Origin of the sequence: Pseudalkalibacillus hwajinpoensis (genome assembly GCF_039851965.1) — a bacterium.
Classification (GTDB): Bacteria; Bacillota; Bacilli; order Bacillales; family Guptibacillaceae; genus Guptibacillus; species Guptibacillus hwajinpoensis_E.
This window is the reverse complement of sequence record NZ_CP156674.1, coordinates 1036402-1497774: the sequence shown is the minus strand read 5'-3', so window position 1 is coordinate 1497774 and position 461373 is coordinate 1036402. Positions and strand designations below refer to the sequence as shown.

General features: G+C 40.6%; 451 protein-coding genes, 25 pseudogenes, 2 riboswitches and 2 other annotated features (2 of these 480 cut by a window edge). Of the genes and pseudogenes, 353 read left to right on the top strand and 123 right to left on the bottom strand.

Going from position 1 to position 461373, the window contains the following annotated elements; translation table 11 throughout:
• The 4 genes from ABFG93_RS07625 to queC form a co-directional block, all read left to right on the top strand.
• Positions 1–710 carry the 3' portion of an aminotransferase gene (locus ABFG93_RS07625; RefSeq protein WP_347552016.1) on the top strand. 472 nt of this gene lie to the left of the window's left edge, so 710 of the gene's 1182 nt are visible here — the last part of the coding sequence; its start codon lies beyond the left edge, outside the window; it ends in the stop codon at positions 708–710.
• Between the two features lie 541 nt (positions 711–1251).
• Entirely contained in the window at positions 1252–1728 is a 477-nt protein-coding gene (gene queD / locus ABFG93_RS07620) for a 6-carboxytetrahydropterin synthase QueD (protein WP_347552014.1), read from the top strand.
• Positions 1721–2449 carry a 7-carboxy-7-deazaguanine synthase QueE gene (locus tag ABFG93_RS07615; protein ID WP_347552012.1) on the top strand — a complete coding sequence of 243 codons (729 nt, stop codon included), beginning with the start codon at positions 1721–1723 and terminating at the stop codon, positions 2447–2449. The genes queD and ABFG93_RS07615 overlap by 8 nt, the downstream gene beginning before the upstream one ends.
• A 1-nt stretch (position 2450) precedes the next feature.
• A complete protein-coding gene (queC, locus tag ABFG93_RS07610; RefSeq protein ID WP_347552010.1) occupies positions 2451–3125 on the top strand; it encodes a 7-cyano-7-deazaguanine synthase QueC in 675 nt (224 codons plus the stop codon).
• 138 nt (positions 3126–3263) lie between these two features.
• On the opposite strand, the gene ABFG93_RS07605 is transcribed toward queC, so the two are convergent.
• Positions 3264–4355, bottom strand: coding sequence for a citrate synthase/methylcitrate synthase (locus ABFG93_RS07605; RefSeq protein WP_347552008.1), 1092 nt, complete (start codon positions 4353–4355; stop codon positions 3264–3266).
• Positions 4356–4474: 119 nt separating this feature from the next.
• Between ABFG93_RS07605 and ABFG93_RS07600 the strand changes: the two genes are divergently transcribed.
• Positions 4475–5353, top strand: coding sequence for a LysR family transcriptional regulator (locus ABFG93_RS07600; RefSeq protein WP_347552006.1), 879 nt, complete (start codon positions 4475–4477; stop codon positions 5351–5353).
• A gap of 134 nt (positions 5354–5487) precedes the next feature.
• Here the strand turns inward: ABFG93_RS07600 and ABFG93_RS07595 are convergent, their stop codons facing one another.
• Positions 5488–5898: a hypothetical protein gene (locus ABFG93_RS07595; protein WP_347552005.1), complete on the bottom strand. Its 411-nt coding sequence runs from the start codon at positions 5896–5898 to the stop codon at positions 5488–5490.
• A 144-nt stretch (positions 5899–6042) separates the two neighbouring features.
• Here ABFG93_RS07595 and ABFG93_RS07590 point away from each other — a divergent pair, with 144 nt between their 5' ends.
• The 3 genes from ABFG93_RS07590 (at position 6043) to ABFG93_RS07580 (ending at position 8189) form a co-directional block, all read left to right on the top strand.
• Positions 6043–6867: an SPL family radical SAM protein gene (locus ABFG93_RS07590; RefSeq protein WP_347552003.1), complete on the top strand. Its 825-nt coding sequence runs from the start codon at positions 6043–6045 to the stop codon at positions 6865–6867.
• Positions 6868–6930: 63 nt separating this feature from the next.
• Complete coding sequence (locus ABFG93_RS07585) at positions 6931–7410, top strand: DUF2243 domain-containing protein (protein ID WP_347552001.1); 480 nt, start codon at positions 6931–6933, stop codon at positions 7408–7410.
• Between the two features lie 26 nt (positions 7411–7436).
• Positions 7437–8189, top strand: coding sequence for a cytochrome c oxidase assembly protein (locus tag ABFG93_RS07580; RefSeq protein ID WP_347552000.1), 753 nt, complete (start codon positions 7437–7439; stop codon positions 8187–8189).
• 58 nt (positions 8190–8247) lie between these two features.
• Here the strand turns inward: ABFG93_RS07580 and ABFG93_RS07575 are convergent, their stop codons facing one another.
• The 3 genes and pseudogenes from ABFG93_RS07575 to ABFG93_RS23060 all read right to left on the bottom strand — a co-directional run.
• On the bottom strand, positions 8248–9408 hold the full coding sequence (locus tag ABFG93_RS07575) for a S1C family serine protease (RefSeq protein ID WP_347551998.1): 1161 nt from the start codon (positions 9406–9408) through the stop codon (positions 8248–8250).
• Between the two features lie 18 nt (positions 9409–9426).
• On the bottom strand, positions 9427–10455 hold the full coding sequence (locus ABFG93_RS07570) for an FxLYD domain-containing protein (RefSeq protein WP_347551996.1): 1029 nt from the start codon (positions 10453–10455) through the stop codon (positions 9427–9429).
• A 63-nt stretch (positions 10456–10518) separates the two neighbouring features.
• A pseudogene (locus tag ABFG93_RS23060) lies at positions 10519–10584 on the bottom strand (zinc-ribbon domain-containing protein); the annotation flags it as partial.
• Between the two features lie 774 nt (positions 10585–11358).
• Between ABFG93_RS23060 and ABFG93_RS07565 the strand changes: the two are divergent.
• From ABFG93_RS07565 to ABFG93_RS07520, 10 genes are all read left to right on the top strand, one after another.
• Positions 11359–11937 carry a TetR/AcrR family transcriptional regulator gene (locus tag ABFG93_RS07565; protein ID WP_347551994.1) on the top strand — a complete coding sequence of 193 codons (579 nt, stop codon included), beginning with the start codon at positions 11359–11361 and terminating at the stop codon, positions 11935–11937.
• A 1-nt stretch (position 11938) separates the two neighbouring features.
• A complete protein-coding gene (locus tag ABFG93_RS07560) occupies positions 11939–12262 on the top strand; it encodes a DMT family transporter (RefSeq protein ID WP_347551992.1) in 324 nt (107 codons plus the stop codon).
• A gap of 13 nt (positions 12263–12275) precedes the next feature.
• On the top strand, positions 12276–12593 hold the full coding sequence (locus ABFG93_RS07555) for a DMT family transporter (RefSeq protein ID WP_347551990.1): 318 nt from the start codon (positions 12276–12278) through the stop codon (positions 12591–12593).
• Between the two features lie 56 nt (positions 12594–12649).
• Entirely contained in the window at positions 12650–12766 is a 117-nt protein-coding gene (locus ABFG93_RS07550; RefSeq protein ID WP_347551988.1) for an RAxF-45 family protein, read from the top strand.
• Positions 12767–13085: 319 nt separating this feature from the next.
• Positions 13086–14954 (top strand): ribosomal protection-like ABC-F family protein, encoded by a 1869-nt coding sequence (gene abc-f / locus ABFG93_RS07545; protein WP_347551986.1) that lies wholly within the window; start codon positions 13086–13088, stop codon positions 14952–14954.
• A complete protein-coding gene (locus ABFG93_RS07540) occupies positions 14951–15751 on the top strand; it encodes an aminoglycoside N(3)-acetyltransferase (RefSeq protein ID WP_347551984.1) in 801 nt (266 codons plus the stop codon). The genes abc-f (ABFG93_RS07545) and ABFG93_RS07540 overlap by 4 nt, the downstream gene beginning before the upstream one ends.
• A 181-nt stretch (positions 15752–15932) precedes the next feature.
• Positions 15933–17735, top strand: a complete 1803-nt coding sequence (locus ABFG93_RS07535) for a PAS domain S-box protein (RefSeq protein ID WP_347551982.1) — start codon at positions 15933–15935, stop codon at positions 17733–17735.
• 204 nt (positions 17736–17939) lie between these two features.
• Positions 17940–18071 carry a hypothetical protein gene (locus ABFG93_RS07530; RefSeq protein ID WP_347551980.1) on the top strand — a complete coding sequence of 44 codons (132 nt, stop codon included), beginning with the start codon at positions 17940–17942 and terminating at the stop codon, positions 18069–18071.
• A 117-nt stretch (positions 18072–18188) separates the two neighbouring features.
• Positions 18189–18512 (top strand): hypothetical protein, encoded by a 324-nt coding sequence (locus ABFG93_RS07525; protein WP_347551978.1) that lies wholly within the window; start codon positions 18189–18191, stop codon positions 18510–18512.
• A complete protein-coding gene (locus tag ABFG93_RS07520) occupies positions 18509–18685 on the top strand; it encodes a hypothetical protein (RefSeq protein WP_347551976.1) in 177 nt (58 codons plus the stop codon). Before ABFG93_RS07525 ends, ABFG93_RS07520 begins: the two co-directional genes overlap by 4 nt.
• A 75-nt stretch (positions 18686–18760) precedes the next feature.
• On the opposite strand, the gene ABFG93_RS07515 is transcribed toward ABFG93_RS07520, so the two are convergent.
• A complete protein-coding gene (locus ABFG93_RS07515) occupies positions 18761–20431 on the bottom strand; it encodes an N-acetylmuramoyl-L-alanine amidase (protein WP_347551975.1) in 1671 nt (556 codons plus the stop codon).
• Positions 20432–21019: 588 nt separating this feature from the next.
• Here ABFG93_RS07515 and abc-f (ABFG93_RS07510) point away from each other — a divergent pair.
• Positions 21020–22690, top strand: coding sequence for a ribosomal protection-like ABC-F family protein (gene abc-f / locus ABFG93_RS07510; RefSeq protein ID WP_347551973.1), 1671 nt, complete (start codon positions 21020–21022; stop codon positions 22688–22690).
• On the opposite strand, the gene ABFG93_RS07505 is transcribed toward abc-f (ABFG93_RS07510), so the two are convergent.
• Complete coding sequence (locus ABFG93_RS07505) at positions 22687–22869, bottom strand: hypothetical protein (RefSeq protein ID WP_347551971.1); 183 nt, start codon at positions 22867–22869, stop codon at positions 22687–22689. The genes abc-f (ABFG93_RS07510) and ABFG93_RS07505 overlap by 4 nt on opposite strands.
• 143 nt (positions 22870–23012) lie before the next feature.
• Here ABFG93_RS07505 and ABFG93_RS07500 point away from each other — a divergent pair, with 143 nt between their 5' ends.
• Entirely contained in the window at positions 23013–23774 is a 762-nt protein-coding gene (locus tag ABFG93_RS07500) for an MOSC domain-containing protein (protein WP_347551969.1), read from the top strand.
• Positions 23775–24028: 254 nt separating this feature from the next.
• Positions 24029–25726, top strand: a complete 1698-nt coding sequence (locus tag ABFG93_RS07495; protein ID WP_347551967.1) for a M3 family oligoendopeptidase — start codon at positions 24029–24031, stop codon at positions 25724–25726.
• A 45-nt stretch (positions 25727–25771) separates the two neighbouring features.
• Here the strand turns inward: ABFG93_RS07495 and ABFG93_RS07490 are convergent, their stop codons facing one another.
• Positions 25772–26050: a hypothetical protein gene (locus ABFG93_RS07490; RefSeq protein ID WP_347551966.1), complete on the bottom strand. Its 279-nt coding sequence runs from the start codon at positions 26048–26050 to the stop codon at positions 25772–25774.
• A gap of 237 nt (positions 26051–26287) precedes the next feature.
• On the opposite strand from ABFG93_RS07490, the gene ABFG93_RS07485 reads away from it, so the two are divergent.
• The 3 genes from ABFG93_RS07485 to ABFG93_RS07475 are packed head-to-tail and all read left to right on the top strand — an operon-like array spanning position 26288 to position 27737.
• Positions 26288–26776: an 8-oxo-dGTP diphosphatase gene (locus tag ABFG93_RS07485; RefSeq protein WP_347551964.1), complete on the top strand. Its 489-nt coding sequence runs from the start codon at positions 26288–26290 to the stop codon at positions 26774–26776.
• Positions 26777–26788: 12 nt separating this feature from the next.
• On the top strand, positions 26789–27196 hold the full coding sequence (locus ABFG93_RS07480; RefSeq protein ID WP_347551962.1) for a GNAT family N-acetyltransferase: 408 nt from the start codon (positions 26789–26791) through the stop codon (positions 27194–27196).
• Between the two features lie 16 nt (positions 27197–27212).
• On the top strand, positions 27213–27737 hold the full coding sequence (locus ABFG93_RS07475) for a GNAT family N-acetyltransferase (protein WP_347551960.1): 525 nt from the start codon (positions 27213–27215) through the stop codon (positions 27735–27737).
• Here ABFG93_RS07475 and ABFG93_RS07470 read toward each other — a convergent pair.
• A complete protein-coding gene (locus ABFG93_RS07470; protein ID WP_347551958.1) occupies positions 27734–28330 on the bottom strand; it encodes a DedA family protein in 597 nt (198 codons plus the stop codon). The genes ABFG93_RS07475 and ABFG93_RS07470 overlap by 4 nt on opposite strands.
• 216 nt (positions 28331–28546) lie before the next feature.
• Between ABFG93_RS07470 and ABFG93_RS07465 the strand changes: the two genes are divergently transcribed.
• The 8 genes from ABFG93_RS07465 to ABFG93_RS07430 all read left to right on the top strand — a co-directional run bounded on the left by ABFG93_RS07465 (position 28547) and on the right by ABFG93_RS07430 (position 33409).
• Positions 28547–29320 carry a hypothetical protein gene (locus ABFG93_RS07465; RefSeq protein WP_347551956.1) on the top strand — a complete coding sequence of 258 codons (774 nt, stop codon included), beginning with the start codon at positions 28547–28549 and terminating at the stop codon, positions 29318–29320.
• Positions 29321–29448: 128 nt separating this feature from the next.
• Positions 29449–29958: a GNAT family N-acetyltransferase gene (locus tag ABFG93_RS07460; RefSeq protein ID WP_347551954.1), complete on the top strand. Its 510-nt coding sequence runs from the start codon at positions 29449–29451 to the stop codon at positions 29956–29958.
• 202 nt (positions 29959–30160) lie between these two features.
• The gene (locus ABFG93_RS07455) at positions 30161–30316 is read left to right on the top strand and encodes a hypothetical protein (RefSeq protein WP_347551952.1); all 156 of its coding nucleotides are present in this window, start codon (positions 30161–30163) and stop codon (positions 30314–30316) included.
• A 225-nt stretch (positions 30317–30541) separates the two neighbouring features.
• Positions 30542–31111, top strand: coding sequence for a DNA-3-methyladenine glycosylase I (locus ABFG93_RS07450; protein WP_347551951.1), 570 nt, complete (start codon positions 30542–30544; stop codon positions 31109–31111).
• A 30-nt stretch (positions 31112–31141) separates the two neighbouring features.
• A complete protein-coding gene (locus tag ABFG93_RS07445) occupies positions 31142–31498 on the top strand; it encodes a DUF4937 domain-containing protein (RefSeq protein ID WP_347551949.1) in 357 nt (118 codons plus the stop codon).
• A complete protein-coding gene (locus tag ABFG93_RS07440) occupies positions 31404–32108 on the top strand; it encodes an SGNH/GDSL hydrolase family protein (protein WP_347551946.1) in 705 nt (234 codons plus the stop codon). Before ABFG93_RS07445 ends, ABFG93_RS07440 begins: the two co-directional genes overlap by 95 nt.
• Before the next feature lie 66 nt (positions 32109–32174).
• Complete coding sequence (locus tag ABFG93_RS07435) at positions 32175–32606, top strand: MFS transporter (RefSeq protein ID WP_347551944.1); 432 nt, start codon at positions 32175–32177, stop codon at positions 32604–32606.
• Between the two features lie 56 nt (positions 32607–32662).
• Positions 32663–33409, top strand: coding sequence for an MFS transporter (locus tag ABFG93_RS07430; RefSeq protein ID WP_347551943.1), 747 nt, complete (start codon positions 32663–32665; stop codon positions 33407–33409).
• Here ABFG93_RS07430 and ABFG93_RS07425 read toward each other — a convergent pair.
• Positions 33353–33871 carry an AraC family transcriptional regulator gene (locus tag ABFG93_RS07425; RefSeq protein WP_347551942.1) on the bottom strand — a complete coding sequence of 173 codons (519 nt, stop codon included), beginning with the start codon at positions 33869–33871 and terminating at the stop codon, positions 33353–33355. The two genes, ABFG93_RS07430 and ABFG93_RS07425, sit on opposite strands and share 57 nt — an antisense overlap.
• A 411-nt stretch (positions 33872–34282) precedes the next feature.
• The gene (locus ABFG93_RS07420; protein WP_347551940.1) at positions 34283–34660 is read right to left on the bottom strand and encodes a thiol-disulfide oxidoreductase DCC family protein; all 378 of its coding nucleotides are present in this window, start codon (positions 34658–34660) and stop codon (positions 34283–34285) included.
• Between the two features lie 151 nt (positions 34661–34811).
• On the opposite strand from ABFG93_RS07420, the gene ABFG93_RS07415 reads away from it, so the two are divergent.
• The 3 genes from ABFG93_RS07415 to ABFG93_RS07405 all read left to right on the top strand — a co-directional run bounded on the left by ABFG93_RS07415 (position 34812) and on the right by ABFG93_RS07405 (position 37854).
• Positions 34812–35573 (top strand): SDR family NAD(P)-dependent oxidoreductase, encoded by a 762-nt coding sequence (locus ABFG93_RS07415; RefSeq protein ID WP_347551938.1) that lies wholly within the window; start codon positions 34812–34814, stop codon positions 35571–35573.
• Between the two features lie 105 nt (positions 35574–35678).
• On the top strand, positions 35679–37400 hold the full coding sequence (locus ABFG93_RS07410) for a pyruvate oxidase (RefSeq protein ID WP_347552782.1): 1722 nt from the start codon (positions 35679–35681) through the stop codon (positions 37398–37400).
• A gap of 70 nt (positions 37401–37470) precedes the next feature.
• Positions 37471–37854 carry a gamma-glutamylcyclotransferase family protein gene (locus tag ABFG93_RS07405; protein WP_347551936.1) on the top strand — a complete coding sequence of 128 codons (384 nt, stop codon included), beginning with the start codon at positions 37471–37473 and terminating at the stop codon, positions 37852–37854.
• Positions 37855–37885: 31 nt separating this feature from the next.
• On the opposite strand, the gene ABFG93_RS07400 is transcribed toward ABFG93_RS07405, so the two are convergent.
• Complete coding sequence (locus ABFG93_RS07400; protein WP_347551934.1) at positions 37886–38770, bottom strand: DMT family transporter; 885 nt, start codon at positions 38768–38770, stop codon at positions 37886–37888.
• A 146-nt stretch (positions 38771–38916) separates the two neighbouring features.
• Here ABFG93_RS07400 and ABFG93_RS07395 point away from each other — a divergent pair, with 146 nt between their 5' ends.
• Both ABFG93_RS07395 and ABFG93_RS07390 read left to right on the top strand, forming a co-directional pair.
• Positions 38917–39378 (top strand): GNAT family N-acetyltransferase, encoded by a 462-nt coding sequence (locus tag ABFG93_RS07395; protein ID WP_347551932.1) that lies wholly within the window; start codon positions 38917–38919, stop codon positions 39376–39378.
• Positions 39379–39427: 49 nt separating this feature from the next.
• Positions 39428–40261, top strand: coding sequence for a DUF368 domain-containing protein (locus tag ABFG93_RS07390; RefSeq protein WP_347551930.1), 834 nt, complete (start codon positions 39428–39430; stop codon positions 40259–40261).
• 71 nt (positions 40262–40332) lie between these two features.
• Here ABFG93_RS07390 and ABFG93_RS07385 read toward each other — a convergent pair whose 3' ends face one another.
• From ABFG93_RS07385 to ABFG93_RS07375, 3 genes are read right to left on the bottom strand one after another with little or no spacing between them, the layout of a single operon-like run.
• Positions 40333–40791, bottom strand: a complete 459-nt coding sequence (locus ABFG93_RS07385) for a GtrA family protein (protein WP_347551928.1) — start codon at positions 40789–40791, stop codon at positions 40333–40335.
• A 16-nt stretch (positions 40792–40807) separates the two neighbouring features.
• A complete protein-coding gene (locus ABFG93_RS07380) occupies positions 40808–41950 on the bottom strand; it encodes a glycosyltransferase family 4 protein (protein ID WP_347551926.1) in 1143 nt (380 codons plus the stop codon).
• 25 nt (positions 41951–41975) lie between these two features.
• On the bottom strand, positions 41976–43124 hold the full coding sequence (locus ABFG93_RS07375; RefSeq protein ID WP_347551924.1) for an NAD-dependent epimerase/dehydratase family protein: 1149 nt from the start codon (positions 43122–43124) through the stop codon (positions 41976–41978).
• Between the two features lie 468 nt (positions 43125–43592).
• Between ABFG93_RS07375 and ABFG93_RS07370 the strand changes: the two genes are divergently transcribed.
• On the top strand, positions 43593–44627 hold the full coding sequence (locus ABFG93_RS07370) for an MFS transporter (RefSeq protein WP_347551922.1): 1035 nt from the start codon (positions 43593–43595) through the stop codon (positions 44625–44627).
• Between the two features lie 190 nt (positions 44628–44817).
• On the opposite strand, the gene ABFG93_RS07365 is transcribed toward ABFG93_RS07370, so the two are convergent.
• Positions 44818–45021, bottom strand: a complete 204-nt coding sequence (locus tag ABFG93_RS07365; RefSeq protein ID WP_347551921.1) for a hypothetical protein — start codon at positions 45019–45021, stop codon at positions 44818–44820.
• A 168-nt stretch (positions 45022–45189) separates the two neighbouring features.
• Between ABFG93_RS07365 and ABFG93_RS07360 the strand changes: the two are divergent.
• The 4 genes and pseudogenes from ABFG93_RS07360 (at position 45190) to hemH (ending at position 47680) form a co-directional block, all read left to right on the top strand.
• Positions 45190–45379, top strand: a pseudogene (locus tag ABFG93_RS07360) (helix-turn-helix transcriptional regulator).
• A 15-nt stretch (positions 45380–45394) separates the two neighbouring features.
• Entirely contained in the window at positions 45395–45664 is a 270-nt protein-coding gene (locus ABFG93_RS07355; protein WP_347551919.1) for a hypothetical protein, read from the top strand.
• A gap of 183 nt (positions 45665–45847) precedes the next feature.
• Positions 45848–46198 (top strand): hypothetical protein, encoded by a 351-nt coding sequence (locus tag ABFG93_RS07350; protein WP_347551917.1) that lies wholly within the window; start codon positions 45848–45850, stop codon positions 46196–46198.
• A 516-nt stretch (positions 46199–46714) separates the two neighbouring features.
• Positions 46715–47680, top strand: coding sequence for a ferrochelatase (gene hemH, locus ABFG93_RS07345; protein ID WP_347551916.1), 966 nt, complete (start codon positions 46715–46717; stop codon positions 47678–47680).
• Between the two features lie 106 nt (positions 47681–47786).
• Here hemH and ABFG93_RS07340 read toward each other — a convergent pair.
• The 3 pseudogenes from ABFG93_RS07340 to ABFG93_RS07330 all read right to left on the bottom strand — a co-directional run.
• Positions 47787–48210: pseudogene (locus ABFG93_RS07340) on the bottom strand (nucleoside monophosphate kinase).
• An 80-nt stretch (positions 48211–48290) separates the two neighbouring features.
• Positions 48291–49186: pseudogene (locus ABFG93_RS07335) on the bottom strand (AMP-binding protein); the annotation flags it as partial.
• Between the two features lies 1 nt (position 49187).
• Positions 49188–49921, bottom strand: a pseudogene (locus tag ABFG93_RS07330) (citrate/2-methylcitrate synthase); the annotation flags it as partial.
• Between ABFG93_RS07330 and ABFG93_RS23055 the strand changes: the two are divergent.
• Positions 49912–50193 (top strand): LytR/AlgR family response regulator transcription factor, encoded by a 282-nt coding sequence (locus tag ABFG93_RS23055; protein WP_431522061.1) that lies wholly within the window; start codon positions 49912–49914, stop codon positions 50191–50193. The pseudogene ABFG93_RS07330 and the gene ABFG93_RS23055 sit on opposite strands and share 10 nt — an antisense overlap.
• A 315-nt stretch (positions 50194–50508) precedes the next feature.
• On the top strand, positions 50509–51786 hold the full coding sequence (locus ABFG93_RS07325) for an L-lactate MFS transporter (protein WP_347551914.1): 1278 nt from the start codon (positions 50509–50511) through the stop codon (positions 51784–51786).
• A 67-nt stretch (positions 51787–51853) separates the two neighbouring features.
• Here ABFG93_RS07325 and ABFG93_RS07320 read toward each other — a convergent pair whose 3' ends face one another.
• Positions 51854–52618, bottom strand: coding sequence for a FixH family protein (locus ABFG93_RS07320; RefSeq protein WP_347551912.1), 765 nt, complete (start codon positions 52616–52618; stop codon positions 51854–51856).
• Between the two features lie 352 nt (positions 52619–52970).
• On the bottom strand, positions 52971–53777 hold the full coding sequence (locus ABFG93_RS07315) for a GNAT family N-acetyltransferase (protein ID WP_347551910.1): 807 nt from the start codon (positions 53775–53777) through the stop codon (positions 52971–52973).
• 320 nt (positions 53778–54097) lie between these two features.
• On the opposite strand from ABFG93_RS07315, the gene ABFG93_RS07310 reads away from it, so the two are divergent.
• The gene (locus tag ABFG93_RS07310) at positions 54098–54775 is read left to right on the top strand and encodes an HAD family hydrolase (RefSeq protein ID WP_347551908.1); all 678 of its coding nucleotides are present in this window, start codon (positions 54098–54100) and stop codon (positions 54773–54775) included.
• 2 nt (positions 54776–54777) lie between these two features.
• Here ABFG93_RS07310 and ABFG93_RS07305 read toward each other — a convergent pair whose 3' ends face one another.
• Positions 54778–55299 (bottom strand): cysteine hydrolase family protein, encoded by a 522-nt coding sequence (locus tag ABFG93_RS07305; RefSeq protein WP_347551906.1) that lies wholly within the window; start codon positions 55297–55299, stop codon positions 54778–54780.
• A 215-nt stretch (positions 55300–55514) separates the two neighbouring features.
• Here ABFG93_RS07305 and ABFG93_RS07300 point away from each other — a divergent pair, with 215 nt between their 5' ends.
• The 5 genes from ABFG93_RS07300 (at position 55515) to ABFG93_RS07280 (ending at position 59132) form a co-directional block, all read left to right on the top strand.
• Positions 55515–55934 (top strand): organic hydroperoxide resistance protein, encoded by a 420-nt coding sequence (locus ABFG93_RS07300; protein WP_347551904.1) that lies wholly within the window; start codon positions 55515–55517, stop codon positions 55932–55934.
• Between the two features lie 252 nt (positions 55935–56186).
• A complete protein-coding gene (locus tag ABFG93_RS07295; protein ID WP_347551902.1) occupies positions 56187–56417 on the top strand; it encodes a hypothetical protein in 231 nt (76 codons plus the stop codon).
• 221 nt (positions 56418–56638) lie between these two features.
• A complete protein-coding gene (locus tag ABFG93_RS07290) occupies positions 56639–58210 on the top strand; it encodes a BCCT family transporter (RefSeq protein ID WP_347551900.1) in 1572 nt (523 codons plus the stop codon).
• A 137-nt stretch (positions 58211–58347) separates the two neighbouring features.
• A complete protein-coding gene (locus ABFG93_RS07285) occupies positions 58348–58710 on the top strand; it encodes a hypothetical protein (RefSeq protein ID WP_347551899.1) in 363 nt (120 codons plus the stop codon).
• A 26-nt stretch (positions 58711–58736) separates the two neighbouring features.
• Positions 58737–59132, top strand: a complete 396-nt coding sequence (locus tag ABFG93_RS07280; RefSeq protein WP_347551897.1) for a VOC family protein — start codon at positions 58737–58739, stop codon at positions 59130–59132.
• 46 nt (positions 59133–59178) lie between these two features.
• Here the strand turns inward: ABFG93_RS07280 and ABFG93_RS07275 are convergent, their stop codons facing one another.
• Both ABFG93_RS07275 and ABFG93_RS07270 read right to left on the bottom strand, forming a co-directional pair.
• Positions 59179–59988, bottom strand: a complete 810-nt coding sequence (locus ABFG93_RS07275; RefSeq protein ID WP_347551895.1) for a ZIP family metal transporter — start codon at positions 59986–59988, stop codon at positions 59179–59181.
• Positions 59989–60189: 201 nt separating this feature from the next.
• Entirely contained in the window at positions 60190–60762 is a 573-nt protein-coding gene (locus tag ABFG93_RS07270) for a thioredoxin family protein (protein WP_347551893.1), read from the bottom strand.
• 152 nt (positions 60763–60914) lie between these two features.
• Here ABFG93_RS07270 and ABFG93_RS07265 point away from each other — a divergent pair, with 152 nt between their 5' ends.
• The 16 genes from ABFG93_RS07265 (at position 60915) to ABFG93_RS07190 (ending at position 74302) form a co-directional block, all read left to right on the top strand.
• Positions 60915–61472, top strand: coding sequence for a tyrosine-type recombinase/integrase (locus tag ABFG93_RS07265; RefSeq protein WP_347551891.1), 558 nt, complete (start codon positions 60915–60917; stop codon positions 61470–61472).
• A gap of 14 nt (positions 61473–61486) precedes the next feature.
• The gene (locus ABFG93_RS07260; protein WP_347551889.1) at positions 61487–62959 is read left to right on the top strand and encodes a potassium/proton antiporter; all 1473 of its coding nucleotides are present in this window, start codon (positions 61487–61489) and stop codon (positions 62957–62959) included.
• 121 nt (positions 62960–63080) lie between these two features.
• Entirely contained in the window at positions 63081–63908 is an 828-nt protein-coding gene (gene nei, locus ABFG93_RS07255; RefSeq protein WP_347551887.1) for an endonuclease VIII, read from the top strand.
• Between the two features lie 81 nt (positions 63909–63989).
• On the top strand, positions 63990–64976 hold the full coding sequence (locus ABFG93_RS07250) for a LacI family DNA-binding transcriptional regulator (protein ID WP_347551885.1): 987 nt from the start codon (positions 63990–63992) through the stop codon (positions 64974–64976).
• A complete protein-coding gene (gene rbsK / locus ABFG93_RS07245) occupies positions 64973–65857 on the top strand; it encodes a ribokinase (RefSeq protein WP_347551883.1) in 885 nt (294 codons plus the stop codon). The genes ABFG93_RS07250 and rbsK overlap by 4 nt, the downstream gene beginning before the upstream one ends.
• A 2-nt stretch (positions 65858–65859) precedes the next feature.
• Positions 65860–66252 (top strand): D-ribose pyranase, encoded by a 393-nt coding sequence (gene rbsD / locus ABFG93_RS07240; protein ID WP_347551881.1) that lies wholly within the window; start codon positions 65860–65862, stop codon positions 66250–66252.
• A 14-nt stretch (positions 66253–66266) separates the two neighbouring features.
• A complete protein-coding gene (locus ABFG93_RS07235; RefSeq protein ID WP_347551879.1) occupies positions 66267–67757 on the top strand; it encodes a sugar ABC transporter ATP-binding protein in 1491 nt (496 codons plus the stop codon).
• The gene (gene rbsC, locus ABFG93_RS07230; RefSeq protein WP_347551877.1) at positions 67750–68703 is read left to right on the top strand and encodes a ribose ABC transporter permease RbsC; all 954 of its coding nucleotides are present in this window, start codon (positions 67750–67752) and stop codon (positions 68701–68703) included. Before ABFG93_RS07235 ends, rbsC begins: the two co-directional genes overlap by 8 nt.
• 10 nt (positions 68704–68713) lie before the next feature.
• The gene (rbsB, locus tag ABFG93_RS07225; RefSeq protein WP_347551875.1) at positions 68714–69637 is read left to right on the top strand and encodes a ribose ABC transporter substrate-binding protein RbsB; all 924 of its coding nucleotides are present in this window, start codon (positions 68714–68716) and stop codon (positions 69635–69637) included.
• A gap of 103 nt (positions 69638–69740) precedes the next feature.
• Positions 69741–70760 (top strand): phosphotransferase enzyme family protein, encoded by a 1020-nt coding sequence (locus ABFG93_RS07220; protein WP_347551873.1) that lies wholly within the window; start codon positions 69741–69743, stop codon positions 70758–70760.
• Positions 70761–70907: 147 nt separating this feature from the next.
• Positions 70908–71837 (top strand): aldo/keto reductase, encoded by a 930-nt coding sequence (locus ABFG93_RS07215; protein ID WP_347551871.1) that lies wholly within the window; start codon positions 70908–70910, stop codon positions 71835–71837.
• A 321-nt stretch (positions 71838–72158) separates the two neighbouring features.
• Entirely contained in the window at positions 72159–72293 is a 135-nt protein-coding gene (locus tag ABFG93_RS07210) for a hypothetical protein (RefSeq protein WP_347551869.1), read from the top strand.
• 129 nt (positions 72294–72422) lie between these two features.
• Complete coding sequence (locus ABFG93_RS07205) at positions 72423–72599, top strand: hypothetical protein (protein ID WP_347551867.1); 177 nt, start codon at positions 72423–72425, stop codon at positions 72597–72599.
• Between the two features lie 152 nt (positions 72600–72751).
• A complete protein-coding gene (locus ABFG93_RS07200) occupies positions 72752–73441 on the top strand; it encodes a Na-translocating system protein MpsC family protein (protein WP_347551865.1) in 690 nt (229 codons plus the stop codon).
• A 272-nt stretch (positions 73442–73713) separates the two neighbouring features.
• Complete coding sequence (locus ABFG93_RS07195; RefSeq protein ID WP_347551864.1) at positions 73714–73923, top strand: hypothetical protein; 210 nt, start codon at positions 73714–73716, stop codon at positions 73921–73923.
• A gap of 112 nt (positions 73924–74035) precedes the next feature.
• Entirely contained in the window at positions 74036–74302 is a 267-nt protein-coding gene (locus tag ABFG93_RS07190) for an NUDIX domain-containing protein (RefSeq protein ID WP_347551862.1), read from the top strand.
• Positions 74303–74580: 278 nt separating this feature from the next.
• Here ABFG93_RS07190 and chrA read toward each other — a convergent pair whose 3' ends face one another.
• Together chrA and ABFG93_RS07180 are read right to left on the bottom strand one after the other, a co-directional pair.
• A complete protein-coding gene (chrA, locus tag ABFG93_RS07185) occupies positions 74581–75768 on the bottom strand; it encodes a chromate efflux transporter (protein ID WP_347551860.1) in 1188 nt (395 codons plus the stop codon).
• Between the two features lie 12 nt (positions 75769–75780).
• A complete protein-coding gene (locus ABFG93_RS07180) occupies positions 75781–76089 on the bottom strand; it encodes a PadR family transcriptional regulator (protein ID WP_347552781.1) in 309 nt (102 codons plus the stop codon).
• 285 nt (positions 76090–76374) lie between these two features.
• Between ABFG93_RS07180 and ABFG93_RS07175 the strand changes: the two genes are divergently transcribed.
• The 5 genes from ABFG93_RS07175 (at position 76375) to ABFG93_RS07155 (ending at position 82420) form a co-directional block, all read left to right on the top strand.
• Complete coding sequence (locus ABFG93_RS07175) at positions 76375–77835, top strand: MDR family MFS transporter (RefSeq protein WP_431522082.1); 1461 nt, start codon at positions 76375–76377, stop codon at positions 77833–77835.
• Between the two features lie 419 nt (positions 77836–78254).
• Positions 78255–80213, top strand: coding sequence for an LTA synthase family protein (locus ABFG93_RS07170; protein WP_347551856.1), 1959 nt, complete (start codon positions 78255–78257; stop codon positions 80211–80213).
• 281 nt (positions 80214–80494) lie between these two features.
• Positions 80495–81316, top strand: coding sequence for a hypothetical protein (locus ABFG93_RS07165; RefSeq protein ID WP_347551854.1), 822 nt, complete (start codon positions 80495–80497; stop codon positions 81314–81316).
• Between the two features lie 291 nt (positions 81317–81607).
• Positions 81608–81997 carry a cupin domain-containing protein gene (locus ABFG93_RS07160; RefSeq protein WP_347551852.1) on the top strand — a complete coding sequence of 130 codons (390 nt, stop codon included), beginning with the start codon at positions 81608–81610 and terminating at the stop codon, positions 81995–81997.
• 18 nt (positions 81998–82015) lie between these two features.
• Positions 82016–82420: an RDD family protein gene (locus ABFG93_RS07155; protein ID WP_347551850.1), complete on the top strand. Its 405-nt coding sequence runs from the start codon at positions 82016–82018 to the stop codon at positions 82418–82420.
• Positions 82421–82470: 50 nt separating this feature from the next.
• Here ABFG93_RS07155 and ABFG93_RS07150 read toward each other — a convergent pair whose 3' ends face one another.
• Positions 82471–82671 (bottom strand): cold-shock protein, encoded by a 201-nt coding sequence (locus tag ABFG93_RS07150; protein ID WP_048310643.1) that lies wholly within the window; start codon positions 82669–82671, stop codon positions 82471–82473.
• 348 nt (positions 82672–83019) lie between these two features.
• Here ABFG93_RS07150 and ABFG93_RS07145 point away from each other — a divergent pair, with 348 nt between their 5' ends.
• From ABFG93_RS07145 to dhaM, 5 genes are all read left to right on the top strand, one after another.
• Entirely contained in the window at positions 83020–83838 is an 819-nt protein-coding gene (locus ABFG93_RS07145) for an STAS domain-containing protein (RefSeq protein WP_347551848.1), read from the top strand.
• 293 nt (positions 83839–84131) lie between these two features.
• Positions 84132–84767 carry a YczE/YyaS/YitT family protein gene (locus ABFG93_RS07140; protein WP_347551846.1) on the top strand — a complete coding sequence of 212 codons (636 nt, stop codon included), beginning with the start codon at positions 84132–84134 and terminating at the stop codon, positions 84765–84767.
• A gap of 294 nt (positions 84768–85061) precedes the next feature.
• Positions 85062–86057, top strand: coding sequence for a dihydroxyacetone kinase subunit DhaK (gene dhaK, locus ABFG93_RS07135; RefSeq protein ID WP_347551844.1), 996 nt, complete (start codon positions 85062–85064; stop codon positions 86055–86057).
• A 40-nt stretch (positions 86058–86097) separates the two neighbouring features.
• Complete coding sequence (dhaL, locus tag ABFG93_RS07130; RefSeq protein ID WP_347551842.1) at positions 86098–86718, top strand: dihydroxyacetone kinase subunit DhaL; 621 nt, start codon at positions 86098–86100, stop codon at positions 86716–86718.
• On the top strand, positions 86718–87104 hold the full coding sequence (dhaM, locus tag ABFG93_RS07125) for a dihydroxyacetone kinase phosphoryl donor subunit DhaM (RefSeq protein WP_347551840.1): 387 nt from the start codon (positions 86718–86720) through the stop codon (positions 87102–87104). Before dhaL ends, dhaM begins: the two co-directional genes overlap by 1 nt.
• Before the next feature lie 48 nt (positions 87105–87152).
• On the opposite strand, the gene ABFG93_RS07120 is transcribed toward dhaM, so the two are convergent.
• From ABFG93_RS07120 to ABFG93_RS07095, 6 genes and pseudogenes are all read right to left on the bottom strand, one after another.
• Positions 87153–90320 carry a bifunctional cytochrome P450/NADPH--P450 reductase gene (locus ABFG93_RS07120; protein ID WP_347551838.1) on the bottom strand — a complete coding sequence of 1056 codons (3168 nt, stop codon included), beginning with the start codon at positions 90318–90320 and terminating at the stop codon, positions 87153–87155.
• Between the two features lie 74 nt (positions 90321–90394).
• Positions 90395–91009, bottom strand: a complete 615-nt coding sequence (locus ABFG93_RS07115; RefSeq protein WP_347551836.1) for a TetR/AcrR family transcriptional regulator — start codon at positions 91007–91009, stop codon at positions 90395–90397.
• Positions 91010–91199: 190 nt separating this feature from the next.
• Positions 91200–92332, bottom strand: a pseudogene (locus tag ABFG93_RS07110) (alcohol dehydrogenase catalytic domain-containing protein).
• A gap of 193 nt (positions 92333–92525) precedes the next feature.
• A complete protein-coding gene (locus tag ABFG93_RS07105; RefSeq protein WP_347551834.1) occupies positions 92526–93005 on the bottom strand; it encodes a site-2 protease family protein in 480 nt (159 codons plus the stop codon).
• Between the two features lie 176 nt (positions 93006–93181).
• Positions 93182–94282 carry a M24 family metallopeptidase gene (locus tag ABFG93_RS07100; protein WP_347551832.1) on the bottom strand — a complete coding sequence of 367 codons (1101 nt, stop codon included), beginning with the start codon at positions 94280–94282 and terminating at the stop codon, positions 93182–93184.
• A gap of 37 nt (positions 94283–94319) precedes the next feature.
• On the bottom strand, positions 94320–95714 hold the full coding sequence (locus tag ABFG93_RS07095; protein ID WP_347551830.1) for a sodium:solute symporter family protein: 1395 nt from the start codon (positions 95712–95714) through the stop codon (positions 94320–94322).
• Positions 95715–96239: 525 nt separating this feature from the next.
• Between ABFG93_RS07095 and ABFG93_RS07090 the strand changes: the two genes are divergently transcribed.
• Positions 96240–97649 (top strand): rhodanese-like domain-containing protein, encoded by a 1410-nt coding sequence (locus ABFG93_RS07090; protein ID WP_347551828.1) that lies wholly within the window; start codon positions 96240–96242, stop codon positions 97647–97649.
• A gap of 142 nt (positions 97650–97791) precedes the next feature.
• Here the strand turns inward: ABFG93_RS07090 and ABFG93_RS07085 are convergent, their stop codons facing one another.
• Genes ABFG93_RS07085 through ABFG93_RS07070 form a run of 4 tightly spaced genes read right to left on the bottom strand, consistent with a single transcriptional unit; the run spans position 97792 to position 100650 of the window.
• Entirely contained in the window at positions 97792–98514 is a 723-nt protein-coding gene (locus ABFG93_RS07085; protein ID WP_347551826.1) for a hypothetical protein, read from the bottom strand.
• A 1-nt stretch (position 98515) separates the two neighbouring features.
• A complete protein-coding gene (locus ABFG93_RS07080) occupies positions 98516–99208 on the bottom strand; it encodes a hypothetical protein (RefSeq protein WP_347551824.1) in 693 nt (230 codons plus the stop codon).
• Entirely contained in the window at positions 99205–100062 is an 858-nt protein-coding gene (locus ABFG93_RS07075) for an ABC transporter ATP-binding protein (RefSeq protein WP_347551822.1), read from the bottom strand. The genes ABFG93_RS07080 and ABFG93_RS07075 overlap by 4 nt, the downstream gene beginning before the upstream one ends.
• Before the next feature lie 3 nt (positions 100063–100065).
• Positions 100066–100650: a TetR/AcrR family transcriptional regulator gene (locus ABFG93_RS07070; protein WP_347551820.1), complete on the bottom strand. Its 585-nt coding sequence runs from the start codon at positions 100648–100650 to the stop codon at positions 100066–100068.
• Between the two features lie 221 nt (positions 100651–100871).
• Between ABFG93_RS07070 and ABFG93_RS07065 the strand changes: the two genes are divergently transcribed.
• The 7 genes from ABFG93_RS07065 (at position 100872) to ABFG93_RS07035 (ending at position 109424) form a co-directional block, all read left to right on the top strand.
• Positions 100872–102668, top strand: a complete 1797-nt coding sequence (locus ABFG93_RS07065) for a sigma-54-dependent Fis family transcriptional regulator (RefSeq protein ID WP_347551818.1) — start codon at positions 100872–100874, stop codon at positions 102666–102668.
• A gap of 215 nt (positions 102669–102883) precedes the next feature.
• On the top strand, positions 102884–103840 hold the full coding sequence (locus tag ABFG93_RS07060) for a thiamine pyrophosphate-dependent dehydrogenase E1 component subunit alpha (protein WP_347552780.1): 957 nt from the start codon (positions 102884–102886) through the stop codon (positions 103838–103840).
• Positions 103840–104871, top strand: coding sequence for an alpha-ketoacid dehydrogenase subunit beta (locus ABFG93_RS07055; protein WP_347551816.1), 1032 nt, complete (start codon positions 103840–103842; stop codon positions 104869–104871). The genes ABFG93_RS07060 and ABFG93_RS07055 overlap by 1 nt, the downstream gene beginning before the upstream one ends.
• A gap of 36 nt (positions 104872–104907) precedes the next feature.
• Entirely contained in the window at positions 104908–106113 is a 1206-nt protein-coding gene (locus ABFG93_RS07050) for a dihydrolipoamide acetyltransferase family protein (protein ID WP_347551814.1), read from the top strand.
• Between the two features lie 286 nt (positions 106114–106399).
• The gene (glaH, locus tag ABFG93_RS07045; RefSeq protein ID WP_347552779.1) at positions 106400–107332 is read left to right on the top strand and encodes a glutarate dioxygenase GlaH; all 933 of its coding nucleotides are present in this window, start codon (positions 106400–106402) and stop codon (positions 107330–107332) included.
• Between the two features lie 23 nt (positions 107333–107355).
• On the top strand, positions 107356–108564 hold the full coding sequence (gene lhgO / locus ABFG93_RS07040; protein ID WP_347551812.1) for an L-2-hydroxyglutarate oxidase: 1209 nt from the start codon (positions 107356–107358) through the stop codon (positions 108562–108564).
• Positions 108565–108659: 95 nt separating this feature from the next.
• Complete coding sequence (locus ABFG93_RS07035; protein WP_347551810.1) at positions 108660–109424, top strand: alpha/beta hydrolase; 765 nt, start codon at positions 108660–108662, stop codon at positions 109422–109424.
• Between the two features lie 54 nt (positions 109425–109478).
• Here the strand turns inward: ABFG93_RS07035 and ABFG93_RS07030 are convergent, their stop codons facing one another.
• Both ABFG93_RS07030 and ABFG93_RS07025 read right to left on the bottom strand, forming a co-directional pair.
• Positions 109479–109799: a DUF3870 domain-containing protein gene (locus tag ABFG93_RS07030; protein ID WP_347551808.1), complete on the bottom strand. Its 321-nt coding sequence runs from the start codon at positions 109797–109799 to the stop codon at positions 109479–109481.
• 16 nt (positions 109800–109815) lie between these two features.
• Positions 109816–110877: a DctP family TRAP transporter solute-binding subunit gene (locus tag ABFG93_RS07025; protein WP_347551807.1), complete on the bottom strand. Its 1062-nt coding sequence runs from the start codon at positions 110875–110877 to the stop codon at positions 109816–109818.
• Between the two features lie 149 nt (positions 110878–111026).
• Between ABFG93_RS07025 and ABFG93_RS07020 the strand changes: the two genes are divergently transcribed.
• From ABFG93_RS07020 to ABFG93_RS06975, 10 genes are all read left to right on the top strand, one after another.
• Positions 111027–112649 (top strand): sensor histidine kinase, encoded by a 1623-nt coding sequence (locus ABFG93_RS07020; protein ID WP_347551805.1) that lies wholly within the window; start codon positions 111027–111029, stop codon positions 112647–112649.
• Positions 112624–113325: a response regulator gene (locus tag ABFG93_RS07015; RefSeq protein ID WP_347551803.1), complete on the top strand. Its 702-nt coding sequence runs from the start codon at positions 112624–112626 to the stop codon at positions 113323–113325. The genes ABFG93_RS07020 and ABFG93_RS07015 overlap by 26 nt, the downstream gene beginning before the upstream one ends.
• A gap of 119 nt (positions 113326–113444) precedes the next feature.
• Positions 113445–114443, top strand: coding sequence for a TAXI family TRAP transporter solute-binding subunit (locus ABFG93_RS07010; protein WP_347551801.1), 999 nt, complete (start codon positions 113445–113447; stop codon positions 114441–114443).
• The gene (locus tag ABFG93_RS07005; RefSeq protein ID WP_347551799.1) at positions 114436–114942 is read left to right on the top strand and encodes a DUF1850 domain-containing protein; all 507 of its coding nucleotides are present in this window, start codon (positions 114436–114438) and stop codon (positions 114940–114942) included. Before ABFG93_RS07010 ends, ABFG93_RS07005 begins: the two co-directional genes overlap by 8 nt.
• Before the next feature lie 10 nt (positions 114943–114952).
• Positions 114953–117109: a TRAP transporter permease gene (locus ABFG93_RS07000; protein ID WP_347551797.1), complete on the top strand. Its 2157-nt coding sequence runs from the start codon at positions 114953–114955 to the stop codon at positions 117107–117109.
• A 34-nt stretch (positions 117110–117143) separates the two neighbouring features.
• Positions 117144–117935 (top strand): SDR family oxidoreductase, encoded by a 792-nt coding sequence (locus tag ABFG93_RS06995; RefSeq protein ID WP_347551796.1) that lies wholly within the window; start codon positions 117144–117146, stop codon positions 117933–117935.
• A 176-nt stretch (positions 117936–118111) separates the two neighbouring features.
• Complete coding sequence (locus ABFG93_RS06990; RefSeq protein ID WP_347551794.1) at positions 118112–119401, top strand: PucR family transcriptional regulator; 1290 nt, start codon at positions 118112–118114, stop codon at positions 119399–119401.
• Between the two features lie 370 nt (positions 119402–119771).
• A complete protein-coding gene (locus ABFG93_RS06985; protein WP_347551792.1) occupies positions 119772–120689 on the top strand; it encodes a proline dehydrogenase in 918 nt (305 codons plus the stop codon).
• 33 nt (positions 120690–120722) lie between these two features.
• The gene (pruA, locus tag ABFG93_RS06980) at positions 120723–122270 is read left to right on the top strand and encodes an L-glutamate gamma-semialdehyde dehydrogenase (RefSeq protein WP_347551790.1); all 1548 of its coding nucleotides are present in this window, start codon (positions 120723–120725) and stop codon (positions 122268–122270) included.
• A gap of 122 nt (positions 122271–122392) precedes the next feature.
• Complete coding sequence (locus ABFG93_RS06975; protein WP_347551788.1) at positions 122393–122584, top strand: hypothetical protein; 192 nt, start codon at positions 122393–122395, stop codon at positions 122582–122584.
• Between the two features lie 9 nt (positions 122585–122593).
• On the opposite strand, the gene ABFG93_RS06970 is transcribed toward ABFG93_RS06975, so the two are convergent.
• Entirely contained in the window at positions 122594–124186 is a 1593-nt protein-coding gene (locus ABFG93_RS06970; RefSeq protein WP_347551786.1) for an ATP-binding protein, read from the bottom strand.
• 336 nt (positions 124187–124522) lie between these two features.
• On the opposite strand from ABFG93_RS06970, the gene ABFG93_RS06965 reads away from it, so the two are divergent.
• A complete protein-coding gene (locus ABFG93_RS06965) occupies positions 124523–124843 on the top strand; it encodes a YnfA family protein (protein WP_347551784.1) in 321 nt (106 codons plus the stop codon).
• A gap of 96 nt (positions 124844–124939) precedes the next feature.
• On the opposite strand, the gene ABFG93_RS06960 is transcribed toward ABFG93_RS06965, so the two are convergent.
• Positions 124940–126061, bottom strand: a complete 1122-nt coding sequence (locus tag ABFG93_RS06960; RefSeq protein WP_347551782.1) for a CapA family protein — start codon at positions 126059–126061, stop codon at positions 124940–124942.
• Between the two features lie 340 nt (positions 126062–126401).
• Between ABFG93_RS06960 and ABFG93_RS06955 the strand changes: the two are divergent.
• From ABFG93_RS06955 to ABFG93_RS06940, 4 genes and pseudogenes are all read left to right on the top strand, one after another.
• Positions 126402–126530: pseudogene (locus tag ABFG93_RS06955) on the top strand (SAM-dependent methyltransferase); the annotation flags it as partial.
• A 130-nt stretch (positions 126531–126660) separates the two neighbouring features.
• Positions 126661–126819 carry a hypothetical protein gene (locus ABFG93_RS06950; RefSeq protein ID WP_347551781.1) on the top strand — a complete coding sequence of 53 codons (159 nt, stop codon included), beginning with the start codon at positions 126661–126663 and terminating at the stop codon, positions 126817–126819.
• A gap of 60 nt (positions 126820–126879) precedes the next feature.
• Positions 126880–127605, top strand: a complete 726-nt coding sequence (locus ABFG93_RS06945) for a class I SAM-dependent DNA methyltransferase (protein ID WP_347551779.1) — start codon at positions 126880–126882, stop codon at positions 127603–127605.
• 7 nt (positions 127606–127612) lie between these two features.
• Positions 127613–127794: pseudogene (locus ABFG93_RS06940) on the top strand (TerC family protein); the annotation flags it as partial.
• Positions 127795–128015: 221 nt separating this feature from the next.
• Here the strand turns inward: ABFG93_RS06940 and ABFG93_RS06935 are convergent.
• Positions 128016–129290, bottom strand: coding sequence for a histidine--tRNA ligase (locus ABFG93_RS06935; RefSeq protein ID WP_347551777.1), 1275 nt, complete (start codon positions 129288–129290; stop codon positions 128016–128018).
• Between the two features lie 297 nt (positions 129291–129587).
• On the opposite strand from ABFG93_RS06935, the gene ABFG93_RS06930 reads away from it, so the two are divergent.
• The gene (locus ABFG93_RS06930) at positions 129588–129839 is read left to right on the top strand and encodes a hypothetical protein (RefSeq protein ID WP_347551775.1); all 252 of its coding nucleotides are present in this window, start codon (positions 129588–129590) and stop codon (positions 129837–129839) included.
• Positions 129840–129984: 145 nt separating this feature from the next.
• On the top strand, positions 129985–130095 hold the full coding sequence (locus ABFG93_RS23050; protein ID WP_431522060.1) for a phosphotransferase: 111 nt from the start codon (positions 129985–129987) through the stop codon (positions 130093–130095).
• Positions 130096–130388: 293 nt separating this feature from the next.
• Here ABFG93_RS23050 and ABFG93_RS06925 read toward each other — a convergent pair whose 3' ends face one another.
• On the bottom strand, positions 130389–131051 hold the full coding sequence (locus ABFG93_RS06925; RefSeq protein WP_347551773.1) for a DUF4396 domain-containing protein: 663 nt from the start codon (positions 131049–131051) through the stop codon (positions 130389–130391).
• Between the two features lie 326 nt (positions 131052–131377).
• Here ABFG93_RS06925 and ABFG93_RS06920 point away from each other — a divergent pair, with 326 nt between their 5' ends.
• Positions 131378–131770 (top strand): NUDIX hydrolase, encoded by a 393-nt coding sequence (locus ABFG93_RS06920; protein ID WP_347551771.1) that lies wholly within the window; start codon positions 131378–131380, stop codon positions 131768–131770.
• A gap of 35 nt (positions 131771–131805) precedes the next feature.
• Here the strand turns inward: ABFG93_RS06920 and ABFG93_RS06915 are convergent, their stop codons facing one another.
• Positions 131806–132222: a universal stress protein gene (locus ABFG93_RS06915; RefSeq protein WP_347551770.1), complete on the bottom strand. Its 417-nt coding sequence runs from the start codon at positions 132220–132222 to the stop codon at positions 131806–131808.
• A 162-nt stretch (positions 132223–132384) separates the two neighbouring features.
• On the opposite strand from ABFG93_RS06915, the gene lspA reads away from it, so the two are divergent.
• Positions 132385–132879, top strand: a complete 495-nt coding sequence (gene lspA, locus ABFG93_RS06910) for a signal peptidase II (protein WP_347551768.1) — start codon at positions 132385–132387, stop codon at positions 132877–132879.
• A 19-nt stretch (positions 132880–132898) separates the two neighbouring features.
• Here lspA and spxA read toward each other — a convergent pair whose 3' ends face one another.
• Positions 132899–133294 carry a transcriptional regulator SpxA gene (spxA, locus tag ABFG93_RS06905; RefSeq protein ID WP_347551767.1) on the bottom strand — a complete coding sequence of 132 codons (396 nt, stop codon included), beginning with the start codon at positions 133292–133294 and terminating at the stop codon, positions 132899–132901.
• A 267-nt stretch (positions 133295–133561) separates the two neighbouring features.
• Here spxA and ABFG93_RS06900 point away from each other — a divergent pair, with 267 nt between their 5' ends.
• From ABFG93_RS06900 to ABFG93_RS06890, 3 genes are all read left to right on the top strand, one after another.
• Positions 133562–134764, top strand: a complete 1203-nt coding sequence (locus tag ABFG93_RS06900) for an MFS transporter (RefSeq protein ID WP_347551766.1) — start codon at positions 133562–133564, stop codon at positions 134762–134764.
• Between the two features lie 86 nt (positions 134765–134850).
• Positions 134851–135018: a hypothetical protein gene (locus tag ABFG93_RS06895; RefSeq protein WP_347551765.1), complete on the top strand. Its 168-nt coding sequence runs from the start codon at positions 134851–134853 to the stop codon at positions 135016–135018.
• A 97-nt stretch (positions 135019–135115) separates the two neighbouring features.
• Positions 135116–136273: a M14 family metallopeptidase gene (locus ABFG93_RS06890; RefSeq protein WP_347551764.1), complete on the top strand. Its 1158-nt coding sequence runs from the start codon at positions 135116–135118 to the stop codon at positions 136271–136273.
• 31 nt (positions 136274–136304) lie between these two features.
• On the opposite strand, the gene ABFG93_RS06885 is transcribed toward ABFG93_RS06890, so the two are convergent.
• Positions 136305–136604, bottom strand: coding sequence for an MTH1187 family thiamine-binding protein (locus ABFG93_RS06885; RefSeq protein ID WP_347551762.1), 300 nt, complete (start codon positions 136602–136604; stop codon positions 136305–136307).
• Positions 136605–136740: 136 nt separating this feature from the next.
• Between ABFG93_RS06885 and ABFG93_RS06880 the strand changes: the two genes are divergently transcribed.
• The 7 genes from ABFG93_RS06880 (at position 136741) to ABFG93_RS06850 (ending at position 144628) form a co-directional block, all read left to right on the top strand.
• A complete protein-coding gene (locus ABFG93_RS06880) occupies positions 136741–137451 on the top strand; it encodes a class I SAM-dependent methyltransferase (RefSeq protein ID WP_347552778.1) in 711 nt (236 codons plus the stop codon).
• Between the two features lie 133 nt (positions 137452–137584).
• Positions 137585–137821 carry a hypothetical protein gene (locus tag ABFG93_RS06875; protein ID WP_347551760.1) on the top strand — a complete coding sequence of 79 codons (237 nt, stop codon included), beginning with the start codon at positions 137585–137587 and terminating at the stop codon, positions 137819–137821.
• 94 nt (positions 137822–137915) lie between these two features.
• Positions 137916–138182 carry a putative quinol monooxygenase gene (locus tag ABFG93_RS06870; RefSeq protein ID WP_347551758.1) on the top strand — a complete coding sequence of 89 codons (267 nt, stop codon included), beginning with the start codon at positions 137916–137918 and terminating at the stop codon, positions 138180–138182.
• Positions 138183–138798: 616 nt separating this feature from the next.
• A complete protein-coding gene (gene ppsA / locus ABFG93_RS06865) occupies positions 138799–141402 on the top strand; it encodes a phosphoenolpyruvate synthase (protein WP_347551756.1) in 2604 nt (867 codons plus the stop codon).
• A 630-nt stretch (positions 141403–142032) separates the two neighbouring features.
• Complete coding sequence (locus ABFG93_RS06860; protein WP_347551754.1) at positions 142033–142329, top strand: antibiotic biosynthesis monooxygenase family protein; 297 nt, start codon at positions 142033–142035, stop codon at positions 142327–142329.
• A 261-nt stretch (positions 142330–142590) separates the two neighbouring features.
• Positions 142591–144021 (top strand): IS4 family transposase, encoded by a 1431-nt coding sequence (locus tag ABFG93_RS06855; RefSeq protein ID WP_347551752.1) that lies wholly within the window; start codon positions 142591–142593, stop codon positions 144019–144021.
• Positions 144022–144532: 511 nt separating this feature from the next.
• Positions 144533–144628, top strand: a complete 96-nt coding sequence (locus ABFG93_RS06850) for a YjcZ family sporulation protein (RefSeq protein WP_142329528.1) — start codon at positions 144533–144535, stop codon at positions 144626–144628.
• A 102-nt stretch (positions 144629–144730) separates the two neighbouring features.
• Here the strand turns inward: ABFG93_RS06850 and ABFG93_RS06845 are convergent, their stop codons facing one another.
• Positions 144731–145786, bottom strand: a complete 1056-nt coding sequence (locus ABFG93_RS06845) for a fatty acid desaturase family protein (RefSeq protein WP_347551750.1) — start codon at positions 145784–145786, stop codon at positions 144731–144733.
• A 327-nt stretch (positions 145787–146113) separates the two neighbouring features.
• On the opposite strand from ABFG93_RS06845, the gene bioB reads away from it, so the two are divergent.
• Positions 146114–147109: a biotin synthase BioB gene (bioB, locus tag ABFG93_RS06840; RefSeq protein ID WP_347551749.1), complete on the top strand. Its 996-nt coding sequence runs from the start codon at positions 146114–146116 to the stop codon at positions 147107–147109.
• Between the two features lie 34 nt (positions 147110–147143).
• Here the strand turns inward: bioB and ABFG93_RS06835 are convergent, their stop codons facing one another.
• Positions 147144–147710 (bottom strand): STAS domain-containing protein, encoded by a 567-nt coding sequence (locus ABFG93_RS06835; RefSeq protein WP_347551747.1) that lies wholly within the window; start codon positions 147708–147710, stop codon positions 147144–147146.
• A 72-nt stretch (positions 147711–147782) separates the two neighbouring features.
• Complete coding sequence (locus ABFG93_RS06830; protein ID WP_347551745.1) at positions 147783–147986, bottom strand: hypothetical protein; 204 nt, start codon at positions 147984–147986, stop codon at positions 147783–147785.
• A gap of 279 nt (positions 147987–148265) precedes the next feature.
• Between ABFG93_RS06830 and ABFG93_RS06825 the strand changes: the two genes are divergently transcribed.
• A complete protein-coding gene (locus ABFG93_RS06825) occupies positions 148266–149783 on the top strand; it encodes a BCCT family transporter (protein ID WP_347551743.1) in 1518 nt (505 codons plus the stop codon).
• 221 nt (positions 149784–150004) lie between these two features.
• On the opposite strand, the gene ABFG93_RS06820 is transcribed toward ABFG93_RS06825, so the two are convergent.
• Positions 150005–150832: an STAS domain-containing protein gene (locus ABFG93_RS06820; protein WP_347551741.1), complete on the bottom strand. Its 828-nt coding sequence runs from the start codon at positions 150830–150832 to the stop codon at positions 150005–150007.
• Positions 150833–150956: 124 nt separating this feature from the next.
• Between ABFG93_RS06820 and ABFG93_RS06815 the strand changes: the two genes are divergently transcribed.
• Entirely contained in the window at positions 150957–151286 is a 330-nt protein-coding gene (locus ABFG93_RS06815; protein WP_347551739.1) for a winged helix-turn-helix transcriptional regulator, read from the top strand.
• Positions 151287–151320: 34 nt separating this feature from the next.
• On the opposite strand, the gene ABFG93_RS06810 is transcribed toward ABFG93_RS06815, so the two are convergent.
• Positions 151321–152895 carry a peptide chain release factor 3 gene (locus ABFG93_RS06810; RefSeq protein WP_347551737.1) on the bottom strand — a complete coding sequence of 525 codons (1575 nt, stop codon included), beginning with the start codon at positions 152893–152895 and terminating at the stop codon, positions 151321–151323.
• A gap of 143 nt (positions 152896–153038) precedes the next feature.
• Here ABFG93_RS06810 and ABFG93_RS06805 point away from each other — a divergent pair, with 143 nt between their 5' ends.
• The 6 genes and pseudogenes from ABFG93_RS06805 (at position 153039) to ABFG93_RS06780 (ending at position 159855) form a co-directional block, all read left to right on the top strand.
• Positions 153039–153464, top strand: a complete 426-nt coding sequence (locus ABFG93_RS06805) for a flavoprotein (RefSeq protein WP_347551735.1) — start codon at positions 153039–153041, stop codon at positions 153462–153464.
• Between the two features lie 388 nt (positions 153465–153852).
• Positions 153853–155064 (top strand): MFS transporter, encoded by a 1212-nt coding sequence (locus ABFG93_RS06800; RefSeq protein WP_347551734.1) that lies wholly within the window; start codon positions 153853–153855, stop codon positions 155062–155064.
• A gap of 81 nt (positions 155065–155145) precedes the next feature.
• Positions 155146–155976 carry an aldo/keto reductase gene (locus ABFG93_RS06795; RefSeq protein WP_347551732.1) on the top strand — a complete coding sequence of 277 codons (831 nt, stop codon included), beginning with the start codon at positions 155146–155148 and terminating at the stop codon, positions 155974–155976.
• A 449-nt stretch (positions 155977–156425) separates the two neighbouring features.
• Positions 156426–157050, top strand: a pseudogene (locus ABFG93_RS06790) (class I SAM-dependent methyltransferase).
• Positions 157051–157094: 44 nt separating this feature from the next.
• Positions 157095–158561: a protein adenylyltransferase SelO gene (locus tag ABFG93_RS06785; RefSeq protein ID WP_347551730.1), complete on the top strand. Its 1467-nt coding sequence runs from the start codon at positions 157095–157097 to the stop codon at positions 158559–158561.
• A 190-nt stretch (positions 158562–158751) separates the two neighbouring features.
• Positions 158752–159855 (top strand): NADH:flavin oxidoreductase, encoded by a 1104-nt coding sequence (locus tag ABFG93_RS06780; protein WP_347551729.1) that lies wholly within the window; start codon positions 158752–158754, stop codon positions 159853–159855.
• A 185-nt stretch (positions 159856–160040) separates the two neighbouring features.
• On the opposite strand, the gene ABFG93_RS06775 is transcribed toward ABFG93_RS06780, so the two are convergent.
• A complete protein-coding gene (locus tag ABFG93_RS06775) occupies positions 160041–160511 on the bottom strand; it encodes a nucleoside deaminase (protein ID WP_347551727.1) in 471 nt (156 codons plus the stop codon).
• 78 nt (positions 160512–160589) lie between these two features.
• On the opposite strand from ABFG93_RS06775, the gene rpsN reads away from it, so the two are divergent.
• The 4 genes and pseudogenes from rpsN to ltrA (ABFG93_RS06755) all read left to right on the top strand — a co-directional run bounded on the left by rpsN (position 160590) and on the right by ltrA (ABFG93_RS06755) (position 162986).
• Complete coding sequence (gene rpsN / locus ABFG93_RS06770) at positions 160590–160808, top strand: 30S ribosomal protein S14 (protein ID WP_347552777.1); 219 nt, start codon at positions 160590–160592, stop codon at positions 160806–160808.
• A 19-nt stretch (positions 160809–160827) separates the two neighbouring features.
• The gene (locus tag ABFG93_RS06765) at positions 160828–161166 is read left to right on the top strand and encodes a hypothetical protein (RefSeq protein WP_347551725.1); all 339 of its coding nucleotides are present in this window, start codon (positions 160828–160830) and stop codon (positions 161164–161166) included.
• 427 nt (positions 161167–161593) lie between these two features.
• On the top strand, positions 161594–161785 hold the full coding sequence (locus tag ABFG93_RS06760; RefSeq protein ID WP_347548066.1) for a hypothetical protein: 192 nt from the start codon (positions 161594–161596) through the stop codon (positions 161783–161785).
• Positions 161752–162986 (top strand): annotated as a pseudogene (ltrA, locus tag ABFG93_RS06755) (group II intron reverse transcriptase/maturase). Before ABFG93_RS06760 ends, ltrA (ABFG93_RS06755) begins: the two are co-directional and overlap by 34 nt.
• An 80-nt stretch (positions 162987–163066) precedes the next feature.
• On the opposite strand, the gene ABFG93_RS06750 reads toward ltrA (ABFG93_RS06755), so the two are convergent.
• The gene (locus ABFG93_RS06750) at positions 163067–164416 is read right to left on the bottom strand and encodes a dipeptidase (RefSeq protein WP_347551723.1); all 1350 of its coding nucleotides are present in this window, start codon (positions 164414–164416) and stop codon (positions 163067–163069) included.
• Between the two features lie 401 nt (positions 164417–164817).
• Here ABFG93_RS06750 and ABFG93_RS06745 point away from each other — a divergent pair, with 401 nt between their 5' ends.
• From ABFG93_RS06745 to ABFG93_RS06625, 25 genes and pseudogenes are all read left to right on the top strand, one after another.
• Entirely contained in the window at positions 164818–166128 is a 1311-nt protein-coding gene (locus tag ABFG93_RS06745) for a glycoside hydrolase family 68 protein (protein ID WP_347551721.1), read from the top strand.
• Positions 166129–166162: 34 nt separating this feature from the next.
• The gene (locus ABFG93_RS06740; protein ID WP_347551719.1) at positions 166163–167488 is read left to right on the top strand and encodes a glycoside hydrolase family 68 protein; all 1326 of its coding nucleotides are present in this window, start codon (positions 166163–166165) and stop codon (positions 167486–167488) included.
• Between the two features lie 297 nt (positions 167489–167785).
• Positions 167786–169771, top strand: coding sequence for a hypothetical protein (locus tag ABFG93_RS06735; RefSeq protein ID WP_347551718.1), 1986 nt, complete (start codon positions 167786–167788; stop codon positions 169769–169771).
• 161 nt (positions 169772–169932) lie between these two features.
• Complete coding sequence (locus ABFG93_RS06730; RefSeq protein WP_347551716.1) at positions 169933–170283, top strand: CBS domain-containing protein; 351 nt, start codon at positions 169933–169935, stop codon at positions 170281–170283.
• Positions 170284–170363: 80 nt separating this feature from the next.
• Positions 170364–170486, top strand: a complete 123-nt coding sequence (locus tag ABFG93_RS06725; RefSeq protein WP_347551714.1) for a hypothetical protein — start codon at positions 170364–170366, stop codon at positions 170484–170486.
• A gap of 59 nt (positions 170487–170545) precedes the next feature.
• Complete coding sequence (locus tag ABFG93_RS06720; RefSeq protein WP_347551712.1) at positions 170546–170776, top strand: hypothetical protein; 231 nt, start codon at positions 170546–170548, stop codon at positions 170774–170776.
• On the top strand, positions 170769–171959 hold the full coding sequence (locus tag ABFG93_RS06715; protein ID WP_347551710.1) for a sigma-54 interaction domain-containing protein: 1191 nt from the start codon (positions 170769–170771) through the stop codon (positions 171957–171959). Before ABFG93_RS06720 ends, ABFG93_RS06715 begins: the two co-directional genes overlap by 8 nt.
• A 166-nt stretch (positions 171960–172125) precedes the next feature.
• Positions 172126–172545 carry a MaoC/PaaZ C-terminal domain-containing protein gene (locus ABFG93_RS06710; RefSeq protein ID WP_347551708.1) on the top strand — a complete coding sequence of 140 codons (420 nt, stop codon included), beginning with the start codon at positions 172126–172128 and terminating at the stop codon, positions 172543–172545.
• Positions 172546–172579: 34 nt separating this feature from the next.
• The gene (locus ABFG93_RS06705; RefSeq protein WP_347551706.1) at positions 172580–173101 is read left to right on the top strand and encodes an AMP-binding protein; all 522 of its coding nucleotides are present in this window, start codon (positions 172580–172582) and stop codon (positions 173099–173101) included.
• On the top strand, positions 173022–173636 hold the full coding sequence (locus tag ABFG93_RS06700) for an AMP-binding protein (RefSeq protein ID WP_347551704.1): 615 nt from the start codon (positions 173022–173024) through the stop codon (positions 173634–173636). The genes ABFG93_RS06705 and ABFG93_RS06700 overlap by 80 nt, the downstream gene beginning before the upstream one ends.
• On the top strand, positions 173636–173899 hold the full coding sequence (locus ABFG93_RS06695) for an AMP-binding enzyme (RefSeq protein WP_347551703.1): 264 nt from the start codon (positions 173636–173638) through the stop codon (positions 173897–173899). The genes ABFG93_RS06700 and ABFG93_RS06695 overlap by 1 nt, the downstream gene beginning before the upstream one ends.
• A gap of 13 nt (positions 173900–173912) precedes the next feature.
• Positions 173913–175325 carry an OB-fold domain-containing protein gene (locus ABFG93_RS06690; RefSeq protein ID WP_347551701.1) on the top strand — a complete coding sequence of 471 codons (1413 nt, stop codon included), beginning with the start codon at positions 173913–173915 and terminating at the stop codon, positions 175323–175325.
• A complete protein-coding gene (locus tag ABFG93_RS06685) occupies positions 175315–176499 on the top strand; it encodes an acetyl-CoA acetyltransferase (RefSeq protein ID WP_347551699.1) in 1185 nt (394 codons plus the stop codon). The genes ABFG93_RS06690 and ABFG93_RS06685 overlap by 11 nt, the downstream gene beginning before the upstream one ends.
• A gap of 18 nt (positions 176500–176517) precedes the next feature.
• Complete coding sequence (locus ABFG93_RS06680) at positions 176518–177663, top strand: acyl-CoA dehydrogenase family protein (RefSeq protein ID WP_347551698.1); 1146 nt, start codon at positions 176518–176520, stop codon at positions 177661–177663.
• A 15-nt stretch (positions 177664–177678) separates the two neighbouring features.
• Complete coding sequence (locus tag ABFG93_RS06675; RefSeq protein WP_347551696.1) at positions 177679–178116, top strand: MaoC family dehydratase N-terminal domain-containing protein; 438 nt, start codon at positions 177679–177681, stop codon at positions 178114–178116.
• A gap of 11 nt (positions 178117–178127) precedes the next feature.
• A complete protein-coding gene (locus ABFG93_RS06670; RefSeq protein ID WP_347551693.1) occupies positions 178128–178514 on the top strand; it encodes a MaoC/PaaZ C-terminal domain-containing protein in 387 nt (128 codons plus the stop codon).
• A complete protein-coding gene (locus tag ABFG93_RS06665; RefSeq protein WP_347551691.1) occupies positions 178507–179223 on the top strand; it encodes an SDR family NAD(P)-dependent oxidoreductase in 717 nt (238 codons plus the stop codon). The genes ABFG93_RS06670 and ABFG93_RS06665 overlap by 8 nt, the downstream gene beginning before the upstream one ends.
• Positions 179220–179642 (top strand): CoA transferase, encoded by a 423-nt coding sequence (locus ABFG93_RS06660; protein WP_347552776.1) that lies wholly within the window; start codon positions 179220–179222, stop codon positions 179640–179642. Before ABFG93_RS06665 ends, ABFG93_RS06660 begins: the two co-directional genes overlap by 4 nt.
• Positions 179639–181239: pseudogene (locus tag ABFG93_RS06655) on the top strand (long-chain fatty acid--CoA ligase). Before ABFG93_RS06660 ends, ABFG93_RS06655 begins: the two are co-directional and overlap by 4 nt.
• A gap of 198 nt (positions 181240–181437) precedes the next feature.
• A complete protein-coding gene (locus tag ABFG93_RS06650) occupies positions 181438–182310 on the top strand; it encodes an SMP-30/gluconolactonase/LRE family protein (protein ID WP_347551689.1) in 873 nt (290 codons plus the stop codon).
• 85 nt (positions 182311–182395) lie between these two features.
• Positions 182396–184384, top strand: coding sequence for a penicillin-binding transpeptidase domain-containing protein (locus ABFG93_RS06645; RefSeq protein ID WP_347551687.1), 1989 nt, complete (start codon positions 182396–182398; stop codon positions 184382–184384).
• A gap of 192 nt (positions 184385–184576) precedes the next feature.
• On the top strand, positions 184577–185410 hold the full coding sequence (locus ABFG93_RS06640; RefSeq protein ID WP_347551685.1) for an MBL fold metallo-hydrolase: 834 nt from the start codon (positions 184577–184579) through the stop codon (positions 185408–185410).
• Positions 185411–185478: 68 nt separating this feature from the next.
• Positions 185479–186273 carry a DUF2935 domain-containing protein gene (locus ABFG93_RS06635; protein WP_347551683.1) on the top strand — a complete coding sequence of 265 codons (795 nt, stop codon included), beginning with the start codon at positions 185479–185481 and terminating at the stop codon, positions 186271–186273.
• 215 nt (positions 186274–186488) lie between these two features.
• Complete coding sequence (locus ABFG93_RS06630) at positions 186489–187016, top strand: DinB family protein (protein WP_347551682.1); 528 nt, start codon at positions 186489–186491, stop codon at positions 187014–187016.
• A gap of 24 nt (positions 187017–187040) precedes the next feature.
• On the top strand, positions 187041–187739 hold the full coding sequence (locus tag ABFG93_RS06625) for a GNAT family N-acetyltransferase (RefSeq protein WP_347551680.1): 699 nt from the start codon (positions 187041–187043) through the stop codon (positions 187737–187739).
• A 98-nt stretch (positions 187740–187837) separates the two neighbouring features.
• Here ABFG93_RS06625 and ABFG93_RS06620 read toward each other — a convergent pair whose 3' ends face one another.
• A complete protein-coding gene (locus tag ABFG93_RS06620; protein ID WP_347551678.1) occupies positions 187838–187996 on the bottom strand; it encodes a Fur-regulated basic protein FbpA in 159 nt (52 codons plus the stop codon).
• Positions 187997–188135: 139 nt separating this feature from the next.
• Here ABFG93_RS06620 and ABFG93_RS06615 point away from each other — a divergent pair, with 139 nt between their 5' ends.
• Positions 188136–188900, top strand: coding sequence for an alpha/beta hydrolase (locus ABFG93_RS06615; protein ID WP_431522059.1), 765 nt, complete (start codon positions 188136–188138; stop codon positions 188898–188900).
• Positions 188901–189398 carry a GNAT family N-acetyltransferase gene (locus ABFG93_RS06610; protein ID WP_347551674.1) on the top strand — a complete coding sequence of 166 codons (498 nt, stop codon included), beginning with the start codon at positions 188901–188903 and terminating at the stop codon, positions 189396–189398.
• A 194-nt stretch (positions 189399–189592) separates the two neighbouring features.
• Here the strand turns inward: ABFG93_RS06610 and ABFG93_RS06605 are convergent, their stop codons facing one another.
• Entirely contained in the window at positions 189593–189739 is a 147-nt protein-coding gene (locus ABFG93_RS06605; protein WP_347551672.1) for a hypothetical protein, read from the bottom strand.
• A gap of 357 nt (positions 189740–190096) precedes the next feature.
• Between ABFG93_RS06605 and ABFG93_RS06600 the strand changes: the two genes are divergently transcribed.
• The 18 genes from ABFG93_RS06600 to ABFG93_RS06515 all read left to right on the top strand — a co-directional run bounded on the left by ABFG93_RS06600 (position 190097) and on the right by ABFG93_RS06515 (position 208538).
• Positions 190097–190765: a sodium:solute symporter family transporter gene (locus tag ABFG93_RS06600; RefSeq protein ID WP_347551670.1), complete on the top strand. Its 669-nt coding sequence runs from the start codon at positions 190097–190099 to the stop codon at positions 190763–190765.
• 116 nt (positions 190766–190881) lie between these two features.
• The gene (locus ABFG93_RS06595; protein WP_347551668.1) at positions 190882–191976 is read left to right on the top strand and encodes a sensor histidine kinase; all 1095 of its coding nucleotides are present in this window, start codon (positions 190882–190884) and stop codon (positions 191974–191976) included.
• Positions 191976–193352: a sigma-54-dependent transcriptional regulator gene (locus ABFG93_RS06590; RefSeq protein WP_347551667.1), complete on the top strand. Its 1377-nt coding sequence runs from the start codon at positions 191976–191978 to the stop codon at positions 193350–193352. Before ABFG93_RS06595 ends, ABFG93_RS06590 begins: the two co-directional genes overlap by 1 nt.
• Before the next feature lie 141 nt (positions 193353–193493).
• Entirely contained in the window at positions 193494–194723 is a 1230-nt protein-coding gene (locus tag ABFG93_RS06585; RefSeq protein ID WP_431522058.1) for an NRAMP family divalent metal transporter, read from the top strand.
• A gap of 18 nt (positions 194724–194741) precedes the next feature.
• Positions 194742–195488 carry a 5-oxoprolinase subunit PxpB gene (gene pxpB, locus ABFG93_RS06580; RefSeq protein ID WP_347551665.1) on the top strand — a complete coding sequence of 249 codons (747 nt, stop codon included), beginning with the start codon at positions 194742–194744 and terminating at the stop codon, positions 195486–195488.
• Positions 195475–196248, top strand: a complete 774-nt coding sequence (locus tag ABFG93_RS06575; RefSeq protein WP_347551663.1) for a LamB/YcsF family protein — start codon at positions 195475–195477, stop codon at positions 196246–196248. The genes pxpB and ABFG93_RS06575 overlap by 14 nt, the downstream gene beginning before the upstream one ends.
• Positions 196241–197197 (top strand): biotin-dependent carboxyltransferase family protein, encoded by a 957-nt coding sequence (locus tag ABFG93_RS06570; RefSeq protein ID WP_347551661.1) that lies wholly within the window; start codon positions 196241–196243, stop codon positions 197195–197197. The genes ABFG93_RS06575 and ABFG93_RS06570 overlap by 8 nt, the downstream gene beginning before the upstream one ends.
• Positions 197198–197210: 13 nt before the next feature.
• Positions 197211–197696, top strand: a complete 486-nt coding sequence (gene accB, locus ABFG93_RS06565; protein ID WP_347551659.1) for an acetyl-CoA carboxylase biotin carboxyl carrier protein — start codon at positions 197211–197213, stop codon at positions 197694–197696.
• 11 nt (positions 197697–197707) lie between these two features.
• Positions 197708–199054, top strand: a complete 1347-nt coding sequence (gene accC / locus ABFG93_RS06560; protein WP_347551657.1) for an acetyl-CoA carboxylase biotin carboxylase subunit — start codon at positions 197708–197710, stop codon at positions 199052–199054.
• A gap of 13 nt (positions 199055–199067) precedes the next feature.
• Positions 199068–199823: a putative hydro-lyase gene (locus tag ABFG93_RS06555; protein WP_431522081.1), complete on the top strand. Its 756-nt coding sequence runs from the start codon at positions 199068–199070 to the stop codon at positions 199821–199823.
• A 543-nt stretch (positions 199824–200366) separates the two neighbouring features.
• Positions 200367–202427 (top strand): BglG family transcription antiterminator, encoded by a 2061-nt coding sequence (locus ABFG93_RS06550; RefSeq protein WP_347551653.1) that lies wholly within the window; start codon positions 200367–200369, stop codon positions 202425–202427.
• Positions 202428–202463: 36 nt separating this feature from the next.
• Entirely contained in the window at positions 202464–202955 is a 492-nt protein-coding gene (locus tag ABFG93_RS06545; RefSeq protein ID WP_347551651.1) for a PTS sugar transporter subunit IIA, read from the top strand.
• On the top strand, positions 202952–203236 hold the full coding sequence (locus tag ABFG93_RS06540) for a PTS sugar transporter subunit IIB (protein WP_347551650.1): 285 nt from the start codon (positions 202952–202954) through the stop codon (positions 203234–203236). Before ABFG93_RS06545 ends, ABFG93_RS06540 begins: the two co-directional genes overlap by 4 nt.
• Positions 203237–203313: 77 nt before the next feature.
• Positions 203314–204573, top strand: coding sequence for a galactitol-specific PTS transporter subunit IIC (locus tag ABFG93_RS06535; protein ID WP_347551648.1), 1260 nt, complete (start codon positions 203314–203316; stop codon positions 204571–204573).
• 47 nt (positions 204574–204620) lie between these two features.
• Positions 204621–205652, top strand: coding sequence for a zinc-binding dehydrogenase (locus ABFG93_RS06530; RefSeq protein ID WP_347551646.1), 1032 nt, complete (start codon positions 204621–204623; stop codon positions 205650–205652).
• A 66-nt stretch (positions 205653–205718) separates the two neighbouring features.
• Positions 205719–205868: a hypothetical protein gene (locus ABFG93_RS06525; protein ID WP_347551644.1), complete on the top strand. Its 150-nt coding sequence runs from the start codon at positions 205719–205721 to the stop codon at positions 205866–205868.
• A gap of 42 nt (positions 205869–205910) precedes the next feature.
• Positions 205911–206972, top strand: coding sequence for a galactitol-1-phosphate 5-dehydrogenase (locus ABFG93_RS06520; RefSeq protein WP_347551642.1), 1062 nt, complete (start codon positions 205911–205913; stop codon positions 206970–206972).
• 318 nt (positions 206973–207290) lie between these two features.
• Entirely contained in the window at positions 207291–208538 is a 1248-nt protein-coding gene (locus ABFG93_RS06515) for a cytochrome P450 (protein WP_347551640.1), read from the top strand.
• 62 nt (positions 208539–208600) lie between these two features.
• On the opposite strand, the gene dacB is transcribed toward ABFG93_RS06515, so the two are convergent.
• Together dacB and guaC are read right to left on the bottom strand one after the other, a co-directional pair.
• Positions 208601–210076 carry a D-alanyl-D-alanine carboxypeptidase/D-alanyl-D-alanine endopeptidase gene (gene dacB, locus ABFG93_RS06510; RefSeq protein ID WP_347551638.1) on the bottom strand — a complete coding sequence of 492 codons (1476 nt, stop codon included), beginning with the start codon at positions 210074–210076 and terminating at the stop codon, positions 208601–208603.
• A 990-nt stretch (positions 210077–211066) separates the two neighbouring features.
• Positions 211067–212050: a GMP reductase gene (guaC, locus tag ABFG93_RS06505; RefSeq protein WP_347551636.1), complete on the bottom strand. Its 984-nt coding sequence runs from the start codon at positions 212048–212050 to the stop codon at positions 211067–211069.
• A gap of 182 nt (positions 212051–212232) precedes the next feature.
• Between guaC and ABFG93_RS06500 the strand changes: the two genes are divergently transcribed.
• From ABFG93_RS06500 to ABFG93_RS06475, 6 genes are all read left to right on the top strand, one after another.
• Positions 212233–212682: a VOC family protein gene (locus tag ABFG93_RS06500; protein WP_347551634.1), complete on the top strand. Its 450-nt coding sequence runs from the start codon at positions 212233–212235 to the stop codon at positions 212680–212682.
• Positions 212675–213265, top strand: coding sequence for a GyrI-like domain-containing protein (locus ABFG93_RS06495; RefSeq protein ID WP_347551632.1), 591 nt, complete (start codon positions 212675–212677; stop codon positions 213263–213265). Before ABFG93_RS06500 ends, ABFG93_RS06495 begins: the two co-directional genes overlap by 8 nt.
• A complete protein-coding gene (locus tag ABFG93_RS06490; protein ID WP_347551631.1) occupies positions 213184–213615 on the top strand; it encodes a VOC family protein in 432 nt (143 codons plus the stop codon). The genes ABFG93_RS06495 and ABFG93_RS06490 overlap by 82 nt, the downstream gene beginning before the upstream one ends.
• 34 nt (positions 213616–213649) lie before the next feature.
• Positions 213650–213802, top strand: a complete 153-nt coding sequence (locus tag ABFG93_RS06485; RefSeq protein ID WP_347551629.1) for a hypothetical protein — start codon at positions 213650–213652, stop codon at positions 213800–213802.
• Positions 213803–213977: 175 nt separating this feature from the next.
• Entirely contained in the window at positions 213978–214502 is a 525-nt protein-coding gene (locus ABFG93_RS06480; protein ID WP_347551627.1) for a DUF4825 domain-containing protein, read from the top strand.
• 87 nt (positions 214503–214589) lie between these two features.
• Positions 214590–214842 (top strand) — a binding site (T-box leader).
• A 68-nt stretch (positions 214843–214910) separates the two neighbouring features.
• Positions 214911–216146: an MFS transporter gene (locus ABFG93_RS06475; protein WP_347551625.1), complete on the top strand. Its 1236-nt coding sequence runs from the start codon at positions 214911–214913 to the stop codon at positions 216144–216146.
• Positions 216147–216163: 17 nt separating this feature from the next.
• On the opposite strand, the gene ABFG93_RS06470 is transcribed toward ABFG93_RS06475, so the two are convergent.
• From ABFG93_RS06470 to ABFG93_RS06440, 7 genes are all read right to left on the bottom strand, one after another.
• Complete coding sequence (locus ABFG93_RS06470) at positions 216164–216676, bottom strand: DUF3189 family protein (RefSeq protein ID WP_347551623.1); 513 nt, start codon at positions 216674–216676, stop codon at positions 216164–216166.
• Positions 216677–216759: 83 nt separating this feature from the next.
• Complete coding sequence (locus ABFG93_RS06465; protein ID WP_347551621.1) at positions 216760–217677, bottom strand: AEC family transporter; 918 nt, start codon at positions 217675–217677, stop codon at positions 216760–216762.
• Between the two features lie 107 nt (positions 217678–217784).
• Positions 217785–219113 carry a 2-hydroxycarboxylate transporter family protein gene (locus tag ABFG93_RS06460; protein WP_347551619.1) on the bottom strand — a complete coding sequence of 443 codons (1329 nt, stop codon included), beginning with the start codon at positions 219111–219113 and terminating at the stop codon, positions 217785–217787.
• Positions 219114–219263: 150 nt separating this feature from the next.
• Complete coding sequence (locus ABFG93_RS06455) at positions 219264–219992, bottom strand: response regulator (RefSeq protein ID WP_347551617.1); 729 nt, start codon at positions 219990–219992, stop codon at positions 219264–219266.
• On the bottom strand, positions 219989–221599 hold the full coding sequence (gene dcuS, locus ABFG93_RS06450; protein WP_347551615.1) for a DcuS/MalK family sensor histidine kinase: 1611 nt from the start codon (positions 221597–221599) through the stop codon (positions 219989–219991). The genes ABFG93_RS06455 and dcuS overlap by 4 nt, the downstream gene beginning before the upstream one ends.
• A 206-nt stretch (positions 221600–221805) precedes the next feature.
• Positions 221806–223263: an MDR family MFS transporter gene (locus tag ABFG93_RS06445; protein WP_347551613.1), complete on the bottom strand. Its 1458-nt coding sequence runs from the start codon at positions 223261–223263 to the stop codon at positions 221806–221808.
• Between the two features lie 225 nt (positions 223264–223488).
• The gene (locus ABFG93_RS06440) at positions 223489–224001 is read right to left on the bottom strand and encodes a DUF3231 family protein (protein ID WP_347551611.1); all 513 of its coding nucleotides are present in this window, start codon (positions 223999–224001) and stop codon (positions 223489–223491) included.
• 249 nt (positions 224002–224250) lie between these two features.
• A riboswitch (purine riboswitch) is annotated at positions 224251–224353 on the top strand.
• A gap of 175 nt (positions 224354–224528) precedes the next feature.
• On the opposite strand from ABFG93_RS06440, the gene ABFG93_RS06435 reads away from it, so the two are divergent.
• The 3 genes and pseudogenes from ABFG93_RS06435 to ABFG93_RS06425 all read left to right on the top strand — a co-directional run bounded on the left by ABFG93_RS06435 (position 224529) and on the right by ABFG93_RS06425 (position 226944).
• Positions 224529–225407, top strand: coding sequence for a 5'-methylthioadenosine/S-adenosylhomocysteine nucleosidase (locus ABFG93_RS06435; protein ID WP_347551610.1), 879 nt, complete (start codon positions 224529–224531; stop codon positions 225405–225407).
• A gap of 415 nt (positions 225408–225822) precedes the next feature.
• Positions 225823–226231, top strand: a pseudogene (locus ABFG93_RS06430) (DUF4385 domain-containing protein).
• A gap of 98 nt (positions 226232–226329) precedes the next feature.
• On the top strand, positions 226330–226944 hold the full coding sequence (locus ABFG93_RS06425; protein WP_347551608.1) for a RibD family protein: 615 nt from the start codon (positions 226330–226332) through the stop codon (positions 226942–226944).
• 440 nt (positions 226945–227384) lie between these two features.
• On the opposite strand, the gene ABFG93_RS06415 is transcribed toward ABFG93_RS06425, so the two are convergent.
• The 3 genes from ABFG93_RS06415 to ABFG93_RS06405 form a co-directional block, all read right to left on the bottom strand.
• A complete protein-coding gene (locus ABFG93_RS06415; RefSeq protein WP_347551606.1) occupies positions 227385–228302 on the bottom strand; it encodes a DMT family transporter in 918 nt (305 codons plus the stop codon).
• 198 nt (positions 228303–228500) lie between these two features.
• On the bottom strand, positions 228501–229226 hold the full coding sequence (locus ABFG93_RS06410; protein WP_347552774.1) for a Bax inhibitor-1/YccA family protein: 726 nt from the start codon (positions 229224–229226) through the stop codon (positions 228501–228503).
• Positions 229227–229314: 88 nt separating this feature from the next.
• Positions 229315–229755, bottom strand: a complete 441-nt coding sequence (locus ABFG93_RS06405) for a GNAT family N-acetyltransferase (protein ID WP_347551604.1) — start codon at positions 229753–229755, stop codon at positions 229315–229317.
• A gap of 157 nt (positions 229756–229912) precedes the next feature.
• On the opposite strand from ABFG93_RS06405, the gene ABFG93_RS06400 reads away from it, so the two are divergent.
• On the top strand, positions 229913–230329 hold the full coding sequence (locus ABFG93_RS06400) for an RrF2 family transcriptional regulator (protein WP_347551602.1): 417 nt from the start codon (positions 229913–229915) through the stop codon (positions 230327–230329).
• Between the two features lie 56 nt (positions 230330–230385).
• Here the strand turns inward: ABFG93_RS06400 and ABFG93_RS06395 are convergent.
• Positions 230386–231716 (bottom strand): IS3 family transposase gene (locus tag ABFG93_RS06395; protein ID WP_431522057.1). Its coding sequence is split into 2 segments (ribosomal slippage): positions 230386–231335 and positions 231335–231716, totalling 1332 coding nucleotides; the frame shifts between segments, so codons are not numbered across the junction.
• Between the two features lie 189 nt (positions 231717–231905).
• Here ABFG93_RS06395 and ABFG93_RS06390 point away from each other — a divergent pair.
• The 18 genes and pseudogenes from ABFG93_RS06390 (at position 231906) to ABFG93_RS06315 (ending at position 244482) form a co-directional block, all read left to right on the top strand.
• Positions 231906–232355, top strand: a complete 450-nt coding sequence (locus ABFG93_RS06390; protein WP_347551599.1) for a CBO0543 family protein — start codon at positions 231906–231908, stop codon at positions 232353–232355.
• Between the two features lie 258 nt (positions 232356–232613).
• Positions 232614–233771, top strand: a complete 1158-nt coding sequence (locus tag ABFG93_RS06385; RefSeq protein WP_347551597.1) for an ABC transporter substrate-binding protein — start codon at positions 232614–232616, stop codon at positions 233769–233771.
• A gap of 110 nt (positions 233772–233881) precedes the next feature.
• The gene (locus ABFG93_RS06380; protein ID WP_347551595.1) at positions 233882–234766 is read left to right on the top strand and encodes a branched-chain amino acid ABC transporter permease; all 885 of its coding nucleotides are present in this window, start codon (positions 233882–233884) and stop codon (positions 234764–234766) included.
• Positions 234767–234773: 7 nt separating this feature from the next.
• The gene (locus tag ABFG93_RS06375; protein ID WP_347551593.1) at positions 234774–235766 is read left to right on the top strand and encodes a branched-chain amino acid ABC transporter permease; all 993 of its coding nucleotides are present in this window, start codon (positions 234774–234776) and stop codon (positions 235764–235766) included.
• Positions 235750–236523 (top strand): ABC transporter ATP-binding protein, encoded by a 774-nt coding sequence (locus tag ABFG93_RS06370; protein WP_347551591.1) that lies wholly within the window; start codon positions 235750–235752, stop codon positions 236521–236523. Before ABFG93_RS06375 ends, ABFG93_RS06370 begins: the two co-directional genes overlap by 17 nt.
• Complete coding sequence (locus ABFG93_RS06365; RefSeq protein WP_347551589.1) at positions 236516–237214, top strand: ABC transporter ATP-binding protein; 699 nt, start codon at positions 236516–236518, stop codon at positions 237212–237214. Before ABFG93_RS06370 ends, ABFG93_RS06365 begins: the two co-directional genes overlap by 8 nt.
• Positions 237215–237288: 74 nt before the next feature.
• Positions 237289–238005: a (Fe-S)-binding protein gene (locus tag ABFG93_RS06360; RefSeq protein ID WP_347551587.1), complete on the top strand. Its 717-nt coding sequence runs from the start codon at positions 237289–237291 to the stop codon at positions 238003–238005.
• 17 nt (positions 238006–238022) lie between these two features.
• A pseudogene (locus tag ABFG93_RS06355) lies at positions 238023–239470 on the top strand (LutB/LldF family L-lactate oxidation iron-sulfur protein).
• Positions 239471–239533: 63 nt separating this feature from the next.
• Positions 239534–239788: a hypothetical protein gene (locus ABFG93_RS23045; protein ID WP_431522056.1), complete on the top strand. Its 255-nt coding sequence runs from the start codon at positions 239534–239536 to the stop codon at positions 239786–239788.
• 16 nt (positions 239789–239804) lie between these two features.
• On the top strand, positions 239805–240140 hold the full coding sequence (locus ABFG93_RS23040; RefSeq protein ID WP_431522080.1) for a LutC/YkgG family protein: 336 nt from the start codon (positions 239805–239807) through the stop codon (positions 240138–240140).
• A 171-nt stretch (positions 240141–240311) separates the two neighbouring features.
• On the top strand, positions 240312–240518 hold the full coding sequence (locus ABFG93_RS06345) for a hypothetical protein (protein ID WP_347551585.1): 207 nt from the start codon (positions 240312–240314) through the stop codon (positions 240516–240518).
• Positions 240519–240697: 179 nt separating this feature from the next.
• On the top strand, positions 240698–241207 hold the full coding sequence (locus ABFG93_RS06340; protein WP_431522079.1) for a GNAT family N-acetyltransferase: 510 nt from the start codon (positions 240698–240700) through the stop codon (positions 241205–241207).
• Positions 241208–241358: 151 nt separating this feature from the next.
• Positions 241359–241505, top strand: a complete 147-nt coding sequence (locus ABFG93_RS23035) for a hypothetical protein (RefSeq protein WP_431522055.1) — start codon at positions 241359–241361, stop codon at positions 241503–241505.
• Positions 241506–241626: 121 nt separating this feature from the next.
• A complete protein-coding gene (locus ABFG93_RS06335; protein ID WP_431522054.1) occupies positions 241627–241830 on the top strand; it encodes a PspC domain-containing protein in 204 nt (67 codons plus the stop codon).
• A gap of 120 nt (positions 241831–241950) precedes the next feature.
• On the top strand, positions 241951–242148 hold the full coding sequence (locus ABFG93_RS06330; RefSeq protein WP_347551581.1) for a PspC domain-containing protein: 198 nt from the start codon (positions 241951–241953) through the stop codon (positions 242146–242148).
• A 330-nt stretch (positions 242149–242478) separates the two neighbouring features.
• Entirely contained in the window at positions 242479–243048 is a 570-nt protein-coding gene (locus ABFG93_RS06325) for a nucleotidyltransferase family protein (protein ID WP_347551579.1), read from the top strand.
• A 156-nt stretch (positions 243049–243204) separates the two neighbouring features.
• Positions 243205–243918, top strand: a complete 714-nt coding sequence (locus ABFG93_RS06320; protein ID WP_347551577.1) for an MBL fold metallo-hydrolase — start codon at positions 243205–243207, stop codon at positions 243916–243918.
• Positions 243919–244482, top strand: coding sequence for a TetR/AcrR family transcriptional regulator (locus ABFG93_RS06315; RefSeq protein WP_347551575.1), 564 nt, complete (start codon positions 243919–243921; stop codon positions 244480–244482).
• Positions 244483–244621: 139 nt separating this feature from the next.
• Here ABFG93_RS06315 and ABFG93_RS06310 read toward each other — a convergent pair whose 3' ends face one another.
• Together ABFG93_RS06310 and ABFG93_RS06305 are read right to left on the bottom strand one after the other, a co-directional pair.
• Positions 244622–245275: an STAS domain-containing protein gene (locus tag ABFG93_RS06310; protein ID WP_347551573.1), complete on the bottom strand. Its 654-nt coding sequence runs from the start codon at positions 245273–245275 to the stop codon at positions 244622–244624.
• A gap of 440 nt (positions 245276–245715) precedes the next feature.
• Positions 245716–245985 (bottom strand): hypothetical protein, encoded by a 270-nt coding sequence (locus ABFG93_RS06305; protein WP_347551572.1) that lies wholly within the window; start codon positions 245983–245985, stop codon positions 245716–245718.
• Between the two features lie 424 nt (positions 245986–246409).
• Between ABFG93_RS06305 and ABFG93_RS06300 the strand changes: the two genes are divergently transcribed.
• Positions 246410–247186, top strand: a complete 777-nt coding sequence (locus ABFG93_RS06300) for an SDR family oxidoreductase (protein WP_347551570.1) — start codon at positions 246410–246412, stop codon at positions 247184–247186.
• 162 nt (positions 247187–247348) lie between these two features.
• Here the strand turns inward: ABFG93_RS06300 and ABFG93_RS06295 are convergent, their stop codons facing one another.
• On the bottom strand, positions 247349–248308 hold the full coding sequence (locus tag ABFG93_RS06295; RefSeq protein WP_347551568.1) for a sodium:calcium antiporter: 960 nt from the start codon (positions 248306–248308) through the stop codon (positions 247349–247351).
• 280 nt (positions 248309–248588) lie between these two features.
• Between ABFG93_RS06295 and ABFG93_RS06290 the strand changes: the two genes are divergently transcribed.
• Both ABFG93_RS06290 and ABFG93_RS06285 read left to right on the top strand, forming a co-directional pair.
• A complete protein-coding gene (locus tag ABFG93_RS06290; protein WP_347551566.1) occupies positions 248589–248918 on the top strand; it encodes a DUF3784 domain-containing protein in 330 nt (109 codons plus the stop codon).
• 376 nt (positions 248919–249294) lie between these two features.
• Positions 249295–249465 (top strand): aspartyl-phosphate phosphatase Spo0E family protein, encoded by a 171-nt coding sequence (locus tag ABFG93_RS06285; RefSeq protein ID WP_347551564.1) that lies wholly within the window; start codon positions 249295–249297, stop codon positions 249463–249465.
• A gap of 53 nt (positions 249466–249518) precedes the next feature.
• Here ABFG93_RS06285 and glnA read toward each other — a convergent pair whose 3' ends face one another.
• Positions 249519–250841 (bottom strand): type I glutamate--ammonia ligase, encoded by a 1323-nt coding sequence (gene glnA, locus ABFG93_RS06280; RefSeq protein WP_347551562.1) that lies wholly within the window; start codon positions 250839–250841, stop codon positions 249519–249521.
• A gap of 339 nt (positions 250842–251180) precedes the next feature.
• Between glnA and ABFG93_RS06275 the strand changes: the two genes are divergently transcribed.
• The 9 genes from ABFG93_RS06275 to ABFG93_RS06235 all read left to right on the top strand — a co-directional run bounded on the left by ABFG93_RS06275 (position 251181) and on the right by ABFG93_RS06235 (position 258500).
• Positions 251181–252146: an iron-hydroxamate ABC transporter substrate-binding protein gene (locus ABFG93_RS06275; RefSeq protein ID WP_347551560.1), complete on the top strand. Its 966-nt coding sequence runs from the start codon at positions 251181–251183 to the stop codon at positions 252144–252146.
• 66 nt (positions 252147–252212) lie between these two features.
• Positions 252213–253265: a FecCD family ABC transporter permease gene (locus ABFG93_RS06270; protein WP_347551558.1), complete on the top strand. Its 1053-nt coding sequence runs from the start codon at positions 252213–252215 to the stop codon at positions 253263–253265.
• Entirely contained in the window at positions 253265–254299 is a 1035-nt protein-coding gene (locus ABFG93_RS06265; protein ID WP_347551556.1) for a FecCD family ABC transporter permease, read from the top strand. The genes ABFG93_RS06270 and ABFG93_RS06265 overlap by 1 nt, the downstream gene beginning before the upstream one ends.
• Positions 254300–254311: 12 nt before the next feature.
• Complete coding sequence (locus ABFG93_RS06260) at positions 254312–255319, top strand: NAD(P)/FAD-dependent oxidoreductase (RefSeq protein WP_347551554.1); 1008 nt, start codon at positions 254312–254314, stop codon at positions 255317–255319.
• A 14-nt stretch (positions 255320–255333) separates the two neighbouring features.
• Positions 255334–256152, top strand: coding sequence for an ABC transporter ATP-binding protein (locus tag ABFG93_RS06255; protein ID WP_347551552.1), 819 nt, complete (start codon positions 255334–255336; stop codon positions 256150–256152).
• Between the two features lie 281 nt (positions 256153–256433).
• On the top strand, positions 256434–257036 hold the full coding sequence (locus ABFG93_RS06250; protein WP_347551550.1) for an N-acetyltransferase: 603 nt from the start codon (positions 256434–256436) through the stop codon (positions 257034–257036).
• A gap of 113 nt (positions 257037–257149) precedes the next feature.
• Positions 257150–257326 carry a hypothetical protein gene (locus tag ABFG93_RS06245; protein WP_347551548.1) on the top strand — a complete coding sequence of 59 codons (177 nt, stop codon included), beginning with the start codon at positions 257150–257152 and terminating at the stop codon, positions 257324–257326.
• The gene (locus tag ABFG93_RS06240; protein WP_347551546.1) at positions 257323–257748 is read left to right on the top strand and encodes a GNAT family N-acetyltransferase; all 426 of its coding nucleotides are present in this window, start codon (positions 257323–257325) and stop codon (positions 257746–257748) included. The genes ABFG93_RS06245 and ABFG93_RS06240 overlap by 4 nt, the downstream gene beginning before the upstream one ends.
• A 146-nt stretch (positions 257749–257894) precedes the next feature.
• Positions 257895–258500 (top strand): aldo/keto reductase, encoded by a 606-nt coding sequence (locus ABFG93_RS06235; RefSeq protein WP_347551544.1) that lies wholly within the window; start codon positions 257895–257897, stop codon positions 258498–258500.
• Between the two features lie 46 nt (positions 258501–258546).
• On the opposite strand, the gene ABFG93_RS06230 is transcribed toward ABFG93_RS06235, so the two are convergent.
• Complete coding sequence (locus ABFG93_RS06230) at positions 258547–259395, bottom strand: STAS domain-containing protein (RefSeq protein WP_347551542.1); 849 nt, start codon at positions 259393–259395, stop codon at positions 258547–258549.
• Positions 259396–259737: 342 nt separating this feature from the next.
• On the opposite strand from ABFG93_RS06230, the gene ABFG93_RS06225 reads away from it, so the two are divergent.
• The gene (locus ABFG93_RS06225) at positions 259738–260238 is read left to right on the top strand and encodes a DUF1648 domain-containing protein (RefSeq protein ID WP_347551540.1); all 501 of its coding nucleotides are present in this window, start codon (positions 259738–259740) and stop codon (positions 260236–260238) included.
• A 247-nt stretch (positions 260239–260485) separates the two neighbouring features.
• Positions 260486–261433, top strand: coding sequence for a ribose-phosphate diphosphokinase (locus tag ABFG93_RS06220; RefSeq protein ID WP_347551538.1), 948 nt, complete (start codon positions 260486–260488; stop codon positions 261431–261433).
• 88 nt (positions 261434–261521) lie between these two features.
• Here ABFG93_RS06220 and ABFG93_RS06215 read toward each other — a convergent pair whose 3' ends face one another.
• Together ABFG93_RS06215 and ABFG93_RS06210 are read right to left on the bottom strand one after the other, a co-directional pair.
• Entirely contained in the window at positions 261522–262154 is a 633-nt protein-coding gene (locus tag ABFG93_RS06215) for a class D sortase (protein ID WP_347551536.1), read from the bottom strand.
• Positions 262155–262222: 68 nt separating this feature from the next.
• Positions 262223–262669 (bottom strand): hypothetical protein, encoded by a 447-nt coding sequence (locus tag ABFG93_RS06210; RefSeq protein WP_347551535.1) that lies wholly within the window; start codon positions 262667–262669, stop codon positions 262223–262225.
• A 333-nt stretch (positions 262670–263002) separates the two neighbouring features.
• Here ABFG93_RS06210 and ABFG93_RS06205 point away from each other — a divergent pair, with 333 nt between their 5' ends.
• Positions 263003–263485 carry a FixH family protein gene (locus tag ABFG93_RS06205; protein ID WP_347551533.1) on the top strand — a complete coding sequence of 161 codons (483 nt, stop codon included), beginning with the start codon at positions 263003–263005 and terminating at the stop codon, positions 263483–263485.
• Positions 263486–263626: 141 nt separating this feature from the next.
• Here ABFG93_RS06205 and ABFG93_RS06200 read toward each other — a convergent pair whose 3' ends face one another.
• Positions 263627–264367, bottom strand: coding sequence for a Cof-type HAD-IIB family hydrolase (locus ABFG93_RS06200; protein WP_347551531.1), 741 nt, complete (start codon positions 264365–264367; stop codon positions 263627–263629).
• A gap of 242 nt (positions 264368–264609) precedes the next feature.
• On the opposite strand from ABFG93_RS06200, the gene ABFG93_RS06195 reads away from it, so the two are divergent.
• Both ABFG93_RS06195 and ABFG93_RS06190 read left to right on the top strand, forming a co-directional pair.
• Positions 264610–265626 carry a threonine/serine dehydratase gene (locus ABFG93_RS06195; protein WP_347551529.1) on the top strand — a complete coding sequence of 339 codons (1017 nt, stop codon included), beginning with the start codon at positions 264610–264612 and terminating at the stop codon, positions 265624–265626.
• Complete coding sequence (locus ABFG93_RS06190; protein WP_347551527.1) at positions 265616–267289, top strand: PucR family transcriptional regulator; 1674 nt, start codon at positions 265616–265618, stop codon at positions 267287–267289. The genes ABFG93_RS06195 and ABFG93_RS06190 overlap by 11 nt, the downstream gene beginning before the upstream one ends.
• 97 nt (positions 267290–267386) lie before the next feature.
• On the opposite strand, the pseudogene ABFG93_RS06185 reads toward ABFG93_RS06190, so the two are convergent.
• The 3 genes and pseudogenes from ABFG93_RS06185 to ABFG93_RS06175 all read right to left on the bottom strand — a co-directional run bounded on the left by ABFG93_RS06185 (position 267387) and on the right by ABFG93_RS06175 (position 268696).
• Positions 267387–267859: pseudogene (locus ABFG93_RS06185) on the bottom strand (DMT family transporter).
• 12 nt (positions 267860–267871) lie between these two features.
• On the bottom strand, positions 267872–268300 hold the full coding sequence (locus tag ABFG93_RS06180) for a DMT family transporter (protein ID WP_347551526.1): 429 nt from the start codon (positions 268298–268300) through the stop codon (positions 267872–267874).
• Positions 268301–268381: 81 nt separating this feature from the next.
• A complete protein-coding gene (locus tag ABFG93_RS06175) occupies positions 268382–268696 on the bottom strand; it encodes an ArsR/SmtB family transcription factor (protein WP_347551524.1) in 315 nt (104 codons plus the stop codon).
• A 345-nt stretch (positions 268697–269041) separates the two neighbouring features.
• On the opposite strand from ABFG93_RS06175, the gene ABFG93_RS06170 reads away from it, so the two are divergent.
• The 12 genes and pseudogenes from ABFG93_RS06170 to ABFG93_RS06115 all read left to right on the top strand — a co-directional run bounded on the left by ABFG93_RS06170 (position 269042) and on the right by ABFG93_RS06115 (position 281082).
• Positions 269042–269569, top strand: coding sequence for a DUF6886 family protein (locus ABFG93_RS06170; RefSeq protein WP_347551522.1), 528 nt, complete (start codon positions 269042–269044; stop codon positions 269567–269569).
• A gap of 194 nt (positions 269570–269763) precedes the next feature.
• A pseudogene (locus tag ABFG93_RS06165) lies at positions 269764–270353 on the top strand (cupin domain-containing protein); the annotation flags it as partial.
• 489 nt (positions 270354–270842) lie between these two features.
• Positions 270843–271403 carry an isochorismatase family protein gene (locus tag ABFG93_RS06160; RefSeq protein WP_347551520.1) on the top strand — a complete coding sequence of 187 codons (561 nt, stop codon included), beginning with the start codon at positions 270843–270845 and terminating at the stop codon, positions 271401–271403.
• A gap of 341 nt (positions 271404–271744) precedes the next feature.
• The gene (locus ABFG93_RS06155; RefSeq protein ID WP_431522053.1) at positions 271745–272947 is read left to right on the top strand and encodes a M24 family metallopeptidase; all 1203 of its coding nucleotides are present in this window, start codon (positions 271745–271747) and stop codon (positions 272945–272947) included.
• A 22-nt stretch (positions 272948–272969) separates the two neighbouring features.
• Entirely contained in the window at positions 272970–273938 is a 969-nt protein-coding gene (locus ABFG93_RS06150) for a cyclodeaminase (RefSeq protein ID WP_347551518.1), read from the top strand.
• 22 nt (positions 273939–273960) lie between these two features.
• The gene (locus ABFG93_RS06145; protein WP_347551516.1) at positions 273961–275154 is read left to right on the top strand and encodes a cystathionine gamma-synthase family protein; all 1194 of its coding nucleotides are present in this window, start codon (positions 273961–273963) and stop codon (positions 275152–275154) included.
• Between the two features lie 22 nt (positions 275155–275176).
• Positions 275177–276376: a M20 metallopeptidase family protein gene (locus tag ABFG93_RS06140; protein ID WP_347551515.1), complete on the top strand. Its 1200-nt coding sequence runs from the start codon at positions 275177–275179 to the stop codon at positions 276374–276376.
• A 15-nt stretch (positions 276377–276391) separates the two neighbouring features.
• Positions 276392–277381, top strand: coding sequence for a homoserine dehydrogenase (locus ABFG93_RS06135; RefSeq protein ID WP_347551513.1), 990 nt, complete (start codon positions 276392–276394; stop codon positions 277379–277381).
• 20 nt (positions 277382–277401) lie between these two features.
• Complete coding sequence (locus ABFG93_RS06130) at positions 277402–278853, top strand: aldehyde dehydrogenase family protein (protein ID WP_347551511.1); 1452 nt, start codon at positions 277402–277404, stop codon at positions 278851–278853.
• 66 nt (positions 278854–278919) lie between these two features.
• Positions 278920–280488, top strand: a complete 1569-nt coding sequence (locus ABFG93_RS06125; protein ID WP_347551509.1) for a BCCT family transporter — start codon at positions 278920–278922, stop codon at positions 280486–280488.
• Between the two features lie 166 nt (positions 280489–280654).
• The gene (locus ABFG93_RS06120; protein ID WP_347551507.1) at positions 280655–280855 is read left to right on the top strand and encodes an IDEAL domain-containing protein; all 201 of its coding nucleotides are present in this window, start codon (positions 280655–280657) and stop codon (positions 280853–280855) included.
• 71 nt (positions 280856–280926) lie between these two features.
• A complete protein-coding gene (locus tag ABFG93_RS06115) occupies positions 280927–281082 on the top strand; it encodes a hypothetical protein (protein ID WP_347551505.1) in 156 nt (51 codons plus the stop codon).
• A 99-nt stretch (positions 281083–281181) separates the two neighbouring features.
• On the opposite strand, the gene ABFG93_RS06110 is transcribed toward ABFG93_RS06115, so the two are convergent.
• Both ABFG93_RS06110 and ABFG93_RS06105 read right to left on the bottom strand, forming a co-directional pair.
• Positions 281182–281859: a DUF4352 domain-containing protein gene (locus tag ABFG93_RS06110; RefSeq protein WP_347551503.1), complete on the bottom strand. Its 678-nt coding sequence runs from the start codon at positions 281857–281859 to the stop codon at positions 281182–281184.
• A 69-nt stretch (positions 281860–281928) separates the two neighbouring features.
• Entirely contained in the window at positions 281929–283356 is a 1428-nt protein-coding gene (locus tag ABFG93_RS06105; protein ID WP_347551502.1) for an alkaline phosphatase, read from the bottom strand.
• 417 nt (positions 283357–283773) lie between these two features.
• On the opposite strand from ABFG93_RS06105, the gene ABFG93_RS06100 reads away from it, so the two are divergent.
• The 3 genes from ABFG93_RS06100 (at position 283774) to ABFG93_RS06090 (ending at position 287550) form a co-directional block, all read left to right on the top strand.
• Positions 283774–284670 (top strand): acetamidase/formamidase family protein, encoded by an 897-nt coding sequence (locus tag ABFG93_RS06100; protein WP_347551500.1) that lies wholly within the window; start codon positions 283774–283776, stop codon positions 284668–284670.
• Positions 284671–285098: 428 nt separating this feature from the next.
• Positions 285099–286082, top strand: a complete 984-nt coding sequence (locus ABFG93_RS06095; RefSeq protein WP_347551499.1) for a Gfo/Idh/MocA family protein — start codon at positions 285099–285101, stop codon at positions 286080–286082.
• An 88-nt stretch (positions 286083–286170) separates the two neighbouring features.
• A complete protein-coding gene (locus tag ABFG93_RS06090; protein WP_347551497.1) occupies positions 286171–287550 on the top strand; it encodes a Glu/Leu/Phe/Val family dehydrogenase in 1380 nt (459 codons plus the stop codon).
• Positions 287551–287608: 58 nt separating this feature from the next.
• Here the strand turns inward: ABFG93_RS06090 and ABFG93_RS06085 are convergent, their stop codons facing one another.
• The 3 genes from ABFG93_RS06085 to ABFG93_RS06075 form a co-directional block, all read right to left on the bottom strand.
• Entirely contained in the window at positions 287609–288109 is a 501-nt protein-coding gene (locus ABFG93_RS06085; RefSeq protein WP_347551495.1) for a hypothetical protein, read from the bottom strand.
• Between the two features lie 211 nt (positions 288110–288320).
• Entirely contained in the window at positions 288321–288833 is a 513-nt protein-coding gene (locus ABFG93_RS06080; protein ID WP_347551493.1) for a hypothetical protein, read from the bottom strand.
• 131 nt (positions 288834–288964) lie between these two features.
• Entirely contained in the window at positions 288965–289795 is an 831-nt protein-coding gene (locus tag ABFG93_RS06075) for a glycerophosphodiester phosphodiesterase (RefSeq protein ID WP_347551491.1), read from the bottom strand.
• Positions 289796–290067: 272 nt separating this feature from the next.
• Between ABFG93_RS06075 and ABFG93_RS06070 the strand changes: the two genes are divergently transcribed.
• Both ABFG93_RS06070 and ABFG93_RS06065 read left to right on the top strand, forming a co-directional pair.
• On the top strand, positions 290068–290385 hold the full coding sequence (locus tag ABFG93_RS06070; protein ID WP_347551489.1) for a DUF4306 domain-containing protein: 318 nt from the start codon (positions 290068–290070) through the stop codon (positions 290383–290385).
• Between the two features lie 446 nt (positions 290386–290831).
• Positions 290832–292466 (top strand): glycoside hydrolase family 13 protein, encoded by a 1635-nt coding sequence (locus tag ABFG93_RS06065; RefSeq protein ID WP_347551488.1) that lies wholly within the window; start codon positions 290832–290834, stop codon positions 292464–292466.
• A 191-nt stretch (positions 292467–292657) separates the two neighbouring features.
• On the opposite strand, the gene ABFG93_RS06060 is transcribed toward ABFG93_RS06065, so the two are convergent.
• Positions 292658–292894, bottom strand: a complete 237-nt coding sequence (locus ABFG93_RS06060) for an SDR family NAD(P)-dependent oxidoreductase (protein ID WP_347551487.1) — start codon at positions 292892–292894, stop codon at positions 292658–292660.
• 310 nt (positions 292895–293204) lie between these two features.
• On the opposite strand from ABFG93_RS06060, the gene ABFG93_RS06055 reads away from it, so the two are divergent.
• The 5 genes from ABFG93_RS06055 (at position 293205) to ABFG93_RS06035 (ending at position 298955) form a co-directional block, all read left to right on the top strand.
• Entirely contained in the window at positions 293205–294248 is a 1044-nt protein-coding gene (locus ABFG93_RS06055; RefSeq protein ID WP_347551486.1) for a LacI family DNA-binding transcriptional regulator, read from the top strand.
• A gap of 264 nt (positions 294249–294512) precedes the next feature.
• Positions 294513–295769, top strand: coding sequence for an ABC transporter substrate-binding protein (locus tag ABFG93_RS06050; RefSeq protein ID WP_347551485.1), 1257 nt, complete (start codon positions 294513–294515; stop codon positions 295767–295769).
• A gap of 63 nt (positions 295770–295832) precedes the next feature.
• Complete coding sequence (locus ABFG93_RS06045; protein WP_347551483.1) at positions 295833–296759, top strand: carbohydrate ABC transporter permease; 927 nt, start codon at positions 295833–295835, stop codon at positions 296757–296759.
• Entirely contained in the window at positions 296759–297592 is an 834-nt protein-coding gene (locus ABFG93_RS06040; protein ID WP_347551482.1) for a carbohydrate ABC transporter permease, read from the top strand. Before ABFG93_RS06045 ends, ABFG93_RS06040 begins: the two co-directional genes overlap by 1 nt.
• A 43-nt stretch (positions 297593–297635) precedes the next feature.
• Positions 297636–298955, top strand: a complete 1320-nt coding sequence (locus ABFG93_RS06035; protein ID WP_347551480.1) for an alpha-glucosidase/alpha-galactosidase — start codon at positions 297636–297638, stop codon at positions 298953–298955.
• Positions 298956–299109: 154 nt separating this feature from the next.
• Here the strand turns inward: ABFG93_RS06035 and ABFG93_RS06030 are convergent.
• A pseudogene (locus tag ABFG93_RS06030) lies at positions 299110–299817 on the bottom strand (BCCT family transporter); the annotation flags it as partial.
• Positions 299814–300014, bottom strand: a complete 201-nt coding sequence (locus ABFG93_RS23030; protein WP_431522078.1) for a BCCT family transporter — start codon at positions 300012–300014, stop codon at positions 299814–299816. The pseudogene ABFG93_RS06030 and the gene ABFG93_RS23030, both read right to left, overlap by 4 nt.
• A gap of 392 nt (positions 300015–300406) precedes the next feature.
• On the opposite strand from ABFG93_RS23030, the gene ABFG93_RS06025 reads away from it, so the two are divergent.
• The 4 genes from ABFG93_RS06025 (at position 300407) to ABFG93_RS06010 (ending at position 303758) form a co-directional block, all read left to right on the top strand.
• Complete coding sequence (locus tag ABFG93_RS06025) at positions 300407–301963, top strand: sodium:solute symporter family protein (RefSeq protein ID WP_347551478.1); 1557 nt, start codon at positions 300407–300409, stop codon at positions 301961–301963.
• Positions 301941–302168, top strand: coding sequence for a hypothetical protein (locus ABFG93_RS06020; RefSeq protein ID WP_347551477.1), 228 nt, complete (start codon positions 301941–301943; stop codon positions 302166–302168). The genes ABFG93_RS06025 and ABFG93_RS06020 overlap by 23 nt, the downstream gene beginning before the upstream one ends.
• 108 nt (positions 302169–302276) lie before the next feature.
• The gene (locus tag ABFG93_RS06015; RefSeq protein ID WP_347551475.1) at positions 302277–302864 is read left to right on the top strand and encodes an SDR family NAD(P)-dependent oxidoreductase; all 588 of its coding nucleotides are present in this window, start codon (positions 302277–302279) and stop codon (positions 302862–302864) included.
• 414 nt (positions 302865–303278) lie between these two features.
• Positions 303279–303758, top strand: a complete 480-nt coding sequence (locus tag ABFG93_RS06010; protein ID WP_347551473.1) for a site-2 protease family protein — start codon at positions 303279–303281, stop codon at positions 303756–303758.
• A 109-nt stretch (positions 303759–303867) separates the two neighbouring features.
• Here the strand turns inward: ABFG93_RS06010 and ABFG93_RS06005 are convergent, their stop codons facing one another.
• Complete coding sequence (locus ABFG93_RS06005) at positions 303868–305340, bottom strand: flavin monoamine oxidase family protein (protein WP_347551471.1); 1473 nt, start codon at positions 305338–305340, stop codon at positions 303868–303870.
• Positions 305341–305612: 272 nt separating this feature from the next.
• Here ABFG93_RS06005 and ABFG93_RS06000 point away from each other — a divergent pair, with 272 nt between their 5' ends.
• Positions 305613–307238, top strand: a complete 1626-nt coding sequence (locus ABFG93_RS06000; protein ID WP_347551469.1) for a sulfatase-like hydrolase/transferase — start codon at positions 305613–305615, stop codon at positions 307236–307238.
• A gap of 94 nt (positions 307239–307332) precedes the next feature.
• Here the strand turns inward: ABFG93_RS06000 and ABFG93_RS05995 are convergent, their stop codons facing one another.
• Positions 307333–308901 carry a sodium:solute symporter family protein gene (locus tag ABFG93_RS05995; RefSeq protein ID WP_347552771.1) on the bottom strand — a complete coding sequence of 523 codons (1569 nt, stop codon included), beginning with the start codon at positions 308899–308901 and terminating at the stop codon, positions 307333–307335.
• A gap of 662 nt (positions 308902–309563) precedes the next feature.
• On the opposite strand from ABFG93_RS05995, the pseudogene ABFG93_RS05990 reads away from it, so the two are divergent.
• From ABFG93_RS05990 to ABFG93_RS05960, 7 genes and pseudogenes are all read left to right on the top strand, one after another.
• Positions 309564–310400, top strand: a pseudogene (locus ABFG93_RS05990) (aldehyde dehydrogenase family protein); the annotation flags it as partial.
• Positions 310401–310450: 50 nt separating this feature from the next.
• Positions 310451–310869, top strand: a pseudogene (locus ABFG93_RS05985) (NAD-dependent alcohol dehydrogenase); the annotation flags it as partial.
• A 168-nt stretch (positions 310870–311037) separates the two neighbouring features.
• Positions 311038–311631: a TetR/AcrR family transcriptional regulator gene (locus ABFG93_RS05980; protein ID WP_347551467.1), complete on the top strand. Its 594-nt coding sequence runs from the start codon at positions 311038–311040 to the stop codon at positions 311629–311631.
• A 200-nt stretch (positions 311632–311831) separates the two neighbouring features.
• On the top strand, positions 311832–312050 hold the full coding sequence (locus ABFG93_RS05975; protein ID WP_347551465.1) for a DUF1659 domain-containing protein: 219 nt from the start codon (positions 311832–311834) through the stop codon (positions 312048–312050).
• Between the two features lie 37 nt (positions 312051–312087).
• Complete coding sequence (locus ABFG93_RS05970; RefSeq protein WP_347551463.1) at positions 312088–312306, top strand: DUF2922 domain-containing protein; 219 nt, start codon at positions 312088–312090, stop codon at positions 312304–312306.
• Between the two features lie 72 nt (positions 312307–312378).
• Positions 312379–312528, top strand: a complete 150-nt coding sequence (locus tag ABFG93_RS05965; RefSeq protein ID WP_347552770.1) for a YvrJ family protein — start codon at positions 312379–312381, stop codon at positions 312526–312528.
• Positions 312529–313343: 815 nt separating this feature from the next.
• Positions 313344–313559, top strand: a complete 216-nt coding sequence (locus tag ABFG93_RS05960; RefSeq protein WP_347551461.1) for a hypothetical protein — start codon at positions 313344–313346, stop codon at positions 313557–313559.
• A gap of 166 nt (positions 313560–313725) precedes the next feature.
• On the opposite strand, the gene ABFG93_RS05955 is transcribed toward ABFG93_RS05960, so the two are convergent.
• A complete protein-coding gene (locus ABFG93_RS05955) occupies positions 313726–314106 on the bottom strand; it encodes a PepSY domain-containing protein (RefSeq protein ID WP_347551460.1) in 381 nt (126 codons plus the stop codon).
• A 186-nt stretch (positions 314107–314292) separates the two neighbouring features.
• Between ABFG93_RS05955 and ABFG93_RS05950 the strand changes: the two genes are divergently transcribed.
• From ABFG93_RS05950 to ABFG93_RS05905, 10 genes and pseudogenes are all read left to right on the top strand, one after another.
• Entirely contained in the window at positions 314293–314979 is a 687-nt protein-coding gene (locus ABFG93_RS05950) for a response regulator transcription factor (RefSeq protein ID WP_347551458.1), read from the top strand.
• Between the two features lie 22 nt (positions 314980–315001).
• Complete coding sequence (locus ABFG93_RS05945) at positions 315002–316348, top strand: ATP-binding protein (protein ID WP_347551456.1); 1347 nt, start codon at positions 315002–315004, stop codon at positions 316346–316348.
• Positions 316349–316480: 132 nt separating this feature from the next.
• Positions 316481–317047 carry a cysteine hydrolase family protein gene (locus ABFG93_RS05940; RefSeq protein ID WP_347551454.1) on the top strand — a complete coding sequence of 189 codons (567 nt, stop codon included), beginning with the start codon at positions 316481–316483 and terminating at the stop codon, positions 317045–317047.
• A 27-nt stretch (positions 317048–317074) separates the two neighbouring features.
• The gene (locus tag ABFG93_RS05935; RefSeq protein WP_347551452.1) at positions 317075–317563 is read left to right on the top strand and encodes a hypothetical protein; all 489 of its coding nucleotides are present in this window, start codon (positions 317075–317077) and stop codon (positions 317561–317563) included.
• 120 nt (positions 317564–317683) lie between these two features.
• Positions 317684–318199 carry a DinB family protein gene (locus ABFG93_RS05930; protein WP_347551451.1) on the top strand — a complete coding sequence of 172 codons (516 nt, stop codon included), beginning with the start codon at positions 317684–317686 and terminating at the stop codon, positions 318197–318199.
• A gap of 429 nt (positions 318200–318628) precedes the next feature.
• Positions 318629–320313: pseudogene (locus ABFG93_RS05925) on the top strand (ABC transporter ATP-binding protein).
• A 146-nt stretch (positions 320314–320459) separates the two neighbouring features.
• Entirely contained in the window at positions 320460–321668 is a 1209-nt protein-coding gene (locus tag ABFG93_RS05920; protein ID WP_347551449.1) for a Bcr/CflA family efflux MFS transporter, read from the top strand.
• On the top strand, positions 321665–321904 hold the full coding sequence (locus ABFG93_RS05915; protein WP_347551447.1) for a GlsB/YeaQ/YmgE family stress response membrane protein: 240 nt from the start codon (positions 321665–321667) through the stop codon (positions 321902–321904). The genes ABFG93_RS05920 and ABFG93_RS05915 overlap by 4 nt, the downstream gene beginning before the upstream one ends.
• A 140-nt stretch (positions 321905–322044) precedes the next feature.
• A riboswitch (TPP riboswitch) is annotated at positions 322045–322159 on the top strand.
• Positions 322160–322298: 139 nt separating this feature from the next.
• Positions 322299–324083 (top strand): phosphomethylpyrimidine synthase ThiC, encoded by a 1785-nt coding sequence (gene thiC, locus ABFG93_RS05910; RefSeq protein WP_347551445.1) that lies wholly within the window; start codon positions 322299–322301, stop codon positions 324081–324083.
• Between the two features lie 21 nt (positions 324084–324104).
• On the top strand, positions 324105–324272 hold the full coding sequence (locus ABFG93_RS05905; protein ID WP_347551443.1) for a serine protease: 168 nt from the start codon (positions 324105–324107) through the stop codon (positions 324270–324272).
• Between the two features lie 94 nt (positions 324273–324366).
• Here ABFG93_RS05905 and ABFG93_RS05900 read toward each other — a convergent pair whose 3' ends face one another.
• From ABFG93_RS05900 to ABFG93_RS05890, 3 genes are all read right to left on the bottom strand, one after another.
• Positions 324367–325329 (bottom strand): DMT family transporter, encoded by a 963-nt coding sequence (locus ABFG93_RS05900; RefSeq protein WP_347551441.1) that lies wholly within the window; start codon positions 325327–325329, stop codon positions 324367–324369.
• Positions 325330–325620: 291 nt separating this feature from the next.
• Complete coding sequence (locus ABFG93_RS05895) at positions 325621–327216, bottom strand: amidohydrolase (protein ID WP_347551440.1); 1596 nt, start codon at positions 327214–327216, stop codon at positions 325621–325623.
• Positions 327217–327743: 527 nt separating this feature from the next.
• A complete protein-coding gene (locus ABFG93_RS05890; protein WP_347551438.1) occupies positions 327744–328445 on the bottom strand; it encodes a DUF421 domain-containing protein in 702 nt (233 codons plus the stop codon).
• A 521-nt stretch (positions 328446–328966) separates the two neighbouring features.
• Here ABFG93_RS05890 and ABFG93_RS05885 point away from each other — a divergent pair.
• Positions 328967–329320: a hypothetical protein gene (locus ABFG93_RS05885; protein WP_347551436.1), complete on the top strand. Its 354-nt coding sequence runs from the start codon at positions 328967–328969 to the stop codon at positions 329318–329320.
• A gap of 277 nt (positions 329321–329597) precedes the next feature.
• On the opposite strand, the gene ABFG93_RS05880 is transcribed toward ABFG93_RS05885, so the two are convergent.
• A complete protein-coding gene (locus tag ABFG93_RS05880) occupies positions 329598–329999 on the bottom strand; it encodes a CBO0543 family protein (protein ID WP_347551434.1) in 402 nt (133 codons plus the stop codon).
• Positions 330000–330725: 726 nt separating this feature from the next.
• On the opposite strand from ABFG93_RS05880, the gene ABFG93_RS05875 reads away from it, so the two are divergent.
• The 5 genes from ABFG93_RS05875 (at position 330726) to ABFG93_RS05855 (ending at position 335126) form a co-directional block, all read left to right on the top strand.
• A complete protein-coding gene (locus ABFG93_RS05875) occupies positions 330726–331730 on the top strand; it encodes a LacI family DNA-binding transcriptional regulator (RefSeq protein ID WP_347551432.1) in 1005 nt (334 codons plus the stop codon).
• 62 nt (positions 331731–331792) lie between these two features.
• Positions 331793–332266: a ribose 5-phosphate isomerase B gene (rpiB, locus tag ABFG93_RS05870; RefSeq protein ID WP_347551430.1), complete on the top strand. Its 474-nt coding sequence runs from the start codon at positions 331793–331795 to the stop codon at positions 332264–332266.
• 14 nt (positions 332267–332280) lie between these two features.
• A complete protein-coding gene (locus tag ABFG93_RS05865) occupies positions 332281–333321 on the top strand; it encodes a TRAP transporter substrate-binding protein (RefSeq protein ID WP_347551429.1) in 1041 nt (346 codons plus the stop codon).
• 30 nt (positions 333322–333351) lie between these two features.
• A complete protein-coding gene (locus tag ABFG93_RS05860; protein WP_347551427.1) occupies positions 333352–333849 on the top strand; it encodes a TRAP transporter small permease in 498 nt (165 codons plus the stop codon).
• Between the two features lie 53 nt (positions 333850–333902).
• Complete coding sequence (locus ABFG93_RS05855) at positions 333903–335126, top strand: TRAP transporter large permease (protein WP_347551425.1); 1224 nt, start codon at positions 333903–333905, stop codon at positions 335124–335126.
• A 100-nt stretch (positions 335127–335226) separates the two neighbouring features.
• On the opposite strand, the gene ABFG93_RS05850 is transcribed toward ABFG93_RS05855, so the two are convergent.
• On the bottom strand, positions 335227–335757 hold the full coding sequence (locus tag ABFG93_RS05850) for a YceI family protein (RefSeq protein WP_347551423.1): 531 nt from the start codon (positions 335755–335757) through the stop codon (positions 335227–335229).
• A 466-nt stretch (positions 335758–336223) separates the two neighbouring features.
• Here ABFG93_RS05850 and ABFG93_RS05845 point away from each other — a divergent pair, with 466 nt between their 5' ends.
• The 4 genes from ABFG93_RS05845 to ABFG93_RS05830 all read left to right on the top strand — a co-directional run bounded on the left by ABFG93_RS05845 (position 336224) and on the right by ABFG93_RS05830 (position 341515).
• A complete protein-coding gene (locus ABFG93_RS05845) occupies positions 336224–336823 on the top strand; it encodes a superoxide dismutase family protein (RefSeq protein ID WP_347551421.1) in 600 nt (199 codons plus the stop codon).
• Between the two features lie 262 nt (positions 336824–337085).
• Positions 337086–339176 (top strand): beta-galactosidase, encoded by a 2091-nt coding sequence (locus ABFG93_RS05840; protein WP_347551419.1) that lies wholly within the window; start codon positions 337086–337088, stop codon positions 339174–339176.
• Between the two features lie 132 nt (positions 339177–339308).
• A complete protein-coding gene (locus ABFG93_RS05835) occupies positions 339309–340136 on the top strand; it encodes an AraC family transcriptional regulator (RefSeq protein WP_347551418.1) in 828 nt (275 codons plus the stop codon).
• Positions 340137–340897: 761 nt separating this feature from the next.
• Positions 340898–341515, top strand: a complete 618-nt coding sequence (locus ABFG93_RS05830) for an HAD family hydrolase (protein ID WP_347551417.1) — start codon at positions 340898–340900, stop codon at positions 341513–341515.
• A 58-nt stretch (positions 341516–341573) separates the two neighbouring features.
• Here the strand turns inward: ABFG93_RS05830 and ABFG93_RS05825 are convergent, their stop codons facing one another.
• A complete protein-coding gene (locus ABFG93_RS05825; RefSeq protein ID WP_347551415.1) occupies positions 341574–344606 on the bottom strand; it encodes an efflux RND transporter permease subunit in 3033 nt (1010 codons plus the stop codon).
• Between the two features lie 764 nt (positions 344607–345370).
• On the opposite strand from ABFG93_RS05825, the pseudogene ABFG93_RS05820 reads away from it, so the two are divergent.
• Positions 345371–345926: pseudogene (locus ABFG93_RS05820) on the top strand (NAD(P)H-dependent oxidoreductase).
• Positions 345927–346006: 80 nt separating this feature from the next.
• On the opposite strand, the gene ABFG93_RS05815 reads toward ABFG93_RS05820, so the two are convergent.
• Positions 346007–346582 (bottom strand): DNA-3-methyladenine glycosylase, encoded by a 576-nt coding sequence (locus tag ABFG93_RS05815; RefSeq protein ID WP_347551413.1) that lies wholly within the window; start codon positions 346580–346582, stop codon positions 346007–346009.
• Positions 346583–346831: 249 nt separating this feature from the next.
• Here ABFG93_RS05815 and ABFG93_RS05810 point away from each other — a divergent pair, with 249 nt between their 5' ends.
• The 3 genes from ABFG93_RS05810 (at position 346832) to ABFG93_RS05800 (ending at position 350316) form a co-directional block, all read left to right on the top strand.
• The gene (locus ABFG93_RS05810; protein WP_347551411.1) at positions 346832–348028 is read left to right on the top strand and encodes an iron-containing alcohol dehydrogenase; all 1197 of its coding nucleotides are present in this window, start codon (positions 346832–346834) and stop codon (positions 348026–348028) included.
• 35 nt (positions 348029–348063) lie between these two features.
• Positions 348064–349521, top strand: a complete 1458-nt coding sequence (locus ABFG93_RS05805) for a CoA-acylating methylmalonate-semialdehyde dehydrogenase (RefSeq protein WP_347551409.1) — start codon at positions 348064–348066, stop codon at positions 349519–349521.
• A gap of 207 nt (positions 349522–349728) precedes the next feature.
• On the top strand, positions 349729–350316 hold the full coding sequence (locus ABFG93_RS05800) for a YdeI/OmpD-associated family protein (protein WP_347551407.1): 588 nt from the start codon (positions 349729–349731) through the stop codon (positions 350314–350316).
• A gap of 289 nt (positions 350317–350605) precedes the next feature.
• Here ABFG93_RS05800 and ABFG93_RS05795 read toward each other — a convergent pair whose 3' ends face one another.
• Positions 350606–351916: an ammonium transporter gene (locus tag ABFG93_RS05795; RefSeq protein WP_347551405.1), complete on the bottom strand. Its 1311-nt coding sequence runs from the start codon at positions 351914–351916 to the stop codon at positions 350606–350608.
• A 1-nt stretch (position 351917) separates the two neighbouring features.
• Positions 351918–352280 carry a P-II family nitrogen regulator gene (locus ABFG93_RS05790; RefSeq protein WP_347551404.1) on the bottom strand — a complete coding sequence of 121 codons (363 nt, stop codon included), beginning with the start codon at positions 352278–352280 and terminating at the stop codon, positions 351918–351920.
• A 592-nt stretch (positions 352281–352872) separates the two neighbouring features.
• Between ABFG93_RS05790 and ABFG93_RS05785 the strand changes: the two genes are divergently transcribed.
• Positions 352873–355956, top strand: coding sequence for a CBM35 domain-containing protein (locus tag ABFG93_RS05785; protein ID WP_347551403.1), 3084 nt, complete (start codon positions 352873–352875; stop codon positions 355954–355956).
• A gap of 123 nt (positions 355957–356079) precedes the next feature.
• On the opposite strand, the gene ABFG93_RS05780 is transcribed toward ABFG93_RS05785, so the two are convergent.
• Together ABFG93_RS05780 and ABFG93_RS05775 are read right to left on the bottom strand one after the other, a co-directional pair.
• Positions 356080–356313 (bottom strand): hypothetical protein, encoded by a 234-nt coding sequence (locus tag ABFG93_RS05780; protein WP_347551402.1) that lies wholly within the window; start codon positions 356311–356313, stop codon positions 356080–356082.
• A gap of 202 nt (positions 356314–356515) precedes the next feature.
• Positions 356516–357715, bottom strand: a complete 1200-nt coding sequence (locus ABFG93_RS05775) for a PLP-dependent aminotransferase family protein (RefSeq protein ID WP_347551400.1) — start codon at positions 357713–357715, stop codon at positions 356516–356518.
• Between the two features lie 277 nt (positions 357716–357992).
• Between ABFG93_RS05775 and ABFG93_RS05770 the strand changes: the two genes are divergently transcribed.
• From ABFG93_RS05770 to ABFG93_RS05700, 15 genes are all read left to right on the top strand, one after another.
• Entirely contained in the window at positions 357993–359948 is a 1956-nt protein-coding gene (locus ABFG93_RS05770; protein WP_347551399.1) for an aconitate hydratase, read from the top strand.
• A gap of 32 nt (positions 359949–359980) precedes the next feature.
• Positions 359981–360154, top strand: a complete 174-nt coding sequence (locus ABFG93_RS05765; protein ID WP_347551397.1) for a hypothetical protein — start codon at positions 359981–359983, stop codon at positions 360152–360154.
• 508 nt (positions 360155–360662) lie between these two features.
• Positions 360663–360891 (top strand) — a binding site (T-box leader).
• A gap of 41 nt (positions 360892–360932) precedes the next feature.
• Positions 360933–361628, top strand: a complete 696-nt coding sequence (gene tyrS / locus ABFG93_RS05760) for a tyrosine--tRNA ligase (RefSeq protein ID WP_347551395.1) — start codon at positions 360933–360935, stop codon at positions 361626–361628.
• The gene (gene tyrS, locus ABFG93_RS05755) at positions 361553–362179 is read left to right on the top strand and encodes a tyrosine--tRNA ligase (RefSeq protein WP_347552769.1); all 627 of its coding nucleotides are present in this window, start codon (positions 361553–361555) and stop codon (positions 362177–362179) included. The genes tyrS (ABFG93_RS05760) and tyrS (ABFG93_RS05755) overlap by 76 nt, the downstream gene beginning before the upstream one ends.
• 476 nt (positions 362180–362655) lie before the next feature.
• The gene (locus tag ABFG93_RS05750) at positions 362656–363447 is read left to right on the top strand and encodes a carbonic anhydrase (RefSeq protein ID WP_347551393.1); all 792 of its coding nucleotides are present in this window, start codon (positions 362656–362658) and stop codon (positions 363445–363447) included.
• A 92-nt stretch (positions 363448–363539) separates the two neighbouring features.
• Positions 363540–364091, top strand: a complete 552-nt coding sequence (locus ABFG93_RS05745; protein ID WP_431522077.1) for a 2'-5' RNA ligase family protein — start codon at positions 363540–363542, stop codon at positions 364089–364091.
• Positions 364092–364544: 453 nt separating this feature from the next.
• Positions 364545–365051 carry an AAA family ATPase gene (locus ABFG93_RS05740; RefSeq protein ID WP_347551392.1) on the top strand — a complete coding sequence of 169 codons (507 nt, stop codon included), beginning with the start codon at positions 364545–364547 and terminating at the stop codon, positions 365049–365051.
• Between the two features lie 211 nt (positions 365052–365262).
• A complete protein-coding gene (locus ABFG93_RS05735) occupies positions 365263–366765 on the top strand; it encodes a malate:quinone oxidoreductase (RefSeq protein WP_347551390.1) in 1503 nt (500 codons plus the stop codon).
• Positions 366766–367866: 1101 nt separating this feature from the next.
• The gene (locus ABFG93_RS05730; RefSeq protein WP_347551388.1) at positions 367867–369408 is read left to right on the top strand and encodes a response regulator transcription factor; all 1542 of its coding nucleotides are present in this window, start codon (positions 367867–367869) and stop codon (positions 369406–369408) included.
• Positions 369409–369417: 9 nt separating this feature from the next.
• Positions 369418–371238 (top strand): sensor histidine kinase, encoded by a 1821-nt coding sequence (locus tag ABFG93_RS05725; RefSeq protein WP_347551386.1) that lies wholly within the window; start codon positions 369418–369420, stop codon positions 371236–371238.
• A gap of 108 nt (positions 371239–371346) precedes the next feature.
• Positions 371347–372645: an ABC transporter substrate-binding protein gene (locus ABFG93_RS05720; RefSeq protein ID WP_347552767.1), complete on the top strand. Its 1299-nt coding sequence runs from the start codon at positions 371347–371349 to the stop codon at positions 372643–372645.
• 230 nt (positions 372646–372875) lie between these two features.
• Entirely contained in the window at positions 372876–373790 is a 915-nt protein-coding gene (locus ABFG93_RS05715; RefSeq protein WP_347552766.1) for a carbohydrate ABC transporter permease, read from the top strand.
• On the top strand, positions 373787–374614 hold the full coding sequence (locus ABFG93_RS05710) for a carbohydrate ABC transporter permease (protein ID WP_347551384.1): 828 nt from the start codon (positions 373787–373789) through the stop codon (positions 374612–374614). The genes ABFG93_RS05715 and ABFG93_RS05710 overlap by 4 nt, the downstream gene beginning before the upstream one ends.
• A 34-nt stretch (positions 374615–374648) precedes the next feature.
• On the top strand, positions 374649–377774 hold the full coding sequence (locus ABFG93_RS05705; protein WP_347551383.1) for a glycoside hydrolase family 2 TIM barrel-domain containing protein: 3126 nt from the start codon (positions 374649–374651) through the stop codon (positions 377772–377774).
• Positions 377775–377970: 196 nt separating this feature from the next.
• Positions 377971–379698 carry a glycoside hydrolase family 35 protein gene (locus ABFG93_RS05700; protein WP_347551381.1) on the top strand — a complete coding sequence of 576 codons (1728 nt, stop codon included), beginning with the start codon at positions 377971–377973 and terminating at the stop codon, positions 379696–379698.
• 72 nt (positions 379699–379770) lie between these two features.
• Here the strand turns inward: ABFG93_RS05700 and ABFG93_RS05695 are convergent, their stop codons facing one another.
• From ABFG93_RS05695 to ABFG93_RS05670, 6 genes are all read right to left on the bottom strand, one after another.
• Positions 379771–379971, bottom strand: a complete 201-nt coding sequence (locus ABFG93_RS05695; RefSeq protein WP_347551380.1) for a hypothetical protein — start codon at positions 379969–379971, stop codon at positions 379771–379773.
• Between the two features lie 169 nt (positions 379972–380140).
• Positions 380141–381487 (bottom strand): GntP family permease, encoded by a 1347-nt coding sequence (locus tag ABFG93_RS05690; RefSeq protein ID WP_347551378.1) that lies wholly within the window; start codon positions 381485–381487, stop codon positions 380141–380143.
• A gap of 52 nt (positions 381488–381539) precedes the next feature.
• On the bottom strand, positions 381540–382688 hold the full coding sequence (gene dgoD / locus ABFG93_RS05685; protein ID WP_347551376.1) for a galactonate dehydratase: 1149 nt from the start codon (positions 382686–382688) through the stop codon (positions 381540–381542).
• Between the two features lie 2 nt (positions 382689–382690).
• Positions 382691–383326: a bifunctional 4-hydroxy-2-oxoglutarate aldolase/2-dehydro-3-deoxy-phosphogluconate aldolase gene (locus ABFG93_RS05680; RefSeq protein WP_347551374.1), complete on the bottom strand. Its 636-nt coding sequence runs from the start codon at positions 383324–383326 to the stop codon at positions 382691–382693.
• Between the two features lie 15 nt (positions 383327–383341).
• Positions 383342–384295 carry a sugar kinase gene (locus ABFG93_RS05675; RefSeq protein ID WP_347551372.1) on the bottom strand — a complete coding sequence of 318 codons (954 nt, stop codon included), beginning with the start codon at positions 384293–384295 and terminating at the stop codon, positions 383342–383344.
• Positions 384296–384307: 12 nt separating this feature from the next.
• A complete protein-coding gene (locus tag ABFG93_RS05670; protein ID WP_347551370.1) occupies positions 384308–385051 on the bottom strand; it encodes an IclR family transcriptional regulator in 744 nt (247 codons plus the stop codon).
• 317 nt (positions 385052–385368) lie between these two features.
• Between ABFG93_RS05670 and ABFG93_RS05665 the strand changes: the two genes are divergently transcribed.
• Complete coding sequence (locus ABFG93_RS05665; protein ID WP_347551368.1) at positions 385369–385728, top strand: hypothetical protein; 360 nt, start codon at positions 385369–385371, stop codon at positions 385726–385728.
• A gap of 283 nt (positions 385729–386011) precedes the next feature.
• Positions 386012–386803 (top strand): DUF2935 domain-containing protein, encoded by a 792-nt coding sequence (locus ABFG93_RS05660; RefSeq protein WP_347551366.1) that lies wholly within the window; start codon positions 386012–386014, stop codon positions 386801–386803.
• Between the two features lie 313 nt (positions 386804–387116).
• On the opposite strand, the gene ABFG93_RS05655 is transcribed toward ABFG93_RS05660, so the two are convergent.
• Positions 387117–387332, bottom strand: coding sequence for a hypothetical protein (locus ABFG93_RS05655; RefSeq protein WP_347551364.1), 216 nt, complete (start codon positions 387330–387332; stop codon positions 387117–387119).
• Positions 387333–387575: 243 nt separating this feature from the next.
• A pseudogene (locus ABFG93_RS05650) lies at positions 387576–387647 on the bottom strand (YitT family protein); the annotation flags it as partial.
• Positions 387648–387764: 117 nt separating this feature from the next.
• Between ABFG93_RS05650 and ABFG93_RS05645 the strand changes: the two are divergent.
• Genes ABFG93_RS05645 through ABFG93_RS05635 form a run of 3 tightly spaced genes read left to right on the top strand, consistent with a single transcriptional unit; the run spans position 387765 to position 389392 of the window.
• The gene (locus ABFG93_RS05645) at positions 387765–388217 is read left to right on the top strand and encodes a MarR family winged helix-turn-helix transcriptional regulator (protein ID WP_347551362.1); all 453 of its coding nucleotides are present in this window, start codon (positions 387765–387767) and stop codon (positions 388215–388217) included.
• Positions 388218–388242: 25 nt separating this feature from the next.
• The gene (locus ABFG93_RS05640) at positions 388243–388761 is read left to right on the top strand and encodes a GNAT family N-acetyltransferase (RefSeq protein ID WP_347551361.1); all 519 of its coding nucleotides are present in this window, start codon (positions 388243–388245) and stop codon (positions 388759–388761) included.
• A gap of 22 nt (positions 388762–388783) precedes the next feature.
• Complete coding sequence (locus ABFG93_RS05635) at positions 388784–389392, top strand: FMN-binding negative transcriptional regulator (protein ID WP_347551359.1); 609 nt, start codon at positions 388784–388786, stop codon at positions 389390–389392.
• 480 nt (positions 389393–389872) lie between these two features.
• Here the strand turns inward: ABFG93_RS05635 and ABFG93_RS05630 are convergent, their stop codons facing one another.
• On the bottom strand, positions 389873–390310 hold the full coding sequence (locus tag ABFG93_RS05630; protein ID WP_347551358.1) for a CHRD domain-containing protein: 438 nt from the start codon (positions 390308–390310) through the stop codon (positions 389873–389875).
• Between the two features lie 424 nt (positions 390311–390734).
• Between ABFG93_RS05630 and ABFG93_RS05625 the strand changes: the two genes are divergently transcribed.
• Positions 390735–391280 carry a GNAT family N-acetyltransferase gene (locus tag ABFG93_RS05625; protein WP_347551356.1) on the top strand — a complete coding sequence of 182 codons (546 nt, stop codon included), beginning with the start codon at positions 390735–390737 and terminating at the stop codon, positions 391278–391280.
• A gap of 178 nt (positions 391281–391458) precedes the next feature.
• Here ABFG93_RS05625 and ABFG93_RS05620 read toward each other — a convergent pair whose 3' ends face one another.
• Positions 391459–391584, bottom strand: coding sequence for a hypothetical protein (locus ABFG93_RS05620; protein WP_347551354.1), 126 nt, complete (start codon positions 391582–391584; stop codon positions 391459–391461).
• Positions 391585–391817: 233 nt separating this feature from the next.
• On the opposite strand from ABFG93_RS05620, the pseudogene ABFG93_RS05615 reads away from it, so the two are divergent.
• From ABFG93_RS05615 to ABFG93_RS05570, 10 genes and pseudogenes are all read left to right on the top strand, one after another.
• A pseudogene (locus ABFG93_RS05615) lies at positions 391818–393266 on the top strand (SulP family inorganic anion transporter).
• 15 nt (positions 393267–393281) lie between these two features.
• Entirely contained in the window at positions 393282–393701 is a 420-nt protein-coding gene (locus tag ABFG93_RS05610) for a universal stress protein (protein WP_347551353.1), read from the top strand.
• Positions 393702–393826: 125 nt separating this feature from the next.
• Entirely contained in the window at positions 393827–394021 is a 195-nt protein-coding gene (locus ABFG93_RS05605; protein ID WP_347551351.1) for a hypothetical protein, read from the top strand.
• A 331-nt stretch (positions 394022–394352) separates the two neighbouring features.
• On the top strand, positions 394353–394829 hold the full coding sequence (locus tag ABFG93_RS05600; RefSeq protein ID WP_347551349.1) for an AAA family ATPase: 477 nt from the start codon (positions 394353–394355) through the stop codon (positions 394827–394829).
• 89 nt (positions 394830–394918) lie between these two features.
• Complete coding sequence (locus tag ABFG93_RS05595; protein WP_347552765.1) at positions 394919–395326, top strand: nuclear transport factor 2 family protein; 408 nt, start codon at positions 394919–394921, stop codon at positions 395324–395326.
• Between the two features lie 535 nt (positions 395327–395861).
• Complete coding sequence (locus ABFG93_RS05590; RefSeq protein ID WP_347551347.1) at positions 395862–396569, top strand: SAM-dependent methyltransferase; 708 nt, start codon at positions 395862–395864, stop codon at positions 396567–396569.
• A gap of 276 nt (positions 396570–396845) precedes the next feature.
• Positions 396846–397628, top strand: coding sequence for a Type 1 glutamine amidotransferase-like domain-containing protein (locus tag ABFG93_RS05585; protein WP_347551345.1), 783 nt, complete (start codon positions 396846–396848; stop codon positions 397626–397628).
• A 58-nt stretch (positions 397629–397686) separates the two neighbouring features.
• Complete coding sequence (locus ABFG93_RS05580; RefSeq protein ID WP_347551343.1) at positions 397687–397866, top strand: hypothetical protein; 180 nt, start codon at positions 397687–397689, stop codon at positions 397864–397866.
• A 375-nt stretch (positions 397867–398241) separates the two neighbouring features.
• Positions 398242–398845 (top strand): annotated as a pseudogene (locus ABFG93_RS05575) (DNA alkylation repair protein); the annotation flags it as partial.
• 369 nt (positions 398846–399214) lie between these two features.
• The gene (locus ABFG93_RS05570; protein ID WP_347551342.1) at positions 399215–401398 is read left to right on the top strand and encodes a PAS domain S-box protein; all 2184 of its coding nucleotides are present in this window, start codon (positions 399215–399217) and stop codon (positions 401396–401398) included.
• Here ABFG93_RS05570 and ABFG93_RS05565 read toward each other — a convergent pair.
• Positions 401395–401700 (bottom strand): hypothetical protein, encoded by a 306-nt coding sequence (locus tag ABFG93_RS05565; RefSeq protein WP_347551340.1) that lies wholly within the window; start codon positions 401698–401700, stop codon positions 401395–401397. The genes ABFG93_RS05570 and ABFG93_RS05565 overlap by 4 nt on opposite strands.
• Positions 401691–401897 carry a hypothetical protein gene (locus ABFG93_RS05560; RefSeq protein WP_347551338.1) on the bottom strand — a complete coding sequence of 69 codons (207 nt, stop codon included), beginning with the start codon at positions 401895–401897 and terminating at the stop codon, positions 401691–401693. The genes ABFG93_RS05565 and ABFG93_RS05560 overlap by 10 nt, the downstream gene beginning before the upstream one ends.
• 48 nt (positions 401898–401945) lie before the next feature.
• Here ABFG93_RS05560 and ABFG93_RS05555 point away from each other — a divergent pair, with 48 nt between their 5' ends.
• Together ABFG93_RS05555 and ABFG93_RS05550 are read left to right on the top strand one after the other, a co-directional pair.
• The gene (locus tag ABFG93_RS05555; protein ID WP_347551337.1) at positions 401946–402350 is read left to right on the top strand and encodes a nucleoside triphosphate pyrophosphohydrolase; all 405 of its coding nucleotides are present in this window, start codon (positions 401946–401948) and stop codon (positions 402348–402350) included.
• A gap of 299 nt (positions 402351–402649) precedes the next feature.
• Positions 402650–403255 (top strand): flavin reductase family protein, encoded by a 606-nt coding sequence (locus ABFG93_RS05550; RefSeq protein ID WP_347552764.1) that lies wholly within the window; start codon positions 402650–402652, stop codon positions 403253–403255.
• Positions 403256–403390: 135 nt separating this feature from the next.
• On the opposite strand, the gene ABFG93_RS05545 is transcribed toward ABFG93_RS05550, so the two are convergent.
• Entirely contained in the window at positions 403391–404827 is a 1437-nt protein-coding gene (locus ABFG93_RS05545; protein ID WP_347551335.1) for a glycoside hydrolase family 1 protein, read from the bottom strand.
• 274 nt (positions 404828–405101) lie between these two features.
• On the opposite strand from ABFG93_RS05545, the gene ABFG93_RS05540 reads away from it, so the two are divergent.
• Positions 405102–405824: a MurR/RpiR family transcriptional regulator gene (locus tag ABFG93_RS05540; protein ID WP_347551333.1), complete on the top strand. Its 723-nt coding sequence runs from the start codon at positions 405102–405104 to the stop codon at positions 405822–405824.
• Between the two features lie 61 nt (positions 405825–405885).
• On the opposite strand, the gene ABFG93_RS05535 is transcribed toward ABFG93_RS05540, so the two are convergent.
• The 4 genes from ABFG93_RS05535 to ABFG93_RS05520 all read right to left on the bottom strand — a co-directional run bounded on the left by ABFG93_RS05535 (position 405886) and on the right by ABFG93_RS05520 (position 412408).
• Entirely contained in the window at positions 405886–406503 is a 618-nt protein-coding gene (locus ABFG93_RS05535) for a sterol desaturase family protein (protein WP_347551331.1), read from the bottom strand.
• Positions 406504–406934: 431 nt separating this feature from the next.
• On the bottom strand, positions 406935–408497 hold the full coding sequence (locus ABFG93_RS05530) for a SagB family peptide dehydrogenase (protein WP_347551328.1): 1563 nt from the start codon (positions 408495–408497) through the stop codon (positions 406935–406937).
• Between the two features lie 19 nt (positions 408498–408516).
• Positions 408517–410463: a TOMM precursor leader peptide-binding protein gene (locus tag ABFG93_RS05525; RefSeq protein ID WP_347551326.1), complete on the bottom strand. Its 1947-nt coding sequence runs from the start codon at positions 410461–410463 to the stop codon at positions 408517–408519.
• Position 410464: 1 nt separating this feature from the next.
• Positions 410465–412408 (bottom strand): putative thiazole-containing bacteriocin maturation protein, encoded by a 1944-nt coding sequence (locus ABFG93_RS05520; RefSeq protein WP_347551324.1) that lies wholly within the window; start codon positions 412406–412408, stop codon positions 410465–410467.
• A gap of 1239 nt (positions 412409–413647) precedes the next feature.
• Between ABFG93_RS05520 and ABFG93_RS05515 the strand changes: the two genes are divergently transcribed.
• The 19 genes and pseudogenes from ABFG93_RS05515 to ABFG93_RS05425 all read left to right on the top strand — a co-directional run bounded on the left by ABFG93_RS05515 (position 413648) and on the right by ABFG93_RS05425 (position 430483).
• Positions 413648–413851, top strand: a complete 204-nt coding sequence (locus ABFG93_RS05515) for an ATP-binding cassette domain-containing protein (protein WP_347551322.1) — start codon at positions 413648–413650, stop codon at positions 413849–413851.
• On the top strand, positions 413797–414360 hold the full coding sequence (locus ABFG93_RS05510) for an ABC transporter ATP-binding protein (RefSeq protein WP_347551321.1): 564 nt from the start codon (positions 413797–413799) through the stop codon (positions 414358–414360). The genes ABFG93_RS05515 and ABFG93_RS05510 overlap by 55 nt, the downstream gene beginning before the upstream one ends.
• On the top strand, positions 414357–415073 hold the full coding sequence (locus ABFG93_RS05505) for a hypothetical protein (RefSeq protein ID WP_347551319.1): 717 nt from the start codon (positions 414357–414359) through the stop codon (positions 415071–415073). The genes ABFG93_RS05510 and ABFG93_RS05505 overlap by 4 nt, the downstream gene beginning before the upstream one ends.
• A 21-nt stretch (positions 415074–415094) precedes the next feature.
• On the top strand, positions 415095–415622 hold the full coding sequence (locus ABFG93_RS05500) for a DUF6773 family protein (RefSeq protein ID WP_347551317.1): 528 nt from the start codon (positions 415095–415097) through the stop codon (positions 415620–415622).
• A 6-nt stretch (positions 415623–415628) separates the two neighbouring features.
• Positions 415629–415829, top strand: a complete 201-nt coding sequence (locus ABFG93_RS05495) for a helix-turn-helix transcriptional regulator (RefSeq protein ID WP_347551316.1) — start codon at positions 415629–415631, stop codon at positions 415827–415829.
• A gap of 748 nt (positions 415830–416577) precedes the next feature.
• Positions 416578–417033, top strand: a complete 456-nt coding sequence (locus ABFG93_RS05490) for a M48 family metalloprotease (RefSeq protein WP_347551314.1) — start codon at positions 416578–416580, stop codon at positions 417031–417033.
• Between the two features lie 163 nt (positions 417034–417196).
• On the top strand, positions 417197–417463 hold the full coding sequence (locus tag ABFG93_RS05485; protein ID WP_347551312.1) for a hypothetical protein: 267 nt from the start codon (positions 417197–417199) through the stop codon (positions 417461–417463).
• 399 nt (positions 417464–417862) lie between these two features.
• Positions 417863–418684 carry an ATP-dependent sacrificial sulfur transferase LarE gene (gene larE / locus ABFG93_RS05480; RefSeq protein ID WP_347551310.1) on the top strand — a complete coding sequence of 274 codons (822 nt, stop codon included), beginning with the start codon at positions 417863–417865 and terminating at the stop codon, positions 418682–418684.
• A gap of 19 nt (positions 418685–418703) precedes the next feature.
• Positions 418704–419471, top strand: coding sequence for a nickel pincer cofactor biosynthesis protein LarB (gene larB / locus ABFG93_RS05475; protein ID WP_347551308.1), 768 nt, complete (start codon positions 418704–418706; stop codon positions 419469–419471).
• Between the two features lie 12 nt (positions 419472–419483).
• Positions 419484–420227 carry a nickel pincer cofactor biosynthesis protein LarC gene (gene larC, locus ABFG93_RS05470; RefSeq protein ID WP_347551306.1) on the top strand — a complete coding sequence of 248 codons (744 nt, stop codon included), beginning with the start codon at positions 419484–419486 and terminating at the stop codon, positions 420225–420227.
• 14 nt (positions 420228–420241) lie between these two features.
• Complete coding sequence (gene larC, locus ABFG93_RS05465; RefSeq protein ID WP_347551304.1) at positions 420242–420718, top strand: nickel insertion protein; 477 nt, start codon at positions 420242–420244, stop codon at positions 420716–420718.
• 38 nt (positions 420719–420756) lie between these two features.
• Positions 420757–422529 (top strand): sigma-54-dependent Fis family transcriptional regulator, encoded by a 1773-nt coding sequence (locus ABFG93_RS05460; protein ID WP_347551302.1) that lies wholly within the window; start codon positions 420757–420759, stop codon positions 422527–422529.
• 361 nt (positions 422530–422890) lie between these two features.
• Entirely contained in the window at positions 422891–424210 is a 1320-nt protein-coding gene (locus tag ABFG93_RS05455; protein ID WP_347551300.1) for a four-carbon acid sugar kinase family protein, read from the top strand.
• Positions 424211–424230: 20 nt separating this feature from the next.
• On the top strand, positions 424231–425262 hold the full coding sequence (locus tag ABFG93_RS05450) for a TRAP transporter substrate-binding protein (protein WP_347551298.1): 1032 nt from the start codon (positions 424231–424233) through the stop codon (positions 425260–425262).
• A 70-nt stretch (positions 425263–425332) separates the two neighbouring features.
• Positions 425333–425824 (top strand): TRAP transporter small permease, encoded by a 492-nt coding sequence (locus ABFG93_RS05445; protein ID WP_347551296.1) that lies wholly within the window; start codon positions 425333–425335, stop codon positions 425822–425824.
• Positions 425821–427098, top strand: a complete 1278-nt coding sequence (locus ABFG93_RS05440) for a TRAP transporter large permease (RefSeq protein ID WP_347551294.1) — start codon at positions 425821–425823, stop codon at positions 427096–427098. Before ABFG93_RS05445 ends, ABFG93_RS05440 begins: the two co-directional genes overlap by 4 nt.
• A 24-nt stretch (positions 427099–427122) precedes the next feature.
• The gene (gene pdxA, locus ABFG93_RS05435; RefSeq protein ID WP_347551293.1) at positions 427123–428121 is read left to right on the top strand and encodes a 4-hydroxythreonine-4-phosphate dehydrogenase PdxA; all 999 of its coding nucleotides are present in this window, start codon (positions 427123–427125) and stop codon (positions 428119–428121) included.
• 362 nt (positions 428122–428483) lie between these two features.
• On the top strand, positions 428484–429734 hold the full coding sequence (locus ABFG93_RS05430) for a lactate racemase domain-containing protein (protein WP_347551292.1): 1251 nt from the start codon (positions 428484–428486) through the stop codon (positions 429732–429734).
• Positions 429735–429854: 120 nt separating this feature from the next.
• Positions 429855–430483: pseudogene (locus tag ABFG93_RS05425) on the top strand (sulfite exporter TauE/SafE family protein).
• A gap of 57 nt (positions 430484–430540) precedes the next feature.
• Here ABFG93_RS05425 and ABFG93_RS05420 read toward each other — a convergent pair.
• A complete protein-coding gene (locus ABFG93_RS05420; protein ID WP_347551290.1) occupies positions 430541–431425 on the bottom strand; it encodes a hydroxymethylglutaryl-CoA lyase in 885 nt (294 codons plus the stop codon).
• On the bottom strand, positions 431422–432093 hold the full coding sequence (locus ABFG93_RS05415) for a GntR family transcriptional regulator (RefSeq protein WP_347551288.1): 672 nt from the start codon (positions 432091–432093) through the stop codon (positions 431422–431424). The genes ABFG93_RS05420 and ABFG93_RS05415 overlap by 4 nt, the downstream gene beginning before the upstream one ends.
• Before the next feature lie 224 nt (positions 432094–432317).
• On the opposite strand from ABFG93_RS05415, the gene ABFG93_RS05410 reads away from it, so the two are divergent.
• The 16 genes and pseudogenes from ABFG93_RS05410 to ltrA (ABFG93_RS05335) all read left to right on the top strand — a co-directional run bounded on the left by ABFG93_RS05410 (position 432318) and on the right by ltrA (ABFG93_RS05335) (position 450301).
• A complete protein-coding gene (locus ABFG93_RS05410) occupies positions 432318–433526 on the top strand; it encodes a CaiB/BaiF CoA transferase family protein (protein ID WP_347551286.1) in 1209 nt (402 codons plus the stop codon).
• Positions 433527–433668: 142 nt separating this feature from the next.
• The gene (locus ABFG93_RS05405; protein WP_347551284.1) at positions 433669–433923 is read left to right on the top strand and encodes a hypothetical protein; all 255 of its coding nucleotides are present in this window, start codon (positions 433669–433671) and stop codon (positions 433921–433923) included.
• A complete protein-coding gene (locus ABFG93_RS05400; protein WP_347551282.1) occupies positions 433920–435425 on the top strand; it encodes a sodium:solute symporter family protein in 1506 nt (501 codons plus the stop codon). The genes ABFG93_RS05405 and ABFG93_RS05400 overlap by 4 nt, the downstream gene beginning before the upstream one ends.
• A 102-nt stretch (positions 435426–435527) precedes the next feature.
• On the top strand, positions 435528–436793 hold the full coding sequence (locus tag ABFG93_RS05395) for an MFS transporter (RefSeq protein WP_347551280.1): 1266 nt from the start codon (positions 435528–435530) through the stop codon (positions 436791–436793).
• Between the two features lie 19 nt (positions 436794–436812).
• A complete protein-coding gene (locus ABFG93_RS05390; protein WP_347551278.1) occupies positions 436813–437409 on the top strand; it encodes a flavin reductase family protein in 597 nt (198 codons plus the stop codon).
• Between the two features lie 717 nt (positions 437410–438126).
• The gene (gene fbp / locus ABFG93_RS05385) at positions 438127–440058 is read left to right on the top strand and encodes a fructose-1,6-bisphosphatase (RefSeq protein ID WP_347551277.1); all 1932 of its coding nucleotides are present in this window, start codon (positions 438127–438129) and stop codon (positions 440056–440058) included.
• A 189-nt stretch (positions 440059–440247) separates the two neighbouring features.
• The gene (locus ABFG93_RS05380; RefSeq protein ID WP_347551275.1) at positions 440248–440691 is read left to right on the top strand and encodes a cell wall hydrolase; all 444 of its coding nucleotides are present in this window, start codon (positions 440248–440250) and stop codon (positions 440689–440691) included.
• Positions 440692–441267: 576 nt separating this feature from the next.
• Positions 441268–441792 carry an SRPBCC family protein gene (locus ABFG93_RS05375; RefSeq protein WP_347551273.1) on the top strand — a complete coding sequence of 175 codons (525 nt, stop codon included), beginning with the start codon at positions 441268–441270 and terminating at the stop codon, positions 441790–441792.
• 508 nt (positions 441793–442300) lie between these two features.
• Entirely contained in the window at positions 442301–442855 is a 555-nt protein-coding gene (locus ABFG93_RS05370) for a dihydrofolate reductase family protein (RefSeq protein ID WP_347551271.1), read from the top strand.
• Positions 442856–443169: 314 nt separating this feature from the next.
• Entirely contained in the window at positions 443170–443652 is a 483-nt protein-coding gene (locus ABFG93_RS05365) for a DUF2975 domain-containing protein (protein ID WP_347551270.1), read from the top strand.
• Positions 443653–443662: 10 nt separating this feature from the next.
• On the top strand, positions 443663–443875 hold the full coding sequence (locus ABFG93_RS05360; RefSeq protein WP_347551268.1) for a helix-turn-helix domain-containing protein: 213 nt from the start codon (positions 443663–443665) through the stop codon (positions 443873–443875).
• A gap of 33 nt (positions 443876–443908) precedes the next feature.
• Positions 443909–444700 (top strand): DUF817 domain-containing protein, encoded by a 792-nt coding sequence (locus ABFG93_RS05355; RefSeq protein ID WP_347551266.1) that lies wholly within the window; start codon positions 443909–443911, stop codon positions 444698–444700.
• Between the two features lie 186 nt (positions 444701–444886).
• Complete coding sequence (locus ABFG93_RS05350; protein ID WP_347551264.1) at positions 444887–445258, top strand: iron chaperone; 372 nt, start codon at positions 444887–444889, stop codon at positions 445256–445258.
• Between the two features lie 273 nt (positions 445259–445531).
• On the top strand, positions 445532–446554 hold the full coding sequence (locus ABFG93_RS05345) for an alpha/beta hydrolase (protein ID WP_347551263.1): 1023 nt from the start codon (positions 445532–445534) through the stop codon (positions 446552–446554).
• 907 nt (positions 446555–447461) lie between these two features.
• A complete protein-coding gene (locus ABFG93_RS05340; RefSeq protein ID WP_347551261.1) occupies positions 447462–448235 on the top strand; it encodes a C40 family peptidase in 774 nt (257 codons plus the stop codon).
• A gap of 295 nt (positions 448236–448530) precedes the next feature.
• Positions 448531–450301, top strand: a pseudogene (gene ltrA / locus ABFG93_RS05335) (group II intron reverse transcriptase/maturase).
• 559 nt (positions 450302–450860) lie between these two features.
• Here ltrA (ABFG93_RS05335) and ABFG93_RS05330 read toward each other — a convergent pair.
• Positions 450861–451220 carry a winged helix-turn-helix transcriptional regulator gene (locus tag ABFG93_RS05330; protein WP_347551259.1) on the bottom strand — a complete coding sequence of 120 codons (360 nt, stop codon included), beginning with the start codon at positions 451218–451220 and terminating at the stop codon, positions 450861–450863.
• A gap of 244 nt (positions 451221–451464) precedes the next feature.
• On the opposite strand from ABFG93_RS05330, the gene ABFG93_RS05325 reads away from it, so the two are divergent.
• From ABFG93_RS05325 to ltrA (ABFG93_RS05300), 6 genes are all read left to right on the top strand, one after another.
• Positions 451465–452442, top strand: a complete 978-nt coding sequence (locus tag ABFG93_RS05325) for a Gfo/Idh/MocA family protein (protein ID WP_347551257.1) — start codon at positions 451465–451467, stop codon at positions 452440–452442.
• A gap of 206 nt (positions 452443–452648) precedes the next feature.
• Entirely contained in the window at positions 452649–452873 is a 225-nt protein-coding gene (locus ABFG93_RS05320; protein WP_347552922.1) for a hypothetical protein, read from the top strand.
• On the top strand, positions 452857–453135 hold the full coding sequence (locus ABFG93_RS05315; protein ID WP_347551255.1) for an LLM class flavin-dependent oxidoreductase: 279 nt from the start codon (positions 452857–452859) through the stop codon (positions 453133–453135). The genes ABFG93_RS05320 and ABFG93_RS05315 overlap by 17 nt, the downstream gene beginning before the upstream one ends.
• 872 nt (positions 453136–454007) lie before the next feature.
• Positions 454008–454247: a competence protein ComK gene (locus tag ABFG93_RS05310; protein WP_347551253.1), complete on the top strand. Its 240-nt coding sequence runs from the start codon at positions 454008–454010 to the stop codon at positions 454245–454247.
• Between the two features lie 430 nt (positions 454248–454677).
• Complete coding sequence (locus tag ABFG93_RS05305) at positions 454678–454869, top strand: hypothetical protein (RefSeq protein WP_347548066.1); 192 nt, start codon at positions 454678–454680, stop codon at positions 454867–454869.
• Positions 454836–456071 (top strand): group II intron reverse transcriptase/maturase, encoded by a 1236-nt coding sequence (gene ltrA / locus ABFG93_RS05300; RefSeq protein WP_347548065.1) that lies wholly within the window; start codon positions 454836–454838, stop codon positions 456069–456071. The genes ABFG93_RS05305 and ltrA (ABFG93_RS05300) overlap by 34 nt, the downstream gene beginning before the upstream one ends.
• Before the next feature lie 83 nt (positions 456072–456154).
• Here ltrA (ABFG93_RS05300) and ABFG93_RS05295 read toward each other — a convergent pair whose 3' ends face one another.
• A complete protein-coding gene (locus ABFG93_RS05295) occupies positions 456155–457336 on the bottom strand; it encodes an NAD(P)/FAD-dependent oxidoreductase (RefSeq protein ID WP_347551251.1) in 1182 nt (393 codons plus the stop codon).
• A gap of 24 nt (positions 457337–457360) precedes the next feature.
• Complete coding sequence (locus ABFG93_RS05290) at positions 457361–457774, bottom strand: DUF1641 domain-containing protein (protein ID WP_347551249.1); 414 nt, start codon at positions 457772–457774, stop codon at positions 457361–457363.
• Between the two features lie 215 nt (positions 457775–457989).
• Between ABFG93_RS05290 and ABFG93_RS05285 the strand changes: the two genes are divergently transcribed.
• The 3 genes from ABFG93_RS05285 to nirB all read left to right on the top strand — a co-directional run.
• Positions 457990–458907: an aldo/keto reductase gene (locus ABFG93_RS05285; protein ID WP_347551248.1), complete on the top strand. Its 918-nt coding sequence runs from the start codon at positions 457990–457992 to the stop codon at positions 458905–458907.
• A gap of 452 nt (positions 458908–459359) precedes the next feature.
• Positions 459360–459698: an MFS transporter gene (locus ABFG93_RS05280; protein WP_347551246.1), complete on the top strand. Its 339-nt coding sequence runs from the start codon at positions 459360–459362 to the stop codon at positions 459696–459698.
• A 203-nt stretch (positions 459699–459901) separates the two neighbouring features.
• Positions 459902–461373: the 5' portion of a nitrite reductase large subunit NirB gene (gene nirB, locus ABFG93_RS05275; RefSeq protein ID WP_347551244.1), read on the top strand. It continues 826 nt past the right edge of the window; the window shows 1472 of its 2298 coding nt (coding positions 1–1472); it begins with the start codon at positions 459902–459904; the stop codon falls past the right edge of the window.

The window sequence follows — 461373 nt, the reverse complement described above, 5'->3', positions numbered from 1 at the left end:
GATTAAAAAAAGTGATCACAAAGCGTACAAAAGCGATTCTGTTCTGTTTTCCGAGTAACCCTACTGGTGCAACTATGTCAGAGGAAGAGCTGAAGGATATTACGGATCTGATTGAGAAGCATGATCTTCTTGTGCTATCCGACGAAATCTATGCAGAATTGACATATGATCAAACTCACTATAGCATTTCTCGAATTGAGGGTATGAGAGAGAGAACGATTCTGATCTCTGGCTTTTCAAAGGCGTTTGCAATGACCGGTTGGCGTCTCGGCTATGTCACAGGCCCTGAAGAAATCATTGGGGCGATATTAAAAATTCATCAATATACAATGATGTGTGCTCCTACAATTGCGCAGCACGGTGCACTTGAAGCGCTCAGAAGCGGGCGAGCTGATCTTGATCGGATGAAGAGAAGCTATCGGCAGCGACGCAATTATTTAGTGAAAGCTTTTAATCAAATGGGTCTTTCCTGTCATATGCCCGGAGGCGCCTTTTACGCGTTTCCTTCTATTCAATCAACAGGTATGACTTCTGATGAGTTCGCAGAAAAGCTGCTTCAGGAAGAGCGCGTAGCTGTTGTACCAGGTCACGTATTTGGTGCAGGTGGAGAAGGATATATCCGATGCTCATACGCAACGTCAATCGAATCACTTCAGGAAGCAGTGAAACGAATTGAACAGTTTGTAGAACGTCACGCAGAGAAAGCATAAAGAGAAACGCCGTCCGGGATGCCGGACGGCGTTTTTGTAGAATAATTGAATTAATAAGACGTTGGGTCATCTTTACGTGTAACACGAGAAGAAGATGGCTTTGTAATTAACTGACGTAACAATTCGTTCTTTTCCTGATCAGACGCATTTTTACGCTTCATAAAGCCAAATCGCCTTAAATATGAAGACAAGTGTTAGGATAACGATAAATAAAATGATGGCTAAGTATATAAAGCCGAATACCCCGAACAGAACACCATGTTTGCGCCTTCTGACATACAACATTCACCTCTTTCATTTTTGATTAGTAAATTATTACCACTTATAAGTTTGCTTGAAATATTTAAATCCTGTCATGCTTAATTGTGACGTTACTATACTTTAAGGAAGGATAGAATTACCGAATTCTTTTCTGTTTAACCATGTTATGATATTATTATCAGGTTGGAGAGTTCGTAATTCCCTCCTCTCGTAAATCAAAACTAGGGACCATGGTTTTTCATGTGTCTCCCTTTACTGAATAAAGAAGGGGGCTTTTTTTATGTCTTATATGATTCCAAAGAAAGTTGAAGTACTTGGAGAAGATATTCAGAAAAGCGAATTAAAGTATCATCATAAACGAGTAGCCGTCACAAAGGAATTTACTTTCGATGCCGCGCATCATTTGCATTGCTACGAAGGAAAATGCAAGAGCATGCACGGGCATACGTATAAAGTGGTTATCACAATTAGTGGCTTCGTGAATGAGATCGGCATTTCCGTTGATTTCGGTGAAATTAAAACATTGTTTAAAGAAGTGATTGATTCGAAATTGGATCACCATTATTTAAATGAAGTCCTTCCTAACATGAACACAACGGCTGAGAATATGATTGTTTGGATGTGGGAGCAGTTAGACCAGGCACTAGTTGAACGCAACATGAAAGACAACGGCCAGCGTCTGGAAGAACTCGTACTCTATGAAACACCAACAAGCTACGCAACGCTAAAGCGGGAATGGATGGAAAAAAATGAATAAATGGATTTTACCTGAACGTACAGAATATATGAACTGGGAAATGCCAATGGTAGAAGTGTTTGAAACAGTGGAAGGAGAGGGAACGCGTGCGGGCTTTCCAACCGTTTTTGTGCGCGTCTTTCACTGCAATTTACGCTGTAGCTGGTGTGATACACCATATAGCTATGCACCAGATAAGGCGGAGTACACAGCGTCTATAGAGACGATTGTGAACCAGATTAAGCAATACAAAAGCCGCCATATTTGTTTCACTGGCGGGGAGCCATTAATACATCGTGAGAAATCAATGGCGCTTATCCAGGCGATGGTAGATCTTCCGCACATTGAAGATATTCATATCGAAACAAATGGGGCAATTGATCTTACCCCATATGAAGCGGTTCGAAATGAATCGCAGAAATGGGAGAAGAAGGTTCGCTTTGTGATGGACTATAAACTTCCGGATTCAGGTGAACAACACCGCATGCTGCATGATAATTTTGATCTACTTGATCAGCAGGATGAAATTAAGTTCGTGATTGGATCAGACGAAGATTTTCAGGTTGCTTCTGATATCGTTGCTGAGCATCACAATAAAGGGCAGGTGCTTTATAGTCCTGTGTGGGAAACAATGCCACCGCATAAGCTAGTTGAAAAAATACTTGAGGCAGGCTTAAGCAATGTGAAGCTTAGCATGCAGCTTCACAAAATCATCTGGGATCCTAATAAACGAGGTGTGTAACATGAGTAAAAAAGCAGTTATTGTTCTAAGCGGAGGATTGGATAGTACAACATGCATGGGAATTGCGAAGGAAAAGGGATATGAACTCTATCCGATTACTTTTCATTATGGACAGAAACATAACCGTGAAGTGGAACAGGCTAAAAAAGTAGCTGACCATTACAACGCGCCGGATCACCGCATTGTGAATATCAGTTTCTTGAATCAAATTGGTGGAAGTGCACTAACGGACGATTCCATCGATGTGCCAACAGATCTGGCGGAAGATGAAATTCCGGTGACGTACGTACCGGCTCGTAATATGATCTTTCTCTCGTTAGCCTCAGCTTATGCTGAAGTAATCGGGGCAGAAGCCATTTATATCGGTGTTTCTGCAGTGGATTACAGTGGATATCCAGACTGTAGACCTGAGTTTATCGAGAGCATGAATGAAACAGTGAACCTTGCAACGAAAGCAGGGGCTACAGGTAGTAAAATGGTCATCGAAACACCACTTATTAACCTGACAAAAGGAAAAACCGTTGAAGAAGGACTCAGACTTAATGTCCCTTATGAACTAACGACGTCTTGCTATAATGGTGAGGAAGAGGCATGTGGCGAGTGCGATAGCTGCCGCCTTCGTCTTAAAGGCTTTGAGGATGCGGGCGCTGTTGATCCGATTCCATATAAAGCATAATGAAAGAATGAAAAGCTGCCGGATATCCGACAGCTTTTTGATTTGGCCAATAAAGCGTATGCGTAGCACCACTTTCGACGTAGCTCGACATAAAGCGGGTAGTGACAGGCACCAGCGCACTAGCCGCATGCCGCTCAATCATCTATACTCTGGCATCTCTCCACTATAAACAGAAGAGGGTCTAATGATCCGGTTGTTTTCATTTTGTTCGAATACGTGTGCGATCCAGCCGGCGCATCGTGCGGCGGTGAAGGTTGGGGTGAATAGTTCTGTAGGTAATTCGATCGCTCGAAGGATTGCAGCAGCATAGTACTCCACATTCGCATAAAGCTTTCTGTCAGGCTTATATTCCTTTAGTAGTCTGACAGCTGTATCTTCTACCTCGTGAGCCAATGAAAACTCTTCATCGTCGTAAAAATTGGAGGTAATCTCGCTAAGCGCTGCAGCGCGTGGGTCTCTTGTTTTATAAATGCGATGGCCAAATCCCATTAGCTTCTCTCGGTTCTCAAGTTTTTTTCGTAAAACTCTCTCAGAATTGCCGTCGTGTTTGATTTCTTCCAGCAAATCAATTACGCCGGTTGGTGCACCCCCATGAAGTGGGCCTTTCATAGCTCCGATTGCACCGGTTATAGCTGAAACAAGGTCACTTTCTGTTGAAGCAATAACCCGTGCTGTAAAAGTGGAGGCGTTTAGTCCGTGTTCCATTGTAAGAATAAAATAAGCAGTCAATGCTTTTACATGCTGTTCGACAGGCGTTTCTCCTTTTAGCATATACAAGAAGTTACCAACGTGAGATAGCTTGTCATCTGGATCAATGATAGGTAGCCCTTTTTGGCTTCGGTAACGGTAGGCAATAATCGTTGGAATGATACCAAGAAGACGCATGCCTTGTGTATGTGTTGCCGGGAACTGGAAGTCTTCTTCTCCCATTGACGATAAAATCGTTCGAATGACAGCCATTATTTCCATGCTTTCCGGCAATAGATCAATGATTTTCTTTTGAGCGGCTGTTAGGTGTCTCGCCTGTCCAAACTCGGATGTGATATTATCAAACTGCGTTTTTTTAGGGGCCGAGCCATGCCAGAGAAAGTAAGTCGCTTCTTCAAATGAGTAATGTTTGGCAATGGATTCAGCCCATTCCCCTCTATAAACGAGAAGTCCGTTTTCTCCGTCGACAAGACTGATTTTGGAATCTGCCGCGACAATTCCTTCAAGTCCAGCGTGAATCATATTCTCATCTCCAATCTATTGTTCTTGTTATCAGTCTATCGTTTCGATATGATTATGACTAATAAATAATAATTGGTTTATTAATAAAGAATCACTATTGATTGGAGTGGCAAGCATAGATGAACATCAATTGGCTTCGTACCTTTGTTGCCGCAGCAACGTATGAAAACTTCAGAGAAGCGTCAGAAAAACTATTTTTAGCGCAGCCCACCGTGACGGTTCATATTCAACAGTTGGAAAAGAGTATCGAAAGTAAGCTTTTCATAAAAAGTGGGAGAAGAGTTGTTCTTTCGGAAGCAGGTAGACAGTATCTTCCACATGCGAAGAGGATGCTTGAACAGCATGAGCAAAGCCTGCAGCATATGACAGGCTGGAAGCAGGGGTATCATCGGAAGTTAACCATAGCCGTGTCACCGCTTATTGCGGCAACGGTTCTTCCTTATGTCCTTCAACAATTTATGAAGCATCATCCCTCCATTGAGGTTGTTGTTAAAGTAAGCGAGTCAAATGATATAGGAGAAATGATTGCAAAAAATGAGGCTGATTTTGGTTTATCACGAATGAAAGCCGTCCATCCCCATCTCATTAATGAAAAAATTGGAGGTGATCCAATCGTTCTTGTCGTGCCACATGATGGTGGCGATTCGGAAACAAGTCTGCCCCTTTCGCTTAATGATTTCTGCCATAGCTCGACGCTGTTAACGCATAACCATCCAGGATACTGGGATGATCTTTTAATTGAGTTGCGTTCAAGACAGGAGGGGATACGAACGATGGTCGTCTCACAGGTTCATATTACGAAGCGGTTTATTGAAGAAGGACTGGGGTTTTCATTCTTACCGCGTTCTTCCGTTCAGAGAGAGCTTTTTGAAGGAAGAATGCTTGAAGTCGAGACAGGAGACATGCGTTTGCCTGAGGTTTATACGTATATGGTTTTTCATCACTTAACGGAAGAAGCGACTATTTTTAAGGAGTTCATAGAAAAATATATGCATTAAAGAACCCGGTCAGCGTCCTAACCGGGCGTGTCTCCTATGTGAAACAGGAGAAGAAGTGGATGCGTACATGAGTACCTTTTGGCTAGCTTGTACGCTCAATTAGTTTGTGATGGTGAAGATCATATCTTCAAACATTAATAACTTGTTAGCCCCCAGATTGTCCATTTTTTCTTATCTTTAGTTGCAAACAGATGCATGCGATAGGGAAGATGACCGGTTTGCATCGTAACGAGGACATCGATGAGATAAGAGTTGTCGGCGATCCGTTGTTTGCATGTTTTAACAGCGGGGGAATAATAGTTGGAGTTCTTCTTTAACGGAGCAATCGTTAAAACTTGCCAGGTTTTTACGTCCTGCTTATTTGCCATAAGGCCACTGAGAAAGATCGTGGCCTGTGAAGATAACTTTTTATCGAAACTGGTATTGGAAATACGATCACCTTCGGGACATTTTCCCTGAACGAGTTGAACAGGACCAGCCGCAAATGTTTTAAGTGGAGACACGAGAAGGAATAGAACAATTATGGTAAATGGAAATCGTTTCATTGTAACTACCACCTTTCCATTTTTACCTTGCCCAATTAATTCATTTTTATTAGACACAGTTGGTTAGGGAGGTCACAATAGATGTTCATTAGTGGGAATGTACGTTCTAATTGTGCTAAACTTACAGCAAAGGAGGGGGATTTGGTGAAACCTTCAGTTAATACTCGAACATCCCGGTCGATCCTAACGAAAGGGAGCGGATTCCTTCACGGTTACAGCCATACACTAAATCCCTATGCAGGCTGTGCATTCGGGTGCTCATATTGCTATGTTCGAAGAATGCCAATTGCCCTATTTCGTGAGGAGGATTGGGGAGAGTGGGTTGATATTAAAGAGAATGCAGTAGCTCTAGTGAAAAAGGAAATACCAAAGGCACGGAAAAAGGGGAAGGTATCGATCTTTATGTCATCATCGACAGATCCTTACCAGCCCATTGACTATAAGACCAGTTTAACGAGAGACATACTTGAAGCTATGGTAGATCAGCAGCCCGATTTCTTGTTTCTTCAAACTCGTTCACCGCTTGTCACGAGGGACATCGACCTCCTTAGGAAATTGAATAATAAAGTGCTGGTCAGTATCACGGTGGAAACAGATCTTGATTCAGTACGTAAAATTTTCGCTCCTTCAGCACCTCCGATCGCAGGCCGCTTAAAAGCGCTTCAGGAATTGAGGGAAGCAGGTATACCTGCTCAGGCAGCGGTGGCACCGCTTCTTCCATGTTCGGAAAAGTTTCCTGAGAAGCTTTCAGAAGCTACAAGTCGCGTTACGCTAGACGATTTCTTTATGGGAGATGGCAGCGGTGGAAAGCGAACAGAGCAACTAGGAATTCGTAAGCTTTTTGAAGAGAATGGATTTGCTGACTGGTATGACCGTAGAGCCTACTTGAAAATAAAAAAAAGATTGGAAAAAGTTTATCCTGCTGAGGCAATTCATATTTCTCAGGAAGGTTTTTTCCCCAATAGGTGATGAGGACAGGTAAGCCTCTATATAACTTTTCATGCACTTTTTTTAGGGAGAAGGGGTGATCTTATGTCATCAGAAAAGTTAAATCGCTTCAAGTATTCCAAACGGAATTTGTGGTCAGGAATTTTATTAGGTATAGGTATTGCAGCTTTCTTAGATGAAACTATTTTCCATCAATTATTACACTGGCATCATTTCTATGATAAATCTACGACGAATATGGGACTTGTATCTGATGGATTGTTTCACGCTTTTAGCTGGTTTGCTACGATTGGATCGTTGTTTCTCGTTGCCGATCTTAGAAGTAGAAGTGCATTCTGGCTAACAAGATGGATAGGCGGCATGTTACTTGGGATGGGTGGATTCCAATTATACGACGGAACCATTCAGCATAAGCTACTGCGAATTCATCAGATCCGTTATGTAGAGGATGTTGTTCTCTATGACCTTGTCTGGAACCTTTCAGCTATTGGGATGCTTATCGTAGGTTTATTCTTCTTCATAAAAACGCAGCGAAAATTAAACAGCGGAATTTATCATAAATGACTAGCATCCAGATTCATGGGAGTAGTATGTTATACGAATTAATTCTGATTTCACCATTTATGTGTATTCTCGTTTTATATTTTGTAGCTGCAATTGTTTCAAGCCGGAAAGAGCGTCTAAAGAAGTGGCCATTATATCGCTACGGACTCTGGTTTTTAGGGGTTTTTAGTGCAGTTGCAGCACTAGTCGGCCCTGTGGCGAAACAAGCTCATGTGGATTTTACTGCACATATGTTGGGGCATTTATTGCTGGGTATGCTTGCGCCACTCCTTTTAGCTCTCGCTGCCCCCATGACACTTGTTTTGCGAACACTTAGCGTTTCTTCAGCAAGAAGAGTTTCATCCATTTTAAAAAGTAAATTCGTTAGATTAATTAGTCATCCAATCTTTGCATTGTTCCTGAATATTGGAGGGTTATGGTTTCTTTATGCAACTGATTTATACGCGGCGATGCAACAAAGTCTTATCTTACATTGGATCGTGCATCTCCATGTGTTTTTAGCAGGTTACCTATTTACTGTATCAATCATCTATATTGATCCTACCCCGCATCAATATCCGTTTATTTATCGGGGAATTGTGTTTTTACTTGCTTTTGCAGGGCATGGAATACTGTCAAAATACATTTACGCTCATCCTCCTGTTGGTGTTACAGTAGCAGATGCAGAAGCTGGTGGGATGTTAATGTATTATGGCGGTGATATTATTGATGCGACACTTATTTGTATTCTCTTTTATCAATGGTTCAGAGCTACCCGCTCTCATAGATTCGCAAATTAATAAAACTTAAAAAGCTTGAAAGGAAAATCCCCTCAAGCTTTTTAAGTATTCAATGTCTCTACTTCAATTTCTCAGCCTTTCCGCTAAGAATTTTCAATTGATCATTCTCATAGCCAATCTGGTAGGTCACATTATAAAGAGATGTTGTAGTCTTTTTATCTTCAGTTCGCTCATCCGCTTTAATCGTTGCCGTTACCTTTACCTCATCGTTTGTTTTGTTTAAGCTCCCAGTCATATTCGAGACCTCAACATCCAGGGTGTGAATATAACCATTTCTGAAACTCTCATACGTCATATTACTTTGCCACCGACTCCCAAGCAGGGAATAAGCGGTTACGTAGTCTTGTGTTGATAGGCTTTCATAAAAGTAGCCAAGTAGATACGTAGCATTCTCTTTAAAGTCCTCACCAGTAAGCCCCTGGGGAGTCGAGATGGCTTCTTTGCTTTCTTCATTTACTGTTATCTCTCCAGGCTCTTCTGTCCACTTTTTGATTTGCTCAATTACATTTGGGAGGGGAATACTAAAGCCAATCGCACCAGTATCTGTTCCTGCTGAGTTAATGGCTATGGCTTCTCCCGTTTTTCCATCAATTAACGGACCGCCGCTGTTTCCATTTGTAATAGGGGCAGATATTTGATAGATATGCTCATACCGGTAGGGTTCGAGAATAAACTTCCGATCAAGGCCACTGATAATTCCTGTAGTTACCGTGTTCTGGAGACCAAGTGGGCTTCCAAGCGCAATGATATCATCACCGACTTCTGCCATTCTTGATTCAGTCACCGGAAGTGGGGAATAATCCTTTAATCCGGGTACACGAATAACAGCAATATCAGTTGTCTCACCCATACCAATAATCTGAGCTTCGAACTGTTTGGCATCCGAGGTTTTAACAATGATCTTTTCAGCCCCTTCTATAACATGGGCGTTTGTAATTACATCGCCATCAGAGTTGTAGAGGAAGCCTGATCCTGACGAAGTGCCGTCCTTTAAGTTGACTTCAATTTGAACAACGCTTTTTTGGGTTTCATGAATCACTGACTTTAAATCTAGCGATTCGACTTCCTGTTCAATAGGCTTTACTTTTTCACCAAGAGAAGAAGTGGCTTCTACAGTTGAACTTTTATAATAATCGTGCAAAAAATAAAAACCCGAGCCACCCCCAATTACGATGAACAGGGAGAAAGCCAGGGATAGATAAGCAGATTTCTTAGACATCCGCCTCAATCCTTTCTATTAATCGAGATACCATGTGAAGTGATCAATTTTAATTGTAAACTCATCGAGATTCTCAACATTCTCACCAACATCATAAATCATGAAATCAAACTTACCACTATCTTCCGGATAGAGTGTGTCTGGATTGATATAGACTTCACCAGTATCAAACTCTTTACCGTTGCTATCGAATACTGTGTAGGAAGCTCCAATCGAGTTGACGGGAACAGTTGCATTGCTCGTTACAGTTCCAGTTACTTCTAGTTCGTTATATTCCGTTACGTTTGTTTTAACCTCGGTAAGCTCAATCGCATTCGTTCGATTCATTTCATCTTCTTTTGCTGCTGCGACCATAGCCTGTTCAATACGCTGCTGTTGTTCTGCCTCGAAAGCTTCTTTTCTGTTGTTAATTATATTCTGTAGGTTAAGTAATTTTTCATTGTTCTTATTCATTTGTAAGCCCTCTTCTACTGATCGCAGGGCTTTGGTAAAATGGTTTTCCTTGAGAAATTGATTTGCTTCGTTTATAGAGAAGTCGACGATTTGACTTCTTATTTGTTCCGCGATTTCCTGTGCTTCGTCAACTTCAAGCGTTTCAGCTCTTGTCAGAACAGGTTTTAAATCTGTAATTGATTCTTTTCCTTTCATATCATACTTCAGTTCAGAAACCATCACTGTTGTTCTTTTCGAAGCGATATTTTTATGAATATGAGTAAAGAGAGGTCCATTGTAAGAAGCAGCTTTTTCTTCTGCTAGATTGACGAGATCAAGTGCTTCCTGGTAGTTATCTTTTTGACGTTCCTGTTCGGATTTTCGGAGATTTTTTTCAACCGTTATAGCTGTTTCCATCATATCTTCATTCGTCTCCGCTGCTGGAAAACGAGAACGTGTTTGCTGAGATTCTATAAATTTCTTCTGTGCTGCCTCATAGTCACCTTTTTCGGCTAGATTCTCTCCTTGTTCAAAAGAACGAATGGCTGCATTCGTTACGGATTCTTCATAGAAATAATATCCTGCAATTCCACAGCCCAGTAGGAAGAAAATCATTATAGGCATCCAGCGAAAGATGAAAGAGGGACCTTTATTAAATCTAGTTTGAGGTATTAACTCTTTGCCACACGAGAAACAAAATTGATCGTTTTTATTTCTTTTTTTTCCACAATGTGGACAATACATTCTTTCTCCACCTGCTTTCAATCTCACTTACTCTCTATATATTGACACAAATACGTTAAGAGGGAAATATCTTTTCAAGGGTTTTTATGAATTGACATATAAAGCAATTTTCCGGCAAATTCATTTGTAAATTCCTATAAAATAGTGTAAGTACAAGCTTCACTTCTTTCTTAAGTGAAAGTAAAGCTGGTAGAAGTTCCTTTATATGATTCAAAAGACTTATTTATTGATGGAGGAGGATAAAAAGAGTTAATAGACCTGGGTAAAAAGGCTTTCATGTGGGTCAGATGGGACTGTTATGCCGTTTGGCCCGTGCTTGATGTCCCTGTTCACTACCTGGGGCCTTTGATAAGATGTATCCAAGACCCCCTTTCAAATATTCCGTTACCAGGAAGACCGGCAAATTGCCGGTCCTTTTTTTATTGGCTCTCTTAATGAACGGTGTTGATATTTGGCTCGTATGGGACATGAGAGGAAGAAGGAACCAAATATAGTGGCTTCAACTAACAGAGCCTTTTTATTTGGACTATCGGAAAAAAATATTCTTGTTTTTGAAACTTTCAAGCTGGTATGCTCGTCTTACTATTTGAAAACCCTTATTCCCTTAGATGCAGCTGCTCTGGTATCCTCCAGAGGGCTGCTTTTTTTTTGCATTTAATAAGGCCACTTTATTGCATGAGATTGCGTCAGATGATATAATAACTAACGAACGGTAGGCAGAAGCCTGCTTTTATTTTTTTGTATTACCTAACGATTGGTAGGGGAGTGGTGCATTTGGATACCCAGGAAAGAATTAAAGAAACAGCCCTTACATTATTTGCTCGTAATGGATTTGAAGGGACCTCCCTTTCAGATATTGCTTCAGGTGTTGGAATAAAAAAACCTTCTTTGTATGCTCATTTTAAAAATAAAGAAGATCTATTCTTAAGCGTTATCCATAAAGTTACAGTGGATTACAATGCTTTTTTTGAACAAACAGCAGTTAAGGTGGCTGATATGCAACCTGAGGAGCAGCTTTATAGACTTCTTCTCAAAAATACGGAGTATTTACGCAATGATGAGATGGGTCTTATTTTTAAGCGAATGATGCTTTTTCCGCCCGAAACATTAAGAAGCGATCTCCATAGCATGTTTGAAAAAACAGAGGACGTGATGAGAAGTGTCATTAAATCGATTCTCGTTCAAATGGTAGGAAATACAGAGTGGGAGCGCATTTTTGATGCGTATTTATGTTTACTCGATGGTGTATTTGAGCAAGTATTCTATTATTCTCCTGATGAACATCAGAAGCGATTAGAAAACTCCTGGACGTTATTTATAGGAGGCGTACACAGTAGAATGGAGGGGAAATAGGATGGCATGGTTTTATCTAGTAATCGGTGGATTGATGGAAGTACTATGGGCGATTGGCTTGAAATATTCTGAAGGTTTTACACAGCCATTAATCAGTACATTGACGATTATGGGGATCGCCACAAGTTTTTACTTTTTTGCAAAGGCATTAAAGTACTTGCCAGTAGGGACGGCATACGCTATTTTTACTGGTCTTGGGGCTGCGGGAACGGCTGTTATCGGGATGATGTTCTTGAATGAATCAGTCAGTCTCATTAAAATGTTTTTTATTTTCTTATTGATTGCTTCCATTGTTGGATTGAAATTAAATTCGAGAGAAGCATAAGGAGGGGTTGTTAATGGCATGGATTGCATTATTGATTGCTGGTCTTAGTGAAGTCGGTGGAGTGATTAGTTTAAAGCTATCGGAAGGTTTCACTAAGCTTAAGCCTTCCATTTTCACAATCATATTTGGGGGCATGAGTTTCTATATGCTTTCGATTTCACTAAAAGCACTACCAGTTGGAACCGCTTATGCGATCTGGACTGGAATTGGCTCTGCCGGAAGTGTTCTTATTGGAATGTACTTTTTCAAGGAGCCGAAAAACCGCCTCCAGCTCGTCCTCATATCATGTGTTGTCATTTCTGTGATTGGTCTTCGTGTGGCAGAGGGTTGATTTTATCAGACCATTCAGATAAAATAATATTACTAAATCAAGGAGGTGAGGAAGAGATGTCAAACGCTTTTGTTCGTACGGAGTTTATGGATTATGTTTCGATTTGCCGTGCGATTTTTCATGATGAAGCCGCTATAGGGACAGGTGTGCCCAATTTTAGCAACTTCATATGAAAGAAAGCGTAAGGCTCTCTTACCCTGCTTCAGGCGGATTAAATATGGTATTTAGGAGAGTGGCATTTGTGTCGCTCTCCTTTTTTATAAAAGCATTGCCAGATGTAGCCACAGGTGAGGTGTACCCTTATCTGTGGCTTTTTTTATGCAATTTTTTCTCATCCATAAGGCAGTAAAAAATGTAAGGTAATCAATACATTTAGTATACATTTAGTTTGGGGGCAACTGCCTCTAAAGGTCCGATTGGTTCAACTAACCATAAGAGGGGAGCAGCAACCCTCTTATGGAAGTTTCAATCTATTGAGAGGATGGATTTATAATGATGATTTGTTCGGCACAATCAATTTGTAAAATGCTTGGTGGAAATAGTATTTTTGAAAATATTTCATTTGAAGTACCAGAAAAAGATCGGGTAGGCATTGTTGGAAGAAATGGAAGTGGGAAGACGACGCTTTTTAAGCTGCTATCGGGTATTGAAAGCACGGATGAAGGCGACATTCATTTTAAAAAAGGAACGAAAATTGGCTACCTGGCTCAGATTCCATATTTTCCAGGATGTTCTGTAAAGACAGTGTTGAGGGAAGCTTTCAAAGAGCTTGAAGATATGGGGGAAAGAATGCATGAATTAGAAAGTAAAATGGCTAATGGAGATGAAAGTAACCAAATGATGAAAGAATACGGGCAGTTACTTGATGAATTCACGAGAAGAGGAGGGTACGAAAGAGAGGCGGCAATACAACAGGTTGCTAATGGCCTTGGAATTCAACACCTTCTTGAATCGCCTTTTGAGCAATTAAGTGGTGGCGAGAAGACAAAGGTTAGCCTTGGACTTTTGCTGTTACAAGAGCCCGAGTTGCTTTTGCTGGATGAACCAACCAATCATCTGGATATTGAAGCTGTAGAATGGTTAGAAGGATTTATAAATCACTATCGTGGGACAGTGCTCATCATCTCACACGACCGCTATTTTCTTGATGAAGTGGTAACAAAAATCATGGATCTGGAAGACGGTGAGCTCACCATTTATCACGGCTCTTACAGTGAGTTTGTTACACAGAAAGAAGAAATGCTTCTAACTGAATTTGCTGCTTATCAAGAACAGCAAAAGAAAATAAGGAAAATGAAAGAAGCGATCAAACGCCTAAGGGAGTGGGCAAATCAGGCGAGCCCTCCAAATGCAGCGCTGCATAAGCGTGCACGCAATATGGAGCGGGCATTAGAACGTATGAACAAAATCAAAAAACCTACTCTGGATCGAAAAAAGATGGGTCTTGAATTTGATATGGCTGATCGAAGTGGAAAAGATGTAGTAACGTTCGAAAATGTAGGTGTCGGATATGGTGAGAAACAGCTCCTCACTCAGGTGAACTGGCACGTTCGCTACAAGGAAAGAGTGGCGGTGGTAGGAAAGAATGGAAGTGGAAAAACCACTTTGCTGAAAGTTCTCCTTGGACAGCTTCAGCCTGTTCAAGGAAAAGTAACCACTGGTGGAAGCGTGAAAATCGGGTACCTCTCACAACATGTGCTGGAGGATCGCGGTGAGGAGCGTGTACTTGATTTGTATCGTGAAACTGCGAAAGTAACGGAAGGGGATGCAAGACATGAGCTTGCGCGATTTTTATTCTATGGATATCAGGTTTTTTCTAAAATCTCTTCCTTAAGCGGTGGCGAAAAGATGCGTCTCAGACTTGCGCAACTTATGAGTAAAGATATTAATTTATTAGTTCTTGATGAGCCAACCAATCATCTGGATATTGATTCGAGAGAGGTGTTGGAAGACGCACTGGAAAGGTTCCCGGGTACCATTATCTGTGTTTCTCACGATCGCTATTTATTGAATAAATGTTTTCCTGTCACGTACTGGCTTGAAGAAGGACGCCTTCATCATTACATTCTTTCATATAGCGATGCTAGAGAGAAACATAGGGAAGCTGTGAAGATGATTGAAGCGAGTGAAGAAGTACATCAAAATGTACATTCGAAGAGTGTAAGTAGGATAGAAACAACGGTTGAATCGATTGAGGATAAAGTAGATAAGCTTGAACAAGACTTATTTCAGATCGAAAGAAAATTGGAGCAATTAAGTGACAGTGACCATGAGAAATTAGTAGAACTTTACGAGAAAAAGCAAATTCTTGAACAAAGACGCGAAGAACTATACAACAAATTAATGGGGGAAGAAAGATGACAGAGAAGAAAGTAATTGACACTGTATGTATGCCACACACGGTTGATAGTCTTGTAACAGATTTTCGAGAACTGGGTGTGAAGAATGGGATGACCTTGCTTGTTCATTCCTCATTAAGCTCGCTCGGCTGGGTGTGCGGAGGAGCAGAAGCTGTGATTAAGGCGCTGATGAAGGTTGTTGGAGAAGATGGAACTATCGTGATGCCTGCACAATCGGCTAGTAATTCAGATCCTGCAGGTTGGATGAACCCACCTGTTCCAGAGTCCTGGTGGCCAATCATTCGTGACCAAATGCCTGCGTACTGTAAAGCAACAACGCCCACACGGGGAATGGGGGCAATTGTTGAACAGTTTAGACATTTTCCCGGTGTTAAAAGGAGTGATCACCCGGTTTACTCTTTTGCCGCATGGGGGAAAGATAAAGAGGTTATTTTAGAAAATCAGCCTCTTGAAAGCGGGTTTGGAGAACAATCCCCCCTTGCTAAAATATATGAATTAGATGGGGAAATTCTTATGATTGGTGTTGGTCATGATAGTAATACATCTCTTCATTATGCTGAGAATGCGAGATGTAAGAATCAACCGGTAACCAAATCAGCTGCAATTTCGGAAAACGGTCAGCGAGTCTGGAAAACGTTTCAGGAAATTGATTATGATTCTGATTGTTTTGAGACGATCGGCTATCATTTTGAGCAATCTGAAAGCTTTCGTATGATGAAAATTGGCAACGCAACCTGCAAGTTAATCGGTCAAAGAGCAATGGTTAACTTTGGGAGGGACTGGTTTGAAAAGCGATAGGGGAATAGATTTCGGGGATGTTTTCTCTCATAACATTTAGGCTAACTTTCTTTTTGAAAATATTTTTGTTCACTTGTTCATCTTAAGCAGGAATAGAGAAAGAGATAAAGAAGATATTCAAAATGATAAAATCCTTCAAAAGACCCGGAAAACTTAGAATCAAAGCTTTTAAGGAGGTACTATGACTTATAAAAATATTAATTCAATACTTACAAGTGCAGACCCACCTCCTGAGAAAGATTCTAGGGCTATGAGGGGTATGCTTTCTGATTTAGTGAGGTATTATGAAGATTCCACAACTTCCATTTTCGTACAAAAGGATGGCAAGTGGATTTATTTAAATGCTTCTGCTCTTAAACTACTTGGTTACGAAAATCTCGCCGACATAAAGGGTACGTCTATTTGGGAGGTTATTGATCCAGCTGATCATGACACAGTGAAAAAACGTATTCAGTCTTCTATAAATGGCGTTAACCCTGGTGTGTTGGAACAGAAATGGTTGAGGCAGGATGGGGAAATCATTACTGTTGAGGTCACAGCTATTCCAGTTGCAAATCAAATGGGACAAACGACCGGTATTGTCAAGAAGGTAGAGGATTCCTCCCGTCAAATCAAGGAAACAATTGAACATTATAAACTGATTACTGATAATATGAATGAAATCGTAAGCTTGCTTGATCATAGAGGCAACTTAATCTATATTTCTCCTTCGTATCGGGACTTTTCTAAAGATGGTATTCATAATGAGATTGGTAAAAGCTCGATTAAGTATGTGCACAAAGATGATAAAGCGTTTGTGAAAAGGGAATTCTTGAAGCTTCTTAAATATAAAAAGCCAATTACAATCCAATATCGATTGAGGAAAATTGATGGTACGTATCGATTTTTTGAATCTCAAGGGACTTGCATTCCCAATGGAGAGGATTGCCAATTCGTGGTGGTATCCCGAGATGTAACGGAAAGAAATATCGCTGAAACGAGACTGCGAGTAAGCGAACAGAAACATAGGGCGATTCTAGAACACAGTAGTGATTTGATTTGTATGATGAATCAGGATGGAATAGTCGTTTATGCTTCTTCCTCCTACAAGTCTCTTTTAGGATATGAACAGGAGGAGGTAGTTGGAAAGGATATTCTTACATTCATTCACCCTGAGGATAATGAGAAATGTCAAAAAACGATCATGAAACTAACTGAAACGAAACAACCGGTGACAACCGTCTATCGAAAAATTCATCATTCTGGTCAGGTTAATCAGTTTGTCTTCATTTCAAGGGATATCACTGAAAAAATAAAGCTTGAACAGTACAGAGAGAACATTGAGAAGCTCTCACTCATTGGCGATGTAGCAGCAGGATTTGCTCATGAAATTCGCAACCCGCTGACTTCCATTAAAGGCTTTATCAACTTATTAGCAAAGGAATCCTCTTGTAATGAGGAGCACTATCATAGAATCATTGATCAGGAATTAGAGAAAATTGAAGAAGTCATTAATGGCTTTATTTCTCTTGCAAAGCCAGAAGCAGTTGAAATTGCTGACGTCAGTTTACTTAAACTTATAAAGAATGCTATATCTGTCCTAACGCCACAGGCCTCTTCAAAAAATATTCGAATTAATATTAACAGCCAGCTTAAAACCATTGTCATTCAATGTAAAAAGAATCAAATGAAACAGGTGTTTATTAATATTTTAAAAAATGCGGTTGAAGCCATTGAAAAAGATGGACAAATTAATATTACTCTTGAAGAAATAGACGATGAGATTTGTGTCATCATTCATGATAATGGAGTGGGTATAGAAGAAGAGCGACTAGAGCGGATTGGGGTCCCATTTTATACAAATAAAGAAAAAGGGATCGGACTTGGTATGACGGTTAGTAATAAAATAATCACAGAGCATAAAGGACGACTGGAATTGAACAGTAAACCAGGAAAAGGAACGAGAGTTGTCATTCATTTACCTAAAGCGCCTTTTCTAATATAAGCCGTTTTAACCCCTTTTTGCTATTCAGCGGTAAGGGGTTAAATCGGTGTGCTGATGATAAGATAAACCTATGTCTGATGAATGAAATGAGGAATTGAGAGGCAGATACAATTGGAGTGGATGCGGGTGGCACTTTAATTAAAGCTGCTGCGAAATGAAGAGAGTTTTGCCTGTCTAATCGGTATGATATCAGAAGTGGTAGTTATGATAGCTATTCTTTTCGCGAGAAACAAAAAACATGTGTTTATTGACTCAATCATTCAATCAAATGTCTTAATTAAAAGGCAAATAAAGCATTTTGAAACACTGTTTGGCGTTACCGTTTATTTCCTTTAAGACGGGCAATATAGTGGAGCTATTGGGGCATTAGTATCAGAACAATAATGAAGGAGTGATTTTTCCATTCAAGGAATTCTCCTTTTTAAGGGAATGATAAAGAATGGATGATGGAAGATGTCATGGATTAAACCAGCCAAACAATCGGATTTAAAGAATATGCGGATCTATAATGATCTTGAACAGCCTGTACCTGTATTTAATCGTCTTATCGCAAGAAGCCCAGAAATTTTCACTGCATTTATGCCATTAGCTTCTGCTGTTAAAGCGGGGGTATTAAATGAGTTTGAAACAGAAGCAGTGGTCGTATTTGTTTCGAAACTGAACGGATGCAACTTCTGTTATAACATGGTGCGCTGCTTAAAGAGATCAGTGGAAATAATACGGTTCTTGAAGAACTTGAACGGTATAAGGGCTCGGATATTTTTGAGCAACATATGAAAGATATTTTGAGTTACGCTGAGAAACTTGTGAAGAGTCCTGCAGAGCTTAGTAAAGAAGATGTCCAGAAGTTGAGGGACAATGGATACACTGAAAAAGAGATCGTTGACATTAACCAATTAATCGCCTACACCTCTTATACGAATCAGATTTCGATTGGACTTGGATTATAGGAGTGATGAGGCAGAGCTTGAGAATACGTAAAAAAGGAGCCCTAAGCATCAAAAAAGGCTCCTTTTTTACATAATTTAATTAAACTTATTTTTTCTTGTAGTAATCGAGTACCCCCTGGTAGATCCTTCAGCGAGTTCTTCTCGATAAGGTTGCGTTAGTAATAGCTTATATTCTTCATTGTTCGTTAAGAAGCCTACTTCAACAAGAACACTTGCCATTTTGGACTCTCGAATCACTGAGAAGCTTTGATTCTTAACCCCGCGATTGCTTGCTTCGGTTACTTCAATCAAACGTTTCTGGATGCTTTCTGCTAGAGCTTTACTCTCTGCAGAGCTGTATTTGTCATACCAGTATGTTTCAATTCCGTGTGCTGCTTCGCTTGCTGCATTTGTATGCACACTAATAAATGCGTCTGCGTTCAAGCTATTTGCAATGTTTGATCTCTCTCTAAGTTCAAGGAATGTATCATCCCTACGTGTCATGACAACATTAGCCCCAGCTGATTTTAACTTCTTCTTAAGATAAAGAGCTACATCAAGGTTAATATCTTTTTCAAGAAGACTACCATTACTTGCACCTGGATCATGGTCGCCATGGCCAGCGTCTACTACGATGGTAATATCATTTAATAGATTATTGTTTTTCATGATTAAGTATGCGCTGTGTACGTAAGCTGTTTGACCATTGTACTTGATTTTAGCCCAATCACCTACGTATCCATAAATAGCTACTTCCGTGTTGCGTAGAAGAGCACCGATCTTTCTACCGCCTATTTCAGGTGAAGTACGTACATTCAGGCTGGATGCTGTTACGATACCAGTCTCAAGAATCACTTCTTCTACAGGCTTTTTTATATCATAGGAATTAACGATTTTCGAAGGTAGTGCACTTTCTCCCCCTAAGACCATTAATGATGAAGCATGTTGTGACAGATAAGATTCGACATTTGCAATCACACTTGTATGATGAGACAGGACTACCGGTGCATTAAATTTTTCAGAAAGGGCAGAGGCAGCGACTGCGTCTGGATAGTCTTCGATGTCGACCTGTGTAGAAGTTCCTCTAGCAATAACAAAAGAAGAACTTGATGTGAAGAATGCTTCATTAACTGCAATGTTTGTCTCAAAACGGTTGTCACCAGAAAGGCGAACAATTTTCTTGCCCTGCTGTTCGAGTTTTACTTTTAAATCGTTTGAAAGGACACTTTCTCCGCCAATTAAATAAACCGTTTTAATACTTGCAGGAAGAGAAGGTGCTTTCGTAGCAGTTGATAAATAAATTGGGTAATTTTTAATTGCTGCAACGCTTGAAGCAGAAAGTGAATCTGCTACCTTGTTTCCATTTACAACGATGGCAGTAGAAGATTGATCAAGCCCTGCGGCTTTATTAATTGCTTCTGCAGTCGTATAGCGATTTGAGCCAGCTACTCTTGCAACGGTAAAATTTTTCTTGAGTTCATTTTCAATTCCCTGGCTAATTGCAGTTGTACCACCAAGAATATACACCTTTTTAGCACCCAGACGCTTAAGCTCGTTTAATACTCTTCCATCGAGGGTATAAGGGTCTGTAAGCAGCACTGGTGCCTGTTTGATGCCTACAAGTCCTGAACTTGCTAACGCATCAAATGGCATATCAGCACGAGTTAATACAACTGCCTTTTCAGCTGTTGTTAGTGCTCCGGGTGATACTTTTTTAGAAATTTCTAGCGCTGTTCCAATGCGATCGTCACCACTTAGTCGCTCCACCTGACTACTTGCTTCGGGTTCTCCTGAAAAACCAATTGCTGTAATGAATATAATAATGCCAAAATAAAACTAATAGATTTCTTTTGCACGCTATTTCCCCCAGATTTCAATTTCTATTTCCGTATGTAAGAGTGACAGTCGATGATTCCGCTAGAATATGAAACTGAACTTCTTTCTAACGTAGTAGCGAAAAATATTACTTAACTATTTCTAATATCGGTATCGAATTTTGTGCTTTAAAGGGTCCTTTTGTACTAAAAAGTAGAAAAAGGGGAAAACTTTAGGCCTGTTTTTAATATCCACTATATTGACAGCGCTTTCTTCATTCTCTAGAATGGAATTAATTGATACTGAAGGGAATGGTTAAGGAGCGATGAAAAACTAATCTTATTTTTCTAGGTCAACTTTCAAATAGCGAAATTGATTTTTGGAGAATAGGATTAGTCTGTCCTTCACCATTCGAGTTAGCTTTAAGCATTTATATTTGCTGTCTTAAGCTAGCTTCGTATGAGATTCGGAATGACGTGCCTCTCCATTGAATTGGGGAGGCTTTTTTTATTCTTCTCTAAACAGATGAGGAGGAAGTATATGAACGTAATTTCAATTAGAAACGTTATACATGGTTTTGAAGAACGAGTACTGTTTAATGGCATTACAGTTGATATTCATCACGCAGAGAAAATCGGAATTGTTGGAGCGAATGGTGCAGGGAAAACAACGCTCGCAAAAATGCTGGTCGGTGAGGTGAAGCCTAATAGAGGACAGATTGAAGTAGAAGGTGAAGTCGGCTATTTACGGCAATCGATTGAACAAGGAATGAATCAATCGTTTCTAGGAGATCAATCACTTTTAATGAAGGGGCAGAAAGAGCTTGGAGTTGCATATGTCCGTAACGAAATAGACTCCGAACGTTTAAGTGGAGGTGAGAGGTTAAAACTTTCGCTTGCTCAGGTTTTTGCATCTCATCCAGAAATCCTTATTCTTGATGAGCCAACAAATCACTTGGATTTAAAAGGAGTTCAGTGGCTAATTCGTGAGCTTGAACATTTTAAGGGTACTGTTCTAATTATTTCGCATGATCGTTATTTTCTGGATCAGACCATTAACCGCATTCTGGAAATTGAGAATGGTAAGGTAAATAAGTACGCTGGAAATTATACAGACTATCGTTATGAGAAGAAACAAAGGTATGAAGCACAATTGCATCAGTATCACATCCAACAAAAAGAGAAACAGCGAATTGAGGACCAGCTTACTGGACTGGCGAATTGGTCTGAAAAAGCACATCAACAATCGACAAATCAAGAAGGCTACAAAGAATTTTATCGCAAGAAGGCAAAGAAAATGGATAGCCAGGTAAAGTCAAAGCGGAAGCGGCTTGAGAAAGAGCTTGAGAAGAAACGGATCGACCAACCTGAGGCAGAGAAGAAAGTCCATTTTCAATTTCAAGCAGATGGGTCACATGGAAAGAGAGCCATTGAAGCAAATGATGCAGGAAAGCGATATGGAGAAAGATGGTTGTTTAAAGAAAGCTCTTTCTATATTAAATATGGAGATCGAATTGGGATAATTGGTGAGAACGGTTGTGGTAAGACGACATTACTCAGGGTTCTTTTAGGTGAAGAGATGATGACGGAGGGCAGGCTCTGGAAGAGTTCTTCGCTAAAGGTAGGTTACCTGTCCCAGGATGTTGGTGATCTTCCAATAGAACAATCAGCGCTCGAGGCCCTTGAACTACAAACACGTGATGAGGTCTATCAGGCGAGATCGATCCTTAGTTCAATGGGCGTTGAGCGTTCGCGCATGAATGTTCCAATTCTATCTCTGAGTCTAGGAGAACGTACAAAGGTTAAGATGACAAGGATTTTATTAAAGCAATATGATGTGCTTGTGCTTGATGAACCGACGAATCATCTTGATTTGCCTTCTCGGGAACAGCTTGAGGAAACGCTCAAGGGATTTATCGGGACATTACTAGTTGTTTCGCATGACTATTACTTTGTGGATAAAATTTGTGATCACCTTCTCGTATTTGAGAATGGTAGATTAAAGCGAATTGAGATGGGGCTTTCCGAATATCAAGCACGAGAAAAAAGCCCTTCTGGTTCTTCTCAAAATACAAGAGAACAGAAGATGCTGCTTGAAAATGAAATTTCAGCTCTAATAAGTGAAATTAGCTTATTGCCTCCAGGGAATTTACTAATCAGGCAACTTGATGAACAGTTGAAGGAATTATATAAAAAGAAAAATCGAATCTAAACATCTTCCGCTGCAAAAAATCGTTCAACAGAATACAAATCAGCTTTAGGATGATTTCGGAGGAGGTAGAAGCCTTCTCGCTGAGCTTCTTCAAAATTATCGAATTCATCCTCAGAACGGAAGATCGCTCTACGTTTCTCATTATAAAGCGTAATTGAATAGTATTCTTTTATTTCCATCGTTTCTCGCTCCTCTTATCATTGTTTTTACTAGTTTTATTCAAATCTCTCATTGTTTATACTAGTAAAATAGTAAAAAAGGATATTTTTATATTCAGGGTTATACTATAGAGAGCTAAATGGTAAGGGATAGGAGGTTAGTGATGGGACTGGTTGGAGTAACCAAAGAAATCACGCGTCACCCTGTTAAATCAATGACAGGAGAGAAAGTGAATCAAACGCAGGTGATGAAATATGGATTATACGGTGATCGAAGTCATGCCCTTTTAGAAGAATCAGGCTCTTTCCTTACAATTACTCAGTTTGCTCAGCTCGTTCAATATCGAGCGTCTTTCAGTGGTGTGGAGTCATTGGAAGCTTATCCTGAACCAGTTATTGTCACACCCGCTGGTCAAACCTACAGGTGGTTAGATTATGATTGGTTAAATGAAATCGAAAAGAAGTTGCTGAAACAGCTAACGAGGAAGTCCTATCGCCCTGAACATGTCCCAATAGGTCCTATTGAAGATGAACATCTGTTAATTGTAACGGATGCATCGCTTCAATCCTTATCAACTTCCTGGGGAAAGCATGCGAGTGCTCGCCGCTTTCGACCTAATTTGGAAATAAGCCTACTGGATAAAACCCCATTTATCGAGTCGGAATGGAAGGGGAAATACTTGCGGATTGGGGAGGAAGTGATTATAGAAGTTGTAAAGCCCTGTGAACGCTGCATGATAGTGACGGTAGATCCAGAGAATGGAACGCGACAACCAGATTTGTTGAAAAAGCTAGTAAAAGAGTATCGTAATGAATTTGGGATGTATGCGCGAGTGATCCGGACAGGGAAAATCAATACTGGAGATGGTGTTTATTTAATCGAAAATGGATATCCCTCTACAGGAAGCAGAATGTACTCTCGGTGAAAAGAATTTAAAAGAATTTCGAAATAGACGTTAGAAAGTTCCTATTAGAGGGAACGAGGATGAGTGGAGCCCCGTCCTTGGATGGGGTGCTCTGTTTTCCACACAGGAGGGATCCCATCCAGGGGGTGGGGTCCCATTTTTGTGCAAAAAAAACCCTACCTTACTCAAATCATATCAAAAGAAATGACATGTGATGTCAGAAAATTCTGTGGTAAACTATTGAAGGTACATAATGGATCATAAGGGGGAAGCTGATGAGTACATTTTATGTAGAAAAATTTGATTTTAAAAATCCAGCTGAATTAGAAGAAGAGTTTAAAACGCTTTTACATCAGTCAATCAATTCTGCTGATGAACTTGAGAAGTGGCTGCTTAGTCTCTCTGACTTGATGGATGGGATCGCAGAAGGTCTTCATGGACATTATATTGATTTCCAATGTCATAGTAATAGCGAAGAAGCGAAGAAAACAATTGAGCATGATCAGGAGTATATTGAGCCACTGCTTAAACGATACGAAGGACTTTTTGATAAGAAATTTCAAGAATCACCGTATCGGCCACATCTTAATCCGGAGTATTACAAGCAGTTTCTGCTAAGTAAAGAGAACGCTATCGAACTGTTTAATGAACAGAATATCGATTTAGAAGTAGAAGAAGATCGTTTAGTAAATCGTTATTTTGAGCATACAGGATCACTTTCTTTTAAGTGGGACGGCGAAGAGAAAACACTTAGTGAAATGTTCTTGTTGATGCAGAATGGGAACCGCGGCATTCGTAAAGGCGCAATGGAAGAAATATTCCGCACGCTTTTAACGAAGAAAAATGATCTGCAATCCATTATGGATCAGCTGTTACAAATTCGAAAGCGGAAAGCGGAGAATGTTGGTCTTGATAATTACAGAGATTACATGTTTAAGAAATATGAGCGTTTTGATTATACACCGGATGACTGTAAAGCCCTTGCTGAGGCTGTTCGGAAACACGTTGTTCCGTTAAAAGAAAAGCTTCAAAGGAAGCATCAAGGCGAGCTTGGTCTTTCAGAATATAAGCCGTGGGATACAAGAGCAGTACCTAAAGATAGGCAACCGCTTCGACCATTTAATAAAATCGATGAACTGATCAAAGGAACGTCAGATATCTTCGATCAATTGTCTCCTCGATTCTCCTACCTTTTAAATGACATGAACGAGAGAGGTGCACTTGATCTTGAGAGTCGAAAAGGGAAAGCGCAGGGTGGCTTTTGTGAGTACCTTCCTGTATCAGAGCTTTCTTTTATCTTTATGAACAGTACGAAATCACAGGATGATTTTATTACACTTCTTCACGAGATGGGGCATTGCATTCATAATGATTTTAAGCGAAATCAAATGCTTTTTGCTTACCAGGACACCCCAATGGAATCAGCAGAACTCGCGAGTATGACGATGGAACTGCTTACAATGGATTATTGGAACCTGATGTATAGGGATGAAAAGGATTTACTACGAGCGAAGAAAGATCAGCTCGAGGGAATAATCCTCTTTTTGCCAAACGGAATTGTCGTCGATCAGTTCCAGCATTGGATGTACGAAAATCCGAATCATACTAGTGAAGAGCGTAGCAAGAAATATATGGAGCTTTCACAAATGTACGATTCCTCTTTCGTTGATTGGACTGGACAGGAAGAGTGGATTCAAAATAACTGGCAGTTGATTCTTCATATTTTTGAAGTGCCATTTTATTATATTGAATATGTGATCGCTCAGCTTGGAGCAATACAGATGTATCGCAAGTACCGCGAAAATCCAGAAATGGCACTTGCCAATTATAACCGCGCACTTTCGTTAGGAAGTTCTGTTTCCCTTACTAAAGTATATGAGGCAGCAGGTATTCATTTCGATTTCTCTGAAACAATGATCAAAGGCCTAATGGATTTCATTGAAGTAGAACTTGATGCATTACCAGCAGAATAAACAAACAAAAGCGTCCCTCTCAGCATGCTGAGAGGGCACTCCTTATTAATTGTTATCAATTGTCCATACATTGCAGCTTGGGCATTGTATGATTTCAAAACGATCTTTCTTTAACTCATTCATCCAATCCTCCCAGGAATTATGCTCAGGAGTAACTTCAAGAGTTTTAACGGTTTGAAGCTCGTCGCCATCACTGTTAGTACACGTGCATTCCACTATTGCGAGTTTCGATTCCTTGAAATCGCTCTCTGTCCGATCGACGGACCAGTTAATTAGCCGCTCATCTGTTGGTTTTCGTTCCCGATAATAACTATGGTTTAGCATGAAATCGCCCCCTATGAATTGTTAATTTAATTCCTGGTCTTAAGATGGAATTGAACATTTTTACTATTTGCATCTTTGAATTTGCATGAAGGCTCATGATAACTCCGATTTTTTCTCAGCAATATACCTGCATTCATACACATACCCGCTTTTCTGAAAATAATTCCTTGTAGCAAGATTATGTTCCATAATGGTATATACTTACAATAAGAAACTAGTAAACTAAAGGAGGGGACTATGAAGAAGATAAGTGCGACACTGCTATCGATGGTGCTTTTACATAATGAACAGACTGATGAAATTCTATTGTTAAATCGTCCTGTTAAAGCGGGATTCCCGGGGTATATCGGCCCCGGTGGCAAAATAGAGCTGACTGAAAGCTTTGCAGAAGGGGCAGCAAGGGAGCTTTATGAAGAAACGGGTCTATCTGTGAACCCAGCTGATCTCACTTATAAGGGAGTAGATGAGTTTATCATTCGTGATGAGGAGTACAGGTATATTGTCTTTAATTATTTGGCTACCAACTACTCCGGTGACCTTCACGTCAATCCTCCTGAAGGAGAGTTAGCCTGGGTCAAGAGGGATTTGGCTACTGAGCTCCCCATGCAAGATTGGTTTAAGCGCAGACTTCCAAAGTTTTTTGAAGAAGGCACCTTTGAAGTGTCGGTAGAGTACGAGAGAGGTAATGATATGCCAGTAAAAGAGACGACAAGAAAATTAGGGTAAGGGGGAGGAGAAATGATGGAGAGGCAGGATGTGGCAAGAAACGATATTAGACAAAAAGTTATTCAGTATAATAGTGAACAGCTGCCTGCTGACGTGAAAACTTCTCATGAAACTGCAGCATTTGTTATTAAAGTGGAAGATGAGCTCGTTGGGGGCGTTTCTGGGACGTTATTCTGGCAGCATCTTCACATCGATTTTCTTTGGGTAACAGAGAAGAAAAGGCGCTGTGGACATGGTCGTGCATTGTTAAAACAAATCGAGGCACTTGCAGAAGTAAAAAAATGCAGACTAATCCTTCTTGATTCGTTTAGTTTTCAGGCACCGGGTTTTTATTTAAGAGAAGGTTATGAGATATGCGGGAAAGTAGACGACCATCCACAGGGGCATACACAATACTTTTTACAGAAAAAGCTGATTTAGACGGAGGCCGGGAAGAATGAAACAGATACAGCTGAGAGAGTTTAAAAAAGAAGATTGGCGAGCGGTTCATGCTTATGCTTCTCTTGAGAGAGTGTGTAAGTATCAGCCGTGGGGACCTAATACAGTAGAAGATTCTAAAGCGTATGTGAATGGTATTATAAAGGATGCAAACATGATACCGCGCTCGAGGTTTGCTTATGCGATTCTAAAGGATGATGCTGTCATCGGAGCGTGTGAAGTAAATATTAGAGATCAGTTCAATCAGAATGGTGAAATTGCCTATATTCTTCACCCTGACTGGTGGGGACTCGGGATTGCTTCAGAAACAGCAAGGATGCTCCTTTCTTTTTCCTTCGGTGAACTTCATTTACATAGAGTAAGTGGAACGTGCGACATAGGAAATATCCCTTCAAGAAGAGTGATGGAAAAGGCGGGTATGAATGGAGAAGGACTTCTCCGTGAGAATCTGAAAATGCCTGATGGTTGGAGGGATTCACTTCTATTCAGCATACTGGATCGAGATTGGCAGCAGCAAAATTAACGTGCTCGAAGATTCTTGATCACAAGCAAAAGGCAATAGGAAAAAAGAAAGAAAGCTGCTCCCGTGGTTAGTGGTACTGTGTAGACTTTGGCTGCCGTGTGGATCTGTTGCCAGTTAGCCCCTAGTTTGAAACCGATATATAGGAAGAGGATCGACCATGGAATCATTGCAAGCATGGTGTAGATGGTAAATCGGATAAGTGACATTTTGGCAACGCCAGCAGGTATCGAGATGGCGTGGCGAACAACAGGTATAAAGCGAGCGGTAAAAATAATGCTAACCCCATTACGCTCAAACCACCTTTCAGAAACGTGAAGCTGTTTCTCTGAAATGAGTATGTATTTACCATAGCGCTCCAGAAAGGATCGTCCCCCGTAGCGGCCAAGCCAGTACAGAAAGAGTTGTGCAATTGTACCGCCAATCGTACCAGCTACAACAGCACCAAAGAACTGAATGGTACCGGTTGAAACCATATAACCGCCATACGCCAGAACAAGCTCGCTTGGAATAATTTCTACCATAAGAGCTAGTGCAATACCGGGATATCCAAGGTGAAGAAGCCAGTTCAACCATTGAAGGATAAAGGTTTCCAATCGATTGCCTCCTTTTTGGACAAAGACGTTCTCTGTCCCATGTCTATTACCCAGTGATATGATTTATTACTAATTATATATAGACTACTAACCTCATAAAATCGGAATGCTAAACGAAAATTTTAGTACCCGGATTTTAAGCTATCCGGGTACTGCTCGTTCTCCTAAGAGAATGACATTAGATGAGAGAGGGGAAGGTTAAGGATGTTGACATCCATGAAGAAATTTCTTGCAACGCTGGATCAGCCCCTGCAAGCAAAATCAATGAAGGAAAAAGTAATGACGGTTCTTTCTATAATTGGATTCATTTTATTTTTATATCTTGTAGCTTTTTCACCCTTTTTGTTCAGACTGTTTATGACCTGTCTGAGCGTCGGTGTATCGCTTTATGTGATCAAAAAAATTCATGATTTCGATTCGAATCGAAAAGGTGAGAAAGTGGAATCTGTTACTAAAGAAGCGGATCGAGACCAGCTAGCATTTTCACTTGAGCAAGCTTCAGAGTCTGAAAAGGCGTCTGAGGAAGCGGAGAAGGAACGAGAGCTCGAACGTATTAATAGTGATAAAACCATGCTCTTTGAAGAACTCCTTTCAAAAGCTGATCTTGATGAAATTGAGAAAGAAGCCTACCGAAATCGCATCCAGCAAAAGGAAACGGAAAGTAATCGAATTAAACAGGACATTCTTCTGTTCAAGGATAAGATTCAGAAAGCTGTTATTGATAAGAAAAGTTTATTTATCAAAGACACACCTGATATGAAGCTTGTTGCTGAGTTGATTGGAATTGATTCTGTAGAAGAAAGCTCATTCGTCGAATTAAACGAGCAGCTTCGTATGATCCATGATGATATCCCTGAATCGAAGCGAGAAACACTAATTGAATACCAGATTGTGAATGAAGAGTTTGAGTTAACGCGCCTTGGCTATAAAGAACTTATGAAAGAGGTCAGAAAGCTAGAGAAGAAGTCCAGACAGACAGTTGAACAGTAGAGAAATGAATACAAGAAGCGTGTGTGACATTTAGATGTTATGCACGCTTTTGTAATGAGAAGGCTTCGCATATTTTGAGTATGTTAAACTAGTGAAAAAAACAACAAGATTGGAATGAAGAAGAGATAATGAGAATAAGACAAATTGGTCCAGATGATGCTGAAGCTTTTGTCCACCTAATGAGAGAAGTTGAAAATAATGCAGAATATATGCTATTTGAACCGGAAGAAAGAGACACTACCATAGAAGCTCAGCGCGAAAGGATCGAAAAGATGGAGAAGGATCGGCATTCGAGGATTTTCGTTGCTGAAAAATCCGATACATTAATCGGCTATTTGATCGTGATTGGTGGCCAGGCGAAGCGAAATCGCCATAGTGCCTATTTAGTCGTAGGCATTTTGAAAGAATACAGGGGAAATGGCGTTGGATCAAAGTTATTTATAGAGCTAGAAAAGTGGGCAAAGGATCAGGATATCCAACGATTAGAGCTCACCGCAGTGACACGTAATGAAGCTGGTTTGGCACTATATAGAAAAGCTGGATTTGAGGTTGAGGGTGTGAAGCGACGCTCGCTGCTTATTAATGATGAGTTTGTGGACGAGTATTACATGTCCAGACTATTATTAGATAATGAGTGAAAGCAGAAATAAAAGCTAATGATTGATATCTTATCATCACGTAGTGGTTTGACCTGATGATAAGGTTACTTAATTGATTTATGGTTATCCTAGTGAATGAAATTGCGTTGTTAGAACGTTTGATGTCAGGTTAAGAGTCTCCTGAGTGCTTTCTTTATATTTGCACGACCATTCGAACATACTACGAATGGAAGGAGGCGAGATGATGTTTGACCACTCAAAACACATTCCGCTTGAAGGGATCCCGGGAGAACTCAGACACAATGACGTACCGGAAGCAGAGGAAAGAGCTGAAATGAGCTTTCCTTTCGACTACCACATAATGATTCCTCTGGATGATGTTCATAGGGAAGCATAAGAAAAAGCGCATGATGCGCTTTTTTTGTTTAGAAATTTGTTGCCAGGTTCTGTTGCTCTGTTTTTAATTTCCTCTGCTTTCTCAGGCATTTGCGCCATTTCTTCTGCAATGACTGAATCAATTGATGGAATACCTAGAAATCTCATAAAACTATACGATGTAAATAGATGATTTTAGCCTTTTACGCTAAAATATAAGCATGCTTAAGTCATGAGGAGGCAAAAAGTGAAGCGATGTGATTGGGTAACGGATGAGGAAATCTATAAACAATATCATGACCAGGAGTGGGGAGTTCCTGTTTATGATGATCACCATTTGTTTGAAATGTTAATACTAGAAGGTGCACAGGCCGGGCTTAGCTGGATTACAATTTTGAAAAGGAGAGAAAATTACCGGAAAGCGTTTGACGGGTTCGATGTGAATCGAGTTGCTCAGTACGATGAAGATAAAATCCAGGAGTTATTAACCAATAAAGGCATCATTCGAAATAAATTAAAGGTTCGTGGCACTGTGAAAAATGCGAATGCGTTTCTCGCAATACAAAAAGAGTATGGGAGCTTTTCTTCTTACATATGGGGCTTTAGTAACGGAGATCCGATTATCAACAAATGGACCTCTATTAAGGAAGTTCCGGTAGAAACAGAGCTCAGCAAGAAGATAAGCAAAGATTTAAAGAAACGAGGCTTCACGTTTGTTGGGCCTGTTATTATCTATAGTTTTTTACAAGCGGTAGGTATCATTAATGATCACACAACAGATTGTTTCAGACATCCGGATTACAGTGAAAGACAATAAGAAATGGTTATAAAAAAGGTTATATGCGAAGTGAACGAGCATGTAAAAGACGCGTTTTCTATTGGACAGGAGCGTTGGATAGTGATTAAGAACTCTCCAGGGTTTGTAGCGCAATATTGCGGATGGTCAACGGGAAATGGTTGTATAGCACACATCATTGGTTTCTGGAATGATCGGAAAGCATATAACCAGTTTATGCATGCAAACCACGATGCCATCTATGAGAAAACAGGGCAAAGCGGTACGATCGAATCAATCCATGTAGAGGTGGTAGAGGTGGAGGTGGTTCATAGTGAAGAATTCGCAAAAGCATGGCTTCTTTCAAAGCATAGCGTCTTTCTTGAAAAGTGGACGATCAAAACAGAGAGAAGCGGGGATCGAGAATAAGAATAAGAATAAGTGGCTTTACATTGGAGACAGTATTACAGATTCTGGACGAAAACGAGATCCTGAAGGCCTTGGCTTTGGATATGTGAGAATGGTAAGAGATGAAGTTATGAAAGGACGAGAAATTCAGTTCGTAAATAAAGGGGTTAGTGGTAACCGGATTAGTGATCTTGAAGATAGATGGCAGGAGGATGTTATGGCGATTGATCCTGATGTCTTATCTATATCGATAGGAATTAATGACGTGTGGCGCCAGTTGAGTCATCCTGAAATGACGCAGGTTTACCCGGAGGATTTCCACTCTATTTATGAGCGGCTATTGGATGCGACGAAAAGCATAAACGCAAAAGTCGTATTAATGGAGCCCACAATTATTGAGGAGGATCTCAATTCGAAAGGTAATCAGATGCTCATTCCTTACGTTGAAATTGTCCGTAGCCTGGCAAAAAAATACGATGCTGTACTTGTACCGACACACGCCGTCTTTTTAAATGCTGTAGGGGATGGTGGGGCAACACTTACAACAGATGGCGTGCACATGACAGAGGCAGGAAATAGGTTAATGGCAGATACATGGCTTAATGCATGCAAAGGTAAATTATTGCGCTAATAATTAACAAGATGTTATAAGACGAATCACTTCTTTCTTTTTACTATAAAGAGAGAGGTGATTTTTATGTATTGGAAGGTGTTACGAAATAAGACGATTCTATATTACCTGCTTGGGGGTGGGATTTCAAAGCTTGGAGATGTGCTGTCTGGGATGGCGTTTCTCTTTCTTGCATATGATCTTACAGGATCCACTATGTTGACGACAGGAATGGCGATCGCTGAAACGGTACCATATCTCCTGTTCGGATTAATCGGAGGTGTTATAGCTGATTGGAGTCCAAAAAAGAAACTGTTGATTTGGCTTGATTTCATCAGGATTCCACTGGTTGGATCAATCGTTGTCTTTTATTATGTTGATTCGCTAGGGTATGTGCATTTGCTTATTGTGAGTTTTTTGATTCAAACAATTGGCTGCTTTTTTAATCCTGCTCACCGTGCTGTGCTACCACTGATCACAAAGGAACAAGAACGAAATGTAGTAAACAAAACAGCTTGAACGATACCTTACATAGAGGAGTCACTGTCCTCAGTCCCCTGATTTCTGTCTGGCTTTTGACAACGTATGGAGCGGTTCATTTTTTTACGATAGATGCGGTGACCTATGCAAGCAGCGCGCTTTGCTTGCTCGGTGTTAAGATAGCGGAGAAAAAGAAATCAGTTGAGCGTTCGATCGAACACGTTTTCCATTCCATCTCCTCATTTATAACATGGTCGTTTCATCATGCTTCCATAAGAACCCTTTTTCTTTTTACATTTCTTATTGTATTTCTCAATACCTGGGTGTGGGAAGTGGGGCTCCTACTTGCTCTTTCAGAGGTGACTTTTAAAAGCGAAGAAATGTATAGCCTGATTCAAGGGGTTTTTGGAGCGGTTGTTATTGGAGCGAATCTTATTATTCCGCTAATAATCAAACGGTTAACCCTGGCTATTTATATGGTTGGATCGTGCATCTGGGGGGCGGGGTTACTTTATTATGGCATATGGTATGAACTCGAACACTTTTTTATAGGAGCTGTGCTTGTAGGGATAGGAATTCCGATCGCAGGCCTTGCGAGAGTATATCTTCTGCAGACGATTGTTCCAGAAGATCGGCTTGGGAGGGGATTTAGCACGAATGCGGTTCTCCTGTATTTAGCAAATACTCTCTCACTTGCCCTATATGGAGCACTAGCTTCATTTATTGAGGTCCAGGTTTTGATGATCGTGAGCGGTTTCGCTATGGTTTTGGCAAGCAGTTGTTATCTAATTGTGACTAGCTCGAAATTGAGAGGGCGTTTTACCGTACAATCGTTTAAATAAAATATTGTAGGATGAGAGATTTTTAAATCCAGCCGAAAGAGCAATAGAAAGAATGGTTTCATTCGAGTTTAGAAGCATTTCCTGACTTCTCATGATCCGATAGAGTTGTAGAAAGGAGTAGGGTGAAACGCTGAAGGTTTCTTTAAAAGAGTGAGCGAACTGGAATTTTGATAATCCGGTTAGGTCAGCAAGCTGATCCAATGTCCAATCGTCATAATAGCTTTCCTTAATGGCATTGACTGTAAAGCTTAAGGGAGCGGTGGTAAAAGGAATGGACAGTTGTGTTTGATGTGAGCCAGGTCCGTGCTTCATCAGGAGAAGAATGAGCTGTGTTACACTGTGTTCCAAAAAGTATGAAGCTTCTTTTGAATGGAATTCATTAAAGCGAATAAAGTCTCTTACAAAAGAGACCCACTGTTGTAGCTGTTGATGATAGTGACTTACAGCTGCAAATTCAGGCAATGTTCTTGTTACGCCCAGTTCAATAGAGGCATCGTTAAAAAGACTTTTATCAAGTTCAACTAGAAATTTTTCTTCCGTTACTTCTAGCTGACGATGTTTTCAATGGAAATATCACCCGGTGGCGTTCCGTAACATCCTTTACCTGTATGGGAAAAGATAAATTTATAGCAATCGTCGCTTCTCAAGCTTCGTTCATGAAGCTTATCATTTCGTGAGAAGTAGTCCCTTTGAATATTGAGTAATCATTGATTTACCTCCTTATTAATTAGTGGAGGCCAAAATCGATTAGACCTGCCAGGATTCATTCTTCCTGACAAGTCACTCTTCATTTTACCGTCAGCAACTTTCCATTCACTTCTACTTAAATTACTATTCTAGTAAAAGGAAGGAAAGCCTGCTGACAATTAGAAATTACTCGAAACGGGGCTCAGGATAGCGTCCAAACCAGTCATAACGGTTTTTGGAAAACCAGATATAGGCAGGGGAACCGAGCTTGTCGAAGAATGGAAAATAAAGCAATAATGCAATCGGTGCCGTAAGAGGTAAAGCCATCAGAAGTCTTCTGACCGTATAAAAGCCAGCGTGAAGTTTTCCTGAAGTTGTTAACATATGAATTTCATCATACATACGCTTATGGCGAAATTGCATGTAAGGGTATTTATCAGGATGGCTTTCGATGTCTTGCACGGAAATCCATTCGATTTTATTAAACCAATCAAGCTTTCGGAGCGTTTTCTTTACATAAAAACAAAAGGGACATTCAGCATCATAAAATACGAGATGTTTCATAAAAGGATCCTCCATTCATTGAAATTCATTCTACTGTTCATTTCACCTTTTTAGGCTTGCTTAAACTAGAGGTTAATAGTTGACAGAAAATTGCAATCTATTTATAGTCAAATTATATTGAAAAAGAAAACGGTTACAGGAGTGGTGATGAGTGAAAAGGCTTGAGAACAAAACGGCTTACATAACGGGTGGTAGTAGAGGGATTGGTGCAAGTATTGGGAAGCGTTTTGCGAGTGAGGGAGCTAGCATTTATTTAGCTGACGTGAACGAAGAGGCGCTTAATCAAACGAAACAGCACCTGGAGGAAAAAGGTTTCCGCGTTATGACAGGTGTAGTCGATGTCACAAACCGTGAACAGGTAGAGAGTAGTATGAATGAAGCGGCTGATTCGTTTGGGTCTATTGATATTCTTGTTAATAATGCAGGGGTCATTCGAGATAATCTGCTCTATAAGATGACGGACGAAGATTGGATGACGGTGATGCAGGTTCATTTAACGGGTAGCTTTTATGCTTCTCGAGCAGCGCAGGCGTACATGGTGAAACAGGGATATGGCCGGATAATCAGTCTTTCTTCCACATCTGCACTGGGTAATAGGGGGCAGATGAATTATGCAGCAGCTAAAGCAGGGATACAGGGATTAACCAAAACGCTCTCGCTTGAGTTGGGGAAATATGGTATCACAGCGAATGCAATCGCACCGGGGTTTATTGAATCAGATATGACAAAGGCAACCGCTGAGCGACTTGAGGTTCCTTTCGACCAGTTTATCGAATACAACAAAAAACAAATACCAGTGGCACGAACAGGAAAGCCTGAAGACATTGCGAACGCAGCGCTTTTCTTTGCAGAAGAGCAGTCTTCATTTGTTAGCGGGCAGGTTCTCTATGTATCCGGTGGTCCTAGAACGTAATAATAGTAGCCCGCGGGCTGCTATTATTTTTCTCTCGGGAAGTTTCGCTGACTGGAAAGAGGGGTACCCTTTCATTATGCAATTGGATGTGAAGGAGGAGTCATGATGTTTGAGAAAAATGCTGGTGAAATACTACTTAATACATTATCTGAGTGGGGCGTTGATCATATTTATGGACTGCCTGGGGACTCAATTAATCACTTTATCGATAACTTGAGGAACGCCCAGGATCGCATGAAATTTATTCAGATTCGTCATGAGGAGGTTGGAGCGCTTGCTGCAGCTTCTTACGCAAAAATAACTGGAAAGATTGGTGTCTGCTTATCCATTGCTGGGCCCGGGGCGATCCATTTATTAAACGGGCTTTACGATGCCAAAGCGGATGGAGCACCTGTTCTTGTGATTGCAGGTCAAATTGCGAGTGATCAACTTGGCACGGATCAATTCCAGGAAGTCAACCTTGAGCGCATGTTCGATGATGTGTCTGTATTTAACCGAAGAGTAGAAACGGCAGCTTCCCTGCCTGATCTTACCCACCAAGCGATTCGAACAGCTGTTGAAAAGAAAGGCGTAGCGATTCTTACTATTCCAGATGACCTTGCTGCAGAAAAAGTGAAACAGAGAGTTGAAAACACGTCGTTGATTCGATCAAAAGCAGTCGTTCACCCGCACCACTCAAACCTTGACGAAGCTGTAGCGCTTCTAAACGAAGCGAAACGCCCGGTTATTCTTGCCGGAAAGGGCTCCAAGCATTCACGTGAAGAATTGCTTGCATTTGCTGAGAAAACTGGAGCTCCTGTTATATTGAGCCTGCCAGGTAAAGGAGCGATCCCGGATGTTCATCCTTATAATTTAGGTCAGCTTGGCCAAATTGGTACAAAGCCCGCTTATGAAGCAATGGAGGAAACGGATCTACTCGTTATGGTTGGTACCTCATTCCCGTATCGTGATTATTTGCCTGATAAGGCGAAAGCAATCCAGATTGACATTGAGCCAACGCAAATAGGTAAGCGATACCCGGTTACTGTCGGCTTGATTGGTGACGCGAAATGGACACTCTCTTATTTAACGGAGCACACTCGCTATCAGGAAGATCGGGACTTTATTGAGAAATGTCAGGAAAATATGAAGAACTGGTGGGCCCATCTTGAAAAGATTGAGTCTGAGCACTCAACACCTATAAAGCCCCAGCAAATCATGCCGCAACTTCAAAAAGTAGTCGATGACAATGCTGTGCTTTCTGTGGATGTCGGAAACGTAACTGTTTGGACAGCAAGACATTTTCGAGTGACGAATCAGAAATTCATTATTTCATCCTGGATGGCGACAATGGGCTGCGGTCTGCCAGGCGCAATTGCTGGTAAAATTGCTCACCCTGACCGCCAGGCTGTAGCCATTTGTGGTGATGGTGGCTTTACTATGGTGATGCAAGACTTCTTAACAGCTGTGAAATATCAGCTTCCGATGATTGTCGTTATTCTTAATAATGAGCGCCTCGGTATGATCAAATACGAACAACAGGAAATTGGAAATATCGATTTCGAAACAGAACTAAAGGACTTTAACTTTGCTGCATTTGCTGAAACAGCTGGTGGAGAAGGGTATCGTGTTGAGAAATTCGAAGAACTCTTGCCAGCATTCGAACGTGCTGCTAAATCGACAAAGCCTGCCATCGTGGATATCGTTATTGAAGGGCAGCCTCCATTACCAGGCAAAATAACATATGAACAAGCTAAGAGCTATTCAAAGTACATGTTGAAGAAAGCATTTGAAGACCAGGAAATCGATATGCCACCATTGAAAAAAGCCCTTAAGAGAATTTTCTAGTGGAAATACGGTTTAAGCCCGCAAAATGCGGGCTTTTCCTATGTAGAACGAAAGGAGTGGAGAAATCAGGATGCATATTATTTTCTGTTATGGCACGTTACGAGAAGGAGAAAGCAACCACAGCGTAATCGAAGGAGCCATTCTGAAGGAACGAACTAGTTGGGGGAGCGGCGAGCTTTTCGATACAGGCGACGGGTATCCAGCTTACATACAATCAGATTATGGAAAAGTATATGGAGAAATCTATAAAGTGGGTGACAAGCTACTTGAGAGAATTGATATACTCGAAGGATTTCAGGAGGGACGCGAAGGGAATCTCTATGAACGGATTATTCAACCAATCGAAACTAAAAGGGGCAATTACGAAGCCATTACTTATGTGATGCAAGAGGCTAAACCAGCTTTCAAAAGGATACCTGGAGGGGACTGGGTGTCGTATCGATTGAATAAATGAGGGCAGTATTCCTGTAGAATACTGCCCATTTCTAGTTAGACGGTTGAAGATCTCGTTTCTCGAGTTTTGCTTCCCGGTTGTTTCGCAGGAACATATAGAATGATGCAGAGAAAATGACAATATAACCGAGTATGCTCCACGCATCAGGAATTTGACCAAATAGGACGATACTGATAAGGGCTGAGTAAACGACGGTGGAATAGAAAAAGATTGAAATTTCACGAGCAGGTGCAAATTTATACGCAATCGTAAGTCCAAACTGTCCGAGCGTTGCAAACAGACCCGCTAATAGAAGATAAATGAGTTGTCTCATCTCCATTGGCTCATAGAATATGATCACAAACGGTAAGAGCACGACAGTTGAGAAGAAAGAAAAATAGAACACAACGGTATAGAATTTCTCGCGTGAACCGAGTACTCTTAGAACGGTATAAGCACCAGCTGCAAAAATGGCGGAAAGAAGGCCAGAAATATACGGAACGGTTTCTACCGAAAACTGCGGTTTAATAATCAAAAGCGTTCCGACAAACGCAATGGCTATAGCTGTAAGTTGGAAGCTTCTTGCTCGTTCTTTCAAGAAGATGGCTGAGAAGATAATTAATAAGAACGGGCTAAGTTTATTTAGCATATCAGCATCGGAAAGCACGAGGTTGTCGATCGCATAGAAATAGAAAATTATTCCTAGTGTTCCCAGTGCTGAACGTAGAAGCAAGAACTTTTGGTTTTCCTTCTTACCAAAAAGTCTTTCCTTGTAATGCATCACAAACCCAAATGAAATGACCGCGGAAACGGCATTTCGAAACATTGTTTTTTGTATCGTAGGTACATCGCCAGAAAGCTTAACAAAGGCTGCCATCATCGCAAAGCCAAACGATGATATGAGCAGTAGGATAATGCCTTTATTTCGATCACTCATCAAATTCCTCCAATATTTTTTCACCCTTATCACTTTACTGTAAAGGTATGCCCAATTTCAACTAACGAGTGCTGTCACAGAATGGATTCATCTTCAAAACTAAATGTATGGCATAGTAGAAGGAAACAACGAAATGAGGGCACCGAATGATTAAACTACTTGATCATAAGAATAAGAGCATTGCAGATTCAATTTTAGGGATTCAGATCCCTGCTTACAGAAAAGAAGCAGATATCATTCACTATCATGATATCCCAGAGCTCCATGAAACAGTCTCGTCGATAGTATCAAGTAAGGAAACTTTTATCGGTTGTTACAGGGAGGACCACCTGGCCGGAGTCCTTTCATATGAACTCGATATAGATGTTATCCGCATATGCAGGCTCGTTGTTCATCCAGACTATTTTCGGAAAGGGATTGGACGAGAATTGCTGGAGGATTTAGTGCTTCAGAATAAAAGGAAACAGATCGAGGTCAGCACAGGAGCGGAAAATCATCCTGCAGTCGAAATGTATAAACGATTTGATTTCCAGGCTGTGAGCCGCTCAGAACCTGTTAAAGGAGTGTTTCTAATTCATCTTAAGAGAGGTCCGGCGGTTAGGAACTGACCTGGAAAGGGTATGGTATGTATTAGAATTAACGAAAAGGAGAAACCAGATGTTTGTTTGGCGCAATATATACAGAGGATTATTAATGGGTGTTAGTGATTTAATCCCAGGTGTTAGTGGCGGGACGATTGCAATGGTTCTCGGCATTTATCGCAGATTAATAAGCGGAATTAACGGTTTAATGAGTAAAAAGTGGAAGAAGGAGATAGGCTTTTTTCTACCGCTATTAATTGGGGTTGGACTGGCCCTGCTACTTGTCAGTCAGTTAATGGAAAAGCTTCTTCAGAATTACCCTCAGCCAACGTTTTTTTTCTTTATCGGTTTAATTATTGGAGTAGTGCCATTTCTACTTAGAAAGGTTGAGTATAAAGAGACATTTCAGCCTGTTCATTACATTTTGCTGATCGTAGCGGCGATTCTTATTGCCTCTACTTTATTTCTAAAAGGTGATGGATCTGGAGAAATAATGAAATCATTGGGCGCTATGGATTATGTGGTTCTGTTCTTTTCTGGATGGCTTGCGAGCACAGCGATGATCCTGCCAGGTGTAAGCGGTTCGTTTGTATTGCTACTACTTGGATCGTATCAAACAGTTATCCACGGTCTTTCATCTTTCCAGATCCCTTTGCTTTTAACGGTTGGAGCTGGAATTATCATCGGACTAAGCTTAACAGGTAAGCTTATATCGTTATTGCTTAACCGCTTTACGGTTTCGACATATGCAGTTATGATTGGCCTTGTTATAGGGTCTGTAGTTGTTCTATATCCTGGCTTTAAGACTGACATAGGTCTTGCAATTGCAAGCATTGTGACGCTTCTGCTCGGTCTCTCTGCAGCCTTTATTCTTGGTAAGATTGAACATAAAGAAGAGAGTGCTAAGTAGCCTCAGTTTAAGTCGAAAATAGAATAAATTATAAGAAAACCGCAGGAACATTTCCTGCGGTTTTCGTTATATTATTTAGATTCCTGATCTGGTTTTGAACGGGGAAACACCAGATGCTTCATCATGAAAAAGCTTGATGCTGAGGAGAGAAACATGGCAAGTCCTTTAGAAATATTGCGTTCGATATACCGTGGCAGAAAGGACATCCAGTCGAAAGCAATAAGCGCTCCATAAAAAACCAGGTTGCTTACCCCGAGTGCGATAACAGCTTGAACGAGAAACAGAAGTACCTGCCGTCGGTCATGAATCGATTTGGATGGAAAGGTTAATTTCGCATTCCAAAAATAGCTGTTCACAATTGCAAGTGTATATGAAATTGTATTGTATGCTATAAGCTGGATTCGGTCATCTGTTGGAAATAACAGCATGAGCAGGTTGAGTACCCCGATATCGACAAGTGCATTCATCACACCAATCGCACTGAAGCTCATTACCTGTTTAGAACCTCTGCCAATTCGCCATTGTTTCATATACTCAACCTTCTATCTATTGGATCGCTCGCTGTTCTTCCTCTTGTTTCATCTCAATTGCTGATTCATAGAAATCGAGTAGCTGCTGTGCGGGGCCTCTCCATCCGTAGTCACGCGAATGGGTATAAGCTTGCTTTGACATTCTCTCGAGTAAGTTATCATCCTCAAGTCGCTTGATCACATCAGAAAGATTGCCTTCTGGCCCAGAACGATAGAGAAGACCGGTTGAACCGTCATCAACCTGTTCATTTGTTGGCCCGGATTCAGCAGCGATCACTGGTAGACCACTTGCCATCGCTTCTAGAATGACAAGTCCGAGGGTCTCAGTCGTCGATGGAAACATAAAAGCGTCTGAAGAAGCGTATGCTTTTGCGAGTTCCTCCCCATGCATAAACCCGGTGAACGTAATGTTGTCGAGGTGCGCGAAGTTCTTTTCAAGTTCAGTGCGATACGGGCCATCCCCGACAATTGCGAGATGCGCATCCGGATTTTGCTCGAGCATTGGAATGAGTGAATCGATTTCTTTTTCAAAGGCAAGTCGTCCTACAAAGAGCAGTAGTCTCTTCTCAGGATGATCATTTGTTAGTTTTCGTCTCATATTCTCATCGTGCAATTCAGGATTGAAACGTTCTGTGTCAACACCGCGTTTCCAGAGATGCATGTTATAGAAGTTTTGTTCGTTCAATTCTTCTAAAATAGCCTGTGATGTACAAAGGTTAATATCAGCTTTGTTGTGCATTCTTCTGAAATGCCACCAGAGTAGAGGTTCTGACCATGACTGATTGTAATAATTGGCATACTTGGGAACATGTGTGTGGTAGGAGGCAATTAGCGGTACGCCAAGCCTCTTTCCATATTTAATACCTGAGTAGCCCATGAATGCCGGATTCACAACATGAATAAGATCAGGTCCAAACTCTTCGAAATACTTCTTAATTAGTCTTGTAGGCATGCCGAATTTTCGGTGCTTATATAAAAAGAAAGTACGAGGCTGAACTCCATCAAATCGAATATTCCGGTAGCTGCGAACTCCTAAATCAGGTGCAATGACCTGAATTTCATGACCCTGATCAATTAAATAATCAATTGTTGCACGAAGTCGAGTAACCACCCCGTCAGTTGAAGGTAGGAATGTTTCTGTTACGATGGATATTTTCATATAAACACCTCAGTTTAGGGTCATTTTACTTCCAGGTTACGGTAGGAAGGACGTTTTCCTTCAGCACCCTGTCTTTATACTTCAGTGCAGTATCAAGCGTTCTGGAAATATGCTCATCTGTTAAGAGGGAAGGCTCAAGTCCAAGATCCAGTAAGTTCGTATTGATTGCACTGTAATAGTGCTCTTCTTTTTCCACACGTGGATTTTCAATATGATCAATGCTCACATTAAGACCTTTTGCCTGTGCGACACGCTGAACTTTTTCAGCAAGCTCAAGAACTGAAAATTCTTCAGTAAATTGATTGAAGACACGGAATTCACCTTTGTCAGCTGGATTTTCAGCTGCGATTTCAACACAGCGAATCGTATCTTTGATATTTAGGAAAGCACGAGTTTGTTTACCTGAACCGTAAACGGTTATGTTATGTCCAATCGCAGCCTGGATTATGAAACGATTGAGCGCTGTTCCGAAGACACCATCGTAATCAAGGCGATTAATTAACCCTTCATCAAGCTCGTCCTCCTCAGTATGAAGACCATAAACAATTCCCTGATTTAAATCAGTTGCGCGAATGCCCCAGATTTTACAGGCAAATTGGATGTTATGGCTATCATGTACCTTTGAAAGGTGGTAGAACGATCCTGGCTGTTTCGGGAACGGAAGAACGTCTTCACGTCCTTTATGCTCGATTTTTATGTATCCTTCTTCAATTTCAATATTTGGCTGTCCATATTCACCCATTGTGCCCAGTTTAATCAGGTGGCAGTCAGGTGTAACCTCTTTAATAGCATAAAGAACATTCAAGTTCCCTACTACGTTGTTCGTCTGTGTAAATACAGCGTGTTCGCGATCCATCATTGAATATGGTGCTGAACGTTGTTCTGCGAAATGCACGAAAGCTTCAGGTTTAACTTGTTTGAAGATTTCTTTTAAAAAATCGTAGTGCATTAGATCACAGTCATATACAGCGATGCGGTTACCCGTTTTTTCTTCCCATAACTTCACGCGTTCTTCGAGTGGAAGAATAGGTGTTAGTGAATTAGAACGAAGCTCATCATCCCATTTGCGGCGTACCATATTATCGACAATGGTTACTTCATGGCCCTGTTTTGATAAGTGAAGCGCGGTTGGCCATCCGCAAAAACCGTCTCCGCCAGCTACAATAATTCTCATAGATCTTACCTCCATCACAATGGTCGATTTAGTCCTTGAATTGCCTGCTTGATCAATTATTTACGATAGCATTCATCAAGTTTGGATTCAACTGAGGATATTTAATTTACTAAAACTTTAAATGAGCCTGACAATTGTCATCGAATTAGTACTTATTTCCCTAAACGCTTCAGTCTACTCTTTAAGTTTGCACTATGCGAAGAAGAAAAACAAATCTGATTTTTGTGAAATATTAATGAACTCGCAATTTTGTATGATAAAATAGGATGGGAAAAAGCCATTTTGATAAAATATAGCCATTTCTTACTTAATAACTAAATTATGATTCCCTCATAATAGCTACCCTCTAACCCGAATGCTGATTGTAAAATAGTCTGTGTCAATCAATGAAGGAATAGTAGTGATAGCCCCTAATGTAAACATCTACCCTTTTGTACTTTGAAAGAACAATAAAAAGGGGTAGGTATTATGAGGTATCGTTCTTATCGTTTCCTATTGCTTGGGCAAGCTTTTGCGAACATAGGAGACGTTCTGTATATAGTCGCGCTGATTGCTGTGCTTTATCAGGCAACTGGATCTGCAATTTATTTGTCATTATTACCTTTAACCATTACGATCGCACGCTTTATAAGTGGTATGTGTGCGCCGGTTGTACTGAATTATTTTTCATTGAAAGGCATTTTAGTTCGATCTCAGGGTGGTAAAACCCTGTTGCTTGGAGTTCTCGGGAGCTTTTTATCGCAATTCAGTGTTCCGATCTCAGTAACGTTAAGCGTTGTCTTTATGATTGCTTTTCTAGATGGATGGGCAGCTCCCGCAAGAAATGCGATGCTACCAGTGCTTGTAGAGGAATCAGAGCTAGCGAAAGCGAATAGTTTTGTTTCAGTATTGGACCAGACGATCCATTTCGGTGGTTGGGCAGCAGGAGGTATTCTCGTTTCTGCTAGTTCAGGATCATCGGTGATCTGGATAACATTTGTGGTGTACGCGATCTCCTCGGTGATGATGGCGATGATAAAAAACGAAATGAATTCGAAAAAGCAAAGTAGAATTCCAATGTTTGAAGGATGGCGAACAATCTGGAATCAACCAGTTCTAAGAACAGTTCATGCCATGATTTTTCTTGAAGCGATTGCTAATGTGGTTTGGATAGCGGCCATTCTCTATCTGTTTGTGAATGAAATCCTTCAGAAGTCTGAAGCATGGTGGGGTTATCTGAATGCTAGCCTGTTTATTGGTTTAATTATAGGAGGCGTCGTTGTCTCTCGTAACACAGAGCTATTTGAAAAGAATATGAAGGTTATTCTTTTTTTCTCGACGCTCGCTGTCAGCGTCATCACTTTCATATTTGGTCTTAACAGTGTACCAGTTATAGCCATTCTTCTGCTAACGGTGCTGTCAGGTATTGTGGAGCAGACAAAATCCCTTGTCATGATAACGTTTATTCAAAAAAATGTTCAAAAGCATCGCTTCCGGAAGTGTTTAGCGCTCAGAGTGCTTTGATCTCAATTACGTTTGGTGTGGGTTCGCTTTTATATGGCTATCTTGCAGAGACAGTGAGCCTTGAGTTTGTATTCATGTTATCGGGAATATTCCTTCTTGTTTCAGCTTTGTATATGATGAAGCATTATCGCGCATTTGAATAGGATTGAAATACGGCTTTCGCGTTAATTGCGAATGCCGTGTTTGTTGTTTAGCGGTCCTCATCTTTGTTGCCGGTAACATCAATTGCAGCTGTGTCATTTCCAAGGTAGCCTGTAGGTGTAGAGTCATTCTTTTGTTGATCTGAGTAAAATGCTTCGTTTATTTTTTCGTCAACGTTTACGTTTCCATTGTAAGATGCATTGGTCAATTTCAGGCTTGGATCATTTTTACGGTTTAACTTGTAGTGATTCATGTTCTGGCCTCCTTATCCTCTTACGCACAGTTAGTCTGTGCGTGAAGGCTGATTTTATCCCCCATAAGGGGCAGTTAAACCCACACCTCAAAATGGAGGTTTATTAAAGTTGTAGATGGGGTCAACCCTTACAATAAAGTGGAATAGAAAGCGGTAGGGTGTTATTGGATTGCAAAATGCACTGCGAGAGAAGAGAAAAGACGTGGTTATTCTCAAGATAGGCTTGCGGAAGTACTGGGCGTATCGAGGCAGACTATGATTTCGATAGAAAAGGGAAAATACAACCCCTCGCTACCATTCGCTTGAAATCGCTAAGTTATTTGAAACGATAGTGGAAGAGATATTTTATTTGGATTGACCTGGGGGAGTAATTGTGGGAGTCAACAAAACGTATATTGGATTTGGGATTTTCTTTTTGTTAATGAGCATCTTACACGTTATACCGGCATTTTTTCTAAGAGAAGCTCCTATACCAGCGGGCTATATGATGTTTGCTATGGCTGTCATGTCGTTTTGTTTAAGCTATCTTTTTCCGCAATTTAAAATGAAGGATGAACGGAGCAGAATGATTCGAGAGAAAGGAATGTTCTATTCTTACTTTTTCATGCTTGGGTATATTATCGTATTTATTCCGCTGCTTTAATTCGAGGTGATCGATATCAGTGCTATCACGATGCTGAATATAATCGCAGCACTCATGATCAGTACAGTTTTTGTTTCGATGGTTGTGACTGCAAAACGGTACTAATTTTCTTTTTGATGGTTAGAGCGTGAGCGAATCGGGAAAACCTCTTATGTGAGATCATTGAAAAGGAGTTGGATAACAGTGAGTAAAACATTACAAGCTTATTTTACAACAGAGAATGATGCAGAAAGCGCAAAAACTGATTTGCAAACTTACTCTGTAAATTATTTATCAGTTGAACATATCCCGGAGGATCAAAAGCTTAATCTTGATATTCCTTATCCAGGTCAAGGGACAGCAACACCAGCCGGTGCAAATAATGATTTGTTCTTCGCGAATCAGACCCCAACAGGCAAGCAAGAGGAGAATGCTGATCCTTCCGAACAGGGTGACAGAGAGTTTCGCTATCTTCTAGCTTTCAAAACAGATGAAAACGATGATACAGATCTTCGTGAAATTGTTTCGAAACATAATGGAGCAATGGAGAAGTAAAAGTGAATAAGAGAAAAGTTGCGCAAACTTGGTTAGCGCAACTTTTTTTGTGGGGATGGGGGACAAGCACGTGCCTGTCCCCTGTAACGCAGTATGAAAGTAGCCTTAGTGGGAGAGGCTTGAAAAGAAGTAGAAACTAGAAAGACAGAAAGCGAAATGTTCGCTATACTGTGTAAGGAAGCGCATTGAGAGTAGCGTGATACATAAAGGTTTGTTCAATATAAATGACACAAAATGTTACGATTTCAATAGAGTAAATCCTTTGTTTCAAGGGGAAAAAAGGGTATACTGACAATTAGATAATAATGATTATAAAGTGAAACTTCCATCAGAGAGGGAGGCTTTCTTCCCCCTCTCTGATGGTTAGTTGAACTAACCGGACCTAAAGGGGGGAGCTGCCCCTACCAAAACGTCTCGATAACCTACGTTCCTAAGGTGGGGGTTTTACTTTCCCTTAAGGACGGGGTGAAAAGACAATCGATGTAATTAAACACCGTATGAGAGGGGAACACATTCATGGGTAAGAAAAAAATGGGACTATTAGTGATGGCATATGGCACGCCTTATAAAGAAGAGGATATTGAGCGCTATTATACACATATCCGACGAGGACGTAAGCCTTCTGAAGAGCAGCTGACAGATCTTCAAGAACGTTATAAAGCAATCGGCGGCATCTCACCACTTGCAAAAATTACAGAGGATCAAGCAAAGGGACTTGAAGCTCGTTTGAACGAGGTTCAGGATGAGATTGAGTTCAAACTATATATTGGGTTGAAGCATATTGAACCTTTCGTAGAAGATGCGGTTCAAAAAATGCACAATGATGGCATTGAAGAAGCGGTTAGCATCGTACTTGCCCCTCACTTCTCTACGTTCAGCATCAAGTCCTATAATAAGCGTGCAAAACAGGAAGCTGAGAAAATCGGCGGCCCAGTGATTCACTCGGTAGAAAGCTGGTATGATGAGCCAAAATTTATTTCGTACTGGTCGAAGCGTATTAAAGCCATTTTTGAAGGTATGAATGCTGACGAGCATGAAAAGGCAGTGCTAATTGTATCTGCACACAGCTTGCCTGAAAAAATCATCGCTAATGGTGACCCATATCCTGACCAATTAAAAGAAACTGCAGATCTTATTGTAGAAGAAGCTGAAGTTAAGAATGTTGCAATCGGCTGGCAGAGTGAAGGAAATACACCTGACCCATGGATTGGTCCAGATGTGCAGGACTTAACAAGAGATCTTTACGAAAAACAGGGCTTTACCTCATTTGTTTATGCTCCTGTTGGTTTCGTAGCCGATCACCTCGAAGTGCTATTCGATAACGATTACGAATGTAAAGTTGTGACAGATGAGATCGGAGCAAATTATTATCGTCCGGAAATGCCTAATGCGCAGGATGAATTTATTGACGTGCTCTCAACAGTCGTCCTAAAAGGATTGAATGTAAAGCAAAATATAGAAGAAAGCAGTAATATAGTATAGAATGAAAAAAGTCAGGTGAACTAGCTGAGAGTTCACCTGACTTTAACTATCTGCGTGAGATTAATATTGATTGAAAACCTTCATTAATATATTTAATATAGGTACTTCAGGAAATATGCTGAGGTTCTCTTGACTGTAAAATCCCCTTTATTGTCTCAAATACGCTTTCGATCGTCTCTGAACCGTCCACTTTACTCAATATTCTTTTTTGTTCATAATAATCCACCAGTGGGCTTTGCTCTTCTTGGTTTACTTCAATTCGATTTCGAACTGTTTTCTCTTTATCATCCTTTCGTTGTATGACTTCGCCGTTACAGTGGCTACATAATCATGCTAATGATAACATCGTCAGAAACTAATTCACCGCCATCAATCTTTTCCTTCGCTTTTTTTCCGAGAGGAGTTCCTGCTTTTAATTCTTGCCGTAGCATATCCCCCGTTGAAATATGCGTCACACCAAACTGTTCAATCATTTTTTCTGCCTGCGTCCCTTTTCCTGTCCCAGGCAACCCCATTAGAATAATGTTCAAATCATCGCTCCCTTTCTTCCCTTTTTTTATTTGCCTCTCTTGAAGTCCGTTTATAGATGAGGTAGTTACTAGCATGGTGTTTATTCTTCCATAGTTGATAGGTCCCCTGTTGGAGGTCTAGCTCCCATGCCTTTAACACTCGTCTCATTATTTTACCGCTTCTTGTTTTTGGGAGTTTCTCTCTAAACTCAATCTCTCTTGGTGCTGCGTGAGCTGCCAGTCCTTTTTTTACAAACGTGCGGATTTCTTCCTGAAGATCATTACTTACTACGTATCCTTGTCTTAACGAGATGAACGCCTTTATAATCTCCCCCCGTACTGGATCTGGCTTTCCGATCACTCCTGCTTCTGCAACTGCAGGATGTTCAACAAGCTTACTTTCCACTTCAAATGGCCCAACGCGTTCACCTGACGTCATGATTACATCATCGACACGGCCCTGGAACCAGAAATAACCGTCTTTATCCTTGTAAGCTGAATCACCCGATACATACCATTCATCACTTTCTGTCATCCACCAGTTATCGTGAATTCTTAAGTTAAGGGAATTCATGCCCCAGCGGATAACTTCAGGATTTAAAGGTTCACCAACGCTCAATACATGTCTTAATGAAGAATGATCATAATTATTAATGATCTCATCTCCTGCTGCCATTAGCATTCTGAAAGCGGTAGGGGCACTATACCATACTGAAACTCTGTAATCTTCTATCGTCTTGTACCAGTCGTCAGGGCTAAAGCGTCCTCCTCGAATAACGTTTGACACTCCGACAAGCCAGGGGGCAAAAATGCCATAGGAAGTTCCCGTTACCCGGCCGGGGTCCGCTGTACACCAGTAAATATCGTCTTCCTTTAAGTCAAGGACCCATTTGGCAGTTTGATAGTGCTGAATCATCGCGTTATGCACATGTAGAACACCTTTTGGCTTCCCAGTTGAGCCAGAAGTATAATGAAGGATCATACCATCTTCACGATCAAAGAATATGGGCATTCCAGCCTGCGACACGGCTAATTGAAAAAATCGGTGTGAATAGCTGCTTTGGAATACCGAGGTAGTGATATTCAGAAGCTGAGTAGAAATCAACATTTGGTAATAAACCTTTTTCTTCTGTCCTCGATCAGTACAGACATTTCGTAACACTTTTTCTCTCCTGATCTTTCGGCTAACTGTTTTGACATTTCGCGCAAATGCTTCGCCCTCGGTTCTCCTTCTTTGTATACCCGATGGCCAAAGCCCATGATTTTCTCTTTATTCGCAAATGCCTGCTGTAAATATGGACTCACTTGCTTAACCTCGTCTATTTCCTGGAGCATTTTCATAACCTGTTCATTTGCCCCTCCGTGAAGTGGTCCTTTTAATGCTCCAATAGCAGCGGAGATACCTGAATAAATGTCCGATAAAGTTGCAACACACACACGGGCTGTGAAAGTAGAAGCATTTAGTTCATGGTCGGCGTGCAGAACAAGCGCTTTGTTAAAAGCTTCTTCTTCTATTCGCCCTGGAATTTCGCCTAGATCTTGACTGCTTTTTGTAAATTGCTTTTTTTGTCCTGGCGATCTAATTCTATGTCATATAAATCGAGGGTTGAAACACAGGTTCTTAAAACTGCCATTGGATGACTCAAATGAAGGGGAAGGATTTAAGTAACGAAATGATTTCCTGAGAAATTGAAGCGTTTTCATTTAATTCCATTTTAAAAGATGCTAATTGGTCCACTGATTGAAAGCAGTCAAAAGAAAACACTATTTTATACCGAGGAAGGAGACTTCAGTACCATCTATACACTAAAAGCGCTTGAAAGGCGTCTGCCTGACAGCTTTATCAGAATTCACCGTTCCTTTATTGTTAATATTTCTCATATTAAGGATATTTCGCGGGACATGGCATCCAATTTAATAATTTCGTTGAAAAGTTCTGATGATTCATCTCTTACAGTCAGCCACTCTTACATTCAGTCTGTTCGCAGGATTCTTGGATTTTAATAAAATTTGTATCTAATAGAAAGAGAAAGCAAATTCTTTCTTTCCATTTTTAAGGAAAAGCCCTTGCAAAAATAGTAGATACTTATGATTTGCCAAAACTTTAATATGGCGAAACCAGGTAAATGATCAGAATTAAATCCCAGTTCGACATACCGATTCAAGGTTTCATATCTACTACTAGTTGAATTCTCCTACAAAATTTTATGAACTTTCATTTTTTGAAATAGTTTGACATTTTATTTCCTCAATGCAAATAATAGAGTCATGTTTTAAAAAGTCAGTTTTATATTCTAGATTTTTAAAAGGAGGAGTTACATGAAAACAACTAAAAACAGGTGGTTAATTGCTTTATCTGCCATTTCTATTCATCTATCTATTGGTGCTGCATACGCTTACAGTGTTTATAAAAAACCTTTAGTTGAATCCATGGGCTGGTCACTGACAGATGTAACTTTAGCATTTACGATTATGATGGCGCTTGCAGGATCTTCAGCAGCTATTTTCGGGAAATTCGTTGAAAGAAATGGTCCCAAAAAGTCGGCAATCGTTGCAGCAGTTTTATTTGGTTTAGGACAAGCTGGTTCTGGATTGGCTGTTGCGATCGATTCACTACCGCTATTCCTGGCTACATATGGATTGCTAAGTGGGCTTGGTTTAGGGATCGGATATATTTCACCAGTATCTACACTTATAAAGTGGTTCCCTGACCGTAGAGGTTTAGCGACAGGTATGGCAGTGCTCGGTTTCGGTACAGGTGCCCTTATTACTGCTCCAGTTGCAGCCAGTTTTATCGAATCGATCGGTATCACAATGACATTTTACATATTAGGTGCAAGCTATTTTCTTCTGATGGTGCTTGGAGCTTCTTATATTGCCCCTCCAGAAGAGGGATGGATGCCAGAGGGCATGAAAAAAGATTTATCATCTGGAAAAAGAGAATTAAAAAAAGATTTAGCTCAATTAACTGCTAGAGAAGCAGTTAAAACAAAGCGGTTCTGGATGCTGTGGACGATGATGCTAATCAACACTAGTGCGGGAATAATGATTATTTCTGTAGCTTCTCCTATGGCACAGGAAGTGGTTGGGTTGTCGGCAGCTACTGCAGCTACTATGGTAGGAATAATGGGGATATTCAATGGTGGGGGAAGGCTTGGATGGGCAGCAGCATCTGATTATATTGGTCGACCAGCTGTCTTCTTGATCTTCTTTATCATCCAAATTGTAGCTTTTGTTTCTCTTCCTCTTACGACAAATGCTTTATTGTTCCAGATGTTTATTTTACTCGTTGTTAGTTGTTATGGTGGAGGGTTCTCAAATCTTCCTGCGTTTATAGGAGATTTATTTGGAACGAAACAACTTGGTGCAATTCACGGTTATCTTTTGACCACCTGGTCTTTAGGTGGTGTGTTTGGACCAATATTAGTAGCTCAGATTAAAGAAAGAACCGATAGTTACATTCCGGTATTTTACGTTTTCACGATATTGATTAGTATCGCTCTAGTTATTTCTATCTTACTGCGTAGGGATATTAACAATGGTAAAAAACAAAGAGAAACAAATGTTTATAATCGATTAGGGAAACTTTCACACTGAAAACAAATTTAAAAAACTAAGACTTTCATAAGCAATGCCCGATCTCAGTCGAGATCGGGCATTTGACTTATTCTGTAACGATTACTTTTTTTTCTGTATGCTCGTGAAGGCCTTCGTCATTCTCTACATGGATGGTCACGGAATAATCTCCATCTTCACCAAACGAAGTGGTGCCTTCATATTCGCCATCCTTCATTTCTTTGGTATCAACCCACTCAGCTTTTTCTTCACCTTCTTTTGAGATCTCAAAGCGAACAGCCGCGCCTGTAAGTGCTGCGTCACCTTTTTGAAGATGTACCATTAAATTGATGTCCTCATTTGTTTTAATTTCATCTGGTTTCATGAGATGAATGGAGACGTCACTTTCATGTGCGTGAGCGTGTTCCTGTCCACTATCTTCTTCTCCAGTTGCTTTATCTTCTGCAGTAATAGCTATTTCGTTTTTAGGCATTGTGTGTAGGTTGCGAGCAGTAACGTGAGATTGAACGAAGTACGTTCCACCTGATTCAAATGTTTTCTTGATCGAGTAAACACCTTCTCCGTCATTTGAAGCTTCAATCATTTCGCTATCGTCTTTAGCGCCTTCTTCCCAAACTTCAAACATGACTTCTTCAGCATCGTTTACCTTTTCATCACCCTGTGTGACTGTTGCCGTAAAAGTAAGAGCTTCACCCGCATCAGCCGTTTCAGGAGTATCCAGTGTAACATCAAGCGTTTCAACTGTTTCTTCACCAGTAGTATCATTCTCCGAATTATTTACATTTTCCTGTCCACATGCGGCAAGAACCACTGCTACACTAACTATTGAAATCCATGAACCTATTTTCTTCATAATTAATACTTCCTTTCAAAGCTTATCTCTGAAATTCAAGTATAGCCGGATCACTGAACCGACAAACATGAATTCTTCATCTTTTATACTAAGAAAGTAGAAGGTGTTTCTCAATAGATAAAGCAAGGCACATGTGACTACTTGTTGACAAGTTAGTAGAATGATTCTTGGACCTACTCATTCTTGTGAGAATGAGCAGAGAAGGGTGGGTGATTCTAGTGGGGTATAAATAAAGAAACTCTGGAATTAGTAATCTAGATTCACATTACTTTAGTAAACTAATCTATCGATCTTGGACATTAGGACAGAAATTCTACTAATAGAAAAGCAGTCCTTTATAAGGACTGCTTTCTCAGACGTTTACAGATAGTGTTTCAAAAGAAAACATCATCCATTTCTCGATGTCCCGAAATCCGATTCGTTTATAAATATTTCCGGCATCAGGATTATCGTAGAAAAGACAAAGCTCTTTGCCTTCAGAAAGCACATCATAACAGAGCTTGCTTGTACATTGAGATGCATATCCATGCCGTTTATACCCCGGTAATGTACATACTCCCACAACCATGGCTGATTTAGAATTCTCAGCTGCTGTGGAAGCGGCTGAGACCGGCTTACCGTCCTGCTCAATAAAATACGTTCTCGCAACACCTTTTTCTAAATTGCGTCGCTTCTCTTCCACTGTTTCACCTGATTCAAACTCATCAATACTTTGATGCAAGGTGTGAATAGAATCAAGGTCCAGAGAAGCAGCCACTTTAACCTCATGCAGATTATCGAGAGCAAGGTGTTCTACGCTATCACATTTAGCATAAAATAATTCCCGACTTGAACGGCAGGGGTGTGAAATGTATGGTTGTATTTGACGAGTTACCCGCTCGAGACCAGACATCATTGAGAACTCCGTGTCTTCCGAAATGATATGAGCAAACCCCTCTGCATCAAATTCTCCAGAAGCGTAAGGGATGTAGTTCTTTTCGTATTTTAAAAGAACGGCACGTAAAACATTATTTGATGAGAAATCACCCCATAGCTTCTGAAAAGGCTGATCATACCCAAAGGCTTCTATGTCACCCAGGATAAACAGATTTTCTGCTGCGTAAGGCGTTAATAAGGAAAGACACTGTTTGTGATCGGAATCTGTTAGGCGTCTAATCAAGCTAGTTCCCCCTTTTCATTACTCTACCAATCTATTTTACAGTAGTTGTAAAAAAAGCGGAAGGATTCTGATGATCTGTCCTCCCTTAAGGGACAGTAACTCCCACCTCAGGAATGTAGGTCATCAGGAAGTTAGGAAGGGGTCATGGGAAAGAGAACTGAATCTGACTATTTCTAAGGAAATACTCAATCTCCTGGTATATATCGCTCAATTCAGGAGCAGATACACTTTAAATGATCTGGGTTCAGATAGTCTTTTTGAAATAACAGGGAATAGCTGAGGAGAACTAGAATAGATCATGAAAAGGAGGACTGAAAGCCATGATAAAAGCCATCCTATATGACCTTGATGGAACACTGTTAAATAGGGAAGCATCTGTTGAAAGTTTCATTCATGATCAATTTAAAAGAAAATTTTCTGAGAGGAGGGACCTAGAAGAAGCGCATTACTGTGAGCGTTTCATCGATCTTGATAACAATGGATACACATGGAAGGATAAGGTGTATGAGCAACTTGTGGAGGAGTTTGCGCTGGACATCTCCTCAAAAGACTTACTTGATGATTACATAAAAAACTTTCAATCGCATTGCATTTCTTTTAAAGGCATGAGAGAAATGTTAGAAGGGTTTCAAGAGAAAGGATATGCTCTTGGATTAATTTCAAATGGACGGACTGAATTTCAATTAAATAACATTCGTTCTCTTGGAATTGAGAAGTTATTCGATGTCTTACTTATTTCAGAGCAGGAGGGCATTAAAAAACCAGACCCTGTTATCTTTGACCGGGCATTAGAGCGTCTGAACATTTCAGCTCATGAAGCCGTCTATGTGGGAGATCATCCAGAAAACGATATATCTGGTGCAAAGGGTGCAGGCTTAAGAACAATATGGAAGAAGAATGAGTATGGCGAAGCGGTTGGTGCTGGCGCTACGGTAAATGAATTGCTAGAGATCGTACAAGTCATAAATGAATGGACACCGCAGACTACGAAAAATTGACTTTAGCGAAGTCTTTCCACAAAGAAGTCAGTTAATATTGTGTTTGTAAACCATTGCAGCGTGTGATTGTGATGCGCAATGATGTCTGGAGTAGAAAATGACGGAGAGTTCCAAGTACTATGGGCATCTTGAATCAAGTGAGTTTGAAACCCTTTACTATAAGCGCAGCGGCATGTAGTATCCACACATACTTCAGTTTGAATACCAGAGAGATAGAGATGCTGGATGTCTTTTGCACGTAATTTATCTTCAAGGTTTGTATTATAGAAAGCATCGGGTGTTGTTTTATGAATGATTTCGTCATCATTCTCGACCTGTAAAAAAGGATGAAGCTGCCAGGCTGGGCTGTTCGGCTCAAGGTGTTTTGCTTCGTGTTGAATGTAAAAAACAGGCATTTGCTCTGACTTTGCAGAAGCTATAATCTTTTTGAAATTATAAAGCAGCCTAGCATCGTTATACACGGCTCGCCCTCTTTGAAACATTCCATTCTGCACATCTATCATGAGTAAAGCTGAATTAGCCATGTAGATCCCCCTCCGAATATGGAACATGCGTTCTCTTTTGGTTAGATTATATGCTTATAGAAAAAGAATCAACCACTTTATCTCAGATTTTCCATGGAGCTGATCCCTACACCGGAGTAAGCTCTAGGATAATAAATATGAGTATGTCATGTTTAATACTGGTGTTAAACAGGGTACATTGCAGTTGTATGCAAATAATAAGGAGCTGATATTTAATGAGTAACGTTTTATTTACTTCACAAGCAACTGCAGAAGGTGGACGTAAGGGTACGGTAAAATCTTCAGATGGTTTAATCGATTTTAATCTTGTGATGCCAACTGACGACTCTGATGAAACAGGTTCGAATCCGGAACAGCTATTTGCTGCTGCATACTCTGCTTGCTATGATGGTGCATTAAACCTTGTAGCATCCAAGAAGAAAAAAGAAATAAATTCTAAAACAACTGCGGATGTTAGCTTTTTGAAAGATGAAGCTGATAATGGCTTCAAAATTGGTGTAACTCTTACAGTTGAAATCAATGGTGTTAGTCAAGAAGACGCAGATATGCTAGCTGAGGAAGCTCATAAAGTATGTCCTTACTCAAAAGCAACAAGAGGTAATATTGACGTAGAAATTACTGCAAAAGCTGTATAATAGAATGAAATCGTACCGGACGCCGGTACGATTTTTTTGGTGCAGTTTATTTCGAACGCTGATTAACCAAACCATTTGTACTATCTTTAATGGATTGACAACATTGTATCGCTGTTGTACCAATGAATTTAGAAATAGCGAAGTTTTCCAAACCTAATATCCAGTTTAGTTTATAGAAGGTCGGGTATTCAAACCATAATCCTGCTTCCTCCAGAAGTTAAGGCAATTTTTAATGGAAAGGGGAACGAAGTTTTGAGGCATTCTGTAGGAACTTTAACACACCGCTACTCAGTAGTGAATTATCAGACACAGGCGGCCGTTCAGAATTCCAAGAGCATGTCAAAGAAGAAGATAGACATTCGACAGCTATCACAGATGACTGGCTTCTCAGAAGAGCAAATTCTTGAATCTATGGAATTCGGTGATCCGACACTAAAGGGATCTCGACCTGCTCCTAAACAAAACATTCACTTGCAGGTATGAGCGAGCAAGGAGAGAAGGGGCAGCGCTTTTTAGTAAAGAAAGGTATACAATAATTTCTGAAATCGGCTATAAAAAGTCGATTTTTTATTGGCTTTATAAACTAAAGGGAAATATAGGTTAATTATTGGTGAAGGAGGGTACTAGACATACGAACAATTCTAGTAAATGACGATCGGTAAATGAGGGGAAAGACATTATTTCCGGTCGGAAAGGAGAGATTCATGAAAGAAAATAAAGCTAAGGGTAAGAATCCGGTTTTTTGGGTTTCAGCTGTTATTATTTTGTTACTTGTTATCTGGGGAGCGGTCGTCCCAAAATCGTTTGCTGCTGTCGCAAATTCGGTTTATTCATTTACGACTAATGCGTTTGGTTGGTTTTATCTACTGGCCGTTATCTTTTTCGTTCTCTTTTGTTTTTATCTTGCTATTAGTAAATACGGTAAAATCCGTCTTGGGAAAGATGGAGAGAAGCCGGAATACCCATTTTTTACATGGATTGGGATGCTCTTTAGCGCAGGCTTTGGAGTAGGTCTTGTCTTCTGGGGTGTCGCAGAGCCGATGACACATTTCGCTAATCCTCCAGCAGGGTTTGGCGTTGAAGGAGAAACAGAGCAGGCAGCAAAGCTTGCAATGCGGTATTCATTTTTCCACTGGGGTGTTCATCAGTGGTCGGTATTTACCGTTGTCGGTCTTGTGATGGCTTATTTCCAATATCGGAAAGATCGCAGAAGCTTGATTAGCGAAACAATTTCTACGAAAACGAGTCATAATAAGAAAGTACCATGGAAAACGATTATTAATATTCTTGCTGTTATTGCGACCGTAATGGGCGTTGCAACATCTCTCGGTTTTGGTATCTTGCAAATCAATGGCGGCCTTAATTATATGTATGGTCTGCCTCAGAATGCTTGGATTCAAATTGCGATCACAGCGGTCTTATTTATTCTGTACATGGTATCGTCAACGACAGGATTAAATAAAGGGATCAAATACTTAAGTAATCTGAATCTTGCTCTAGCTCTTGCCCTAATGCTGTTTGTTCTTTTCCTTGGACCAACAGTGTTTATCCTTGAGAGTTTTACACTTGCTGTCGGTGGCTATATTCAGAAATTTATAGAAATGAGTTTCTATATGACACCATATCAGGGAGGAACATGGGTCAAAGAATGGACGGTTTTCTATTGGGCATGGGTTATTGCCTGGTCTCCATTTATTGGCGCATTTGTAGCAAGAGTTTCTAGAGGACGTTCTATTCGTGAAATGATCTTCGGTGTTCTTATTATTCCACCATTTATTGCGATGGTATGGATTGCCGTATTTGGAGGAGCTGCATTCCATCTAGATTTATTTCAGGGTACGTCGATTGCTGACGCCGTTAACAATGATGTAACAAGCGCACTATTTGTGACGCTTGAGCAATTCCCATTAACAGCGATTCTATCGACGTTATCTATTTTCCTTATTTGCATATTCCTGGTTACTTCAGCAGACTCCGCTACATTTGTACTCGGAATGATGACGTCAAATGGAAGTTTAAATCCATCTCTTTTCTCAAAGCTTGTATGGGGTACCCTGATTGCAGCCATCTCTGCTGTGTTAATTATTAGTAGTGGTCTACAGGGCTTGCAAACGGCTTCACTTGTCGCAGCTTTGCCTTTTACAGTTATATTAATTGTTATGTGTATTAATTTGTTTAAATCAGTTCGTCAGGAATTTAAAGAGTATGAAGTAAAAAAGGAACGGAAACTGGTTAGTAAACTGACAGAGAAAGCTGCTAAGAAGAAAACTAATTAAACATTCGTGTTCTTAATGTGCAAATGGACGTCCTAAGCTGGTGTCCGTTTGTTTGGATAATGTGTATATATTGTTCTTTCATGTCTCATATCTTGTAAACTAGTACATAACAGACAGATAAGAAAGAGGTATGTGAAATGTCGGATGTCTTGTGGATTGCTTACCTCGGTTTGCTGGGAGCGCCAGCCATTGGCTTTCTATTAAAAGGGAAATATAAGACTGTCTCAATGAAGATAGATTTTATCGTCACCGCAACAACCTGGACAGGATTGTTCGGATACGTAACAGGTCTCTCAATTGGTGTGGCGATCCTGTGGAAGATCATCTTTTTTGTCGGCATATTGTGGGATCTATTATTTGTGATATATTTCGATCAAAGTGATGAGAAAATTGAAGAGCTAAGTGAAGTGGCTGTGAAGGCAACAACGATTGTGTTTTCCGTTGTCATGCTTATTCCACTATATTATGGAATCTATCGCTATGCGTTTTATATTCTTTAATCGTAATTTTACGAGGAGGTATTACTATGCATATTAGTAAAATAGCAACGATTGAAATTCCGGTTACCAATTTACAGAGATCTGTTTATTGGTACACGGAAACTCTTCAGTTGAGCCTCATTCACCATGATGAATCTTCTGGGACTGCTATGCTGTCACTTTCTTCTAAAGGGGAGCCGACGCTTTATCTGGTTGAGGTGGAAGAGCATACACCCCTCTCTTTTTATAACGAAAAAACAAAGGTGACGCATAGTGTGATCGATTTCTATACAAGAAATCTCCATGATTATCACGCGTATTTGAGTGAGCAGGGGGTAGAAGTTGGTTCTTTACCTATAGAAGCAGGCAAGCAGGGGGGCTTCGGTTTTCAGGATCCCGATGGAAACTGGTTAAGTGTTTGTAACATTAACCCTGTTCCATAATAAGAGAAGGCGAGTAAACCGCTAGTGGTTTACTTGCCTTCCGTATTTATCCTAATGCAACATCAAGAACCATCATCACGGAAAATCCGATCATTAAGGACATAGTCGCGGTTTGGACATTTCCCTTTTCTTGAGATCCTGGAATAACTTCCTTAGCAACTACAAAGATCATCGCACCCGCCGCAAAACTTAGCGCATATGGAAGAAGTGGTTGAATGAATATAACCGCTAAAGCACCAACTACTGCAGACAGAGGTTCTACCATCCCGGATAGCTGGCCGTAGTAAAAGCTCTTACGTCGTGACATCCCATCTCTTCGAAGTGGGACTGACACTGCTGTTCCTTCAGGAATGTTCTGAATCCCAATTCCGATTGCGAGCGCAATGGCACCTGCAAGTGAAGCAGATGAAAATTCAGCTGCAAGGGCACCGAACGCAACTCCGATTGCCAGGCCTTCAGGGATGTTGTGCATGGTGATAGAGAACACCAGCATAGCCGTTCTGTGCTTTGCTTTCTTATCTTTAATGTCTTTGAAATACAAATCCTCATTGATATGAGGAAGAATACGATCGACAAGCATAAGAAAAACGCCGCCAAGTAGAAAACCAACAACGGCTGGAATGTACCCGGGCACACCCTGTTGTTCAGCCATTTCAATACCAGGACTTAGCAGTGACCAGAAGCTGGCCGCAATCATAACCCCTCCGGCAAAAGCGAGCATGCCATCAAATAGCTTCTGATTAACGCTTTTCGTAAAGAATACGAAGGAAGCGCCAAGCGCAGTTGCCCCCCAAGTAAACAATGTAAATATTAGTGCCTGTATTACAGGGCTTAATTCAATAAACCAATCCGTCATCAGAAACCTCTCCTTCTTTATCACACTCTATATTTCCTATCATCACGTTTTTTGCCTTAAGGAAAAATTCTATACAAACAAGTGTAAATCGACTGTGTTCGACTGTCAATAGACAGGCTTGTGACTTTATCAAAAAAGGGCATAATAAGAGCCCGGCATAAGCCGGGCGTTTTTAAGGTATATCCCATCAATAGATCCATCTTACTTTGCTACAGAAATGGAACGTTTAATCATCTCTAACATGTCAGCCTTAATATGAGTCCACATGTCGGTATCTGTCGTAAATCGTTCTGTTGTTTCGTGTATAAATGATAGAAACGCACTCTTGAAATCAGGCTCTCCTTTAGGTGGAAGGTTTTGCTTCGCACTGTCAACGTACGCTTGAACTTCGGGTGCCCGTGGTCCCCATTTACCAATTTCATTTCCATTTTGATCAATTATAATGATGATCGGGATGGATCTTGCCGAACCATTTGTAAGATACTGATCCATCAGTTCGAGGTTGTTATCTCTAATAAAAAACTTCGTTTCGATGATGGCTTCATCAGTCATTCTCATAAATATAGGGAGGTTCACCATAGCATCACCACACCAATCAGCAGTTAACACTAAAGCACGAAGACGTTCTAATTGGAGTGAATGTAAAAAGTCAATATCGGATGGTTCGAGTTTGAAGTGGTTGTAAATCGTAAGTAAGTCGTCACGGTGCTCGTCCATAGTATGAATATACCCATGTTTAGAAATTCCCTGTTCGAACCAATCTGTTAGATTCATGGAACCCCTCCTTAATCGTTTCGTTATCTATTATTATACTACGAAAAGGTCGATATTCCTTTTTAATAAAGCTGCATTTACTAAGTTAAAGCATGAAGTTAGTGACATATCCTTATCAATGATATAATTGAGTCACGTGAAGGGGGAGAGAGATGAATTATGTTGGACCAATACATAGTTTGAGTAACATTAATAAATTGAAGGACACACTGCTTAGCAGGTCAAAGCGGGATTATTTGCTTTTGATGTTCAGTGTGAATACCGGCATGAGGTTATCCCCTCTCTTGAACCTAACGTTTGCTGATGTATTGGAAGATGGGAAGCTTAAAGAGTATCTTGATCCTGCTATCACGGAAACGACTTATATTTACCTTAATTCAGGTGTGAAGTTAGCCCTGAATTTATATATGGCAAATTATTCCTACAGCCCTGACTTTTTTTTATTTCATACGAAAAAAAGTCCATTGCGTCCAATTACCCGTCAACAGGTTCATCGTATTGTGGCAAACGCTGCAGAAGAAGCGCAATTGGACCAACCCGTTAGCTTTCATAGTTTAAGAAAAACGTTTGGTTATCACGCGTTTCAACAGGGAGTTGCGGTTTCGCTGATTCAAAAAATTTATGGACATGCTACTCGTAGTGAAACACTTAAATACATTGGCATTAAACCTGATCAAATTCCGAAATTAAGAATCGATGTGAATTTATAGAAGGGGCAAGATAGATGGAAACAAATACAGTTATTTTATTTAGTGCGTTATTTTTAATTGGTGGCGTGGTGATGGCGAAGTTTTCTTCACGCCTTGGTGTTCCAGCACTTGTTCTCTTTATTATTGTTGGAATGTTGTTTGGAAGTGATGGGTTTGGATTTATTTACTTTGACAATGCTTCTTTGACTCAGTCACTTGGAATACTTGCACTTGTACTTATTTTATTCGATGGTGGTTTGCAAACCGAATGGAAGAAAATGAAAACCGTTCTTCCTGTCTCTCTCTCTCTCGCAACCTTTGGTGTTCTCATTACCACAGGATTATTTGGCGTCGTAGCCAAGATGCTTCTTGATGTGAATTGGAATGAAGCCCTTCTTCTTGGAGCGATCGTAGGGTCTACAGATGCGGCTGCCGTGTTCGCTGTCCTAAAAGGTAAAAACATTAAAAGAAAACTTGAATCCACGCTTGAAGCTGAATCGGGTTCTAATGATCCAATGGCGATGTTTCTGACTCTATCATTACTACAGCTTGCGATTGGCGCGGAAACGTTTGGTGCTTCAATGTTTCTGACATTCTTCTGGCAAATGGGAGCAGGACTTTTACTCGGTATTATCTTTGGTTATGCGGCTTCTTGGGCTATGAAAAGCATTGAGCTCGGATCGAGCGGATTGTATCCCGTATTCTCAATTGCTATTGCTCTGATTACTTTTAGTATCAGTGATCTTGTAAATGCGAGTGGTTTGCTTGCTGTATATGCAGCAGCACTAGTTCTTGGGAATACCAAAAGCCTTCCATATGGCCAAACCATTTTTCGTTTCCATGATGGAATTGCGTGGATGATGCAGATCCTGATGTTTATTATGCTTGGTTTACTTGTTTTTCCTTCAGAGCTATTTTCTACATGGATTGTTCTAAAAGGGCTTGCGCTATCACTTTTTCTTATTTTAATAGCCAGACCATTTGCGGTATTGATTTCAACCATTCCGTTTAAATTTACGATAAAAGAAAAGGTATTTCTTTCTTGGGCAGGTCTTCGTGGCGCAGTTCCTATTGTTCTTGCAACTTTTCCCCTTCTAGAAGGACTCGAAAATAGCCAGCTGTTTTTTAATCTAATCTTTTTCATCGTCCTGACATCGGCATTATTCCAGGGTGCTACAATTCCATATCTAGCCAAGCGTCTTAGCTTAACAGGGCCAGAAGTTCATATTCCATCACATTCACTAGAACTCGTATCTTCAACAACGGTTAACGCAGAAATGATTCCTTACGCGATCACGTCTTCATCAAAGCTACTGGGAAAAGAATTGTCAGATATATCGTTTCCTGACAAAGTACTCGTAAGTGCCATTATTCGTAAGGATCAGCTAATCGCACCATCAGGTGATACAAAAATCAAAGTGAATGATGTATTGTACATTCTTGTTGAAAATCAGAAAAAATCAGAATTAGAAAAAGTACTTGGTATACGCAAAACCATTGGTGGTTAAACCCTAAGAAAATAAAAAGATTTTTTGAGAAGGTGACCTGTGCTGCCTTCTCATTCGTTTAAGAAGGCAGAGTTAAGGGAATTTTGACAGCATCTATTGATTAGAAAGAAGGTAATGTGTCATGCCAGAGGGTCCTGAAATAAGAAAAGCAGCAGATCAAGTAGAGAAGGCGTTAACTCAAGGGAGCGTTATGGACGTGTTCTTCGCTTTTAATGAGCTAAAAGGATATGAGTCAATTCTTAGGGGAGCTAATGTAGTTAGAGTGGATACAAAAGGAAAAGCCATGCTCATTCGGTTTGATAATGGCTATACTATTTATTCTCATAACCAGCTTTACGGGAAATGGATGATCAGGAATGCCTACAAATATCCGAAAACAAACCGGCAGCTGCGATTAGCATTACACAATGAGAAGAAGTCAGCGCTTTTATATAGTGCATCAGATATTGAAGTATTGAGAGATGAGGAAGTCCCGCTTCATCCGTTTATTGCAAAAGTAGGTCCAGACCTTCTAACAGAAGAAGTGGCAGCAGAAGAGTTAGTGGAAAGATTTGAATCAAAAGCGTTTCGCCGGAAAAAGTGGACTTCGCTTTTACTTGATCAATCGTTCATTGGTGGAATTGGAAACTATTTGCGAAGCGAGATCCTGTTCTTAGCAGGCATTCATCCAGATTTAAGACCGATTGATTGCTCACAAGACCAGTTAAACAAAGCAGCAGAAGTAGCCCTGATGCTTGTAAAGCGATCGTATGAGCACAATGGTATTACGAACGATATTGAGTTAGCAAAGCAGCTTAAGGAAAAAGGCCAAACGAGAAAAGGATATCGACACTGGGTTTTCAATCGGGAAGGTGAGCCATGTCGGATCGATGGTACGGAAATCCAAAAGGTAAAAGCTGGTTCACGCAGGCTCTATTACTGCCCAACTTGTCAGGAAAAAATTGAATAACAAAACATTGCAAACGCATTCAAGTGTGTGGTAAATTATATGTAACCGGTTACATGATAAAAAAGCGAGGGAGGGAAGGAAATGGCTACTATAAGAGATGTAGCAAAAGAAGCAGGTGTTTCAGTTGCTACCGTATCACGTGTATTAAATGATAACGGCTATGTTGGGGCTGATACGAGAAAGCGAGTTATGGAAACGATTAAACATCTGAATTACAGTCCGAATGAAGTGGCTCGATCACTATATAAGCGAGAGTCGCGCCTTATTGGTCTGTTACTTCCAGATATTACGAATCCATTCTTCCCTCAGCTTGCTCGGGGTGTAGAGGATGAAGTAAACCGATCAGGTTTTCGCCTTTTACTTGGAAATAGTGATGAAGATGCGACGAAAGAATTGGATTATATCCAAACCTTTGTACAGAATCAAGTTGTTGGGATAATATCAGCTACTAACAATACAGATAGTGACAACTATAAGGAATTAGATTTACCAGTTGTTTTTCTTGATCGGACACCAAAGAACTACCCTTCAGTTTTTGCTGACGGAAGAGATGGCGGTAGAATTGCTGCTAAAGCGCTGGTTGAGAGAGGGGCAACTAAAATCACGCTCATAAAGGGCCCTGCACATGTTCAGCCCGCGCAGGATCGTTTTCAGGGAGCACTCTCAGAGCTCAGTCAAGCAGCTGTAGATTTTTCTGTTTTGTCAACAACGTCTTATGCTTTTGAAGATGCGAAGAAATGGGCAGAGGAATTATTTGCGAAATATCCAGATACAGACGGCGTCATTTCAAGTAACGACATTGTCGCCATTGCTATTCTACATGAAGCGCTTCGTCTTGGTAGAAACATTCCAGAAGATGTACAAATTATTGGCTTTGATGATATACCACAAAGCAGCTTATCGTACCCATCCCTTTCAACAATCAGGCAACCTGCTTATGAAATGGGCCAGGAGGCAGCGAAGCTTTTAATCCGAATGATCAAAAAAGAACAAGAAATAGAACAAACGATTCAACTTCCAGTCACACTGGTTGAACGAAATACAACTAGAAAGGTTGATGAAAAATGAGAAAAGCAAAAATTGCCGTGATCGGGAGCTCCTCAATGGACCTGGTTGTTACTTCAGAGAAACGACCGGGGGCAGGAGAAACTGTACTTGGAAAAGCATTTAAAACCGTTCCAGGTGGAAAGGGAGCCAATCAGGCTGTTTCTGCGTCACGTCTTGGAGCAGATGTTTATATGATTGGCTGTGTTGGTGACGATCATTACGGAAAAGCCATTCTTGCCAATTTTGCACAAAATGGGGTTCATACAGACTATGTGGAACCGGTTACAGATATGGAAAGCGGAACGGCACATATCATCCTTGCTGAAGGAGACAACAGTATTGTCGTCGTAAAAGGTGCAAACGATCATGTAACACCTTCCTACGTGGATCGGGCAAAGCAACTGATTAGCGAGTGTGACCTTGTTATGATTCAACAGGAAATACCTGAAGAAACAGTCGAACATACTGCTTTGCTTTGTAATGAGCTTCAGGTGCCGCTTTTATTAAATCCTGCTCCTGCTCGTCCTATATCACAGCAAATCATTAACCATGCTGCTTATATTACCCCAAATGAGCATGAAGCAGCTGTTTTGTTTGGAGGTAAATCCAAGGAAGGTGCACTTCAAGAGTTTCCAGGAAAGGTATTTATTACAGAAGGCGCTTCTGGCGTACGCTATTTTGATGGAAGTAAGGAAGTTCTTGTTCCGTCTTTTAAGGTTGTGGCCATTGATACAACTGGTGCTGGTGATACATTTAATGCTGCATTCGGGACAGCGATTGCTGAAGGTAAAGAGCTTGTACAGAGCTTAACGTTTGCAAATCGTGCTGCGTCGCTTTCTGTGACTGGTTTTGGAGCGCAGGGTGGCATGCCGACACGTGATGAAGTAGAAAGGACATCTTAAGAATGAAGCGTAACGGAATTTTAAATAGTCATATTGCAAAAGTTCTTGATGATCTTGGTCATACTGATCAGGTTGTTATCGCTGATGTGGGTTTGCCAGTCCCAGATGGCGTTTTGAAAATTGATCTAGCCTTAAAGCCCGGCACCCCAAGTTTCATTGATGTTGTGAGGGAACTGTTTAAAGAAATGGTTGTAGAACGGGTGACCATGGCTGATGAAATCGACTCAAACAAGAAAGTAAAAGAAGATCTGGAGCTACTTTTAGCTGATGTAGAAGAAGCATATGTACCACATGAAGTGTTTAAAGAGCGAACAAAACTAGCAAAAGTAATTATACGAACTGGAGAAACAACGCCGTACGCAAATTGTATTCTTCACGCAGGTGTAATCTTTTAAAAGAGGTGAAAAACATGCAAATCAGCATGCATAATATCCATAAAGCATTTGGCGCAAACAAAGTGCTTGAAGGGGTCGCGATCGACATACAAGACGGTGAGGTTCATGCCCTGATGGGGGAAAATGGTGCCGGTAAATCAACACTGATGAATATACTAACTGGCTTGCACAAGAAGGATAGCGGAACCATCACGATTGATGGAAAAGAAACGGTTTTCGACAATCCAAAGCAGGCAGAAGAAAATGGTGTGGCTTTTATTCATCAAGAGCTTAATATCTGGCCGGAACTGACAGTCCTTGAAAATTTATTTATCAATAAGGAACCGGTTACATCTTTTGGTCTTATTAATACGAAAAAAATGAAAGCGATCGCAAAAGAGCAGTTTGAGAAACTTGGAATCTCCATCCCTTTGCAGCAGGAAGCTGGTAAATGTTCGGTTGGGCAGCAGCAAATGATTGAAATCGCGAAAGCGCTTATGACAAATGCAAAAGTAATCATTATGGATGAGCCAACTGCAGCTCTGACAGAACGAGAAATTCAAATGCTTTTTAATGTCATTCGATCACTACGAGAAAGCGGTGTCTCGATTGTTTATATCTCTCATCGCATGGAGGAGATTTTTACAATTTGTGACAGCATCACTGTTATGCGTGATGGGAAAACGGTAGACACGAAGTCGATACCGAACACGAGCTTTGATGAAGTCGTTCGTAAAATGGTTGGTCGTGATTTAACTGATCGATTTCCAGAACGTTTACAAGTGCCGGGTGAGATAATGTTAGAAGTGAAAGGATTAGCACGAAAAGGAGTGTTTGAGAAAGTCAGCTTTTCTGTGCGATCTGGTGAAATTGTAGGGGTATCAGGCTTGATGGGCGCCGGTCGAACTGAAATTATGAGAACGATTTTTGGACTCGATGGGAAATACGATGGGGAAATTCTCATTAAAGGGAAGCGGGTTACGATTAAAAATCCTAATCAGGCAGTAAAGCTCGGGCTAGGATTTATTACGGAAGATCGGAAAGAAGAAGGGCTCGTGCTTGATTTTTCTTTACGAGACAATATCGCATTGCCGAGTCTTTACAGCTTTGCACCAAATGGGCTCATCAATGAAAAAAGTGAACAGGATTTCGTCGATTTATTAATTAAGAGACTGACGATTAAAACAGAGTCATCAAAAACAAGTGCGAGGAATTTATCCGGAGGAAACCAACAAAAAGTTGTGATTGCTAAGTGGATTGGTATCGGACCAAAGGTATTGATCCTAGATGAGCCGACTCGTGGAGTTGATGTTGGAGCGAAGCGAGAAATTTATCATTTGATGAATGAACTGACGGATCGAGGAGTTGCGATTATTATGGTCTCATCCGAGCTTCCTGAAGTTCTCGGAATGAGCGATCGTATTCTAGTATTCCATGAAGGAAAAATGACAGGTGAAGTCTCTAAAAATGAGGCTACACAAGAAAAAATAATGACACTGGCAACCGGAGGTCACGAAAATGAATAAGACGATAAAAACGAACCACGTTGGAAATGTGATGCAGAAGCTCGGGCCATTGCTTGGATTACTTGCTCTTATTGTAACTGTGTCCATATTAAACCCAAGTTTCTTAGAACCTTTGAATCTATTAAACCTGCTTAGACAGGTGGCGATCAACGCCCTTATTGCCTACGGAATGACGTTTGTTATTTTGACAGGCGGGATTGATTTATCGGTTGGATCCATTCTTGCGCTCTCAAGTGCGTTAATGGCTGGCATGATGGTATCAGGTATTGACCCTATTCTTGCTATTTTAATCGGCTGTCTGCTTGGTGCGTTGATGGGGATGGTCAATGGATTGTTAATTACCAAAGGAAATATGGCACCATTTATTGCAACACTTGCAACGATGACTCTGTTCCGTGGACTAACGCTCGTTTACACGGAGGGTAATCCGATTACCGGACTTGGGGACAGCTATGCGTTTCAACTGTTTGGTCGAGGATATTTTCTCGGAATTCCTGTGCCAGCGGTAACAATGCTATTATCTTTCGGTGTGCTCTGGGTAATTCTACACAAAACACCGTTCGGTCGAAAATCGTATGCGATTGGAGGTAATGAGAAAGCGGCATTAATTTCGGGAATTAAAGTCTCCCGTATCAAGGTGATGATTTACTCATTAGCAGGTCTTTTATCTGCACTAGCTGGAGCGATTCTAACATCCCGTTTGAACTCGGCTCAACCAACAGCAGGTACTTCTTATGAACTGGATGCAATTGCAGCAGTAGTTCTCGGTGGGACAAGTCTTTCAGGTGGAAGAGGGTTAATCGTTGGGACATTAATTGGTGCTTTGATTATTGGAACACTTAATAATGGCCTAAATCTGCTTGGTGTATCTTCTTTCTTCCAGATGGTCGTTAAAGGGATTGTCATTATTATCGCTGTACTTATGGACCGCAAAAAAGCAGCTTAGGAGGGGTACGATGAAAAAAATATTGCCATTTCTGCTTAGTTTGTCACTTCTTGTACTGGGAGCATGTTCCTTGCAGCCTCCCGAGTGGGCAAAACCAAGTAAAGATACGGATATAGAGGATATTAAAATTGGGTTGTCTGTTTCCACCTTAAACAATCCATTCTTCGTTTCTATGAAGGACGGCGTTGAAGCGCAGGCAGCGGAGAATGGAATGGAAGTCGTCGTCGTTGATGCGCAGAATGACGCTGCGAAGCAAATCAGTGATGTAGAAGATTTAATTCAGCAGGGTGTTGACGTTCTATTAGTCAATCCAACAGATTCAGCGGCGATTTCAACTGCCGTTAAATCCGCCAATAGTCTCGGTATTCCGGTTGTAACACTTGATCGATCAGCCGAAAAGGGGGAGGTGGCAACACTAGTGTCTTCTGATAATGAAAAAGGAGGTGAAATGGCCGGTAGATTCCTTGTCGAACAGCTTGGTGAGGGTGCAAAGGTTGCTGAGCTTGAAGGTGTTCCAGGTGCTTCCGCAACGCGTGAACGAGGAAAAGGTTTCCACAATATAGCTGATGAACAGCTTGATGTGGTAGCAAAGCAGACAGCAAATTTTGATCGAACCGAAGGATTGAATACGATGGAGAATTTGCTTCAGGGTAACCCTGACATTGAAGCCGTTTTTGCTCACAATGATGAGATGGCTTTAGGAGCTATTCAGGCTATTCAGAGCTCCGGAAAGGATATTATCGTAGTCGGCTTTGACGGAAATGAAGATGCAATAAACAGTATTCAGAATGGCAAGCTTTCTGCTACGGTAGCTCAGCAGCCTGAGGAAATAGGATCACTTGCAGTGAAGGCAGGCGTAGATGTATTGAAAGGAAACAAAGTAGATGAAACGATACCAGTGCCATTGAAACTTGTAACGCAAAAAACCGAATAACTTGAAACGCTCCCTTAAGGGGGCGTTTTGTCTTTATGAAGGAGTTCATCAAAAAAAGTCGAAACAATTCAAGTAAAGAATTTGAAAAAAAGAGGGTGCTGGGATGGAATCCTGGATTGAAGCTTTATTTTCAGAAGATATTCTAAAAGAAGCCATTACCCGGTTTGGACTTCAAGCTGCAGACATGAAGTTGCTAGGTGATTTTGAAAACTATGTCTATGAAGTACGAGAAAAAACACAAGTGTACGTACTCAGGCTTACTCACAGCTCCCATCGTTCTTTTCAGGAAGTGGAGGCAGAAATCGACTGGATTAACGATTTGCATCAGAACGGCGCAAATGTTTCATATGTTTATCCTTCTACTAAACAGCAGTTCGTAGAAGAGCTCCCAATTCAACAAGGTTCTTTTTATGCCTGTCTTTTTGAAAAAGCGCCCGGATATTCAATTAAACCTGAGTCTACCTTTCATACTGATTTGTTCGAAGCGTGGGGAAAAGAAGTCGGGAAAGTGCATCGCTTATCAATGAATTACCGCCCAGGTAAAAACAGGCGAAAGAGATGGGACCAGGGGGACCTGATCCACTTTGATCGTTATCTGGTTAATAAAGATGATGCTGAAATCGTTCGGGAAGGAAAAAAGCTCGTTGAAACCATAAAGTTATTCCATGAAACTGGAAAATCGTTTGGGCTAATTCATTCAGACGTTCACCATGGGAATTTCTTCTTTGATGGGAAAGAAGTTCATCTTTTTGACTTTGATGATAGCACCTATCATTATTATGTGAGTGATTTGGCCATTCCGGTATATTATGCGATTTGGCGAACGTGTCATAACGAAAGTCTTGAGGTAAGATCGGCCTTTGCCAGCGAATTTATGTACGCTTTTTTGAAAGGATATCAAAAGGAATCACTCCTTGATAAAGAATGGTTAAAAACGCTCCCTTTCTTTTTACGGCTCAGAGATTATGAGCTGTATACCGTATTCCATAAGAAGTTTGATGTTCCGAATATGAAAAATGAAAATCGTCTTCTCCTTGCAAACATTCGCCATCGTCTCATCCAGAATGAAGTAATCGCAGATATCAATTACGATAACGTTATGGAAAAGTTGCAAAGCATCTAACTATGTTTTTAAAATGGATATAAGTGGTAAAGGACTCTGCAAAGCTTTTTCCGAATCTTAGGGGCAGCAGATTACTTCAACTAACCTGCAGAGGGAGAAAACACCTCAGAGAGAAGTTTTACTATACACGGAAAGGATGAACGAAAAATGGCGAATGTACGAATAGGAAAGTCAGATTTGCATGTAAACCCAATTGGTCTTGGTACAAATGCAGTAGGTGGACATAATATTTATCCTAATTTAAATGAAGAAACGGGTAAAGAACTTGTTCGCAGTGCTCTTGATCACGGCATTAACTTTCTGGATACCGCTTTTATTTATGGGCCGGAACGATCCGAGGAGCTTGTTGGTGAAGTACTTAAGGAGCGAGGAAATCGCGGTGATGTTGTACTTGCTACAAAGGGAGCTCATGAATTTAAAGGAGAAGACATTGTGTTCAATAACTCCCCATCTTTTTTGAAAAAAGCTGTTGAGGGGAGCTTAAAACGACTTCAAACTGACTATATTGATTTGTTTTACATTCATTTTCCTGATGAAGATACGCCAAAAGCTGAAGCTGTTGGTGCATTAAAAGAATTAAAAGATGAAGGGAAAATCAAATCTATTGGCGTATCCAACTTCAGTCTTGAACAGATGAAAGATGCGAATAAAGATGGTTATGTGGATGTGCTTCAGAGTCACTATAATCTGTTCCAGCGGGAAGCTGAGAAGGATCTTCTTCCATACACTGCAGAGCAGGATATTTCCTTTATTCCATATTTCCCCCTTGCTTCAGGGTTGCTCGTAGGCAAATACGATGAGAACGCAACGTTTGATGACTTTCGTGCAAAGAATCCGCTCTTCCAGGGTGAGACGTTTAAAGCAAACCTAAAGAAATTGGATCAAGTTCGACAGATCGCAAACTCGAAGGGCGTTGAAGTAGCGCACGTTGTCCTCGCATGGTATCTAACTCGTGATAGCATCGATGTTCTAATCCCAGGTGCGAAGCATAAAGAACAGGTGATTGATAATCTGAAAACCCTCAATGTGAAGCTAACTGGCGAAGAAGTTCAACGGGTTGATAGTATCTTTAGTTAATATAGCTTTTGAGAAAACCAGAGGATGTCGATCCTCTGGTTTTTCACACCATTTTTTGGAGAAATCGATGGCGTGTATGCAGGTTGTCCGTTGAATTCTGCGATAAACGCGTACGTTTAAAAAGTGGAGGCGAATGAGGAAGAAAAACATTCTATTTGTCATCGGTCTTTCTGCCGTGGTCATTGCCATTTTGCTTATCTTTCTTCTTGAAAAAGAACGTTCAGCACACCGGGTATGATCATGTCACTTGGAGCTGTTTGTTATGCAGCGGATCGCCTGGATGTTCATGAAGAGGGATAAGAAGAAAAAAGGGGGAATAGGATGCAACCTAAAGTCAAAGCGCTAGGGCTATTGGTTAGAGGAAATCACATTCTTGTTGAAGCCTATCGCGGATTACATTCAAAGGGATCTTCCGACTACTATCGACCGCTGGGTGGTACTATTGAATGGGGGTAGCGTTCATCCGATACGCTTATAAGAGAATTTAAGGAAGAGTTAGGCGTATCTGTTTGTGTTCTAAAGTACATAAAGTGTATTGAGAATATCTACACAATTCAACAAGAAATAAGCCATGAGCTGATTCAATTGCATGAGGTCGAGTTTGAAGATTCGAAGCTATATGAGAAGGAGAAATTTCTATTTGTTGATGGACATAAGGCAAGTGCGATATGGCTTTCAATAGATGAGATCCTATCAGGAAAGAAGACGTTGTATCCTGATAGTCTTGTGTCCGTGTTAAAAAATGATAAAAGGGAAGAGTAGGATTAATGAGATAATAATATGGGTTTATTACATCTTGACATCTAAATGAAATATTCAATTCAGGCTATATCCTTTAAATGAAACCATATTACTACTATAATAATAACTGGACGGGGAATAATATGTTCCTGTCTTACTAAAGGGTGAAAACAGTGGAACGAAATTCAACAGAAGCTGAGATTTCAAGTTATGTAGGTAAACTTTTACGAGATTATTTTGGAAAAGGTCCTTCATCGGTCTATGTATCGATTCAGGAACCTTATATAACGATTTACTTTCGTGATTTCCTTGCTCCAATGGAGCGAGTGCTAGTGGATCAAAAAGAGTCTATGCGAGTAGAGGAGACGAGAGATTTGCTGATGCAGGGGCTGCTTCCTGAAATTAAAGCATCTCTTCGTGTAATGGCTAATCTTGAGATTGAGTCATTTTACCATGATTGGTCGCTTCAGAATCGATCAGGTATTATTATAGGTGTTACTTCTAATGTGCAAGAAAGTGAAATAGATGGACTGCCAGATTATGCTGAGAAGGAAAAGGTCCATGATGAAATCGTACGGGTTAGTAAGCTTGCAGAAAAGGCACCTGAGGGAGTTGACTCCTGCTTCTTAAATGATCGGACGCTTGTTGTATTGCGCGATGGCATTCTAGTACGAATTGAGAAGGAACTTATTCGAAGCGGATTTGAAGAAGAGCTTAAGCTAACGAAAAGACGTCTTGAGAAGAGTCTTCTTCATAACAATCAATTCGAAGCGATTTTATCTGCCAAAGTACAGGATATTTTTGTGGATTGGGATTTCAATTTAGATAAAAGTTACATTACGATTATAATAAAACCCAACTAAACATAGGTGGAAATGAGCTGGGCAATAGAACCAGACATAAGCCGAAAAGACCGAATCACGGTCCTTTTCGGCTTTTTTATTTTCATCTTCCCATAATGGAGCAATAAAACCTCCACCTTTATATGAGGTTAATTAAGACTTTTAGATGTCCAATGGTTTCAACTAATCATTAGAGGGGACGAAGGCATCCTCTGATGGAAGGTGTTACTTTAACTCCTTTAATCGTACCAAGATAACGTCAAAGAGAAATTAAGTACCATTCAAGGAGGAAAATGATGAAATATTTAATCGATCATTCAAAAAAAATCATACACCGGACACCGTTTGCTGGTGATCGCTGTGAATTCCATACAACACCGATAAAGGAAAGAGAAGGGTCACGGGATAGTCTATACCTAGAAAAACTAATCGAAACAAAAGCATATGAGGTTTGTAACCATTGTAGTGGAAGCTTGAAAGAGGAGAGAGATCATCTCTTATAGAATAGTAGTAACTAACATGATAGATATTTTGTGCGGATGAGGTGGGGAATGGGATAGAGACCGGGCAGGTGTTGTTATAATCGAGAATAATCACCTGGCTTTAGTAGAAAGAGTGCGTAAAGGTAACACATACTATGTATTCCCCGGTGGGGGTATTGAACATGGAGAAACCTGTGAAGAAGCTGCGAAACGCGAGACCTTCGAGGAACTAGGCGTCCATGTTCAGTTAATTTCCCTCCTCGCTGTAGTTGAAGATATTGGCAAGCAGTATTACTTTCATGCAGTTATCATCTCTGGAGACTTTGGAAGCGGTCAGGGAGATGAGTTTCAACATGCAAGAGGAGATCAGGTACCTATAAAGCAGTCTGGATATCTGTAAATAGACTGGCTCAGCTCGATGTGCGTCCGAAATCGCTCGTTCAGCTTATCAATCATTTTTAAGAAGAACCTTATTAGAGAGAAACTGACTGAAAAACGAATAGTCAATCGGTTGGTAGTAAATAAAGAATCGGTAGTTGTGTTCTTTATTACGTCAATTGTTAGCGGAAGGCGTTAAATGTCAATCATTTTGTTAGTATTGATGGATAAAAGACATGATGCCCAGTGACATTTAGATAAGAAAAAGACACCGCTCAGAGCGGCGTCTTTTTACTTTTTTTAACTAATCAATTGAAGAATATAGCCACCCAAAACGCCAATAATGACGATCATCCAGGCGGGGAGCTTCCAGATCGAGAGTAGGGCGAACAGAATGGCAGCTAATGCGAAATCAGCTCCGGTCACGATTGCACTCTTAAGGACTGGATCATAAAAGGCTGCAAGTAATATTCCGACGACACTTGCGTTAACTCCAATGAGGATCTTCTGGAATGATGAATGGCTTCTCAACTCATTTAAAAATGGAAGAGCGGCAATAATAAATAGAAAGGATGGGAGGAAGATCGCAATGGTTACAACGAAAGCACCTGTAACTCCTTCTAACATTGTGCCTAGATAGCTTGCAAAGGTGAAAAGAGGGCCAGGAACAGCCTGTGCCATTCCATACCCGGCCAAAAACTGGTCGAGAGTAAGCATTTCCTGTGGCACTATTTCTCTCTCGATCATCGGAAGAACGACGTGTCCTCCACCAAATACAAGTGCACCTACACGGAAAAAGATGTCGAATAGGTTAAGCAAAGAATGATCGGTCATTCGATTAATGATTGGTAAGGCGATAAGAAGTGTTCCAAGCAAAAGCAGTGCTGAAACACCAGTTTTCTTTGATATTGAAACGGAAAATGGTTTAATAGTTGTTTCAGTCATATTTGTAAAAAGACGAAGTCCAAGGATACCAGCTCCTGCGATGATCACAAGCTGCATCCAGGCTGATGGATAAAGGAGCATGATCAATGCAGCAATAAGGGCAATGGAGAGCCTTGTTTTATCAGGCGTGAGCTTTTTTCCGAGGCCGATGATAGCATGGAGTACAACAGCTGCTGCAACAATTTTCAAACTGTGAATAAACGTATCCTCACCGAGTGAGAAGGTTTGATAGAGCATCGCAAAGACGACAAGGATGATGATCGAAGGCATCGTAAAGCCGAACCAGGAGAGAAATCCACCTACTATACCACCACGCATCATTCCGATGGCGATGCCAACCTGGCTGCTTGCTGGACCAGGTAGAAATTGACAGAGCGCAATAATGTCAGCGTACATTTTTTCATCGAGCCATTTTCTTCGATCGATGTATTCTTCTTTAAAGTAAGCTAGGTGGGCAACTGGGCCTCCAAAAGAAGTAAGACCCAGGCGGGTTGATACAAGTAAGATTTCGAGAAATGTTTTGATATTGGTTTTGTCAGGCATTGGTTACCCCCGTTAATCTTTTATTTCTTTAAATAGTTCGTATGCTTTCGCTTTAACTTCTGTTAGAATGTGCTCACCTTTACCATTCGTGCGATAGTATTTTCGGATTTTTCCATTCACATTTTTTTCTTCTTTCGTTAGCAATTCATCCTTTTCCATCGTGTGGAGAATCGGGTAAAGAGTGCCAGCGCTTATCTCATATCCATGATCCATGAGTTCTTTAAGCATCCATGATCCGTAAATGGCTTCCTCCTTCGCATGATGGAGAATGTAAATTTGAATAAAGCCAAGGAAAAGTTTACGTAGTACTTTGTTATCCAGAAGATCACCTTCCTAATATCATTCTGCGATATCGAATATCGATATTATAATAATCCATTTATCTATTGGCTAGAAGAAGTAGAGCGAATGTTTAACAAACCCTTTACAAATGGCTAGGGAATAAGCGCAAATTCTTTCAATAACATCATAGATATAGTAAGATATGGACTGATGTTTAGAACATTTTTGAACGGTCATTATAGTAAGAAACGATTGTTTTAACCGACAAAATGTTCCGGAAAAAGGAGGTATCGATAATTGGAAAATAAACAAACGTACGAATTTCTGGCAGACGATCCTGACTTTAATGTAAAACCAGTAATCATTTCCCTCATTATAGGAGCATTCTTTGCTATTCTTAATGAAACGCTTTTAAATATTGCCCTTACTACTTTAATGGAGCGCTTTAGCATAACTCCTGCAACCGTACAGTGGATGGCGACTGGATTTATGTTAGTGATGGGAATATTAACGCCAATATCGGCACTTTTACTTCAATCTTATACAACAAGACAAATGTTTCTAGGTACCATGACAATCTTTACGATTGGAACCGTCATTTGTGCGATAGCACCAACGTTTACGGTTCTTTTAGGAGGCAGGCTGCTTCAAGCAGCTGGAACGGGATTGCTTATCCCTATTATCTTCAATACATTTCTACTTGTGTTTCCTCCTGAACGGCGAGGAACAGTTATGGGTACAGTTGGCCTCGTCATTATGTTTGCTCCTGCAATTGGGCCGACACTTTCAGGTATTATTGTAGAGTATCTAGGTTGGAGATACCTTTTCATTACAGTGATCCCTTTTGCATTGTTCTCCATCGGATTTGGTTATAAATTCTTAAAGAACGTTGGAGAGGTCACAAAACCGAAAGTGGATATTTTCTCGATCATTCTGTCTACACTCGGTTTCGGCGGTGTTGTTCTTGGTTTCAGCTTTGCAGGAGAAGGAGAGGCGGGCTTTTTGGCTCCAAAAGTTCTTTTTCCACTTGTAATCGGAGTCATCGCACTGATATTTTTCGTGTTCAGACAGCTGAAATTAGAAGAACCAATGCTTGATGTTCGCGTGTTTAAGTACCCCATGTTCACAGTAGCCGTGCTTCTTTTCATCATTATTATAATGGCTATGTTTTCATCAGAAATTATACTCCCAATGTACATGCAGGGTCCACTTGCATTAACAGCGGCAACTGCTGGGTTGATTCTTTTGCCAGGCAGTCTGTTAAATGGTCTAATGTCACCAGTCATGGGTAAGTTATTTGATAAATTTGGTCCAAGGAAATTGATCATCCCCGCATCTCTCGTCCTTACTGTGGTGATGTTTACATTCAGTACGTTAAAGGTTGATACATCGATCTGGCTAATCGTCGTAAGCTATATTCTATTAATGCTATCAATCTCAGCCATTATGATGCCTGCACAAACAAATGGGTTGAACGGTTTACCGAAACACCTGTATCCACATGGTACAGCCATCATGAACACACTGCAGCCAGTCTCTGGCGCAATTGGTGTGTCGGTTTTCATCAGTATCATGACAACAAGGCAACAAGCCTACTTAGATCAAGCGGCTAATCCTGCTAACCCTGAAACACTCAGTCAGTCACTTGTTTCAGGTGTAGAGCTCGTTTATCTTGTTGCATTTGGCTTTGCGATTGTTGGCTTGATCGTTTCTCTCTTTATTCGTAAAGCACTTCCGGAAGAACCGGCAAAGCATCATGATCCGCAAACAGCTGTTAATGAATAATAGGGAAAAGCGTCTCGATTGAGACGCTTTTTAGTTTGTCACAAATTGTAAATGTAAACTGGTTCCTGAAGTGGAACATAAACGTAATAGGTATGTTAAATTACAGGATATTATTAACAGATAATAAAAGATATGGATCATAAAGAGATAATGTTTACAGCTTCTCTCCTTTAAATGGAAAGGATTTATTCCCTTATTTAACAGCATGGTTACATACATTATAGCTATCTTAGCGGAAGGTTAAGAGAGCGTTTCCAACATGAAATCTGTCAAGTGAGGAACTCGAGGTGAATTTGACATTAAAAAAAAATGGGCGTATTATACTCAAGTATTAGCATTTAAATAAAATTAACAAATTCACAATTTATTTATAATAAATAGAACGAAATACGAGCAAACTCGTAAGGAGGTTTTTGGTCATGCGTGAACAATTAAAAGGTCATTTGAATAACCCATGGACATTGTTCTTTGGCGTCATTCTACTATTCTGGTTAAAGACGTATGCCGTCTATCAAACTGAATTTCAATTAGGTATTAAAAATGTCATGCAGTCTTTTCTACTCATATTAAATCCAATTAGCTCGTTGCTTCTATTCTTTGGGCTTGCGTTATTTTTTAAAGGACGTAAGCGAGCATGGGCCATTCTGATTATCGATTTCTTGCTTTCATTTGTACTATATGCCAATGTCGTTTACTATCGTTTCTTTAACGATTTTATTACACTTCCAACTGTTCTGCACTCAAATGACGCGGGAGAGCTTAAAGATAGTGCATTTGCGTTAATGCAGGTTTCTGATGTTTTCTATTTTGTTGATACGCTGCTGATTCTAGGATTAATCCTATTTAAGGTTGTTAAACCACAGGCACCGATACAGAAGAAGAAAATCGGTCTTGTTTTTGCAGCTGCTGCCATCTTCTTCACAGTTAACCTTGGACTTGCAGAAACAGATCGTCCGCAACTGCTGACACGTTCATTTGATCGTACGTATCTTGTAAAGTATCTGGGTCAATTTAACTACCAGATCTTTGATGCTGTGACGACAATTAAATCAAGCTCACAGAGTGCTTTTGCAAGCAGTGATGATTTAACAGATGTTAGGAACTTTGTTGAAGCAAACCGAACTGAACCTAACCCAGAATACTTTGGGAAAGCTGAAGGAATGAATGTTGTCTATATTTCACTTGAATCGCTTCAGAGCTTCGTGATCGGGAAAGAAATTGATGGTCAAGAAGTAACACCTTTCTTAAACAGTCTTGTAGAAGATCAGAACACATTCTATTTTGATAATATTTTCCATCAGGTTGGACAGGGGAAAACGTCTGACGCTGAATTCATGATGGCAAACTCTCTTTATCCGTTACCAAGTGGATCAGTTGCGATGGAAAAAGCGCGTAATACGTATCAAGCGCAGCCAGCTATTCTTGAACAAAAAGGATATTCGACCGCATCATTACACGGGAACGGGAAAACATTCTGGAACCGTGATGAACTGTATAAATCGTTTGGTATTCAAAAATTCTTTGATGCAAGCTACTATGATATGAATGAAGAAGATGTTCATAACTATGGTCTTAAAGACAAACCGTTCTTTGAGCAATCCATGCCATATCTTGAAAGTCTTGAACAGCCATTCCATGCGAAGATGCTGACACTATCGAATCACCATCCGTTTACAATGGATGAAGGTGACGTGGATTTCCCTACACCTGAAACAGACGATTCAGTAGTAAATGGTTATTTCCAGACAGCGAAATATATGGATGAGTCCATTGAGCAATTCTTCAATGATCTTAAAGAATCTGGTCTATATGACAATACGGTTATCGTGATGTATGGAGACCATTACGGTATTTCAAACAATCATAACAGTGCGATGGAAGAAGTAATGGGGAAAGAAATGAATCCATACGAAAACGCACAATTGCAGCGTGTTCCACTCTTCATCACTGCTCCTGGTGTAGAAGGAAAGCAAGTGCACAAATACGGTGGACATATGGACATCAGAGATACCGTTCTCCACCTTCTAGGTGTTGAAACAGATGAGTTTATCACATTTGGTTCAGATCTTCTTTCAGAAGACCATCGTGAGATTGTACCTTTCCGGAACGGTGATTTCGTAACGCCTGAAGTTACATCTGTTAATGAGCAGTGTTATGCAAATCCAACTGGAGAAAAAGTTGATGCAGAAGCTTGTGAACAGGCAGGCAAGTTTGCTAAAGAATCACTTGAGCTATCCGATAAAGTGGTTTATGGTGATCTACTCAGGTTCTATGAGCCTGAAGGATTTAAACCTGTAAACCGTGATGATTACAACTATACTGTTGATCAAACAAAACCATTTCAGGAAAATCCTGAACATGAAAAAGAACAAAAGTAATTCAGAAGCATCCTACCGTAAGGTGGGATGCTTTTTTTGGTGTGCCGGCATGTGCGTACACATAAGGTTCAAGTCCTGAACGGTGAAGGTTTGTGGTAAACGTTAGCCAGAGGCAAGGGTGTCCGGGGGGCAGTCACCGCCTCCTTACTCGATTATCTCCATCTAAAGTCGTAATAAAAATAAGAAAATGGCTTGAGGACATGATGGTAGATTAAGGTTATAATTTCCATATAAAGTGATGTTCAGGTAGGATTACGGAATAAGAAGGAGTGAGAGAGGGAATGAAACGATTTATTTGTATTACTTGTGGAACACAGTATCCTTTGTCAGAGGACAAACCAGAAGTATGTCCAATTTGTCTAGAAGAGCGACAGTACGTCAATCCTGACGGACAGGAATGGATAACGCTAGAGGCTATGCAGCAAGAGCAATTTCAAAATGAAATCATTAAAGAGGAACAGGGTTTATATAGTGTTACGACGTCGCCATCATTTGCGATTGGACAGACCGCATATGTTGTTCAGGAAAAGGATTTTAGTCTGCTTTGGGACTGTATCAGTTACCTTGATCCTAAAACAATCCAACGTTTGAATGAGCTTGGAGGCATTAATGCTATTGCCTTATCTCATCCACACTATTATTCAACGCAAGTAGAGTGGGCTGAAGCTTTTAATGTTCCAATCTACATTCATGAAGACGATCAAGAGTGGGTCATGAGGAAAAGTGAGCACATTCAGTTCTGGAGTGGGGAGAAGCTCGAACTAGCGAACGGATTAACAATTTACCGTCTTGGCGGTCACTTTAAAGGTGGCGCAGTATTGCACGTGAGAAATGGAAATGAAGGTAAAGGAACCCTGTTAACCGGTGATATCATTCAAGTTGTAGCTGATCAAAATTGGGTTAGTTTTATGTACAGCTACCCAAACTTAATTCCTCTTCCAGTTAATAAAGTAAACGAAATGGCTGAAAAGGTAAAGCCACTCACATATAACCAGATTTACAATGCTTTTCATAAAAAGGTTGCAAACGATGCGGATCAAGCCGTTCAACATTCGGCGGAGAGGTACATCCGTGCACTGTCGGGTGAACTTTTTCATACATAAGCTGCGCAGCCTCCAAAGAGAGGCTGCGTTTATTTGAATTAATGGCTTTGCATGTCGAAAAGAAGGGAAAAGATGTAAGAAGTGAGAATAAAGTAAGAGGGGGTAAAAAAGAATTTAAAGGATATTATGACGATAACAGAATTGGAAACAGAGTCATTCTATAAGTACCATTGTCGTCAGCGAGAAGCAAAAATGATTGTAGAAGGAACTAATCCTGTTAGAAGCTTGGTTTCATCTGTTTTTTTACATATAACACGATTGATTGTTTCGATCAGACGGGAGGCTTTGAATATGAAAATTTACAATTTCAATAAAGAATCTGGCAAAGAGATCACTAAATTTGGGTCTCGTTTTGTCATGTCTCGTATTTCTCAGACTGCTTCGAGTGTTCATATAGGTGTGATGTATTTAGAATCAGACGGCATCATTGGTTATCATCAAGCTGTAACAGATCAATTGCTGCTCATCGTGACTGGTGAAGGTTGGGTGAGAGGCGAAGGGGAAGAATTGTTTAAAGTGAGCACAGGAGACGCTGTCTTCTGGAGCAAGGATGAGTGGCATGAAACGACTACAGAAAAAGGATTGACCGCCATTGCAATTGAAGGGGATTTGGACCCAAACTTGTTTTTAAAAGAAAAAGGAGAAAAGCACCCTAATGATGAATTGGATAGGACCATATGAGGGAAAGGAATAGGTGTGATGAATGGAACTGAAACAGTAGGCTTTTGGCCACGATTTGCCGCTTTACTATTAGATGGATTTATTATAGGAGTACCGATTTCATTACTGAATAGCTATGTGATAGAGGGGCAACACGGTGATGAAGTGAGTAGCGCATTGCAGTTTCTTTATTACTTTTTCGTTCCGATTGTATGGTATGGGTATACCGTAGGAAAGCGGATACTCGGTATCCGAATTGTTAAATTGAATGGTGATCCTCCAGGCTTTGTTACGATGTTACTAAGGATTGTTGTATCCGCTTTGCTTTACGCTCTCACGGTTGGAATTTGCTTTATAGTAAGTATGATCATGGTAGTTGTGCGAGAGGATAGAAGAGCGATTCACGATTTTATTGCAGGGACGCATGTAATAAAGGAAGAATAACAAAATAAAAGGCTTTCCTCCGGAGAGAAAAGCCTTTTAATATATGCTAGTTACGCTTTAGTTACGTTAGTAGCTTGTGGTCCGCGGTTACCTTGCTCTGTGTCAAAAGTAACTGTTTGACCTTCTTCAAGAGTTTTGAAACCTTCGCCTTGAATAGCTGAGAAGTGTACGAATACGTCGTCTCCGCCTTCAACTTCGATGAAGCCAAAACCTTTTTCTGCGTTAAACCATTTAACTGTACCTTTATTCATGTGTGTATCCTCCAAGTGCATTTTGCACAAATATTACTATTACTGCTCTACATAATCATTTGAGATGTAAGTACTTTCTGAAGTAGCCTATTCTTTAATAATCAGTACCGAACAACAATAATTAACCTTAGTATAACACGTCCTCCAAAAAAAGCAAACATGATCTCAAAAAAAGGTTTTTCAAAAGGTAAGGAAAAGTCGTAAAGTAGTGGTTAGAAAATAAGTGAATGGCTCTATAAAGCGGTGGATAATAATAAAAATAAGTTACCCTTTGAAGTTTTTAATGTAAAATAAATTTCGTTCTTCTATAATAGAGGAGAGATTCGATTTATATCGGAGGTTAAAGCTATGCCAATTCAAGAACCTGCAATTGAAAAAGAAGTGATTATGATTGGAAAAACGATTGAAGAAAGAAAATTTAAGATAGCAAAAAGCTTAGTGCAGGATCCTGATCCATCCAACTACGAGCAGGTAGTTAATTTAAATGCAGAGTTAATGCAATTTTTCGCAGATGCGATTCTCAAAGGAATTGAAGTTTCGACCGAACTTGTAACGAAGTGGGGCCGAGAAACTGGTGAACTAGCCGTCCGTTATGGAGCAGAGCTGGATGAATCACTTAAAAACACGGCTACACTCAGACAGGCTATCTTAAAAGTTTTAGAGGAAATTGCGAAAGAAGTATCATGTTCTGTCCAAACCATTTTTAGAGTGACAGGTATCCTTGATAGTGTACTGGATCAAGCTGTTTATGCTTATAGTACGGCCTACGTTTCATCATATAAAAGTACACTCAATCATGCACAGGAAGTATTTCTCGAGCTTTCTGTTCCAGTCGTTCCTATTCTAGAAGGGGTCGCGGTTTTACCGATTATTGGTGATATCGACACGCACCGAGCCAGTCTGTTGATGGAAACTGCTTTGAGAGAATCGACCGAGAAAAGGTTAACGCATCTTTTTATTGATCTGTCTGGTGTCACCATTGTTGATACCATGGTAGCAAACAACATTTTTAATATTATTTATTCACTTGAACTGCTTGGGGTAAAAGGGATCCTTGCGGGAATACGTCCTGAAGTCGCCCAGACAATGGTTCATCTTGGGATTGATTTTTCTTCTATTCAAACTCACAGTACTTTGAAGCAAGCTTTGGCGACACATATATTGTAAGGAAATGCCGTCTCTTTAGGGGATGCATTTTTTTGTCATGTTATTTTGAACGGTTATTAGTACAGTTTGTTCTCTTCTGTGTATCGTGTGAAAAGAGTCAATAATTTCCACTACCCAATAATGAAATTTATAAGTTAAACCCATTGACGTGTAACTTAATCGCTAATAAAATGAACTCGAAAATTTGTAGAAGGATCCTCTTTATCCCACAGCTTGTGGCAGTATCAAACTCTACTGAAGGAAGTTTCACTTTTGGCAAGTTTTCCTAATTTAGAGGAAGGGAGGAGGTCGTAATGTTCTATCGAATTACGATTTACCTTCTGGGTATGTTCATCAACTTCTTTGGGGTAGCACTAGTTATCCATGCTACTCTTGGGGCAGGATTCTGGACATCCTTTTTTATTGGTATATCGGATCTTTTTGGATTGACTGTAGGCTTCTGGTACGGTTTTTTCCAAATCCTAATTATTTTTTTGAACGCCTGGCTTATGAAGAAAAAGCCAGAATATGCAGCACTTCTACCTATTGTACTTGAAAGTATTATTCTTGATTTCTGGGTAGAGGTGGTCTTTGTGGCTGTCAATTTATCAGCAGCGCCTTTAATAGTGAAGAGTGTGGTTCTTGTTGCAGGGATGATAGCGATTGGGCTAGGCGTTGCCATTTATATTCTTCCACAGTTCCCGAGGGCACCGTTCGATCAGCTATTTCTAGTTGTAAGCTTCCGCTTTAACCTGAGCTTACAAATGGCCCAGACCCTTGTAGCGGTCATCATGGCATCACTTGCATTACTTATTGGTGGTCCAGTTGGAATCGGTACAGCGGCACTTGTCGTGTTCCTTGGTCCTATTATTCAATTCTGGTACGTAAGAGCATATCCAATATATTATGTTCTTTATCCTTACCACGCGCCACATGAAGCTTATTTATAACTATTCAGGTTCCTGTGATAACACAGGGACCTTTTTATCCCACCTTAAGGGGCAGTAAAACCCCCACCTCAGGATCGTAGTTTGCTCAAGACGTTTAGGTGTGGGTTAACTGCCCCTAAAGGTCCGATTGGTTCAACTAACCAACGGAGGGGTGGCAACCCCCCCCCCCCCATCTGTTGGAAGATTCAAATTATATAGAAACTTGGTGATTGGGGTGGTTGTAATGAAATCGTCACAATTTTTCGCTTTTGCAATTGAGAGATCAAGGGTAAAGTCACTTTGGGAGGGATCATAGTGAAAAAATTAATCAATCACTCAGATGATGTTGTGACACAAATGCTGGATGGCATGGTGAAGGCCCATCCTGAGACCTTAGAGCGACTCGAAGGTACTACTGTATTATTGAGAAAAGAACGGTCGGCTAAAGTTGGGATCGTTAGCGGTGGTGGAAGCGGTCATGAACCTGCTCATGCAGGCTACGTTGGAGAAGGAATGCTCGATGCAGCAGTAAGTGGAGAGGTGTTCACTTCACCGACTCCTGATCAGGTGTTAGAAGCGATTAAAGCAGTTGACCAAGGGGACGGAGTTCTTCTTGTTACTAAAAATTATACAGGTGACGTTATGAATTTTGAAATGGCGGCGGAAATGGCAGAGGATGAAGGGATTACGGTTGAACAAGTAATTGTGAATGATGACGTGGCTGTAGAAGATAGCACTCACACAACTGGACGACGTGGGGTCGCCGGTACGATATTTGTTCATAAAATTGCAGGTGCTGCGGCAAGGGAAGGAAAGTCGCTCAAGGAAGTTAAATCCGTTGCAGAAGAGGTGATTCGCCAGGTTCGTTCAATGGGCATCGCACTTTCACCTGCACAGGTTCCTGGCTTAGGTAACCCAGGCTTCGATATTGGAGAGAGTGAAATGGAGCTCGGAATTGGGATTCACGGGGAACCAGGAATGGAGACGATTGAAATAGCATCTGCTGACGAAGTAGCCGAACGCCTTATGAATCAAGTCCTTCCGGAGCTTGAATTTAAAGAGGGCGATGAAGCTGCTGTTATGGTGAATGGAATGGGTGCTACACCACAAATGGAGCTGTATACATTAAATAACCGTATCCAGGATCTATTAAGCAAAAAAGGAATTAAAGCTGAAGTGACCCTAGTTGGAAACTATATGACTGCGCTTGAAATGGCGGGCGCTTCTTTAACCGTTCTTAAATTAACGAACGAATTGAAAGCGCTGCTAAAAAGCCCGTGTCAAACAACTGCATGGACAATCAGCGAGTGAGAGTTAATACTCAAAAATGAAATAAAAGGAGGTAATAGGTATGTTTACAGCTGAGATGGCTAGGCAGTGGGTGAAGGAATCTGCTAGAAAGATGGAAGCAAATAAGGAGGAATTAACCAATCTTGATCAAGTGCTGGGTGATGGTGATCATGGCTTGAATATGAATAGAGGTTTTAAGGCTGCTGTTGAGCAACTAGACGAAGAGACGGTTGATGCGGGAGCAGTATTAAAGAAAACCGGTACGAATTTGCTCTCTAAAATAGGTGGTGCATCGGGTCCTCTTTATGGCACGCTATTTATGAAGTCTGGTAATCACTTAGAGGGAGCTGAGATAGAGCTTAGCGAACTTGCAATCGGACTTCGAAATGGATTGGACGGCATGAAAAAGCGCGGGAAAACAGAGCGAGAAGAGAAAACGATGATTGACTTACTTGAGCCTGTCGTTGAGTTAATGGAGGAGAAGGGAAATGATCTTACTCCAGGTCAATTAACCGATATGGCGAAACAAGCGCTAGAACATGTAAAAGGGTATGAAGCGAAAAAAGGGCGTGCAGCTTATTATAAAGAAAAATCAAAAGGGAAGCAGGACGCTGGAGCCCAATCTTCCTACTATATCATTGAAGCACTCGCGTCAGTGCTGGAAAAGGGTGGTGCTTATTAATGATCGGTCTTGTAATCGTTTCACATAGCCCTGATATTTCTAAAGGACTAAAGGAAATGCTTAATGAAGCGCAACCTGACGTTAAAGTTGTAGATGCAGGAGGCACAGACGATGGGGAAATGGGGACAAGCGCTATGAAAATCCAGTCTGCGATCGGAGAAGCAGATGATGGAGAGGGTGCTGTAATTTTAGTAGACTTTGGTAGCTCTGTGATGAATGCTGAAATGGCGATTGACATGCTTGAAGGTGAAAAGGAAGTAATGATTGCTGATGCCCCCTTAGTTGAAGGGGCATATAGTGCCGTGATGGAATCTGGTTTTGGTAAATCACTTAAGGAAGTTGTTGAAGCAGCGAAGCGGTCGACAGAGACGAGTAAAATTCAATAGGTATGATAAAAAAGCAGCAAATCCAATTGGATTTGCTGCTTCCTTCAATTATGCACCGGCCCATACGTCTTTAGCGTATCGACCTTCTTTTTCAAGGGTGTGGAGCCAATTTACGGCATCTTCTTCTGTCGTTTCCTCCATCTTCATAAAACTTGTGATGAGCGTTTGTTCTACATCTGGAGCCATTTTATTGCCATCCCCACAAACATATAGGCGACCGTCTTCTTTCAATAAAGGCAGAACCTCTACTGCATTTTTGGATAGGCGATGCTGAACATATGTTTTCTCTTGTCCGGGGCAGCCTGAGAACGCGGTATGAAGTGTAACTAAGCCATCCCTTTCCGCCTGCTCTAATTCATCTTGGTACAGGTAGTCATGATCAGGGTTACGACAGCCAAAGTATAGGTGGGCAGCACCGAGACTAACTCCCATTTCTTTTAAAACACGACGCGCCTGAACGAACCCTCTGAACGGCGCTACACCTGTTCCAGGTCCGATTAGGATGATCGGAGTTTCGGGATCTTCAGGCAGCTGGAAGTTTGACTGCGATGTGCTAATAAAGCAAGCAACTTTATCGCCCTGCTTTTGTTTAGCTAAATAGTTTGAAGCGACCCCTTTGTATTCGCCTTTTCCGTTCCACGCATTATCACGAACAATGCTAACTGTGATACTTGCTTCGCTTTCCTTGAAAAGAGGGGAGCTTGAAATTGAATAATACCTTGGTTTCAGTGGTGGAAGCAAAGCAATAAACCTTTCGAATGGCATTTCACATGCCACGTAATGCTCAACAATCTCTAGCATGGTAACACGCTTTTCCAGGACTTCAATTTTATACGTCCGGTTTTCGAGCATTTGTTCGAGTTCAGTTACGTGTGGTGGACATACGGTATGTGCTGCAAGAGCACGGATCTGTGAACGTGTTGCTGGTTGTTGAAGCTCTACGTAGGAAGAAAGTAAATCTTGAAGTTTAACAGGTTTATCAGTCGGTAGGTGTGCCGCTTTTCCTGAATCACCTGATAACACTACATGATCATGTCCATTCAAATGAAAGCGTTCTAGGACTCGCTCTACCAGTTCATCATTATTCTGTGGAAGCACACCAACATGATCACCTTCCTGATAGGACACGCCATCCGGAAGAATCAATTCGATGTGTCGCGTACTACGGCCACTATCTGAGTGCTGAAGTTCCTTGTTATCATTCACGATCGCTGTAAAAGTGTGGTGAGATTGTGCAAGAGGCGTATCGCTTACACCGCTAACGAAACTCATCGAAATCGTATTGTTTTCAGATCCAACGATGTTAAAATCAATGTCCATTGCTTCCGCTAGATAAGGCCAGAGAGTTTCTTCCCACTTCTCATAATCACCTTCAAAATCGTCACTTGCATCACCAAAACCGATTTCTGAAATACGGTCAGCTCCTTGTTGTGCCATTCGATCATCAATGAATGTAGGAATGCGCTGATAGGTGGTAGCCCAGTTACGATCCCCGCAGCCAAATACAGCGTACTGTAAGCCTTCTAAGGATCCTTCTTTAGCTTGATCAAGCCAGTTAACAAACTTGGCGGCATTTTCGGGAGGATTCCCGTTATAGGATGCAGATACGATTAGGACGGCACCTTCCTTTGGAAGCTTATCCACATAGTCATTTAGTGGTGCAACCTGAATACTGTAGCCCTGTTGATGACCAGTCTCAGCAAGATCTCGTGCAACTCCTTCTGCAGTTCCAAGGTTTGATCCATAAAGAACAAGTAAGGGTGTACCATGCGCATTTTCAACCGCTATTGGTGTGGATTTCTTATCTTTTACAACAGGTTCTGAAGATGGAACTGCGAACGAAATCGATTCTTTTCTAGGCTTGACTTTCATCTTCAGTCCATCGGGTTTCAGGGTTAATGTTTCTTTCACATCGAGCTGGTAGTTCGCATGATCAATGAGATCGAAATGTTGGATGATCATACCGAGTACAAGCGTTGCTTCATGAAGCGAGAACTGCTGACCGATACAAGCTCGCTGACCGTTGCCAAATGGCTTGTAGGTATGGTGGGGAATCGCAGAAGGATCTTCAAATCGTTCTGGAATGAAGGCTTCTACATCCTCTCCCCATACCGATTTATCGCGATGAAGCTCAGGGATAAGGAGCGTGAATACATCATCTTTCTCAACAGCATATTCGCCATTCAACGTTGTATTTTCTTTTGCATAGAGTGAAAAGGCAGGGGCCGTTGGCCATAGACGGAGTGATTCATTTAAAATCATCCGTACATATTTAAGCTGCTTCACCTGTTTGTAATCAGGAATAGCATCTCCCACAACGCGGTCAACTTCTTCTTGTGCTTTGGCAAGTTTGTCAGGGTTATTCATTAAATAATAAAGCGTGAATGAAAGCAAGCCGCTTGTTGTTTCATGTCCTGCGATTAGGAAGGTGATGATTTGGAAACGGATGTTTTCATCATCGAGTGGTTCTCCAGTTTCAGGGTCTTTTCCTTTAAGCATATGAGAAAGCAGATCATCTTCACCTTGATCTCCGTTTTTCTTGCGCTCTGCAATGAGGTCATCGACGAGTGAAAACATGTATTCAATATCTTCTCGAAACTGTTTTTTAGATCTTACCATTAATTTATCCTGTACGCCCAGACGCTGCGATTGATTCATTGCCTCATCCAAAGAACGGACCATGGCATCAACAAACTCATGGTTGTTCTCTCTATAGAAGCTATTAAATCTGAAGTCAAATCCGCATAGTCCGATCGTGTCTAGAGTTAAACGAGTCATATCTTCAGGCACATCGACTTCCTCATTTGGATTCAAACGAGCCCATTTTTGGATGAGCTGTGTGGCAAGGTCAACCATTTTATTATGATAACTTTTCATCGCTTGCTGGCTAAAGCTAGGCAACAGAATATTGTGAGCTTTCTTCCAGTTTGGTTCTTTTGTTTCGCTAGTGAATAACCCATCACCCCCAAAGGCACGCACTTTCTGTAGAACCGGTCCTACTTTTTTGTCGAACCGAGATTCGTCGCAGATCTCTGCTGCAAGAGTAGCGCTGGATACAAAAGTACTCATACGTCCTGGAAACTGAAACTGAAAAATTGGACCGAATTCTTTTGAAAGCTTCATAAATGATTGGATTGGCTTCTCTTTATCAATAAGGGGGAGACTTCCGAGCGGTCCGTATGTTCTGGGTTGTGGAAACGATTTCTTAGTTATCATGCTTTCATCACCTCATCTATAGAATGGATCGGAATGAATATTCATTCCGGTGGTACATGAAGAGTATGGTCTCTTCAATTATGGTATCGAACAGAGTCCCATAAGCTGTCTTCAATACGGGAAAGTAATTCCAGTGAAGGTTCAAGATCACCGGAGCGAACAAGGTGTTGAAGTTCGAGAAAAGCACCATATACGATCGCAATTAGCGCTTCTGATGGTAAATCACGAATGTCATATTGTTTTTTCCCTGTATCAAAAAATGTCTGAAGAATTTTTAACAATTGCTGAAAATCAGAATGACTTTTCTCATTTAAAAAATGAGCTGCACTATGAGTCTTAATGAAATAAAGAGCATGTTCATTTTGATTAGTAAATAAGAGCATAGCTTTATAAATATGATGGAATTGTTTACGAGTAGACTCTTTGTAAGGAAACTGATCTTCAAGAGTGCTAGTAAACGTGTTTACGTAATCTTGAAATAACGTATTAACAAGAACCTCTTTGTTTTCAAAATACCGGTAAATCGTTCCGGCACCAACATTTGCAGAGGCAGCGATCATTGGGACAGTGGTGGCATCAAATCCACGCTCTGCAAATAAGCCAAGAGCACTCGTGAGAATGCTTTCCCTTTTGTTTAGGGTCGTCATCACGATCAACCTTTCATAATAAAGTGGAGAATGAATTTTCATTCCTCTTTTAACTCTAAACCTATTTGAAATGCTTAACAATAAAGCAGATGGCCTAAAAAGAGTGAAGATCTTGTTAACAAAAGGGTAGTAAAACCTAGGGAATTTCCAATGATCAGGATTAGTTTGATAGAATATCATCTAATTTCATAAAAAACGGCAGCCCTTAGGAAAAAAGGGCCGCCATTTTTTATTATGGTTTTAAAATCACCTTGATGTTGCCATCTTCTTTTTTATCAAAAATGTCATAACCTTTAGCTGCATCTTCAATTGATAAGCTATGAGTGATGATGTCTTTTGGATCAAATTCTTGATTTTCAATCACATCGAACAGTTTTGGCATCAAGTGAATCACAGGAGCCTGTCCCATTTTCAGAGAAACGTTTCTTGTAAAGAAGTCACCAAGTGGGAATCGATTTGCTTCTGTACCATATACGCCTGTTAAGTGTACTGTACCAAACTTACGTACAGATTTAGAAGCTGTTAAAATCGGGCTAATAGTGCCGAACTGGTTATCGAACTCTGAACCCAATGACTCATTAGGGGAAACTGTACCGTCCATGCCTACACAATCAATGACAACGTCAGCTCCACCTTTTGTTTCTTCATATAAAAGAGAACCAATATCATCATGACTTTTAAAATTATACGTATCAACATGATTTGTTCGTTTTCCATGCTCAAGACGGTGATCTACCTGGTCGACCGCAATGACGCGTTTTGCACCTTTTAGCTTAGCAAATTTCTGTGCCATCAATCCGATTGGGCCACTTCCAAGGATGATGACAGTGTCACCTGCTTTGACACCACTATGTTCCACACTCCAATAAGCTGTAGGAACAACATCTGAAAGGAAAAGAACACTTTCATCGTCTAGTGTGCTTGATTCTGGAACTTTAAATGAAGTGAAATCTGCATATGGTACACGCAAGTATTCTGCCTGTACACCTGGATAATTTCCGTTAATTTCAGTAAAACCAAATAAGCCCCCAACTTCACCATGTGGGTTTGATTCATCACACTGGCTTTCCATTTGGTTTTTACAGTAATGGCATTCACCGCACCCAATATTGAATGGAATGACGACGTGATCGCCTTTTTTAAGGTTTTGACATCTGGGCCAACTTCTTCAACATTCCCCATCGGCTCGTGACCAATGATGTAATCCTGTTCAGGTTCTATGCCACCATGATAAAGATGAAGATCTGAACCACAAATACCGCTGGCAGTAATTTTTACGATCATATCACTTCGTTCTTGAATCGATGGAGCTTCAACTTCCTTAACGACTATTTGTTCTTTACCTTGATATGTAATAGCTTTCATTCTCCCATATCCTTGTTGTTAGTTTAATCCACCTATTTCCGAATTAATTGTTTCTCAAACATCAAAATCTGTAAAATCTTAGCGAGGAAGTGGTTTCTATATGAACTTTGTTAGAGAAACAAATTATCTTAACGATAGAAAGGTGGCTATTTTTAAGATAGTAGCCACCTCTCTTATTATTGATATTCGAATATCAATCGATCGGATCTTCTGCTTTCCCGTACCGAATCACTTCGTAAATTGCCATGCCATCGCTCGGTTTTCCACCGTCATTTCGATAAGGCATTAACGAGAAGAAAATAAAGTAGATGGAGAAATAGGTGAACTGATAGAAAAATAGGTCGACTGGAAGGACCTTCGCATAAATTAATGCGTTCAAAGTAAAGACAACAATAATATTGAACAGACTACCCGCCGCGTAAATCGCGACGTGCGCCCACGTTTTGTTATACGTTAAATCCTCGTACTGACACCAGCCTTCCATGAAGTATTTCTTCTTTATTTCAAGTGGACCTATGTGGAGCAAAGTCTTACCGGTACCGATACAGAATTTGATTCTCCCGCCGAATAGGCGTGCCATGAGTACGTGTCCTGCTTCATGCAGCAGTGTAACAATCGGTAATATGATAAAGAAGTTCACAAAGAACATCGGGATATCGCTTAAAGTAAACATAGTAAACCTCCAAGATGATATTAAAGTTGATTGAGAAAAATGACCTGCATTCAAGCGTTCCCTTATATGTTGGTTTTGTAACCTGATTATAAGAAAAAAACCAAATGGAGTGGACCCTTAGTGTTACGAAAATAAAATAGAAAAAAGGAACGACTGTATGGAGCGTTCCTTCACGTTTATTCAACAATCTGAAGTTCTTTCGGATACTTTGTTAATGTTTCATATCCTGTTTTCGTAACAAGCACATCATCTTCAATTCTAACTCCACCAACCTCAGGTAAATAAACACCTGGCTCGATCGTATAAGTCATTCCTTCGACTAAAAAGGAATTGTTGTTCTCACTCATCGATGGATACTCATGTACATCGATTCCAATACCATGACCGATTCGATGAGGGAACTGGTTTTCATATCCTGCTTCTTTAATGATCTGTCTAGCAGTTTTATCTAAATCCCCAACTCTGGTTCCAGGTTTGGAGATTTCAAGCGTTTGAAGCTGAGCGTTCAGTACAACATCATATATTTCTTTTTGTTTTTCGTTAACTTCTTTATAAGCAACTGTTCGCGTAATATCTGAACAATATCCACCAAACACCACACCGAGATCGAATAAGACGAGGTCTCCACGTTTTAATTTGCGATCCCCAGGGTTACCGTGTGGCTGTCCTGCTTTTTTACCAAATAAAACCATTGTTGAAAAAGACATTTCTCTAATTCCTTTTTTCTTTAGTTCGTATTCGATCGTTGCTAGGACTTCCATTTCAGTGCATCCTTCTTGTAGTGCTTTCACTCCAGTTTCCACCCCGAAGTCAGCCAGTGCAGCAGCTTTTTTGAGAATTTCTAATTCTTTTTTATCTTTGATCAAACGTAGCTCATGAAGTTTCTCTTCAGCACTTGAGAAAGAAACGGAGGGATAACGTTTCATGATTTGTTCAGCTCGTCCATAGGAAAGGGTTTCTTTTTCAATGGCCACCCGGTTTGCTTCTGTGACTCCGCGTTTCTTCAACGCATGATGGATGAGTTCCCATGGATCATCAGCATCACCATGTCCGATGATGTCGTTTTTCCATCCTGCCTCTCTAGCTTGAGAGACTTCCATACCCGGACAAACAAGAAATGGATCTGTATCAGGAAAAATAAATAAGCCTAAGAGCCGTTCATGTGGTTCGCACTCGAAGTTGGATAGATAGAAGACATTCGATGAAGAGTGAACAAACGCAAATGTTTGTTCAGTCTCTCCTAGCCATTTCGAGAAATTTTCTAAACGATGATTCATTTTTCTCACAACCTGTTCTCTAAAATTCGTATCAGTTCTATTCGGTCTTTGTTTTGTGTGATGTTAATAACGTAACGGCAATCAATACGATAACGGCTACTGGAACAGCGAAAAGAACACTGTTTAGCTCAAATGGTTTAGCGAGAGGGATTTCCCATACAAGCGTAGTAACAACACCTGCAATCATCGATGAAACACCGCCATAAATGTTGACACGTTTCCAGAAGAAAACGGCTAAGACGGCAGGGGTGATGCCTGCTCCGTAAACCGTGTAAGCATACATTTGAACAGATAATACAGTAGGGAAAAAGCTAATAATCACATAGGCAAGTACCCCAAGTATCACGATGAACCATTTTGTCATCACGAGTAACTGCTTATCACTAGCATCCTTTTTAAAATATTTCCCATATAGATCATAGGTTACGTTCGTGGCGGCAGATAGGAGGTAAGAGTTACCTGTTGTAATAATAAACGCTGTAGCAGCGGTTAATAATATACCGCCTACGAACGTTGGCATAACTACGGTTGTTGCCATTAGCGCCATTCCAGGATCGATATCAGGAAAGATAGAACGTGCTGCGAAAGCAATTATACTAATCGTTGGAGAAATTAGTAGCATGGCAACGAGCCAACCAATTTGGGCTTTTTTCGAAGAACTGTCACCGCTAGATGATGCCAACCGTTGATACATGTTCTGGTCAGCAAGTAGTAGAAATAAGGACGGTAATAAATACCCAAGTAATTGAATGTTCGATAATTGACCACTGAATGTTAAGTGATCTTGTGGAACATTCGCCAGGATGCTGTCCCAACCACCTGCAATGACAATGATAGTTGGTAAAGTGATTCCTAAACCGACAACCATAAGAATGGCACTAACTGCATCAGTAGGAGCTACTGAACGTAATCCACCAATCGTTGCCAGGAAGATGATAAGAGCAGCACCGATAATGGTTCCAATTTCAACTGAAATTCCTGTTGTGAGATTCAGAATGAAGCCAAACCCTTTCATCTGATAGGAGACAATTCCTACATAGGCAAGAATAATGATAATGCCTGCCAGCGTCCTCGCGAATGAACCGTATTTTTCTTCAAGAATAGAAGAGACCGTATATTTCCCAAATGCTCGTATTCTTGGAGCGATGATATAAAGAATAAGAATCCCTAATAGCGTTGGAATAGCCATAAGAAACGCAGGAATAATACCATAGCTATAGGCCATCGAGGTTTCCCCGCCTGAAATACTTCCGCTTCCTGTCCATGTTGCTAAAAGCGTTCCTGTCAGTACAAGAGCTCCGAGTCCTTTACCAGCAAGTATGAAATCCTCACTATTTGATACTTTCTTTGAAAAATAAATTCCTAGTCCGACCATGAGGATGCCATAAGCTATAACAAACCATAGAAGATTAGGATTGTATGTAATCTCCATTACGTAAATGTCACTTCCTTATCTGTGTGTCTTTTCTGAGGTTCGCACCGTTCATCATGCTATCATAATCATTTGCGTTATTAAAAAGCGGGAAATAAAAGTGTTGGAATACTTTAGTAATGAAACTTATTATAATCCCGAAAAATCATCTTATTCACACCTTTTATTGGTTATGTTTTCTACTTAATAGAAAATAATATGAAAATCATAAGATTAAAGGACTAAATCCAAAAAGTTTAGTGCGTAAATAAAAGCGTTTTTATTTCGATTTTTAATATAATTTAAACAGTTTATTGTGGGGGTATTAATAAGAATCAAGCCTTTTGAAAAGGAATCTTCTCATTGCTTCAGTCGGTGAATGGAATAGCAAAAACGGCTTTTTCAGTGGAAGGGAAAGTTCATGATTTGAAGAACTATCTTATGAGGGTACAAAGCAAGAGGGTTGATGAAAACTTTTAAAGAGTTTATGATGATATTATATACCCCATAGGGTAATTGATAATTCTTTTACGGGAGGATTAAACCATGTATATACGTGCGTTTTTTGATGAGAAACTTGCACAGTATTCGTATATGATCGGATGTCAGCGAACTGGTGAAGCACTCATGATCGACCCGGCTCGTGATGTAGCACCATATTTAGAAACAGCCAAAACAGAAGGATTCCATCTGGCTGCAGCTGCGGAAACGCACATCCATGCTGATTTTGTTTCAGGCGCCAGACAATTAGCTGAAAAGCATGATGTGAAATTATATTTATCAGATGAAGGAGATCAAGATTGGAAATACGGTTACCTTGAAGGATTGAACGTAGACCTCGTTACAGATGGTTCCATTATTAACGTTGGAAATGTGGAACTACGCGTTATGCGCACTCCTGGGCACACTCCAGAGAGTATTTCTTTCGAGCTGACGGATCGTGGTGGAGGCTCTGAAGTACCGATGGGCATATTTACTGGAGATTTTGTTTTTGTAGGTGATATTGGTCGTCCAGATTTGCTTGAAAAAGCAGCTGGCGCTGTAGGAACAGCTGAAACTGGAGCTAAGGACATCTTCAAGTCACTTCAAAAGTTTAAAGAACTACCAGAATTCTTAACGGTTTGGCCAGGTCACGGTGCAGGGAGTGCCTGCGGGAAGTCATTAGGAGCTGTTCCACAATCGACAGTGGGCTATGAACTGCGGAATAACTGGGCATTGAAAGAAGAAAACGAAGGAACGTTTGTAAAAGAGCTATTGAACGAGCAGCCAGAAGCGCCAACCTATTTTGCAGTCATGAAAAAAGTGAATAAAGAAGGACCGAATGTATTAACAGGTAAAGAACTTGCGAAGATCTCAAATGTTGATGAATTTCGTATGGTTGCATCGAACGCTAACACAACGATCGTTGATACACGTCCAGCGCAGGATTTCGCAGACGGTCACATTGAAGGAGCGATCAATCTTCCATTTAATAAAGCTTTCACAAACTGGTCAGGCTGGGTGCTTAACTATGATCACGATTTGCTGCTCATTGCGGAAGATGATCAAAAAGAAAACATCGTGAGGGCTTTACATTCCATTGGCATCGACCATATTAGAGCGTACGCTAGCTCAGAACTACTTTCGCAGTGGGATGATCTTGAAGGCTATTCCTTTATTTCCACAGAAGAATTAAAGGATGTTTACAAAAAAGAAGATGTTTATGTTGTGGATATCCGAAAAGAAAATGAGTGGAGCGAAGGACATATTCCTGATGCCAATCATCATATGCTTGGCTATTTGGAAGATCAGGCGAAGGACATTCCAGAAGATAAAACGGTTGTTGTTCACTGCCAATCTGGTACACGTTCAGCGATCGGAACGAGCTTGCTACAATCACTTGGATTTAAGGATATCTTGAATTATAGCGGTGGTTTTGCAGCATGGGAGAAACAAGGAGATAAAATTGAGAAGTAATTAAAAAGCAGCGTAAAGCACTCCTCCAGAAGTGATGGCTGAGCAAATGATCCAGCTGAACCAGAAAGGGGCCGACGGGGATATTGAAGATGCATGTGAGGAAGCAAAATGAACGATAGAAAGCCTATTTGGAACAGACTTTCTATCGTCGCTCGTATCGTTTCATTAAATAATAAAACAATAGTAGATGATAAAGAATCCCAATGATAAGAAAAAGGAACCCGGATAGATGCCAGCCGTTCATTGTAAGCAGATATCCTTTGATCGGCCAGTATGGAGGCAAAATTCCAGCAAGCATCAGTGCAGGATGATCAATGAAGTAAATCGCGATTGGAATGGCAAGAATGATACTGATTACCTTTGCGATAGCTAAACCTTCTACCTTATTTTCTGCTGTGCTCGCCATAAGGAGAGCGATGATTGGTGTTTCTACGATAATTAACAGCAAAAAGGGAAGTAGTCGTAATGTCATAATTTCGGTGAACCCTCCGATGGTGAGTACCGGAAAAGCTAACAACAGACTAATGATCATGGGGAGATACAGGCGATAGAACAAATAGCCTTTTAATTGAAAGGGAGTAACCGCAATCGACATGGCGATTCCTTCGTCTTTTTCGTCAAGAAGGATAAATCCGCTCATCATGCCAAGCATCACCGGTGTCGTGAGCAGCAGAAGCAAACCGATAACCAGATTTTGATCCGAAGGAGGAAAGGTTGTTCCTTTAAAGAATGCTTCATCTAAAATAGGAGTTGCAAAACGAAAGAACAGTGCCATCAAGATAGGGGCAAAAATGGAAATCATCGTCATCAGGTCTTTCCAAATTGCTTTCAAATCATAGAACAATAGAGAAAGTATGCGCGCCATCTTATTCACCACCATTCTTAAAAAAAATACGTTCATATTGACGCTTGGTTATAAAGAAGAAAAGAATGACCCAGCTAATTAAAATAAAAATCGGAAGTGATAGATGAGGAATAGGATGAAAACCATCTGTGATCATTTGAAGAGTGTTATATCCCGGCGTCCACTTGAGCAACGTTGGAGCTGGGAGGGAAAAGTAGTTTGCCATTGGTAAAAAAAAGATGGGTACGAATAAAGGTGTAACGAGCAAGTACTGATTGAGCGATTTGACTCTGATCGCCACCATCATGCCTAGAAACGTAGCAAATAAGGAGCAAATGAACACTGCGACTAGAATAGGTGTGTAGTGAAGCGAAAGACCAAAACTAGCAAGCAATATGACTGAACTTGCCACAGTAGCTAGACAGGAAAGAGACAGAGCCTTGCCTAAAATATATTCAGAAATTCTTAGTGGACTGATGAGTAGCTGTTGAATCATACCTTGATCCCTTTCCAAGAGGATGATGCCCCCAACGAAAAAGGATCCGAGAAAAGAACAATCAGAGAAAATAAGCAGAACAGCTGCCGTTTCTTTCCATGATGGAGGAATAAAAGCAAGGAAGGTAATGTAAAAAACGGATACAACGAGATAGGCAAGATAGAAACCATGTTTGATTTGAAATGAAATATCTGTCCTTATCTGGGTCATCATCCTCATGCCAGTTTCCTCCCAGTTACTTCAATGAAAATATCCTCTAGAGTTGCTTCTTCTGTATACATTGAAATCAATCGATTGCTCTGTAGAATTTCCATAAAGGTTGGATTGTTAGCTAGATTTGTAGTTGGCAGTGTGAGTGTTGAGGCCCCACCTGACTCCTTATGGAAGGTGAGGTGCAGTGTTTGTTTGCTTCTTTTTCGCATAAGCTTTTGGGGCGCATCGATAAGTTCGACTTTCCCATCAACAATAAACGCGACACGGTCACAGATTTCCTCAGCAACGTGCATGTTATGAGTTGTGATGATCACTGTTTTTCCTTCGTGCTTCATATTCAAAATGTAGTCGATGATCATCCGTGCATTTGTGGGATCAAGACCTGATGTTGGTTCATCGAGAAAAAGAATATCTGGATTATGAAGAAGCGCACGTACGAAATTAAGTCGCATCTTCATGCCTTTCGATAAAGCAGAGGCTTTCATTTGGGCAGCTTCCTCAAGTCCCACTTGCTTCAACAGATCGAGCGGTTCATTCCCTTTGCTTTTATAAAACTTCGAGAAGAGCTTCAAGTTCTCCATTGCTGTAAATTTTGAATAGAAATTTGGAAATTCAAATGCCACTCCGATCTGTTCATAGAAGTCAGAAGTCGTTTCACGAATTTCATGTCCATTCACGATCGCTGAACCCTGATAGTCTTTAATCAAACCGATCAGGATTTTTTGAATCGTGCTCTTTCCAGCTCCGGATGGACCAAGAAATCCAAAGATCTCCCCTTCAGCAACCGCGAAATCAATGTCAGTCAACGTTTGATGATGAGATTTGGGATAGCGATAGCTTACCTGGCTAATCTTCAGCATCCTTTATCCCTCCCTAAGAATTTCATGTGCCAGTGCGTTGGCATAAAAGTGAAGCGTGTTTTGAAACTCGTCTTGACCGATTTCTCGCTGATGCATTGTTAGAAGAAAGAACGCACGAATGACGCTACCAATCGTCTTCTTTTGAGGATGATCTTGAAGGGGGAGCAGCTTCTCAAGTGATAATTGGTCATGATTCATATGACGTTCTAACCGCTCTTTCGGTACTTTGCGCGAGATCGCACTCATTTGGGTTGGAGACATCATGAGTTCGATAAAGGGATTGCCGGTCGCAAGCTCGACCCCTCTTATCAAAAAGCATGCAATCTCGTTTGGAGATGTGAATGCCATATGATTGAATTCATTAAACAATATTTCTTTAATGGAGGCTTCTTCTTCTTCAAGTATGGTGAAGATGAGCTCTTCTTTCGACGTATAGAACTTATAGAATGAACCAGGGGCAATCCCGATAGCATCGGTTAAATCTTTGATCCCTGTCTTAAATCCTCTAGTGCGATACTGATTTCTTGCTTCATCAATCAGCTGTTGTCGAATCTCTGTTAATTCCTGTTTAGAAAAACCTCGTGCCATTTTCAAAATCCCCTTTTGTGAATATGTGAATATGTGAATATTTTATATTTATATTCACAATAACATTTTTAAAATTAAAAGCAAGAAAAATAAGAGGGGGTTAAAATAGTGTACAGAATGTTCCTCGTTCTTAAGAAAGGATTAAGTCAAATGCCATCGAATAGGTAAGATGGAAGGTCAGCTCCGTCATGTCTCCAATAACCAATATAGAGGTGAAGGGAATGAACACGACTGAACCGTTAAGACTTGAAGTATGGAATCGATTTGTAAGAGAAGGTGTGCTGGATTCTTCAAGGATTCGAGAGCGAATATCGGAGTCATGGCACTTATGTCAGCGGAAAGGCGTCAATCCTTATGGTGGTAAGGGAGAGCATGTCCTAACAGAAGAGAATCTGGAAACACGACTAACAAACAATAAGTTGTTAATGGATCTCTCGTCACATTATTTAGAGAAGCTTTACACCTTTTTTGGGAATGCAAGGTCAATGGTGTTGCTAACTGATGCAGAAGGATATGTGTTAAAGGCGTTTGGACAGAAAGATACATTGCAAAGAGCACTGACGATTAATTTTAAGAAAGGTGTAAGGTGGACGGAGGAGCTTGTTGGAACAAATGCGATCGGGACAGCGATTCGTATCAATGAACCCATTACAGTTAAAGGATCCGAGCATTTCTCTGTCGCATCTCATCAATGGATTTGTTCAGCTTCTCCCATTCATTATGAAGGTAAGCTTGTAGGGGTTCTTGATGTTACGAGTCCTGTTGAACATTCGGCACATGAGCACGCCCTTGCAGCCGTTGTGTCGACAGCATTTGCGATTGAGAAAGAATGGCAACTGCGAATCAAAGAAGAAGAGTTAGAACTACTTCGGTACGTCAACGATGCAGAAAAGGAACCTTTTCTATTAGTAAATCAAAAAAACAAAGTTATCTGGTCAAGCTCAAAAGATTGTATTCAAAAAGGAGTTTTCCTAGAAGAACTGAGCCAAACGCGCATTAAACAAAAAATACAGATTCGATCGATTTATAACGAACGAATTATTGGAACAAAAATTATTTTAGAATCTGCATACAAAAAAAACCAAACAAATCTTCCTCCGCCAGTATTTGTTTTTAATGGAGTTAAGGGAATAAGTTCATCTTTTAATACTGTTATCAATCAGGCAAAGAAAGTAGCAAAAACGAATGCGTCCGTACATATTCATGGCGAAACAGGTACCGGGAAGGAATTATTGGCGCATGCCATCCATCTTAATAGTAATCGAGCTCATGGTCCCTTTGTTGCTGTCAATTGTGGAGCTATTCCATCTTCATTAATTGAAAGTGAATTATTTGGGTATACTTCAGGTTCATTTACAGGAGCCAATAGAAAAGGATTTCGTGGAAAGCTTGCACAGGCCGATGGAGGCACCTTATTTCTAGATGAAATAGGAGATATTTCTCATTCGATGCAAGTTGCGCTTCTTCGTGTACTGCAAGAGAAAGAAATTACCCCCATAGGTGGAGATAAACCAATCTCCATCGATATAAGAGTGATAACAGCAACTCACTGTAGGTTGGAGGAAATGGTAGAGAGGGGAGCATTTCGCGAAGACTTGTATTATAGAATAGTTGTTTTTCCACTCTATCTTCCTTCTCTTCGTGAAAGGGGAGAGGATATCCCTTATCTAGTTGAAGAGTATTGCTCTCGTATGAATTGGAAAATTCGTTTTCCTCCTAATATTATGAAAGAACTCAAAGAACAGGAATGGAAAGGGAACATTCGAGAATTGCATAATGTGCTTCAACGCTTGCAAATACTCTACCCAGATCAGCTTCCTTCGACCTCCATTCAATCTTGTATGACCACTGGAACCGAGCGCATTCAGAAAGAAGAATCCTATATGAAACAGCTTGAGAAGCACAAAATTGTCGGAGCTCTCGAGGAAAACAGTGGGAATGTTTCTTCAACCGCAAAAGCTCTTAACATGCCAAGAAGTACGTTGTATCGAAAGTTAAAGAAATATAAGCTGTTATAAGAAATAATGAGACAAAATGAGACATCGCCCAGTTATTCTGTCTCACCAATAAACGTAAATGAGAGAAAACGCTTAATTTGTAAGCGTTTTCTTTTTGGTATGAATCTTGCAATAAAGAGTTGTGTAAACAAATTCTGTGTAATAAAGGGAGGAATGGCAACGTGTCTATAATAAAAACGTCTAAGCCGACATTCTCAAAGGAAAAAGCTGCCTGGATGTTTGAGAAAATGAGTGAAATACGTCATTTTGAAGACAAAGTGCATGAAGTGTTTAGCACTGGTGTACTGCCAGGGTTTGTTCATCTTTACGCAGGAGAAGAAGCGGTAGCAGTAGGGGTGTGTGCTCACCTTGATGATCAGGATAGTATTACAAGTACGCATCGAGGACATGGTCATTGTATTGCGAAAGGCTGCGATCTCAATGGCATGATGGCTGAAATATACGGAAAGGCAACAGGGCTTTGTAACGGTAAAGGAGGATCTATGCACATTGCAGACGTGGAGAAGGGAATGCTCGGTGCGAACGGAATTGTAGGTGGTGGATTTCCACTTGCTGCAGGAGCAGCTCTAACCGCAAAAGTAAAGAAAAATAATGCAGTAGCTGTTTGTTTCTTTGGAGATGGAGCAAATAATCACGGTACATTCCATGAAGGGATTAACCTTGCTGCCATCTGGAAACTACCAGTGATTTTTATTGCAGAGAACAATGGATATGCAGAGGCAACGCCATTTGAATATGCTTCTAGCTGTACGACAATTGCAGATCGTGCTGCAGGTTATAACATACCAGGTGAAATTGTAGATGGAAAAGATATTCTCGCTGTTTATAAAGCGGCTGAACGAGCGGTGGAGCGAGCAAGGAATGGGGAAGGACCAACGCTTATTGAATGTAGAACCTACCGAAATTACGGTCACTTCGAAGGTGATGCACAGACGTATAAAGGAGCTGAAAAAACACAACACCTCGAAGCACTTGATGCGATTCAATTGTTCAGGGATTATCTCGTTAAGGAGAAGATGATGGCTGATGACGAACTTTCTGATATCGATAGCAGAGTCATTCAGGCAGTAAACAAAGCCGTTGAATTTGCTGAAAAGAGTCCTGATCCTGCACCTGAAGAACTATTGACAGATGTTTACGTGTCTTACAATTCCGATGGAGGTGAAGCGTAATGGCAAGAATCATAACATTTGCGGATGCAGTGAACGAGGCAATTCGCCTTGCGATGAGAGAGGATGAGAATGTAATCCTTATGGGTGAAGATGTTGCTGGGGGAGCGGAAGTGGATCACTTGCATGATGAGGAAGCATGGGGCGGTGTCATGGGCGTAACGAAAGGGCTTGTGCAGGAGTTTGGGAGAGAACGAATTCTAGATACGCCGATTGCAGAGGCAGGCTACATAGGGGCATCTGTTACGGCGGCCGCAACAGGATTACGTCCGATCGCAGAGCTAATGTTTAATGATTTTATTGGCAGCTGTCTTGATGAGGTGATGAACCAGGGTGCAAAGCTTCGTTACATGTTTGGTGGAAAAGCGAGAGTGCCGCTCACCATTCGTACAATGCATGGAGCAGGATTCAGAGCAGCTGCACAGCATTCCCAGAGCCTTTATGGTCTTTTTACATCCATCCCTGGCGTGAAGGTGGTTGTGCCTTCCACACCGGCTGACTGCAAAGGACTATTATTACAATCCATTTTACACGATGATGACCCTGTCATCTTCTTTGAAGATAAAACGCTATATACAATGAAAGGTGATGTTCCAGAAGGTCTTTATACCATCCCATTCGGGAAGGCAGATATTAAGCGGAAAGGATCTGATCTAACAATCATTGCGATTGGAAAGCAGGTTCATACGGCATTAAAAGCGGCTGATCAATTGGCGAAAAAGGGGATTGAGACAGAAGTTATAGATCCACGCACCCTTTCACCGCTTGATGAGGATAGTATTCTGCGTTCTGTTGAAAAAACAGGAAGACTTATTATTGTAGATGAAGCCAATCCACGATGCAGTGCAGCGACAGATTTGTCAGCACTTGTTGCTGATAAAGGTTTTGACTATCTAGATGCGCCAATCAAAATGGTAACAGCTCCTCATACACCTGTTCCATTTTCACCTGCATTAGAAGATCTTTATCTTCCAACACCCGAAAAAGTGATTCAAAAAGCTATGGAGCTTCTTGGCGAAGAAATCATTGTTTAAATTGTGGATAAGATAACTTAGGAGGGAGCTGTGTGGATGTCGCTCGAACTCATTATGCCGAAGCTTGGGATGAGTATGGAAGAAGGAACGCTTGTAGAGTGGGTAAAAGAGAAAGGAGCTCCAGTGAAAAAAGGGGAGACTGTAGCTGTCATTAGTTCTGATAAAATTGAAAAAGACATTGAATCACCTGGAGATGGGTATTTAATTGAAATGACAGCTGAGTTAAATGATGTGGTTCCTGTAGGAAAGCCAATTGGTTATATTGGTGAAGAGAGTGAGCAGGTTATTCAGCAAAGTAGTGAGTCCTCCGAAGTCAGGGAGGAAACGGCAACCTCTGTGGAGGTGCTCGATAGACCTGAACCTATCGTCTCAAAGAAAAGAAACAAGATACGAATATCTCCAGCAGCCAAAAAGCTTGCTAATAAAGTGGGGCTAAATGTAGAAGAACTGAATGGGACAGGCCCTAATGGAAGAGTGACAAGAGCAGATGTAGAAAAAGCGATTCAAAAGAAAGATCCGGTCACACCTAAGCAAACAGAAGATATTCCTGAAGAAAAGAAATCAAGAGCGGTTAAAGTTACAGGGATGAGAAAAGTAATTGCGGATCGTATGTACGATAGTCTCCAAAACTCAGCACAGCTAACCATAACAATGAAAGCAGATGTAACGAATTTAATGGAAATTCGAAAGCAGGCAAAGAGCCAGCTTGATGAAGGGCACAGACTGTCTGTGACGGATTTTATTGCAAAAGCAGCCGTGCAGGCTCTCTGTGATCATCCACAAATGAATAGTTGTTTTGTGAATGACGAAATTCAACTATATGAAAAAATTCATCTTGGAGTGGCTGTTGCGCTTAAAAAAGGGTTAATGGTACCTGTCATTCGAAATGCAAATACGATGGCACTTGGGGAACTTTCTAAAGAAATAAAAAGTGTAGGTAAGCTTGCAAAAGAAGGACAGCTCGATAATGATCAATTAATTGGATCAACATTTACGATTACGAGTCTTGGAAACTATGGCGTTGAATTTTTCACACCGGTTTTGAACCCGCCAGAGTCTGGGATTCTAGGTGTCGGTAAAGCAGAAGAAGTGCCTGAATTTGAAGGGGAGAACGTTGTGAAACGAACAAAAATCCCTTTAAGTCTAACATTTGATCACAGGGTCATAGACGGTGCACCAGCGGCTCAGTTTCTGAGTGATGTAAGGAGATTACTTGAAGCCCCATTCCGTCTGTTAATTTAGGGTTTATATTGACAGAAAAATTCAATTCATTGTAATCTTAACTTATCAGCTAATGCGTCCCTTTAGAAAGGAATCCCCTTTCAAAATCCGGACGGCAGAGCCGAATAAATAACGACTACCATAACAATAACTGTTAAAGCTGTTGAAACTCATACAGGAGTTATCACGCAGTTTGAAGCCAGTATATCTTTTCCGCAAAACAGGAGAAGTGTGCTGGCTTTTTATGTTGCATTTCATCAACCAGGTAGTGAAAACAACTATTAAAGGAGAGAAGTGTATGTGTGCAATGAATCTTTCAAGCGTAAAACAGAATGAGAGAATCGCAAAAAAGGGGCAAGGATATCAGATTAAACCGAGTTCTGTCCATGAGCGATTGTATGTCGTTGAACTAGAGCAGCAGGTGATCAACTGTTTTTTTGAAGAGGTCCGCGGCATTAATAGCCAGCAGTTAGAATATATCCCTTACATGCGATTTATTTTGACCGATAAGCTTTCGAGTCTTCTGGATGAAGACTTTCAGAAATCCGTCCGAGCAATTCTCCATGATCGACATACTGGCGGGTTTACCGTTGGTGTGAACCAGCAGACAACTGATCCTGAGGATTACGTAAAGTTTTCAACAGCCTTTTCACACCTCATTGGGATACCGAATTTCGATGCAATGTCAGGAAACTACTATGCTCGTTTCTCCGTTAAGCATACGGATAATAGTGATTCTTACCTGCGCCAGGCGTATCGGCTGTTCACCCTTCATACGGATGGGACGTATGTAGATGAGGCAACAGATTGGTTATTGATGATGAAGTTTGATGAGCAAAATGCAGTGGGAGGACGTTCACGACTTCTTCACCTTGATGATTGGGAAGAGCTTGATCGATTCTATAAGCATCCGATGGCATTGCAGCGTCTTATCTATAAAGCACCCCCAAGCAAAAATGTGGTGAAAGAAGTGTTCCGAACCACGTTCTACGAACAAAACAATGAACCTTGCATCTGCTTTATTGATCAGTTCGTTCATCCAGAAAACCTTGAGCAGGCAAACTACTTGAATGAGCTCTCAAGCTCAATGGAGAATTCATCTGCAACGAAAGGACTTGAGCTTCCATCAGGAGAATTGATAATGTTGAACAATCGTTTCTGGCTCCACGGTCGGGAAGCATTCGAAGAAAATACAAGACTGCACAGGGAACTGTTACGACAGCGTGGTAGATTTGCTTGATTCGAGTTGGAGGGAGCATATAGATGTATGATTATGTAGTCATTGGAGGCGGGATCGTTGGCTTATCAACAGCTTTTTCGATTCATAAGCGTTATCCACATGCAAAACTGGCAGTTGTCGAAAAGGAGAAGGGATGGGCGAGTCATCAAACTGGAAGAAACAGTGGTGTGATTCACTCAGGGATTTACTATAAGCCAGGCAGTATGAAAGCAACATTAGCGAAAAAGGGCAGTGACTCAATGGTTCGCTTCTGTCAGGAAAACGACATCGCTCATGATGTGTGCGGTAAAGTGATTGTGGCAGTGGATGAAACAGAACGGGAAAATATGAATCACCTGTATAAGCGCGGTCTACAGAATGGACTGCAGGTGCAAAAGCTATCCAAAAAAGGGCTTCTTGAGATTGAACCCCATGTTAATGGAGTGGAAGGGATTAAGGTGTCTTCCACTGGTATTGTTGATTACAAGAAGGTGACAGAGAAGCTAGCAGACATCCTGTCGAAACGAGGGATTGATCTGCTTCCTGGAACCACGGTAACAAATATTGAGGAACATACTGATGAAGCAGTTTTGGATACATCAAATGGAACTATTAATACTCAGTTCCTTATAAACTGCGCAGGTCTTCATAGTGACCGGGTCGCAAGGCTAGCTGACATTTATACAGATCTTAAAATTGTTCCATTCAGAGGTGAGTACTTTGAACTTAAGAAAGAGAAAAGCCATCTTGTTCGGAACTTAATTTATCCGGTTCCAAATCCAGATTTTCCGTTTCTGGGTGTCCACCTGACACGAATGATGGATGGTACCATTCATGCCGGGCCAAATGCGGTACTAAGCCTGAAGCGGGAGGGATACGGTAAGCTCTCATTCAATTCAAAAGATGCCTTTGATGTGCTGACGTTTGAAGGATTCTGGAAAATGGCAGGAAGTAATATGAAGGAAGGCTTAAAAGAACTGGTGCGTTCATTTCATCGAAAATCGTTTGTGAAAAGTCTTCAGCGCCTTGTTCCTGAGATTCAAGAAGGAGATGTAGTTCCAACTCATTCCGGTGTAAGGGCTCAGGCGCTTTTAAAAAATGGTCAGCTTGTGGACGACTTCTTTATTATTCCTGGAAAACGTTCCATTCACGTCTGCAATGCACCTTCTCCTGCTGCTACGGCATCATTAGAGATTGGGGAAGTTATTGCAGGGAAGGTACCATCACTAACTAGAAAGATGATTCGATTATAGAAGTAAATCGCCGGGTATACTCGGCGGTTTACTTTTTTTGAGAAGGAGCAGGTTGATTTTGCTATAACTTTACCTATTGAGTGGAGGAGATGAAGGTGCTTTTTAAAACAAGTTATTTTATACCAGCGTTTAATGAGGAGCGAATGATCAGAATTTACTTACCTGATACGTACGATCAAACGAGTGCTATTTATCCAGTTCTCTATATGCACGACGGACAAAATGTGTTTGATGATGAAGGAGCGGTTGGAGGAAGATCTTTGCGTCTTAAAGACTATCTTGATCGCAATAAAGTGCAGCTTATTGTCGTTGCCATTGATTCTGGCGCTAATCGAATGGTGGAATATCGTCTCTGGCCACCGGGTGAACTGAGCGAGAAGCTAACAGGGAGAAGCGAATCTCTAGATGCGAAAGGGCGGGAATATATTGACTTTATTGCTAAGGATTTAAAGGAGTATATTGATGACACATACCGCACTCGTAAAGAATCGAATTATATGGCAGGAATCTCGCTAGGAGGACTAATTACGACGTATGCTTTATGTCGATACCCGAGTGTTTTCAGTAGAGGAGCAGGCATATCATCAGGATTTTTCCGTAATCAAGAAGAATTAGAGAAGTTCATCGGGTTATCAAATTTATCAACTATTGATCGTCTATATCTTGATTGTGGTACATCTGAATCGAGTGATGGTCGAATTAATCAAGCGTTCTATGATTCAAATGAACGAATCTATCGCTTATTAAAAGAGAAGCTGGATTGCATTGAATTTAATGTGGTTGAGAATGGAGAACACAAGTATGAATCATTCAGCGACAGAGTTGAAAAAGTGATGACATTCTTGATGGATGAAAACTGATAAAGTAGATTAGAAGAGGCAGAGGGCAAATCCTCTGATTTGCCCTCTGCCTATTTAGTTGCGTAGAGGCTCTGGATGCATGTCATATTGTTTATGAGCATCTTTAAGAGCGGCAGCTAAAGCATTCCCAGCTTTACCGAGGTAGCCTTCCTTAAGTTGATGAAGTGGTTCGTTCACACCATCTTTAAGACTGAAGCCTTTCAACAGCTGTTTAACGAATTGTTTACTATGCTCAGTTGCGAGTGTACATGAAGCATCGACAATCACGCCGTACTTTTTGTCAATCTCAAGGGTAAGGGTTAGCGTATCAGATATGTTGTTTGCGGCCATTCCAGTTGGTAGTTTTGAATGGCCAGCGACGAAAATAGTGTTCATTAGTACGACCTCCTAATTATGGTGAAGAATAGTGCTCTTGAATTCGCTTGATTTCTTTTAAGAGAGATGGAGAAATTGACTTTTCCGCATGAATATAAACGGGCATAAATCTTTTTTTCCATTTCTTTTTCTGTTCGTTTGTTAGTACATCGATTTTTATATCAGAAGTTCGTTTCAGTTCTCTAATATGGCTATCGTTAATCTCAATCGAATGTCTTCGAATCCAATCAGTTGTTTCTTCCATTGATGTTGTTATTGTTTTTTGGTGTGACTCAGAAAGCTTGTTCCAGAATTGTTCATTAATGATGACTGCATAGCCTAAATAGGCATGATTGCTAATGGTCATAAACTGTTGTTCTTCATAAAATTTTTTTGAGTAAATATTTGAGGCGGTGTTTTCCTGTCCATCAACAAAGTCCACCTCAAGGTTTTGATATGTTTTATTGAATGAAAGTTCACTTGTGCTTGCATTTACAGCCTCAAACTGAGCTTCGATAATGGGACCAGGCATAGTTCGGAAATGTAACTGATCCATATCTTCAGGTTCTATGATTGGACGTTTATCATTAGTGAACTGTTTGAAACCGTTATACCAGAAACCAAGACCCTCTCCTTTTGATTGAGAAAGATCGTTTAATAACTTCTCTCCAATCTTCCCTTCATAAGCTTCCTGGACAGCTTTATTATTTGGAAAAGCATAAGGGAGGTCTAACACTTGCCAGTTAGGAAAAAGCGTGGATAATTTTGCAGTAGCAGGTGCAATCATTTCAACTTTTCCATCTGTTAGAGCTTCCCATTCATTTTGATCCTGAAAGAGCTCTGCATTTGAGTAGATTTCCACTTGGATTTCATTATTTGTTTTTGCTTGAACTGATTTTGCAAAATAACGAGCTGCCATGCCCTTCGGGGTGTTTTCAGCCGCTACATGACTAAACCGAATGATTACCTGTTCACTTATCCCTTCCTGGTCATCGTCATATTCAATTGGTGAAGTACCACTTGCAAGGTTAAAACCAAAGAAGAGAGCCGTTAAAACTCCGGCAAGAATGAATGAAGAAATAATTACTATTGTTTTCATAGGCTCCCCTATTCCGTAAGCGTTTCCAATAGTTTATCATAGTTTATAACGTCAAAAGGCAATCATTTTACATTTACTGTACGATAATAAGTGTATTTGAATACAAGATCTAGTGATTGATTAACGAATGATGGAAGGATGTAACTTCAATGGCACGCAGAGTACCAATTAAAGCAAAGATTATGATTCTATCGTTCGGTGTTGTACTCTTTTCAATCATCATTGCTGGAATCATTGCGACAGGGAAAATTTACGAAGAGAATGAAAATAAATTGGGTGAAAAGGGATTAAGTACGGGGAGAATTGTTGCGAATCTCCCTGAAGTCCAACAGTCCCTAGTTGAAAGTGAAGGATGGTATCAAATTAATCCGATTGTTAATCAAATTCGGACAGTTAATGGAGCGGATTACATTGTTGTTTTAGATGCTAATCGGATCCGTTACTCACACCCTGTCGAAGAGAAACTAGGAACTGTTTCAGCTGGGAAAGACGAAGGAGCGGCTTTTGCAGAACATAGTTATGTTTCAAAAGCGAAAGGAGAAATGGGTGTAGCCATACGCTCGTTTGTCCCCATTATGAATAAAAAGCATGAACAAATTGGTGTAGTTGTTGTTGGGAATATGCTCCCGGGTATAGCAAGCGTCATTCTAAGTATTAAATCAGAACTTATCCTTATTGCTTTCCTAGCTTTAGGGTTTGGGATGATCGGCTCCTGGCTTCTTGCAAGACAAATTAAGAAAGAAACATTCCAACTAGAACCTTATGAAATTTCCAGACTCCTAATGGAGCGAACAGCCACTTTCCAAGCAATGAATGAAGGTGTAATAGCTGTTGATTTGCAGGGGAAGATTATGATTTTTAATGATAAGGCAAAACACATTCTAGATATTATAGATGATGTGATAGACATGTCTATTGATGAAGTATTAAGCAATTCTAAGCTTAAAGAGGTTCTGACAGGAGAGCAAGCTCTTGATAGAGAAGAAGTTACATCCGGAAGAAAGGTGCTAATGATCAGCCGAGTACCAATATCTGTTGGAGAGGAAATAGTAGGGACAGTTTCGGTTTTTCAGGATCGCACAGAAGTTGCGCAGATGGCGGAAGAATTAACTGGAGTCAAAAATTTTGTTGAAGCTTTAAGGGTTCAAAATCATGAATCTATGAATCGCCTACATACTATTGCTGGCCTAATTCAACTTGATCAAAAAGAAAAGGCGTTAAATTATGTTTTTGATGTTTCTCAAAAAGATGAAGAGCTTTCAGGATTTTTAAGCAAGAACGTTAAAGATTACCGCATTTCGGGATTGCTCATCAGTAAAATGAAAAGAGCAAAAGAATTAGGAATTGAGCTTTCAATAAATCAAAACAGTAGAATGGAAAGGGCTCCACAATTAATAGATAGCCATGATATTGTACTTGTAATTGGGAATTTAATTGAAAATGCGTTTCATTCATTTAAAGGCCTGGAACGTAAAGAGAGAATAATTGAAATTAGTTTAATCGAATATGAGGGTGAGTTTGTCATTACTGCTGAAGATAATGGTTGCGGAATTCCAATGGCAATTCAGGATAGAGTGTTAACTAGAGGTTTTACTACGAAAGGAAGTCAAGGTAGTGGACTTGGGCTATATCTTATAAAGCGAACGATTGAAAAAGGAAAAGGAGAAATTTATTTAACTTCTCATGAAGGAGAAGGAACGAGTATAGAGCTAGTTTTACCGATGAAGGATGGGGAGGATGAGAGGCTTGAAGATCAACGTTTTATTAATTGAAGACGACCCAATGGTTCAGGAAGTGAATCGTCAATTTATCGAACGAGTTGATGGTTTTCAAGTTATAGGAGTTGGGAATACAGGAGAAGAGGGAATTGTACTTGCAAAGAAGCTTAAACCCGACCTAATTATTCTAGATGTTTACATGCCTGAAAAAAACGGTATTCAAACATTAAAGTTAATTAGAAGAGAAGGTTTAAATGTGGAAGTGATTGCGATAACAGCTGCAAATGATCGCGAAACTATCCAAACGATGCTACACCATGGCGCGCGAGATTATATTATTAAACCATTTAAATTCGAAAGACTCCATCAAGCATTACGAGAATTTCTACTATATAAATCCAGATTAAGTGCGAGTGGAAAACTGTCCCAAGAAGAGCTCGATCAGTTGAATGGTTCTTCAGTTCAAAGTGAAATAGATATGTCAGTAAGTGCTCAGTTGCCAAAAGGATTAAATCATCAGACAATGAAACAAATCATTCATTATATGGAAAAGCAGGCGCAGCCACTTTCTGCTGAAGAAGCAGCGGATGGGCTAGGAATTGCAAGAGTGACAGCGAGAAGATACCTCGATAACCTTCAAAAAACAGGGAAAGTCCACCTGAATATTCAATACGGAGGGGTGGGGAGACCGCTCAACCGCTATTCATTGTGGAAGAGTTCTTCTAAATAAAAGAAGGGCTCTTTTTATTGACCAAAAAGACCAAAAAGTCCAATATGTTCTAAATATTTAAAATAATAATTGTAAGCGTTAACATCAAACTAGCAAACAATGAAGCGGAGGAGATTAATTTGAAATCAAAAGTACTTGTTACCCTAATGCTTGCACTTGCTATGATTCTTTCAGCCTGCGGGGGAGGAAATTCAGCAGGTGGAAATAGTAGTGAGGATTCTTCAGGTTCTTCACAATCACTCGTATTTGGCACAGGCGGAACATCAGGGTCTTACTATCCAATTGGAGGAGCGCTTAAACCTATTTTCGAACAGAGTGAGTCTGTTGGGAATATTACAGTAGAATCAACAGGAGCTTCGGTAGCAAATATTCAAAACATCCAAGATGGCTTGAATCAAATGGCTATTGTAATGAGTGATGTCGCTTATGATGCCGTAGAAGGTAAAGGGCAATTTGAAGGAAAGAAAGTAGATATTAAGGCGCTAGCTGGCATGTATCCTAATGTTGTTCAAATCGTTGCAACTAAAGATAGCGGGATTGAGACGGTAGAAGATTTGAAAGGGAAAAAAGTAGGTGTTGGAAAAGTAGGTTCCGGGGTTGAACAAAGTGCACAAAAAGTACTTGAAGCCGTAGACTTAACTTATGACGACCTTTCTAAAGTAACTCACACTGGCTATGCAGATAGTGTTCAAGAAATGAAAAATGGTAATCTGGATGCAGCATTCTTCACCTCAGGTGTACCTAACAGCAATATTACTGACCTAATGCAACAAAATGAAATCACTTTTGTGGAAATTAAAGGAGATACGGCTGAAGCTCTTAAGGAAAAGTACCCTTTCTACAAAGATTATACAATTCCGGCTGGCGATGAAGCTAAATATAATCTTGAAAATGAAGTTGTAACAGTTGGTATTCAAAACATGATTATTGTATCTGCTGATCTAGAAGAAGAATTGGTACAGGATCTAACAAAACGATATTATGATTATCTTGGTTCAGATGAAGTAGCGGTAGGAGTTTTGAAACAGCTTGATCGTGATGAGATCGCTAAAGGTCTTATAGCTCCGCTTCATCCAGGTGCAGAGGCATTTTATGAGGAACAAGGCATACTTGAATAGAAAAAAACGGGGGCATCGAATCGGTGCTCCCGTTTTTAGAAAGATAGTTTTTGTGATTACGGTCCTTTGTATCACTTTGTTATTAATCCCCATTCAAGTTCTTATAATTGAAGGAAAGGAAAACAATGAAGCCATTTATATAGGGGCATCAGACTTTACGCTTCAATGGGAACATTCTGTAGAAAAGGAAGAGTGGGAGGAGTTTTTTGTACTTAACGATTCCGGTATTCTTCTCACTCATACACGGTTTAAAACCTTTGGAGCAGGTGTGCCAAGTGATGCTGGTACCAATTCTTTTATCAAAAATGGTTGGGTGTACATGACAGGTATTAATCGTGTAATTGGAAACAGTCTTTATTTCCGTACTGGCAACACAACGAAACACCGAATAACGGTAGATGGACAAAGCGACAAGCTTAAGGCAAACAGTTCTTATCATGTGACTGTTAAACAACTTAACCTGATTAAAGCTTTGCTATATAAAATACAAGTTAGATGAGGTGAGGATTTTGGAAGAGAAAAATAAGAAAGAAGCAGCTGATTATGATCGTGAAAGTAGTATAAGGTCAATTCCGCATTCTAAGATGAAATACGTTGTAACTATATTAGCAGCAGGATTAGGCCTATTTCATCTCTATACGTCTTATGCAGGTTCACTGGTGGATATTCAACAGCGGAGTATTCATCTCTATACCCTTATGGCGTTGGGATTTTTAGTATATCCATTTATGAAAAAGAATGCTGGTAAACGTATACCAATTTACGATTATCTTCTTTTCATTCTTTCCATGTCCGTAGGTATTTATATGCTTTTTACAGCTGAACGAATTATTCAGTCTGGCGGTCAAATTAATTCAATGGATTTTACTGTTGGCATTGTTATTATCTTACTTTTACTTGACATAACAAGAAGAATAACAGGTTGGGGGCTTACTTTACTTGGAACCGCATTTCTCATTTACGGCTTTTATGTGAAGCTTTCGATTTACCCCCAGCTAACTGAGCAAGTTATCCTGAGTGTTTCTAAACAAATTATTTCACAACTTGTTTACATAACAGAAGGGATTCTCGGGACAGCAATTGGAGTATCTGCAAGCTATATTATCCTTTTTATTCTATTTGGAGCGTTCTTAAGTAGATCGGGAATGGGACAGCTTTTTAATGATCTTGCTTTAGCGGTTGCAGGGCATACAAAAGGTGGTCCAGCAAAAGTAGCTGTAATAGCAAGCGGATTCCTTGGATCGATTAATGGATCTGCTATAGCTAATGTCGTAACGACAGGTGCATTTACTATTCCTCTTATGAAGAAGATTGGCTACCACCGTAACTTTGCCGGTGCTGTCGAATCGGCGGCAAGTGTAGGTGGTCAAATTCTACCGCCGATAATGGGAGCTGCTGCCTTTATTATGGCGGAGAACTTGAATGTTCCATATACAAAAATAATTCTTGCGGGGATTATTCCTGCAGTTCTATTTTATATCGGTATTTTATTACAGGTGCATTTTAGGGCAGCCAAAAGAGGTTTGAAAGGTTTACCTAAGAGCGAGCTTCCTACTGTAAAAGATGTATTGATTGAACGGGGACACCTTATTATTCCTATGCTTTTTCTACTTTACCTATTATTTTCAGGAAAAACGCCTTTCTTTGCAGCTTTCTGGTCGATTATTGCAACGGTCATTATTTCTGCCTCTAGAAAAATGCTTCCGCTCATCATGCTGTTAGGAATATTTTTAATCTTCCAGCCTCAAGTCACATCTTTATTATTAGGAAATTCTTTACCTAATGTAAGGGGCGACTGGTGGGAGCTAATGATAATTGTCGTCTTGCCTTTTATCATTAATGTATGGAGAAGAATCCTTAAGCTTGAAGCTGAAGAAATAGGTATTATGGATAGTGTTCAAGCGCTTGAGGAAGGCGCGAAAACAACAATTCCCGTTGCGATTGCATGTGGTGCAGTTGGTATTGTAGTTGGGATCGCTTCACTTACAGGAGTGGCACTTGAAATTGCAAACAGTATTGTAAGCATCGGTTCGATGGTAAATAGTCCGTTAATCCAATTGATTATTACACTTATCCTTGCGATGATTACTTCCATCATCCTAGGTATGGGTCTTCCTAGTATCCCGACCTATATTATTACAAGTACAATGGCTGCGCCTATCTTGCTCCAATTACCATTGTTTAGAGAACTTGCAGGTTCTCCGGAAACGGCCATTTTTGTTGCTCATATGTTTGTATTCTATTTCGGTATATTTGCTAACATTACTCCTCCTGTTGCGCTTGCTGCTTTCGCTGGGGCGGGAATTAGTGGAGGAGATCCGAATAAAACCGGCTTTCAGGCAATGAAGCTAGCAATAGCTGGTTTTATCGTCCCGTTCATGTTCGTCTTTTCCCACGAAATGCTCATGGTGGATGCGACGTTTATGAATGTCCTGGTCATTGCAGTTACATCGCTAATAGGTGTTTTTCTCCTTTCAGTAACTGCAGAAGGTTACTTCCTTACAACATTACCATTCTGGTTCAGGGTATTAACAGGTATTGGTGCAATGCTGTTAATCTATCCTGGTATTATCACTGATGTTATTGGTGGTATAATCTTCATTATCATTATGGCTAAGAACTTCTTGTCAAGAAAGCAAGCCACTGAAAGTTCGATATCGACTTAATAATTTCGAATAACCACTTGAAAGGATGGTCAATATGGATCTCAACTTAAAAGGAAAATCAGTCGTCGTCACAGCGGCAAGCAAGGGACTTGGAAAAGCTACTGCAAGGGCATTTGCCGAAGAGGGAGCGCATGTTATCCTTTCTAGTCGAAATGAAGACGAGTTACAGAAGGCATGCGAAGAAATCAATGAAGAGACAGGAAATGATCAGGTCAAGTGGAAGATTTGCGATGTCACGAAGGGAGAAGATATAAACGAATTAATGGCATATGCAGTCAAAACGAACGGTACCGTGGATGTTTTGATCAACAATGCAGGGGGTCCTCCAGCAGGTGGTTTTGAGAAATTCAGTGATAAAGATTGGCAGAATGCCTTTGAATTAAATCTATTAAGCTTTGTTCGAACGTCCAGAGCGGTCATTCCTTACATGAAGGAACAGGGAAGCGGCCGCATTCTGAATATCGCATCTTCTTCTATTAAACAGTCACTGGATAACCTGATTCTATCGAATACATTTCGCGCAGGCATTGTTGGATTTGCGAAGAGTTTGTCTCAGGAATACGCAGAACATAATATTTTAGTAAATACGGTAGGTCCTGGACGTATTGCAACAGACCGGGTAGAGCAGCTCGATCAAATCAGGGCAGATCAGTTAAGGATGACTGTTGCCGATTTAAAAGGTCAGGTGGAGAAATCAATCCCGATTAAACGGTATGGTGAACCAGATGAATTTGCGAAGATGGTTGTTTTTCTCGCTTCGGGTGCTAATACTTATGTGACTGGGCAGTCGCTAGTTGTAGATGGCGGTCTCGTGAAGGCACTATAAAAGTCAGAGGGACGTAACTGTTGTTGCGTCCTTTTTCCTTTATAATTACCTCCAAAACGTTTTTCTTTTAGGGAGAAATCGATATAATAAGAATAAGAGTGAACAAACAAGCACTTATTCTGGAATTGCTAAAACCCTTTGGTTTCGATGCAATTGGCGGTACAGGGGAGGGTTACATGATGGTAGAAGCAAAAGAACGCATTCTAGAAGCTACAGATATTCATAAAGCAACTGAAATGATCAGCATTGCAACAAATAAGCCGGTCATTATTGAAAATAAAAACTTCGAGCTTATTTCATATAGCACGGCATCGGAAAGCTTTGATCAAACGCAACAGAAAACCATTTTATATAAGAAATGTCCGGTTTTCATCATCGATCGTCTGAAAAAGGAAGGCATTGTTCAACAGCTTGAGAGTAATGAAGCGCCGATCCGGATTGCTCCCATTGAGGAGATCGGCTTTTATCAACGAGTTGTCGTGAAAGCGGTTTATGAAGAACGGACAATGGGATATTTATGGGTTCAGGAAACGAACAGCCCGCTGACTGAGGAAGAGGTTACGTTTCTTACTGAGATCACACCGCACATTGGAAAACTGATTCATGATTCCTACCAAAAAGGAAAAGAGCATGAAGGGAAACAAGAGAAGCTGCTGTGGAACGTGCTTCTTCATGAATATGAAAGTGAAAATCAAATGCGCCGTAAAGCCCAGGTTGCAAGCTTGCCATTACCTGAACGCTTTTCAGTACTGGTCATGTCCATTGCAGAACCCGCCCAGGAACCACTTTTAAATGAAGTTCTTGAGCTTCTTTCACGGTTTAAACGTCATAAGATTCAAGTCCTTAAAACAGAGCTTCAGATTGTAGCGGTGATCTCAGGAGATAAGGACCGGAAATCTTCTGCAATTGAAAATAGTCGTGAGCTGGTGGAATACGTGAAGAGTGCGCTCACTCATGAGGAATTTTATTCGTTTCTCATCGGCATCGGGAAAGAGTATGTGGATTTGATTGAGATGAGAAAGAGCTTTCTTGAAGCGCTTGAAGTGATCGAGACGGCTGATTTTATCGGACCAAGGCCAGATGTGATGCCGCGCGAGTTCTCGAAACTGGGAGTTTACCGATATCTTGCGGCCCTTTATGAAAAAAACAATACCGAGCATTATTTTAATCAGAACTTGTTAAATCTAATGGAGAAGGATTCGGTGAGCCACTCGAGCCTGCTAAAGACGCTTGAGGTGTACTTGTCGAACAATGGAAAAGGGAAAAGCACAGCAGCTGAGTTGTTCATCCATCCGAATACGCTGAATTACCGAATGAAGCAAATTCAATATTTAACAGACATTGATTTTGACGATTTTAATATGAAAAGTCACATTTATATTGAATTGTTGTTGCTTAACAATATCCCATCTTACTACAACCGGTATCTTGCGGCTGTAGAGGAGCAAAAAAGCACTTCGAAATAATGGTGGCTGGGGGATGCTGGACGAATCATATATATTTTAGCCAAACCGAGAAGCTGCCCCATTGTAGCTTCTTTTACTTTGAAATAGAATCGCGCATAGCCTCATCTAAAGCAGGTCTCTTCGCTTGGTTATTCAAACACAAAGAGCGTGTTCAAATTGAATGCCTCCAGTGCCTGTCGAGTCTAAACGGAGGCTTCCGCTTTTCTCATTGTGATTAAACCACAAAAAGACGTGGAAACTATTGTGTTTCCAACACGTTGTCAGATGGGGCTTGAAATCGATATAATCTTCACAAGAAAACAAAAACTTTTCAAGAGTTAGTTTGCTAGATGAATGATTGAAGATAAAGGTTTAAAGGAGCGTGGTAGAGTTGGAAGCTATCAATAAGAGCTTTTTCCTTTTTCTCGCCAACAGGCCTTTACTCGATCGGCTCGCAAAGCGATGGGGTAGTAAATTTGGGGCTGATAAGATTGTTGGCGGTGAAACCTTTGAGCATGCTGTGCCACTTATTCAGAACTTAAACAGTCAGGGATTGCGAGTGACGGTTGATCATCTTGGTGAATTCGTTGCTTCAGATGCAGAAGCAAGAGAACGAACCCTCGAATGTATTCAGACGATTCGCATGATCAGTGCTCACGATTTAAATTCTCAGATGTCATTAAAAGTCACATCTCTCGGTCTTGATATTAGTCATGATCTTGCATGGGGTAACATGATTCAAATCATGGAAGAAGCCGTGAAGCATGATGTGTTTGTGACGATTGACATGGAAGATTCATCACGAACTCAGGCAACGCTTGATCTCTACAAAGCATTAAAACAGAAATACAACAACATCGGTACCGTTATCCAGTCCTACTTATACCGATCAGATCAGGATCTGGATTATCTAAACGAAGTGAAACCAATTTTACGCCTTGTAAAAGGGGCTTACAAAGAATCAGCAAAAGTTGCTTTTCCTGATAAATCAGATGTGGATCATAACCTGAAGCAGCTGATTAAGAAGCAATTATTGAATGGACATTATACAGCGATTGCAAGTCATGACGATGCCATTATCAATTTCACGAAGGAACTGGTGAAAGAGTATGGCATCACGAAAGATCAATTCGAGTTTCAGATGCTTTATGGCATGCGAAGTCAGAGTCAGCTCGATCTTCTAGCTGAAGGATACACGGTAAGAGTATACCTCCCATATGGGAATGATTGGTATGGGTATTTTATGCGGCGGTTAGCGGAACGTCCTGCGAACATCGCCTTTGCTTTCAATGGATTGTTCAAAAAATAATATTATTTTTAAATTTGAAAGGGGAATTTACTCATGGTAGTACCATACAAACACGAACCGTTCACTGATTTTACTGTTAAGGAAAACAAGAAAGCTTTCGAAGAGGCGCTTAAAGTAGTGAAAGAAGAGCTTGGTAAAGATCATGACTTGCTGATCAATGGCGAGCGTGTAAGCACAGAAGACAAAATTGTCTCCATTAACCCTGCAAACAAAGAGCAGGTAGTTGGGCGCGTATCAAAAGCGACAAAAGAACATGCGGAGAGAGCGATTCAAGCAGCTGATGACGCATTTGAAGGATGGAGAAAATGGACGCCGCGCGCTCGTGCTGAACTTCTGTTCCGTGCAGCAGCCATCGTGCGTAGACGTAAGCATGAATTTTCTGCTTATCTCGTATATGAAGCAGGAAAGCCATGGAAAGAAGCGGATGCGGATACAGCTGAAGCGATTGATTTCATGGAATACTATGCGCGTCAAATGATCGAACTTGGTGAAGGGAAAGCAATTGAAAGCCGCCCTGGCGAGCAGAACCGATATGTATACACACCAAGCGGTGTAGCTCTTGTTATCCCTCCTTGGAACTTTGCGTTTGCGATTATGGCTGGAACAGCAGTAGCACCACTTGTTACAGGTAACACGGTCCTTCTTAAGCCTGCAAGTGCAACGCCAGTTATTGCAGCGAAATTCGTAGAAGTGCTTGAAGAAGCCGGGCTTCCAAAAGGCGTACTGAACTTTGTACCGGGTAGCGGTGCTGAAGTGGGCGACTATCTTGTTGATCACCCGAAAACTTCGATCATCACATTCACTGGTTCAAGAGAAGTCGGCACACGCATTTATGAGCGCGCAGCGAAAGTACAGCCAGGTCAACAGCACTTAAAGCGTGTTATTGTTGAGATGGGCGGAAAAGATACAATCATCGTTGATAAAGATGCTGATCTTGAGCTTGCTGCACAAGCGATTGTCGTATCAGCATTCGGTTTCTCTGGACAGAAATGTTCAGCAGGTTCACGTTCAGTTATTCTTAAAGAGGTATACGATCAAGTTCGTGACCGTGTAGTTGAACTAACGAATGAGCTTACAATGGGCGAAACAACAGGTCCAGAAGTGTACATGGGACCAGTCATTGATCAGGCTTCATTTGATAAAATTATGAGCTATATCGAAATTGGAAAAGAAGAAGGTCGTCTTGTAGCAGGCGGAGAAGGCGATGACTCAAAAGGATATTTCATTAAACCAACCGTGTTTGCTGACCTTGCACCTAAGTCACGCATACAGCAGGAAGAAATTTTCGGACCGGTTGTTTGCTTAACGAAAGCGGATAATTTTGATGAAGCAATTGAAATCGCGAACAATACGGAATACGGCCTAACAGGTGCTGTAATTACGAATAACCGTGCACATATCGAACAAGCGAAAATGGACTTCCACGTTGGGAACCTGTACTTTAACCGTAATTGTACGGGTGCCATTGTTGGATACCACCCATTTGGTGGATTCAAAATGTCAGGTACAGATTCAAAAGCAGGTGGACCGGATTACCTTGGACTTCACATGCAGGCAAAAACTGTTTCAGAAATGTTTTAAGCTCGTATAGAACTAGTCATCACAATAAGGAGGCTGTCACCTAAAAGAATTTAAATAGGTGACAGCCTCTGTTTGATTTCAGGTATTTTGGCTTATATGATAGAAAAAAGGTGAGAAACAATGTGGAAGTAGTTGCTGTTATTCTGGTAATGATTGGCATCATCCAGGTTCGTGTACTCGGGTCTTTCTATCCTTACTGGAGAGACATGCAGGGGAGAGAGTTTACAGAATGGCAGAAATATGGGATGGATGGCACTCGCTATTGGTATTTTGCTGCTAACGTGTCTCCTTGCAAGGCTAATTGTATGAATTAAGAAGAGGCGTTAATTCTCTTCTCGTTCATATGGAAGGTCAAGCTTAATCTCTGTCCCATTGCCTTTTTCTGATTTAATCGAAACCTTTCCCTGGTGAGATTTGATAATATCATAACAAATTGAAAGCCCAATCCCGAGCCCGCTTCCTTTTGTACTGAAGAAGGGGGTCCCTAATTGGTTTACTTCATCTTTAGTCATTCCCTCTCCCTCATCTTCAACCGAAATAGTAATATTTGTGCGGTTTTCTTTAAGACCAATCCAAATTTGCCCGCCTTCTGGCATGGCTTCAATTGCATTTTTGATGAAATTGATCAGTACTTGTTTAATTTGGGAAGCGTCCATATATATCGTTAAATCTCTAACGAGAGGACGAAAGTGAATTTCAACATTATATAAATGGGCGTTACTGTTCATTAATTGAACTGTTTCTGCGATAAGAGCTGTTAAGTTTCCAGTTTTTCGCTGACTGATTGTGGGTTTTCCCATCATGACAAATTGATTGACGAGGTTATTCATTCGTTCTAATTCAGTCTTAATGATGTCAATGTACTTTGTCTGAGTATCATCCACCTCCAACATCCCAGTGAATCCGATAATGGATGTTAGTGGATTTCGAATTTCGTGGGCAAAGCCAGCACCTAATTTTCCGATAGCAGATAGTTTTTCGGAATGAATGACCTGATCCTGTAATTGATAATAGGAGGTCATATCTCGGAACTGCGCAAAGGCACCTATAAGCTGCTCATTGTTGGTATAGAGGGGTAAAATATCTAGTAAGCATCGTTTTTCTTCCGGCGTTGAGAATGCTAGTTCGATATTTTCTATACTTGTTTGTTTCCTTAGTACATGCTCAAAAAAAGGTTCAAGCTCAGTAAGAAGAGTAATATTCTTTCCAATCATTTCGTGTTTATTGTGAGCAGTTATGTTCTCAGCACTGTGATTATACTCAAGTATTTGTCCTTCTTGATTTGTAATAATGATTCCTATTGGTGTCGCACTCATTAGCATCTGATTATACAAATGAAGTTGATCGTTTTGCCAGTTAACCTGGACTTCACGCTCGATTGTATCGATGGCCGAACTAAGAAGTCCAAGGTGAAGTTTCGATGCATATTCCTTTGTTGTCATAAGGGAAATTGTTCCGATCAACTCCCCGTTATCGATGAAGAATGGAGCTGAGTAACAGGCGACTTCTTCAAAACAGTGGTGATAATGGTCTTGACCAACTAATTCAAACGGCTCTTTATGTTTAAGCGCAAGGGAGATGGAATTTGTGCCAGCGATTGATTCATCGAAGCGAACTCCAATCTGAACTCCGAGTGAATCAACCATACTCTTAAAACTAGCATCTCCATACGCATCAAGAACATGTCCATCGTTATCGGTGGTGACAACAATAGTGGGTGAACCGGAGAGAAAGCTTAGGAGCTTCTTCATGAACTTTCTTATGATAGATAGAGCGCAATTATATTTCTGTATTCGGAGCGCTAACTCTTCCTCAGTTAATAATACTTGTAAAGAAGGGGGTGAGTTCGGATCCATTCCATAAACATGCTCGCAGCTGTGTTTCGATTCTAGAATAAACTTCTCACGTCGCGTCATAGGTATCCTCTTATCCTGGAAATCATAATCGTTTCCATACATGGTAGTGAATTTTATGTAAACGTAACTCTTCATTTTTAATTAGAGTATCATATTTTACTTGTGATTAGGGATAATTCCCTCAAATTCAAGAATACGGTAGTTCGATGAAATGGAAATGAGGAAAAGATAGCTATTAGATCATGAATGTAAGCCAGAATGGTAGATGGAAGAAGATATCATTTAAGATAGTGGTGATACCTTTTTATGTTGAGGGAAAATCAAAAGGAGATCATGCTGACGTAATGGTGCTTGCCATCATTTCAATAGCAAGCATTTAGGAAGAGGTGAATGTGAATGAAAGCAGTAGTGTTATTCCTCTTAGCTGGACTGGCAGAGATTGGTGGTGGATACTTGATCTGGCTCTGGCTGCGAGAAGGTTATTCAAGTTTGCTTGGTCTTGCTGGAGCAGTAGCGTTAGTATCGTACGGCATTATCGCTACGTTGCAGGTTTTTCCTGACTTCGGGCGGGTCTATGCAGCGTATGGGGGTGTATTCATTATCCTGTCCGTTCTGTGGGGATGGTGGATTGATAAGAAAGTACCTGATCTAAATGATCTGTTGGGTGCTGCTGTTTGTTTAGTAGGCGTTATTATCATGTTGCTACCAAGAAATTAATGAAATGAAAATATAAAATCCCGGGCAGTGCATGGTCAGCAGCCCGGGGTTATCTTGTTTAAAAAATGAAATACGCGGAGACCTTAACAACATCCCCTACATATCTTCATCTGCAGCTTTTGAAATCGATAAAGAGTAGTGTCCTTCCCTATCATCAAACGTAAAGGAAGCAGACGGAGAAATCATCATCGAGCGTTGAATGACTTTCTCAGAAATTCTAAGCGCATTAAATTCATCCGCGATGGTTACCTTGCTTTCCTTGATGATGCAGGGGATTAATTTTAATGAATAACTGTCTTTAAATACCTCGATTTGTGCAATAACAGAATCAGCGCTATCTCCTTCTACATAATCAGGAAAGAGAAAATTGCCTAATGAATAAACAACAGGCTTGTTGTTATAATATTCAACACCCTGAAGCACATGGGGATGTGAACCAATAACAACATCTGCACCTGCGTCAATCATTCGATGCGCATAGTTCTGAATGGCCTTATTTGGCATTGGGCTTCTTTCCACTCCCCAGTGTATGTAAACTATTGTCGTATCAGATTGGCGAGAGGATTGTACAATTTGGTTAAAAACCCGTTCCTCCTGATAGCCGCTAGCGATCCCACCTGTTTCATCTGCATACCATGAAATAGATGGTAGTACATGTGAGAATGCTAGTATATCAACCGATTGATTCTGAAGCGTCAAACTATGCGGAAGATAGGCTTCTTGTTGATTAAGCCCTGCTCCAACGTAGTCTATCCCTGCATTATTTAAGTGGTTGATTGTCTCATATAAACCCTCTCTCCCATAATCCATCGCATGATTGTTTGCGAGAGATACGAGATCGAATCCAGCATCTTTCATAGCTGTAGTAGAAGAAGGCGCGGACTGGAAGGTATATTGTTTTGCTTCTCGATAGCCATTTTCCCCAACAGCTGTTTCAAGATTTAGAATGGCGTAATCCGATTTTTCTATAACAGGCGTGATATCCTCGAGAGGATATGCACTTCCTGATGATTTCATTTCATCTTTAATAGACCAATCGAACATAGTGTCACCAACAACTGAGATTTCATAGCTTCCGGATTTATCCTGAAACGCTCTAACAATCTCACTATGATCATTTATGAAAAAATTAGTTTCTGTATGAACTGTTTGTACTGTGAGAAAACTTAATCCTCCCACTATGAACAAAACCATTAAAAGTATTCCGTATCGATTCAAGTATCTTCACCCTTTTATATAGCTTCATTCAGGTGAATACCTGAACTCATTAATAAAATTATACCATGTATAAATAGGCAATATTTCTAATAATTGAAAAATGAACCAAATGACATGACTAATAAAGGATTCCATAAGAAGTAAATAGAAAGAGAGCTAAGTAGTCTTGTTTATCTCACCATTAAGGGGCGTAACCCAGCCACCTCAGGAAGTAGATCAATCAGAAAATTTAGGTGGGGGCAACTGTTCCTAAAGGACCGATTGGTTCAACTAACCATCAGTGGGGAAATGAAAACCCTCTCTGATGGAAGTTTCACTTTATGCTGGAATTATTGGTAGGAAGGGACAGATCGATGTTGGATTTGTTATCGCTGGTTTATATGAAGATGATTCTGGAGGGAATCGAATGCGTGATCATTACATAAAGACATTCATTGCTACAAAAGCGATTAAAATGAAAGGTTTATAACATCACTACGAGAAAGAGGAGGGAACGTATGAGTGGCGAGACGTTACCTCCCATTCTCTGGATTTTCTATTACGGAATACTAATAATTACAATCGTAATTTCTCTAAATTGTACGTAAAAGAAATTGCTCATGCACTCTGTTGAATTTAGTAGTGGTCATTCTGCTACCTTCTTAATGGTTATTTCGCGAACAACTGGAAACGAAATGGAGTACTTGATGACATTACTTCAGCAGGGATCGATCGCAGTTATTCTTTTACTATGCGGCTATGTGTTTGTTGGGATCTGATGGATTGCAGTTTTGAAACATTATCTATTAGCGAAATGAGAGTATAGAGGGGGATCAGTTATGGAATACAAAGGATCAACGGTATATGATAACAATGAATTTTGTGATCAATATATCGCGAGAAGACACAGGGATGAGAGTCCGAATAAACTAATAGAAAATCCTGCCCTTTTCAATCTTCTTGGTGATGTAAAAGGATTGAACGTATTGGATCTCGGGTGCGGAGATGCCTCAATTGGACATGAATTATTGAAACTTGAATGTTCCACGTATTTAGGAATAGATGGATCGAGAAATATGTGTGAGAGAGCTGCTAAGAAGCTGAAAGGGACGAACGGGAGTGTTATGCAATCCACACTTGAGGACTACGAATATCCTGTCGATGTCTTTGATGTAGTAGTATCCCAATTAGTTCTTCATTACATAGAAAACGTGGATGAACTCGCTGAGAAAGTATATAGATCATTGAAACCCGGTGGAAAATTTGTTTTTAGCGTTCTACACCCCGTTATGACCGCATCGTTTAAAAGTATGACAGGCAAACGATCAGATTGGATCGTTGACGATTATTTTCAGACTGGACGAAGGGTGGAGCCGTGGATTGGGGAAAAGGTCGTGAAATATCACCGTACAATCGAAGACTACTTTTTGTTACTACAGCATTCAGGGTTTACGATTCAGGGCCTACGAGAAGGAACACCACTCAAAGAAAACTTTCAGGATTCAGCTGAGTATGAAAGAAGAAAGCGAATTCCGTTATTTTTACTTTTTTCCTGTGAAAAATAAATTTATTATGTTCTTAGGGTGGGTTGGTGTTAAGCTATCGGTTTATACGCTCTCACACCCTGAGCTTAGTGTTCTTCCAGAGTCATTTGCTAAACCTCCAGAATGGAAAATAACATTCTATTGATCCTCATTGCACTTGGCGGTTGGTTTCTGTCGAAGCATAAGGAGGATGTTTCCTATGAAGGGTAATGAAATACTGGAAACAGGTTAATCAGTTTCTCGACTTATTTACTTGTTTGTTTAACCCTCCTCTCCTGAAGGGGAGGTGATACCCTCCAGGAACGTAAGGCAATTCTAACGGGGAGGTGGGGAAACTGTTCCTAAAGTTCCGATTGGTTCAACTAATCATCAGAGGGGAAATGAAAACCCCTCCTCTGAAGGAAGTTTCACTTTATAGAACAGTTAATACGTTAAAATGTAAATGGAATACGCTCTTCTGTTCCTTGATCTAACTTCTTTAACACGATGTAATTTTCGCTCACTTCTTCTTCACCTACAAGAAGTACATTTCTAACCCCTCTTTTGTTCGCACGATCCAAGGATTTACTAAGGCGCTTTACACTCATATCGATGTCAACCCGATCGCCATTTTTACGATAATAGGATGCGACGATTAGTGCTTCGCGCTTAGCCCCTAGTGGAATGACGAGATAGTCTGGTGCATTATTTTGGATCAGTGTTCTATCCTTTATAGCCGTTAGAATAACATCGAGTCCGAATGATATGCCAACTGTTGAGAAAGGATCGTTCGATCCAAGCAAACCGCCTATTGCACTATCATAGCGCCCGCCGCTCCCAATACTGGATGAGATAGACTGATCGGATAGAAATAGTTCATAGATTGTCCCAGTGTAGATATCGAGACCTCTTGCCAGAAATGGATTGAACCGACATTGATCCTGAATCTCGAGAGCTTCAATGTAGGAAAGAAGCTCTTCAAGCTCTTTAAGACCCTGATCGACTTTCTCATTTAGCGAGGAAAGCTGTTTGAAATAGCTTATTTCTTTGTTCATCCATTCGCTGACTTTTATGTCGACGAGTGCGATTGCCTCATCTGGAATTCCCTTTGCTGAGAGCTCTTTCTTTACGCCGTTTATGCCGATTTTCTCAATTTTATCGAGTGTTAAAATAACGTCATTCATAAGGGCGGAAGGAATGGAGAGGGATTCGAGCAAACCTGCGAGCAGTTTTCGATTATTAAATTGAATCATAACGTCAAGACCGAGCTCGTTAAATATAGCTGTTGCCATTTCCATTAACTCAGCTTCTGCCATTTGCGATCCAACTCCGGTAATATCTACATCGCATTGTGTGAATTCTCTGAAGCGTCCTTGCTTCACTGGACCATCACGAAATACTTTTCCAATTTCATAGCGCTTAAAAGGCATTGGCAAATCAGGATTCATCGCGACTACTTTTGCAAAGGGAATAGTTAAATCATAGCGAAGAGCGAGCTCTCGTTTTCCACGATCACTCAGGGTGTACATTTCTTCCACAATTTCTGACCCACCAGCATACTTTGAGGTCAATAGACTCTTTTCATTAAGAATCGGTGTTTCAAGTGGTAAACAATTGTAACGAATAAAGGTGTCCTCAAGCGTTCGTCTTATTTTTCGGCGGATTGATTCTTCCCCTGGTAAGTAATCCATCGTTCCTTTAACATTTTGATAGTTCATTTTTTTCATAAGATTCATCCTCTCTTTTATTGAATACAAAAAACCGCACGAATAAAGGGTTTCTCCTTAATTCATGCGGTTACAATTAATAGCCTTCCTATGCGCGATTTTTTAGTAATCGGATAGCAAGGCTAGCTGTGATGATGAAGTTGGACGATTCGTTGGTTAATCAAATCAATCACCTCTTATTTCCAACTATAGTAGCACAATAGATAAATTTCATCAATCTCTCTGTTTTTTCTGACTTTTTGATAGGATAATGTTTCCAATGGAAAGGTAGGGGGAGTCCGTTGAGGGAGCTTTCACATGAGAAGATCATTTCGGTTATATGAGTTAAGCTTACGGGAGCTTGTTCAGGAGAAGATTGCTAAAATGCAGGCTATTTCTAAAAGGGGCGTACGGTGTCAGAAAGTATATGCAAACGGAGAGGTGCCTGAAGAAGATTTCTGTTATGCGATTTTTTCTTTTATTGAAGGAATCGATGGTGAAGAAGTGCTGTCGCATTTAACAGCGGATGAACAGTATCACGCAGGATATGAAGCAGGTATAGATCTTTGAACATGCACCAATTGCCGATTGATCTTTCGATGGCGGATCACTTGACCTTTGCAAAAGTAAGGTCGAAAAGGCGGTAGAGCGATACAGTAAGCTTGAGACACGAATTCCAGACGACAAGGAAATTATTGAATATTTCAGGGGAAATATGATTCTTCTTGGAGAGAGTAAGCTTGTCTTTGCACATCACGATTTTCATGCAGGGAATATCATTATCAATAACAAAAGATACGCAGGAGTTATTGACTTCAATCGTTGAGGAATCAATACGGCATATTCAGAGTTCGATAAATTAGAATTATTTTCAACGCGTATTAGCATTCCTTTTTCAAAGGGAATGCTTAACGGGTATTTTAAAGGTGAGATTCCTCATCTGTTCTGGAAAATACGATCTATTCATATGGCACAGTTAGTGATTTTTCACATGAACTGGGTAACGGATTACTTTGCCGCATGTAAAAGGTGTTATTCAATACGTGCTTGATATGTATGATGGCTTCACGAGAGTCATTCCACGTTGGTATGAAGAAAGCCGGGATAATCCCGGCTTCTTTACATAGCTTCTTTTATTCCTTTCTTCACAAGCCACCAGTTTGCGGGAAAGCTCGTTGCAAAACCAAGAATCATTGCAATTTGCATCATAAACCAGTAGACAGCTGAGTCAGGCTTTGGAGGTTCTGTAAAAAGGACAAAATGAACGATTGCCATCCACCCGAACATCCCAATCTCAAATGCGATTAAAGAGAGTGTATCGGCTTTAGCCGCTTCTTTAATCGCATTCCATGCCCCATTTTCCTTGTTCATCGGATAAATCGCGTAGAACTGAAATAGAATTCCGAAACCATATGCAAGAATGAATTCTACAAGGTAATGGGTGTAAAGGATTGATCCTAAAAGCGCAAATCCTGTTAGTGCGACAATAGGGACACCAACTGCATCACCTAGTGTACATCCAGCCGAGCAATGACTCGTGGACATGAAAACCTTAGCTGATTTTCCACGATGGTCATCATAGTCAAGATTTTTGGCTTTTAAGCGTCCCCATTTAAAGTAGGACCAGACAGCAAATGGTCCAAGAAACCAGCCGTTAATTGGCCAAACAATATTCATGATTTTCATCATTTGAGGATGACGAATAATATCAATCACAATGATGATTGATGAAAGCAGCCCGATTGAAAGGGCCAAAATCGAAATGAGTTGGAGTGTTGGCACTGAATATCACCTCTGACTTAAAAGTATTTATAAAGAACATTACCCGTCTGGGGTATTATTAAAACGGTGTACTTAGAGAACAAACGAAATGTCCCCCATATGTGAACTGCGTTTTAAATGAAGATCATTCCGCTCCATTAGTTATGTTATAAGGAAACGATCCTTTAAAGAAGTTGGCACTTTTAAATAACTGTCTGAAACGAAATGAAAGACTCATTCGTATAGATAGTAGAATGAAGTAACCAGATGGAATATAGAGAGTGAGCCAGACATGATACAGATCAAATCAGAAATAATATTCCATTTTAATGCTAGGAGTGTGAAGAATGAAAGAGTGGATTGGTGCAGCCGCCATTTGTGTTAATGACCAGGGTGATTTGTTAATGGTACGGAACGAAGATGGAAGATGGGCAGTTCCTTCAGGTGAAGTAGAAGAAGGGGAATCAGCCGAAATGTGCTGTGCCAGAGAAGTGAAGGAAGAAACCGGCTACGATGTTATTATTGAAAAATGTTTATTTGTAAAAGACCAGGATATCGAGGGCATTCACGCAAAGACCTATTATTTTGAGGTGAACGTTGTTGGGGGAATGCTAGAGGTTACGGATGATGAGGTTTCCGATGTGGAGTGGAAAACAGTTGAGGAAATAGAGAAGATCCTGCACGCCAATCCCGAGGACGCTTCCTACTTAACCAATTTTTTATATGGAAAGACTCCTTAATGAAGGAGTCTTTGTTTAGTTAGGCTGCATGCTATTTATTTTACGACGAGTACTGGGCAATTCGCTTTTTGAATCACCTGGTGGCTGACACTGCCAAGAACCATTTCCTGTAATACGTTTAATCCTCTAGTTCCCATTACGATGAGGTCAACATCTTGTTCAGCGGCATATTCGACAATAGTGGAAGATGGATTGCCGCGGAGAATATTAACTTCGTATGATACATCAGCTTCCACTGCTTTTTCTTCAACTGTGAATAGTTTATCTTTGCGGTCCTCGTCCATCTCGAAAGAATCTACGTTGTGTAAGACGTCGTGTTTTGACGCTTCTCCATCTACAACGTATACAATGTCCAGTTGAGCATTGGTTAGGGTGGCTAATTTACAGGCTTGCTCTGCAGCTTTAATTGAATCATCAGAGCCATCCGATGCAAGTAAAATGGTTTGATACATAAAGTGAATACCTCCAGTTTGAGCAAATTGATTTGTATGACCTACTGTAGTCAATACCCTAAGCAGAACAACACTAATCAAGGTGGTAAGGTAGCTTACTGGAAAATTACTGAACGCCATAGCATAATGATAGGAAATGGAAGTGAAGGGAAGGCATTTGTGATGAAACGAATGATTATGCTCATAGCAGGATTCCTGGTCATCGATTTTATGACTAAGCGTTTGATGGATGCTGATCTTCAGTTACATGAACGGAATGAAATTGTGGAAGGGTACCTTTCCTGGCAATTGTATTATAATCCAGGTGCTACCCTGGGATTGTTAGAAGGGTATACAGAATTGTTAATTGGATTACAAATATTAATTGTTCTTCTGCTTTCATATGGGTACTGGCAAGCGAACCCCAAAACGCTTCTCGTAAAGACGGGATTTGCACTAATAATAAGCGGTGGACTCAGCAATCTGATTGATCGTATTCAGTATGGATACGTGATTGACTTCATTTCAATAAAAGGCAGCCCAGGCATTTTCAATGTGGCTGATATGGAGATTCGATTTGGATTTATTATGATTGTTGCACTCTATCTAATGCGTAGATTCACAATTCCATTTCTTGACAAGTTAGAAAATCCAATACAAAAAAGCGAAAGAAGCTAGTTAGCCTCTTTCGCTTTTATTATTGGGCATCCTGTAAAATTTGCTCAAGTTGAAATGCTCTTACTTTACGTGGGAGAAAGCTTCGAATTTCGTCTTCATGGAAACCAACCTGAAGACGCTTTGTATCAAGTAAAATTGGGCGCTTAAGAATGCCAGGGTTTTCTTTAATTAAGCTGTAGAGTTCCTGTAACGTAAGCTCATCCAGTTCTTTTTCAAGTGCACCAAAGGCTTTGGAACGCCTTGAAATAATTTCCTCTGTTCCTTTTTCCGTCATGCGGATAATGGATTTAATTTCATCTTCAGTTAACGGCTTTGCAAACATGTTCCGCTGTTCATAAGGAAGATTATGCTCCTCAAGCCATGCTTTAGCTTTTCTGCACGAGGTGCAGCTTGGTGATGTGTAAAGTGTGATCATGTGTTTAACCTCCAAATGGATTGATACATAGATCTCCATATAGTGTACGAAATAAATTGACCTTATAACTGTAAGCTATGTTACACCTTTTTGACGATTAACTATTTTGGTTCTACCTTTATTTATACTTTATTCCGAAACCATCTTTTACTAAGGTATACCCGTGAAGATGAGCAGGCAAACTACATGAGAAGTAGCGATTCACGAACATTGTCATCTAGGCTCATTCAAATGAAGTCCCCAAGTACAATCCTTTGGAGGAAGTTTATGGACGATAAAAAGAAGTGGGATCTTATTTCGCTTGCCTCGATTCCGCTTGTAATGACCCTTGGTAATTCAATGCTTATTCCGGTGTTGCCTATTATTGAAAAGAAGCTCGGCATCACATCCTTTGAAGTGTCAATGATTATCACGCTCTACTCCGTTGCAGCAATTCTGTTTATTCCAATTGCAGGTTATTTATCTGATCGATATGGACGCAAGAAAATCATTATTCCGAGCTTGTTTATAGCTGGGTGTGGCGGTCTTATTACGGCGTGGGCAGCCTGGTCACTTGAAGAACCTTATGCTGTTATTTTAATTGGCAGAGTTCTTCAGGGGATTGGATCATCCGGTGCCGCTCCAGTCGTTCTTCCATTTGTTGGAGATCTGTTTAAAAGCGATAAAGAAGTTAGTGCTGGTCTTGGGCTGATTGAAACATCAAATACAATTGGAAAAGTGCTCAGTCCCATTCTCGGAGCTTTGCTAGCTTCATTTCTCTGGTACTTACCCTTTTTATCCATTCCAGTCTTCTCACTTATTTCGATCATCCTTGTCATTTTCCTTGTAGAATCACCAGATAAAAAAGAAAAACCGCAAACGATTTCAGCATTCCTTAGTTGTGTAAAAGAGATTTTCCAACATGAAGGGAAATGGTTAACGGCTACGTTTACAATAGGTGGGATTATCATGTTTGTCCTTTTTGGCGTGCTCTTCTATTTAGCTGGTTTTCTTGAGGAAGAGTTTAACATTGTAGGGGTTAAAAAAGGAGCTATTATTGCCATCCCTCTTGTAGCCCTTTCCGTTGCCTCATATGTAACTGGGAAGCGAATCGGAGAGAATAAAATCGTTATGAAGTGGTGTGTGGTAATTGGTTTATTTCTTCTAGCGGGATCGACCTTCCTTGTTTCGTTTACCGACAGATTATGGCTAATATTAATGATTTTATTTCTTTCTGGTATTGGGATCGGCATGGCGTTACCCAGTCTTGACGCGTTAATTACAGAAGGAATAAAGAAAGAAGAAAGGGGAACCATTACCTCACTTTATAGCTCAACACGTTTTCTGGGAGTCGCCGCAGGACCGCCACTCTATGCGGTTTTAATGGATCAATCTAATAGCATGGTCTTTTACATTTCGGCAGGGGTCAGTATGCTTGCAATGCTGCTCGGCATTTATGTAATAAAACCTGATACAAAAGAAAATGTTTAAAGTGTTGCAAAACAGGGGAATTACCTCTTACCCCAATGAGTACCTGGAAAAGGAACTCTATAAAAGATAAAGTGAGGTAATGTGTGATGTCATTTGAAATGATTTTACAATTTCTAATGTTAAGCATAGGGTTCATTGCAGTTGCAGCCCTATTTTTGAACGTAGACAAGAAGCGAACGCAAAAAAGACTTGAGTTAGAACTGGCCGAGTATAATGAAGCTCATAAGATCCAAAGAGATTATGAGCACAAATAAGATGAAGACTCTGAACTGAGTTTTCATCTTTTTTTGTTGTCCTTTTTCTTCTTATCCATGGAAGGTGAAGTTTGATATTTCAGGAATGTGGAAAGGAATGGGTAAAATGGATAGAAGGGAATTATCACTTATGAAACAGACTGACGAGTACTTTGCAAAGAACTACGTACAATCCCGTGAGACATTTAGAAACCATTTCAATTTTATAAAGAAAAAATGGCCTTCTGCACAATTGACTAGCGAATCAATTGGCAAGGAAGAAGATAATACAATTGACATGATTTATGCCGAGGCACTTACTTCGAATGACCGTGTTTTGTTTTTTACATCAGGTGAGCATGGGATCGAGGGGTACACAGGTGCAGGAGTAATCCACATGTTTGTGGAGGAATACCTTGATGGGATCGATCCTGAGACAACAGGCATTTGTTTGATTCATGCCCTAAACCCCTGGGGAATGCGCCATTTTCGCCGGGTAACTGAAAATAATGTTGACTTAAACCGCAATTATTTCTATGATGAGAATTCTATTCGAAAAAACGTTAATAGGAACTATGCAAAAGAGAGCGACCTTTTCTTGCCTAATTCGAAAATAATTGATTTAGATAAAGAGAAACATAGGCTGTATGCCCAGTTAGTTAAGGGTCTTGTGAAAGAAGGATACAGTGGAATTAAGAAGGCCAAAGGAATGGGACAATTCCAATTTGAGCGCGGTGTTTATTATGGTGGGTCAACCGCTGAGGAATCAGCTGTATTTCTAAAAAGTGTCCAGAAGAAATTATTATCCACCTATCCTGCTGTTATACACATGGATTGGCACACAGCTCTTGGACCAACTAACGAAATAACAATGGTGATATCGGAGCAAGACGGTCGTGAGGTAGATGAGTTAACAAGTACGTACGGGGTAAAAAACATTGAGCAGTTCACTCCTAAAAAAGTAAAAGGTGACTCGACCAATCACTTCTATAAATTAAAAGAGGAAGATTTTCCGGAAACATATCTTTTCTCTGCACTGTTTGAATTCGGAACGTTTGGAACTGGAAAGCAGGCTGAGCTAAGAGAATTTATGACAATCATTCTTGAAAACCACCTATACTGGGAAGGTGCTGAGTCAGTGGGTGATATTCAATGGATTCTTGGGGAGTTCGAAGCGATGTTTTATCCAGACAATCCAGAATGGCGTGAATCTGTCGTGAAGGAAGCTCGTCTAGGAATTGAAGGTGTTTTGAGAAAAGAAGAAATAATCAAGTAAAAGGAGAGCCATTCGGCTCTCCTTCTTTAAATTATCCAAGTCCGCTTTTCACTTCATTAATTTGCCCGTCAATATTTAGCGGTTTGTCTTCACGATCCTCGATCCGAATATTCGTGATGACGCGGTCAGAGCCATTTTTCAACGCACTTGTATGAATATCTCGTGCTAATTCAAAAAGCTCGTCTACATTTCCTTCAAATATGGTCGATGTTGGGCTGATATGATAGTGAAACCCTTCTTTTTCTGCTAATCTAATAGCATCCGTAACAAATTTACTCATGCTTGTCTGTCCTGTGCCAACTGGTGTGACGCTAATTTCTAATAGAGCCATTTTAAATTCCTCCTTTAGTTGAGGTACTAGTTGATGTATTGACAGATAGAGTGAATTTAAAACATATCACGTAAAGTTCGATTCAAAAGTACTAAACTCGATTTTGATTTTGATTAAAGAAGTTGAGGAGGAAATGATGAGAAAATCGACCGAAGACACGTATAATGCTCTGACCAGTACGTATGAAAAGAGCATTGACCACGCTTCCCCTTACAATGCTTTTTATGAACGACCGGCAATGATGGATGAGGTTGATCAGGATCTTAGTGGGAAGAAAGCTCTAGATGCTGGGTGTTCAGCAGGCTGGTATTCAGAACAACTGGTGGGGAGAGGGGCTGATGTAACAGGAGTCGATTTGAGTTCTGAAATGATTCACGCAGCTAAGCGCCGCCTTGGAGAAAGAGCGAGTTTTATGCAACATGATTTAACACAGTCGCTCCCCTTTGATGAGAATTCCTTTGACTTGATTATTAGTTCATTAACGCTTCATTACCTTGAAGATTGGAATCCCGTTTTAGAGGAATTCGACAGGGTGCTAAAGTCTGGTGGTAAGCTGTTATTCTCCGTTCATCATCCATTTATGGACTTTACTCGTTTTGAAACGAAGGATTATTTCAAAACAACGCTGCTAACAGAAACGTGGCACAAACAGGAAATCACAATTGATGTATGCTTCTACAGAAGGGCGCTACAGGATGTAATCAATTCTGTGACCAATCATTTTTGTATGGAAGAATTAATTGAGCCGCAGCCAGTTAAGGAGATGAAAGTAAATAATCAGTTTGCCTATAACTACTTAATGACCAATCCCCATTTCCTTCTGGTTAAATCGAGATCTCAAAAATAAATTCCTTATATTCCTTTTTTTCTCAATTAATGAAACGTTCATATTGCCTAAATCGTAAATAGAATAGTGGCGATTGGAGGGAATTAAATGTGGGTTTTAATAGGAAGCGTAGCTAGTTACTAACAGGGTTTAATTGGTTAATGGGGGTTATCGGAAAGACCACATTACAATTGATTTTAATGAGCGGTATATGGATTTCAATGAGTATATCAAAGCCATTAGAAGCGAGCTTGTATCGCAGGGGAAAGAGGTCGATTATCTCGGTCATCGCCACTTCATGATCGATGGGAAACCCTTTGTGTTCATTGAGCGGAATGTGAGCATGGGTGGCGTTCCACTTCAAAGGACGATTTTAAAACCGGTTTCTTAAAGTTGTTAGGTAAAGAAAGAATAGGCACTATTTTTGCGTTGATAATAAGAACCTTTTATGCTTGTCCTAATTGCATATGTGGAGGTCATACATTATGGAACTAATCGCGATTACAGCTATTCTCAAGCCAAAGGAAGGCTATGAGGACGATGTTAGGCGTGTCCTTGAAGAAGTGTTAGGAGGGTCAAGAAATGAAGATTTATGTGTGCAGTATGATGTCCATCAGTCAATTGAAGATACAACATTCGTAATCAATGAAGTCTGGGCGAATCAGGAGGCTGTTGAATCACATATTAGCTCTCTGCATTATCAAAAGTATCACAACAACATTGCCAATCTGATTAGTAGCGGAGAAGTATAAAAGCTCAAGAAGCTAGTCTAGTGATCGTGGATAAAATGGAATTTTCGCGGATATAATCGCAGAATCGCAGATATCGCATCTGTTTTATACAAAAAAGGCATCCCAACGATTGTTAAGTAGTTTAGAAAACGTGGAGAAACAATAGAATTAGCATTGGAAACTGAGTATGAAATCGCAAAGGTTTTATACTCGGTTTTTTATTGATATGTAAGGGTTATTCCTGTTTTAATTGCCGAATTAACAAGTGAAATAGCATACCAATTAACTGATTGACAACAGCTGTTGGCGTTTCGATATTTCGGATGCGATTATGGTTGTTATTTAAGGTGTTAAAAAATAAACAAGGAATTGTTTTGAATGCTTAAAGTAGTAGCGAGAGACTTAGTTACATAGAAAACAATATTATGATGGGGGACTTGGATTTTTAATTAGCTAGGCAGGTTAGCGGAGGGGAGGTTCTTTTATATTGCACATAAACAGACACGATGATATAATCAGATCACAACTGCTAAATGTTATTTTAACACAATTATTCCATATTACATTTTAATTGTACCATGCCGGTAAAACTCTTGTCAAATGTTTTACTCAATTTAATGGTTAGGAGAGATGTTGAATGAGTCATTTGGTTCTCGGTTTTCAGGAAATGGAAAAAACGCAGCTTTTGGTCGTTGGCGGAAAAGGGTTGAATTTAGGGGAATTATCAAAAATTGAAGGAATACAAGTACCAGAAGGATTTTGTGTTACAACAGCGGGATATCAAAAAGCAATAGAACAAAACGAAACGTATCATGCTTTGTTGGATCACCTAAAAATAGCGGAGCGAGATCAAATTGGTGAAATCAGCAGGAAGATTCGTGAAATCATTATGGAAGTAGAAATTCCTTCCGATGTTGTGAAAGCAGTTGCTCACTATCTCTCCCATTTTGGCAATGAACATGCTTATGCAGTGCGTTCTAGTGCGACTGCTGAAGATTTACCACATGCCTCTTTTGCTGGTCAACAAGACTCCTATTTAAATATCGTCGGAAAAGAAGCAATCTTGCGCCATATCAGAAAGTGTTGGGCTTCCCTATTTACGGATCGTGCGGTAATCTACCGGATGAACAGCGGATTTGACCACAGCCAAGTTTATTTATCCGTTATTGTTCAGAGGATGGTTTTCCCACAGGCTTCAGGGATTTTATTTACCGCCGATCCGATTACTTCTAACCGGAAACTACTGTCAATCGATGCCAGTTTTGGACTTGGAGAAGCACTGGTCTCTGGCCTAGTATCTGCAGATTGTTATAAAGTACAGGAAGAGGAAATCGTCGATAAGAGGTTAGCAACCAAAAAAATGGCTATCTATGGACTAAAAGAAGGCGGAACAGAGACACAGCAGATCAAGCCTGATCAGCAAAAGACTCAAACACTTACTGATCAACAAATTTTACATCTAGCACGCATCGGAAGACAGATCGAAGCTTATTTCGGTTGCCCGCAAGACATTGAATGGTGTTTGGTTGATGATACATTTTACATTGTCCAGAGTCGTTCAATAACGACTCTATACCCCATCCCTGAAACGAATGATCAAGAAAATCACGTCTATGTATCTGTTGGTCATCAACAAATGATGACCGACCCTATGAAACCATTGGGATTGTCTTTATTCCTGTTAACAACTAATGCACCTATGTATAAAGCTGGCGGAAGGTTGTTTGTTGACTGCACACATTCGCTGGCTTCACCTGCCCTCAGAGAAATTTTATTAAATGCAATGGGACAATCTGATCCGCTCATAAAAGACGCACTCATGACTATAGTAGAGCGAGAAGACTTTATAAAATCGTTACCGAATGGTGAAAAAGCACCGAGTCACAGTGAAAGCAATAGAGATACGTCTGAGAGTTTTCTAGAACAAATCGACAACGATCCGACAATCGTTCATGATTTGATTAGAAGGAGTCAAACATCGATAGAAGAGTTAAAACAAAACATTCAAACGAAATCAGGAGCGGAATTATTTAGGTTTATTCTAGAAGATATCCAGCAATTAAAGAAGATTTTATTTGACCCGCAAAGTTTGGATGTGATTAGGGCTGCTATGGACGCTTCATCATGGATTAATGAAAAAATGAAGAAGTGGTTAGGTGAAAAAAACGTAGCAGACGCGCTGTCTCAATCTGCACCGAACAATATTACTTCGGAAATGGGGCTTTCGCTATTGGATGTTGCAGATGTGATTCGTCCTTATCCAGAAGTAATTGATTATTTACAACATGTAAAAGATGATAACTTTTTGGATGAACTGGTTAAGTTTGATGGTGGACAGGAAACCCGAGACGCTATCTATGCTTTTCTCAACAAATACGGAATGCGATGCAGTGGAGAAATCGATATTACTAAAGTTCGTTGGAGCGAAAAGCCAACTGCACTTGTCCCAATGATTCTCAGTAACATCAAAAATTTCGAGCCTAATGCTAGCAATAGGAAATTTGAGCAAGGGCGACAGGAAGCTTTGAAAAAAGAACAAGAGTTATTAGATCGATTGAAGCAATTACCGGGGGGTAAACGAAAAACCAAAAAGACAAAACGATTGATCAGCTTAATACGGAATTATATCGGTTATCGTGAATATCCAAAATACGCCATGATTAATCGCTACTTCGTTTATAAGCAGGCTTTACTGAAAGAAGCCGAACAACTCGTACAAGCCAAAGTTATTCATGTAAAAGAAGATATATACTATCTCACTTTTGAAGAACTACGGGAAGTCGTACGCACAAATAAACTGGATTACCAGATCATCAACAAACGAAAAGACGAGTACAAGTTATATGAAAAACTAACTCCCCCACGTGTTTTCACGTCTGAAGGTGAAATCATTGCAGGTGAGTACAAACGAGAAAATCTCCCAGCCGAAGCTATTGTAGGTCTACCTGTTTCTTCTGGAGTTATAGAGGGACGAGCACGTGTCATCTTAAACATGAAAGATGCTGATCTAGAAGATGGAGATATAATAGTCACCTCCTTTACTGACCCTAGTTGGACACCATTATTTTTATCAATAAAAGGTTTAGTAACTGAAGTTGGTGGACTGATGACCCATGGAGCAGTTATCGCACGTGAATATGGCTTACCAGCAGTGGTCGGTGTGGAAAATGCTACCAAACTAATAAAAGATGGGCAACGAATTCGTGTGCATGGAACAGAAGGGTATATCGAAATATTGTAATTGTTGAATATGTCCAGATTTAATTAGTAGCACCGCTTCAGTGGTTACCAGAGCGATGGCTAACATCCTGTCAAATAGAAATTATACTAGGGGTGTACCAAGGTTTTTGGCAAAACATTAAGGTTTATTGTTCAACTATCGGGTACGATAGTGCAAAAAATAGCGGCAGTCATGGACTTTATTTCGTCCATGACCGCCGCTTTCAGATTAGAGTAAGAAAACGCTATGCCGGGTACTATACAGGGCTTAGCGTATATTTTTGCTGATTATCCTAACTAGTCATAATGGATGACTTTACAGTATTCAACGTAAGGTTATCTGTTTTTTTTTATTTCTTTGTATACTGGTGAACTATATTCTTTTTTTTAGTACTTATAGTATATTGAGAAGGTGCTTTCTAAAGGGGTGTTACCTAAATCGACAGGAGTGCTCCTTTCTTCTTGATAAAATAGTAGATTTTAAAAAGGAGTGATTTTATGAAGGCTACTACCCTTCTTACGGAATAAGGAAAAACTCGGTACATGCTACTCGATTATAAAAATGAGCCAATTCAGCCAGTTTTACTTATTGTGCTATCTTGTACAGTTAGTTTAAGAGAAAGTAAGACATATGAAAAAAGGAGGAGAATTTATGATATTGGAGGCTGTTATGCTTCAGGTTAAGCAAGGTATGGAAAAGGAATATGAAGAAGCATTTAATAAGGCATCAGAAATTATTTTATCAATGAAAGGTTACATATCACACGAATTACAACGTTGTATGGAAGTTGAGGGGAAATATCTACTGTTGGTGAAGTGGGAAACATTAGAAGACCATACTGTTGGATTTAGGCAATCAAAAGAGTACCAAGAATGGAAAAAGCAATTACATCATTTCTATGATCCATTTCCAACAGTTGAACATTTTGAGAAAGTTCATCTTTCATAAGGTAATTGTGTTAACAGGTGCGTTATATTAACAAGACATTATAAATGATCAAACTTTATTTAAACCAATATTTACATTGAATACAATACATGTAAATGATGTGAGAACCATTGATATTCCAATAGTTCTCACATCGAAGTTAAGATAACCGCGTAATGTTGGCGGTACCCCATGCCCATCAAGCTAAGGCATATCATTATCCCCAAAATGAAAAAAGCGCTATCCTTTCTTTAATAAGATGAAAAGGATGGTGTTTTTTTTATGGGCTGCGAGGTTTCAGCTGAACTGACCCTCTTTTCACAGGAATTACAACAATCGTTGTCGCCAAAAAGGCTTCAAAAGCTAGGGAAAAAGGTCGGTTTTGTGCAAAGAAAGAGCAAGTACCAGGCGAAAGATTTAATCGCGTTGTGTGTTTGGTTAAGTCAAAAAGTCGCAAGCACTTCCTTAACACAGTTATGTAGTGGTTTAGAATCTTCAACTGGTGTCTTAATGAGTCCTGAAGGACTCAATCAACGATTTAATCCTACGGCTGTCGAGCTCTTACGACATGTTTTTGCTTCCTTGCTTACTCAAAAATTGTCTACTTCTCAGGCTCTTTCTCATCGTTACGTTTCACAGTTTCGGAGTATACGAATCTTGGATTCTACGACCTTTCAATTGCCGGATGTTTTTGCCGACACCTATCAAGGATCTGGAGGCAGTAGCCATACAGCTGGAGTGAAAATCCAACTGGAATATGATCTTCTCAGTGGCCAATTCCTGCATGTTCATTCGGGTGCAGGTAAACAAAATGATCGAACCTACGGTTCCACGTGCTTACAAACGGTACAAACTGATGACTTATGCATACGTGATTTAGGATATTTTGACCTGAATGATCTCCATCAAATGGATGAGAAAGGAGCTTATTATATCTCTCGCTTAAAATTAAACACTCGGATTTATCTGAGGAACCCTAATCCTGAATACTTCAAAAATGGAACACCGAAAAAGCAAACCGAATATATTCAATTAGATATGGAAGAGATCATGCATCAATTAAAACCAGGACAAACCCATGAGATCTCTGATGTTTACATTGGAAAGAATCAAAAACTGCCGACTAGAGTTATTATCCACCGACTTACGGAAGAGCAAACCCGAACACGATTGGAAAACCATGCGGTAAAGGAGAAAAAGAAAGGCATTATCATGAAAGAACGGAGCAAACGTTTGAGTGCTATAAATGTATACATAACGAATGCATCAATGATAGATGTCCCTACGGGACACGTGCACGATTTTTATTCGTTACGTTGGCAAATTGAATTACTCTTTAAAACATGGAAGTCTTTCTTTGAAATAGATAACTGTAAAGAGATCAAAAAGGAACGTTTAGAATGCCATCTCTATGGTCAACTGATTGGTATACTTCTTTGTTCTTCTACCATGTTTCAAATGAGGCAGCTACTCCTGACCAAGAAAAAACGAGAACTCAGTGAGTATAAAGCGATTTATATCATTAAAGATTATTTTTTACTGTTATTTCAAGCGATACAAAAAAACACCCAAGAAGTATCAAAGATCCTGCTTCGCCTGTTTACCCTCCTACAGAAAAACGGACGAAAATCCCACCGATATGAGAAAAAAACAGTCTTCGATATATTGGGTATTGTCTATCAGTATACCATGTGTCACGAGAAAGTTGCCTAGCGTTAAGCATTAAAAAATCCTCGGTTTCACGTTTATTTGGCATGCCTTCCTTTAGTAGAATGGAACTGATTTTATAAGAAAAAGTCGATCTTTACTTTTCACTGTAGTTAGCTTGATGGACATGTGGCGGTACCCCTATATAAAAAATTGTCTTGAAATCAAGTCTTCAAGTAAAGGGAGCTTTAATGGAATAAACTTCCCTGAAAAAGACAAGCTCAGAGCAATAAACTCTGAGCTTTTTTGTGTGCTTTTTAGATTAACCTGTGAATTCAAATGTTATTCAGCTTGTTATTTTAAGTTTTCACCACAATAACTGAACTACTTAAACGATTGTTGGGATGCTTTTTTTAGAATTATTAGCTAGAAATTAATCAGTCTTCGGCTTAAAGAATGGCAGGATCAAAGAGAGGGATGAAATTAAAAGGAAATTAAAAACTGAGCGAACGCCCATCCATCATTTAAATTCCTGCATAGTATAAAGTAATCCATGATGGAAAGGAGGTCATACTCCATGGGATACGGTTACGGCAGTGGGTTTGCTCTAATTGTAGTGCTGTTTATTCTCCTTATCATCGTAGGTGCAGCTTTTGTTGGAGGAGGCTACTAATACTCTAAATCATAAGCTGTATTCGGCAGAAGAATCTGTCGTATGAGTATAAACAATAAAAGCGCAAGAAGGCAGATCTCAAAGTCAGCCTTTTCTTGTGCTTTATTTTCTTGTTAGCTTTCGAGGGAGAATGGCTTTAGGATTCAACTGGTTGCCGAGTGACCCAAACGCGTTGTGATTACCAGGATCGATTAACTCTTTATGCTCGAAATAGACGCGAGGCGTTTTCCATAAAGCTATCAAAGCCTGAAGCATTGGCATTTCATGGTATCGTTCAGGCCACATAAGTTTAATTTGCTTTTTGACAAGGGGATAATATTTTGGATTCATCCCCGGGAAAAGATGATGCTCGGTATGGTAAGAAAAGTTGAAATGCAGGATATCTACCCATTTTGGTACGGTAACTGTAAGGCTATTCGCCAGTGGATCATTTACTGGTGTTAAAGGGTTTAACCGGTGGTTTGTAGAAATATAAGCCATCACAATAAAATTGGCAATAAGAAGTGGAATGAAAAAAGCAAATAGCCATTTTTCTAACCCCATGATAAACAACACGCCAATCCAGCTGATCCAGGGTAAAAAGGTTTGTAGCCATACTTCAGGTTGCTTTCCCGGTTTAAATTCGTTTACATAAACAAAAAACATTTTAAAGGAATGGGCAGTAAATTGCACTGCAAGGGATGCGAAGGCGAATGTAGCCCTAACAGAAAGAGGTAATCGATAGATCCAACTAAATAATGGTGAGCTGGCTATCCGTTCTAGCGTGGGCCAGGCATCAGGATCCTTTTCGTCATGCTGTGTATGTACGTGATGATTTAAATTGTGCCACTTTCTCCAGAGTCTAGGTCCTGTACTTAAAGGCCAGAACGCAATGGCACCGAGCATATCTCTTACCCATGGCTTTCGAACAACTGTCCCGTGTAGTATCTCGTGACCAAGAAAGCCGAGTCCAGCAAAGCATGCTCCTATAATTATTGAAAAAATGAGATTCACTAGCGGATGGAAGGTAAAGAGCCCAATCATAAGGAAGCATCCGATCGTAATGATTAGATATGTAAGTCCCCCAAATAACCTCGCAGGCACCGGTTTGAAGGCCTCTCCAGGTAAATGTTTTTTAACGCGAGCAGCATACCAGCTGAAAGAGTGCAGTTCGTTCAATTGTTTTCTCTCCTCTCCCCATTAAGATCACAGCGATGTAAAACGTTGTATAGTTTAATAATGTACTGCAGAGGAGTAGATTATTCAGTCATTGTCATTTTGTAAAAAAGGGATTGACCATCTTCTTTTCTGATCAAATTGAAGCAACGTATTTAACGACTAGTCAGTCACCTGCATAAGAAAAGCAGACTTCTGTCTTAAGAGGTCTGCTTTTTTCTATAACCGCAAACAGGATTATTACCTTAGATTGACAGATTGTTAACCCGGTGATACTTTAATGTTAACCGATTATTTTGTTTGGTTAACATAGTTATTGGGAGGCTTATAATGGAGAACGTTAAGGAAAAGGTGCACAATCAATGGGAAACATATGCGGATGTTGCTTTGCAGGGGGAATTGCTGACGAAAGAGCAGGCAATAGCGATCCTTTCGTCACCTGATGAACAATTACTTCCTTTACTCCACGCTGCTTTCAGGGTGAGGAGTCACTATTATGGAAAAAAGGTAAAGTTAAATATGATTATTAATGCGAAAAGTGGACTTTGCCCTGAGGATTGTGGTTATTGTGCACAGTCGGCATTCGCAGATACGAATGTAAGTAAGTATTCTCTCCTAGATAAAGACACGCTTGTTAGCGGTGCAAGAGAAGCGATGGAACGAAAAGCGGGAACGTATTGTATTGTGATGAGTGGACGGGGGGCGACAAATCGAGAGCTTGATAAAGTGATTGATGCGGTGAAAGAGATCAAATCCGAGATGCCCCTGAAAATTTGTGCGTGTCTCGGAATTCTTTCAGGAGAACAAACGAATCGTCTGAAGGAAGCGGGCGTTGACCGATATAATCACAACCTAAATACGAGCAAAGGGCACCATGACAAAGTTACTTCTACCCATACATATGATCATCGTGTCAAAACAGTAGAGAACGTAAAACATTCCGGTATTTCACCGTGTTCTGGTTGCATAGTAGGGATGGGTGAAACGTATGAGGATGTCTACGATATGGCTGCAGAACTTAGAAGAATAGATGCAGATTCCATTCCTGTTAATTTTCTCTATTCAGTACCAGGTACAAAACTCGAGAAGATGGATGAGCTCACCCCGCGATATTGTTTAAAAGTATTAGCGTTATTCCGCTTTATGAATCCTACGAAAGAAATTCGCATTTCTGGTGGACGTGAAGTAAATCTTCGTTCGCTTCAAGTGATGGGGTTATACGCCGCAAATTCTATTTTTGTAGGAGATTACTTAACAACAGATGGGCAGGAAGCCACTTCTGATCATCAGATGATTCGTGATCTGGGTTTTGAGATTGAAGAGTAAGCACTAAAAAGGACTGCCTGCGGGCAGTCCTTTTTTAGTGCCTTATTAATTTATATCCGATCCAGTTTAATGCCTGTTTTAAGTTCGATTTAACAACGAGTTGGTCAAATTCATTAGAAGAGTGGATAGCTTTTATTGCGAGGTCAGGACGTATGCCGGTTACAATCATTTGTACCCCAATTAACTGAAGAGACTTTCCGATTTTCAACAAATTCAAAGCGCTATCCGAATGAATATTGTGTAATCCAGATAAATCAAAGATCAGATAGTCGAGGTTATTATTCGCGCTTTCAGCTAAAGCCGCTTCCATAATTCGCTCTGTACGAAGTTCATTCACTTCACCGAAGATTGGCAAAATCGCAACTTCATCAGAAATGGGTACGATTGGGACAGATAACGATTTGATCTCAGTATTTGCTCTTTCTAATTCCAGGACATTTCCGAGTAGATTCGCCATCGCCTTAAATAGATCAATATGGTCTTCAGTATAGTGGAAAGGATGAAGGTCAAGTCCGCAAAGTGTACCGTAATTATCGCCATTACGGTAATAAATTGGAACGCCGATCAGGGATCCACCATCAAGTTCATTTGTCACGTTCATGTTTTTCGTAGCTTCATTTGAAGCTAAATCATCAATAATAAGGGGTTCACGACCTCCTTTTATGATGAATTGTCAGTAAGAATCGCGATATACCGTTTCAAATCCAGCCTCGAGAATTACATCGTCTCGATTAAAGGAAGAGATAATGTCGACATTCTTTCTATCGTTCTTCGCTACAAAAAATGTATTAATCCCTACGAATTTACTGATCACTTCTAGAACATCCGCTGATGCTTCTTCGATCGTTGTATATGTTGGAGTATTGGAAAGGTTCATATAATCACCTCTCTTCTGAATTCTTTTAAGCTTTTTCCTCTAACCTAATGGTAACGTATTATAGCCTGAATAGGAATTTTAATTAAAATGATTGACCTTAAAAATAAATCTTTTCGCAAATATCATAATTTATGGCTTAACTTTCGTGTGAGAGGGTATCAATAGTGATGGGAAATTCGGAGATATTATTAGTATGTGACCAGGAGTTGAAAATATCTTATTTACACCTATGAGCAAGTCCTATTCTCAGGTTGAAACCAATACAGTAGAGGTGAGTTAATGAAAAATGCAACGTTAGTTTTTTGGTATAGTCTTGTCATTTGTGGACTTGTAGTTGTATGGGGAGCAGTTGCACCCGAGCATTTACAGGCGGTTACTTCTAAAATGACGACTTTTATTTCTAGCAGCTTTGGATGGTATTATTTACTGATTATTATGCTAATACTGGTCTTTTGCATATATTTGATTTTTTCCAGATTCAAAAACATCAAACTTGGTAAAGAAGATGATAAGCCTGAATTTACTCTTCCCACCTGGTTTGCTATGCTGTTCAGTGCTGGAATGGGGATGGGAATGGTATTCTGGACGACGGCAGAACCAATTTCACATGCTTATAAAAGTAGTCCAAGTGGGGAGTTAGGTACAACCCGAGCGATTGAAGAAGCGCTTCAATATTCTTTCTTTCATTGGGGAGTACATGCGTGGGCGGTTTATGCCCTTGTCGGTCTTGTTCTTGCTTATTTTAAATTTCATAAGGGGTATCCAGGGTTAATTAGTGCTACGCTTGTTCCATTATTAGGAGAAGAGCGAATGCGGGGCTTTCTTGGATATGTTATTGATACGCTAGCAGTCGTTGCAACCGTTGTAGGCGTTGCAGCAACGCTCGGGTTTGGTACTGCGCAAATCAATGAAGGATTTTCATTTCTATTTAATATGCCAACAACCTATTCCATGCAGTTGCTTATTCTTGCTGTTTCCACCGTATTATTCATTGCTTCAGCATGGTCTGGATTGAACAAAGGGATTAAATATTTGAGTAACATTAACTTGGTCCTCGGCTTTGCGTTGATGATCCTTCTTCTTATCGTAGGACCTACTTTGTATATCATGAATATGTTCACTGGTACATTAGGAGGATATATTGCTAATTTCTTTAATATGAGTTTTCATATTGAACCGAACAACGCAGATCAGCGATCGTGGGTGAATAGTTGGACGATTTTCTATTGGGCATGGTGGATTTCCTGGTCACCTTTCGTTGGAATCTTCATTGCTAGAATTTCAAAGGGACGCACGATAAAAGAATTCATGATGGGCGTTTTATTCGTTCCTTCAATTGTTTGTTTCATTTTCTTTGCTGTTTTCGGTGTTTCAGCTCTAGATCTTCAACAGAATGGCATCGCAATGATTTCGGACTATTCGATTGAGACGGCAACATTTGCCGTCTTACAGGAGTACCCGCTCGGTACGCTGATGTCATTTATAACAATTGCTGTTATTGCTATTTTCTTTATTACGTCTGCTGATTCAGCAACGTTTGTATTAGGAATGCTGAGCACTTCTGGGTCTTTAAATCCACCTGCAATGGTTAAGATTGTTTGGGGCTTAGCATTGTCTGCGATGGCTGCGATCATTGTATACTTTGGGGGCACACAGGGCCTACAGAATATGCTGATCATTGCCGCTTTCCCGTTTTCGATTGTAGTACTTATGATGGGTTACTCGTTTTATCGAGCTGCAAGTAAAGAAATATTATCGAAACGGAAGATAGCGATGGAGCGTAAGAAAGCAGTTTGATTCAAAAGAGGCTGTCTCCCTGAAGGGGGGACAGCTTTTTTTAAGGTCTGTGAGGTTGTTTACAATCGCTCATAATCAGGTGAAATGGTATGAGTTCATTCTCATTTCAATCATGGGAAGACCAATCTAGCAATAAGGAGATTTAACTATGTAGAAGGGGATGCAAGTAGAGGCAATAATAAAAAGGACCGAGATTCGGTCCTTCTCATGTAAGGGTGTATTTAAGAATCAATCATGCCGAGCGACTTCAAAGCTCCTTCAAGATCCTGTTTAATTGTTAGTGCTTGTAAATCCAGACCAAGTGAAACAACTCCGATAGCGATTTCTGAGCTAACTCCTGTAACAATGACGTCTACACCCATCATTTCAAGTGAATCGACAATTTTAAATAGGTGCTGAGTCATCATTGTGTCCAGTGTTGCTACTCCTGATAAATCAAGAATAAGGGAGCGGATTTTCTTAGCGCTAGATTCGATAAGGGTTCGTTCGAGAATAAGATTAGCACGCCTCTCATCAATCTCACCGATTATCGGGCAAATGGCAACGTTGGTAGAAATTTTAATAATTGGGACAGAAAGCTCGTCCTCCTGGTAATATTCTGCTTGAAGTCGAATTGTTTCTTGTTGCATGTATTGCTCTGTATAGTGTTGCTGGTAATAATTCATCAGAGGATCAATTAATTTTGAGACTGCAATCACGTCACTTACGGTTAAGCTTAAGTACTGACTATTCTCATCGATGTAGGAGAACAGTGTTTGTTTGACAGACGAAATGCTCATCATGAGGGATTCTAACAGCCCAGTTGCGGTTTGTTTTCCCTCAATCCCCGGCAGGTCTTCATGGGGATAGGATAACTCACCTGCTTCAATTGAGCCTCCAAGAGAAGTGAATAGGTGATCATAGAATGAAACAGGGACAACGTCTGGTAAACTCTGTTCCTTATTAGAGGAAATGTTATTTAAATGGCGGGCATTTGCTGTAAGTTTGTCAAGATTTTGTATGATTGATTGTCCTAGAAATTGGACAGAGTGTGAAAAATGGTTGGACATAGAAACTCCCTTCTATCTTTACGGTCTACTTATGATAAAATAAGCTTAATATATGCTTATCTTACTACATTGCACTGTTTTGTGAAGAAGTATATTACTATATACCTGGAGGTGCAGGGAGAATTTGAACAGGTCTGTAGAGGATATGAAAACAACCCTCGATGTTGTCTGTGGGAAGTGGAAAGCTGTTTTGCTACTTGAATTGGTGGAGGGACCACTCCGTTTTAGCGAGATTAAAAAGGTGATCCCGCGCATTCCACATCAAACGTTAATTAAGCATCTGAAAGAGCTTGAAGAAGACGGATTAGTGAATCGAAAAGCGTCTGAAGATATTCCTCCTAAAGTTGAGTATTCACTTACAACCTATGGATATGCACTTGAACCGTTGCTTCAGGAAATGGAGAAATGGGGCAACTGTCACCGGAGCCGTACGAAAGAAACAATTGCAAACTAAAAGGAACGTGCGCAGCACGTTCCTTTTTGCTTCTCTATTTAGATTCTCTAAGCGGGATGTCCGGGTTTTTATCCTGGAACCAGCGAAGTGCAAAGTCGTTCTGGAAAAGAAGGACAGGGCGCTTTAGCTGATCGTAAACAAGCATGTTGCGAATGCTATCTACTTTGTCTTCAGGGTTATCGGTCTCAATCCAGCGTGCATGCTGATGAGGCATTGTATCAAACTGGATATCCACGTTGTATTCGCCCTTCATACGATATTCAAAAATCTCAAACTGAAGGCGACCAACGACGCCAATCACAATTTCATCCCAGTGTGCGGTACGGTAAACCTGAATGGCACCTTCTTCAGAAAGTTGCTGAACGCCTTTGTAGAAGTGCTTCTGCTTCATCGCTTTTTGCGCACGTACCTTGGCGAAGTGTTCAGGTGGGAAGGTTGGTAGTGCTCCAAACGAGTACACATTCTTCGAACCCACTAGCGTGTCACCGATCTGGTACGTTCCAGAATCGTAAAGTCCAACGATATCTCCGGGATAAGCTCTATCCACATTGCCTCGAGAGGAAGCAAAGAAAAGCTGACCTTGAGATAGTTTCATGCTTTTGCCTGTTCGTTCTAGCCAGGCATCCATCCCTTTTTCAAATGTACCGGATACAATGCGAAGGAAAGCAACGCGGTCACGGTGAGCGGGGTTCATGTTCGCCTGGATTTTGAATATAAAGCCTGAGAACGTTTCTTCGTCTGGTTTCACTTCACCTTGTGAACTTTCACGTGGTGTAGGAGGAGGAGCGAGTTCAAGAAAATGGTTCAAGAACGTAGGAACGCCAAAGCTAGAAATCGCACTTCCGAAGAAGACTGGCGTCTGTTTACCAGATTGAAGAGCTTCTTCACTATAGTGAGAGCCGGCCTCATCAAGCAGCATCACATCTTCCTGAAGCTGATTGACAAGGTCATCGCCTGCTTTTTCTTTTAGAACAGGATCATCAAGATCTGAGATCTGAAGCGCTTGCTTGTTATCACCTTCTGTATCATAGAACTCGACAGCTTTCTGATGCCTGTCATAAACACCCTGGAACGATTGTCCGATACCGATCGGCCAGTTCATAGGATACGATTCAATTCCTAGTACCTCTTCAATTTCTTCAAGAAGTTCAAGCGGCTCGCGACCCTGGCGATCCATCTTGTTAATGAAGGTGAAAATCGGGATGCCGTGTTCACTGACAACTTTAAAAAGTTTCTTTGTTTGTGACTCGACACCTTTCGCAGCATCAATAATCATTACAACACTATCAACGGCAAGAAGGGTACGATACGTATCTTCACTGAAATCTTCGTGTCCTGGAGTATCAAGAATGTTAATGGTATGACCTTTGTAGTTAAAGTTCATCACACTTGACGTAACCGAGATGCCACGCTGTTTCTCAATTTCCATCCAGTCAGATGTGGCATACTTGGATGATTTTCTTGATTTTACCGTTCCTGTTGATCGAATCTGACCGCCAAGGAATAGAAGCTTCTCTGTTAATGTCGTTTTACCGGCATCGGGGTGAGAGATAATGGCAAAGGTTCGTCTTTTCTTTATTTCTTCTTGTAATTCTTTATGGTTACTCATTATGTCATTTAGTCCTTTCAATATCACTTCCTATGTAATATAACATATTCTTACGGTTGTTCCTATTGCATGAAGGGTAGGAAAAGGGGGAAAGGAATATTTGGCTCTTCATCGAAAATACTACATAAAGGAGATGAGCACACATGAGTGGATTTCAAGAATTTCTGGATTCATTTTTAACAAGCTGGGAAAATTCGTCGCTTGAAGAAGTCACATATGTGATTAGTGAAAGCTACCAGGCGAGAGAAGTCTCAAGTCAATCTGAAGTGGTTGACTTTGGATATAAGGAATCAATTGAAGGATGGAAACAGGCGTTTAAGTCATTTAAAAAAGATAAAACTACCTGGGAATTGACAGAACTTGCTGTTAATCCTCTTCGTCGAAATGAAATGCTCGCGATTATTTGGGCATCAATTTCGGTAGACGGCAATCAAAGTGAGACCGGTAGTGTGTTTTTTGATACTTTCCGTAAAGGCACACAAGGGAATTGGAAGCTTGTGCGAAGCTATATTGAAGCTGGTATTCCCCGTGAAAACGTAACTGAATTCCAAATGAAAGACCTTCAATAAACAACTGAAAGAAAACATATTGAACTTCTGCTGGACATATTCGTTTAGCGGGAGTTTTTTTGTGTCTTCATTTAAATCACCATTATCTTTATTTTTATCCATTGAACGTTGATCTAATTCATTAGGCACTTCAAGGTTCCTATATTACAGCAAAGTACGTACTTTCATGGAAGATAAATGGGGGCATAATCAGAGTCAGCTTGGTGCTGTTCGAAGGAAACAAGCCAGGTACTTTCAAGTGCCTATCGTACTTTTTGGGTACTGCGGTACAAAAAAGTGCGTACTTCCAATGTTGTCTAGATGGTTGCATAATCAGTTGTACAGTCGAAAGGGGAAGGCGCCGTTCCCTATATCGACAACAGAAAAATTACAAGGAGGAATTCGCTTTATGAGTTCTCATACACATACAATGTCACAACCAAAAGTAAAATCAAGCGGCAATCTTGCCTTGCTTGCCCTTGCCATTAGTGCCTTTGGAATCGGAACAACGGAATTTGTGCCAGTTGGACTACTTTCTTCTATAGCTGATGATTTATCCATCTCCATTACCCTTGCTGGATTATTGATTTCCGGCTACGCGATTGGCGTAGCCGTGGGGGCACCCGTTCTAACTGCGTTAACCGGGAAAATGAATCGGAAAACACTTCTCATGTCACTAATGGTTGTCTTCATAGTGGGTAACCTTGTCGCAGGGATTTCCACATCGTTTGGATTGTTACTTGTTGCTCGTTTTATTACTGCCTTTTCCCATGGAATCTTTTTCTCAATTGGCTCAACCATTGCTGCTGATCTTGTTCCGGAGCATAAGCGAGCAAGTGCGATTGCGTTTATGTTTACAGGATTAACTGTGGCGACTGTAACCGGAGTACCACTTGGCACGTTTATTGGACAGGCCTTTGGCTGGAGAGCAACATTCCTCGGTGTTGCTTTACTCGGGCTAATCGGTATTATTGCAAGTGCCATTCTCGTACCGAAGGATTTGAAAGAAGCACCACCATCGAAATTTAGTAAACAGCTTAAAATTCTCACCAATGGCAGGTTACTCCTTGCCTTTGCAATTACAGCGCTTGGGTACGGCGGGACCTTCGTTGCGTTTACGTATTTAGCACCACTTCTTGAAGATGTAACAGGACTGAGCCCGAAATTCGTCGGGGTCATTTTGCTCGTTTACGGGGTAGCTGTTGCAATTGGAAACATGGTGGGAGGGAAAGCGTCAGATCAGAATCCACTTAAAGCGCTATTCTGGATGTTCGTCTTTCAAGCAATCATTCTATTTATTATGGCATTTGCCATTCCATTTAAAGTCGCTGGCATCATTACGATTTTCTTTATGGGTCTATTTGCTTTCATGAATGTTCCCGGTCTGCAGGTGCTTGTCGTGAATCTAGCAGAAAAGTATGTTCCATCAGCGGTTAACGTTGCTTCAGCACTTAACATTGCGGCATTTAACGTTGGGATTGCGATTGGGTCATTTGTTGGGGGACTCATTGTCGATTCCATCGGATTAATTCATACGCCATGGATCGGCGGAATTATGGTTGTGGGTGCTGTTGCGCTAACAGGATGCCTTCGTTCGATGGAGAGAAAGGCAATCGAATAACAGCCAAATTTCCAGCCACAGGCTTATAAAACCTTGATTGATGAAAAAATTTGTATTGAAAAACGAAAGAGGAGTGAAAGCATGAGCATGACACTTAAAGACACAGTGAAATTAAATAATGGACTTTCAATGCCGCGCGTTGGACTCGGCGTATTTAAAGTTGAGGAAGAAGAACAGCTTATGTCTGCTGTAAAAGCAGCGATTAAGCATGGTTATCGAAGTATCGACACTGCAGCGATTTACGGAAATGAACAGTGGGTGGGTCAGGCGATCAAGGAATCTGGAGTAGTGAGAGAAGAGCTATTCATTACGTCAAAAGTTTGGAATGCAGACCAGGGGTACAATGAGACTATTCAAGCTTTTGAAACCTCGCTCGAAAAGCTTGGGCTTGAGTATCTTGATCTTTATCTCATTCACTGGCCTGTCGAAGGGGAATACGTTGATACGTGGAAAGCGATTGAATACCTTTATAATGAAGGGAAAATTAAAGCGATCGGCGTTAGTAACTTCCAAATTCACCATCTAGAAACGCTCTTTAAAGAAGGAACCGTGAAGCCAGTTGTCAATCAGGTTGAACTTCACCCGAAATTAAATCAAAAAGCGCTTCGTGATTTTGCAGCTACTTATGACATCAAAATTGAAGCATGGGCACCACTAATGCAGGGTGAACTATTTAAAAACTCGGCCCTAAATGAGCTTGCAACAAAACATAATAAATCAGTTGCTCAAATTGTACTAAGATGGCACCTGCAAAATGATGTCATCATTATCCCCAAATCTACGAAAGAGAATCGTATTCAGGAAAACGTGGATCTCTTTGACTTTGAATTATCTCTAGAAGATATGAAGCGAATAAATAATTTAAATGAAGATCATCGAGTTGGACCAAATCCAGATAGCTTCGATTTTTAAATATAATAAAGCCGTTAGGAATGATTTCCTAGCGGCTTTTTACATAGGAAGATAGTTCAGCTAAATACCGTTCACCGTAAAGTGTGATATGTGTGCCTGCACGTCCTCGTCCCTTAATCACATCCCCGTCTGCCTCGAGATCATTATGACAAATTGCGTATTTGCTATGGTGTTAACGGTCTGATCCAAAAAGGTGAAATCGCAGTGGAAAAGAATGCCGATCTTGTTATTGTTGATTCGAACTCGAGATTGATACGGTGATAGCAAGAGGTAAGGTTATGGTTGAGAGTAAAGAAGTTATTGTGAAAGGTATATTTGAATAAAAAGAAGGATAAAGGTATCTGCTTCTTTTACCTGGCGCAAGTGTTAACTAAATAGAATAGAAAGACCATTCTATTGGAAGGTAATGTGGTGTATATTTAAGCAAAAGGTGATTCGGGGGTGGTGGAATGAATAATGCTTGGAATAAAAAGATATATAAAGTTTGGTCTCCAATATATGATATTTTTTTTAATACAGGTCATTTTCTTAATGCCCGAAAGAAGAAATTTCAAGAAATAACTTTTAATAACGCCGAGAAGATACTATTTGTTGGTGTAGGAACAGGGGCTGATTTAGAACTAACTGAACATAAAGAATTAAACATTACCGCTATCGACTTTTCAACTGAAATGCTTCATAAAGCAAAAGAGAAATTTACTGATTCTTCGATAACGTTCATAGAAATGGACGCTCAGAATATGAGCTTTGACAATAATCAGTTTGATTTAATAGTTGGAAGTCTAATTCTATCGGTTGTACCTAACGCTAATAAATGCCTTGAAGAAATGATAAGAGTTTTAAAGTTAGATGGAGAAAAATTATTCTTTTTGACAAGTTTTCCTCTAAAGGAAAAGAACTCTCCTTGCTTAAAAAAGCGATCAGACCAGTTATTAAACTTTTGGGCACAGACATTGGATTAAATTTTGAGGAATTATATGAAAGACATGAGCAAAAAAAAATGTGAAAGAAGATACCCCATTAATGTTTAATGGTATGTACAGAAAGATTGTTGTCACGAAATATTCTACATAGGTACGCGTGGATAGAAATACGACAAACCAAACTAAGGAGATATAATGACACAAAATAAAGAAACAGGATGGAACTTTGATAACAGTTATGCTCGTCTTCCGGAATCATTTTTTAAAAGCGTTGAACCAACTCCAGTCCATTCGAAAGAGTTGGTGGTTCTCAATAAGTCTTTGGCAACATTTTTGGGGTTGGACGTTAATGAACTACGAAGCGAAGACGGTATAGAAGTCTTTGCTGGTAACCGTATTCCCGAAGGTGCTCATCCAATTGCACAAGCTTATGCGGGGCATCAATTCGGACATTTTACGATGTTAGGGGACGGTCGAGCTGTGCTGCTTGGGGAGCACATCACTCCTTCAGGTGAACGGTTGGATATACAGCTCAAAGGATCAGGGCGGACTCCATTCTCCCGAGGAGGCGATGGTCGATCGACACTTGGGCCGATGTTGCGTGAATATATCATCAGTGAAGCAATGCATGGGCTTTCTATTCCGACCAACCGGAGTCTCTCTGTTGTGGCAACCGGAGAGTCCGTTCTTCGTGAAACCAAGCTGCCTGGTGCCATTCTGACTCGTGTGTCTTCCAGTCATCTGCGCATCGGTACCTTTCAATACGTGGCAAATTGGGGCAATGTGGAGGAACTACGTATTCTAGCTGATTATGCAATAAAGCGACATTTTCCAGAGATTAAAGATAATGAGGATCGATATCTTGCATTGTTTCAAGAAGTGATCAAGGGTCAGGCCGCACTGATTGCCAAGTGGCAACTGGTCGGATTTATCCATGGGGTGATGAACACCGACAACATGACTATCAGCGGAGAAACCATCGATTATGGCCCATGTGCCTTTATGGATAAATATGACCCGGCAACGGTATTTAGTTCTATTGATGTTCAAGGGCGGTATGCCTATCAGAATCAGCCGGCGATTGGCCAGTGGAATCTTGCGCGCTTTGCTGAAACCCTTTTGCCACTGCTTCATGAAAAGGAAGATCATGCGGTCGAACTGGCCCAGGAGGCTCATTCCGAGTTTGAGGAATTATATCATAGTCATTGGCTTGCGGGAATGAGGAGAAAATTAGGAATCCTGAACGAAGAGGAGCAGGACAAATCTTTGATCGAAGACCTTCTCCAAATTATGAAGAAGCATCAAGCCGACTTTACCAATACGTTTCGCGCCTTAACGCTAGATAAGCCGGAGGATACGGTCATGGCCGGGGCGAGAGAATTTACTCACTGGTATGACCAGTGGCATGAGAGACTGGCCAGACAAGCGGAATCGAAAACTTCTGCTTATCAATTGATGAAGAACTCGAATCCTGCAGTTATCCCTCGCAATCATCGAGTGGAAGAGGCGCTTGAAGCTGCAGTGGAAAAAGGCGATTACAACGTGATGGCGGAACTTATGGATGTTCTTTCAAATCCCTACGCGTATTCTCCTGAACAGGAGGAGTATACCAAATTGCCTGAACCATCAAACCTCCCTTACCGAACCTTTTGTGGGACCTGATTAGAGATGTTAACCATTAATAGTTGGTGAAGGAGTCCCACAAGTTGAGTAAAGAAATAAGGTTAAATTGGAATCAGTGATTTAATTAACTATTTGGCTTGTTACTAGACAATTTAGAAACAGATTTCTTTTCTTTCTGAATGGTTTTTGAAATAATAACTATTCTATCGAGGAAAGAGGAGGAGATATATTGAGTAATACAAATAGATCTACTGAGCCATTATTTCAAACATTCACGAATAAGAAAATAAAATTGTCCAATCGTACGGTGATGGCTCCTATGACACGAGGGTTTTCACCAGATGGCATACCGGGAGAAGATGTGGCAGCCTATTACCGACGCAGATCTGAAAATGAAGTAGGCTTAATTGTAACGGAAGGAACAGGGATTAATCACCCGGCTTCTGTTTCAGGTGCTAGTATACCTTTATTTTATGGTGAAGAATCATTGAACGGCTGGGCTAATGTAGTGAAGGAAGTTCATAACGTTGGAGGGAAAATTGTACCCCAGCTCTGGCATGTGGGGATGACCCGTGATAAAGGAGACCTTCCAAATAAAGAAGCGTTACCTGTTGGACCATCGGGCCTCAGTTTGTCAGGTGATAAAGTAACGGAGCCAATGAGCGAAATAGAGGTTGTCCAAATGGTAGAAGCTTATGCTCAAGCAGCAGCTGATGCAAAACGCATTGGATTCGACGGCATCGAAATTCATGGGGCACATGGTTATTTAATCGATCAATTCTTCTGGGATAACACAAACCAGCGTACGGATCGTTATGGCGGAGATATTGTTGGGAGAACTCAATTTGCAGTTGAAGTTATAGAAGCATGCCGCCGTGAAGTTGGACCGGATTTTCCAATTATCTTTCGATTTTCTCAATGGAAAATGAATGATTTCAAAGCTAAACTTGCTGAAACGCCGGATGAATTAGAGCGTTTCCTACAGCCTCTGGTAGAAGCAGGAGTAGACATTTTCCACTGTTCCACACGTCGTTTTTGGGAGCAGGAATTCGAAGGTTCTGGTTTGAATTTGGCAGGATGGACGAAGAAACTAACAGGAAAACCAGTAATTTCTGTAGGGTCAGTTGGACTCGATGGAGAATTCACAAGCTTTTCTGGAGCTAACACAACCAGTCTGGATGGTCTTATCGAAAAGCTGGATAAGGAAGAGTTTGATTTGGTGGCGATTGGACGTTCTCTATTAATGGATCCTGAGTGGGTAAGGAAAGTGCACGATGGTAGAACAAATGATTTATTACCTTTTGATAAAGAAGCACTTCAAAAGTTATACTAGTTTTTCTGTATCCAAGTGTTCTAGGAAGTCTTCAAGAGATTTAAATAAAGGGGAGCTATCACGCTTCAGTACCATCAAAAAAGGAACTTCCGAATCTAGGAAGTTCCTTTTTACGTACAGACTTAACCATAGAGATCCATATGCCTTTGAATCCGTATAGATAGAATTACCCCTTTATCTTCTTTTTAGTAGTTTACTCTTTCCTCATGTTCCAGCCAGCTATCGAACGGTACATTCTTTTCTTTCATTTCTAGATGGTGAAAAGGAATCGTTCTTTCTTCAGGTTTCTTCTCGATTTCGTTATAAATCACAGCATCATCAAACCCGGCATTCGCAGCTTCATGTCTCGATGCAGCGTAATAAACCTTATCAGGACGTGACCAGTAAATGGCACCAAGACACATTGGACACGGTTCACAACTCGTATAAATCACGCAGCCGTCAAGCTGATGTGTTCCAAGTGTTCGGCAAGCATTTCTGATCGCAACGACTTCAGCATGAGCGGTAGGATCATGGTTTGTTGTTACTTGATTGATCCCCTCACCGACTATGGAGCCATCTTTTACAACAATGGCGCCAAATGGTCCACCGTCATGGTTTGAAACGCTGTTTGTAGCTAGCTCGATCGCCTTCTTCAACCAATTTTTCTCTGTCATCAGTTTCATCCTCCTCCTGTCATACTATAATTAGACATATCATTCGAGAATCCCTATCCTGTGAATCAAAAACTCGTTATGAAATATGCGAATTTCCGAAACGAGTTGAAGGAAAAAGGTGATTTTGAAGTGTTGCGTAAGCTTTCGCGTGATTCTTCACCAACTCACCTGAACAATCGCTGTGAAGTAACCGGGTGGCCGAATGGATATCTTAGCAAATTTAGAATGTCTAGAATTGCATTTCGGGAATATGCTCATAAAGGACAGATTCCAGGGGTGAAGAAGTCAAGCTGGTAAAAGGGTAGGAGAATGCGGGATGGAATGCAATGAACATTTAATGAGGATGCTCGTTCGTGATATTGTGTCACATCTTCCGGATAAGGAACGGAAGCTCTATCAATTTATTGATGAATTAGAAATAAGACTAATTGAATCAGCTGCAACGCCTGATCAATATCTTAACTTATTACGTAGGTATTCTCCATTTCATGAAGCAGCGAATCAATTTGATATCTCACCGTATAAAGCGAGAACACTAATGCATCGGATTGAATGGCATATTGCCCTGAAGCTTGAAGCAAAACTCCAGCAGGTGAAGTGGGTGGAACAGCCTGCAAAAGGAAACAGAGTAAAAGAAGGCTTTTTATATTTTTAAACAGAAAGAGGAGGCTAAGTAGAGCCTCCTCTTTCTGTTGTGTGCCCGGCATGTGCATACGCTATAGGGTTCAAGTCCCGAACGGCAAAGGTCATTGTAGCCGTTAGCCAAAGGCAAGGGTGTCCCAGGCGACTCGGAATCTGAAGGAAGCCAGAGGCAAATCTCCGACCCGAGGAACACGAATCTCATACAAGGCTGTCATTTTTGGATGAGATGGCAACACACATCGAAGTCCAAATGACCAAAGGAAATGGCAGTAAATGAGGCGGGTAAATGGAGAGGAAGTTTGTGCACTTACCCGGGGAGGTCTGACGGTCACGCCATACACCTATGGTAACTGTCTTCAAGAGAAGTCACTGAACCATCAGAAGTCAGCCGAGGTCATAGTACCGTTCCAAACTCGAGATGGTACGGGAAGGACCGAATCATGAATAGAGAACAGGTTCTACCGAAGTACGCATCGTTCGATGACACAGAACATTTCAGCTCAACATATGAGGTAGGAGTGAAGTCTCTGAGGGCATATGGAGCGTGGAGAATTGGTGCCACACAAGGAAAGAAACCGGTCACGTGGAGGAAGAAAGCATGTTGGAAAAGATACTTCATCGGAACAATTTAAACGAAGCCTATCGACGAGTGGTCCGAAACAAAGGGAGTCACGGCGTTGATCACATTCCCACGTCTGAACTGAAATCCCAGATCTCGGAGTCCTGGAATGAGATTGAAGCACAACTTCTGGATGGAACCTATCAACCGTCACCCGTCCGTCGTGTCGAAATCCCGAAACCGAACGGAGGCAAACGAAAGCTAGGCATTCCAACCGCCATGGATCGCTTCATCCAACAAGCTATCAACCTTTATCTTCAACGGATCTACGATCCGTCGTTTTCCAACTCAAGCTACGGGTTCCGACCAGGAAAACGAGCACACGATGCGTCCGAAAAGCCCAAGAATATGTCAATGACGGATACCGGTGGGTGGTGGATATCGATCTGGAGAAATTCTTTGATCGCGTTCACCACGACCGACTAATGCGCACATTGAGTTGTCGGGTTAAGGACGGTCGCATCCTTCGAATCATTCGGAGATACCTACAAGCTGGGGTTATGGAGAACGGCCTAACACAGACGAACCAAGCAGGGACACCGCAAGGAAGTCCTATAAGTCCACTTCTATCAAATATCGTGTTAAATGAACTGGATAAGGAATTGGAGTCAAGAGGTATTCGTTTCGTTCGATACGCCGACGATTGTCAGATTTACGTAGGCTCAAGAAGAGCAGCCGAACGAATCCTTCGAAATATCAGCCAGTTTATCAAGAAGAAATTAAAACTAAAAGTTAATAAGGAAAAGAGTGCGATTGACCGCCCGTGGAAACGAACGTTCCTTGGGTTTAGTTTCACGCTCCACCGAGACTCGAAAATCAGGGTCGCGAAACAATCAATCCAACGAGCAAAACAGGAACTTCGACGCTTAACATCACGAAAGTGGAGTTTAGCGATGTCCGATCGAATCAAGAAATTAAACAAATTCATTGTAGGGTGGCGAAACTATTTCCAGCTCGCTGAAACGACATCAACTTTTAGAGAATTAATGGCATGGTTGAGAAGGAGATTACGAATGATCCGGTGGAAGGAATGGAAAACACCTAAAACAAGAAGGAAACAACTCCTTTCATTAGGTGTTACAAAAGCGAAAGCTTTTGAATGGAGCAACACAAGAAAAGGCTACTGGCGAATTGCCGGTAGCCCGATCCTCCACCGTACCTTCAATGACAAGTATTGGCGTCAGTTAGGATTAAAATCGTTAGAAGCACGTTAGATTTTCATGAAACCGCCGTATACGGATCCGTACGTACGGTGGTGTGAGAGGTCGGGGGTTAGTCACCCCCTCCTACTCGATTAAAGAGATGTAAAGTATTCACACACAGTCTCGATCCCTTTTGTGAAATTCTCGAGATGGAAATGTTCATTTGGTGCATGTAAATTCTCAGATGGGAGGCCGAAGCCCATCAGCACTACAGGTGCTTCTAGTACACGCGCGAAAACTTCAACAATTGGGATGGAACCGCCTTCCTTCGGAAATAGCGCTCGAACGCCATAAACCATTTCATACGCGTCTGCTGCTTTCTGAATCATTGGATTCTGTGAGTCTAGAGAGACAGGTTTTGCCTGAATGAATTGGTTAACGGTAAGCGTTGTTCCCATTGGCAGATGGTCTTGGAAATGTTTTTCGATTCGTTCATAGATGTTCTGAGGATCCTGCTCACCAACAAGGCGGCAGCTAATTTTTCCACTAGCTTCAGATGGGATAACAGTTTTAATGCCATCTCCTTGATAGCCACCTGAAATTCCGTTGATTTCAAGTGTCGGACGGATGCCAGTCTGTTCCTTGAAAGTAAATCCTTCTTCTCCAAATAAAGCTGTTAAACCAAGCTCTTTCTTCATCGCCACTTCATCTGAAGGAATCTGCGCAATTTCTTCTCTTAATTGATCTGTTACTTCAGGTACTCCATCATAAAAACCCTCAACGGCAATAGATCCGTCTTTATTGTGCAAACTATCAAGGAGACTGAGCAGAGAATGGACGGCATTTGGCACTCCGCCACCGTAGACCCCTGAGTGCAAATCGGTATTCGCTGTCTTCACGGTTACTTCCATGGCCAGTGCACCTCGGAGAGAGGTGCAAATGGCTGGCAACCCTTCTTTTATAAAAGACGTATCTGAGATAACGACTGCATCTGCTGCCAGTTTTTCGGTATGATTTTCGATAAAAGGTCCAAGGTGAGGACTCGCAATTTCTTCTTCGCCTTCAATGCAGAACTTCACATTTACTGGGAGCTTACCGTTTTCTTTCATTAATAGTTCCATTGCTTTAATATGAATAAACAATTGTCCTTTATCATCCGTTGCGCCACGTGCAAATAGTTTGTTATCGCGAATAACCGGGTCGAATGGAGGTGTTTCCCAGAGATTTATGGGGTCAGCAGGCTGGACATCATAGTGTCCATAAATAAGGACAGTCGGCTTTCCATCTGCATGAAGCCAGTCCGCATAAACAATTGGGTGTCCGTCAGTTTCAATAATCTCGACATGTTCCATTCCGGTTTTTTCCAATGAGTTCGCTACCCATTTAGCCCCTTTTTGAACATCCTCTTTATGGTCTGCAATAGCTGAAATGCTAGGAATCTTTAAGAATTCCTGAAGCTCTTCTAGAAATGAATCCTTATGTAGTTGAATGGTATCTTTCATTGTTATTCCCTCCTTTTGTAATGTTCTCTTTATTATAATCGAGTATGATTGCTTTGCACATTAAGTGGCAAAGGTATTAGAGGAGCAATCTCAGACCTTCACTTACAACAATACTATTTTTCCCATTGCAACTTTAACAATTTGATTAAATACCTGTAATAAAGGGTGGGTCTTAGATCCTATATGTGGAATCGATTACTGATTCTTTAGGGCTAATTATTCTGACAATGTTAACCCTTTCATTTTAGTTTGAAAATTGATTTCCTTATTGATCAGGCAGCGCCTATCTATCAAAAGGCCTGCAAGAAAAGTGCCTTTTTGGATGTGTTGACGATTTCACATAATTTCCATACAGTGATGGTGAATCAAACATTTCAACCAAATTATGAGGAGTGTGACGAATGGGGAACATGAAAAAGTCTTCTGTTTTTAAGGGGATTGCATTATCCACAATTATGCTTGTAGGTGGATTTTCTGGAATGCCACTATCAGCACAAGCAGCTGAAAGCGAAGCTGAAACAGCAATCTGGTCTCGTCAAGATGCTCAGAATTTTGACCTAACAAAGGACAACACGGCACCTAATATCGACAATGTAGATGAAGTTGCACCGGACTATTGGGTTTGGGATACATGGCCACTACGTAACCGTGATGGATCAATCGCGACTGTAAACGGTTATAAAGTTGTTTTTGCACTTACAGCATCAAAAGAATATACGTGGAGCGGTCGTCACGACGAAGCTCAAATTCGCTACTTCTATTCCAAGAACGGTAAGGACTGGACAATGGGTGGCGTTGCTTATGATCCAGAGGAAGCACTTGGTTCTCGCCAGTGGGCAGGTTCTGCAATGATGGAAGAAGACGGTAAGGTTCATCTTTTCTATACAGCATCAGGTCGTAAAGGTGAAGAACAGACAACGTTTGAACAACGTCTAGCGAAAACAACATTTGATATCGAAGCAGATAAAAAATCAAAATCAGTTGAACTCAGTAATTTTGGTGAGCATGAAATCTTAGCTGAAGCAGATGGCGAGTATTATGAAACTCAAGAACAGAAAACAGGCGATATCATTTATTCATTCCGTGACCCATGGTTTTTTCAAGACCCTAAAACAGGAAAAGAATACTTAATCTTTGAAGGAAACACTGCTGGAGATGAGAAAACACTTAATCCAGAAAACATCGGTGACGCTGAATTCCGTGCAAGTCACGAAGTTCCAGCTGGCGCTGAAGACTATAACGGTAACGTTGGTATTGCAGAAGCTGAAAATGGAGATTTAACAGAGTTTGAATTGTTACCTCCACTTTTAGAAGCAAATGGTGTTAACCAGCAGCTAGAACGTCCACATATTCTTGTAAAAGGTGGCGACTATTACCTGTTTACAATTACGCATAAGTTTACATTCGCACCTGGATTAACTGGTCCTGATGGTCTTTATGGCTTTACGAATGATTCCCTTCGTGGTGACTACGAGCCATTAAACGGTAATGGTCTTGTTGTAGCAAACCCTGAAGATGATCCTTTCATGACATATTCACATGCAGTTATGCCAAACGGTACAGTTATCAGTTTCGTGAATGAATATCGCGACGAGAATGGTGAGCTACAGTATGGCGGTACATTTGCACCAACGATTAAGTTATCCATTCATGGTGACGAAACGAAAGTGAACGGGGCACTTAAGCCAGGCCAAATTATTCCATCACATTAAAACTGGGAAACCAGAATAAAGGAGACTTACACACATGAATAAGTTTTCAAAAACAGTAGCGACTTCCGTTCTCGGATTCGCTATCCTGTTCTCAAGCTTTGCTCCTGCTACTGGATTTGCAGCAGACGTTGAACCATCTAATTGGACAAGAGAAGACGTATCAAAAATTGTTCAGAACAAAGACAACACAGCACCTGAAATAAACACAGAGGATCTTGAGCAAATAGCCCCGGATTACCACATCTGGGATACATGGCCTCTTCGAAACAAAGATGGTTCAATCGCAACACTAAACGGATACAAAGTGATTTTCTCACTTACTGCACCTAGTGATGTATTGCCAGGGAAGCGTCACGATATTGCTGAAATTCGTTATTTCGTTTCGAAGAACGGTAAAGACTGGAAACTTGGCGGAACTGTTTTCAATGAAGAGCAGCTAGGTTCACGTCAGTGGGCAGGTTCTGCCATGATTGAAGACGGCGAAATCAATTTCTTCTATACAGCAACTGGTCGTAAAGGTGAGGAACAGCTTACTTATGAGCAGCGTCTTGTAAAGGCCTCAGCTGATGTTGATGCATCAAGTAAGGGCATTGAGTTCAATAACTGGTCTGATCACGAAGTCATTCTTGAACCAGATGGCGAGTACTACCAGACTATGGAACAAAGTAAGCAGGGAGACATTGCTTATGCATTCCGTGACCCATGGTTCTTTGAAGATCCTAAATCGGGTGAAGAATATATCCTATTCGAAGGAAACTCTGGCGGCACGCCTGCAGAGCGTTCTGTTGAACAGGAGCATATCGGATCAGAAGATTTCGCTACAGTAGATGATGTACCGGAAGAGTCGAAACTATTTAATGGTAACATCGGTATTGCGAAAGCAGAGAACGATGAGTACACTGAGTTTGAAATCATGCCTCCACTTATGGAAGCAAATAGCTTGAACCAGGAACTTGAGCGGCCACATATCGTAACGAAAGGGAATAAATACTACCTTTTCACTGATACGCACAAAAACAAATTTGCTCCAGGAACTGATGGCCCAGATGGTCTTTACGGTTTCGTATCGGACTCGTTAACTTCTAACTATGAACCACTTAATGATAGCGGTCTTGTTGTTGCGAACCCTGAGAACGAGCCATATCAAACTTACTCATGGATGGTTATGCCTAACGGTACAGTCATCAGCTTTGCAAACTTCTATGACTTGAATGGCGTAACAATTGATGAACTTGGCCAGCAGTCAGAGCAGTTCCAGTTCAATCACTTCGGTGGCACGCTAGCTCCTTCTCTTAAACTATCGATTCATAAAGATGAAACGAAGATTTTAAAAGAAATGGATGCAGGTGTATTTAAATAATCTTGTGTTGTAACTGTCGAAGGAGGATCTTCGGCAGTTACTTTTATATACGTGACGGAAGAAGAAAATAACATGTTGATCATGGAATAGGCTGGTGACAGCCTTAAATTACGCGGATTTGTAATGATATCCGCTAAAAAATATTTTTATCCGGGAAAATTACGTTATATCAGCAATATTCACCGTTTATCCGCGATTTCCTCCATTGTTGGATTTTATTAGGTAATTGGAAGCGGTTTTCTTTCTCTGAATTGGGGTACAAATAGCTATCTTGAAAATATTGGGGGATGCATGGAAATGGAAACATCATTTTCAAATTCAGAACAGCAAAAGTTTGCGAGTACTCTTCAGTCATTTAAGGAAAATCGTCAGAATCCCATTGTGTTAGAAGAACTGTTATCAGACGCTGCCGTTCTCATTGATCAAAATAAACTCGAGCTATTATTTGACCTTGCCGGTGAGTATGATCAGTCCGGGATTTTTGAAGGTGGACCTTGGGAAAACCCGCGTAAACTTCAACCGCCACTTGTAGGTGGTTCATTTAAAATAGACGGAAACTACTCCATTTTAGAAGTGTTGAGTGAGCTTCGTGTACTTGCGATTGCGAAGGGAACATACAACCATCCGAATCTTTCCGCTGACGAAGCGAGAGACTTTTTAAATAAAATAATGGCGCTTAATCTTCATTTGATTTTTCCTCCTGAAACCGAGGAAGCACGAATTAATCAGGGGCAAGTTCAAAAGAGAGGCCTTCTACTTTTTCAATTCCTTTCAAACCAATTATCATTAGGGGCCCTATCATCCACTTTTATAAATGAAATTGATCGCCTGACTGCTCAACGTCCAATAATGGTCGGTCGGATTAAAGAAATGATTGGATATGCAGAAAACCTCCTTTCTTCAGAAGATCTTGGAGCTGAAGGACGTGTCAGCATCCAGCGCTACCATGATAGCGTGAATGCACCGACAAAGCTGAGTAAATCTTATCCTGACTTTATAACGTATAAGAGTCAATTTAATGCTTTATCAGATATGGAGAAAGAACTAGAAGCAGAGAAGTTTGCAGATGTAATGCGCGAAACAGGTCTCGTTGCGCCAATTCAAGCAAAGCTAGTGCGTCTTTTAGCTGAAGAAGACGCAACAAATTTACTAGTCCTGACGCTTGGTTTAACCGAGAAAGGTGAAGCGAACTTAAATGAGCACTTTACGCTTGTCAAGCAGTTGATCTCACTTGCGATTCACCCATCAACTGCGCAGTCACTCTATGGTCTTGCAAGAATGCTAGAGCGCGGTGTCTTATCATCACCACCGGTTATTCCAGGATTAGAGCGTATGATTGAAATTGATATGCTACCTGAAGTGGAAAAGGATTTACTGGCATCACGGAATGATCCGGACGATATAACGCCAGTTGGTATCCTGCTTTCAGGTATCTTAAGCGTACTCGGACAGCCGCTTGGGATCGGGCAGGGCATGAATCCAACTTGCCAATCTGCGCGTGGCATTAGTCTCTGGTCACAGCACGATCCTGGTTTTCTACTTGAGCTCGTGGCTCGAGCGTGTCGTGATGGCGAGGTGGACATTTCATTTGAAGGGGCAGAAATTAACTCTTCACTCATTGCTGGAGGACTTGCTCCTGATCTTCATAAAGAGCTTGATGCCGTATCACTTATTCTCGTGCCGCATCTTGATCGCGTTTACGATGAAATGATGAAGCGAAGTTCGTTGCGCGGTGAGGATGGTCATAAGTTTGTAAATCCAGAGTTCTATGGTCAGTGGATTTCAAAGGAATTCTCATCTGTCTTAAATCCTGTAACAGGTGCTGTAGCTGATTACGATCATTTTGCACGATTGTTTTATGCGACGCACCACCCGGATTTTAATGAAGGGCATCAGCTGATCTATCCAAACCCTGTCGGTATTTTTGTGACAACAGCCAATGCTGACCTGCTAGGACTTCATGCAATCTCAATTCAAAGGATAACGTCTGATCCTTCTGGTGAAACAAGAGTTTACTTCTACAATCCGAATAATGATAGCGGCCAGGACTGGGGACAGGGAATTAAATCAACCGTCCGGAATCATGGCGAGGAGGAAGGCGAGGCATCCCTTCCGTTTGATCAATTTCTTGCACGTGTTTATGCATATCACTATAACCCAAATGAAATGGGCGACCTATCAATTATCCCAAATGAGCTCATTGATCGAGTATCAACATTAGCGAAGGAAAGCTGGGGGCAGAAGTACCAGTGGACTGACTTAGCAAACCCGTTTTTAATTTAATGGTAAAAAGTACACTTCGTTTGTGAAGTGTACTTTTTTTTAGGAAGAGAATATTGTTGAACTGCAGGGGAATGTCTCGGTTTCTCGAATTTAATTCATAGAGGTTCATAAAAATCCTAATGAACGATTTTAGAAGGTTTAGAAAATGAAAGGGGATACATATGATTCTCCGAGATATAATGACCCCTATTTCTGAAACACTAAGAATAGGGGATACACTAGAAAGAGCTGTCATACTTATGAAACAGTTCAAATTTAATGTCGTCCCTGTCGTCACCAATCAAGGTGAACTTTATGGTGTTTTTACAAGAACATCTCTATCAGACATGATTATTTCTGGAGGAAGATCAATCGATTCGATTGAGCCATACGTTGTCAGGGATGCTGTTACACTTGATGCACATATTCCTTATCAAGAAGTGGAGAGCCTTGTTAAACAAAGCTCTGTCGGTACAGGAATTGTGGTTGATAAAGATTTAACTCGATTGGTGTGTTTACAAAAACAGATATGATTAGTGCGCTGTTTCAGCAAACGAAATCGTTATCACATATGCTTGAACAGATTCTTGACTCCTCTCATCTAGGGGCAATAATGACTGATGACAACTTTACGGTCGTTTATAGTAATGAAAAAGCACAGCAATTTTTAAATAGAACAGCTCTAAATGGCCAGAGTAGTCTAGATTTCTTTCCAGAAATGGAAGACCGAATGTAAAGGAAATTCGGATTGAAGAGAACTATTTTATTGTCCGGGCTTCAAGGTATCATAGGGAGTTGAATCAAACTGGTTATATCATTTTAATGCAGGATGTTTCCGAAGTAGAAGAAATGGCCTCTGAGTTGAAAATAGTCCAGGGATTAAAGGGGTTATTAGATACAGCGATGGAGTATGCATATGATGGTATAGTCATGGTGAATAAAGAAGGTTGTATTCAAATGGTCAGCCCACCGTTATGTGAGCTTTTTTCAATTGACAAAAATGGTAATGAGAAAGCATGTGAATGAGATTTTCCCTCAGTTAAACATCCTATCCGTATTTCAGTCGCTAAACGCAGAGGTTAGTGACTTTTTAGAAGTAAAGGGCATTAAATATATTGTAAATCGTATACCAATCGTTAAGGACAATGAAATGATAGGGGCAATTGGTAAGGTTACATACAGACAGCTTGAAGATGTCAAGAAAGTTTTTAAGAAATTAGAGTTGATGGAGAATCAAGTCGAATATTACAAAGACCAATTAAAGCAGAAAGACATGAGTCGATTCCAATGGGAGCAGATTATCACACAGGATGAAGAAATGGAAAAACTAGTTCGGACTGCAACTAAAGCAGCGAAGGGATTATCAACAATCTTAATCCGCGGAGAGAGCGGAACCGGAAAAGAACTTTTTGCACATTCGATTCATTCTTCAAGCGGGCGTCAATTGAAACCCTTCGTCACGGTGAACTGTGCTGCGATCCCGGAACAGCTACTTGAATCGGAGTTCTTTGGTTATGAAGATGGGGCATTTACAGGTGCAGCTCATAAAGGCAAGATTGGGAAGTTTGATTTAGCTAATGGTGGGACACTTTTTCTTGATGAAATTGGAGATATGTCGCTTTCCCTTCAAGCGAAAATGCTTCGCGTCCTTCAGGAAAAAGAGTTCTATCGTGTTGGTGGAACTAGTCGTGTTAACGTTGATGTTCGAATTGTGGCCGCAACGAACCAGCCACTTGAAGAACTTGTGAATGAAGGGAAGTTTAGAGAAGATTTGTATTATCGATTAAATGTCATCTCCCTTCATATTCCTCCTCTAAGGGAGCGAGAAGCTGATATTGAACGATTAATCGAGCACTTTATGGAATCGTTTAACTCGATTATTGGGACCAGTATTACCGGTGTGAAGCAAGATGCATTGGCATATATGAAATCCTATCACTGGCCAGGTAATGTTAGGGAATTAAGCAATGTGATGGAGCGAGCGATGACGTTTGCTGAGAATGGAAATATACAAAAGGAAGATCTTCCTGACTATATGCTTCGAACAATGGAGAAAGTTCGCCATGCTTCAAAACAAACTAGAATGGATTTTGAATGGGATGCGATTGAAAATGCATTAAAGAAGTGTAATGGTAACAAATCAAAGGCAGCAGAGCTACTCGGAATCAGTCGTTCTTCTCTCTATGAAAAATTGAAAAAGTATTCATGATTGCCTATAAAGTGTCCAGAATCTGGACGCTTTTTTCTATTTGTCCGGAATCTGGACACTGCTTAATTTAATGGACATAAGTAGGTAACTGCTGTGTAAGGGGTTTGTGGGGCATGAAAATTGGCACAGTTCTTGCATTTTACAGAAGCGAGTAGAAAGGGGGAAGATGATGTATTTCTCTACATTTCATGAAGGGCAGTCATTTACGACTGATTCAATAACGGTTAGCAAAGAAGACATTTACGACTTTGCTACGGGCTATGATCCACAATATTTTCATGTGAATGAACAGGAAGCGATTAAAGGACCATATCAGGGAATCATCGCGTCAGGATTTCATACTATTTCAGTTGTGTGGGCGAAGTTTATCGGAATGGATGTGCTTGGAACAGATTGTTTAGGCGGCGTTGGAGCAGAGAGCATTATTTGGAAAGAACCAGTCAGGCCTGAAGATGTTTTGACCGGTCACTTTACTGTAGAGAGCAAACAGGCTCTTTCAAACGGTAGGGGGCTGTTAACCATTATGATCTCTATACTGAATGGCGCAGAACACGAAGTTTGTAATGCTACGGTTAAAGTTATGTGAAAAATCATAAAGGAGAATAGGGGGGAGTTAGTACATGAATATTGGAAGCACAATGGCGATGAATGCGAGGAGACATCCGGATAAAGAAGCGATTGTTTATGGTAATAAGAGATACACGTACCGTGAGTTCAATGAAAAAGTAAATCGTCTGGCTAACGGATTAAAGAACCTGAATGTTCAAAAAGGCGATAAAGTTGCCTTGGTGATGAAGAACTCCGATGATTATGCTGTTTGTTTTTATGCTTCAGCAAAGATCGGAGCTGTGCTCGTTCCAATTAATTTCAGACTGGTCAGCAAGGAAGTGAGGTACATTCTTGAGCAGTCGGACACAAAGTTTGTTTTCTGTGACGATGAATTAGCTGAAAACGTGGAGAAAAGTCGTAGTGGCAATACTCTAATTCAAGAAGTCATTTGCACATCAAGTTCGTTCTTTACATATTGCACCTCTTTTTCACTCTACTCAGTTGAATCTATTTATGATTACAGGATTCTTCCTTGGTGCGACTCATATCATCCACCGGGATTTTCATCCAATATCCACATTGGAAACGATTGATAAGGAAAAAATCACCTTTTTCTTTGGTGTTCCTGCTATGTACACGCATCTACTTCAAGTACCGAACAAGGAGAATTTTAATCTTTCTTCGATTACGAGATGTGCCTATGGAGCAGCCCCGATGGCTCCAGAGATCGTGAAGCAAAGTATAGAATTGTTTAGTACGGACCAATTTTACAATTTATGTGGATTAACAGAAGGAGGACCTGGCGGCATCATTTTAATGCCAGAAGACCATGGAACGAAGCTTGGGAGTGGTGGAAAAGCCTTCTTCTTCACAGAAGCACGTGTCGTTGATGAGAGTATGGAAGATGTTCAAGTAGGACGAGTAGGTGAACTGGTCCTTCGCGGCGAAACCATAATGAAAGAGTACTATAAGAAACCAGAAGAAACAAAAAAAGTGTTTGAAGGAGGATGGCTTCATACCGGCGATTTAGCACAGGTTGATGAAGAAGGCTTTATCACGATTGTTGATCGAAAGAAAGATATGATGATCTCTGGTGGTGAAAATGTCTATTCTATGTCGAAGAAGTGATGTATGAACATCCACAGTTGCTTGAAGCTGCCACGATCGGGATTCCAGATAAAGTCTGGGGAGGGATGGTAGCAGGTGTTATCGTGCCAAAACCTGGCGAAACGATTAATGAAGAAGAGTTCCAACGCTTCTGCCGCAAATCTCTCGCAGGATACAAGATTCCTAGAAAACTCTTTTTCGTCGATCAGTTGCCACGAAACGCGTCTGGGAAAATTCTCAAATATCAGTTGCGTGAAACGTTTAAAGAGCAACCGCAAAAATAGAAGGAGGATTATAATGAAAGGAATTCTCGCGTACGAAGTCTATCTCCCTCACCATCGTATGTCCAGAAAGGAAGTAGCAAACTTCCATGGCAGTTATGCTGGTAAAGGAACAAAGACTGTTGCACATTTTGATGAAGATAGCCTGACGATGGCTGTAAATGCATCCTTCCCGTTTAGGAAATACGATCCGAAAGCCGTGTACTTTGCTTCCACAACCTCCCCTTATCAGGAAAAGTTAAGCAGCGTAACGATTGCGAAAGCCCTGCAATTACCAGCTTCCACGAGAACGATCGATTATGGAAGCGGGCTGCGGGCAGCAACGAATGCATTTCTCTCTGGTCTTGATGCAGTTAAGGCAGGCCCTGTTCTTCTTACCATGTCTGACAGGCGTCTTACAAAGCCAAAGAGCCCACTCGAAGCAGAAATGGGTGCGGGGGCTGTGTCTTTCATGCTCGGAACAGGTGACGGAGTGATTGCGGAATTGGTAGCCAGTGCTAACAATGCAAGTGAAGAAGTAAGCCAGTGGCGAACGTCTACTGATGCCTTCCTGCGTCAATGGGAGGATCGATTTGTTGCTTATGCTGCCACTGAATCTGTTAGAGCCTGTGCTGAAGAAGTGCTATCAACAGCGAAAACATCTCTTGAGGAAATCGATCATGTCGTTGTTTCGGGACCGAGTCAGAAGCTGTCTCTAAATCTAGCAAAATCGCTAGGAGTGGATCAGAAGCAGGTTAGCGTTATGAACGATAGCCTTATCGGACATCTCGGCACAGCTAATGGTCCTATGATGCTAGTAAAGGCATTATCTGTTAGTAAACCCAACCAGAAGATCCTCTGGCTTCAGATAGGAGATGGCTGTGAGGGATTATTGTTAGAAACAACAGACAGCATTACATCATACCAGGCTGAAAAGCCGTTGTCTTATTACGATAACACGATGAATGATAGCGTATCGTATAGTGATTATGTCAGGTGGTATGAATTGTTTGAGGTGGACGAAGGTAGACGTCCAGGTGCTCCTACACCTTCTGCGCCGGCACTCAAGAGAAATCAGGAGCAAAATATGGGACTCATTGGCTCAAAGTGTGAAAGCTGTGGCCAAACATATTATCCTAAGCAGCGAGTGTGTGTGAAGTGTCACCAAAAAGATAACATGTCCCCTTTCTCTCTGCAGGGAAAAAAGGCAAAGGTAGCAACGTATACAGTCGACTATTTAGCTAGTTCAGTCTCACCTCCTAGCATATTCGCTGTTGTCGATATTGAAGGCGGAAGCCGCATGCTTGCTCAGGTAACGGACTGTAAGCCTGAAGACATTTCCATTGGTATTGAAGTTGAATTTAGCTTCCGAAAGCTTTATGAAGCTGGAGGCATTCATAATTATTTTTGGAAGGTGGTTCCAAAGAGAGGAGTTCATCATGAGTCGTAAAGGAATACACGATCAAGTATCTGTCGTCGGCATGGGCTGCACTAAATTCACTGAACATTGGGACAAAAGTGCGGATGATCTTATGATTGAGGCAGCATATGAAGCGTTACAGGATGCTGGAATCGAATTGAAGGATGTAGAAGCCGCATGGATTGGCACAATGGATTCCGGTTATGCGGGGACTACGCTTTCCAGTGCACTAAAAAGTGATTATATACCGATCACACGAGTGGAGAATATGTGCGCAACTGGCTCTGAAGCGTTTCGAAATGCGAGCTATGCGGTTGCGTCAGGAGCCTATGATGTAGCACTTGTGGTTGGAGTTGAGAAGCTAAAAGACTCAGGATACAGCGGTCTCGTGATGAATGCTACTCCTGGGGATGGCACGGCACCAAATATCACAGCACCTGCTTCCTTTTCTCTTCTGGCACCAGCCTATTTTCATCGTTATGGGTTAGAAGCGAAACAGGGGAAAGAAGTGCTTTCGAGAATTGCGTGGAAAAACCATGCTAACGGTGCGCTAAATCCGAAAGCGCAGTATCAGAAAGAAATTTCGATGGAAACGATCTTGAAGTCACCGCTGGTCGCGGCACCGCTTGGTGTACTCGACTGCTCCGGAGTTGCAGATGGTGCAGCAGCCGCGGTGATCGTTCGAACGGAAGATAGTAAGAAGTATCGGCAGGATCCGATGTATGTAAAAGCGTTAAGTATCGCGGCCGGTCCGGGCGAAGGGATGTTAACACAGGATTTTGATTTTACGAGTATACGAGAAAACATTAGAGCGGCAGAGGAGGCGTATAAACAGGCGGGTATTAAAAATCCGAGAAAAGAGATTGATATGGCAGAGGTGCATGATTGTTTTACTCCAACAGAACTTGTTATCTATGAAGACCTGGGCTTTAGCGAACGAGGTGAAGGGTGGAAGGATGTTCAGAATGGTCGCTTTGATTTAACTGGTGATTTGCCGGTGAATCCTGATGGCGGGTTAAAGTCTTTTGGTCATCCGATTGGTGCTAGCGGTTTGCGGATGCTTTATGAGATGTACTTGCAGTTCCAGGGGAAAGCGGAGAAGAGGCAACTTAACGAACCTAAGATTGGCTTAACACATAATTTAGGCGGATATCCATGGCAGTGTGTATCGTTCATTTCAATTGTTGGTAAGGAACTATCTTAAAGAAGGAGCTACTCTGTTATGAAACATTTGTATTTAACGAAAGATCATGAAGCGTTTCGTAAATCGCTTCGGAAATTCCTGGCAAAAGAAGCCGAGCCTTTTTTTGAACAGTGGGAAGAAGATCGTATGATCCCAAGGGGTTTCTGGGATAAATTAGCTGCACAGGGGTATCTGTGTCCAACGCTTTCAGAAGCTTATGGCGGTCTGAATGTGGATTGGGGATTTGCGGTTATTATTAATGAAGAGTTGGAGCGTGTTGGATCAGGACTTGTAGGTGTTGGTCTTCATAACGATATTGTTGTTCCTTATCTGGAGTCGTTTGGGACGGAAGACCAAAAGCAGCGCTGGCTTCCGAAATGTGTTTCCGGAGAAATCATTACGGCGATTGCGATGACGGAACCAGGTACTGGGTCTGACCTCGCCAATATTAAGACGACAGCTATTTTAAAGGATGATCACTACGTACTAAACGGTTCGAAAACATTTATAACGAACGGAATTCACTCAGATCTTGTTCTCGTTGCTTGTAAAACCGATCCGAAAGCAACACCTGCATATAAGGGCGTTAGTCTGCTTGTGGTTGAACGTGATACGCCTGGTTTTTCGAGAGGACGAAAGCTGAACAAAGTAGGCCTTCATAGTCAGGATACGGCCGAGTTATTCTTTGAAGATTGTCGTGTACCAAAGGGAAATCTGCTTGGAGAAGAAGGCAAAGGGTTTCTTTACTTGATGGATAAGCTTCAGCAGGAGCGTCTCCTGGTAGCGATCGCAGCGCAGGTGGCGGCTGAAGATATGGTTGAAATGACGATGAATTACATTCAGGAACGGAAAGCATTTGGGCAGAGTATCTCAAAATTTCAGCATATCCAGTTCGAGATGGTCGAGATGAAGACCCAGGTTGAAATCGGCCGCACGTTCCTTGATTCACTGGTAGCAGATCACATTGCGGGTGAAGATATTGTGACGAAAGTATCAATGGCAAAATACTGGCTAACGGATATGGCGAAGGATGTCTCACAGCGCTGCCTTCAATTACATGGTGGATACGGCTATATGGAAGAATACAAGATTGCGAGGCGGTTTCGTGATATTCCAGTGTCTGCGATCTACGCAGGTACGAATGAAATTATGAAAACCATCATCGCAAAAAATATGGGGTTATAGAAAGGAGGACAAACCATGAGTACTGTTCAGAACAAAGTAGGCATTGAAACAAAGCCGTTTACTTTCTCAGTTGAAGGAGGGAAGATTCGCGAATTTGTGAAAGCAATAGGTGATTCAAACCCTCTCTATACTGACATAGAGGTTGCGAGAGAGAAGGGGTATCGGGATCTTCCTGTCCCACCAACGTTTCCAACCGTGATTGATATGTGGGGTGGGGCAGACTTTGAGACCTTGATCGCATTACTTGAAGTGAACCCGTTAAAAGTTCTTCATGGTGAACAAAGCTATGATTACAGGAAAACAATTTGTGCAGGTGACGTTATTACAGCGGTAATGAAAGTTGTCGATCAGAAAGAGAAAAGCGGGATGAAGCTGTTTACACTCGAGACGACGTATCAAGATGAACGTAACGAAACAGTACTTCTGGCTACGTCAGTTGTAATCGAAAGATAGGAGGAATAGAGATGGCTCAATTACAACCACTTACTAAAGCACCCATCACTCACAGTCAAATTGTACGCTACGCCGGCGCATCAGGAGATTTTAACCCGATCCATTCAGTGGTACCTGTCGCGAAAGAAGCAGGCTTACCGGATGTGATTGCACACGGCATGCTTGTCATGGGGATAGCTGGTCAGGCATTAACGACGTGGTTCAGGCATGATCAAATAAAGAAATTCGGCGTTCGCTTTAAGAAAATGACCTTCCCTGGCGAAACGCTGACAGTGAAGGGATTCATTAAAGAAGAGCGGGATGATCTCTTGATTTGCGAGGTAGTGGTAATGAACGAGAAAGAGGAAAGAAAATTAGCAGGTACGTTTCATGTATCTAAGGAGGAGACACATGCTTAACAATCAGGTGGCCATTATTACAGGATCTGGAAGAGGTGTTGGGCGTGCGGTAGCGCTAAAAATGGCAGAGGCAGGAGCGCGAGTAGTTGTATCTGACAAAGATGAAGCACCAGTTGCAGAAGTTGTAAAAGAGATTCACGAGTTAGGAGGACAGGCGATTGCTTTTCCTGGTGATGTAACGGATGGTGATTTTTCAACGTCAATCATGGAGAAAGCAGCAACTGAATTTGGCGGAGTAGACATTCTCGTTAATAACGCAGGCTACACGTGGGATAGCTTGATTCATAAAATGACGGACGAGCAGTTTCAGGCGATGGTTGATATTCACCTCATCGCCCCCTTTAAACTTACTCGTGCCGCAGCGCCATATATGAGAGAAGCAGCAAAAAAGGAGCTTGCAAACGGAGGAGCTTCCTATCGAAAAATCGTAAATGTGTCTTCTGTCGCAGGTGTAATGGGGAATGTCGGTCAGGCGAACTATTCATCCGCTAAAGCAGGAATGATTGGATTGACGAAAACAGTTGCTAAAGAATGGGGACAGTTTAATATAAATTGTAATGCTGTGGCATTTGGGCTGATTGATACGCGCCTTACGCAATCAAAGGAAAAAGGTGAGACTGTTAATGGCGTGGCTGTTGGAATCCCTGAGAAGGTGAAGAAGATGTTTGAACAGTCGATTCCACAGCAGCGAGCGGGAACCGCAGAATAAGCGGCTGCAGGGAAGGAAGCGTTGTTTGCTATCACCTGTATCGCACGAAAGATGATCGCTTTATGTCACTTGCTGCGCTTGAACCGCAGTTCTGGAAGAACTTCTGTAGAGGGGTTGGAAAAGAGAGCTGGGGAGCGCTTGCTTTTGAAACAACGACAAGCGATTTTTACAGAGAAATGAAAGCGCTGTTTTTCGAGAGGACAATGAGCGAGTGGGAGGCATTCGGTAGGAGATATGATTGCTGTCTGTTTCCTGTTCTCAATATCGGTGAAGTTCTGGATCACGCATATGGTGAAACGCGAGGGCTTGTATCGAATAAAGAAGGAAGAATAATCGTTTCCACATATAGTGGAGCAGTTTATCAATCAATCGTGCACGAACAGTTCGAACAAATCATGAAGGAGTGTGATGAAGCATGATGAATACCCCATTAACATTGACAGGTTTACTAAATAGAGCAGAACGTTATTTCCCAAAATAGGAGATTGTGTCGAGAACGCTGAGCGGTGTACAGCGCTTTACATATCGCGAGTATGGAAAACGAACGAGACGATTAGCGAGTGCATTATCAAAGCTTTCGATGGGGAGGGGCGATAAAGTAGCTACGTTCGCTTGGAACCATCACCGTCATTTGGAGGCATATTTTGCCGTGCCATGTACAGGTGCAGTTCTTCATATGGTAAATATCCGTTTATCTCCTGAGCATGTAGCATATGTGATCAATCATGCAGAAGATAAAATTCTCTTAGTGGATGAAGATCTCGTACCTTTGATTGAAAAGGTTCAGTCAGAACTCAAAACAGTTGAGAAGTACGTCATCATGACTGATAAAGAAACGATACCAGAGACGACATTATCACCCGTATATTCGTATGAGGAACTATTAAAGGATGCGGATGAGGATTTTGCTTTTCCGGATGATCTTGATGAAAACACCCCGGCAGGAATGTGTTATACCTCAGCTACAACAGGAAATCCGAAGGGGGTGGTGTATACGCATCGTGGTATTGTATTGCACAGTATGGCGGCAGGGTTAGCTGATTCACTGGCACTATCTGAACGGGATGTATGTTTGCCGATCGTTCCGATGTTTCACGCAAATGCATGGGGGTTACCATTTGCCTCAGTCTGGTTTGGAACAAAGCTGGTCTTGCCAGGACCAAATATGACGCCACAGGTTATTGCCTCTCTTATCGAAGAAGAAAAAGTGACGCTTACTGCTGGTGTGCCGACAATCTGGTTGGCATTCGTGAACCTTCTTGAAAAAGAAACATACGACATTAGCAGTTTACGAGCGGTTGTGTGCGGTGGCTCCGCTGCACCAAAGAATATTATTCGAGCATTTGAGGAGAAGCATAATGTGCCATTTATTCAGGGTTACGGCATGACAGAAACAAGTCCTCTCGTCTCCCTTTCCACCTTAACAAGTGAAATGAACAACCTTTCAGTTGAAGAGAAAGTTAATACCTGTGCTTCTCAGGGGCTTGTTATTCCTGGTCTTGATGTGCGGGTTATCAATGAAAATGGTGATGTACCATGGAATGGTAAGACGATGGGCGAGCTGATTGTACGAGGACCCTGGGTCGCACATGAATACTACAAAGATGAGCGAACGAAAGAAACGTTTAGAGATGGCTGGCTCTACACAGGGGATATTGCGAAACTGAATGAAAACGGTTATATCCAGATCACAGACCGTACCAAAGACTTAATTAAAAGTGGCGGGGAGTGGATTTCCTCAGTCGATCTCGAAAATGCGCTCATGACGCATGAAGCGGTTTATGAAGCAGCGGTGATCGCGATTCCCCACCAAAAATGGCAGGAACGTCCAGTGGCCTGTGTGGTCTTGAGAAGATTATGATGCAATTGTAAAAGAGGAACTTTTAACCTATTTATCTACCCAATTTGCGAAATGGTGGCTCCCGGATGATATTATTTTTATGGACGAAATCCCGAAAACTATTTCTGAAACGTGCTCTTCGAGACAAATTAAGTCAGGAATTGGCCGTGGAATAAATCTGAAAATCGGAAACGAAATGACCTTTCAAACAGGCTTCTTTTTGAAGCCTGTTTGTTTGTGGTAGAGGTGAATTTTACGAATATGAAATTAAACCGTATGGTTAGATGTAAAGAATGATATGGTAATTACAACGAAAGAGGGTATAAGACAAATAGAGATCCTATGGAAACTAACTATTAAAGGAGGAAAAATAAATGGAAGCAACACTTGTTATTGATGCACGGGCGATATTTGGGGAAGGACCTAGCTGGGATGATCAGAGTCAACTGCTATACTGGGTTGATATAGAGGGAAAGAAGGTTCATGCCTACAATCCGATGACAGCAGGTAATATTGAACTGAAGCAGGAACAAATGGTAGGGACAATTGCACCGAGAGAATCAGGTGGCCTCGTCATGGCGATGTCCGGAGGCTTTTACGCTATGAATCTTTCAACGGAACAGGTCGAAGCGATCACAGATCCAGAAAGTCATTTACCTGATAACCGTTTCAATGATGGAAAGTGTGATCCCGCGGGGAGATTCTGGGCAGGGACAATGCACATGGAAGGGTTAAAAGGAGAAGGCGCCTTATATTGCCTGGATGAAAACCTGGAAGTAACGAAAAAAATTGACCATGTGAGTACGTCAAATGGAATTACGTGGTCACCTGATACGCGTTATATGTATTTCATTGATACACCGACGAAAAAAGTGGTTCGATATGATTATGACTTCTCAACAGGCAATATTCGTAATCCTGTGGATGTCATTGTGATTCCAGATGGGGAAGGCATGCCTGATGGAATGACAAGTGATGAAGAAGGGAATCTCTGGATTGCCCATTGGGGCGGTTCAAAAGTATCGAAGTGGAATCCTGACAATGGCAAACGTCTGCTTGAAGTGAGCGTTCCAGCGGTAAACGTCACTTCCTGCGTATTTGGTGGAAAAGAACGAAATGAACTGTATATTACAACGGCTAGAACCAATACGAGTGAGGAAGAATTGAAGAAGTTTCCTTATGCAGGTGGAGTCTTCCGAGTGAAACCGAATGTGAAAGGGAGTCCAACTTACGCCTTTAAAGGGTAACTTTCGGTGGCCTTTTTCCTTTCTTCCTACAACAAAGTCTTCTATAATGAAGGAAAATAATAGGGAAAAGAGGGGGAGGCTGACTGTGAAACTTAAATTATTCATAGTGCTCGGTCTGTTTTTATTGCTTCTTGCTGGCTGTTCGGACCGGCCATCACCGGTCGATGCGTTTGATACATATGTTAAGGACTGGAATAAGCAAGAATTTGCCAGCATGTACGACCAATTGTCGCCGGCCGCGCAAAAGTCCATATCACAAGAAGAATTTGTGGAGCGTTACACATCTATTTATGGAGATGTGGAAGTTGAAGATTTGAAGGTCACGTTTGAAGAGCCCGAGGAAGAACCGGAGCCAAATGATAAGGGAGAAGTTACATTCCCGTTCTCTGTTTCGATGCAGACGCTTGCAGGTGAAGTAGCGTTTGATCATGAAGCGACGCTTGTTCTTTCTGAGGAAGAGGATTCCGAAATATACGGTGTGAACTGGAACCCATCGTTTATTTTTAAAGAGCTCGAAGAAGGGGAGGAAGTAGCGATTCGTTCGGCGGTACCAACGCGTGGCGGAATTACGGATCGTAATGGTGCGGATCTTGCGTTTAATGGACCCGTTTACGAGGTTGGTCTTGTACCTGAACAGATCGAGGCGAATAAAAAAAACATCATCGCCGAATTAAGTGATGTGTTGAAGATTAGTGTGGAGGATATTGAAGCAGACCTGAACCAGAGCTGGGTGCATTCTGATCCAACGCAATTTGTTCCAATTAAGAGCGTGATGACAACGGAAAGTGATCTGGTTAAGAAAGCGACCGGGATTACCGGTGTCCAAAAGAGGGATGCGGTAGAACGCATTTATCCATTCGGAGAAAGTGCTGCGCACTTGACTGGCTATATTCGTAATTTACAGAAAGAGGATTTAGAAGAGTATGGAGCACGAGGATACTCAAGCTACGAAAAAATAGGGAAAGCTGGTCTCGAACAGGTTTACGAAGAAGAGCTTCATGGGGAGACAGGCTGGTCAATTGAAGTTAAAGGAACTGAGAAAGTGATCGCAGAAAAGCCGAAAGTAGATGGGAAGGACATTCAGGTCACGATTGACGCATCTGTTCAGAAAATGCTTTATGAGAAACTTGATGGAAAGGCTGGATCGGCCGTTGCGTTACATCCAACAAATGGAGAGACGCTGGCGCTGACAAGCTCACCAGCATACGATCCAAACGATTTCACCCTTGGATTTGATGAAGGAGAATACACGGCACTCGTTGATAATAAGGATCGGCCATTTTCGGCGAAATTTAATAAAACATATTCACCAGGATCAACAGTTAAGCCCCTAACAGCTGCGATTGCATTGCGAGATGGAGAGTTGGACCCGAATGCTGCAGAGCAGATTGACGGGCTTGAATGGCAAAAGGATGCTAGCTGGGGTGGATATCACGTCACGCGCGTAAAGCCTGCTGATCCAGAGGTTACGCTTGAAGAAGCGCTTATTCACTCAGATAATATTTACTTCGCGCGTAAGGCGTTGAATCTCGGCGCTGAAGGTTTTCAAAAGGGAATGGAGTCATTTCAAATCGGTCAGGAAGTAGAGTTCCCATTTCCGACTGAAAATTCTTCCGTATCCACTAAATCGCTGAGTGAAAGCGATATTCTATTAGCTGACTCTGGCTACGGTCAGGGCGAGCTTCAGATCGCTCCCTATCACCTGGCAATGGCGTATACGACATTTGCGAACAACGGGGAGATGATCAAACCGACGCTTAAAGTAGGCGAGGATGCTGCTGAAACGGTTGAGGTCATTTCACCAGAAACCGCATCAGTGATTAACAATGCACTGGCTAAAGTCGTCTCCAGCCCAGAAGGCACAGCTCACGATCCTGCTGTTAAAGGAATCAAAATCGCCGGAAAAACCGGTACCGCTGAACTTAAAGGTGCCGGAGAAGAGACAGGTCAGGAAAACGGTTTGTTTGTGGCTTATAATACGGATCAAAAGGACCTCCTGATTGCGATGATGGTTGAAAATGCGTCAAGTCATGACGTAACTGGCAAAGTGAAAGAAGTTTTCGCAGATAGGTAACAGAAAACTAGTCGTCGAATCGTCGATATTGTCCAAAATTCAGTTCTATTATCTAAAATTAGAATGTATAGCTATATTGATTAAAAGCCTTGTTTCCGGTGCCAACTAGCATCGGGAACAGGTTTTTTAAATCTTACCGCATGATTCCGGATATATGAAGGAAAACTGGTAATGAAAGGAGGAGGACTAATCATGAAAGAACAGGATAATGATTTTTCGGAAAGCCATTTACCGATGACAAGTTTGTTCAGTGGAGCGGGTATTGAGGTTGAGGCTGATGTGTTTCAATACACGGTTGGTATCGTGAATCTCTTTTTCATTGGTAAACCAACAGAAGATCAATGGGTATTAATTGATACAGGAATGCCTCATGAAGGTGAACGTATCATTCAGGCTGCTGAAGATCGATTTGGTAAAGGCGCACAACCTGAGGCGATCATCCTAACACACGGGCATTTTGATCATGTTGGTTCCCTGGAGGATTTACTTGGGTTATGGGACGTGCCAGTTTACGCGCATGCGATGGAACTTCCTTACTTAACTGGTGAGCGTGATTATCCGAAGGGGGACCCGACGGCGGGAGGGCTGGTTAGTAAGTTATCTCCTCGCTTCCCGAACCATGGTATTGACCTAAAGGGGAAGATTCAGACGCTTCCGAGCTCAAATAAAATCCCTCAACTTAAAGGATGGAAATGGATCCATACCCCGGGTCATACAGAAGGGCATATCTCATTATTTCGTGAAAGTGATCGCTTACTGATTGCCGGAGACGCCTTTGTAACGGTAAAGCAGGAATCGATATACAGCGTTTTTACGCAAAAACAGGAGATTAGCGGACCTCCGAAGTATTTCACTTCGGATTGGATAGCTGCGAAAAAATCAATCGAAACCATTCTTCAATTAGAACCACAAAAAGCGGCTACAGGTCACGGTCTTCCGATGAGTGGAACAGATCTTGATGATTCGTTAAATCGATTAGTACTGGATTTTGATAACATTGCCCTTCCAAAAAAGTACCTGAACTAAAATCCACATGACTACTCTTTTCACTTTTCCCATATAAATAAACGAGCATCGTTAATAGGGGGGAAGAGATGAAAACCTTTGAAGATAGTGCAGCATTTGAGCATCAGTTCTGGCTGCAAATACTTGGAGACCATGCACGATTCATACGAGATTCTCTTTATCCAAATGAAGTTGAGAAGGTAAGAGAGGCAGAAAAGTTTATTCAGTTATTTGATGATTATTTGGAAAAAGCAAGAAGTTCAACAGATTTTGCAGCGTTAACGAACGAGGTTGCTCCTAAAGTAAGGAGTTTTCGAAGGTATAAATTAACTTTATTGGAGCGGCAGTTGAACGGGGATGTTGGAATCCATTTGTCTCCAACTTTTTTTAATCACATGGTGAATGAGCTGGAAGAATACCTGCTTGTCATTGCGTATCTTGGTAAGGGGGAAGCGCCGCCGGTTTTCCATGAGTTACATCATCACATGCTCTGGCTTCTCGATGCCTCAGGTCACGCAGGTGCTATTAATGATCAACTTGATGGTGTGGAGAAGCGCTTAAAGAACAGATCGAATGCTTTCGTAAAAGCCTTCGATCATTTTTATTTAAAAGCTGTTGAATTAACAGGGTACCTTCGAACAGAACTCAATCAGTTTCCAGCTCTGTCGCGGTTCAATCGAGACGTCGAGCTAGAAATGCACATTTTCCAAACGTTTCTGAAAGAACTGGAAGAAATGGAGCTAACGGATGAACTTTTAGGGACATTCTCTGCATTAATGGCGGATCATATGGCGCGAGAGGAATGTTATTATTTACTGAAAGTAGCGGAATCGACACATGGGAAGTGGCCGGGGTGTAATCCCGTTAAGAAGAGAGTTGAATAATAGGCAATTAAATGAAGGTGAAATTCAAGTAGTTTAGTTTTGAAGTACAGTATTTTCAATTGTACTTTGAATTGAACTGCTTTTTTTTTTGGCGCCTATCCAAACAGCATTATACCTTTAATAGAAAATGGGAAAATCAGGAATTAAGAAGGGGTTTGGAATCTGAAAAAAGAAGTTATAAGAATGAGAAACTTTTTAAGGAAGGAGGATGTTCAATGATGAATGATCCTACCCTTTGCATGATCAGTAAAAAAGACGGATATGCCCCTCAGATTAGCCGGTTGATTTCGATGATGAATTACACGAGGCATACAATCGAAGAAGAAATTCGCGGTTTAACGATTGAAGCTCTTGACTTTCAACTTGACGATCGTAGTAATTCAATTGGAATGCTGCTTCATCATATCGCTTCTCTTGAAAAAGCTTTTCAAATTATGACGTTTCAGAATCGTGAAATGACAGACAACGAGTGGGATGAGTTGGGATCAGGCATTGAACTTGGAGAGGAAACCCGTTTAAAAGTAAAAGGAAATGATCTCGATTATTACTGGAGTGAACTATGTCTGTTGCGTGCTCAAACGCTTGATGCATTTCGGAAAAAGGAAGACGCCTGGCTTGAAGAGGTTACGCCTTACGGTTGGGATGAGCGAGCGAATAATTACTTTAAATGGTTTCATGTGATGGGGGATGAAATAAGCCATCGCGGACAAATTTGGTTTATCCAGAGAAGGTTGACTACATAAAAAAGAGTGAGTGTACTTGCATAATTGAACACTGATTACGATATAACGGAACAGTTTATCATTTTACGAACAAGTTGCACGCATGATGAAGAAGCAGAGGAATTTATGGGCGTTCTGAAACAATACATGGGAGAAGAAAAGAGGAATGAGAAAATGTTTACAAACCAGGTCAATGAAGATCTTTATTTACGAATGTATACAGTAGATGATGCAGAAGCGCTTTACCATTTGATTGATGAATCAAGAGATTACTTGAAAGAGTGGCTGGCGTGGGTAGATTACAATACTGATGTGGAAGCCTCCCGTGATTTTATCCAGGGTACGCTAAACGGAGTTGTTGAGACAGGGGGGTACCCCAAAACACTGGCCATTATCTATAAAAATGAGCTTGCAGGAACAGTTGGCTTTAATGAGGTCAATCGCACGCATCAGTACGCGACGATCGGCTACTGGCTCAGTGAAAAGTTTCAGAGAAAGGGCATTGTTACGGAAGCATGCCGGGGAATTATCGATTTAGGCTTTAAGGTTATGCGTTTGAATCGTATAGAGATTCGTGTGGCATCTGGTAACAAAAAGAGCCGTGCTATTCCTGAACGGCTGGGTTTTAAAGAAGAAGGTGTTCTCAGGCAAGTGGAGCTTGTTAATGGGCAGTTTTATGATCATGTGGTGTATTGCATGTTGAAAGATGAGTGGAGCGGGAAGAAGGATAAGCAGGTTGACTAAAAGTCAATTAACTTATTTCATTGAGCGGCATGGACCAGGCGATCCTGCTATTTACCTGCCCACAGATAAAGCCCGTGGATTTCATTCTCCAGAGGCTTTTAGATAATAGGTCTTCTAAGCAGATCTTCAAGCTCTTCAAGTGAACATTCATAGAGCTGCTTATTCTTTATTTTATAAATACCACGGTCTAAAAGACGGTAAATGTAAGATTGTTTTTCCTGAGCGTCGTTGTTACTGGTGAGTTTAAGATCTGTCACTGTTAAATTCCTCCTATTAGTTAAATCCAGTACATATGTTCCACATAAAGGTGTCGTTCAAACCTGATATCGAAACTTAGTAAAAAGGAATTAAACGGTTTCATAACGAATTCATGTGTTACATGGGAGGGATATGAAAATGGAAAACCATTCAGTTTTAAAAGGAGCGGAACCGTTTTATTTTGAAGGTAATGAGATTGGTGTTCTTGTCCTGCATGGCTTTACAGGCTCTACTCAGAGCATGCGCTTTCTCGGAGAACAACTTGCTTCAGAAGGATACACGGTGTACGGCCCGAGGTTACAGGGGCACGGGACTCACTACGAAGACATGGAGCAAAGTACATATGAAGAATGGGTTCAGTCTGTTGTACAAGGGTACCAGTGGATAAAAGAGCGGTGTGACCAGATTTTCATTGCAGGTCTTTCAATGGGCGGCACGCTGACGCTTTATTTAGCAGGGAAATATCCCGAGGTAAAAGGAATCATGCCGATTAATGCAGCAATTGACATACCTGATCTTGAACAAATGAGAGGACAGACAGAACCGCGTTTTCTAGATGCAATTGGATCTGATATCAAAGCTGAAGGTGTTACAGAACTTGCTTATGAGAAGACGCCGATAAAATCCATTCAGGAAATACTCGAATTGATGGAGCTCACTCGGAAGGAGCTTCGTTCAATTAAGATGCCAGCATTGATTTTTAAATCTCTAGAAGATCATGTTGTCCCACCTGAAAATTCTGATCATATCTATGAAGAAATGTCATCGGAAAAGAAAGAGATAGTTGAACTGCATGGAAGCTATCATGTCGCAACGCTCGACAATGATAAAGAGTTAATTGCTGAAAAGTGTAAAGCGTTTATAGCAAAGTTAAGTTCGCAGCACTCTTGGGAGGAGAAGTAGATGGAGATTAAAAGACTATCACCAAGTGATGCAGAAGCTTATTGGGAGCTGAGATTAGAAGCATTAAAGAACAACCCGGAAGCATTTGCATCAAGCTATGAAGAAGCAATTTTAAAGGATGATCCCATAGAAAGTACGGCGAGAAATATGAAGTCAGGTGTCACATTCGGTGCTTTTGAAGGTGATGAACTAATTGGTGTTATCACGTTGGTAAGGGGAACCGGAATCAAGGTGCGTCATAAAGCAGATCTCTTTGCTGTTTACGTGACACCGAATAAGCGGGGCAAAGGCGCAGGACGAGCATTACTTTCGCATGTTCTTGAATATGCGAAACATCAGGATGGTCTTCTAAAGCTAAGCGTATCCGTAGTCTCAACAAATGAGAATGCTAAGCACCTGTACAAAAGCTTTGGTTTTAAGACTATTTTGATTGAAGAGAAAGCCCTTTTTGTTAAAGGAAACTTTTTGGATGAAGAGCATATGGTCCAATTTTTCTAGAAAAGCAGACGTCATTATGACGTCAGTTGAACTGTGAATTCTTCGTTGTAGAGTGCGACGCTGTATGGAAATAACTCAGCTGACATGATGCCGTCTCGAACGGCTGGGTCATTTTTCATAAGTCGTTCGGCCTCCCCTTCGGAAGATACCTGGATAACGACGATTCCAAATGAAGTTGGATCATCATTAAGCGTTCAGCCCGCCATAATTAAGGTGTTATTTTTTAACAGCTGCTGCAGTGCATGGAAATGTTCAGCAACAATACTGTTTTCTTTCTCAGTCCAATTGTTTTCTTCTAATAGTTCTGGAATTAAGGTTAATTTGTATAAAAATTGTTTCATCGTCTACCTCCAAATTTTCCTTGATGCTATTTCTTTCTTTATAGTGATTTAAAATCCTCTATTATAATACTAAACTAACCTGAAATAGGGCTAGCGTTTTCTAACGTGTCTTGCGAGTGTAATTAAACATGATAAAATGGGACAACATATATCCATTGAAAACCGAATGAAAGGGTCGCTATTAAGCGGCTCTTTCGTATTTTTTCGTGCTTTTTCTCAAGGGAGGTAAGGTATGTGATCTAAACCAGGCACTTCCTGGTTTAGACCAGTTATTTTGTATATAATGAAACCTGAAACTAACGTACGTTTAGGAACTGCTTCGTCCATATGCTTTCGTAAGTTGAAAGGAGGGTTATTATGGATGAATTGATGTATTTAGGTGTTTTTCTCATATATACAATTGCAATCTTGATACTCGGAAAACACGGATTCGACAAGACAGATGAATTGATAGGCTACTTTCTGGCAGGAAGAAACCTTTCCTTGCTTCCAAGTATTGCTTCTTTTTGTGCCACATGGTTCAGTGCCGCATCGCTTCTTGGGTTACCAGGGTTAATTTATGCAGGTGGGGTATCGGTAATCTGGACAACCGCTCTTGCATGGCTGCTCGGCATCATCGGTCTCTTATTTATTTCATCCAAGCTTTATACATATAACGTTGTGACTGTACCAGAGTTTTTCCTGGTGCGATATGATTCGAAACTTCTGCAAATATGGATTGGCCTCATACTAAGTGTTAGTTATTTGTTGTATGTCGTGATTCAAATTCGCGGCTTCGGAATTGTCGTCAGCCAAATGCTCGACATCCCTTATACAGTAAGTGTGTTTTTAATTTATATCTTTGTTCTGTACACTACTTTTGGCGGGCTCCATTCGGTAGCCCGAACCGATATTTTTCATTTCTGCTTGATTCTCTTCGGAACGATCCTTGGGGCGATCTTTATTGTTACCGAAAGCTCTATTATCCTATCCAATTCTCCTTCTATTCTGGTTCACTTCCAGATATTCAAAAATATACGCTGCTAATTAGTATTTTCACAGGTGTAATAGCGGTTCAGATCACGATTATCCTCTCATACCATCTTTCAAAGCCAATCAAAAATCTGGCTGCTTTTTGCAGAAAGATTGCGATGGGGGAAAAGGTGAAAGACCTTGATATTAAAGAAAACCGTAAAGATGAAATAGGAGTCCTCTCAACATCACTGAAGGAAATGTTCCTAACGCTTGATGAGCGGAATAGACAAATTGAGAAAATCAAACAGCTTAATGAAACCATTTTAAATAGCGTTCATGTTGGGATGGTGCTCGTCATTGAAGGAATGGACTCCGTTTATAACGAAGCAGCTCAAACAATGATGGAAGAAGACCATTTGCTAAAAGAGCGCCTGAGGAAATTAACCATTCATGAAACGAGTAGAAGAAGTGAAGAAATATGGGATCACAAACATAAGGAAGAGAAAGTCTATTACGCAGTCAACTATAAGGTTCTGAGTACAGCAGAGAAACACCGTTCCATTATTACATTTGAGGATATTACCAATAGGAGAAAGTTAGAGCAGCGTGTTGAACGGATGTCTCGCTTAGCCTCGTTGGGTGAAATGGCGTCTGGTATTGCCCACGAAATACGTAATCCACTAGCAGGTATCAAAACAACGACCGAATTATTAATACGCAGGCTTAATTTAAGTAATGATCAGCTTGCATTGACTGAGAACATGCTGCTAGATATTGATCGAGTTAATAAAATCATTACGAATATCCTTCAATTTTCGCGACCTATGGATTCCAATCCGTCAATGGTAAAAGTAGATGAAACGGTTCGTTCCCTTGTATTATTAATGAAAAGAATAGCAAGCGAAAAAAATGTGACGCTCCAACATGTTGAAAACGCTTATGACATCATGGTTGATCGTGACCACCTTCGTCAAATTCTATTAAATTTAATACTGAATGGAATCAATGCGATGCCGGATGGAGGAGAGTTAACACTTTCAAGTAAGCGATCCGATAATGATATAACGATTACCGTATCAGATACTGGCATTGGAATGGATGATAGTGTGATGGAGAAAATATTTGATCCTTTTTATACCACGCGTTCTCAAGGGACTGGTCTTGGTCTCTCAATTGTTCATCAGTTAGTCGTTCAGAACAAAGGCGAAATTGATGTGAGAAGTACGATAGGAAAAGGCACGACATTTAGGATCACATTTCCAACAAGAAAGGAGGGGGAGTAATGGCTGTCAAAGTAGGGATTGTCGATGATGAAACAACGTTACGTCTTACGCTCCAGATGTTCCTCGAAGACGAAGGATATGAAGTAAGAACGGGAGCAACGCTTGAAGAGGGCTGGCAGTTAGTGGACGAATTCAGTCCACAAGTTCTGTTGCTTGACATTCGTTTGCCTGATGGAAATGGTCTGGATTCGCTTCATGAATTCAGAGAGCGATATCCGAACATGGCTGTCATGATGTTAACGGCATATGGGGATGCGAAAACAGCAGTAAGAGCGATTAAAGAAGGGGCATTTGATTATTTAACAAAACCATTTGAGCTAGAAGAGCTGAAAATCACGCTGGAAAAATGGATTAAGCAGCACCATCTTGAGAAAGAAGTAGAGCGGTATAGAGAAGAAGAGCGGCGGACAAAGCTCGTTCAAATGATTGGTGAAAGTGAGCAAATGAACGAATTGAAAGACAAGATTTCGTTAATCGCTGAAAGCAATGACACGACTGTTCTAGTTAGAGGGGAGACTGGTACAGGGAAGGAGCTTGTTGCACGAAGCGTCCATCAGCAAAGTAAGCGTCATGATGGACCATTTGTGGCAGTGAATTGTGCAAGCATTCCTGCGGATTTAATTGAAATCGAATTATTCGGCAGAGAGAAAAATAGCGTGACGGATCACTCCGAGTCTAAAGTAGGCTTAATGGAGTGGGCTGATGGCGGAACGCTATTCCTTGATGAAATTGGAGACCTATCACTGGATATTCAGGTCAAACTTCTTAGATTTCTTGAAGACAAGAAGATCAAACGTATTGGAAGTGTGCACGATATTGAGATGGATGTGCGCGTGATCGCTGCAACGAATCGCTCGCTTGAGGAAATGATTCAGGAGAAGGAATTTCGTTCGGACCTCTACTACCGGTTGAACGTTGTACCGATTAAATTATCGCCTTTACGTGAGCGAGAGAATGATATTGTGATGCTCACAGAGCATTTCCTGGACGAGTTCTGTCAGCAAATGCGTAAAGAAACACCGACATTACGAGCTGATGCTAAAAAACGGTTATTAAACTATGGGTGGCCTGGCAATGTAAGAGAGCTTAAAAATACGATCGAACGAATCGCCATTCTACATCAAGAAAGTGAACTAGCTGCACATCACTTTGACTTTCTTAATCCGGTAGAAGGGTATGTAGAAGGCTCTAAATCAATTGAACATGTGGTGTTTGATGATCAGTTCTCCTTAGAAGATCATATTGAAAGGATTGAAAAGAAGTATATTGAGAAAGCGATTCAAGAATCGAAATGGAACATTACTCAGGCCGGAAAGCTATTAGGAATCAGTAGATATGCGCTTCAGCGTCGAATTGAAAAATATAATATTACGTGAGCGAAATCGCCCAATATGGGCGGTTTTTTTGTGCGGAATCTTATAAAATTATCTGAAAATTACGTGATATCGTAGAGGTAAGAGAAAAAAACACATCGATTCATTCGATAGAAGAATCATAATAAAAAAGGGGGGCATTTGATGGGTACTGAAAACAAGAAACCACTTTCATTAGAGAACGGTCCAACGAAGAGCAAGTGGGGGGTTATACTTGGGGCAGCCTTTTTAATGGGCTCATCTGCAATCGGTCCGGGATTTCTAACCCAGACGGCTGTATTTACTGAACAACTTCTAGCAAGCTTTGGATTTGTTATTCTAATTTCCATTATTCTCGACATTGGGGTCCAGGCAAATATCTGGCGAATTATTGCCGTATCAAAGAAAAGAGGACAGGACATCGCGAACATGGTGCTACCTGGACTTGGTTACTTCCTCGCCTTTGCGGTGGCACTTGGTGGACTTGCCTTTAATATTGGTAATGTTGGCGGTGCAGGACTTGGAATGAACGTGCTATTTGGTATTGATCCACGGATCGGGGCAGCAATTACGGGTGTCATTACAATTGGAATTTTCCTTTCTAAAGAAGCGGGCATTGCGATGGATAAAATTGCACGCATCCTCGGCGGACTGATGATTTTACTTACGTTGTACGTAGCATTTCAAAGTAATCCACCAGTTGGTGATGCGATCGTCCATACATTCGCACCTGACAAAATTGATGTATTTGCGATTATTACATTAGTAGGTGGAACAGTTGGGGGTTACATTACGTTTGCTGGGGGACATCGACTTCTCGATGCAGGTATATCCGGTAAAGAAAATCTTCACCAGGTTACAAAAAGCTCGGTATCAGGAATTCTTATTGCATCAATCATGCGGGTTTTCCTATTCCTGGCTGTATTGGGCGTTGTAGCAACAGGCTTCAAATTGGACCCGGCCAACCCGCCGGCATCTGTTTTCCAGCAGGCAGCAGGGGCGATTGGATATAAGATGTTTGGTGTCGTCTTATGGGCGGCAGGAATCACATCCGTAGTTGGTGCAGCTTACACATCTGTATCATTTTTACGAACTTTATCGAAGAATGTGGATCGTCACCATTCAGGTGTGACAATTGGCTTTATCGCCGTTTCGACGATAATCTTCGCCTTTATCGGTAAACCGGTTCTGTTGCTTATTCTTGCAGGTGCATTCAATGGATTAATATTACCAGTTGCATTAGGAACGCTATTAGTTGCAGCTTATAAGAAATCAATTGTGGGTGATTACAAACATCCTCTTTGGTTAACGATCTTTGGAGGCTTTGTCTTTCTAATAACAGCTTATTTAGCGATTGTGACGTTAATCGATAAAATTCCACAACTGTTTACTTAATTGTTAGGAGGAGTATGGGTGAAACTTGACTATTATCCTCTCGGAGATACAGGTATTCAACTTGTATTCGGAACCGAGATTTCAGAAAAAACGAATCGGAAGATACGGATGTTTGCGGATTATCTGAATCGTCATCCGATTGAAGGTGTTGTAGAATGGGTACCAGCTTATACAACACTAACGATATATTATCTACCTAATAAAGTAACTTACCAATCATTACGAGAAGAGCTCGAATTGATAAACGAACAACAACAGGGAAGAGAAGCAGCAACTGCTTCTCTTGTTTATATCATTCCAACTTATTATGGAGATGAAGCTGGCTCCGATTTATCTATTGTCGCAGAACATAATGGGATGAGTGAGGATGAGGTTATTTCTATCCATTCTGAGAAAGATTACCTTATTTACATGATGGGGTTCGTACCTGGATTTCCTTATTTAGGCGGTATGCCTGAGGAAATTGCAACCCCACGACGTGAAAATCCTCGTGCTGAAATTGCACCGGGATCAGTGGGAATTGCTGGAGCGCAAACAGGGATTTATCCACTTGAATCACCAGGTGGCTGGCAGATTATTGGTCAAACGCCAGTGCAGTTATACGACCCAACAAGCGAGCATCCGATTTTACTGGAGTCAGGACATTATTTGCGATTTGTATCAATTAGTAAAAATGAATTTATTGAAATTAAAGAAGCGATCCAGCGTGGAGAATACGTTGTGGAAACCGAAGAGAAAAAGGAGGGATATCATGAAGTCGGTTGATTTAAATAGTGACTTAGGGGAGAGCTTTGGCGCTTATACCATTGGAAACGATGAGAATGTCCTTGAGTTTATTTCATCAGCAAACATCGCCTGCGGTTACCATGCAGGTGACCACAATGTGATGATGAGGACGATAGAATTGGCGAATTCACTTGGTGTAGGGATCGGTGCACATCCGGGCTTTCCTGATCTCGGCGGATTTGGCAGGCGTGATATGAAGATGACGGCAGATGAGGTGTTCAACCTTGTTGCCTATCAGGTTGGTGCGATTCAGGGCGTTGCGAATGTTCATCAAGCTCGTGTTGCACACGTGAAGCCGCATGGTGCGCTCTATAATAGCGCAGCGAAAACTCCCGCTATTGCCAGAGCGATTGCAAGCGCTGTCTATGCTGTGAATCCTGAGCTTGTGTTATACGGATTAGCTGGGAGTGAATTAATACGAGCAGGAAGAGATGTTGGCTTAACGGTAGCACAAGAAGTTTTCGCTGACCGAACGTATCAGCCTGATGGCACACTTACACCAAGATCTGAACAGAATGCAATGATTCATGATGCAGATATTGCTGTAGGGCGCGTGATACGAATGGTAAATGAACAACAGGTGACCGCGGTTAACGGAGAGGACATTGCAATTCAGGCTGACACGATCTGTGTCCATGGGGATGAACCGGAGGCGCTTCGCTTGGTGCAACAGTTGAGAGCACAACTAGTAGCAGAGGGAATTAAAATCCAGCGCGTTGGAGTGAACGTCAATGTCTAATCCTATATTTAAAGTAGTAAAATCGGGACTGTTAACAACCATACAGGATAACGGGCGCAGCGGTTACCAACAGTATGGCATTGTTGTCGCAGGTGCGATGGATCCCTTTTCCATGAACATTGCTAATTTTCTTGTTGGTAATCCCGGAAATGAAGCAGTTCTCGAAGTAACTGTGATGGGACCAACGATAGATGTGGTTGGAGATGCAGTTATTGCAATTAGTGGTGGTGATCTTTCACCGAAAGTGAATGGAGAAAAAGCGCCAATGTGGAAAAGTTTCGAAGTGAAAGAAGGGGACAGGCTTGAATTCGGGCAGCCAGTTGAAGGAGCTCGCTCATATGTCAGTGTTGCAGGGGGATTTGATATCCCACTCGTGATGGGAAGCAAGTCTACCTATTTAAGAGCAGGTATTGGCGGTCTTGACGGCCGAGCTCTTGAAAAAGGTGACGTGTTAAATGGAACTGGAGGTGTGAACGGAATAAGCGGTCGTGCGTTGCACCCGGAAGAGGTTCCTACCTATAAAAAAGAAATGGATATTCGAGTTGTAATGGGACCTCACCTGAACGCCTTCTCTGATGCTGCCGTGCAAACTTTTCTATCATCGACTTACGAAGTAACCCCAAAATCAGATCGTATGGGCTTTCGAGTAAAAGGTCCGAAGATAGAGCACGAGACTTCTGCAGATATTATTTCAGAAGCGATCCCCCTTGGAGGTATTCAGGTTCCTGCAAATGGAGAACCGATTATTCTGATGGCTGATCGCCAAACAACAGGCGGATACACAAGAATCGGAACGGTTATCTCAAGAGATATTCCCTATCTAGCTCAGGCGATGCCAGGCTGTAAAATACGTTTTTGCGAAGTGAATGTTGAAGAAGCTCAAGAAATATATGAAGACAATGATCGATTCATTCGCACGTTAGGTAAGGTGTCTAACCCTCGTCAATAAAGGAGAATTGAACATGTTAAATTCAAAAGAAATTATTGAAATTATTAAATATGTGAACGGCTCTACAGTAGATGAAGTGCATTACGAGCATAATAGTTTCGTAGTGAAGGTAAAGAACCAGAATCCACAGGTGGAAGAAACTGTGAAGAGTGAACAGCAAGAGGAGCCTATCAGCCAGGTTCCGAACATTGTTAATGAGCGAGGGCAGGAGGATGTAAGTCCGGGACCAGAAATGGATACGTCACATGAAGAGGCGGAAACGCTTACCGTTACTTCGCCAATGGTGGGGATGTTCTACGCTTCTCCGTCTCCTAATGATCCTGCTTTTATTAAGATTGGTGACTCCGTTAAAGAAGAAACGGTTGTCTGTGTGCTTGAAGCAATGAAGATGTTTAATGACGTTCAGGCTGATGTGAATGGAGAAGTTATGGAAGTCCTTGTTCAAAATGGGGATCTTGTTGAATTCGGTCAACCGCTATTCTTAGTGAAACCAGAATAGGAGAGGGTCATATGGGGATCAAAAAAGTATTAATCGCAAATCGTGGTGAAATCGCTGTCCGAATTATTCGAGCGTGTCATGAGCTTGAGCTTACAGCGGTAGCTGTTTATTCAGAAGCAGATCGTGACGCACTTCATGTTCAATTAGCGGATGAAAGTTATTGTATTGGACCCACTTCTTCAAAAGATAGCTACTTGAACATGGCGAATATCATGACTGCTGCTACGAATGGGGAAGTGGATGCGATTCATCCTGGCTACGGATTTCTAGCGGAAAACGCAGAGTTTGCAGAGATTTGTGAAGACTGCAATATTTCGTTTATTGGACCAGGTAAAGAAGCAATCAACCAGATGGGGATCAAAGATATTGCCAGAAAGACGATGAAAGAAGCTGGCGTTCCAGTTGTCCCGGGTTCGAATGGCATTATCAAAGGTAAAGAAGAGGCACTTGAGCTAGCCGATGAAATGGGTTATCCGGTTATTATTAAAGCAACAGCTGGTGGTGGCGGTAAAGGGATTCGCGTTGTTAGAGAAGAAGATGAGTTGATTAAAGCGATCAATATGACGCAACAAGAAGCGGAGAAAGCGTTTGGAAACCCGGGTGTTTATATTGAGAAGTTCATCGAAGATTTTCGTCATATTGAAATTCAAATTCTCGCTGATCTTTACGGAAACGTCATTCATCTTGGGGAACGTGACTGCTCGATTCAAAGACGAATGCAAAAGTTAGTCGAAGAAACACCTTCCCCTGCCTTAGATGATTCAGTTCGTACCGCAATGGGTGATGCGGCAGTTCGAGCTGCAAAGGCTGTAAACTATGCTGGTGCCGGAACAGTTGAATTCATTTATGATCAGAATGGCAATTTCTATTTCATGGAGATGAATACACGTATTCAGGTTGAGCATCCGGTAACGGAGATGGTGACCGGTGTTGATTTAATTAAAGAACAGATTAAGGTCGCTGACAATGAGACGCTTGGACTCACACAGCAAGATGTTACTCTGACCGGATGGGCGATGGAGTGTCGCATTAATGCGGAGGATCCAGAGAATGGGTTTATGCCGTCTCCAGGGAAGGTAGAAACGTACCTGCCTCCTGGCGGTTTCGGTGTCCGTGTGGATTCTGCCGTATATCCAGGGTATATGATCCCGCCATTTTATGATTCGATGGTGGCGAAGCTCATTACGTACGGCGCGACTCGTGAAGAGGCTATACTACGAATGAAACGAGCATTGAGTGAGTTTATGATTAAGGGTGTCAAAACGACAATTCCTTTTCATCAGAAATTACTAAAGCACGAAAAGTTCGTGGAAGGTAATTTTAATACAAAATTTCTCGAAATCTATGAACTTTCATAAGGGAGATGACATGATGGAAACACCACAAACACAGCGGCTCAAATTCCGCGAAAGCCTTGCCAGTGGAACGACTTCAGGCATGTGTGATGGGTATTTGCAGGCAAATATGATCACGCTTCCTGCTGAGTATGCCTTCGAGTTTCTCTTATTCTGTCAGCGGAATCCAAAGCCATGTCCCGTAGTCGACGTACTCGAAGCAGGTCATGTGATGCCGCGAATTGCCGATGCGGATATTCGAACCGATCTACCGAAATACCGCATTTATAAGAACGGGGATTTGGAGCAGGAACTGCTTGACCTGAGGGAGGTGTGGCAGGATGATTTCGTCACGTTTCTACTCGGGTGCAGTTTTACCTTTGAGAGAGCTCTCGTGGAAGCCGGGATCAGCTTATTGCACCAGGAGATGGAGAAGGTTGTGCCTATGTATCAAACTACAATTCCCTGCGAGGATGCTGGGCGGTTCAAAGGAAATATGGTCGTCAGTATGAGAGCAATCAAGAAAGAAGAACTGGAAGAAACGATTAATATCACTTCACAGTTTCCGCAGGCACACGGAGCTCCAATTCATATTGGTAATCCGTCTGAAATTGGTATTGAACATATTGAGAAGCCTGATTATGGAGAATTTACGCCTTATCAGGAAGAAGAACGAATTCCAGTGTTCTGGGCATGTGGTGTTACGCCACAGTATGTTGGACTGAATGTGAAGCCTGAGATTATGATTACTCATGCGCCAGGGCATATGTTGATTACGGATCAAAGAGAATAGGAAAGGAGAACATGATTGCTGATTGAAAGTAGTTCAGTTAGGTTTACAATACTACAATCGTATACTTAATTGAACTGCTTTTTTATGTGATTGGACTGTGAAAGGTAAGATAGCGAATCTTTCATATCGCTGCTTTTCCATTCTCGATTATTGTCTTGTTAAAGGGGTATTCATTCTTTAAATCTGCTAATCAAAATATAATCTCAAAAAAGAAAAAAAGAAAACAAACGAAAGAAGCTAAAGAGCTTAGCCTACCAATTTAAAAAGAGGTTGACTTACATTTATCATGTGAGTCAACCTCTTTTTATTGATAAACATCCGCTAAGTAATTGAACGCCATTTATTAAAAATAAAGCTTTTCGAATAAAATCCCTATTATAATTGTCATTCCTTCTCTGTTATTGAGGATGTTGCCAATTCCAACACCATTTCTTCGTTTTTTAATCACGATGATGTACAAAAACTGTCCGACAATTTGGGATGAAAGCGTAATCATTGTGTAGGATATGGGTGCTACAATAATTATTGAAAGGGGGGCTAGAGTTGTCAAATAGTGATAGAAGCAAGCTAATTTTAGATGAACTAATTGGTAATCCAAGGATCACTAGTATGGCTTTAGAGAAGAAATATAACTTAACTCGTAGACAGCTTGGTTACAGCGTTAACAAAATGAATGAATGGCTGATGACTAAGGACCTTCCAGTAATTGAACGAACAAGACAGGGGCATTTCATCATTGATCAATCAGTTTTTACAACTCTTACTGGTGAGGAGAAAGAACCGTCTATTGCAACAGCAGTACTATCAGAGAAACAACGAGTTCATCTCATTATCCTGATGCTCTTAAGCTGCGAAGAGGAGCTGTCATTGAATCATTTTACAAGTGAATTGGCTGTTAGTAAAAATACGATTCTTAGTGATATGAAACAAGTTCAAACTTATTTAGATGACTATCATTTAGTTATTCGATATTCGAGAAAAACCGGTTATGTGTTGGAAGGTAAGGAGTTTCAAATTCGCAAACTGCTAATTAACGTAACCTACCAGCTTCTTCAAAATGATGGCGGCGGAACTATTTTAAAGAAATTAGCTAATATTCAAGAAGATGAGGTAGATGAGTTTATTAATCGAATTGAGAATATCGAGTGTAAATTGAACTTGAAATTTACTGATGAAAAGATATCCACGATGCCTTATATTTTTATATTAATTCTGAAACGAATTCAAAAGGGTCATGTTCTTAAGACGTTTTCTATTAAATATCAAAATCTATCAAATACAAAAGAATACCAGGCTACAGAAGAAATCTTCCGTCATTCCAATTATCAAATACCAGTGGAAGAACGATTGTTTTGTACACTGCATTTATTAACATCGAATGTCTATTGGTCTGAATATTTAACCGAAGCTGATACGATTCCAGACTTAGTACCTGCAATCGATACGATGCTTCAGCTTTTTGAAAAGAGTACTTGCATTTATTTTCAAAATAAGGAGCAATTGTTAAACAACTTATTACAACATATTAAGCCTGCCTATTATCGCATCAAATACCATCTTACTGACACAATCGAGATTCATGAATCTTTGAGTAACGAATTCAAGGAATTGCATCATCTGATAAAAAGATGTATCGGGCCACTGGAAAAATTAATTGGTAGTAAAGTTCCTGAGAGTGAAACGGCCTATATCACAATGTTAATTGGTGGATGGATGAGAAGGCAGGGCGATAGCATTGAGAAGAAAATAAAAGCAATTGTTGTATGTCCTCAAGGTGTCTCCGTATCAGGATTAATGTTTAATGAGTTAAGAGAGTTATTCCCGGAATTTGTATTTCTGGATTCTCTATCAGTACGAGGTTTTCTAGAGTATGAACTAGATTACGATATTGTATTCTCGCCGACATTTCTTGAAACAGATAAGAAGTTGTTTGTTTCAAAAGCCTTTCTTGGTCGTGATGAGAAATATCGTTTGCGGAAGCAGGTCATGTTAGAACTCTATGGATACATTCCAAACGATATAAACGTTAATCATCTAATCGATATTATTAAAAATCATACGGTGATTAAAAATGAAAAAGAGCTAACTAGAGATTTACAATCGTATATCAACCGTGAGGAAGCATCCTCAGTGAAACACACTGTGAAAAATCTTGATATTAATTTACACGAATTAATTCAACAGGATTATATCACGACGAGAAAATCGGTCCGTTCATGGGAAGAAGCGATTCGAATTAGTTCAGAGCCCTTAATTCAGAAAGGTCATATTGAACCTGAATACGTAGAGGCGATGCTTCATCGAACGAGTGAAGACCCATATATCGTCATTGGATCAAACATTGCGATTCCTCATGCAGCACCTGAGGAAGGTGTGAACGAAATTGGAATGAGCTTATTGAAATTAGAAGATGGAGTGACCTTTACTTCTGAATACAAGATTAACCTGGTTATTGTCATCGCAGCAGTTGACAAGCAGAAACATATCCATGCGTTGATGCAACTTATGAAGTTTGCTGGTTCTGAGAGTGATCGAAATCGAGTGATTCACTCGGATTCAGTTGAAGAGATTCATGAAATAATTAAAGGCTATTCCAAAGACTGAGAACGTTGTAACTGAAAAAGTTAATGAGGTGAAAAGATGAGTGAATTATTTTTTGATGAATCTGTCATTCTTCTGGATCTAGAATGTTCAGCAAAAGAGGAAGTATTAACAACGATGGGGCGGAACCTGGTGAACAAAAACCTCGTGAAGGAAAGCTTTATCGATGCGATTATTGCGAGAGAATTTGAATTTGCAACCGGATTGCCAACAGCTGGTATTTCAGTTGCGATCCCCCATACGGACGTTCATCACGTTAATCGAAAGACCATTAGTATGGGTGTGTTGAATGAAACAGTTGATTTTGGAGTGATGGGTGATGATCGTGAAACCACCCCTGTGAAATTAGTGTTCATGCTTGCAATGGATGAAACCCATTCACAACTTTCATTGTTGCAGCAGTTAATGCAAGTATTCCAGAGTGAAGAGACGTTACAGTATCTGGTGACTGAGAAGGATAAAACAACTATTAAACAACTAATCAAAGCGAAAGTAAATTGTGATTCCCTTGAAGGAGATGAGAAAGAATGAAAAAGAAACAAGTGTTAGTAGCGTGTGGAGCAGGTATTGCAACATCAACAATTGTGAATGGAGCTATTGAAGAAATGGCAAAAGAGCATCAGCTGAAATTGGATCTCATTCAGATCAAAATCACCGAAGTAGGTGGTTATGTAGACACGGCAGATTTGCTTGTAACGACTGCCATGACGAAGAAAGAATATCCGTTCCCGGTTATTAATGCTCGTTCATTTCTAACTGGAATCGGAACGGATGATACGAGGAAGAAAATTCTTGAAGAGCTTAAGAAGTAGGGTGTAAGTAAGGTGAATCTGCTTCATTTAACAGAAGTGAAGTAGATTAGTTTCATAATGTTGGGAGGAAAAGTCGCATGCAAGGATTCGTAAATATCGTACAAGGCTTTTTAGATTTAGGTGCAACAGTTATCTTGCCAGTAGCGATCTTTTTATTGGGATTATTATTCGGTCAGAAACCGGGCAAAGCGTTCCGGTCAGGCTTAACGATCGGTGTTGCTTTTGTTGGGATCTTCTTAGTAGTTGATTTGCTTGTGAACAATTTAGGACCTGCCGCGCAGGGGATGGTAGATCGATTAGGGGTCGAACTAAACGTCATTGATGTCGGCTGGCCTGCGTCCTCATCTATTGCCTGGGCATCAGGTGTTGCGGCATTTATCATTCCGCTTGGTTTACTAGTGAACGTGATAATGCTAGTGACGAAAACAACCAAGACTATGAATGTGGACATTTGGAACTTCTGGCACTATACCTTCATGGCTGCAATGGTATATGCCATTTCAGGTAGTATCATCCAAAGTCTACTTGCTGCGGTCATATTCCAAGTTATCGCCCTTAAGGTTGCTGACTGGACAGCACCTATGGTTAGCGAATTCTTTGAACTGCCAGGAGTGTCTATCGCGACGGGAAGTACGATTTCTTATGCACCAGGAATATTTTTAGTGAAATTATTACAAAAAACCCCAGTCGTGAAAAACTGGAATGCAGATCCGGATACGATCCAAAAACGATTTGGTATTTTCGGAGAATCTATTTTTATTGGACTTTTTCTAGGTGCCGTCATTGGTATTCTAGCAGGTTATAGCGTTGGTGATGTCATTGAAATCGGTATGGCAATGGCAGCCGTCATGGTCTTGATGCCTCGTATGGTAAAGATCTTGATGGAAGGGCTAATGCCAGTTTCTGAATCCGCAAGAGAATGGTTATCGAAACGGTTTGGTGATAGAGAAATACATATCGGTCTTGATGCTGCAGTAGCGCTTGGACATCCGGCAGTTATTTCGACAGCTCTTATTCTTGTACCGGTTACCGTTGCTCTAGCAGTTATTCTACCTGGTAATGCTCTATTACCTTTTGGTGACTTAGCTACGATTCCGTTCGTAGTGGCATTTATTGTCGGTGCTGCAAGAGGAAATATTGTTCATTCCGTTATCGTAGGTACGATCATGATTGGACTTTCACTTTATTTGGCAACAGACGTCGCTCCGATGTTTACCGAGATGGCCATCAATGCCGATTTCAATATGCCTGAAGGTTCAACCAAAATTTCTAGTATCGATCAGGGTGGTAACTTAGTCAACTGGCTTATTTATAAATTATTTAGCTTGTTTAATTAATTCTTTGATCTCATATTAAAAGGCTAGATTTACCAGGAGGAATGTATATGAAAGCACTAGTGAAAACAGCACCTGGATTTGGGAATTTAGACATTCAAGAAAAAGAAGAACCTGCTGTTGCGAAAGATTTAGTGAAAATTGAAGTGAAATATGCGGGGATCTGTGGGTCAGATATCCACACCTATGAAGGACATTATCAGGTTCGGTTCCCTGTTACGCTAGGACATGAATTTTCTGGAGAAGTGATTGAAGTAGGAGCAAATGTTACAGAATTCAAAGTTGGAGATCGGGTTACTTCTGAAACAACTTTTTATATTTGTGGTGAATGTGAGTATTGTAAATCGGGTGACTATAATCTATGCAATTATCGCAGAGGATTAGGAACGCAGCAGGACGGTGGATTTGCGAAATATTTAATCGCGCACAAAAACAGCGTCCATATTCTCCCTGAAAATGTTGATTATAAGTCGGCAGCTATGACTGAGCCCCTCGCATGTACGCATCATGCTGTGACAAAAACGGAAATTAAGAATGGGGATGTCGTAGTTGTGATGGGGCCGGGGCCGATTGGATTGTTTACGGCTCAGGTGGCAAAAAGTAGAGGGGCTATCGTAATCATTACGGGTCTTACGAACGATAAAGTTCGTTTGGATAAAGCAAAAGAATTAGGTATCGATTACGTGGTGAATATCCTAGAAGACAACATTCGAGAACTTGTAAATAGCCTTACAGATGGATATGGGGCTGACGTTGTGTTCGAATGCTCTGGAGCTGTTCCCGCAGCAAAGCAAGGGTTAGATCTATTGAGGAAAAAGGGACAATATGCGCAAGTTGGTATTTTTGCAAACCCAGAAGTTCAATTTGATCTAGAGAAAATTATTCAAAAAGAAATTCGTGTGATTGGTAGCAGAAGCCAAAATTCTTCTGACTGGGAGCCTTCTCTAGACTTAATTAGCAAGGGAAGCGTCAGCGCAAATGCTTTAGTCACGCACGAATTCGATATCACTCAATGGGAAGAGGCTTATCAAGTTATTAAGAGTGGAGAAGCAATTAAAGTATTACTGATTCCAGTGAACTGATTGTGCAGAAATAATAAACTGAATTTTTAGTTTTTAGAGGTGCGCATCAAGAAATGAGGGATAGAAATGACGGAAGCACTATTGGACTTTATGTTAGGACCATTTCGAATCGTCGGAGATTTCTACTTTGACCATCAAGTAATTTTTAATACAGTCATTGTTTGTTTAGCTCTTTATAAGTTAAACAGGCGAAGTTCAGGAAATGAATCGGCATAAACGATGGATTGATCATAAATCAATATAGAGAGAAGGATTAAGATGAAATCTCTCAATTTATATAATGAACAGGATATTCGCTTCGAAAATTCGTCTGAACCGGTCATCGAGAATGAAGAGGACGTTATTATTAAAGTGAAAGCAGTGGGGATATGCGGATCGGACATATCGAGGTATAGAAAACTTGGTCCGTATGTTCCTGGAATGACTTTTGGACATGAGTTTGCAGGAGAAGTTGCGGAGGTAGGATCGGGGGTTAAGCACATTCAAGTAGGCGATCGTGTCGCTGGGTGTCCTACATTTCATTGCGGAGAATGTGAAAATTGTCAAAAAGGTGAGCTAGCCCGCTGTGCTAAGTTAACTGTGATAGGTGCTCGTTCTCCTGGTGCTTATGCGGAATTCGTCAAACTACCTAAATCTCATATCATACCTTTACCAGATAACGTTGATTACGATACAGCTGCACTTGTTGAGCCTTCTTCCGTCGTAGCACATGGTTTCTATCGCACGAGTATCAAGCCTGGTGCAGATGTTGCTGTTATGGGATGCGGGAGTATTGGGTTACTAGCAGTTCAATGGGCAAAAATCTTCGGTGCCAAAAGAGTATTTGCAATCGATATCGATGTTGCTAAGCTTGAAATTGCAAGAGAATTAGGTGCAGATATAGGTATTAATTCCCTAGAAAAGCCTGCCCATGAACAGCTTATGGCATACACAAATGGAAACGGAGTCGATTTAGCTATAGAATCAGCAGGATCTCCGGTCACCTCATCACAGGTGTTTGCCTTACCGAAAAAAGGTGGAGAGGTTGTGTTCATGGGAATTCCCTATGCCGATATCAACATAGAGCGCTTTTACTTTGAAAAAATTGTTCGAAACGAATTAAGAGTGTTAGGATCCTGGAACGCTATTTCTTCTCCATTTCCAGGTGAAGAATGGCGTTCTTCGATTCACTATATGAGTACGGGTGGAATTAATGTCAAGCCTATGATTTCTCATAGGTTATCTCTTGAAGAAGGACCAGAAACGTTCGATAGTATTATTAATAAAAGACTTCTTTATTCAAAAGTTCTCTTTTATCCTGAGAAGGAAAAAACGCGATAACGTCTTCTCTTTTATGAAAAAACTAATGGATGATGTATACCTTTATTTAATGGAGGTGTATGTCATCTATTTTTAGAAAAGAGAGAGGGGGAGGGCTTTTCAAAAGTATGTATCCTCAAAAGCGATTTCTGAGACCACTACTACCACTAACGTTCCTTATCTCCCAATAGCGCAAGGGAGTGGGTTAAAGTGTGCAATTATATTAAGCAGTTCACGTTTTGTTCCTATACATAGGTGGAAATAATAGAGGAGTAGAAATGTTGCGTACTATGGCCAAACTATGAACTTAGGAGGAGAACGTATGGAGCAAATTAAAGCATGCCTCAAGAAAAGGGATTGGATCATACGTTAAGCGTTCTAAAAGAAGGATATGAATTTATTGTTAATCGGAGAGAGCAGTATGATTCAAATGTCTTTATAACCAAACTGTTAGGCGAGAAAACCATTTGTTTAACTGGTAAGAAATCCGCTGAATTATTTTATAATAATGAGAAATTTAAACGAAGTGGAGCGGCGCCGAAACATGTCCAGAAAACGCTTTTTGGTGAAAATGGAGTGCAGACACTAGATGGTGAGGAACATCATCATCGGAAGGCAATGTTCATGTCTCTCATGACGAAAGAGGCGCTCGGTGAAATAGCGAGTTTAATGGAGAAACATTTAGATTCCTTTGCCGCTCAATGGGAAACGAAAGAAAAAGTCGTTGTTTATGATGAGGCGAAACAAATACTGACACATGTAGCGTGTGAATGGACAGGAGTTCCCTTGGAAGATCGTGAGGTAGAAAAGCGATCGAACCAGCTTGCAGAAATGTTCGAATCCGCAGCCTCAATTGGCCTAGGGTACTGGAAAGGGCGAGGAGCAAGAACGGCAGGAGAAGAGTGGATAGAAGATCTCGTGCAAAAAGTGAGGGATGGAGAAATAAATCCCCCCGCTCATCTTGCACTCTATCAGTTTTCATGGCATCGTGACCTCAAAGGAGACTTGTTAGACAAGCAGATCGTGGCAGTAGAACTATTAAACCTTTTGCGTCCAATTGTAGCGATTTCTGTCTATATTAGCTTTACTGTTCTTGCCATGATCGATCATCCAGATGAAGTGGCAAAATTAAAAAGCGGAGATGAAAAGAATCTGCAATGCTTCATCCAGGAAGTCAGACGGTATTATCCGTTCTTTCCATTTGCTGGCGCGAGAGTAATGAAAAATTTCACATGGAATGGATTTGAATTCGAAGAAGGAACGCTAACGCTTCTCGACTTATATGGCACAAATCATCATCCAGAAGTTTGGAAAGACCCGGAACATTTTGATCCAGAGCGCTTCGAGTTATGGGAGGGTAGTCCCTTTGATTTTATTCCTCAAGGAGGAGGAGAATTCGATATCGGCCATCGTTGTGCTGGAGAATGGTTAACCCTTGATCTATTAAAAGAAACGCTGAACTATTTTGTTCATCATTTATCTTACAATGTCCCTGAGCAGGATCTCACATACAGCATGTCTGAAATGCCAAGTTTGCCAAAAAGTGGCGTTCAATTAACTAATATTGTGCGTCAATCAAACGTGTAACTTTTTCTGAGCATGACATGGCATAGAGAAAGGGAGACTGGTGAAGTCTCCCTATGATTGGACTATTTTTCCTCTTTGTATGTTGATAGAACAACAGCAATTTCGTCTTCAATGTCTTTGATTTCATCTTCAACAAATTGATTGAGGATAATCGAGAAAGTTAACCCATCGTTTTGATCAACATAGCCTGAGAGGGAAGAGACTCCTGTCAATGATCCTGTTTTAGCATGAACAATTTGTTCTGCAGTAGTGTCTATCATTCGATAACGAAGGGTGCCGCCTTCAAATCGATCAGAATCACCTGCAACTGGAAGAGAACGATAGAATGGATCGAACCAGCTTTCATTTTGGACGGTAAATAGAAATTCGGAAAGTTGGTTTGGTTTGATTAATGTGACGTGAGAGATACCTGAACCGTCTCGCAGTCGCATCTCGTCAGTATCAAGGCCCTTCTCTTGAAGAAAGTCTGTCATTACTTCCAATCCAGCATCCCAGCTGCCTTCATTTTTCTTCACTTTCCCCATCTCTTTCACCAATATTTCAGCATGGCCGTTATTGCTTAGCTTCATATAAGGAATAAGCAGGTCAGAAAGAGGCATCGATTTTTTTTCAATGAGAAGAGTAGCGTCATCTGGTGCTTTACTTAGTTTTGTTTCTCCCTTAAATGTAATTCCTGCTTGCAGAAGGGATTGCTTCATTAAATCGAGTGCATAGTGCGCAGGTTCCCAAACTGCAATCCACTCTCGTTTCCGTGAGGAGTCTTCATTGATTTCACCTTCGATCAGGATTTTGTTCGATCCATGCTTCCGCGTAATTGTTAACTCAGCTTTTTCATCAGATTTGACGGTTTTGGCATGGTTTTCGATCTTAAGAATATCTGAAATAGGTGAAAGTCGAACATCTGCTTTGACGCCAGGCTGTTTTCCTGGATAGACCTCAACTATGACTGTACCTGAATCGTAATCTTCGTTTGGTGATGCCGTTAGGGCAGACACCTTTGCGCCGTAATAGTTATCTTCATCTGACCAAACCATATCCTTAGAGAGAGATTCATCGTCATACCAGCTGTTATCTCCAATCAAATCTCCTTGTATGTTATGTACTCCTTTTTCTTTCAGAGATTGAGCAAGTTCTTCGAAGTCTTCTTTAAGAAGCGTGGGGTCTCCTTTTCCTTTCAGATACAGGTTGCCTTTCAGCTTTCTGTTCTTTAGCTCTCCGTCGGCTAGAAGCTCAGTAGTGAAACGATAATCAGGTCCAAGTGTTTGAAGTGCAGCGCCCGCAGTGAATAATTTCATATTAGAAGCCGGAGTTAAGCGTGTTTCTCCGTAGTTCTCATATATTAGTTCTCCGGTGCTGCCTGATCGAACGCTTACTCCTGCGATAGCACCACTTAGTCGTTTATCCGTTAGAATTTCATTAAGCTGTGTTCCAAGGGAACTATTTGTTTTATCTGCACTTGCGTCATAAGAAACGAATGCGGGAAGTATAAGCAGGGATAGAAGTGTGATTATAAAACAGATTTTTATATTTTGCTTCAACTCATCATCTCCTCTTTGTTTATCCCACCCTTAAGGGGCAGTAAAACTCCCACTTCAAAACGCAGGTTAATCGAGACGTTTGGGTGGGGAGCAACTGCCCCTAAAGGTCCGATTGGTTCACCTAACCATCAGAGGGAATGAACGAAAATCCCCTCTGATGGAAGGTTCACTTTATTATCTTCCATTTGATCTGATTCTAGGAACCATGAAGAAAAAAGGCTTTACTATTCGTACACCTCCTCATATTTTTTGAGAAACAACGGAATTTTTACTGTCTATTCATTAAGGTGTTCGAGTATAGCTTACTAATCACCTTTTACTTCACGAAGGTTGGATCATTAGGCTCAAAATCATCATTTTAAAAAGTAGTTAAAACAGCCTATATCTTTGATTCGATCTATGTATGGGGTGTAGGAAGTACCGGATTTCTGTTAAGGACATCGGAGTAAACGGATGCGTCTTATTGAAAGGAATTCTGGAGTGAGTATAATAGGACTTATAATAAAATTGGGTGAATAGCATGATTTTGGTTTGTGGGAATTTGGAGGTATATGAATAATGACCATCGTTAGTTTTTAAATTATTGGTTGGATTTTAAGCTGGTTTAAATTTGATCAGATATTTATTCAAACATTTAAGGAGCTTTTTCAACAAAGACTATTACAAAATCAATTTATTATCTTATCTTCTTCTGAATAGGAGAAATAAGCGACATTGACTTACTATTCAATGGTACTATTTATAACAATCTGTAATACCAGAATTTCAAACTAAATGAGAAGCTTAACAAAAAAATTCTCTTTCATTCGATAAGTACTAGTAATAATAGGCACGAGATTCTAAGAGATTTAATACTTGGCATGTATAAAAAAAGATAGTAAATGACCCGCAAATTATTCTGTAATTTGCCGGTCATTCTTTATTGAAATATTAATTTTCGTACTCCAAAAAGTGAATACTTTCTCTAAAGCAACTGCTCTCTCTTAACTTCTAGTAAACCTTATCTCCGTTAAAAATCGAATTTTTCACAACCACATAATCCACCGTGCGAATGGATTCTAACTTGTCTCCGCCAGAATATGAGATCGCAGATTGAAGATCCTGTTCCATTTCATTCAACGTATCTTCTAAAGCGCCTTTATGTTCCACGAACATTTTCTTTCCTTCCACATTTTTCTTTTCTCCTTTTTGGAATTCAGAAGCGGAACCAAAGTATTCTTTGTATAGCTTGCCGTCTTTCTCAAACGTTTCACCAGGAGATTCTTCGTGTCCCGCGAATAGGGAACCGATCATCACTATTGAAGCGCCGAATCGAACAGATTTTGCAATATCGCCGTGGGTACGAATGCCTCCGTCAGCAATTATTGGCTTACTTGCCGCTTTCGCGCACCAGCGAAGCGCTGCAAGCTGCCAACCGCCTGTACCAAATCCGGTCTTAATTTTCGTAATACATACCTTACCAGGTCCAATCCCTACTTTAGTAGCATCAGCACCTGCATGCTCCAATTCTCTAACTGCTTCTGGAGTACCAACATTTCCTGCAATCACAAAGCTATCTGGTAAGTGCTTTTTAATATGTCCAATCATTTCGATAACCGCATTAGAATGGCCATGTGCAATATCAATTGTAATGTAATCTGGGGTGAGGTTATGCTGAGCAAGCTGTTTGATAAAGGAGTATTCTTCTTCTTTCACTCCAACGCTAATGGAAGTGATGAGTTCACGAGCGTTCATGTCTTTTATAAAATCGATGCGCTTTTCAGGTTCAAAACGGTGCATCACATAGAAGTATCCTTTTTCAGCGAGGGAAACGGCAATGGTTTCATCGATAATCGTCTGCATGTTTGCGGGTACGACCGGTAACTTAAATGTATGGGCTCCAAGTCTGACAGAAGTATCACACTCTGAACGGCTATTCACCACGCATTTCGCGGGAATTAATTGAATATCTTCATAATCAAATACATTTTCCATAGAATTCACTCCTAAATACGAATAATATGTTTTTATAACATTTAAATGTTCGTCCATTTGATAATTTACAGGATTTATCATTGAATGTCAAAGTAATTATCATGAATTATGGATCGTTTTGAAGGATTTTCGTGTGCTGGAATGGAACAGTTTTTTAGGAATAGGGACGGAGGTGAGTCATTGTGAGTGAACACTTAGTAAGAATCGGAACGACTTATCTACCAGTTTCAAATGTAGAACGTTCCACTAACTGGTATGTTACGAAACTCGGGGCGAAGCTGAATTACCAGGACGAATCGAAAGCAATTCTAGATTTAGCCAACCAGAGCTTCTTTCTAGTGAGTTCCCAAAAGGGTGAAAGCTCGAATTTCTACAATAGCAAGGGTGAAGAGTGCTTTTCAATAACGTTTGAAGTAGAGGGTATACAAGCACTTGAAACAATTAGAAAGAACTTTATCGAGAAAAAGATCATGGTTAGTGAAGTGGAAGATCGAGCACATGCAGGGAAGAATTTTGTTTTCCATGACCCAGATGGAAATACATTTGACGTTTGGAGTGAGGTAAGTACTAAATACAAAGAAAGGTATTTAGTTCAGGATTTTAACGAGAAGGGAGTTACTGGAAATGAGTGAGGATTTGGTGCAGCAGGTAACTGTTGAAGAACTCGGTGAACTTCAATTGGGAGGGATACGTGTTCTCTGTGCAGGAGAGCAGTACGTCCATGAAATTCCGCAAGCAGCTCTGCTTTTAGAGCAGCGAATGAGTGAGATCAAACACGTTATCGAGCCTTTCATACAAGTAGGTGCTTTTGTGGTAGAGCCTACTTCAAGAGAGGAAGATGGCTATTGGGTCTGTGTTCAAGTAAGTGAGGCAGAAGATCTTCCTGAAGGTATCGAGGCCGTAACCATTCCCCCACAAACGTACGCCGTTTTAAAACATAAAGGTGCTAACACAGAGATTTTGCATACCTATGATATTTTACATAAATGGATTGAAGAGAGTGGCTACATGAGAGTGAAAAACGACTGGCATGTGGAACGATTTCATAGTTGGAGAAAAACGTCAAAGATCGATGTGGATCTAATGGAGACGATTATAATCATACATTTCTTAGTGAAAAGGAGTGCTTTAATTTGTTTAGAGTTGGGAGCGTTTTTATACCTGTTACCGACATTGGAAAATCCAGTGAATGGTACGAGTATAACCTCGGAGTAAAGAAAATACAGGGCTGGGGAGAAGGGATTGGAAGTGGTGAGGGTTTTTATTTTCCGGACAGTCCCACTCAATTTGGTTTGGTACAGGTTGAGGAAGCGCAGCCTACAGAATTTGTTATAAAAGGTGATCAAAGAAATGGTTATTTCAATTTTGTCGTTGATGATATTCATGAGGTGCACAACCAGTTAAAAGAAAACGGTGTGAGAACGACCGAGCTTGAAGATTTTGGAGGGATGACGTGTTTTGACTTCTTCGATCCGGATGGCAATCCACTTAGCGTTGTGACTGAGGTCAGGGATTCACCGTTTCATTCGGAGCAGGTGAAGAAGCGACAAAGAGAGGGGAGATGACCTTTCTAGCGCTGGCAGTCGAGAAGAAGTAGATGTGTTCGTTCAAAAAGTTACTCAAGCAGGCGGAGACATCTATGGTGAATCCTCAGAAAGCCAGGAATTGATTTACGGTGCGGGCTTTTCAAACCTGGATGGCCATAGGTGGAACATTCTCTATATGGATATGAGTCGCATCCTGGGGAAGTAACTTAATAGATAATCGTTAGGCAACTTTCGGCTTGAGAGTTGTCTTTAAATTGGAGCGGAAAATGGTGAAACATTTATGGCTCATAAATCGTAGAAACAATTGGAGAGAATAAAAAGAACTTGGAGTGTGGGGATGTTGAAGCGAAATAAAATCGTAATGCTTAGCCTGAGCCTAAATGATGTTTCTGGCAGGCTGTTCAATTGGAAGTGCATCGGAGAATGAAGAAATTAAAACAATAAGAGATGTTAATGCGGAGGAGTTCACCGAATACAGCGGCACTTACGTAGGTGACAATTCCAGGGTCTCAGCTATTCTCACGAAATTAGCGGGAGGAGAAACGGTGAATCACCTCGACCTGTCTGGCGAAAACATTCATGTGACATACGGAAGTAAGGAAGGATCTCTCTCCCAGGAAAAGGTTGATTCGTTCTGGTATGACGGAGAAGATACGAATCAGAATTTCTACTTTAATGCGATGTATTTAACAATTCTAGTCCCAAATGCAAACGAATATATCTTTGATTTACAGGATTCCAGCCTAGTAATTACACGAGACAATATGGTTGATGTACTTTCAAAAGAACTAACTGACTTTCCAGATGACGAAGAGATCTGGAATGAAACGGTTGTTACAGAATTCATGAAAGTTAATAAGGACAATATAGAAGAGATGGCTAACAACTACAAGGAATATTTCTAAGTGCGAAGAGAGGGGATTAAAGAATTGAATGGAGTTCTAAAGATTCTGTTTACATCTATACTACCTTTCTAGTAATATATAACAAACAAGAACGCGATGAAGAGAAGAGTAGATGACGGATTCCTACACAGAGAGCTCCCGAAAGCTGGAAGGGAGTTAGGATGATGTTATTGAAACAAGCCTCTGAGCAGTGCATCGGAGCCTAAGTCAGGTGATGGTGTAACGGGAGCTCCCGTTAAAGAGCTAGGGTATAAGCAACTACTGCCGTACCTGATAAGAGTGATGTGGCGACACATGACTAAACCGGGGTGGCACCGCGATAAGGAATCTCGCCCCCGGGACTATACGTCCCGGGGGTGAGATTTTTTTTGGATTCATACTACTTATCGCGATTGGAGCTGGGTATTAATGAGAGCGTTTGTTGAAATATGGAAGTACCATGCGATCGTTCTAGCTTGTATTGGAATATCGAATGTTGGGGGATGGGTTTATCATATAGCGCTTAATTTAATTATTCTAGATCAAACCGGTTCAGCGCTTGCTGTGACTGGGTTATATTTGCTTAAGCCTCTCGCCATTCTTTTCACGAACAGCTGGTCAGGAAGTTTGATTGATCGCATGAAAAAGAGAAATTTAATGATTGGTTTAAATGTTTTACAAGCATCCTTAATCGTTTGTTTGCCGTTTCTGTCATCCCTATGGTTTATTTATGCGCTTGTTTTGATCATTAATATGGCAAACGCTATGTTTCACCCAACATCAATGATTTATATTACTAAGTTAATTCCAATTGATGAGAGAAAGCGTTTTAACTCATTTCGTAGCTTAATTGATTCAGGAGCGTTCTTAATAGGCCCTGCTATAGCCGGATTGCTGTTTATGATCGGAACACCTGATCATGCCATTTATGTGAACGCCATTTCACTATGTATCGCTGGCATACTGATTGGATGTTTGCCGGAAATAGAAGGAGATGAGTTTGTTAGAGAGGCTAATGTTAAAATCTCGATTGCTACTTTAAGAGAAGACTGGAGAGTTGTTAATGATTTTAGCCGAAGGTCTAGATACGTTGTTACCATTTACTTTCTTTTTAGCGCAGTGACAGTGATGACATGGGGAGTGGACTCCCTTGAAGCAGCCTTCGCTAAAGAAGTTTTACAATTAACGAACACCGCTTACGGCTTACTCGTTAGCATTGCAGGAGGAGGAATTTTGGTTGGAGCGATCATGAATACCTTGTTTGTCAAGAAGCTATCTACTTCTCTACTTATGGGATTAGGGTCCATTCTATTAGCTCTAGGTTATTTGGTATTTGCCATATCCACTGAATTCTCGATGGCTGCGATTGGATGCTTTGTACTTTCCTTCTCACTTGCTTTTGCGAATACAGGCTTCTACACTTTTTATCAAAATAATATTCCCGTAGAAATAATGGGGCGGATTGGTAGTTTATTTGGGTTTGTGGAAGCACTATTTACAATCTTCGTCATCATACTATGTGGATTACTCGCGCAACTTGTTTCGATTCATTTCAGTGTGATTGTCGGAGTGATTATCATGTTCATCTTTGCAGTTGCCGTGTTCATCAGTCTATTCCTGCCATCTAATCATAGAAGCTATAAGGCGAGAGAGATTGTAAAATAATCAACTTGTGACCGTGTTTAGATTTTAAAGTGCTGATTTTCTAAAATGAGCACTTTTTCTTCTGTTTGATGTGACTTCCTTTTGGTATGTTCCACAAGGTCATAAATTAATGGACTGCATTTTTTTGCACCTTTTACTAAGAGAGGCACTCCAAGCGAGTCGATTCCAAGCCCTCGTGATAATCCGCCACCAATTGACATGACAAAGGGAACCGTCGGAGAAGTATTTGAAAACACAAGGCGGTCCTGCACATGGAAATGTTCAAACAGTAACATGCTCATATCTCTTAATGCCGGTACGATAAGCTTAGAAGATTTCTTACCAATCGTATATACGGAGTGTCCTTCAGAATCCTTACCATGATAAATCAGCCGTCCGGCATCCTGTTTCGTTAATTTATTAAAAAAGGGAACGGCCAGAATCTCCTCTTTGGATAGCGGCAGAGTTGAAGGCTTTAATATTTGGAGGTGAAAGGCTGCGGCAAGAGAAGTGGTATGAGTCCCACCATAATCATTATAAATATAGATCATATCATCATCCCTGTCTTAAAATTACATATCAGTATGTCCTAAGTCAGGGAACTCAATACTCCAGGTGATTAAAAGTATCGAAACTAAACGGCACCTACAAGCCATAACATGAGCGGTACCGTAACGATACTTGCGACTGTCGTAACAAGTGTACTGTAAGAAACCAGTTGAGGCTCAGTATTAAATTCAAGTGAGTACATAGTGGTGTTTGCGGCTGTGGGCATGGATGCCAGAACGACTAATATACTAGCTAGCATGGTATTCAAGCCAAGTGCCATTGTTAGCATGAGGGCAATGGCAGGCGAAATGATTATTCTGATCGAGAACACTGTTGAAAGGTCTCTCAACTTAACACTTCCTTTGGTAAGAGAAGCGAGTTGCATCCCGAGCACGAGCATGATCGTGGGGATCGTGGCGTCAGCTACAAGGTTAACCGCCTGCATGATGAATTCTGGCACTTTTACCTGAAAAATTTGTACGCATACACCAAGGATAACGGCATGATTAATTGGCATCCTGGAAATTTTAATGAGAGAATCCTTCAAGGTATGATCTATCGTACTTCCTTTCGAGGCGTAGTAAAGGCCAACGGTATTCATTAACAGAGACTGGATGACCATCATGATAATGGCGTAATGAACGCCTGCTTCACCGTAAGCGAACAATATGATCGGTACTCCGTAATTACCGCTGTTCATAAATACACTTGAAAGTACCAGTGCAGCGTGCTTGGAGCGGTGCCAGGAGTTAAATTTTGAGAGAATTGTAACCAATAGGATTAGAATCAACATAAGCGATAAACAGAATAGAACGATATAAGCGTAATCTATTGTAATTTCATTCGTATAAAATGTCTGAAACGCAAGGGAAGGGTACATTAAATAAAGTGCAGCAGTAGAAATAGATTTACGGTTAAATCCAATTTTCTTTTGACCGATATATCCGATCCCAAAAATAATAAAAGCAGGTAGGACGATTAGGATGACTTCGATGATCTTCACCACATTTTTGAGTAAATTTGCCGATTTAAGAAATAAGTTAACTCCCACTATTTCTATAGAAGAGATAGTGGGAGTCGCTTATTTATAAGTAGAATCAGTCTTCATGATCAAGCAAGGAATGGGATAATCAAACCAGCTAATAGAAGAATTAAGGCGCCGCCTAAACGTGAAGAAATCTGAGCGAATGGCATTAGTTCCATTCTTCTAGCTGCTGATAAAACCGCAACATCACCGGTTCCTCCCATATTAGCCATACATAATCCAGCTGTGATTGCTGCTTCGATTGGATAGAAACCAACCATTTTCCCAATCAATCCGGCACCAATGATCGCGCCAAGCACTACACCGAATACCGTTAGAATGTATTGTAGAGTTAATGCTTCAAGGACGGTGTTTAAATCAGTATAGGCAATACCGATCCCAAATAATAATGCGAGTGTCCAGTTGCTAGCAACAAATTTATACCACTGACTTGCCCCGTCGATCACGTTCTTTGGAATAATATCAGCGATCTTGGCTATTGCAACGACAATAATCATTAATGCATAGGGATGAAGAGGGATAACATCTCCAAGTAAACCTCCAACTGCAAAGAAGGTAATAGCAGCAAGTAATCCAATTCCCATTTTTTGTATGTCGTAGGTATGTTTCTCTTCCTTGTAATTAAACCCATGAATCAATTGACCGTTTCCAGTAAGTGAAGGGACTTTTTTACCGAGCAGATTAAGCATACTAGCAAGAACGATAGCAAAAACATTACCAAGTGCAAGAGCAGGCACGAGCATAGAGATATAATAAGCAGGATCATTGCCCATTAACTCGGAATAAACTTGACTCATGGGAACGGCCCCGGCTCCCATACCGCCCCCCATGATTGGCATTGTAATAACAAGTATAGCGTCTCGTAGTGAAAATCCAACAAGGGAACCTAATATACCGGAAACAATGATCGCTCCTAAGACCGCACCCATAATAGGTAAAAAGTAACGCAAGCCTACTTTTATCAGGATGTTCTTATTCATTCCAAGAATACTTCCGGTGATCAAAGCAGCGATATAAAAGTTTAGAAATCCACCATCTTTCATAAACGTTGTCATGGTAGCGACAGAGGTTTCAGGAAGCCACCCTTCATAAACGAGGAAGGCGGCCCCGAAAATTGCAACGATTGCACCTCCTCCTAGATAGGTTTTGACAATTGGCGTGTGATCTCCAATCCAACCTAATAATTCCCCAAGGACGATCATAATCAACAAGCTTCCAATCATTCCTCCAGGGAGGTTGCCAGTATATAGACTGATGACTGTTATTGCGGTAAAAAGACTAAACCATAATAGGGGGATACCAAAAATCTTAATGGACTTTTTCTCGTGTTTCTCTCCATGAGATTCAGATTCTGTCTGACGATCGTAAGTAAGCTCTTGAGCTGTTTGAGCCAATTGGATCACTCCTTTTTAATAGGTATAACGACAGGGATTAGTAACCGCTTACATTTCGATAGTTTCATAATAAAAGAGTTGACTGAAAATTCACACGTTATGTAACTATTGATAGTAATGTAATTAAAAAAAGCAACCAATTAAGGTTGCTTAATCCAGGTAGGGATCGATAGAATGCCGATTAGCTGGGTTTAGCGCATATTGATAAATTGGTCTACCAACTCCATATGTGAGAGATTCTTCTAAGTAGCCAATTCCCCTTAGAAATTTTAAATATTTTCGAACAGAGACTCTTGAGATATTAGCTGTATGTGCAATATCTTCTGTTGAAAACTGAGCAGTTGGAAGGGAAAGTATAGTTTGGTTAATTGTATTAAGAGTGTTTTTGGTTAAACCCTTTGGTAAAGAGTGAGCGATCGATTGTTCATGTAACTTTTCAGCATGCTGTTGATTGATATGGAGCATATGGTCAAGCTCTTCTTGATTCACCTTATTTTTCTCGTTAAGTCTATAGTAATTGTTCTTATACTTAAGAAGGGCTTCCTGAAAACGGTCGAAGTCAAAAGGTTTAATTAAATAATCGATTGCACCAAGACGTAATGCTTGCTGAATCTGATTTATTTCAGAAGCAGCTGTAATTAAGATAACATCGACATCTTGATTTCTTTCTCTAATTAACTTAAGTAATTCTAATCCATTCATGCCGGGCAAATAGACATCTAATAGGATCAGGTCTAATTCTATTATAGATAAATTCGAAATTGCTTCATCAGAATTGTAAGATATACAGCTAACAGTGAAGCCATCTACTTCTTCCACATATCTCTTATTTAACTGTGCTACCATCGGGTCATCTTCTATAATCATCACATGAATCATCTTATTTCATCTCCCTGGTCGTAAGGAACAATGAGCGAAAATGTCGTACCCACACTAGTAACTGATTCCACATCAATTGAACCCTTTAAGTTATCAATACTTCGCTTTGTAAGATACAGTCCAAATCCTCTGTGATTTCCATCTTTTGTTGTGTGACCTTTAAGGAATATGTCATCTTGTTTATCCTCTGGTATACCTACTCCTGTATCACTTACGGTCATGCTTAAGAGGTCATCAATGTAGGAAAGAGCAATACTTATTTCTTTTCGCTCACGCTTACCTACACTATCTATTGCATTATCTATTACGTTCCCCAGTATAGTGATAAGCTCATGGGTTACTTCAGGTCGTTCAGGCTGTGGAATCTCTGTTTCACAATGGATCGTCAACTGAACATGAGATTCTCTAGCATAGCTCATTTTCCCCAAAATAAATCCTGCAAATACAGGATCCTTAATGTGCTTTGTTACACTTCCTACTTCATGTGTTTGATGATTAACTAGCTTGCTAATAAAATGATTAACTTCATCATAGTCTTCCATCTTAATCAAGCCAAGTAGTACATGTAATTGATTCATAAACTCATGAGATTGTGCTCGCAACGTATCAGCATACATCTGTACTCCAGTGAGTTGCTTTGCCAGGTGATTAACTTCTGTTTTATCTCGAAAAGTAGCAATAGCCCCAACTACCTGGCCATTCACGTTAAGGGGAACACGGTTAGTGATGATCGAAACACCGTTTATGGTTTGCTCTTGATCCAGTTCTGCTTCCTTATTATCTAACACGGTTTCGAGCAGGGTGCCAGGTAAAAAATCGTTAATCTTCATTCCAATAGGCTCATTATCCATAAGACTCGCTTGTTTAAAGATGCGTCTAGCTGATTTATTAACGAGAATAATCATTCCTTCTCGATCAATTGCAATAATACCCTCATGCACAGAATGTAGCATGGTGTTTCGTTCCTCATGGATACGTGCAATAGCATATGGCTCTAAACCGAATAAACTAGTTTTTATGTATCTGGCTAACAAAAAAGCACCAATAATACCAATTAAGACTCCAACGGATGAGCCGATGAGAATTTTGCGGTGGCTTTGTTGAATGGAAGCTTCAACTGCCTGTAAGGATATCCCAACGGATACAGCACCGATTTGAGTGCTGTTTTTGTTATAAATAGGTGTGAAAGCACGTAATGATTTTCCTAATGTTCCTGTAGATCTTGAAATGTATTCTTCTCCGTTTAGCGCTCTTTCTTCATCTCCACCGACAAAAGCCTTACCAATTTTCTTGACGTCAGGATGTGATTGACGTATGCCCTTCATATCCATCACTACAATAAATAAAACATCTGAAGCCTCTTGAATGGTTGTAGTATATTCTTGAATACTTACATCACCTGTACCTGTGTTGCTTAAACCCTCTTTAACGATCTGGGATTCCGCAATTGTCCTGGATACGGTAATTGCTTTATTCTCCAACTGCTTTTCAATTGAATCACTCGTTGTATTCGTTATCAATAGATCTGTTATTAATAGAGATAGTGTAACCACAGCACAAACAAATAAAATAATGACTGTGCTTAATTTCAAACGGAATTTTAGCATATTCTTCACCTCACATTTATAGAAAGTCCATAATTTAAGTGTAATCGTTTCCTTTTAAGATGAATATACCTTTCTCCCATTAAGTACAGAGGGGAAACCCTCATTCTAAATAAAGTAGGATTGAAAAAAATGCCCAGAACTTATTCTGAGCGTTTTTCTTTAAGCGTTAATTAAGTTAATTAAGGCTAATCAAACGAGGTTTATCATTACATATTCACTGATTTAGCATGACTTTCTTCATGCCTATGTGGGAGCTCATGCGATTTCTCGTCTTCCTTATGAGGCTCGTTCTTTTTAATATAGAACGATAATATGAGTCCTACGATCGAAATTCCAAGAATGACTATAAATGCAACGTTCACCCCGTAGATATCAGGGCGTGAAATCGATGGCTGCGCTTCAACGTTTTGAGCTGTCGTTGTCATGACGGTTACAAGGATCGCAGTACCAACTGATGCAGCAATCTGGCGCATCGTATTATTCATAGCAGCCCCATGTGCGATTAAATGCTTAGGAAGCTGATTCAAACCAGCAGTAGTAACTGGCATCATCACCATAGATAACCCGAACATGCGAATCGCATACATAATTGTTAAAAAGGTTAGGGTCGTTGAGGTATCTAGGAATGAAAAGCCTATTGTTGATGCTGTCACAATTGTTAGACCCACAATCGCCAGCAATCGTGCGCCAATCCGATCAAAGATACGTCCTGTAATTGGTGACATGAATGCCGTAATCACGGCACCAGGTAAAAGAACTAGTCCTGATTCAAAGGCAGTAAAATCTCTCATATTTTGCATGTATAGCGGAATTAACGTTTCCGCACCAATTAATCCAAGGAACAAGATCATTCCGATAATCGTCGTAATGGTAAAGATTTTGTCTTTAAATACCCTGAATTCAAGCATTGGATGAGCCATACGTAATTGTCGCATGATGAATATGGTAAGAGTAATTAGTCCAACAAGTAGGACCACGATTGTTCTCATACTATCCCATCCGTAATTCCCTGCGCTCGTGAAGGCATAAAGCAATCCACCGAATCCGATAGATGAGAGAATAATAGATAATGGATCCACTTTAGGATGCGTAAGCTCTGTTACATTTTTCATAATGAAATGCGCAACAACTATGATGATAAGCGCAAGGGGTAGGATTGCCCAAAAAAGCAAGCGCCAGGAATAGTTCGCTGTCATCCAACCAGACAGCGCAGGTCCAATAGCAGGAGCGAATGATATGACAAGACCGATATAGCCCATCGCAGCTCCGCGTTTGTTTATAGGAAAGATCATAAGGAACACCGTTTGCATCAATGGCAACATAACTCCAGCACCTGCGGATTGAATCACCCGTCCTAAAAGCAACATGCCAAAGTTAGGCGCAATTCCTCCAACAACAGTCCCAACTGCAAAGATGCTCATTGCCACAATGAACAATTGCCTCGTCGTAAATCGTTCAAGTAAAAAGGCACTGATCGGAATCATAACTCCATTTACAAGCATAAACACTGTTGTCAGCCACTGTGCAGTGTTAGCGGTAATATTCATTTCCTCCATGATCGGAGGTATCGCCGTAATCATTAACGTCTGATTTAGAATTGTGATAAATGAACCCGCAAGCAATAGCGCTGCGATTAGTACTTTATTATAGGGTTGGGTGGTCACCTCATAACCTCCTCTTGTTTTCTATGAGTTTTTGTAGTCTATGAAAAGTCTACATCGTGTTTTTGAGTAACTGAGAATGGATATTTACAATCAATTATCAAATTATACTCTTTTACTGTTCAGGACACAAACCTCTTGATCTTACTTTATGTAGATGGAGAATATTCAAAAAATGAAAGGCAGAAACCCTAAGCTATGGAGGGTTTCTGCCTTTAGACTAAGTAATTAACAATCTTCTGATTTATGATGGTGCAGTGGAGGAGGTATTAACCAGCCTTTTTCTTTATTAAGTCTTAACGCTTTAGCACCTAAAGCGGCTTTTTGTACATGAAACTGTCCGAATAACATAGCAATGTCTTCACGAATAGACTGTCCCATAATTTGACTGCATGTTACAAGTCCAGCTGCAATGTTATTTGATAGAGCTGCTGAAATTTCTGGGTCCTGGAACCTTGCCCCATTTGGAATGTCTTCCAGGCAAGCTTTAGGGCGTTCAGGTGGAGTCGGGGATAACCCTACGCCATTTTCTTTAAGCAGAGTTTCAACTTGTTGAATTTCCTGTTTTCCACCAGCGATCGCTTCTTCAAGTAACTTGTGAAGGTCTTCGTCTCCTGCATGATTCAATTGAGTCTGATAACCAGCAACTAATCCTTTAGCAGTTGTAACAAATGTCCAAAGTCCAAAAACCTCACCATAATGCATTGGTTCATTTGTCGGATTCCCGCTTAATATGCCCATTTTGATCCTCCTAAATAAATTCATTATCGTGCCACCTTTCATTTAAGCACGTTTACTATCATCTACTGATATCTCAAAACTATTCATAATTTCAATGGATTAATTCGTGAGAATTTTTTCGGAATACGTAATATAAATTCGTTTATAATCTGATTTAACCTTTAAAGACGAACATTAAATGTAAACTAATAAGATAAAGTTCATATTTTTGTTGATTAACGATTATTTATTTGTTATATTATCGAAGTACTAATTATAAATAGCAATACTCGTATATTCTCAGTAATATGGTCTGAGCGTTTCTACCTGGTTCCCATTTAAGAACTGGACTACGAGTTAAAGTATGGATATGTTCGTCTTTTGAGGCGATCTTATTCTCTGATTTAGCATTAGCTATATTTTTGCTTTATTATTTATACTTTAATTTAGCAGGTCTGGAAGGTAGAAATCACTCTACATGATCTAGGCCTATTTCTTATGATTAAAACTTCGAGTATATCAAACAACAGGGATAGGAGAGTTTACTTATGAGAAACAAAGTGATAAAGCGATGGGCTTTGCTAACAATGATTGCAGTATTGTTATTAGCAATTGTAGGATGCAATCCTACTTCACAAGCTGAAACAGAGGAAGAAGAGGCTCAAAGGCCTATTATTGTTCAAGGTCCAATGCCGATCGAAGCTGAAGAATTTGCACAAAGGTTAGAGGATGTAAAAGAAGAGAATTCTGGAACGTTTGTATTTTATAAAGGGACTCTAGATGATTATCCTGTTATCGTGGCAAAAACAGGAAAAGGAATGGAAAATACAGCAGCTGCTACAGCAATAGCTATTGAGAAATATAACCCTATAGCAATCATCAACCAAGGAACATCTGGGGGACATGATCCAGAGTTAAACGTATTTGATATTGTTTTAGGAAAAAGAACGACAAACATTGGTTCTTTAAAAACAGCGAATAAAGATGAAAATCAGGGGATTCATCCAACTGAATGGAAACCTATGGACTTAATGGCTTCTGAAGGAAGTGCTGGAGAAGATCCAGATGCTGAAAACATCCGGTACTATGAGGGAGATAAGGGATTACTTGCAGCTGCTAACGCAGTCAAAGACACATACACTAAGGGTAAAGTTGTCGAGGGTACAATCGGTTCTGCGGACGTTTGGAATAATGAAGTGGATCGTATTAAATGGTTCCATAATAAATATGGGACGTCTGTTGAAGAAATGGAAGGTGCTGCTGGAGCACAAATTGCTCAAGCGTATGATGTACCATATCTGGGTATTAGAATCCTTTCTAATAATAAAACAAATGGAGGGCAATACAACCCTGATACAGCAGCAGCAAACCAGGAGTATGTTTATCAAGTAGTAAGTGAATATATATCTACGAAGAAAGCCGAATAATATAAAATTGAATAATAATTGGGCGTTTATCTGTTATAAGATAGACGTCTTTTTGATGAAATAAAGGATTGAGTTAATTGCATGGTTTTGAATTAATTGTTTTTAGCAATAGAGTCTTTAATGGCTAAGTTTGAATTTGTTTCTTTGGTGGAATGTGTATGTATAAGACAAGGAGGGATGACAATGAAAATGATTCGTTCACTAATCCATACTATCGTAGATATCCTTCTATTTATTCCACGTACGCTTGGAAGGTTAATCAAAAAAATCGTATAATCCTGATAAAGATTGGGGTAGATGAAAGGACGCTCTTAGGATTGATAAAGAGGTCCTTTTTTGTTCAAACACTTTAAGTGGGATACTCTTCCAAAGGGAGTGGGAAGCATGATTCGATTACGATCTCGATTTTGACAATATTAACTTCCGTGATCATCCAGAGAAGTATCGTGTAGGACGAGGTGAGCAGGGGGTGTTGATGGTAGAACCATATAAGAGCGAAATCCTGCCGCACTGGCGTTTTAAAAGACAGGATATCGCAAGGGAATCTACTGAGAAAATATACGAGATGTTCAGGGAATACCAAGAAAAAGATGATTTTGTTGGAATGGACATGGTGCGAAAGTTTATTCAAATGGGCTATACAAGAGCTCGTCGGTATGCGAACTACAAAGGTGGAAAGAAGTATGACAAAGATGGCGAGATGAACGAACGGGACATCGACGAGGAAAGAGTCGGCACGGATTTTTGAAGAAAAATGGAAAATCGTGAGAACAGATGAAGCATTTTTAAAGAAGAAGAAAGAACATCAGAATAACTACGGGTAAAAGGCATAGCTTTGGCTAAGTCTTTTTTTGTTTTAAAAAACACTGACATTCATTTCCTGGAGAAATTATAATGGTAGAAATAGGAAAGGATGATTGATTTGAAGAAAAGACCTGAAGTTGTGCTTAATCTTTTTTCATCGGTTGATGGCAGAATTACGATGGCACCAAATCACAATGTAATGGAGTGGACTGATAAAGGCGTGGATGGGGATGCGAATGATCTTACACATAGGCTCTATGATGAATTGAACTGTGACGCTATGATATCCGGTAGTGAAAGCCTGATTGTATGGAGCGAAGATTGGGTAGAGTTGAAAAATCCGATTACAGAGCCACAGAAGTCGCAAGCGTACATCGTGTTTGATGGCAGGGGACGAATGAATTGGTCACAAACAGAAGGGCTAATTGTAGTAACGAGAGAAAATGTCTCTGAACCGTATATTGAGCAATTGAAGAAAAAGGGGATTACTTATCTCGTCGCGGGTAGTGGAGAATACATAGATAATGGGCTTGCCCTCGAACAGCTTTATGATCACGGATTCAGGCGGTTGGGTCTTAGTGGAGGGGGTTCGATAAACGGAGCTTTCTTAAGAGCTGGACTTATTGATGAGATAAGTATCGTTCTTGCACCTCTTGCGATCGGCGGACGGGCGACGCCAACGGTATTTGACTGTGAAGATCTTTCTTCGATTCAAGATGCCTGCCTCGCTTGAGTTGATGGAAACAAAGCCTGTCGCAGATAAAGGGGCAGTCTGGCTTTACTATCGGGTTCGCCACTAAGGAAGAGTAACGATTTTGAACTACCGTTAACTTTAAAATTAAGCTGGAAATGGACAGGATAGAGTAAGAAGAAAAATACTATAACACTAAATAAACTGAAGAAGAAAACAAGTGTTCACTTCATTCAAAAATTTCATTTTTGCACTTCCACTGCAACTTGTCATCATGGGACCTTTCATTCGGTTTGTATTTGCTAAATTCGTAAAAGGTAAAAGAAATTCAGCTATACCAGCTTGTCTTGAATAATTGATAAACTAATATTTAAATACACTGTTAAGCGGTCGAGCATGAAATACTGAAAGAAACCCTCGCTAAAGTGCAAAGGCTCCTGATATTTTCTGAGCGATCATAACGTTTTGATAGTGATAGAGGTTCATGCTTGAACTTTCTCATATCGACGAGGAGGGCTTTTGTAATGTTTCTTTGATTCTTGCACAATAACGACTGAACTAATCACCATTATCATCCCCATATACTGCCATAAGGATAACGTTTCGTTAAAGATGAGAAAACCGATAAGAGAGGCGATTACTGGCTCAATAGTTGCAACGATAGAGGCACGACTGGACTCCACATATTGCAAGCCTTTCGTGTAAAAAATGAAGGGCAGCATCGTTGATAAGAAGCCTAGACCTATAATTAATAGCCATACTTTGATACTTAAGAATAGGGATATCATGGACCCTGGATTACTGAATGGTACAACTGCGATTGAAGCGAACAAAAAGGTGTAAACTGTAACTGTTAACGAGTCGTATTTTTTAAGGGCGAACTTACCGAATATACTATACAAGGCGTAGAATAATCCGGATCCAAGCCCAAGAATAAGTCCATAAAGTGAAATGGAACCACTCGTGTTAGAAAAAAGTCCGATTACAAGAGAACAGCCTACCAATGTAATGAGCAGTGCGGTGACTTTGCGGAAGGTCATTGATTCATTGAAAAGCAGCCATGAAAAAATCGTCACAAAGACTGGAGCAGTATAAAGTAAAATGAAAGCAATCGAAATCGACGATTCTTCCATAGAACTGAACAAGCACCAGTTAAACAGAACGATACTGATGATGCCCGTGCCTACGAAGTATCGGCTGTCCTTCACCTTTATCTTAAATAGATTGCGATTCTTAAAACTGACATAAAAGACCATGAAGAGGGAGGCAGTTAAAACCCGCATCGCTACCACCTGAATCGCCGTGAACCCGATTTCATAAAGAAAAGTTACAAAAACACCAATGACACCCCATAATGAAGCGCCTATGGCAATCAGTAGCCAGGCTGATTTATTTTCCAAACGTATCCCTCCAATCTACTATTAATTTTATATTCTACCATAATTGGGTATATGTAAATATCCATTGCTTCCAGTATAAATAAAAGCCGCAATTCAATCCATATCGGATGAAGTGCGGCTTATTTAACAATTAATTTTCTATCGAAGAAAGGTTTATTGATGGGTAATGACTCTCGTAAACAACAATGCGCCTCTATGTTATCGTCGAATTTTTTGTAGCAGGTGAAGAATTTCAATGTAAAGCCATACGAGTGTGACCATTAATCCGAATGCGCCGTACCATTCCAGGTGTTTTGGTGCGCCGCGGTTGGCGCCATTTTCAATAAAGTCAAAATCAAGCACAAGGTTAAGTGCAGCGATCGCAACAATGAATAGACTGATGCCGATTCCGATCAGGCCATTCGTATGCAGGTAAGGAACATTCATACCGAGAAATAGATTCAGACCCAGGTCAACGATGTACACAACGAAAATCGCAAGCGTTGCCGAGACGACCATTAATCTGAAATTCTTTGTTACTTTAATAATGCGAGCTGCATAAAGGAACAGCAGAACGCCCATGACAGAGAAGGTAAGTGCAGCTGCCTGGATCACAATTCCTGGATATCGTGCTTCAAGAATTGCTGAAAGTCCACCAATTGCAAACCCTTCGAGAGTGGCGTAAATTGGCCCAGTAATTGGTGCTGCTCGATGGAAGAAGACCGTTATGAGTGCAAAGACAAGGGCACCGATCGCGCCAATCACCATCATTGTGTAAATATCTTCTCCCTGAGAATACCGGTACCAGGTGTAGATCGCTGAACCGAGTAAAAACAGGAACAGGAAGAACGTTTTTGCTACTGTTCCACCAATCGTCATCGCTTCACCCTGAGTGCGCGATCTGTTGAATGTATCATTTTTTAATACGGGATTACCGCTTCGCATCATGTATACTTCATCCTCTTTTCTATATTTGATAGTACTATACTTATGTTCCCATTACTGTTTCTAATCTAACTTACGATTAACTTGTCTAGTTGGTTTCAGGAAGTTTTTTCCTCATTAGAACATGTGGTATTCCATCTTCCATAAATACGTCAGAGTCGGTTACGTAACCAAGCTTATGATAGAAACCTTCTGCTTGCACCTGACCATGAAGCTTCACATACTTCATGCCTTTTGATGTGGCAAGTTGTTCAAGCTTGTTAACGATCAGGTTTCCGATCCCAAGTTTTCGATGAGTCTTGAGAATACAGATGCGCTCAAGCTTTCCCCCACCATCTGCAATTCGCCATCTTCCTGTCCCGACAGCCTCTTTCTGGTCAAGAATAAGGATATGCTCGGCAGCGTCCAGAGTGTCGAATTGGTCATATTCATCTTCTGCAGGCGTGCCCTGTTCTTCGATAAACACTTTTTTACGAATGGTAAAAGCTTTATGTAATGCTTCTTCAGTTTCGATACGTACTGCGATCATTTTTGTTTTCCTCCTGATAAGTTATATAGACTGAGTATAATCAATGAAATGGCTCACTGTAAATAAAGGAGGAAAGGGGTGTTACTTTTAAGTAGAAGACTTTACTTTCAAAAACGTATGCATCAAAATAAATAGAAGTAGTGAAGAGGTGAGAAAGATGGCAGAGAACGTTTCCAGTACAAGATGGTTCGGCATGGCGCTTCAGGCACTCGTCGTTCTTGCGGATCATGAAGGACTCTGTCCAAGTGGAAAGATGGCAGAGAAACTTAATTCACAATCTGCGTTCTTAAGGAAAATTTTAACCCATCTCGTTAAAGGTGGACTCATACAGGCAAAAGAGGGCAGAGAAGGCGGTTATTCGCTAGTTAAGGATCCAGCAGACATTACGCTTGCAGAGGTATATGATGCAATGAGAGCAGAGCCTTTTCCAAAAGGATTCCTGGAGGTGGCGAGTAAGGAATGCTTTGCCCCACCAACGAGGGATGCCTTATGCGAGCTTCGAGATGAAATGGAAAGCTGGATAGTAGAGGGGTTAAAACAGAAAACGATCGCAGATTTGCTTGTGAAAAAATAAAAAATCAGGAGTGTGATTTAATATGTACCCTTTGTAAAGGACAGTTTAAAAAAAGTCTAAGCAGCTTGTGAAAGATGATCTCTGTATTGTACAGGGGTCATCTTTTTTCGATTCCATTGATATCTATGGTGGTTATAGTAGATCATGTATTGTTTGATTTCCTTGTGAACATCTTCTAATGTTAGGCATGCCTTAAAATAGGTTTCGTCTTTCAAGTGTCCAAAGAATGACTCGATTGGGGCATTGTCCCAACAGTTTCCTCTTCTAGACATTGATTGACGGAACCCAAGTCTTTTTACCATCCTTTGATATTCGGGATGAGTATAGTGAGTTCCTTGATCTGAGTGAATGAGCGCATCCTTATGTTTCTTGAATTTTCTATTCTTCTTAAGTTTTTGGAGTGTATCTGTAGCTAAGTCCATGGTTATCCGGTCTGAGACATGATAGGCGAGAGCCTCTCCACTGGCCCCATCCAATATCATTGATAAATAAGCTCTAGAATTTCTCCCAAAGCTCAAATAGGTGATGTCTGTTAATAGGACTTTCCCGGGCTCTCCTTGGTTGAATTGACGCTCTAATAAGTTAGGGGCCACTGAGTGTTCCTGGGTAGCTTTCATTAAACGTCTGTAAGGATTTGCTTTCCTAATAGGGCAGACAATATTATATTTTTTCATGATTCGTCGTATTCTTTTCAAGTTATAAATAATCTTAAATTTGCCTGCCAAGGTCATTTTTATTTGGCGTGCACCTTTTTTGCGTCGTTTATATCGGTATGCATTTAAAATGATCTCTTTTACTTCTTCATCCCTAGCTTCTCTGTGTTTTCTGCGTTCTTGTGCCTTAAGAGAAAAGTAATTATAATATCCACTTTTAGAAACTCCAGCTACTCCACAAAGGTATCTCACCATGTTTTTCAGCTGATATTTCTCAATCACGGAACGGATAAGAATAAACTTTTGGCTTGGCGAGAGGACTACTTCTTTAGCCCCCTTTCCGCAAAACGAATCTTTTTTAAGAGTTCATTTTCAGCCTTAAGTAAGTTGATTTGTGCTTCCAGTCGAGCGTTCTTTTCATCAAGGGACATATCTCTTTCTCTAGGTCTCCCAGAATGGCCTTTCCTTGTGTCATTTAGCCCGATAACGCCATTCTTTTTATAAGCTGCACTCCACCTTTTACTTGCGGCTTGAATACGTGTCATTCCGATAATATTCGTATCAAATCCACACTCTTCAAAGATCTGCCTTGAGAACTTTCCTTTTTCCTTCTCAGCTATAAATATCCGTTTGAATTCATCCGTATACGTGATTGCCTTTGTGCTGAGCACTTTCACATAAGGATTAGTGGATAATTGTTTAATTTCTTTCTCTGTAAATGTCTTTTTACTCATGATGTTTTCCCCAGTCTATACAAAGTTGTCTATGTTTCATTATACAAAAAAGCACCCCATAGGTAGACTTTTTTTACGTGTCTACACTATAGGGTACATTTTAATTCTATGAATCAGGCTCTTTTTTAATTGCAATACGGTATAAAGTATCCGCTTTTCGTGCATTCCTTGACTAAGGAGTGAGTGAATATGCTTTTTAATCTATTTTTTGCGTTATTACTACCGTGGATAGCGGGTATTTATCTGATCAAAAATGATTTGAAACTTTTCTTACTTGTTGCTCCTTTTGCGGCATTAGTAGCGGTCATTTTTGATGTTCTTGGCTTTCATTTCGGCTTCTGGCAAATAGATCCAAAGTATGATACTGAACCGATTGCGGCGTTGCCGATGTATTTAGGAATCTACCCAATTTTAGCAGGTTTTCTTTTTCTAGCGATGGAGCGAATTCGTTTTTATCATACAGTGATTCTTCTATTTTTTACCTTACTTACAACTGTGATTGAAGGAATTGGTGTCGCGATTCACCTTGTCCACTATGCAAATGGGTGGACGATTTACTGGACGTTTGTTTCTTATTTAGTTGCCTACCTCGTTTGCTATGTATACTACATGTTGTTGAAAAGATACGCAGAGCTCTGAATCGAGCCGTTAAGCATCAAAAGCCTTTCCCTATATGAAAAGTGTTAAAAGAAATATTACTTCATAATAAATATGGATTAGGAGCTTTGCCTGTTAAGGTTAAAGCTTTTTGGTATTTCTTCATGAATCGTCATTATCTTGCAATAAGGGAGTTTATCTTGTAAAATAACAGAATATTACTAAAAATAAAAATAATAAAATTATTAAGGTTATTTATTTTTAGTATTCAAAAAAATATTGCGTACAGGGGGATTTGGGATGGGGAAGTTTTTTAGAGGTTTCTTGGCTATTTTTACTGTATTGACGCTCGTTTTTGTTAGTGCATGTAGTGGGAATGGTGAAACATCAGGTGAGCAGTCTGGTGGATCTGGTGATGGAAGTGTTGATGTAAAAGTAGGTGTTATTTCCTGGTTAACTGGAGCTGGTGCAGGCTATGGTGAAGCCATTACGAATGGTTTCGAGCTTGCGAATAGTGAAATTAAAGAAGAAGGTAAAGTGAATATCGAGTTAATTACAGAGGATTCAGCAGGAAAGCAGGAACAAGCACTATCATCTGCTCAAAAGCTGATGAACTCTGAAAACGTTTCCGCTATTCTAGGACCTACATTAAGTACTGAGATGAAGGTTGTGGCACCAGAAGCAGATCTAAACGGTGTACCGATTATGGGAACTTCAACAACTGCCTCTGGAATTCCACAAATAGGGGATTATGTGTTTCGAAATTCCATTCCTGAATCGTTAGCTATTCCAGCAGCTATTTCAAGTGCTGTGGAGAAGTATGATGCTAAAAAAGTAGCGATATTATATGGAAATGATGATGTGTTTACGAAATCTGGATATGACACAATGAAAAAAGTGGCTGAAGAACAAGGGCTTGAGGTATTAACGACAGAAACCTTCCAAAAGGGACAAGCTGATTACAATGCACAGTTAACTAAGATTAAAGATACCAATCCGGATTTAATTCTTTGTTCAGCGCTCTATAATGAAGGCGCTGTCATTATGGACCAGGCTAGAAAAATGGGGATCGATGTTCCATTTGTAGGAGGCAACGGGTTTAACTCCCCTGAAGTTATCAAAATTGCAGGCGATGCAGCAAATGGATTAATCGTCGCTACACCATGGTTTGGTGGTAGTGAAGATGAGAAGGTTCAAGAATTTGTGGATAAATATAAAGAAGAGTTCGGCAATGAGCCAGACCAATTTGCAGCTCAAGCTTATGATGCCTTGTACATTTTAGCGGATGCAATTGAAAGAGCAGGTAGCGATGACCGAGATGCTATTCGTGATGCATTAGCTGCCAGTGAAGGGTTCGAAGGAGTACTCGGGGAAATGTCTTTTGATGAAGATGGAGACATTGTCATGGAACCTACTGTTTTAACAATTAAAGATGGGAAGTTTCAGCCATTCGAATAAATTCACTCTATTGGATTTGAGAGAGTTGAACTCTCTCAATCTTTCTTTTTAGAGAGTTTTATGTGTTAGCCAAATTTATTAACGATACATAGTAAAGAGGTGAGAATCCCTTGTTATTAGAACAATTAATTAATGGATTAACGTTAGGAAGTATTTATGCGATTGTGGCATTAGGCTATACATTAGTATTCGGTGTACTAGGGATTATTAACATGGCTCATGGCGAGATTTTTATGTTTGGAGCCTTTATGGGTGTAGTTATCACACATACATTACAGCTCCCACTGGTCCTTGCATTTCTGGTTGCTATTGCTGTAACAGCTGCACTGGGACTATTTCTAGAATTATTAGCATTAAGACCATTAAGAGGTAAAAAAGGAGTCTCGCATCTTGCCCCACTAATTAGTACGATTGGCGTTTCGATTTTTCTTGAAAATCTAGCTCATCACTTCTTTGGTGCAGGAAACCGTCCTTTTAATACTTCTTTCTCTCAGCTGAGCATTCAAATTGGATCAGTGACGATATATGCTGTACAGCTTGTGATATTTGCAATTGCTATCTTATTAATGGTTGGGCTTTCATTCTGGTTATCTAAAACAAAGGCTGGTAAAGCATTACGAGCATGCGCAGAGAACTTAGAAGCTGCAAGTTTGCTCGGTGTCAATACGAAGAGAATGATTATGTTGACTGTTATCATAGCATCTGTCATCGGAGGAATTGCTGGAGTCTTAGTAGGGATGGCATTTAACTCGGTAACACCACAAATGGGGTTATCTATGGGATTAAAAGGGTTAGCAATCATAATACTGGGTGGAATGGGAAGTGTTAGAGGAGCGATGGTCGGGGGCTTAATCCTTGGACTTTCGGAAACGATGATTGTTGTATTCGGTGAATCAGGGTATCGAGATGCCATTGCATTTATTGCGATTATCATCATTCTCCTAGTTAGACCTCAAGGGCTTTTTGGTCAAACAGTAACTGAGGCAAGGCGGTGATCGGTAAATGTTAGCTGAATTAATCAATCCATATTACTTGCAAGTTCTATCTTTTATCCTCATTAATATCATTCTTGGAATTAGTATCTACATTACGTTATCAACAGGCCAGCTTTCATTAGGCCATGCTGGCTTTATGGGGATCGGTGCTTACACCTCCGCCATTTTAACGATAAATTTTGAGCTGCCCCTGGTTGTAGGTATTTTATTCGGAGCAATTGCTGCAGGCCTTGTTGGGATTTTGATTGGAATCCCAACGTTACGATTACAGGGTGTTTACTTAGCGATAGCCACTCTTGGATTTGGTGAAGTGATCAGAGTGCTCTTCATTAACTGGGAAGGAATTACGCAGGGAGCAGTTGGTATTTCTTCTATTCCCCATATCGGAAGAGAATTAGTAACAGGTTTCAGAGATGCCGGGTTTACAGCCGCTATGATCGGAATAAGGAGTAATCAGCTAATCAGTTTACTTGTGTTTTTTATTCTATTAGTCGTCACTATCCTATTGATAGCCTTCTTTGTCAGGCAGCATAATTCCAGGGTAGGCAGGGCATTCGCGGCTATCAAAATGGATGAAAGCGCAGCAGAAGCAATGGGGATCAATATTACGTATTATAAAATATTAGCTTTTGCACAGGGCGCTCTTGTTGCTGGCTTTGCAGGTGCCTTATATGCTCACATTACAGCATATATTAGCCCGTCAGATTTCTCGTACCATCGTGCAGTTGAAATCCTAATCTTTGCGGTTTTCGGGGGGAGCGAGGTAATCGCAGGTCCGATTTTTGGCGCGATCTTCTTAACTGCAATGCCTGAACTACTTCGTGATTTAAGTGAATACCGTTATATGATTTATGGCATTATTCTGGTGGCGATGATGGCTTTTAGACCTCAGGGGCTTATCGACTATAGCATGATACATAAGCTGAAAAGGTTACGTAAGAAAAAAGACAATAAGAGCACTAATAAAAAGGGGGGGAAACGTCATGGTATTGGAAGTTAAGGGCATAACGAAGAAGTTCGGTGGTATACAGGCCCTGACTGATGTATCATTTCAGGTCGACAAAGGGGAAGTATTTGGACTCATAGGTCCGAACGGTGCCGGTAAAACGACTATGTTTAATATTATTACCTCTATGTTTCCTCCAACAGCAGGGGAGGTAGTTTTTACAAATAAACGTCTGACTGGGAAAAAGCCTTATCAAATCACGAAGGACGGGGTATGCCGAACGTTCCAGAACATTCGCCTGTTTCCTGAAATGAGTGTGCTAGAAAATGTAACTGTAGGGCAGCACTGCAGAACATCTTCAGGTGTATGGTCCGGCGTTTTTAAATTAAAGTCCCAGAGGATGGAAGAAGAGAAAATCAAACGGAGGGCTCGTGAGCTTTTGCACTTAGTAGGGCTTGACGAATTTGAAGAAACGTTTGCCGATAACTTAGCTTATGGTCAACAGCGTCGTCTTGAAATCGCACGTGCACTTGCGAGTGATCCGAAATTATTATTGCTAGATGAGCCTGCGGCAGGTATGAACGAAAAAGAGACAAATGATTTATTTGAGCTCATACAAAAAATTAAAAAGCTTAACATTACTATTTTGTTGATTGAGCACGATATGCCACTCGTAATGAAAGTGTGTGATCGGATGGCCGTTCTTAATTTCGGGAAGAAAATTGCTCAGGGTACGCCTGAAGAAATTAGAAATAATCCGGCCGTCATTGAAGCATACCTGGGTCAAGAGGAGGAAGATGAGCTTGCTTAGCGTTAACGATGTACATACCTATTATGGGAATATCCTTGCGCTAAAAGGAATAAGTATCGATGTTCCTGAGGGAAGTATCGTCACGATACTAGGCGCAAATGGAGCCGGTAAAACCACAACAATGAAGAGTATTGCAGGGGTATTAAAGCCAAAAAAAGGTAACATCTCGTTTTTAGATGAGGATATTACAGGTAAATCCCCTGATATGCTAGTAAGTAAGGGAATGTCGCTTGTTCCTGAGGGGAGAGCAATCCTTTCAGGTATGACGGTGATGGAGAATTTAGAAATGGGAGCGTTTCGTCGAAAGGGATCCATAAAGAAAGATTTAGAAAGGGTAATGGAACGGTTTCCGATTTTGGAAGAACGTAAGTCCCAATTAGGCGGTACTCTTTCAGGAGGGCAGCAACAAATGCTTGCTATCGCAAGGGCGTTAATGTCAAAGCCTAAGCTTCTCTTACTTGATGAGCCCTCTATGGGGCTTGCTCCATTAATCGTTAAAGATATCTTTCAAATTGTGAAAGAAATCAATGAAGAAGGAACAACGGTTTTGTTAGTAGAACAGAATGCGCGACAGGCTTTAAAGATTGCACATCATGCTTATGTACTTGAAACGGGCAAAGTTGTAAAGAGTGGGAAGGCAAGGGATTTATTGAAAGACACAAGTATTAAGGAAGCCTATTTAGGCCATTAAAGAAAAAATTTGATAGTTGTCCTTCTTTAAGAAGGGCTTCTTTCTATTACATATCGTCAGGAGGGAATTGTGAATTGAAGGTCTCTTTATTTATTACGTGTTTAGTCGATGTGTTCTCTTCAGAAGTTGGGAAGGATACAGTAGAGCTTTTAGAAAAGCTAGGCTGCGAGGTTGATTTTCCTGAAGGTCAAACGTGCTGCGGACAACCTGCATTTAATAGCGGTTACCTAAAAGAGTCGAAAGAGACAATGAAGCACATGATCAAGACATTTCAACATGTTGATTATATCGTTTCTCCTTCTGGATCCTGCATCACTATGTTGAAAGAATACAAGGATTTATTTAGGGATGAACCAGTTTGGGCAGACAGAGCGGCAAATCTCTCGAAAAAGTCGTATGAACTAGCACAATTTATCGTTGATATTTTAGGGGTTGAAGACGTTGGTGCACGTTATGAAGGAACGGCTACCTATCATACCTCTTGCCATATGACGCGCTTACTCGGGGTAAATGAAAGTCCCATAAGGTTATTGCAGCACGTCGAGGGACTTAATTTAATCCCCTTACCATTTAAACAGGACTGTTGCGGGTTTGGCGGCACCTTTTCCGTCAAGATGGCAAGTATTTCAGAACAAATGGTAGAAGAGAAGGTTCAACATATAGAAAGTACAGATGCTGATGTGCTAATAGGTGCAGATTGTGGTTGTTTAATGAATATAGGAGGACGAATAAATAGACTCGGAAAGAATATTGAAGTGAAGCATCTCGCGCAAATACTAAATCATTCCTGATGGAAGGAGGTCGACTTATGAGTATGAAAATTGGCCACGCGCTATTTACTGAACGGGTTTCAACTAGTTTGCAAGACTCCTTTATGAGAGAAGCAGTGTCCTCTGCTCAAGGCCGTTTAACTGGAGTTCGTGAACAAATAATAGATGAGCTTGGAAATTGGGAGGAGTGGAGAGAACTATCTGCATCGATTCGCAAACATACTATTGAACATTTGGATTATTACTTATATGAGCTCAGTGAAAATGTTATGAAGCGGGGTGGGCATGTCTATTTTGCAGAAACTCCTGAGGAAGCCAATCAGTATATTACGTCCATTGTTAAAGGAAAAAATGCTAAAAAGGTTGTTAAATCGAAATCAATGGTGACAGAAGAAATTGGTTTAAACCACGCTCTACAGGAAAGCGGTTGTGAGGTAGTGGAAACGGATTTAGGCGAGTATATCATTCAATTAGCTGAAGACCCTCCTTCGCATTTTCTTGCTCCTGCCCTTCATAAAAACAGGGACCAGATTCAGGAAGTATTTCGCACGAAGCGTGGTTATGCCAACTCATCTAGTCCAGAAGAACTGACGGTATTTGCAAGGGAACAGTTGTGAAATGAATTTCTGTCTGCGGATATTGGGATAACTGGCTGTAATTTTGCGATTGCTGATTCGGGAACGATATCCCTCGTAACGAATGAAGGAAATGAGGAGATGGTAACAACGTATCCAAAAACACAAATTTCCATTATGGGAATGGAACGTATTGTACCCACTTGGAAAGAGTTTGATATTGTCGTAAGTATGCTTGCAGAAGTGCGGTCGGTCAGAAGCTGTCTACATATGTGTCTACTTTGACGGGACCGAGAGCGGAGAATGAAGTTGATGGTCCTGAAGAGTTTCACTTAGTTATCCTTGATAATGGACGCTCTAAAATGATTGGTAGTGAATTTCAATCGGCCCTTCATTGCATTCGTTGCTCGGCATGTTTGAATGTCTGCCCTGTCTATCGTCATATTGGAGGTCATGCGTATGGCTCGATTTACTCAGGTCCAATTGGAGCCGTCATTTCTCCAATCCTTGGTGGATACGAAGAATATAAAGAACTTCCCTTTGCTTCAACGTTATGTTCAGCTTGTACTGATGCCTGCCCTGTCAAAATTCCCCTTCATGAACTGTTACTGAAGCACCGTCAAAATATCGTTGAAAAAGAAGGGAAAGCACCCATTTCGGAAAAGTTGGCGATGAAAGTATTCAAATTGGTTACGTCATCAAACAGGATGTATCGATTCAGTGTAAAGTCAGCATCCCTTCTATCAAGGTCATTTCTAAAAGACGAAAAGATGACAAACGGACCGTTTTCGTTAAAAGAATGGACAAGGACTAGAGATTTTCCTGCCCCTTCAAAAGATTCATTTCGGGATTGGTTCAAAAACAGAAGTAAAGCAGGGGGGGCGTCATCATGGAAGGCCATGGACAAGTAAAGAACCGTGAACACTTTTTGAAGAATTTATCTAAAACTGGGGAGAAATAAGATAGAAGAAGATGTGAAGCTACCAGATTGGGAGCTTCGTCCGCAATATCAGATTTTACAGAATGCAACACAAGATGATCTCGTTGCCATTTTTAAAGAAGCAGCTGAAAAGATCAATACAAAGGTAACTGAAACAACCGTACAAGACCTCCCTCAAACTTTGAAAGATGAAATAGGAGAGTACGCTTATTCGGTGATTACATGGTCTGACCCACGGTTTGAAGAGTATTATTTGAACACCGTGCACCCATCACACCTGGGATCCTGAAAGTAGTGAACAGAACATACTCGCAGCAAGGGATGCGGATATTGGGATTACGTTTAGTGACTATACACTAGCGGAATCAGCAACCGTCGTCTTAACAACGTCTCCTGAAAAAGGGAGGTCGGTTAGCTTATTGCCAAAAACCTATATTGCACTTGTGCCGAAAAGTACGATTGTCCCTCGCTTAACTCAGGTAACAGATAGAATTGATAAAGACTTGAAGGAAAGTGAAACTGTTTCCTCCTGTATCAAGTTCATCTCTGGACCAAGTAACAGCGCAGATATTGAATTAAGCTTTGTAGCGGGGGTGCATGGTCCAGTTAAAGCTAGTTATATTGTAATAAATGATTGTTAAACGAGTTCAAGTTGGAATGCCCATTCTGGGAGAGGATATAGACGGTCGAAATAAATAATGTAAAGATTTCGATATTTTTATTGGAAGAGAACCGTAAGAATGGTAAGTTAAATAGTAAGGGAGAGATGCTCCTCTCTTCACACATCCAGGAGGGGAAGTGACTGAAGCTCAATGAGTCACAAGCTATTAAGCAAGTATACAAAAGTGTTGTATCAGGCAGTGGTAGCCGTACAATTCATTAAGAAGCATCATCATTCTTCTACGTGTGACATTCGACAGATTTCCATACTGACTGGCTTCTCAGAAGAAGCCATACTGGAGGCGATGGAATTTGGTGAATACAGTCAGCAAGATCGGCAAGAGGCAACTCATCAGTAAACGATCAGGATGATGGTGAAGAGAAAGAGCGTCCTCCTTTTCCAGTGGTTCTGTTTTTGAACGGCCCTTTCATTAAAGAATGTTTCGTGATTATTCGTATATGATAAGTCATATAGAAGCTATCGTCATAATCAGACGGTAGCTTCTTTCTTCTGATTACAGGATAAACATAGAGGATGATGGGTTTGACTAAAAGTATTCTTACAACAGAACGGTTGCAAATAAGAGAAATGGAGGGTGATGATGTCGATCATCTTCTTAGTATCTTTGGTGATAATGAGACTATGAATTATTATCCTTCATGTAAGGATAGGCACGAGACCATAAATTGGATTCGATGGACTCAGGAGAACTACGATAAGTATGGCATTGGTATGTGGATTGTGGAGGATCGGGGGGGAATATTTCTTGGGCAATGTGGGCTTGTTCTGCAGAAAATGGATGGGAAAATAGAAGTTCAAATTGGCTTTCTTTTCGCAAAGGATCATTGGGGAAACGGATATGCTACTGAAGCTGCACTTGCATGTAAAGCGTATGGTTTTGATCAGATGAAGTTTCCAAGTTTAATTTCTATTGTAGATCCGAGAAATAAACCGTCAGTTAAAGTGTTAAAACGGATCGGTATGGTGCGAAAGAAAAAGGTAGTCAAATGGGATAAGATTTTTGATCTTTATACGTGTTATCGGTAAAGTGGCGAGTAAGTTTGTCAATGTATCATGCGGCATACGAACAACTTCGTTTGTAAAAATAATACATATATATTAAAAAGAGGAGTTAGAGTTAAGACTACAGAATGTTAAATTAAATCTAAGGTACTACATTACAAAAATTCTAGGTGCGTTGTATGGTGGGAAATGGGTAGCACTTGTTTCTCTCATGATTACGCTAGTTTATCGTTCTGTTCTTGGAGGGACAGGATTTTATTCTATTTTGCTATCATTTTCAATTTTGATGATTTTGACCGGCAGTAATGGTTTGAAAGCGTGATTGAGAAGAGATAAATGTACCATTACTTCTCGCCCTTATGAATGAATTAAGATTAACCCCGCTAATAATAGGGAAGTGTAATTGTACAAGTCATCACATCCAAAATTGTAGGAGGAAAATAATGAAGTTATATAAATCAACAACTAATAAAAAAATATCCGGTGTCCTAGGCGGATTAAGTGAAGTACTAAATTTCAATAGTAGTTTGTTGCGGGTTATTTATATTATCCTGACATTTGTGACCTCAGGATTCACTCTACTCCTTTACATTGCTGCAGCGCTTCTTTTACCGACCGATGTCAAGCAAGGTACTGCTAACAAATAAAATATATGTGTGATGGTGGAGAAGTCTTATGGACTTCTCCACTTTTTTTTGACATGAAACTTCTGTTAGGTTCAATCGTATATTCTGGTAATAGGAAAAATACGAGGAGGATTTAATGGTATGAAACTATATAAATCAACTACAGACAAGAAGTTGTCAGGCGTATTGGGTGGATTAAGTGAGGAATTTGGAATTGATGTTAGCATTCTTCGTATCGTCTATTTTCTACTGGCTTTTCTAACCGCAGGTCCGTTTGTTTTGATTTACATTGCGGCTGCGATTATCCTGCCGACGGAAGATGAAGTAGAATTTAAATAGGGTTTAGCAAAACGATTGGAGGTTTTGCATGAGGCAAAATGGGTTCTATAGTGTTGCTGCTATCTTTAGTTCTTTTTTTCTTTTCTGTGCTGGTATGTTTTCACTTTTTGGATGGGTAGAGTTGTTTTCAAGTACATTGTCCATCATTTTTATCGTGACAGGGTTTTTTAGCGTGATTACGAATAGCTGGCAACTGAGAAGGAGAGTAAAAAAAGGTGGAACCACATCCTATAAAAATTGAGGTGATAACTAAAAAATTGGTCATATTCTTCCGCTTGATAGAAGCAATCTACCGTTAGTCTATGCTTGTTTTGCAAGGAGGGAATAACTATGAAACTAGAAACTGAAAGCGATATTATCAAATTGATTCAAGATGACGCATGGATGATGGAGATTCTCTATTGTGCGAAGAAACTGTATTTACCCGATTGGTGGATTTGCGCAGGGTTTGTTCGTTCAAAAGTCTGGGACACGATTCATGGTTTTGAGAAGAGAACGCCATTACCAGATATAGATGTTATTTATTTTGATTCTAGTAGAACTGAAGAAGCAAACGAAAAGGCTATAGAAAAAAAGCTACATAAAGAGGTCTCTGGTATTCCGTGGTCCGTTAAAAACCAGGCCAGAATGCATGTGATAAATGAAGCAGAACCTTACCGTTCTTCTATTGAGTCCGTCTCAAAATTCCCTGAAACAGCAACTGCTTTAGGAGTAAAACTTGATTATCAGAATAAGCTAACTCTTGCAGCTCCCTACGGATTAGATGATGTAATCCACATGGTGGTAAAACCCACACCCTATTTCAAACAGTCTGACAAACTTATGGAGATCTATTCAAGAAGAATAAAGTTGAAGAAATGGACATTAAAGTGGTCCAAGCTGAGTATAGAAACAATGTGACCACATCCTTACGGAAGTGGCGATTGCTAATTTCCTTAATTTAGATCACCTTTCACTTTTAGAAAAGTAGTTTTTTAAAGTTAATCGAAAAACTTGCGAAACTAATGGTATTAGTTATAATAAAACTAATACCATTAGTTTATGGGAGGAAGAGAGATGAGATTATCAAAAGAACAAACGGTTTATCAGCTTTCTTTTATGGCGAATTGGTTTCCGGTTAATTGTTACCTTGTTGAAGAAGATCATAGTTTGACTTTAGTAGATGCTGGTCTTCCCTTTAGTAAAAAGGGGATTCTCGAAGCGGCTCGTCAAATAGGAAAACCGATTCAACGTATTATTATCTCTCATGCACACTCAGATCATATTGGTGCACTTGATGGTTTGAAATTAGAGCTTTCTGAAGTAGAAGTTCTATTGCCGAAGCGAGAGCTAAAATTGTTAAATGGTGATAAATCACTTGAACCAGGTGAAGGAGATCTTCCTGTAAAGGGAGGTGTCCCTAAAAACAGTAAAACACAACCTGATACACTTCTTGTGGAAGGTGATCGAATTGGGTCACTAGTTGCGATTGAGGCTCCTGGACATACTCCGGGAATGATGGCATTTCTGGATATGAGAAACAACATTCTGCTTGCGGCTGACGCTATGCAAACAAAGGGAGGGGTGGCGGTAGCGGGTGATTTGCAATGGCGCTTTCCATTCCCGGCGCTTGCAACGTGGAATAAAGAAAAAGCCATAGAATCAGTCGAGAAACTATTATCTTATGAACCATCACTCATTGGAGTAGGTCACGGTGATTTTCTATATCAACCGGAACAAGCAATGAAGCGATCGATTGACCAGGCAAAAGCAGCTATAGGAGGGTCATAAGTGGCTGCGAAAGGAAAAATAACCCAGGACCTTATCATTTGCGAAGCCTTACAAATCGCAGATTGTGAGGGAGTTGCAGCTGTCACAATGGCGACGCTTGCGAGGCAGCTTTCGATCAAGCCTCCCTCTCTTTATAATCATTTCGCAGGGCTAGATCAGATACGAAAAGGGATGGCCCTATTAGCAATGAATCACATGTTTGATAAGTTGGTAACCGGTACAGCAGGGAAGAATCAAGGAAATGAAAAGATTCATGCGCTATCAGAATCGTACATTTCTTTTGCACGTGAGCATCCTGGGATGTATGAGTCAACACTACTTACACCTGACGCTCAAGACCATGAAGTACAGGAAGCTGGTAATAAGATCGTTTCCCTTACGATGGACGTTTTTATACATTTCAAGCTTGATGAAGTGACACATATTCATGTTGTTCGTGCGCTTAGAAGTATGCTTCACGGGCTGGTTGATCTGCAGCAGAAAGGTGGCTTTCAACAAGCGGTAGATCTAGAAGATTCTAGAAGAGTGATGGTCGAAATGTTAATTAGAGGGATTGAGGTCTGATCAGGGGTGAATATCTTTTTTGTTCGGGGATGTAATCCCCTTTTAGGAGTAGCTATTTATGCTGCGTTTGAGCCTTGGAATATATCAGGCCCGTTTCAAGTACAACGGGCTTGGATGTTTATGAGTAAATGAATCTATATCAGGTTGCTTGCTGCTGTGAGATCGCCTGTGCAAGATTAGCTGTGATGCTTACCTGTCCAAAATCAATACCTAGCTGGACAGCGGTTTGCGCAATTTCTGGACGAATACCGGATAACGTGGTTGAAACACCTATTAAGCGTAAACCAGTGATTAGTTGAAAAATTTGTTGTGCAACACGAGTATCCACAAGATAAACGCCAGATAAATCGATGAAAAGGTGGTCTACTCGCTTTTTAGTACATCCGTCGAGCGTATTCTCGAAAATGGCACTAGCCCGGTCGGAATCGATGTCACCAACTAATGGAAGAAGCGCTTTTCCTTCTGGAAGATCAATGAGTGGTGAGCTCAAATCATTGATGGTCTGCTGCTGTTCCTCAATTCGTGCATTAAAGTGATTTGATTTCTCCTCTACTACACGTGTCATAACGACATCAATGGCTTCAATAATGGCGTATTTCCAGATATCGATGCTTTTCTGGGAAACCGGAACTTCTAAAGAAGTTGTGTACTCGTCAATAAATTCCATGTACTGTTCACGGACACGTAAAAACTCTCTCATGATAAGGTGAGTAGGGGTATTCAAATGCTCAGGATCACGTCCAATTCCTTTAACCCACTCCTCGAATCCTTCGAAAAATTCACTTTTCTCCATAACAAAAATTCTACATAAGTTTTGATGAAACTCAAAATTCTGAGCTTTAAGGTTTTTAATAACTTCTGGATTAGAAGAAGCGTAAACGCCGGATGAAATACTTTTATCCAGAGATTCATACCATTCTTCGGTTAGTTGTTCAGCTTTATTTAATAAGAAATCGTAAAGTTCTTTATTTCACTGCATGAAAACGTTCCTCCTAACACTAGCTAGAATGTTTCTTTTATACAATGAGTGATATTTTAATTAATTAAACCAGTATAAAGCAGTATAAATCTATGTATTCAAGTATATCACTTTGTGTAATAGCAGGATATTATTAATGCTTTACTTAATTTCTTAAATGGTTTGTACAGGATAGTTAGTGGAAGTAATTTGAAAAGAGAGGAGGAATGAGCGTTTTAATTCCCAGGAAGTATGTTTACGTTTCTATGTTAGAGTCAAATAACGACATTCCTTGAAGAGTTTATCATAATGGTAATGCCTAATTTTGTGATGGCAACTGATAAATACTTTTCATTTGAAAGGATGAGAGGAGTTGTCCAGATCGTATGAAAAAGTTCAGAAATAATTCTTTCTTCTTCATCTGGGCTGGCTTTACTGGTTGAAACGATTTTTCGGATATGAAAAATATAAGCATCATATAGTTCAAATAAAGAGTTATGTTCCCTAGTTATCAATCTTTGAACGAGGTTCGTTTGTTTACGCATTCATTTTCTCCTTTAATCGATCACCAATAGTTTTGTAATTCCACTGTAATGGTAACTTCAAACTCATTATTCTCGAATTAAAGATAATTTTTGAGTTATTTCCCATTTTAGTAGAAGAAAGTTAAATAAGAAGATAGTGAATAACCAATTATTGCTTGCGAAGCATTGAAAGCGCTTGCTATAATGAAGGTGGAGATGAAGTGAAAGGGGATCATGAACATGTGTGGACACATCCTGTAATGGTTTAGTAATTTGATAGGCCTATCACTGATGGATAGGTATGTCTATTAAACTTATACAGGGGGTACGCCGTTCATGATGGATAAAACGATCAGGGCAGATACCTACGGAGGTTTCTGCTCCTTTTTGATGTTATCATCTCCTTTCATTGTGATCTGGTATCCTCTAATAAGGAGGAACTAACTTGAATAAGCTAAACAAAATAGCCATCGTAACTGGGGCAAGTCGTCCAAAAGGAATAGGCGCTGCCATCTGTCGTGAGTTGGCTCAGAAGGGTGTTAACCTCTTTTTCACGCATCTATCAAGCTATGATAAAGTAACTGGGTATGATGATGTAATGGACAACTGGGCAGACGAATTCAAAAGAGAATTACGCGAATTTGGTGTCTTAGCAGAAAGCATGGAGCTTGACTTAGCGGAAGCAGAGGCATCGACACGTCTTATGGACGAAGTTGAGAAGATGGCGGGAGAAATGACAATTCTTATTAACAATGCAACGCACTGCGTAGAAGTGGGGCATGAAGATGTCACTGCGGAGATCTTTGATGATCACTGTGCAGTGAATGTGAGAGGTACGTGCATGGTATCGGTGGAATTTGCAAAACGCTTGAAACAAGCAGAGCGTGGAGGAAAGATTGTGAATTTCGTTTCCGGTCAGGATAAAAGCCCTCAGCCTGGAAATATTGCTTACGTTACGACAAAAGGAGCGATTTCTGCTTTCACAGCTTCACTTGCAGCTGAGCTAGCTCCTTATCATATTACTGTTAATGCGATTGACCCGGGACCGACGGATTCGGGATGCATGGATAAAGAAACACAGGATTTTCTAAAACCTAAATTTCCAATGGGACGGATTGGAACCCCTGAAGATGCCGCTCGTCTTGTAGCTTTTCTTACGAGCGATGCAGCTAAGTGGGTAACGGGACAGATTATCCATTCTGATGGTGGGTTCTGGGATTGATTGTGAATCAGTTTATGAAACAGAGAAGCGAATTTCGCTTCTCTGTTTTAATCTTTTCATAAAAGGAAATGGAACTTTTTTACTTATGATTCGTAAACCTATTATATAAATAACGATGTGCAATAAAAAAGACGTGCTGGAAAGAATCCGCACGTCTTATCGTTAGAACAACACATATGAAACGACAACATAAAGTAATGCCATGACAATAGATGGTGCTGCATAGCGCCACTGGCTGCGAACCGTTGCTGGACGAAGGAGCAAGTACATAATTACAATGGTCATTAGTAGTCCAAGGAACGCAATAAAGATGTGTGACGTATCAACGGCTGCGAGGATGGCACCATCGCGGTAAAGCGCATCGGTTAAAGCAAGCAGCTGAATGTTAAACAAGTTGCTTCCGAGAATGGAGCCAATCGCCATGTTATAGTTTGCTAGTTTGAAAGCAGCGAGTACCGTCACAAGCTCTGGTAAAGAAGTTGAAGCAGCGATCAGAAAGCTTCCGACAAAGCTTGCGTTCATTCCAGTTGCTTCTGCAAGACGATCACCTGCAATGGATAAGACACTACCTGATGCAAAGACAACCAGGGCAGCGACAATAAATCCAATCACTGCTGTTCGAAGTGAGTAATCTTTTGTTAGAACGCCTTCCTGTTCTGAATCATCTTCTGAAATGTATCGCATCGAAAGAACATATAGGAGAACAATGACAAACATCTCGATACCAACGCCAAAGATTTCGATGGAACCAGGTATTAAAAGTGAGACGATTAGAATAATCAGGAACAGAAGTCCAAAAAGAGCGGAAGGGACATTTGCTTTTGTGTTTACCTTCTGAAATAGTCGGCGCCTGCGATAGAGCAGGTCCACAACAGCAAGAATTAATAGATTAAACACGTTACTTCCAAGCATGTTTCCAACAGCAATATCTGGATTATCGATGACCACAGCAGTTAAGCTTGTGGTTAATTCTGGTAAAGATGTGGCTCCGGCAATCAGGAAGGTCCCGACAACTGCCCCACTCAAGGAAGATTTTTTACTGATAACATCTCCGAACTGATTCAGGTAAATAGCAGCGACAACGACAACTGCAGCAGCAAGAAGAAAGACAAGAACGATCATTTTTTACTCCTCTCCGCCAGCGAATACAAAAAAGACCCTGGCACAACAAAATTGTACCAAGGTCTTGCGTACTAAAGACTTAGCCCGATGAACCAGGTATCGAAATACCGTATTGATGACTCATCAGCCGTTACCGGTCGCTACTCCCCTTGTTACTTTAACTATAGCTTGGTTTAGATATGAAGTCAAACAATAGGATGTACGTCGTACAAGTATCATAGAATTTTAAAAAGGGAGGACTAAAGATGGATATTAATTATTAATTATAGGCTGCGCGATTTTGGTTATTGCTTACTTAACAGGTGTAAAAGAACAAACTTGGTTACTAGCAGGGTTTAATGAAAAAGCGATTAAAGATAAACAGAAACTTGGAAGAGCTGCTGGAAGAATGTTCTTTTTACCGCTTGGTGTAGTGCTGATCGCGCATGCTTTTACTAGCTATCCTTACGAAAAAATTGTATTAGTGAGTGTAATGCTGATATTGCTAACGGTTGTGTATGTGTATATTAATCATAAGTTATTGCAGAAAAAACAGGAGAAATATTCTATTCTGCTCATGATCGGGGGTTGGTATTATGAGCGAGGGAGACACCAAAACGCTTTTATTTAAAACCTTGATGATTTCCATAACTATCATCAGCTTGATTTCGATATATCTAGTAAATCGTGCAGGGAGTCTTGATATCGGTGTCACTAGTTCAATGATTGTTGGTGTACTTTTTGTTGTTTCAAAAGGTAAGAAAGATTATAAGTGACAACGAAGGTTAAGGATGAGGCGATACATCCAGACTCTTCATTCTTCATAGATATTGATGTAATTAGGCCATTGCGTGGAGTAGTTCTAGTATTTACTTTTTTAAACATTCTATAGTTAAGGGTATCATGATTACTTAAATGTAAAAAACTATGTGAATTGTAAAATTATGAAATAATACCCTTGATTTTATGGTAATGTAATAAAAAGACTAACCTAAAGGGAGAGCGCTATGTTGCTGCAGAACTTGGAACAAGAAATTCACACGTTGCGAATGGTGCTTTATGATCTGGGAAAAGAAGTCGATGACTACTCAAGTGGAAAGATCCTTCTTTTAAGTAAACAGTTAGACGAGAAGATTATTCAGTATCAGAAGCTTAAAGAATACAAATGCAGGCAATGATTTTTCATATAATACAAAAGATGAGCTACCTCATAATGAGGTAGCTCGTTTTTTTACTTATTCATATAACGGTCAACTTCCCACTGACTAACCATGAGAGAGTATTCGATCCATTCTTTTTCTTTTTCCTCAATATACACTCTAGATGTGTGATCACCAAGTGCATCCATAACCACTTTATCTTCTCGAAGTGCTTTGATTGCCTCTTTTAAGTTGGTTGGGAGCGTCGGAACGTCATCTATATTAACTTCATAAAGATTACGCGTTTCAGGTTCACCTGCATCAAGGTTATCGCGGATTCCTTCTAAACCAGCGTGGATTACTGCTGCTAAAGTAAGGTAAGGGTTAGCTGTTGGATCAGGGTTACGAATTTCAAAGCGAGTACCCATTCCACGCGTTGTAGGAACGCGGATCATACAGCTTCGGTTAGAGTGAGACCATGCCACACTAACTGGTGCTTCATAACCTGGCACAAGACGCTTGTATGAGTTAACGTTCGGATTTGTAATAGCAGCTAGTCCATTTGCATGTGAAAGAATACCTGCCATAAATTGTTTCATTGTAGTTGAGATACCTTCAGCGTCGTTCTCGTCATAAAATGCACTTTTGCCATTTGTGAAAAGGGAGAGGTGGCAGTGCATACCAGATCCGTTCTCACCAGCAATTGGCTTCGGCATAAATGTTGCATGATATTCGTGGCTTGTTGCAACGTCTTTTACAACATTTTTAAATGTTTGGATATTGTCAGCTGCTTTAATTACGCTGTCAAAACGGAAGTTGATCTCATGCTGTCCCTGTGCTACTTCATGGTGGGAAGCTTCCATTTCAAAGCCGAATTTCTTAAGGGTACGAACGATGTCACGACGAACCTGGTCACCTTTATCTTTCGGTGATGCATCGAAATAGCCAGCACGGTCGTTCATCTTACGGATTGGATAACCGTCTTTATCTAATTTGAATAGGAAGAATTCAGGTTCAGGACCAACGTTAACAGTATAGCCCATGTCTTCTGCTTCTTTCATAGCTCTCTTCAGAATAAAGCGCGGATCACCTTCGAATGGTTCGCCATCTGGTGTATGGATGTCACAGATAAAGCGAGCGATACAATCCTGATCAACGGCGTCTGGTAGGACTTTGAATGTTTCAAGATCAGGGAAAAGGTACATATCACTTTCCTGGATATCAGAGAAACCAGCAATGGAAGAGCTGTCAAACATAGCTTCGTTGTTCATTACGCTTTCCAATTCTTCAATTGGAAGTTCTACGTTTTTCGTTTCGCCAAGCATGTCAGTGAATTCAAGGCGAATAAATTCGACCTTCTTTTCTTTAGCTTCCTTCATGATGTCCTGTTGAATACTATTCTTCGTTAATGTCATGGATTAAATAACCTCACCTTTAATTTTTTTGTTAGTGTCCATTCTAATGATATTTGCAGATTATTGTGTTTTTATGTAAGGAATCCTAACATAAAAAATAATGATCCATTTTATTTATTGAACATCTGTATTAATAACCTGAGATAAGTAACTGTAAACCACTTTTTCTTTATCTTTTATTTATTAAACATGTGAGTAAGCGTTAACAAGGCTATTTTAAGTAGGGTGTCGCGGCAAAGAAACTTATTTTACATCATCTAGACATAGTGACGAATAGATGCTATTATTTTAAATGATAATGAATCTCAATATCATTTAAGGGGGAGAGGGATACATACTATGAAATTCACCAAAAATGGAGTGCCTTTTTTACTGATACTCGTACTAGTTCTAATTTTAGCGGCATGCGGTAACGAATCTTCGAGTGAGGCGGAAGGATCAGGGGAAGACGAGAAAAGCAATGAGATGAGAACATTTACACTGCCAGATGGACAGGAGTTTGAAATTCCTTCTGAACCGGAGCGTATTGTTGCTACAGATTACGTAGGATATTTCCTTGCAATGGGCATCACACCAGTAGGGGCTCCTGACCAATTTGTACTTGATAATCCTTATTTTACCGAGGATCAAATTGCTGACATTGAAGATATAGGTACGCCTCCATCAGTTGAAAAGGTGACATCGCTTGATCCAGATTTAATAGTGGTTACAGATCAGGAACAATATGATTTACTTTCCAAAATTGCCCCAACGGTATTAATGCCTTTCGGTACATATGACTCGCTCGATGAGGAAGTGAAAGCAATGGGTGAAATTGCAGGTAAGGAAGACGCTGCAGAAGATTGGATTAAAGAATTCGATGAGAAAGCCGAAGCAGCTAAGAAAGAGTTAGATGGTGTTATTGGAGAAGATGAAACCGTTGGGATTTATGAAGTCCAAACAAAAGACTTCTATGTATTCGGTGATAACTTTGGTCGCGGTGGTCAGGTGATCTACGATGCACTGGATTTAAAAGCTCCTGAGAAAATTCAGAAAGAAGTGATCGAGGGAGATAACTGGAAGAAGATTTCATTAGAAGTCTTACCAGAATTTGCTGCAGATCACATGTTTTATACCGAATATGCTGCAGAGGATAATCAAGACGCATTGAAGGAAACGAAGGAAAGTGCACTCTGGCAAAACCTTGATGCGGTTAAGAATGGACAGCTTTATGAAATGAATTTTGACGATATGTATTACTACGATCCTATTGCGGTTGAAGGCCAATTGGATTTGATTGTTGAAACACTTAAAGAGAATAATTAAAAGAATTCCTGGTGCTCAAGCACCAGGGTTTTCTTCAAAATTCACGTGGAAACAAGGAGAAGTAGTATGTCTAAATCAACTAAGTCAATGGAAGGAGCGATGAAGGAGCAGCTCGCCATCCAATCGAGACCCTTCGCTGCTATGCTAATTCTCGTCGCTGGAACAGTGGTCCTGATTCTTAGTCTCGGATTTTCTGTCGCGCTTGGTGCGGCTGATGTCAAGCTGGCTACAGTGTGGGACGCGATTTTTAGGTTTGATGCTGCTTCCACAGAGCATTCGATCATTCGAGAATTTCGACTGCCACGGTCTGTCGCAGACATTATAATCGGGGCGAGTTTTGCTGTGGCGGGTGCGATCATGCAGGGAGTAACGAGGAATCCACTTGCTGATTCAGGGCTACTTGGACTGAATGCAGGTGCAACATTAATGATAGCGCTTAGCTTCGCATTTTTCCCTGGCCTGTCCTATACCTACTTGATGCTTCTATCGTTCATAGGAGCAGGCATTGGTGCTGGACTCGTATTTGGAATAGGCTCGCTCTCGAGAAATGGTTTGTCACCTATCCGGCTAGTTTTAGCAGGAGCTGCGGTTAGTGCATTATTTACCGCAGTAAGTGAAGGAGTTGCAATCCATTTTCAGCTCTCGCAGAACCTGGCTTTCTGGTTTGCAGGGGGAACTGCCGGATTGAAATGGCCACAAATTCAACTGCTTCTGCCATGGATAATCGCTGCTCTTATTGCTGCGTTATTTCTTTCAAAATCAATATCCCTCTTAAGTCTTGGTGAAGATGTCGCCGTGGGACTCGGGCAACGTACTAAATTAATAAAAGGACTTGCAGCAATTGTTGTGCTTGTTCTGGCTGGTGCTGCTGTTTCAGCTGTAGGGCCGATCGGTTTCGTAGGTCTTGTTATCCCTCACATTGCAAGATTTCTTGTCGGTGTGGACTACCGTTGGATCATTCCATGTTCGGCCGTTCTCGGCGGATTATTCATGATTGTTGCCGATATGGGTGCAAGGATAATAAATGCACCGTACGAGACGCCTATTGGCGCCATCTTTGCACTTGTAGGCGTTCCATTCTTTCTCTTTGTAGCAAGACGAGAAGGGAGAGAGCTGTAATGGGTACAAATACGCTTTTTGATGGGCAGCATAAGAAAAACAGGCGACGGTTCATAGTGATGGGTGTTTTCTTTATCCTCATACTTGCTACCTTTTTTATTAGTATGAATACGGGCTTAACGAATTTAAGTCCATTAGAAGTTGTGAAAACACTATTCGGTTATGGAACAGAAAAACAGAGCTTAATTCTGTTTGAATTTCGATTACCGCGAATAGTGATCGCAGTTCTCGTCGGTGCAGGACTTGCAGTTTCCGGGTGTATACTTCAGGGTGTTTCTAGAAACGCTCTTGCAGATCCGGGTATTCTTGGTATCAATAGTGGAGCAGCGCTGATGGTTGTTGTGTTTGTATCGTTTTTTCCAAAAACGACTGATGCGCCAATCCTGCTTATGCCGTTTCTTGCCCTTGTCGGCGGCTTCCTCACTGCTGTTATCATTTACGTTCTCTCCTATAGCAGAAGCGAAGGGCTTATGCCACAACGTTTGATTTTAAATGGTATCGCAGTTGCAGCAGGAATTGGTGCTTTAATCACGATTTTAACACTCAGGATGGATCCATTTGATTACCAGTTTATTGCCGTGTGGCTAGCAGGGAAAATATGGGGGACGACGTGGGTGCACGTGCGTACCCTATTACCGTGGATTATCGTGCTGTTCACTTTTATTTTCTATAAAGCAAGAATGCTTGATGGGCTAAACTTTGGTGAAAAGCTTGCAATCGGAATGGGCGTGAGAGTTGAAAAGGAGCGTTTTATGCTCCTTGGTGCTGCAGTTGCTCTTGCATCCGCTTGTGTATCTGTTAGCGGAGGTATTGGATTTGTTGGACTTGTTGGTCCACATCTTGCCAGGCAGTTTGTTGGTAATCACCATCGATTTCTCCTGCCATTATCAGCTCTATCGGGAGGACTTGTTCTTCTCGTAGCAGATACGATCGGTCGGACGATTCTTGCCCCTTCAGAAATTCATGCCGGTATTATGGTTGCGATTATTGGTGCCCCTTACTTTTTATATTTACTTGCGAAAGCGAAAGCATAGGAGGGAACGAAAGTGGAGAACAAAGACTTGTACGACGTTACGATTATTGGCGGGGGCCCAATTGGCCTTTTTACAGCTTTCTATAGTGGGATGCGGGAATTAAAAACGAAGGTAATCGAATATTTGCCGCAGGTCGGTGGTAAGGTGACGTATTTCTATCCAGAGAAAATTCTAAGAGACATCGGCGCGATTCCAGGTATATCTGGGGCTGACCTTATTAAACAGCTTAGTGAACAGGCGCAAACCTTTGACCCGACGATGGTATTTGAAGAACGGGTAAATGATCTTAAACGGGAAGATGATGGTACATATACTCTAATCAGTCATAACGGAAATAGGCATCATACGCGATCGGTCATTCTTGCTATTGGTCATGGGACGCTCGGTGTGAAGAAACTCCCTATTGAGGAAGCGCTTCAGTATGAAGGAGGCAATCTTCATTATTCCGTTGACCGACTTGAGTATTTTAGTGGAAAGCATGTTCTAATTTCCGGTGGTGGCGATTCAGCTGTCGACTGGGCTAACATGCTTGAGCCGCTTGCGAAAAAAGTAATGATCGTGCATCGACGTGAAGCATTCAGTTGCCATGAGAACAGCGTGACTGAAATGACAAACTCAAGTACAAAGATCAGGTGCCTGTGCTATGTTTCAGGATTGATTGGTGATGGGAATCGAATCGAGAAAGTCAGGCTCACACACGTGGATACAGGCAAAATTGAGGAGCTAGAAATTGATGAATTACTTGTCAATCATGGTTTCGACCTCGATCTCGGCGGTATCAAAGAGTGGGGACTAAACATGATTGATGGTAAGGTAGTCACAGACGGGAAAATGGAAACGAGTATCCCAGGCATTTTTGCAGCGGGCGATATTGTTACGTATCCGAATCGCTTATCTCTTATCGCAGGAGGCCTAGCGGAAGGACCGAAAGCATTGAATAGTGCGAAAGCTTACCTTGATCCTGAGGCTGAGGCCATGGCGATGTACTCAACCCATCATAAAGACTTTGTTGAAGTATAAACAGAAAGGAATGTTTGCTCGTGATTCAAACAGATAATCTTAAAATCGGATACCAGGATAACATCATAGTCGATCAACTTAATCTCAATATTCCTGAAGGCGAGATTACGGCTCTTGTCGGTGCGAATGGATCGGGCAAATCAACTATTCTTAAATCGCTGGCACGATTAATGAAACCCAAAAGCGGGGCTGTGTACCTTGATGGGAAAGCAATCCATGAGCAGCATACGCGTGAAGTCGCAAAGAAAATGGCGATCCTTCCACAAAATCCAACAGCACCTGAAGGTCTGACCGTGCTTGAGCTTGTGACTTACGGACGATTTCCCCATCAGAAGGGATTGAAAGCGTTAACAATTGAAGACAAAGAGAAAATTGCCTGGGCTATTGAAATGACAGGCATATCCGAATTTGCAAACCGTCCGATAGACCAGCTATCAGGAGGTCAACGCCAGCGCGCCTGGATTGCGATGGCACTCGCGCAGGATACAAATCTTCTGTTTCTAGATGAACCGACAACGTTTCTTGACATGGCTCACCAGCTTGAGGTACTCGAGCTTCTGCAAAAGCTAAATCGCCAGGAGGGAAGGACAATTGTAATGGTTGTTCATGATTTGAATCATGCAAGCCGATATGCTGGCCATATGGTTGCGATTAAAAACGGAACGGTCATGAAAACAGGAACACCAAAAGATGTGATGAAGTCAGAAATTCTGGAAGATGTGTTTGGCGTTCGAAGCGATATTATCTATGATCCAAGAACAGGACAGCCGCTCTGTTTGCCATTTGGATTATGCACGGAAGATCAGTATGTTACTGCTGGAGCTGGCCTGTAACCTCCTGCCTTTAGGCAGGCTTTTTTTATTTGTCAAAAGGATGCTATTTTTGTTTGTAGAATTAGAAATAGTAGCACGGAAGGGAGTGAAGGGAATTGAAAAAAGAAGAACTGAGAAAATTGTTTGATCAAGAAATGAGGAGAGATGTTAATCCGCCAGGTTTTATCCCACCCTTAAGTGGCAGTAACCCCCCCACCTAAGGCACATAAGTCAATCGAGATGTTAGGTAGGGGTCAACTGCCCCTAAAGGTCCGATTGGTTCAACTAACCATCAGAGGGGGATGAAAGAAAACCCCCTCTTATGGAATTTTCACTTTATGCGCGAGGAGTCGGAATTCGTTATTCGTCACGTTTCCGAGCATGAGGAAAAAGGGTTTGTCATCTATTCGAACCTGGATGAACAGAACATACATAAAGCAATTCAGGAGGAAGTAGCTCGTTTTCAAGAGGCGAAGCAGGGGTTTGAATGGAAGGTATACAGCCGTGATTCGCCAGCTAATTTTAAGGAGAATTTCAAGGCGAATGGATTTACTTGTGAAGATCCTGAGGCGTTGATGGTAATAGAGCTCACGAAAGACCATCTATTGCTAGGCGAGGATACTTCTCAGATCTGCGAAATAAAAGATGGAAATGGAATAAAGGTTATCGTGGGGTTAGAGGATGCGATCTGGGACGAGTCACATGAGGATCTCGGGATAAGACTTTGGCGTGATAAGAAGGGAAATCCAGAAGGCCTTTTTATTTATGGAATTTATGAAGAAAAGCAGCTTGTTAGTGCTGCATGGATGTATAAAGAAGGTAAAAGCTTTGCGAGTCTCTGGGGAGGTGCTACGCTACCGAATTATAGGGGGAATGGATTTTATCCCAGCCTTAAGGGGCAGTAAAACCCCCACCTAAGGCACATAAGTCAATCGAGATGTTAGGTAGGGGTCAACTGCCCCCAAAGGTCCGATTGGTTCAACTAACCATCACAGGGGGAGGAAGCAAAACCCCCTAAATGGAAGTTTCACTTTATACGAAACTTCTCGCAGCACGGGCTAAGGAAGCACTTGAGTTGAACCGCTCTTATTTAACGGTTGATGCGAGGCCAATGAGTCAGCCGATTTTTAGAGAAGTCAGTGTTTCACTGTCTCGGATATTCATACGCCTGTCATTCAAAGGAGGATTAATATGATTAAAGAAATGCGAACAATTGAAGAGGTGATGGAAGCGTTTAAGGTGATAAAAGAACTGCGCACACAACTGGATGAAGAGCAGTATCTATCTTTAGTGGCAGAAGCCCGTGAGAAAGATATGTATCAATTATATGCGCTGTACCAGAGAGGTGAGGTCGTTGCAGTTACTGGTTTTAAGCCAATGATCACGCTGTATAACGGTCGGTCTGTATGGGTTTGCGATCTTGTCACAGGGAGCGCCCATCGCTCGAAAGGATATGGTGAAATGCTGCTTACATTTGTAGAAGAATGGGCGAAAGATCGCGGTTATAGCAATATTACACTCTCGTCAGGTTTGCATCGAAAAGAAGCCCATCGCTTTTATGAAGAAAAAATGGACTACGATCGTGTGAGCTATTCATTTAAAAAGACATTAATTTAAAAGGACGGCATTCAAATTGGTGTCGTTTCTTTAGCCAGTGCTATAATTGCCGGAAGACAAATTATAGGAGGTGGCACGGCTTTGAGAAAACTGGGCCAAACATCTTATTCATTCTCTTGAAGGTAAGACGAATAGACCTCCATCAGGTGCACCGACCGTTTTCATTTTCTTCACCTGAAAAAGAAATGAAGGAAATGGCGAAACTTCTTAATGAAAACAAAATTGGTGCAGTAGGGGTTAGTAACTTTAATCGTGAGAAGATGGACCGAGTGATACAGGAATTAAAGAAACACGGTGTCGATCTTGCTTCAAACCAGATGAGGTACAGTTTGCTCGACAGGCAGATCGAAACGAACGGTGTATTAGACCTTGCTAAGCGGTACGGTGTAACGATTATAGCCTACTCTCCGCTTGAACAGGGGATATTAACTGGAAAGTTTCATCAAAACCCTGAGCTCGCAGAAAATCTATCTGGTCCAAGGAAGTACATGTCTCAATTTAAGCCACAGGGTCTAGCCAAAACGCTGCCCCTCATCAATACACTTGAGGAAATTGGAAAGGAATATGGCGTTGGAGCTGGACAGGTTGCCCTGAACTGGATTGTTCATTTCCATGGAGAAACGGTTGTCGCGATTCCCGGCGCTTCGAAACTCAAGCACGCGGAAGATAATGTGAAGGTTCTTGGTTTTAAATTAACCGGGGCCGAGATGAAGCGAATTGATGAAGAGTCAAGGAAAGTAGCTAAGATGTAGCAGTTAAATAAAGAAGACACACGGCCAGCGTGTGTCTTCTTGCTTTCTAGTCTTTCTCAATTAACTTAAAGCCAATATAGTCAAGAGCTACTTCTAGTGTTGGTACGGTCTTAGCTTGTAAAAGGTGATCATTCGCTGCTTCATGTCTGGCTATTTCAGGTGTAATACCAGTGATGACGGTTTCAATCCCCATAAGCTGTAAGGAAGGGACAAGCTCACCGAGGACGTTCGAAAACTCACTATCTATTATCATTAATCCTGAAAGGTCGACGATAAAATAGTTGATATCTCGGTTTGCACCGTATTGAAGAGCAGTCTGAGTAATATTTTCAGTGCGATCTTCGTCAATGAGGCCCTGTAACGAAAGAATCGCTATACCCTGGGTAATTGGGACAATCGGAACAGTGAGAAAACTCATGTTGTATTTCGTTTGATCAAGATCAATAACATAAGAAAGAATTTCGGCCATCGATTTCAGGTATTGGATATCTTCATCGCTAAAATCCTTTTCTTCTTTATCCATCACACATAAAGTACCGAATACTTCTCCGTTTAATTTGGTTAATGTAACGCCTAGAAATCCCTTGACCTGTAGCTGTGAAGTCACTTCTAGTTGCTCTGTTAACTTATCCTTCGTTAGGTTAACCGTATTCATGGCATTGTGTTCATTGCCAATAATTAAGCGACAATACGTACCACTATATTCAACTTCATATCCTTCAGGGATAATTTCTTCCTTTTCATTAAAAGAACTAAGTACTGTCATAGCATTATTGCCTCGTTTGGTCACGTAGGCTGTATTGACATTTAATCGCTCGCTAATTAATTTAAATAATCGTTTAGAAGCGGTTTTTAATGAAACGAACTGTGATGAATCTAAATTGTAATTACTCAATTCTTTTGAACCTCCTCTATAACGACCCATAAGTATTCTAATTTCTATTCTATTATAGATCAGCTTGATGAATCAACTTAAGTATAGACAACGGGTGAATGTATGGTATGTATGATTATGGAAGAAGTGAGTGGGCTTTATGATTCTATTTAATCAGACTATGAAATTCTGACGAGTGATGTAATGAGTTCGGGTCAATTATTGATGAACAAAGGCACCCATGATTTTATCGCTGGATCTTATGTGAAAGGAAGTGAAGAAAGGATGACAATCACCTCTCCTTATTTTGAATGAAACTTTTTGAGGCGCATTACGTATAACAGGTAGAAGAGAGGTGGGGTTATGATGGAGAAGAGACCGAAAATAAAGGTTGAGAAGTCTTTTCTACAACGATTGTTCGATCTGGGTGGGCTGGTCATGTTACTTCTATGTCTGCTCTATTTGTACCTCGAGTGGTCAGCGTTACCTGAAGAAGTGCCAATTCACTTCAATGGGCAAGGCGAGGTAAACGATTGGGGTGGAAAAGGCTCACTTCTACTTCTTCCTCTCATTGGAGCGGTGATATGGATAGGGTTTTCTTTTCTAGAACGTTATCCACATGTGTACAATTACGTGGTGAAAATAACGAAAGGAAACGCAGAGCTGCAGTATCGGAGTGCAGTTTCCTTGATTCACTTCTTGAAGAATACCATTGCGATTTTATTTGCTTACCTGACATGGGAGACAATTCTCGTAGCGAGTGGAGAACGGGCGGGTTTAATTGATTGGGTCTTACCAGCATTTCTTATGCTGATCTTCGGGGCAATTGTATTATATGTCATCCACTCCATACGCTGGAGATAGTTATGAAGAGTGTATTCTTTATAAAAATTTCAAAAAAAATCTGCAGGAATTGACCATCTGTGTATGGTATAGTGGAGAAGAAGTTTAAACTAATTACATACGTATGGGATACATACGCAGTCTATAAAGTGAAACTTCTATAAGTGGGGGGGTTGAACACCACTTATGGTTAGTTGAACTAATCGGACCTATAGGGGCAGTTACTGCCTATATAGGTGGGATAAATGAAAGATAAAGGAGCTACGCTATGCTACGCCAGGAAGAAGATGTGAAAGTGTTCGCTTTGAACTCGAATCCGGAGTTAACAGAGGAGATTGTTGGGGTCCTGGGGATTCAAGTAGGAAACTGCTCTGTGAAACGTTTTAGTGATGGAGAGATTCACATGAACGTTGAGGAAAGCATCCGTGGTTGTGATACATACCTCGTTCAGTCCATTGCAGGCTCAGGAAACGACTACCTGATGGAGCTTTTGATAATGATCGATGCGCTAAAGCGTGCATCTGCTAAAACGATTAACGTAGTCCTCCCGTATTACGGATATGCGCGACAGGATCGAAAAACCGGACCAAGACAGCCAATTACGGCAAAGCTCATCGCAAATATGCTTGAGCGTGCTGGTGCAACTCGTGTGCTGACCATTGATTTGCACGCGAATCAGATTGAAGGCTTCTTTAATATCCCAGTTGACCAGGTGTCAGGAATCCCGATTCTTGCGGAATACTTCGTGAATAAGAATTTGGGAGATGTTGTCGTCGTTGCGCCAGACAACAGTAGTGCGCTTCGTGCCCGTAAGCTAGGATCACTTCTTGATGTACCGATTGCTCTCATTGACCGTCGTTCGTATGATACAGGTGAACCGTCCACTGTGAATGTAATTGGTGATGTAAAGGGGAAAACGGCGATCATTATCGATGACATGATCGACACAGGAAGAAACGTTGCACTTACGTCACGCATTTTAGAAGAAAATGGTGTGAAGGAAGTCTATGCAACGTTTACACATGCGGTGTTATCAGGCCGTGCTACAGAAGAAATTGCTGATTCAAATATTAAAGAAGTTGTCGTTACAAACACGATTGCTTTACCTGAAGCGGAGGATCTTGATAAGATCACGGTTCTTTCGATTGCGCCATTGCTTGCAGAGGCGATCCACATCGTACAGGAAAAGCTATCCATTAGCAAAATACGTTCATAATAAGATGAAGAGAGCTGACGAATCAGCTCTCTTTTTGATATGAAAAAAGCCTTCCCAAGAAGTATAGGATGGCTTACACAGTATAACGTTATGTTTCTTCCATCTGGATCAAGCTTGCTTCGATAATATATCGATCAGGCGCTGAGCCGAGGAAATCAAAAGGATAACAGGTTGTTAGTGTTAAAGTTGGCGTATTTTTTTTAACAATAACGCTTCGGTCGTGCTCATCTGTGATCCATGTTTTTCTTATTTGGTATTCGTACGAAACATCACCTACTTTTAGGTAGAGGCGATCACCTTTCTCGAGTTGATCAAGCCCATCAAATACGGTGTCTCGGTGACCGGCAAGTGCTGTATGCGCGGCTTTTGCTGGCACTGTCGTGTAGTCTGTATCGTACATGCCGACGCCCAGTTTGAGAGTTTCATCATCCGTACCCCAATAGATGGGATAAAGGTATCCGAGCTTTGGGATCGTTAGCTCTCCAATTTGTTCTCCAGTTTCGAAATTGTAGGATTCCATTGAGCGTGAAATCACACTCGTTTTAAGAACTTCTTTATTTAATGTCTCTTCTTTTTTCGTATCATTCCAATTCACCGCCACCGCTTCCGCTTTTTTCGGGTTAAACGTTGCGACACTTTTTTGACTCCACCATTCATACCCGCTCCAGATTGTAACGAAAAATCCTACGAGAATGAGAATTGTGCTTATATTTCTTCTCAACAGTATCACCTTCTTTAGTGATGAAGAGATAGACGGTGACCGCCTATCTCAAAGGGATGGTATGTGTTTTAAGAGTGAACTCTTTTTTGAAATAGAAGTAGAGAACCGAATGCAGCAATTGCAAGCCCAAGTCCCATATAGAGTGGATAGTTTGTTGCTGTGTCTGCCATTTCAGCACCTTCTTCTGAGCTCTCGTCTGAATCTGAACTACTATCTTCTTCACTTACCATGTTTTCATCCGAAGAAGTTTCCTCGTCAGAAGTTGCTTCTTCTGTATCATCTGATGAACCTGTACTAGCTCCTTCATCGTAACCCTTTAATGTTTCACAGGCATCTCCGTCACTATCGCGATCAAGGTCATTAGGATCAGTGTCGGGATCGTTATTTTCAAAAAAAGTTTGTGCTTCTTGCCACGAAGAAAAGTCGCCACAGTCTTTATCATCATCAGCATACCCGATATTCGAAAAGCCGAGCACTAACAAGAAAGCAGTTAACATAGAAACGAGTTTTTTCATTTTAGTCCTCCCCGGATTAAGTATTTGTAATGCCATCCCTATTTTGATGGTAACAGTTTCCAATTGAATATTCATTAATATTGTCGGAATAAACAGAAAAATAAGACGTTATTACTAAGATAAGAAAATCGTTTCCTTAATTGTGGATATTTGACGAAATGTATTTGCTAGATCTTATTACATATGATCCAAAGGTTCTTCTTTCTCGTTAGCTAAGTAGGAGAAACATGAGAAGCTGAATCGATTGAAAAGAATACCACTTATGATTGGAATGGCATTTCTACTTGCGCTTGCAGCATGTTCAGAAGCTTAGAGAACATAAGCAACGAAGAAATGAACAGTACACAAGTTGATGCCGAGAAAACGAATGAGGAAGGTATGAATGAAGAAGAAACGGGTGATGCGATGGTAAGAGAGGCGGCACAGGCTGAAGATGAGAGTGAGAAAAGCATGTCGGAACCTTCATTAAAAAAAGAAATTATGGAAGAAATTTCAGATGGCCATCATGAGGATCATCACAGACCGGAATTGAACACCATGCTCGAAAACGATACTCAGGATCCTGCAGTGCTTATGACAGAAGTGCTGGAAGATGGACATCAGCTTGTTGAAGCAGATGTACGTTTTGAATACTGGAAAGAAGGAGAAGAGAAGCATACCTACACAGATGCGGAAGAAATGGGGGAGGGTATGTATGAAGCTAAAATAGAAATCCCCGAACCAAGAACGTACAACATGAAAGTTCATGTAGAGAAAGGGGAACAGCTTCATTCACACAAACCATATGTGCTTAAAGTTACGGAGAAAGATAAGTAGCTATGAAAGCAGGGGGAATTGAACGGTATGGACAGATATTCCTCCCAGTGTAAGGAATAGAAAAGGGGGTGCAGAGGTGTTTTCCACTGCACCCCCTTTCGACAAATAGCGGGTGGTGACAGGCACCGCTTAACCGCTTTTTTACTTCAATACACGCTCAATGGCATGTGCTACGCCATGCTCTGTGTAGTCTTTTGTGATCCAGTTTGCTGCTTCTTTAACGCGTTCTTGAGCATTCCCCATAGCTACGCCGAAACCTGCTTCGCGGATCATGGCGATATCGTTCATGCTGTCTCCAACAGCCATGACGTGCTCCATAGAAAGATCAAGCCAGTCGCAGACCTTGAGAAGTGCAGCGGCTTTGTTTACACCAGCTGGATTAATTTCGAGGTTAGTCGGACTTGAGTTCGTCACTTCGAACGCTTCGTTTGCCATTACTTCATCGGTAATAACCTTACGGATCTCGTCATCTTTAATATCAAAACCGAATTTTAACCATTGATACTCATGAATTTCTCGATCAAATGGCTTCTGTGTATTAAAGACGCCCTCTGTTGTGGATGACCAGAAATACACGTCATGCTTCACTTTTAATTCCCAGAGTCGCTTTACAAGCTCGTTATCCAGGTGGGTACTGTCCACAAGCTCTAATTTCTTATTATAGACCTGTCCACCGTTCACTGTTACAAGATACTCAGAACGTCCGAGTTGCTCTGCAATGTCACGGCAGAAAGGTAGCGAACGACCAGTGCTTAAAACAACGTGAATACCTTGCTCCTTAGCGCGCTTTACAGCTTCTTCATTTTCTTTTGAAACTTCCCCATCATGATTGACGAGTGTTCCATCCATATCTAATGCAATTAGTTTAATCTCTTTATTCATCTCTACCACTCCTATTTTTCGCTCTCTCTATTCTAATACAAAATCGACAGGATCTGTAGTCATTGTGCTTAAATCACCATTTTTAGAAGGGGGTCAGACACGTGTCTGACCCCCCTCCTCTTTTTGATTTTAGTATAAAACTTCCAATGGATTAGAATCCTTACCTAAATTACAGTATAATTAACAGAAAATAATGAATATATAATAAATTATTTACATTCTTCAAAGGAGGCATGATGCATATGGATTTACCCCATAATGGCCTTCATTCTACTACTTGCCCCACACTTCGGGATATTTGGATTGCAAAGAAACGAATCGCATCATTTATTAAGGCGACTCCCCTTGTGCATTCCGACCGACTTTCAATCGAAAGTGGTACAGATGCTTACCTTAAACTTGAAAATCTTCAGCCAACTGGTGCATTTAAATTACGTGGTGCCGCGAATAAGATTCTAAGCTTGTCGGAAGAGGAGCGTGAAAAAGGTGTAACGACTTTCTCGACAGGGAACCACGGGTTGGCTGTTGCTTATGTGGCAAAGCAGCTTGGTATGAAAGCACTCATTTGTATTTCTAATCGTGTTCCGTTAAATAAAGTGACCAAGCTTCATGACTTGGGAGCGGAGGTGAGACGGATCGGAGAGAACCAGGACGATGCAGAAGCCTATTGCTATCAGCTTCGAGATGAGGAAGGAATGTCGGTGATTAAGCCATTTGATGATCCGGAAGTCATCGCAGGTCAGGGGACGATTGCGCTTGAACTGCTTGATGAACTGCCTGACATTGATACGTGTATCATTCCACTGTCAGGAGGGGGATTGCTTTCAGGAATTGCGCTTGGATTGAAGGTAGCAGACCCGTCCATTCGAATCATCGGTGTTTCTATGAAGAATGCAGCGGTTATGTATGAAAGCATCAGGATAAACAAACCAGTTACGCTAGTAGAACAGGACACGCTAGCTGATAGTTTACTTGGGGGAATTGGACCAGATAATGCATATACATTCTCGATGGTGAAGGAATACGTAGATGAAATCGTGCTGCTTTCAGAGGATGAAATTGCTTCTGGAATAGCGTTTATGTGGCATCAGCATCAGATGGGTGTGGAGGGGGCTGCTGCAACAGCAGTCTCGGTATTATTACATAGAAAAGCGAAGGGAATTAGCAAGCGTACTGCAGCGATTATTAGCGGGGGCAATGTGGACTCCACTCGTTTACTTGATGTCATAACTGCCAGGGGTGATCGATATGGCGGTTAGTCTCAAGGAAATCATCGAATTGCCTATGCTTTCCCATGCCAAAATACATTCAGGGAACAGAATGATTCAAAACAAACAGGTAGAATGGGTATCTGTGATTGAGACGCCTGTCGAAAATTTTGTTCGACAGCATGAGTTTGTACTCAGCACAGGTATTGGGCTTGGTAAAGACCCGGAAGCATTACTAGGTTTCGTTCAGGATGTCTATGAATCAGGAGCATCTGCTCTTGCTCTTGCAACTGGACGTCATCTCTTTGATATCCCGAAGCAGGTCATTTCCTATGCACAAGAGAGGGAATTTGGATTAATTGAAATGACATGGGAAATCCGGTTTTCTGATGTAATTCAGGCGTGTATGGATAGAATTAATCACTATCAACAGGAAGAGTTAAGAAGATCTGAAGAAATACAGCAAAGGCTTTTAGAAATGGTCCTTCAAGGTGGCAACGCTAATGATATCGCACGGTTTGTTAACAAGCAGACGACTTCGCCAATTCTAATTGCAGACTCAAAAGGTAAAGTGAAAGGAAAAGCAGGGTGTTCGAAGTCCATTCTTGAGAAATGGAATGCCTACCGTGAGCAATATATGAACATTACACGAGCTGGTGGAAATATGCTTCATCCAATGCTCAAAAAGATTGAGGAATTTGTGATTGGGGAGATGCCCGGATTAGTTATGAAGATTCAATCTGCAGGTACAGAGCAGGGGGAACTTGTGGTTTTCCCCAAAAATGATACGAGCGAGATTGATACAAGTTTATTAGAGCACGCTGCTACCGCTGCTGCACTTGCATTTTTGAAGGACAATGCAATTGAAGAAACTGAAATGCGATTAAAAGATGATTTTATACTTAGTATTGCAAACGGCGAATACTCCTCAGAAGAGCGCCTCCTTTCTCGTGGTAAGCTACTTGGCTATAACCTCACGCTTCCATATGTCTGTGTGATGGGACAACTGGATAACCTTACTGACCTTTCCCAAAAAAACCGAAAAGGTTTTTCCTCTTACGAACATTGGTTTGAAAGCATGATTTACTATGTAAGCGAGGAAGTATTGTATGCAGGAGAAGCAATTGAGCGAAGAATTCTAACAACTGTTCAGGACAACAAACTCGTTATCTTTCTAGAAACTGAGCATGGGAAAAATGAACTTGTGAATCAGTTTCTGGATTTACTGGAGAGACGATTAAGTAAACTGTTTCCAGGTATCGTACTAACGTGGGGAATTGGCAAAAGTGGTGAGGGTGTGCTTGTCTTTAAAGAAAGCTATGACAAAGCATGCGTGGCGCTGGATCTTGGTAGAAAACAAAAAGGTTCTGGAAGTCGTATAGATTACGAAGATACAAAAATCAATCGTTTGTTGCAAAGCCTTTCACGTGATAAAGATGTCCAGGAAGTCACTATGTCAACAATCGCTCCATTACTTGCCTACGATAAAAAGAGAAACATGGATTTGATCGGAACCTTCACAGCTTATCACTTGAACAATGGGAACGTGAGTCAGACTGCACGAAAGTTGAATCTACACAGGCAGTCACTTCTTTACCGATTACGAAAAATCGAGTCACTAACACAGCTTTCGCTTATAAGCCCCGACGATGTATTTCTACTCGATCTTAGTATTAAAATATGGTCAGTTGGATTAAAAGATGAAAGATTGTAGTGTGGTTAACGCTATGAAAGAGAGAGGTCCCTCTTATTAGAGAGAACTCTCGAATGCTTTTCTAATGACTTCCTCTTTATTGTTTCCGTAGACTTATTTAAATCTCAGGCACTTCCACTTTCTTTTTTGATAGCTTATTTCCTTGATAAATAAAATAGAGAGCTAAAGCCATGAACCCTAGAGCAATCATTCTTTTCCAATCCACTACTATTTGGATGCTGCCGAACCAACCAAAATGGTCAATAACAACACTTATCACTAGTTGACCAATAATTGTTGTAATATTAGTTGCAATTACACCGATTTTTGGGATAGCTATAACAGTAAAAGACAGATAAATAGCCCCCAGGAATACAGCACTTAACTGCTAGTTAGGTGCATCCATTATTGCTAGTAAATCCCCCTGTCCAAAGAACAGAATAATGATAAATAGAAATATTGCTCCGGTAATAAAGGTTAAAAGTGTAGCTTCGATTGTACCGGCTTTTTGACTGAAAGTACCATTAATTGACGATTGTGTCTCAACGTGATACCACCTATTAAGGTGAATAAAATCATAATAATATCCATTAATTAGACCTCCTACTTGATTAAAATAAGTGCAATGATCATTGAAATAGCCGCAAATACTTTTTGTTTATTTATTTTTGCTGTTTTGCTGCCAAGCCAACCGAAATGTTCAATGACTAGACTCATTAACATCTGACCAATAATTACAGACACCATCGTTATACCTACGCCGACAAATGGAACACTGATAACAATAGCTAATAGATATGCGATACCTAACACACCGCCGAGTAGTGTCCATTTAGGTGCTTCCACCGTATAAGAAAGTTTACCTTTACCAAAGAAAACCCATAATATTCCCATAATTAATGAACCAACAGCAAAGTTATAGAACGTGGTTTCTAGCTCACCCACTGTTTCTCCTAATTCACCATAAATAGCACCCTCAAAGCTGAGTGCAGCTCCTGCTAAGAGTGCAAATATATATGAAAAGTAACGCATATTATTAATCCTCCTATTTATCCCATTATTTAAATATCTAGAATAATCGATATAAACAAATAAAAATACAGAAGTCTGAAGTCAGATTTCTGTATTAAGGTATTCTGCTAACTGACGAATAACCTCTTCATTGCGCCTATAATAGGTCCATTGGCCGTAGCGAACAGATTCAAGTAACCCAGCTTTTTGCATCATATTTAGGTAATGTGAAACCGTAGATTGAGAAGCTTTAGCTTTTTCTTGAATATCCCCCACACAAACACCACCTTCGATACTAACCTCCTTTGGAAGATGAGCTTGTTGTTTGGGGAAATGCTTCTCCGGTTCTTTCAACCACTGTAAGATGTTAAGCCGAGTTTCGTTAGACAATGCTTTGAATAAATCGATTGGTTTCATGCTTGGTATTATATATCGAATAATTTCGATATGTCAATGTTTGAGATTAAAAACAGTCACTGATGGAACATCAAGGGACTGATTAGCAAGGAGTTAGATGATTGATATACTGTATTCCATTACGCTTGCTGGACATTTCAAGACCTTGCTGCTCATGTCGCTATAACAGCTCAACGAGGAATTTGTTTAGAAGGACTCCTTACACTATATTTCCCTTGGTTCCTCGCTCCCACCATATATCTTCTATTTTAGGAGATTATCAAAGTTGTATTGACGGAATTGAGAAGGATCCAATTTATTGTATATTAAAAATAGAAGGGTAGTTCATTTTAAGGAGTGAAGCTTGTGCGGATTTTCCATGTAAGTGAAGAGAATGATATCCAAGGATTTAAGCCCCGAATCCCTACTCGAACGGATTTAGATTCAACAAAAGGGCTTGTATGGGCAATAGACGAAAGATGCTTGCCTAACTTTTTAACGCCTAGAAATTGTCCGCGTGTTTGCTATCATGTTGGACCAAATACCTCAGAAATTGATAAACAAAAATATATATCATTAAAATCATGTTTGCATGTAGTTGTAATTGAAAACAAATGGTTTAAAACGATGAAAAACACTAAATTATACTTGTATGAATTTGATGCAAAGCAGTTCACACTTCAAGACGAGAATGCTGGCTATTATATAAGTGAAACAACACAATTTCCAATTGCTAAATTTGAAGTGGTTAACTTATTTCAAGATGTATTTTTACGTAATGTTGAATTACGTTTAGTAAATAACTTGTGGGATATTTGTGATGAAATTCAAAAAACAACATTTAATTGGTCAATGTGTAGAATGGGATTTGCACAGCCAAGGAATAATGAATAAGCCATAAACCTATAAACTTTTTATTGAACTTTAAACAGATTATTCAGCGAAAGATGTTCAGTTATAACGTTTATCTGCGAGATCATCGCTACAAAAAGAGTACCAAATTATCGATAAAATAAGTCACCTCGAATCTAAGTACATCATCTTAACTAGCGCATAGGATATTTTAAACTGTGAAGGGATTGAGAAAAGTGTACTACGATCCTTATATGGATCAATATCAATATCCTTATTTTGTTAATGCACCAATGTATAACTATGGAAGACAGTCAGTTTACTCTACTTTTCCTAATGAGATAGAGCAGGCTGATTTTTTTCGCTCTTCCAATAGTGATGGAAGTATGTTGTTAACAGATTATAGACCGAAACCATTTGTTGCTAATATCAATGCAGCAACGAAGCAAAACAATACGTATCGTACTGCTTTCTGGACGGGGAACCATTTGCAAGTTACTTTAATGAGTCTCAATGTTGGCGAAGATATCGGTTTGGAAATGCATCCTGACGTTGATCAATTCTTACGTATTGAACAAGGCCAGGGAATGGTTCAAATGGGTAAGAGTAAAGAAAATTTAAATTTAGAAATGTCTATGATGATTCTGCAATCATGATTCCTGCTGGAACATGGCACAATCTAACAAATACAGGTAATATTCCGTTAAAACTTTACTCGATCTATGCTCCTCCTAAACATCCATTTGGTACCGTCCATTTTACTAAAGCAGATGCAATGGCTGCTGAAGAGGATTCTAGTCATGGCAATGGAAATACATCTGTTTATGGCAGAACTCCAGATGAATGGGTGAAATATACAGAATTTTTGGTGCAAGAAGGCTTGGAGGATGTTAAAAGAGGAATAAATGCTACACACATTCTTCAAGAATTTATTCTAATGGGAGTTCTTGTAGGGAAGGGGTATTCTCCTGAAGGAGCATATGAGGTAGTAGAAGAATGGGAACGGCGGACAATCAAAGCTTCTGCAGCAAAGTAAAAAAATGTAGAGATAGAGTAAGAGAAATATTTTAAAATATTAAGGGTGTGGTCATATGCCCAAACTCCTTTTATTTCTACAAACTTAAACCAAAATGTTAAATCCATAATACAATCGGAAGCAATAATTGAAGATCCAAATGGTTGATAGTAAACTCTTCCCTTACTTCAGATGTAGGTAGGATAGTGGTAGAAGGTATTGTAAATATTTTGACGAAGATATCTTTTATGTAGAAGTGCTGAAATTTGTACTGCCAATCACATAAAGGGAGAGAAATAATTGAAACAAACTTTACTAATAATCGATGCTCAACAAGAATTAATGGAAGGTAATCAAGAAGAACAAGGAGTTTTTGATAAAGACAAAATCATTCATAATATTAATACTGTAATTGAAAAAGTAATAAATGAGAGTATCCCAGTTGTTTTTATAAGAGATTTAGATGTTTCGAATGGAGAAGGACTAGGATTCCAGATACATAAGGACATTAACGTACCTTCCGATGCTGTCATATTTGATAAGGCTGCTACAAATACATTTTATGGCACTCCATTAAACGAACATTTAAGTAAAAACAATATAGAGCACCTTGTAATAATGGGATGTAAGACAGAACATTGTATTGATACAGCTGTTAGAACAGCAACAATCAATCATTTTGATGTAACATTAGTTGGAGATGGACATTCTACTTCTGATTCCAAAAACTTATCTGCACAACAAATCATTATTCATCACAACGAAACTCTTCACGGACATTATAATGTAGACAATTTTTCAGTGGTTAGAAACACTAATGAAGATTTGTTTATACCTTTTCACAATAAATACCGATCGTAATTGTATCCAACGAAAGCTTATCCTGAAGAAAGCAATTACTATAGGGAGTTTCTAAATGACACTGAACGATTGAGACGTAAACTTGAAAACAATTACAAAACACCACTTAAGAATTACGCGATATCTACCAGTTAATAAGAATGCAGCGCTACCATTCATGGAGCGCTGTTTTTTGCGTTTAAAAGAATTCAAGTACTTGTTAAATTGTCTAAAAACACATTCAAAACTTCATACAATTTAGCAGTTGTCTGGAAAAACGTCCATTTTGTATGATAAAAACAATTAATTAACTAAATATTTAAAAATGAAAGAAATTTTAGTTGGAAGGGGGATTCATCCTTATGTTGGCGTTTGAGATGAGTGAGTATCAGAATCGAATTCAGCGGACGAAGAGACGGATGGAAGAGGCAGGTCTTGAGGTATTGCTGATTACGGATCCCGCAAACATGAATTACCTTTCAGGATATGATGGCTGGTCGTTCTATGTTGATCAAATGGTTGTGGTCATGATCGATGAAGAGCATCCTCTCTGGATTGGAAGGAAAATGGATGCGAATGGTGCAAAAGCAACGACCTGGCTTTATCAGGATAATATCATTTCTTATACAGATGATTATGTCCATTCGACTATCAAGCATCCGATGGATTTCGTGGCAGAAATTCTAAGACAAATCGGTCAAGGTAACAGGGTTATTGGTGTCGAGATGGGGGCTTACTATTTCACAGCACTAGCTTTTGAACATTTAAAAAAGGGTCTGCCGAATGCGGTGTGGAAGGATGCTACTCTGCTTGTGAATCATGTGCGCATGATTAAGTCGGATCGTGAGGTCGCCTACATCAAAAATGCTGCTCGACTTGTTGAGCTGGGGATGAAAAAGGCGATTCATTCTATCGGTGAAGGAGTGCGGGAATGTGATGTTGTGGCAGACATTTATAAAAGTCTTATTAGTGGAACGCCAGAGTTCGGCGGTGACTACCCGGCAATCGTACCGATGCTCCCTTCAGGGGAAAACACATGCACCCCACACCTAACCTGGACTGATAAAAAATACCAGAACAACGACCTGGTGATTATTGAGCTAGCAGGGTGTTACAAACGGTACCACTGTCCAATGGCAAGAACTGTATCAATCGGTCCACAAAGTGAAAAAGTGAATGATGTTGCTAAAGTTGTCGTCGAAGGATTAAATGAAGCTCTGTCATTCGTTAAGCCAGGCGTAACGTGTGAGGAAGTTGAAAACATCTGGCGTAAAACGATTGCTCGTCATGGCGTGATCAAAGACTCGCGGATTGGCTATTCAATGGGACTCAATTATCCGCCGGATTGGGGCGAGCATACAGCAAGCCTGAGGCAGGGCGATCAAACCGCATTGAAGTCAAACATGACGTTTCATATGATCCCTGGGATCTGGTATGACAATTTCGGTATTGAAATTAGCGAATCATTCCGAGTAACCGAAACAGGGAGCGAGATTCTTGCGGATATGCCGCGAAAGTTAATTACCGCCACTAACCTCTTTGCGTTAGGAAATGATGCGGTGTAGTAAAGAAGAAGGGAGGTTCAGGATGATTCTTTTTACAGAAGAAGAGATTCGTAAACATATTAGGTTAAATGCTGACACCATTCAGGTTGTAGAGGAGGCATTTATCAATCTTGCCACTAAACGAGTCGAGATGCCGCCAATCATGCGAATCGACATTCCATTATATAACGGTGAGGTTGATGTGAAATCGGCTTACGTTGAAGGACTTGATTATTTCGCAATCAAAGTGTCGTCTGGCTTTTTCAATAATCACAAGCTTGGATTACCGAGTGGAAATGGATTGATGATGCTGTTTAACTCTAAGACCGGTCAGCCAGAGGCAATGCTGCTTGATAATGGTTACCTGACAGATATCCGAACAGCAGCTGCTGGAGCTGTTGCAGCTAAGCATCTTGCGAGAGAAGATGCTAGGACGGCGGGAGTGATCGGAACAGGAAGTCAAGCCCGCTATCAAATCGAGGCACTGACCCATGTTCGTGACCTTGAAAGAGTGTTCGTTTACGGACGAAAGGAAGAAAACATCCTAAAGTATATCAATGATATAGAAGCTAGACTCGGGGTGAAAGTAGAAGCGGTGAGCAGAGAAGAAGCGGTGCGCAGGAGCGACATCGTCGTGACCACAACGCCGGCGACCTGTCCTGTTATAAGAGCTGACTGGCTTACGAGCGGTATTCATGTAACGGCGATGGGCTCTGATGCTGAAACGAAGCAAGAGCTCGAGGCTGAGGTTCTTGAAAGAGCAGATGTACTTGTTTGTGATGTGAAAGAACAATCACGACGACTCGGGGAAATTCATCATGCGCGTTCACAGGCTGAGATGCTAGCAAGAGCGGTTGAGCTTGGTGAACTAACAGCAGGACGGATAAAAGGAAGAAAGAATGCGGAGCAAATCACCGTATGCGACCTAACTGGAACGGGCGTACAGGATACCGCAATTGCCCTTTATGCGTATACATTGTTGAAAGAAAAGAAAGCTGGAGCAGCAGTTTAATAGAGAAGAGGAGCTGATCGTTATGAAGGAAACGAACAATGGAACAGCGGCAGTTTGGGCAGGGGAGAAAGATTATCTCGTTCACGGTGCAACACAAGTTCCCGTCGTTCTTAGTGTTGCTTATGGCTATGATGACATGGATGAATGGTATGAGGTTGCAGTTGGAAACAAGAAGGGACATATCTACGGCCGAAATACGAATCCAACCGTTCAGGCGTTTGAAGATAAGGTGAAGGCACTCGAAGGCGCAGAAGCCGCAACGAGCTTCTCAACCGGGATGGCAGCGATCAGCAATACACTTTCTACATTTCTATTACCGGGAGACCGAATCGTATCTATTAAAGATACGTATGGCGGGACGAATAAAATTTTCACCGAATTCCTTCCGAGGTTGAATATCGAGGTTGTGCTCTGTGAAACGGGACATCATGACATGATCGAAGAGGAAGTGGCGAAGGGCTGTAAAATCCTTTATCTTGAAACACCAACGAATCCAACAGTCAAGATTACAGACATTGAGCGTATGGCAAAAGCAGGCCATGATGCTGGAGCTCTTGTCATCGTAGATAACACATTCGCGACACCAATTAATCAGAATCCACTTTCGCTAGGGGTTGACCTCGTCCTTCATAGCGCGACGAAGTTTCTTGGTGGGCATGCAGATGCGCTCGGGGGAGTGATATGTGGAAGAAAAGAACTGATCGAGAAAATTTACCACTACCGTGAAATCAACGGTGCAACGATGGACCCGATGGCTGCTTATTTGATCTTACGAGGCATGAAAACACTCCATCTTCGTGTAAGAAAGCAGTGTGAAAATGCGATGAAAGTGGCGAAATACCTCCAAACGCAGGATCTTGTTGAAGCGGTATTTTATCCTGGGCTGAAAACGCATCCTGCTCACGAGATCGCAAAGAAACAAATGAAGGATTTTGGTGGTATGTTTAGCTTCTCCGTAAAAGGGGGCGTCGAAACGATGAGGCATCTGCTTCCTAAATTGAAATATGCAAACAGAGCGGCTAACCTTGGCGCTGTAGAAACGACTGTAGGACCATCAAGAACAACAAGCCACGTGGAGTGTACGCCTGAAGAGCGAGCATTGATGGGAATTCCAGAAGGACTTGTCAGGTATTCAGCAGGTATTGAAGATGTCGAGGATTTGATTGCCGATCTTGAACAGGCCTTTCAATCCGTATCCAGTGTGACAAACGTATAGATTGCACAAGGGAGGGAATGAAATGGCGATCGTACAGCAGTCAGAAAAGGAACGAGCGGAGGCTATCCAAGAAGAGTTAATACATTGGCGACGTACTTTTCATGCTCATCCTGAACTCAGCTTTCAGGAATGCGAAACAGCTGCTTTTGTGGTGAAAACGCTACGTGAAATAGGTGTTTCAAATCTCCAACAGAATGTTGCTGGGAACGGAGTTGTTGGCATTATTTCTGGGAAGGGCGGTCCAACAATCGCACTTCGTGCAGATATGGATGCCCTACCAATTCAAGAGACGACTACTCATTCGTATCGCTCGAAGAATGATGGTGTGATGCATGCCTGTGGACATGACGCACATACGGCGATGCTGCTGGGAGTTGCTAAGCTTCTTGTTCAGGATGCGGCAAAGGGTGCACTGCACGGTACGGTGAAGTTGATTTTTCAACCGGCGGAAGAAGCGACAGATGGCAACGGACTTTCGGGTGCCTCATATATGATAAGAGATGGAGTATTCGCGGATGTTGATGCGGCAGCAGCTGTTCATGTTTGTCCCTGGCAGCCCGTTGATGTGATTCAGGTTCATGATGGAGAAAGCATGGCAAATGTTGATGTGTTTGAAGGGAAGATTTTTGGCACCGGTGGACATGGTGGGTACCCGCACATGGGGTCTGATCCGATCTGGCTATTATCTTCAGTGCTTCCAGCGCTCTATAGCATCGTTAATCGCCGTATCTCTCCATTAGAAACAGCGGTTGTTAGCATTGGTGAGATCCATGCGGGAAGCGCAAGTAACATCATTCCCGATGAAGTCCGGATCGTTGGGACGATTCGAACCTATAGTAAAGAAGCGAGAATGCAGCTTACTCACGAGCTTGAACAGGCCTTTAAGGTGGCGGAAGCTCTTGGTGGAAGGTATGAATTTGACGTAGAAGAGGGAGAGCCGGCGTTACGAAATAATCCAGGTGTAAACCGGATAATTGAAAGAGCTGCAACTGAATTATACCCGGGGCTTGTGGTTGCTTCCGGTCCGTTCGGGCTTGGTGGAGAAGATTTCGCCTATATTGCTCTGCGTGTACCCGCTGCAATGTTTTTCCTGGGCTGCGCGTTTGAAGACGGTATCAGCCGTGAACTTCACACTCCCATTTTTGATATCGATGAACGCTGCCTTCCAATTGGAACTGCAATTTTAACAAAAACGGCGCATGAGTTACTGAAAACAATCTAAACGGAGGTGGAAAGCGTGGCACATCGAATTGCCTTTATTGGCTTTGGTGGAGTAGGTCAGGGACTGGCAGATATCATTTTGGACCAGGGGAAAGAGCTTAAAGAGAAGGAAGGTCTTGATCTCCAAAAAGTTTTTGAAACCATTCATTCAACCGGTGCCTTAAATGAGTATCCTGAAAGTCCTGGTCTTATTAAAGGACTTGATAGCTTGCAAACGATCAAGCAAACGAATGCGGATACGATTGTGGAAGTCACATTTACTGATGTGAGAACGGGGCAGCCTGCAATTGATCACTGTAAAGCAGCGTTCCAATCGGGTAAAAACGTTGTGACAACGAATAAAGGTCCAATCGCACTTGCTTATCGAGGATTAAGCAAACTAGCTGAAGAAAAAGGTGTTTTCTTCGGATTTGAAGGAACGGTGATGAGTGGAACACCTGCGCTCAGAATGCCGCTTACAGCCCTTGCAGGAAATGAGATTACAGAAATTCGTGGGATCTTTAATGGGACTTCTAATTACATGTTAACCAGGATGGAAGAAGGTTCGTCCTTCGATGGAGCTTTAAAAGAAGCACAGGACAACGGGTTTGCAGAAGCTGATCCAACGAATGACATTGAAGGCTATGATGTCAGGTACAAAGTGGTTATTCTCGCCAATTACGTAATGGGCCTTCAGATTATGGTTGAAGACGTTTCGTGTAAGGGGATTAGCCACTTAACTGCTCAGGATATGGATGCTGCTAAGCTGAATGGTGAACGCTGGAAGTTGATTGGCACGATTAAGAAAGAGAATGGGAACGTTAAGGCATGCGTCGGGCCAGAGCGGATTCCACTCACAGATCCGCTCGCATCGATTACTGGAGCCATAAACGCGGTTACGTATACCTGCAATCTCGCTGGGCCAATCACGTTAGCTGGGGCGGGTGCTGGCCTTAAAGAAACAGGCTTCTCACTATTAATCGATTTAATTCATTTTCATCGTGCGAAAAAGGCGGTAACAACATAATCGAAAGGGGTGGTGTGAGGATGACAACACAAACGGCTGTTCAGGGCATGTACCTTGCAGGTGAATGGATGACGAGGGAAGCGAAGATTGACGTATACGACCCGCACGATCAATCAATGATTTGTAGTGTGCCATCTGCCTCTGCTGAAGATATGTTACTTGCGATTAAGGAAGCAAAGCTCGGTATGAAAATTGCGGCAGAGCTCCCTGTTTATAAACGAATGGAAATTCTCCACAGGGCAGCAGGTTATGTTGGGGAGCATCGCGATCGATTTGCAAGAACGATTGCGAAAGAAGGGAGCAAGACGATCACAGAAGCGAGAGGAGAAGTAGAACGTTGTATTGAGACGCTTAGAATTTCAGCTGAGGAAGCGAGGCGGATTAACGGAGAAACAATTCCGTTTGATCAGCGCCCGGGTAGTGAGGATCGACTTGGTTACTATTTCCGCTTTCCAGTTGGCATTATCGGGGCGATTACTCCTTTTAATGACCCATTAAATCTTGTCGCTCACAAAATGGGTCCGGCCATCGCTGCAGGAAATGCGATTATCGTAAAACCTGCCTCCGTTACACCATTGAGTGCATTGCTTTTAGCGGAAGCATTTGATCATGCCGGGCTACCTCCGAAAATACTGTCTGTCATCACAGGAAGCGGAAGTAAGGTCGGTGATGTACTCGTTACGCATCCAGACGTACGCATGATTTCGTTTACGGGCGGACTTGAAACAGGAGAGAAAATTACGCACCAGGCCGGTTTGAAAAAGATCAGCATGGAGCTTGGTTCGAACTCACCGGTTATTGTGTTGAAAGATGCAGACCTTGCTCATGCGGTAAGCGCAACTGTATCAGGCTCCTTTTCAGCAGCAGGGCAAAATTGCATTGGTGTCCAGCGTGTGTACATTCAGGAGAGTATTTATGACACGTTCGAACGTCTTTTCGTTGAGCAAACAGCTGCCATTTCAGTTGGTGATAAAATGCTTGAGACCACGAACATGGGACCAATGATCAATGAAAATGAAGCCAGGCGGGTTGAGTCATGGGTAGAAGAAGCAGTTGGAAAAGGGGCTAATTTGCTTACCGGCGGTATGAGGGACGGTGCTTATTATGCACCAACTGTCCTAACGCATGTTGCTAAGGATTGTACTATTGCCCAACAGGAAATTTTTGGTCCAGTTGTTCTTCTTTACCCTGTTCGTGATCTGGATGAGGCGATAGATCTTTCAAATAGTGTGAACTATGGGCTACATGCGGGCATTTTCACAGAAAATCTTGAAAATGCGTTCGAAGCGATTACCCGTCTGCAGGTAGGAGGACTTATGATCAATGACAGCTCTGATTACAGAATTGACGGCATGCCATTTGGCGGTGTGAAGGGTTCAGGAATTGGACGCGAAGGCGTGAAAAGTTCCATTCTGGAAATGACAGAACCTCGTGTTGTCAGCTTTAAGCTGAAGCATCGAAAGCATGAATAGAAACTGCACCCGCTCATACTGTGAGCGGGTATGATGATACGTCCAACAAAAGAAGGGGAGAAGGTTATGCATTCCAATTATAAGAACCCTGTATTCTGGATATCTACACTCGTCATTACATTGCTCGTCATCTGGGGGGCTGTAGCACCGGAAGGGTTTTCGAGTATTGCAAGCACAGTTTTTAGTTATACAACAAATGCTTTTGGCTGGTTTTACTTAATGGCTGTTATGTTCTTCGTTCTATTTTGTTTTTACTTAGCATTCAGTAAATATGGAAAGGTGCGACTTGGAAAGGAAGATGAGCGTCCGAAATACCCTTATTTTACTTGGATTGGGATGCTGTTTAGCTGCGGGTTTGGGGTAGGGCTTGTCTTCTGGGGAGTCGCTGAACCTATGACTCATTTCGGCGCACCTCCATTCGGGCTCGGCGTTGAAGGCGGGACGGAAGAGGCGGCGCGAACAGCGATGCGTTATTCCTTCTTCCACTGGGGCATTCATCAATGGTCTGTGTTCACAATCGTTGGTCTTGTCATGGCATACTTTCAATATAAAAAAGGGCGTGGTGCACTAATCAGCTCCACGATTACGGTCAAGGAACCTAAGAAAAAAGCGAGTTGGAAAACAACTGTCAACACACTTGCAGTTATCGCAACAGTGATGGGCGTCGCTACTTCACTAGGTTTGGGGATTCTCCAAATAAATGGTGGATTGAATTACATGTATAACGTCCCGCAAAATGCAGGTATCCAACTGACCATTACAGGCATTCTGTTAGTTTTGTATCTCTTCTCCTCCACAACTGGACTTGATAAAGGCATTAAATACTTAAGCAACCTGAACCTTGGCCTTGCACTCTCACTAATGGTTTTCGTCATTATTCTTGGTCCAACTGTTTTTATTTTTGAAAGTTTTACCGTGGCAGTAGGGGATTATATTCAGCACTTTATTGAAATGAGCTTCTATATGACGCCTTATCAAGGCGGAACATGGGTAAAGGATTGGACAATTTTCTACTGGGCATGGGTAATTGCATGGTCACCTTTTGTAGGATCATTTGTTGCGCGAATTTCAAGAGGAAGAACTGTACGAGAGTTGATTTTTGGCGTGTTGATCGTTCCCCCTTTTATCGCGATGGTCTGGATCGCTGTTTTTGGAGGCGCTGCGCTAAACATGGATCTATTTAGTGGCACAGCGATCACTGCTGCTGTAGGCAATGATGTCACGAGCGCTCTTTTCGTAACACTTGAGCAGTTCCCGTTCACGTCCATATTATCTGGTCTTTCGATTTTCTTGATCGCCGTATTCCTCGTTACTTCTGCTGACTCTGCGACATTTGTATTAGGTATGATGACGTCAAAGGGAGATATGCACCCATCGATGGCATCTAAAATTGTTTGGGGTACATTGATTGCTGCCATTTCAGTTGTGCTGATTATTAGCAGTGGCCTTCAGGGGCTTCAAACAGCATCACTTATCGCAGCTTTGCCATTTACGATTATTATGCTCCTCATGTGCAGAGCGCTCTTTATTTCACTAAGAAGGGACCATCAAGCAGAAGTGAAGAAAATGGAAAGATCACTGATTGAGACGGCATCAAAACAAATTGCTGTAGCCAAACAGACGGAGGAAGAGTAACAAAAGAAGCAAAAACTAACCTATAATCTAGTAAAATAGTACAAAGTTCGACCTTATTTATTAGAATCTTCTAAACTATTGTTTAAACTTTGTAAAAATCGGATAGAATGTAACTAATAGCATAGCAAACGTACCAAAGTTTCTATCAATACGAATGGAGGATTACATGATGGAGAATCGAAAGGTCTACCAGAATCAGATTTCGGAAAAGAGACAGGAAATGGTTGAACAGCTAATCGAACACATCAATGCATCCACTATAGAAGAGAGACAGGCCATGTTAAAGAAAGAGATTGATTGGGCTCTCGATCAGCGTAATCGCGACTCGTTCATGGAGCTAACCGATCGACTAAATTCCCTCACATAAATATATTTTAGGTATATATTTTAAACCGCTTGCTTATAATCTAGTAATCAAACACTCAGGAGGAGATGTTTATGCTAGATTTAGCAGCGGTTTTTCATTTTGTTATGGAATGGATGATTGAAAATAAAGGATATAGACTCCAATCGATGTTTCTGTTCGGGGGATTAGGGCTATCCTTTGTTACTTACTTCTTCTGGTATGTTACAAGAGGCTATAAAGAGGCTTAAAGGTGCATCGGGATACTAGTTTACGTCCGTTTGGAAGGGATGTCCACGGAAAAGGCGTTTTATTCACGAAAGGACAAAAAGACCCCTGTTCAGGGATCTTTAGAAGGGAACTTCAATTGTCTTGCTTTTCGTTAGAGACTCTTTGTTTTGATCGAACACATCACTCGTATGAACGGTAATAGCTTTTAGATTTTCAACTTTTGTCTCATTAAGCACAAACCCAAGCTGACCAGATCTCTCCTCGTTCGGGGCGTAGACGCCGTAAAGGCTCTCAAGGTAGAAATCATCCTCAAACCCCTTTTTCTCGCTGCCTGTTTCAAGCATCGATATTGGTGCGAAATTTACAGCTTTATCAGAAGTGTTCTTCACCGTAACCCGAAGTTTTACGTAATTGAACTGCGTCTCGTTATCAGAATACCCGTGGAAGAAATCAATCAGATCAGGAGAAGGAGCATAATTCATTATTTTCACGTCTGAAATGTGAAGCTCCACATCACCGATTGTGGTAGTTTCATCATAGTCAGAGATAGCGTTCAATGTGATCGAGCCATCGGCATCCTGAAATGATTCACCGACTTCTGTAAGAGAACTGTCGTCAGGAGCCTGTGGGCTATCCGTTATGGTTGTCTTAGTCGACTTAGTTTCGGTGCTTACTGTTGATTCCGTACTGTCGCTTGAAGCCTTCACTTCAGAATTGGTTTCCTGTGCTGTATGATTATCGGAACATCCACCAATAAAGAGTGTGAGTATTAATAGGGAAGCAGCTACATATTTCATTAAAAAGACCTCCTTGAAGAAAAGTCCCGCTGTGTTTTAAGCAGCGGGATTTTCTTTAATTCCTGTACGTTAATCTTTTTTATGCTTCTTGTCCTTCTTATGATCGTCATCATGGTCGTCGTCCTTATCCTGCTTCGCATTTAAGAGATCCATAACCAATTGACCTGTTTCATGGTTGTCATGAAGTCCGATGAATTCTTCAGATTTTGGGCCGTAAGCATAGACATTGACGTCAACGCCTGTGTGTCCCCCAGTCGTCCATCCAGTTCCTGAGCGTAGGTCGAAGATTTTTTCAATGGCATTGTCAATCTCAACGGTATTTTCCGTTTTTGCCGCTTCTTGTACAGATGCAATTTCTTCTTCAGTTAAATCGAGATCGATGTTTTCAGTTAACGTCGCTTTAACATCAGCACCTTCAGCGATTTTGGCTGCCATAAAGTCAGGCGTCTTTTTTGCAGCTTTTAATGGCGCTGGATCCCAGATGTATTCACCATCGCGCCCCATTGCGAATCCACCTGTTGAATGGTCAGCTGTTGTAACCACGAGCGTATTTTTGTCCTTTTTCGCAAATTCAATTGCTTTTTCGTAAGCTTTCTCAAAGTCTTCCATTTCACTCATTGCGGCAACCACGTCGTTATCGTGTCCAGCCCAGTCAATCTGACTGCCTTCTACCATGAGGAAGAAGCCATCATCGTCTTCGCTCAAACGTTCAAGCGCTGCATCTGTCATCTCAGAAAGGGAAGGTGTTTCTTCAGAACGGTCAATCGCCTTGTCCATTCCTTTTGGAGCAAAGAGGCCAAGAATTTGATCATTGTCATCGTTAGCTAGCTCTTCTTTAGACGTGACGTAGCTATAACCATCTTCCTGGAATTCTTCAGTTAGATCACGATCACCACGGTCAAAGTAAGCTGTACCGCCGCCAAGAAGCACATCGACTTTATGTGCGCCATCAATCATCTCATCGTAATAGTCATCGGCAATATCATTATAGTTATTTCTGGATTCATCGTGCGCACCGAATGAAGCCGGGGTAGCGTGGTTGATTTGAGAAGTTGACACAAGCCCTGTTGCCTTATTGTTTTCTTTCGCTTCTTCAAGAACCGTTTTCACTTCATTCTTTTCAAGATTAACTGAAATAGCGCCATTGTATGTTTTGATTCCAGCCGCCATTGACGTTCCTGCTGCTGCTGAGTCCGTTATGCTTTCTTCTGTATCCCACGAGTACGTTTCCTGAGCTCCAAGAAGGTACTCGTCGAACGCTGTTTTCTCCATGTAAGGGGTGGACTTATCATCCTTATAAGAACGATAAGCTGTGTTGTAAACTGGCCCCATTCCATCACCAATTAGAAAGATCACATTCTCAATTTCGTTTTTCTTGTGCTTTGCATTGTCAGATTTAGCTTCGGTCATTGTGGCATTTCCGGATAGTCCTGCAACAGCTAGTGATGAAATTACAGCAAATGGAATAAGCTTTTTCTTAGCGTATTTTGCGAACATCAATAATTTCCCCCTGAGTCAATTTTTCTCACAATTCTCAGTCTAAATGATAAGAATGAATGAGATATTAATAGATTGTAAGGTTACTATTAAGAAAATAGGGACGATGGATGTAGTCTTAAAATGGTGAATCTAATCGAATGATGACTATTACATTCGTTTGGAATTTCATTTCTTGAAAAGAGTGCACTCTTTTACATGATCCTAATGGTAGCGCATTCATATAGCAAGAAGTTACAGCGTTTTTGGCACAAAAGAGTGAGCTATGAGGAGAGGTAAAAATGTGAAATTAGGAAAATGATGTCCTTTTTCATAAGTCTTTTTTCATAGTTACAATTGAAAGATTAAGAGGATGGAGGTAAGAGGTCAATTCCTGTTAAAATTGTCACAATAGTTAAATTAAAGGGGGAGTAATCCATGGAATTACTTATGAACGATTCTGTTATCTATGAATTTAACAAAACGCATCAGCCTGTAAAAATAGTTCCATCCGGGGCAACAGTCGAAATCGTTACATACGATTGCTTTGAAAATCAGCTTCAATCCGAGGAAACTGAAATTACTGGTATCGATTGGAACCGCGTTAACCCGGCAACTGGTCCAATTTACGTTAACGAGGCACTCCCAGGTGATGTCCTTAAGGTGACGATTGAGAAGCTGGAAATTGGTGATCAGGGAGTGATGGTCGTTGGGCCGGATCTTGGCGTTATGGGGCATCGACTGAAAGCGATGGAATCGAAGATCATTCCAATTAAAGAAGGGAAGGCCATTTTTAATGAGCTTGAGATTCCATTGAATCCCATGATCGGTGTGATTGGAGTGGCACCAGAGGGAGAAGGAGTATCCTGTGGCACACCGGGTGCGCATGGTGGAAACATGGACAATAAGATGATAACGGAAGGTGCGACGCTCTATTTCCCGGTGTTCGCAGAAGGTGCATTATTCGGACTTGGCGACTTCCATGCGGCAATGGGTGATGGCGAGGTCAGCGTTTCTGGAATTGAAGTTCCAGGTAGAGCGACGGTAAAGTTAGAAGTGATCAAAGGTGATCTGATGACTCAGCCTATGCTTGAGAACGATGAGGTTGTGACACAAATCGCTTCAGCTGAAACGCTCGATGAAGCAGTGAAGCTAGCGACTGAACTGATGATTGATCGAATTGTAGAAAGAACCAGGATCCCGATTGGAGAGGCAACGATGCTGATGAGTGCGATTGGGCAAGTGGAAGTTTGCCAGGTAGTCGATCCACTGATGACAGCAAGGTTCGTCGTTCCGAAATGGCTAGAAGAAAAACTCGGCGTTAAGCTGATTTGATTCGACGTAGTTTGACTAAAAGCGGGTGGTGCCTGTGAAGGACACCACTCGCTTTTTTCTTCACTCAATAACAAGCGTATTCACAATCTCCCCGATCAACCCTTTCATTTGATGAATCCCTGGATCGATATTTACCATAATCACCGTGCCTGTGCCGGAGAGGGGTAAATAATTAACAGGGATTGATAACCGACTCCCCAAGCTAGGTATGATAGATTGGTTTTATCCTCTACCTGAGCTAGAAAGACACCTAATCCAGTATGGGGGGAGCAGCCTTGGGGAGTTAGCATCTGCATAATGCCGCTTTTGGAAATCCGATGGTTTTCAATTGAATCATCCATGACAGAAGTCTAAACTAAACCATAGTACAAAATATGACATCGTTCGGGCGGTGCCTGTCACCGGCAGGACTTTAGGAGGAATAGATAATGGTGCGTTTTGGTGTGATTGGAACGAATAAGATTACTGGTAATTTTATTGAAGGGGCGAATGAGCTTGGTGATTTTGAATTAACGGCGGTTTATTCTCGTACGGAGAAGAAAGCGACTTCATTTGCTGAGAAGCATGGAGCGAAGCATACGTTTACGAATCTTGAAGAGATGGCAGAAAGTAAAGTGATTGATGCGGTTTATATCGCGAGTCCGAATTCCCTTCATGCGGAGCAGGCTATTCTACTTATGAAAGCAGGGAAACACGTTCTTTGTGAAAAGCCGCTGGCGTCGAACAGCCGGGAGGTTCAGCGAATGGTTGCAGCGTCTAGAGAAAATAATGTGCTTTTAATGGAAGCGATGAAATCGACGGTAATGCCAAACATGCAGAAGGTGCGTGAAAATCTACATAAAATCGGCCAGGTCCGTCGTTTTGTAGCGAATTATGGACAGTATTCTTCTCGTTATGATGCCTATAAAGAAGGGACTGTTCTGAATGCTTTTAATCCTGAATTCTCGAATGGATCGCTGATGGATATCGGCGTTTACTGCGTGTATCCTGTTGTGTCAATTTTAGGTAAGCCGAGTTCGATTAAAGCGGAGGGCGTTATGCTTGAATCGGGCGTTGACGGTGAGGGAAGCATTCTTCTTGGTTACGATGATAAAGAAGCGGTGGTGATGTTCTCGAAAATTACAGATTCACATCTGCCTTCTGAAATTCAAGGTGAGAATGGAAGCATCTTGATCGATAAAATTGGATCGCCTATGAATGTGAAGATATACTACCGTGATGGTTCAATTGAAGACCTCACTCAGTCGCAAACCCACACGATGATGTACGAAGCTAAGGAGTTTATTGAACTGATCCAGTCTGGAAAAACGGAGTCTACCATTAATTCCTATGAAAATTCCCTACTCGCAATCGAAGTGATGGATGAGGCCCGCAGACAGATCGGAATTGTTTTTCCGGCAGATAATCGGTAAGAAAGGAGTAAACCTCTTCATCTAGCCCGTTTGAACTATAGTCAGGAGGGTACGGTATTTGTAGATGAAATCAAATGGAGGGATGACTTTGGCTAGTAAATATGGAGAAATTGTAGAGGAATCATTGAATGCACTATTAAATGATACGTCATTTTTACCGAATTTTAGTGGGGATGAAAGAAAAAATGCGTTTACATCGCTTGAATCCATTCTTTCTACACCAAATCAGATTCAAAAATCGTTTCTGCGCGTGCCGCTTGAGAACGGAAAGATTCTAAGGATTCCAGCGTTCCGTGTACAGCATAATAATGCGGTTGGACCATATAAAGGCGGGATTCGATTTCACGAAACAGTCGAAGAAGATGAAGTGATTAATTTGGCAACGCTCATGACGCTGAAAAATGCGCTTCACGATGTCCCTTTCGGTGGAGGGAAAGGCGGAGTAGTGATTAATCCTCGGGAGTTCTCTGAAAAAGAATTACATACGATTTCAAAAACGTACGTTCAGAATTTCAGTGATATTCTTGGTCCCGATAAGGATATTCCTGCACCGGACGTAGGCACAGGCGAACGTGAAATGGATTGGATGATGGGCGAGTTCAAGAACATTCATCCAGGACGACCGTACCGCGGAAGTTTTACAGGGAAAAGTCAGATGAACGGCGGTTCGCTAGGACGACGCGAAGCAACTGGTAAAGGGGTATATTTCACACTTCGTTATATGATTCACAATTTTATTAACGAGAACGAAGGTTGGTTTAAGGAAAATGAAAACCGTTTCGCCAAAACAGCGCTCAATCACACGAAGCGTGAGCTTACCATTGGGATTCAAGGTTTTGGTAATGTTGGTTCTGTGGCGGCACTGGAGTCATATCAATGTAATTACTTGAATACTAAAGTTGTCGCAGTTAGTGATCGGAACGTCACGTTATACAATGGGGACGGTCTTGATATTGAGGCTTTAGTTGATTTTACTTCGAAACACAATGGTGATCTTCCGACTACTAAGGAAGCTTTAAGTCAGAATGGCATCAAAGCGGATATACAGGACAGGGCAGATGTACTTTATCTCGATACGGATGTGCTAATTCTTGCAGCGCTTGAGGATCAAATTCATGAAGATAATGTTGACAAAGTGAAAGCGCGCATGATTGTTGAAGGCGCGAATGGACCGATTACGCTCGGAGCTGACCGCAAACTAAGCGATGAGGGCGTGCTGGTTATCCCTGATATTCTTGCGAACGCGGGTGGTGTGATCGTGTCGTACTTTGAATGGCTACAGGGCCGTGAAACACAGTTTTATAGTGAAGAAGAGGTATCCACCATGCTCTTTAAAAAAATGAAGGAAACGATGGATGAGATTTTTCCGCAGTTCTTCAGCGATCCATTTCCACTCAGACAAAATTGCTACATCCATACAGTGATGAAGCTATCAGATATCATGTATCGTCATGGGAAGTTGTATTAAATAAAAACACCCTCTTCCTGGTCAAATGATCAGGAAGAGGGCGTTTTTGTTTTTGTGTCTAGGAAGCAGTAACTTTTTCTTTAAACTCAGTTATTTTCATAATTGTCTCATCAATAAGCTCATTCATCTTTGTTGTATCAGGTTCGTCCTTTTTCGCTTCGTCAATTAGCGGGTAAAGACTCTCTTCGATATTCTTGTAGTCCTCTGGATATTCTTCCTCAATCTGCGCTTCGATTTTATCCCAATTTGCTTCAAGTGACATGCCCTGTTCATTTAGTTTTTCGACGTTAGCACTTTCTTCAAGAGTGCTTTTCAGTTCATCAAGGTTTGTAAGAACGGTGTCCACACCTTCATCCATATTGACTACATTGCCCTCTGTACTTGTGTCCCCAGCACCTTCCTCACCGGCGGAGTTTTCCGTTACACTGTTGTTTTCCATGCCAGAATTGGCGGCATTCTCTTCAGTGGCGTTTTCTTCAGCTCCGTTTGTACCACAGCCAGCGAGTATCGATGCAGAAATCATAGTGATCGCTAGTAAAATCGGAAATTTCTTTTCCAACAATATCCACTCCTTTCCGTTTCAATTATTGGTACCCTGGAGGTGTTTTATTCAAAAAAGGCACGAATTATAAAAATAGAACAGGAGAAGAGACAATAAAACGGAGTATGGATAGGGCTTTAGAATGAATGGGGAAAAACCATTTTAACACGACTAATGTTTAAACAAAGCTTAAGGATGTAGAAAGTGGACAGCTCTTTCATTATACAGTTTAGGAAGGCTTGAGGTTTTCTTTAAACTCGGTCATCGTCATAATTGTTTGATCGATCCATTCACTCATCTTCGCTGTATCTGGGTCATCCTTTTTCGCTTCATCAATTAATGGATAAAGGGTCTTCTCAATTTCCTTGTATTCATCAGGGTAGTCTTCTTCCATTTTTGGTTCAATGAGATCCCAGTGTGATTCAAGTGTCTTGCCCTGTTCATTCAACTTCGCAACATCATCGCTGGAATTTTCAACGGTACTCTTCAACGCATCAAGATCGGTCAGAGCTGTGTCAATTCCTACCTCGAGGTTAATATTACCATTTTCATCACCGGTGTTTTCACTGCTACTACTATTCGTGCTCCCCTCCTCAGGGGTGTTTTCCGACGTAGTATTGCTCTCTGCGGAATCATTTGTTGTCTGTGGACCATTGTTCTGGATTGCGTTGTTTCCGCACCCTGCAAGCAATGTTCCAGCCGATAAGCAAACGGCTAAAAGAATAGGCGTCTTTCTTGGCATAAATATCCACTCCTTTTAGATTCAGTTAACAATTCCCAGTAAGCGATTTCTTCAAACATGAACGTATTGGACGACAGAATGTGACAAAAACCGGGTGGTGACAGGCACTCTTTACTCGCTAGTTATACGAATTACTTACGGTCATTCACGTAATCAGGATAATCTGTAATAATACCATCAACACCAGCATTTAAAAGGGATTCGGCAGATTCAAGATCTCTAACCGTCCATGGATGAGTTTCCATACCTAATTCATGGATTCGATCGACAAGATTAACGTTAATCATGGATTTGCTCGGATTGACATATTCCGCATAGGTTGCGAACTCGTTCAAAGCTTCATCTGATATGCCAGTGGAACTATAGCCTACAAGTACGCCAGTAGGGACGGAAGGCAGAATAGAGTTAAACGTTTGGACAGATTCATGGTCAAAAGACTGAACGATAATCTTGTTGTTATTTGGTTTATCCATGTTTCTTTCTCGGAGTTCTTCCGCCACTTTTTCTTCAATTCCAGGGTAAAGAGAAGGCGACTTCAGTTCAATCAAGATCCCTGTTTTTCCACGGTACTCATCAAGCACCTCTCCAAGCGTTGGAATTGGCTCTCCTGCAAATTCTTCTCCAAACCAGCTTCCTGCATCAAGGCTCTGTAACTCGTCTAGCGTTAGATCCTTAACCATACCAGAGCCATTAGTCGTACGATCAACAGAAGTATCATGGATGACGACAAGTTCCCCGTCTTTACTCATCTGAACATCAAGCTCAAATAGATCTGACTTCATGTCAACCGCCTTTTCAAAGGCAGCCATCGTATTTTCCGGCGCATAGCCTGAAGCACCTCTGTGAGCAATGGTCAGCGTCTTGTTCGAATCTGCGCTGGCAAAGTTATTTCCTCCTGAATAGATGAACATACTTACAACAAAAACACCGAACAACCCGATTGTAATCAACTTTTTCAACATAAACCTCTCCTTTCGTCTCTTTCGTTACCAGATTAACGGACGAAAATTAAGGTGAAATGAAGAAGAAGTAATGTTTCATGTAGAAACCGTGACAGAATTTGATTAGATGTTCCTGTGCATTTTTACAATAGATTAGAAGGCGGTCTTATGGAGTGGGAGGAAAGTCATTGAGGAGAAGGGCTAGAAAAAGTGGTCTTCTCATTTACATTAAAGGAATCATCACCCTACTTCCCGAATAAATAAAGGTATAAAAACTTCGAGGTGATGGGTTGATGAGAAGGGATTTCTTCAAACCGGTCATGTTGCTGTGTCTTTTTATTGTATTTGCCTATTCCTATTGGACAACTTCCTGGACGGCGAGCTCCTTGCCTACACTATCGGATTGGAAAGACCATCTGATTTTTACGCCGGGTACAATTGTAGCTTCGAATGAAATATATGAAATTGATATGTTTCTTTACGCTCTCAAAGTAGCTCCATTGATGACGAGCATCTGTTTCCTTTCGCTCATTGTAATAATCACTTTCCTGATTCAATTAGTAAGAAGGCAAATGGGGAATGTGGTGAAAAGAAAGCTATCTAGTTCTTGAAAAGAAGGCGAGCTGTGGTGGCTTTCTTTTTTTTTTTGACCATGGATTGGAAATCGATGGTAGGATAATAAGGAGAATACGATGTCTTTGAGGAGTCGGTGAAAAAAGTAGTGATTATTGTAGGAGTACTTTTTGTGGTAACGATGGCAGACGTATTTGGATCGGAGAACCTTTTTAAGAATAAGACGAGCAGGTTGTAAAGGTTGCCTACAGAGGTTCTGATACATATTTTGTCCAGGGAGTGGACGGAGAGCGAACGTCACATTTTATAGGTAAGAAATATCAGTAATGAATGGGCACTGGAAGGTGTTCGAACAAACGTCAACAGAGCAATTTTATTGAATGATAAGGTAAGTTTCATTTGATCCTGATTCAATAAGATTGTACAATTCACCCTGGATATTTTGAAAAAACGATGAGGAATCGCAGAAAGGGGACTACAGACGATGAACAAGAAATGGTGGAAAGAAGCCGTTGTCTATCAAGTATACTGGCGTAGTTATAAGGATAGCGACGGAGATGGATACGGAGACTTACAAGGGATTATAGACAAATTAGACTATATCGAGAAGTTGGGCGTGGACGTGATCTGGATCAATCCTTTCTATGAGTCGCCTGATATGGATAATGGCTACGATATCTCAGACTATTATTCAATTATAAAAAAAGCGGGAACAATGTCTGATTTTGAAGAATTGCTTGAACAAGCGCATAAGAGGAAGTTAAAGGTTATTATGGATCTTGTCGTCAACCACACATCCGATCAGCACCCATGGTTTATTGAATCACGTTCGTCAAAAGACAATCCCAAGCGCGATTGGTATATTTGGAGAGACTCAAAAGAGGGGAGAGCACCGAACAACTGGCGCTCATATTTCACTCCATCAGCCTGGGAGCATGATGATGTGACAGGTCAATACTATTTGCATTCATTTGCAACAGAGCAGCCTGATTTAAATTGGGAAAATCCAGAGGTGCGTGAGGCGATTTTTGAGATGATGCGCTTCTGGCTCGAAAAAGGCATCGATGGTTTTCGGATGGATGTGATCAACTTACTTGCCAAACAGAAAGGTTTTCCAGACGCCGAGAATCCGGAACAAATCAATTACCTTGCAAACAATCCTGGAATTCATGATTATCTTCAAGAAATGAATCAGAAAGTGCTTCGCCATTATGACATTTTAACTGTGGGTGAAATTCCTTTCGTCACTCCTGAAGATGGTCTGAACTATGTCCGAGAAGATCGAAATGAATTAAAGACCTTGTTTCATTTTGAAGTGGCTGATGATATGCCAGGTTGGGATATGCTTCGATATAAAGAAATTCAGCAAAGATGGCATAATGTTTTCTATGGGAAGGGGTGGAACTCCCAATTCTTAAACAATCATGACCATACACGCCAGGTGACAAGATACGGAAATGATGGCGAATACCGAACAGAGTCATCGAAACTACTCGCAACGATGATTCATACGCTTCCAGGGATTCCGTATGTTTTTCAAGGTGAGGAAATTGGTATGACCGGTGTTCGATTTGAGTCCATTGAGGATTATAATGATATCGCCATGAAAAATAAGTACACCGAAGAGGTGGAGAAAGGCCGTGATCCTGACGAAGTGCTGAAAAGTCTGACGCTGTTAAGTCGTGATAATTCACGGACGCCAATGCAATGGAATGATTCAGCACATGCCGGTTTTACAACTGGAACCCCGTGGATTAATATGAATGCTAATTATAAAGAAATAAATGTGAAAAATGATCTTGAAGATCCGAATTCCATTTTCCGTTATTACCAGAAGTTAATTGCTTTACGAAAAGAAAATTCCGTGATGATTTATGGTGACTATCATGATCTTTCGAGAGATGATGTTAAACTATATATGTACATTAGAAGTTACGAAGGAAAGCGCTGGTTAATCATTTTAAATCACTCCGATGACACGTTGGTTTGTCCAGAGGTTAAGGGGCTGGAAGAGGCTAATAAAAAGCTGATGATTGCCAACTATGGAGATGTGACTAGAGAAGAACCGATTCAGAAAGCAATTCTCCGCCCACACGAGGCAAGGGTTTATGAGATGTAAGAGTAGTTTGTATGAACCGCATCAATTCATGATGCGGTTTTTTGGTGTTTTTTGATATGGAATGAATAATGTTTAATTAAGAGTATGGCCTTTTGGTAGATAAATTTATGTCGAACTAGAGAGAGGAGAAGAACATAACTTTACTCAAACAATAATAAAAACGCGACCAGGTAGAACTAAAGTCCTTCCTATTAAAGTTCCTGTAGTAAATAAGTTTTGTCCCCTCGATAACCGGGTATCATCATTCGAGTGAATTCGAGCGAATGCGTAAAGCCCTGTGATGTCAAACTTTCTACAGATTCTTTGAGCGTCTCCTCATTGATGTCATACAACATTACTTTCGCGCCAGCCTTCGCAAACTCAGTTGCAATCTCTAACCCGATTCCCTGACCAGAGCCAGTAATAAGGGCGCATTTCCCTTCAAGCATCGTTATATCCTCCTTATAATGTAATCCATTTTATCTTGCCCATTTTCTGCACTTCATATCGACAGTGGTAGTAAGTACAGGCATAAATGGCAGGTAATATCATTAAATATTTACTAAAAATAAGTAAAATAATAATTCATTAACCGGAAAAATGATGATATGTCAGCCTTTTTAAGTAAAATAAATAAGAAAAGAACTAAATAATCTGAAAATAAGTATTGAAAGCGATATCTTTATTTGTTATGATGCATTTAAAGTTAGTAAAGTTTACTAAAAAATAACGCTTGTAAGCAGGGAAAGGGAAAAGCACATGGTGACTATTAAAGATATAGCATCCCGTTCGAACTTTTCCAGTGCTACAGTCTCACGGGTTTTGAACAATGACGAAAAGCTTTCTGTCTCATTTGAAACGAGAAGACGCATATTGGATGTGGCAAAGGAACTGGGATATAAAACATTGCAAGAAAGAAAAGGAGAGCAAATCAATCCGAAGGAAAAGGGGCCAAAGGTTGGTATCCTTCTATGTCAATCTGTGGAAGAGGAAATGAATGATACTTACTTCTTATCGATTCGAAGAGGAGTTGAGCGTGAATGTGCCGATCTAGGGTTCACGGCGACCGAATTATTTCGGTTATCAAATCTGAGCTCCGAACAAATCAGTAGTGATCTAGAAAATTTGATAGTGATTGGAAGAATTAATACGGAAATTCTAGAGTCTTTTAATACCAGATTGAAAAACGTTGTTTATATCAACAATATTGAAGCGGATGAGGGATTTGATTCAGTCGTGATTGATTTTAAAAACGCGACCAGAAAAGCGATACAGCATCTAATTGATCTTGGATACAAGAGACTTGGCTATATAGGCGGAATGGAGGCAGAGCATTACAGCAACAATAAAATTCCTATTGAAGATACAAGAAAGAAAACGTTCGAAATGGTCATGAAAGAGTTTGGGCTATACGAAGAGCAAAACGTCATGGTCGGTGAATTCACAATGAAGAGCGGATATGAGCAAATGAATCAACACATTAAGAGAGGAGATGTACCAGAAGCTTTTTTTGTAGCAAGTGATGGACTGGCCATTGGTGCGATGCGTGCCCTTCAAGAAGCCAATCTTAAAGTACCTGAAGATGTTGCTATTGTAAGCTTTAACGATATAGAAATGGCTAAATTCGCAAGTACTCCGCTTACGACTATTAAGGTATATACAGAAGAAATGGGGCGGATTGGTGTCAAGATGATGGCTGAAAGACTTAATGGGAGGGAGCTTCCTCTGAAGGTAACGGTGCCAACGAAGCTTGTTTTACGTGATAGTTGCGGTGCGCTTGGTATCAAAAAAGCAACAAGCTAGTGTCGACTATTAATTGAAAGGAGGCGGTTTAGTAAGAGAATAACCTGGATTCTCCCTGTTGCTAATGGCATCGCCAAAAGTAACTGAGGTTAGAAGTGACGGCAATCACTCAAGAATCCAGGTTAGGCACACCCTTTAACTTAATTTGAGACTCAAAAGGGCAATATTATTATAATTGTTGCTTAACTAACAATCAAGAAATTGACATCAATGGTCGTCTTTCTATTATTCAACTTCAATTATTAAAAATTCGAGGGGGATATTATGAAGTTAAAAATCGGAATATTCTGTATTTTGGCTCTGGGACTTATTGTCACTGGTTGCTCAAACGGTAATTCTTCATCAGGAGATGGAGGGAAAGTAACATTGTCCTTTTACTCTACAGCTACACTTGAAGCAGACAAAAACGCAATAATAGAGGCTGTTACAAAATTCGAGGAAGAGAATCCTGATATTGATATTGATGAAAATTTCCCGGCGGGTGAGTACGAAAACATGCTTCGTGTAAAAATGGCTGCTAATGACATGCCGGATTTATTTGATACACATGGTTGGTCAAAAATTAGATATGGTGAATATACCGCTGATTTAAGTGAGATGGACTGGGTGGAAAACCTTGATCCTGCACTTGATCCTATTTTGAAAGACGAAGAGGGGAAAGTATACGCCTTCCCTTTAAATCAAGCAAAGGATGGCCTTTTGTATAATGAAAATCTATTGAAGGAATACGGAATTGAACCTCCTCAATCGTTTGACGAATTTATGACTGCACTTGAAACAATTGAAGAAAAAAGCAATGGGGACGTTACTCCACTCTGGTTTGGCGGATCGGATAAATCGTCTCTTGGTCAATATTTTGATCAGTTTGCCACACAGTTGCTTATAACGGCTGAAGGTCACAGTTATGAAGAAGAGCTTTTAGATGGTTCATTTGACTGGTCACACTATACGTATTTACCTGAAAAGTTAAAAGAAATGCAAGATAAAGGACTACTTAATGAGGACGTATTAACGGCAAAAATAACGCAAGCCCCTGCATTAATGGCTCAGGGGAAAATTGGATTTACCGTTGGCGGTGGAGCTCTTGGACCTGCAGTAACTGAGTTGAATCCTGATGTTCAAATTGGAACAGTACCAATGCCGGTTATTCATGATGGCGGCGTACAAAGTTGGATAGGTGGCGAACGTCACACGGTTGCTGCGTGGAAGGATTCTGAACATCTTGAAGAAGCTAAGAAATTTATTTCTTTTCTTGCACAACCTGAAGTTGCAAAGAAAATAGCTGAGGCCACTTCCTTGCCGGCTGGTCTTACAAACGTGGATGCTGAGAACTATTACTCAGAGTACTTTGATAATTACAGTGATGTGAAAGTTCAGCCTTACTTTGACCGTGTCTATCTTCCAAGCGGCATGTGGGATGTCATGGGGTCAACAGGGCAGGAGCTGTTGTCTGGTTCAATGTCCCCTAAAGAGGTTTCTAAGAAAATGGGTGAAGAATACTCCAGGCTTCGAAATCAATAAGTAGATCCCTTTTCAGGAGGTGGCCAAACGCCTCCTGTCTTCTAGAAAAAGGAGTTGGAATGTATGAGTGAATTGGTGCGAAAAGGACAAACGACTATAGCTCAGAGGACCAAAAAAAATCCTGGCCAACGAAAGTCGTCTCTATGGTGGATGTATCTCCCAGCTTTGCTGGCTGTAAGTATCTTTATTATCTATCCTTTTCTTAAAGGCATACAGGTCTCCTTTACCGACTGGAATGGATTTTCTCAAACTAAAAATTGGATTGGGCTTCAGCAATATAAGAGAATGCTTAATGATCCAGATACATGGCTTGTAGTGAAAAACACTCTGCTATACGGACTCGGAAGTACTTTTTTTCAGAATATCGTTGGACTCCTGTATGCCCTTCTACTTAATCAAAGTATTCGCATGAAATCCATCACGAGAACGATTATTTACTTACCTGTAATCATTAGTCCACTTGTTATGGGATATATATGGTATTTCTTCTTCGCTTACCAGGGGGGAGCGCTTAATGATCTGCTGTTATTTATTGGAATGGACAAAGTAAACGCGCTTGGAAACCCCGATGTGAATACGTGGTTGATCGTATTTGTTAATACGTATCAATTTGTCGGCATTGCGATGATTATTTATCTAGCAGGACTGCAAAGTATTTCGAAGGATTTCTATGAAGCAGCGAATATTGATGGCGCAACAGCTTTTCAACAGTTCAAAAATATTACGCTTCCTCTGTTGATGCCGTCGATTACAATTAATATGGTTTTAAACATTATAGGCGGGTTGAAATTGTTCGATGTGATTATTGCCCTTACAGGCGGCGGACCGGGCAATTCCTCTCAATCCATGTCTACCTTTATGTATGATCTTTACTTTAGCAGACAGGATGCGGGTTATGCGGCTACACAGGGCGTACTCATGGCTGTTATCATATTGATTCTCAGCTTGCTTGCTCTGGTTTACTTCAAAAGTAAGGAGGTAGAAGCGTAATGGAACGTAAGAATAATAATAAGACGAGGAGATTTCTAACAATCGTTGCAATCGTGATTACTCTTTTTCACCTGATTCCTTTTTATATTCTAATTACAACCTCTTTAAAAGCGAGTGGTGATTTTAGTTCGAAATGGGTGCTTCCAACAGACATGAGTCTTGCGAATTTTAGTGAAGCCTGGGAAAGTGCAAATCTGGGAACGGCATTTATTAACACGACAATAATAACTCTTTCTGCTGCTGTGTTACTAATCTTTTTTGGTTCTATGGCTGCCTATCCGCTGGCACGTATGAACACAAAATTCAACAAATTCGTTTACTTCCTATTCATTTCGATCATGGTTATTCCACCCCTTACAGCTCTCGTTCCACTATACGAAATGGTGGTGGATATCGGAATGATGAATACACATGAAATTGCGATTTTAAATAATTTCGCTGCATTTCTTCCGTTAACTATTTTCTTGTATGCAGGATTTATTCGCTCCACCATTCCGAAAGAGCTTGAAGAGGCAGCGAGGATTGATGGTGCAAGTCAGTTGGGAACGTTCTTCAAGATTGTTTTTCCACTGCTAAAGCCTGTGACTGCATCAGTATTGATTATTGCATGTGTGTTTATCTGGAATGATTATCAATTCTCGATTTTCTTCCTTCAGAGTAAAGAAGTGCAAACACTCACTGTTGCACTGTCTGGATTCTTTGGACAAAATCAAAACAATCTAAATCTCGTAGCTGCTGCAGCATTAATGTCTATGGCACCAATGACAATCCTATTCTTATTCTTACAAAAATACTTCGTCGCTGGCTTATCGTCAGGTTCAGTCAAAGGATAGGTTTTTATCTAATTCAAATATTTAATAATAAGGAGAATGAGTTATGTCTAAAATTACATTTCTAGGGGCCGGAAGTACTGTTTTTGCGAAAAATGTTCTTGGTGATTGCATGCTAACACCTGCTCTTCAAGAATTTGAACTTGCTCTGTTCGATATCGATGATCAGCGTTTAAAAGACTCTGAAAATATGTTGATTAATCTAAAGGCAAGCATGGGTAGCAGTGTTCAAGTAAAGGCGTATACAAACCGAAAAGAAGCGCTCCGTGGCGCTAAATACGTGATTAATGCCATTCAAGTAGGTGGCTATAAGCCGAGTACTGTAATTGACTTTGAAATTCCCAAAAAGTACGGATTACGGCAAACGATAGGCGATACAATTGGAATTGGAGGGATCTTTCGATCGCTACGTACGATTCCAGTTATGCTTGATTTTGCAAAAGATATTAAAGAAGTTTGTCCGGATGCTATGTTTTTAAATTATACTAACCCGATGGCGACGTTGACTGGTGCGATGCTTCGCTATGGCGGCGTCAAAACTGTAGGACTTTGCCACAGTGTGCAGGCGTGTGTGCCGGAATTATTTAAATCTCTAGATATGGACTCTAACAATGTTCAATGGAAGGTAGCGGGAATTAACCACCTTGCATGGCTTCTAGAGATAACAAGGGATGGGAAAGACCTGTATCCTGAAATCAAAAAGCGCGCTATTGAGAAACAGAAAGAAAAGCACGATGATATGGTACGCTTCGAATTGATGCAACGGTTTGGTTATTATGTAACAGAGTCTTCAGAGCATAATGCAGAATACCATCCTTACTTTATTAAAAAGAATTATCCTGAGCTGATCGATAAGTACAACATACCGCTGGATGAATATCCTCACAGGTGCGTTAGCCAGATTGAAGAGTGGGAGAAAACGCGAGAGGATATCGTAAATAACCAGAACCTGACTCATGAACGAACCCATGAATACGCATCCTATATTATAGAAGCGATGGAGACGGACGTCCCGTTCAAAATTAATGGTAATGTTTTAAACAATGGTGGTTTGATTAGTAATTTACCAACGAAGGCTGTTGTAGAAGTTCCTTGTCTTGTAGATCGTAGTGGGATTACCCCTTGTTATGTAGGAGAACTTCCTGAACAATTGGCAGCACTAGACCGTACAAATATAAACACGCAGCTTCTTACCATTGAAGCGGCTATGACCGGTAAGCGTGAACATATTTATCAGGCTGCTATGCTCGATCCGCATACTGCTGCTGAGCTTTCCATGGAAGATATCGTGTTACTTTGTGATGACTTGATCGAAGCGCATGGTGAGTGGCTTCCAACGTTTTATAAAGAGTCTGTGTTGAAATAAGAAGTGAAGAGCAAGAAAAAAGGAACATTTCTTCCGAGAGAAGAGTGTTCCTTTTTAATGATTTAGATGGTTTCCTTCGACATGATTCATGGAATTTCGGGGAGTGACAGGCACCAAAAAAGACGCACCCAACAGGTGCGCCTTCAAACATTTATTATTTAATGATTTTCTGATCTCTCGCCATTGCTTTCGCCACTTTCGGTGCCAGCCAGATCATTGGTAAGAGGATGAGTGATACTGGGACGGCTGTTACAACAATAAAGTTCTGCAGTTGAGTAATACCATTGTCGCCTGTAATTAAAAGAATGACGGCTACACTACCCATAAGAATTGCCCAGAAAACGCGAAGTCATCTCTGAGGGTCTCCTTCACCTGTAACTGCCATTGCTATCGTATACGACATCGAGTCGCTTGTCGTCACAACGAATAGTATCGTTAAGATCAAGAAAAGTGGTGAAATAACGCTTGCGAGCGGGAATTGCTCCGTAATCGCAAACATAGCTGCTGGGTTACCAGCTGCATTCAACGCTTCTGAAATCGAACCGGGGTTCGATAGTTCAAAGAAGATACCTGATCCGCCAAGAACAGTAAACCAGAATGTTGAAATGACCGGTGCGAAAATGGATACCGCAATAATGATATCTCGGATTGTACGTCCTCTTGAAATACGGCTCATTAAAATCGCCATCATCGGACCGTAACCGATGAACCAGCCCCAGAAGAAGACTGTCCAGAATGAAAGCCAGCCTGTGTCGGCACGGAACGTACTCATCGTAACGAATTGATCCACGTAAACGCCAAAGCCGGAAATAAAGTGGTCAAAAATAAATCCACCCGGCCCAAAGATAACGATAAAGATCATTTATAGAGGCTTAGCTCAGGTTTATCTAAGCCACCTAATTTTATTTTTCCATACTTAGAGAACGCCAATCCTAATCCAACGAAGAACGTTGCCAGCATTAATACTTGCAAGAAAGCTCCGAAATATTTCGCTGACCAGGCAAAGCTAGTGCTAACGAGGTTTTCAAGTAATGAAATATCGAAAAGTGCAAGAGTCACGAAGAGGACAAGAACCCCACCGCTTATTCCAAAGACGGCCAATCAATTCGCCCAGTTTCTTCTTTATTGTTCATGACTCCTTTAATCTCTTTTTAAAACACAATTACTTACTCTACCACCACCATTAGTATGGTGTAAAGCGTAATACTTTAATCTGATTAATCGCTTAATTCCACCATCTAGAAGGCATTTTAGGGGTAAATGGGGGGTCAGACACGTGTCTGACCCCCCATTTACCTCTTCTTCTTTCTGATTTGTTAGGTAATCTTACAGTCAGGTCGATAATAGAGTAAAAATAACAAAATTTGATGTAACATTATTTTACATGATTGTAGAAGATTAACAGAAATTATACTAAAGTAGCCTGTAATTCAAAATGTTGGAGGGGAATTATGCTACCATCTAGTGTTGGTTACTTTCTGTTATTAATTTTTGGAATATTCTTTACTCTTGTGACGATCCTAATGCAACGGAAAAAGAAACAAACAATGACAGCGGAGCAATTCAGTACAGCGGGAAGAAGCGTGGGAGTTGGGTTAACGAGTGCTTCGATTATTGCGGCATGGACGTGGGCTGCCACATTGATGATGTCCTCAGCTACTGGTTATCAGTATGGGATTAGTGGACCTTACTGGTATGCTGCTGGTGCTTGTATTCAAGTTCTGTTATTTGCCATTGTAGCTATTCAATTAAAGCGAAGGGCTCCGAATGCTCACACTTTTCTTGAATTTATCGGCCAACGCTTTGATATTAAAAATCATCGCTTGATGATGGTCTTTGCGTTGATGACGAATATACTTGTTACAGCAATGGTTATTCTAGGTGGTGCCATTGCCTTGAATTCGTTAACAGGGATGAACTTATTTATTGCAGCTTTCTTAATTCCTTTAACTTTTACAGTTTATACAATGATTGGTGGTTTGAAGGCTTCCTTTATTGCGGATTATTTTAATACGGTAATGATCTTTGTGATCCTCACCATCTTCGCCGTCACCATTTATGTGAAATTCGGTATTAGTCCGATATATGAAGGGCTAAGCCAATTACCGGAGTCATCCTCTATGCTCACAATGGCATCTGTATCAGGATTATTTTTTGGAATGATTAACATTATAGGAAACTTTGGAGCCGTTTTCGTTGACCAGGCCTACTGGCAGCGTGCCATTGCGAGTAAAGACAGTGCAACTTCTAAAGCATACATATATGGTGGTCTTGCATGGTTTTCAATACCGTTCGCGATTGCAACATTTCTAGGTGTTAGTGCCGCAGGATTAGGAATAACTGTTGGATCTCCTGATTCAATTGCTCCAGAAATGGCAGCTCATTTACTAGGGAGTGTTGGTTCGATTCTTTTCTTAGCCATGTTATTTATGGCTGTAATGTCTACAGGTGCTGCCGAATTGACGGCCATTACGAACATCATTGTGACGGATATTTATCGTCACTCAATCAACCCAAAAGCTAGTAGTGAAAAACTCTTAAGTGTATCTCGAAAAGTGACGCTTGGATTTGGATTGATGATGGGATTAGTCTCAATCCTGCTGTTTTATGTAGGAATCAGCTTGAGTTTTGTTTACATGGCAATGGGAATTTTCGTGAGCGGAGCGGTAATACCGGTCACACTGGGATTATTGTGGAAGAAGGCTACAAATAGTGGAACTTTTTATGGTGCGCTATTTGGTTTAATTAGTGGCGTCACAGTCTGGATTACATCTGCAAATCTTCTTGTAGGAGAAATTAGTGTCACGTCATTAGGGCAACTGCAGCCGATGTTCTTCGGAAATATCACTGTATTCCTGGTGAGTGGAACCATTTCAATTGGTCACGGTTTGATAGCAAATAAGGAATTTGACTTTGATAGTCTAAAAGATAAATTTAAAAGCTTTGATGAAGAAGAAACTGTTGACGAAGGGGAGGGATTCGGTTTTGAAAGAAGAGCAGCTGAATAAAGACGCAAAGGTATGTACGAGGTGGGCGCTCGGATTGACGGCGGTATTCATCATTATTTTTCCGGGGATCATGTTTGTTACAGGATACGATTATAGCCTGGCGTTTTTCAAAGGATGGACGTATGTATCATTCGGTTGGCTGATCGTTGCTGGTTTCTACATTGCATGCAGGCCGATCGTCGAATTCTTTCAGCAAAGAGAATAAGTAAAACAGAAGGCGGCATCCTTGGATGGGAGGTCGTCTTTTTAATTTTTGTCTATTCTTATTGTGTGATAGAGTAATCTTCATATAAATATGTGAGGAGAGAGCGTTATGTCAGACTTAAAAGATCGTGTCATTCTTATTACAGGTGCCAATCGCGGTCAGGGGAAAGCGATTGCTGAGCACCTTGCTTCATTAGAGGGCTTGGTGGTAGTTGCTGCCCGTCGTTATGAAAGTGCTGAGGAAGTGGCAGAGGCAATTGGAGAAAATCGGGCTTATCCAGTTCAGTTAGATGTGACCAAAGAATCAGAATGGGATTCTGCAGTGAATGAAGTGGTAGATCAGTTCAGCAAAATTGATGTGCTGGTTAATAATGCCGGGTACCTGAACCGCAAACCGTTTACAGAGATCTCGATGACTGATCAACAGATGATAAATGTGAATCAACTTGGTGTTTTCCTTGGTATGCAGGCTGTGATTCCAAGGATGGAGATGCAGCAGCAAGGTGTTGAAACAGAAATGGCAACACAGGGGAATGGAGTTCCTGATTTTTATAACTATATTCCTCTCGGGAGAATCGGTCAGCCAGTTGAAATTGCCAAAGCGATCGCATTTCTTTCTTCTGATGATAGCTCGTATTGTACAGGAACAGAAATTGTTGTAGATGGCGGGATGACGCTTGGGTCTGCTGATGTTTAAGGTGAAGGGGTCAGACACGTGTCTGACCCCTTACAGTTGAATTCCTGGGGTTAGGCAGTTACAATGGGAAACTGGGACTGAAATAGAATGTTTGGTCTTAAAAAAGTGCAATAGATGTTAGTTAGTAGTAATGATAGAACTGAATGTGATTCTTCAGTTGAATGGTCGCAGGAGACCTGACTATTGGACTGTTAATTATAAATAAATTCAGAAGGCGACTCGGATAAACTTCCCGAGACTTCTCTAGAAATATAAGATAAGCAAGACCAAACCACATACAAGGTAGCAATGAGCTGGACAATTAGAGTCAGACATAAGCCGAAAAGGAGATTCATTCCTTTTCGGCTTTTTTTATTTCTTGTGAGGGATCAGACCCGTGTCTGACCCCTCACACCAAAAAATGGAGGTAATAAAATGTTTACGTTAAGTGATATACCAATGTTCTTTGTGAACTTTTTTCTGATTTTACCGATCGTTACGCTAGTACATGAGCTAGGGCATGTTCTTGTCGCAAGGCTGTTTGGTGGGAAAATTAAATTCTGTATTGGCACAGGGGAAAGAATCTTAAGTATCGGTCCACTTGAAGTAAGAAAGAAATACTTCATGGAAGGTTGGTGTCAGTATGACAAACTAACCTACGACAAAACCTGGTCACATGTGTCTATCTATCTAGCAGGTAGTCTGTTTAATTTAGTATTAATCTTGATTATTAATTATTTAATTCTTACTAATGTACTGCCAGAAGCGTTAGTCTTTAAACAATTTGTTTATTTCTCTTTCTATTTTATCTTCTTCTCGTTAATGCCTTATAAGAACGAAGATGGGAAACCAAGTGATGGTATGGCGATCTATGACGTTATTCGTTATGGAAAGGCAGAGGATCCAATCGACTAGGGGTTCGTTCATTATTCGACGAATTAGGACATAAAGCGGGTGGTAAGCGGGTGGTGACAGGCACCGAAGCACCACCGACAGGCACCTAAAGCAACCGCACCCGCTGCACTCACGTCTCATGAGCATTTACTTCGTACGCTACTCGAATTCCAGATTCGATTGCTCCTTCCATCCATCCATGGAAGGAAGAGGTGTGTTCTCCTGCGAAGTGAAGTCTTCCTTCTGGCTGACTGATCACCTGCCCAAGATTTTCTTCCTGCCCAGGTGTGAAAAGTGTAAAGCAGCCTGCAGAGTAGGGATTGCTGCCCCAATTAAAGGGAACAGCTTGCATGAATTCCGTGTAGACCTCACTTCCATAAATCTTCGCAAGATCCTTCAGCAGGAACGTTGTCAGCTCTTTCTTAGGTAAGCTCCCCCAGAGGACAGCATCCTGTCCCCAGCTGTAGCTCGCTAATAAGACCCCGGAGCCTGGTGACCCTACACCATGGGCAGGGACATAACTAAACCTGGTTGGTAAGTCAGATATAGCATTCCCAACATGATTCGTTTCCCAGAAACGGCGCCGGAATTCAATCGCAATTTTCATTGCTGGTACATTAATAAGCTCGCGAATGGCCTGCCACTTCTTGAAGGAAACCGAATGATAAGGGACAATGTCAATGAACTGAAGTACTGAGAACGGAACGGTCACAATAGCAACATCACCTTTTACACGATATCGTTCATCTGTATGTGGGTTTCGCGTTGCTACTTTGACTCCGTTTTCTAATTGGACGATTTTCTCAACTTTCTGATTCAAATATAGATCTTCTTGGAGTTGGTCTACAAACGAGTAAGGTAACCGATCGTTCCCTCCATGTATTTGGTAAAATTTGGTCGTCTTGCTGAAAATGGGATAAATGATGTCGGTCAAAATATCAATGAAAGAAAACCCAGGGAATCCTTCAATTCCTAGCATGACCCCAATACTTCGGATGGCATTAAGCGATAATGGTGTTCCGATTGGATTATATTGCAGGAATTCTCCCATCGAATATTCTCCGTACTCTGCAACTAACTTCTCCTGCTGTTCCGGCGTGCTGTTTTGATAAAGATCAATAAATGGTTGCGTCGCCTTAAGAAAAAGCTCAGTCGCAGTTTTTCCTTTCTCGCTTTCATCCACAGGAAATTCCAGAATATCTGGATTCTCTTCATATTCCTTTTTGGTGGTAAGAACATTATTCACATAGATTAAATCTTCAGGCGAGGAGTTATTGAAACGGATCACTGGTAGGTGAAAGTGCCGAATGTATTCGAATACAAGGGCGTGATTATCTGGAATTCTCATCGCTCCAGCATCAAAATACTGCCCTAACGAAAAAGGCTTTCTAATTGTGTAAACCCTGCCTCCAACGCGATCATTACCTTCTAAAATCGTTACACGATGGCCAGCTCGTTTCAACAGCGAAGCTGCAACTAATCCAGATAGTCCACTACCGATTATGATAACAGACTTCTTCTGCGAACTTTCTGTTAATCCATTTCGAATAAGGGAGAGCAAGTCTTCTGGATAACGTAATGAAGAAAACGGTTTGACCACCATATACACCTGCCTTTATTATTCCATCCATTAGGACAGGTAAAATCCTCCTTTAATGGAAGGTTCACTCTAAAGATATGTCATAGAAAAATAGGTTATGTAGAGCCAAGCAATTATTAACTTCCATAAATAAGGCCCAAAAAAGAATAGGAGAGTAGCGAAATGTCTAAACTGTTTGCACGATGAACCGCACAACAGGCGGAAACATATAATATTGAACAATTAACATTGCGGAGAAGAATTCATCTTTTCCACGTCAAGGAGGGAATGGAATAATGGGGGGGAATTACTCGAAGTCGCACAAATCTCCTTTTGCGAACCAATGCAATAAGCCAAACTTTCTTATCCTTATAGTTGATCAAGAAAGGTACCCTTCTGTTTATGAAAACAAGGAATTGAAGGAATGGCGTAGAGAGAACTTGGTCACACAGGAACTTTTACGAGAAAATGGTTTTGAGTTCAAAAGGCACTACGCTGGTAGCTCTGCTTGTTTGCCGAGTAGGACCACTCTTTGTACGGGGCATTATCCATCACTTCATGGTGTAACGCAAACGGGTGGTACGGCGAAAACCCCATTTGTTCAAAATACTGTTCCTACCGTGGGAGATTATTTACGTAAAGCAGGTTACCGACTGTACTCGGGGAAAAAGAAGCACCTCTCTGGTGAAGATATCATTATTCCATGTAATTCTGGGTCAGCAGCAGCAACTGAAATAAGTGATCGGAATGCGACCTATGCTACTGAAATTGTAGAATTACTTCAATCGCTTGAGAAAGGAAAAACGTCGGATACAACCCCATGGATGATAATAGGTTCGTTCATTAATCCCTTTAATATAACTTCAATTGGCGTCCCGTCAGAGCAAAGCCCCTTATCTAACTTCGAGGCCCATCCTTCCGATCCAATCATTCCAATACCAACTGTCGGTGAATCGTTGAGTATGAAAACAACCGCCGAGGAGAGCTATCGCAATACGTGTCCAAAAGCACTTCAATCCCTAATCGACACACCATTCTATCAACAGGTATACTATTCACTGCAGAAGCAGGCTGATCAAGAATTGCTGAAGGTCTTACAAGCTCTGCAGAAGTCTGCTTTCTACCAAGATACAATCGTTATCTTTTTATCAGAGCATGGGGAGTTATTTGGAGCTGGTGGGGTGTATCAAAAATGGTACAACACATATGAAGAGTCGATTCATGTTCCAATGATTATCCACAGTCCAGCCCTTTTCTCAGGAAGACAGAGTACAGAGATGCTTACAAGTCATGTGGATGTTCTACCGACGATTTTAGGGTTGGCGGGAATTGATGAAGAAGAAGTTCAAGGATTGCTGTGCTTTGATCATCCAGAAGTTCGTTCTCTGGTAGGACGCGATCTTACTCCACTTCTATCAGGAAGGAAGAGATTCTACAGGGCAAATGAACCGCTCTATTTTATGACGGATGATGACATTTCGAGTGCCGTTACCACACACAAACCTTACCAGGCAGTAACTCAACCAAACAGTGTCGAAGCGGTAATCACCAAGCTTCAAACCGGAAGAGATCATCAGAAGGAAATCTGGAAATATTCCCGGTACTGTTGGAACCCGCAATTCTGGAATAATCCAGGTGGAGAAGTTGTAACGGTCGAGCAAAGCGATACGGTTCTATCGGATGCTCACGAACAAAATTCTTTACGTGTAACTTCTACCCAATCACCACCGCTTGCTGATCATTTTGAATTGTATAACCTGACAACAGATCCACTTGAAGAGAAGAATCTAGCGAATCCCGCCTTTGAAACACCCGAATCGAAGGAAGCACAGAAGCTCTTAAATTTAGTTCTTAATGAACAATGTCGCCAGAAAAAATTATCTCCGATCAGTAGAAACGCCAGGTCAAATGCTGCCATATAATTCTAAGTGTAAACATAAAGAAGAGGAAGAGCAGACGCTCTTCCTCTTTCGACATTTATTGATAAATACCGGGTGGTGACAGGCACCAATAATCCTATGAAGCGATTTTCTCATTTCCGTTTTCTCTTTCTTCTGGCATTAACAATGGTTTAGGTGGACACATTTCCTTGGTCATTTTAGATACAACAATAATAGTCAACAATCCAGCAACCATTGCTAGCGTTCGAAATGGAAACAGTACTAATCCATCTTCGATCATTGGATATGGCAGGAAGATTGGGAGCCCAATGATCGGCTCTCCGCCTCCTATTCTCAGGAAGAATGAAACCACTAGTCCGGCGATCGAACCATACTTATTTGCATCTTTAAAGAACAGTGCAGTTGTGAGCTGCGGAAATAGAATAACATAAACTAGATCTGCGGCTAGATACCATAATGCATAAACACTTTGAACGTTCAAAGCAATGATGGTTGCTGCAATTCCAACAAGTATGATTGAACGTTTAATCATTTTTTTAAGTTGATCGCTTGATGCATTTGGTTTGACTAGTGGGCGATAGATATTCCATGCCGCCATAGATGAGGCTGATAGAATGGAAGAATCCATCGATGACATAACGGCTGCGGCGAGAGCTCCAAGCCCAATTGCACCAATTATATCAGGTGTTAAGTATTGCAAGACATAAGGGAGGATCATTGATGGATTATCAGGGGCATTTACACCAAGACTTGCCCAATCTGTATCTAATCCAATCGCACCAATAATAACTGCTGGTATGGCTGCAATAATACAGATGATTCCTGCTATGATCGATAACCACATTGCGGTATTCTCAGATTTAGCTGAAAGAACGCGCTGGAAATATACCTGCCAAGGTATACCTCCGAAGATAAGAAGCAACGCAAAATCCCACCAGTTCCAATAATAGTTACCCCACTCAGGGTCTTTCCATCCATCCAATGGAGGAAAGAGGCTCGCGTAGCTCCCCATGTCAGTTTGATAGTGGTTCCACACGGTACTTAAACCGCCAACTTCTGAAAGGGCAAAAGGAAGGACTAAGAAAAGACCGATCATGACAGCAAGCATCTGAAACACATCGGTAAAAGCAACGGACCACATACCACCAACTACTGTATAAGCTACGGCAATAATAGCTGATAGAATAATAGATGTTTGAAAGTCCAGTCCAAGAATTGTTCCAAAAGTGGTTCCTAAAGCTGTTAGAATGGCGCCACTCCAGAAGACTTCTCCTAATAATGCTGGGATATATAGAATACCGGCAACTTTTTTTCCGTATCGTTGTTCAAGCGGGTCAATCATTGTCATAAATTCGTATCGACGCATTTTTCTTGCATAAAAGATACCACCAATGATTAAGCTCAGCGCGTAACCCCATGGGGCTTGTGCCCATGCTAATCCAAGGGAATATGTAGATTCTGCCGTACCGGATATATAACCGCCTCCAACCCAGGTGGCAGCCATTGTAAACATTGAGATCCATAGGGGTAACGAGCGTTTAGCAACCATCATATCTGATGCCGATTCAGATTTGTTGCTGGCCATAAATGCCCCGATATAATAAATAACCCCGTAGAACACCAACATGGCAATAAAAGATCCCCAGTTAACATTAGAGCTTGTGGTTCCTAAATAAACAAACATAGCTAAGATCGCTACTACAAATGTACCTACTTTTAGTAGATTCCCTTTTCGTTTACTCAAATATCTTCACCTCATATAAATAGTTTTAGGTCAGCTTTTTCAGGCGTATCCCTGCCTGCCACGGGATACTTATCCTACATTTTATTCTTCCTTTTCAATAGGCAAAAAATCGAAACATTCACCTGATCGGAAGCTGATCACCAGTCTTTCTAACGATTCGTAGTACTTCTGTGAGCACGCTAACAAATTGTAATGATTTTGGGCTTCTTCTTTAATTTCTTCATCAACATCGTTATTTTCTATAATCTCGATTAACTGAAGGGGTTACCATACAAATCCATGGTTTTAGAAATTGATTGAATGACTACCGATTTTGCTTGTTCTAGTTGTTCTTGTGCTTTATCGTTCGCCTCTTTCACTTTTTCACCAACCTTCTATTTCGAAAATTAAGTGTGTTAAATATTTTCTTAACGCATTTAATATAAATACTACATGATTAACTTTTGATGTCAAATGGATAGGGACACCATTCTTCTCATTCCGAATAGGAGACTAAAATTAAACTTGCTAAACCTTTTGACAGAGGAAAATTGAAATGTTAGCATTAATATTAAAAATGTTAAGAAATAATTTAACAAACTTAACTCTAGGGCAGGAGGTATTTAGTTCTAGACGCTGGTACAACTGTAGGAATGAATTAGCAGTGAATAACGATGTTGATTTAATCTCCTTTACTGGTGGATTAAATACAGGAAGAAAAATTATGCAAGCAGCGAGTAATAATTTCAAGAAAATTGCACTTGAGCTTGGCGGTAAAAATCCCAATATCGTATTCTCTGATGGTGATTTTGAAACTGCGGTCGATCAGGCACTTAATGCTGCTTATTTTCATGCAGGACAGGTTTGTTCAGCAGGAGCACTATTGCTAGTAGAAGATTCGATTCATGATAAATTTGTCGATGCCTTAACTGAACGTGTTAAGCGAATCAAGCTTGGCAATGGATTCGATGATGACACGCAATTTGGCCCACTTATTTCAGCTGAATATCGTGAAAAAGTAGAGCAATATGTCGAAATTGGTAAACGTGAAGGAGCAAAGCTAGTTGTTGGGAGAAGCCGCCCGAAAGATGCTGACCTTCAAGAAGGTTTCTTCTATTTACCTACAGTTTTCACAGAATGTGATACATCCATGCGAATCGTTCAGGAACAGGTTTTGGCCCGGTATTAACAATTGAGTATTTTGAATCTGAGGAACAGGCTGATTAGCTGGGGCAGTTTGGAGCAGTGATATTAATAAGGCTGAGAGAGTCGCTGCATCATTAAGTAAGGGGACGGTCTGGATTAATGATTTCCATCCTTATTTCGCACAGGCGCCATGGGGCGGTTATAAGCAATCCGGAATAGGCCATGAATTAGGAACAGCAGGCTTTGAAGAATATACAGAAACCAAGCATATTTACCAGAATACTGCACCCGAACCAATCAAGTGGTTTAAATAAACTTTAAATTTCCTAAGGAGGAACATCTATAACCAGTGGGCTGTCATCCTGTCATCACAGATGTGGATCGTGAGTTTAAATTTAATACAGATGCTCCACTCATCGCAGCTCATTTAACGATCGTTGATCCTGAAATCCATGTATCCATGCCTCTGCATGTAACAGCTATGACAGGAACGATGCATTGTCACATGCGATGAATGCTATACAATTCCTGTTGCCTACGGACAATGCGTTGCGGCTATGATTGGACCTGTTATGGAGTTTAACCGGAAGGGTCATTAAAATGGTTGAAGAACTTGAAGTACCACCCCTTAAAGAGCAGGGTGTATCTGAAGACATGATCCCTCGTCTTGCTAATGAAGCTATGACAGATCCACAAACAGTAGGGAATCCACGTGATTTGAAAGCAGAAGATTACGAATGGATCTACAAACGTTGTTTTGATCTTATTCCAAAAACAGTTTAATTAATGTCGGTATTCTTTCTAATAGATAAATAGTTATATAAGTTTAAAAACACCGTTCGAACTTGCTTCGAACGGTGTTTACATATGGAACAGCTTTTTACGAAATAGAATTAATATAGTAAAGTACTAGAGAGTATTTGTAATCCTGACTAAAGGAGTGACCCATATATGCCACAAGCAACTACCCCTATTATTGAAAAAATTGAAAAAGCAGCTCTTCCATTGTTTGCGAGAAACGGGTTTGAAGGTACATCGCTCAGCAAAATTGCAAAAATAGTTGGAATTAAGAAACCCTCACTTTATGCCCATTTTGATAGTAAGGAAGATCTCTTTCTTGCTATGCTCCAGAAAGTGAATCGCGATTACCGGGAATTTCTAAGGGAAAAAGTTGATAAGTATAGTAATATGACTACGGAACAGCAGTTATATTGGTTGTTGAAAGACAATTCAACTTATCTGAAAAATGAAGACCTTGGCCTTCTATTTAAGAGGTTCATGCTCTTTCCGCCGTTAGAAGTGAAAGATACACTTAATGAACAATTTATTAAATCTGAAGAAGCCTTAACAGAGGTATTAATTGAAATTGTGAAGGATGGGAAGCAAAGAGGTGATATTCAGGCTGAAGAAGATAAAGTCATTGATGCTTATCTTTGCCTTCTTGATGGAACGTTTGAACAATTATTCTATTACTCTGAAGGGGAGCATGAGGAGCGCCTTAGTAACGCTTGGGTAGTTTTTTGGAGCGGGGTTCAGGGCTGTTAGAAATGTACTCCTCTAGTACTGCCTGCATTAGAGGGGAGAAGTCAACTGATCATTACTTCATATAACACTACAATACATTCAGTACGATGAGAGGTCGATTCCATTTCAGGGATCGGCCTTTTTTGTGTGGAGATTTTTTTTGCACCATGCCCCTTTTTCCACTTTCAAATCGATATATAGGATGAAAGGAGGTGATTCACATGGCAACAGCATCTCTCATGGAAACGCAACCTCGTATGGTTCTGGACGTTGGCGTTGATGAAAACGGCAAGACGATCTTTCGCAGCAAGAACTTCAACAACATCAAGCCATCCGCAACAACAGATTCGATTTTCGCAGTTGCACAGGCACTAGCACCACTACAGCAGCACAGCCTGTTCGCAGTTGAGCGCAATGATTCATCTGATCTTCAAGCGTAATTGAAAACCTATTCTACTAGAAAGGAGGTAATCCTCAATGGCTAAAACACTTGAGCTTCAATTCAACACCGCGTTCAACAAACCGTTCTCTATCACACTGAGCGATCCAGTTGAACTTGTAAATCCTGTAGCGGTTTCTGCTGCGATGGATGCTGTGATCGCACAGAATTGCTTTAGTACAAGTGGTGGTAATATTGTCGCGAAGAAAGGCGCTCGTATCATCGAGCGTAATGAGAACGACATCGTGATCGGGTAATTGAGTAGAGGGAGGACAGTAGTCCTTCCTCTTTCACGATGGCCAACCATAAACGAACAGGGAGGGGAAATGATGGAGTCCTGGATGACACTGATCAGCGACGTTGGCTTTCCGATTGTAGTCACGCTGTATTTGCTACATCGCATTGAACAGAAGCTCGATACGCTGAACGATACGATTCTACAGCTGCCAGATCACTTGAACACGAACCGTTCAAATTAAAAGACGGGTTACCCCGTGGAAAAGTAGTTGAGGTTCATCAGGATGAACCTCTCTCGCTTTCCCTGTGAAATGCCATACATAACAGCACGCTCAAACTTCATATCGAACAACGGCTTCCCATCCTCTATTTAAAATTGAAGATGGTGAGGTTTCTTAAAGTGTGCCGTTGTTCAAAACGTGGAAGGTCTACCACACGTTTCAAAACTAAACTTGCCAGGTGAGCTGAAGCCGATGCAGAAAATTCAGCGTTCTCAGGCTAAACGCAGTTCCCGGTTTCTGTGGTGAGAAGCTATGGCGAGAACGGCCCTTACGGTTCGGCAAGGTAACCAGGCGTACTACGGTACGGGTAGCAGCACGCAGACGACGCACATTGGACTGGTTTGATGTGTAGAAAGCGCGCTGTTGAAGGAATTCAAGCGTTCAAATCGGGTGATACGGTGGACCCCTAAGACGGTCTCAGTATACTTCAGTAAAGTGGACGGCTACTTTTACAGTACTGATGCGTTATTGTCAGCACTGTAAAGGTAGTCATTCTCTGTCCAATGTTTCCTATCTGATCTAGTGCCTTCAGTGGATTGAAGAGTGAAAAGTCAAGTTACCTATTTAAATCATAGGTAGGTGGGAATGGGGAGGAAGGGTCAGGAAGGTGGAGCGGATTAGGAAAAGATGGTACAGAAGAATGAATTGTAAGATAAATGAAACATTTACTAATTGTACTCGTAGAATTAGTGAGGGGTTGGAAAAGAGAAGATTGGTCAATTTATGGTGGCTGACAAGAGGATTACGTATTCTTGATGAAAAGAGGTGGAGTGAAAATGAATCATTCTATCACAAAAGAGAAGATCACACGTAGTAATATGATGGTTAACCTTGTAGCAGTCTTACTTTTCATTGTTATTGGCTTATTCCTGCTTCAACAGGGGTATTTGATCGCTTTTGTCATTATAGCAATTTGTTATGCTTTTTCGATGATTATCTATAACTCACTATACAGGCATTCTAGAGTGAGGAAAGCAAAGGATGTTGGTTAACAAGGTCTGGAGAATAACCTAAAGGTGCTTTTTCACTAAGAAAAAAGCTCTAAAACCATCACTATTAAATGAGGGTTTTAGAGTAGTTAGAACAGACAATAAATATGTGAACATAGAAAATGCTCAGATTATAAGCATCTGAGCATTTTCTATGTTTATAGACATATTACTGAGCTGACTCTTCATTCTCATCCTGATCATCGTCGTCTTCTTTGTCATCATACTCAACGTCTACTTCAACGTTGAGTACTTTTCCATTCATACCGTCTACTTCTACTTCCTCTTCACCTGACTCGGTTTTTATCTCAAATTCGTAAACAATTGTGTTCTTTTCTTTCTCTACTTCTTTATCAACTACTTCACCAGAAACTTCTTTTGTTGCAATTTTCTCAGCTTCTGCCTGTGTTATTTTCGCTTCTTCTGCTAGCTTGCTTTCGTTCTCATTAGCAAGGACATTTTCCATTCCGTCCGTTCCTTGATAAAGGAAGCCTCCCCCTACAAGTCCAAGTGTTACTCCTCCGATGATTAATGATTTTTTTATATTCATAATACTTCCTCCTCATGTGATTGGTGATCTTACAATTATTATGATACGGAAAGAATCTGATAAAAAAAGGATACAGGGATGAGAATAGGATGAGGGTATTCTCATGAAATTCTCATTTTCTTTTAGATGAATATCTGTTTAAGGATCGATACAATAAAAGGAGAGTTGACTTGAGAGGTGAAGGTAATGGAAAAAGAATCGATCTTGCTTGTAGAAGATGAAATAAATGTCATTCGCTTTATTCAGTTAGAGCTTGAACATGAAGGGTACGACGTAATCACAGCGAAAGATGGCGAAGAAGCGATGAATCGCTTTCGTGAACAAGAATATAGCGTTGTTCTATTGGATTGGATGCTACCAAAGCTTGATGGGCTTGAAGTCTGCAGGCGGATCAGGAAAGCAAGTGATGTTCCAATCATTATTCTAACAGCGCGTGATTATGTCGGAGATAAAATAATCGGACTTGATCGCGGTGCGGATGATTACATTACGAAACCATTTGAAATTGAAGAATTACTCGCAAGAATCCGAGCAGTGATGAGAAGGTCCAAATCAAGGGATAGACCAAATGAGGATATATTGAAAATCGAAAATCTTGAGGTTGATTTGAAAAGTCGACGCGTGAGGCGTGAAAATGATGAGATTGATCTGACGCAAAGGGAATTCGATTTATTAGTGTTTCTACTAAAACATGAGGGAGAAGCACTAAGCCGTGAATGGCTTCTCTCCGCTGTTTGGGGTTATGATTTCGCAGGAGAGACGAATGTAGTCGACGTCTACATACGCTACCTTCGAAACAAGCTTGATCGTCATTATGAGCCAACATTAATTCATACAGTTAGAGGAATTGGTTATATCCTCCGTTCCTCATAAGCGACAGTCAGGGGGAAGCATCTTGAAGAAACAACGGAATAAATCACTGCTTCATCAATTTACTTCATGGTATGTGTGGCAGTTTGTGATCGCCCTTCTCATCATTGGGATCATTGTACTCGGTGCAATTAATTTTTTCCTGTTTGAACGAACACAGGACGAGCTGCAGGCAATCGAAGAGAAACTTGTCATCGTTACGGGTGATGATGAATTACAGGAAGCGCTTGATGAAGTACTATATCCAGATCATGCAAATTACTATGTAGAAATTAGCCAGAACGGTGACGTGCTCGCTCGTTCACGAGGTGAAGATGAAACCCTTGATAAAGAAGATGAAGTGACCCTGCCGTGGTTTGACCAGTTTATATGGAACAGCGAGGAAGGGTTATTTTATAGAAGTGACGTACCGTTTCGAGCAAATGGCGTGATAAACATTAAAGTTCATCTGGAAGAAGAGCTCGAGTTTCTTCAACTGATTTTCTACATCCTCCTTATTACAGGAATTTTGAGCATCGTTCTGGGGTCATTTCTGATTTACCATCTAACGAAAAAGAGTCTGCACCCTCTTTTACTCATTACAGATGAAGTTGGTATGATGAGAGGGTCCGCAGATTTGCAGAAGCGGATACCTGAACCGGAAAGTCCAAAAGAATTGAAGGAGCTTGCAGGTACTTTCAATCAGCTTCTGCAACAACTAGAGGAACAATTTGAGCGGGAGAAGAGCTTCGTCTCGAACGCCTCTCACGAACTTAGAACCCCTTTAACCGCCTTTCGCGGCCATCTTAACTTGATTAAACGATGGGGGAAGGATGATCCAAATGTATTAGAGCAATCCATCCAGGCCCTAGATGATGAGAGCGCCCGCATGAAGCGGATTCTTGAGCAAATGCTCACCATCGCCAGAAATGAACACCAGGATAGTAAACAGGAAAAGGTTAATGTTACAGCAGTTGTTGATGAAGTCATCAGCCAGTTTGAAGGAAATCATCAGGTGCCCATTTCAGGAATTCTTAAGCAAGATGTCACCCTTTCAGGAGATGAAGAGCAGCTCAGGCAAATTGCAGTTATTTTAATCGAGAACTCCCTTCGCTACACATCGGAAGGACGAGTAACTGTTGAATTAACGCAAAAGGATAATGTTGTTTCGCTAAACGTTTCTGATACTGGAATCGGTATTCCACATAATGAGCAGAGTAAAATCTTTTCACGCTTTTATCGTGTTGATCAAAACCGCTCGAGAGAAACGGGTGGGACCGGACTTGGATTATCGATTGCGAAAGAACTAGTTGAGAATCATAATGGGACAATCAAAGTAGTAAGTGAAGAAGGCGCAGGGAGCACATTTACTGTCCGATTGCCTGTGAGATGAGCGGAGAGGTGAATTCTTTTATGAGAATTCATCTTTTTTATATCTACTAGAGCAAAAAATATAAATGGATAATTATGCTAAAATGAATGGAAAAGAATCGTGCTTAAATACTTAATAAGAGGAGGATGCATCATGAAGCCAAACAAAGCCTTAGTGATCGTCGATGTTCAGGAAGCTTTTGAAGACAGTAAATGGGGAGAGCGGAATAACATTGAAGCTGAAAGCAACATTAGAAGGATACTAGAATTATGGAGAGAGAAAGGGTACCCAGTCATTTATATACAACATCAGTCTGATGACCAAGACTCAGTTTTCCACCCTAAACATAAAGGATTTAAGATTAAAAGCATTGTGAAACCAAATGCTGATGAGGTTATTTTTACGAAGAAAGTGAATAGCGCTTTTATTGGTACCAGGTTACAAGAGCACTTAAACGAAAGTCATATAAATGAGGTCGTGATAACAGGTTTAACAACGCCTCATTGTGTTTCAACAACAACAAGGATGAGTGGTAATTTAGGTTTTAAAACGTTTCTAATCTCAGATGCAACGGCAGCTTACGGATTAACGGATCAAAATGGAATTTATCATAAGCCTGAGTGCATCCATGACATTACACTAGCTACGCTGCACGAGGAATTCGCTACGATTTTTTCAACTGAGCAGCTGATAAGTGATATGGAGCTTCCGAAAGATTAACTTAATGTGATTTTAGGAGCTGAAGTAATGAATTTATATGATAATGCACCTATGGAGAAAGGGCTTTTTGATGGTTTGAGAGGTAAGCATTCCTTACAGCTCGTTTTTCTGGTTAGCCTGGCGCTTAGCAATCTATTTCCGGCTCCCACGTTTGCTACTTCCTGGGAATACCCGTTTGTCGTCTGGAACGGGTACATGTATGAAGTGGTTGATGAAAAGGTATCAGAAGTTGATCGTAAAATTGGGCAGGTAACTAGATATTCAGATATGGAAACATATGCTGGCAACTTTTCGAATGCATACGAGAAAGGCACGAATTATTGGTCCATACAAAATATAAATACCGACGAAGCCATTGCAGTTGAGGTAAGTGACGGTGTATTCAAGAAAGCGTTAAGAAGAGGGGAATACGGTGGCGGGAAGTATGACTACTTTAGTATTGTGACAAAAGTAATAATCGTCGTTGTAGGGGGTAGTTGTGTCAGCTATTTTGTTTTGAAAAAGCTCAAATACTAAAAGATGAAGGTTTTTTCTCCGTTATGTTAGGAAGGTTTAGCTAAAAGGCGAGAAGGAATAGAGACGTTAAGAGACTCAAGTCTCCATCTAATCTACGTAATGACTACAGGAGGAAAAGCCATGAATCTTTTGAAAGAACAATATGATTGGATCAAGCATACAAGAAAGTTACTTTTTCATTTTTGTGAGAAGATAAACCAGGATGATTATTTGAAAGAAATAGACACGTTTGATGGGAAATCGATTCGATCTCTTCATCAACACACTGCGGAATGCTACTACTACTGGTTGGGTAAATTCAGCTTGAAAGACCATGACTTTTCGAAGCGTCCTAACCAGGTTGTGGAGGTGAGTGAGATGAGAGAGCTATTCGAAGGTGTCGATCAACTCGTTTATCGGTTTTTAGATGAATTTGAAGGACGGCATGAAGAGAAGATCAGCCGATCTGATTCTGAACAGCAAGATGAGGAAGAGTTCTCTATTTTGTGGCTGTTTACTCACACAACTACCCATGAATTCCACCATAAAGGGCAAATTGTTTGGATGGCTCGCCACCTTGGCTATGAACCACCGGACACAGATCTCATTAAGGCATCAGATATCAATCGATTTTTAGCTTATCCAGAACAAGGGTAGCAGTAAAAAGTCAAACTCTATTATTCAGTACCAAGTAGACGTTAAACTGAAGTAATCAGTCTGGCGTCTTTTTATTGGCTCTGCTTCGTTAATTAGTTCATCTAATTTCTTCAATTCTTCCCGTCTACATCCTTGAATAACCCTATCCTAGCGGTAATTGCTAATTTCATTCGTTCTTCCGTCAACCTATCGCTGGAGGGCTCTCTCTATTTGAAGATGTGTAAATACTTGTACTCTATTTTGATCACAATGGTAAAGTTAATTAGATACAAAAGTTCATTCTCCATGGTTGTAGAAGATTAATAAGGATATAATCTACTATTTCACAAAACAATTCATGTAAATAAGATTGTCATGAAGTATGATGGAAGAGAACTGGTTCGAAAAGACTCGCCAAGTTGATTGATTACGTAAGAAGGAGGTCCTCGTTTGGTTTCAAGATTCTTTTCATACTATCGGCCCTATAAATGGCTTTTCATCCTTGATTTTGTTTCTGCCATTGTTGTAGGGATATTAGAACTCGCTTTTCCCCTCGCTGTTAATCAGGTGATTGATCGCTTGCTTCCAGAAGGGAATTGGAGCATTATCCTGCTGGCATGTGCTGGCTTGCTGTTCATTTATTTACTTAATACTGGATTACACTACATTGTTACATATTGGGGCCATAAGCTAGGTATAAATATTGAAACTGACATGCGTCAGAAGTTGTTTCCCCATATGCAAAGCTATCATTTGGTTATTATGATAATAGTAAAACAGGGCATAGTATTTCACGCTTAACGAAGGATCTTGAGGAGATAGGAGAGGTAGCGCATCATGGACCAGAAGATGTATTTGTGGCCATTATGACTCTCTTAGGATCCTTTGGATTAATGCTGAGCATTAACTGGAAGCTTGCTCCTATCATTCATCGTCATTCCACTTCTGATTATTCTAGCCATCTACTTTAACAAGAAAATGACAACAACGTTTCGGAGAATGTTCCAGGATGTTGCGGAAATCAATTCAAGAGTAGAGGACAGTATCGGTGGGATCCGCGTTGTTCAGGCGTTTGCTAATGAAAAACATGAACAGGAGAAGTTCAGAGAGAATAATGAGAGCTACCGTCTAACAAAGCTGCAATCCTACAAAATCATGGCGCAAAATGTGATGGCCAATTATCTGTTAATGAGAATTGTTACCCTATTCACCTTACTATTCGGTACCTATTATGTGATTTCTGGCGAATTAACATACGGGGAGTTCGTCGCCTTTATACTCCTATCGAATATTCTAATCGGTCCGATCCAAAAAATTAACGCGGTTATTGAAAGTTATCCAAAGGGGATTGCTGGCTTTAAGCGTTACACAGAAATCATAGACACGGACCCTGATATCCAGGATGCTGAAGATGCGATTGAAATGGATTTATCGGGAGTCATCCACTACAAGGATGTCTCGTTCGGCTACGAGGGGCACCACCCTGTCCTTAACCATATTAGTTTAACGATACAGCCTGGAGAAACCATTGCCTTTGTGGGGCCATCCGGCGCAGGAAAGACCACCTTATGCAGTCTGCTTCCTCGTTTTTACGAAATTCAAGAGGGTGCGGTAACGATTAATGATATTGATATACGTGAATTAAAGTTATTATCCTTACGCAGTCAAAATTGGAATTGTTCAGCAGGATGTCTTTCTTTTCTCAGGAACATTTCGCGAAAACATTGCTTATGGGAATCTTCAGGCAGGAGATGAAGAAATCCTAGATGCTGCCCGCAAGGCAAGACTGGACGACTTTATTCATAATCATTGGTGAAAGAGGGGTCAAGCTTTCTGGCGGTCAAAAACAGAGACTCGCGATTGCTCGTATGTTCCTGAAGAATCCACCTATCCTTATTTTGGATGAAGCTACTTCAGCGCTTGATACTGAAACGGAGGTGGCAATTCAGAAGTCATTGGAAGAGTTAACAGAAGGGAGAACGACACTTGTGATTGCCCATCGGTTAGCAACGATAAAAAATGCTGATCGTATCCTTGTCGTAACACAAGACGGTATCGCCGAACAAGGAAACCACGAGGAGCTTATTGAGTCCAGTGGGATCTATAGCAGATTGCATAAAGCTCAATTTGGATAATCATAACAAAACGATTCCTGCGATAATGGGAATCGTCTTGTTATTTCCGAACAAATTCAAATTGATTGTTTTGAAAATCCCTCTTTGCTAAAATCAATTGAATACTAAATTAAATAGAAGTTTATGTAAGAAAGGTGTTTGAATTTATGCTACATAATCCAACGGGAAAAGAACGTCTGGGTCTGGCTTTGCTTCTAGGAATGCTAGGGGTATTAGGGCCACTTAATATTGATATGTATTTACCGAGTTTCCCCGAGATTGCAAGTGACTTAAGTGCTCGAGCTTCGCTTGTTCAGCTTAGTTTAACAACCTGTTTGATCGGACTTGCGATCGGACAAATCGTTGTAGGGCCTTACAGTGATGGGCAGGGCAGAAGAAAGCCATTAATGATTTTTATTTTCTTATTTGCAGTTTCTTCGATTCTCTGTGCCGTTGCACCGAACATCATTACGCTTGTCATCGCACGCTTTTTACAGGGGTTCACCGCTTCTGCAGGTGTTGTTCTTTCAAGAGCAGTCGTACGTGATGTGTTTAGCGGGAGAGAGTTAACGAAATTCTTCGCGCTTCTAATGGTGATTAATGCCACAGCCCCTATGATTGCACCGATGACTGGCGGAGCAATATTGTTGCTTCCATTCGCAACGTGGAATACGATATTTTACTTCTTAGGTTTTCTCGGACTGATTATTGTGATGGTCATTGCTTTAAAACTACCGGAGACACTTCCTCCTGAAAAGCGCATGCCGAGCACGATTGGCCATTCCATTCGGACGATGGGAAGTCTGTTAAAAGACCGGTCATTTATTGGATATGCCATAACGATTGGATTTGTACACGGGGGTAGTTTTGCGTATGTGTCTGGCACACCTTTTGTGTATCAGGGGATCTATGACGTGTCTCCGCAAGTTTTTAGTATTCTATTTGGAATTAATGGTCTAGCAATTATTTCGGGGAGTTACATGATCGGACGCTTTAGCGCTATCCTGCATGAAAGAAGTTTACTCATGATTGCGGTCATTACGGCAGTGACGGCTACGTCGTTTCTTCTCTTAATGACAATCATAGAAGGACCGCTTGCAACGCTAGTTATTCCGATTTTTATCTACATGACTGCGATGGGAATGGTTCTTACAAGTACATTTACCCTTGCGATGGAAAAACAGGGGCACCGAGCAGGAAGTGCTAGTGCGGTGTTAGGAATGCTGCCGTTATTATTCGGCTCAATGGTTTCGCCACTTGTTGGACTTGATGAAACGACAGCTGTTCCAATGGGTGTCACCTTATTTACGACCTCTTCCATCGGCGCGATCGCATTCTTTACGTTAACGAGTAAAAATAAAGTAGTAGCTAAGTGATTGGTGGCATTATAGGTTGGCTAGCTGGCGCTATAACCGGTCGTGATGTTCCGGGAGGTATTATCGGAAATATTATTGCTGGGTTTGTTGGTGCATGGTTAGGAACACTTGTCTTTGGAAACTTTGGACCAAAGATTGGTGGATTTGCGATTATCCCAGCTATTATCGGCTCAATCATCTTAGTTATAATTGTGAGCTTTATTATGGGGAAAACTCGTAAAAAAAGGAATGATTAATAAATATTTATAAAATTAAAAGGGGTTATTTAGTGAAAAACTGCGTGATAAATTATTGTATGTTGGAAAAATGATTGAGTCATCTTCAGTTAGGTATTGGGTTTTTTCCAATAATCATATATAATGTAGTCAAATTAAATAGAAATAGCTAGGGGAGCCCAATGAGCTGGGCTGAGAAGGAAACGCATTGAAGTTTCTTGACTCTTTGGACCTGATCTGGATCATACCAGCGTAGGGAAGTTAGAGCAACCATCATGTAACACTACTTCTGTATACATATTAGCCGGGTCCAACCATTTATTATGGTCCCGGCTTTTTTATGTGCTTCGATACACTTTTCTAGTTGGTGTGATTTAGTTCTCGTCCTTTAATACCAAAATAGGAGGGAATTATTATGTCAACATCTTCATTAAACAGAGCAAACATTTCCATCATGTCTAGTTTTGCAGGTAGTCAAAAAGTATATATATCAGGTTTAAGACCTGACATAAAAGTACCCAAACGTAAAATTGAGTTAAGTCCAACAACGGGGACATTTGGAGAAGAGGAGAATCTTCCCGTTCTGGTGTATGACACTAGTGGGCCGTATACAGATCCCAATTATTCCGTTGATATTACTAATGGCCTTCCAGTCCTTCGCAAATCGTGGATTCAAGAACGCGGCGATGTTGAAGAATATGAAAGACGCAAAATTAAGCCTGAAGATAATGGTTATAAAGTTGAAAGTGATCCTCGTGCAAACACCAAAGTGTTCCCTGGATTAAAGCGTAAACCATTGCGTGCTAAAAAAGGAAGAAATGTTTCACAACTTCATTATGCTAAACAGGGAATGATCACCCCTGAAATGGAATTTATCGCATTAAGGGAAAATATGGAACCGGAGTTTGTACGTGATGAAGTTGCAAAAGGTCGTGCGATTATCCCTTCCAATATTAATCACCCTGAAACCGAACCTATGATTATAGGTCGTAATTTCCACGTCAAAATTAATGCGAATATTGGGAACTCAGCTGTATCATCCTCTATTGAACAGGAAGTAGAAAAAATGACTTGGGCTACACGTTGGGGTGCAGATAATATAATGGATTTATCAACTGGAAAAGACATTCATACAACCCGAGAATGGATCATCCGAAACTCGCCCGTCCCGGTGGGTACGGTCCCAATTTATCAAGCATTAGAAAAAGTCAATGGTATTGCCGAGAACCTTACGTGGGAGGTTTACCGAGATACCTTGGTAGAACAAGCAGAGCAGGGTGTGGATTACTTCACAATCCATGCAGGTGTTCTTTTGCGATATGTGCCGCTAACTGCAAAACGTTTAACTGGTATTGTTTCTCGAGGTGGCTCAATTATGGCACAATGGTGCTTGTATCACCACCAGGAAAGCTTTTTGTATACTCATTTTGAAGATATTTGTGAAATTATGAAAACCTATGATATTTCCTTCTCCCTGGGGGATGGGTTACGTCCTGGTTCTATTGCTGATGCAAATGATGAAGCTCAATTTGCTGAATTAGAGACTCTTGGAGAACTAACAAAAATAGCATGGAAGCACGATGTTCAAGTTATGGTTGAAGGACCTGGTCATGTGCCGATGCATCTTATTAAAGAAAACATGGATAAACAATTAGAAGTGTGCGAAGAAGCTCCCTTTTATACACTTGGACCGCTTACAACTGATATAGCTCCTGGTTATGATCACATTACATCTGCAATTGGTGCAGCTATGATTGGTTGGTATGGTACTGCAATGCTTTGTTATGTAACGCCAAAAGAACATTTAGGCTTACCCAATAAGGATGATGTGCGTGAAGGGGTTATAACTTATAAGATTGCGGCTCATGCCGCTGATCTAGCAAAAGGACATCCTGGGGCCCAAGAGCGGGATGACGCCTTGTCAAAAGCACGTTTTGAATTTCGTTGGAGAGATCAGTTTAACTTATCTTTGGATCCAGAACGATCTATTGAGTACCATGATGAAACATTACCTGCTGAAGGAGCGAAAACAGCACACTTTTGTTCTATGTGTGGACCAAAATTCTGTAGTATGAAAATTTCTCAGGATATTCGTAACTATGCAAAAGATAATGAACTTTTTACGAAAGAAGATATTGAAAAAGGGATGCAGAAGAAAGCTAAAGAGTTCAAGAAATCTGGTGGGGATATCTATCAATAACTATCCGAGGAGGGAGTAGGTATGAAGGTTCAAAAAATTGAAGAAGAAATTAAGCAAACGAAAAATCACCTTGCTTTTTTGGAGAATTGTTTAAAAGGGATTCAAAATAATTGTGATCACCATTATAAAGGAAATCATAATTTTGAAAGATGCCAGAAATGCAATAAGGTAGAAATACTATATTACTAACTATATCTAGCTCAAACTAAAAGCCCTATAAAGTAGCCAATTTAAAAGTCTATTTTATAGGGTGCTTTACTCAAAGGGCAATATGAGAGTTATTTCATATTGCCATCTTTTTATGACTTGCTACGCGTCTACTTCTCAAGCTATTTACGTACACACTAAACAAAGCGAATCCTAATATCATCAATATTCCAGATAGCGAATGGTAAGAAGGAGTGATCCGGGGATCAAAAAATTGAAAAACGTAAGTAAATATTGGAACGAAAGATAACGACATCATAACAAAGAACGTTTCAGAATGTTGGATACCAATTTGCAGGAAATATAACGGAATGGCTACTCCGATAATAGATATGACCAAAATCCATCCCAAATTAGATGTTAATTGTACGAGCATATTACCTTGCTGAAGGGAAAGGATTAGCGACATTGCAATAATGGCATAAAATCTATGAGCGAGTATTTTACTAGAACTCCAGTTGGCTTCACTAAGGTTTTTTGAATATATTGCTGCTAGAGCTGCAAAAAATCCACATAAAGTAGCTGAAATAAGTCCTATTACATCAAGTGGTCTAAAATGAAAAACTATCCCGGAATTTCCGTTTAGGGTAGCGAAAATCAAAAAAAGACTTCCAGTCAACGCACCAATCCCGGTAAATATATCTAACCGGTGTACGTTTCGATGGTACAAGAGTTTAACTATTACTAAAGAAGAAATAGGTCCAACTCCAATTTCAATGGCACCAACGATTGCGGGTTCAATATATTTAAGGGCGAAATAAAAACTCATAAATACACCAGCAGTGCTGAGATTAATACCAATAATATTTTTATAATTGAATGAATCGATTCGCATATTTTTCGTGTAGTTTTTTAATTGAATGACATGAAAAAACACAGCAGTTACCAAAAAGCTAATAAAGGTAAAGGTAAATGGACTAATATCCTGCACATTATTTGAATAATAGACGTTACTTCCAGCGGTCAATAATGCTGAAATTATCAAAAATATGGTTCCTAATGCTACATAATTTCTAGTAGGGAATTTAGAAGTATTCAACTCTATCGCTCCTGTTATTCGAAATTTACAAGATATGTATTATTTCTACAATTCTATGGATCTTAAGTATTAGTGTCAATATTCTGCAGAAAAGAAGTGAAAATATTTCTTCGTTCCTATTTTTAACTAAGGCAGGATATGTCGAAAGACTGTCGATATTATGGAGGGATTTGGCGTGATATTATCCTCTAAGAAGGAAGAAGCGAAATGTTGGTATTTGAGGTATATAATAATTTCGATAAGATAAAAAAACCTCTCTATTAGAGAGGTTTTAAGGAAAGGTTTGTCTATTTATAATGAGTAGACACGTTCTCCTTTGACCCATGTTTCAAGAACTTTAATTTCTTTCAGCTTATTAGGGCTTACCTCATCAGGATGATCAGATAAGAAGACTAAGTCAGCGGTGTAGCCCTTTTCTAATCGTCCTTTTGAGTTTTCTTGAAATTCAATCTTTGCACCTATTTCAGTATAAGCTCGATAAATCTCTGCCACTGAAAGTCTTTCTTCCGGAATCCATCCACCTTCTGGATTGCCTTCTTCATCCTGGCGATTCACTGCTGCATAAATGTGAAGTAAAGGTGAAAGAGGACCAATAGGGCAATCAGAACTCCCAGTAAAAGGGATGCCCATTTCACTGACTGTTTTCCAAGGATTGCAATATTTCTCTTGTTCTTTCCCTACCCATTTGGCCGTTTGATCATATTCATTCATCATAAACCCTGGCTGTATTTCTAAATAAGGCTTCAGTTTCTTCAATCGTTCTAAGAGATCAGGCGCCAATATCTGTGCGTGGATGATTCGATGTCGCATTTTCTCTGCACCTACTGATTCGATAGCTGTTATGGCTTGCTCAACTGTCCGATCGCCAATCGCATGCATTGTCACCTGCATATTATGTTCATCAGCCAATTGCACCATTTTATTTAATTCACTCTGAGAATAGATTAACTCACCAGTAGTGTCTGGCAGATCATGATACGGTTGTCGAAGGGCTGCTGTATGCAGGCGCTGTGTGCCGTCGAGGAAAATTTTAAATGCGCCCATTCGTACTCGATCAGTTCCATCACCTGTTCTTCTTTTGTGCTGGTTCAAGTACTTTTTCATATCATCAAGATGGTAGACATAATGATGCAAATGTACCTGTACTGGAAGCTCACTTTTATTCTCAAGTTTTCTATAACTGTTCCAGACCCGATCGAATGAACCTGTATAGTTCAGGTCATCAGTGTGCACAGATGCTATTCCATACTCTAAGAGGTGTGGAATAGCATCTTTAATTGCGTGATATACCTCTTCCTCCGTCTTCTGTCGAAAGTGGAATTTAATATAGTGGACGGCTGTATCCTTAAACCTTCCTGTCCAATCACCGTTTTCATCTTTCTCAATAAATCGATCGTGATAGAGTGAGAGTTCTTTTTCTTCTCTAAGTATTTTGAGTGCTTCTTCATTTACGATACTTTCATGCCCATCATCATGAAGGAAAAACATCGGTTTCTGAAATTCTAGTTCCTCCAGATCCTTTGTTGTTAATAAATGGTCTATGTCTTCGAACTGACTATCAATAACACCTCTACCAATAATCCACTTATGTTCTTCCATGCGCTTTTCCAAGTATTCATCTTTAACAATGGCCTTCATTTCTTTCCAACTTGAAACCTGACGTAAGTCCAATTCTTTTTTCATTAGACCGTACCGAAGCAAGTGCATATGGGTATCGTTAAAAGAAGGTGCAACAGTTGCTCCGTTACCATCAATAATATTTTGGATTTCTCCTTGATATTTTCCATCGTTTACTTCAAGAATCTTTCCATTGGTTACAATTAAATGACCCTGTTGAATTGTTTTTTTACCTGGCTGATAGATTTTTACATTGTAAATAACTTTCAAATTGATCCTCCTTTATTGAATACCTTTCACTAGTTGATTACCCTTTGAATCAATTTTTATGCCGAAAAGACTGCTTCAGTGAACTTTTTTCTTATGAAACAAAAGCACCGACAATTGCAATGACAAAAAATCTGCTGTCACCTCTTATTCCTCATTCAGATATTTAACTTACTGCAACCAGTCAAATGCCGACATTCTTTGACTCATTTGTAGCCTTCCTGAGTTTAGTAAACGCATAAATCATATTTGTTAGTAAGGAAAAGCAAGAAGAATTTCATGAAAGGTTAGAAGGACTGGAAGAAATTTAGAGGCACTATGAACTATGATATTTTTCACATGAAAAAATCAGACTGAGAATGGTGTAAGAACAACTAGAAGCCCGGGTTCCCCCAGGCTTCTTACTGTTTAGACCTATAAGTAAATATAGGCCTAATAGCTCAGCAGAAAAACGTGTTAAAGAAGAGATCCGTCTTTCTTTTGCACAACCTCTATAAATATTCTTTTCGCTCTGACCTGACATCATATTTTCAACGATATAAACAGATATATAAATTTCCCTTTTGATCAACTGTAGCAAGAAGAATATCTTCAAGGGCAACATTTTTCAATGTTGCTTGATAGTAGAGCCATTGTACATCTTTTCCAAGCAGCTCCAGTTCATGTTGATTGATCTTTCCTTCTTTAATGATCATGCGGGGGAGATCAAATGGTTTTGTAGCCATCCCCATATCCGAGGGGGTAAGAGGTTGGTACTTGGGCTCTAGAAAGATGGATATCGTCCCACCGGGTTCCCATAATGCCATAGCGACTTTTTGGATATCTTCAATACTTTCTTTTCTAAGTTCCGTTAATAGACTTTCCACTGTAATTCGGGCTTTCTTTAAGTTTTGATAATGAATCTTTCCTTTATCAACAAGTGTGATCGGAGGTGGGTCAAATAGTCTTTTTAAGAGGTTCCACCTTAATGTTAGAAATACACCAAGAAGATAAAGCGCGGTTAAGACACTCATCGTCACCATCGAGCCCACTAATCCCAATCCTTCATCAGACAAAGGGTGAGCCATTATGTTTCCGATCAATAAGGCCATTACAAAATCCATAAACCGTAATTGCGAAATTGACCGTTGTCCCATAATCTTTGCGATAAACACTAAAAAGAAAAAGCCAACCAGTGCCCGTAACGCCCATTGGCCAATGGTTAGCGATTCCTGGCTGCTGAAAAATTCCATTGAATATGTCACTTCCTACAAGGATTCACTAATGGAGTTGAATATTATTCCTCTATTTTTTACATTTAAAGTAGAATATATGTATAATCAATAACCATTATTTGAAAGTGGAACATTTAGACAACCAACTTCTTCTCATATTCATTCCGGTTACATCGAGAAGAAGCCATTCATCACGCTTTTGATTTAGCGAAACCTGGAGACCTGGTTCTCTTAACGGGTATTGGGTACCAGATTATTGGGGATGAAAGAGTACCTTATTCAGAGCTTGATGTGATCAATGATTATTTTGAAAGCGGGGCAAGTTGTCAGCTGCTTTGAAACAGCTGACAACTTGCTCCGTTTTTTTGTTTATGATATTATAACCAGTTTTAAAATGAAGGTTAGGAAGCAATAATGAGAATGACACCTTTCTTATAGAGCCCTGTTGGTCATAAAGACCAATACGATTTGCAGGGGGATAGAGTGAGAAAGATAAAAGACTGTCTCATAGCAAACAGGCCACCCGGAATCTTCATGTTTTGCTTCATCGTCCAGATGTCAAACCGCCTTATATACTAATTGGATACTATTTTTGCGGTATCAATGTGCGGTTGTTCGCAAGTACATATCCTGAAGATGTAGCAGGAGTGATTTTACTGGAATCATGCCATGAAGATCATAATCAAGTGATGGCTCCTCTTTTTACAGATGATGTGCGTGAGGATTATTATCGAGGATTTAAAGAGGAAGGTTCCCATGAAGAATTTGAAGAAAGTCTTGAGCAAGTACGTGTTGCTGAGTTTCAGAATGATCTTCCATTATTAGTTTTTCTAACCGGTGGGACACAGCCTCATCATACAATAGAATCGATGAAAGCATGGATCTTATGTTAGAAAGAACTAGCAGCTTTATCTCGAGATAGCAAACACGTTTATTATTGAACAAGCCGGACATGCGATTCATATGGATGATCCCAGGCGTATGGTTGAATTGATTAGAGATTTTTCTTTCAATGATCCTGATACTTCTCAGACATTTGTATAAAAATATTCGTAATAATCTTTGCTCCATATACGACAAATAAGTAGGCTGCTAATAATACAAACCAGCTAGTGTAGAGCTGAAAGATATTTAGCCAAACTAAAATTGGTTTTAAGATAAATGTAAAACCTAAAGCAGAAAGTGTTCCATATAACCAATACTTTTGTCTTTGTTTAAGCACCATTGATATAACAGTATAAAATAAACGGGAATAAGAGAAGCGTCTATACCGATACTGCCGGGCAGCTGAGGGAGTGCAACGTATGGGTAGTCCCACCATGATTTTCTTATGCCTAGAGCATCTGTGTAAGCTGCTAGTACATGGATGGAATAACCAAAAAAGCCTAGTAGAAATATCTTTCTTCTATCTATTTTAAAATACAATACAATCAATGGAATCAGTAACATTGCTAGCACTACCCAGAACTGCCATGAGCTAAAACTTGAGAACTGCTGCCAATATTCGATATATGTTTTTTCGAGCTCTTTCTTTAGAGACAGTATATGAACAAAGTGTTCTTGTTGATTCATTACCTAACACCATCCTTCTTTTTATAGTATTTAACCAGGAATAAGTCCTTATTACGTTTAATACAAACTTTTTTTATTACGGGGTCAGTCCCCCGGTGCTTTAACGCACCGGGGGACTGACCCCGTTTATTTGGTGGAATATTAACGAGATCAAATAGAAAACCAACAGCAAAGGCTGTCAAGCACTAAAATTACTTTTTTCATATGTACAGCACCTTTGATCAAGAAATTAATCTGTATGAACTACAGTCAATATCTCATAAGTTTAGCATAGTTGTACCAATAGATTCATAAGAAGCGGATCGGTATGAAATAGGTAGCGGAGTAATAATTTGATTGAGTTAATTCAAATAAGGTTCTAATCCATGGTTGTAAAATAAATAAATGGTAAAACTTTATTTAGAGAGATAATAAAGGAGTATTAGAAGACAGAATTTGCAGATCATAGTTGTATAAGGCAGGATAAATTGTTTTGAAAAATGGGTGAAGTACAGTTTTAAATTATCCAAAAAAATAGCTTGAAATTAAAGATAAATAGATGTATAGTTAGTTAAACGATTAAATAGAGGTGGTGATTTACGGGGTTATTGGTGGAAAAATAGTAGTTTTCCTGTATTATTTAAGATTATTTCCATAAAATAGCGTTTTCAAGCTCGGTATTACAGCATTTTTCTATTTTATTTGAGGAATTAGTTAAACGTTTAAATGAATAGAGGACATGATGAAATGAATAAAAAAGTAACGATTAAAGAAGTTGCTAAGAAAGCTGAAGTCTCTATTGCAACTGTCTCAAATGTAGTGAATAATACTAAGTTTGTTAGTGAAAAAGTTCGGCAACGAGTGCTCAGAGTAATAGATGAACTGGATTATCAAGCAAATACATTAGCAAAAAGCTTACGAATTCAAGAATCACGTCTCATTGGCGTAATTGTATCAGACATATCCAACCCTTTCTTTTCTAATGTTGTTAAAGGGATTGAAGAAGGTACAGCAAAAAATGGGTATAATGTTTTGCTTTGTAATACTGCATTAAGTATAGAAAAAGAAATTGAGTTTCTTGGTATCTTAATAGGAAAAAGGGTGGAAGGAGTCATCATTTCATCTTCAGGTACTGATAAGGAGTATTTCGACAACATTAATAACTTGGATATTCCAATTGTGTTTCTGAATCGATCGCCCAATACGCCTTCTCATAAAGTTGTTATGACTAATAATATTAAGGGTGCGAATATTGCAACAGAACACTTAATCCAACACGGGTATAAAAATATCGGTATTATTACTGGTCCTTCTTCCCTTAGCACTGGGAAAGATCGTTTAACAGGTTACAGAAGAGCAATGGAGGATTATCATTTACCTATTCTTGATTCATATATACAGGAAGGCGATTTTAGTATAGAGAGTGGTTATAAGGCGATGAAAGATCTCCTTTCTCATAACAAAGATATTGAGGCATGCTTCATTTCAAATAACTTTATGACATTAGGTGCCTATAAGTATCTGAAAGAAGTTAACTATTCAGTTCCGCAAGATATTGCAATAATTGGATATGATGATTCTGACTGGGCAGATATTATGGACCCGCCTCTGACAACAGTTAAACAACCTGCATATGAACAGGGGAAAAAAGCAATTGATATTATGCTCTCAACTATACGTAGTGAGAATCATAAGCAACAAATCATGTATTTGGAACCGAGCTTAGTAGTTCGTAAATCGTGTGGATGCTAAGAAATTACATCTAGTTAAACGATTTACTGATCATAAACAACACATAAGGGGGAATTAATAACATGAAGATATCCGTAGGAGGAGATCACGCAGGCTTTCCTTTAAAAAAGAAAGTTGTAAGCGTTATCAAAGAGTTGGGTCATGAGGTAGTGGATTATGGATGTTATGACGAGAATCCTATTGATTTTCCTGATATTACTGAAACGGTATGTGAATCCGTTTTGGAAGGAAAGGCTGATCGAGCATTTTTAGTATGTGGAACAGGGGTAGGAGCTAGCATAGCAGCAAATAAAATCCCTGGTATCCGTGCCTCTGTTTGCCACGATATTTACTCTGCTCATCAATGTGTAGAGCATGACGATGTTAATGTGATGTGCGTTGGTGCCCAAATCGTTGGCCCCAAAATCGTTGAAGAATTAATTGAATCGTTCTTGAAAGCAACTTTTAGTACTTCTGAAGAGTTCAGAAGACGTGTGAAAAAATTAGGCGATATGGAAGTTAAGTACTCTAAGAAATTATTAACCAATCAACAATAAGAGGGGGATTTTGTATGAAATTTAGTAATGTCAAGACATGGTTGTTGGTATTCACACTTCTATTTGCTCTAACTGCTTGTGGGAATGATGCCACTGAAACAAATGCAAACGCTAACAATGAAGGCGAAAAACTTACTATTAAACTAGCGCATGTAACAAATGATCAATCAGCTATTCACTTAGGATCAGTTAAATTTAAAGACATCGTTGAGGAAAAATCCAATGGCAGTATTGAGGTGGAAGTTATTCCAGGTGGACAACTAGGTAGTGAAAAAGATTTAGTAGAAAGTACGAAATTAGGAACTGTAGATATAACTATTCCTTCGGCCGCTGTACTATCTAACTTTGTTCCAAAAGCAGCAGTTCTCACGCTTCCATACGTAATTGAAGGTTCCGATGAACAGGAGAAATATGAAACATTGAAAGAGCTTGCCAAAAGCGATGCTTATAAAGAAATTGAAAAAGAAGCTGATGCACAAGGGCTGAAACTATTCTCAGAAGCGGTTTGGTGGGTTGGAGATCGACATGTGACAACAAAGGAGAAGCCAGTTGAAACCTTGGCAGATATGAAAGGATTGAAAATCAGAACGCCAGATGCAGCTGCTCATACCGAACCCTTCAAAGCTATGGGTGCAAATGTAACCCCTATGAACATTACTGAAGTTTACTATTCTTTGAAAACCGGAGCAATTGAAGCTCAAGAAAACTCCATCAACCAGATTTATACAAATAACTTTCATGAGGTTCAAAAATATGTAAATTTGACGGGGCATATGACGCAGAATGAATTACCAGTACTTAATAAGAAATGGTTTGATGGTTTGACGGAGGATCAAAAATCAATTATTGAAACAGCAATGTTCGATGCTGGTGTCTATATGTCTGAATTACAATTGAAACAAAATGAAGAAGAGCTAGAGATATTAAAAGAAAATGGAATGGAAGTTATTAACACAGATTTGAAAGAATTTAAAGAAGCTACTAAAGACTTATACCAAATTTTTGGTGATGCCATCGATGAAAAATTTTATAACGACATAATTGAATCCCAGTGATCTAACTGGTTACAGAAAGAGGGGTAAGGTTTGAACACTTTAAGGGGATTTCTAAAAAACGTAGAAGAGTTAGCCGCATGCGTATTTTTCTTAATCATGTGCAGTGCCGTCATGCTAGGTGTATGTGCCAGATTATTTAACCTTTCAATTGTTTGGACTGATGAACTCGCTCGTTATTCATTTATTTGGGTGGTATTTATCGGATCGGCAGCAGTCTTGAAACGGAATCAGCATATAACTATTGAATTTTTATCAACAGTCCTTCCTGAATTAGGACAGAAGTATTTAAGAACGATCATCGGGTTAATATTAATGGGAATATTTATCGTACTAATCCGATATGGCGTTCTTATTACCCAGGATACGTGGAGCGTCCCTTCGACAAGTCTAGGGATACCAACAGGATTGGTTTATTTAGCAATACCGATATCTGGGACCCTGATGCTGTTCTACACAATAATTGATTTAATCGCTACATGGAAAAATGATGGAGGTCCAACTTCAGAGAAAAGGGAAGTGAATATATAATTATGTTAGTTTTAATTTTGGCACTATTCACTCTCTTACTTATTGGAGTTCCAGTGGGATTTTCATTAGTAGGTGCTTCATTAATTTCACTATTGTTTCAAGGGTCTATCCCATTAGAAGTCTTGCCACAACGCTTATCACTTGGATTGGATTCCTTTCCTCTATTAGCAATACCATTATTCATTTTTGCAGGTACCTTAATGGAAGCCGGAGGAATAACCAAGAGATTAATTCAATTTGCTGAAGCCCTAGTTGGACATATTAGAGGTAGTCTTGCTCATGTAACAGTAGTATCAAATGTATTTATGTCAGGTGTATCCGGTTCCGGGGTAGCAGATGCTGCTGCTACTGGATCCGCTTTAATACCAGCGATGGTAAAGAGAGGTTATGGAAAAGGATTTGCTTCTGCCATTCTGGCAGCAAGTGCAACGGTGGGGCCGATAATTCCGCCAAGTATCCCTATGATTATATTTGGAAGTTTCGCTGGTGTATCAATAGGAAAGCTTTTTCTGGGCGGCGTAATACCAGGTATTATTATGAGTTCATCTCTCATGATTATTTCTTATTTTATTGCAAAGAAAAGAAACTATGAGAAGCGACAAAGAGCCAGTTTGCTTGTTGTATTTAAAGCTTTTCTAGATGCTTTTTGGGCATTGTTAATGCCACTTATTATCCTGGTCGGAATCTTTACAGGATTTTTCACTGCTACAGAATCAGCTGTTATAGCTGTTATCTATTCCTTAATTATTGGTTTGTTTGTATACAAGGATTTAAAAATCTCCGAACTTCCAAGGAAGATCCTGGATGCTGTATTAATGACCGCTGCAGTTGGTATTATTATTGCGGCCTCAGCTCCGTTCGCATGGTATATGGCCTTTGAACAGGGACCACAACAATTACTTGATTTCTTCCAATCAATTACTACATCACCAACTATTATCTTACTATTCCTAATGGCGATTCTGTTAGTTTTAGGATGCTTTCTAGATGGAACGGCGATCATTATAATCACTACCCCGGTTATATTGCCTATTCTTATGCAGTTTGGAATCGATCCGTTACATTATGGTGTGATTCTTGCCATCAACGTTATGATAGGAACAATAACTCCCCCAGTAGGAGTAATTATGTATGTAGCAACTGGAATAGCAAAAGCAAATATATTCGAATTTACAAAAGAAGTTATGCCGTTTCTATTAACATTACTTGTTTTACTATTAACATTTATGTTGGTACCAGGTATTGTAACTTTTCTACCTAACCTATTAATGAAATAAGATTAATCAGTAAAGGGAGATTAACTCCAAATTGAAAAAGTTCCCCTTCTGGTTCATAACCAGAAGGGGAACTTTTTTGAAAGCTATACAATAAAGCGATTTACTCAGCTACTACAAACTCAAAGTTCCCTTCAAATTTAACATCTTTACCAAGCAAGAATCCGCCAGTTTCCATTGCAGCATTGTATGTCATGCCGTAAGCTTCACGATTTACTTTACCAGCAACATCGAATCCAGCTACTGTGCTGCCGTCAAGTGGGCTCTTTGATTTACCATTGTATTCAACGATAAACGTTTCTTCATTTGTTACGCCTTTAATAGTGAAATCTCCAGTTACTTCATATTCGTCGTCTGATTTCTTTGTGATTGATTTGCTTTCGAAAACCATGTTCGGGTATTCCTCAGCTTCAAAGAAGTCGCCAGAACGAAGGTGACCGTCGCGGTCTTCGTTACCTGTATCGATGGAAGTAACAGCGATTGTTACTTTAATATTAGCTGCAGTTAGGTTATCAAGATCACCATTAAAGTCGACATCGAATTCCTTAAACTCACCTTTTGCTTTTGAAACCATCATGTGTTTGATTTGAAAATCTAAGCTACTGTGAACTTTATCTAGTGTTAACGTTGACATTGATAATTCCTCCTCAGGATAAGTGCTTTTATGTTCTGAATTAAAGATAACGCATATTTATCTCGAAGTCAAGATACTTTAAGTTAAGGTAGTGTAAATTTCGACTTTTTGCATGTCTCAATTTTATCCCAGCCTTAAGGGGCAGTAAAACCCCCACCTCAAAATGTAAATCAATCTAGACGTTTAGGTGGGGGTCAACTGCCCCTTAAGGTCCGATTGGTTCAACTAACCATCAGAGGGGGATGAAGCAAAACTCCCTCTGATGGAAGTTTCACTTTATTTTAAAAAGCATTATTTCTCGCTGATGCTTCCTTTTAACTAGATCTGAAATCAAACTCCATACTCCTAAAGTCTCGTTTCAATTGAAATCCGCTAGGCAATTGGATTGAATCTCCATTTATTGCGTTTGAATGCCCTCGGAGAGTGTAACGTTGTATAGGACAACAATAAGAAAGGAGAGGTCAGTGTGAAAAAATCGTGCTTACTTTTTGCGTTCTTAACTGTTTTTCTAGTTCTTACTGCTTGTGCTGCTTCAAATGAGGAAGGCTCGACGGGCTCTGAAAACGAGGAAACGATGAGCAACTCTGAGGAAGGGCAGGAAATTGAAGAATCGATGGATACGATCACGGTGAATCTGAAGAACAAGGATGAGGAAGAGATCGGAACTGCTGAACTTGAACAAAAGGACGGGGGAACGATGATTTCGCTCGATGCCACCGATATCCCTGAAGGCACCCACGGCTTCCACATCCACGAAACGGGTTCATGTGAAGCACCTGACTTCAAGTCGGCAGGTGGCCATTACAATCCAGCAGATGTTAGTCACGGAATGGAATCCGAAGATGGCCCTCATGCAGGTGATATGGAAAATATAGAAGTAGGCGCAGATGGTACGATTAAGAAAGAAATCATAAATAAAAAAGTCACGCTTGAACCAGGTGAAGAGAACTCGCTGTTGAAAGAAGGAGGCACCGCGCTTGTTATCCATGCAGGTGCTGATGACAATGAATCACAGCCTTCTGGAGATGCAGGTGACCGAATTGCTTGTGGTGTGATTGTAGAATAACGTTGTTTGCAAGACGGAAATGAATCTTAATGAGAGCAACTACATTATCGTAGATGCTCTTTTTTGTTCAAATACGTAAAGTCGTTGATGCGCTAAATCTTAGTGGGTTAATCGGTGGAGAAAAATACTTTCATATTCTTATATGCCTATACCAAAATCTTATATATTAATGGAAATGAAACCGCTTTATAATTTAAATATATTTTCGTTTTAGGGATGAATGATGAGGTAGAAATGAAATTATTAGGTGAGGAGCATATAAATGAAAACCAATTATCCAACCATACATCCAAATGTAAAAGGCTTTATGCATGGAGGCGACTATAATCCAGATCAATGGCTGCGCTATCCTGAAATCATTCAAGAAGATTATCGACTAATGAAATTAGCAAAGAGTAATACTTTTTCGTTAAACATCTTTGGCTGGAGTGCGGTTGAACCAGAAGAAGGCGTTTACCAATTTGACTGGCTTGATGATATCATGGAAAACCTTGCTGAGCAGGGATCTCACGTCATTCTGGCCACACCAAGCGGGGCTAGACCGGCATGGCTATCACAACAATATCCTGAAGTATTGCGCGTTGAGCAGAACCGTAAGCGGAACCTGCATGGATTGCGGCATAACCATTGCTTCACGTCGCCAGTCTATCGTGAAAAAACTCGGAAGCTAAACCGCATTCTGGCAGAGCGTTATGCTGATCATCCAGCCCTGATTATGTGGCACGTATCAAATGAATATGGAGGGGAATGCCACTGTGACATGTGCCAGGAGGCGTTTCGTGAATGGCTTAAGAATAAATACAAGAACGATCTGGATGCGTTAAACCATGCCTGGTGGACCGGGTTCTGGAGTCACACGATAACGGACTTTGGCCAAATTGAATCACCTGCACAACACGGAGAATACCAAATTCATGCTCATAATCTTGACTGGAAGCGGTTTGTAACAGACCAAACAATTGATTTCTATCGAAATGAAATTGAGCCGTTACGTGAGCTGACACCCGAAATTAAGATTACTACGAATTTCATGGGAAATTATCCTCGAATGGGACCGTATCTTGGCTTGAATTATGATCAGTTCGCAAAGGAAGTCGATGTGGTTTCGTGGGATAGTTATCCAGCCTGGCATGGCGACTATCAAGAAGCATGGGAGCTTGCTGCAGATGTTGGGTTTGTTCATGATCTATTTCGTTCTCTAAAGGGCGGCCAACCGTTTCTAGTAATGGAATGTACCCCAAGCCTTGTAAACTGGCATAAAGTCAATAAGCCAAAGCGACCTGGAATGCATTTGCTTTCCTCGATGCAGTCAGTAGCACATGGCGCTGATTCCATTCTTTATTTTCAGTGGCGAAAGGGAAGGGGAGCTTCAGAGAAGTTTCATGGAGCTGTAGTCGATCACGTAGGGAATGAAAATAATCGGGTCTTTCGTGAAGTAGCAGAGGTTGGTGATGTGTTATCACGCCTCCGGGATGTTGTTGGCGCAACCACTTCACCTGAAGTCGCAATCATTTACGATTGGGAAAACCAGTGGGCGATCGATGATGCACAGGCACTTAATGTTGATAACAAGAAGTATTTGGAGGCATGTCAGTCGCAATACAGGGCCTTCTGGAAGAGAGGTGTGCCGGTTGACATTATTTCAATGGAGAAAGACTTTTCGAACTACAAACTGCTGATTGCACCAATGCTGTATATGATCCGTCCAGGAGTAGCAGAGCGAATTGAAGAGTTTGTTGCGAATGGCGGCACATTTGTCGCAACCTATTGGAGCGGGATCGTTAATGAGAATGACCTCTGCTTCCTCGGTGGATTTCCAGGACCGCTTCGTCAGGTGCTTGGTATTTGGGCAGAGGAAATCGATACACTCTATGAAAATGAAACGAAAACATCCACTTTCTCATCGTCTCATCATCTTGGACTCGAAGGTACGTACACTGCAAAAGATTACTGTGAATTGATTCATCCGGAAGGCGCACAGGTACTTGCTGAATATCAGGAGGATTTCTACAGCGGAATGCCTTCCTTAACTGTTAACCAATATGGCGAAGGAGAAGCTTATTATATCGCATCACGTAACGAGGATAATTTCCATGAAGAATTTTATCAGAAAATAATTGACCAGCTAAAGCTATCCTCATCGTTTCAAGAACAGTTGCCTGAGGGGGTAAATGCTCAGGTCAGAACGAACGGAGAGCAAGACTTTGTCTTTCTTATGAATTTCAATGATACCCGTCAAGTGATAAAAGTGCCAGAGAATGTAAGCTATTATGATATGATTTCAGAAAAGGAGATCACTGAGACCATTGATTTTAATCCTTATCAGGTGTATGTGTTTAAGAAGGATAAATAAAAATGTAGAAAATCGAACCTGTTATTGAGAACACTCAAGCAGGTTCTTCCATTTGTATAGACTATGTTTAAATAAGTTGTGGAAGATCTTATCATAAGGGCTAGAAACTGCTAATGGAAAGGAGGAGACCGTATGGATAATGTAAAGATCCGCCACACATTTTCTTCATTTGAAAAAAACCTACCGCTCTTTATTGAAAGCATTGGATACAATCCACAGGAAGAAGACTTCGCGCGGCCAGAAGGCTATCCCTATTTTCACTGGCTTCAGACAATTGATGGGGAGGGGACATTTTCATTCCTTGGCCAGGACTACCTCTTAACTCCGGGAAAAGGCATTTTATTAACGCCATTCACAAGGCATTCTTATCGAATGACGGGAACAAGGTGGTCAACCCTTTATATGACGTTTGGAGGAGCTTCTATCGATTCAATCCTGAACTCACTGGAAATTAATTTCAATGCGCTTTACTCCCAATCGGCTGAGCTTCCTTTTTCAAAGTTGATCGAAGATATACTAGCCAATATCGAGAAAGACTCAGATTTCTCGAAGCTTGAGCTGTCAGGGGACTTGTACACATTTATTATAATGTTAAAGAAATATGGGAAGCTGAAGAACCAGCGATCTCTTTCCTATAACTATGAGAAAATCAAACCCGTCGTAGATTGGCTTGAACAGAATTATTCAGAAAACATTGGCCTTCAGGAGATGGCTGAGCAAGTGAAAATGAGTTCCCAGAACCTCAGTACACTTTTCAGAAGAGCATTTGGGATCAGTCCCTATGCGTTTTTGATTCAAATGAGAATTCGGGAAGCGAAGAAGAAGTTAGTATCAAATCCGGAGATTTCACTAAAGGAAATTGCGAATGCGATTGGTTTCAACGATGTAAGCCATTTTGTTGCCACGTTTCGGAAAGTAGAAAGCATCACGCCTAATAAATACCGTGATTTATTTAATTGAAACAAAAAAAGGAAGGGGGAGCGTTTTGCACTAATGGCGATATAATAAAACACGCATAGGAGAATTCCTAAGCGTTCCTTTTTTGAGGTGAGGGAGAGGGGTCAGTCACTTGTCTGACCCTCCTCTCAGGAAAGGCGTCTATTTAATGGTATAAAAGTATTGAGTAAATCTGTACCATTTGAAATAATTGGTATTAAGATCTTGGGATGCTGTTTAATTGAACAATAATTTATATAAAAACATGCGTATGGGAATAATGACTGAATGGTATTGGATCATTGCTCCAGTTCTCCTTTTTTCGATACAAGCGATTGTAAGAAGTTTCATAGATATTCAACAGCAGAAGATAGGAATTTACTCAAGCAAGCAATTCTAGTTGGTATTAAGCAATCAGAAGGCGTCATTAGTTGGATGGAGAGGAAACAGCATGAAATCTTATTATGGATTATTCGCTTCACTTATCTTAATCGTATCGTTAATTTTATTCCCTAAAAGTGATTGGAGACTGTCAGCTGATGGTGCTTTACTTTGTAGTTGTTGGTATTTTAATGGGATTAATGATTGGTAGCCATTAACCCAGAATATTCTTCCTTAGTATCACCGGTGGCGCTAATAATGGATATGGATTCTACTTTAATTTATAGTAATGTACTATACTAGGCCAGAACTGTTATCAAAAATAGGGATTATGCTAGTTAGAATGGTTGTAATAGAATTCTATTGTTCGAATATATGATTTCTTTTCTGAAAGGAGGTAGTCCTTGGATAGCATTATATTTGATTTAGACGGGACCATTTGGGATCCAATCGATACCGTCCTGAAGGCGTGGAATAGCCGTATCAAAGATCACAGCCAAATTGAAAGAGAGCTAACACGGAGGGATTTCGAAGGTACAATGGGGCTACAAATGCACGATATCAGTAAAAAATTGTTTCCCTATTTAACTGAGGAGGTCCGCGATCGAGTGATTACCGAGTGTTGTGATACCGAACAGGGTTATTTGAAGAAACAAGGCGGTAACCTTTATCATAATGCGGAGGATGTACTGAATTTACTTTCGAAGCAATACAAACTCTACATTGTCAGCAATTGTCAGGATGGCTACATTGAATCGTTTTATGAGTTTCATAACCTGGAAAAATACTTTTTAGATTATGAAAATCCAGGAAGAACTGGACTTTCAAAAGGAGAGAACATAAACTTAATTATCAAAAGAAATAACCTATCAAATCCTGTTTATGTAGGGGACACAGTAGGGGACCTAAGAGCTTCTAGATATGCTGGGATTCCATTCGTTTATGCAAAGTACGGATTCGGACAAGTAAGTGAATATGATGAGGTGATAGAGAAGTTTGATGATCTTGTGAAACTATTCTGAACTTAAGGAAAAAAAGGGGGGGTCAGACACGTGTCTGACCCCCTTTTTTACTTTTCATTTAATTCGCAACTTTTTCCTCAATGACAATTTCCTGTGTACGCTCTCGTTTTGATTTTCTAAAGTGCAGCAGTTCATAAAAGACTGGAACAATAATGAGTGTTAAGACCGTTGCTCCGGAAAGTCCTCCGATAACAACCACTGCAAGTGATTGGGATACGAGGCTGCCATCTTCAGAGTGACCGAAGAGGAGCGGAATCATCGCACAGATCGTTGCGATCGCCGTCATAATAACAGGACGGAGGCGCGTACCGCACGCTTCGATAATTGCATCACGGATGATCATTGTTTCTTCATTTTGCTTCACGCGGTCGATCAGCACAATTGCATTCGTGACAACGATACCGATCAGCATTAAGGCACCTATGAGAGCTGTCGCGTCTGCAGGAACTCCAGAAATCAGAAGTCCAAGTACGGCACCGATTGAAGCAAGTGGGAGTGTCATCAGGATAGCGAGCGGTGCTCTTAATGTCTTAAATGTTAGCACCATGATCAGATACACGATCAAAATAGAAGCTAACATTGTGATGCCAAGATCCTTGAAGTCACTCGCTTGTTGTTCGGAAGCGCCACCTATATCAAGGGAAATGCCTTCCGGAAGATCAATGCTGTTTACCTTTTTATCAATATTCTTCGCAATGACTGACAGTTCTTCAGGTGTGACCTCTGCTGTAATACGCGCATACAAATCACCATCTTTATGAAGGACGGTGCTCGGCTTTTCTTCCTGGGTAATCGAAGCTACTTCAGAAAGTGGAACAACGCCAGTATTTGTTGCAAGTGTTAAGTCATTTAAATCGGAAAGAGAATCTGGATTGATTCCGGCATCAAGGAAGACAGGTGTTTGTTGCTCATCCAGATTCATGGCACCAATTGGCTGTGGATTAAGCAGACTGCGAATTTGCATGGCAGCCTGTTGGGTGTTTGCTTTTTCCGTATTCACTTTGACCGTATAAACAGGGGACGTTTTATCCAGGTTGCTTGAAACCTTCTGCACCCCGTCGACTTCTTCCATTTCACTCATAAGTTTGTTTGATGTGGTAATAATTTCGTTCGTATTGTTTCCAACGACGTCATACGTAATGGTAGAATTCGATGATCCTCCGAATAGAGAAGAAGGAAAAGCTTCGATTTCCACATTTTTTTCGTCTTTCTTGGCTTCATTCACCTGATCAATAAACTGCTCGGCATCAGCGTTTTCCTTCATAATCATCGTGTACATAACTGTGTCTGGATCGCTGACCTGCCCGTACTGTGCATTTTCTTCACTGGCGCCATACTGAGTAATCAAGTAATCATAGCCCTCAATATCGGATAGTGTATTTTCAAAGTTGACCATGCGTTCTTTCTTAGTATTCTCAGGCGTATCGCTCGGGAAAACCATGTTAACCGAAACAATAGAAGCGTCATTCGCACCCGTGGCGGCTTTAGGCATGGTGATATAAAGAGCAATCGAGCCACCAAATACAAGAATAGCTAATAAAATCGGTGCGAATTTATGATTCAGTGACCATTTGAGCACCCTTAAATAGCTTTCTGGTGTACGATGAGGCGGAAGTGTTGTGTTTTTTAACATCGCTCGGCTTAAAATTGGAACAACGGTTAAAGCGACGAGTAGGGATGCAAGCAAAGAGTACGTCACTGTTAATCCAAAAGGTAGCAGGAATGCTTTCAGTGACCCATTTACAAGTCCCATGGGCAAGAATACGGCTACTGTAATTAACGTTGACGATGTAATCGCTCGTGATACTTCTTTCGTAGCCTCCAGCACTGTTGCTTTCGTCAGCTTCTCATTTTGACTGCGCCTGAAGATGTTTTCGACAACAACGATACTGTCATCAACAAGACGACCGACGGCTACGGCCACTCCTCCGAGCGTCAGGATGTTTAGCGTGACGCCAGAAAGCCAGAGAAGTAACAGTGTAATCGCAAGAGATAGTGGAATGGAGATCGCTGTAATGATGGTAGGTTTTAATTTTCTTAAGAATAGCAGGATGACAATCGTTGCAAATAAGGCACCAAGCCCGACTTCGCGTACCATCGTATTGACGGAATTCTTAACCATGTCTCCTGTCGTGAAAAGAGTGGTAGCATCAACACCATCAAAATCGGCATTGATCTGCTTCACTGCCTCCTCGACTTCATTACCTGCTGTTACGGCACTCGCATCGCTTTCTTTAAAGAGAACAACAGCAACTGCTTCTTTCCCGTTTACCCTGGCGATCATATCCTCTGACTTTACCTGTTCCACCGTCGCTACGTCTTTTAAATAGACAGCAGGCGCATCAGGTAACTGTAGAGGAATGGGCAAGTTTTCCAACGCGTCAATGGAAGTAAGGTTATCTGTCACATTGATTGTGCTTTTTTGGCCACCAATTGTGCTGTTTCCTGCCGTGGCAGATATATTCTGGCCCTGTAGCACGCCCATGACGGCGTTAATCGGGATCTGGAGCTTCTCAAGCTTGTCATGATCTAAGTTGATCTGCACACGAGATCCACTTTCGCCGACGATACTCGCCTGAGTCAATCCTTCCTGGTTATCAAATATAGGCTTGAATTCTTTGTTTACCTTCTCAATGTTGCTCTTTGTAAGACCGTCATCAAACGTGATCGATACCTGCCCAACTGGAATCATCGACGTATTTAGCTGCGAAACCTGTGGCTTTCCAACCCCTTCCGGAAGACTAATCGAGCTGATCGCATCTTCAACATTGTTCTTCGCTTCCTTCATGTCTGTTTTTGAATCAAAATTAATCGTTACTTGAGAAAATCCTTCTCCTGTTGTAGAAAGCACGGAAGTTTTCCCACTTACAGAAGACACGGACTGCTCGACTGGTTCTGTAATCGATGCCGTCATGGAACTGGCATCATACCCCTGACCAAGCGTAACAACCGTAACCTGTGGGTTATCAGCTTCTGGCAGAAATTCCATTGGCAGTAGAAAATAGCTGACAATACCGACTAACAACGTAATAATGATGAACAATGACATAGCAGCCTTATTGCGAAAAGCCCAGTTCGTTATAGATTGCATGTGTTTCCCCCCGATTTCAAATAAATAGTAGTGAAGTGCTTATAGCCGTAGCTTCTCTTTAAAATTACTGCATTGTCACCATTTCAACAGCAGTCTACAGTCCAAACTTCACCTAGGTCTGTAGACGTAGATCGAATGAACAGTCTTCCTTCACCCAGTCCTTTTTGTTTAGTGCACTACAAATAACGAAAAGCGAAGTAAGCCGTTTAAACCCGACAAGCGTTGGAAGCTTTTGCGTCAGGCGAAAAAGGTGAAACGATCGAGGATTTGGCTTACGTAGCTGGACAACGAAAAGTGAAGCAGGCTTGATCACATTCGTAGACCATTGGAGCTCTTGAACGTAAGGCGTTTTCCGCCTGAAGTGAAAGAGCGAAATGGGCAAGAGCAATTTTACGAATAAGAACGCCAACATATTCTTGAATTTATCTGTCTCTTGTTAAGAAATTGGCGGAGTTCAATGGAAGGGTTGTGCCTCCATTATGGTATTTGATCTCTCCTTCTTGAATAAATTCCATGATTATCCTACCTAAAATTATATATCGTATTGAACGAAAGGAAACAGAAGTTTGAAAATTTTACATTCATAGCCATATCTATCCATATCGTATCTTCTAAGTCCTTTATTACCCACACGAAAAGGTCTGTTTAAAAAATCATCTTTAAAGGTAATTTAGTCTAAAAAAGAATACAAAAGTATGATTTGATTTATATAGGTGAAGTTAGTGATTAAGTGACAGGGGGTTTATAGGAATGGGTGAGAGTTAATGGAGAATATTCTTGTGATAAATGGTCACGAGTATTATGAGCATTCGAGAGGGCAACTAAAAGACGCTTTTTAATAAAATAGGGGAGTTATTATCTCCACATTATGAAATGAAAACAACGGTACTGCAGGAAGGTTTCGATAAAGAGGAAGAGCAGGATAAAGTACTGTGGGCAGATTATGTAATCTATCAAACGCCCATTTACAACTACAGTGTCCCGGCGTTGTTTAAAAAATATATAGATCTTACACATGAATATGGAGTGTATTTTCGTGGAAATACAGAAGAATACGGAATTGGAGGAGGACGGCTATCTGGTAAGAAGTATTTATTTTCAACAACGTGGAATGCTCCCTCCAAAGCCTTTAATGACGAAGATAAATTCTTTGAAGGAAGAGAGGTAGACGATGTTCTATTTCACCTTCACTTGAGTCATAAATATGCCGGAATGGATAGATTAAAAACTTTTTCATGCTTTGATGTGAAAAGGAATCCGAATTTACCCTTATATTTTGATTCTTTAGAAGCACATTTGAGTCATTATTTTGTAATATAGGGCTACTAACTTATTAAAGGAATACTCGTTTTGGCTGCTGAACGTAAGACGTAAGTCAGGAAAAGACCCAGCTTACATCTTTATTTGGATACATATTTGTTTCCTGTTACCCAGAATCGCCATGGATAGTCACGGGCGTCACCTGAATTATCGATGCCGATTCTTTTCCCCTGGGAGATATGTTCAGGCTGGTAACCTGTTTGAATATATAGCGGTGGCACATCAAGGAGACGTCCGTAATCACCTTGATTAATACCGAGGGCTTTTGTCAGTTTTCCCGGGCCATTGGTCAAATCTTTTTCCTTCTTATCGCCTCTTCTAAGCCTGATTAATTCCAATCCTTCCACTGGTTCAACCGCTCTGATCAAGACTGCTTCCGGTAGACCGATTTGCCCGCTAACCACATTGAAAAGGCAATGGGTATGCATGACATAGGTATAAGTGTAGCCAGAAGGACCGAACATGACCTCTGTTCGTTTAGTCCTCTTGTTATTGAAGCTATGAGCGGCCTGATCAATAGGACCCAAATAAGCTTCTGTTTCGACAATATAGCCAGAGGCAAGTCCATCTACCGTTTCTTTAATCAATTCGCACCCCAATAAAGCCTTCGCTAGCTCTAAGGTGGGTTTCTCGTAAAAGTCTCTTGTTAAGATCATGTTCTCTTCCCTTCCTTCCCTTTACATGATACTTCAAAGTCACGCATTAACTTAATAAGAATTAGCAGAAATTTCAAAAAAGACGATAATAATGTATTATTAGGGTAGATCAAAAATTTATACAAAGGAGGTTCTAATTTTAAAATTTCTCTTGTTTGAATTCATGAAGGACTTCAGTTGACCTTGTCCCTACTTCAATTAATGGAAGACATCACAACTTGTGTAAGACAAAACAAAAGGAGTGATCTTTTGGAACACTTTGCAGTTTTTCGTACACCTAAAACGATTCTATATGGAAGAGAGTCGCTTAAGCAAATTGGAGTGGAAGCTGCCATTCGCGGACAGAAAGCCCTTATTGTCAGTGATCAGGTTATGTTTGGTCTCGGTTATGTAACAGGATGTCAGGAAACCCTCAAGCAAGAGGGAGTCGAAAGTGAAGTTTATACAGGCGTTGAGTCTGAGCCCACGGACCATTATGTCACCGAGGCGTTAGTTCTTTTTAAAAATACAGACTGTGACTTAGTAATTTCACTTGGAGGCGGAAGCTGTATTGATACGGCCAAAGCGATTGCCGTTCTTGCAACAAATGGCGGGTACATAGGTGACTACCGGGCAAACCAGACGATCGCAGAGAAGGCGCCTATTCCACACCTTGCCATCCCAACGACCGCGGGAACCGGTTCAGAAGCAACCGACGTCACGGTCATTACGAATACAATGACAGATGTGAAAATGATGATCAAGCAGCCTGCCTTTATGCCAGATGTCGCCATCGTTGATCCATTGTTATCAGCTTCATCTCCACAGCATGTAACGGCTGCGACAGGAATTGATGCCCTTAGCCATGCGGTGGAAGCGTACCTTTCAAAACGGGCGCATCCGATGACAGATACGATCGCGTTATCCGCAATGAAGCTTATCATCGAAAATATTAAAAGCGCTTACAATGATGGTGATAACCTTGATGCCAGAGAATCAATGAGTTTAGGCGCTCTCCAGGCGGGAATGGCTTTTACAAATGCTTCCGTCTGTCTTGTTCATGGGATGTCTCGTCCGATCGGTGCTCTATTTCACGTCCCACATGGCTATTCCAATGCGATTCTACTGCCAGCCGTCCTGGAATATAGTAAAGGATCATGCACCGATCGGCTTGCGGATCTCGGACGACTTTTTCAGCCCCAAAGTACCTCATTATCAAATGATGAAGCAGCTGACATCGCAGTTGCCTCTGTCAAAAGCCTTTGCGCCTCATTAAACATTCCCAACTTGAAAACATGGGGGATCGATGAGTCCACCTACAACACCGCCATCAGTAAAATGGCAGCCGATGCTCTCGACAGCGGAAGCCCGGCTCATAACCCAAGACTTCCAACACAATCTGAATTAGAAGATCTCTACAAGATTTGTTATGACTACCAGTTTACCAGTGAGGCAAAAATCCACTAGAAAAAATCAACCAGCAACAGGAAGGGGAAATGATCATGGCAACGACAACAGCCAACGTCTTACCAAACTACATTAACGGAAAATGGGTAGAAGCGAAAACCGATCAGTACCAATCTGTACCAAACCCGGCTACAGGGGTAGAACTTGCACAGGTGCCGATTTCTACAAAGGAAGATCTTGATGAGGCGGTTAAAGTAGCGAAGGCCGCTTTCAAAACCTGGAGTAAAACCCCCGTCCCAAAACGTGCACGTATTCTATTTAAATACCAGCAGCTCTTAGTCGACAACTGGGACGAACTTGCGAGATTGCTAACGCAGGAGAACGGTAAAAGCTTCAAGGAAGCACAGGGAGAAGTCCAGCGAGGGATTGAATGCGTAGAGTTTGCAGCAGGTGCACCGTCATTAATGATGGGAAAACAACTCCCTGACATCGCAACAAATCTTGAATCCGGCATGTATCGCTATCCCGTCGGCGTTGTCGGCGGCATCACGCCATTCAACTTCCCGATGATGGTTCCGTGCTGGATGTTCCCACTCGCGATCGCAATGGGTAACACGTTCGTGTTAAAGCCATCTGAACGAACACCATTGCTCGCAAACCGCCTGGCCGAGCTGTTTAAAGAAGCGGGACTACCAGATGGCGTCCTAAATATCGTCCACGGCGCACACGATGTGGTAAACGGTCTTTTAGAGCATAAGGACGTCCCAGCCATCTCATTCGTCGGCTCACAACCCGTTGCAGAATACGTTTATAAAACCGGTGCAGCTAACGGCAAACGCGTTCAAGCACTCGCTGGCGCGAAAAACCATTCCATCGTCATGGCAGACGCTGATCTCGATGCAGCTGTAAAAGAAATCATCGCCGCCTCCTATGGCTCAGCAGGCGAGCGTTGCATGGCTTGCTCCGTTGTTGTAGCAGTAGATGACGTTGTCGAACCACTAATCCAAAAGCTAAACGAAAAAGCGGATGAAATCAAAATCGGAAACGGTCTTGATGATGATGTCTTCTTAGGTCCAGTCATTCGAAAAGAACATAAAGAAAGAACAGAGGGCTACATTAGAAAAGGTCAGGAAGAAGGCGCAACGCTCATCCGAGACGGTCGTAATGACGAAGCCTACAACGATGAAGGTTATTTCATCGGACCGACGATTTTTGATAATGTCAACAGTTCGATGCAAATCTGGAAGGACGAGATCTTCGCTCCGGTCCTTTCAATTGTACGAGTGAAGAATCTTGAAGAAGCAATTGAGCTAACGAATGAATCAGACTTCGGTAACGGAGCATGCCTGTTTACGCAGGATGGAAGCAATGTTCGCTACTTCAGAGAGAATATTGAAGTAGGGATGCTTGGTGTGAATATTGGCGTGCCTGCACCAATGGCGTTCTTCCCATTCTCTGGGTGGAAGAATTCGTTCTATGGTGACCTGCATGCGAATGGGTCGGATGGGGTTGAATTTTATACAAGAAGGAAGATGTTAACGGCCAGGTGGTAAAAATCAAACTAGAATTAACCTTCCGCGCACAACACAATTAATAGATTACATGCAAAAACACATGGTAGTTCATCCATGTGTTTTTGCAGTTAAATGTGGATTAGGCTTTGAGTTTTCCACGATTACAATAGAAACTGTAACGTAACTATCGATACAGATCATTCTTGACTATCAGCTGATCGAAAAATTGAAAAGGGGTGTTCCTTGATGACAAATAGTAGAATGAATCCTAAGGTTGATGAATATTTAAGTAAATCCAAAAAGTGGCGGGAAGAATTTGAGAAATTGAGAATGATCATTCTTGACTGTCAGCTGACCGAAGAATTGAAGTGGGGTGTTCCTTGTTACACGTTTCAGAAAAAAAACATAGTTTTAATACATGGATTTAAAGAGTACTGTGCGCTTCTGTTTTTCAAAGGTGTCTTGTTACATGATGCCCATGGTATTCTAATCCAACAAACGGAGAATGTACAGGCGGGGCGCCAGATTAGGTTCACCGATGTTCAAGAAATAGTCGCAATGGAAACCACATTGAAAGCCTATATTTATGAAGCCATTGAAGTTGAAAAAGCTGGTTTGGAAGTGAATTTTAAAAAGAATACAGAAATTCCTGAAGAACTGCAAAATAAATTCGATGAAATCCCTACCTTGAAAACTGCTTTTGAAGCATTGACGCCGGGACGGCAAAGAGCATACATTCTTTATTTTTCTAAAGCCAAACAATCCAAAACTCGAGAGTCAAGGGTTGAAAAATATATGCAGCAAATTCTCAATGGAAAGGGATTAAATGATTAGTATATTCGATTAGAGAATATACTAATACTAAGATATTACTCCACTTTGCGTTCATTCAAACTCCATTTTGGATCGCAGGTAACTCTCAATTAAATAATTTAAAATGGGAAAAAACAAAAAAGTGATTCGGAGAGTATAAAGAACCACCGTGTAGCATCTTACCTTCAAAAAACATAAGTATTTTAAAGAAAATCGAGCATTGAATTGCATCGCAATTCAATGCTCGATTTGTATATTCATTTCTATATTGTTTATCCCAAAAAGGACTTGCTTAACTTGATAAACCACATTAATTGGTGACTTTCACTTTATCATCCTTCGTTTCAGCCACTTCAATCCCGGTTGACTCCTGAAAATCATATAAGCTAGATGGAACATCTGTAAATCGCTCGATTTCATTATAAGCAGGAATTCCGTGGAAAGTCATATCAAGACCTTCTTCTTCTTCCTGCTCTGTTACACGAAGACCTACCGTTACTTTTGCAAGTTTCGCAATGGAAACACCTGCGAGGAGTCCCCAGAAGCTAATAACGAATGCCCCTAAGACCTGAACACCTAATAAGGAGAAACTACCAGTAGTTATCAATCCTTCAGTACTGTGAAATAATCCTACTGCAATGGTCCCAAATACACCATTAAATCCATGCACTGCAACGGCGCCAACAGGATCATCCACTTTTAGATTATCTATTAAGAGTGTAGCGTAAATGACCACGGCACCGCTAATCGCACCAATGATAATCGCACTTACAGGACTAACGAAAGCACAGCCAGCTGTAATGGAAACCAAACCAGATAAGACACCATTAATGATCATACTTGGATCTGTGATCCCGAACTTAACCATTGAAAGCAACATGGCAACGGATCCTCCAGCAGCACCAGCAAGCATCGTATTCAATGCGATCGATGCTAGTGATGCATCGGAAGCATCAAGGGTGCTTCCGGCATTAAAGGCAAACCAGCCGAACCATAGAATAAAAGCGCCTGAAGAGGCGAGGGGGATATTACTTGGCGCGAAGACATTTGCACTGCCATCGGAATTAAATCTACCCTTCCGTGGTCCCAGTATCCATGCCATCCCAAGCGCTGCAAATCCACCCATGGCATGAATAACGGACGAACCAGCAAAATCAAGCATTCCAAGCTTTGCTAACCAGCCATCACCGCTCCACACCCAATGACCGGAAAGAGGGTAGACGATCATCATAATAAGTGCAGCCGCCAGGATGTAGGCTTTAAAGTTCATTCGTTCTGCAACTGCACCAGAGATGATTGAAATACAAGCTATGGCAAACCCCATTTGGAAAAGGATATACGCCTCAACTGGTAGCTCAAGATCAAGAATAAGAGAATCGGGTGATCCAAAAAGACTCGTTCCAAGAATACCAAAGGAATCATTTCCGAACATAACGCCAAAGCCAATCATCCAGAAACAAAGAGCTCCGATTGTTAAATCAACAAATATTTTCATAGTAACGTTAACCGCATTCTTCGTCCGCACGAGCCCTGCTTCTAATAAACTAAATCCGCCTTCCATAAAAAGGACCATGGCAGCCGCAATCACAACCCATATTGTATTCAAATAGATTAGTTCCACTTTAATTTTCCTCCATTGAATTTTCTTCATGAATGTTCTCATCTGGTAAACCGGTTCGAATATTGTAGGCTTGAAGAACTGGATAAACATAAATTTTACCATCACCATCATCACCCGTTTGGGCTGCCTTAATGATCGTATCCATTGTCAGTTGAACCATATTATCTGATAGCGTAATTTCTAATTTGATTTTAGGATGGAGTGTCACCTTGTAATTTCTACCGCGATACGTGCCTTTTCCATCCTTTTGTTTCCCTCTTCCAACTACCTGATTCACTGTAAAACCAGTAATGCCGATTTCCTTTAATGCATTAATGGTATCTGTTAACTTCTCAGGTCGAATAATAGCGCCAATCATTTTCATTTTATCTAACCCTTCCAATTTGTTAGATTTTCTAACATGCGTTTATTCTTTAATGTGATTAAGTATAGCAAAATATTTAAACTAGTCAAATAATTTTAAAGTTTTTGTAGTGAGTTGTAGCTTCGAAATGATTTAAAATGCAAATCACCTTGACCCTGGTTCTTAAAAGCTTAGACATAGTAAAAAAATTATAAATTTATGGAAATGTAAACGTTTTCGTGGTAATGTAAAATGCAAGGATGGATATATATGCTGCGTCTAACCGTACCATTGGCTATGCATAGCAGCTTTAATTAATGAAAGGGGGAAGATTTATTGATTTTTGAGTAAACGTTTACTCAATAGAGCGGTATATTTTGAGTAAAACATCTCTTTTTAGAACCAACGATGCAAACTTAATGTTATGAAACCTTCGGATCATTACTGTACCTCAAGCCTCTGAATCGTTAAGTCTCAAATTCCTTGAGAAAGACTTGTAGTTTCTAATGATAAACGAATACAACTTAACCAAGCATAGGAGGAGTTCAATTGAGTAAGCGCTTACTTGAAAATAAGAATAGAAGAGGGAAAAACAGGGGCATTGTGAATAAACTTGGCTTCTGTTCTTTCTACCGTGGCCCTTACGTCGTTATTTGCAACAGCAGGTTCAGCTCAAGACAGTCAATTTACAAGGCAAGGATCAGGACCTATGTATTTCTCTACGTACGAACATCAGCATGATAAAAATACATATATGCTGGAAGACAGGTTTAAGGATAATATTGATTGGATGTCGGAGAATTTTCTTCCTTATGGCTATAACATGATTGCGACAGACGGATGGATTGAGGGAGCAACGCTATTGAATAAAAACGGCTACGTTGTGACTCATAATAATAACTGGATGTCCCGCCCTCTTAATATGGATGGCCAGGAGGAAGCACCTGATGGCTTGTTAATCAATGGTGATTTCGAGTTTGGGAATACCGACGGATGGCAAATAGAAACGGATGCATTCTTTGGTGTAGATGGGAATGATGCTTATGAAGGCTCAAAGCTTTATGTCTATCATCCTGAACCACATACTGCAGCAGTTAGCCAAACCGTTGAAGGCCTTGAAGATGGTAATTATACAGTAGAAGCTCGCGTGAAGTTTCCAAATGACGTCAACAATTACCTGGATGGTACAAGTACAGCTATTATGAAGCTAACAGACTATGCAAAAGAAACGGGACCAGAACAGGTTATTGAATTGAATGATGGATTAGCGAATGAATATGGCGAAGCGCGCTATGGGCTTTTTGAGCTTCAGGCAGAAGTCACAAATGGTCAGCTGACCGTTGAATTTAATATCGATGCTAAAGGAGAGCACAGCTCCTTCCAGTTAGACAATGTTCAACTCTATAAAACAGGAGAAAAACCACAGGATAGTGAGAATGAGGAATTCCAATACCCATCTGAAAAGTACCCGGATGGCCATACCTGGAAATTCTGGGGTGATTACATTAAAGAACAAGGCATGGATTTTGGAATCTATTACAACCCGCTTTGGGTAAGCCCAGAAGTGGTGAAGAATCCGGATAAATACATCGTGAAAGGTACGGAAAATAATCCGGATGGTCCTACCTATGTCGTGGATTTAATTGATCAGGGAGATCCAGATGATCCGACGGATGGAGATCGCTTTAATGGCGGTCAGGGTAATGAACGTTCCCTTTACTGGTTAGATGTTACTCATCCGGATGCTGAAAAATATGTAAAAGGGTATATTGATTTCTTTAAAGAGCAAGGGACAGACTTTTTACGTGTCGACTTTATCTCATGGTATGAAGATGGAATGGACCCGAATCTTGGGAAAGTAGGAGAACCACATGGCAGAGAGAATTACGAAACGCACTTAAAATGGATGTCTGAAGCAGCAAAAGAGAATGACATGTTTCTAAGTTTAGTCATGCCTCATCTCTATAATCATGGAGAGCTTGAACAAAAATATGGAGATATGATCCGAATTAATGAGGACGCGTTTGGGGGCGGCTGGGATCATATTAGTGGAAGACGCCAGGCGTGGCAAGAAGGCTGGTCGCAGTGGGCAAATTCATTCCAGGGTTTCACTGGATTCTCTGATATCAGCGGACGATCAAGCATGATTCTAGACGGGGATTTCCTTAAGCTGAATACTTTCGAAGGTAATCAAGCTGAAAAGGAGAAAAAGACGACGCTCTCACTCTATACCTTAGCAGGATCACCAATAGCCATTGCAGACCAGTATGACACCATTGGTGGTAATGGTAAGTATTATCAAAACACGGAACTGATTGAATTTAACAAAATGGGATTAGTCGGTAAACCAATTTATGAAAATGCTACACATTATGGTGAGTCAAATGCAAGTCGAGATAGCGAGCGTTGGGTAGGCCAGCTTCCTGATGGATCATGGGCAGTAGGTCTATTTAACAGAAATGATGAGACTCAGACGTTTGATTTTAATTTTAACGAAGAACTTGGAATAGATGAAGGACAGGTACGCGATCTATGGGCGCATGAAGACCTGGGTATTCAATCTGACTACTCTGTGACACTTGAAGCACATGATAGTGCGGTCTTGAGAGTTATACCATCAACTACTCATAACGTTTTTGAGGCAGAAGTTGCTTCTTATTCAAATGGTGTTCAGTTTTCAAAAGAAAAGGAAGGATATGCTGGGTTTGGTTATCTAGAAGGGTTGGATGAAGCAGAAGAAAGTGTGACATATGCAGTTAGCGTGCCATCGGCAGGTATCTATAACTTGAACCTAAACTATTCTTCTGAATCGGCTAGTGAAGCAACAGTGGGGATAAGAGAAGTGGATAGCGGTGTAAACACCTATACGGATCAAGTAGCATTAAAAGACACGAAAGGTAAATGGAAAGAAGCGGGTACAGATGTAGAACTTCAAGAAGGTACAAACCTTGTAACGGTCGATTATTCTTCTGGTAACTTTGACCTCGACTCGATTACGTTAGGAGATGCAGTGGATAAGAAAGCCTCTTTCGTCTACAACGGTCAATTCGAAAATGGATTTGATCACTGGAGCCGTAGTAATATGGTTAATCAGTCCATTGTTGATGGAGCAATCGAAATAGCTGGTAATGAATCATTCAATTCTGACCTCTGGCAGTATGCAGTTCCTGAACCAGGTACTTATACACTTACGGCAGATGTTAAGAGAGATGGCTCGTTCGAAGAAGCTTACTTGTATATTGAGAATGAGAAAAGCACTCGCAAAGTCGATATTCCAGAAACTAATGATCGAACGACCCTGAAGATTTCCAATATCGAAGTAGCTAAAGGAGATGTTTTAAAGATCGGCAACATCGCTAAAACCGAAACAGGTGGATCGCTGACTCTGGATAATGTCCAGCTTCAATCCGAATATCATAACCAATATTTCAATATAAACAAGAAAAATAAAAACAAACTGGAAATCACGCGCAAGCCAAATCAAAATACTGATGAGCAGCTTTCTTCTTATCAAATCCGAATTGAAGATCAACAGGAACCGAGAAAAGTTCATGCAGCGAACCGGAAATATAAAGAAGTGGCCAGTATGGATGAGCTGCATTCACGTCAAGAAACGTATTATTATGATGATGAAGCGCAGATCCTGTATCTAAACATTCCTGGCGCAAAAGAGAAGAAAGTGCAAATAAAGTTCTAGTCTGCTACCAGTAATTGAGCAGTTTAAATTCGAAGATGGAGTGTCAGCAAAAGTTAAACTTGCGCCGACACTCCATCTTCTTCATTTGTTCAGGATTTGAAAAACATGACGTTTTTCAAAAGTTTATTGTTGGTTATTGTTATTGTTGTTGTTATTACGGTTACCCATGTTCTTAACAGCTTTTGAAGTTTGATCCACAGCACTCATTGCAACATTTTCAGTTGTCTCCAATGCCTTATGAGTAGCATGGAAAGCAGCTCCAGCTGTTTGTTTCACGTTGTTTACAATTCCTCTTTGTTGATTCTGTTGATTTTGTTGGTTCTGTTGATTTTGTGGATTATTATTGTTGTTTGTCATATCCTCACCTCCTAAGCAGGAATAGGATATGTATTTTTCAGTATATTATCCTCATTAAAATCAGTAATCGAGCGGTTAGAAGAGAAAAGTGTCCGCAACAGTATGACTGCTGCGGACACTCTTTTTTGAAAATCTTTTTATTCAGTAGCATAGACAAACTCAATGTGTGGATAATTAGTTCAAGTGGTAACCGAAACAGGTATTACACTCGCTGGTGTTCCTCTTCGATCGCTTCTTTAAATACATCCATAAGGATTTTCATTCCTATTTCAAGTTTCTCCTCTGTTGAATGTGTGAAATTTAAGCGCATGGTATTGTGCTTGGGTTCAGACACATAAAACGGTGCACCAGGAACATAAGCTGCTCCTTTATTAACAGCAGTTGTCAGAAGGCCCGCTGTGTTAACCTCTTCCGGAAGACTAACCCAGAAGAACATGCCGCCTTTCGGTTCGATGTACGAAAGGCCAGGCATTTGAGCCTCATCCAATAATCGCTGCATGACCTTCATGCGATTGTAATAAGCCTTTCTAAGCTTTTGAATATGGCCATCAAGATCAAAGTCACAGCTTAAGTGATAGAGGGCATGCTGTGAAAGTGAATTAGAATGCAGATCAGCAGCCTGCTTTGCCTGTGCCATCATGCGGATAATCTGATGAGGCCCCTTAATCCAACCGGTTCTTAGTGCCGGGACCACTGTTTTTGAGAATGTACTCGTGTAAAGGACACGATCTCCGTTATCAAGAGCAGAAATCGGGGTATAGGTTTCTTCTTCATTAAACTTAATATCACCATAAGGGTCATCTTCAAAAATAATAACTTTCTTTTTTCTCGACGACTTTAATAGGTGCTGGCGCCGTTCAAGTGACCATACTTTACCTGCCGGATTTGAAAAGGTTGGTACAACGTAAACGCATTTCGGCATATACTTTTTCATTTTATAGTCAAGATCGTCCGGAACCATTCCATGCTCGTCCGATTCTACTGGGATAATCGTGACTTCATAAGATTTAAAAACCTGAACAGCCGCAAGATAGGTAGGGTTTTCGGTTAAGATAATATCCCCCGGGTTAAACATCACACGTGCAAACAAATCAATCGCTTGCTGTGAACCAGTTGTTAGCATCACATCATCCACTCTCGATGGGATCCCTTTTTGCTTCATTCGATCCACAATTACCTGGCGAAGGGGGATATACCCCTCAGTTGGACCGTATTGAAAGGCTTTTCCACCTGATTGAAAGGTTTTTGCAAAGGCTTTTTCCACCGCTTCCACCGGAAATAAATCATCGTCAGGCAGGCCGCCCGCAAATGAAATGACGTCCCCTTTATCCGTTATTTTTAGTAGATCACGAACAGCTGAAGATTGTAAATGTTGTACTCGCTTAGCAAACGCATACCTCATAAGATAAACCGCACCTCTATTTTTAAGATTTAAAATATTTCAATTATATCACTGTAAATGTAATTCTGGAAGTGGGACATATTATGAGAAGGTGAAACACTATACACCTGTTGGTCCATACATACTTACACGTTACTTTTCATTTCTTATTTAATACATAAAGGATAAATTTAAATTCGTCCTATATATATTTTCATCTTGAATATCCAAATTCTGCATATATACATATGTTTTAACACAAAATGGAGAGTAGAAAAAAACTTGAGGTGGTACTTATATGGCAATGAATGTGACTCAAAAACTGATTAAAGACCATTTACTTTCTGGTGAAATGATTCCCGGTAAAGAGATTGGTATCAAAATTGATCAAACCTTAACACAGGATGCGACAGGAACGATGGTTATGTTGGAGTTAGAAGCAATGGGATTGGATTATGCCAAAACAGAAGCATCTGCGCAATATGTGGATCATAATCTTATTCAGGTAGATAGCAAAAATCCTGATGATCATTTATTTTTACAAAGTGCAGCAAGACGTTTTGGTCTGCACTATAGCAAACCTGGCAACGGTGTTAGTCACCCTGTTCACATGCAGCGATTGGCAAGGCCCGGTAAGACATTACTTGGTTCGGATAGCCACACGTGTGCGAATGGCTGCATGGGCATGTTAGCAATGGGAGCAGGAGGTATTGATGTAGCCATGGCCATTGCAGGTGAACCATTTTACGTTAAGATGCCTAAAGTATGGGGGATCGAATTGATCGGTGAAATGCCCGAATGGGTAAGCGCAAAGGACATCATTTTTGAATTGCTTCGCCGTTACGATGTAAAAGGCGGCGTCGGACGGGTACTCGAATATTATGGACCTGGACTAAAGAATTTAAGTGCCATGGATCGTCATGTCATTGCCAATATGGGAGCAGAGCTTGGAGCAACAGGGACTGTCTTCCCATCTGATAAAGAAATCAAGCGATTTTTAAAGGAGCAAGACCGTGAAGGTGACTGGACCGAGCTACAAGCAGATAAGGGAGCAACTTATGACTTGAGTGATAAAATCAATCTCTCAGAATTAGAGCCCCTTATTGCTAAACCTTCAAGTCCAGGGAATGTGGTGTCAGTAAGAGAAGTTGCAGGTGAACCCATCTATCAGTCCTATGTTGGATCTTCAGCTAATCCAGGATTTCGTGATTTTGCAATCGCTTCTGAAATTGTAAAAGGGAAGCAAATAGCGGATGGTATTTCATTTGATATTAATCCAACATCACGTCAAATGTTAACTGATCTGGTTAACGAAGGTCATATTGCCAACTTGCTTCAGGCTGGCGGAAGGCTACATCAAGCAGGCTGCAATGGGTGTATCGGAATGGGGCAGGCTCCAGCATCTGGCAGAAACAGTTTACGCACAACCCCGCGTAACTTTCCGGGTCGTTCTGGTACACGGGAAGACAGTGTCTTTTTGTGCAGTCCTGAAACCGCTGCTGCTTCAGCATTAACAGGAACCATTACAGATCCGCGCACGCTTGATATGGATTATCCCAAAATTAAAGATCCGAAGAAGCCAACCATTGATCTCAATTTATTAGAAAATCCGTTACCACCTGAAGAGGCACGAAAGGTTGAATTATATAAAGGACCTAATATCGCATCGATTCCTGAAATGGATGAACTTCCAGATCAATTAGAAGTTCCTATTTTATTGAAAATGGGAGATAACATTTCAACCGATGAAATCCTTGCTGGAGGCGCTCGCGTCCTTCCTTATCGAAGCAACTTACCAGAAATTAGTAAATTCACATTCGAAATTATTGATGAGACCTACTACGAAAGAGGAATCGACTCCAGGGATCAAGGCGGCCATGCCATTATTGGTGGCTCTAACTATGGCCAGGGGTCAAGCCGTGAACATGCTGCGCTTGCACCACGATATCTGGGTTTACGCGTTGCGTTAGTGAAAGACTTTGCTCGAATTCACTGGCAAAACCTTGTTAACTTTGGCATATTACCCATTACGTTCGTAAATGAAGGAGATTACGATAACATCGTACAGGGTGATGTACTTGTGTTTGCTGATTTAAGGACAAAGATTCAGCAAGGCAACGAGTTCAGTATTCGTATAAAAGGAAAAGACCAGGAAATTAATGTCCGCCATACGTTATCAGAGAGACAAATTGAAATGGTGCTAAAAGGCGGGCTGATTAACTGGGTAAAAGATCGAAGCAAAAATCACGGATAACGAAAATATATATTGTAAAGGAGAGATCAAGGATGGTTGATCGAAGGAATGTTTGTAAAGCGTGTGAAGGAACAGGAATGCTAGCAGATGACGAGGAGTGGCAATACACATGTACGGTTTGTGGAGGGGATGGTCATGCATCGCGTGAACGTCCCGAGCATTCTAGTCTTATTAATGTAGATGAAAACAACCGAATATTAGACTGAACGGGATGATGATCTAATGATGGGGTTATATAAAGCGAGACAACATGAGGAGCTGTGTTTACGGGCTCGAAAGAAAGAGAGCTATCTTAAGTGAAAGTTCTCTTTTTTGTGGCTTTTATCGGGGTTTGGAGCTCCTCTTTGAAGGTTTCTCTAGTCATCAACTACTCCAGAAATAGCTTACCCGTAATAAGATAAGTTTCTTTTTATGGTTTAAGATGAATCCCTCTCTTATTAAAATTTAAGGCAGATAGGAAATTTTAAAATAAGTATCAAGGTAAGAAATGAACTTGGAATTACTGCCTTGATATGATGGTAGTGAAAGTTGGTGATCCTATGGAAAATAAAACAATCAGATTATATGAGGCGATTGGATTGTATGTTGCAGCAATACTAGATTACCGCCGGACTGATCATGAGTATTTCAGTTTACCCATTCTCCAGGTGGTCGTAAATGAAATAAATATTGACATTTAGGGAAAATAAAAGTAATATTATTCTAAATTTAATAGAAATTGCAATGATAGAATTAAGTAGTATAGATATCAATGGTATCAGAGAGTCGATGGATGCTGTGAATCGATGCACATATCTATATGAATTACTTTCTTGAGCTTCTATTACGAAATCTTTCGAGTTAGTAGGATTAGACGGTAAATCCGTTATCTTTTAGAGGGAAAGGTGAGTTAATCTCATTCTTTAACTTGGGTGGTAACGCGTGATAAAGGCACGTCCCATGATAGGGATGTGCCTTTTTGTATGTTTATAAGGGGGATTATAAATGAATTTTTTGGATCAATTAAGTGTAGAGCAATTAAATGAACTTCAAGATCAATATGAAGTCTTATCTTATGGAGTAGATTCCATCATCCCAACAGAGGAGTTTAAAGAAAAAATTGCTAAGTCTATAAAAGAAAAACAACCACTTAAGGTGAAATTGGGACTAGATCCAACAGCTCCAGACGTACATATTGGTCATACAGTTGTATTGAATAAGCTGAAACAATTTCAACAGTTCGGGCATACAATTCAACTGATTATTGGTGATTTTACAGGGGAAATTGGAGATCCAACTGGAAAGGCAACAGCAAGAAAAGCTCTGACAGATGAAGAAGTACGTTATAATGCAAAAACTTACTATGAACAATTTGGAAAGATAATAGATATGGACGCTGTTGAACTCTACTATAATTCTCAATGGTTATCCAAAGTAGATTTCACTGAAGTTCTTCAACTTGCAAGTAATGTTACTGTGGCTCGTATGCTAGAAAGGAATGACTTTCACAATCGATACCAAGCTAACAAACCTATCTACCTCCATGAGTTTTTCTACCCAGTAATGCAAGGGTATGATTCACATGTTTTAGAGTCAGATATTGAATTAGGCGGAACTGATCAGGAATCAATGTACTATTTGGTCGTCAAATACAGGAACAATTTGGACAAGAAAAACAAGTCGTTCTGCTTCTTCCTCTAATAGAGGGACTTGATGGAAAAGAAAAGATGTCAAAGTCTAAGAACAACTATATAGGAATTGATGAAATGCCGAACGATATTTTTGGTAAAACGATGTCTATTCCAGATGAGCTTCTCGTTAAATATTTTGAGTTGACTTCCAACCTCACTATTGATGAAGTTTCCCAAGTTAAAAGTCAACTTGAAAATGGAACTCTCCACCCAAAAGATGCAAAGACTCGATTAGCGTATTCTTTAGTAGAAATGCTATACGACAAAGAACAAGCTGAGCAAAGCAAAAGACATTTTTCTATTGTATTTGAGAACAAACAAATGCCTGATGAGCTACCAGAAGTGTTTTGGGATAGGGAATTAAACATCGGCATCTTGGATCTGGTGAAAGACCTTGATTTGTTACCCTCAAAAAGTGAAGTGAGAAAGATGGTGAAAAATGGAGGTATCCGAATAAACCAGGAAAAAATCACAAATCCATTGGAAACAATTCTTATAACTGAAGGTACGGTTGTGCAGGTAGGAAAAAGAAAATTTGTTAAGTTGAAATTAAAGAGTTAATAAGCCACGAGCAATCGTAATTGTCCATACTATCTTGATATCGAGTTTCAAGATAAGGGTGCAATAACTGAGGAGCGAAATTAAAGAGTATCAACAAATAATAGAAAAAGAGAACCCAAAAAGTGCTTACTTCAATTACTACTTATGTGTCAAATTTACTACATTGAGTGAAATAAAATCTATCGCTAGATCCGGAAAATAACTGTCCCTACCCAGGTGATCGAAAATTCGATCGCCTTTCTTATTGCAATCGTACCCGGTCAAAAGTCTTCCTAATGTGGAAAGAGGCCTAATACAGTGCGGTAATAAAGTTATTTGTGAGAATTGTGTTAGGTCAAAAGCCTATTGAGCCATTGTGAGTGTTTTGAAATAATTGGAGTGCAAAAGTGGAAGTTACTTGAATTCTAGCAGTTGGGAGCGGTTCTTAGTGGGCTTTCAACCAGTTGAGAAAAACCATGAAGAGAGGGTGGTGAAGTATGCAGGTGTTGAAAAAGAGCAGTCTTGCAGGCGTTTTATCAGTTGGATTGCTGGCGGGCTGTTCTCTAGAAACGACAAAGGAAATTGATGAGAATCAGGCAGTTGAAGATGTGAAATGGTCATATGAAGGAGAAACAGGTCCATCCAATTGGGATACGCTGCATCCTGAATTTGCAACATGTGGAAAGGGAGAGAAGCAGTCACCTATAAACATTGACGAATCAAATGTCGAGCTTAACGAGGAGCTAGAAGCTATCGGAATTAATTATCAATCCACTGATTTTTCTTTTGAGAACAACGGGCATACTGTCCAGCTTAACGATCAATCGAGAGACAACAGCATCGAATTGCAAGGGGAGGAATACACCCTGCAACAGCTACATTTTCATATTCCAAGTGAAAATACCATGAACGGTGACCATTTTGCGATGGAGGCACACCTTGTCCATGAAAATGAAGCTGGTGATCTAGCGGTGCTCGGCTTGCTGATAGAAGAAGGCGATGAAAATCCAATTTTAGCGGAGGTCTTCTCAAATATTCCTGCTCAAAATAACGATGAAGAGCTCTCGAGTAACATTAAACTCGATTCATTATTACCAGAAGAGAAGTCAACATTTCGATACAGCGGCTCGTTAACAACACCGCCATGTTCAGAAGGAGTCAGCTGGATTATTCTAGAAGAAGCAATCGAGTTGTCAGAGGAGCAGATTGAAGCATTCTCAGAACGCTTTCCTCATGGCAATGCCCGAGGAACACAACCATTAAATAGCAGAGAGGTATATGTTCCATAGGTTTAATATAACGCTAAATTTGACCTTCTGACTTCTGAGTTTTTACTTATTATAAACTACAGGACATCGGGAGAATAAGGGAGCTGAGAAAAATCAAAGTAGAGTATTTTATTGGAATTGTCCCGCCTAAAGAATATTTAGAACGAATAGAGCATTTTCAAAGAAGATGGTTTGACTATTTAGGTGTAGAACCCCATATCACTTTGAAAGCACAAGGGGGATTAACTCCAGATAAAAAGTGGATAAACAAAGTACAAAAAGTATGTCAGAATTTCAAACCTTTCCAAGTATCATTAGATAAACCAATGTATTTTGGAGATAACATTTTATATTTGAGCATTAAATCAAATGATTTACACGATTTACATAAAAAATTAGTTCGAGAAATTTCACCATCAGAGGATTTAATAAAGCAGTATTTTGAACATGATGCCTTTGTACCTCACTTAACATTGGGGAAAGAACAGTACGGTGGAAACATTTCTACTGGACTGTCAAAAATAGAACTTAAAGATATGGAAGAATTAGCAGATAAAGAATTGACACCTTATCCCGATTTTGAAGTGAATTTTATTAGAATTTATGAACTAAATAAGGAAAAGAAACGATATGAAAGATATTTAGATATTTGTTTAAGCAATTGATCTAACAAAACCGAGGTCTTTACTTAACATAAACAACAATCTATACGAAAACAGCCTTGAAAAAGAAGGTGGAGGGAATGAAGAAGTTTAGTAAGATGGGATTTGGGGATACAGATACGAGCCATACTGTGCAGTTATAAAAGCGATATCTGATGGCACTCTTAGTATAGATAAATTCAATAGCTATTATAGAGATAAAAACGAGGCAAAGCATATTTCTAAACAAAAGAATAAAACAAAGGCTGTAGACTATATGAAACAAAGGAAACTTTTCCAAAAACCTTAGATAAGATGAAAGTAAATAACAAAGGGGAGCTTATCTGCAATAAGATAGGCTCCCTTTTAATAAAAGATGGAGTTATTCGTCCCATTTTGAAATAATTGGTGTTATAGAATTGAGGCAGATTAATTGAAGAAGCATATGTCCTAAGAACTAAGAAAGGTGATTTGAAAATGACTAAATCAATTTACCTCGTATCTGGGCCTTGTGGAGTTGGTAAGTCTACTATTACCAAAACACTCGCACACGAGATGGAAGGGGTTGTTCTAATAGAAGGTGATGTCATTCATTCCATGTTTATTGGGCAAGAGCAACCACCGTGGGACGAACAATTAGAAATCGATTGGAAAAACATATTGTCATTAACCAAGAATTTTGTTGAAAACAATCTTAATGTCATAATAGATTATGTAGTGGAAACTGAATTAGAGTGGTTTTGTAAGCAACTATCTGGACTAAATGTTCATATCCATTATGTAGTGTTACGAGCAGATGAAGGGATACTTATTGAGCGACTAAATAAAAGAGGCGATCATAATTTAGTGGACCGCTCTTTACAATTATTGGAGGAGCTGGAGAGTAGAATGCCTAATAAGAAATATCTCTATGATACAACGAATAAGCAACCATCAGATATTGTCGTTGATTTGAGAGGTCGTTTTAAACAGTTTAGACTTTAAATTAACTAACACAGCGTTTATTTTAGGATTCTTGGTACAATGGGAACTAAGTACAACAAAAATTATTATAATTTATAAATAATTATAATGGAATATGATATGGTTATAAGTAAGATAGAAAAGGTGTGTCCCTGGGTCGTGCCTGGTTGTTGTGCCACTTGAGCAGGAGCGACCACATTATTTTCAAATATAGGTGATAAGGAAGGGTATAATGAGCAACAGAGCGAAAGAAACAGACGTTATCTTAATTGGTGCGGGAGTTATGAGCGCTACTTTGGGATCATTATTGAAAGAGTTAGCACCGGAATGGGAAATCAAAGTGTTTGAGAAGCTCGCAAATGCAGGAGAAGAAAGCTCTAACGAATGGAATAATGCGGGTACGGGGCACGCTGCACTGTGCGAGCTTAACTATACTTCAGAAAAACCTGATGGATCTATAGATATTAGCAAAGCGATAAAAATCAATGAACAGTTTCAGCTTTCAAGACAGTTCTGGTCTTATCTTGTAAACACCAAGCTGATTAGTAATCCATCGGACTTTATCATGCCATTACCTCATATGAGTTTAGTACAGGGGGAAACGAATGTAACTTTTTTGAAAAAACGTTTTGAAGCGCTGTCAAACAATCCCCTGTTTAAAGGAGTGGAAATTTCTGATAACCCTGAAAAGCTTAAGGAATGGATTCCGCTTATCATGGAAGGCCGTACATCGAATGAACCGATAGCGGCAACAAAGATTGACTCTGGAACGGATGTTAACTTTGGCGCTTTAACAAGCAAGATGTTTGACCACTTAAAGAGTAGAAACGTCGAGATCAACTACAAGCATAGTGTTAAGGATATTAAACGTACTAGCGACGGCTTGTGGGAAGTGAAGGTACACGATATCGATAGCGGCAACATCGAATACCATACTGCAAAATTCGTCTTTATCGGCGGTGGGGGCGGAAGTCTTCCTTTACTACAAAAAACCGGTATTCCTGAATCAAAACAAATAGGAGGATTCCCGGTAAGCGGACTATTTATGGTATGTAATAATCCAGAAGTTGTGGAGCAGCATAATGCAAAAGTATACGGTAAAGCTAAGGTGGGTGCGCCTCCAATGTCTGTTCCACATCTTGATACAAGGTATATGGATAACAAAAAATCATTATTGTATGGCCCATTTGCCGGTTTCTCACCAAAGTTCTTAAAAGAAGGTTCAAATCTTGATTTGATACGTTCCATAAAACCAAATAATGTCATCACTATGCTTGCGTCGGGTGTAAAAGAGATGTCGTTGACAAAATACCTGATCCAGCAAGTGATGTTATCGAATGAAAAGCGCATGGAAGAATTACGAGAGTTTATCCCAAATGCCAAACTCGAGGATTGGGATATAGTGGTAGCGGGCCAACGTGTACAAGTTATCAAAGATACTGAGGCCGGTGGTAAAGGAACACTTCAATTTGGTACGGAATTGGTAAGTGCTGAAGATGGCTCGATCGCTGCATTGCTGGGTGCTTCTCCGGGAGCTTCTACGGCTGTTCACGTTATGCTAGAGTTATTAGATAAATGCTTCCCGCAACATATGATAGAGTGGGAACCGAAAATCAAAGAAATGATTCCTTCTTATGGCTTGTCACTAGCGAAAAACCCTGAGCTTCTTCAAGAAGTTCATACTTCAACAGCAGAGACGCTAGGTCTAAGTGAAGAAAAGCCGGTCTATAGTTAATTTTTTAGATGTAGAACCAAAGGTATTTAATGAAAAGGTTAAGCTGCTTTTTTCATCAATGGACAATTGTTTCTATAATCAAGAAATTAAAAAGACAATGATAAGCAGGGAAAAAGTTTTTAAAGAGATTGCTGACTTCCACGGATTATCGATAGGGATCTTACAGAATAAAATGTAGGGAATGAAGAGGGAGAGGACTGCGTACAAGTATCCCTCCTTTAATTTGCAAGTGAATCACCGGGGCTGTCCTGACTGATTCTTCCACATACATCTCCTTCGTTACCTTCATAATAAAATACCTTCACTATTTATTGGAAATGAAAAGTGGCTTATTTAATTGAACTTTGATTAAGTGGGCCACTTTCTCAACTTTAATTATTCCTAAGAAAGCGAAATAGGAGGGGAGTTTTACTCCGAGTATAATACATATAATGAAATAGAGATTTTCTATTTTACGTGGATAAAATATTGAAAAGAAAAGAGTAACTGGATCAGGAGCGGGTAACCGTTCCTTTTTGTTTTTGAACTGTATATATATCTTGAAATAGTGAAAAAAGTGGAAAGTTATTTAACAAAAGATACAGAATGAAATGCCTATTTACTCTTAAAGGATTTAGGTTTTTTTATATTGAACTTTTAAGACTAAGGAAGGATTTGAAAAGCATAAAGGAAAAGGAAGATGAATGATTAATAAAGTTGGTCAAATTATGCTGTATGTAATTCATTCACACTTAAATACTCCCAATTACAGTAATAGTTACTATCTCATTTGCTACAAAATCAGTTGATATAGAAGTTCCAGTTATAAGAGAAAGTGTATGATACGCGATTTCCCCTTGAATACAGTTTTGCAGTTAAAATAATTTCTAGAACATAGATCAGCCATGTATAGGTTTATCATAATAGACTCTGCAAGAAATAACATGTTTACGACTGGTACAAAAGACTTTAGAATATAAATATCAGAAATTTTCGAAAAGCAGTAATCATCTTGAAGAATCACTATTTCCTATTTAAAAAAGGTAAACCAATTTTTGGGGCATAGGTACTGTGGTCCGCTTGTCCAAAAGATTATGCGACTTCTTAGGGGGAGATATCGGTATGAGTGGTCTGTACAGGGTTTTAGTTGTAGATGATGAAATGCTGATAAGGCAAGGAATTATAAATTATATCGATTGGGAACAAGAAGGGTTTCAGATTGTTGGGGAGGCTTCGAATGGGAATGAGGCCCTGTCCTTAATTGAATCCTTACAACCCCATATCATCCTTACCGATGTTGTGATGCCTGGTATGGATGGTATCGAATTAGTAAGAGTGGTGAAAGAGAAGTATCCAGCTATTGAAATCATGGTATTAAGCAGTTTTGAGAATTTTGATTACGTGCGTTCTACGTTTCAAAGTGGTGTAGCCGATTACATTCTAAAACCAAAATTGAATGCTGAAGGGTTAATTAAAACATTGCGGAGAATAGTACCAAATCGCCCCGTCTTTTATGAAAAAGAAGAAAGGCCGACTTCCTTGGAAGAACTAGTAAAAAAGAGGGTGTTAGGGGATTCCTTAACGAGCGAAGAGAAGGCATTACTAGAAGGATTTACTCATAGCGAATTTTGCCTGATCGCTGTTTGTGGTCTTGAGAATGAAGAGAATGTGTTAACCTTCAAAGAATTGAACAATCAGGTAATGAAACAGGTCGATCAAATCGAAACTCTATTCATACCATTAGATGAAAGCGATACCATGGTTGTGCTGCTGAACTTTACTTTGGTTCAGCTGCCAACTATTAAACAAAGCATGACCAATCTAGCTAAAAAATATAAAGGTTTAGGAGCTAGTAAAAGCTGGCTAATGAGTGTACCATTTTCTTCGATTCATGAGCTGAATACTGTCTATGAGGATAGCCTTTTAAAGATGAAAGATTACCTGTTCTATCTGCCAGACGAGCCGGTATTAATCCATGGATCCTTGCCTAAGGTAGAAAAAAACAGTACGCCTTTTGATTTAAGTCAGTTTATTGATTTATTTAAGCAGAAAAACTTTGCCGTTGCGATTCATTCTTTAGAGGCGAATGTAGACGTTCTAACCAGTCATTATACAATCGATATATTTGAATTTAAGTCCTGGCTCGAAAATATCATGTTTAATATGATCGTTCTATTAGGAAATATGAAGTACGGTGTGGATGAGTTGGAGGCAAAAAAATACGAGTATTTTGCTGATATTAATGAAGCGCAGTATGCGAAAGAGGCGATTGCTCGCTTTCATGATTTCTTGGAAGTCGTGAAACGAATTGTTCTCATAGAAGACAGTACAGGTTGTCCCCCTAACATGCAGCGGTTGTTGCAATATATTGAAGATCATTATGCAGAGCCTCTTTCATTATCCACCTTAGCTGACTATTTTCATTTTAATCCCTCCTATTTATCCAGTTATTTTAGCACTCATCATAAACTTGGGTTTAGTGATTATGTCAATCAGGTGAGAATAGCAAAGGCAAAGCATATTCTGGCATCCAGCTCAGCTTCCGTTAGCCAGGTAAGTGAAAGGGTAGGTTACTCAGAACCCAGTTACTTTTGCAAAGTGTTTAAACGAATAGAAGGATTATCTCCTGGCAGGTATCGAAAGAATGCTCCAGCAATGAATTGAGGACAATCCATGAGCAGATTTTTACGAATTTTTCAAAATAACAACTTATTTATTAAAATATTTCTTGTGATGTTATTCAGTATTATTACTGTTTCTATCTTGATCACTTTTAGTACGATTCGTATGTCTAACAATCTATTTATGGAAACATTCAGTATTACCAATACCAAAGTGCTTAATCAGATTAAGCAACAATTCGAGTCCTACAGCTACTCCGTTGTTTTCACATCAATGAATGTGGAAAACAACGGGACGATTAAGCAAATGTTAACACAAGACAATCTAACCTCTATCGAAGCGTCGCGTTCCATTTATACAATAGAAGAGCAAATGGAGAAACTATATTCAGACAATCCGAATGAGGCAAACATGATGGTATTGGGCAAAAACAAGAGGTTATTCAATATGAAATATATGAATTGGCCAGTTTCAGCTGATACCTTAATGAACCACAGGATTACGCGAAACGCACAAGCGAATCCGAATGAAATCCTCTATCAATTTGTTCCAAGCGGCGACATTACCAATGGCAGGCCAATGATTGTGGCGACTAAGGCGCTTACGGAAAGGTCCACCAAATACATATATGGTTATCTGTATATTCCTATTCGTGAAAAGGACCTGAGGGAATTTTATGAAGACTACACTAGTGAAGGGAATAGTGTCCTTGTGCTCAATGGTAGTGGTGAAATTATCTCCAGTAATGAAACTGCCTTAATTGGACAGGGTGCAGAGGACTTGCTTGAGCTTGCGAAAGAAACAGAAGATAACAGCCTGGTGTATCAAGATGTCCATGTATTTGATAAAGATTATATGTTGTTAACGGCGGCTTTGCCGGCGCTAGATATGTATCTTGTTAATCTAATAGACAAAGAGCTGGTCATTGATAATTTGGTAGATACAAAAGAGCTCATTCTCATCAGCATCGGTATTGTACTGCTTGCAGTTGGTATTGTATTTATTATATATAGAAGAATGACCACTTCGATAAGCAAGTTGGTCCAACAAATTTCCAATATGGCAAAGTATGATTTTAGTAAACCAGTTGAAGAGAATGGTGGGTACGAAGCGAAGAAAATTGCAAGTGCTTTTAACTATATGCTGAATGAATTACAGGAGCATGTAGAAGTTTTGATGAGGACACAACAGAAGCAGCGAAAGGCCGAACTGGAGGCGCTCCAACACCAAATCAATCCTCACTTTCTCTATAACACGTTAACATCAGTTAAATTTTTGGTGAAAGAAGGGAAGAAAGAAGCAGCCTTTGACACGATAGATGCGTTAATTCCCTTATTGCAAAATGCACTTGGAAATGTTGATGAAACCATTACAGTAGAACAAGAGATTACAAATATACAAAATTATGTGCTAATCAACCAAATGAGATATGGGGACCGGATTAAAGTGAATTCGCTCATTTCACCTAATTGTTTACACTACCATTTGCCGAAGCTAGTGATCCAGCCATTCATTGAGAATGCCTTTTTCCACGCATTTACCGAAAAGAAACAGGGATATATTCAGATACTGATTGCTCAGCGAGACAATCAACTGATTTGTGAAGTAATCGATACGGGAGATGGCATGGAAGTTGACATGATTCAAAGTAATAAAGGAAAGAGACATCTGTTTAGCGGAATAGGAGTCCGCAACGTCCATGAACGTATACAATTATTGTTCGGCAAAAGATTCGGTGTGAAAATATCAAGTGAATTGAAAAAAGGAACAAAAGTTAAAATTATCTTACCCTTGTTAGATAAAAACACTAAAAATAGTTACATATCTAAAAATAATACAAAAAAGCGTTTTCTTGATGGCGGAAAAGTCTAAAGATAGTTAAAAAAATTCTAAAGATCGTACTAACGATCTTTTTTTTGTGGGTGGTATGCTTTATACAGGAATAATGATAGCGCTTACAAAAAAAGAGGGGGATGGATGATGAAGTGTTTTCAGTTCAAAAAGGGATGGTTTTTAGCTTTAAGTGTGATCACACTCCTTACGTTGGGAGCTTGTTCTTCAGATGGTGCAAGTGGAGGTTCTGGAAATGAGGGAGATGAACCGGATAAAATTACGGCCTGGGCATGGGATCCGAATTTTAACATTGCGGCACTTGAGCTTGCCAAAGAATCTTACGATCAGGATATAAATCTGGAGATTATTGAAAATGCGCAGGATGATATTGTGCAAAAACTAAATACTGGCCTTAGTTCAGGTACCATGAAAGGAATGCCTAATATTGTATTAATCGAAGATCAGCGTGCACAAAGTTTTTTGAAATCGTATCCAGATGCATTTTTTCCTTTAGATGAATACATTAACCTGGATGATTTTGCTTCGTACAAGCTGGCACCAACTAGTCTTGAAGGAAATCAGTATGGATTGCCTTTTGACACAGGGGTGACAGGATTATTTTTCCGTACGGACTACCTTGAGGAAGCCGGATATACAATGGAAGACTTAACAAACATTACATGGGAAAAATATATCGAAATTGGTAAGGATGTAAAAGCGAAAACTGGGAAAGATATGATTTCACTTGATCCAAACGACTTAGGGCTCATTCGTGTCATGATTCAGAGTGCAGGTGCCTGGTACGTAGAAGAAGATGGAACAACTGTAAATCTTATAGACAACGAACCGTTACGAAAAGCATTTGAAAACTACAAAGCCATGATGGAAGCAGACTTCGTTAAAGCAAATTCGGATTGGAGTCAATTCATCGCTGCTTTCAACAGTGGGGATGTTGCTACAGTTCCAAGCGGTAACTGGATTTCACCTAGTATTGAAGCGGAAGACTCACAATCTGGGAAATGGGCAGTTGCTCCAATTCCAAAATTGGACGTGCAAGGTGCTGTGAACGCATCGAACCAGGGAGGAAGTTCCTTCTATGTGTTGAACGTACCTGGCAAAGAAAAAGCAGCTGAATTTCTTGGTGAAACGTTTGGAGCAAGTAAAGATTTTTATCAGGATCTTGTACTTGAGGTTGGTGCCCTGGGCACATACAAACCAGCATCAGATGGAGAGGCTTATCAAGTTGAAAATGACTATTTTGGTGGACAATCTCTTATTTCTGACTTCTCTACTTGGGTGGAAGATATCCCTAGTGTCAACTATGGTGTGCACACCTATGCGATTGAAGATATTTTAGCAGCTGAAATGCAAAACTATCTAAATGGAAAAAGTCTTGATGATGTCTTAGCAGATGCACAAGCTCAGGCAGAGACACAATTGAAGTGATGAGGCTTAAAGATATGCTTAATGGTTTGTGTATCAATCGGACAAGTCAGCACCGGAGTTTATTGACTCTAAAGACTAAAGGCGCCTGAAATGAAAGGCGGTGTCTTATAGAAAAAGTCTCCTAAGCATATAGGGATTCTAAGAAAGATAGTTATACTTTCATAGAATCCCTTTATGTAAAATTCAAGTCTGTCTTAAGTGAAAGGAGGAACAGAGAATTGAGAAAAGTGATGAACAATGTGAATGTACCATATACAGTGAAAAAAGAGCCAGTTGTTAATCGGTTCAAAAAGAATTATATTGGCTGGATCTTTATTCTGATCGCTGCTGCGGGGATCTGTTTATTTTACTTTTATCCAATGGTCCAGGCCTTACTTCTCTCCTTCCAGTCTGGAATGGGAGCCAATCTGGAGTTTGTTGGTTTAGATAACTATTTCAGGTTATTTAATGATCCAACCTTTTTGGCAGCATTAATGAACACGTTTATTTACTTGCTGATTCAAGTTCCAGTAATGATCATTCTGGCTTTATTCTTATCCGTCCTTTTAAACGATGCAACATTGAGATTCAGAGGATTCTTTCGTACAGCTATCTTTTTACCATGTGTCACCTCTCTTGTTGCCTATGCTGTAATCTTCAAATACCTGTTTGGTGTAAATGGCTTCATTAATCAGTTTCTTCTTGATTTATCGATTATATCTGAACCTCTAAATTGGCTATCCGATCCTCTCCTTGCAAAAATAACGATTATTGCTGCTATTACTTGGAGGTGGACAGGGTACAATATGATTTTCTATTTATCTGCTTTGCAAAATGTAGATCGGTCTATGTATGAAGCTGCAAAAATGGATGGGGCATCAAGCTTTCAACAATTTTTTTACATTACTATCCCGATGTTAAAACCGATTATTTTATTTACTTCCATCATTTCAACAATCGGAACGCTGCAAATTTTTGATGAGATTATGAACATCACGAATGGTGGACCAGGGAATGCAACTCTTTCCATCTCCATGTACATTTATAATCTTTCCTTTAAATACAGCCCTGATTTCGGGTATGCAGCAACTGTATCCTACGTGATAGTGATCCTGGTCATTCTCTTATCTCTCATTCAATTTAAGATGGCAGGTGATGAAAAATGAGAAAGGTCAAAAGAATAGGTACATACCTCTTTTTAAGCATTACTGCGATTGTGTCTATTTTTCCATTCTTGTGGATGCTCGTCAGCATGACCAATAAGTCAGTTGATGTGACCCAAGGTCGTTTACTGCCGGGTACTCATTTATTCGAGAATCTTAAAGTATTATTTGAATCCGTCAACATGGTTTCGGCTTTATGGAATTCAACCATCGTCGCCGTAATCACTACCTTTCTAACTCTGTTGATTGGGTCACTTGCCGGTTACGGGTTTGAAATCTATCGAACTCAGGGCAAAGATAGGATATTTAATATTCTTTTGTTATCAATGATGATTCCGTTTGCAGCGATCATGATTCCTTTGTATCGATTATTTGGACGTGTTTCATCATCCATGCCTTTCATTGGGATTGACACCCTAGCGGCGGTGATTCTGCCAACAGTGATAACCGCATTTTTTATCTTTTTCTTTCGTCAGAACACGAAAATGTTTGCAAAAGAATTGGTAGAAGCAGGGAGAATTGATGGATTAAGTGAATTAGGAATCTTTTTCCGCATTTATGTCCCGACAATGAAAACGACGTATGCAGCGGCTGCCATCATTGCTTTTATGAATAGCTGGAATAACTATTTATGGCCATTAGTAGTATTACAATCTCCTGATAAGCAAACCATTCCGTTGCTTATTTCGAATCTTGGTGCCGGTTATACACCGGACTTTGGGGTTATTATGACTGCCATTGTAATTGCAACTCTTCCAACAGCCATTGTGTTCTTCTTGATGCAGAAGCATTTTGTAGCAGGAATGATGGGATCGGTCAAAGGATAATAGATCAGGCGATTTTATATAGGAGGTAGGACAAGTGGCAATAACCACACATGATTGGGAAAATGTACAGTTATTACATCGAAATCGTAAAACGGAGCGTGCTCATTTTATTCCGTTTGCAGAGAAGCGAAGCGCGTTAACGTTTGAAAGGAACAATTCTTCGTCTTTTAAACTGTTGAATGGATTATGGAAGTTTCACTATGCGGACAGCCCGCGTCTAGCACCAGAAGAATTTTATATGGAAGACTTTGAAACTAGTGATTGGGATGATTTATATGTCCCATCCTCCTGGCAAATGCACGGCTACGGCGAGCCGGCATATACAAATGTTGTGTATCCATTCCCGGTAGATCCACCGTTTGTTCCCAGTGAAAATCCAACCGGATCTTATGTTAGGGAATTCTGGATTTCGAAAGACTGGCTGGATAAAGAAATTACGTTGAGATTCGAAGGGGTGGATAGTGCATTTCACGTCTGGTTGAACGGCAAAGAAATTGGCTATAGTCAGGGAAGCCGCATTCCTTCTGAATTTGACCTTACTCCTTTTATTAAAGAAGGGCAAAATCGTATTGCTGTCCAGGTAGTTCAATGGTCCGATGGCTCTTATATTGAAGACCAGGACATGTGGTGGCTCAGTGGTATTTTTCGGGATGTGTATTTGCTGGCTGTACCCAGGGTGCACGTGGAGGATTACTTTATCAAAACAATTTTTGATGAAAATTATGAAAATGCCATACTTTATGTAGACACAGTGATTGAAAACAGGAGTGATTCTGCTGTTTCACATTATAAACTAGAGTATCACTTACTGGATACAAGCGGTCAAGTTGTGATTAATCAACAAGAAAGCGATACTGTATCGATTGCTGCAAACAGTAAAGAAACTGTCGTTCAAACCTTTTCGATTCGTCATCCACACAAGTGGTCAGCTGAACATCCATATTTGTATAACCTTCTGCTTTCATTGAAAAAGGAAACAGGTGAAATAACTGAAGTAATCCCTACAAGAGTAGGATTCCGTTCGGTAGAGTTGAAACATGGTTTGTTCAGAGTGAACGGTGTAGCGATTAAACTGAAAGGCGTCAATCGGCATGATCATCATCCTGGGTTAGGGAGAGCTGTCCCGTTCGAGTGGATGAAGGAAGATGTCAGGCTGATGAAACAACACAACATTAATGCTGTACGTACTGCTCACTACCCGAATGATCCACGATTCTACGATTTATGTGATCGGTATGGCTTGTATGTCATAGATGAGGCAGACCTGGAATGTCACGGGTTTGATGTCATAGGAAACTGGAATGCACTCAGTGATGATCCCGCATGGGAAAACGCCTATCTAGACCGAATAAAGCGGATGGTCGCACGAGATAAAAACCATCCTTCTATTATTATGTGGTCGTTAGGAAATGAATCTGGGTTTGGCAGAAACCACGTAACAATGGCGAACTGGGCGAGAGAATTTGATGATACAAGACTCATTCACTATGAAGGGGAATGTCGGGCGATTACAAGATCGGAAAGCAACTATGACCCGCAGCGGGAACCTGAAGCATCTGATGTGTTTACCACGATGTACACTGCAATCGAAGTCATGGATGTGTTAGGAATGCGTGATGATTTAGCAAAGCCGCATATCCTGTGTGAGTATGCACACGCAATGGGAAATGGCCCGGGCGGATTGAAGGAATACTGGGAAACTTTTTACAAACATGATCGCCTTCAAGGCGGATTTGTCTGGGAATGGCAGGATCATGGAATTCACCAGTTAACCGAACACGGAAAAGAATATGTAGCTTACGGTGGAGATTTTGGGGAAGCACCGAACGATTCCAACTTTGTTATTGATGGATTGGTAATGGCAGATCATACACCTTCCCCAGCACTTTCGGAATATAAAAAGGTGATTGAGCCCATTCTAGTTGAATCCATGGATTTAGAAAAAGGGGAAGTGAAAATAACCAACCGTTATGACTTTATTTCACTCAATCATTTGCACGCGTCATGGTCGATTACGAAAGGGGAAGGCGTTGTCGCCAGTGGAACTGTATCCATCAATAGCATTGAACCACGTGCAAGTAAAGTTGTTGATTTGCCTTACGAACTAGAGCGTTATCATGGGTCTGAAGATGATTACTGGCTAGAACTTGTATTTAGCCTTGCGGGTGATACTATATGGGCTAAAACAGGACACCAAGTTGCGTGGTCTCAGTTTGAATTGCCTACTCAAAAGGCAGACAAGGAAGAGGAAACAAGCCTGGCTGGAAGGCCTTTAGAAGTGGAAGATTCCACGCATAGCCTTCACGTAAAGGGCGAGAATTTCATTGTTCAATGGGATAAAGTTTCCGGAAGATTGTCCGAATGGAAAGTACAGGGGATCGATTTAATAAAAACCGGGCCAATTCTGAATTTATGGAGGGCACCGATCGATAATGATTTATGGGCACAGGTCCATTGGAAGGATATCCCGTCAATTAAAGAATGGAAAGAATCTGGTCTCCATTGGCTACAGCAGCGAGTCGATTCTGTCAGCTATGTGGCTCTGGAGGAACATCAGATAGAAATCATAGTAACTTCAAGAGTTGCCCCGCCAATTTTAAATTGGGGAATAACAACTACGTATACGTATACCATTGATTCTGATGGCAAGATGACTATTGATGTCAAAGGTGAACCATATGGGGAACCGCCACAAACTTTTCCTAGATTGGGATTAAAAATGGAACTTCCAGCAATGTTAGATCTTGTGACATGGTATGGCCGTGGACCGGGAGAATCCTATGTGGATAGCCGTCAGGCAAATGGTGTAGGGGTGTGGAAGAAAAAGGCAGAGGAATTCTATACGCCATATGCCTATCCGCAGGAAAATGGAAATAGGCATGAAGTTCGCTGGGCACAGATTAAAAACGAGTCCGGAATTGGTTTGACATTCCAGGGGAAGCCTTGCTTTGATATTAACATCCAATATTATACGATGGAAAACCTGGAAAAAGCCCAACATACCTATGACTTGGTCGAACAGGATTTCATTACGGTTCTTATTGATCACAAACATCATGGTCTTGGATCGGCAAGTTGTGGTCCTGATGTGCTTGAAAAGTACCGGTTAAAAAGCGGGGCATTCCAGTTTGGGTTAGAAATGAAGCCGGCTTTTAACTAAAGGTAGTATCCTTCTGCTGACTGGAATACAAAAAAACTTCTAGCTACCTGTTCCCTTTCCTGTATGGGGATAGGTAGTTTTATTTTTTGATGATTGTCTAGCTCACACATGAATTAGCATGAAGGAAATGTTTGATTCATTCTTGTAAAGAGAAAAAATAATCAAATACGAAGCGCTTTAAAAAGGGAGGAAAACAATGTTACAAGCAAAAAATGGCGAATTTTATTTAGACCAGGAGCCTTTTCAAATCCTTGCAGGTGGCATGCATTACTTCCGTACAGTGCCTGAATACTGGGAAGATAGGCTTGAGAAATTGAAAGCGTTAGGGTTAAATACGGTGGAGACCTATATTCCATGGAATTTTCACGAACCGAAGAAGGGGCAATTTCATTTCTCAGGGATGGGAGATGTTGAACAGTTTATCCAGCTGGCTCATGATTTGGGCTTATATGTCATGATAAGACCGTCTCCCTATATTTGTGCCGAGTGGGAAATGGGCGGGCTTCCTTCCTGGTTGTTAAAGGAAAAAGAGATCGTACTGCGCAGTAGTGATCCAGTTTACCTACAATATGTAGAGGAATATTATGATGTGTTACTCCCAAAGTTTAAGCCTTATTTATATCAAAACGGGGGTCCAATCGTGGCTATGCAAATCGAGAATGAATACGGGGCCTATGGGAATGATCAAAAATATCTAGCATTTCTTAAAGAGCAATACAAAAAGCATGGTATCGATACATTTCTTTTTACTTCGGATGGGCCAGAATTTATTAGACAAGGTTCCCTGGCAGACGTAACGACTACTTTGAATTTTGGTTCAAAGGTTGATTGTGCTTTTCAACAACTGGATAGACTAAAGCCAGGATCTCCAAAGCTGGTTGCTGAGTTCTGGATTGGCTGGTTTGACTATTGGACTGGTGAACACCACACAAGAGATGCGGCAGACGTAGCCAACGTATTTAAAGAACTAATGGAAAAAAAATGCTCAGTCAATTTTTATATGTTCCATGGAGGAACAAACTTCGGTTTCATGAATGGTGCTAATCATTACGATATTTATTACCCTACTATTACAAGTTATGACTATGATAGTTTACTGACGGAAAATGGCGAATTGACAGAGAAATATCGTGCAGTTAAGCAAACGTTAAGCAAATATATACAAGTCCCTGAAGACTATGTAAGTACCATTTCCGCAAAACATTATGGATCAGTTACCATGCAGGAATCGGTCAGTTTATTTGATACTCTAAATCAAATAAGCAATCGATTTGAACATATTACCCCTCAGCCGATGGAAGCGATCAACCAAAAGTATGGCTATACGCTTTATCGGACGGAAGTTAACAGAATGGGTGATTTAATCATGGGTATAGATGCCATCCAAGATCGAGCTTATATTTATATTAATGGAAAATATCATACCACTATTTATAAGAACGATAAATTACGAAATGTTACCCTGAATTTCACTCAGGAAAGCAACACGTTAGAACTATTAGTTGAGAATATGGGAAGAGCAAATTATGGAGAACATCTGGCAGATAGAAAAGGGATCACACATAATATTTGGTTGGGAGGGCAATACTTTTTTAATTGGAAAATGTATGCCATTGAATTAGATGTATTGCCTGATAACTATCAGGTGGAAGTTGAGACGAGATTCCCGAAATTTTTCCGCGGGAAATTTGATGCGGATGGCACTCGTGATACGTTCATCGATAGTAAGGGCTTTACAAAAGGAAATATATTCATTAATGGCTTCAACTTAGGCAGGTACTGGAATACAGCCGGCCCGCAGCAAAGAATTTACCTGCCTGGCCCTTTATTGAAAGAAAAGGATAATGAATTAGTAATCCTTGAGTTAGAACATACGGATACCAGGGAGGTTCAATTACTCGATCAGCACAAGCTGAAACTGTAAGTAAAAACACTGATAGAGCTATGCATCCCGTATAAGATATCTGGAACCAATATTAATCAAAAAGGAATGGGTTTACTTTAGAGGTGAACTTTGAAGTAGAGCTTCCCAGTGGTTTGGATTTTCAAGAAGTAATTCAAGCTGTTCAAGCGAGAAGTTTAGAATAAAGAGTACAACGATTAAACAGAAAAGGACAAACTCCGAAATCTTCTCAGGGTAGTAGCCACTTTTGAATATAGAGCGGTGATCGCTCAAGAGCATGACCGTAACTAACAAGTTCTTTCAACTCCATGAGAAAAAAGAGCAGCCAATTAAGTAAGGATAAGCATAAAGACGTTTTACCGCGTTAACCAAGGAAAATATTTTTACATCAAATAAACGAGGGAATCCCAGCTTAGGGAGACCCTCGTTTTCTTTGATTTTATAGTGTGAAAATTCACCGATATTAAATAAACATACTGATAATCAGTGTGATACTGAAACCGACTAAGGCAATGATGGTCTCCATCACCGTCCAGGACTTCAATGTATCTTTCTCAGATAAACCGAAGAAGCGGTTTACCATCCAGAAGCCAGAATCGTTTACGTGGGAAGCAATGGTTGCCCCAGAGGCAATCGTGATCACAAGTAAGCCGAGCATCGGTCCAGAAATCCCCATTGTTTCGATCATCGGTGTGACTAGACTCGCGCCAGTTATCATGGCTACTGTAGCGGATCCCTGAGCAATTCGAACGACGGCTGTAATGAGAAATGCGAAAACGATTAAAGGCATTTTTAAATCTGACATGGATTGGGCTAGTACATCTCCAATGCCTGTTTCGACTAGAATCTGTCCGAAAACGCCACCAGCACCTGTAATCAGAATAATAATGCCTGCAGGCTCAAGTGATTTTGTAGCAATTTCTTGAATTTCCTCTTTTGAATAGCCACGTCTTGTTCCAAGGAAATAGAATGTAAGTAACGCAGTGATAGTTAGGGCTACCCCTGGATTACCAATGAAGGATAGAACAGTTCTCGTCGTATTTCCTTCAGGAAGGGAAGCGGATACAAACGTGTTTAACAGGATTAAGAAAAGAGGGAGTAAAATCAGGGTGGCAATCATCCCAAAGCTCGGTAGCTCTCTGTCATATTTTTTCTCTCTTGCTTCAGCAATCATATTGGCAGGTACTCCAACATGAATTTTCTTTGAGATATACGTTCCAAAGACTGGTCCAGCGATGATTGCTGCTGGAATACCAGCCATCAATCCAAATAGGATGACCCATCCAATATTAGCACCAAGCAGGGAAGCAACCGCGATTGGTCCCGGTGTTGGTGGCACGAAACTATGTGTAACTGCAAGTCCTGCTAAGAGAGGGATCCCATAGTAGAGAAGAGACTTTTTGGTTTTTTGGGCAAGGCTATATAGAATCGGAACAAGGATAACAAAAGCAACATCCAGAAAGACCGGAATGGATATGATGAATCCAGTCAGAACCAATGCCCAGTTCACGCGCTTTTCCCCGAACTTATCAATCAGGGTTAGTGCGAGCCGTTCAGCACCACCGGATACTTTTAATATTTCACCAAACATGGCTCCAATCCCGATGATGACCGCAATTTCCCCAACGGTTCCGCCCATGCCATCCTGCACAGCGGTTAAGACGTCGTTTGGGCTCATGCCCGCAATTAAACCAACAATATAACTAACTAGAATCAATGCAATAAATGCTTGTAACTTCGTACGCATGACGAGGAAGAGTAAGAGTGCTACACCGAAAACGGCGATTAAAATTAACAATCCAGCAGACATTCTATACCACTCCATTTCTTATGATTTAAGTCCAATATACTAAAAGACTTGTCTACCATTCCGCCACTGTTCCGTCTTCGTGTCTCCAAACCGGATTTTTCCAGCTGTGGCCTTCAAGCGAAACTTTCTTCACATGCTCTTCATTGATTTCCACACCTAATCCTGGACCTGATGGTATTTCTACAGATCCATTGACGTATTTAAATACGGAATGGTCAATCAAGTAGTCTAGTAAATCACTTCCTTTGTTGTAATGAATACCTAGGCTCTGTTCTTGAATGATGCAGTTTGGTGTACATGCATCAAGCTGAAGGGAAGCAGCAAGGTTAATCGGACCAAGTGGTGCATGTGGAGCAACCGCTACATCGAATGCTTCTGCCATGGCGGCGATTTTCTTTGCTTCAAGAATACCTCCGGTGTGCGAAAGATCGGGTTGAATGATATCAACTGATCCATCAATTAACATTTGTTTGAAACCCCAGCGAGTATAATTGCGTTCTCCTGTAGCGAGTGGCGTTGTCGTATGGCGAGCAATTTCGTTAAACGCTTCCATATTCTCGGTTAGAACAGGTTCTTCGATAAACATTGGGCGATAAGGCTCAAGTTCTTTAACGAGTACTTTTGCCATCGCTTTATGAACCCGGCCGTGGAAATCGATTCCGATTCCGAAGTCATTTCCGGTTGCTTCACGAATGGCTGCAACACGAGCAACAGCCGCGTCCACTTTGGAATAGCTGTCGATGTAATTCATTTCTTCTGTTCCATTCATTTTAATAGCCGTAAATCCGGCGTCTTGCTTTTCTTTTGCAGCAGCTCCAACATCCTGAGGGCGATCCCCGCCAATCCATGAGTAGACGCGAATGTTGTCTCTCGCTTTTCCGCCAAGCATTTCATAAACCGGCATGGTATAGAATTTCCCTTTAATGTCCCACAGGGCCTGTTCGATACCAGAGATAGCACTCATCAGAATGGGGCCGCCACGGTAGAAGCCGCTTCGGTATAGTACTTGAAAATGATCTTCAATCCGACATGGATCCTTTCCAATTAAATAGTCCATTAATTCATGTACACAGGCTTCAACCGTATGGGAGCGCCCTTCCACAATTGGCTCACCCCAGCCGCTGATTCCTTCGTTCGTTTCTATTTTCAAAAACAACCATCTTGGTGCAACTTGATAGAGGGCATAATTGGTGATTTTCATAATTAATCGTCTCCCTTCAGGATTTGTACAAATTGTTTCGCTCTAACTGTTATGTCGTTCAGCGCATCAGCATCGATCACTTTCTTGGTATTAACAAGCGAGCTGCCGAGTCCTGCCGCAACGGAACCGCTTTCAAAATAGTGTTTGATGTTGGTAAGATCAACGCCACCTGTTGGCATGAGAGGGATGTGGGGGAGTGGACCATGAATATCTTTCATGTAAGCCGGTCCCATCACATTCGCAGGGAACACTTTAATCAGATCTGCGCCATGTTCATATGCGGTTAATATTTCAGTAGGTGTCAGTGCTCCCGGTATGCTGACAGCTCCGTATCTTTTGGTGATTGTAATCGTTTCGATATTAACGGTCGGCGAGAAGATAAACTTCGCTCCAGCCATAATCGCTGCTTTAGCCGTTTCGGGATCGAGCACCGTACCTGCTCCGACAATAACTTCACCATTGAATTCTGCGTTCACTTCCTCAATGAGTGATAGGACGTTCGGGGTTTCGGCAGTGATTTCGAGGATTCTGATATCGCCTTCATATAACGCTTTTGCAATTGATACGACATCTTCACCTTTTGCTCCGCGAATCACTGCGACCAATTTATGTTCCTTGATTTGTTGGAAAGTATCCATTTCATTCATCTCCTCTTATCGGGACACATCTTCCCGGTTCGTTGCATTCATGAAATCTAGTAATCTACTTCTCTCAGGTAGTCCTTCAACATCGCCATCAACCATTGTGACAAGGGCCCCAACTGCATTGGCTCGCTCGGTAGCTTGCTTTAACGTCAGATGATCGAGCAGCCCTGAAATAAAGCCTGCAGCAAAACCATCGCCAGCACCGACAGTATCGATCACCTGATCAACCTGATAGCCTTCGACATACCCTTTATCTGTTTCTGAAGAATAGTAAGCGCCATCTTTTCCGAGCTTTAGAATGACACATTTTGCGCCGAGGTTGTGGAAGGAAGCCGCAAGTTTCTCAGGGTGGGTCTCACCGAAAAGAAATTCCCCTTCTTCAATGCCGGGTAGCACGATATCAGACATTGCCGATAACTCAAGTAAGATGCGACGTGCTTCGATCTCGGTCCAGAGCTTTTTCCGTAGATTCGGGTCGAAAACAACTGTGATATTATTTTTCTTGGCGATCGCGATCGCTTCTACAATAGTCTCATAACAGCTCTGGCTAAGTGCGGGAGTAATGCCTGTCACATGAAGGTACTTGAATTTGGCTATGTACGCTTCATCGAGGTCATCACTTTGCATACCGCTGGCAGCTGAATCTTTACGATAGTAGTGAACCTTCATTTCATTTGCTGCAAGCTTCTCTTTAAGGTAAAGACCAGTGGAAGCAGAAGGGTCAAAGGAGACCCTCGAAACATCCACATTCTCACCACGAATAAAGGAAAGAACTTTCTTGCCAAGTTCATCTTCTCCAAGACGGCTCATCCATCCAGATTGATGTCCGAGCCTCGCTAACCCGATTGCCACATTGGATTCAGCTCCAGCTACTTTTGCGCTAAAGTTTCCAGCATAGCGCATGAGGCCGGTAGAATCCGGAGTAAATAACACCATCGTTTCTCCTAAAGTAATAACATCCATGCTAATGCCTCCTTAGTATCCGATTGATTCCGAAATCGCTTTTGAAGTGTGAAGAAGTTTCTCAGTAATTGTCTTTTTCCTTGGATAAATCCTTTCTTTCGGGCCTGCAACACTTATGGCTGCAATGATGTTACCCTCTACATTAAAGACAGGTGCTGCTAAACAATATAGACCTTCCTCATTCTCCTCATCATCAATGGAGTAGCCCTGTGCTTTGAATTGATTTAGCTGATCTTTTAACGTCTCAACATCTGTGATCGTTTTATTCGTAATCGCAGTCAGTTCTTCGTTTACGAGCAACTGATCCCGAACATGCTCCGTCACATTTGCAAGAAACGTTTTGCCGAGCCCCGTACAATACAATGGTTTTCTTGCACCAATTTGTGCACTTGTGCGAACGGAACGCCGGTTATCCACTTTCGCCACATAGACAAGCTCCTGATCAAGAAGCACTGCCATAAAGACCGTTTCCTCGACATTCTCCATTAACCTGCGAAGGTGAGGCTCTGCTTCTGTAGTAAGGTCAAGATTCTCCAATGCCTTTGTGCCAATCTGAATCAGTTTAGGACCAAGCTTATATATCTTCTGATTCGTGACGCTAATGTAACGTCTTTCATGGAGCGTTTTGATGAGGTGGAACGCGCTACTTTGAGGGAGCGACAGGCGTTCACTAATCTCTCTCATTGATAATCCATCAGGATACTCAACCAACAACTCGAATATTTTTAAGACCCTAACTGCTGACTTCACTGACAATGGTTTCACCTCTTATTAATTCACATATGTGAATAGCTCATTACATATATGAATGTTCTTTCGTATGAACTTTAACACAAGAATGAAAACGCTTCAACAAGAAAATATAAATAACCTTTCTCAGTATGTGATCTGCAAGGTGGGATGCGCTTTTTCTTGATAGGAAACAGAGTGGTGGTACAGAAACTAGGACTATTGCTTATCTTAACCGGGGCTGCCATCAAAAAAAGGTTCATAGAGATAAATATCCTAAAAGAGAACCAATCTACACAGATGCAGGCTTTTTTCTTGGCAAGCTTGATCTTATCAAAAAAACGATGCTTGATCATGAGGGAGTAGGTTATTACACGCTACGTTCCACCGGGAAGCGTACGGGTTACGCTGTGAACGAGCGGGCGAACTATCGCATTGATAATGCCGGAAAAGAGAAAGTTGAGAACAAAGTGGTACCGGTTGAGGCAATTGTTGTTGATGTCCTATTCGATGTGTTGGAAAGAAAACCTGATATTACGGAAGTGAGGTACTTAATGGGGGGTAGAAAAGATTCACTAAAAGTTGAGCAATGGCTTATGGAACATATAGGAAATAAGATTGGTTATGAAGAAAATCCGAGAGTACTTCTTGAAGAGGGATGGCAAGGAGGAAAAAATAACCGAAGAAACATACGTAAAGGCTAGAAACGCCCATGAAGCAAATACAGGGAAACGAGAACATGTGGCAAGTGACGGTTGAAATTCCATAAGGGGATGCGCCTCATGTGATGGAATTTAGGTTGAATGGAGAGGCGAGGGAGGTTCCCATGGTTCGTTCTCGGTAGTTCTATCGGTAAAAGGCTCTAAGAATCCTGGTATGAAGATATTCACAAATAACAAATAAAGAATTCGACTGAATTTATTTCTACATAAGAGATGAACTGGTGAATATAATCTGAATGGTGAAAACTAAATGAGGGGTGAATTTATGACTAATGCATTTGTTTCCCGTTCATTAGATGAAATCCAATTCTGGTCCAGGATTATGAAAGAGCATGCTTTATTTTTAAGTTTGGGATTTAGCTTTAATGATTCGAAACTAATCCAAGAAGCACAGCAATTCATCGATCTTTTTGAACAGATTGAAGAGAAACTAAGTACGTACTCTGTAAACTCGGATCCCCAACAAATCGCAACTTTTAATATGCAAGTATACCAAGCAGCTACTTCCATTTGGGCTTATAAAAGAAAGGTTCTAGGGTTATCATTGCGTTGTGAGATTATCTCTAACAATTTTCCCTTATTACTTGACCACACTAGCCGAGAGGCGGCCTATTTTGCGAAAAGATTAAAGGAATTGAATGAAGGGAAATTACAACCAACAGCTGCTAAAATTATAAAAGAAAATGTGTTCTTCTTAAGAATCATGGCAGATCATTCGAAATTTATTGGTCATCTTCTGGATCCTTCAGAAAGGAAACTAGTGGATCAAGCTCGAGAATTTAGTCATGATTTTGATCAATTGGTTTTTCAAGCTATCGACTTGGATTCAATGCGACCACAATCAGAAACTCCACCTCTGTTAGATCAGTTCCTGGATGAAAATCGTGTATCAGTAGTTGCACTAAGGGATTTTAAGAAAGCAGCAAAAGAATTAATTGAAGAGTGTAGGATTAAGAGTATTATCCATCCCCTTCTAGCAGATCATGTTTTCCGTGAAGCAGAAAGGTTTCTTCATATTATAGATATGTTTGAAGCTAGTCTTTCTTCGAAAAATTAGTAAATCTTTCAGGTTATTATGGAAGCTAATACGAGCCTATCTGTAAATTGGTATTTTAGAATTAATTGAAGCACTTAGTAAGGCCAAGGGGATCTACCAGCTTACTTCGAATAGTAAAATTATTTACTCAGGTGGTGGAAGTTTCGCAGCATGGATGAATAGTAGTTCCGGGATCCATGAGGTTACAATCACCAGGAGAATGAGCAAGAATTGTTGATAAATGGAACAGCGCCTATTTGCAATGACTGGATAGGCGCTGTTTTTCGTTAATGAATCATCCGTTAGTAACCCTCTCTTTTACCCATATGATCCGTCATGCCAAACGAATTCCAATCCAAATGAAGTAAGCGATTATACAGATGTTGAAAATAGTGAAGAGAAGTCCAATACTTGCCCATCTTTTTTTCTCATCACTCGTTCGAAAGACGATAAACGCAAACAAAATGGAAAGCACACAGCCAGCTAGAATGATGATCATGATGATTCTGCCAACGGATTCATCATATTGGGTAGATATTGGATCAATCATAAACATCCCTAGGGTAGTTAATATGCTGAAAGTTATAAAGAGATAGGTTCTCCATGTGGTCATTTTAGTGTGATACATCCAGTACTCCCTTCTGATCTGCTACTTACTCAGCTGTCATCATTATAGTGGAGTTAAATGGATATAACAAATACATTAGCGGTGAGGAGCATTTTGGGAGAATGGGGGTGTTGTTTTTAAAAATCTGAAGGGTTATGGGTATTTATAGTTAAAGGTTAAATGAGGATCTGATTGTATAGTGAAAGCAATGCCTAAGGTTAATAGTAAAATTCCTAATACATAAAAGATAAATTTCACTTTTCTCGACCTCCCTATCAATATTTTTTTATTGCAAATGCAACAAAAACAGGTTAAATTAGATATATACTATTTATTGTTGCGTTTGCAACAATAATACAAACTAAGGAGCTCATTATGAAGGAAATACTACGTGAAATTGGAATGATTGCAAGGGCATTAGATTCAATAAGTAATATAGAATTCAAAGAATATGACCTCACGCGAGGCCAGTATTTGTACCTTGTGAGGATATGTGAAAACCCAGGAATCATTCAAGAGAAGGTAGCTGAAATGATAAAGGTAGATCGAACAACAGCAGCTCGGTCTATAAAAAAACTTGAAATGAATGGCTTTATTGAGAAGAAAGAAGACGAACATAACAAAAAAATAAAAAAACTCTTTCCAACAGAGAAAGGGAAAAAGGTTTTTCCTTTTATAAAAAGAGAAAATGATCATTCCAATGTTGTTGCCTTAGAGGGTTTATCTGAAAAAGAAATAGAAACCATTTTCGATCTTCTTCAAAAAGTTAGAACAAATATAGAAAAAGACTGGGAATTTGTTAAAAAGGGAAACAAAAGGAGTTATTGATTATAGAGAGGAGCGAAAGGATTAAATGAATATAAATATGAAAAGATGTACCTCGGAAGATTCACGCAAACTACAAGAGATTGGTTATGAAACATTTAAGGAGACATTTGAGGAGCAGAATTCACCAGAAAATATAAAGACTTATTTGGAAGAGGCGTTTAATTTAAAGCAAGTAGAAAAAGAGTTATCCAACCATTCATCGCAATTCTTTTTAGTTTCTTTTAATGATGAAGACGCTGGATATTTAAAGATTAATACCGTGGATGCTCAGTCTGAAGAAATGGATGATGACTCTCTTGAGATCGAACGGATTTATATTATAAATAAATTTCAGAAGCTTGGACTTGGTAAATATTTGCTAAATAAAGCTATGGAAATTGCTATCGAACGTAATAAAAAGAAGATCTGGCTAGGCGTATGGGAAAAAAATGAATATGCTATTTCCTTTTACAAGAAAATGGGGTTTGTTCAAACGGGAGCCCACTCTTTTTATATGGGGGATGAAGAACAAACGGATTTAATAATGACCAAAATTCTCAGATAACTCTTTTGAAAGGTGGATGATTATGTATATCCCTAAACATTTTAAAATGGATGATGAAGAAATAATTTATGATTTTATTGAAAAACATGGATTTGCAATCTTATTTTCTCAGCATAAAGGAGAACCCTTCGCTACTCATCTTCCACTGATGTTAAATAAATCTGAAAATGCTTTATATGGTCATTTTGCACGTCCGAACGGACAATGGAAGGATGCTGAAAAACAACAAGTCCTTGCGGTTTTTCAAGGTCCCCACTGTTACATTTCACCAACTTGGTACGAAACAACTAAAGCAGTACCTACTTGGAATTATGTGTCTATCCATTTATATGGAAAGTTGGAAATTGTCGAAGATAGAAAGATAATTTTCGATTCTTTGAATGACTTGGTAACTAAATATGAAACTCCTGATAGTACATACAATTTAAATAATATTGAACCTAGTTTCATCGAAGGAATGAGTAAAGGAATTGTAGCGTTCAGAATAAAAATCACAAAAATTGAAGCAAAAGCTAAATTAAGTCAAAATCATTCTGTGGAACGACAAAAATTAATTATTAAGCATCTAGAAAACAATTCTCAACAGGATAATATACAAATAGCCTCTCTAATGAAGAAAAACCTGAAATAATGCAAATAAAAGTCATTCCTTAGATAAAGTGGTTAACTGAAACGGGAGCTGAAACACTTTTGATATATCTTGAATTCAAATCTTCAACGATCGAGGAGCGATTGCTGCAAAAGGAATCGTCTTAATGAATTTGCAAATGAAATAATGGAAATTGCGTTTGAAGAAAAAGATATTATTGTTTATACATCTTCGAAATGCTTTTACAACCTCGTTCTTAGGGTCTTTACTTAAAATGAATTTGAAAATTCCTCTTAATTCTTGATCTGAGATTAGTTTGTTTGGAAGAGAACCAAAGAATAAAAGCATTTCTCTATAAACTAGATTATTAGGAGCGAGTTTAACAACTTAATCCGTAACAGGAAGCTTATACTTTTAACTCTAGTTTAGCGTTTACAGCCTGCTTTATGTTGAAAAGAGATTTATATAAAACAGGCACTTATCGAATGAGGATAAGCGCCATTGGAATAGGAAGATAGACCTTTAATATCTATTATCAAGAGGGATGATTTGCCCCCTGATTTCTCCACCAGGATTTTGCTCGGTATGAGCGTTAACGTACGTAAGTTCTTTTCGCATAAATTTTAACAGGTCACCGACATCGTCTATACCTACCTCATTATCTTCAATATCTTTATCTGTAATGGATCCAGTAATTTTTCCTCTTCGAGTGGTTATCCCTTCTTGCTCTGCTAAAGTCATTAAATTAGCTCCGAAAAGGAAAACAATGACGGGACCATTTTCATCACGATTACCAAAGTGAATATGCGCTTGAACGAAATTTCTGATATTCTCGACTTCGAGCTGAAACTTGATTTTTGTACAATCTTTATTAGCAATGAATTTAGCCACTCCAAAAGCATCTGTATCAACTGGAGGTACTTCATTTTTACCTTTTAGCTTTGCAATGGACTTCTCCATATTTTCACCTCCTAAATGAGTAAACTACGTTATTGTATGTTAAAAGAAATAAGCTTGTATAGGTGAGAGGATTAAAGGATGAAAAAAGGCCTTGGAAGGTGAAAGTTATGAAAGGAAGTACATTTTTTGAATTATAAAGAAGCTGAAAACCCTATAATCGATTTTCAGCTTTTGCTCCTATAAATTTTTGATGGATGGGGAGCAACTTCGGTAGAAAATAGAAAATTTCATAACTTATTTTAATAAAGTAATTGATTGGAGACAATTATGATCAGTAATATCAACTTTATAGGTGTAATATCTTGAAATCAATTCTTCAAGATTTGGGGAGCTATTATCCAATAAGAATAGTTGCCTTCTATGTTCAAAAATGACAAGGATTACGAAAACTTAATTTCGAGATGGCTTTAGGAGGGAGAAAAATTTGATAGTAAACTCAAAAGAATATGAAGTTTGTAATCTTCATTACGTAGTAAGATCTGCTGAATTGAAAGATGCTAAAGCTCTGTCTGAAGTAAGGTTACAGATAGATGGTGAAACTGAAAATTTGGATAGAGTTAAAGGAGAAGCATACATAGACGGAAGAGGCTTTAAAGAAATTATCAAGAATGACTCAGAAAGTCTTAACAATATTTTCTTAGTAGCTGAAGTTAATGGAGAAATTGTTGGGTTCTCTAGATGCGAAGGAAATGAGTTAAAGAGAAGTTCTCATAAGGTAGAATTTGGTGTAGGTGTATTAAAGGTTTATTGGGGATATGGAATAGGAAAGAACTTTTTGAAAGAATCCGTTAGGTGGGCAGATGCAAATGATATAAAGAAAATCACCTTAAGCGTCCTCGAAACAAATGAGAAAGCAATCAACCTTTATGAAAAATATGGGTTTATGGTAGAAGGTATATTACAAAGAGACAAGTTATTATCTGACGGTAATTATTACAATACCATATTGATGGGGAGACTAATTAGCTAGCTTATTAAAGGACAAGATGAAGGTCCGGTTTACTCAGACTTTTATTGTCTTGAAATCGAGTCTTCACCTGGGAGCTTATCTATAATAAGATAGGCTCCCTTAAGTGGAAGAAAGGTCAGGGTATTTGGGCATTGTTAAATTATTGCTATTGATATCCTAATGGCCTTTATCCTAGATCTTAAAACAACCCAATTCGATTGCCGCCTGGGTCTTTAAAGGAGCACCAAGCTGCAGGTACGCCTTCTCGAGTATTCACTTCTTCAATTTCAATCTCCAACACATTAATCAATCGTTCACGTTCCACGTGTATGTCATTAACTCCTAGTCTCAAGGGACCATTACCATTTGTTGATTCACCTTTTGCCACTTGTAACCAATAAATTGTAAGAAATGCAAGTAAGCTCTCCTTTTTATAAGGAGGGCTTTTCTTTTGGTAGCTTTGATTCTGGTGAGTCGGGACAGGCACCTTCAGACCTTTAGTATTTTACTCATGTCATTTAACACATACTAACAGGAACTGGGAAGGGAGGGATCTCTTTGAATCAATCCACCTATCGAGAGTCGTGGTTTGGCAATATAAAAGGTGACATTTTATCTGGATTGGTAGTGGCACTTGCCTTAATTCCTGAAGCGATTGCATTCTCAATCATCGCAGGAGTTGACCCAATGATTGGCTTATATGCTTCTTTTACAATGGCGGTAACGATTTCATTTGTTGGTGGTAGACCAGGAATGATTTCAGCTGCTACAGGAGCTATGGCCTGATTGTTTATTGACCTAGTAGCCGAATATGGTCTTCAGTACTTATTCGCAGCAACAATCTTAACGGGTATCATTCAAGTGATATTCGGACTGTTTAAGTTAGCTCGATACATGAAGTTCATCCCCAGGTCTGTCATGGTAGGCTTCGTTAACGCTCTGGCCATTCTAATTTTCACTTCTCAGCTCGAACATTTTATTGACGAGTCGTGGGTTATGTATGTATTGGTTGGGGTCACGTTAGCGTTCATCTATTTGTTTCCATATGTCACAAATGCCGTACCTTCAACCCTGGTTGCGATTGCCTTTGTGACCATCGTAACGATTGTGATGAATTTCGATATTCGGGCAGTAGGGGATATGGGATCCATTTCACGAACGCTTCCCATTTTTCTTATTCCGAAAATACCACTTAGCTTCGAAACACTTCTCATTATTTTCCCATATTCTATTGCACTTGCCATTGTCGGGTTGTTGGAATCCCTACTAACCGCTTCCATTGTGGATGATTCGACCGACACAAACAGCAATAAAAATAGAGAAAGCAGAGGACAGGGAATCGCAAATATAATCACGGGTTTCTTCGGAGGGATGGCAGGTTGTGCCATGATTGGGCAATCGATTATTAATATAAAATCAGGCGGAAGAGGAAGACTTTCGTCACTTGTTGCCGGAGTCTTTCTCATATTTTTAATTGTGGTATTAGGTGATATTGTCGTTCAAATTCCCATGGCTGCATTAGCTGGGGTAATGATTATGGTAGCATTCAGTACGTTTGATTGGAATTCGATTCGCACAATTCATTTAGTACCTAGAACGGATGCCGCAGTTATGATCATTACGGTCATAACCGTCGTGTTAACACACAATTTAGCCGTTGGCGTATTTGCTGGCATTATCTTAAGTTCCGTTTTCTTCGTTTCCAAAATATCTCGAGTACGTGTTGAGGAAGTAAGAAAAGAAGGGAAGATTTTCTATTCGATTTACGGAGAGCTTTTCTTTGCTTCTGTAACAGAACTTCTTGATCAATTTCAATATGATGTTGACGTTCAAAAGGTTGAAATCAACTTAAGTGGTTCACATATATGGGACGATTCTGCTGTCGTTGCAGTGGATAAGATTGTTTCTAAATTTAAATCAAACGGAAAACAAGTAACCGTTACAGGGTTGAATGAGGATAGTAACGAATTAGTAGGGAAGTTAGCAAATAAGTTGGGATCACATTAATGGGGGGAAACCACTATGTACCAAAAGATCTTACTCGCAACCGATGGATCAGAACATTCTAAGCGAGCTGCAGAAAATGCTGTCAATATTGCGAAATGTTCAGCGGGATCTAAGCTTATGGTTGTGTATGTTGTCGATGCAGATCGAGCGAAAAGCGATGTTCTGACACATTGGAATTCAGCCGATGTGAATGATTCTCGTAAAGATCAGGTGAGTGAAGTGGAGCGAATTGCGAAAGAAGCAGGTGTATCGTATGAACTAAAAGTATTACGTGGTGAACCTGGGCCAGTAATCGTGAAGTATGCGAATGAGAACCAGTTTGATATTGTAATCATCGGGAGCCGTGGACTAAACGGATTACAAGAATTTGTGTTGGGGAGTGTCAGTCACAAAGTTGCCAAACGAGCCAATTGTCCTGTATTGATTGTGAAATAAAGTGGCAGATACAACTTTATTGAGAGGGAATCTCCCCTATATGTAGCCTAATATCTGAATGATATCACCATTTTGTACCTAAGGGGTCAGGCACGTGCCTGACCCCTTTATTCTGATGTTGCAGCGTGAGGGATGCTTCAGAGATCACATCATTTCAAAATCGAGCGATCGCACCAGAAGGCACGAACGCTCATTATCCATCTTTCGATATTACACCGAACGAACTGATTTCAGGCATTATTACAGAAAAAGGTGTTATGAAGGTTCCTTATAAAGCATCATTGAAAAACGTGCGACCAGTCGTTTCGTCTCCAACGTAAAGAGGGAAGATGAACACGGTAATAACCTTTAATTAGACAAGCGCCCATACGTCTAATATTCCAGAACCATACTCTATAGTGTAGGAAGAGAGTATGGGGACTTGTTTTGATCAGCTTAATAGCGTGTAATATCTTGACTTCAAGTCTTCCATTATTGGGGGCAAACCTGGAACAAAGGTTTGTTCCTTTATTAATTTTTGAAGACTAAAAAACTGATCTTATTTATTGGAAAAAACAAGTGGAGAACATTTAAGGAATTAAAATAAACTAACGGAGCTGGTTAATTTAAGAATGTTGTATATTTATTATTAAGAAAAGGAGATGGTATAACATGGCAACCCTTCATTTAATGGTCGGTCTCCCTTGTAGTGGTAAGACTACCCTTGCTAAGAAACTTGAAAAAAAATATTCCGCACTTCGACTTACTCCCGATGAATGGCATACACGGTTAGGTCATGATTTCGGTTATAACATGACGGAATCGGACGAGGCAATACATGATGCTAGACATGATGCAATGGAATCTCAAATGTGGGAAGTTGCTGCTAGAGTTTTAGTTCTTGGTGTTGATGTTATTCTAGATTTTGGATTCTGGAGTAGAAGTGAACGGGATGAGTTTCGTTCTCGTGCCAAGGAGCTAGGAAGTGACTTTAAACTCCATTTCAATGATGTATCAGAAGAGGTGCTATTTGAACGTTTAAGGACTAGAAATGTCCAGAAACCAGATGCGACTTTTATTATACCCAAAACTAAACTTAAGGAGTGGATGCAAATCTTTGAGCCTCCCTCACCAGAGGAGCTTGAGTAATACAATACTTGAATTAACGGGCGCTTATCTGGTGAGGTTTAGGGAAGTAGAGTATAGTAAATCTAGATATCTGATATTTCTTTTAGATAATAAATTGTCTAGATCCAAGCCAGCAAAATGAGGCTCCGCTCTCCAACAAAGAAATAGCAGTGTCTTTTCTACAACTTGTTGCTTCAGGGAAAGTAAGGGAAGCCTATCGAAATTATATAGGTCCTCGTTTCTTCCACCACAACCCTTTTTTTCGTGGGGATTCAGATTCACTTATGTTAGCAATGGAAGAGGATGCATCAAATAACCCTGACAAAACATTTAAGGTTAAGCTTGCTATTGAAGAGAGAGATTTAATTGCAGTTCACTCACATATAAAACAAAATCCGGAAGACCGAGGAGTGGCCGTTGTCCATATCTTCCGTTTTCAAGATAATCAAATTGTTGAATTGTGGGATTTAGGTCAACCGATACCAAAAAATTCTCCTAATGAAAATGGAGTTTTTTAATCTGTTCTAGTATTTTGGGGAAGTCGATTCCATTTTTAGATTAGCTTCAGTTCATCCATGGAGTTTCCTATACATTTTTACTCAAACAGAAAGAGGCCAAAGCATACAAGGTACTCCATATAAATAGGCTTATCTTGATATCGAGCCTTCCACATAAGTGAGCTTATCTATAATAAGATATGCTCCTTTTATTTGAAACAAAAGATTGAGTTATTCATACTAATTTGAAATAATTGGTATTAGAGGTTTGTACTAATAAACAGAATAAGAGGATTCTAAGATTAAATCATCGTAAGGAGGAAGGTGGTATTCATTGATTTATTTGAAGCAATGAAAACTGGTAGTGATAAACAGATAAGAACATATACGGCAATTAATGAGCTGCATATTATGAATGATTAAAAACCCTTCCACCCAGTTTTATGTGGAACAATTCCAACAAGAAAATAATTGGGTAAATGCTTGTGACATTGGTTTATTTAATAAGAAACTTGAAAATTATATAAGAAAACATCTTAAAAAGAGGTGAGTGTAGATGAGCAGAGTTGAGTCGAGGACTAAATTAGATTTGGACAAGATTATTTTTGTCGGTAGAACATTTGAAGAGTACATGGAGATGTTTTCACTTTCAGAGGAAAAATTGGAAGGAAAGAAAATTTTGGATTGTCCCGCCGGAGCTTGTTCTTTTACGGCAATCGGTCATTCAAAAGGATTGAATATTACAGCTTGTGATATTGCCTACGATCATTCTGTAGAGAACCTTATAGACAAAGGACAAGAGGATATTAAACATACTATGAGGCATATGGAAAAGGCTAAAAGCAACTATATTTGGGATTATTTTATAAATATTAATAATTTAAAAGAACACAGGGAACAAGCTCTACATGATTGTACACTACACCTGAAAGAGAATAGGGAACGGTACATGCCGGTTAGTCTACCTTCTCTCCCATTTAAAGACAAGGAGTTTGACATTCTTTTATCTGCTCATTTCTTATTTACTTATGCTGACCGTTTAGATTTTCAATTTCATATTGATACGCTTAGTGAATTACTTAGAATTACCAAAGAAGAGGTAAGAATTTTTCCTTTAATTGACCTGGAAGGTAATAGATATGAGCATTTAGATAAAGTAATGAAGTACCTGAAAGAAAACGGATGCTCAGTTAAAGAGATAAAGGTTCCATATGAGTTCCAATTAGGAGCAAATTCAATGCTGAAAATCAATAAGAATCATTAGTCAAAGAGGGCAGCGTATAACGTTGTCCTTCTTAATTGTCGTCCAATTCTTATTCCATAATACTTGCAAATAGGAGTTTGATGTTAATAAGGACTATATAAAAAAATGATGTATGCTTATCAAATTATCTTGATTTCAAGTCTTCAAGATAAGGAGGCATAACAGGAAAATTCGCAAGTGTACTCACCCTCAATTTGTCTCAGATTCAGAACAGAATTACGGAAAAAATCAATGATTTTGAGAACGCTCAATTGGTAAATACAGTGGAGGATTGATATGGGGAATTTAATACTATCAGGCGGAGGTAACGTTGAACAGAACTTCAGAGTACATGATTATTTTGTAAAGTCTATTGATAAGGATAAGCCACTCCTTTATATTCCTTTAGCAGGTGATCCTGGTTTTAGATCATACGATACTAGTCTGAAATATGTACAAAGCATTTTTAATCCTTTAGGTATTGGTACAATTACGATGTGGACGGAACTTAAAAACAAGACGTTAAGTGAATTAAAACATTTTTCAGCTGTTTATTTTAGCGGAGGATGTACATTAACTTTGTTAAAAGCATTGAAGAAAAGCAACTTTGATAAAATATTAATTCAGTTTTATGAGAGTGGCGGTACTATTTTCGGACAAAGTGCAGGTGCAATAATATTTGGAAGTAACATATCTCACACTTATTCTAGAGAAAATATCTTGGCTGAAAGTGAGCCTCTAAATCTTATACACAATTACCGATTATGGTGTCATTATAATGCCCAGCATGATGAATTGATCTATGAGTTTTCTGAAGATGGGAGACCTCCATTTATAGCACTCACAGAAGGGGGGCTATTCGTTTTACTGATACTTGTAGGGAAATCCTTAGCGGACAAGCATATGAGTTCAAACACGGTCAGAAAAAAATTCTTTAAGATATATGCGAAATATTATGGGCATTCGTCATACAATACAACGATAATTACGGAAAAAGTTATGCATCGTAATTCTCATCGGATTTTTAATTGCTTCTTTGATCATCTAATGCTTCTTCTAGGAAGCGCCCTTTCACAATAGAGGAGCGAGAATTGATTTTCGAGAGGATTTTACATAATTACGATCTAAGGAGGAACAAATGGTAATTAGATTAATAAGAGTTATTAGTATTTTTTTCGTTCTTTACTTAGCATCAGCTTGGATTTTATATATTTTAACAGAAAAGGCTCCTGAAGCTTTACCATTATTCTTTGTGGGACTTATAGTTCTTTTAGTTGTAATAGTAGGCTATTTAATTAATCATTATAGAAGAAGATAACAATATGTCTAACTCTACTTATCGTAGATAGTAATTTTAAAGTTTTATTTGAATTTATACAATCCTCCAGAAATGGGAGCAATAGTTGCACAATTTATTGAAAGGACGTTGTGATATTTTCAAATCAGAGCTTACAAACAAAATAGTAGACTTAATAGCGTGGATACTTCTTTATTGTTTCGTTATTAGCCAATGCGATATATTTATGGATTCAATTTCAACGAGTTTGTTCATTATATCTTCTGTTGTGGGGCTTTTTAAAGTAATACGTAATATCAATGGAATAGTGAAAGTGATAAAAGATGACAAAAACAGAGTCGAAAATAACTAAGCATTCATTTTATCCATCTGTCGCTTGTTCCGACTAATAGAAGTCCGCTTTTTGGCGTGGCGACAGGCCATATGAAGCCAATCGCTAAGAAAATCAAAAAAAATCAACCTTTGGCTGAGGAGCTTTATGCTACAGGGAACTACGACGCAATGTACTTTGCCGGCATAATTGCAGACCCAAAAGCAATGACCGAGGCGGATTTTGAGTGGTGGATGGATGGAGCGTATTTTTATATGTTGTTGCAGTAACTTTAGCTGAAACAGATATAGCATAAGACGTTGCCGATAAATGGATTACAAGCGATGAAGAACTGAGAATGTCAGCGGGCTGGGTTGCTACTGCTGGCTTTTGGGTAATCGTCCGGATGGTGAATTTAACGCAAGCAAGATGGATAGTATGCTTGATCAGGTGGAAAAGACGATTCACGATTCTCCTGATCGAACAAAAGCTGCTATGAATAATTTTATCTACACAGTAGGAATCTCCTATTTGCCACTCCATAATAAAGCGGTCGAGACAGCAAATGCAGTAGGATCAGTAGAAGTCAAAGGCAAGAAAAAAAGTCGTTTCCTGCTCGCTTCTGAGAGTATTCAAAAGGAAGTAGATAAAGGAAAGCTTGGTTTCAAACGCAAATATGTTAGATGTTAAACTAAAGCCCTTCAAATATCGGAGAGCTTTAATGGAATATTCAGATGATCAAGCCCCTGAAATTAAAAAGGACTCGTCGATTGACGAGTCCTTTTTGCTTTTTAATGTCAGTAAAAATATAAGTAAATCGGAAAAGTACATTTGGAAGTAATGATATGAGTATATTGATCGACTACTCATATCCGATAAAACCATATATTCAATTGAAGAATCTCACCTTATCCAGCTAACAAACAGCTTGTTGAGATCAATTTATTAAACAGGATCCCTAACACCTTTACTGATAAATATTGACGTAAAGGTTCTAAGTCAAAAAAGAGGGTATATGTGATAATAATAGAACAAGCAAACAATAGTGGAGGAACGAAAATGAACATAGAAACGCACCATACCTATTATGATCACATCCCTTTGCCAATACTTATCGTTACACCACAAGGCACAATCATCTATCATAATGCGGAAGGGAAAAAATTGATTAATCAATATAGTACGGATTCGTCCTGTAATATTTGCAGCCTATGGCATTCCTTGAGTAAAAAACAATTAAGTGATTATTTAGCGAATATTCAACACTCCAGGGATGGAGAAACCGTAGAAGTAACTTTATGCCCTAACCATTCTCCATGTAAGCAAAACGTTCGCCTCACACGCCTTGGCAAAAACCAAATCCTCTTTATTATTCATAAGACGCAAACACCGGATGAGGAGGCTACCCACCACGTCTCTGTTCGAAGCCAACTTCAAGAACTACAACAAAAGCATGATTCTCTAATTAAAGAAAACTCTGATGGAATTGTAACGGTTGATCAAACAGGGCGTATTACTGGAATCAATCAGGCCCTTCAAAATATGATTGGCTATTCGGAAAAGGAAATCGCGCTTACCTATGAAAGACATTTTCCATTTGAAGAACTAATCAAAATAAAGCACTACCTAAAAAAAGCCCTGATCGGGAAAGCTCACGTCTATGAAACATACATCAATCATAAAAATGGGGAGCTTATTTATCTCCAGGTAAAAACCATACCAATTAAGGTAAACAGTTCAATCATTGGGGTTTACAACATTTTCAAAGATGTTAGTGCCTATAAGTGTGCCCAAAAAGAAGCGATTGAACAAGAAGAGCAGCTTAGGTCTCTCATTGATTCAATTCCTGAGTTTGTGATTTTCAAGGATTATAACGGCCGTGTATTAGAAATGAATCAGTATAGTAAGGAAATTTTTAACTTAGAAAAAGAAGACTATAAAGGGAAAACGTGTGACGAAATCGGATGCGGTGATATCGATTCAAATCGACTTTTAAGTGATAATACAGTAACTGACTACGTTGCCTGGGATAAAAAATCAAAAATTCAGTATGAGTACAAACTCAAAAAAGAAAATGGAGAAGAACTCACATTTGAAATCGTCAAAGCGCCTGGATTTTCTTTAAGTGGAGAACCAAAATATTTAATCGCCATCGGCCGAGATATTTCCTCCCGTAAAAAAGTGGAGGAAGACCTTAAAGAGACAACTGAGTTGTTGGAATCCATATTTTTAAATAGCGCTGATGGGATATCAGTCATTAATTTAAATGGTGAAATCATTAAAACAAATCCAGCTTTTAAACGTCTCTATGGATATACCGACAGCGACGTGCCAAAATCCATGGCAAATTTATATCCGGCGGATAATGTAGATGAGGCCAAAGAGATTTTCGAAACCGTGATAGAAGGAAAGGGAATCATAGATTTCCAATCAATTCGCAAACACAAGGATGGAAGCTTAATAGAGGTAAGTGTAACGTATTCTCCGATTCAAGATGAACACGGAAACTTAGCCGCGATCTCGGCCATTACACGAGATATCAGTGACCGAAAGCGAACAGAAGAGCTTTTAATGCGTTCTGAAAAACTATCTGCCATTGGGCAACTATCAGCAGCAGTCGCACATGAAGTACGAAATCCGCTAACCGCAGTAAAAGGCTTTATTCAACTGTATAAAGACAAGATTAACCCTGAGATCCAGGAGCTAATGTTGTCTGAAATGGTAAGGATTGAAGACATCATAACGGAGTTTTTATCACTCGCTAAGCCCCAAGCTGTCACATATCAGCAAACGGATCTAAATGAACTGATTCGTAATACGCTCGCAATTATGGAAACCCAAGCACGAATGAATAACGTCGATATTCAGACAGTTTTCAACCATTTACCTAAAGGGGTGTATTGTGAAAGAAACCAGATCAAGCAGGTGTTAATGAACATCATTAAAAACGGAATCGAATCCATGCCGAATGGGGGCCTCTTATCCATTACAACAACCATGACTGATACCTTTGTTTCGATTATCATATCTGATCAGGGAGTAGGCATATCAAAAGAACGTCTAAAGCACTTGGGAGAACCATTTTTCTCAAATAAAGAGGCCGGTACGGGGCTTGGTTTAGTTGTTTGTTACAAAATCATTCATGAACACGGTGGCCTTATTGAGTTTAATAGTGAAAGGGAAATGGGCACGACTGTGACGATCGTCCTGCCTTTCTTGGCCCCCAAGTCCAAATTCACCTAATGAGAGAGGATGAACCGTTGGAAAGCTTCCGTTCCCCCAGGTGTTGTCACAACTGGAATCTGCCAGTGTTCGGCAAGCCACTGAACATGCTCATAGGCTTTCGAAAGGTGCACACCTTTCCCAAGAAGCAACAAAGGGGATTTTGCTTCTTGCAACCTTTCGAAGACATGCTCTAACTCGCATGAAACGACCAATGATCGGGAAGAAGAGAGTGGGATGGTGAACGAAGCACATTCATCTAGTAGCACGGATGGAATGATGGAATGGGCCCTTGCGACCTGTTTTGGCTCGTTCAAGTGCATGGCGGAAGCATCATTTCAAGCTGATCTGTTCGATCAAGTCGCGCGCTAAACAGTGTGACGGGTTCAAATATTTTAACAAGGTCTGTTCCAAACAGAGAAGAATCCTGCCCAATAGGCTTTCCTAGTTCCCCACCGGAAGGCTGTCCAGTCAGAAAAACATTAAATAGGCATTTATCACGCTTTAAGAACATTCTCATATTATGAAAAGAAAAATCCTGATGGATTTAGAAGAATGGAGTGCTTGCATGCCGGCATCTTATCCTAAATCACAGAATATACAATACTTTTCCGATATCAATCAAAATCGTTTGTTCACTCGTAACGCGGCGAATTATATTAACCGTCTAGGCAGGGATCACATCCCAGAAATCATTCGTGGTAACGGAAACAAGTTCAATATAAGAATTCTCGATAAAGCTGAGTATAAAGAAGAGCTGCAGCTAAAATTAAAAGAAGAACTTCAAGAGTATCTTGAAGCTAGGGATGATAGTCATGCAGTTGAAGAACTGGCGGATATGCTTGAGTTGATCTATTCACTAGTTGAGGTTCATCACTCTTCTGTTGAGGAATTGGAGGAAGAGCGTAAGGAGAAAAGAGAGATCCGAGGTGGTTTTGATGATCGGGTTTATTTGATCGATGTGGAGGATTAAGAAACTTCTTGCCCTAGCATAGAGATAATTTCAAAGAAAACATTAGGTTGAACTATAATATACTTTTTAGGTAGAACGATCTGTTTTGAGTTGCCCCGATTGAATAGAGTATATCTTTTTACGGCCTGATTTACGATCACTGGCAAGACTCGCATCAGATAGAACATTTAAATGCTTTACGATCTCGGGCCGACGAATCCAGAAATGATCACTAAATGGGGTTTGTATTAGGCCTATTGAGGCAATTTAAGATGAAATTTTATCAGGTAAGAATGAAAGAAATAAAAGTACATAGAGGAGTGAGGACATTGGAATTAAACCCTTCCGAACTAAACGCAAAAGATGTCTACATGCTACTAACCGGTTCCGTCGTTCCAAGACCGATCGCATGGGTGTCAACATTGTCGGAAGACGGAGTCCTTAACTTAGCTCCATTTAGTTTCTTCACCGTCGCATCAACAAAACCCACCATTCTTGCCATCTCCATAGGACCAGGAACGGGAGAGCGACAAGGTACAGAAAAGGAAACACTGGTTAATATTCGATCGCAAAAAGAATTTGTGATCAATGTGGTGTCGAGCTCTCTTGGAAACGAAATGCAAAAAAGTGCGGAAAATGTACCTTCTGAAGTGGATGAATTTGAACAAGCTGGGTTAACTCCAGTTAATAGTATGACCGTGAAACCGAAACGGGTGAAAGAAGCTTCGATTCATATGGAATGTAAGCTACATCAAATTATCCCTCTTGGTTCCAATGCCCTTGTCCTAGGGGAAATGACTCATTATCATATTAATGATGATACCTATTTAGGCGACTATAAGGTGGATCTCGAAAAGCTTTCCCCCCTTGGAAGGCTGGCTGGAAACTATAGTGAAAGTAAGGAATTCTTTACGTTACCAAGGTGAGATGAAAACAGAACTATTCATATGCGAAAAATTTAGAAAAGTAGCTTGGAATGGCGTGCGCCTCCAAGCTACTTTTCTTGATTAGTTAAACGCATAAAGTGGTTACCGCAATCTAGAGTTTGGATGCCAACATAGTTATAGGTTTTCCCCATTCGTCTCAATCACACCCTTATACCAGAAAAAAGATTCCTTCCTTTTCCGTTCCAACGTCCCACTTCCATCGTCGTGCTTATCCACGTAAATAAACCCATACCGTTTCGAGAACTCGCCTGATGAAGCACTCACAAGGTCAATGCAGCCCCAGCTTGTGTAGCCGATCACCTCAGCACCGTCTTCGTTCGCTTCACCGATGGCCTTGATGTGATTGCGAAGGTAATCGATGCGATAGTCATCATGGATCGATCCGTCTTTTTCTACTTTATCATAGGCGCCTAATCCATTTTCCACAACGAAGAGAGGGATCTGGTAGCGGTCGTAGAGCTGGTTTAAGCCAATGCGCAATCCTTCAGGGTCGATTTCCCAGCCCCAGTCACTTGCCTGTAAGAAAGGGTTTTTAATGCCTCCGATCAGGTTTCCTTCAGAAGCTTCTAAATCGGATTTCTCCTTTTTCTCAGTTCGAGTCATGTAGTAGCTTAAGCCGATATAATCCACAGTGCCTTCTTTTATACTTTCAAGATCACCGTCCTGAATGTTTAATTCGATATTGTGCTCCTTGAAATAGCGCTGGATAAATGCAGGGTATTCGCCTCTTACTTGAACATCGGCGCAGAAGTAATTAAACATGCGCTCTTCTTGAAGAGCGTACATCACGTTTTTCGGATTGGAATCATATGAGTACACGGGTGCATATAAGATCATACAGCCAATTTGAGCGCCAGGAATGATGTCATGACAGGCTTTGACTGCGATGCTGCTCGCGACGAATTGGTGATGGAAGGCTTGGAAGGTTGGTTTGTATTTGTCTTCTTCTTGTTGGATTGCGAAACCAAGACCCTGGATCGGCATAATAAAACCACTATTGATTTCATTGAAGGTCATCCAGTACTTCACTTTGTTTTTGTATCGATTGAAGATCGCCGTTACATATCGTTCAAAGAACGTGATCACTTCGCGGTTTCTCCAGCCGCCGTATTCCTTCACAAGATTGAGCGGCATTTCATAGTGAGAAATGGTGACGACAGGTTCGATGCCGTGTTTGTGCAGTTCATCAAATACACGGTCATAGAACGCTAATCCTTCTTCATTTGGTTCTAGCTCATCGCCATTTGGAAAAATTCGTGTCCACGCAATCGACATGCGGAAGACTTTGAAACCCATTTCTGCAAATAGGGCAATATCCTCCTTGTAGCGATGATAGAAATCAATCGCTTCATGGTTTGGATAATCATATTTCTCCCGATCGATTTGGAAATCAAAGCCTGGGGATTGTAGGATGGTAAGTCTTTCTTTTCCACCTGGAAGAACATCGGCAATATTGAGGCCTTTATTCCCTTCATGAAAGCCACCTTCTATTTGATTCGCTGCCGTAGCGCCACCCCATAAGAACCCTTCAGGGAAGTGATATTTCTTCATTTGATTACCCTCCTGTATTTTTACATCATCAGTTCATTTGTATTTGGTTAGTTTGTGTCTCTATTACTAAAGAAATCAGTCTACAAAGAAATCATAGCGACGTGAGGCACAATAGTAAATAAGGAAAGAGGATCTCGTTTTTAATAACGAAGAAAGGAACTTGTTATATAAATGTCACGCTGTGGTTCTTGTGGAGAGACGGTGTTATAATAGGTGATAGAGTTTTTGTACAGCGGTAAGCTATTTTAGTTTTCTTATAGAAGGAGAATTCGATATGTTTTCAAACGATATTATTGCTTCTTTCAATGAGTTAGAAACGTCTTTATATAACTACATTTCTCAAAACAGTGAGAAAGTCGCTTATATGCGAATTCGTGAATTAGCAGATGAAACGCATGTCTCCACAGCGACGATTTTACGTTTTTGTAAAAAGGTCCATTGTGAGGGTTTCTCTGAGTTTAAAGTAAAGCTGAAGATGCATTTGAAGGAGAATAAAAGAACGATCATCAAACCTTCCGAGCATGCGGTGGCGGAGTTTTTTGAACGAACTGTAAAAGGTGATCTCGAAGAAAAAATGAAGAAAGCTGCAAGAATTGTTGCGGAGACGGATAACGTTATTTTTATCGGGATCGGGAGCTCAGGTATTCTTGCGGAATATGGTGCGAGGTATTTTTCAAGCTTAGGCAAATTTTCGATGTATATTAAAGATCCCCATTTTCCGATTCACGCTAAGCTTCGGAACAATAGCGTAACGATCGCTTTATCCGTATCAGGGGAAAACCATTTTACCGTCACGCATTTGAATCAGCTTAAACAAGAGGGAAGTCATATTATTAGTATTACCAACACCAAATACTCAACCGTTGCGAAAATTTCCGATCTAAACATTCCCTACTATGTAACTGAAGAATTTCATGAAGAAGCGAATATCACGTCGCAAGTGCCTGTTGTTTATATTTTAGAATCGATTGCTCGTGAGATTTATAAGCTGAATTAAGAGTGGAAGGGGGTCAGACACGTGTCTGACCCCAGAGGATAGCGTATACTTTCCACTGCAGTTATAGTCGCTCTTCCAAATCCTTCGCTGTTTGACTCATTTCCACATCCTTCTCATTTTTAAAAGTCCCACATAATACGTCAACAAATGGAGTAGAAACGCCGTACCAGTAATTCTCGTTCTTGTAATGGTGGAGGGTATGGGTCTTATTAAGCCATTTACCAAATCTGGTTTTCGGCTTTAGCGGTCGATGGGCAACGTAATGCTTCCATTCGTACACGAAGAACATCGCTAGAAGTCCTGTGCTGAAAGATAGGGTGAAGACGAGAGACCCTGTAATAACATAGGAGAGAAGACACAAGATTAACAGACTCGGAAAGCTATACCAGATTGGGAGGAATAATAATTTCAAGTCATTCGGCATTTTATGATGGTCGTAGTGTAAGCGTTTAATTAACTTCAAAAGAAAAGGGCTTTTCGGAGTTTTGATGTGAAATAAGAAGCGGTGCGTCAGATATTCACTGAACATATAAGTGACAACTCCGATGACGAAGGACAACAGGACAGTTGGAGAAAGGTCCATGGTAAGTAAGAAACTAACGACCGTAAGAAAAACAAAGAGCATCACTAAAATATCAAAATGAAAGAAAAAATCGCGATACAACCCTTTCGTTTTCATTTCAAACTCCTCCAGTCATCTTCTTTTTCCAGAGCTCGACACTTGTCTTCATCGCGGTTTTGGTCAGGCGTTCAGCTTGATCGATGTCCCTTTGAGAGCCGATTCGAGAAATTGTTCATAATAGTGCCAGGATGCTTTTCTGTGAGACGGATCGAGAAAATATTTCTTTGGCATTTTGTCATAGAATCTTTGATTAGGGGAGAGGGGTCATGTGAAGAACCGACCCCATATTAAATGGTTCGGAAGCTTCTATTTCTACCGATTTCTTACATAGCTCATTGTACCGAATGATCAGCAGGGCGGGAAAGAAAATGACTTGTGTAATAACGGAAAGTCCAAGTAAAAAAACACGCTTTTTATAGCGCTGTCCTTCTTTCGAGCATAGTAAATGTCTTGGTGTTAGAAGGGGGTCAGGTGCGAGCCTGACCTCCTCAGCTATGAATCTCTCCAACTAACCAGCTTTTGGGGCGATGGAAGCCGATTGGGATTTGAATGAGCGTGGTTTTTTGGGAAGTTTCCAGTTCGTAAATATGATCACATACATTCACATCGAACCCGAGTAGGGGATGACCGTTCATTCCAAGTGCGCTAGTCGTTAACAATAATCGCTGAAGGAGCATCCCTGCTTCCATGTGTTGAATGCGATATCCTCTGTATCCAAGTTCAGCTTTGTGGTGTGCGCGATCTCCGACGATATGGAGGCAGATCGGGACCTGATGCAGATTGACGTTGTGAAGAGACATTCCTACCTGGAGATCAAAACGAAAGTCACCCTCTTTGATTGTTATGATGGAATGAGTGGCGGCGTCATACCGGTAAGCTCCGTCAGGAATTCCTGCAACCTGATAAAAGCATCCATAAATCGAGACCCGGGGAATTTGGTTCTCTTCTTTATCCAAATCGTTATGGTAGGCGTAGGAATCGATGCTTCCCTTCAAAAGGGAAGCGAGCTGAATCTGATCGATTCTTTGTGCGATGAAATCCATTTCTGGAGAATACCGATTCTGGCAAACATATGCTAAATCATTGGTTAGCTCCTTTGCTTCAGGTAAAGCGATCTTAGGCTTGTTTTCTATTTTCTCTTCTCTTGTTTTAAAGCGCCTGAATAGCCCGGTAGATTCAAGCATGGAGTCGTGATGAAGCTGTGCGATTTCTGGAAATGGTAGCACGTTTTGCGAACGTTGGTAATACGTTGTGCTGATTTTGGGAAGTTCTTTACACAATTCTATTGCGGAGCTTACTCTAAGCGCTTCCTTGTGCAGGGCTTTATGCTCTGAAAGCGGGATTACCGCGTAGGTGCTTTCCTCCAGATCGTCTAGCCCAAGTAAGTGATTGATTGCTCGATCAAGAAATTGAAAATGAACATTCGGTGAAAAGCGGAAACCTTTACTAACCTCCAATAGCTGACCAATGAGCGCACCCGCATCCAACCCTTGAAGACGATAGGAAAAGTTGTTGTATTTATAAAAGTTCTTCCAAAACATTGTCGTGATGATCACTGCCCCAAAACACCTCGAAAGGTCAGAGCGATATCCTAGTGACCTGTTTAAGTAGGAATCAAAATTTCCCGTACGTAGCAAGAGAAGACGATGGTGAGCCACATCATAATGGTAAATCCCGTTCGGCATTTCTTCTAGCTTAAGATAAAGATACAGTTCACTTGGATATAAGCCACCACCTGAAGGAGGGAAGCGGCGGAATGACTGAATCGTCTCAACTGATTCTCCGTCCATGACAGAAGGGAAAGCAGTCTGACTAAACTGAGACAGGCCATAACCATACCAGAGAAAATACCCCATTGTATTCAGATCAGGTTTTGGGTGAAAGGACTGCTCTTGAATCGCAAGTGGAATATCGTACGCAAGGGGGAACTCCGGCAAATGGCGATAAAGCTTGAATGGAAGGGGAGCATCGTCCCAATTCACTTCCCAGTTCCGTGGCGTCACAAGGTCACTTTGAAAATGCAGATGGTGTAAGAATAGGTCGAGATCCATCACTAACCTCCTTGCCACGTTAAGGAAATGGATGCGGATAAGGGTTGAGCTTCTCTACCGTTAATTCTCGATTAACATAACCGAGTTCTTTCGGAACTTTCAATACCCTGCTCAAGCCGGTGACACGTCTAAGGTGATGGCCAAATGTCATCGGCAGCATGCCTGGAATTATCACCTTTGCGCAATGGAGTCCATTTCGTTTAATTTCGGGTGTTGTTTGATCGACAACGATCACATCTAATTTTAAGCTGCGAAAGATTTGTAACATCGTATTCAAATCATCCGTTAGATTAGAATGACGTTTTGACATGTGAAAAGCTTCCGCAAATGTCTGCAAAGGGCGATGTTGGTTTAGTATAAATTGAAGGCGTTCTTCCGCTTCAGGAAGCCCATATACCATTCCGTGATCATCCATTTTCTGGACGAGAGAGGAATCATTGAACATTTTTACATATTCGGCTTTCTTCTTTTTAAACTCTTTATTCAACGGCGTGATCATTCCAACACTTTCAAAGACCGCGCTTTTCACAGCTCTAACAGGGTCCAGATGTGCGCCAGCCGCACACATGAGATTTAAGCGATCAGATTCAGGGTTTCGGTTTTTCGTTATCGTCAAGATGCAGGGAATGCCGTGTTCCATTGTCGCATTGTATAAATAAAGGTCATAGCCCGTTATCTCCTGCATACGATCGATCATCAAAAGGAGCTCTTCGTCATTTGACGAGTAAGGATCAATCCGAGGAAGCGGGAGCTGTGCATACCAGGTCATCAGAAAAGAATCGCGTTCAAGCACTTCCATAATTCCGTAGAAAATGGCTTCCTCAAGACTTCCTCCGATCGCGCAGCCATTGGACGTTTCAAAAATAAACCCGTCCCCGCACCCCATACTGTAATATGCGAGCCGTTCCGGAACCAGGATAGGTGCTTTTTCAATGAGTGAATACCCCCAAACCCAATTCATTTTTCGATCAGGATGAAACGGAGTAAACGGATAGTCCTTCTTCGCATACTGTTCTTGTGCATGAACGCCGACCGAAAGTGGATTCAAGGCGCGTTCAAGGTTGCGATAGCAATCGTGAACAACGGTTCTTTTCCCTTTAGGATCAATGCCACAAGAGCGTTCCAATCCTTCCAATATGGCTGTCATTTCACTCATGGCATACGAATTTGTCCGCCCGGCCGAGCCTTCATTTCCGTTGAATAGAGGAAGATTGACGATCGCATCGGCATACGTTGTTTCAAAATCGATCATCAAACGATTTAAAAGACCTGTGCGTGGATCGAGATAATCTCTTGAGAGTACCGTGCTCAAGTCGTTCATCGATCGACATCGATAGCTATCTTCACTGATTTTCACACTTGGTTTAAGCGTAATCACCGCATCCGTTCGCGAGTCTTCTGGAAGATGACTGCAAACGGAACAATAGGCGTCTGGCAATATACGATGGTGAGAGCTCTCAAGGGACCCCAAATTGATAAGGTGAATCGAGCTTTCTAATTGAGGTGACTGGAGGTGCAACATATTCTGCACTTCATTTTTGATCAGTTGAGCCATTTGGAGAAGTCCAGTTTGAGAGACCCATTCATCATGAATACCGTCATCGGCCTTGCTCAAAACCTGTTGGATATTCCACATATCCTCACGGTCGTTCACTGCCATCATCTTTCTTGTATCGGCACATTGTGAACAGCCTTCCTTACCGGGGCGAACCAATGGACCAACCACACCTTCACCAAATGATAAGAAGCCCCGTAGCCAATTTATACCGAGCTCCCGTGCCACTTCTTCCGCTTTTTTGTGGATCGATGGATTCCAAAAATCATGGATGACGAGTAACAATGTCGTCCGCTTAGGTATCGGCCCATCTAAATCTGAAAGGAGAGTGAGGTGATGGTGGGGAGCCAGTTCTTCCGCTATGCGTTCTTGTAATACGCCGTTTCCTACTAGTGTAATGCTAGCGCTCACGTCATCTCCCCCTTCCTAACAACACACCATAGATGTCTAGATATCCATCTTTTTCAAAGGTTTCGACACATACTTTTACAAAGGAAAGCTCTTTGTTTTGTTGTTCGAGAAGGTTCACAACTGAACGGAGGACGTCGGCCTGGTCGTTCGATTCATAGGCAGGAATGACAAGAGATTGGATCGCTTTTTCTTCAAACTGAATCGCTGCAAAGGAGGGATGCTTATGCCCCGCTGAAGTTGTTTTGTTTTGTGCCTGTATGACGGCATGAAGTAGCGCGCCGCGCAAAGCCAGTGTGAGATTAAATCCGACACTTCCATACCAGAGGTTATCCTCAGCTTTCCTCCACACTACAGGAAGACCGTAGGCATCTTTTCCTAAGCCAAGCTCTGGTACTTTCTTCATGGTGGTTAAAACCTTCAAATAGTAGCGGCAGAGATTGTCTTCAACCTTATGGAATGCAAGCTTCGATATGTTTTTAATACACTGCTCTGCTTTCTCATTCCACTCATCTTCTAGCGTTTTTTGCAATGCCCGGCTAACACCTTCAATGAACGTTTCTCCAGCGCCAATGTGGAGGTCGGTTGTCGTGTACGTACACGTTTCGAATGGAAAAGGGAGTAATGAGATGATATTTTCCTTTAAAGGGAGTACGTACTGCTCAATTCCGGTCAAACCAGCTTCCCGCCTCGCTTCTTCATGGGTTAAAGCCGCACTCACTAGGCTCGGATGTAGTGAAGAGGGCCCATTTAGCTTTACGTTAACCACTTGAATCTCACATTGAGCTAAAGGTAATTGACTAAGTTCGCCTTCTTCCCAACGATGGAAAAAGCCTAATTGGCTTGAGGTCAACTCACTGAAGTAGTAAAGTAGTTCGTTCTGATCTTGTTTATTCTCATTTATCCGCAACTCTTTTAATCCATTTTCCACTTTTATGACGTCGATCCTTCCTGATACAAGCGGATGAGGTTTATAGGGATGCCATTTGCCTTCAAGTGTCTCGAGGTTAAGTAGAAACATTTGGTTGTTCGAAAGCACGGGCACGCCTGTTATTTTTTTAAACAATTCAAATACGATCACATTTGCTAGCATCGCGCCGGCCGGGGATGAAAATGAGCTCGTTTGATGAGTATTTAGCGCGTTCCGGTTCAGGCTCCGCCATGCAGACTCCCAGCAGCCATTGGAATCAGGGCTTACAAGTGGGCCAGCCACTCCGACCTCTCCAGGACAGAGGGTCGGGAGAAACAGTTTTTTCTTTTCTTTACAAGCATGAAGGATGCGCTGTAGTTCTTCTATGTCTCCTTGCTGTGTGACATATAAAATGGCATCGAAGGGTTCAACCTGGTCCTCCCAGGAGATTGGGTCTTTATCCTTTTTTAACACGATTTCAATGGAAACATCAGGGTCTGTTTTTCTTGCAGCCGTCTCTAATTCTATTATTCTTTGGTGACTGGTGTTCGCATCTGTAAGTAACGTTTGGAAACGGGCCAAGCCGGAGGTAAGCAAAGATGAAACCAATCCGATTACCATGGGTCCTTCTCCAATGGCTAAAACGTTTTTCTGACGGTATTGTTGAAACCGATAGGCACCGGAATCACAGAAACTCTCGATATATTCAATCTGTGAAGCGAATTTCTCCACCACTTGTGGTTTCAAGTGGTGGGGACGGTCTCTACTAACGTCACGAAGAAATCCATTCGCAAATAGGACGTCGGTAATCTCGTAAACTCGATCACGATAGGGCTGCGATAATCCATCTGTTAGGCTTGCAAGCGAATATTCTCCGTTATACATTGGGATAAGCTTTTCAATCCATTGATGAATCGTTCTACCTTCCATACGAAATGAACCTGAATTGTTCCTAAAATAAACACTCCCGCTCGGTTCCGGCATGAAGAAAGTACCCTTCTTCAGCTTTAAACGCATAGAAGGATCGACATTCGTCATGACACACCTCCTTACTCACTGATCTGACTACATACTATGAGTCTATGTCAGTCACTTCGTCTCATATGTCTGAACACAAAACAAGAACCCCTGTTGGAGAATTCCTCAAGGGGTCTTGTAACATCAATCGATTTATCCTTCGTCTTAAGCTAGGACTCGGACGGACTTAGCGTCCACCGCAACGACCGCAACGACCGCATCCTCCACACCTTGCACAACCACCGCAACCCGCACATCGAGCACAGCCAGCACAACCGCCGCACCCAGCACAACCACCGCAGCCCGCGCAGCCTACACAACCTGCGCAACGGAAACAGCCAAAGCAAACAAACCCGACTCCTACACATAAGCGCGAAGTATTTGTATCTGTATTCGTATAATTGGCTTGCTCACATGGAACTAAATTCTGAGCATGGAATTCTCCGACATCTAAGTGCTGGAGATCATTTTGAAATTGATTCATTTATGTCACCTCCATCATCGTTCCTTAGTAATGGTCTGGATTAAAATGCGTTTTCCTGAGCGATTACCTAATGAAACACTTTCTCCAACAAAATATGTAGAGTGACTGGGTAATGTTACTAAGTAGAGGGCGGAATACAGCGGTACGAGCTAGGGAGAGAAGGGGCCAATATGAATAAAAGAGGGGAGGACGATTGAAGGTGTTTAAGAATTTGGATGTGAATTTGTTAACGAACGCATCGCGGGGACGGTTCGAGACCAGTGAAAAAGTAGTCACTTTCCAAAAATAAGCTTTTTAAGGGAGACTAAAATGTCTCGCCGTATAGCAAACGAGGCTTAGAAGCGATTCTAGAGGCTCGTTTTTCTTTTATCATTTTTCGTTGTAAAAAAGTTGGGCTTTTTCACCAGTCTCGGACGGTTCTCATGATGCATGATTTAGAGGAAAAGTAAAAGGGAGTGCTAATGATTCAATCAATTAGCACTCCCTTTAGTTATGAGATGCAATCAGCGAAAATCCCTTTGATGCCTTAAGCTTCATATCATCCTGATTTTCCATTAGCCCATAACTTGAATACAGAAATCGTGAAAACACGAAAAGATATTGTTTAACTTTAATTGATTTATATATTAGGCTCAACAGCTAAACTAATCGTCAAACTAATTTGTAGTAAATTATAAACGTCTAAATGAACAATATATATTGCAAAAAGACGTTAATAATATATAATGGAAAAAGAAGGATGAGTTTTAGGGTTATAAATGTAGAGGGGGATGAAGATGAGTATTGAGATGCGTAATCTTTCAAAAACGTTCAATAAGAAAGAACGAGCGCTTTCTAGCATTGACTTCACATTACGAAAAGGAGAGGTTGTTGGGCTAGTTGGACCGAACGGGGCTGGCAAGACAACTTTGATGAAGATCTTCATATGGATGAAATCATTCATTCCCTTGGAATGGAATCGTACTTATCAAAGAAAGTGAAGCAGTATTCGCTTGGTATGAAGCAGCGTCTTGGAATTGCGCTCGCGCTTATTTCGAACCCAGGTTATCTAGTATTAGATGAACCGACGAACGGGATGGATCCGGATGGGATCCGGAATATCCTTGGTTATTTAAAGCAGTTAGCGGAAGAAAGAGGCATTGGTATTCTGATTTCCAGTCACATTTTAGAAGATGTTGAGAATATTAGTGATCGTGTTTATGTGATTAACGGCGGTCGGTTGATAAACGAATATGCAAGGGAACAAAATCGTGGCGAAATTCTGGAGCTTGTGTTTTCTGAAGAAGATATTCATCAAGCCATGCCTTTGTTAGAGGGATATGAAGGGGTTACCCGAAGTGGAAATGTCATTTCATTTCAATATGATGGAGATATGAAACAGGTGCTCAAACACTTAAGTCAGCACAATTTTTATCCAACGGATGTAAAAAGGAAAAAGGACACGCTTGAGGATTTTTATTTTCAAAATATGGAGAGTGAAGCGAAGTGAATTTTGGACATTACATAAAGCTTGAGTTAAAACGTAACCTTAGCCTGCCGTTGTTCTTGTCGATCGGGTTTGCCTTTTTGTTTGGAGGAGGAATTGTTTATTCGATTTACCAGCTGAATGGTCCGTTTCAGCCTGAGAATGTGTCAGGGTTATATGCTGGCATAGCAACAGTTGCTCTTGGTGTATATTGTGCAAAAATGGTTATTGTTGATTTGCATTACGGCACGATCTATCTGCTCTTTACGTCAGCTAGAGATCGGATTACGTTTTTGGTGTCACGCGTGATTGTTATTACCAGCGTTTCATTATTATTCGGACTAGGTTGTGCGACACTGCTTTTTGTAAATCATAAATTGAATGATCAGGCCTTCTCATTAGCGGATGTAGGTATGGCATTACTTCAATATGTGTTATTCGGCGTCTTCTTCACCTTACTTTTTCAAGTGATCTCGATGTATTATCAGAAGGTGATGAATCTGTTGATCCTTTCTCTTGTCACAATTCTTGTTCTTCCAGGTGTACTTGGGATTGTGTTTCAGGTCGATGCGGTCCCTGGTTTTGTGAAAGATCTTGTCGCCTATGCGCCAGTTTATAGTTTACCGAATCAACTGCCATTTCTTGCGCTGGATGGGCTGGAAATGAGTGTAACGGCGATGATCAGTTTACTATTATTTGCATTCGCTTATTATCGATTACCGAAAATAGATTACTAGAAAAAAGCAGGAGGAGTAACAATGGGATTCGGATTTAAGAAAAAACATAAGGATGAACGGGTGACGAATCTTCAAAATATGATTTATCGCGAATTGTATGTACTTATTGTGATTATTTGTGCTCTTTCCGTTGTATATAAACAGTTTCTGGTTGAAGGACCTGCGCAACATTTATGGACAGAGATTATTATTTTAATTGTAAGTTCTGGGTATTATCTTGTTCGATCATCGATGCTTGGGATTTTTTCAGATGAGGTAGAGATGCATGATCGTTCGAGCAAGATCAGCTTCAATATGAGAAATTTCCTGATTAGTCTTTTGGTAGGAGTGGGTCTTGCGCTCACCCTTGCGATCGTGAACTCTCAAAAGTATGCAGAGGGTCCACAAGAAACGACTTATTTCTTCTTTGTGATTTTATTTGGATGCTTAATGATATATATTCCTGTCTTATTTGGCATAATGGTGTTACCCTATGCGATAGCGAAGTATAAAAGTGATAAGGTAAATGAGCGAGAGTTAGAAGAGATGAATGATGAAGATGTGCGGTGATCGATTGTGAAGAATGTGAAATTAAAAATGGCGAGAGTGGAGCACGATCTCTCTCAACAGGAGCTTGCCAAAAAAGTTGGCGTGTCGAGACAGACGATTGGACTCATTGAGCTTGGAAAATACAATCCTACGCTACAGCTTTGTTTGTCGATTTGTTGGGCATTAGATAAGTCACTTGATGAGTTGTTTTGGATGGATCAGGAATAGAGGGAAAGCTACATCATTCTATGAGTTGTAGAGTGAGGTAGCTTTTTTTAGCATGATTCACTTCGGCTTACCAAAATTTTGGGCAATCGAAATGTTGCCTACAAGGAAACATGGTGAACTGACAAGAAGGGCTTCTAACCATGAAATTTCTAATGATCGGTACAATAGAATGACCAAAACAGAAACAATAAAATATATGGGAATGAATTTTTTTGATAGAAGTAGTCATATGATACAACTTCAATTGCTCAAAGCTTGTAGCGGCTTCAATCATTACTTACACAATAGTCCCGAAAACGCATTGCTTGCTGTAAGGGCAGCAGATGATGGGTTGGCTATTTCTCGTCCAAAGAAAATTCAATATTACGTTATTATGTATGGGTGTATTAATTATCTGTTTCGCGGCTTTCCTCGAAACTTTTGTAAGCCCAATATTTATCTGAAGGAGAACAAGTATGAAAGCCTTACAAATTATCTCTAGCATTTGTTTCATTCTATTTGCCTTAATGAAACTCAATATTTTATCCTTCTCTTGGAATGAGAATATCGTTCATTATTTGTTTAACGCTAGTTTGATGCTAACCATTTTTAGCATTATTTTTCCAATCGTGTCTTATAACAAATTGAAAAGGATGAGCGTTACCTTGATGACATTCTTCACCGAGTTGATCCGAATAGCGAAACGCCTATCTTTGTTTCAAATAAATATTTAAAGAACAACGCCGCCGCGCTGTACCGAAAAAACACAATGGTGATCGTTTGCGGTGAAAAGCTTGTAAAGACGCTTGGTGAGAAGCATTTAACATTTCTAATCGCTCATGAATATTTCCATATTAAAAGGAATCATCTGATGAAAAACGTACTTTCCTTTATTTTCGTCCTATCTGGCGTTCCAATCGCCTTGTTGATTCTAACATCTGTTCTTGGCACGGCTATCCCGATTGTACCAATCGTTATTTTTGCCTTTTGCGCTTATGTATCTTCTTTTATACTGCATTTTGTTTTCTCGCAAAGGCGTGAATTCCAGGCTGATCAATTTGCAAGTTCGATTGTTGGGTCAATTGATGCTAGAGAAACCTTGGAGATGATAAAGTTGCTGCACTTGACCGTTTTCTTTTTGAAGAACAAGTGTATCACCTCATCATTTAGATTCCTGTTTCATAAACAGTATAGGGGGCGGGCGAAGGTAGTTGTAAATAGATGACAAAAAAGAGGGGGTCAGACACGTGTCTGACCCCTCTTTTTTCTCTTTTTTTTCACCACTCTATTTTGAACGTCACAGCATTGTCAGATTTCCTCTAGATGTAACCTGCTATAATTAGGCTAGAAGAAATGAATTTCAACGCCTAGATGAAAGAAGGAAAGTTATGAATACAGAATCTCAATCTAAAATATTGTTTTCGATGAGTGTCGTTCAGGTGATCCTTTCTGTTTTAATTCTTTTCCTGCCGGTTATGTATCTCATTACACCTGAACAGGAGAGCTTATTAGTATATGGCATGATGGGTTTTGGTGTCGTGAATATTCTTGCGGGCATCTCTAAGAGGATAAAAGGGGAAAACCGTTCTGGTATGTTCTATTCGATAGCAGGAGTGGTTTTGTTTGCGATCGGTGTAAGTCTATTACTATTTTAATGAATGGTGTCTGGACCTTTATTAGTTAATCAAACGAACTAAATAAAGTTATCAAGAGTAAACGAGTGACTGGCTATATTGAGTTCACAGTAACCAGCCAAGCGGAGATAACGAACGAACAGCGGAGGCTCTTTGTTGCAATCATTTGCAATGAAGAGCCTTTTAAATCGTTCCATTTTCTAAAATCACTTTTTATTTAAACACCTTTTACTTTAGCCATAAATTGTATTATAATGAAAGTGTTGCAAAATGCACAATCACTAAATGATCTTTTTTAAGGCTCATTCGACCAGTAGATTTATTTTGCAACATTTTTTCGCTCGGTATTGTAAACGGTTTCAGTATATTTATAGGATTACTTTTCACTATACAAAAGATGACATAAGGGGTGAGGTACTGGTGATAAATGAAAAATATGAAAAACTAAAAGAAATATTGCAAGAAATGGGTAGTATTGTCGTCGCGTTTTCTGGTGGAGTGGATAGTACATTTTTATTAAAGGTTGCGGTCGATGTTCTGGGGAAAGAAAATGTCCTTGCGGTGACGGCTGATTCAGAAACTTATCCGACTAGTGAATTAGAAGAGGCAAAGCAGCTTGCTTCATTAATAGGTGCGCATCATCAGGTAATTGAAACATCTGAGCTTGCGATTCCCGGTTACACACAGAATGATGAAAATCGCTGTTACTTCTGTAAGAATGGTCTGTTTGAAGAGGTTGTTCCGATTATGCAGGAAAAGGGATTCCAAAATGTTGTGTATGGCTTAATTGCTGATGACATGGGTGAGCATCGCCCAGGAGTACGCGCAGCAAAGGAGCATGATGTTCGTGGCCCACTTCAAGAAGCGGAGCTTTACAAAGATGAAATTCGCACGCTCTCGAAGGAATTAAACCTTCCTACATGGGAAAAGCCTTCATTTGCTTGTTTGTCTTCCCGTATTGCTTATGGTGAGGAAATTACGCAGGAGAAGTTAACTAAGGTCGATAAGTCAGAGGCTTATTTAAAGAGCCTCAGAATTCGTCAGGTTCGTGTCCGGACTCATGGCGATATGGCTCGAATTGAAGTCGAGCCACAGGACATGCAGCTTGTAATGGCCAATCATCGAAGTATTTCGAAGAAGCTGCAATCGTTTGGGTACCAATACGTCACGATTGATCTCGAAGGCTATAAGAGCGGCAGTATGAACAAAGTACTAGCAGGAAACGTTGATTCGAATAACTGATTGAAAGAGGTGTTACTGTATGGGAACAACAAACTTAGATGACGTTCTAAAGCGAGTGAAAGAGGGAAGCTTAGGTGTAGATGAAGCGAAAACCCTTCTTTCCTCCTTCGAAGATATTGGTTTTGCGAAAGTAGACCACCAAAGGGAAGACCGGACTGGTTTCCCGGAAGTGGTGTATGGTGAGGGAAAGACCGTAGCACAAATGATTGATATCATTCAGTCTTTGAAAAGAAATACAAACCGTGTGCTTGCAACGAGAATTTCAGAAGAAAAAGCTGCTAAAGTGATGGCGTCAGTACCTGATCTTGACTACAATGAATCAGCTCGTACGTTATTCTGGAGGCATCCTGATGAACCAGCGCTTCTATATAACGGCTATATCGCTGTGCTGTGCGCAGGTACGTCCGACCTTCCGGTTGCAGAGGAAGCTGCGGTGACTGCAGAAGCTTTTGGGGCTTCTGTTAAACGCATGTATGATGTCGGGGTGGCCGGTATTCACCGTCTCTTTCATCACCTTGAAGATATCGAGAATGCTACGGTAGCGATTACGGTTGCTGGAATGGAAGGCGCCCTTACAAGTGTTGTTGGGGGATTGATTAGTAATCCGATTGTTGCGGTGCCGACAAGTATTGGGTATGGTGCGAATTTTCAGGGGCTTTCGTCGTTGCTATCAATGCTTAACGCCTGTTCACCGGGAATTAGTGTGATGAACATCGACAATGGCTTTGGCGCTGGGTACTATGCAACATTAATTCATAAAAATCATCGTAATACGATACTAGACTAGAGGGTGGACTTCATGAAAACATTATACCTTGATTGTTTTTCTGGGATTAGCGGGGATATGACAATCGGTGCGCTCATTGATCTTGGTGCAGATCCGACGCTTCTTGTTAAAGAAATGGCTAAACTAGAGATCGATTCTGAATACAAGCTAGAGTTCAATAAAGTAGTGAAAAAGGGCGTATCTGCTACGAAGTTTGATGTGATCCTAACCGAGGATGAAGGAGGACATCACCATCATCATCACCGTCATTATTCGGACATTGTGGCGATGATCAATCGAGCTGAATTTAATGAAAATGTCACAGCGATGGCGCTTTCAATTTTTGAGAAGATTGGGAGAGCGGAAGCGAAAATACATAACATGCCGTTTGAGAAGGTTCATTTCCATGAAGTTGGCGCGGTTGATTCGATCGTTGATATTGTTGGTGCGAGTATTCTGCTCGATTCATTGGATATTTCTAAAGTGATCTCTTCACCTGTTCCTGTTGGAAATGGGCGAATTCGAATCGCTCATGGTCTGTATCCGGTGCCTGCACCTGCAACGTTAGAATTGTTAAAGGGGATTCCGATTCAGCAAACGGATATTAAAGGTGAATTAACAACGCCGACTGGTGGGGGAATACTTGCTGCGCTTGTAAATGACTTTGGACCAATGCCTTCGTTTACTGTGGAGTCGATTGGATATGGCGCTGGAACAAAGGATTTCCCGGATCATCCTAATGTGCTTCGAGCGGTACTCGGAAGAGAAGAACTGTAAAGGCGGGCGGTTGTATGTCACAGAAGTTTTCACATGGTGAAGAACATATTGATGGTGAGATGATTAAGGTTGAAGTTAACCTTGATGATATGCCTGGAGAATGGCTTGGGTATGTGATGGAAAAGTTATTCGCTAGTGGAGCCAATGATGTTTTCTATACACCCATTTATATGAAGAAAAATCGTCCTGGCGTAATGCTTCAACTCTTATGTGATCATACGAAATTAGATGAAATCAAAGCGATTCTGTTCACTGAAACGACGACGCTTGGGATCCGCTATTACCCGATTTCTGTTCATCGCTTAGCAAGGAAGTTCTATCAAGTGAACACTGAATGGGGCGAGGTCACGATTAAGCAGGGGTTACATGAAGGACAAGTCGTTGAGAACGCACCTGAATATGAGGATTGTCGGAGAATTGCGGAGCAACATCAGATTCCAATTAAAGAGGTTTACAGAGTCGTTTGGGAAAAGATACGGGATAATGACTAGGTTACCCTCATCTAACACGGGTAGGAGGTGAACAGAATATGATTAAAGCATTGGTGATTGCTCCCTATGAGGGGTTAATTGAAATCATGAGAGAGATTGCTGTGGAAGTTGATGATTTCGAGATCCATACAGAACTGGGTAACTTGTATGAAGGTGTGGAGATTGCCAGGAATTCTGAAAAAAATGGCTTCGATATGATCATTAGCCGGGGCGGAACGGCCTCATTGGTACAGGAGGTTGTCTCGATTCCGGTTATTGATATTCAAGTGTCGGGATATGATATCCTTCGCCTTCTAACACTAGTAAAAGGATTTTCTGGTAAAGCGGCGATTGTTGGCTTTCCGAATATTTCTCAAGGTGCTGCGACGATCTGTAATTTATTAGATTTAGATATTAACACGATGACCATTCAGAAAGATGTAGAAGTCGAAGAGCGACTGAAGAGCTTGAAGAAAGCGGGATATGAAGTCGTTATTGGTGATGTTGTCACAGTTGAAGCGGCTAAACAATTAGGGATGAATGGGGTTCTGATCACATCGGGGAAAGAAGCCGTGATGGAATCGCTGGATGAAGCAAGGAGAGTCTACCGGCTATTCTCGAAATTGCATGAGGAAGTTTCTCTCTATCAATCGATTATTGACTCCGATGATAGGATCATTGGCGTGATGGATCGAGATGGGAAGATCATCTGCGCAAACCATCATTTCAACACTGAATTTTCCAATGAAAAGATAGAGAACTCATCTGAAGTCAAAGAAATCATCAAGAAAACGTCCGCGACCCAAACGAAGCAAAAGAAAATTCTTACGCTACATAATCAGCTGTGGAATCTATCAACGAGCTATACCGATCACCATGTGATTTTGTATTTCGATAAAGCTTTTCCTAATCAAACAAAAGAACAATCGGTCGACGGAAAGAGTTACGCTGTTGAAGTTCAAACCGACGTTCCTCATGTTCTTCTATCAGGAAAAAGTAAGCAAATTCAAGATGTCATGAAGCAGGTTGATAAGTATAGTCAAATGGATGAGCCGTTATGGATCATTGGTGAAACAGGGAATGGTAAAGATGCTGTGGCAAGGTCAATCTATTTAAAAAGTAAGCGAAACGAGCCTTTTATTACGATCCATTGCGAATTATTGAAAGAAGGACAGCTAACAGAGTTAATCAACGAGAACTTCTTCAGTAATCACGCGAATGGAATCGTTTATTTAAAACGAATCGATCGGTTAGATGCGTATTCACAGAAAGAGTTCTATCATTATATTCATACGGAAACAGGCAGAATGCCGAGATGGATTGTCTCGTCAAAGGATGAAATCAATATCAATGATCATGATGCTACAATCGATCACGATCTATTTACGCTATTAGCACGCCTAATCATTTACATCCCTCCACTTAGAGAGCGTGTACAGGATATTGAGAATCTAATCCCCGTGTTTATTTCGGAGTTTCATTCCAAATACGGGAAACAAATTGTTGGTGTAAGGCCCGATGCCATGCAGGAACTTGTTGAATATGATTGGCCTCGAAATGTTGATCAGCTTAAGCAGGTGATTGAACAGCTTGTGTTACATTCTACCTCTTATTATTTAGAAAAAGAAGAAGTGTCATCAGTGATTGAGTTATTAAAACAGCGACCGAAATTTGAAGATGGTGCGAACAGTCATATTAAAATAAGCGGCACATTAAAAGATATTGAGAAAAAGGTTATTACAAAAGTGCTGGAAGAGGAAGAGATGAATCAATCGAAGGCGGCGAAACGCCTCGGCATCAACCGTTCAACATTATGGCGCAAGCTTAAATAAAAGCTTGTGTCTTTTTTTGTTTGGTAATAAAGCATAGAAGTGAATCAACAGCGTTAATACCAGATAAGTGTTTTAAAATGCAACAATCATTCAGATTAAGCGCTTCTTTTTAAGGAAAAAACTGGTATTTTTAGATAATTTCAAAATAAGTATTGTTAAATGCAACGTAATCATATACTATAATAAATGTAAGCGTTTTAAATTGTTCTAAATTCAAACATGTTTGGTTTAGTCAATTTAGCTGGTTAGAAAAATCCAAGCAGTTACTGAAAAGTAAGGAATGTCAGCAGTCAGTGGAAATGAGAAGTAAAGAGGAATCTTTTTCTCAGAAACTAGCATTCGAAAGGGGGGAGGGATGGTTTTGAAATTAGCAGTTATCGCAGATGACTTAACTGGAGCAAACGATACAGGCGTACAATTTGCGAAACAGGGCTTAGATACAACAGTGTTGTTTCCTGATACAATCTTGCAGCCAACGAATATGACTGGAGATGTGATTGTATTAAATTCGAACAGTCGTGCACTTCCGGCTGAGAACGCCCATACGATCGTAGCTGATTTATCGAAGCAATTGCTCCATTTAGGTGTTTCATCTGTATTGAAAAAAATAGATTCCACAATGAGGGGAAATATCGGAACTGAAATTGATGCTGTAATGGATGTGTATGAATTTAATACAGCACTCGTTGTTCCAGCTTTTCCAAAGAGTGGGCGCGTCACGATTAATGGCATCCATTATGTTGATGGTGTACCACTAGAACAGACAGAGATCGCCAATGATCCTACTTGTCCAGTCAAGAAAAGTTACTTGCCTGAGCTTTTACAAGAACAGAGTAAACGGAACGTGGAGCTCATTACAATACAAGATGTTAGAAAAGGGAAAGAACATCTAGCCGAAAGAATGAAAGCGTTATCGCCTCAAAATCCATCCAAAATAGTCGTTGTCGATGCCGAAACTGATGAAGAATTACAGATCATCGTTGAAGCAACGAAGCTACTTAAGGAGAATATCCTCTGGGTGGGGTCGGCCGGGATCGCCTATCATCTTTGTAACTCGTTTCATGATCGAGAGCTTTCAATAGAGAGTTGTGAGGATAAGCAGCTTCCTTTATTGATTGTCGCTGGAAGCATTAGTGGGATTACCCACAGACAAGTTGAAGAGTTAAAGAAGAAGACAAGCATTGAAGAAATAATGATTTCTCCTTATAAGTTCTTAAGTGAAGAGGAGCGACAGGGTGAAATTGAACGGGCTGTTAAACTCGGGGAAGCATTCTTAGACAAAGGTGATTTGATCGTCTCAACGAATCGCGATGCTGATGCAATCAAACAGGTGAGAGAGATCCAACAATCACTCGGTTTATCGAACATGGATGTTGGAAGTCGCATTGCCAGTGCGCTCGGAACAATCGCTGGTCGCTTAATTGAGAGTAAACGGATCCAGGGTGCGGTCTTAACGGGCGGGGATATTGCCGGGGCAACTTGCAAAGGATTAAATGGGAAGGGAATTCGTATCATTGGTGAAGTGGAAGACGGACTTCCTTATGGGAAACTTCTCGGTGGTTTGTATGACAGTCTCCTCCTTGCTACAAAAGCAGGTGCATTCGGTAGTGAACAGGCTCTTGTGAAAGCGCTTCAAACGTTAAGAGAAGTCAATCAAGAATCTTATGTAAAGATAAAATAATAAAACATATTGGAGGAAAAATGATGAAGAGCTTATCTAAAAAGATATTGGGTGCTGCTACAGCACTAAGTCTAAGTGTACTTGTTGCATGCGGTGGTGCTGATCAAGAAGCATCAAATGAAGGGGAAGCAGCTTCAGGCGAAGCGAAAACGTTACAAGTTGGAATCACGCTTGCGGAAGATTCTCATTACTACAAAGGTCTGGAACATTTTGCAGAACTGGTTGATGAGAAATCAGAAGGTGAGCTTGCGATTGAAATCTTCCCGAACGGCTCATTAGGTGGCGAACGAGACATGGTTGAAAGTCTTCAAGTAGGTTCACTTGATATGGTTCTAACCTCTACAGGTCCACTAGGCGGTTTTGCACCAGAAATTAACGTTGTCGACCTTCCGTTTCTTTTCGAAAATCGTGAACATGCTTATAAAGTGTTAGATGGTGAAGTCGGTCAGGACTTGTTAGCAGGCCTTGAAGATCAGAGCTTGAAGGGTCTTGCATGGTGGGAAAATGGTTTCCGTCACATTACCAACAGCAAGCTTCCAATTGAAAAGCCTGAAGATTTGAATGGCTTGAAAATCCGTACAATGGAAAATAATGTCCACATGGATTCATTTAAAGCACTAGGTGCAGACCCGACTCCAATGTCATTTACTGAATTGTTCACTGCATTGCAGCAAGGGGTAGTTGATGGACAAGAGAATCCTGTTCCGATTATCTCAACTTCTCGTTTCTACGAAGTTCAAGACTACTTGACACTTACTGGGCATTTCTATTCTCCAGCGGCATTGTTAGTTAGCTCGCAAGTATTTGATGGCCTTACAGAAGATCAACAAAAAGCCCTTCAAGAAGCAGCTGTTGAGGGTGCTGAGTACGAACGTGAGATTGTAGCTGAAATGGAAGAAGAAATGATTGCAGACTTGAAAGAACAGGGTATGCAAATTGTTGAAGATGTCGACAAAAAGGCATTCCAGGAAGCAACAAAATCCGTTTATGATCAGTATTCTGATCAAGTCGGCGCAGATTTAATTAAACAGATCCAGGATGCAGCTAAATAAAAGTAGGTAGTAGACTTATGATGTGGGGATAACCTTCCCCCATCATATTGTTGTATGGGGGAGGTTACACATGAATACCATCATTAAGACCATTGATCGATTTAATAAAGTGCTTGGAGTAGTATTGGCTCTTCTTATCATGGTGATGTCAGCCGTTATTTTCTACCAGGTGTTCTCGAGATTCATCCTGAAAGATTCTCTCAGATGGTCAGAAGAATTAGCGAGATATATTATGGTGTGGAGTGTCTTTATTGGATCCGCTCTCGCAATCAGAAAGCGTGAATTAATTTCTGTTGATGCGATTAAAGAATTAATGTCCGATCGAGCGAAGGCAATCCTAAATGTTGTTGTTTATCTCATTTGTATTGCTTTTCTAGCTGTTCTAGTCAATTACGGGTTTGTGCTCGTGGGTAATATCATAGGTCAAACGTCACCAGCGATGAATATTTCCATGGCCTGGGCCTATTCAGCCATACCAGTTGGTTCCATCTTAATGATCATTAATTGTGTGGCGGTTATTATGGAAGTTATTTTGAAGCTAAAGGGGGGCAATGAACAATGACAACGGTATTATTAATCTCAATGTTAATCTTGTTTCTGTTCACAGTTCCAATTGCCCTTGCTATCGGTTTAGCTTCAGCAATCGCTATCTGGTTGACTAGTGATTTGCCAATGTTGGTTATTGTGCAACGAATCTTTACATCGCTTGATTCATTCCCATTAATGGCCATTCCATTCTTTATTCTAGCTGGTGCCTTAATGGAGACTGGTGGGATTTCGAAACGACTGGTTCATTTTGCAAATACTCTTGCTGGTTCTATGACAGGTGGCTTAGCGGGTGTAACGGTTATTACTTCCATGTTCTTTGCGGCAATCTCTGGTTCAAGTCCAGCAACAGTGGCGGCGATTGGATCAATTATGATTCCAGCAATGGTAGCAAGACATTATGATGTAAACTTCGCTGCAGCTGTACAATCTGTCTCAGGTGCGCTTGGTGTTATTATTCCTCCGAGTATCCCAATGATTCTTTACGGAGTTGTTGTTGGTGTATCGATCGGGGATCTCTTTATCGCTGGAATTATACCTGGTCTATTAATCGGGCTTTCATTAATCTTAACTGCGTTTATCATTTCAAAGAGGCGCGGCTACAAGGGAACTGAACATTTTACATGGCAGGAGCGAATTGATGCATTTAAGAACGCCATTTTTGCATTGTTAATGCCAACGATTATTCTAGGTGGTATTTATGGTGGTATCTTTACGCCTACCGAAGCTGCAGTAGTTGCAGTAGCGTACGCACTCATCATTGGCGTCTTTGTTTATAAAGAAATTAAATTGAAAGATCTTATTCCTGTGTTTGTAAAATCAGGACTTACGACAGCGATCATTATGTTGATTATTGGTACGGCAGGTCTTTTAGGCTGGCTGTTGACGAAAGAACGCATTCCACAAACGGTGGCTCAGTCATTTATGAGTTTTTCCGATAATCCATTAGTCTTTCTATTAATTGTAAACGTCTTTCTACTGATCGTTGGAATGTTCTTTGAAACATCTGCATCCGTCATTATACTAGCACCTATATTAGCGCCGATCGCAATTCAACTCGGAGTTGACCCGGTTCATTTCGGTATTATCATGGTGGTTAACCTTGCCATTGGTATGGTTACGCCTCCACTGGGTGTAAACCTATTTGTGGCGATGCAAATATCCAAGATCAGATTAGAAACGCTATCAAAAGCGGTCATTCCGTTTTTAATTATCTTAATCGCTGATGTGTTAATCATTAGTTATATACCAGAGATCTCACTATTCTTAGTCGATATGTTAAAGAAATAGTGATTATAAGGGAGGAAATGTCGTATGGCTAAACCAATTATTGCGATTACGATGGGCGATCCATCAGGCGTAGGACCAGAAATTATTGTGAAATCTTTTAAAGATGAAGCGATCTATGAAAACTGTTCGTTATTTGTTATTGGTGATCTTAACATGTTAGAAAGAGCGATTGATGTTACGAAGGTTGATCTCAGCTTAAGAAGCATTACGAAACCTGAAGAAGCGAAGTTTGAATATGGAACAATTGATGTTGTGGATATGGGCCTTGTTTCTGACGGATTAGCATGGGGTGAAGTATCTGCAGAAGCTGGGAATGCGGCATTCTACTACTTAGAGAAGGCGATTTCGTATGCCAATGATAAGGAAATTCAAGGCATCTGTACTGCACCACTAAATAAAGAAGCGCTGCATAAAGCGGGTCATATTTATCCTGGTCATACAGAAATTCTAGCAGAACTTACGAATACGAAGGACTTTGCAATGATGTTGTCTGCCCCAGGTTTACGAGTGATCCATGTTACAACGCATATCGGCTTGATCGACGCTGTTAATAAGATTAATGTGGATCGTCAATATACAGTTATTAAACTTGCGCATGACACGTTACGTAAAGCTGGAATTAATAATCCGAAAATTGCAGTGTGCGGAATTAACCCACATGCAGGTGAAAACGGGTTGTTCGGAAATGGTGAAGAAGAGGAGAAAATCATTCCTGCTGTTGAAAAAGCACAGGAAGAAGGAATTGATGTTGTAGGACCACTTCCAGCTGATACCTTGTTTTTCAGAGCGAAGCGTGGGGACTTTGATATCGTCGTCGCACAATATCATGATCAAGGTCATGGGCCAATCAAAGTGTTAGGACTTGAGTCGGGTGTGAATATTACGGTTGGTCTTCCAACAATCCGTACAAGCGTTGACCACGGCACGGCCTTCGACATCGCAGGGAAAAACATTGCAGATGAGAAGTCTTTAAAAGAAGCGATTCGTATGGCATATGAATTAGCACCAACGAAAGTAGTTTAGTTGTTTGCTTTCGTAGCATGATTCGTGAACATTTTACCTAAACTACTGATTATAAAGTCAGATGGCAAGAGACAGCTTTGTCTCTTGCTATCCTTTTTATCCCAGCCTTAAGGGGCAGTAAAACCCCCACCTCAAAATGTAAATCAATCGAGACGTTTAGGTGGGGGTCAACTGCCCCTAAAGGTCCGATTGGTTCAACTAACCATCAGAGGGGGATGAAGCAAAACCCCCTCTGATGGAAGTTTCACTTTATAGTAGAATAGTTAATGTCAACATAGTGGTAAGGATACAGAGTGTGCATGATAATCAATGGGTATAACTATAAGCTACATAGTTAGTTATCTTTAAAAGGGGTGGTAAGGATGGCGTTTCCAAAGGTTGCGAAAATCAAACAAAAATTCGAAGTGGAAAGTATGACGGATGTTTCGAAAGTGATCGAAAAGCAGTTTCAAGCAATTGAAGCGAATCAAAAAATAAAGCCAGGTATGGAAATTGCGATTACAGTGGGTAGCCGAGGTATCGCTAATATTGCATTAATTGTAAAAGGAATAGCGGATGAAGTTAAAAAACGTGGGGCGACACCGTTTATCATTCCGGCAATGGGTAGTCACGGTGGTGCGACAGCTGAAGGGCAAATTGAAGTGCTTGAAGGCTTGGATGTAACTGAAGAAACAACGGGTTGTGACATTCGTTCGTCAATGGATGTTGAGGAAATTGGACAAACTTCGGCTGGTATCCCAGTTTATATCGATAAGCATGCTTATCATGCAGATGGCATTATTGTGATGAATCGAGTCAAGCCGCATACTGATTTCAAGAAAGATATTGAGAGTGGCGTTTTAAAAATGGCATCTATAGGGATGGGGAAACATAAACAGGCGCTCGCCCTTCATACGTATGGCATTAAAGGAATTCGGGATATGATGCCTGAGGTGGGTAAAGTGGCTATTGCCAACTCCAACACACTGTATGGAATTGCAGTGGTTGAAAATGCTCTTGAAGAAACAGCCATTATTGAAGTGATTGAACCTGAACAGATCGAGGAGAGGGAGAGAGAACTTCTACGAAAGGCATTCGATTTAATGCCGAGCTTACCCATTAATGAAATCGATATCTTAGTTGTAGATGAAATTGGGAAGAATTACAGTGGAACTGGAATGGATACGAACATTATTGGTCGCATTCGTGTTCTTGGTGTTGAAGAACCTCAAAACCCTAGTATCAAGTACTTAATTGCTTCTAACTTAAGTGAAGCAAGTCATGGGAATGCGCTTGGAATTGGACTTGCAGATCTGACTACGAAGAGGTTATTTGAGAAAATTGATCTGAAAAAAATGAATGAAAATGTCATCACGAGTACATTCCTGGATCGCGCCAAAATTCCAATTGTCCTTGATAATGACAGAGAAGCGTTACTAGCAGCGCTAAGAGCTACTTGGGGTGTTGATGATGAGGATACGAGAATCGTCCGTATTCCTAATACACTCCATATTGGTGAGATGTATGTATCAGAAGTCATTTATCATGAATTAAAAGATCAAGCCAATATTGAAGTGATCGAGGAACCTACTGAAATGAAGTTTGATGAAAATGGTTATTTTCTAAAGAAGTAAAGACGAGTTTAGCATGAACGAACTTCTAGATGAGAGGTAGACTTGCTGTAAAACAACAGCGAGGAGCTACCTTTTTTTCAGTTGTAAACTGGTTGCTTAAATAGAGAAAGGAGTGGAGAGATGATTAGCAGTTTAACCTCAGTTTTGTTAGTGGGGCTTCTTCTAGGCATTAAGCATTCAATCGAACCTGATCATGTTATCGCGGTATCATGATTGCAAGTGATACGAAGAAATGGTGGCGCTCATCTTTAGCTGGAGTCTTTTGGGGAATTGGCCACACGATTACGCTCTTTATCGTTGGGATGGTGATCATTATAATGAAAGGCGACATTCCAGAAGCGTGGTCATTATGGATGGAGTTTATAGTTGGAATCATGCTAGTTTATCTTGGGTTTAAATTTAAAAGTGTCATGGTATTTAAAAAGCATTCTGAACATCATGTTTATTCAAAAGGTCAGAAGCACTTTCCATTTTATAAATCCGCGATCATAGGAAGTATTCACGGTCTAGCAGGTAGTGCTGCAATGGTTCTATTAACAATGTCCACGGTTCATACGATCTGGGAAGGTGCACTTTATATGGTAGTGTTTGGATTGGGGACAGTGATCGGTATGCTATGCTTTACGACAATCATTGGGCTTCCATTTGTGCTAAGCAAAAAGAAAGCGAGTATTCATTATAACCTTACCCGCTTTACTGGGATTGTTAGCATGTTGTTTGGTGTTTACTATATGTACAACGTTTGGTGATGGAGGGAGGGGGGTCGAGGGATGGGGGTCAGACACGTGTCTGACCCCCATCTCTCTCTATGCTGTTCCTGCTTTCATTAGCATTCCATCCAGTGTCCTGCCTATTTGAAGCTCCATCCATTGTGCTGTTTCTACCAATTGATCAAGGTTTGTATTTGTATCTATCTTCATGCCTTGAAACATATTGACTAGATCTTCTGTACACACGTTTCCAACTGCTTTTGGAGCGAACGGGCAGCCACCTAAGCCGGCGATAGAAGAATCGAATCGAGTGACACCAGCATGATAACCAGCAAGTGAATTAGCTAACCCTAATCCACGTGTATTATGGAAGTGTAAGCCTAAATCGAGATCTTGGCCAAAGGCTTTTTTAAAGGCAGAAACAACTTGTTCGACTTGATTGGGATTGGCCATCCCTGTTGTATCTGCAAGTGTAAGACTATTGCAGCCAGCTTTTAAGAACTTCTCGGCTACTTTCAAGACACGCTCCTGTGGTACTTCTCCTTCAAAAGGACAACCAAAAGCAGTCCCAAGTACTCCAAGGACTCCTTTGTTGGCGGATATACCTTCCTCCACAACCTTCGTAAGTTCCACTGTTGCTTGATCAACTGTCCTTTTGGCATTTTTTAAATTAAAAGAGTCACTCGTTGCGGTGACAACATGTAAATAATCAACATCTGTTTGTAACGCTCTCGTTAATCCAGATCGACTTAGTACAAGTCCAGCATATTTAACATCGCTTCGCATCGGTACTTTTCTCAACACTTCTTCAGCATCGGCCATTTGAGGAACAATTTTTGGATTGACGAAAGAAACAGCTTCAATGTATCGGATTCCAGACTGAATTAATTTATGGATCAGTTCAACTTTAGTTTCCGTTGAGACAAATTTATCTTCATTCTGAATCCCGTCTCTTGGGCCGACTTCGCAGATTTCAATCAATGAATTTCCTCCTTTAATAAATGATGATTCTTCAAATCCTCTAAGTGACTCATCACATGGTCACGGCCCTGGTAGATATGCTCGTGCATGGCGATTCGAGCACGCTCAGAATCTTGATTTTTGATTGCTTTTAAAATGATCCGATGTACATCAAGTGAACGTTCTAACTGTGTGAGATCATACCAGTAAAATGAGCGGAAGATAAGTGGGACAACCACAACTCTAGAAATGTGAAAATGAATATGTTGGTTTCTTGATGAGATGACAACGGCTTCATGAAATTTATGATTTACTTCAACGATGTCTTTGACGCTCTGGATATCAGATTCCGTATAACGAGCAATGGCCTGCTCGTATGATTCATTTGCTTCTGTCATTTTAACGATATCTTCAGCTGTCCGGTGAATGGCTGCTTGTGAAGCGGCGTAACCCTCGAGGAGTGTTCTGAGGTCATAGATTTGCCGAATATCCTCTTTCGTAAAATGTCTGACACTGACCCCGCGTTTCAAAGAAACAATAAGTCCATCTGATTCTAGTTGCTTAATGGCTTCACGTATGGGCGTGCGGCTCAGCTGTAATTCTTTCGCAAGATATTCTTCAGTCAACCTCATCCCCGGTTCAAATTTACCAAGAACGATTGCCTCTTTTATATAATTGTATGCATCCATATCAACACCTCAACTCTATTGTATACAAACAAAAAACCATTTTCAATTTATTCTAAAAATTGACTCGAAAAGCATTGATTTATTCAATAAATAACCATGAAAATAGCTCATTTTACCTAAAAAACACCATTTTCAAATAAACGGTTGCTTTTCTGTATACAATTCTGGTAGTCTTATACGCAAGATTCAGAATTTTTCGATTTGAGAGTTTGAGGAGGAAGCATATGACGAAAGAAAAAGAACGATTACCGTTGGAAGGAATTCGTGTTTTAGAATTAGGTACGCTATTAGCAGGTCCTTTTTCTGGAAGATTGTTTGCTGATTTTGGGGCGGAAGTCATTAAAATTGAACCGCCAGATAAAATGGATCCGATGAGGAATTGGGGAAAGTCGAAGGAAGGAACAGGTCTATGGTGGCCGATCCAATCAAGAAATAAGAAATCAATTACTCTTAACCTTCGAGAAGAAAAGGGACAGGCGTTATTAAAAGAAATGGTGAAAGAAGCAGACATAATCATTGAGAATTTTCGACCAGGAACGATGGAGAAGTGGAATTTATCTTATGAGGAACTATCTGAGATCAATCCAAAAATCATTATGATGCGAACATCCGGGTTTGGTCAGACAGGTCCTTATAAACATCGTGCTGGTTTTGGAAGTGTTGGGGAAGCGATGGGTGGATTACGCCATGTTACAGGGTATCAAGATCGTGCCCCGACTCGAATCGGTATATCAATAGGAGATACACTGGCAGCCCTTTTTGCAACAATTGGTTGTTTGGTTGCGCTACATGAAAGAGAGCAATCTGGTAAGGGGCAAGTGGTTGATACCGCATTATATGAATCTGTTTTTTCAGTAATGGAAAGTTTGATCCCTGACTATCTCCTTGCAGGCTATGTTCGTGAGAGGATGGGGAATATTCTTCCGGGAGTAGCACCTTCAAATATTTACTATACACAAGATGAAACGTATATCGTAATTGGTGCTAACGCAGACGGTGTCTTCAGAAGACTTTGTGAAGCAATGGATCAAGTGGAACTTGCTGATGATGACCGGTTTGCTACACATGAAGCACGGGGCAAGAATATGAAAGTTCTTGATCTATTGATCGAAGAATGGACAAAATCACTTCCAGCTAAGGAAGCTCTTGAAAAGTTAGAAGAAAAGGGAGTACCATCCGGTTTGATTTATTCAGCTAAAGATATTGTTGAAGATCCGCATTATCAAGAACGAGACATGATTCTATCAGTTGAACATCCGGAGCTTGGGGAATTTCCAATGCCGGGGATTGTTCCGAAATTAAGCCGTACACCGGGAAAAGTGAAGCATCCTGGACCAGAAAAGGTAGGAAAGCACAACGAAGAAGTTTACACTCAATTACTTGGCTATAGCGAAGAAGAGTTAGAAGAATGGAGAGAAAGTAATATTATTTGAATGGTGTGAAGCCGTGGGGAGTCCTGGGTCTTATAACTATACTGGTAAATGTAAGCGCATACAGTGATGGTGGCCTAGAGTAGTCACCAATCTTTGATATACACCCTTAAAAGAGTGAAGTAATTTAAAGGAGGCAAATTAGGTGGGGAAAATAAAAGAGCCAATTAAGAAGAAATGGATCTGGGTCTTATTAGTGTTACTGATGCTAGCGATCGTTCCCTGGTATTTCCCAGGTAAAGCAGTCCATCCAATTATTTTTGGTTTCCCTTTTTGGGCGTTTATATCGTTGATTTTCTCATTAGTCTTATCAGGGTATTTAAGTTGGTTGTGTATGCATGAATGGAACGTAGTGGAGGAGATTGAAGAGTCTGAGAAAAGAAAGGAGAGTGCAAAGTGAATCTAACTTTCGCTGGTTTAGATGGTGTTCTTATTCTAGCGTTCTATGCATTCGTCATGCTGTTGATTGGTTTTCTATCGGGAAGAGGCGAGAAAAATCTCCATCACACTATGTCAGGGTATTATTTAGCTGGTAAGAACTTGGGGTTCGTTGCTCTCTTCTTCACGTTATATGCGACTCAATATAGTGGGAACACAATTGTCGGTTACGCACCTGCTGCTTACCGGTCAGGTTTTACCTGGCTACAGTCGATTTCCTTTATGACGATCATCATTGGTGTTTACTTATTGTTTGCCCCTAGATTATATGTCATCTCAAAGCGAGAAAAATTCATTACACCCTCTGATTGGTTGAGCTATCGATTCAAATCGAAATCTGTGACGTTACTGGGCGTTTTTCTCATGTTATGGGGCCTTGGGAATTATTTGTTAGAACAGCTTGTTGCCATTGGTCAGGCTGTTTCAGGTATGACTGGAGGAACGATTCCCTATCAATTGGCGGTAATTGCATTCGTTATCGTCATGTTGACCTATGAATGGATGGGTGGAATGAAAGCCGTGGCCTTTACCGACGTCATGCAGGGCTTGGTATTGATGGTTGGGATCTTTGTTTTCCTTGGTGGCGCTCTTTATTTGGTTGGGGGTAACCTTACCAACGTTACAACGTTTATCATGGATTCAGAACCAGCAAAAGTAGGACTACCGACAATGGAAGGCTCGATTAATTGGTTCAGTATTTTAATACTTGTAGGGTGTGGAGCAGCCATTTACCCTCATGCAATTCAAAGGATTTATTCAGCTCAAAGTGAGAAAACGTTGAAAAAGTCTTTTGCAAGAATGGCATGGATGCCGCCAATTACAACAGGACTCGTCTTTGTCATAGGGATTGTTGGTATTTCAATGTTTCCAGGATTAGATGAAGCAGGATCTGAGCAATTAGTCGGATTAATGGCAAACGAAATTGCTTCGATTAACTCGTTCTATTATTGGGTCATGATTTTATTTTTCGGTGGTATTGTAGCAGCCATCATCTCCACAGCGGATTCTGTTCTTCTCAGTTTCTCATCGATTATCTCAAATGATATCTATGGAAACTTTATTAATCCTAAAGCATCTGAACATCGCAAGGTTATCGTAGGGAAAGTTGTCGGCGTATTGGCAGTTATTCTATTACTTTGGGTTGCATGGAATCCACCGGGAACACTTTATCAGATTTTTGTATTGAAATTTGAGTTGTTGGTTCAAGTATTCCCTGCCTTTATATTAGGCTTGTATTGGAAAAAGCTTTCCTCGAAACCTGTTTTCTGGGGCATGTTGATAGGTGCAATTATTGCAGGGATGATGACCATAACTGGCTATAAAACGATTATTGGAATTCATGGAGGAATCATTGGATTGATTGTAAACTTTGCAGTTGCAATCATTGGATCCATTGCTATACCGGTAACTTCTAAGCAAGAAGTACAGGCAGATAAAATGATTTCGATGAAAATAGAAGCTTAATCAGGTAATAAGGTCTTTGAGCCATTTGGCAGCAATATTAGCATGTAAATTAAAAGGTGGGTTTTTTCTACGAATGGAATACCTACCTTATTAAAAAAAGAGATGATCAATGTGAATATAGTAGAAGCAAAAGCAGAACATAGTGGTTTAATTAATCCATGGCGGATGCTAATGTGGCTCTTGATTGCTCAGTTAATGGTAGCTTTCGTAGGAAGGAGCCTTGGTCCTCTTGGTATCTTAATTGGAGAGGACCTTTCCCTTTCAAAAGCTGAAATCGGTTTATTGCCATCTGCGCTGTTCATTGGCCAGGCCATTGCCTCCATCCCAGTCGGATTTACAGCAGATTTCATTGGCTCTAAACCTTTACTTCTAATACTGTCCCTTTGCCTGGGTGTGAGTTTTCTGATGATGACTTTTCTTTCTAATTTCTATTTCGTTTTGGTGTTAGTACTCATTGGAGGATTAGGCTATGGCGCCATGCACCCTACGTCCAACCGAGGAATCATATACTGGTTCTCACAGACCCGGCGAGGAACGGCGATGGGAATCAAGCAGATGGGGATCACCTTTGGTTCTGCCCTGGCTGGTTTTCTATTACTACCGCTATCTGTAACATTTGGTTGGAGACCGGTTCTATTAATAGCCTGCGTGTCTTTAATTATAACTGGATTTTTTGCTTATCTGTTCTATAGCGATCCGGTTGGGAGTCTAAAATCCAGAGAAAAGAGCAACTTTTTATTCTTTCGAACCTCATTATCGAAAATGCTGAAAAATAAACCATTACTGCTTGTTAGTTTAAGTGCAATGGGGTTAAATGGATCACAAATGTGTTTAAATACTTATATTGTCTTATTTGCATATCAAAAGATGGGGGTTAGCCTGTTTTTATCTGGTATTTTACTAGTCATTTCAGAAGTGAGTGGCTCATTAGGAAGAATAGGTTGGGGTGTCATTAGTGATCGCCTGTTTAAAGGTAGAAGATTGATCATTCTATTTATCATAGCCAGTTTAACAGCTGTTATGAGTACGATCGTCGCACTTCTGCCATCTGGCACACCCTTTTCTGCATTAATTCCTATTATTATTGTGTTTGGATTTTGTGTATCAGGTTTTAATGGGATTTGGATGAATATCGCATCAGAGTTAGTACCAAAAGAGCAAACAGGTTTATCAAGTGGCTTCAGCATTACATTAGGGTCAATGGGCGTGATATTTGTTCCTCCGACTTTCGGTTTAATGGTAGACTATACCGGAAACTATACAGCAGGTTGGCTATCTATTACTGTCATCATGGGGGGAGTGTTGGTACTTTTAACGCTTCTCACTTTAGAATCTCGTAAAATAGGTCAGAGTGAAAGAAAAATATAGTTTAAAGGAGATCGAAAAAATGGAATTCAACCCGGCAGAACTAAGTACGAAAGAAGTTTATAAATTACTGACCGGTTCCGTTGTTCCAAGACCTATCGCGTGGGTGTCAACCCTTTCGGAACATGGAAAACTTAATCTGGCTCCATTTAGTTTTTTTACAGTTGCGTCAAGGCAGCCGCCAATTCTTGCTATCTCAATAGGTCCAGGAGTGGGAGAACGGCTCGGAACTGAAAAAGATACACTGGTCAACATCCGGTCGCAAAAAGAGTTTGTCATTAATATTGTTTCGAGATCGTTAGGAAACGAAATGCAAAAGAGTTCTGAGAACTTACCTTCCGATGTCAATGAATTCGAAAAGACGGGATTGACTCCTGCTGATAGTGTAGCCGTTAAACCTAAAAGAGTAGAGGAAGCATCTATTCACCTGGAATGCAAGCTTCACCAAATCATCCCTCTTGGATCCGACCACCTGATCCTTGGTGAAATGATCCATTACCATATTAAAGACGACTGCTATTTAGGTAACTACAAAGTAAACCTCGAGAAACTCTCACCATTAGGGAGACTTGCTGGAAACTACAGTGAAAATAATGAGTTCTTTACATTGCCGAGATAACTGTTCAGATCAGAGGAAGGTCAGAACTCAGGAAATATAACCCTACCCTGCAGTTGCAGCTAGGCGCTTAGAAAAACGCTGGATGAATTGTTCTGGGTGGAAGAGGAATGAGGATTGAAGTCGTTTTCTTCTCTTAATGTATAGAAATGGCATATGACAACGAGTGTGAAACCGCAAAGGTTTTATACTCGTTTTTCTTGATGCTATATAAGTATTTAGAGTTAGTGAATAAACGCACAAATTAGCATAGCCATTAGCAGGACGAGAATAGTAATTGTCAAACGATTATTTACGATGCGATTTCGGTTGGTATTTAGGGTGTCAAAAATAACACAAAGAAGGGATAGGAAATTCATGTTAAAATTTATTTAAGATAGATACATAGTCTTTATTTAATTAAAAGGCAGCAGTATTAAATAAGTGAATAGACAAGTAGTAGAAATTTGAAGGGTTTCTTTATCTACAACAATAATTTTCCATAAGTTAGGTGCGGTCAATGATTGTTTTTGTATATATTCCCTCTCAAAGAGTCGCCTCTTATTCATAAATGTAAATAATATGTTACTATCCATATATAATTAATAAAATTCACAATTGAAAAAATAATAAAAAGAAAGGTAGCGGTTAAATTTCAATTTTAGTTTTCTCTTATAATGTAAATAGTTAATTGCGATGCGATTTTTTTAGCTCTTAAATTTTGAAAGGGGATACATAATTTTGAACACAAAATACTTAGATTTACTTGCCCAAAAATATGATAGTGAAGAAAAAGTAGTCACTGAAATTATTAATCTTAAAGCCATTCTTAATCTACCAAAGGGAACAGAGCATTTTGTCAGTGATTTACATGGGGAGTATCAAGCCTTTCAACATGTGTTAAGAAATGGTTCGGGGAAAGTTAAAGAGAAAATAACAGACCTTTTTAAAGAAGTATTATCTGAAAAAGAAATCAATGAATTTGCGACATTAGTATATTATCCTGAAGAAAAAATAAAGTTAATTAAGCATGCGATTGGCAATGAAAAAGAATTACACCAATGGTACACACAAATCATTGAGCGTATGATTAAGCTCATTTCTTACGCATCCTCTAAATATACACGCTCGAAATTACGTAAAGCATTACCAGCTCAGTTTGTTTATGTTATAGAAGAGCTACTATACAAAACAGATGATCTCACAAATAAGGAATCTTATTATGAGAAAATTCTCCAGCAAATTATTTCCCTCGGTCAGGCTGATAAGCTCCTAATAGGTCTTGCTTATACCACTCAGCGATTGGTTGTTGACCATCTTCACGTAGTGGGGGATATATATGATCGAGGACCTGAACCAGATAAAATTATGGAGACACTTATCAATTATCACTCGGTTGATATTCAGTGGGGAAATCATGATGTACTATGGATAGGTGCCTTTGCTGGATCAAAGGTTTGTCTCGCTAATATTATCCGTATTTGTGCTAGGTACAACAATTTGGAGATTATTGAAGATGTGTATGGAATAAATCTTAGACCACTTCTCAATCTTGCAGAAAAATACTATGATGACAACCTAGCCTTTAGACCAAAAATAGATTCAGACGAAAAGCAATCGCATCATGAAAAATGTCAAATTACGAAAATTCATCAAGCCATAACAATGATTCAGTTCAAACTTGAAAGCCCAATAATAAAGAGACGGTCATGCTTTAATATGTCAGAAAGGCTTTTGTTAGAGAAAATTAATTTTGATCAAAACAACATTACGATTCATGGTAAAACGTACCAGCTAGAAAACACCTGTTTTAAAACGGTTAATCCTGAGCAACCTGATCAGCTGTTAGAGGAAGAAGAGCAAGTGATGGACAAGCTGTTATTTTCACTTCAACACTCGGAAAAGCTAGCTAGACATATGAATTTTCTTATGAAAAAAGGCAGTCTATATTTGAAGTATAACGGGAACTTATTAATACATGGGTGTATTCCTTTAGATGAAAAAGGAAATATGGAAAAAATGATGATTGAAAATAAATCCTATGCAGGGCGTGACTTGCTAGATGTTTTTGAGAATTATTTACGACATGCTTATGCACATCCTGAAGAGACAGATGATCTTGAGACAGATATGGTTTGGTATCTATGGACAGGAGAGTATTCCTCACTTTTCGGGAAGAGAGAAATGACAACCTTTGAAAGATATTTCATTGAGGATAAAGAGCCCCATAAAGAAAGAAAGAACCCATATTACCATTTACGTGAACATGAGGAAATTTGCCGTAAAATCTTAACAGATTTTGATCTTAATCCAGATCAAGGTCATATAATAAATGGCCATACACCGGTTAAGGAAATAGACGGAGAAAATCCAATAAAAGCAAATGGGAAGATGATTGTCATCGATGGAGGCTTCTCCAAGGCGTATCAATCAACAACGGGTATTGCTGGATACACTTTATTATATAATTCCTACGGCATGCAGCTTGTCGCCCATACACATTTTAATTCCAAAAAAGAGGTTCTACTAGATGGAACAGATGTTTTATCAGTAAAAAGATTGGTGGATAAAGAACTAGAGAGAAAAAAGGTTCTAGAAACGAATGTTGGAGAGGAATTATTGCAGGAAATCTCTATTTTGAATAGTCTTATGGAATATCGCTATATCAATTGAAGCAAGTCCTTACAATTTAATAAATGCTATAAAAAATGTTTATTGGGAGTACATTAAAGCTATTAAATTAGGAAAGGGCTTTGATAAAGATGCATAAAGTTTGCTGCCAACCCCTAGTAGCCCTATTAGTTTTATAAATAGTGACATCAAAGTAGGCATTTTTCATACAATACTTTTGGGGTGATAAAAATGCCGAGAGTAAAATACAAAAGTTCAGACGTTGACTTAATGGCAAGGATGATGAGAGCGGAAGCCGAAGGTGAAGGAAAACAAGGAATGTTGTATGTTGGAAATGTAATTGTTAATCGTGCGAAAGCAGAATGTTTAGACTTTAGAGGTTTAAGAACAATTGCACAAATCATTTATCAAGTACAAGGAGGAAATTATTCTTTTGAAGCTGTTCAAAAGGGTAATGTATTTTATAACAGAGCGAGATCAGTTGAGAAAAGATTAGCCAAAAAGAATTTGGATTATTGGAGGGAACATCCAGGGAAATATGCTCTTTGGTATTTCAATCCGTATGCTCCATGTCCTCCAACATGGTACGGTCAACCTTTTGCTGGTCAATATAAAAATCATTGTTATTATGAACCAGCACAAGGAACATGTGCCAGTGTTTATATCGGAGGTTAAGCTTACTCTAATTCAGTTGCTTTGGTGTATTTTTATCTCACAAAATAAAAAGGGGAACTTCCTGGTTAGCAGGCGTTCCCCTTTTTATAGAGATCAAACATTTAGTAATAGTACTTATCCAGGAAAGCAAGTTTGTGAAATATTGTACTTAAACAAAAGTAGGCGATTGTCCAACGTTCAGAATGAGGTGCATGAATTAAATTCCGGGGACGGGCTTCAGTTCTTGGGTGACTCAGTACATGGTTATCACAATGAGTCAGAAGAAACAGTAAGATTTTTTATGCTCGTACATTATCCTGATCCTGAATGAACTTGCATTTTAAGTGGTTATTTTATTTGAGGAGTTGGAGGATTTATAAGCTTCGTCCTCAGCCGTTCATCGATTCTTGCCGAAATATTTCGGCAAGAAAAATTCGATCGATTGGATGAGTATTTGTCTCTAGTTAAGAGGAAAGGACGACAACAATGGCGAATAAGGAGTATGACTTTTACATTCATAGGTGATAGTCCGATGTCGCAGAAGGAGGATCGTTAGTTTTTGTACATTGTACGATATTTTAATAAGGAGGAATTAAAATGTCTGACAACAAAGTGAAACGGAGTATGAAAACGAACGTAGAAGGGCGAACTCTCACAATGGAAAGGATTTTTGATGCTCCCCGTGATCTAGTATTCAAGGTATTCTCAGATGGAGAGCGTTTGGCAAGCTGGTGGGGGCCTAAAGGATGGGAAACCGAGAATCGTTCCTTCGAGTTCAAACCTGAAGGTGAATGGCATTACTGTATGAAATGCATCGACAAAAACCAAGGTGAATGGTATGGCCAGGAATCCTGGGGAAAAGCGATTTATCAAGAAATAGTTGAATCAGAGAAGATCGTTTACAAAGATATATTTTCTGATGCAGAAGGTAATAAAGTAGAAGGTATGCCAGAGATGTTGATATCCCTTACATTCTTAGATGAAGGTGATAAGACAAAGCTCATCACCAAATCGGAATTTACTTCAGTTGATGCGCTTAAGCAAGTCATGGATATGGGTGTTGTTGAAGGGTTCACTTCACAAAATGAAAAACTTGATGACTACCTTAATCAACTACAATAATAAAAAAACAACGATCTTGTCTGTGGATTGAGCCCTTATTTTTTATCTGCTATTATAAGGTTGGCGCTCATTTCAAGTTCGATTCTCTTGTTATCAAATATTTAATAAAAGGGAGCTTATCTTTCATAGGATTTGCTCTCTTTTTCTTGCAATATAGGATCACTTTAAGATGATGGTTTTGAAATAATTGGTATTAACTAATCGGAAACAATATCCCTGTGGGAAATGTCTAAGAAAAGAAGGTATTTCAGTATGTCTTTGAAGTTAGAAACTTAACGGTTAACTATGCAGCCATTTAATAACTACTAGCGAAGGTTTGTTTCTGGATATAGCTGAGGCCCAGACTTTGTTTAAATCCAGTTGATTAAATCCAAATTCAATTATTATGGTCTTCAGCTCCGTTATTTAAAAACAGGCAGTTTCAATGAATAAATAAAGAGTTTTTCAGCAATCGAGAACAAATTTTTAACAGTCATCTTAAGAAAACAAAAGAAAAGGAGGGATTTTGTTGGCAAAAGTTGTTTTAGGAATGACCATGTCATTAGACGGGTACATCAACGACAGGAAAGGTAGTGTAGGTCGTCTGTATCAGGATCTAGAGGAACTGCGAAAAAGCGAAGTCTTGCAAGAATCAATACGAAATACAGGAGCGGTGGTCATGGGAAGGAACGCCTATGACATGTCAGGTACTCCGAATTTATACGCGGGAAATTATGAATTCCAAGTGCCTATCTTTGTACTTTGCGAAAACGAACCGCAAAAACATCCGAAAGAGACAGAGGAGTTAACATTTACCTTTGTCACCCAAGGCATCGAAAGTGCTATTGCCCAGGCAAAAAAAACTGCTGGAGATAAAGAGGTTACGGTCATAGGTGGCGCAAGCACAGTCCAGCAGTGCATAAAAGCAGAACTCGTAGATGAGTTGCAGATCGATATTATGCCGGTTCTTCTGTGTGGAGGTCTTGAGCTTTTTGAGTCCATAGGAGAAGCGCCGATTGAATTGGAAAAGGTCAGGGTAAAGGAGATCGGAGAAAGAACAAGTATTCATTTTCGCGTTCTTTAACATAAGAGGAGCAATAAATGAATTAGCAGGGGAGTGGAATCAATGGACTTAGAATAGTTACGAAAAAGAAGTTTATATAGTTACCCCTGAAGATACAAGCAAGTTGAGAAAAATACTTTCTGCAGTTTTCAGTTAAGGGAGCGATTATAAATTGAATAGTAGTTTAAAGTGATAGAGCATTTCTTTATAATGAGGAATGCTTTTTTATTTTTTACATAACAATAATAATGTAATCAAAAACGATAATGTTTTATTGTAAAACGATAAAATGTGTGCTAAATTCAAATTGACAATAAATAAGTGAGGTGCTTTTTATGAAACGAGGAACAACACTATTTTTAAGATTGGCTGTTATTCTTATGGGAATCCCAGTTCTTGCTTTGTGCATTTTTTTGGTACCTGAGATAGGGAATGTTGTAGCACAAATGTTTCCAAAGTTTGCATATATGAAATATCTCGTTTCCATTGTTTTTTATGCATCGGCGATACCCTTTTACTTTGCTTTGTATCAGGCTTTCAAAATTTTACGTTATATTGACAAAAGCAAAGCTTTCTCCGAATTATCTGTAAAGTCCTTAAAGAAAATCAAATACTGTGCAATCACAATCAGTAGTTTGCATGTGCTAGTCTTGCCGCTCTTCTATATCTTTGCGGAGATAGACGACGCCCCAGGTGTCATTTTTATCGGATTGGTTGTTCCTTTTGCATCGATGGTTATTGCGGTCTTTGCTGCCGTTCTCCAAAGACTTTTGCAAGAAGCTATTCATATAAAATCAGAAAATGATTTAACGGTATGAGGTGGATAACATGGCAATTATAATCAATATTGATGTGATGTTGGCTAAAAGGAAAATGAGCGTTACAGAACTTTCTGAGAGGGTTGGGATCACAATGGCGAATCTTTCTATATTGAAAAATGGGAAGGCAAAAGCGGTTCGATTTTCAACCTTAGAGGCGATCTGTAAAGCATTAGAGTGTCAGCCTGGCGATATTTTAGAATATAAAAGTGAGCAAGATTAAATTTAGTATAGAAGGTTATTGGAGGCATAAATTGTGAGAGCACTAAAACAACTTGTTCGTTTTGGTTGGGAGCAAGCTCTATCCTGTTTGTTTCCTATCGTAATTTTTGCCTCTTTGGCTATTACACAGATCATTCCACTTCCCTTCCTACCACGGTATGACTGGCTGATCATCATCTGCCTTCTGATGCAATGGTGGATGATCCGTTCAGGACTTGAAACGCTGGATGAACTAAAAGTTATCACATTGTTCCACCTTATTGGTCTTGCTCTTGAGCTTTACAAGGTGCATATGGGTTCCTGGTCTTATCCGGAGGAAGGATATTCCAAAATATTTGGAGTGCCTTTGTATAGTGGATTTATGTATGCAAGTGTAGCAAGTTATCTTTGCCAGGCGTGGAGAAGGTTAAAGGTTCAACTGGTTAAGTGGCCGTCATTTAGGGTAGTTGTACCTCTTGCAGCTGCGATTTATTTGAATTTTTTCACTCACCATTATTGGATTGATGTTCGTTGGTGGTTATCTGGACTTGTAATGATCGTCTTCTGGCAATCATGGGTCACATACGCGGTTGACGGCACTCGTTACCGTATGCCACTCGCACTTTCTTTTGTACTCATCGGATTTTTTATATGGATCGCCGAAAATATCGCAACATTCTTTGGAGCTTGGGAATACCCAAACCAAACACATGCATGGAATCTTGTACATCTAGGAAAGGTGAGTTCATGGCTCTTATTAGTGATTGTTAGCTTTCTTATAGTAGCGACGTTAAAGCAGGTTAAGGGAATAAATTCTACTAAGATCGAGGTCAAACAATTTCTTTAAACCTGCATTATTTGTTAAATGGGCGGCTGAATTCGAAAGTATTATTTTATGGATGTTGATCTAGAAGGATTAGAAGCCCTTATCTTGAACATCTTTTGTAGAGGGATAATGAAGTAGTGTATTTAGTTGAGATAGGCATGAAAATTACATCGTTCAAAAATAATTTTCACTTTAGGAGGGACCAATATGGAAGTTTTTTCAGAATATTTAACAGGGATCGATAACCCCGACCACCGCGACAGGACAGAGGAAATTTTGGCGTGGGTTGCTAATAAATTCCCAAATTTGGAGCCGCAAATCAAGTGGAATACACCAATGTTTTCCGATCATGGCACATTTATCATCGCCATTTCCACAGCGAAGCATCATTTGAGCGTTGCACCTGAAGAAGTAACCATGGCGCACTTTACCGATGGCATCGCACAAGCTGGCTACAGCGCTACCAAAGGCTTGTTTCGAATTCCGTGGAAAGAGCCGGTAAATTACGAATTGCTTGAGAAAATGATTGAATTTAATATTCAGGATAAGGTAGACTGTTCAACTTTTTGGAGGAAATAAATGTCTTTGCTTTCTAGTATTTAGATATTGGGAGCTTTAATGTAGTAGGAGTATTGCTTCAAATCTGTATATTCCTCCTTACACCTAACTGTAAAATCCAGAAAGGAAGCTGATAATGTGTCATCCGAACCAATCGGCTACTTCCTTACCGCACTGTTTCTAGCTTCAGGCACCTGTTTCGCTTTAGCACCCCGTAACTGGGCAAAGGCTTTCGGTTCGTTTGGCCAATACCTCAATGTCTCTAATGAGCTTCCGTTCCATGCCTTTTTGTTCATGACAGCGTCGACATGGTTAGCTTTTATAGAGAGGGATATTTATTCTACACTCGGATGGGTTTCATTTGCGATTATTTTGCTGTCAATGATGGGAGTAGTAGTGATTATCGCTCGGGGGCTAAGGGCATCCTCCGTGGTCATGCACGCACTGGATGTCAACCTGGACCGGTGGCGAACTGTTACAACTCCTGAAATTGAAAGGCGTTTAAGAAAAAAATTTATGGCCAGAGCATTGCTCGGTCCTTTCTTTGTAAGGAGCTATGGTGTGAGGCGAAAAGCCAATATTAGCTATGGTGATGCGGGTAAGAGAAACTTGTTAGATGTCTATCACCATCACTCTTATCCTCCTGGTGCACCAATATTGATACACCTGCACGGGGGAGGGTTCGTCAGTGGTAAGAAAAATCGTCAGTCTCTTCCCCTTCTTTATCGCTTCGCGAGCCGGGGCTGGGTGTGCATAAGCGCGAACTATCGTCTCAGGCCAACCGCACAATTTCCAGACCATCTAATTGATCTCAAAAAAGTGATTGCATGGGTACGAAAGAATGGTCACGAGTACAATGCCAATCCGTCCTGTATATTGGTTGCTGGTAATTCCGCTGGTGGTCACCTGGCCGCGATGGCTACCCTTACACCCAATGATCCTGCATTCCAGCCAGGTTTTGAAAGTGTAGACACCTCGGTCACTGCTGCGATCTCTCTGTATGGTTACTATGGTGCTCTTAACACCAGGGAGGGGCTACCATCGTCCCCTTTTGCATGTAATGTAAAGGAAGCACCGCCATTTCTCATTGCCCATGGCGATCGTGATACGATTGTGAGCGTGGAACACGCTCGAAGTTTTGTTCAACATGTGCGCACATCCTCATCTCATCCGGTAGTTTATGTGGAATTACCGGGGGCAGAACATAATTTTGATTTATTTCACTCGATCCGTAACGAGGCAGTCATCGGTGGCATTGAAGTTTTCTCTGACTGGGTACTCGCGCAAGGCAACCATCATGATCGCCGGGCTGAATAAGTTTGAATGGAGAAGAGGACAGAGAGGAACAACCGATAAGAACCTTAGTACTTATTTTAAGATAGAGATGAGATAATCTAACGAGGCAGTTTATTTCAACAAGTTTTTTATTTCGTTGGATTTTAATTATAATTCACCATATTTTGGCTAAGGTTTTTGTAGGAGGTGTACATAGGTGCAACAATACACTGGATTCTTTATAACATTGGCACTCATTTTTATAATCGTCCTTTTCAACAAATACTTATTTTGGTGGGTAAAAAGCATAATTGTTGCTTATTATTTGGTCGTTTCATATTTATTTATCACAATAAAGAACAAAATTGATAGGGAATATGAGAATGTTCTCCCTGTTCCTGATGCGTATTGGGATAAAAATTCAGGGTGGGTCAACACAATAACTAATTATCTATTCTTGCCTTTAATTGGTATCATAATTTTCATATACTTCAAGTGGTTTACTAAGGTTCGAACCAAGAGGGCTAAGATATTTATTTTATTAAGTTTAATTCCCTCAGCTGCTCTCTTTATCCTTTTTAGTTTCTTTTTCTCATTTGGTTATGGATACAGACCTTAAAATTTAATATAATCATTTATTTAAAAACGCTTGCTGAACAAAAGGTAAGTGTTTTTTTGTTGGAGACATGGAGCAAATAGCAGGTTATGTAAGATAATACTGAACGTTAAAAAAGTTTTCATCTAGGCTTAATGTGAGTGCAACCTTATTACAGAATTCTTCTGTTACACTAGGAATTGGGTTTGAAAGGCGTGGAAATGATCATGTTAAACAACAAGCTTACTAGAATTAGATCAGTCGAGAAACTGAACACGTATCAAAAAAACTAAATTTCCGCCTGTCTTTCAAGCTACCAAATTTCAGCAAGATTCTGCTCAAGGAGGAATTTAAATGTACAAGTCTAGATTAGCCGTACGAAAATATGTGATTTCATCTGCTCTGGTGGCCTCTATGGCATTTTCACCAGTCTTAAGTGAAGGAGTTTTTGCTAAGGCCGATTCAGAGGATATAGAACAAAACGATTCCAGCAGTTCATCAGAAACAGCCGTTCTGGATAAAGGGGATCGTGGCCAGGATGTTAGCGAGTTACAAACGGAACTTGAATCTCTCGGTTATTATACATATAACTTGGATGGTATATTTGGACAAATCACAGAAGATGCAGTGGAAGATTATCAAGCAGACCAGGGACTTACGGTAGACGGTGAAGCAGGGCCTGAGGTCATGGCTGCACTTTCCTCAACCTCAACTGATACCGGAGCTACTGAAACATCTTCAGATGACACTCCTAATGAGTCCGTTTCGCAATCTGAAGTCGTTTCCATTGCGAATAGCTTAATCGGAACACCATATGTATGGGGCGGCACGTCACCAGACGGTTTTGACAGCAGCGGCTTCATCCAGTATGTGTTCAATGAAGCTGGAGTCGACTTATCGAGAACGGAACGTGACATGTGGAAATATGACGGGACACAGGTAGATTCTCCATCAATCGGTGATGTCGTCTTTTTTGAAGGGACTTATGATGTAGAAGGAGCTTCACACAGCGGGATTTATATCGGCGACAACAAAATCATCCATGCCGGGAGCGACGGTGTAGAAGTAAGTGATCTCAGCTACGACTTTTGGCAAGATCATTATTTAGGCGTTAAATCATTTAAATAAACGATATGTCAAGCCAGTGCATTGCGCACTGGGTTTTTTTTATATCATCCTAGGAAATGACACATAAATTTTGAACTGACAAACTTCCGAATGTAAGGGTCTAGATATTCAACATAGGGAAACCTATGTCCCATCTATCGATGGGGTGAGTGGTGTAGAGTAAAATTCTGCCCTCTGAAATACGCTATATCAGACAATGGTGATATCAAGCTCACAGGCTTAAAGGAAGCACCTGTTTCTAGTACGGATAGCTATGTTGAAAGGTACTTGGAAAGGCAAGGGACGTTTGAATAGAATGACGGATACATTCACAGAACTATATGAGAAAGCTCAAGGAGGAAACAATTTCTCCTTCCTTTATAATATCATTACATCCAGTGAGAACATTTTACTCGCTTTTCGAACCATTAAATCAAACAAGGGTTCAAAGACACCTGGTACAGATGAAAAAACGATATCGGACATCAAGGAATTATCTGAGAATGAACTCGTTTTAAAGGTGAGTACAATACTGGAGAACTATCATCCGAAGAAAGTCAGAAGAGAATGGATTGAAAAGGATAACGGAAAATGGAGACCGCTAGGTATTCCATGTATTATGGATAGAATTATCCAACAAAGTTTCAGGCAAGTTCTCGAACCCATTGCGGAAGCTCACTTCTACAAACACAGTTATGGATTTAGACCTCTGCGGGCTGCCCATCATGCGATGGCAAGGATTCAATACTTGATTAATCAAGCCCAACTTCATTTTGTAGTTGATATTGATATCAAGAGCTTCTTTGATAATGTAAATCACACACGTTTAATGAAGCAGATGTGGAATTTGGGCATACAGGATAGAAAAGTGCTTGCCTGTATCTCCAAAATGATAAAAGCTGAGATAGATGGAGAAGGTGTTCCGAAGAAAGGAACTCCGCAAGGTGGAATCTTATCTCCACTACTCTCAAATATCGTACTAAATGATCTAGATCAATGGATTGCTGGACAATGGGAGTTCTTCCCTCTCGATAAACCATTTAAATCAAAAGTCGGTGAGAGAAAAGCAAAGAAGCGTTCTAACCTGAAGGAGGGGTATCTCGTCCGTTATGCGGACGACTTCAAGGTGCTTTGTCGTGATGGAAAGACTGCTCTTAAATGGTATCACGTGATTCGTCGTTATCTAAAAGAACGCCTCAACCTTGATATCTCGCCAGAGAAATCCAAAATCATAAACTTACGCAAAAGGGAATCTGAATTTCTCGGAATTACGATACGCGCGAACGAAAAGGGGAAGAAAAGAGTAGCACATACTGGTGTTATCCAAAAGAAAAGGAAACAAATCAAACAAGTAGCCAAAAGACTAATTCGTCGGATTAAATCTTCACCAACTTCCCAAAACGTTCTGCGTTTTAACAGTTTTGTACTAGGCACCCATAATTATTTCAAGCGAGCGACCTATGTGAATCCGGTGTTCTCACGTCTTGCCTACGATTTAAAGCCGTTCATATACAACCGACTTCAACCGGTTGGGAAGCAGGAATATCCGAGTAACCCGCCTCCCTTATATAAGCAGTTCTTTAGTGTAAACATAAAGACTTTCAAAGTGGCGGAAGTATACCTTTTCCCACTCGGAAACGTCAAAACAGTTAACACGATGAACTTCAGTCCAAGATTAACACCTTATACGGAGGAAGGACGAAACAAGTTATATAAAAAGCTGCGTCCAGATATTCAAAAGGAAATTGGTAATTTGATGAACTCTTACCTTCCTAATCGGTCTGTTGAATACATGGATAATAGAATTAGCCGATACAGTATGAAAATGGGAAAATGTGAAATCACAGGCTGGGAAATGCATGCTTCTGAAGTGCAATTGTCATCATTATTTACCCAAGTCACTAGGAGGAAATGACAAGTTTCATAACTTGCGTATCCTCCATCAGGATATTCACCGATTAATCCATCTTACAGACATGGATAAAATATTATCAATCATCAAGAAGCTAAACATCTCAAAATCCATATTAAACAAAATCAATCAATACCGGAAGGTATGTGAACAGGGGAAAATCGTATTATCCTAATCGTTTGAGTAACGAGGAACTTATAATCTATTACATCTCAGTAGATGGAGCGCGGAATGCTGGGAAACTAGCACGTTCCGTGTGGAGCAGGGGAAAAGCTGGAGATGACTTCAAAGGCTTACCTATTGCTACTTAAACGGAACAAGAGATTGTTATATTTGATCCACAAAAGGGCCAGATTGTGGAGTAACCCTTATATTACGTAGTAGACTAAATACTGCGCAATAAATGATTTTACTTTTAAGTGACTTTTTGAATGAATGTATTTAAGCTTAATTTTCAGAAAAGTGAAGTTCGCTTTATCTATTTAAAATGATGCAATGTTGAAAATGGGAGTGATCTAAAAAGATTGCCTACTCTAGCCTAATAACATGGCTAGGCGTGAGGCAATCTTTTTTATGTTTAGGCAAATTCAAATAGAAGAAAGCTTGCTCATTTGCATGTCTTGAAAATGTATAATATCGAAGCCCGCACAGGTCTTTGTGCTCCTCTAAACTGACTTATCCACTTTAGATTAGATTTTTGGATATTGAGGTAACGTTCTTTGTACTCACTTTGATTAGTATACTTGTTCCCCAAACTTCTTTCCGAATTCTTCCATCAAATCAATAATTGGAATGAATTCTTCCCCTTTTGAGGTTAATGAATATTCAACACGAGGAGGTACCTCTGGGAAAACCCTGCGGTTAATTAAGCCATCTGTTTCTAGTTCTCGAAGTTGTTTTGTAAGAGAACCTTGTGAAATATTATCTAAAAAAGCTTTGATTTCACTATAACGACGTTCTTTGGACTTTAAAAACCAAAGAATCAGATATTTCCAACGTCCGGAAAGTATGTTTTGAGTATAGGCAATGCCATATACTTCTCTCTGTTCCTTTATACACTCTTTGTCAAATCCATCCTTACATATTCTAGACACTTGTTCACCTGCTTTCTACTGTTAAGTACAAAAAAATGTACTACGTCAATTTTTATTGCCTTCTTCAAAAAGATGAGAAATGATTTTATTCTAGTATATGTAACAGATACTCAATACACAAGTTAATAGTTAAGAAACAAGTTTAATAAATAGACCTGAACATTTTATTCGGGTGGTTTGATAATGGGATCGAAAAAACATTTCAATGTTTTACAGGTTGATTATAAAAAAGGAGTTGTTTTACATGGACAAAAAACTACGAGCAGGTATTATAGGTGGATCAATTAATAACGGATGGGCTAGAGGGACACATATACCAGCAATGGAGCACCTGAATGAGCTTGAACTTAAAGCAGTTGGGACCAGCAATTTGGAGAGTGCCAAGAAAAGCGCTGATGTCTTCAAGGCAACTCATGCTTTTGATAACGTGGAAGATTTGGCTCAACATTCCGATGTGGATATGGTAGTCGTTAGCATCAACGTAAAGGAACATTATGATGCAGTAAAAGCTATTGTTCCTGCTGGAAAACCGATTTATTGTGAATGGCCTCTGGGCTCAAACACCACTGAAGCGCTCGAAATGCAGGAATGGGTGGAGTCCCGACAATTGCCCAATGCGATTGGCTTGCAAGCCAGACAGGCCCCAGCCATCAATTATGTGAAAGATTTATTGGCGGAAGGCTATGTTGGAAAAGTTTTGTCAGCCAATTTAAAGATCTCTATTGATGGAATGGGGGGCGTGGCTGACAAGGCTACTGCGTACTTATTTGATCGGAAGATAGGAGGGAACTTGCTCACTATTGTGGGAGGACATAATCTTGATGCATTTACCTACATGCTCGGAGAGTTTAAAGAACTTTCAGCCGTTACAGCGCACCAATTCCCTGAAGTTGAATTGGTGGATATCCAAAAAGTCATTGAAAAATCGACAGATGATCAAATACTGATTACAGGAAAATTGACCAACGGTGCAGCAGCTAGCGTTCATATACAAGGGGGAGTTAAGCACCAAACTGGGTTTACTCTTGAAATTTTCGGAGACAAGGGAACAATCGTACTCAATGCACCTGCTTCCATTCAATTTGGATCACACCAATTGTGGGGTGCAGGTCCTACTGATCCAGAGCTACATGAATTAACAATCCCAGATGCTTATTACTGGGTACCAGATTCGCTTAAAAAACGGTGCAGGGTTTGTTCTGAATGTCGCTCATGCGCATAGTAAGTTTGCTAAAGATATACAAGGAGGAACATCCCAAACACCTAGTTTTGCGGATGCGGTAAAACTTCATCAGCTGCTTGATGCAGTGGAAAAATCAGCACAAACTGGAGAACGCCAGTATTTATAAAGCCTCTTGGGATTTATGCTGATTTTCCAAAAGCGAATAGGCACATATATTTGCTGAATTTCTAAAAGGAGTATAATCAATGATTTCAACAATGAATGAACAAAATTTAAAATTATCTATATTAGATTTCGTCCATATTTATCAGAGCAGTAATCCTACTGAAAGTCTAAAGAATTCAACAGAGGTGGTCCAATTAGCCGATAAGTTAGGCTATACCCGATACTGGTTTACTGAGCACCACAACACTACTAGTCAAATCAGTACATCTCCTGATTTGTTAAGTATACATGCAGCTTCACACTAAAAATATACGTGTAGGTTCTGGGGGGATTATGTTACCTAACCATAGTCCCTTTAAAGTCGTAGAAAACTTTACCTTACTTGAAGCTTTACATCCTGGACGGATAGATCTTGGGATAGGAAGAGCCTCTGGAACTGACGGATGGACTGCATGGGCCTTACAGCGTTCACGGGAAGCTCTTGCCGCCAATGATTTCCCAGAACAGTTAGAGCACTTACTTTCATTTTTTTCTCGAGACTTTCCAAGGACTCATCCTTTGGTCTAGTCTATCAACAAAAATTTAAAGATATTTGACTTGTTTATAGGCAAAATTTTTGAATTATTAATTTATATAGTGATTTTAATTACGAAACCTTAGTGGAATAGATGAAATTCTATGTCATTTTTTTATTAATACTAACCCTTTTATTTGAAAAAGTGTTGTTAACGATAAGCAGCACTACTACGCAGTACAACGATACTATGCAATAGAAAAATGATATTCAACAATCGGGCGCAATTCAAGAATATTGAATTGAGTCCATTGTTCCGTTAAAGAGGAGCTTTAATGGAATAAACCTCAATAAAAATTTAAACTCAGAGCTATAAACTCTGAGCTTTTTTACGTGCGTCTTTTATTTAATATTTTCTCTACAATAACTGAACTAACTTAATGAAGGTGACAGGGCTTTTTAAAAAGGTTTTTATCAAAGTCTAGGAGCCCACTAAACTTAAATAAGGAAGGAATAGGACTGGCTAAGCGGGCTCGGATCAAGTCAAAATCGGTTTTTCTCTCTGTGGTGTGAGATCTCGGATGCTTCACAGCGATAGAGAAGAAGTGATGGATGATTTGGATCAGAGGCTTTCTGAGCTGTTGCAAAGCTACCTGTGAGGTGGTTTTTTTGTGGTTAAACTTCTAGATGGAATAAAAATACATTATATTATACAACTAATTGGAAGGAAATCAATGTTTTCAAATCCTTTTATAGCAGGAAATAAAAAAGAGCGAGAAAGTAGGTAAATCATACTAAAAAAGTATTCCTAAAGTTCAAAAAATTAACTATAATCAAGAAAGGGGTGGGAATTATTTGAAACTCCTGCAAAGAGCAGAGGAGGTGTATTTACCATTTAAGATATGAGCAGCAGACCCCCATAATTGTGTCTACATGGAATGCAATCTCCGTTTTTCCGACGGAGTCTCCTGAGAGTCTTAACTGCTGCTGGGTGTTTTACCAGCATGTGAGGGATATGAGGGCGCTAACGAAGACCTCTTCTGAAATTGTTTTTCTGGATGGATTTGAAATGGTCGTACCGGTATCGTACGGGAGATTGCAGAAGCAGATGGAACGGATGGGGCGTTGGATCAGTCATTATTCTAATAATCCAGTTTATTGTTAAAAAAGGGGGAGGGGGGTCAGACACGTGTCTGACCCCCCTGTTGTGTGCCCGGCATGTGCATACGCTATAGGGTTCAAGTCCCGAACGGCAAAGGTCATTGTAGCCGTTAGCCAAAGGCAAGGGTGTCCGAGGCGACTCGGAATCTGAAGGAAGCCAGAGGCAAATCTCCGACCCGAGGAACACGAATCTCATACAAGGCTGTCATTTTTGGACGAGATGGCAACACACATCGAAGTCCAAATGACCAAAGGAAATGGCAGTAAATGAGGCGGGTAAATGGAGAGGAAGTTTGTGCACTTACCCGGGGAGGTCTGACGGTCACGCCATACACCTATGGTAACTGTCTTCAAGAGAAGTCACTGAACCATCAGAAGTCAGCCGAGGTCATAGTACCGTTCCAAACTCGAGATGGTACGGGAAGGACCGAATCATGAATAGAGAACAGGTTCTACCGAAGTACGCATCGTTCGATGACACAGAACATTTCAGCTCAACATATGAGGTAGGAGTGAAGTCTCTGAGGGCATATGGAGCGTGGAGAATTGGTGCCACACAAGGAAAGAAACCTGTCACGTGGAGGAAGAAAGCATGTTGGAAAAGATACTTCATCGGAACAATTTAAACGAAGCCTATCGACGAGTGGTCCGAAACAAAGGGAGTCACGGCGTTGATCACATTCCCACGTCTGAACTGAAATCCCAGATCTCGGAGTCCTGGAATGAGATTGAAGCCCAACTTCTGGATGGAACCTATCAACCGTCACCCGTCCGTCGTGTCGAAATCCCGAAACCGAACGGAGGCAAACGAAAGCTAGGCATTCCAACCGCCATGGATCGCTTCATCCAACAAGCTATCAACCTTTATCTTCAACGGATCTACGATCCGTCGTTTTCCAACTCAAGCTACGGGTTCCGACCAGGAAAACGAGCACACGATGCGGTCCGAAAAGCCCAAGAATATGTCAATGACGGATACCGGTGGGTGGTGGATATCGATCTGGAGAAATTCTTTGATCGCGTTCACCACGACCGACTAATGCGCACATTGAGTTGTCGGGTTAAGGACGGTCGCATCCTTCGAATCATTCGGAGATACCTACAAGCTGGGGTTATGGAGAACGGCCTAACACAGACGAACCAAGCAGGGACACCGCAAGGAAGTCCTTTAAGTCCACTTCTATCAAATATCGTGTTAAATGAACTGGATAAGGAATTGGAGTCAAGAGGTATTCGTTTCGTTCGATACGCCGACGATTGTCAGATTTACGTAGGCTCAAGAAGAGCAGCCGAACGAATCCTTCGAAATATCAGCCAGTTTATCAAGAAGAAATTAAAACTAAAAGTTAATAAGGAAAAGAGTGCGATTGACCGCCCGTGGAAACGAACGTTCCTTGGGTTTAGTTTCACGCTCCACCGAGACTCGAAAATCAGGGTCGCGAAACAATCAATCCAACGAGCAAAACAGGAACTTCGACGCTTAACATCACGAAAGTGGAGTTTAGCGATGTCCGATCGAATCAAGAAATTAAACAAATTCATTGTAGGGTGGCGAAACTATTTCCAGCTCGCTGAAACGACATCAACTTTTAGAGAATTAATGGCATGGTTGAGAAGGAGATTACGAATGATCCGGTGGAAGGAATGGAAAACACCTAAAACAAGAAGGAAAGAACTCCTTTCATTAGGTGTTACAAAAGCGAAAGCTTTTGAATGGAGCAACACAAGAAAAGGCTACTGGCGAATTGCCAGTAGCCCGATCCTCCATCGTACCTTCAATGACAAGTATTGGCGTCAGTTAGGATTAAAATCGTTAGAAGCACGTTAGATTTTCATGAAACCGCCGTATACGGATCCGTACGTACGGTGGTGTGAGAGGTCGGGGGTTAGTCACCCCCTCCTACTCGATTATCAATAAGCCAACGCAAAGAGTCCTTTCACATGTGAGAGATAGCGAACGTTGCTCGCTTCTTTCATCACGGATGCTGGAAGTCCTTTAAGAGAGGTTTCGTTTTCACCAATTGAAGCAACAGCATCATTTCGACCAAGGCTCGCAAGTGTTCCAGAGTTAATCGGGGTGAAGTCTTTATAATCCTTCTTTTCAAGATAGGCATATAAGTTATAACCGATTAACTCACCCATTTGCCAAGCGATTTGAGCGGTTGGTGGTTGGGGGCGCTCGTCGCCGGGTTTGAAGTAAACGGCACTGTCTCCTGCGATGAATACATCTTCATGGGAAGTGGATTGGAGATAGTTGTTGACCGTTGCGCGTCCACGGTTCACTTCAAGACCGGATTCTCCAACCAATGGATTTCCTTGTACACCACCTGTCCAGACAAATGTATTGGTAACGATTTTTTGTCCATCTTTTAACTCGACCACATTACCCTCAACATTTGTTACAGGAAGATTCGTTAAGAATTGAACGCCGCGTTTCTCAAGACTAGTCATGGCGCGGGTAATCAGTTCATCCGGAAGCATGGGAAGAATCTTAGGCATTGCTTCTACAAGCATCAATTTTATCTTAGCGGGATCAACGCCATATTTACGTGTAAGTTTCGGTAATTCATCAGCTAGTTCACCTACGAGTTCAGTACCAGTCAGGCCGCCACCACCGATTAATATCGTTGCATCTGCTTCGTTCGGTGTTGCGGAAAAGCTCTTGATGCGTTCTTCAACGTGTGTGCGAATACGATTTGCATCTTCAGCAGACTTCAACACCATGCTGTTTTCTTCAAGTCCAGGAATGCCGAAGTAGGCGGTTTGACTACCTAATGCGACAACGAGTGCATCATATGAAAGGGTAGAACCGTCTGCAAGTTTCACTTCTTTATTATCAACAGAGAATGAATCAACCGTAGCAACTTTGAGGTTGATGTCGTTTCCTTTGATTAATTTTTCTAACGGAAGTGCCGCCGCTTGTTCAGAGATATTTCCAGCAGCTAGACGATGTAATTCTGTAATGATCTGGTGTGTTGGTGTTTTGTTGATTAGTGTAATGGATGCGTCCGATTCACCTAAGTATTGACGTACGGATAAAGCAGCTAGAAGCCCACCATAACCTCCGCCTAGAATAACGATTTGTTTTGACATGATTGTTCCTCCATCCTAGCAGATCTATAATTTTTGGTTATTTCGTTCTCCTGAAACTTTAAGATAAGCATTCGCGAATCTGAAAAGCTTCTGTGCTTGTGGGTCTTTTAGCATTTTTAATAAGCCGAATACGCCGATTACCTCTGAGCTCTTTTCGGCATGCTCTTTCGCTTCAATCACATTCGCTGCTACTTCTTTAGCGGAAGACTTCACTGGAGCAATAAGCTCAGTAATAAATTCTGTTGTATCACTCATCAACACCTCGTCGGTTGCGATCGACTGAACGGTATCATACGACTTAGAAAGCATCGTAACTAATTCTGTTACTTTAGGAAGCTCTGTAATGAGAACGTTCAATGATTCCTGTACCTGAGGTTCTAAGAGCCGATCGAGTAATGCCCGTTGTTCTAGAGTGAGATCGCGTTTTTCGTCTGACATAGCCACTTCTCCTTCGATTAAGCAATGGTGCTTATTAGTGTCTACCAACCTGTAATCTTACATACTTAATCTTAAAGGTAATATTAGATCAGGTGGGGGTCAGAAACCTGTCTGACCCCCACCCTCACATTACACAAATTAGTGAAGCGTTTCCAAAGACTATTTCTATAACAAAGTGTTAGGATAGAAACATCAGATGAAAAGAGGTGCTTTATTTGAAAAAGATCAAGTTAGGAAACAGTGAATTAGAGGTCGGCGAAATTTCGTTGGGCTGTATGCGAATGAATGAACTTAGCAATAAAGATGCAGGCTATGTGATCGAAAATGCGATGGAAGCCGGGGTTGATTTATTCGACCATGCCGATATCTATGGCAAAGGAAAATCAGAAGAAGTGTTTGCAGAAGCGATTGATATGAATGATGATGTTCGTGAAAAAATGAAACTGCAGACCAAATGCGGGATTCGAGAAGGGTATTTTGATTTTTCGAGAGAACATATTCTAGAATCTGTGGAAGGTAGCTTAAAGCGATTAAAAACTGACTATATTGACAGTTTGCTGCTTCATCGTCCGGATGCATTGTTTGAACCAGAAGAGGTGGCTGAAGCTTTCGCAACGTTAAAGGAAAGCGGGAAAGTTCGGCATTTTGGTGTAAGTAACCAAAACCCGATGCAAATTGAACTGTTGAAAAAGTATTTGAAAGAAGACTTAATCGTGAACCAGTTGCAATTGAGTATCGTACATACGCCAATGATAGATGTAGGGTTCAATGTGAATATGCAGCATGATCCTGCGATCGTACGAGACAGTAACGTTCTCGAATATTGTCGCTTGAATGATATAACCATCCAGGCTTGGTCCCCTTTCCAGCACGGTATGATTGACGGCCCATTTGTTGGAAATAAAGCGTTCCCAGAAGTCAATAAGAAACTACAGGAACTTGCTGAGAAAAAAGGCGTAACAGATTCAGCTATTGCGATCGCATGGATTTTACGTCATCCTGCAAATATCCAGCCGGTTGTCGGAACGATGAACCCGAAACGTTTAAAAGACATTGCGAAAGCTTCTGAAATTGAACTGAATAGAAAAGAATGGTACGAACTCTATCGTGCAGCAGGAAACGACCTGCCTTAGGGTTCGAGATGTGTTCTTCTTCCAAAGTGATATGCCTCTTTTTAACAACAAAGGTTCCAAATAGTAGACTAAATAGTTCAGTTTTGAAGTACAAAAGTGAAAATGTAAGTGAAAATGCCCCACAAACTGGAGAGTGATTTGTGAGGCATTTTTATTTGTCGTACCAACGTTTCTATCACTTATCGTACAAAATACGGATCAGCATCTTAAAACACAGGCCAAACAACAAAACAGGAGTCGGATCCTGTTTCCACTTGGGAAATATTCAAGCGTACCACATGGAAAAACCCTAGTTTATCAAGCAACAGCTTAGCTGGACTGACAACTAACTTAAAAGATGGGATGGCATGGGGACTTTTCCCGATATTTCTTGTTCTGGTGGGGATTATTTCAGCTATTTACCGGAGTTTGGAGCGATAAAATAGGACGAAAAAAAACTTATAGTGACTGGGATGTTTGTCCAAGCTCTATCTTGGTGGTTTATATTAATCGTTCATACCTACCCGTTATGGATCATAGGTGCAACACTTCTAGGAATAGGAACAGCAATGGTTTATCCAACTATCCTCGCTTCCATAAGTGATGTGGCCCATCCAGAATGGCGAGCTAGGTCCATGGGAGTTTATCGATTCTGGCGAGACAGTGGATACGCATTTGGTGCATTGATTGCAGGGATTATTGCAGACATAATTACTATCAATTGGGCGATCGTCCTTGTCGCTATACTCCCGTTCATATCCGGAATCATAGCATGGACAAAAATGAAAGAAACGCTTCATGTGGATGTTTAGGGGTCAGACACGTGTCTGACCCCATCTTTAATGACCCCATCTTTAAATTGCGAGAAAACCTCACATTCATCTCTTATTTTAATGTTCTCCTTCTCGCCTTCGGTATGAAATCCCTGTCAGGATACCTTACGCTGATGTTATTTTCAATTTTCAGACATGGTAGGATAATTTCATAATGTTACCTGTTAGGAAGAGGGGATACCGTGAAAGAGAAAATCTTGTTGGTAGGGAATGGCATGGCAGGCATCCGTTTTCTTGAAAGCTTTCTTAAAATTGAACCGGAACGATATGAGATTACGGTCATCGGAAAAGAGCGGTATCCAGCGTATAACCGGATTATGCTCTCGAGTATTCTTCAGGGAGACACCACGCTCGAAGATGTCGTGATTTATGACATGGACTGGTATACGACAAATGGGATCCGTTTCTTATCGAATGAAACGGTATTATCTATTCATCCTGGTTTGAATCAGGTGGAGACCGATAAGGGGAGGAAGCTGTCTTATGATCACCTTGTTATTGCTTCGGGCTCAAGTCCTTACATCCTCCCTGTCAAGGGAGCAGATAAGGATGGTGTGATGACGTTTCGAACCCTTCAGGATTATGAAGAATTGCTGAGCAGGTCCGGGCGATATAAGAAAGCAACGGTGATTGGTGCCGGGCTGCTTGGGCTTGAGGCAGCAATGGGTCTTGTTCATCATGGATTTGAAACAACGGTTGTGCATCATCAACCAAATGTGATGAATCGACAGTTGGATACGTATGCAGCTGGTTTGCTCCAAGAACAGCTAGAGGCAAAGGGAGTGAGGTTTGCTCTAAACAAAAGGACGAAAGAATTGATAGGAAATCGCCGTGTTGAAAGCATTCGATTTGCAGATGGCCACACGCTTGAGACGGATCTTGTGTTGATGTCTGTTGGGATTCGTCCGAATATTGAGTTTGCCAAAAGATCGGGGCTCGAGATCCGGAAAGGAATCGTAGTGAACGACTATATGCGAACGAATATACCGAATGTATACGCCATCGGTGAGTGCGCGGAACACCGAGGGGTTACGTATGGACTGGTTGGTCCGATTTATGAACAGGCGAGTCAATTGGCTCGAACGCTTTCCGGGTTACGAGGAGAGCGTTATAAAGGATCAACAGTGTCCACCTTTCTTAAAATTCGAGACATTGAGGCATTTTCAGCAGGGCAGGTGCTTGAAACGGAAGAGACGAGAACGTTTAAATGGGTAGATCCAGTTCGTAACATCTACAAGAAAATCGTAACCATGCATGGTTCGGTTGTGGGCGCCATTCTTTACGGGGATACAACGGATGCGAAGCAAATTTCGCAAATGGTGATTGAACAAGCGCCGGTTACGAAGATTCCGGAATACCACGTGCTTTCAAGTGATTCGACTACGGATTCGGGCTTTCTTGAAGTGCCAGACAGCACGACGATCTGCCAGTGTAATGGGGTTACAAAAGGTGCGATTACGACAGCCGTTTATAGAGATGGGCTAACATCTGTTGAAGAAGTTAAAGATCAGACAAAAGCCTCAAGCTCGTGCGGGGGTTGCCGAGGTGTCGTATGTGATTTGCTTGAGTATTGTTTGAATTCAGATGCTCAAGCTGCACCAGAACCAATGTGTACCTGTACAACCTATAGTGAACAGGAGATCGTTGAAGCGAT

Coding starts and splice junctions, on each gene's coding strand:
- queD (WP_347552014.1), top strand. CDS start 1,252: ATGTCTTATATGATTCCAAAGAAAGTTGAAGTACTTGGAGAAGATATT.
- ABFG93_RS07615 (WP_347552012.1), top strand. CDS start 1,721: ATGAATAAATGGATTTTACCTGAACGTACAGAATATATGAACTGGGAA.
- queC (WP_347552010.1), top strand. CDS start 2,451: ATGAGTAAAAAAGCAGTTATTGTTCTAAGCGGAGGATTGGATAGTACA.
- ABFG93_RS07605 (WP_347552008.1), bottom strand. CDS start 4,355: ATGATTCACGCTGGACTTGAAGGAATTGTCGCGGCAGATTCCAAAATC.
- ABFG93_RS07600 (WP_347552006.1), top strand. CDS start 4,475: ATGAACATCAATTGGCTTCGTACCTTTGTTGCCGCAGCAACGTATGAA.
- ABFG93_RS07595 (WP_347552005.1), bottom strand. CDS start 5,898: ATGAAACGATTTCCATTTACCATAATTGTTCTATTCCTTCTCGTGTCT.
- ABFG93_RS07585 (WP_347552001.1), top strand. CDS start 6,931: ATGTCATCAGAAAAGTTAAATCGCTTCAAGTATTCCAAACGGAATTTG.
- ABFG93_RS07580 (WP_347552000.1), top strand. CDS start 7,437: ATGTTATACGAATTAATTCTGATTTCACCATTTATGTGTATTCTCGTT.
- ABFG93_RS07575 (WP_347551998.1), bottom strand. CDS start 9,408: ATGTCTAAGAAATCTGCTTATCTATCCCTGGCTTTCTCCCTGTTCATC.
- ABFG93_RS07570 (WP_347551996.1), bottom strand. CDS start 10,455: ATGATTTTCTTCCTACTGGGCTGTGGAATTGCAGGATATTATTTCTAT.
- ABFG93_RS07560 (WP_347551992.1), top strand. CDS start 11,939: ATGGCATGGTTTTATCTAGTAATCGGTGGATTGATGGAAGTACTATGG.
- ABFG93_RS07555 (WP_347551990.1), top strand. CDS start 12,276: ATGGCATGGATTGCATTATTGATTGCTGGTCTTAGTGAAGTCGGTGGA.
- ABFG93_RS07550 (WP_347551988.1), top strand. CDS start 12,650: ATGTCAAACGCTTTTGTTCGTACGGAGTTTATGGATTATGTTTCGATT.
- abc-f (WP_347551986.1), top strand. CDS start 13,086: ATGATGATTTGTTCGGCACAATCAATTTGTAAAATGCTTGGTGGAAAT.
- ABFG93_RS07540 (WP_347551984.1), top strand. CDS start 14,951: ATGACAGAGAAGAAAGTAATTGACACTGTATGTATGCCACACACGGTT.
- ABFG93_RS07535 (WP_347551982.1), top strand. CDS start 15,933: ATGACTTATAAAAATATTAATTCAATACTTACAAGTGCAGACCCACCT.
- ABFG93_RS07530 (WP_347551980.1), top strand. CDS start 17,940: ATGATAGCTATTCTTTTCGCGAGAAACAAAAAACATGTGTTTATTGAC.
- ABFG93_RS07525 (WP_347551978.1), top strand. CDS start 18,189: ATGTCATGGATTAAACCAGCCAAACAATCGGATTTAAAGAATATGCGG.
- ABFG93_RS07520 (WP_347551976.1), top strand. CDS start 18,509: ATGAAAGATATTTTGAGTTACGCTGAGAAACTTGTGAAGAGTCCTGCA.
- abc-f (WP_347551973.1), top strand. CDS start 21,020: ATGAACGTAATTTCAATTAGAAACGTTATACATGGTTTTGAAGAACGA.
- ABFG93_RS07505 (WP_347551971.1), bottom strand. CDS start 22,869: ATGGAAATAAAAGAATACTATTCAATTACGCTTTATAATGAGAAACGT.
- ABFG93_RS07500 (WP_347551969.1), top strand. CDS start 23,013: ATGGGACTGGTTGGAGTAACCAAAGAAATCACGCGTCACCCTGTTAAA.
- ABFG93_RS07495 (WP_347551967.1), top strand. CDS start 24,029: ATGAGTACATTTTATGTAGAAAAATTTGATTTTAAAAATCCAGCTGAA.
- ABFG93_RS07490 (WP_347551966.1), bottom strand. CDS start 26,050: ATGCTAAACCATAGTTATTATCGGGAACGAAAACCAACAGATGAGCGG.
- ABFG93_RS07485 (WP_347551964.1), top strand. CDS start 26,288: ATGAAGAAGATAAGTGCGACACTGCTATCGATGGTGCTTTTACATAAT.
- ABFG93_RS07480 (WP_347551962.1), top strand. CDS start 26,789: ATGATGGAGAGGCAGGATGTGGCAAGAAACGATATTAGACAAAAAGTT.
- ABFG93_RS07475 (WP_347551960.1), top strand. CDS start 27,213: ATGAAACAGATACAGCTGAGAGAGTTTAAAAAAGAAGATTGGCGAGCG.
- ABFG93_RS07465 (WP_347551956.1), top strand. CDS start 28,547: ATGAAGAAATTTCTTGCAACGCTGGATCAGCCCCTGCAAGCAAAATCA.
- ABFG93_RS07460 (WP_347551954.1), top strand. CDS start 29,449: ATGAGAATAAGACAAATTGGTCCAGATGATGCTGAAGCTTTTGTCCAC.
- ABFG93_RS07455 (WP_347551952.1), top strand. CDS start 30,161: ATGATGTTTGACCACTCAAAACACATTCCGCTTGAAGGGATCCCGGGA.
- ABFG93_RS07435 (WP_347551944.1), top strand. CDS start 32,175: ATGTATTGGAAGGTGTTACGAAATAAGACGATTCTATATTACCTGCTT.
- ABFG93_RS07420 (WP_347551940.1), bottom strand. CDS start 34,660: ATGAAACATCTCGTATTTTATGATGCTGAATGTCCCTTTTGTTTTTAT.
- ABFG93_RS07410 (WP_347552782.1), top strand. CDS start 35,679: ATGTTTGAGAAAAATGCTGGTGAAATACTACTTAATACATTATCTGAG.
- ABFG93_RS07405 (WP_347551936.1), top strand. CDS start 37,471: ATGCATATTATTTTCTGTTATGGCACGTTACGAGAAGGAGAAAGCAAC.
- ABFG93_RS07400 (WP_347551934.1), bottom strand. CDS start 38,770: ATGAGTGATCGAAATAAAGGCATTATCCTACTGCTCATATCATCGTTT.
- ABFG93_RS07395 (WP_347551932.1), top strand. CDS start 38,917: ATGATTAAACTACTTGATCATAAGAATAAGAGCATTGCAGATTCAATT.
- ABFG93_RS07390 (WP_347551930.1), top strand. CDS start 39,428: ATGTTTGTTTGGCGCAATATATACAGAGGATTATTAATGGGTGTTAGT.
- ABFG93_RS07385 (WP_347551928.1), bottom strand. CDS start 40,791: ATGAAACAATGGCGAATTGGCAGAGGTTCTAAACAGGTAATGAGCTTC.
- ABFG93_RS07380 (WP_347551926.1), bottom strand. CDS start 41,950: ATGAAAATATCCATCGTAACAGAAACATTCCTACCTTCAACTGACGGG.
- ABFG93_RS07375 (WP_347551924.1), bottom strand. CDS start 43,124: ATGAGAATTATTGTAGCTGGCGGAGACGGTTTTTGCGGATGGCCAACC.
- ABFG93_RS07370 (WP_347551922.1), top strand. CDS start 43,593: ATGAGGTATCGTTCTTATCGTTTCCTATTGCTTGGGCAAGCTTTTGCG.
- ABFG93_RS07365 (WP_347551921.1), bottom strand. CDS start 45,021: ATGAATCACTACAAGTTAAACCGTAAAAATGATCCAAGCCTGAAATTG.
- hemH (WP_347551916.1), top strand. CDS start 46,715: ATGGGTAAGAAAAAAATGGGACTATTAGTGATGGCATATGGCACGCCT.
- ABFG93_RS23055 (WP_431522061.1), top strand. CDS start 49,912: ATGCTAATTGGTCCACTGATTGAAAGCAGTCAAAAGAAAACACTATTT.
- ABFG93_RS07325 (WP_347551914.1), top strand. CDS start 50,509: ATGAAAACAACTAAAAACAGGTGGTTAATTGCTTTATCTGCCATTTCT.
- ABFG93_RS07320 (WP_347551912.1), bottom strand. CDS start 52,618: ATGAAGAAAATAGGTTCATGGATTTCAATAGTTAGTGTAGCAGTGGTT.
- ABFG93_RS07310 (WP_347551908.1), top strand. CDS start 54,098: ATGATAAAAGCCATCCTATATGACCTTGATGGAACACTGTTAAATAGG.
- ABFG93_RS07305 (WP_347551906.1), bottom strand. CDS start 55,299: ATGGCTAATTCAGCTTTACTCATGATAGATGTGCAGAATGGAATGTTT.
- ABFG93_RS07300 (WP_347551904.1), top strand. CDS start 55,515: ATGAGTAACGTTTTATTTACTTCACAAGCAACTGCAGAAGGTGGACGT.
- ABFG93_RS07290 (WP_347551900.1), top strand. CDS start 56,639: ATGAAAGAAAATAAAGCTAAGGGTAAGAATCCGGTTTTTTGGGTTTCA.
- ABFG93_RS07285 (WP_347551899.1), top strand. CDS start 58,348: ATGTCGGATGTCTTGTGGATTGCTTACCTCGGTTTGCTGGGAGCGCCA.
- ABFG93_RS07280 (WP_347551897.1), top strand. CDS start 58,737: ATGCATATTAGTAAAATAGCAACGATTGAAATTCCGGTTACCAATTTA.
- ABFG93_RS07275 (WP_347551895.1), bottom strand. CDS start 59,988: ATGACGGATTGGTTTATTGAATTAAGCCCTGTAATACAGGCACTAATA.
- ABFG93_RS07270 (WP_347551893.1), bottom strand. CDS start 60,762: ATGAATCTAACAGATTGGTTCGAACAGGGAATTTCTAAACATGGGTAT.
- ABFG93_RS07265 (WP_347551891.1), top strand. CDS start 60,915: ATGAATTATGTTGGACCAATACATAGTTTGAGTAACATTAATAAATTG.
- ABFG93_RS07260 (WP_347551889.1), top strand. CDS start 61,487: ATGGAAACAAATACAGTTATTTTATTTAGTGCGTTATTTTTAATTGGT.
- nei (WP_347551887.1), top strand. CDS start 63,081: ATGCCAGAGGGTCCTGAAATAAGAAAAGCAGCAGATCAAGTAGAGAAG.
- ABFG93_RS07250 (WP_347551885.1), top strand. CDS start 63,990: ATGGCTACTATAAGAGATGTAGCAAAAGAAGCAGGTGTTTCAGTTGCT.
- rbsK (WP_347551883.1), top strand. CDS start 64,973: ATGAGAAAAGCAAAAATTGCCGTGATCGGGAGCTCCTCAATGGACCTG.
- rbsD (WP_347551881.1), top strand. CDS start 65,860: ATGAAGCGTAACGGAATTTTAAATAGTCATATTGCAAAAGTTCTTGAT.
- ABFG93_RS07235 (WP_347551879.1), top strand. CDS start 66,267: ATGCAAATCAGCATGCATAATATCCATAAAGCATTTGGCGCAAACAAA.
- rbsC (WP_347551877.1), top strand. CDS start 67,750: ATGAATAAGACGATAAAAACGAACCACGTTGGAAATGTGATGCAGAAG.
- rbsB (WP_347551875.1), top strand. CDS start 68,714: ATGAAAAAAATATTGCCATTTCTGCTTAGTTTGTCACTTCTTGTACTG.
- ABFG93_RS07220 (WP_347551873.1), top strand. CDS start 69,741: ATGGAATCCTGGATTGAAGCTTTATTTTCAGAAGATATTCTAAAAGAA.
- ABFG93_RS07215 (WP_347551871.1), top strand. CDS start 70,908: ATGGCGAATGTACGAATAGGAAAGTCAGATTTGCATGTAAACCCAATT.
- ABFG93_RS07210 (WP_347551869.1), top strand. CDS start 72,159: ATGCAACCTAAAGTCAAAGCGCTAGGGCTATTGGTTAGAGGAAATCAC.
- ABFG93_RS07195 (WP_347551864.1), top strand. CDS start 73,714: ATGATGAAATATTTAATCGATCATTCAAAAAAAATCATACACCGGACA.
- chrA (WP_347551860.1), bottom strand. CDS start 75,768: ATGCCTGACAAAACCAATATCAAAACATTTCTCGAAATCTTACTTGTA.
- ABFG93_RS07170 (WP_347551856.1), top strand. CDS start 78,255: ATGCGTGAACAATTAAAAGGTCATTTGAATAACCCATGGACATTGTTC.
- ABFG93_RS07165 (WP_347551854.1), top strand. CDS start 80,495: ATGAAACGATTTATTTGTATTACTTGTGGAACACAGTATCCTTTGTCA.
- ABFG93_RS07160 (WP_347551852.1), top strand. CDS start 81,608: ATGAAAATTTACAATTTCAATAAAGAATCTGGCAAAGAGATCACTAAA.
- ABFG93_RS07155 (WP_347551850.1), top strand. CDS start 82,016: ATGAATGGAACTGAAACAGTAGGCTTTTGGCCACGATTTGCCGCTTTA.
- ABFG93_RS07150 (WP_048310643.1), bottom strand. CDS start 82,671: ATGAATAAAGGTACAGTTAAATGGTTTAACGCAGAAAAAGGTTTTGGC.
- ABFG93_RS07145 (WP_347551848.1), top strand. CDS start 83,020: ATGCCAATTCAAGAACCTGCAATTGAAAAAGAAGTGATTATGATTGGA.
- ABFG93_RS07140 (WP_347551846.1), top strand. CDS start 84,132: ATGTTCTATCGAATTACGATTTACCTTCTGGGTATGTTCATCAACTTC.
- dhaL (WP_347551842.1), top strand. CDS start 86,098: ATGTTTACAGCTGAGATGGCTAGGCAGTGGGTGAAGGAATCTGCTAGA.
- dhaM (WP_347551840.1), top strand. CDS start 86,718: ATGATCGGTCTTGTAATCGTTTCACATAGCCCTGATATTTCTAAAGGA.
- ABFG93_RS07120 (WP_347551838.1), bottom strand. CDS start 90,320: ATGATAACTAAGAAATCGTTTCCACAACCCAGAACATACGGACCGCTC.
- ABFG93_RS07115 (WP_347551836.1), bottom strand. CDS start 91,009: ATGAAAATTCATTCTCCACTTTATTATGAAAGGTTGATCGTGATGACG.
- ABFG93_RS07105 (WP_347551834.1), bottom strand. CDS start 93,005: ATGTTTACTTTAAGCGATATCCCGATGTTCTTTGTGAACTTCTTTATC.
- ABFG93_RS07100 (WP_347551832.1), bottom strand. CDS start 94,282: ATGAATCATCGTTTAGAAAATTTCTCGAAATGGCTAGGAGAGACTGAA.
- ABFG93_RS07095 (WP_347551830.1), bottom strand. CDS start 95,714: ATGGAGATTACATACAATCCTAATCTTCTATGGTTTGTTATAGCTTAT.
- ABFG93_RS07090 (WP_347551828.1), top strand. CDS start 96,240: ATGTATATACGTGCGTTTTTTGATGAGAAACTTGCACAGTATTCGTAT.
- ABFG93_RS07085 (WP_347551826.1), bottom strand. CDS start 98,514: ATGGCGCGCATACTTTCTCTATTGTTCTATGATTTGAAAGCAATTTGG.
- ABFG93_RS07080 (WP_347551824.1), bottom strand. CDS start 99,208: ATGAGGATGATGACCCAGATAAGGACAGATATTTCATTTCAAATCAAA.
- ABFG93_RS07075 (WP_347551822.1), bottom strand. CDS start 100,062: ATGCTGAAGATTAGCCAGGTAAGCTATCGCTATCCCAAATCTCATCAT.
- ABFG93_RS07070 (WP_347551820.1), bottom strand. CDS start 100,650: ATGGCACGAGGTTTTTCTAAACAGGAATTAACAGAGATTCGACAACAG.
- ABFG93_RS07065 (WP_347551818.1), top strand. CDS start 100,872: ATGAACACGACTGAACCGTTAAGACTTGAAGTATGGAATCGATTTGTA.
- ABFG93_RS07060 (WP_347552780.1), top strand. CDS start 102,884: ATGTTTGAGAAAATGAGTGAAATACGTCATTTTGAAGACAAAGTGCAT.
- ABFG93_RS07055 (WP_347551816.1), top strand. CDS start 103,840: ATGGCAAGAATCATAACATTTGCGGATGCAGTGAACGAGGCAATTCGC.
- ABFG93_RS07050 (WP_347551814.1), top strand. CDS start 104,908: ATGTCGCTCGAACTCATTATGCCGAAGCTTGGGATGAGTATGGAAGAA.
- glaH (WP_347552779.1), top strand. CDS start 106,400: ATGAATCTTTCAAGCGTAAAACAGAATGAGAGAATCGCAAAAAAGGGG.
- lhgO (WP_347551812.1), top strand. CDS start 107,356: ATGTATGATTATGTAGTCATTGGAGGCGGGATCGTTGGCTTATCAACA.
- ABFG93_RS07030 (WP_347551808.1), bottom strand. CDS start 109,799: ATGAACACTATTTTCGTCGCTGGCCATTCAAAACTACCAACTGGAATG.
- ABFG93_RS07025 (WP_347551807.1), bottom strand. CDS start 110,877: ATGAAAACAATAGTAATTATTTCTTCATTCATTCTTGCCGGAGTTTTA.
- ABFG93_RS07020 (WP_347551805.1), top strand. CDS start 111,027: ATGGCACGCAGAGTACCAATTAAAGCAAAGATTATGATTCTATCGTTC.
- ABFG93_RS06995 (WP_347551796.1), top strand. CDS start 117,144: ATGGATCTCAACTTAAAAGGAAAATCAGTCGTCGTCACAGCGGCAAGC.
- ABFG93_RS06990 (WP_347551794.1), top strand. CDS start 118,112: ATGATGGTAGAAGCAAAAGAACGCATTCTAGAAGCTACAGATATTCAT.
- pruA (WP_347551790.1), top strand. CDS start 120,723: ATGGTAGTACCATACAAACACGAACCGTTCACTGATTTTACTGTTAAG.
- ABFG93_RS06970 (WP_347551786.1), bottom strand. CDS start 124,186: ATGACGCGACGTGAGAAGTTTATTCTAGAATCGAAACACAGCTGCGAG.
- ABFG93_RS06965 (WP_347551784.1), top strand. CDS start 124,523: ATGAAAGCAGTAGTGTTATTCCTCTTAGCTGGACTGGCAGAGATTGGT.
- ABFG93_RS06950 (WP_347551781.1), top strand. CDS start 126,661: ATGCACTCTGTTGAATTTAGTAGTGGTCATTCTGCTACCTTCTTAATG.
- ABFG93_RS06945 (WP_347551779.1), top strand. CDS start 126,880: ATGGAATACAAAGGATCAACGGTATATGATAACAATGAATTTTGTGAT.
- ABFG93_RS06935 (WP_347551777.1), bottom strand. CDS start 129,290: ATGAAAAAAATGAACTATCAAAATGTTAAAGGAACGATGGATTACTTA.
- ABFG93_RS06930 (WP_347551775.1), top strand. CDS start 129,588: ATGAGAAGATCATTTCGGTTATATGAGTTAAGCTTACGGGAGCTTGTT.
- ABFG93_RS23050 (WP_431522060.1), top strand. CDS start 129,985: ATGATTCTTCTTGGAGAGAGTAAGCTTGTCTTTGCACATCACGATTTT.
- ABFG93_RS06920 (WP_347551771.1), top strand. CDS start 131,378: ATGAAAGAGTGGATTGGTGCAGCCGCCATTTGTGTTAATGACCAGGGT.
- ABFG93_RS06915 (WP_347551770.1), bottom strand. CDS start 132,222: ATGTATCAAACCATTTTACTTGCATCGGATGGCTCTGATGATTCAATT.
- lspA (WP_347551768.1), top strand. CDS start 132,385: ATGAAACGAATGATTATGCTCATAGCAGGATTCCTGGTCATCGATTTT.
- spxA (WP_347551767.1), bottom strand. CDS start 133,294: ATGATCACACTTTACACATCACCAAGCTGCACCTCGTGCAGAAAAGCT.
- ABFG93_RS06900 (WP_347551766.1), top strand. CDS start 133,562: ATGGACGATAAAAAGAAGTGGGATCTTATTTCGCTTGCCTCGATTCCG.
- ABFG93_RS06895 (WP_347551765.1), top strand. CDS start 134,851: ATGTCATTTGAAATGATTTTACAATTTCTAATGTTAAGCATAGGGTTC.
- ABFG93_RS06890 (WP_347551764.1), top strand. CDS start 135,116: ATGGGTAAAATGGATAGAAGGGAATTATCACTTATGAAACAGACTGAC.
- ABFG93_RS06885 (WP_347551762.1), bottom strand. CDS start 136,604: ATGGCTCTATTAGAAATTAGCGTCACACCAGTTGGCACAGGACAGACA.
- ABFG93_RS06880 (WP_347552778.1), top strand. CDS start 136,741: ATGAGAAAATCGACCGAAGACACGTATAATGCTCTGACCAGTACGTAT.
- ABFG93_RS06870 (WP_347551758.1), top strand. CDS start 137,916: ATGGAACTAATCGCGATTACAGCTATTCTCAAGCCAAAGGAAGGCTAT.
- ppsA (WP_347551756.1), top strand. CDS start 138,799: ATGAGTCATTTGGTTCTCGGTTTTCAGGAAATGGAAAAAACGCAGCTT.
- ABFG93_RS06860 (WP_347551754.1), top strand. CDS start 142,033: ATGATATTGGAGGCTGTTATGCTTCAGGTTAAGCAAGGTATGGAAAAG.
- ABFG93_RS06855 (WP_347551752.1), top strand. CDS start 142,591: ATGGGCTGCGAGGTTTCAGCTGAACTGACCCTCTTTTCACAGGAATTA.
- ABFG93_RS06850 (WP_142329528.1), top strand. CDS start 144,533: ATGGGATACGGTTACGGCAGTGGGTTTGCTCTAATTGTAGTGCTGTTT.
- bioB (WP_347551749.1), top strand. CDS start 146,114: ATGGAGAACGTTAAGGAAAAGGTGCACAATCAATGGGAAACATATGCG.
- ABFG93_RS06835 (WP_347551747.1), bottom strand. CDS start 147,710: ATGAACGTGACAAATGAACTTGATGGTGGATCCCTGATCGGCGTTCCA.
- ABFG93_RS06830 (WP_347551745.1), bottom strand. CDS start 147,986: ATGAACCTTTCCAATACTCCAACATATACAACGATCGAAGAAGCATCA.
- ABFG93_RS06825 (WP_347551743.1), top strand. CDS start 148,266: ATGAAAAATGCAACGTTAGTTTTTTGGTATAGTCTTGTCATTTGTGGA.
- ABFG93_RS06820 (WP_347551741.1), bottom strand. CDS start 150,832: ATGTCCAACCATTTTTCACACTCTGTCCAATTTCTAGGACAATCAATC.
- ABFG93_RS06810 (WP_347551737.1), bottom strand. CDS start 152,895: ATGAGTAACCATAAAGAATTACAAGAAGAAATAAAGAAAAGACGAACC.
- ABFG93_RS06805 (WP_347551735.1), top strand. CDS start 153,039: ATGAGTGGATTTCAAGAATTTCTGGATTCATTTTTAACAAGCTGGGAA.
- ABFG93_RS06800 (WP_347551734.1), top strand. CDS start 153,853: ATGAGTTCTCATACACATACAATGTCACAACCAAAAGTAAAATCAAGC.
- ABFG93_RS06795 (WP_347551732.1), top strand. CDS start 155,146: ATGAGCATGACACTTAAAGACACAGTGAAATTAAATAATGGACTTTCA.
- ABFG93_RS06785 (WP_347551730.1), top strand. CDS start 157,095: ATGACACAAAATAAAGAAACAGGATGGAACTTTGATAACAGTTATGCT.
- ABFG93_RS06775 (WP_347551727.1), bottom strand. CDS start 160,511: ATGACAGAGAAAAATTGGTTGAAGAAGGCGATCGAGCTAGCTACAAAC.
- rpsN (WP_347552777.1), top strand. CDS start 160,590: ATGAAATATGCGAATTTCCGAAACGAGTTGAAGGAAAAAGGTGATTTT.
- ABFG93_RS06765 (WP_347551725.1), top strand. CDS start 160,828: ATGGAATGCAATGAACATTTAATGAGGATGCTCGTTCGTGATATTGTG.
- ABFG93_RS06760 (WP_347548066.1), top strand. CDS start 161,594: ATGAATAGAGAACAGGTTCTACCGAAGTACGCATCGTTCGATGACACA.
- ABFG93_RS06750 (WP_347551723.1), bottom strand. CDS start 164,416: ATGAAAGATACCATTCAACTACATAAGGATTCATTTCTAGAAGAGCTT.
- ABFG93_RS06745 (WP_347551721.1), top strand. CDS start 164,818: ATGGGGAACATGAAAAAGTCTTCTGTTTTTAAGGGGATTGCATTATCC.
- ABFG93_RS06740 (WP_347551719.1), top strand. CDS start 166,163: ATGAATAAGTTTTCAAAAACAGTAGCGACTTCCGTTCTCGGATTCGCT.
- ABFG93_RS06735 (WP_347551718.1), top strand. CDS start 167,786: ATGGAAACATCATTTTCAAATTCAGAACAGCAAAAGTTTGCGAGTACT.
- ABFG93_RS06730 (WP_347551716.1), top strand. CDS start 169,933: ATGATTCTCCGAGATATAATGACCCCTATTTCTGAAACACTAAGAATA.
- ABFG93_RS06725 (WP_347551714.1), top strand. CDS start 170,364: ATGACTGATGACAACTTTACGGTCGTTTATAGTAATGAAAAAGCACAG.
- ABFG93_RS06710 (WP_347551708.1), top strand. CDS start 172,126: ATGATGTATTTCTCTACATTTCATGAAGGGCAGTCATTTACGACTGAT.
- ABFG93_RS06705 (WP_347551706.1), top strand. CDS start 172,580: ATGAATATTGGAAGCACAATGGCGATGAATGCGAGGAGACATCCGGAT.
- ABFG93_RS06700 (WP_347551704.1), top strand. CDS start 173,022: ATGATTACAGGATTCTTCCTTGGTGCGACTCATATCATCCACCGGGAT.
- ABFG93_RS06695 (WP_347551703.1), top strand. CDS start 173,636: ATGTATGAACATCCACAGTTGCTTGAAGCTGCCACGATCGGGATTCCA.
- ABFG93_RS06690 (WP_347551701.1), top strand. CDS start 173,913: ATGAAAGGAATTCTCGCGTACGAAGTCTATCTCCCTCACCATCGTATG.
- ABFG93_RS06685 (WP_347551699.1), top strand. CDS start 175,315: ATGAGTCGTAAAGGAATACACGATCAAGTATCTGTCGTCGGCATGGGC.
- ABFG93_RS06680 (WP_347551698.1), top strand. CDS start 176,518: ATGAAACATTTGTATTTAACGAAAGATCATGAAGCGTTTCGTAAATCG.
- ABFG93_RS06675 (WP_347551696.1), top strand. CDS start 177,679: ATGAGTACTGTTCAGAACAAAGTAGGCATTGAAACAAAGCCGTTTACT.
- ABFG93_RS06670 (WP_347551693.1), top strand. CDS start 178,128: ATGGCTCAATTACAACCACTTACTAAAGCACCCATCACTCACAGTCAA.
- ABFG93_RS06665 (WP_347551691.1), top strand. CDS start 178,507: ATGCTTAACAATCAGGTGGCCATTATTACAGGATCTGGAAGAGGTGTT.
- ABFG93_RS06650 (WP_347551689.1), top strand. CDS start 181,438: ATGGAAGCAACACTTGTTATTGATGCACGGGCGATATTTGGGGAAGGA.
- ABFG93_RS06640 (WP_347551685.1), top strand. CDS start 184,577: ATGAAAGAACAGGATAATGATTTTTCGGAAAGCCATTTACCGATGACA.
- ABFG93_RS06635 (WP_347551683.1), top strand. CDS start 185,479: ATGAAAACCTTTGAAGATAGTGCAGCATTTGAGCATCAGTTCTGGCTG.
- ABFG93_RS06630 (WP_347551682.1), top strand. CDS start 186,489: ATGATGAATGATCCTACCCTTTGCATGATCAGTAAAAAAGACGGATAT.
- ABFG93_RS06615 (WP_431522059.1), top strand. CDS start 188,136: ATGGAAAACCATTCAGTTTTAAAAGGAGCGGAACCGTTTTATTTTGAA.
- ABFG93_RS06610 (WP_347551674.1), top strand. CDS start 188,901: ATGGAGATTAAAAGACTATCACCAAGTGATGCAGAAGCTTATTGGGAG.
- ABFG93_RS06605 (WP_347551672.1), bottom strand. CDS start 189,739: ATGAAACAATTTTTATACAAATTAACCTTAATTCCAGAACTATTAGAA.
- ABFG93_RS06600 (WP_347551670.1), top strand. CDS start 190,097: ATGGATGAATTGATGTATTTAGGTGTTTTTCTCATATATACAATTGCA.
- ABFG93_RS06590 (WP_347551667.1), top strand. CDS start 191,976: ATGGCTGTCAAAGTAGGGATTGTCGATGATGAAACAACGTTACGTCTT.
- ABFG93_RS06585 (WP_431522058.1), top strand. CDS start 193,494: ATGGGTACTGAAAACAAGAAACCACTTTCATTAGAGAACGGTCCAACG.
- ABFG93_RS06575 (WP_347551663.1), top strand. CDS start 195,475: ATGAAGTCGGTTGATTTAAATAGTGACTTAGGGGAGAGCTTTGGCGCT.
- ABFG93_RS06570 (WP_347551661.1), top strand. CDS start 196,241: ATGTCTAATCCTATATTTAAAGTAGTAAAATCGGGACTGTTAACAACC.
- accB (WP_347551659.1), top strand. CDS start 197,211: ATGTTAAATTCAAAAGAAATTATTGAAATTATTAAATATGTGAACGGC.
- accC (WP_347551657.1), top strand. CDS start 197,708: ATGGGGATCAAAAAAGTATTAATCGCAAATCGTGGTGAAATCGCTGTC.
- ABFG93_RS06555 (WP_431522081.1), top strand. CDS start 199,068: ATGGAAACACCACAAACACAGCGGCTCAAATTCCGCGAAAGCCTTGCC.
- ABFG93_RS06545 (WP_347551651.1), top strand. CDS start 202,464: ATGAGTGAATTATTTTTTGATGAATCTGTCATTCTTCTGGATCTAGAA.
- ABFG93_RS06540 (WP_347551650.1), top strand. CDS start 202,952: ATGAAAAAGAAACAAGTGTTAGTAGCGTGTGGAGCAGGTATTGCAACA.
- ABFG93_RS06535 (WP_347551648.1), top strand. CDS start 203,314: ATGCAAGGATTCGTAAATATCGTACAAGGCTTTTTAGATTTAGGTGCA.
- ABFG93_RS06530 (WP_347551646.1), top strand. CDS start 204,621: ATGAAAGCACTAGTGAAAACAGCACCTGGATTTGGGAATTTAGACATT.
- ABFG93_RS06525 (WP_347551644.1), top strand. CDS start 205,719: ATGACGGAAGCACTATTGGACTTTATGTTAGGACCATTTCGAATCGTC.
- ABFG93_RS06520 (WP_347551642.1), top strand. CDS start 205,911: ATGAAATCTCTCAATTTATATAATGAACAGGATATTCGCTTCGAAAAT.
- ABFG93_RS06515 (WP_347551640.1), top strand. CDS start 207,291: ATGCCTCAAGAAAAGGGATTGGATCATACGTTAAGCGTTCTAAAAGAA.
- guaC (WP_347551636.1), bottom strand. CDS start 212,050: ATGGAAAATGTATTTGATTATGAAGATATTCAATTAATTCCCGCGAAA.
- ABFG93_RS06495 (WP_347551632.1), top strand. CDS start 212,675: ATGAGTGAGGATTTGGTGCAGCAGGTAACTGTTGAAGAACTCGGTGAA.
- ABFG93_RS06480 (WP_347551627.1), top strand. CDS start 213,978: ATGATGTTTCTGGCAGGCTGTTCAATTGGAAGTGCATCGGAGAATGAA.
- ABFG93_RS06475 (WP_347551625.1), top strand. CDS start 214,911: ATGAGAGCGTTTGTTGAAATATGGAAGTACCATGCGATCGTTCTAGCT.
- ABFG93_RS06470 (WP_347551623.1), bottom strand. CDS start 216,676: ATGATCTATATTTATAATGATTATGGTGGGACTCATACCACTTCTCTT.
- ABFG93_RS06455 (WP_347551617.1), bottom strand. CDS start 219,992: ATGATTCATGTGATGATTATAGAAGATGACCCGATGGTAGCACAGTTA.
- dcuS (WP_347551615.1), bottom strand. CDS start 221,599: ATGCTAAAATTCCGTTTGAAATTAAGCACAGTCATTATTTTATTTGTT.
- ABFG93_RS06440 (WP_347551611.1), bottom strand. CDS start 224,001: ATGGGCATATTAAGCGGGAATCCGACAAATGAACCAATGCATTATGGT.
- ABFG93_RS06435 (WP_347551610.1), top strand. CDS start 224,529: ATGAGAAACAAAGTGATAAAGCGATGGGCTTTGCTAACAATGATTGCA.
- ABFG93_RS06410 (WP_347552774.1), bottom strand. CDS start 229,226: ATGCGAAGCGGTAATCCCGTATTAAAAAATGATACATTCAACAGATCG.
- ABFG93_RS06405 (WP_347551604.1), bottom strand. CDS start 229,755: ATGATCGCAGTACGTATCGAAACTGAAGAAGCATTACATAAAGCTTTT.
- ABFG93_RS06400 (WP_347551602.1), top strand. CDS start 229,913: ATGGCAGAGAACGTTTCCAGTACAAGATGGTTCGGCATGGCGCTTCAG.
- ABFG93_RS06390 (WP_347551599.1), top strand. CDS start 231,906: ATGCTTTTTAATCTATTTTTTGCGTTATTACTACCGTGGATAGCGGGT.
- ABFG93_RS06385 (WP_347551597.1), top strand. CDS start 232,614: ATGGGGAAGTTTTTTAGAGGTTTCTTGGCTATTTTTACTGTATTGACG.
- ABFG93_RS06375 (WP_347551593.1), top strand. CDS start 234,774: ATGTTAGCTGAATTAATCAATCCATATTACTTGCAAGTTCTATCTTTT.
- ABFG93_RS06370 (WP_347551591.1), top strand. CDS start 235,750: ATGGTATTGGAAGTTAAGGGCATAACGAAGAAGTTCGGTGGTATACAG.
- ABFG93_RS06345 (WP_347551585.1), top strand. CDS start 240,312: ATGAGTCACAAGCTATTAAGCAAGTATACAAAAGTGTTGTATCAGGCA.
- ABFG93_RS06340 (WP_431522079.1), top strand. CDS start 240,698: ATGGGTTTGACTAAAAGTATTCTTACAACAGAACGGTTGCAAATAAGA.
- ABFG93_RS06335 (WP_431522054.1), top strand. CDS start 241,627: ATGAAGTTATATAAATCAACAACTAATAAAAAAATATCCGGTGTCCTA.
- ABFG93_RS06330 (WP_347551581.1), top strand. CDS start 241,951: ATGAAACTATATAAATCAACTACAGACAAGAAGTTGTCAGGCGTATTG.
- ABFG93_RS06325 (WP_347551579.1), top strand. CDS start 242,479: ATGAAACTAGAAACTGAAAGCGATATTATCAAATTGATTCAAGATGAC.
- ABFG93_RS06320 (WP_347551577.1), top strand. CDS start 243,205: ATGAGATTATCAAAAGAACAAACGGTTTATCAGCTTTCTTTTATGGCG.
- ABFG93_RS06310 (WP_347551573.1), bottom strand. CDS start 245,275: ATGGAGAAAAGTGAATTTTTCGAAGGATTCGAGGAGTGGGTTAAAGGA.
- ABFG93_RS06305 (WP_347551572.1), bottom strand. CDS start 245,985: ATGCGTAAACAAACGAACCTCGTTCAAAGATTGATAACTAGGGAACAT.
- ABFG93_RS06295 (WP_347551568.1), bottom strand. CDS start 248,308: ATGATCGTTCTTGTCTTTCTTCTTGCTGCTGCAGTTGTCGTTGTCGCT.
- ABFG93_RS06285 (WP_347551564.1), top strand. CDS start 249,295: ATGTTGCTGCAGAACTTGGAACAAGAAATTCACACGTTGCGAATGGTG.
- glnA (WP_347551562.1), bottom strand. CDS start 250,841: ATGACATTAACGAAGAATAGTATTCAACAGGACATCATGAAGGAAGCT.
- ABFG93_RS06275 (WP_347551560.1), top strand. CDS start 251,181: ATGAAATTCACCAAAAATGGAGTGCCTTTTTTACTGATACTCGTACTA.
- ABFG93_RS06270 (WP_347551558.1), top strand. CDS start 252,213: ATGTCTAAATCAACTAAGTCAATGGAAGGAGCGATGAAGGAGCAGCTC.
- ABFG93_RS06265 (WP_347551556.1), top strand. CDS start 253,265: ATGGGTACAAATACGCTTTTTGATGGGCAGCATAAGAAAAACAGGCGA.
- ABFG93_RS06250 (WP_347551550.1), top strand. CDS start 256,434: ATGAAAGAAAACCCCCTCTTATGGAATTTTCACTTTATGCGCGAGGAG.
- ABFG93_RS06245 (WP_347551548.1), top strand. CDS start 257,150: ATGGAAGTTTCACTTTATACGAAACTTCTCGCAGCACGGGCTAAGGAA.
- ABFG93_RS06240 (WP_347551546.1), top strand. CDS start 257,323: ATGATTAAAGAAATGCGAACAATTGAAGAGGTGATGGAAGCGTTTAAG.
- ABFG93_RS06225 (WP_347551540.1), top strand. CDS start 259,738: ATGATGGAGAAGAGACCGAAAATAAAGGTTGAGAAGTCTTTTCTACAA.
- ABFG93_RS06220 (WP_347551538.1), top strand. CDS start 260,486: ATGCTACGCCAGGAAGAAGATGTGAAAGTGTTCGCTTTGAACTCGAAT.
- ABFG93_RS06210 (WP_347551535.1), bottom strand. CDS start 262,669: ATGAAAAAACTCGTTTCTATGTTAACTGCTTTCTTGTTAGTGCTCGGC.
- ABFG93_RS06205 (WP_347551533.1), top strand. CDS start 263,003: ATGAACAGTACACAAGTTGATGCCGAGAAAACGAATGAGGAAGGTATG.
- ABFG93_RS06200 (WP_347551531.1), bottom strand. CDS start 264,367: ATGAATAAAGAGATTAAACTAATTGCATTAGATATGGATGGAACACTC.
- ABFG93_RS06195 (WP_347551529.1), top strand. CDS start 264,610: ATGGATTTACCCCATAATGGCCTTCATTCTACTACTTGCCCCACACTT.
- ABFG93_RS06190 (WP_347551527.1), top strand. CDS start 265,616: ATGGCGGTTAGTCTCAAGGAAATCATCGAATTGCCTATGCTTTCCCAT.
- ABFG93_RS06180 (WP_347551526.1), bottom strand. CDS start 268,300: ATGCGTTACTTTTCATATATATTTGCACTCTTAGCAGGAGCTGCACTC.
- ABFG93_RS06175 (WP_347551524.1), bottom strand. CDS start 268,696: ATGAAACCAATCGATTTATTCAAAGCATTGTCTAACGAAACTCGGCTT.
- ABFG93_RS06155 (WP_431522053.1), top strand. CDS start 271,745: ATGTTGGCGTTTGAGATGAGTGAGTATCAGAATCGAATTCAGCGGACG.
- ABFG93_RS06150 (WP_347551518.1), top strand. CDS start 272,970: ATGATTCTTTTTACAGAAGAAGAGATTCGTAAACATATTAGGTTAAAT.
- ABFG93_RS06145 (WP_347551516.1), top strand. CDS start 273,961: ATGAAGGAAACGAACAATGGAACAGCGGCAGTTTGGGCAGGGGAGAAA.
- ABFG93_RS06140 (WP_347551515.1), top strand. CDS start 275,177: ATGGCGATCGTACAGCAGTCAGAAAAGGAACGAGCGGAGGCTATCCAA.
- ABFG93_RS06130 (WP_347551511.1), top strand. CDS start 277,402: ATGACAACACAAACGGCTGTTCAGGGCATGTACCTTGCAGGTGAATGG.
- ABFG93_RS06125 (WP_347551509.1), top strand. CDS start 278,920: ATGCATTCCAATTATAAGAACCCTGTATTCTGGATATCTACACTCGTC.
- ABFG93_RS06120 (WP_347551507.1), top strand. CDS start 280,655: ATGATGGAGAATCGAAAGGTCTACCAGAATCAGATTTCGGAAAAGAGA.
- ABFG93_RS06115 (WP_347551505.1), top strand. CDS start 280,927: ATGCTAGATTTAGCAGCGGTTTTTCATTTTGTTATGGAATGGATGATT.
- ABFG93_RS06110 (WP_347551503.1), bottom strand. CDS start 281,859: ATGAAATATGTAGCTGCTTCCCTATTAATACTCACACTCTTTATTGGT.
- ABFG93_RS06105 (WP_347551502.1), bottom strand. CDS start 283,356: ATGTTCGCAAAATACGCTAAGAAAAAGCTTATTCCATTTGCTGTAATT.
- ABFG93_RS06100 (WP_347551500.1), top strand. CDS start 283,774: ATGGAATTACTTATGAACGATTCTGTTATCTATGAATTTAACAAAACG.
- ABFG93_RS06095 (WP_347551499.1), top strand. CDS start 285,099: ATGGTGCGTTTTGGTGTGATTGGAACGAATAAGATTACTGGTAATTTT.
- ABFG93_RS06080 (WP_347551493.1), bottom strand. CDS start 288,833: ATGCCAAGAAAGACGCCTATTCTTTTAGCCGTTTGCTTATCGGCTGGA.
- ABFG93_RS06075 (WP_347551491.1), bottom strand. CDS start 289,795: ATGTTGAAAAAGTTGATTACAATCGGGTTGTTCGGTGTTTTTGTTGTA.
- ABFG93_RS06070 (WP_347551489.1), top strand. CDS start 290,068: ATGAGAAGGGATTTCTTCAAACCGGTCATGTTGCTGTGTCTTTTTATT.
- ABFG93_RS06065 (WP_347551488.1), top strand. CDS start 290,832: ATGAACAAGAAATGGTGGAAAGAAGCCGTTGTCTATCAAGTATACTGG.
- ABFG93_RS06060 (WP_347551487.1), bottom strand. CDS start 292,894: ATGCTTGAAGGGAAATGCGCCCTTATTACTGGCTCTGGTCAGGGAATC.
- ABFG93_RS06055 (WP_347551486.1), top strand. CDS start 293,205: ATGGTGACTATTAAAGATATAGCATCCCGTTCGAACTTTTCCAGTGCT.
- ABFG93_RS06050 (WP_347551485.1), top strand. CDS start 294,513: ATGAAGTTAAAAATCGGAATATTCTGTATTTTGGCTCTGGGACTTATT.
- ABFG93_RS06045 (WP_347551483.1), top strand. CDS start 295,833: ATGAGTGAATTGGTGCGAAAAGGACAAACGACTATAGCTCAGAGGACC.
- ABFG93_RS06040 (WP_347551482.1), top strand. CDS start 296,759: ATGGAACGTAAGAATAATAATAAGACGAGGAGATTTCTAACAATCGTT.
- ABFG93_RS06035 (WP_347551480.1), top strand. CDS start 297,636: ATGTCTAAAATTACATTTCTAGGGGCCGGAAGTACTGTTTTTGCGAAA.
- ABFG93_RS06025 (WP_347551478.1), top strand. CDS start 300,407: ATGCTACCATCTAGTGTTGGTTACTTTCTGTTATTAATTTTTGGAATA.
- ABFG93_RS06015 (WP_347551475.1), top strand. CDS start 302,277: ATGTCAGACTTAAAAGATCGTGTCATTCTTATTACAGGTGCCAATCGC.
- ABFG93_RS06010 (WP_347551473.1), top strand. CDS start 303,279: ATGTTTACGTTAAGTGATATACCAATGTTCTTTGTGAACTTTTTTCTG.
- ABFG93_RS06005 (WP_347551471.1), bottom strand. CDS start 305,340: ATGGTGGTCAAACCGTTTTCTTCATTACGTTATCCAGAAGACTTGCTC.
- ABFG93_RS06000 (WP_347551469.1), top strand. CDS start 305,613: ATGGGGGGGAATTACTCGAAGTCGCACAAATCTCCTTTTGCGAACCAA.
- ABFG93_RS05995 (WP_347552771.1), bottom strand. CDS start 308,901: ATGTTTGTTTATTTAGGAACCACAAGCTCTAATGTTAACTGGGGATCT.
- ABFG93_RS05980 (WP_347551467.1), top strand. CDS start 311,038: ATGCCACAAGCAACTACCCCTATTATTGAAAAAATTGAAAAAGCAGCT.
- ABFG93_RS05975 (WP_347551465.1), top strand. CDS start 311,832: ATGGCAACAGCATCTCTCATGGAAACGCAACCTCGTATGGTTCTGGAC.
- ABFG93_RS05970 (WP_347551463.1), top strand. CDS start 312,088: ATGGCTAAAACACTTGAGCTTCAATTCAACACCGCGTTCAACAAACCG.
- ABFG93_RS05965 (WP_347552770.1), top strand. CDS start 312,379: ATGGAGTCCTGGATGACACTGATCAGCGACGTTGGCTTTCCGATTGTA.
- ABFG93_RS05960 (WP_347551461.1), top strand. CDS start 313,344: ATGAATCATTCTATCACAAAAGAGAAGATCACACGTAGTAATATGATG.
- ABFG93_RS05955 (WP_347551460.1), bottom strand. CDS start 314,106: ATGAATATAAAAAAATCATTAATCATCGGAGGAGTAACACTTGGACTT.
- ABFG93_RS05950 (WP_347551458.1), top strand. CDS start 314,293: ATGGAAAAAGAATCGATCTTGCTTGTAGAAGATGAAATAAATGTCATT.
- ABFG93_RS05940 (WP_347551454.1), top strand. CDS start 316,481: ATGAAGCCAAACAAAGCCTTAGTGATCGTCGATGTTCAGGAAGCTTTT.
- ABFG93_RS05935 (WP_347551452.1), top strand. CDS start 317,075: ATGAATTTATATGATAATGCACCTATGGAGAAAGGGCTTTTTGATGGT.
- ABFG93_RS05930 (WP_347551451.1), top strand. CDS start 317,684: ATGAATCTTTTGAAAGAACAATATGATTGGATCAAGCATACAAGAAAG.
- ABFG93_RS05920 (WP_347551449.1), top strand. CDS start 320,460: ATGCTACATAATCCAACGGGAAAAGAACGTCTGGGTCTGGCTTTGCTT.
- thiC (WP_347551445.1), top strand. CDS start 322,299: ATGTCAACATCTTCATTAAACAGAGCAAACATTTCCATCATGTCTAGT.
- ABFG93_RS05905 (WP_347551443.1), top strand. CDS start 324,105: ATGAAGGTTCAAAAAATTGAAGAAGAAATTAAGCAAACGAAAAATCAC.
- ABFG93_RS05890 (WP_347551438.1), bottom strand. CDS start 328,445: ATGGAATTTTTCAGCAGCCAGGAATCGCTAACCATTGGCCAATGGGCG.
- ABFG93_RS05880 (WP_347551434.1), bottom strand. CDS start 329,999: ATGAATCAACAAGAACACTTTGTTCATATACTGTCTCTAAAGAAAGAG.
- ABFG93_RS05875 (WP_347551432.1), top strand. CDS start 330,726: ATGAATAAAAAAGTAACGATTAAAGAAGTTGCTAAGAAAGCTGAAGTC.
- rpiB (WP_347551430.1), top strand. CDS start 331,793: ATGAAGATATCCGTAGGAGGAGATCACGCAGGCTTTCCTTTAAAAAAG.
- ABFG93_RS05865 (WP_347551429.1), top strand. CDS start 332,281: ATGAAATTTAGTAATGTCAAGACATGGTTGTTGGTATTCACACTTCTA.
- ABFG93_RS05850 (WP_347551423.1), bottom strand. CDS start 335,757: ATGTCAACGTTAACACTAGATAAAGTTCACAGTAGCTTAGATTTTCAA.
- ABFG93_RS05840 (WP_347551419.1), top strand. CDS start 337,086: ATGAAAACCAATTATCCAACCATACATCCAAATGTAAAAGGCTTTATG.
- ABFG93_RS05835 (WP_347551418.1), top strand. CDS start 339,309: ATGGATAATGTAAAGATCCGCCACACATTTTCTTCATTTGAAAAAAAC.
- ABFG93_RS05825 (WP_347551415.1), bottom strand. CDS start 344,606: ATGCAATCTATAACGAACTGGGCTTTTCGCAATAAGGCTGCTATGTCA.
- ABFG93_RS05815 (WP_347551413.1), bottom strand. CDS start 346,582: ATGATCTTAACAAGAGACTTTTACGAGAAACCCACCTTAGAGCTAGCG.
- ABFG93_RS05805 (WP_347551409.1), top strand. CDS start 348,064: ATGGCAACGACAACAGCCAACGTCTTACCAAACTACATTAACGGAAAA.
- ABFG93_RS05800 (WP_347551407.1), top strand. CDS start 349,729: ATGACAAATAGTAGAATGAATCCTAAGGTTGATGAATATTTAAGTAAA.
- ABFG93_RS05790 (WP_347551404.1), bottom strand. CDS start 352,280: ATGAAAATGATTGGCGCTATTATTCGACCTGAGAAGTTAACAGATACC.
- ABFG93_RS05780 (WP_347551402.1), bottom strand. CDS start 356,313: ATGACAAACAACAATAATAATCCACAAAATCAACAGAACCAACAAAAT.
- ABFG93_RS05775 (WP_347551400.1), bottom strand. CDS start 357,715: ATGAGGTATGCGTTTGCTAAGCGAGTACAACATTTACAATCTTCAGCT.
- ABFG93_RS05770 (WP_347551399.1), top strand. CDS start 357,993: ATGGCAATGAATGTGACTCAAAAACTGATTAAAGACCATTTACTTTCT.
- ABFG93_RS05765 (WP_347551397.1), top strand. CDS start 359,981: ATGGTTGATCGAAGGAATGTTTGTAAAGCGTGTGAAGGAACAGGAATG.
- tyrS (WP_347551395.1), top strand. CDS start 360,933: ATGAATTTTTTGGATCAATTAAGTGTAGAGCAATTAAATGAACTTCAA.
- ABFG93_RS05750 (WP_347551393.1), top strand. CDS start 362,656: ATGCAGGTGTTGAAAAAGAGCAGTCTTGCAGGCGTTTTATCAGTTGGA.
- ABFG93_RS05740 (WP_347551392.1), top strand. CDS start 364,545: ATGACTAAATCAATTTACCTCGTATCTGGGCCTTGTGGAGTTGGTAAG.
- ABFG93_RS05735 (WP_347551390.1), top strand. CDS start 365,263: ATGAGCAACAGAGCGAAAGAAACAGACGTTATCTTAATTGGTGCGGGA.
- ABFG93_RS05730 (WP_347551388.1), top strand. CDS start 367,867: ATGAGTGGTCTGTACAGGGTTTTAGTTGTAGATGATGAAATGCTGATA.
- ABFG93_RS05725 (WP_347551386.1), top strand. CDS start 369,418: ATGAGCAGATTTTTACGAATTTTTCAAAATAACAACTTATTTATTAAA.
- ABFG93_RS05720 (WP_347552767.1), top strand. CDS start 371,347: ATGAAGTGTTTTCAGTTCAAAAAGGGATGGTTTTTAGCTTTAAGTGTG.
- ABFG93_RS05715 (WP_347552766.1), top strand. CDS start 372,876: ATGAACAATGTGAATGTACCATATACAGTGAAAAAAGAGCCAGTTGTT.
- ABFG93_RS05710 (WP_347551384.1), top strand. CDS start 373,787: ATGAGAAAGGTCAAAAGAATAGGTACATACCTCTTTTTAAGCATTACT.
- ABFG93_RS05700 (WP_347551381.1), top strand. CDS start 377,971: ATGTTACAAGCAAAAAATGGCGAATTTTATTTAGACCAGGAGCCTTTT.
- ABFG93_RS05690 (WP_347551378.1), bottom strand. CDS start 381,487: ATGTCTGCTGGATTGTTAATTTTAATCGCCGTTTTCGGTGTAGCACTC.
- dgoD (WP_347551376.1), bottom strand. CDS start 382,688: ATGAAAATCACCAATTATGCCCTCTATCAAGTTGCACCAAGATGGTTG.
- ABFG93_RS05680 (WP_347551374.1), bottom strand. CDS start 383,326: ATGGATACTTTCCAACAAATCAAGGAACATAAATTGGTCGCAGTGATT.
- ABFG93_RS05675 (WP_347551372.1), bottom strand. CDS start 384,295: ATGGATGTTATTACTTTAGGAGAAACGATGGTGTTATTTACTCCGGAT.
- ABFG93_RS05665 (WP_347551368.1), top strand. CDS start 385,369: ATGCTTGATCATGAGGGAGTAGGTTATTACACGCTACGTTCCACCGGG.
- ABFG93_RS05660 (WP_347551366.1), top strand. CDS start 386,012: ATGACTAATGCATTTGTTTCCCGTTCATTAGATGAAATCCAATTCTGG.
- ABFG93_RS05655 (WP_347551364.1), bottom strand. CDS start 387,332: ATGATTGATCCAATATCTACCCAATATGATGAATCCGTTGGCAGAATC.
- ABFG93_RS05645 (WP_347551362.1), top strand. CDS start 387,765: ATGAAGGAAATACTACGTGAAATTGGAATGATTGCAAGGGCATTAGAT.
- ABFG93_RS05640 (WP_347551361.1), top strand. CDS start 388,243: ATGAATATAAATATGAAAAGATGTACCTCGGAAGATTCACGCAAACTA.
- ABFG93_RS05635 (WP_347551359.1), top strand. CDS start 388,784: ATGTATATCCCTAAACATTTTAAAATGGATGATGAAGAAATAATTTAT.
- ABFG93_RS05630 (WP_347551358.1), bottom strand. CDS start 390,310: ATGGAGAAGTCCATTGCAAAGCTAAAAGGTAAAAATGAAGTACCTCCA.
- ABFG93_RS05610 (WP_347551353.1), top strand. CDS start 393,282: ATGTACCAAAAGATCTTACTCGCAACCGATGGATCAGAACATTCTAAG.
- ABFG93_RS05600 (WP_347551349.1), top strand. CDS start 394,353: ATGGCAACCCTTCATTTAATGGTCGGTCTCCCTTGTAGTGGTAAGACT.
- ABFG93_RS05590 (WP_347551347.1), top strand. CDS start 395,862: ATGAGCAGAGTTGAGTCGAGGACTAAATTAGATTTGGACAAGATTATT.
- ABFG93_RS05585 (WP_347551345.1), top strand. CDS start 396,846: ATGGGGAATTTAATACTATCAGGCGGAGGTAACGTTGAACAGAACTTC.
- ABFG93_RS05580 (WP_347551343.1), top strand. CDS start 397,687: ATGGTAATTAGATTAATAAGAGTTATTAGTATTTTTTTCGTTCTTTAC.
- ABFG93_RS05570 (WP_347551342.1), top strand. CDS start 399,215: ATGAACATAGAAACGCACCATACCTATTATGATCACATCCCTTTGCCA.
- ABFG93_RS05565 (WP_347551340.1), bottom strand. CDS start 401,700: ATGCACTTGAACGAGCCAAAACAGGTCGCAAGGGCCCATTCCATCATT.
- ABFG93_RS05560 (WP_347551338.1), bottom strand. CDS start 401,897: ATGAGAATGTTCTTAAAGCGTGATAAATGCCTATTTAATGTTTTTCTG.
- ABFG93_RS05555 (WP_347551337.1), top strand. CDS start 401,946: ATGCCGGCATCTTATCCTAAATCACAGAATATACAATACTTTTCCGAT.
- ABFG93_RS05545 (WP_347551335.1), bottom strand. CDS start 404,827: ATGAAGAAATATCACTTCCCTGAAGGGTTCTTATGGGGTGGCGCTACG.
- ABFG93_RS05540 (WP_347551333.1), top strand. CDS start 405,102: ATGTTTTCAAACGATATTATTGCTTCTTTCAATGAGTTAGAAACGTCT.
- ABFG93_RS05535 (WP_347551331.1), bottom strand. CDS start 406,503: ATGAAAACGAAAGGGTTGTATCGCGATTTTTTCTTTCATTTTGATATT.
- ABFG93_RS05530 (WP_347551328.1), bottom strand. CDS start 408,497: ATGGATCTCGACCTATTCTTACACCATCTGCATTTTCAAAGTGACCTT.
- ABFG93_RS05520 (WP_347551324.1), bottom strand. CDS start 412,408: ATGACGAATGTCGATCCTTCTATGCGTTTAAAGCTGAAGAAGGGTACT.
- ABFG93_RS05515 (WP_347551322.1), top strand. CDS start 413,648: ATGAGTATTGAGATGCGTAATCTTTCAAAAACGTTCAATAAGAAAGAA.
- ABFG93_RS05510 (WP_347551321.1), top strand. CDS start 413,797: ATGGATGAAATCATTCATTCCCTTGGAATGGAATCGTACTTATCAAAG.
- ABFG93_RS05500 (WP_347551317.1), top strand. CDS start 415,095: ATGGGATTCGGATTTAAGAAAAAACATAAGGATGAACGGGTGACGAAT.
- ABFG93_RS05490 (WP_347551314.1), top strand. CDS start 416,578: ATGGTGATCGTTTGCGGTGAAAAGCTTGTAAAGACGCTTGGTGAGAAG.
- ABFG93_RS05485 (WP_347551312.1), top strand. CDS start 417,197: ATGAATACAGAATCTCAATCTAAAATATTGTTTTCGATGAGTGTCGTT.
- larB (WP_347551308.1), top strand. CDS start 418,704: ATGGGAACAACAAACTTAGATGACGTTCTAAAGCGAGTGAAAGAGGGA.
- larC (WP_347551306.1), top strand. CDS start 419,484: ATGAAAACATTATACCTTGATTGTTTTTCTGGGATTAGCGGGGATATG.
- larC (WP_347551304.1), top strand. CDS start 420,242: ATGTCACAGAAGTTTTCACATGGTGAAGAACATATTGATGGTGAGATG.
- ABFG93_RS05460 (WP_347551302.1), top strand. CDS start 420,757: ATGATTAAAGCATTGGTGATTGCTCCCTATGAGGGGTTAATTGAAATC.
- ABFG93_RS05450 (WP_347551298.1), top strand. CDS start 424,231: ATGATGAAGAGCTTATCTAAAAAGATATTGGGTGCTGCTACAGCACTA.
- ABFG93_RS05445 (WP_347551296.1), top strand. CDS start 425,333: ATGAATACCATCATTAAGACCATTGATCGATTTAATAAAGTGCTTGGA.
- ABFG93_RS05440 (WP_347551294.1), top strand. CDS start 425,821: ATGACAACGGTATTATTAATCTCAATGTTAATCTTGTTTCTGTTCACA.
- pdxA (WP_347551293.1), top strand. CDS start 427,123: ATGGCTAAACCAATTATTGCGATTACGATGGGCGATCCATCAGGCGTA.
- ABFG93_RS05430 (WP_347551292.1), top strand. CDS start 428,484: ATGGCGTTTCCAAAGGTTGCGAAAATCAAACAAAAATTCGAAGTGGAA.
- ABFG93_RS05415 (WP_347551288.1), bottom strand. CDS start 432,093: ATGGATGCATACAATTATATAAAAGAGGCAATCGTTCTTGGTAAATTT.
- ABFG93_RS05410 (WP_347551286.1), top strand. CDS start 432,318: ATGACGAAAGAAAAAGAACGATTACCGTTGGAAGGAATTCGTGTTTTA.
- ABFG93_RS05395 (WP_347551280.1), top strand. CDS start 435,528: ATGATCAATGTGAATATAGTAGAAGCAAAAGCAGAACATAGTGGTTTA.
- ABFG93_RS05390 (WP_347551278.1), top strand. CDS start 436,813: ATGGAATTCAACCCGGCAGAACTAAGTACGAAAGAAGTTTATAAATTA.
- ABFG93_RS05380 (WP_347551275.1), top strand. CDS start 440,248: ATGCCGAGAGTAAAATACAAAAGTTCAGACGTTGACTTAATGGCAAGG.
- ABFG93_RS05375 (WP_347551273.1), top strand. CDS start 441,268: ATGTCTGACAACAAAGTGAAACGGAGTATGAAAACGAACGTAGAAGGG.
- ABFG93_RS05365 (WP_347551270.1), top strand. CDS start 443,170: ATGAAACGAGGAACAACACTATTTTTAAGATTGGCTGTTATTCTTATG.
- ABFG93_RS05360 (WP_347551268.1), top strand. CDS start 443,663: ATGGCAATTATAATCAATATTGATGTGATGTTGGCTAAAAGGAAAATG.
- ABFG93_RS05350 (WP_347551264.1), top strand. CDS start 444,887: ATGGAAGTTTTTTCAGAATATTTAACAGGGATCGATAACCCCGACCAC.
- ABFG93_RS05345 (WP_347551263.1), top strand. CDS start 445,532: ATGACAGCGTCGACATGGTTAGCTTTTATAGAGAGGGATATTTATTCT.
- ABFG93_RS05340 (WP_347551261.1), top strand. CDS start 447,462: ATGTACAAGTCTAGATTAGCCGTACGAAAATATGTGATTTCATCTGCT.
- ABFG93_RS05325 (WP_347551257.1), top strand. CDS start 451,465: ATGGACAAAAAACTACGAGCAGGTATTATAGGTGGATCAATTAATAAC.
- ABFG93_RS05320 (WP_347552922.1), top strand. CDS start 452,649: ATGATTTCAACAATGAATGAACAAAATTTAAAATTATCTATATTAGAT.
- ABFG93_RS05315 (WP_347551255.1), top strand. CDS start 452,857: ATGCAGCTTCACACTAAAAATATACGTGTAGGTTCTGGGGGGATTATG.
- ABFG93_RS05305 (WP_347548066.1), top strand. CDS start 454,678: ATGAATAGAGAACAGGTTCTACCGAAGTACGCATCGTTCGATGACACA.
- ltrA (WP_347548065.1), top strand. CDS start 454,836: ATGTTGGAAAAGATACTTCATCGGAACAATTTAAACGAAGCCTATCGA.
- ABFG93_RS05295 (WP_347551251.1), bottom strand. CDS start 457,336: ATGTCAAAACAAATCGTTATTCTAGGCGGAGGTTATGGTGGGCTTCTA.
- ABFG93_RS05290 (WP_347551249.1), bottom strand. CDS start 457,774: ATGTCAGACGAAAAACGCGATCTCACTCTAGAACAACGGGCATTACTC.
- ABFG93_RS05280 (WP_347551246.1), top strand. CDS start 459,360: ATGTTTGTCCAAGCTCTATCTTGGTGGTTTATATTAATCGTTCATACC.